This window comes from Pseudomonas sp. SG20052 (genome assembly GCF_031766055.1).
In the GTDB taxonomy this organism is placed as follows: Bacteria; Pseudomonadota; Gammaproteobacteria; order Pseudomonadales; family Pseudomonadaceae; genus Aquipseudomonas; species Aquipseudomonas mandelii.
In genome coordinates, this window is record NZ_CP134498.1 from 1484849 (window position 1) to 1941081 (window position 456233).

Genomic DNA, 456233 nt, shown 5'->3' on the forward strand with positions numbered 1-456233 from the left:
TGATGGGTGCGACTAGCTCGTCAGGCACCGTTCCCCCGGCCGAGGTGCATTCACCCCAGAAAAAAGACACGCGAAAATGAGAACAGCAGGCACCGCAATTCAGACACGGACTGGCTTCGGACATGGGCGATAATCAAAGAGGGATAGGGGATTGGTGGGGCAGGGAAGGCCGCTATTCTAGGCTTCGCTTTGAACTTGGGAAGGGGGCGAAAAAGTATTTTTTCATGTGACCAATGGCGAGAAATACTTGCCTTGCAGAATCCCTTGTGGGAGCGAGCCTGCTCGCGAAAGCGGCGGATCAGTCACCCTCTGTATTGAATGTGCCGGCCTCTTCGCTAGCATCTCGCTCCCACAGGTTTGGATTTGGCTCCATGGGTTGATATCAGCATTACGAATAATTACAGACAGCTCCGGCGGGCCTGTCTAGATTGGAGGTTCCGGGGACAGCGAAACCCCAATAACAATAAAAGAGACGGACCCCATGCAGAACTCGACCCAAGTGGCGAATGCCTGGCGCATTCTGTTCCTGCTGTTCCTGGCCAATCTGTTCAACTTCTTCGATCGCACCATCCCGGCCATCATCATCGAACCCATCCGCATGGAATGGCACCTCAGCGACTTTCAGCTGGGGATCATCGGTACTGCATTCACCATCGTCTACGCCATTGCCGGCTTGCCCCTGGGGCGCATGGCCGATACCGGTTCGCGCAGCAAGCTGATGGGCTGGGGCCTGGCGGCGTGGAGCGGTCTGACGGCGGTCAATGGGCTGGTGGGCAATTTCTGGGCGTTCCTGATCGTGCGCATGGGCGTCGGCGTCGGCGAAGCCAGTTACGCGCCGGCCGCCAACTCGCTGATCGGCGACCTGTTCCCGGCGCATCGTCGCGCGCGGGCCATGGGCATTTTCATGCTCGGTCTGCCACTGGGCCTGCTGCTGGCGTTCTTCACCATTGGCGCAATGGTCAAAGCGTTCGACAGCTGGCGTGCACCGTTCTTCATCGCGGCGGTGCCAGGGCTGATCCTCGCGATCTTCATGTTCTTCATCAAAGAGCCGAAGCGTGGCGCGGCAGAAACCGTGCAGGTCTCGCAAGAGAAAGTCGACAAGCCGATCCGGCGAATTCTGGCGGTGCCGACCTTTCTTTGGCTGGTCTTGGCCGGGTTGTGCTTCAACTTCGCTACTTATGCCTGCAACTCGTTTCTGGTGCCGATGTTGCAGCGTTACTTCCTGATGCCGTTGCAGGAAGCGGCGGTGGCGACCGGCGTGATCGTCGGCGTGACCGGTTTGTTCGGATTGACGCTCGGTGGCTGGGTCGCCGACAAGATTCACCAGCGAGTGGCCAATGGGCGCCTGCTGTTTGCGGCGTTCAGCCTGATCATCTCGACGGTGTGTACCGCGTGGGCGCTGCATGCCGGGCGGATCGAGATCGGGGTGTTCGTGGCGGTGTTCAGCGTGGGTTGGCTGTTTGCTTACAACTTCTATACCTGCGTTTACACGGCGATTCAGGACGTGGTCGAACCGCGCTTGCGGGCCACGGCGATGGCGCTGTTCTTCGCCGGGTTGTACTTGCTGGGCGGTGGTTTGGGACCGGTGGTGGTGGGTGGTTTGTCCGACCACTTCGCGCACACGGCGATGGCCGCGGCAGGCACCGAGCAAATGACCGAGGCGTTCAAGGCGGTCGGCTTGCATGACGCGATGTACTTGATCCCGGTGGCGCTGTTTTTCACCATGGTGTTTCTGTTTTTGGCTTCGCGGTGTTTTGTTCGGGATTCGAAGCGGATGAAGGAAGGGTTGGTCGCTGTGGGTGAATCTGATGTTGCAGTGGCGACTGCATAATCGCTATCGCCAGCAGGCTGGCCCCCACATTGGATCTACAGCGTTAACAAATCCCCTGTGGGCGCTAGTCTGCTCCTGCTAGCGATGCGGCCATCAGCATCACTGCCTCAAATTTCAGGCAATAAAAAAAGGCCCGCATCACTGCGGGCCTTCTTGTTTTCAGCGGTGGAGCGGGGCGGTTTAACCCGCCACCAACACCCGAATCGCTTCCAGCCGCAACGCGGCTTTATCCAGCATCGCCAGACCCTGCTCGCGTTGTTTGCGCAGGGCAACCAGTTCGCTGTCGCGCACGGTCGGGTTGACCGCTTGCAGTGCGGTCAAACGTGCCAGCTCTTCGTCGGTATCGGCCGCCAGACGACGTTGCGCTTCGGCAACCCGTTCGGCGTGACGCGGGAAGATCTTCTCTTCGCCGGCGTTGATCCGTGGCGTCAGTTGATCGCGCTGAGCCTGGATGAACTTGTTGGCACTGGCGCGGGGCACGCTTTCCAGTTGATCGTTCAGGGTTTCGAACGACACCCGTGCCGACAGGTCGTTGCCATTGGCATCGAGCAGGCAGCGCAGGGCGGCCGGCGGCAGGTAACGGCCCAGTTGCAGCGAGCGCGGCGCAACCACTTCGCTGACGTAGAGCAGTTCCAGCAACACGGTGCCCGGTTTCAGCGCCTTGTTCTTGATCAGCGCCACGGCGGTGTTGCCCATTGAACCGGACAAGACCAGGTCCATGCCGCCTTGCACCATCGGGTGTTCCCAGGTGATGAACTGCATGTCTTCGCGAGACAGCGCCTGGTTACGGTCGTAAGTGATGGTCACGCCTTCGTCGTCGCCCAGCGGGAAACTGGCGTCGAGCATTTTTTCGCTCGGCTTGAGGATCAGGGCGTTTTCCGAATGGTCTTCGCTGTCGATGCCGAATGCGTCGAACAAGGTTTCCATGTAGATCGGCAGGGCGAACTGATCGTCTTGTTCGAGAATGTCCTCGACCAGCGCATCACCTTCGCCAGCGCCGCCGGAGTTGAGTTCCAGCAAGCGGTCACGGCCGGTGTGCAACTCGGCTTCCAGGCGCTCACGCTCGGCGCGGGCTTCGTCGATCAGGGCTTGCCACTCGCCATCGTCGGCGTTTTCCAGCAGTGGCAGCAGGCGCGGGCCGAACTGATGCTGCAAGGCGTTGCCGGTCGGGCAGGTGTTGAGGAACGCGTTCAGCGCCTCGTGGTACCACTGGAACAGCCGTTCTTGAGGGCTGGTTTCCAGATACGGCACGTGCAGTTCGATGATGTGCTTCTGGCCGATCCGGTCCAGACGACCGATACGCTGTTCGAGCAAGTCCGGGTGGGATGGCAGATCGAACAGCACCAGGTGGTGCGAGAACTGGAAGTTACGACCTTCACTGCCGATTTCCGAGCAGATCAGCACCTGTGCGCCAAATTCTTCGTCGGCGAAGTAGGCCGCGGCGCGGTCACGCTCAAGGATGTTCATGCCTTCGTGGAAGACCGTGGCCGGAATACCGGAGCGCACACGCAGGGCGTCTTCCAGGTCCATGGCGGTTTCAGCGTGGGCGCAGATCACCAGCACTTTGGTGCGCTTGAGCATCTTCAGCTGATCGATCAGCCACTCGACGCGCGGGTCGAATTTCCACCAGCGTTCTTCTTCGTTGGCGTCCGGCTGGGCCTGGAAGCTGACTTCCGGGTACAGCTCGGCGTGATCGCCCAGCGGCAATTCGAGGTATTCGTCCGGGCACGGCAGCGGGTACGGATGCAGTTTGCGCTCCGGGAAACCCTGCACGGCGGCGCGGGTGTTGCGAAACAGCACGCGGCCGGTGCCGTGGCGGTCCAGCAGTTCGCGGACCAGGCGGGCGCTGGCTTCGATGTCGCCATCATTGACGGCGGTCAGCAGTGCTTCGCCTTCGTTGCCGAGGAAACCGTGAATGGTCTTGTGCGCTTCCGGCGACAGGCGCCCCTTGTCCAGCAGCTCCTGAACGGCTTCGGCCACCGGGCGATAGTTTTCGCTCTCGGCGCGGAAGGCGTGCAGGTCATGGAAACGGTTCGGGTCAAGCAGGCGCAGGCGCGCAAAGTGGCTGTCCTGACCCAGTTGTTCCGGGGTCGCGGTCAGCAACAGGACGCCGGGAATGACTTCGGCCAGTTGCTCGACCAAGGTGTATTCAGGGCTGGCCTTGTCTTCGTGCCACACCAGGTGGTGCGCTTCGTCGACCACCAGCAGGTCCCAACCGGCGGCGAACAGCGCGTCCTGGGCCTTTTCGTCGTCCACCAGCCACTCGAGTGCAACCAGCGCGAGCTGGGTGTCTTCAAATGGGTTGGCGGCATCGCTTTCGATGAAGCGTTCTTCGTCGAACAGCGCGACTTGCAGGTTAAAGCGGCGGCGCATCTCGACCAGCCACTGGTGCTGCAGATTCTCCGGCACCAGGATCAGCACGCGGTTGGCGCGGCCCGAGAGCAGTTGGCGATGGATCACCAGGCCGGCTTCGATGGTTTTGCCCAGGCCCACTTCATCGGCCAGTAGAACCCGCGGCGCAATGCGGTCGGCGACTTCACGGGCGATGTGCAACTGGTGCGCGATCGGTTGCGCGCGTACGCCACCGAGGCCCCAAAGCGCGGACTGCAATTGGCGGCTGGTGTGTTCCAGGGTGTTGTAGCGCAGGGAGAACCAGGCCAGCGGGTCGATCTGCCCGGCGAACAAACGGTCACTGGCCAGGCGGAACTGAATGAAGTTCGACAGTTGGGTTTCCGGCAGGGTAACCACTTCGTTCTGCGCGTTGAGGCCGTGGTAGACCAGCAGGCCATCGACGTCGTCGACTTCCTGGACGGTCAGCTTCCAGCCTTCGAAGTGAGTGATGGAGTCGCCCGGCGAAAACCGCACGCGGGTGAGGGGCGCATTCCGTAGCGCGTACTGGCGAGTCTCGCCAGTGGCCGGATAGAGCACGGTCAACAAGCGGCCGTCCTGTGCCAGAACGGTGCCTAAACCCAGCTCGGCTTCGCTGTCACTGATCCAGCGTTGCCCCGGTTGATACTGCTGCGCCATGCTGCCTGACTCCCACCTTGAAAAAGCGGGCTATCTTAACGGAATGAGGGCTTCAGGGCCAAAGGACTCTCATAAAAACTCGCACTCTTACGTTAGTCCAGCGACGCGATGCTTGCAGGTCGGGGCACCAATTGGTGCCAAACCGGTCACAGTTTGCGACCGATGGCTCAAGTCGCCATCCCCGCAGCCGACAGCCTGCTGACAGGAGACTAATAATTATGCTGCCACCGATGCTCCCTTTGAGTGCCGTGCCGATCACGTCACAGCAGGACCCGATCCGCCAGCGCCCGGATATTCCGCCTGTCGTGCCGGTGCAGGAAAGCTCCAACGAAAACACCATCGACCTGCAACAGCGAGATCCCGAAGAAGCGGCTTTTCAGCTGCGCGAGGAACAGCGGCGCAAGCAGGAGCGGGAACGGCGTCGTCGTGAGGCTGATGAAGATCCGGAAGAGCATCTGGCGATTCCCGGTAACGAGCTCAATGCCGACAATACCGTGCCGGTGGCGCCGTTGATGGAAGATCAGCCGCGCCAGGGGTTGTGGGTCGATATCCAGATTTGAGGTTGTGGCTGGTCAGCGCTGCCGTGAGACCGCATTATTGTGACAACCCTGCCATACGATGTACTGAGCACCATGAGCCAAGACGACAAGCTGATTGATCTCAATTCCGAACGCGCCAAGCGGGTTCATGACCTTAATGAAAAGCGTCTGAATGAAGTGCGTCAGGCGTTTGAGCAGGCGATGCCGTTGGGTAAAGCCAAGAAGAAACCGAAGAACAAGCCGAAAAAGCGCTGAAACACCCTGCATCCGTTGATGCAGGTCAGTTATTTCCCCTCCTTTACGCCCTGTCTTGGGCGACATTGATCCTGGTCAATTTTCTCTTCTGCCTGATTGGTTAACTTAGCCCTATCGCAACAGGGCAAGTGCAGGAGAGCCGTCATGTTTTTCGACAACGTGGTGATCGCCGGGGTGCTGACAGTCGGCCTCATGGTTCTGTTTTTCGCAGGGTTCGGATTTTTTATCTGGAAGGATTCGCATAAGCGTAAGCCGTAGTTCTTTCTGGATGTAATGAGCACGCAAGGCATTTTGGGCAACTTCGGTTGCCCTTTTTTTCGCCTGCGATTTGGTAATGGGGGGCTGTGGGAGTGAGCCTGCTTGCGAAGGCGGCCTGATAGCCGACCTGTCTCTGCGTGGTGTACATATCCATTCCTGCGGTAATGGCCGCTTATGGTTTCGCCCTTACGGCGACTCACTTTTTTTTCAAATGCCAAAAAAAGTAAGCAAAAAAAGGCTCGCCCCGAACGTCCTGCCCCTCGCCTAGGCTCGGCGTTCCTTCGCTCCGGCATTCATCTGGGGGCATCGCCTCCGGTCGGCTTCGCTTCGACCTCCTCTCGATGTGTGCGGCTTCGCCGCACGGCGCTACGCGCCCCCCCCAGATGAACGCCTCCACTCAGCCTCCCGAAGGGGCGGGCAGATCAAGAGCAGGCGAGCTAACGCTCGGCCTAATGAGTGGTGAGGAGCGAAGCGGGTACACCGAACCCCTTGTAGGAGCGAGGCTTGCCCGCGAAGGCGTCCTCACGGCCAACCACCTCTTTCAACAGACCCGGCAATGCCGAACTGCAGGCCATAAAAAAGGCGCGAACCTTACGGAACGCGCCTCTTTGTCGCAGCCATGTATCAGCTGCCCAGTGCCTTCGATGCCAGCCAGAACAGGCCGGCCGACAAGGCCACTGTCGCGGGCAGGGTCAGGACCCAGGCCAGCAGGATGGTTCTCACGGTGCCGCCTTGCAGGCCGCTTTTATTGGCGACCATGGTGCCCGCCACACCCGAGGACAGGACGTGGGTGGTGGAGACCGGCAGGCTGAAGATGTTGGCCATGCCGATCAGGCTCGCGGTGGTGATCTGTGCCGACATGCCTTGGGAGTATGTCATGCCCTGCTTGCCGATCTTCTCGCCGATGGTCAGCACCACGCGTTTCCAGCCGACCATGGTCCCCAGGCCCAGGGCCAGGGCGACCGCCAGAATCACCCAGAACGGGGCGTATTCGGTGGTGGTGGTCAGGTCTTTGCGCAGTTTGTCCAGGTCAGCCTTTTCACGGGCAGCGAGGCCAGGCAGCTTGCCGACTTTCTTCGCCGTGTCATCCAGGCAGAGCAGATAACGACGCACTTCGATGCGGCTTTCCGGCGACAGCGAGTGGTAATCCGCTACACCTTTAAGGGTGTCGAGGAGGGCGGTGATGGTCGGTTCGGTCTGTTGCGGGTTGCAACGGAATTTCTCCGGCAGATCGCCTTCCACGCTTTTGCCCAGGGCCAGGTACTCGCCCAAGGTGTCGGCGTTACGCTTGTAGAACTGGCTCAGGTGCAACGTCGCATCGCGGGTCCGTTCGATCTGGTAGGTCGTGCTGCCCAGGTCGAGAACGAACTGCGCCGGCACGATACCGATCAGCACCAGCATGATCAGGCCGATACCTTTCTGGCCATCGTTGGAACCGTGCACGAAGCTCACGGCCATGGCCGAAATCACCAGCACCAGGCGATTCCAGAACGGCGGGTGTTTCTTGTCGTCGATCTTGCGGCGCTGTTCCGGTGTCTTGTGCATCTTCGACAGAGGACGCCACCATTTAAGACCGATCAATATCAGCGCTGCGACCAGGAAACCCGCCATCGGCGAGAACACCAGGGACGCCCCGATGTCGATCGCTTTCTGCCAGTTCACGCCATCGGCCAACGCAATGTCGTTGATCAACGCGTTGGCCAGGCCGACACCGAGGATCGAACCGATCAGCGTGTGGGAGCTGGAGGCCGGGATACCGAAGTACCAGGTGCCCAGGTTCCAGGTGATGGCGGCGGCGAGCAGTGAGAACACCATGGCCAGCCCGTGACCGGTGTTCACATTGATCAGCAGTTCTACCGGCAGCAGGTGGACGATGGCATACGCCACGCCGACACCGCCCAGCAGTACGCCGAGAAAGTTGAACACACCGGAAAAGAACACCGCCAGATGAGGCGGCATGGCTTTGGTGTAGATAACGGTGGCCACCGCGTTAGCGGTGTCATGAAAGCCGTTGATGAACTCGAAGGCGAGGACAAAGGCCAGGGCGAGCAAGAGGCTCACAAGCACCCAAGCATCAAGTCCGCTGAATAAATCGATCATGAAGGTTTTCTGACCCGGTCATAAGGGGGCGCGATTATGCCAGAAAAGACTGCAAATCGATGCACTAGGTGCTCATCGGTAACATTCTTCAACGAATTAATTTGTGACGATGGCCTATCGCCGAGGTTTTTACCGGGTTTTGCAAGTCATGAATTCAGATGAAAAGGCCGCAGCCACAAGGGTTTCTCTCGTGAGACCGAGAGGCTTGAACACTTGTGTGAAATATCTGAGAAGAGGGTCAGGCAAGTGCCATTTGCCTCATCCGTAGGGTGAGGTGACCGCTGCCCGCTTGTAGCGGGCGCGAAAGGCATCATCAGAACACCCCGCTTTTAACGGGTGCCGATGCAGACCCTTGAAGGATTCAGGCCGAGGTATTCAGGGTTCTTCGGCTTTGAGTTCCTTTTCCATCTTCTGTAATTCCTGGGTGAATGCCTGATCCTGAACGGTGGCGCGTTTACGCCAGGGTTTGCGCTCGGGTTCGGGCTGAGCGGCGTAGGTGGTGACTTCCCCGCCGTAAACTTCCTTGTAACGTTGTTCCTGGCGCTCAAGTTCCGCGCGCAGTTCGTCTTTCGTCACAGTGCTACCTGTATGAGTTGAGATAAATTCTGGTGAAACGCGCTGCATGGAACCTATTGACCACACCCGTCGAAAGGCCAATACCCGATAAAGGCATCGTTTCTACGGCGTGCGAAAAATACTTCCATGTTGCAGGCGGCCACGGCACCAGAGAAAAACAGCTGACGTAGCATCAGTTACCTGTTTCAGCGAGCGCGTTGGCGGAGCATATGAAATGAGCGTCAAGCGCTTGCTGCAGGCAGCGACGATAGAAAACCGGGCTGCCGGGTAGCGGAATCGGCACGTAAAAACCGCTTCGCCACTGAGGTGCATTATAGCGGTCGATCCGAAGAACACTATCGCTTGAGAGTTAAAAGTAGTTCTACCTGTGTGATTGTTTTGTTACTCACAACTTTCAGAGGTAACTAGGGTGTGGGTGATGTCACAGTGCAACGATGTCTTTCTGACGCCATAAAGTCGAACAAGTTAATCCCACTACATCAGCCCTTAATCAGTAAAGAATAAAAGCATGTTGCGGGCGCTGCGCAAATCAGCGCGCGCAGGTAGCCATCGCCTGTGAGGTCGATTGCGATTATCGGTCGATGGTTCGATAATCGCCCAATCTTGCGGCCTGTGGCTTGTGTGCCGGACCCGAAGCCGCTTGTAATAGCCGCTGATCCGTGTGGGAAAAGGACCTGATATGAACGATCAAATGCGCAATTCCTTCGCTTCAGTGGCGCCGCCGATCGTGGCGTCGCCCGCCAAGCGAATCCAGGCCCTGACCGGCGATCCGGATTTCATGACGTCCCTGGCTCGGGGATTGGCGGTGGTTCAAGCGTTCCAGGAGCGCAAACGGCACCTGACCATTGCCCAGATCAGCCACCGCACGGAAATTCCCCGCGCCGCTGTGCGACGTTGCCTGCACACCCTGATCAAACTCGGCTACGCCACCACCGACGGTCGCACCTATTCGCTGCTGCCCAAAGTGCTGACGCTGGGCCATGCCTATTTGTCCTCAACGCCTTTGGCGGTGTCCGCCCAGCCGTATCTGGACCGTATGAGTGAGCAACTTCACGAGGCCTGCAACATGGCCACGCTGGAGGGCGACGACATTTTGTACATCGCCCGCTCGGCGACCACCCAACGCCTGATTTCCGTCGACCTGTCGGTGGGCGGGCGGTTGCCAGCCTATTGCACGTCGATGGGCCGGATCCTTCTTGCGGCACTGGACGACACCTCGCTGCGCGAATACCTCGACCATGCGGAGTTCCAGGCCAAGACCAGCCGAACCTTGCACACACCCGAGGCGTTGCTCGAATGTCTGCAGGAAGTGCGGCAACAAGGCTGGTGCATCGTCGATCAGGAACTGGAGCAGGGCCTGCGTTCGATTGCCGTTCCGGTGTACGACGCTTCGGGCCAGGTGGTGGCCGCGCTCAACGTCAGTACCCACGCCGGACGAGTCAGCCGCAACGAGCTGGAGCAGCGTTTCTTGCCCGGTTTGTTAAGTGCCAGCCGTGACCTCAGCGCCCAGTTGTTTGCCTAAGCTGTTCGATAAACGCACAGACTCGCGTTTATCGAATTGACGCTGTTTCCCCGGGATCATTACTGTCGCGGCAGCGCCAGCCCTGAGCTGGCACCTGTCCGACTGCGTTCTTGCGTGGAATAAAAATAATGAACCAGCCTCAGTCTGCTGTAGGAAACTGCCTCGACGTGCAGTCCTTCATCAATGCTCAACCCATCTCGCGCTACCAGTGGCGAGTGGTGATCCTGTGTTTCCTGATTGTCTTCCTTGATGGCCTCGATACCGCGGCCATGGGCTTCATCGCGCCGGCCCTGTCCCAGGACTGGGGCATTGATCGCGCCAGTCTCGGCCCGGTAATGAGTGCCGCGCTGATCGGCATGGTCTTCGGCGCACTGGGCTCCGGTCCCTTGGCTGACCGCTTTGGGCGAAAAGTCGTACTGGTCGGCGCGGTATTGTTGTTCGGGGCTTTCAGCCTGGCCTCGGCGTACAGCACCAACGTCGACCAACTGCTGGTGCTGCGCTTCCTCACCGGCCTGGGCCTTGGCGCCGGGATGCCGAACGCCACCACGCTGTTGTCGGAATACACCCCGGAGCGCAAAAAATCCCTGCTGGTGACCAGCATGTTCTGCGGCTTCAACCTCGGCATGGCCGGTGGCGGGTTTATCTCGGCCAAGCTGATTCCGGCCTTCGGCTGGCACAGTCTGCTACTGATCGGCGGGATTCTGCCGTTGATCCTGACCGTCGTCTTGCTGTTCTGGCTGCCCGAATCGGCGCGTTACCTGGTCGTGCGCAACCGTGGCACCGACAAAGTGCGCAAGGCTCTCGCACCGATCGATCCGACCGTCGTCGCTCAGGCGTCGAGCTTCAGCGTACCGGAGCAGAAAACCGTGAAGGCGCGCAACGTGTTCGCGGTGATCTTCTCTGGCACCTATAGCACCGGCACCTTGCTGTTGTGGCTGACCTACTTCATGGGGCTGGTGATTGTTTACCTGCTGACCAGTTGGTTGCCGACACTGATGCGTGACAGTGGCGCGAGCATGGAACAAGCGGCGTTCATTGGTGCGCTGTTCCAGTTTGGCGGGGTGTTGAGCGCAGTGGGCGTGGGCTGGGCGATGGACCGGTTCAATCCGCACAAGGTCATCGGCATTTTCTACCTGCTGGCCGGGGTGTTTGCCTACGCGGTAGGGCAGAGCCTGGGCAATATCACGATTTTGGCGACATTGGTGCTGGTGGCCGGGATGTGCGTCAACGGTGCGCAATCGGCGATGCCGTCGCTGGCCGCGCGGTTTTATCCGACGCAAGGGCGAGCGACCGGGGTGTCGTGGATGCTCGGGATTGGCCGTTTCGGCGCGATTCTCGGGGCCTGGATGGGTGCAACATTGCTGGGCCTGGGCTGGAACTTTGAACAGGTGCTGACGGCGCTGGTGATTCCGGCGGCGGTGGCAACCATGGCGGTGGTGATCAAGGGCATGGTCAGTCATGCGGATGCGACCTGAGTTCAGGCTCCGGAATCTTCAGCGGGTTTGATGGCCTCTTCGCGAGCAGGCTCGGTCCTACAGTCAATCGCGTTCTTCTGTAGGAGTGAGCCGCCTCCGGGCGGCGTTCCGACGATGCTTTTTGGGATCGATAGTGAGACAACAATATGTTCGATAAACGAACACTTAGTCGATTATCGGATTGTTTGGTGTTTTGCACAGGCTTAACCTTCAGTCATTCCGGCGCTGCGCATCGCGCCTTTTTCTACCACTGTCGGTTCATAACAAACGGGAGCCTGCCCCATGGCTGAAATCCTTTCGCTGCACGACGCGGTGAAGCAATTCGTCAACGACGGCGATACCGTCGCGCTCGAAGGCTTCACTCACCTGATCCCTACGGCGGCCGGTCACGAAATCATTCGCCAGGGCAAGAAAGATCTGACGCTGGTGCGGATGACGCCTGACCTGATCTACGACCAGTTGATCGGCGCCGGTTGTGCTCGCAAGCTGATCTTCTCCTGGGGCGGCAACCCGGGTGTCGGTTCGCTGCATCGTCTGCGTGACGCGGTCGAGAAGCAGTGGCCGCACGCGCTGGAAATCGAAGAGCATAGCCACGCCGACCTGGCCAATGCCTACGTCGCTGGCGCCTCCGGCCTACCGTTCGCGGTACTGCGTGCCTACGCCGGTTCCGACTTGCCGAAGGTCAACCCGCTGATCAAAACCGTCACCTGCCCGTTCACCGGCGAAGTGTTGGCCGCCGTGCCTTCGGTACGCCCGGACATCACCGTGATTCACGCGCAGAAAGCCGACCGCAAAGGCAACGTGCTGCTGTGGGGCATTCTCGGCGTTCAAAAAGAAGCCGCGCTGGCGGCCAAGCGTTGCATCGTCACCGTCGAGGAAATCGTCGACGACCTCAATGCACCAATGAATTCTTGCGTGCTGCCGACCTGGGCCTTGAGCGCGGTCTGCCATGTGCCTGGCGGCGCGCATCCGTCCTACGCCCACGGTTACAACGAGCGCGACAACCGCTTCTACCAGGCTTGGGACCCGATTGCCCGCGACCGTGAAACCTTCACCGCGTGGATCGACGAATACATCCACGGCTGCGCTGACTTCAGCGAGTTCCAGGCCAAACTGGCCGCTGCTTCGGAGGCCAAGTAATGACTTACACCACCAACGAAATGATGACCGTCGCCGCTGCCCGCCGCCTGAAGAACGGTTCGGTGTGCTTCGTCGGCATCGGCCTGCCGTCGAAAGCCGCCAACCTGGCGCGCCTGACGTCTTCGCCGGATGTGGTCCTGATCTACGAATCGGGTCCGATCGGTGCCAAGCCAAGCGTACTGCCGCTGTCGATCGGTGACGGCGAACTGGCGGAAACCGCCGACACCGTCGTCCCGACCGGTGAGATTTTTCGCTACTGGTTGCAGGGCGGGCGCATCGACGTCGGTTTTCTCGGCGCCGCGCAGGTCGACCGCTTCGGCAACATCAACACCACCGTGGTCGGTGATTACCACGCACCGAAAGTCCGCCTGCCCGGTGCCGGTGGCGCGCCGGAAATTGCTGGCTCGGCGAAAAGCGTACTCATCATTCTCAAGCAATCGGCGCGCTCCTTCGTCGACAAACTCGACTTCATCACCTCCGTCGGTCATGGCGAGGGCGGTGATTCGCGCAAGCGTCTCGGCCTTCCGGGCGCCGGGCCAGTCGGCATCATTACCGACCTGTGCATCATGGAGCCCGAAGCGGACACCCACGAATTCGTGGTCACCGCGCTGCACCCGGGCGTGACTCGCGAGCAAGTGATTGCCGCCACCGGTTGGGCAATTCGCTTTGCAGGCAATGTCGAAAATACGGCTGAGCCAACGGATGTTGAGCTTAAGGCGCTCAGGGACCTGGAAGCCCGCACCGCCGCCGCCCACGGTCAGACACCGGGAGAAGCGTGATGCGCGACGTTTATATCTGCGATGCGATTCGCACCCCCATCGGCCGTTTCGGCGGCGGCTTGTCAGCGGTGCGTGCAGACGACCTCGCCGCCGTGCCGATCAAGGCCTTGATGGAACGCAACCCGTCGGTGGACTGGAACGCAGTGGACGAGGTGTTCCTCGGCTGCGCCAACCAGGCCGGCGAAGACAACCGCAACGTCGCCCGCATGGCGCTGTTGCTGGCCGGGCTGCCGGAAAGCATTCCCGGCGTCACGCTCAATCGCCTCTGCGCCTCGGGTATGGATGCGATCGGCACCGCCTTCCGCGCAATCGCCAGTGGCGAAATGGAGCTGGCAATTGCCGGCGGCGTCGAGTCGATGTCCCGCGCACCCTTCGTGATGGGCAAGGCCGATGCGGCGTTCTCACGCAACATGAAGCTGGAAGACACCACCATCGGCTGGCGCTTCATCAACCCGTTGATGAAAGCGCAATACGGCGTCGATGCGATGCCGCAGACCGCCGACAACGTGGCCGACGATTACGAAGTGTCTCGCGAGGATCAGGACGCTTTCGCCCTGCGCAGCCAGCAGCGCACCGCCGCCGCGCAAGCTGCAGGATTTTTCGCTGAAGAAATCGTCGAAGTGCGGGTTGCCCACAAGAAAGGCGAAACCGTCGTCAGCCAGGATGAGCATCCTCGTGCCGACACCACGCTGGAAACCCTGGCCAAGCTGAAGCCCGTCAACGGTCCAGGCAAAACCGTCACCGCCGGCAACGCTTCCGGTGTGAACGACGGCGCAGCGGCGTTGATTCTGGCCTCCGCTGAAGCAGTGAAGAAACACGGCCTGACCGCCCGCGCCAAAGTGCTGGGTATGGCGAGCGCCGGTGTCGCGCCACGGGTAATGGGCATCGGCCCGGTGCCGGCGGTGCGCAAATTGACCGAGCGCCTCGGGCTGGCCGTCAGCGATTTCGATGTGATCGAACTCAATGAAGCCTTTGCCAGCCAAGGGATAGCGGTACTGCGTGAGCTGGGCTTGGCGGACGACGCGGCCCAGGTCAACCCGAACGGTGGCGCCATTGCCTTGGGCCATCCGTTGGGCATGAGCGGTGCGCGCCTGGTCCTGACCGCGTTGCATCAGCTTGAAAAAACGGGCGGCAACAAAGGCCTGGCGACCATGTGCGTCGGTGTCGGCCAGGGTCTGGCCTTGGCCATCGAACGCGTCTGACGCCCGGCAGACTAATAAGAACAGAGGAAAGCGAAATGACTGACAAGCCTGGTTACCGTCGCCCGCAGGAAGGCACCCAGCCGGACTACCTGCACCCGACTTATCAATCCACCAACCTTCGCGCGCCGTCCAAGCCGTTGGTGTTTTTGCCGCATTCGTTGTCGGAAATTACCGGCCCGACCATCGGCGCCGAGCGTATCAACGAGAAGGACAACGACCTGACGGTGCAGCACGCGGGCGAACCGTTGGGCGAGCGCATCATTATCCACGGCCGCGTGCTGGATGAAGACGGCTTGCCGGTGCCGGGGATTCTGGTGGAGATCTGGCAGGCCAATGCCGCCGGGCGCTACAACCATGCCCGCGACCTGCACGATGCGCCGCTGGACCCGAACTTCACCGGTACCGGTCGCACCGTGACCGACGCCGATGGTTGGTATCAATTCCAGACCATCAAGCCCGGCGCTTACCCGTGGGGCAACCACCACAACGCCTGGCGTCCGGCGCACATTCATTTCTCGCTGTTTGGGCCGAGCATCCTGACGCGGCTGGTCACGCAGATGTATTTCCCCGGCGACCCGCTGCTGGCTTATGACCCGATCTACAACTGCGTACCGGACACCAGCGCCAAAGAGCGTTTGATCGCCAGTTTCGACCTGGAAAAAACCATCCCTTCCTATGCCCTCGGTTATCGCTGGGACATCGTCTTGCGCGGCCGTGAAGCCACGCCGATGGAGAAATAAGATGACGCTGAACGCGACCACATCCCACACCGTCGGGCCGTATTACCACATTGGTTTGACCTGGCTGAACCGCGAAGACCTGACGGTCGAACAAACCCTGGGCGAGCGCGTGGCGATCACCGGGCAAGTCGTCGATGGCAATGGCGATTTCGTTAACGACGCGATGCTGGAAGTCTGGCAGGCCAACGCCGCCGGCAAGTACGACCACCCCGAAGACGACCAGGCCAAACCCCTGGACCCGAATTTCGAAGGCTTCGGCCGGGTGCCGGTGGACGCCGAAGGGCGCTTTCGTTTCACCACGATCAAACCCGGAACGGTGGAAGGCCTGAAGGGCTCGACCCAGGCGCCGCACCTGGTGGTGCTGGTGTTCGCTCGCGGGTTGGTGAAGCACTTGCTGACGCGGATTTACTTTGAGGGCGAACCGGCGAACGTCGACGACCCGTTGCTGGAGTGTGTGCCGGCCGAGCGCCGGGGTACGTTGCTGGCGAAGCAGGATGCGTCCGGTGTGTACCAGTGGAATGTGATCCTGCAAGGCACCGATGCCGAGACGGTGTTCTTCGACTACTGAAAACACCGCAGATCCCTGTAGGAGTGAGCCTGCTCGCGATGGCGGTGTATCAGTGCCTTCAGTGCTGAATGACACTCCGCCATCGCGAGCAGGCTCACTCCTTACAGAGGACAGTATTGCCAACTGTGGAACGGGACTGTTGCAAAGTGTGTCTAGAATGTCATGGTCCCCAAAGAGTGAAAAACAATGACAACCCCTACCGCTATTCCAGCGCACTACACCGGCGAAGAGCGCAGCAAACGGATCTTCGCCATTGTCGGCGCCTCGTCCGGCAACCTCGTTGAATGGTTCGACTTCTACGTCTACGCCTTTTGCGCGATCTACTTTGCGCCGGCCTTTTTCCCGTCCGATAACCCGACTGTGCAGCTGGTGAATACCGCCGGCGTGTTTGCGGCCGGGTTCCTGATGCGGCCGATTGGCGGCTGGATTTTCGGCCGTGTCGCGGACAAGCACGGGCGCAAGAATTCGATGCTGATCTCGATTCTGATGATGTGTTTCGGTTCGTTGCTCATCGCCTGCCTGCCGACCTACAAGGACATCGGCGTCTGGGCGCCGATCATGCTGTTGTTCGCCCGTTTGCTGCAGGGCTTGTCGGTGGGCGGTGAGTACGGCACCACCGCAACCTACATGAGCGAAGTCGCCCTCAAGGGCCAGCGCGGGTTCTTCGCCTCGTTCCAGTACGTGACGCTGATTGGCGGGCAGTTGCTGGCGGTGTCGCTGGTGGTGGTCCTGCAACAGTTCCTCACTGAAGATGACCTGCGTGCCTACGGCTGGCGGATCCCGTTTGTGGTCGGCGCAGTGGCTGCATTGATCTCGCTGTTCCTGCGTCGTTCGCTCAAGGAAACCGCCAGCAAGGAAATGCGTGAAAACAAGGACGCCGGCAGCATTCGCGCGTTGTTCCGCGACCATAAAGCGGCCTTTATTACCGTGCTCGGTTACACCGCCGGTGGCTCGCTGATTTTCTACACGTTCACCACGTACATGCAGAAGTACCTGGTGAACACCGCCGGCATGCACGCCAAGACCGCCAGTTACATCATGACCGGCGCGCTGTTCCTTTATATGTGCATGCAGCCGCTGTTCGGCATGCTCGCGGACAAGATCGGCCGCCGTAACTCGATGCTGTGGTTCGGTGCATTGGGTACGTTGTGTACTGTGCCGATTCTGCTGAGCCTGAAAAGTGTCAGCAGTCCGTTCCTGGCCTTTGTGCTGATTACCGTGGCGCTGGCGATCGTCAGTTTCTACACCTCCATCAGTGGCCTGGTAAAAGCCGAGATGTTCCCGCCGGAAGTGCGCGCACTCGGTGTCGGCCTGGCGTATGCGGTGGCCAACGCGATCTTCGGTGGTTCGGCGGAATACGTCGCCCTGAGCCTTAAAGCCGCGGGCATTGAAAACTCCTTCTACTGGTACGTGACGGTGATGATGGCGGTGGCGTTCCTGTTCAGCCTGCGCCTGCCGAAACAGGCCAAGTATTTGCACCACGACCTTTGATCCATCCGCGTGGGCGCGACCGGCCCACGCCTTCAGGGACTGTCTATGAATCAGCGACCGGGCAATCAATTGTTCGATGCCTATTTCACGGCACGCGATATGCGTGAGGTGTTTTGTGATCAAGGCCGGGTTCAGGCCATGCTTGATTTCGAAGCGGCACTGGCCCGGGCCGAGGCGCGGGTGGGTTTGATTCCGCTGTCGGCTGCCGCCTCGATCGCAGCGGCTTGTCAGGCTGGGCATTACGACTTTTCAGCACTCGGCGAGGCGATTGCCACGGCGGGCAATTCGGCGATTCCGTTGGTCAAGGCGTTGGGTAAACAGATCGCCGCCAACGATGCCGAAGCAGAACGCTACGTGCATCTGGGCGCCACCAGTCAGGACGTAATGGACACGGGCCTGGTGCTGCAATTGCGCCGCGCGCTGGCGCTGATCGAAAGCGATCTGGCGCAACTGGGCGAGACCTTGGCGACCCAGGCGTTACGCTTCGTCGCCACGCCGCTGGCCGGGCGCACCTGGTTGCAGCACGCCACGCCCGTCACCCTCGGCATGAAAATCGCCGGTTGGCTGGGCGCCGTCACTCGCAGCCGCCAACGTCTGCAAGAACTTAAACCTCGGTTGCTGGTGCTGCAATTTGGCGGCGCCTCCGGAACCCTGGCAGCCCTCGGCGAGCAAGCGATGCCGATTGCCGAAGCCTTCGCCGGTGAGCTGCAACTGACCCTGCCGGACCAACCCTGGCACACCCAGCGAGACCGCTTGGTGGAGTTCGGCGCGGTACTCGGTTTGATCGCCGGCAGCCTCGGCAAACTCGGCCGCGACATCAGTCTGTTGATGCAGACCGAAGCCGGTGAAGTGTTCGAGCCGTCGGCACCGGGCAAGGGCGGTTCCTCGACCATGCCGCACAAACGCAACCCGGTGGGCGCCGCGGTGCTGATCGGTGCGGCGACCCGCGTTCCCGGCTTGCTCTCGACCCTGTTCAGCGCCATGCCGCAGGAACACGAGCGTAGCCTGGGCCTGTGGCATGCCGAATGGGAAACCCTGCCGGAGATTTGCTGCCTGGTGTCCGGCAGCCTCAAGCAAGCGCTGCTGGTGGCGGACGGGCTGGAAGTGGACGCCGACCGCATGGCCCGCAACCTCGACCTGACCCAAGGCCTGGTGCTGGCCGAGGCGGTGAGCATCGTCCTCGCCCAACGGGTTGGCCGCGACACTGCGCACCATCTGCTGGAGCGCTGCTGCAAACGTGCGGTGGCCGAGCAACGTCATCTGCGAGCCGTGCTCGGCGAAGAGCCGCAAGTGACCGCCGAGTTGTCGGCCCTGGAACTCGATCGTCTGCTGGACCCCGCCCATTACCTTGGTCAGGCCCATACCTGGGTCGAGCGAGCGGTGGCTGAACATTCTGCGTTGACTGCCTGAAGGAGATTGCTGTGGCTTTTGTACAACTCGCCGAGGGCGAACTGCATTACCAACTTGATGGCCCGGCGGATGCACCGGTGCTGGTGCTGTCCAACTCGCTGGGCACCGACCTGCACATGTGGGACGCGCAGATCGCCGCGTTCTCCGAGCATTTCCGGGTGCTGCGTTTCGACACCCGTGGCCACGGAAAATCGCTGGTCACGCCGGGGCCATACAGCATCGAGCAACTGGGCCACGACGTGCTGGCGCTGCTGGATGCGCTGCACATCGAACGTGCGCATTTCTGCGGCCTGTCCATGGGTGGCTTGATCGGCCAGTGGCTGGGCATCAATGCCGGTGATCGATTGAATAAGTTGGTGGTGTGCAACACCGCCGCGAAAATCGGCGATCCATCGGTGTGGAATCCACGGATCGAAACCGTGCTGCGTGACGGTCAGGCGGCCATGGTCGCCTTGCGCGATGCGTCGATTGCGCGCTGGTTTACCCCCGACTTTGCCGAGGCCAACCCGGCCGCCGCGAAGCGGATTACCGACATGCTCGCGGCCACTTCGCCAGAGGGTTATGCCGCCAACTGCGCCGCCGTGCGCGATGCCGACTTCCGTGATCAGCTGTCCGAAATCAAGGTGCCGCTGCTGGTCATTGCCGGCACCGAAGACGCGGTCACGCCGCCGTCCGGTGGGCACTTTATTCAGGAACATGTGCCGGGCGCCGAATACGCCGAGTTCTACGCCGCGCACTTGTCCAACGTTCAGGCCGGTGCTGCGTTCAGTGACCGGGTCCTGACGTTTTTGTCAGCTGATTAAGGGGATTGTTGTGGACGAGAAACAACGTTACGACGACGGCCTGGAAGTCCGTCGCGCGGTGCTCGGCGACGCCCATGTCGACCGCAGTCTGAATGCCCTGACCGAGTTCAACTCGGAGTTCCAGGAAATGATCACCCGCCACGCGTGGGGCGACATCTGGACCCGGCCGGGCCTGCCACGCCATACCCGCAGCCTGATCACCATCGCCATGCTGATCGGCATGAACCGCAACGAAGAACTCAAACTGCACCTGCGCGCCGCCGCCAACAACGGCGTGACCCGCGGCGAGATCAAGGAAGTGATCATGCAGAGCGCGATCTACTGCGGCATCCCGGCGGCCAATGCGACGTTCCATTTGGCGGAGTCGGTGTGGGATGAGCTTGGGGTTGAATCGCGGGAGTGATCCTGGCGATTTGCGGTGTCTGAGCTGACGCCATCGCGAGCCGGCTCGCTCCTGCAGGGGATGTCCGGTGAGTACATGACTTGTGTTCACACAGGACCCGTGTGAGAGCGAGCCTGCTCGCGATCGCGGTGGGTCAGCTTGCATCAATGGTGAATGACACACCGCCATCGCGGGCAAGCGCGGTGACCACAGGGTCAAACGGTGGCGACAATGAAGATCCGCTTGAACGGAAACAACGTGCGCCCATCGTATTCTCGCGGGTAATGCGCATGCACCCGCATCATGAAGTGATAAATGAACCGCGCCTGTTCGTCATCCTTCAAGCCTTGCATCACCGCCCGCAAGGCCGAGACCTTGATCCAGTCATAAATCGGCGACTTGCCGTCCACGACCTGCAACTGCTCGGTCTCCCAGATGTCCAGCGTCCGGGTAATCGGTGCGAGCAACCGGTGGTAATTTTCCAGTGACAGCAACGGCCGCGCCGCCATCCTCTCGCGCACTTGCGGGGAGCCGAGCGGTTTGCCGTCGGAGCCTCCATCGTTGAGGGTGTCGAGCACCAGCTGATACCACACCGCATCCCGCCAATCGGGCATGTGCGCCGCCAGACAACCGCCTGGATTGAGATAACCGAGCAAACGCGGCAACAACTGTTCGTGACCGTCGATGAAGTGCAGCACGGCGGCAGCAAAGAGCAGGTCAGCGGGTTGCTCCGGTTGCCAGTTCTGCAGATCGCACGGCTTCCACTGCACGTTGATCGGTAAACTTCGGGCCTCCTGAAGCATTTGCTCCGAGCTGTCGATGCCCATCAGGTGTGCGCGGGGCCAGCGTTTGGCCAAAACCTGCGTCGCGATGCCTGTGCCACATCCCAGGTCGTAGATGCGCCTGGGGTTTTTAATGTCGACACGGTCGATCAGCTCGTTAACCGGTCGTTGTCGAAGCCGGGAGAATTGCTGGTAGGCCGTGGCGTCCCAGTCAGCCGTCCTTGCTCTTTGCAGTTTGGTGCTCATGAGGTTGTCCTCTCTGGACGTTCAAAGTTGTCTTCCAATGACGTTGAGGGTTTTGAGTGCAAACCCCACCCCTCGTCGTGTGTCGGGTTCGCGCAACAATTTCAGTAGCTGGTAAAAGCCAGGGGGCTGCTCGTTTGCTGTGCTATCGGCTTTTGCCATGCGCACGGCATTGCTGACGCTCCAGGTTGCCTCGGTCGCGCCTTCGAACAGCCGCGCCAGTTTCTCCACCATGGCCGGGTCCAGTAGATCGACGAGGTCGCTGATCAGTGAAAGCAGGTCCACCAGGTTGTCCAGTCGACCGCCGTCAATCAAGGGTTTGAGCTTTTCCATCAGCGCGTCTGATCCAGGGCTGATGGGGGGTGTGATTGATTCATTTGAGACGTTCATTACGATTTACTCCTCTCCCCGGGCCGATCAAAGCATTGCGCGGGCAACCGCCCAGTACAGTCCACGGTTGAATCCGTTTCTGAGCGACCCGCCGAGCTTGGTGGCCGGGGTGGGCCGGACATCGTGCTGGTAGTCGTACCAAAGCGGCATGCCGGCATCCAGGCCCATTTGTGCCACGGCCTGAACACGTCCGTCGTAGACGGCGATGGGGGTGCCCAGACGAATTTCGGCAGCGATGTTGTTGGCGATCACCGGCGCCTGGTTATGGCATGCCCCGCCGGCTTTGCTGACAGGCAAGTCGACGGTATCACCGATGACGTAGACGTTTTCCAGGCCGTAGACCTGCAACGTTTCATGGTGGGTCGGCAGCCAGCCTTCGTCGTTGGGCGCTTGTGAGGCGCCGGACTCAAGCACAGCGTCCACGGCCCTGATCGGTGGTGTCGCCATCAGAATGTCGAAGGGTTGCTCGTCACCTTCCTCGGAGTACGCGATTTTTTTATCCGGATCGACTCGTTTGAGCGTGAAGCCGCGTTGAAAGCGAATATTTTTCCGTTCAAAGATACCCGGCAGAATTTCCCCGGTCGGGCGTTGCAGGAACAGGCAGTTGCGCAGTAGTTGAGCCGTGGTCGGGTAGGTGTAGACGATTTCCACCTGGTCTCTCACCCCACGACGCCGCAAGAAATCATCGAGCATCAATGTGGTTTCGACGGGCGCGATACCGCATTGATGCGGGACATTGGGTGTTTTCGGGAAGGACACGGTAATGAAGATGCGGCCTTTTTCGATCGTGCTCAGTTTTTGCGCCAGTTGCCTGGCGGGCGCGTACTGATAGAAATGATCGCCGGCTTCTTTCAAGCCTTCGATACGTTCCGGGGCCGGCACACATCCGGTGGCGATGACTAAAAAGTCATAGCCGTACCGCTTGCCGCTGCGGGTTTGCAGGTGTTGTCGGTTGAAATCGAAACGCACGACTTCATCGACATGGAACTCGATTTCCGGGCGCAACAGTGAACGTTCCGGGCGCTTGAGTTCTTCTTCAAAGAACAGGTTGAACGCCACGTACATGAACGCAGGTTTATAGAAGTGATCGGGGGAGTTGGACAGCAGTGCAATCGAGACTTCGCCGCGCAGGATTTCCGGATACAGCTTGCTGGCCAGTTGATTGGCCAGCATGGTTCCACCAACGCCGCCACCGACGATAACTATTCGCTTGCTCATACCTGACCTCCTGGGTCATGGCAGCTTCGCGTACAGCATCCGGAGATAACGGAAGAAAACAGGGGCTCCTACAGCAGTGATGGAGAATTAAACACGCTTTTTGACTGTATCTGCCCACTCGCAAAATGCCAGGCAAGCCGACAGGTGGTTACAGGCAGCGGCCTTTTGACTTCGACCGCTGCCAGGGTGCGGTTACAACAAACTGATCGGATAGCTAACGATCAACCGGTTCTCATCGAACTCGTTGTTGCTGAAGTCCCGACGAATGGTCGAGTTGCGCCATTTAACGTTGAGGTCTTTGAGCGCGCCGCTTTGCACGGTGTAACCCAATTCGCTTTCCCGGCCCCATTCCTTGCCGTCGGTGATTGTGCCGGTGTGCACGTTGTCGCCGCTGATGTAGCGGTTCATCAGGGTCAGGCCGGGAATGCCGAGGGCGACGAAGTTGTAGTCATGCCGCACCTGCCAGGATTTTTCTTTCGCATTGTCATAACTGGCGTTGTAACTGTCGTTGGCCAGGGTGCCGCCGCTGGTGCCATTGACCCGCATCCACCCGCTGTCGCCAGTGAGTTTTTGCAGGCCGACATAGAAGGTGTGGCCGCCGTATTTGGCCGAGAACAGGCCCGACCAGGTCTTGTTGTCCAGATCGCCGGCCCGGGCACTGCCATCTTCCTTGCCATAGAAGAAACCCAGGTTGGCGCCCAGGGTCCAGTCGCCGATGGGCTGGCTGTGAATCAGGTTCACGTATTGCTGGCTGTAGATGTCCTTGAGTTCGGCGTTCCACAGGCCGATCTGGGTGCGCTTGTCGTTGAAGGCGTATTCGCCGCCCTGGAAGTTGAAGCGGTCGGAGGTAAACGCCGGTTTTCCGGTCATCGACATATCGCTCATGCTGCTGTCGTCACGGGGGCTGTTGGCGCGGAACTGGCCGCCGTAGAGCGTCAGGCCGGCGATTTCTTTCGAGGTGATCTGGCCGCCACGAAAGGTTTGCGGCAGGGAGCGACCGTCGTCCGAGCGCAGGATCGGCAGCACCGGCATCCATTCACCGACCTTGATTTCGGTCTGCGACAACCTGGCCTTGAACGCCACGTTGGTGCGACCAAAGCTGTCCGCCGGGCGACCGTCGTGATCCAGCGGCAGCAACTGAGTCCCGCCCGTGCCTTTGCCGCCGTCGAGCTTCACCGAATACAAGCCCAGCACATCCATGCCGAAGCCGACGGTGCCTTGGGTGAAGCCGGATTTGGCGTCGAAAATGAAACTTTGTGTCCATTCTTCAGCCTTGCCCTGGGCCTTGGTCGGGTTGGTGAAGTTGCGGTTGATGTAGAAATTGCGCAGGTTCAGGTTGACCTTGGCACCTTCGACAAAACCCGACTCCTCGGCCATGGTAGGCAGGGCCGCGCAGGCCAGGGCGATGGCTATCAGGCTTGGGAAGTAGTACGGCGTGGTGGAAGGCGTCATGGGCTCGGGTCTCTCTAATTGTTAGGGATGAAACGGGGCGCTGCCGCAACGTGGCCGTTGCAGACAAGGGATTCGATATCGTGAAAAACGGGGTGGGATCAGCCGGACAGGGCAGGGCGCGGGGGCATGGTGTCGAACCTGATGTTATTGGTCTTGTGCGACGAATGGTGCGGGGGATGGGCTGGAGGGTTCAATCGGGGAAAGCGGGTTTTGGGCGGTTATCGAACGCATGTTGGTCTGAGGTTTTTGTGTTTATGGGCTGGCCTCTTCGCGGGCAAGCCTCGCTCCTACGGGGTGTGGGGGTTTCATGGAATATGATTCGACGCGGACACTGCAGGAGCGAGGCTTGCCCGCGAAGAGGCCATTGCTGACATCACACCTTTTCCCGCAGGCAACAAAAAGCCCACCAAAAGGTGGGCCTCTTGTCTTACAGCGCTATCAGAACAACTTCATCTTCGGCGCTTCTTCTTTCAGCGGTTCGACTTTCGCCGTCTGCTCGTTCCAGCCACCACCCAGTGCCTTGTACAGATTGACCGCACTGATCAGCTGCGCCAGACGATCAGTGATCAGCACCTGCTGGGCGCTGAACAACTGACGCTGGGCGTCGAGGAAGGTCAGGTTGCTGTCGACACCGATACGGTAGCGACGCTCGGCCAGACGGTAGTAGTCCTGGTTGGCGGTGACGAAATCACGCTGCGCCTGCAACTGATCGGTGTAGGTCTGGCGGGCGGCCAGGCCGTCGGCGACTTCCTGGAAGGCCGTTTGAATGGACTTCTCGTAGTTCGCCACGCCGATGTCTTTCTGGATTTTCGAGTAATCCAGGCTGGCGCGCAGGCTGCCGGCATTGAAGATCGGCAGATTGATCTGCGGCGAGAACAACCAGGTGCCCGAGCCGCCCTTGAACAGACCGGACAAGTCCGGGCTCAAGGTCCCGGCATTGGCCGTCAGGCTGATGCTCGGGAAGAACGCCGCCCGTGCCGCGCCGATGTTGGCGTTGGCAGCTTTCAGGTTGTACTCGGCCTGGAGAATATCCGGACGACGTTGCAGCAAGTCCGATGGCAGACCGGGCGGTACGTCGCTCAGCAGGTCGTCAGACAGCGGTTTGGCTTCTCGCAGATTGGCCGGGATGCCGGTGCCGAGCAGCAGCACCAGGCTGTTTTCGTCCTGCGCCACCTGACGGGTGTACTTGGCCAGTTGCGCCCGGGCGTTTTCCACCGAGGTACGCGACTGGGCCAGGTCCAGGGCCGAGGCCACACCGACTTCGTTGCTGCGCGCGGTGAGCTTGTAGCTCTCCTCGAACGCACCGAGGGTGTCCTGGGTGAGTTTCAGCAGTTCCTTGTCGGCCTGCCAGGTCAGGTAGGCATTGGCCACGCTGGCCACCAGACTGATCTGCGTGCTGCGACGGCCTTCTTCTGTCGCGAAGTACTTCTGCAGGGCTTCTTCGCTGAGGCTGCGAACCCGACCGAACAGGTCGAGTTCATAAGCACTGATACCGACCGTAGCGGAGTAGGAACTGCTGATGCCCGCTTGACCGGTTTGCGACGCGTCAGCCGGAAGACGCTGACGGCTGCCGGTGCCATTGGCCGAAACGGCCGGGAACAGATCGGCGCGCTGGATGCGGTATTGAGCCGCGAACGCGTCGATGTTCAGGGCGGCGACACGCAGGTCACGGTTGTTTTCCAGCGACACCTGAATCAGCTGTTGCAGTGCCGGGTCATGGAAAAACTGCTTCCAGCCCTGTTCCGCAGCGGCCTGATTCGGCGCCTGGGCCGACGAGTACGCCGGACCTTGCGGGTATTGGCCCGCCACCGGTGCCTCAGGTTGCTGATAGTCGGGAATCAGCGAGCAGCCGCTCAGCACGAAGGCGGCAACTGCGATGGAGAGTAGCGACTTGCTCATTGGCCAGCCTCTTTAGAAGGTTCGATTGCGTCATCCTGGTCGGCTTTTTTGCGCTGGCCAATGGACGACACGGTAACGAAGAACAGTGGGACCCAGAAGATCGCCAGGACGGTGGCGGTGATCATACCGCCAATAACGCCCGTGCCGATTGCATGCTGGCTACCTGAACCGGCGCCCGTGGAAATCGCCAGCGGTACCACACCGAGCACGAAGGCCAGCGAGGTCATGATGATCGGTCGCAAACGCATCCGGCACGCTTCAATCGCCGCTTCGCGAAGGCTACGCCCTTGCTCATGCAGTTCCTTGGCGAACTCGACGATCAGAATGGCGTTTTTCGCTGCCAGACCGATGGTTGTCAACAGGCCCACCTGGAAGTAAACGTCATTGGAGAGTCCCCGCAGACTGGTGGCCAACAGTGCCCCGATGATCCCCAACGGCACCACCAGCATCACCGCGATCGGAATCGACCAGCTTTCGTACAGCGCCGCCAGGCACAGGAACACCATCAGCAGCGACAACGCATACAGCGCCGGCGCCTGTGAGCCCGATAGCCGTTCTTCGTATGACAGACCGGTCCAGGAAATACCGACACCGGCCGGCAGTTTCTTGGCCAGGGCTTCGACTTCCGCCATGGCTTCACCGGTGGAATAGCCCGGGGCCGGGGCACCGAGAATTTCCATCGCTTCTACGCCGTTGTAACGCGAGAGCTTCGGTGCACCGTAAATCCACTCGCCCTTGGCGAAGGCGGAGAAGGGCACCATGGTTCCGGCGGCGTTACGCACATACCATTTCTTGATGTCTTCCGGGCTCATCCGCGAACCGGGTTGACCTTGCACGTACACCTTCTTCACCCGACCACGGTCGATGAAGTCGTTGACGTAGCTACTACCCAAGGCAATCGACAGGGTGCTGTTGATGTCGGTGAGGGTCAGGCCCAATGCACTGGCTTTCTCGTCATCGATTTCCAGCTGGTATTGCGGCTCGTCGTTCAGGCCGTTCGGACGCACCTGATAAAGCACCTTGCTCTGTGCCGCCATGCCGAGGAACTGGTTGCGAGCCTCCATCAACTTGTCGTGACCGATGCCGGCGCGGTCTTGCAGGAATACGTCGAAACCGGTGGCGTTACCCAGCTCCAATACCGCCGGTGGCGCAAAGGCGAACACCATCGCATCGCGGAAGGTGAAGAAGTGCTGCTGGGCGCGGGCGGCGAGTTTGAACACGCTGTTTTCCGCATCCCGCTGATCCCACGGCTTGAGCATGATGAACGCCAGGCCCGAGCTTTGGCCGCGACCGGCGAAGTTGAAGCCGTTGACGGTAAACACCGAGGCCACGGCGCTCGATTCCTTGTCCAGCAGGTAGGAGCGCATCTCATCGATCACCACCTGCGTGCGCTCGGCGCTGGAGCCGGCCGGGGTCTGCACCTGGGCAAACAGCACGCCCTGGTCTTCTTCCGGGAGGAACGCCGTTGGAATGCGGGTGAACAGCCAGATCATGCCGACGACAATGATCAAGTAGGCCAGCAGGTACGGCGCCTTGTGCGTCAGCATGTTGCCCACGCCACGCTCGTAGCTTTTGACGCCACGGTCAAAGCTGCGGTTGAACCAGCCGAAGAAGCCGCGTTTCGGCGTGCCGTGCTCGCCTTTCGGAATTGCCTTGAGCATGGTGGCGCACAGTGCCGGGGTGAAGATCAGCGCAACCAGTACCGACAGGGCCATGGCCGAGACGATGGTGATCGAGAATTGCTTGTAGATCACACCGGTAGAGCCACTGAAGAACGCCATCGGCAGCAATACCGCCGACAGCACCAGGGCGATACCGACCAGTGCACCCTGGATCTGCCCCATGGATTTCTTGGTGGCCTCCTTGGGTGACAGGCCTTCTTCGCTCATGACCCGTTCGACGTTTTCCACCACGACAATGGCATCGTCCACCAGCAAGCCGATGGCCAGCACCATGCCGAACATGGTCAGGGTGTTGATGCTGAAACCGAACGCCGCGAGGATCCCGAATGTCCCCAGCAACACCACCGGCACGGTCATCGTGGTGATGACAGTGGCGCGGAAATTCTGCAGGAACAGGAACATCACCAGGAACACCAGCACGATCGCTTCGACCAGGGTTTCAACCACACCCTTGATCGACTCGGTCACCACCGGGGTGGTGTCGTACGGGAACACCACTTCCATGCCTTGCGGGAAGAACGGCTTGAGCGTGTTGATGGTGTTGCGCAGCGCTTTCGCGGTGTCGAGGGCGTTGGCACCGTTGGCCAGTTTCACCGCCAGACCGGAAGCCGGTGCGCCGTTGAACTGGGCGTTGATGCTGTAGTTTTCACCGCCCAGGCCTACATCGGCGACATCGGACAGGCGTACTTGCGAGCCGTCCTTGTTGACTTTGAGCAGGATCTTGTTGAACTGCTCGGCAGTCTGCAGACGTGTCTTGCCGATGATGGTGGCGTTCAACTGCTGGCCGGGTGCAGCAGGCAGGCCGCCCAGTTGACCGGAGGACACCTGGATGTTCTGCGCCGCGATGGCCGCTTTTACGTCCACTGGCGTCAGGTTGAAGTTGTTCAGCTTGGCAGGGTCGAGCCAGACACGCATCGCGTACTGGGAACCGAAGACCTGGAAGTCACCGACACCGGCGGTCCGCGAGATCGGGTCCTGCATGTTCGACACGATGTAGTTGGACAGGTCGTCCTTGGTCATGCTGCCGTCGCGAGATACCACGCCGATCACCAACAGGAAGTTTTTCACTGCCTTGGTCACGCGGATACCCTGTTGCTGCACTTCTTGCGGCAGCAGCGGGGTGGCCAGGTTCAGTTTGTTCTGGACCTGAACCTGCGCGGTATCGGAGTTGGTGCCCTGCTCGAAGGTCGCGGTAATGGTCATGCTGCCGTCGGAGTTACTTTCCGAGGAGACATAACGCAGGTTATCGATACCGTTGAGCTGTTGTTCGATGACCTGCACCACGGTGTCCTGCACGGTTTGTGCGGACGCGCCTGGGTAGGTGACCTGGATCGCAATGGCCGGAGGCGCAATGCTCGGGTATTGGTTGATCGGAAGTTTGAGAATCGAGAGTGCCCCGACCAGCATGATCACCAGGGCAATTACCCAAGCGAAAATCGGACGGTCGATAAAAAATTTCGACATGGTTTACTCCCCTTTGCCGCTGGAAGCCTTGTCAGCTGCCTGTGCGGGGGCCGGGTTCTTTGCGCCAACGTTAGTCGCTTCACTGGCTTTGACTTCGACGCCAGGTTTGACGAATTGCAGTCCTTCGGTGATCAGACGATCGCCGGCCTTCAGGCCGTCTTCGATCAGCCATTGGTTGCCGACGGTGCGGCTGGCCTTGAGCTGACGCAGTTCGACCTTGTTGTCCGCACCGACGACCAGTGCGGTCGGCGAGCCTTTGAGGTCGCGGGTTACGCCTTGTTGCGGCGCCAGAATGGCAGCGGCGTTCACACCGGATTTGAGCTGAGCGTGTACGAACATGCCCGGAAGCAGCGTGTGATCCGGGTTCGGGAACACTGCACGCAAGGTCACGGAGCCGGTGGTCTGGTCAACCGAGACTTCGGAGAATTCGAGCTTGCCTTCCTGTTTGTACTGGCTGCCGTCTTCGAGCGTCAGCTTGACCGCCGCTGCCGTGTCGCCAGCCTTTTGCAGGCGACCGCTTTCCAATTCGCGACGCAGCTCAAGCAGCTCGACCGAAGACTGGGTGACGTCGACGTAAATCGGATCGAGTTGCTGGATCACCGCCATGGCATCGACCTGGCCGTTGCTGACCAGCGCACCCTCGGTCACGTTCGAGCGGCCGATGCGGCCGGAAATCGGCGCGTAGACCTTGGTGTACCGCACATTGATCTGAGCGGTTTGCAGCGCGGCTTCCGATTGCATGCGGTTGGCCACGGCCGTGTCGTATTCCTGACGGCTGACGGCCTGTTCGTTGACCAACTGCTTGTAGCGATCCGAGATCGACTTCGTCTGTTGCAGGTTGGCTTGGGCGCTTTTCAGCGTAGCGTCATAGACCGACGGATCGATCTGATACAGCTGCTGGCCGGCCTTGACGTCACCGCCTTCCTTGAACAGACGTTTGAGAATGATGCCATTGACCTGTGGGCGAACTTCGGCAATACGGAACGCACTGGTGCGCCCCGGCAGTTCGGACGTCAGGGTAAAGGCTTGAGGTTGCAGGGTGACCACGCCGACCTGAGGAGGCGGTGCGGCGGGTGCCGCTTCTTCCTTTTTGCATCCGCTGAGCAGTGATGCCAGGGCGACGGCGGCGACCAGAGCGGTAACAGCTGGCTTGAATTGCATGAAAATCCTCGGGTCAGGCGCGCAAGAAACGCACTAGAAATGTGAAAGGGTAAAAAATGAGTGCTGAGTGGATAAGTAGCTTGCTAAGGAATATACTTACGTTCATGGTTGTTTGTAAACACCTTGACTGCGTATCCACCCCGTTACCAACGCCCGTCAAAGGTTCGAATTGTAAGCCGGGGACGAGTCCCAAGAGCGCTCGCCCCACTTTTGTTCAGCGGCTGTTCAGACATCGCTGAAGCATCCCGATTGAGGTTTTACTGCCATGGTCCGTCGTACCAAAGAGGAAGCTCAAGAAACCCGCAGCCAGATACTGGAAGCGGCAGAGAAAGCCTTTTATGAAAGAGGCGTGGCGCGCACTACGCTGGCGGACATCGCGACTCTGGCCGGCGTGACTCGCGGCGCCATCTACTGGCATTTCAGCAACAAGGCGGATCTGGTGCAGGCCATGCTCGATAGCTTGAAAGAGCCGCTGGATGAAATGGCCAGGGCCAGTGAAAGCGAAGATGAACTCGATCCGCTGGGCTGCATGCGCAAACTGCTGATTCATTTGTTTCATCAAGTTGCCCTGGATCCGAAGACCCGACGCATCAATGAGATTTTGTTTCATAAGTGCGAATTCACCGATGAAATGTGCGATCTGCGTCAGCAGCGTCGTGAAGTCAGCCTCGACTGCAATGTGCGAATCGCCCTGGCCCTGAGTAATGCGGTGAATCGGGGGCAAATGCCCGAGGACCTCGACACAGTCCGCGCGGCCATCAGCCTGCACGCCTACATCGATGGCATGCTGTACCAGTGGCTATTGGCCCCGGACAGTTTTCACCTGCACACCGAAGCCGAGCGTTGGGTCAATACAGGATTGGACATGCTGCGCCTGAGCCCCAGCCTGCGCAAATAAAACAAAATGCGTAATTGGATCCGTTTATGTCAACCATTAAGGCGAGCGTTGATCCCTTCAATGTTCGCCTTAATGCACCGGGATGCTTTTATATACGCACGCTCGTCAGGTTGAAAGGTAGCGAGCTACGTATTTTGTAGTGATTTTGTGTCGTGCGTGTGAATCGGTGTGAAGCCCTGTGAATAAACATGGCGCAACAAAAAGCCCCGGCTCTTTCGAGTCGGGGCTTTTGCATTTCAAGGGAGATGCTTACATCACGGGATAGTCGATGTAACCCACGGGCCCCTTGGCGTAGAACAGCTCGGGACGCGCTTCGTTAAGCGGCGCATCCGCCTTCAAGCGTGCCGGCAGGTCCGGGTTGGCAATGAACGGAACGCCGAAGGCGACTGCATCTGCCTTGCCGCTGGCCAGCCAAGCGTTGGCGCTGTCCTTGGTGAAGCGTTCGTTGACGATGTACGGGCCGCCGAACGCTTCTTTCAATTGTGGACCCAGGCTGTCGCCGGCTTCTTTCTCACGGGAGCAAATGAACGCGATGCCACGCTTGCCCAGTTCGCGAGCGACGTAAGTGAAGGTCTCGGCCAGGTTGTCATCGCCCATGTCGTGGGAGTCGGCACGCGGAGACAAGTGCACGCCGACGCGGCCAGCGCCCCAGACTTCGATTGCGGCGTCGGTTACTTCCAGCAACAGGCGCGCTCGGTTTTCCAGGGAACCACCGTAGTTATCGGTGCGCTGGTTGGTGCTGCTTTGCAGGAACTGATCGAGCAGGTAACCATTGGCACCGTGGATTTCCACGCCGTCAAAACCGGCAGCCTTGGCGTTCTCGGCACCGGTGCGGTAGGCGTCGACGATGTCGGCGATTTCAGCGGTTTCCAGTGCGCGCGGGGTTGGGTAGTCGGACAATGGGCGAACCAGGCTGACGTGACCCTTTGGCTGGATGGCGCTCGGTGCGACTGGTGCTTCACCGTTCAGGTACGACTCGTGGGAAACCCGGCCGACGTGCCACAGTTGCAGGAAAATCTTGCCGCCCGCACCGTGGATCGCTTTGGTCACATTAGCCCAGCCACGCACCTGATCGTTGGACCAGATACCCGGAGTGTCCGGGTAGCCGACGCCCATCGGCGTGACCGACGTGGCTTCGCTGAGGATCAGGCCGGCCGAGGCGCGTTGTACGTAGTATTCGGCCATCAGGGCGTTTGGCACCCGGCCTTCGTCGGCGCGGCAGCGGGTCAGCGGCGCCATGATGATGCGGTTGGCCAGCTCGATGTCGCCCAGTTTGATCGGATCGAAAATAGTCGTCATTTAAGTACAACCCTCGTTAAGTATCAGTTGATAGCAGGGGCCAGTTCGGGATTACCGCGCTGACGGAAAGTAATGAGGGTCACCAGCAGGGCGAGTACCGCCAGTGCTGCTGCCGCGAGTGGCACGCTGGTCAGGCCGAAACCGTGGGCGATGACGCTGCCGCCGACCCAGGCGCCCAAGGCGTTGCCGATGTTGAAAGCGCCGATGTTCAGGGTCGACACCAGGTTCGGCGCGTCCTTGCCGTAGGTCACCACGTTCACTTGCAGGGCGGGGACGGCGGCGAAGCACGCGGTGGCCCAGAGGAACAGGGTGATTTCGGCCGGGATCAGCGCGACGCTGGTCCAGGTCAGTACGGTCGAGATCACGGCCATCGAGATGAAGACGCCGATCAGCGTTGCGGCCAGGCCTTTGTCAGCCAGCTTGCCGCCGATGATGTTGCCGACCGTCAGGCCCAGGCCGATGAGCATCAGGGTCCAGGTCACGCCTTTGGGCGAGACGCCGGTGACATCACCGAGCAGCGGGGCGACATAAGTGAACAGGGTGAATACCGACGCCGCGAACAGCGCCGTCATGCTCAGCGACAGCCAGATCCCGGCGCCTTTGAGGGCGCGCAGTTCGGCGCGCATGTCGAGTTTCTCTTCATCGCGCTTGGCCGGCAGGAAGCGGATCAGGCCAATCAACGCGATCACACCAATCACGGTCACTGCCCAGAAGGTCGAGCGCCAGCCGGCTTCCTGACCGAGCGCGGTGCCCAACGGAACGCCGAGCACGTTGGCCAGGGTCAGGCCGGTGAACATCAAGGCCACGGCGGAGGCGCGTTTGTTCGCCGGAACCAGACCTGCCGCCACCACCGAACCGATACCGAAGAACGCACCGTGGCAGAGGGCCGTGACCACACGGGCAAACATCAGCACGTTGTAATCGGTCGCCATGGCACAGAGCAGGTTGCCGATGATAAAAATGCCCATCAACGCTACCAGTGCAGCCTTGCGCGGTAATCGGGAGGTGGCCAGTGCCATGAACGGCGCACCGATGGCCACGCCCAGGGCGTAACCGGTCACCAGCCAGCCAGCGCCCGGGATCGACACGCCGAGGTCAGCCGCCACATCGGGCAACAAGCCCATGATGACGAACTCGGTGGTGCCGATGGCGAAGGCGCTCAAGGCCAGAATGAGAAGCGAGAGGGGCATTGGTTAATTCCTTGTCGGAGCGCTGAGCTCCTTGACGATGGCCGCGAGGAATGCCTGGATCACGTCCTCGTTGCGCTTGAAGAAGTGCCATTGACCGGCTTTCTGGCTGCTGATCAGTCCCGCACGTTGCAAGGTCGCCAAATGGGCGGACACGGTCGACTGCGACAGGCCGCAGCGTTGATCGATCTGTCCGGCGCAAATGCCGTACTCGTGGTTGTGGATCTGTTCCGGGAACTGGGTCTTGGGGTCTTTCAGCCAGATGAGGATGTCTCGGCGGACTGGGTGTGCCAGGGCTTTTATTATTTCGTCGAGGTCGATGGTCATGGGTTTGGGCTCGTGATGAGTAAAACGCTATATCGCGATGTGGCGAACTTTAAATCGGTAGATCGCGATATACAAATATGATTTTGGTCTGACGAGCGCATAAATCGCTATATCGGGTTATAACGATACGGTGAGTGTCAACATTCGAAGGCGCAATGCTAAGCTGCGCCCATGAACTATCTCGCCCATCTTCACCTCGGTGGCCAGCGCCCCGGTCAATTGCTCGGCAGTCTGTATGGCGATTTCGTCAAGGGACGGCTGCAAGGGCAGTTCAACCCGGAGATTGAGGCGGCCATCCAGCTACATCGCAGCATCGACGTCTTCACCGACCGCCATCCGTTGGTGGATGCCTCGCTGTCGCGATTTTCCACCACACGCCGGCGTTACGCCGGGATCGTGCTCGACGTGTTTTTCGACCACTGCCTGGCGCGGGACTGGACCCTCTACTCGGACCAGCCGCTGGAGCGGTTCACCTCGGATGTGTATCGGGTGCTGTCGACTGAGCCTCAATTGCCGGAGCGGTTGGCGAGGATCGCGCCGCACATGGTGGCGAATGACTGGTTGGGGTCTTATCAGGAGTTTGATGTGCTGGACCAAGTGCTGCGGGGGATTTCGCGGCGGTTGACCCGGCCTGAGGAACTGGCGGGGGCGATGCAGGAATTGCGTCGGCTGTACGAACCGCTCAGTGAGGATTTCCGGTTGTTCTATCCGCAGCTTCAGGATTTCGCCCAAAACTATCCAGCACCCTAAGCCCCTTGTAGGAGTGAGCCTGCTCGCGATAGCGGTGTGTCATTCAGCATCATTGTTGAATTTAAAACCGCTATCGCGAGCAGGCTCACTCCTACAAGGATTAGTGCTTGTTCAGGGAATTTGTTTCACGCCGCGATCGCGGGGCGCAGCGGTTCCGGTTGCGCCTGAGGGATGGCCCCAAACAACGACTTCTGCACCGCCTGCTGTGCCTCGAACGCCAGCGCCGCACGCTCCCGGCCTTCGCAAGCGATCGGCTTGAGCACTTTGATTTCCACTTCCCCGCGATCATTGGCGAACAACCGCATCAAGTGCGACAGCAAATCATCATCGCCAATGAACGGCGCCAGTGAGTCGAGTTCACCGTCACGTAGATAACGAATCGCCACCGGCTGCAGCTTCACTTCAGAATCAATCGCTGCTGACAACAAGCGACCATGAAAGGTACGCAACGAACGTCCATTGGTGGTGGTGCCTTCAGGGAACATCAGCAGTGGGTGTGCCTGCGCCAGGTGGCGCGTCATCTGTTTGCGAATCAGCTGGCTGTCACCCGAGCCGCGACGGATAAACAGGCTGCCGGCCTTGGCCGCCAACCAACCGGCCACCGGCCAGGTGCGCACTTCGGCCTTGGACAGAAACGACATTGGCGTGAGCATGCCCAGCAACGGAATGTCGGTCCACGACACGTGATTGCTGACCCAAAGCATCGGCTCCTTCGGCAGTTCACCGTGAACTGTCACGCGAAAGGGCAGGGCGTTGCTCAACCGCGCCATGAAAAACCGCGACCAGCGTTGGCGGCGGACCATCGAATGGGCAATGCCCAGCCGCTCGAAAAGCCCGAACACGCTGGCCATGCTCAACCCCAGCGCGACCACCACCAGCACTCGCGCAATCCGCGCGTACACCCGCAACCGGCTCATCAGACTGCCGCCTTGAAGTGCTTGGCATAACGTGGGCAGAGTTCGTCGCGCTTGAGCAGGATGAACACGTCGGCGACCTGGAAGTCTTCGTCCCAGCACGGCTCACCGCAGATCTTCGCGCCCAGACGCATGTAGGCCTTGAGCAGCGGCGGCATTTCGGCGATCACGTTGGACGGGAGGTCCAGGACCGGCAGGGGTTTTTTCGGCTCGGCCCGCAGGTGTTCGGTGCACAGATAACGTTCCCGCAGACGCTGCATGATCGCGTGGGCCTGAATCCCGCCGTCTTGCATCGGAATGCTCGCGCAACCCATCAAATAGCTGTAGCCGCCCTGATTCAGCACTTCGGCCAGTTCGCCCCAGAGCACCGCGATGGTGCCGCCGTTGCGATAAGCCGGGTCGACGCAGGTGCGGCCGATTTCCAGGATCGGGCCTTTCAAGTGGACCAGACCATGGAGGCTGAACTCTTCTTCGCTGTAGAACTTGCCCAGGCTGCTCGCGGCCGTGTGATCGAGCAAACGGGTGGTCGCCACCAGGCGGCCGGTGTTCAAGTCACGCACGCCAATGTGGGCGCAGTGAACATCATAGTCGTCCATGTCCAGACCCAACTCCGCGCCTTTGAGCTTGGCGTTGAACTCGCCGCTGAAGACGTTGAAGCGCAAGGCCTGGGCTTCCTGCAATGCCTCGGCGCCCACCAGGCGTTCGGCTTGCAGGCGGCGTTCATTGCCGGTGTCGCTGATGCGGGCGATCTGAGTCATGGGAATCTCCGTGCGGGCTGGTCAACCCGTCTTGGGTTAAAGCCGATCGACTTTCTTTATGCAGCCGTGTTGTGCAAAGTCAGGCTATGTAGCCCCGGTGTCATCGCCATGAAGCTTTGGTGATGCTTACATGACAGCCCACAAGGAGCCTCTTATGCCCTGGCAAAACCTGTTGAATCGCCGCGATCGCCTGCCCGTCAACCCGGACCTGGCGGAGGGGTTCGCGACCTTGTTGCACACGTTGGGCACGGTCACGCCATTGGAACTGGCGGTGGTCGGCGGGCGTTTGATGTCGACGCCGGGGTTGGCGTTTCTGGTGGGCTATCAGGCGGCGCTGCGCATGCTCTGGCCGAGCGCGCCGCTGAGCCTCGGCGCGTTGTGTGCCACCGAACAGCGCAGTCTGCGGGTGGCGGACATGCAGACGCGTCTGAGCGATTTACGCGTGAGTGGGCGCAAGGATTTCGTCACCGCTGGCGATGCGGCCGACTGGCTGCTGGTCGCCGCGCGCAGTGAAGCGTCCGGCGAAACGCCGCGCTTGAGTCTGGCGGTGGTCTATCCCGATGAACCGGGCGTGCGCCTGGAAAAACTCCCGGCCATCGCGCTGATGCCGGACATCAGCCACGGTCGGTTGTTTCTGGACAACGCCCAGTGCGAACTCCTCGCGGGGGATGGCTGGGATGCCTACGTCAAACCGTTCCGCACGCTGGAAGACATCTATGTATTGAGCGCGATGACCGCGTGGCTGTATGGGGTGGGGCAGGACAGTGACTGGCCGCAGGCCCTGCAATTGCGGTTGCTGGCGCTGCTGGCCGGGTGCGCGGAAGTCAGCCGGCAGGCGCCGAACAATCTGGCCGGGCATGTGCTGCTGGGGGGATTGTTTGCGCAATTCGAGGGGCTCAAGGCTGAGCTGAACGAGGCTCTGGCTGATGGCCCGCAGCACTGGGCGGCGATGTGGCAGCGTGATCAGAGTGTGATGGATCTGGCGGCGGGGGCCAGAGGCAAGCGATTGGCCAAGGCGTTGGCGGCGATCTGACAGGCCTCTTCGCGGGCAAGTCGGATCGCCGCACTGCTCGCTCCTATATTGGATCGCGAACTCCTGTAGGAGCGAGGCTTGCCCGCGAAGGCGGCCGCATAGGTGATACACATTCCAAAACTGTCATCAACCTCGACTAGGCTCAGCAAGCCCACCCCGCCGAGCCCCTGCCATGTTCAAAGGCTTGCCCCTGATTTTCACGCTGCTGCTCTGCCTCACGGCCCACGCCGAAACCTGGCCCGCCGAGCAATGGTCGACCGGCCCGAACGTCTCCGGCCCCGCACTTCAAGCCCTGGAGACTTACGCCTTCCCGCCTCGCGATGACACCAATCGAAAAGGCATCCGCACCGATGCCTTGCTGGTAATCCGCGACGGCCAACTGATCTACGAACGCTACGCCGGCCCGACCACGGCCGACACCGCGCACCTGACCTGGTCCATCAGCAAAAGCCTGATGGCCACGGTCCTGGGTGTGGCCTATGGCGAGGGCCTTTTCAAACTTGAGGACCCAGCGGTGCGGTTTTACCCACCGTTGGCGAAACACCCGGCAATGACCCTGGCCGACCTGTTGCACTGGGCTTCAGGCCTGGACTGGCAGGAAGACTACGAATACGCCCCGTTGAAGTCCTCGGTGGTCGCCATGCTCTACACCCTGGGTCATCACGACATGGCGGCGTTCACCGCCGATCACGCTGAGTACGCCAAACCAGGCCAGGCCTTTCGGTACTCCAGTGGCGACAGTAATCTGCTGGCCGCCGCGCTGAAAACCATCGTCGGTCCGGCCCGTTACCCGGACTATCCATGGGCAGCATTGTTCGAGCCGCTAGGAATTCGCCATGCCGTCTGGGAAACCGATGCCACGGGCACTTTCGTCGCGTCCTCTTATGCCTACCTCACCGCCCGGGACCTGGCGCGCGTCGGCCTGCTGATGGCGCGTGACGGTCGTTGGGGTGATCGACAGCTGCTGCCCAAAGACTGGGTCGCCTTCAACCGCGAACCCTTCGCCCGTTATCAAGCCAATCAGGATGATGCGGTCCCCGGCGGCCATTGGTGGCTCAATCGCGCGGTGGAGGGCGCTGCCCGACCCTGGCCGGATGCTCCGGCCGACACCTTTGCCGCTTTGGGCCATTGGGGTCAGGCGATGTACGTGATTCCCGGCGAACAGTTGGTGATCGTGCGCTACGGCGATGACCGCGACGACCTCTATCAGCACAACGAATTGCTCAAGCTCGCGCTCAAGGCCTTTGCCGGGAAGGTGCAGCCATGAACCGCCACCGTTTTGTTCGTCGCCGACCGTTCAGCGCGCTGATGTTAGTAGCGCTGATAGCCTTGCTCGGCTGGATCTGGCAGGAGCGAGTGGCGTTGCGGGCGTTCCCCGACATCATCAGCGGCTACACCGCCAAGGAATATTGCTCGTGCCGGTACGTCATGAAGAACGACGCCGAGTATTGCCACCGCTACGTGAAGCAGTGGTTGCCCACCAGCGGCTTCACCGATGACCCCGCCAACCAGCGCGTGACCGTCAGCGGCATGGGCCGCAGCAACAGCGCGCAATGGATCGGCGAACACCAAGGCTGCCGCCTGCAACCCTGAACACGCTGGAATTACTTGTGGTGCAGGGCTGTTGTGGCATTAGAGTTTGCAACCTGCCTCAGGGCGGTTAAGGTTCGCTCAGGTTTATTTGCCCCATGAGTCTCTATGTTCAAGCGGTCCCTTTCCAAAACCCTCGCCTTCCTGCTTCTGGCCGGCGCTTCGTTGTCGGCCGAGGCCAATTGGTATCTCGATGGCGAGTCCTCTCGGCTGTCCTTCATCAGCACCAAAAACGCCAACATTTCCGAAGTGCAGCGCTTTCTGGTGTTGCACGGCAAAGTCAGCCCCAAGGGCCTGGCCGAGGTGGAAGTCGAGATGGAGTCGGTGAACAGCGGCATCCCGCTGCGCGACGAACGCATGCGCAAGGAACTGTTTGAGATCCAGACCTTCCCCGAAGCGCTGATCACCGCGCAGATCGATCTGCGCCCGATCAGCGATCTCGCGCCCGGTGCCCAACTGGAGCTGCGCTTGCCGCTGACCGTCAACCTTCACGGTAAAACCCACGAATACAACGCCGAACTGCTGGCGACCCGTCTCGATGACCGGCGCTTCCAGGTGGTGACCCTCGAGCCGATTATCATCAATGCCGAAGACTTCGATCTGGCACCGGGCCTGGAAAGTTTGCGCAAGGTCGCTGGATTGTCGGCCATCAGCCTGTCGGTGCCGGTGGGTGCGGTACTGATTTTCACGGCGCGCTGACATGGCCGGTGCAATCTTTCCCTGGCGTGCAGGCAACCACTTTGAACTGCTGATCGACGGCCCGGAGTTTTTCCCGCGCATGTTGGTCGCGATTGCCCGCGCCGAAGAACAGGTCGAACTGGAGTTGTATCTGGTGGAAGCGGGCGCCTGTGCCGAGGCCATGGTGCAGGCGTTGGTGCAGGCCGCCGAGCGCGGCGTGCGTGTGCGCTGTCTGTTCGATGACTACGGCAGCCTCGCATTCATCCTGACCTTGCGTCAGCGCCTGATGGCGGCGGGTGTGGAACTGCGTTTCTACAATCGCCTGAGCTGGCGGCGCTGGGTCGGTAACTTTTACCGCGATCACCGCAAGCTGTTGCTGGTCGATCAGAGTCTGGCGGTGGTCGGCGGCACGGGCGTCACGGACGAGTTCTGGACGCCGGGCGAAGACACCAGCGAATGGCATGAAGTGATGGTGGAAATCACCGGCCCCTTGGTCATCGACTGGCAGCTGCTGTTCGACCGGCAATGGATCGCCAACCGCCATCGCCGCGCCTGGAGACCTGCGGCGCACTTCGGCCTGCCGCGTCTGCCACGGGTGCCGTCCATGGGCGAAGGGATGGGGCGGGTGGCCTATGCCGACGCCCGCCAGCACCGCGACATCCTGCAGTCGCTGATTCGAGCGCTGAACAGCGGTCAGCGGCGGGTCTGGCTGGCCACGCCGTACTTTCTGCCGACCTGGAAAGTCCGCCGTTCATTGCGCAGGGCTGCCGGCCGAGGCGTCGATGTGCGTCTGCTGCTGACCGGGCCACGCACCGATCACCCGTCGGTGCGCTACGCCGGGCATCGTTATTACCCGCGATTGCTCAAGTCCGGGGTGAAGATCTTCGAATACCAGCCGTGTTTCCTGCACCTGAAAATGGTCTTGATCGATGACTGGGTGAGCATCGGCTCATGCAATTTCGATCACTGGAATCTGCGCTTCAATCTGGAAGCCAACCTTGAAGCGCTGGACCCAGGGTTGACGCGTGCGGTAGTGGCAAGTTTCGAGAAGGACTTTGCGCAGAGCCAGGAAGTGAGCCTGGAGGCATGGCAACGCCGGCCATTGTGGCGGCGGGTCAAGCAAAGGGTTTGGGGATGGGTGGATCGGCTGGTGGTGAATCTGCTGGATCGACGCGGATAGTCGTCACACCCAAAGTCACTGTGGGAGCGAGCCTGCTCGCGATGGCGGTGTAACAGCCAACAAAAATGTTGAATGTTATGCCCTCATCGCGAGCAGGCTCGCTCCCACAGGATTATTGCGGTGTGTCAGGGGTTACAGCAATTCAAAGCTCTGCTGCGTCACGTCCTGGGAATCCAGGCCGATCTGCACGTTGAACTTGCCTGGCTCCGCTGCGTATTTGAGCTGGGCATTGAAGAACTTCAGGTCGTCTTCGGTGATGGTGAAGTGCACGACTTTCTGTTCGCCGGCCTTCAGCGTGATTTTCTGGAAGTTCTTCAGTTCCTTGACGGGGCGGATCATCGAGCCGGTCACGTCCTGGATGTACAGCTGCACCACGGTTTCGCCGTCGCGCTTGCCGGTGTTTTTCACCATGACGCTGGCGTCGAGCTTGCCGGTCTTGTTCAGCGTGGTCGACGACAAGGCCATGTCGCTCAGGCTGAAATCGGTGTAGCTCAGGCCGAAACCGAACGGAAACAGCGGGCCGGTGGTGTCATCGAAATACTGCGAGGTGTAGTTGCCCGGTTTGCCCGGCGTGAACGGCCGGCCAATGCTCAGGTGGTTGTAGTAGGTCGGAATCTGGCCCACCGAACGCGGGAAGGTGATCGGCAGTTTGCCCGATGGGTTGTAGTCGCCGAACAGCACGTCCGCGATGGCGTTGCCGCCTTCGGTGCCGCTGAACCAGGTTTCCAGAATCGCGTCAGCCTGTTCCTTCTCTTCGAGAATCGACAGCGGGCGGCCGTTCATCAACACCAGCACCAGCGGTTTGCCGGTGGCTTTCAGCGCCTTGATCAGGTCGCGCTGGTTGGCCGGGATGTTCAGGTCGGTGCGGCTCGACGATTCGTGGGACATGCCACGGGACTCGCCGACAGCGGCAACCACGACATCAGCGTCTTTGGCGGCCTTCACCGCTTCGTCGATCAGCACTTGGGCGGAGCGCGGATCATCCACCACTTCCGGCGCATCGAAGTTGAGGAAGTTCAGGTAATCCAGCACTTTCTTGTCGCTGGTGATATTGGCGCCACGGGCGTAGATCAGCTTCGATTTGTCTGAAACAGCGGCGTTCATGCCGTCGAACAAGGTGACCGATTGAGCCGGACGGCCAGCGGCGGCCCAGCTGCCCATCATGTCGATTGGCGCCTTGGCCAGCGGACCGACCAGCACGATCTTCGCGGTTTTCTTCAGCGGCAGGGTCTCGCCCTGGTTCTTCAGCAACACCAGGCTGCGGCGCGCGACGTCACGGGCCTCGGCGCGGTGCAGACGGCTTTCGGCGTAGGTGTCGGCCGGATCGTCTTCAGCCTTGCCGATGCGCAGGTACGGGTCCTTGAACAGGCCCATGTCGTACTTGGCGGCGAGCACTTCTCGGACAGCGTTATCGATGTCTTTCTGTTCGATCTCGCCGGCCTTCAACAGTCCTGGCAGCTCTTTGCCGTACAGGGTGTCGTTCATGCTCATGTCGATGCCGGCCTTGATCGCCAGCTTCGCGGCTTCGCGACCGTCACGAGCGACGCCATGCTTGATCAGCTCGAAAATCGCCCCGTGGTCACTGACCGCCAGGCCCTTGAAGCCCCAATCCTTGCGCAGCAGGTCGTTCATCAGCCAGGTGTTGGCGGTGGCCGGCACGCCGTTGATCGAGTTCAGCGCAACCATCACGCCACCCGCGCCCGCATCGATGGCGGCGCGGTACGGTGGCAGGTAGTCCTGGTACATTTTGACCGGGCTCATGTCGACGACGTTGTAGTCGCGACCGCCCTCGACCGCACCGTACAGGGCAAAGTGCTTGACGCTGGCCATGATGCTATCGGCCGCGTTCGCGCCGGTGCCCTGGAAGGCCCGGACCATCACGCCGGCAATGCGCGACACCAGGTACGTGTCTTCGCCGAAGCCTTCGGAGGTGCGGCCCCAACGTGGGTCACGGGAGATGTCGACCATCGGCGCAAAGGTGATGTCGAGGCTGTCTGCCGCTGCTTCCTTGGCGGCGATGCGCCCGGACAGGCCGATGGCGTCCATGTCCCAGCTCGAGGCCAGGGCAATCGGGATCGGGAAAATCGTGCGGTGACCGTGGATCACGTCATAGGCGAAGAACATCGGGATCTTCAACCGGCTGCGCATGGCCGCGTCCTGCATCGGACGGTTTTCCGCGCGCGTGATCGAATTGAAGGTGCCGCCGATGTTGCCGGCGGCGATTTCCTTGCGGATCATCTCCCGAGGCATCTCAGGGCCGATGCTGATCAGGCGCAACTGGCCGATCTTTTCATCGAGGGTCATTTGTTTCATCAGGTCAGTGATGAAAGCGTCCTTGTTCTCCAAAGGTGCGGGCGTCGTGGCGGCCAATACGGTATGACTGGCCAGGCTGACGAACAGGCCCAGCAAACACAGCTTCTTCATGAATAGTTTTCTCAAAGGCCTAAACGGCAGTGAATACGCGCCGATCAGCCAAAATTTAGGGAGCGACTATTGTTGTTCAGGTAAATGCAGCACACTTCTGCAGCGTTTGGCGCTGGGGCATCTTTTAGCCCATTGGCTCGATGCAATCCAGTGGCGGGGGCAGATTATGCCCCAAGAGACCGCTCAGAAGGTCGCTGGTTGTTTTTCAACGGAAGGTGCAAGGGAGCGTCAACCAGATGAATGTACGACACCACACTCGGTCGAGCCTGCAGGTTGCAGCCTTGATGTTGCTCACCACGCTGCTGGCGGGCTGCGGCATCAACAACATTCCTACCCTCGACGAACAGGCCAAGGCTGCCTGGGGCCAGGTGCAGAACCAGTACCAGCGCCGCGCCGACCTGATCCCCAACCTGGTGGAAACCGTCAAGGGCTACGCCAAACATGAGGAAGAAACCCTGACCGCGGTGATCGAAGCCCGAGCCAAGGCGACCTCGATCCAGGTGGATGCCAGCACCCTGGACAACCCGGAAAAACTCAAGCAGTTCCAGCAGGCGCAGGATCAGCTGACCGGCGCCTTGAGCCGTTTGATGGTGGTGTCGGAACGTTACCCGGACCTCAAGGCCAACCAGAATTTCCTTGCGTTGCAATCGCAGCTCGAGGGCACCGAGAACCGCATCGCCGTGGCGCGTCGCGACTTTATCCTCGCGGTGCAGAAGTACAACACCGAAATCCGCACCTTCCCGGGTCGCCTGTGGCACACGGTGATGTACAGCGATTTGCCGATCCGCGAAACCTTCGAGGCCACCAGCCCCGATGCCGAAAAAGCGCCAGAAGTGAAGTTCTGATCGGCTTGACGCATCACCACGGATGAGGTTGCCAATGCGCGTGTTGAAAGTGGGCCTGGTGCTGGTGCTGTGGGTGTTTGCCCTGACAGCCCAGGCCGAGTTGAAGTTTCCGCAGCTGACCGGACGGGTGGTGGATAACGCCCAGATGATCGAGCCGTCGGTTCGTGAGCAACTGACGCAGCAGCTCCAGTCCCATGAAAAAGCCACGGGCGAGCAGTTGGTCGTGGTGACGTTGCCGAACTTGCAGGGCGCCGACATTGCCGATTTCGGCTATCAGCTGGGGCGCTACTGGGGCATCGGCCAGAAGGATAAAAACACCGGCGCGTTGCTGATCGTTGCGCGCGATGATCGTAAATTGCGCATCGAAGTCGGTTACGGCCTGGAAGATCGCCTGACCGATGCGCAGAGCTCGGTGATCATCAACCAGGTGATCACGCCAGCGTTCAAGACCGGCAACTTCAGCAAGGGCATCAGCGACGGGGTCGCCGCGATGCTGGTGGTGCTGGGCGGCAATCCGCTGGATGAACCGTCGACGGTCTATGAGCCGCGAGGGGATGAGGGCGACGATTTCGTATCCCGCCATCCGGGCGTGTTCGTGTTCCTGGTGTTGCTGTTCATCCTGACGATTTTCGTCTGCCAGATGCTCGGTATCCTGCCCAGCGGCGGCGGTGGCCGAGGCAGTTCAGGGGGCGGTTTCGGCGGTGGAGGTTTCGGCGGCGGTGGCGGGGGCTTCAGCGGGGGTGGCGGCAGTTTCGGGGGCGGCGGTTCGTCGGGCGGCTGGTGAGCATAATAATGAATGGGCACTTTTAGACATGGCATTACTGACTGAACACGAACAACGCAAAGTCGCCGAGGCGATTGCCCGGGTCGAGCGCGACACCGACGCCGAACTGGTGACGGTGCTCGCGGCCCGCGCCGACGACTACGCGTACATCCCGCTGCTCTGGGCCAGCCTGCTGGCGCTGGTGGTGCCGGGTATCGTGCATTACCTGACAGGCTGGCTGACCCTGCACAGTTTGCTGCTGGTGCAATGGATCACGTTCATCGTGCTGTGCCTGGTGTTCCGGATTCCGAAAGTCACCACCCACCTGATCCCGCGCTCGGTGCGGCATTGGCGAGCGTCAAATCTGGCGCGCCGGCAGTTTCTGGAGCAGAACCTGCACCACACGGTGGGCAGCACCGGGATGCTGATTTTTGTCTGCGAGGCTGAGCGGTACGTGGAAATTCTGGTGGATGAAGGGATTTCCAAGCGGCTGGACAACAAGAACTGGGACGCGATCGTTGCGGCGTTTACTCAACAGGTGAAGCAGGGCCAGACGTTGCAGGGGTTTGTGACGTGCGTCGAGGCGTGCGGCGAGCTGCTCAAGGTGCATGTGCCGGTGACGCACGTGCGCAATGAGTTGCCGAATCGGTTGGTGGTGTTGGGCTGATTTCACTTCTGGAATTGATACACCTTCTGTGGGGAGAGGGCTTTTGTGGCGAGGGAGCTTGCTCCCGCTGGGGCGCGAAGCGGCCCCCCAAACCAGCCAATGCGGTCATTCAGATAAACATGGTTGCAGGGGGTAGGTTGCTTCGCAGCCCAGCGGGAGCAAGCTCCCTCGCCACACTAGCCCACTCAACCCAGTAGCGTTTTTGCTTCGGGTTTCGCACCGTTCGGGAAATTACCCGTGCCCTCGTATGCCATCCCCCCTAAAATACCCGCCATTCCCGATCCGCTCCGCCCGAGGCCGTTTTTTCCATGTCTGTCACCGCCACTCCCGCCAGCCTCGCGCCGGATCACCACGCCCAGTTCATCGACCTGCTGCAAACCAGCCTCGACCAGAATGCCTTCATCAAACTGGTCCTGGCCAAGTACGTCGGCACCGAAGCCGATTTGCAGCGGCTGATCATCAAGCAACTGACGGTCAAGGATCAGCCCTGCCTGTCCTTCGTCTACCGCTACAAGACCCGCGACATCACCAAGAACCTGCCGCTTGCCGAGGGCGTCGCGACCATCGGCGCGCTGTTGCCGGCCTCGTTCAAAAATGCGCATTTACTGTCGTTGACGGACGAAGCCCAGCTCGAATACAGCAAAAAGGGCAAGTCTTCGCTGTTCAAGAGCAAACCTCAGCAATTGCGTGAAGTGCCGTCCGCCGAGCATAACCGCGAGAAGAACCGTTTCCTCGACCTGAACCGGCCGTTCCTCGCCGACCTGGGCGTGACAAACAGCAAGCACGAGCTGATCCCGGCGATGTCGCGCAAGTGGAAGCAGATCAACAAGTTCATCGAAGTCTTCAGCCATGCGCTGACCACCTCGCCCCTGGCCCTGGACAAGCCGGTGCAGGTGGCGGATTTCGGTTCGGGCAAGGGATACCTGACCTTTGCGATCCACGACTATCTGCGCAACACCTTGAAGGCCGAAGCCGTGGTGACCGGCGTCGAGTTGCGCGAAGAAATGGTCAACCTGTGCAATGCCGCCGCCGCCAAGCTTGAGCATCCGGGGCTGGTGTTCAAGTGCGGTGACGTGCGAAGCGTCGCGCCGAGCGAGCTGGACGTGATGATCGCGCTGCACGCCTGCGACATCGCCACCGACTACGCGATTCACACCGGCATCCGCTCCGGCGCCTCGATCATCATGTGCTCGCCGTGCTGCCACAAACAGATCCGCCTGCAAATCCAGAGCCCGGCGCTGCTCAAGCCGATGCTGCAATACGGTCTGCACCTGGGCCAGCAAGCGGAAATGGTCACCGACAGCCTGCGAGCGCTGTTCCTGGAAGCCTGTGGTTATGAAACCAAGGTGTTCGAGTTCATCTCACTGGACCACACCAACAAGAACAAGATGATTTTGGCGGTCAAACGCGCCGAGCCGGTGGACCCGGCCCAGCTGTTGGTGAAGATCCAGGAGCTGAAGGATTTCTACCACATCAGTGAACATTGCCTGGAAACCCTGCTGCGGGCTGACGGCTACCTCTAAAACACCGCATGACCCTGTAGGAGCCAGGCTTGCCGGCGAAGGCGATAGTGCCGACGCCTTCGCCGGCAAGCCTGGCTCCTACAGGTCACGTGGTGGCAATGCGGGCGGGTTTGATGGCGGTCTTGCGTCCGAGCATCACCGTCACGATCACCCCGGCGGCAAACAGCCAGGTGATCGGCTCGATATGTTCACCAAAGAACAGCGCCGAAAACGCGATGGTGAAGAAGATCTGCAACAGCTGGATCTGACTGACCCGGGCAATGCCGCCCATCGCCAACCCGGCGTACCAGGCAAAGAACCCGATGAACTGCGAGAACAGCGAAACATAACCAAACGCCCACCAGGTCTTGGCGGAAATTTCGCCCTGGTGTTGCAGCGCCAAATAGATCACCGGTCCGATCAGCAGCGGCGTCGATAACACCAGCGCCCAGCAGATCACCTGCCAGCCGCCCATCTCCTTGGCCAACCGGCCACCCTCGGCATAACCCAGGCCGCCCACGGCAATCGCCCCGAGCATCAGCAAATCACCGGCCTGAATACTGCCGGCCCCGCTGATCAGCGCATAACCCAACACCAGCGCACTGCCCAACGCCGCGCAGGCCCAGAAGGCTTTCGACGGTCGTTCGTGGGACAACCACGCGGCGTACAGCGCGACGCACAGCGGCTGCAAACCGTTGACCAGCGCGCCGTGGGAGGCCGGCAAGGTTTGCATGGCCCAGGCCGACAACACCGGAAAACCGAGGATCACGCCTGCGATCACCAGTGTCAGGCCTTTGACCTGTTTCCAGGTCGGCCATTTTTCCCGGCGCCACAGCAACAACATCGCCGCCGGCACCGCCGCAAACAGCGCCCGGCCCAGGCCGTTGAGCAGCGGATGAAGTTCCTGCACGACGATCCGCGTGAAGGGCAAGGTGAGGCTGAAGATCACAACGCCGAGCAGGCCGAGGGCCATGCCGGTGTTTTCGCGCGAGGACATGATGGGGGACCAGAATGTTAGGTGGCGGGAAGAGACTTCATCTAGCCATAAACCACGGGGATCGCGCTGTTACAGATAGGCGCAGAGTTATCCGTACAGTTGAAGGGCGCCTTCGCGGGCAAGCCTCGCTCCTACAGGTATGGTGGTGCCTTTGTAGGAGCGAGGCTTGCCCGCGAAGAACGATAACGCGGTTTTCAGGTAGTAGCTGGTTATTACCCGACCCGCTGGATAAGGACTACCTTGAATACTCCGATGCATTTCCCAGAGGAGTCCTCCCCATGGCTGCCAAGAAAATTCTGATGCTGGTCGGCGATTACGTCGAAGACTACGAAGTGATGGTGCCTTTCCAGGCGCTGCTGATGGTCGGCCACACGGTGCACGCCGTTTGCCCGGACAAATCCGACGGCCAGACTGTGCGCACGGCGATTCACGACTTCGAAGGCGACCAGACCTACAGCGAAAAACCCGGTCACTTGTTTGCCCTGAACTTCGATTTCGCCAAAGTCGCTGAATCCGACTACGACGCGCTGCTGATCCCCGGCGGTCGTGCGCCGGAATACCTGCGCCTGAACGAAAAAGTCCTGGAGCTGGTGCGCGCATTCGACAAGGCCGGCAAACCGATCGCTGCCGTGTGTCACGGTGCGCAACTGCTCGCGGCAGCTGGAGTTCTCGAAGGTCGCGAGTGCAGCGCTTACCCGGCCTGCGCGCCGGAAGTGCGTCTGGCCGGCGGTACGTTCATCGATATTCCGGTGACGGAAGGCCACGTACAAGGCAATCTGGCCACTGCGCCCGCCTGGCCGGCGCACCCGAGCTGGCTCGCCGGTTTCCTTGGGTTGCTGGGCACCAAAATCACGCTGTAACGAGGGGCTTTTCCATGTGCGAGCTGTACGTCAAAGCTGATCCGATTCTCTACGAATCGCGCTCCCGCTCGCTGCGCATCTGCGGGGTGGTCACCACCCTGCGCCTGGAGAATCAGTTCTGGGACATCCTCAGCGAAATAGCCGAGGTTGACGGCATGACCACCAACCAGTTGATCGCCAAGCTGTATGAAGAGGTGATGGACTACCGCGGCGAAGTGGTGAATTTCGCCTCGTTCTTGCGGGTGAGTTGTACGCGGTATCTGAGTCAGCGACGGGTGCAGGCGCCGGAGTTGTCGGTGGTGCGGGCGGTGGTGAAATAGGTTGGTTTTGCGCTGGCCTTACCGGCCCCATCGCGAGCAGGCTCGCTCCCACAGGGGAACGCATTCCAATGTGGAAGCGAGCCTGCTCGCGATGGCGGTGTTACAGGCGACAGATGTCCCGGGCTGGTCTTTACTCTGAAGCGCGAGACCACTCAATCGCCAAGGAGAAAGAGCATGTCTGGATGGTACGAAGTGAGCAAAAGCAGCAACGGTCAGTTCAAGTTTGTACTGAAGGCCGCCAACGCCGAAACCATTCTGACCAGCGAGCTGTACACCACTCGCGGTGCTGCCGACAACGGCATTGCTTCGGTGCAGAAGAACAGCCCGCTGGATGAGCGCTACGAAAAGAAAACCACCAAGGATGGCCATCCTTACTTCAATCTCAAGGCCGGTAACCACGAGATCATCGGCAGCAGCGAGACCTACTCTTCCGCTGGTGCGATGGATAAAGGCATCGCCAGCGTCAAGGCCAATGGGCCGACCACCGTGATCAAGGACAAGACCTTGCCGGTGCTTTGATCGCTCCCTTCAGGACCAACACAATTCCCCCTGTAGGAGCGAGCCTGCTCGCGATGGCGGACTGACATTCAACGAAGATGTTGAATGTCAGTCCGCCATCGCGAGCAGGCTCACTCCCTCATGGGTTTTGTGTGCGGCTTTAGATCAGCGCAAGGCTTTCAGCAAGTCTTGCAACTGGCTGATCCCGGCCTCGCCGAGTGGAAACACCGGCAACCGCGGATCGCCCACTTCCAGCCCGGTCGCACGCAGCCCCGCCTTGATCGTCGCCGGCAAGCCACCCTTGAGGATGAAGTCCAGCAGCGGCAACTGGCGATAGAACAGTTCACGCGCCTTGCCCAGGTCGTTCGCCAGAACCGCGTCATACAGATCCAGATTGAGCTGCGGAATCAGGTTCGGCGCCGCTGTGCACCAACCTTTGGCACCCGCCGCAAACGCTTCCAGCGCCAGCGGGTTGCAGCCGTTGTAGAACGGCACCCGGCCTTCGCCAAGCAGTTGCAGCTTGTGCATGCGCTGGATGTCGCCGGTGCTCTCCTTGACCATGGTCACGTTCTCCACGGCGTTGACGATCCGCAGGATCAGGTCCACCGACATGTCGGTGCCGCTGGTGGCCGGGTTGTTATAGAGCATGATCGGGACGCCGATGCTGTCGCCGATGGCGCGGTAGTGGGCGAGGATTTCCGCTTCGCTGAGTTTCCAGTAGGACGTCGGCAGCACCATCACCACATCGGCGCCATGGGCTTCGGCGAAACGGGCGCGGCGCACGGCTTTGGCGGTGGTCAGGTCGGACACGCTGACGATGGTCGGCACGCGCCTGGCCACATGCTTGATGCTGAATTCGCTGACCTGATCCCACTCCGCATCGCTCAGGTAAGCGCCTTCGCCGGTGCTGCCCAGTGGCGCGATGGCGTGGACGCCGCCGTCGATCAAGCGGTCGATGGAACGCCCGAGTGCGTCGAGATCGACGCCTTCGCCATTGGCGGTGAATGGGGTGATGGTGTAGCCGATGATGCCGTGAATGGCGGGGGTCGACATGTCGTGTCTCCTTCAGGAAATGGGTGGGTTCAGTTCAGGCAATCGGCGTGTTGACGCAGGTGCTGCCGGGCGTAGTAGTTGAACGCGGCGCCGTGGCGCTTGGGTTTCGAGATCCAGTCATGGGCTTCGCGGCCCAGGTCCGGCAGGATCGGTTTGATGGTCCCGGCACTCATCGCCAGCAGTTGCAGCTTTGCGGCACGCTCGATCAGCTGAGCAATGACACAGGCTTCTTCGATGGTCGTGCCGGTGGATAACTGGCCGTGGTGCGACAGCAGGATGGCCCGTTTGTCGCCCAGTGCGCCGGCGATCAAATCACCTTCTTCGTTGCCCACCGGTACGCCCGGCCAGCCTTCGAGAAACGCGCAATCGTCGTAGAGCGGGCACAGGTCCATGTGGGAAATCTGCAGCGGCACTTCGAGCATCGACAGCGCCGCGACGTGGGTCGGGTGCGTGTGAATGATGCAGTTCACGTCGGGCCGGGCGCGGTACACCCAACTGTGGAAACGGTTGGCCGGGTTGGGCATGCCGTGGCCTTCGAGCACTTCCAGGTCTTCGTTGACCAGCAGCAGATTGCTCGCGGTGATCTCGTCGAAACCCAGGCCCAGTTGTTGAGTGTAATAGGTGCCAGGCTGAGGGCCACGGGCGGTGATTTGCCCGGCCAGGCCGGAGTCGTGACCATTTTCAAATAGAATCCGGCAGGTCAGGGCCAGCTTTTGCCGGTAGGTCCACGTATTATCCGCCAGGGTGTTTTGCATCTGGGTCAACGCTTGCTTGACCAATTGCTCTTTGGGTAATGCTAAGGTCTTGGCCATCTCGGTGTCCTTGGGTGGTTCATGAAAATGACACAGCAGAGGCTATATGACACTTTGTGTCATAGGCAAGGGCAAATCGTCGCCTCCTTGATGGATTAATCGTTCTTCATGTCTATCCGTTTGAAATTACTTAGAAAAAAACTTGGCGTGACGCTGGAGGCCCTGGCCGAAAAATCCGGCATGACCAAGAGCTATCTGTCGAAAGTCGAGCGCGGGCTGAATACGCCGTCGATCGCGGCTGCCCTGAAACTGGCCAAGGCGCTGAACGTGAAGGTCGAGGAGTTGTTCTCCGAAGACAACATCAGCCTCGACAGCTACAGCCTGGTGCGCAGCGACGAGCGCCAGTCTCTGGCGGCCAACGATGAAAGCCCCGGCTACGCGGTGCTGGCCCACCAGGTCAGCGAGCGCAGCCTGCTGCCGTTCATGATTTATCCGCCGACAGAATTCGCGGATAAAACCTTCAAGGAACACGTGGGGGAAGAGTTTCTGTTCGTCCACGAAGGGCAGGTGGAAGTGGACTTCATGAACGAGCGCGTGCTGCTCAATCGCGGGGATGCGCTGCACTTCAATGCGCAGAAACCGCACCGGATTCGCTCAGTGGGGGAGGTTCAGGCGCAGTTGCTGGTGGTGGTGCATAGCGCTGAGGAATGAAGTTGCGGTGCTGTTGTGGCGAGGGAGCTTGCTCCCGCTCGGCTGCGAAGCAGTCGTAAAACCTGACAATGCGTTTTCTCTGAAAGAATGCAGGGGCCGCTTCGCAGCCCAGCGGGAGCAAGCTCCCTCGCCACAGGTTCGGTGTTCGCTTCAGACCTCGACGGGAACTGTGAGCTTCGGGCTGCCGAGCGCATGGGTCTTCGAATCAAAAAACCGCAGTTCTGACCCCGTTCCCTCAAACACCTTCGTGTAATGCCGCTTCTGATGCTGGATAAACGCCTTGCTGCGCGGGTAAATCGAGATTGCCACTACCTTGGGTTTCGCCTGGCGCAACGCATGGATGATGTGGCTGTCCTGCTCGCCCAAGGCATGCCCGAACAGGCATAACCCCTCACCATGGCTCAGCAACTGGTCATAGCAAAACGACAGATAATCCGAGCTGCGAATGGTCTTGAGCTTGTCCTGCGCCGGCCCTTCGTTGACGAACAGCGGCACATCGTCCAGCGTCTTGATGGTGTTGTTGATGGCGAAACTGCCCAGCAATGTGCCCTCCGTCGACATCAGCTTGCGCGCCGTGCCGTCCTGATTGCGCACCAGGTGCAGGCCACCATGCAGGTACAACAAACGGGTTTTATCGGTCGCCGTGGCGCTCAAATCAAAACCCGGTTCGGCGCCCTGGAACAGATCGGTGATGGCATCCGGCTGATGCTGGATCGCCCAGTAGTTGAGCAAGTCGTAATTGGTGGTGAACACCGTTCGATAGCGGCCCAGTTCCTGACTGATGGCGGCCAGGGTCGACGGGACCACAAGCCGCCACGGGATGTGCACCGCGTGGACTGTGTTGATCAGCGCTTCCTTGATCGCGTAGTAACGATTACGCGGCGCAGCGGAGCTGACGGCCAGGGCCTTGTTGACCCGGCTGGTGATTTTCAGCGCACTCAGCACCTGTTCGAAACTGCGGGTCTGCATGGCGTCGAACACGCTCAGCTCGGACTGGCTCAGGGGTTTTTCTTCGACGGTGCGGGCATTTTCGAACAGCGAGTCGTAGCCGAAGTCGTCCCACACCGCACGGCTGGCGCCGTTGCCGACCAGCAAACCGCTGAACGAGGCGGTGGCGCGCAAGGCGTTCCAGTCTTCAAGTTGGGCATCAACATCCTGGAAATCGGTCATTGCGGTCAAAGTCTCAAAGCAAAAGGTCTGATGGGCGGCGACTTTATCACGACCGGGACTTGAGCCAGATCAAGTTACTGCCTGCCCGAAGCGTCGATCCTGTGCGCACCCGCCGGATCGGCACTACCGATCGGTTTAGCCAGGAGAATCGCTCATGAGCAGCACGTTTTTCATTCCCGCCGTTAACATCATGGGCAATGACTGCCTGGACGAAGCCATGGTTGCCATTGGCAAATACGGCTTTCGCAAGGCGCTGATCGTCACCGACGCCGGGCTGGCCAAGGCCGGTGTGGCGAAGATGATTGCTGAAAAACTGGCAATGCAGGACATCGACTCGGTGATCTTCGACGGCGCCAAACCGAATCCGAGCATGGCCAACGTCGAGCGCGGCCTGGGCCTGCTCAAGGAAAGTCGCTGTGATTTTGTGGTGTCGCTCGGCGGTGGTTCGCCCCATGACTGCGCCAAGGGCATCGCGTTGTGTGCGACCAACGGCGGGGAGATCCGCGACTACGAAGGCGTCGACCGATCGACCCAGCCGCAATTGCCGCTGATCGCGATCAATACCACCGCCGGCACGGCCAGCGAAATGACCCGTTTTTGCATCATCACCGACGAATCGCGCCACGTAAAAATGGCCATCGTCGACCGCAACGTCACGCCGTTGCTGTCGGTCAACGACCCGGCGCTGATGGTCGCCATGCCCAAGGGATTGACCGCCGCCACCGGCATGGACGCGCTGACTCATGCCATTGAAGCCTACGTGTCCACCGCCGCCAATCCGATCACCGATGCCTGCGCACTGAAAGCCATCACCTTGATCAGCAGCAACCTGCGTCTGGCCGTGCGCAATGGCAGCGACATGGCGGCACGGGAAAACATGGCTTACGCACAGTTTCTCGCCGGCATGGCGTTCAACAACGCCTCCCTGGGATTTGTCCACGCCATGGCTCACCAGTTGGGCGGGTTCTATGACTTGCCGCATGGCGTATGCAACGCGGTGCTGCTGCCCCACGTGCAGAGTTTCAATGCGCAGGTCTGCGCCCCGCGCCTGACCGATGTGGCCCACGCGATGGGCGCCGATGTCCGTGGCTTAAGCCCGGAAGAGGGCGCTCAAGCGGCCATCACGGCGATCCGCAGCCTGTCCAGCGACATCGAGATTCCCGCCGGTTTGCGTGAACTCGGCGCCAAGCTCAACGACATCCCGACGCTCGCGACCAACGCGCTGAAAGACGCGTGCGGCCTGACTAATCCACGGGCGGCGGATCAGCGCCAGATCGAGGAGATTTTCCGCAGCGCGTTCTAGTCGGTTTGCCGGCCGGGCGCGAGCCTCACGCACACCATCGCGCCCAAGGCCAGCAAGGTGCAAAACAGGGACAGTGGCCATGCTTGCTGGCTCGCGATCAGACTGGCAATCGCGCCGATGATGGCGGCCATCAGCTGGTGGATGAAACCACTCAACGCCATCGCATAAGCCCCGCCGACCGGCGAGCCGTCGTTGGCCAGGGACAGGCTGATCGGGTAGTTCAAAGACTGCCCGAACACGGCAAAGCAGTATGGCAACCAGAGCAGCAGCGCAACGGAAGTGCCCGCGATGCTCCCCAGCAACATCACCGCGCTACCGCCCAATACCAGGCCCACGCCCGCCGTCATCAGCCAGCGTTGACCGGTGCGAAGCACAAAGGCATTGACCCCCAAAGCCCCCAGGAAATACGCCGCGCTGATCGGCCAGCCCAACAGCCCGTATTCCACGGCCGACCAGTTGAAGGGACCTTGCAGAATCAGCGGCGCTGCGGTGTTGAACGCAATGATCACCCCATAACCGAGGCCGCCGGCGAGTGCCGGCAGCAGGAAGGCGCGATCACGCAAAATGCGCCAGTAACTCGGCCAGGCGGACGACTGGACAGGCTCCTCGTTCAGCAGCGGGAACGTGACCCGCGCCACCGCCATCGCCATCAACAGACTCGCGCCACCCAACAGATAAAAAATCGCCGGCCAGCCCAGCGCCACCTGAATGATCGACCCCAGGTACTGGCCGATCCCCAGCGCCACTACAAACGAAATCGAGATCCAGGACAGCGCCTTGGCCAGCAGGTCACCGCGGAAACTGTCGCGGATCAATACCCGCGCCATGACCGAAATCCCGCTGGCACCCATCCCCTGGACCAGACGCCAGAACAGGAACGTTTCAAGCGACTGGCTCAAGGGCAGGGCAAGGTTACCCAGCCCGTAGATACCGAGTGCGGCGAGCAACACCGGCTTTCGGCCAATGCGCTGCCCCAGGCTGCCCCAGAACAACATCGGCAGCGCCATGCCGATCAGGTACACGGCCAACCCCCAGGACACCTGCGAGGCGTCGGCTGACAGACCCCGGGCAATGTCCGGCAACGCCGGCAGGTAAATGCTCATGCCCAGTTGGGCGAGAAACACCGTGCTGCAGGTGACGAGGAGGGTGGTGCTGCTCTTCATGGGGTCTTCCTTGGGTTTCTAGCTGAGGTCCCCGGTGTGTGCGGGTAATAGCTCGGTGACGAGTTCACAGAAATGGCGTATCAGCATCGGCTCCATGTCGGCGCGCAAGGTGATTCTGATCGCAGCCTTGCCTTGTTCGACCACGGGGAAAAAGACTGTCGAGGTAAAGAAACCGAGATTGGCCAATTCGATGGCAATACGGTTGGCCAGCGTCGCTTCACCGCAGTGGATCAAGCGGATGGCCATGTTACTGCCCTGTTGTGCGGTTCGTATCAGGCTGTCAAAGAGCCGGATATTAGCCTGAAGTTTTTCCTGTAGCGCGACGAATGCCGGCGTGCGATGCAACTGGATGGAGGCCCTTCCCGCACCGATGGCCGCGCTGTTCAGACTTTGCGACCAATTGCTGGGGCCGCCATAACGTTGAATCAGCTTTTTCTGCCGTTCATTGCCCAGCATCACCAGCCCGCCGCTGGCGCCAAATGACTTGGCCAATGAGGCGACGATCAAGGCGTCATCGTCCAGAGCCTGCAACCTTGGGCGTACCAGACCGGCCCCGCAAGTGCCAACGGCGGACAGTGCGTGGGAGTCGTCGAGATAGAGAAAAAGGCCATAGCGATCCCTCAAGTACAACAGACCGTCCATGTCGGCGACTCCGCCCATGCTGTACGCGCCGTCGGCAACATACGCGACCCTGTTGTGGTGCTGGCATTGCGTTTCGAGGAAGTCCATGTCGTTGTGCGGACTGGTCACGACCTTGGTTTCGTCGGCGCAGGCGGCTTTGAGGTGATTCATCGAGTAGTGTGCCAACCGGTCAAATACCATCACCGGTGGCTGGTTCTCGGTAAACACGCCACTGGCCAGCAGCGGCAGGATGCCGGCACTCGCCGCGCTGCACGATAAGGTGCTTAGGCACGTGGCGCCGAACAGTGCCGAGAGCTCGGTTTCGTACAGCTCCAGGATCGCCAGTTTGCAGCGGTTTTTCGAGTTGGCGACGCGCAAGGTACCGGTTTCCCACAAGGTGGTCATGGCACCGTCGAGCAAATCGGGATGGTGATCCAGGCCCAGGTAGGAGGTGGTGCAGAAGTGATGAAAGGCGCGCCCATGTTGGTCAACCATGCGGTTGCTGCTTCTGATGTCGACGTTCAATCCCGCGACTTTCCCTGCTTCCGCAGTGTCCCAGCTGTGGTCCGCCAACGAGATCAGTTTTCTATAGTTGGTGAAAGTGTTTGTAGTGTGTGTTGTCGGGTCCATTTGAGGTGTCTGTCCTTGAGTGATGAAATCGTCCGTGTGTTTCCAGACTTTACAGAGAGCGGCGGGGGCATTGAATCGGCCGTTTCCTGTTCGGTTGAGTGTTACAAGAGATTTATGTGTAGGGCGACGCCCTGCGATGCTGTGGGCCAAAACCGGGCTATCCCGCCGACTCAGCCGAACTGAAGTCATTGAGCTGTTCAAGCAACTGGCGACCAGCGCCGACGTGCTGATCGAAAACCTGCGCCCCGGCGCCCTGGCAATCATCACTGATGTCCTGCGGGAGCGATCCGCGCCACGCCGCCGATCGGGTGGGAGCGAGCCTGCTCGCGAAAGCGGCCTGACAGTTCCCGCTCAACCCGCCGCCACCAACCCCTTCCCTGGCGCCGCACTGAACTGAATCAACGCGACCCCGGCGATCAACAAGACTGCCCCCAACACCCGCGGCAAGGTCATCTGCCGCTCCACCAACCCAAACAACCCAAAGTGATCCAGCACCAGCGAAGCCACCACCTGTCCCGCCAGCGCCAACGCAATAAACCCCGACGCCCCCAGCTTGGGCAGCAGCATCAGCGCCAACGAAATAAAACACACCCCAAACGCACCCCCCGCCCACATCCACAACGGCGCCTTGCTGATGAACGCCAGCGACGGCAACGGCAAGCGCATTGCCAACATGATCGGCAACAACACGACGATACTCACCAGCAACGACGCAAGCGTCGCCCACAACGGATGGCCCAACCCGCGCGTGAGGTTGGCGTTGATCGCGCTCTGAAACGGCACCACCGCCCCGGCAACCACGGCCAGCAGCAACAGCCCGGCCCAATGCAATGTACTCATGATCATTCTCCAACAGGTTTTGCTGGACTCTAGAGTATTCGTCGCGCAGATTTAAATTCCGAATTGCTATCCAGAACATGCATCAGATGAATGATCTTCGGCGTATCGACCTCAACTTGCTGGTGATCCTCGACGCCTTGCTCAGCGAGCAGCACGTCACGCGCGCGGCGCAGCGCTTACACCTGAGTCAGCCGGCGGTCAGTCATGCCCTGGCGCGGTTACGCGACTTGCTGGGAGACCCTTTGCTGGTGCGCGCGGGTGCCACGCTCGTACCCACGCCGCGAGCCATGGAGTTGATCGCACCCTTGGCCGAAGCACTCGCTCAGGTGCAATCCCTGCTGGCCCCGAACGCTTTCGACCCGGCCACGGCCAAGCGCACGTTTCGTCTGGCAATGTCCGACTATGGCGCCGCCATCGTCCTGCCAGGGCTGATTCGCACCTTGCGCCGGGAAGCGCCGGGCATCGACCTGCAAATCAGCCACGCCAGCCGCGAAGGCATGCTCGACGCAGTACTTAATGGCGACATCGACCTGGCAGCAGGTGTCTTCCCTGAACTGCCAAACGAGCTGCGCAGCACGCCACTCTTCGAAGAGCACTACGCCTGCCTGGTCGATCGCAACAGCCTGCCTGCCAATGGCGTACTCGACCTGCCGACCTACCTCGCACGGCCACACGTCCTGCTGGAAATGCGCGGCAGCGGCACGCCTGAAATCGAGCGGGCGCTGACGGCGTTACGTGAACGCCGTCGCGTCGCGATCAGCCTGCCGCACTGGAGCGTCGCCCCGGAATTCATCAGCGGCACGGACCTGATTCTTACCGTGGCTTCACGTGGGCTGCGCGAGATTGATGAGCGCTCGCTGGTCGTAGTTGCGCCGCCGTTTCATATTCCGTCGTTTACGTTTGTGTTGGTCTGGCACACACGGCGGGGTGGGGATCAGGCGTTGAACTGGTTGAATGGGCGGATTGGGGAGGGGATAGTGCGCGCCTGAAATCATTCGTTTTTTTGAAACACACAAGGAACATGGAATGACATTGAAGTCTGGGTGGGTGAATTGTGTGGCGCTGTGCGGGTTGGTGATGACGACGCAGGCGTTCGCTGATTGTGAGAAGCCGTTTCTGGCGGGCGATTTCGGCTATTCGGTTTGCAAAGACTGGCCAGCCTATCCCGGGTTGACGATTACAGCGTTATCGCAGTTCGAATCGGGATATTCGGCAAGCGATAATGGTCCTCAGGGAAAATATGATCTCAATCTTGCCGTGGTGACGGCTGGCGATTCGAAACCGCTGGCGACGTATCACAAGACATCGGTTTTTGAATCCGATGCCATCGCCTTTGAGGGACTGCAACTCGATACCGCTCGTTACAAGCTCACTCCTGAAGTAAGAGCGTTTGGTGTGCGCGCCACGTTCAATGGCTCGTCTCGGGTAAATCCCGTGAGTGAAAAGTTGCTGTCGCTCTATGTGAAAGAGGGCGACAAGTTGCGTCCGGTCCTGGATAAGCTCATCACCTATGAGTATGGCGGTGAATGGGATGGCAATTGCGCCGGTGAGCGTTATCAATACACCCGTACCGTCGAAATCGGCCAAACCAGTTCACATGGATTCGCGGACTTGATCGTCAAGACCGTGTCCACCAGCGAAACAGGGAAAGGCCAAGGGGATGCATGTGAATCCAAAACCATGACAGCCAAACCGGTGCTGACAACACTTCGATATGACGGTAAAACCTACGTTCTGCCTCAGGGGTTCAAGGGCTTGTAAATCATGGGAAGCGATCAGGGAAGAACATGTTAACCACAAAGAAACGACTGAATTCACTTGTCTTGTTCGGCCTCATCACGGCTGTCAGCCAAGCGCAAGCGGGGTGCGAAGAAGCGCCCTTCGGTGAGCGAACGTTCACCCTTTGCAAAGTCTGGCCGGCGTATGACGACCAAACTATTGTGGCTACGTCGACATTCAAACCGGATTCCGCTGACGCGAACAACGATGGCGGAAACGTTGATCTGGAACTGTCGCTCATACGTTCATCCAGTTCGAAACGCCTGGCCAATTACCTTAAAAAAGATGCCTATTATTCAGACGCTGTGGCGTATGAAGGGTTGTCCATTGATACGGCACGCTACAAGTTGGCGCCCGAAAGTCGCGCTTTTGGCATTCGTTCGAGTTTCGAACACAGCTCGAGCGTAAACCCTTATCACAAAACCGAACTGGCCTTGTATCTCAAGGAGGGCGATACATTACGTCCAGTATTGGAAGGGCTAATCATTTCTACGAGCAGGGGCGAGTGGGATGGTAACTGCGCGGGAGAGGGCGAACGTACACAAAGAACCGTCGATATTGGCAACACAACTCATAACGGATTTGCAGATCTTGTTGTCAGTTCCACCGTGACGGTGACCAAAAACTTTCGGGTTGGAGAAGAGTGCAACGATACGTCCCGCAAGTTGAAAACAACTCGGGTTACCCTGGAATACGACGGCAAGCACTACGTCGTGCCAGTAGCACTCAAAGGTTAATCGCCCATGCTCACCGGCCTCAACCACCTAACCCTCGCCGTCACCGACCTGAACCGCAGCGTGGCGTTCTATCAAGACCTGCTGCAACTGCGCCTCGAAGCCACTTGGGACACCGGCGCCTATCTGTCACTGCCGGGTTTGTGGCTGTGCCTGTCCGTTGATCCGCTGCGCAACTCGGGACCCGCCGCCGATTACACCCATTACGCCTTCACCATCAGCGCAATCGATTTCCCCGTGTTCGTCGAACGCCTGCGATCCGCCAGCGTACAAGAATGGCGCGACAACCACAGCGAAGGCGCGTCCTTCTATTTCCTCGACCCGGACGGCCACAAGCTCGAAGCCCATGTTGGCGATCTGGCGTCGCGGCTGGCAGCCTGTCGAGAGCGCCCGTATGCGGGAATGAAGTTCTTCGACGATCAGTCAGTCGATATACCCGGGACCTGATATAGACTTGCGCCCATTCACCAAATAGTAAAAGGGACTTTCAATGACCCCATCGCTGCTAATGGCTGTTCTCGCCTCGGGTTTCATTTATGGCATCACACCGGGGCCGGGCGTATTGGCGGTGTTCGGGATTGGCGCCGCGCGTGGACGGCGGGCCGGGGCGGGGTTTCTCTGTGGGCATTTGTTGGGGGACGTGGTCTGGTGCAGCACGGCATTGATCGCGATTGTCGGTGCCCGTGAAATCGGCAGCACGGCGTTTGATGTGCTGGGCGTACTCAGCGGGCTGTACCTGTTTTGGCTCGGTTTGCGCGCCATACGGGCGAAGCGCAGCAGCGCCGATGCCCCTCAAGGCCCGGCTCGCCAGCCCTTTTGGCACGGCATTCTGTTTGGCCTCACCAATCCCAAGGCCTACCCCGTGGCGGTGGCGACGTTCACTGCGCTGCTGTCCAGCCGGGCGGAGTTGCTGCACTGGTCAATGTTGCCTTGGTTGATTGTCCTGAGCTTCGTCGGCGGTCTCATGGCCTACGCTATCCTCATTGGCATTGTTGGTGCACGGCAAGTTCGCACCTTGTATCAGCGCCATGAACTGGCGATCACACGGTTATGTGGGGTGATGTTTATCGGTTTCGCCATCAACGCCCTCGCTCATGCACTGCCGGGGCTGGTGACGAACAAGGCTTGAGGTTGAGCGCACGGATGCGTCAATGCCCGATGGGTCATGGAGGGGCTTTTTATTGCTGCATTGTCCGGAAACGCTTATCGCACCATGGCAACCAGAAATTCCGCGCCGTTGGCGAGCTACATCGATCTCTTGCTGGACGCCGTCTGTGCGGTGGATAAACAAGGTCGCTTCGTATTTGTCAGCGCGGCCTGCGAACGTATTTTCGGCTACACCCCGGACGAGCTGATCGGCCAGCCGATGATCGACATGGTGCACCCCGCCGATCGCCAGCGCACCCTCGACGCCGCGCGCGAGATCATGGGCGGTGATCCCAAACTCAACTTCGAAAACCGCTACCTGCGCAAGGACGGCGCGGTGGTGCATATCCTGTGGTCGGCGCGCTGGTCTGAAGTCGATCAGTTGCGCATCGCTGTGGCCCGGGACATCACCGAACGCAAGCAGGCCGAATCCCGGCAAGCGGCGTTATACGCGATCTCCGAGGCGGCCCACGCAGCGGAAGATTTGCTGGCGTTGTTCAAGCGCATCCACTTGATCATCGGCGAATGGCTGCCGGCACTGAATTTCTCCGTGGCGCTGTATGACGAGCACTGTGCGCAGCTGAACTTTCCGTATCACGTCGACGACCATGAACTGCAGCCCGAGCAGCCCGGAACCATGACCGGGCGCCTCTGTGCCGAAGTGATTCGCAGCGGTCAGCCGATTTTGCTGACCCTGGACCAGGACACTCTGCCAGAAGGCTTTGAGGCATCGGTCTCCGGACAGGACTCGCCTTGCTGGCTGGGTGTCCCGTTGAACTCGCAAAACGGCATCATTGGCGCGCTGATCGTCAAAAGCGTACCGGGTGGCGAGCGCTACACCGAGCAGGATAAGGAGTTGCTGCAATACGTCTGCGCCCAGGTCGCCACCGCGATCGAGCGCAAGCAGTTACATGCCCGGTTACAACGCATGGCCCAATACGACCAACTGACTCAACTGCCCAACCGGGCGTTGCTGCGCGACCGGCTTCAAAATTCGCTGGCGCAGGCTCGCACGGACTCCGGGCGGATGGCATTGCTGTACGTCGACCTCGACCGCTTCAAGGAAGTCAACGACACCCATGGCCACGCAGTCGGCGACATGCTGTTGCAGGCGGTCGCCAATCGACTCAAGGGCTGCGTGCGTGAGACCGACACGGTGGCGCGTATCGGTGGGGATGAGTTTGTGGTGTTGTTGCACAGCATCCACGCGTCGGAAGACGCTGACAACGTTGCGGGGAAAATCCGTCAGGTGCTGGCGCAACCCCTGCGCCTGGACGGGCAAAGCGTGAACATCCGGCCGAGTATCGGCGTCGCGCATTACCCCGAGCATGGCACCGAAGAACAGCAACTGTTCCGGCATGCCGATGAGGCCATGTATGCGGCCAAGCGCCAACATCATCAGCGCCTCGGGGCCTGAAAAATCGGCCACCGTTCGTCGCGGCGACTTCATTTTTTCTAAACCTTTGTGGTGATCGAAATTCAGATTTTATGCGGGCTCCTGCTCGCCGCGATCATCACCAAGAGGTAGAGAATCATGCCTAACTCAAGAAACTCGAACTCGGGAAACTTCGCCAACGATCGAACGAAGGCGTCAGAAGCCGGTCGCAAAGGTGGGAAAACTACCACTACGACCGTCGATAAAGACCCTGCGAAACCTGATATGGGCCGCAAAGGTGGTCAGAAGTCGAAGTAGTCGCAAGGTAGTTTTGATTGAGAGGCGGGGGCGAAAGCTCCCGCTTGAATTTTTATAGAAGGAGGGCGCGACCATGAGCCGGATGGCCACCCGATTACGTACTGCCAGTCTTGTCACGTTGCTGGGCCTGTTTGCCAACAGTGCCTTCGCCCAGTCGCCCGCCGAGTTCATCAACGATGCGTCGGCCAAAGGCATGGCCGACATCGAAGCCAGTCGCCTGGCGCACCAGAAATCCGAATCCAAAGAGGTCAAGGACTACACCATCGTGGTCATCAATGACCGCACGACCGCCAACCAGCACTTGGCGAAAATCGCCAAACAGCTGGATTTGCCGGTTGCCCCTCGCGAAGAAGTGGTCGACAAGGCCAAAGCGTTGATGCCGGAAGTGAAGGACGGCGCATCCTTTGATCAGGCTTATACCGCCAGTCAGGTGAAGACGACCCAGGAAGCCATCGAGCAGCTTCAACAAGTCGCTCAGACCACCGACGTGCCGCAAATCAAAGCCTTCGCTGAGGAAACCTTGCCCAAACTGCAGAGCCACCTGGAAATGGCCAGAGCGTTGCAAGCCAGTCGCTAGACCAGGCGATTAACGGTGTTGAACGCAAACGGCGCGTGATTCACATCACGCGCCGTTTTGTTTGTGCTCAGCACTCATTCAAGTCCTGTTTGCGCTTGCTCGTAGTGGCCAGCCCCGCCAGATCATGCACGTCTTTTTCGCCCATGGCGCGATAGTGTCTGCGTAGCGCTTCCAGTTGCTTGAGGTCCAGCAATTCCAGCCCCAGCATCGCGTTCTGCGCCTCTTTGTTTACCCGCAGCAACTCATCGATTTTCAAGTGCAGGATGTCGGTGTCGCGGTTCTGCGTGTTCTGGATCAGGAACACCATCAGGAACGTGATGATCGTGGTTGAGGTGTTGATGATCAGTTGCCAGGTGTCGTTGTAATCAAATATCGGCCCGCTCAACCCCCACAGACCAATCAGTATCAACGCCCCCATAAACGTCTTCGGACTGCCGGCCCACAGGGCGAGTTTCTGCGAGATTTTTGCGAATTTCATTGCCGTGTTCCTTATAGGGATGCGCCTGATTTTCAGACAGCGACGGCGGGTTGAAAATTCTACTTAATGGACCTCTGTTCAATGAAAAACCGGTTTTTTGCTACGGCTCTTCTTTTCCCTTTATTGGCCTGAATCTTTCTTTGTGCCGGTTTGTGTCTAGTATCTAGGGCAGTCAATTTGCCAGCATGCAAACCACGGATCGACACCAGCTAAGAGGTCACTCATGGAATTCTTCGAAAAGCTCACAAGTCTAGCCGCCAAAGTTCGTTTGCAAGGCGCTGCAATAAAGACAGAAGAAGCAACCAAGAACGCGTTTGTCATGCCCTTTATCAGTACGGTGCTGGGCTACGATGTTTTCGATCCGACTGAAGTGACTCCTGAATTTGTTTGCGACATCGGAACAAAAAAGGGAGAAAAAATTGATTACGCAATCATGAAAGGCGGAGAGGTACAGATTCTTATAGAGTGCAAAAAAATAGGCGAGCCATTGCACATCAATCACGCCTCCCAATTGTTTCGTTACTTCCATGTAACCAGTGCTCGAATCTCCATCCTTACCAACGGTCAGGTCTACAGGTTTTTCACCGACTTGGACGCGCCCAACAAAATGGATGAGAAGCCGTTTCTTGAACTCGACCTGTTGGACATCGACGAGTATTCCGTCCCTGAATTGGTCAAGCTCACGAAGTCTGCCTTCGATGTCGATTCGATCATCAGCGCCGCCGGTGAATTGAAGTACGTCAGCCAGATCAAGAAGGTCATCGCTTCGCAGGTCAGCAAACCTGATGACGACTTCGTGAAAGTGTTCGCTTCGCGTGTATACGATGGGGTGATTACACAGAAGGTCCGTGAGCAGTTCCAGGAGTTAACGAGAAAGGCGGTAGTGCAGTTTCTCAACGACCAAATCAACGACAGGCTCAAGTCGGCGATGAGCGGAGCCATTCAACCGGCCTTGGCCTCGTTACCAGTTTCTTCCGGCGGTGTTGAGCAGTCGGATGTGCGGGACGAGTTAGAGGACAAGGTGCTGACGACACTGGAAGAGCTGGAGGGCTATCACATTGTTCGAGCGGTGGTTCGGTCTGTTGTCGATGCAAAGAGGATTGTTCAGCGAGACACGCAGAGTTACTTCGGCATTCTGCTCGATGACAACAACCGCAAACCGATCTGCCGCTTACACTTCAATCGCTCGCAAAAATACATCGGTATTTTTGACGAAGAAAAGAATGAGACCCGGCACGCCATAAACTCGATAGACGATATCTACGAATACTCAGATCACTTGAAGAAGACTGTTGGGTATTACGACTAGCACTGTTTGCTGACTGGTAAAAGAAGCCGGCCCTCTAGGCCGGTTTTTTGCGCGGATCCAATAGTTCGTCAATTTCACATTGCCGACGGCTTGCCAAGACCAGGATGGTTATCAACTTTCTTGCAGCTCGGGACAGACGGGTTCTAGTGTCGCTCTCTCATCACCTTTTGGCTATGTCGACTTCAAGTGAGGCAAGTTCAGGTAATAGACCGATTTGAGCTGTTACAAACTCAGTGGGGCAGGTTTCGCCATAGGTCGGATAGGGCAGGGCGCGCCAGTCGAGGTATCGTAGCGAACCGGTTGTGCGCCGCTGGCCACAACAACGTATCGACAGGAGAACGCAATGAGTTGGTCCGCCAGACAATACGTCGCTTTTGAAGATGAACGCACCCGCCCGGCCCGTGATTTGCTGGCGGCGGTCCCGCCCGTGGACGCGCGATCGGCCATCGACATCGGTTGCGGTCCCGGCAATTCGACCGAGTTGCTGGTGGAGCGCTTCGCCAATGCCACGGTGCGTGGCCTGGACAGTTCGACCGATATGATCGACGCCGCCCGCAAGCGCTTGCCCCAGCTGCAATTCGACACGGCTGACATTGATACCTGGAACGAACCGGGGCCGTTCGATGTGATTTTCGCCAACGCGGTGTTGCAGTGGGTGCCCGACCACGCGACGTTACTGCCTTCTCTGGCCGCCCGACTGACCGATGGCGGCAGCCTGGCCATTCAAATGCCCGACAATCTCAACGAGCCGTCCCATCGCCTGATGCGCGAAGTCGCTGCCGATGGGCCGTGGGCCAGCAAGTTGGTGGACGCCGCCGGGCAACGCACGGACATGGCGAGTGCCAGCGAGTACTACTCGATGCTGCGACCGCATTGTGCGCGAGTCGATGTGTGGCGCACCACGTACCATCACCCGCTTGCGGGCGGCGCGTCGGGGGTGGTCGAGTGGTTCAAGGGCAGCGGTTTGCGGCCGTTTCTCGAACCGCTGAATGACGCGGAGAAGGCGCAATACCTCAAGCAGTATCACGCCGCCATCGAGCAGGCTTATCCGGCGCTGAGCGATGGTTCGGTGCTGCTGCCGTTCCCGCGGTTGTTTATCGTCGCGACGCGCTAGGGCAAAAAGGGACGGATAACGCCGAACGTTATCGGTCCCTTTGCCTGGCACTCAAGTATTCAAAAATAAACGAAGCAAAGCCGAACAACCCGATCATCGAAATGATCATGATCCCCAACTCTGAATTGTCCATGTTGATCTCTAGGTGAAAGGTGAGCCGGCACAATAAGGTATCTGTAGACAGGTTCGACGCAGCGATACGTTGTCTTTACCGGGTATCGGAAATTCATATGCAAAAATTACGATGACCCGGCGTGGCCCTCAGCGCTGAACGCTGACCAGCATCATCATCGGCCGCTCCCGCTCTTCGGCCAGGGCCGGTTGCGCCGCCACCTCTGCATCGCTCGGGCCCCATTCGTTGACCTGTCGGATGCTGAAACCTGCGCCAATCAGCGTATTCAGCAACGTGCCTATCGTGCGGTGCTGTTTGATCACGCCTTCGGCCAACCAGTTGGTCACCCGCTCGCCTTCCCGTTGATAACTGTCCAGCGGCCAGCGCTTGTTCCCTTCGCTATCAATCAGCCAGCCCGGATTGCGCGGTGCCATGAAGATTGGGTGTTCGATGGAAAATACGAAACGTGAACCGGGTTTCAGGGCCTCATGGATTTTGGCGAACAGACCCGGAAGATCCTTGATGTAGTGCAGCGCCAGGGAGCTGTAGGCGAGGTCGAAACTGGCTGCGGGCAGGTCGAGTTGTTCCAGATCGGCGCGGGCGTATTGGATGTTGTCCGCTGACGTGGTTTTGCGCGCCTGCTCCAGCATTTTTTCCGAGACGTCCAGACCGAGCACGCTGTCGGCGCCGTGTTCACTGGTCCAGCGGCAGAACCAGCCATAACCGCAGCCGAGGTCCACAACCTTCAGGCCTTTCATGGATGGCAGCATTGCTTTGAGGGCAGGCCATTCGGGAGCTGAATCGAGGCCGCCGATGGAGCGAGCCATCTGGCTGTAGCCCTGGAAAAACTCCGGGTCGTCGTAGATGTTTTGAGTCATGTTTGGAAGGCTCTGTTGAGATCGTTCATAGGCGGCACTTGGTGTGCGGCCGATTGGGTTCCCTCGGAGAGTGATGGCGCGTGTTCGTCGATGGCCGCGCAGGGGAGAGGGTGGTTGAAGATAGGGAGATGCTAGCGGGTTGGGCGAGGAGGGCAAACGGGTTGAACGTTGGGGATTTGTAAGCTCGATTCAATTACAAACAGCCATCCAGAACAATGCCAGGCAGTTAAGCGTGACACCGAACCTGTGGCGAGGGAGCTTGCTCCCGTCGGACTGCGCAGCAGTCCCTTTTTGGGGGCCGCTTCGCGACGGCGGGAGCAAGCTCCCTCGCCACAGTGATAGAGCGCTCGTGCGATCTCTTGGTGACCAATGACAGCCGGTCATGACTCGCAAAGGGTGCCTCGATAGGCGCCCGCTCTAACGTCAGAACTATTCCGCATCCATGCGTCGAGCGATCACGTCCAGCACATCACAACCGTCGCGCAAGGGCACGCAGCACAGCAATGCAAAGTCGCTGAGAATCACTGCGTCAGACGTGATGTCGCCTCGCATCGCGAGGTTTTCAAGCAGCTGCGTCACGGCCCGGATTCTGTAACTGGCGGTGCTGAGCAGTGAATGCAGCGGTTGGGTGGTGTTGACGTAGAGCGAGGGAAGGTCGTCGGCGTTGCTGGTTAAAGCCATGTATTCGTTCATGAGTGATTACCATGTTAGAGGAAGATCTACCACTCAATCGTCGCCAAACAATAGGGTGGTAGCTGTACGCGGGTTGGCGAACCGGACCATGGTAAAACCGGCAGACCCGAAGGTCTCCCACGCACAGCCACCAAAAAAAAGAGGCAGCCGAGTGCGTTCAAAAGCACTCCGAGAAATACTCGGAGGCTTCTGTACCATGGCATCGAGTCGCCAAACCCGATACGCCAGTTTTGGCGCGGGTCGACTATAGACTTCATGGTAAAAACACTGCAATGCGCAAGTCTACGGACAATTCCCACCGTAGTGTAGGACCATGCCTTTTTGAAAGTCGGCTTCGCTCGAAGCCCCGAAAGATGGGCAATCGGTACTGAATTTGGCCGCGACCGAGACCATTAATAGATTGAGAGAAATGATGCGAGAAAGCTTGAGGCAAAAGATGATCGAGGTCTGCGACAAGAAAATAGAGCAGAAGGGGCCGACTGTCGGGCTCTCTTTCTATGCTTTCTTCGCGAACAAAAATGATGATCCAGTGCTTTTAATGGAAGCCGCCCAATGGTGGATCGATAAGCACAAGCTCGACCATTTTGAAAAGGCCGTAAAAATAAAGCAGATGGTAGAGCGGAAAGACTAGGAGCACTGGCGCAGTCTGTCCCGTCCTGGCAATGATTTACGCCTGTACGCAGATTTCTGCCACATCCTCAGCAGGAAAAATCACCTGAATCCCACCCAGAAAAAAACCGGCTATCAAGGACCGGTTTTTTGTCAGGGCTGCACGTCAGGCAACACCCGCAAGCAAACTTTCGTAAGGTATCCGCAACCCGTCGTGTAGACGTTTGATCATCGACAAGCTCAGTTTGCGCTTGCGGTTCAGCACTTCGGATACGCGCCCGCTCGTCCCAATGAAGGGTTCCAGGTCGCGAGGGGTCAGCCCTTGCTGTTCCATACGAAATTTAATGGCCTCAATCGGATCGGAGGGCGGCATTGGGTAATGCTCGTCTTCGTACTTTTCGATGAGCAGCGCCAGAATTTCCAGCTCATCACCTTCAGGCGAACCAATGTCTGCCCCCCACAGTTGCTCTATACGAGTAAATGCAGCGGTCAGATCTTCCTGGCTGCGAATCGGTTTAATGTCCATTACACGGTCTCCGCGTTGATCTGATCATATTGGGCGTGGGTGCCGACGAATCGTATGAAACCAAGCTGTCGCAGATAGTCGATTGCCAGAATCACTCGATATTTGTTGCCGCCGATGTTGAATACAACCCTGCCGCCCTTGAGGATGCTCGCCGTTCTCAGCTCCGCCTTGACCTCTTGTGGCGTGCGATAAATGGCTTTTCACCGTGCCATGCTGCTTCGCAAGGGGTTTGAAACCGACTTGCAATGATGAAATCTGTTAATGAGGCAAGAAAAACGCTAACAAAACATCACTTTTGCGCGAAAACGCTAAATTCCGCCTTGAAACACAAAACCCCAGACACAAAAAAACCGGCCATCAAGGCCGGTTTTGTCATTACCTGCATCCCCCGTCAAAAAACAACGTGAGACAAAAATTCGATTGGAGCGGGTGAAGGGAATCGAACCCTCGTTATCAGCTTGGGAAGCTGGAGTAATGCCATTATACGACACCCGCTCAGAGCGGCTGACTTTGTACCAGATGTGCGCGTGGAAATGAAGTTTTTCTTTGCGCAGGATAGCTTTGGCGCAGGTGACACAAGACATCAGACCGCGTGACGGTCGTTCGCGGGCAAGCCTCGCGCCTACAGGAATGCGTTCAACACTGTAGGGCGAAGCTTGCTCGCGATGACGCTGTTTCAGATGGCCAATGCATGTTGGTCCTGGACGTAGTGGTAACGCGGTCGGCTGGTGTGTTGTGCCGGTTTCAGGAAGCCTATCAGTGCATCGCGGCTGTCTCGGCAGGCGGCTTTGTGTTCCATGTCGAGAAAGTGGCCGGTGGCCTGCAGGGTGCTGAAGGTGGCGTCTTGCACGTGGTTGGCGAACAACCGGGCGCCATCGGCGGCGGTGTATTCGTCCCATTCGCCGTTCATGAACAGCACGGGCACGTTGATTTTCTCTGCCGCTTTGAGAAAGCACTGGCGGTCGCTATGGAGCAGGTCGCTGATGTGGAAGTGCATCTGCCCGTATTCATGCTCGGCGAGCGAGCTGACGTGGCGATAGTTGAAACGCTTGAACAACGTCGGCAGGTGTTTGCCGATGGTGCTGTTCACCAGGTTGCCGACCCGATCCCCATCCCGACTGCCGAGGTAATCAATGCCGCGCTCGAGGTAATCGAGCATGTGCGCGTTGATCTCCGGGGAGAACGAGCTGATCACGGCTTTTTCGATGCGCCGTGGCTGTTGGGCCAGGGCGACCAGGGTCGCGGCGCCACCCCAGGAAAACGACAGCACGTGTTCGGCGGCGAAGTGGTCGATCAGCTCCAGGAGGATCTGCCCTTCGACTTCCTTGGTCAGCAATTTCTCATGCAGGTTGTGGGCTTTTGACTTGCCCGCGTAGGGCTGGTCGTAGCAGACCACATTGAACTGCGGGTGAAGGTTTTTCACGGTTTGTGCAAACGACGCAGTCGTGGCCATCGAGCCGTTGACCAGAATTATGGTCTTCTCTGCGGCGTCTGCGCGATAGAACTCCGTGTAAACCCGATACTGACCCTGTATATCCAGCACAGCGATTTCTGGCCTCATGTCATAAGACTCCAAGCAAGCGGGTATGCGCGCAAATGAGATTGCACGAGCTTTGTGACAGGTAGGCATACGCCTTGAATTTGGAGGCCCATGTCGATCCAGTGCAGTCCGGTCGACGGGTATTGTTATTGGCGGGCAGTCTGCCGGTCTGAGGCGGAACCTGAGGGTTCTCTAACCGGCAAAAAGTTTCTTAGAAGTATGTTGTGACTCGTCGGTCACATTTCGGCCGACGTCCTGATTCAAGCAGGGGTCACGTCATCGCGCAAGTGTCATTCGTAAATTGTTCGACAACTTCTGCTGAGCGGTAGGCTGCTTAGATCAAATGGATCTCTTCGGTGCGCAAGGCTCGGTACTCGCCCGGTTTTAGCGCGTTATCGAGCACCAGCGGGCCCATGCTTTCGCGGTGCAGGCGCAGCACTTTGTTGTCGAAGTGGCCGAACATCCGCTTCACCTGATGGTACCGGCCCTCGACGATGCTCAGTCGCGCCGCTTTCGGCCCGAGTACGATCAGCTCGGCCGGTTGCGTGGTGAGGTCCTCGAACGCGAAGTACAGACCCTCGGCAAATTTCAATGCGTATTGCGGGCCAATCTCCTGCTCGGTCTCGACGTAATAGACCTTCGGCAGTTTGGTCTGCGGCTGAGTCAGGCGCCGCGACCAGCTGCCGTCGTTGGTGATCAGCATCAGGCCGGTGGTGTTGAAATCCAGGCGACCGGCGATGTGCAGGTCATCGCTGTCCGGCTCATGGATCAGGTCGAGTACGGTCGGATGCTCCGGGTCGCGGGTGGCGCTGACGCAGCCGGGCGGTTTGTGCAGCATGAAGTAGCGTGCGGGCTTGCCGACTTGCAGGACTTCCCCGTCGACCTCGACACGGCTGAACTCGAGCACTTCGGCATGCGGGTCGCTGACGATTTTTCCGTCAACCTGAACGCGCTTTTCCACCAGCAACAGGCGTACCTGCTTACGGTTGAAGCGCGGCAGGTTGCTGAGGAAACGGTCAACGCGCATGGCTGGGGATCGGTTGGAAAGGGGCCGCGTATCTTACGTGATCGGCCGGGCGGCTGCTTACAACTGCGCCTCGACCTCGGCGCAGCGCGGGCACAGGCAGGATTTGTCGCGCAGTTCGGCTGGCAGCGCTTCAAGCACAGCGGGGTCGATACTGACGCCAAAGCACCAGCACGCCTGATCGACGGTGCGCGGGTCGGCCAGGGTGCAGGCGTTGGCGGCGCCGTAGGCGGGGCATTGGTCTGGCTTGTTCATGCAGGACTATTCATAGCTGGAGTGAGGCAATTCCACGCAGGTTCGGTTACGGCCGGCCTGTTTGGCCCGGTACATCGCATGATCGGCCCGGGAGAGCAGGGTGTGCAAGGTTTCATCGACTTGCAAGGTGGTGAGGCCGATGCTGACGGTCAGCTGCAGTTCCTTGCCGTCGTAGGCATAACGCTGTTGTTCGACATGTTGACGAATTTTCTCGGCGATCATCAGACCGGTTTCACCGTCGGTGTCCTTGAGCAGCACGATGAACTCTTCGCCTCCCCAGCGGCAGACGATGTCGGAGTGCCGCAGGCAACTCTCCAGATCCCGCGCGAAGCCGATCAGCACCTGATCGCCGGCCAGGTGACCGTAGGTGTCGTTCAAAGCCTTGAAATGATCCAGGTCCAGCAACATCGCGGTCAGCGGCTTGGGCTCGCGCCGGGCTTCGAGCATGGCCTGCGCCGCCAGCAGGTCGAAGCCACGACGATTCGGCAGTTCGGTCAGGCTGTCGAGCGTTGCTTGTGCCTGGATCTTGCCTTGGTAGCGCTTGATCGCGCGGTTGAGCAGAAACAGCACGATCAGCGTGATGAACAGACAAATCAGCAGATTGAGGTACAGCGACTGGCGGATTTCACTGAGGGCGCCGTCCTCGCGCTTGTCGACAAACAGGTACCAGTTCAGCTCGGGAATGAACCGCACGTTGAGGAAATGGCCCTGGCCCTGGACGGAATATTCATAGCTGCCGCTGTGGGGTTTTGGCAGCTGACTGACCAGGTCCTTCATGTAATCGAGGTCGCCGAGCTTCTGGCCGATGTGCGCGCCTTGCGGGCCGCCCTCGGCGCCCGTCAGCACCAGGCGGCCGAAGTTGTCGACGAAGTACACGCTGCGCTGGTAACGCTGTTGGTATTTGTCGATCAGCTTGATCACCGCATCGACCGTCAGGCCAACGCCGGCAGCGCCGATGAAACGGTTGTTGTAGTCATAAACCTTGTAGTTGATGAAGAAGGTCAGGTTGTCCTTGTTGGCGAGGTCCGGGTCGACATTGATCTCGTAGGGATCGGCCATGTCGCGGACACGGAAATACCAGGCATCGCGAGGTTCCGTGGACTTGACCTGTTTGAGCACGCCTTTGGCGTGGTAGTAGGTGAGGCTGGTGTTGGAGACAAAAAATGCCGTGTAGGCGCCGTAGTGGGTCATGACCTCGTTGAGGTAGCGAGTCATTTTCTCGGCGTCTTGCTCGCCGTTGACCACCCAGTCACGCATGAAGGTGTCGCGGGACATCATCGAGGAAATCAGGATCGGTCTGACAAGGTCTTTCTGGATTTCCGAGTAGACCGTGTCCGAGGTCAGCGGCAGCTCGGTGTTGACGATGCTGTCACGGATGGAGGCTCGCGAGGCGTAGTAACTGAGGAAAGAGGTCGCGAGAAAGCCTGCGCCCAACAACGCGATGAGCGTCAGGACCAACGAACGTTGCGAATACAGCGGCGAGTGAAGCAGCATGGCGATTCCGTCGGCAGTGACCCAATGGCAGGCATTCTAATGGCACTGCGGGGAAAATAACTGCTCTATGTGCAGCGCGAATGATTGTCCACACACGCCTCCTGCGGGAGCTTGATCATTCCCACGCTCCGCGTGGGAATGCACCCTGTGACGCTCTGCGTCACGCTTGTGATGGGACGCGGAGCGTCCCGGGCGGCATTCCCACGCAGAGCGTGGGAACGATCATTTGGCGAGGTAAGCACGCCATCCGCCTAAATGGCTGATATTGGCGGCCCCCTCCAACCCATACGCTTCACAGATAAACCCGCTCTCCCAACGCCCGTCCGCCAGTTGCACCTTGCTCAACCCCAGCGGCGCCGGAATCCCCGTCAGAAAAGAGCCCAGTTCACTGCTCGGCAATTCCCAAACCTCCACCGCAATCGCCACGCCGCCATCCTTCACCCGCACCATCCCCGGACGAAACGGCGGACCGCCGGCCAACGCATACAGCTGATAATCCGGCGAACTGTAAGTCGTCTCAACCAACCGAGCCCCGCGTCGCTTCAGTTGCCAGTTCAACGCCAACCCATCCAGATGCGCGCCACAGACCACCAGTCGTGCGCGATCATGGCGAGCGACAGTCGTCGGTGCAGGCTCAGCCGAGCGGCGCTGCAAAGCATCCGCCACCCCCAACAAATACTGATCGGTAAACGCCCGGCCAAACACGGTCACACCCCAGGGCAAACCATTGCCCATGAAGCCGCTGGGCACGGCGACGGCCGCGTAATCGAGCAGGTTCATGAAGTTGGTGTAGTAACCCAGTTCCGAATTGCGCAGGACCGGTTCGGCGTCCAGTTCCGCCGATGTGACGGGGCGGCCGATGGTGGGCGTGACGACACAATCAAGATTTTCCAGCGCCTTGTCGCACAACGCCTTCAAGGCTTGCAGCCGATATTGGGCACGGAACGCCTGCACGCCCGTCACCGCCGGCGCCTTGGCCAGCACCGCGCGAATCACAGGCAAAACGGCTTCGGGATTCTGCTCCATCAACTCGCCGGCTACGCTGTAACGCTCGGCCACCCACGGGCCTTCATAGAGCAAACGCGCCGCTTCGAGGAAAGGCGACAGATCCAGTTCCACAGCTGTACCGCCCAGCGCCTTGAGCCGATCGATGGCATCACCGAACAACAACGGGCCTTCAGGGCAGCCGAAGAATTCCAGGTCCTGCGCACGCGGGACGCCGAAACGGAACGGACGCGGCGTACCGAACGCCGACCCGTCATTCCACAGCGGGTTGCTGCGGCTGTATTCATCTCGCGGATCGAGGTGCGCGGTCAGCGCCAGCAACTGGCTGGCCTCCCGAGCCGTTGCGGTGAACGTCGTCACGCAATCGAGCGTGCGACAGGCCGGCACCACACCCGCCGTGGAGATAAGCCCTTTGGTGGCTTTCAATCCCACCAGATTGTTCAACGCCGCCGGCACACGTCCCGATCCTGCCGTGTCCGTACCCAACGAAAAACTCGCCACGCCCAGCGCCACCGCCAGCGACGAGCCGGCGCTGGAACCGCCCGCCGGATACTCCGGCAATACGCTGTTCGGGCACGCGCCATACGGCGAGCGGCTGCCGTTCAACCCGGTCGCGAACTGATCCAGATTGGTCTTGCCCAGCGGAATCGCGCCCAGCGCCAGCAACTGCTCGACGATGGTCGCCGAACGCTGCGGCACATAGGCAAACGCCGGGCACGCGGCGGTGGTGGGAATGCCCGCCAGGTCGATGTTGTCCTTGATCGCGAAGGGCACGCCGTACAGCGGCAGGCTGTCGAGGTCGCCACCGTCGAGGGCGGCGAGGTACGGTTCCAGTTCCTCGACACTGAGCAAGTGGATGAACAGGTGATAATCCGGGTTCAGCGCTGCGGCTTTGTCACGCAGGCCCAGCAGCAATTGACGGGGCGTGATGTTGCCGACGCGATAAGCGCTACGCAGGGCGTCGAGTTGCAGATTGATATTCATGGCGTCATTCCTTTTTCAAAATGGATTCAGTCGAGTTCCAGCACCACGACGCGCTGTCCGGCGCGCACCGCCGAACCCGGTTGCACGCGGATCTCACGCACCACGCCGGCCATGGGCGCGAGCAGCGGAATTTCCATCTTCATCGACTCCAGAATCACCAGCACATCACCGGCGACAACCCGGCTTCCGGTCTGGACCTGAACCTGCCAGAGGTTGCCGGCGATGTGGCTGTCGACGCTCATTTCGTTGCTGGCGAGTGGTGCGTCTTCGGTAGCTTCGGGGGCCGGTTCCTCGCTTTCGAAATGCGCCTGGCCGCTGGCGATCCAGCGCTCGCGTTCGGCGTTGAACGCGCCTTTTTGCTGATCGCGAAACGCCGCGATGGTATCGGCCTCTTTCGTCAGGAAGGCCTGGTAATCCGCGAGGTTCAACTGACTGTGTTCGATGTTCAAATCGAAGCGCCCGAGCGGGAAGTCCCGACGGATGCGCAGCAGTTCCTCGGCGCTCACCGGGTAGAAGCGGATCTGATCGAAAAAGCGTAGCAGCCACGGTTTGCCGTCGAACGCGGCGACTGCGCGATAACGGTTCCACATCTGCAACGTGCGACCGACAAACTGATAACCGCCGGGGCCTTCCATGCCGTACACGCACATGTAGGCGCCACCGATGCCCACCGAGTTTTCCGCCGTCCAGGTGCGCGCGGGGTTGTACTTGGTGGTGACCAGGCGATGGCGCGGGTCGAGCGGGGTGGCGACCGGTGCGCCGAGGTAAACGTCGCCCAGGCCCATCACCAGATAGCTGGCGTCGAACACTGTGCGCTGCACTTCGTCGAGGTTCGGCAGGTCGTTGATGCGACGGATGAACTCCAGATTGCTCGGGCACCACGGGGCGTCTTTGCGCACGGTGGTCATGTATTTTTCGATCGCCAACTGACAGGCCGGGTCGTCCCAGGACAGCGGCAGATGCACGATGCGCGACGGCACTTGCAGGTCCCGGGCGGCGCACACGGCGTCCCATTCACCGGCGACAATGCCGAGCAGGTCGGCCAGCGGCAGTTGTTCGGGTTGGTAGTGGATTTGCAGCGAGCGAATGCCCGGTGTGAGGTCGATGACACCGTGCAGGGTTTTGCTTTCCAAGGCTTGCATGAGGGCATGGGCGCGGAAGCGCAGGACCAGGTCGAGTTCAGGTGCGCCGATTTCAAGGAGAAGGTGCGTATCCCCCGACAACCTCGCCACAAGTCGCGTATCCCCCTGACCCAACTCCAAAACAACAGGCGACACAATCCCTTGTAGGAGTGAGCCTGCTCGCGATAGCGGTGTGTCAGTCACATCAACGTTGGCTGTACCGCCGCCATCGCGAGCAGGCTCACTCCTGCAGGGGGTATTCCATTTCAGGGCGAGGTTGCGGGCGGTTTTTAGATCGACCGGGAGGAACTGGACTTTGTCCCCGGCCTTCAGTTGCCCAAGCTGCCAAAGGTCCGCCTCAATCACCGTCACCGGGCAGACAAACCCGCCCAGGCTCGGACCATCCGGCCCCAAAATCACCGGCATGTCCCCGGTGAAATCCACCGCACCAATGGCATATGGATTGTCATGGATGTTCGATGGATGCAGCCCCGCTTCACCCCCATCGGGCCGAACCCATTCAGGCTTCGGCCCGATCAATCGCACGCCGGTGCGGCTGGAGTTGAAGTGCACTTCCCACTGGGTCGCGAAAAAGGTGCCGATGTAGTGCTCAGTGAAATATTCCGGTGCACCGTGAGGGCCATAGATCACCCGGATCTGCCGCACGGCGGGTAACTCGCTGACGTGGTCCAGTTGTTGACCGACGCGGCTGTCGATCAAGGCAGGCACATGCAACACATCGCCCGCCCGCAACGCACGACCACCATGTCCACCAAACTGTCCGAGGGTGAAGGTGCTTTTGCTGCCCAGATAATCCGGCACTTGCAGGCCACCGCGCAGGCTCAGATAGCTGCGAGCGCCGGCCCCGGCAATCGTGCCGAGGCTCAGCGTAGCGCCCGCTGGAATCAGCAACGCCGTGTTCATCGCGACGGTTTCACCGTTCAACGTCAGCGGGATGACGGCCCCGGTCACCGCCACCACGGCCTCGCAGTTGAAGCGCAGCAACGGCCCGCTCATGGTGATTTCCAGCGCCGCAGCGCCTTCGTCATTACCCAGCAGAAGATTGCCCAGACGCAACGCGCGGCTGTCCATCGGCCCCGACGGCGGTACGCCTACCGCCCAATAACCGAGACGGCCGGGATAGTCCTGAACGCTGGTCTGAGTCCCGGCGCTGAGCACTTCAAAGGTGTTGGCCTGATACACCAGGCCTTCCAGGCAACGGGTCCACGGCTGGCCGCTGGCGAACGGCGCATCGAGCAGAATTTGCCGCAGGTAATCGCGGTTGGTTTCCACGCCGTACAGCAGACTATCGCCCAGCGCCTGATGCAGATCCGCAGCGGCCTCTTCACGGGTCGGCGCCCAGCAGATGACCTTGGCGATCATCGGGTCGAAGTACGGCGGGATCTCGCAGCCGGCTTCGACCCAGGTGTCGATGCGCAGGTGTTTGCCGTCGGCAGCAGGGAAGTTCACGGCGGTCAGCAAACCTGGGCTCGGCTGGAAATCACGGCCCGGATCTTCGGCATACAGCCGTGCCTGAATCGCATGGCCGTCGGCTTTCAAGCCCTGACTCAAGTCGCTCAATGGCGGCAAATCACCGGCTGCCAGTTCCACCATCCAGCGCACCAGGTCCACGCCCCACACTTGTTCGGTGACGCCGTGCTCCACCTGCAAGCGGGTGTTCACTTCCAAGAAGTAGAAACGCTGATCTTCGCTGTCGAAGACAAATTCCACGGTGCCGGCGCTGCGGTAATTCACCGCTTTCGCCAGTTTGATCGCCGCCGCGCAGAGTTCTTCAGCCATGCCTTCGGGTAAGTTCGGCGCGGGAGTCTCTTCGAGGACTTTCTGATTGCGGCGCTGCACCGAGCAGTCGCGCACGCCGAGGGCAATCACGTCGCCGCGACCGTCGCCGAACACCTGGACTTCCAGGTGGCGGGCGCGCTGGATGTACTTCTCGATGAACACGCCGGCGTCGCTGAAATTGTTCTGGCCGAGGCGTTTGACCGCTTCGAAGGATTCACTCAACTCGGCCGCGCTGCGGCACACGCGCATGCCGATGCCGCCACCGCCCGCCGTGCTTTTGAGCATCACCGGGTAGCCGACCTGTTCACCGGCAATCAGCGCCGCGTCGAGGCTGTCGAGCAGTTCGGTGCCTTCGAGCATTGGCACGCCGTGTTGCTTGGCCAGGGCGCGCGCGGTGTGCTTGAGGCCGAACACGCGCAGTTGCTCTGGCGTCGGGCCGATGAAGGCGATGTCGGCGGCTTCGCACGCTTCGGCGAACGCAGCATTTTCCGAGAGAAAACCGTAGCCGGGGTGGATCGCCGTGGCGCCCGAGGCTTTGGCGATGGCGAGGATTTTGTCGACGGCCAGATAGGTGCCGGCGGCGGCGCCTTCCCCGAGGCTGTGGGCTTCATCGGCCTGCAGGATGTGCAGGCTCGCGGCATCCGCTTCGGAGTAAACGGCAACGCCCTTGACCTGCACGTCACGCAGGGTGCGCAGGATGCGGCAGGCAATGGCGCCACGGTTGGCAATCAGGACTTTTTCGAACATGGCATAGACCCCGGAGGGGATGCGGGCCGTCCCGCAGTTTTTCGATGAGCGCCGGGGTCGTCCCCGACGGCAGAATCACTAACCTTGAAAACACCACTGAACCCCTGTGGGAGCGAGCCTGCTCGCGATAGCGGTGTGTCAGTCAACATCGATGTTGAATGTGCTGACGCCATCGCGAGCAGGCTCGCTCCCACATTTGGATTGAGGTGTTCTTACTTTTTGAGGCACTGCCCGGAACGGGCCTGGCACAGGGCGAACAACCACCGCCGCAACCGCGCGAATTTCAGTTCCATACCAAAAGCTCCGCAGGAGTGGGGTTGTAGGCGTTGCACGGATTGTTCAGTTGCGGGCAGTTGGAGATCAGCACGATCACGTCCATTTCGGCGCGCAGGTCGACGTATTTGCCCGGCGCCGAAATGCCGTCTTCAAAGGTCAGCCCGCCGTCGGCGGTGACCGGCACGTTCATGAAGAAGTTGATGTTCGGTCCGATGTCCCCTTTGCCCAGTCGCCCGTCATGTACGCAGGCGCGCAGGTAGTTGTCGCGGCAGCTGTGCATGTAGCGTTTCTCCAAGGCGTAACGCACGGTGTTGCTCTCCTGCGCGCAGGCGCCGCCGAGGGTGTCGTGACGCCCGCAGGTGTCGGCGACGATGGTCAGCATCGGTTTGCCGAGGTTGGAATAGAGCACGCTGCCGGTGCTTAGGTAGACGCTGTTCTGCCGGCGCAACGTGCGCTGCACGTCATAACGTTCCTTCGTATTGGCCACGCTGTAGAACAAGGTGTCGACGGCCTGATTACCTTCCAGGTCGAGGATGCGCAAAGTCTGGCCAGCCTTGACCTCCATCAGCCACGGTTCGCCGGCCGGGATGGTGGCGCGGTAGACCGCGGTTTCAGGCGACTGTTGAGCGGTAGCGATTGCAAGTGACATGGCAGCGATCCTCAGGCGAACAAACGGTCGGTGTTGATGAAGCCGCGCTCGTTTTCCGGGCGCGAGGTGCGGCAATGTTCGGCGACGCTGGCGTCGGCGTTCATCCAGCTGAGCTTCAGGGGTTTGGGGGCGTAGTCCGGCGACGGGTCCATCGGATGCTGCAACGCGGTGAGCACCACCAGGGTGTCCATCGGCGCGTACAACTCGATGTAATCGCCGGCCTTCGAGTTGCCTTCGACAAAGTGGAAACGCCCGGCTGCATCAACGTTGACGCGGCTGAACAGGTTTAGCGTCATCAGCAGATCCGACAGGCCCAACCCCCACTTGCCCAGTTCCACCAACAGGTTGTCGGTGCCGTTGCGGAAGAATCCGTTGCGCAGTTCCTGATAACGGCCGGCGCCGTATTTTTCCGCGACTTCTTCAGCGCAGAGCACGCCGCCGAGGCTGTCACTCCAGCCACAGGTGTCGGCGGTGATAGCGGCGAGCACGCGGCCCATGTCCGAGTAGAGGCAATGGCCGCTGGTGAGCTTGGCGGTGTGTTGGCATTTGAGGCTGTCGGGCAGGTTCAGGCGTTCGGTTTTTTCATTGGCATTGAGCAGCGTCAGGCTGACGTTGGCGCCGCCCCGCAGGTCGGTCAGGCGCAGCAACTGGCCGCGTTTCAACACGAACGAACGATGGCCGCCGCCAGGGAGCATTTCTTCGGCGAAGGGCGGGAACAGTTGGGTCGAATCAGTCATTTCAAAATTCCTCTAAGCGATACGAAGCGTGCCCGCCAGCGCAGCCGGCAAGGCATCGACGGCGGCGCGGTTGACGCGGCGGTCGCTGTTCAAAGGGATGTCGTAAGTGATGCGCGCGCCATAGGCACCGGGGGCGTGCGGGTCGACGCGGACCTTGTCGAACACCAGCAAACGAGTGCCGAGGCTGAAACCTTCGGACAGGTCATGGGTGACCATGAACACCGTCAGTTGCGTCTCGCGCCACAGCTCCAGCAGCAAGGCGTGCATGTCTTTGCGGATGCCCGGATCGAGCGCGCCGAACGGTTCGTCGAGCAGCAACACGCGGGGTTTCATGATCAGCGCCTGGGCGATGGCCAGCCGTTGTTGCATGCCGCCGGACAGCTGCGCCGGGTACTTGTCCAGCGAATGGCCGAGGCCGACCTTGTGCAGCAGCGCCGAGGCCTGTTCGCGGGCGTCTTTTTTTGCACTGCCGAACAAGCGCCCGAGCAAGGGCGAGCGCGGCAGTTCGAGGCCGAGGGCGACGTTATCGAGCACGGTCAGATGCGGGAACACCGAGTAACGCTGGAACACCACGCCACGGCTGGAATCCGGTTCGCCGGCCAGCGCCTGACCGTCCAGCAGAATCTCGCCGCGACTGGCGCGTTCCTGGCCGAGCAACAGGCGCAGGAAGGTCGACTTGCCGCAACCCGACGCGCCGACCAAGGTGCAGAATTCACCTTCGTTAACGTTCAGGTTCAGGCCTTCGAGCACGACTTGATCGGCGTATTGCTGCCAGACATTTTTTACCGTGATGAAGCTCATGCGCGGGCTCCTTCATACCAAGGGAACGCGCGTTGGGTCAGGCGTTTGAGGCCCCAATCCATCAGCCAGGCGAGCAGGGTGATCCACACCACGTAAGGCAGAATCACGTCCATCGCCAGGTAGCGGCGCACCAGAAAAATCCGATAGCCGAGGCCGTCGGTCGACGCGATGGCTTCAGCGGCGATCAGAAACAGCCACGCCGAGCCGAGCATCAAGCGCAGCGAGATCAGCAGACGCGGCAGCAATTGCGGCAGCACCACGCGCAGCATCAATGTCCAGGTCGACGCGCCGAGGGTCTGGGCCTTGATCAGCAACTCGACCGGAATTTCCCGGGCGCGCTGTTCCAGATCACGGGCCAGGCACGGGGTGATGCCGATCACGATCAGCATCACTTTCGACAATTCCCCCAGCCCGAAGACGATGAACAGAATCGGCAGGATTGCCAGTGGCGGCACCATCGACAACACCGTCAGCAACGGCGACAACGGCGCGCCGAACAGCGGCAACGTTCCGGCGGCGATGCCCAGGCACAGCCCGGCCAGCGCACTGATGCCGAGGCCGATGGCCAGGCGACGCAGGCTGGACGCGGTGTCTTGCCACAACAGGTATTCACCGGTGCGGGTGTCGGCAGTGAACGCCAGGCGTTTCACCGCGTCGGTCATCTGCACGGCGCTCGGCAATAGCTTGTCATTGGGGTTATCCGTCAGCCGCTCGGCCGAGCCCATGAAGTAGGCGAACAGCACCAGGGCGAACGGCAGGATCACCAACAGCAGACGACTCGGGCGATCCGGGTGGCGATTGATCAGGCGCATGGCCAGTCCTCCGGTTTACAGCTTGGCGTCAGCGGCCATCTGCACGTAGGTCGGGTCGAAGCGCAGCTTGAGGTTGGTCTTGTCGCCGCTGGTCACGCCATTGGCGAAGGCCATGCCGACGGCGCTGGTGTCTTTGGCGCCTTCACCCAGCAAGCCGTGCTGGAACGAAAACTCGGCGACCTTGCGCATGGTTTCCGGCAATTGCTTGCTGGTGGAGAAGTCCAGGGCTTCCTTGGGCGTGGCGAACAATTTGGTGGTGTCGAGTTGCGACTGGAAACCGGCCAGGTCGGTGCCCGAAGCTTTGGCCATGTGTTCGAGTGCGACCTTGCTGGCGGCGTTTTTTGCGTTCATCAACGCGACCACTTCGAACCAGGCGCCAGTCAGGGCTTTGCCCAGGGCCGGGTTGTCTTTGAGGGTGGCGCTGTTGACCACCATCATGTCCATGATTTCGCCGGGGATCTGGCTCGAGTTGAAGACTTCGGTCACCCCGGGCTTGGCCTTGATGTCCGAAAGCATTGGGTTCCAGGTGGTGACGGCGTTGACCTGATCGGTGTTGAAGGCGGCCGAGATATCGGCGTCCGAGGTGTTGACCACTTTCAGGTCTTTCTCGGTGAGGTCGACCGAATCCAGCGCCCGGGCCAGCAGGTAGTGCGACACCGACAGTTCAACCAGATTGACGTCCATGCCCTTGAGGTCGGCGACCTTCTTGCCGTCGCCCTTGAGCACGATGCCATCGTTGCCGTTGGAGAAGTCGCTGACGATCAGCGCGGTGCTGTCGACGCCACCGGCCGCCGGAATGGTCAGCGCGTCCATGTTGGTCATGGTGCAACCGTCGAACTGGCCGGCGGTGTATTGGTTGATGGATTCAACGTAGTCATTGAGCTGCACCACATCGATTTTGATGCCGTACTTCTTCGCCCATTTGTCGACGATGCCTTGGCTGCCGGCGTATTCCCAGGGCATCCAGCCGGCGTAGATGGTCCAGCAGACGCTGAAGTGGTCTTTTTGAGCGGCGTGGGACGGGAGGCTTACGAGGGCTGCGAAGGCAGCGGCGAGCAGGGCGGGTAAACGAAGCTTGAGCATGGGTGGTTCTCCAGTTGATCAAGGGCGGGCAGGAGTCAACGCGGCACCGCGAACGGTGGCTTGTCTCCCGGGCTTTTGTCCCGCCGTGTAACCTCAACTGGAGGTCGCCAACTCTCGGACCAGCCACTCGCCTTAGCGAGCCGGAACCCTAGTCAGCCATTGCAAATTGTGGTGCCGCGAACCTTGTGATGACTCCTGCACGGGTTTGCTAAAGCGAGAGCCGTGCCAAGTTGGCTTGAGGGCTCTAGGGTAGGGGATTGCGCAATGAGCGCTTGGGGCAGGCGAGGCGGTGTTGCCTTGTGATGGTGCGCGGGTGCACCGCTATGGGACGTTCGTGTCCGCTGATCTGAAGGTCCGCACCCTTCGGCACTCGCCCCGGCATTGCCAGTCAAATGGATGTCAGCCGGCCTGTTGCGGCTGTGGGTCTTTCAGGAGGCCGCCATGTTTCGTCGACTGTTGTTCGGTATGGTTCTCGGTCTTGGGCTATCCGGCTGCTATTACTACGCCGGTGGTTACGATGTGTATTCCGCGCCTTATTACTACCCCGGCTATTCTCCCTATTCCTACTATTACAGCCCACGTTATTACTACGGCCCGCGTTTCTATGGGGGCTATCGCTACTACTATTGGGGCGGGCACGGGCCACGTCATTACGGCGGTCGATACCGCGGTGGCCACCATTAATCAGCGGGTGAATAGATGAAAAACCTTTCATCGGCTACTTGTTTCAATCTATTTCAGGAACGCACCAGATTTGGAAAACGATGTCTGATCTTTCGACAGTCACCGAATAATTGACTGTCGCCTGCCAGCGTCGCTGGTATGGCTCACTCGCGGTCCAGGAGGCCGCCATGCTCTGTCGAAAACAGCTCCACCGAATTCTTCTGATTGCAGTATTGGGATTGTCTCTTGGTGCGTGCGTGCCCTATTCCGATGGAGGAGGCAGCTACTACCGTTCCGATGTCTATACCTCGCCAGCGCCCACCTATTATTCCGGTGGCGGACCTTACTATTCAGGTGGCGGCGGTTACTACACGCAGCCGCGCCGCTACTACGCGCCACCGGCGCGGTATTACCAGCCAACGCCGCGGTATTACCACCAGCCGCGGGTTTATCAACCGGCCCCTCGTTATTACCAGTCGCAACGGGGCGACTACCGGGCCCATGGTTGGGACGGCCGTAACCGCGGCGGTTGGAGCAACGATAACCGTGGCCATGGCGGACGCAACAATCACGGCGGACGAGGCGACCATAACGGTCGCGGCGATCACGATGGCCGGGGTGGCCGTCGTTAACCTCATCAATTAAACGCGATACCTGTGGGAGCGAGCCTGCTCGCGAAGGTGGTAGGTCAGGCGACATCAATGTCGACTGACACGCCCCCTTCGCGAGCAGGCTCGCTCCCACATTTTTTAGTATTCCGACAGATCGGCCAACGGATGCCGACCTTCCCAGACTTTATGAAAGTGCGCCTCTACCACCGCATCCGGCACGTTATTGATGTCAGGCCAGTGCCAGTGCGGCTTCTGGTCCTTATCAATCAACCGCGCCCGAACCCCCTCGCTGAACTCCGGATGACGGCAGCAGTTGAGGCTGATCGTGTATTCCATCTGAAAGACCTGCGCCAATGACATGTGCCGGGCGCGGGCGATCTGTTCCCACACCAGATGAGCGGTCAGGGGCGAACCTTCGGTCATGGTCTTCGCTGCTCGACTTAATAGCAGATCCGAATGGTCGCGCAGAGCGCTGATGGCTTTCCAGGCGCAGCGCACATCGCTGATATCCAGCAGTTCATCGATTTGCTGGCGTCGAGGCAGCCACTGCGCGGCGGGCATTTGCGCAACGGCTTCCTGTTGCAAGGCCTTGAGCAGACTGTTGAGCTGCATTGGCGTCTGTTCCTGCCAATTCAATTGCAGCAAGCCTTCGATCAGCTCTTCTTGCTGTTCATCGAGCAGGAAACGGTCGGCGAGGCCCAGGTCGATCGCATCACGACCGTTCATGTGTGCACCGGTCAGCCCCAGAAACAGCCCGAGCTTGCCGGGCAGGCGTGACAGAAACCAACTGGCGCCAACGTCCGGATACAGACCGATACTGATCTCCGGCATCGCCAGGCGGCTGCTCGGCGTGACAATCCGGATGCTTGCGCCTTGCAGCAACCCCATGCCACCGCCTAGCACATAACCATGGCCCCAGCAGATCAGCGGTTTGGGGTAGGTATGCAGATTGAAGTCCAGGCGATATTCCGCAGCAAAGAAGTGCGCGGCCAACGGCGGCACTTCACCGGGGTGAGCGCGGCAGGCTTCGACCAGACTGCGCACTTCGCCGCCGGCGCAAAAAGCCTTGGCGCCGTTACCGCGCAGCAGAACGCAGACGATTTGCGGATCCTTGGCCCACACGTCCATCTGATCGCGCAGGGCATTGATCATCGGCAAGGAGAGGGCGTTGAGCGACTTTTCGGCATCGAGGCTGGCGATGCCAATGCGCGCACCGTCGGTGCCGGTGAGTTCTTCGAAGTGCAGATTCATCGTGACCTCGATAGTGAAATTGAGCGTTCAGTATGATCGCTGTACAGGAAAGTGCCGGATCTGCGTCAGATCAATTGACAAGTGTGGTGGGCTTTCCTAGGGTTCGCCCCATTGTTTTTGCCGGATGTAACCATGACTGCTGATGACCGTATCAAACTCGAACCGGGCTGGAAGGAGGCACTACGTGCCGAATTCGACCAGCCCTACATGGCAGAGTTGCGTAATTTCCTGCAGCAGGAGCGCGCGGCGGGCAAGGAGATTTATCCTCCGGGCCCAATGATTTTCAACGCCCTTAACTCCACGCCGCTGGACAAGGTCAAGGTCGTCATCCTCGGTCAGGACCCGTATCACGGCCCGGGACAGGCCCACGGGCTGTGCTTCTCGGTGCAACCGGGTGTGCCGGCGCCACCGTCGCTGGTAAACATCTATAAAGAGTTGAAACGCGACCTGAACATCGACATCCCCAACCACGGCTATCTGCAGAGCTGGGCTGATCAAGGCGTGCTGATGCTCAACACCACCATGACGGTCGAGCGCGCCAACGCCAATGCGCACAAGGACAAGGGCTGGCAGTTTTTCACGGATCGAATTATTGAAGTGGTCAGTCAACAGCAACCACATCTGGTGTTCATGCTGTGGGGCGCGCATGCCCAGAGCAAACAGAAACTCATCGATGCCACCAAGCACCTGGTGCTGACGTCGGTGCACCCGTCACCGCTGTCCGCTTATCGCGGTTTTCTGGGGTGCGGGCATTTCAGCCGGACCAACAAGTTTCTTGAACAGAATGGCGAAACGCCGATTGAGTGGCGGTTGCCCCCAGTCTAAAAGCTTCGCGGGCAAGCCTCGCTCCTACAGGTCCTGCGCGAATCTGTAGGGGCGAGGCTTGCCCGCGAAGAAGGCGACTTGGTCCTCAGTCTGACTCAGGCTCGCGATTCCAATACCTGAACAACGGCTCCGCCAGAAACAACACAAACAACAACCGCATCACCTGCATTGCCGTCACCAGCGGGACGGACAGTTGCAAGGTCTCCGCTGTCAGGCTCATCTCCGCAATGCCGCCAGGCATCATGCCCAGCGTCAGCGAACGCAGATCCAGATGCGTCAGCGCACTCAAGCCCAGTGCCGCCGCCGTAGCGATCAGCATGGTCAAAATCGTGCCGACCAAGGTCCGTCCCATAAAAGAGGGCGCCCGGCGGAAAAACTGCCGATTGAAATGACAGCCCAGGCCGCTGCCGATCAGCCATTGGCCGATCTGGCTCCCGCCATGGGGCAAGCCGATGTGCAAATCCCAACCGATGCTCACCGTTGCACTGACCAGCAGCGGCCCGAACAGCCACGGATTGGGTTGACGAAGACGTTCCCAGAGCCAGGCCGCCAAGGCGCCCGCCGGGAAGAGAAGCGCCAGCCACCACCAATTGACGGCGGAGGGATGAAAAATCGGTGTGCCGCTGCCCAGCAAATACTTGAAGGCTGCCGGCACGCAAAGCACAACGACCAGCACTCGCAGACTTTGCCCCGCCGCGACGCGACTGAGCACCGCGCCATTGCGCGCGCCGAGGTTGACCATCTCCCCGGAGCCACCCGGCATGCTGGAAAAGAAGGCGGTAGCGCGATCCTCCCCGGTGCGCCGCATCAACCAGACCCCGACCACGGCGGACAGGCTGGTGATCAACGCACCGAAGAAAATCAGGCCGAAGTGACTCAACACCTGCTCCATCACCACTGGGGTGAAATGCAGGCCGATGCCGATCCCGACGATCCATTGGCCGCACTTGCGGCCACCAGGGATTTCCGCCAATTGCCAGGGTGTCAGGCAGCGCACCAGGATGATCGCCAGCAACGAGCCAACCATCCACGGCAGCGGCCAGCCGACCAGACTGGCCAGGTAACCGCCCAGCGCGCCGACCAGCGGCGTACCCCACCAGGCGTTGAAAGGTGGTCGATCAGACATCGGCGATGGCGCGTTGAGCAGCCGAACGTTTGCGCCAGATTCGCAGGATCGGCATCAACAGCATGATCGCCGTCAGGACCCAGCAACCGAACGTGATCGGGCTCGACCAGAGGATCTCCAGCGCACCGTTGGAGATCGACAGCGCACGGCGCAGGTTTTGCTCCATCAAGCCACCGAGGATGAAGCCCAGCAGCACGGGCGACAACGGGAAGTCCAGCTTGCGCAGGATGTAACCGAAGATGCCGATGCCGATCATCAGGAACAGGTCGAAGGTGGTGGCGTGCACCGCGTAGACGCCGATCCCGGTAATGATCGCGATCACCGGCACCAGCGCCCAGTTCGGCACGGCGAGGATGCGGGTGAAGATGCGGATCATCGGGATATTGAGGATCACCAGCATGACGTTGGCGACGAACAACGAGGCGATCAGGCCCCAGACGATGTCAGGTTGTTGCTGGAACAACAGCGGGCCGGGCGTGATGTTGTACAGCGACAGCGCGCCGATCATCACTGCTGTGGTCCCCGAACCTGGAACGCCGAGGGTCAGCATGGGCACCAGTGCACCGCAGGCTGCACCGCCGATGGCGGTTTCCGGGGCGGCGAGGCCGCGCATGTCACCTTGGCCGAAGGTGCCCTTGGCGCCGGCGATACGCTTCTCGGTCATGTAGGCCACGGCGCTGGCGAGGGTCGCGCCCGCACCCGGCAACACGCCCATGATGAAACCCAGCAAGCCGCAACGGATGTTCACCATGAACACCGCCGAGGCTTCCTTGACGTTGAACATCATTCGGCCGGTCGCTTTCACCGCTTCCTGACCGCGATGGGTCTTCTCCAGCAGCAGGAGGATTTCGCTGATGGAGAACAGGCCCAGCACCAGCACCACGAACTGAATGCCGTCAGTCAGATGGATGTTGTCTCCAGTGAAACGGTACACGCCGCTGTTGGCATCGATCCCGACGCACGACAGAAACAGACCGATGAGCGCGGCAATGAACGTTTTCAGCGGACGATCACCGGCCATGCCGCCGAGACAGACGATCGCAAACACCATCAGCACGAAATATTCTGCCGGACCGAAGGCAATCGCCCATTTCGCCAGCAACGGCGCGAACAGCACCATGCCGCACGTGGCGATGAACGTACCGATGAACGAACTCCATGCCGACAACGACAGGGCCACACCGGCCATGCCTTTGCGGGCCATCGGATAACCGTCGAGGGTGGTCATGACAGTGGACGCTTCGCCCGGAATGTTCAGCAGGATCGAGCTGATCCGGCCGCCGTATTCGCAGCCCAGGTAAACCGCCGCCAACAGGATCAAAGCCGACTCCGGTGGCAGGCCCAGGGCGAACGCGATCGGGATCAACAACGCCACGCCATTGATCGGGCCCAGGCCGGGCAACAGGCCGACCACGGTACCGATCAGGGTGCCGCAGAGTGCGGTCACCAGGTTATACGGGGTCAGCGCGACGCCGAAGCCCTGACCCAAATAGCCAAGAGTATCCATATCAGTTCTCCAGAACGTCGAGTACGCCCAAAGGCAGTGGCACGTCCATCAACTTGTCGAACAGCAGGTAAAGACCGATGGCCATCAGGCTGATGATCACCGCGCTCGGTAGCCAGCGGCCGCCATACAGGCGAGCCATGGGGACGCCGATCAGGATGCTGGCGACGATGAAACCCAGGGGCTCGAAGGTGCCGGCGAACACCAGCAACAGCACCACACAGATGCCAATCTTGATCAGCGTTTCGCGGTCCAGTTTCGGGTCATCGTCGCTGTGGATGATCGGCGTCGGCCGAAACACCATGTACAGCAGGCCGAGCCCCATCAAACCGAGCATCAGTAGCGGAAACGCGCGAGGGCCCACCGGTTCGTAGGAAAAAGCCGCCTGGTACGGCCAGGCCATCAGTGCCAGGCCAACACAGGCCAGCAACAGCACCGAAGCAAAAATGCGTTGTAAGAGCATGGGAAACTCCTGTGCCACGGCCCCGCAAGTCGGGGCCGCAGCCGCTAGACAGAGGCGATCACTGGATCAGGCCGAACTCTTTGGCCAGCACTTTGTAGTCCGCAACCTGCTTCTTCACGTAGGTGTCCAGCTCCGGGCCGGTCATGGCGAACGGGAAGAGTTCACGCTGATCGCGCAGCTTGGCGAAGTCTTCGGACGCCAGCAGTTTGTCGAAGGCGTCTTTCCACCAGGCGTAGTCTTCGTCGCTGACCTTAGGCCCGAGGTAGAAACCGCGAACCACTGGCCAGACGATGTCGTAGCCTTGCTCCTTGGCGGTCGGGATGTCTTTCATTTCCGGCTCGTCCAGGCGCTTCTCGGCGAATACGGCGAGCAAGCGCATGTCACCGCTCAGGATGTGCGGCATGGAGTCGGAGATGTCGGTGCTGCCGACCTGGATGTGGCCGCCGAGCAGGGCGGTGGCGATTTCACCGCCGCCTTCAAGGGCGACGTAACGCAGGTCGCGCGGGTTGATCCCGGCGGCCTTGGCAATCAGCGCCGTTTGCATCCAGTCCTGGCTGCCGACGGTGCCGCCGGAGCCGATCACCACTTTGCTTGGATCTTTCTTCAGTGCTTGCACGAGATCGTCAAGGGTCTTGTAGGGCGAATCGCTTTTTACTGCGATGGCGCCATAGCTGGTGCCGACGGCGGCGAGCCAGCGAACGTTGGTTTCATCGAAACGACCGAACTTGCCCTGGGCCAGGTTCAGCAGAGAACCGCTGGACCACGCCACCAGCGTGCCGGCGTCGGCCGGACGTTGAGCAACTACCGCGTTGTACGCCACCGCGCCGACACCGCCGGGCATGTAGGTCACGCGCATCGGTTTGGTCAGCAGTTTTTCGTTCACCAGCGCGCTTTGCGCCAGTTTGCAGGTCAGGTCGAAACCGCCGCCTGGCGAGGCCGGGGCGATGCATTCAGGGCGTTTTGGCTCGGCCATCAGTTGGCCGGCGAACAGCATGCAGCTGGCGGCGAGGGCGAAACGGCGCAGTGATCGATTCATTGTTGTCTCCACGGGAGTTTTTGTTTTTGGGGATGTTTCAGGTGCGGCGGATTCGCGTCGTGCAGCCGGTAGGAGCGCTGACAAACGTGAACGAGAGGGATTGAAAAAACGGGTGGGACGGGCAAACCTGAAGCTGTCTGGCCAGCATGGTGCAGTACCTCGTTATTGTTCTTATTGGCGAAAACGCATCGAGGCGTTTTTCGGGAGCTACATTTCAAAGCACGATCGGGTGGCCTGCAGTCGAAACCATCCGTGGGGCGACTCTAACGGGCTAACCTTTCGCTAACCTTTCAGTTGGCTTTCACAGTTTTCGGGCTTCACAGCGGCGCATGCGGCTGTAAACTCCGCGCCAAAGAATGGCGTCGACCATCCCTGAACGAGGTAACAATCCATGCGTGTCCTGCTCGTCGAAGACCATCTGCAGCTCGCCGAAAGTGTCGCCCAGGCGCTCAAGAGCACCGGGCTGACCGTGGATGTGCTGCACGACGGCGTGGCGGCCGACCTGGCCTTGAGTAGCGAGGAGTACGCGGTGGCGATCCTTGATGTCGGCCTGCCGCGCATGGATGGTTTCGAAGTGCTGGCGCGCCTGCGGGCCCGGGGCAAGAACCTGCCGGTGCTGATGCTGACCGCACGCAGCGACGTCAAGGACCGGGTGCACGGGCTCAACCTGGGCGCCGACGATTACCTGGCCAAACCTTTTGAACTGACCGAACTCGAGGCCCGGGTCAAAGCCTTGTTGCGGCGCAGCGTGCTGGGCGGTGAGCGTCAGCAGCGCTGCGGCGTCCTGGCCTATGACCTGGACACTCGGCGCTTCACCCTCGGTGAAGAATTGCTGACCCTGACTTCTCGCGAGCAGGCGGTCCTCGAGGCATTGATCGCCCGGCCCGGTCGGGTGATGAGCAAAGAGCAACTGGCCGCTCAGGTGTTTGGCCTCGATGAAGAAGCGAGCCCGGATGCCATCGAAATCTACGTCCACCGCCTGCGCAAGAAACTGGATGGCCAACCGGTCGCTATCGTGACCTTCCGCGGCCTCGGCTATTTGCTGGAAAGCCGCGATGCATAAGCCCAGCAGCCTGCGCTGGCGGTTGTTGTGGAACCTGGCGCTGTTGTTGGTGGTGTTAATGCTGGCCAGTGGTTTGAGTGCGTACTGGAATGGCCGCGAAGCCGCCGACACGGCTTATGACCGGACCCTGCTGGCGTCGGCGCGGACCATCGCCGCCGGTGTGTCCCAGCGCGATGGCAGCCTCAGCGCCGACGTGCCCTACGTGGCCCTCGATACCTTCGCCTACGACAGCGCCGGGCGGATTTTTTACCTGGTCAACGACATCAATCAGAAACTGATTTCCGGTTACGAAAACCTCCCGCCGCCGCCCCCGGGAACGCCGCGTACCGATGACTATCCGGCGCTGGCGAGCTTCTATAACGCTAAATACCGAGGGCAGAACGTGCGCGTGGTGAGCCTGCTCAAGCCGGTGAGCGAGCCGAACATGAACGGTATGGCGGAAATCCGCGTGGCAGAAACCGACGAGGCGCGGGTCGCGATGGCTCGCAGTCTGGCGGCGGACACGTTGCTGCGTTTGGGCATGTTGGCCATCGGCGCGTTGCTGATGGTGTGGTTTGCGGTCAGCGCGGCGTTGCGTCCGCTGGAGCGCTTGCGCACGGCGGTGGAAGAGCGTCAGTCGGATGATTTGCGGCCGTTGCCGCTGGTGGAAGTGCAGCATGAGTTGTGGCCGCTGGTGCGCGCACTCAATCACTTTACCGAGCGACTGCGCGGGCAGTTCGAGCGGCAGGCGCAGTTTATTGCCGATGCCGCCCATGAACTGCGCACGCCGTTGGCGGCGCTCAAGGCGCGACTTGAACTGGGCCTGCGTTCAAACGAACCGCAAACCTGGCGCAGCACCCTGGAAACCGCTGCCCAAGGCACGGATCGCCTGACTCACCTGGCCAATCAATTGCTTTCTCTGGCGCGGGTAGAGAACGGGGCCCGGGCGATTGCCGAGGGCGGCGCGCAGTTGTTGGACCTGAGTCAGTTGGCGCGCGAACTGGGCATGGCCATGGCGCCGTTGGCCCATGCCCGCGGCGTCGCCCTGGCGCTGGAGGCTGACGAGCCAGTGTGGCTGCGCGGCGAACCGACGTTGCTGAATGAACTGCTGAGCAACCTGGTGGACAACGCCCTCGCTCACACGCCGCCGGGGGGCAATGTGATTCTGCGGGTCACGGCGCCGGCGGTGCTGGAGGTCGAGGATGACGGGCCGGGAATTCCCGTTGATGAGCGGGATCGGGTGTTCGAGCGCTTTTACCGGCGCAACCAGCAAGTGGCCGGGTCCGGATTAGGGTTGGCGATTGTCGGTGAGATTTGTCGCGCGCACCTGGCACAGATCAGCCTGCACGATGGTGAGTCGGCGGGGTTGAAGGTGCGGGTGAGTTTTATTGCGGGGGAGTGAACATGTTACCTGTGGCGAGAGGGCAAGCCCCCTCGCCACAAAGATCAGTAAAACATCGACCGCGACTCTTCCAGATCCAGGCACATCGCCTCATTCTCCGGATCGATCCCCAGTTTCTTGAACGCCGGCACGCTGAACGCATCGATACGGGCCAGCGGGTGGTCGGTGTCCTTGTGGCAATACAGGCTGGCCACCTGAACCAGATCGACATAATCGACCCGCTCGGACTGGCGTTTGAAGTCCAGGTACAACCCCGGCAACTGCACCAGCATTTCCGGGAATTCCCAGACCCTGAGCAGTTTGTCGCCGATCAAGGGATGAATGCGATCGATGACATGGTTGAGGCTGACCGGGTCAGACAGCAATTCGTAATGGTCTTCGGCGTAGGTCAGGATAGGCAGTACACCAATCTGATGCACCAGCCCGCCAAGGGCTGCCTGATCTGGTTTGAGTTGCGTGTAACTGCGGCACAGCGCGTAGCTGACCCCGGCGATTTCCAGGCTTTTACGCCAGACATCGCGCATTTTCTGCGCCACCACTTCAGAGCGGGCGTGGAAAATTTGCTCCATCACCAAGCCGATCGCCAGATTACTGCTGTAGTTGACGCCCAACCGTGTGATCGCCGTGTGCAGGTCCGTCACTTCCTGGGTCGCGCGCAGCAGCGGGCTATTGACCACTTTGATCAGACGCGCCGACAACGCCGTGTCACGGCCGATCACTTTACTCAGGGTGCTGACACTGACTTCCGGGTCTTCAGCGGCCTTGCGAATCTGCAGGGCCACTTCCGGTAACGTTGGCAGAACCAGGTCATCGTTATCGATGGCCTCAACCAAATCCTGTTGGACCTTATCCGCCAGCTCGCTCATTTCTTTTCTCTAGGGTGTTACAACAAGTGCTGCGGTTAACGCTGGATTTCGCGATCGCGATCCAGTTGATAAGGCAGGTCGAGCAGGTGCAGGGCCGGCCCTTCAAGGGTGCCCAGATGAATGTCGCCACCTTCTGCTGCTTCGGCTTGCAGCACGGCCAGGAGTTCAATGTTTTGCCCGGCGCTGGCGGCCAGCACCACTTCGCCGATAGAACTGCCGTGTGACGGGGAAAACAGTGGCGTGCCAGGCTCGGGCAATTCGCTGGCATCCAACGTCAAGCGATACAAACGACGCTTGAGTTTGCCCAGGTACTGCATGCGCGCGACGATTTCCTGGCCGGTGTAGCAACCCTTTTTGAAACTCACACCACCGACGGCTTGCAGGTTGAGCATCTGCGGGATGAACAGCTCGCGGGTGCTCGGCATGACCTGGCCGATCCCTGCGCGGATCTGGCCCAGCAGCCATTGATTCAGAGTGCCTTCGGACAGCAGGGCGGACAGCTTGCTTTTGATGAGATCGGCCTGATCGGCGGCGACCCACAGTTCGGCGCGGTCCGGCGAGACACGAATGGCGATCAGACCTTCATGACGCACGACGCTGTCGGTGTCTGCCGGTAACTCAAGACCCAGGCTGCTCAGTGCGGCATCGCCATGATCGAGGCCGAAGCGGACCCAGGCGGCGCTTTCATCGGTCAGTTTGGATTTGGAGAACACGGCGTACTTTTTCAGGTCCGCCAACTGCGGCTCAAGCAGCTCGCTGGCCATCGCCAGCAGCACGCCGTCACCTTCCAGCACGATACGGAAACTCGATTGCATCCGGCCTTTCTGCGTGCAGCGTGCGCCGAGGCTGGCCTGGGTATCGCTCAGGTAATTGAGGTTGCAGGTCAATTGGCCTTGCAGGAATTTGCTGGCGTCCGCGCCGCGGACTGCAAGAACGCCTTCATGGGACAGGGTGCAGAAAAAAGCAGAATCGGCCATGGGTCATCGCAGGGTAAAGAGTCTGGGGGACATCATAAGGGGGCGCTCTCGAAATGGGTAGTTCACAAAGGTCGATGGCGCCCGACCAAAGCCGAGTGTTCGACCGGGGCCGGGGCTGTATACTTGCCGCCTATTTGAGGAGCGCTCCATGGTCGAAGATGTTGAACTGAATCGCCTCTACTGGCACAGCCGCCGCGGCATGCTTGAGCTTGACGTGTTGCTGGTGCCGTTCGTTAAGGAGGTCTACCCGCACCTCAACAAGGAAGATCGCGAGTGCTACCGCAAGCTGCTTGAATGCGAAGACCAGGACATGTTCGGCTGGTTCATGGAGCGCGCTGAATCGGAAGATCCGGAGCTTCAGCGCATGGTTCGCATGATCCTGGATCGTGTCCAGCCCAAGTAATGCGTTCGAATGCCGCTGGCATGCCTCACGGCAGTTGCTGGCGGCGTATCTTATGGCCCAGCTGTTCGCGCTGGGTTCTTTGTTTCTGCTCTCCATACCGCTCTGGGCCAGTCTGCTCGGCATGACGCTGTGTGTGGTTCACGGAATCTGGCTGCTGCCACGCCTGATTTTGCTGACGCATCCACAGGCATTTCGCGGTTTGCGGCGCGATGCCGACGGCTGGCAGTTGTGGAATCAGGCCTCAGGTTGGCAGCCCGTGCAGCTAAGGCCGGACAGCCTGGCGTTACCGCTGATGGTGGTGCTGCGTTTTCGACTGCGAGGCGAGCGGCGAGTCAGATCAATCTGCGTTCCCCACGACTCGCAGGCGGCGGATGTGCACCGGCGCCTGCGGGTCAGGCTTACATTCAGTCGACGTAGGTGGGCGGCACCAGAATAGTGTCCAGCGCAACGGGTAGCATGTTCGGGTAGTCGAGGGTGTAATGCAGGCCGCGACTTTCCTTGCGCTCCATGGCTGACCGAATCATCAGCTCCGCCACCTGGGCCAGGTTGCGCAACTCGATCAAATCGCGACTGACCTTGTAGTTGCTGTAGAACTCGTCGATCTCGTCCAGCAACAGCCGCACGCGGTGCTGCGCACGTTGCAAGCGCTTGTTGGTGCGCACGATGCCCACGTAGTCCCACATGAATCGCCGCAGTTCATCCCAGTTGTGCGCAATGATCACGTCTTCGTCGGAGTCGGTGACCTGACTGGCATCCCAGACGGGCAGGGCGATCGGAACCGACACCTGCGGCAGCTGTTCCAGAATGTCCGCCGCGGCCGAACGGGCATAGACAAAACACTCCAGCAGCGAGTTGCTGGCCATGCGGTTGGCGCCGTGCAGGCCGGTGAAACTGGTTTCGCCAATGGCATACAGCCCCGGCACGTCGGTGCGACCGTGCTGATCGACCATCACACCGCCGCACGTGTAGTGCGCCGCCGGAACTACCGGGATCGGTTGTTTGGTGATGTCGATGGAAAACTCGAGGCAGCGTTCATACACCGTCGGGAAGTGAGTCTTGATGAACGCTTCGGGCTTGTGGCTGATGTCCAGATAGACGCAGTCGACACCCAGGCGCTTCATCTCATGGTCGATGGCGCGGGCGACGATGTCCCGGGGCGCGAGTTCGGCACGCGGGTCGAAACGCTGCATGAAGCGTTCGCCGTTGGGCAGCTTCAGGTGTGCGCCTTCGCCGCGCAGGGCTTCAGTGATCAGGAAACTCTTGGCTTGCGGGTGATAAAGGCAGGTCGGGTGGAACTGGTTGAACTCCAGGTTGGCCACCCGGCAGCCGGAACGCCATGCCATGGCAATGCCATCGCCACAGGCACCGTCCGGATTGCTGGTATAGAGGTAAACCTTCGCCGCTCCGCCGGATGCCAGGATGACGAATCGTGCGCCGTACGTGTCGACTTCGCCGGTGCTGCGATTCAGCACGTAAGCACCCAGGCAGCGATCGCCTTCCAGGCCCAGGCGTTTTTCGGTGATCAGGTCGATGGCGACCCGCTGTTCCATCAGTTCGATATTCGGTCTGAGTCTGGCCTGGGCGAGCAGGGTTTTGAAGATCGCCGCGCCCGTGGCATCGGCCGCATGAATAATGCGCCGATGGCTGTGTCCGCCTTCCCGGGTCAGGTGAAACTCGAATCCACCGTCTTCAGTGCCGGATTGTTCATCGCGGGTAAACGGTACGCCTTGATCGATCAGCCACTGGATGGCTTCTTTACTGTGCTCGACGGTAAAGCGCACGGCGTCTTCGTGGCAGAGGCCACCGCCGGCATTGAGGGTGTCATCGACGTGGGATTCGACAGTATCGGTGTCGTCCAGAACGGCAGCAACGCCGCCCTGGGCCCAGAAAGTCGAGCCGTTGGCGAGGTCGCCTTTACTCAGTACGGCGATGCGCAAATGACCGGGCAAGGTCAGCGCAAGGCTCAAACCGGCAGCGCCGCTGCCAATGACCAGAACATCGTGTTGAAACTGTTGGCTCATTTCAGGATTCCGCTCAAAGCGACCCGGGTCGGGGTTGGCGCAAGACTCGTGGAACGGCGAGTCAAGGCAGCCACACAGCCCACTAGTATATAGAGGGGGGGAGCGGCACAATACCCGAGCGCATATGGCATTGTGAAACTACTGTGACGGAAAATACCTGACGCTTCGTCGGATGATTTTTCGTCCGGTTCGGCGACGAGGTGACTGTATCAACGATTTAACAGTCTTTTTCTGTCCAGGGTTGCACAATGTCGCTTTCGCCCGGCTATAAATATTTGGAACTTTTGCCAAAGGCCCAAGATCAATAGACGGTGCCTGAAAAGAAGGACAGTGTCGGTTTCAGGAGGGGGACTTGCGTTTTGGTCCTGGCCAGTGAATCCGATGACAAGATTATTCGCGCAGCCGGGTCATGCCGAGCTGCGCTTTTCGTGCGTGCCAAAACAGAGCCCGCAGGAAACTTGCTTGGAGGGGGAGAACTTTTGCGAAAAGCCCGAGTCTATGTTTGCAAGTCTGGTCGTTTAGTTATGCAAGCCTCCTCCGAGCTTATCGAGGAGTGTTCATGCTAACCCAGGAAGAGGATCAGCAGCTCGTCGAGCGCGTTCAACGCGGCGACAAGCGGGCTTTCGATCTGCTAGTGCTGAAATACCAGCACAAAATTCTCGGGTTGATCGTGCGTTTCGTGCACGACACCCATGAAGCCCAGGATGTGGCACAGGAAGCCTTTATCAAGGCCTACCGCGCACTTGGAAACTTTCGCGGAGATAGCGCGTTTTATACGTGGCTTTACCGCATCGCCATCAACACGGCGAAGAATTATCTGGTTTCACGCGGCCGCCGGCCGCCGGATAGCGATGTCAGTTCCGAAGATGCAGAGTTCTACGATGGCGATCATGGCCTCAAGGATCTCGAGTCGCCAGAGCGTGCATTGCTGCGGGATGAGATCGAAGGCACCGTCCATCGAACCATTCAGCAACTGCCAGAAGATTTGCGTACAGCTTTAACTTTACGTGAATTCGATGGTCTGAGTTACGAGGACATTGCGGCAGTCATGCAATGTCCGGTGGGTACCGTGCGCTCCCGGATATTCCGCGCTCGGGAGGCCATCGATAAAGCCCTGCAGCCGTTGTTGCAGGAAAACTGAGACAGCGGCGATAGCCAAGAGAGGAACGCCATGAGTCGTGAAGCCCTGCAGGAATCGCTGTCCGCAGTGATGGATAACGAAGCGGACGAACTGGAATTGCGTCGGGTATTAAATGCCTTTGACGATGTAGAAACCCGTGAAACCTGGGCTCGTTATCAAATCGCTCGGGCAGTTATGCACAAGGATCTGCTGCTTCCTCGTCTGGACATCGCCGCGGCAGTTTCTGCTGCTTTGGCCGACGAAGCCGTACCGGCAAAAGCCTCCCGTGGTCCATGGCGCAGCCTGGGTCGACTGGCTGTTGCTGCTTCGGTGACCGTTGCCGTACTGGCAGGTGTGCGTTTGTACAACCAGGACGAGATCGCGGGTGTCGAACTTGCCCAGCAATCCAGTCAACCGGGTCTGGCCGTTCCTCAGGTCAAGGGTCCAGCTGTATTGGCAGGCTACAATGAGAGTTCGGAAGCCACTGGCCCTATGGCCAACGGCGTATTGCAAGGTCAACCAGGCTGGCACGATCAGCGTCTGCCAGGCTACTTGCGCCAACATGCTCAACAGGCTGCACTGAAAGGTACTGAGAGCGCTCTGCCTTACGCTCGTGCAGCAAGCCTGGAAAACCGTTAAGGAGGATCATGCGCGCCATACCTCTACTTTCGCTTCTGCTCGGTGGCTGGTTCATTGTTCCAGCCCACGCCGATGAAGCCCAGGACTGGTTGACCCGTCTTGGTCAGGCCGAGCAACAGCAAAGCTTTTACGGCACTTTCGTTTACGAGCGTAACGGTAGCTTTTCTACCCATAACATCTGGCACCGTGTCCAGGATGGCAAGGTCCGTGAGCGTTTACTGCAGCTCGACGGCTCAGCACAGGAAGTCGTTCGCATTGATGGGCATACTCAATGCGTCAGCGGCGTCCTGATAGCAGGGCTTGGGGACTCTTCCAACTCCGCTGCTCGTGCACTCGATCCACAAAAGTTGAAGAATTGGTATGAGCTTGCCGTCATTGGCAAGTCGCGTGTGGCTGGGCGTGCGGCAGTGATTATTTCATTGAAGCCACGTGATCAGCATCGCTACGGTTTTGAGCTGCACCTTGATAAGGAAACCGGCTTGCCGTTGAAGTCATTGCTACTGAATGACAAAGGGCATTTGCTTGAGCGTTTCCAGTTCACCCAGCTGAATACCGACAACGTGCCGTCTGACCGCGACTTGCAGGCAGGCGACGATTGCAAGGTGGTCAAACTCGACAGCGACAAGGCTTCCGCCGTCAAGGCCGCCCAAGTCTGGCATTCGGACTGGCTCCCGCCCGGTTTCGAGCTGACCAGCAGCAGCACCCATAAAGATACGGAGACCAAAACCCAGATCACCAGTCTGATGTACGACGATGGTCTGGCGCGGTTTTCGGTATTCCTTGAGCCGTTGAATGGTGCCACCGTTACCGACACCCGCACCCAGTTAGGCCCAACCGCTGCTGTTTCTCGGCGCTTGACGACCCCTCAAGGCGAGATGATGGTGACCGTGGTCGGTGAGATTCCGATAGGTACTGCTGAACGGATTGCGCTGTCCATGCGCTCCGATGCCACTGCAACCAAGTAGTGAGCTGATATCGAAATGTTTGGTGAGCATTTCAATTTGCAAAAAAACCTGAATTTTTCTATAGGTCAGAGCCTCACGGCTCTGGCCTTGTTTTGTTGTTCCCGGAACAAAAATACCGGCGTATCTTTCCCGGTGTTCCTTGCTCCATATCGCTTAACCATGCTCGTCGTAACGGGAGCCGTATGTCGATACCACGCTTGAAGTCTTATCTGTCCATTTTCGCCACCGTGCTGGTGCTCGGTCAGGCGGTCACTGCTCAAGCAGTCGAATTGCCTGACTTTACCCAGTTGGTCGAGCAGGCCTCGCCCGCGGTGGTGAACATCAGTACCACGCAAAAGCTGCCGGACCGCAGAGTGTCTGACCAGATGCCCGACCTTGAAGGCCTGCCACCCGCGCTGCGCGAGTTTTTCGAACGGGGCATGCCGCAACCGCGCTCGCCTCGCGGTGATCGCCAGCGTGAAGCGCAGTCCCTGGGCTCGGGCTTTATCATCTCGCCGGACGGCTACATCCTGACCAACAACCACGTGATCGCCGATGCCGACGAAATTCTCGTTCGTCTCTCCGACCGCAGTGAGTTGAAAGCCAAGCTGATAGGCACCGACCCACGTTCCGATGTGGCGCTGCTGAAAATCGAAGGCAAGGACCTGCCAGTCCTGAAACTGGGTAAATCCCAGGACCTGAAGGCCGGCCAATGGGTCGTAGCGATCGGCTCGCCGTTCGGCTTCGACCATACCGTGACCCAAGGCATCGTCAGCGCTGTCGGTCGTAGCCTGCCGAACGAAAATTATGTGCCGTTCATCCAGACCGACGTGCCCATCAACCCGGGTAACTCGGGTGGTCCGCTGTTCAACCTGGCCGGTGAAGTGGTCGGGATCAACTCGCAGATCTACACCCGCTCCGGTGGCTTCATGGGCGTATCGTTCGCGATCCCTATCGACGTGGCCCTGGACGTATCCAACCAGCTGAAAAGTGGCGGTAAAGTCAGCCGTGGCTGGTTGGGTGTGGTGATCCAGGAAGTGAGCAAGGATCTGGCCGAGTCGTTCGGTCTTGAGAAGCCGGCCGGTGCGCTGGTGGCTCAGATCCAGGAAGATGGCCCGGCTGCCAAGGGTGATCTGCAAGTCGGCGACGTGATCCTGAGCATGAACGGTCAGCCAATCGTCATGTCTGCCGATCTGCCGCACCTGGTGGGTGCACTCAAGGAAGGCGCGAAGGCCAACCTTGAAGTGATTCGCGACGGCAAGCGCAAGAATGTCGAACTGACGGTCGGCGCGATCCCTGACGAAGGTAAAGAGCTGGACTCGAAACTCAAGTCCGGTGTTGAAACCAACAGCAATCGTCTGGGCGTCGCCGTCGCCGATCTGACTGCTGAGCAGAAGAAAGCCTACGACCTCAAAGGTGGTGTGGTGATCAAGGAAGTTCAGGACGGTCCTGCATCGCTCATCGGCTTGCAGCCAAATGATGTGATCACTCACCTGAACAACCAGGCAATCAACGATAGCAAGGAGTTCGCTGAAATCGCCAAGGCACTGCCGAAGAATCGATCGGTGTCCATGCGAGTTCTGCGTCAAGGTCGTGCCAGCTTCATCACCTTCAAACTGGCTGAATAAACCGGTTGTCGGCTGAATGAAAAACCGCCTCGAAAGAGGCGGTTTTTTTGTGTCTGCGTTTTATGTTCCGCAAGCAGGTCAGCCCATCATGTCCTTGACCATACGTTCCTGCTCCATCAACTCACGTTGCCGGGCGTCGATACGCGACGACAACGGGAAGTTGGTGCCGGCCTTGCGCTTGGCGAAGTCCAGTTGCTGAATGGCCTGGCGATAGTCGCCAACCAGGGCGAAGTACTCCGCGCGAGCCTGATGCAGACCGATGATGTTGCCTGACAGGCCGCGAGTCTCGGCCACCTGATACCACACGTCCGGATCGTCCGGGCGCGATTTCAGCAGGCCTTCGAGCGCCTTTTCAGCATCGGCGGCGCGGTTTTGTTTCAGCAACAGATCGACACGCACCTGGTTCAATGGATAGTTGCCAGGGTACTGGGTGAGCATCCGGTCAACCCGTGTTTGAGCATCGGGCAGGCGATTGTTGGTGATATCCAGGTCGACCTGCGCCAGGTTGTAGATGATTTCGTTCGGTGATTTGGCCAGCAGCAGCTTGAGGTTCTCACGGGCTTCATTCAACTGGCCGCCCTTGATCTGGGCGATTGCCAGGCCATAACGAGCGACGTCATTTTTCGGGTTCTCGTCGAGCTGCGCGCGAAAGCGCTTGGCGCCCAAGCCTGGGGTTTCTTCATAGACCAGCTGAACGCGTGCACGAATCAGCTGATAGCGCATGGTGTCTTCGACGCCGCCCGCTTTGGCCTGTTCGGCGCGGTTGCGGGTGTCGGCGATCCGCGATTCGGTCACCGGGTGAGTCAGCAGGAATTCCGGCGGCTTGGCGTCAAAGCGGTATTGACGCATCAACCGCTCGAACATGGTCGGCATCGATCGCGGGTCATAACCGGCCTTTTCCAGATTGAGGATGCCGATACGGTCGGCTTCCTGTTCGTTCTGGCGCGAGAAACGTCGTTGTTCCTGAATCGCCGCCGCCTGAGTGCCCGCAATCGCCGCGATCCCGGCGTCACCGGCACCGGCAGCTGCAATAACGATCCCGGCCAACAGAGCCGCCATCATCGGCACTTGCATGCGCTGCTGGGCTTCCACGCCTCGGGCAAAGTGGCGTTGCGACAAGTGAGCCAATTCGTGCGCCAGTACCGAAGCGTATTCGCCCTCGGTCTGCGCATTGAGGAACAGACCGCCGTTGACCCCGACAATACCGCCCGGCGCCGCAAAGGCGTTGAGCTGCGGGCTGTTGATCAGGATGAACTCCAGGCGCCGGTCATTGACCTGGCTGGTTTCCACCAGGCGGTAAACGCTGGATTCGACGTAATCCTTGAGCTGAGGATCGTTGAGCTGCGAGACCTGGCTGCGCAACAGCGCGAGCCACGCACGGCCCAGTTGATATTCCTGTTGCGGCGAGACAATGGCAGAACTGGCGTCGCCGAGTGACGGCAAGTCGTCGGCGAAGCCCGGTGAGGCGAGCAGGCAAGCGAGCGTCAGCAGGGTAGGGCGCAAAAAAGTCATGCACAAAGCCTTAGTCGACAAAGACCTTACTGTAGCCGGACACTTGGCCCGGGACCAGATATTCTAGGCAACTCCACCACCTGACCCGGAGCGATGTAATGACCGATGCTGTAACCCATGACGCCGAACTGGATGCCAGTGGCCTGAATTGCCCGCTGCCATTGCTCAAGGCCAAGCTGGAGCTGAATCGACTGGCCAGTGGCGCGGTGCTCAAGGTCATCGCCACCGATGCGGGTTCCCAGCGCGACTTTCGCACCTTTGCCCGATTGGCCGGTCATACGCTGCTTCGCGAAGAAGATGAGGCGGGTGTTTACCGCTACTGGTTGAAAAAAGCCTGAAACCTGCTGCGTTCATTTCTAAGGATTATTGATGTTCAAGGTGTTACGCGACTGGATTCAGCGCTACTTTTCCGATGAAGAAGCCGTGGTGCTGGCGGTGCTGCTGTTTCTGGCCTTTACCGCCGTTCTGACGTTGGGCGGCATGCTTGCGCCGGTGTTGGCCGGGATGGTGCTGGCGTATCTGATGCAGGGCCTGGTCGTGACCCTCGAACGCCTGCGCATGCCCGGTGGGGTCGCGGTGGGGTTGGTCTTCGCCTTGTTCATGGGCGTTTTGCTGGTGTTCATTATTGTCGTGGTGCCGTTGCTCTGGCATCAGTTGATCACGCTGTTCAACGAACTGCCCGGGATGCTGGCCAAGTGGCAATCGCTGCTGTTACTGCTGCCAGAGCGCTATCCACACCTTGTGTCGGACGAGCAGGTGTTGCAGGCCATCGAGGTGGCGCGGGGCGAGATCGGCAAGTTCGGTCAGTGGGCACTGACGTTCTCGCTGTCGAGTCTGCCTCTGCTGGTGAACATCATGATCTACCTGGTGCTGGTGCCGATCCTGGTGTTCTTCTTTCTCAAGGACCGCGAGATGATCGGTCAGTGGGTGCGCGGCTACCTGCCGCGTGAACGGGCATTGATCACCCGTGTAGCCCATGAAATGAACCGACAGATCGCCAATTACATCCGCGGCAAAGTCATCGAGATTTTCATCTGCGGCGGTGTGACCTACATCGGGTTCGTCGTACTGGGGCTCAACTACGCGGCGTTGCTGGCATTGCTGGTGGGGGTGTCGGTGGTGGTGCCTTACGTTGGCGCAGTGGTAGTGACGGTGCCGGTCATGCTGATCGCGCTGTTCCAATGGGGCTGGAGCGATCAGTTCATTTACCTGATGGCGGTCTACGGGATTATCCAGACGCTGGACGGGAATGTGCTGGTGCCGCTGCTGTTTTCGGAGGCGGTGAATTTGCATCCGGTGGCGATTATCTGTGCGGTGCTGTTGTTTGGCGGGTTGTGGGGGTTCTGGGGGGTGTTCTTTGCGATTCCGCTGGCGACGCTGTTCAAGGCTGTGCTGGATGCCTGGCCGCGCAAGGAGCCGGTGGTGGCGCCGTTGCTTTAGCAGTCAGCCGGGATGAGGCAGTGGGGCAGGTGGCGGCTCCCGAGCAGGCCCGGTCCCACATCGGATCGCGTCAGGCTGGCCAACTCGGTCAACCGTGGGAGCGAGCCTGCTCGCGATAGCGTCAAAACTCAGGCCTTGTTCAACGCCTGTGCAGCCGCCAACACCGCATCCACATGCCCCGGCACCTTCACACCGCGCCATTCCTGACGCAGCACTCCGTCCTTATCAATCAGGAATGTGCTGCGATCAACGCCCATGTATTCCTTGCCATACAGCTTCTTCAGCTTGATCACATCAAACAGCTGGCAGAGCGCTTCTTCCTTGTCGCTGATCAGCTCGAAGGTGAACGCTTGCTTGGCCTTGAAGTTCTCGTGGGATTTCAGGCTGTCACGCGAAACACCGAAGACTTCGGTGTTTGCCGCTTTAAAGGCGTCAAGCTGATCGCGAAAGCCCTGGCCCTGAGTGGTGCAGCCCGGCGTGCTGTCCTTCGGATAGAAGTAGATCACCACCTGCTTGCCTTTAAGGCCCGCGAGGCTGACGGTCTGTCCATTGGTGGCGGGTGCTTCGAAGTCGGCAACCGGTTGGTCGATGGCAACGGCCATGAAAGCTTCCTTACATTGGGTTTTGTGGGCGCCACGGTTCGATCAGTGCATCCAGGTTCAGCGCGTCGGCGAAATCCAGGAACTGATCGCGCAACCAGCTGATCTGCACGCCGGCCGGCAAGGTCACGGTAAACGTGGCGTTGAGCATGGTGCCGCCGGTTTGCGGCGCCTGATACGTGTCGCAGGTCAGGTTTTCCAGCTCGACGTTGTGGTCCATGAAGAACTGGCACAGCTCGTTGATGATGTCCGAGCGATAGGCCGAGCTGACATAAGCGACGTAAGGCAAAGCCTGAGGACGATTCTCCAGCGCCGCGCTGCGCACCACGTTAACGGTGAATGCATGCTTCTTGGCGAGGCCCGGCAGGCTGCCTTCAAGGCGCGCCAGGGCGTCCCAGCTGCCGGAGATTTCGAGGATCAACGCGCTGCACTCGCCATGACGGGTCAGGCGAGAAGTGACCACGGCGCAGCGGTTTTCATGGCTGGCGCGGCACAGGACGTTAGTCAGCTCCATGGGGTTGGCGCCGAGGGCACTGATGACAAGGAATTGTTCGCGAACTGTGGGGGTGGACATGCAGCATTCCTAAAGCGATGAGCGGTCGATACTTTTACGGGCTTTTACTACCGGGGGCGAGCCTGCGGATGCGAATTCAAAAAACCCGGGCCGAAGGTTGCAACGTGCTCCATCAAGGCAGGAGCGAGGGGTGGCAACGCTGGATCGGGGCTTGTGATGCCGAAAATGGAGGCTCAAACCCGACGTGCGAGCTTATCAGTACCGATCAAAGCCTGAAGGGTAGCGAAAAGCAGCGCCAAGGGGAATGGCAGCAGCGCAGTACTTTGCTTGTACAAGCATCTTGGCGCCAGTACCATTACCGCTCTCTTTTTCCGGCAGGAGCGGTTGCATGATTGCGGGCAGTATGGTGGCACTGGTCACACCCATGGATGCACAAGGTCGTCTCGACTGGGACAGCCTGAGCAAACTGGTGGACTTTCACCTGCAGAACGGCACCCACGCGATCGTGGCCGTCGGCACTACAGGTGAATCGGCCACCCTTGACGTAAACGAGCACATCGAAGTGATTCGTTACGTGGTGAAGCAGGTGGCAGGGCGCATTCCGGTGATCGCCGGTACCGGCGCCAACTCGACGCGCGAAGCCATCGAGCTGACCACCAATGCGAAGACCGCCGGCGCCGATGCTTGCCTGCTGGTGACGCCGTACTACAACAAGCCGACCCAGGAAGGCTTGTACCAGCACTTCAAGGCCATCGCCGAAGCCGTCGACATCCCGCAGATCCTGTACAACGTGCCGGGCCGTACCGCCTGCGACATGCTGACCGAAACCGTGATCCGCCTGTCGACCGTGAAAAACATTATCGGCATCAAGGAAGCCACCGGCGACCTGGCCCGCGCCAAAGCCATCATCGACGGCGTCAGCAAAGACTTCCTGGTGCTGTCCGGTGACGACGCCACCGCAGTCGAGCTGATCCTGCTCGGCGGCAAAGGCAACATCTCGGTCACCGCCAACGTCGCCCCGCGCGACATGAGCGACCTGTGCAACGCTGCCCTGAAAGGCGACGCCGTCACGGCCCGCGCGATTCACGAAAAGCTGATGCCGCTCAATAAAACCCTGTTTATCGAATCCAACCCTATCCCCGTGAAATGGGCGCTGCATGAAATGGGCCTGATGCCGGACGGTATTCGTCTGCCGCTCACCTGGCTCAGTGCTGCCTGTCACGAACCGCTGCGGCAGGCCATGCGCCAGTCCGGCGTACTGGTTTAATTGAGGAAGCACTACGCATGAAGCGATTGGCCGGACTTTCCGCACTTGCCTTGATTATCTCCAGCACCAGTGGCTGTGGATGGGTCTGGGGCCCGGAAGGTTATTTCCGTGACCGTGGTAGCGATTACCTGGAAGCGCAACAGACTGCACCTATGCAACTGCCAACGGATGTCAGCACCGCCAAGCGTCTGGATCCGCTGCTGCCGATCCCGCGCAACGTGGCTGATGACACCGCCAAAGGCGAATACATCGTGCCGCGTCCGCAGCCACTGACGGCATCGGCTGACGCCAGCGCCTACTCGCTGCAGAAGAGCGGTGATTCGCGCTCGATCCTGGCCCAGAATCCACCTGCCGAAGCCTGGCCAGTGGCGATACAGTTCTTCCAGGACAACGGTTTCCGTCTGGACGAACAGAAGCCGCAAACCGGTGAATTCACCACCACCTGGCAGCGTTCCGACGAACTGTCGGCAGCGATGGCCAAGCGCCTGAGTTCCGCTGGCGTCAGCACCGACAGCGAAACCCGCGTTCGAGTGCGTATCGAGCCGGGCGTTCAGCGCAACACCAGCGAAATCTACGTGGTCAGCGCCGAGCGTCCTGCCGGCAGCACCGCCGACGTGGCCTTCACCAACCGTTCGGTCAACACTGGCCTGGACGCGGCACTGGTCGACGACATGCTCGCGAGCATGAGCCGCATCTCGGAGAAGGGCGGTTCGGTTTCCATGCTGGCTTCGCGTGATTTCGATACGCCGAGTCGTGTCAGCCTGAGCGAAGACGGCAGCGGCAACCCGGTTCTGAACGTCGGCAATGACCTGGATCGTGCCTGGTCGAGCGTTGGTCGTGCGCTGGAACAGGGCGAATGGCGCGTTGAAGACATCAACCGCAGCCTGGGCCTGTACTACATCAATCTCTCCGAAAAAGCCGAGAAGAAAGACGAGAAGCCTGGCTTCTTCAGCAGCCTGTTCGGCAGCGCGCCGAGCAAGGAAGAAGTTGAAGCCCGTGCCGAGCGTTATCAGGTTCGCCTGAGCAAGGTAGGCGAGAACGTCCAGGTCACCGTCGAGAAAAACATCAACACCGTGGCGCCGGCAGAAGTGGCGCGCAAAGTGTTGAGCGTGATTCAGGACAACCTGGGCTGATCACATGCGTTTTGCCGTTCTCGGCAGCGGTAGCCAAGGGAACGGCACGCTGATAGCCAGCGCTGATACGTATGTGCTGGTGGATTGTGGTTTCTCCTTGCGGGAAACCGAAAAACGCCTGCTGCGCCTGGGTGTGAACCCTGCGCAGTTGAGCGCGATACTCGTGACCCACGAACATGCCGACCACGTGCATGGCGTGGGTTTGCTGTCTCGGCGCTACAATCTGCCTGTCTACCTCAGTCGCGGGACCCAGCGCGGGATGCGCAAACCGATTGAACCGGCTGGCCTTCTGGCTGGCGGCGAGCAACTGCAGATCGGCGCACTGAGCATCGACGTCATTGCCGTGGCCCACGATGCACAGGAACCGACGCAGTACGTTTTCAGCGATGGTGAGCGGCGCTTTGGCCTGCTGACCGACCTGGGCTCGTATTGCAACAAGGTGCTGGACGGCTATCGGGACCTCGATGCGCTGATGATCGAGTCCAACCATTGCCGTGACATGCTCGCTCGCGGTCACTACCCGTACTTCCTGAAGCAGCGGGTGGGCGGTGAACTGGGACATCTGAACAACCACCAGGCGGCATTCCTGGTGTCTGAGTTGGGCTGGCAAGGCCTGCAACACCTGGTCCTGGCCCATCTGAGCAGCAAGAACAACCTGCCGCAGCTGGCCCGGCAATGTTTTGTCGACACCCTCGGGTGCGACCCGGACTGGCTGCAACTGGCCGATCAAGATTCAGGGCTCGACTGGCGACACATCGCCTAGCCCACCTACTTAGCAAGCGGAGCCCATCATGGAAAAACGTGAAGAACTCTACCGCGGCAAAGCCAAATCGGTTTTCAAGACCGACGACGCTGACCGCTTGATCCTGCTGTTTCGCAACGACACCTCGGCGTTCGACGGCAAGCGCATCGAGCAGCTCGACCGCAAAGGCATGGTGAACAACAAGTTCAACGCCTTCATCATGCAGAAACTCGAAGCCGCCGGCGTGCCGACCCAGTTCGACAAACTGCTGGGCGACAACGAATGCCTGGTGAAGAAGCTCGACATGATCCCGGTCGAGTGCGTCGTGCGTAACTACGCCGCCGGCAGCCTGGTCAAGCGCCTGGGCGTCGAAGAAGGCATGAAGCTCAACCCTTACACCTTCGAACTGTTCCTGAAGGACGACGCCAAGGGCGACCCGTTCATCAACGAATCCCATGTCGTGGCCTTCGGTTGGGGCACCGCCGAGCAACTGGTTCGCATGAAAGAACTGTCGCTCAAGGTGAACGAAGTCCTGAGCAAACTGTTCGACGACGCCGGCTTACTGCTGGTCGACTTCAAACTCGAATTCGGCGTGTTCTCCGACGGCTCTATCGTCCTGGGCGACGAATTCAGCCCGGACGGCTGCCGCCTGTGGGACAAGGCCACCGGCAAGAAAATGGACAAAGACCGCTTCCGCCAGGGCCTCGGTGATGTCATCGAAGCCTACGAAGAAGTCGCCAATCGTCTGGGCGTACCGCTTTAATCGACGCAAGCATCTGATAGCACGGAAAAATTTCGCTTAGGGGGTTCGCTTCCGGCGAAAGTGTTGTTATGATGCGCGCCGTTGGAGAGATGCCAGAGTGGCCGAATGGGACGGATTCGAAATCCGTTGTACCTTCACCGGTACCTAGGGTTCGAATCCCTATCTCTCCGCCATTACATAAAAAAAGCCCCGTAGCTGAAAAGTTACGGGGCTTTTTTGTTTCCAATGCCTCGGTCAGGGCATTTTAAACCGTGAACGCGCCGATACATTGGTGTGATTACTCAGGATGGCTGGCCGCTATTTTGCGGCTTTCTTGTCCTTCCGATCAGGTCTGGGTGTTACCGCCTTCACCACATCATCAAGCAGCGCTTTGCCCATCGCCGTTAAATAGTGCGCGGCCCAGGCATGACGGTCGGTGTCTCTTACGTAGGCGGCGTCTTCCGTGAACGCCTTGGCCAGGAACAGAAAATCAGAGGCCTGTGCCAATGCATCACTCACAGGGACTCCAGCGCTGACGTGGAACATCGCTTTTCCTGAGCAGTAGATGGGGGTGAAGCCGATGGTTTTTGCTTCTGTTGGTTCGCTCATTGATCACCTCCATAGACGCAAAGGTGAATAGGTGACGAACAGCGCCGCGCAGAAGGCAGGTGCGTGAGAGGCTTTATTTCGAATGGATTTAGCTTGTTCATTATCAGTTCCCTTGATTAGAAGAACTGCCACTTCGCTGTCTCAAAAGCGGGGTGGCAGCCGTGCGTGGTGTGAGACCCGGCAATCAAGGTAACCGGTAGGCCCGAAAGCCTCCCACGCACAGCCGCCATAAAACCGATTCGCTGACGAAAAAAAACGCCGCATAGGTTCTGTGGCGCTTTGCGCCTTGATTGTCCCCGGGGTCTCACGCCCGATCGCTGAATGTGCAGCGACGTCTGGAGAGTATCCCGACAAAGATAGGGGCAACAAGGCGGTAGCTTGCTGAAATGCACAGTAACGCGCTTCCTTACACAACTCTCGGAGTTTGCCTACAACTTCAGCGAGAGTCACCCGGATATTCTGGTACCGACCCCACTCTGACAAAGAAGCGAAGCCCTACCAAGCGAGAAAAAAAGGCGCATCCCGCTCATTAGCTATCATGCAATAAAGAGCGAAATCACCGGATAGCGGGGAAGAGCATGAACAGATGGCGGCGGCTTTGGTTGATTATCAAGCTGATTGCAGCCCTGGCGGCCTGTGTGGCCGTCGCTGTTCAGGCTTTTCTCTACATGCTGGACAGCTCCGACGCCGTGCAAATTCATCCATTGAGTATTTTGGTTGTCGGGCTGATTTTTGGCTTCATTACTTTTGGACTTCTCTCATTGATTGAGAGGGGTGTGTTGCGACTGGTGGCCCCGATCATTTCCAGACCTCAAGCAGAACCTGAAGGCAATACCGGTGCAATGCCGGAACGGCCACTGACCTTTTCAACCGAAGACCCCACTCATCAGAGAAACCTGTGACCTTGCGCTGGCAGCTTTCGCAAGAGCCCGTGGACGGATCTCACAGGCGTAATTCCGGGCTGACACAAACGAGAGAATCGTCCTACTTCGCACGCGGATACGTCCGAGATTGATCGAAGGTATATTCGTTTTTCAGCGAAGGCATCCGTAATGACTTCGCGGTCGAGCAGGTGGCTGGACGTTACGCACCATCTTCTGGTTGATCGGTTAATCGATGATTTATTCCCTCAAGGAGGAGGTAGCGATGTACAGCAGCAGTGAAGATGGTTTTCAGAGTAATGATCAGACCGGGGTGTCACGAGGCAAGCCAATGCCTGGGGATCTTCATCTGGATACCGGGCGGTTGGCCAACATTTTCAAAGCGCGAATAAAGAATACCGGGTGCCCGTTCTGTGAGCATGATGAGTGGGAGTTACCACTCCAGGCCGGGGCGACGGGTGTCGGGTTGCCTTGGGCGTGTGGCAAAGAGTATTTCCGCTCCGGCACGCAGGCGGTGATGCTTAATTGCAAATACTGCGGATTTATTCGCCTGCATTCGCTCAATGTGCTGGCAGATATCGTCGTCGAAGACAGCAGCAAAACCGTAGCGCTGGAGGTCTGCGATGAGTGAACCTTTTGTGCTGGTAAACCTTGATGAGCATTACCCCGACCGCTTCCCGAGCAACAAAAGAAGTGGCACTGACGAGAATGGACGAAGACCATCAGGTCCTCCAGGAGAAAACCCATTGGAACCGCGAGTATCTAAACTTGAGACGCATATCGAATACGTCCGACGTGACATTGGTGACCTTCGCGTGGAGTTTCGTGAGCACCGTCAAGAGGCTAGAACGGATTTTCGGGAGCACCGCAAAGACGCTCGAACGGATTTTCGTTTACTGTTCGGCGCGTTGATCACCACGGCGCTGGGCTTGGCAGCCATGATGGGAAAAGGGTTCGGTTGGTTGTAAATGAGTGAGTAAAAAGAAAAACCGGCTAAACGCCGGTTTTTTCGTGCAATTTGCCGACACCCTGATTTTGTCTCCGCTCTGAGGTCGCCAGCCCCTCAAAACGAAGGCGGCGTAATCACCCAGATCACCACCGCGTCTACCTCACCAGGATTGCCATACCGATGCGGCTCCTGGCTCGAAAAGCTGAAACTGTCCCCTTCATTCAGCTGGAAATAACGCTCCCCCACCCACAGCTCAAAACTCCCCGACAGCAAATACCCAGCCTCTTCCCCTTCATGGCTGTAACTCTGCTGACTGTAAGTCCCGGGTGGAAACCGTGAGTGCAGCATTTCCAACTGCCGATTCGGCTGCGGCGTCAGCAGCTGATCCACAATCCCGTCCTCATAATGCACGCTCATCCGAGTGTTCTTGCGCACCACAACGCCGTTGTCTTCAGGCGCTGTAGTGCCCTCGCTGGCAAAGAACCATTGGATGGTCACACCCAAACTACGCGCGATATTGAACAGCGCAGGAATCGACGGATAAGCCAGATTCCGTTCCAGCTGGCTGATATACCCCGCCGTCAGCTCGCTCATCTGCGCCAGTTCCGCCAGGGTCATGCCCCGACGTTTACGCAACCCACGAATCCGTGTGCCGAGAAAATGCGGTTCTGCCGTGGCGCTGTCCTGTGTGGGCGCGCTGCTGGCAGGCGGCATCTTGCTGCTGTTGCTCATGGCGTGCTCCAAACCGGGGTGTGTAAAAGCCCCGGAGTATAAAACAGCCTCAAAGCGCCCAGGCGACTTTCAAACCTTCGTAGATGGCTTCTTCGGCGGTGCGCGGGGCGAGGCAGTCGCCGATGCGACGAAATTCCACCAGGCCTTGCAGTTCGGCGCCGAGGGTATCGACGGGTTGATGGCCCTGGCAGAGCACCAGTGTGTCGATGTTTTCGAAGAGCATCGGTTCGCCGCTGGCGGTGTGTTGCAGGTAGACGGTGTTGTCGTCGCAGCCGTAGAGGCGGGCGTAGGGGGTGATCGGGATGCCGAGTTTGTGCAGTTCGCCGGCCAGTTGATCGCGCACGTACAGCGGCAGGTTTTCCCCGCAATGGGTACCGTTGACGGCGAGTTGCACCTGGTGCCCGGCGCGTACCAGACGTTCGGCGATGCCGGGGCCGATCCAGTCGGCGCGCCAATCGACGACCACCACGGAACGACCGATTTGCACCTCCTCGCGCAGCACTTGCCAGGCGTCTACGACCTGCAGTTCGCCGCCTCGCTCGAAGTCCGGCCAATACGGTTCGGCGCCGGTAGCAACGATCACCATGTCCGGCCGCTCGCGTTCGACCAGCGCCCGGTCCACGCGGGTATTGCGCACAACGCGCACCCCGGCCAGCTCCATTTCGCGTTGCAGGTTGGTGCTGGCGCCGCCGAATTCGGCACGCCGGGGCAGCAGTTGCGCCAGCAAGACCTGGCCGCCGAGTTGCGAGCAGGCTTCGTAGAGGGTCACGTCATGGCCGCGCTGGGCGGCCACGGCGGCGGCTTTCATCCCGGCCGGTCCGCCGCCGGCGATCATGATGCGCTTGCGTTGGGCGGCTGGTTGTCGCTGGCCGAAGATCAGTTCACGCCCGGTTTCCGGGTGCTGGATGCAGGAAATCGGCAGGCCTTTGTGGAAGTGGCCGATGCACGCCTGGTTGCAGGCGATGCAGGCGCGCACGTCTTCGACATGGCCAGTGTCAGTTTTGTTGGGCATTTGCGGGTCGCAGATCAGGGCGCGGGTCATGCCGCAGACGTCGGCTTGGCCACGAGCCAGAATCAATTCGGCTTCTTGCGGCTGGTTGATGCGCCCGGTGACGAACAGTGGAATCGACAACCCGGCCTTGAACGTTCCGGCTTCCTTGGCCAGGTACGCGGCTTCGATCGCCATCGGCGGCACGATGTGCACGGCGCCGCCTAAAGACGCCGAGGTGCCGGCGACGATGTGCACGTAGTCCAGAATCGGTTGCAGGGATTGCACGGCGGCCAGGGATTCGTCCTCGGTCAGCCCCTCGGGATCGCGTTCATCGGCGGAAATGCGCAGGCCGACGATGAAGTGTTCATCGGTGTTGGCGCGCACCGCCGCGATCACTTCCCGCAGGAAACGCAGGCGCTGTTCCAGCTCGCCGTTATAGCCATCGGTGCGACGGTTGACCCTGGGGTTGAGGAATTGCGCCGGCAGGTAGCCATGGCTGGCGACCACTTCCACACCGTCGATTCTGGCCTGGTACAGACGTCGGGCAGCGGCGCCATAACCGGCGACGATCTCGTCGATCATCGCTTGATCCAGCGCACGCGGCATCACCCGGAAACGCTCGTTGGGCACCGCTGACGGCGAGTAGGCGACGGCCAGCAAGCCATCGCTTGACTCCATGATTTCCCGACCTGGATGGAAGATCTGCGACAGCACCACGGTGCCGTGCGCATGGCAACGTTCAGCGATCGTCCGATAGCCCTCGATGCAAGCGTCGTCAGTGGCCATCAGCACATGGGAGGTGTACCGCGCGCTGTCATGCACCCCGGCCACTTGCAACACGATCAGCCCGACGCCACCTTCGGCCCGAGCGGTGTGGTAAGCGATCAGTTGCTCGTTGACCAGGTTGTTGGTGGGCATCGAGGTGTCGTGACCGCTGGACATGATGCGGTTCTTCAGGCGTTTGCCACGCAGCTGCAAGGGTTCGAACAGGTGTGCAAAAGCGGGGGACGAGGTCGGCATGGGACGGTTACTCCAGGCAGGCTGCAGCCGAAAGGCCGGCTTTTCGGTGTTGTTATTATTTGCCTATAGAAATTTACCTGTAGTAAAAAATCAACTTGTTTTTTTACTATGCCTCGCAGTAGATTCGTTTGGCGCCCGCACCTGGGGCGAACCTCACAACAATAAAAAAGGGCCACATCGACGTTGAGTCGAGTGACACCTGCAAGAGGAACCACTGATGAAATCGAATACGCTCAAGCACGGTTTTTATCCCTTGATGCTGTCCTTGGCCGTCAGCCTTGGCAGCGCTCAGGCAGCACCGGACATGGTGGTGGTGGGTTACGGCGGCGCCGGCCAGAAAGCCCAGGATGTGGCGTTCTTCCAGCCGTTCAGCATTGCGGATCGCAGCAAGCTGATTCAAAGCGAATACAACGGTGAGATGGCCCGGATCAAAGTGATGGTCGACACCGGCAACGCCGATTGGGACGTGGTGCAGATAGAAGGCCCCGACCTGATGCGCGGTTGCGACGAAGGAATGTATGAAAAACTCGACTGGAATATCCTCGGTCGCGTCGAACAATTGATTCCCGACGCCGCGCAGCCGTGCGGCTCGGCAGCGCTGGTGTGGAGCGTGGCGATTGCCTACGACACGCAGAAGCTGGCGCAGGCTCCGACGTCGTGGGCCGACTTCTGGGATGTGCAGAAAACCCCCGGCAAACGCGGGCTGCGCAAGCGTGCTGTGTATAACCTGGAGTTCGCGTTGCTGGCCGACGGCGTGAAAGTCGAAGACGTTTATTCAGTGTTGAACACGCCGCAAGGTGTCGACCGGGCCTTCGCCAAGCTCACCGAGCTCAAACCCTACATCCAGTGGTGGGAAGCCGGCGCGCAACCGGCGCAATGGCTGACGGCCGGGGATGTGGTGATGACCTCGACGTACAGCGGACGTGTGGCCGCAGCCGCGCAAAACGGCAGTCACCTGGGGCTGGTGTGGCCGGGCAGTCTGTATGGCATGGATTACTGGGCGATCATCAAAGGCTCGAAACATGTCGATCAGGCCAAGCGCTTTATCGCGTTCGCCAATCAGCCGGACGCGCAGGTCAAGTATGTCGAGCAGATCCCTTACGGCCCGACCAATACGCAAGCGGCAGCCAGACTCGACGGCAAACTCGCGCAATGGGTACCCACGGCGCCGCAAAACCTGAAAGGCGCGCTGTCGATGGACGTGGCGTTCTGGGTCGATCACGGCGAAGAACTCGAAGAGCGTTTTAATGCCTGGGCCAGCAAGTAGCCGCTGGCGGCTGGACGTTTCACCGCGTCCGGCCTTACTGTTTTGCGCAGTCGATCACCCTGGAGAACCGCAACAATGAACGAGATCGCCCACCCGCTGCGCAGCACGACGGAACAGCATCTGCGCGAGGAACTGGCCGCCTGTTATCGATTGATCGCGCACTTTCGCATGACCGATCTGATTTTTACCCACATCTCGGTGCGACTGCCGGGGCCTGAGCATCACTTCCTGATCAATCCATACGGGCTGATGTTCGATGAGATCACCGCGTCGAATCTGGTGAAGATCGGCCTTGATGGCCGGGCCGTGGAGCCGTCGCCGTATCCCGTGAATCCGGCAGGTTTTGTGATTCACAGCGCCATTCATGGTGCGCGTGACGATGCGCAGTGCGTGCTGCACACCCACACCCGATCCGGCTGCGCGGTCGCGGCGTTGAAGTGCGGGTTGTTGCCGGTGAACCAGATCTCCATGGAGTTCTACGGGCGGGTGGCCTATCACGACTATGAAGGCGTGGCGCTGGACATGAGCGAGCAGCAGCGCCTGGTGCAGGACCTTGGCGACAAGCCGGTGCTGATGCTGCGTAATCACGGTTTGCTGACCGTTGGCGAGACTGTGAGCCAAGCCTTCTTGCGCATGTACTACCTGGAAAAAGCCTGTGAAATCCAGCTCGCTGCGCAAGCTGCCGGTGAGTTGGTCTTGCCGCCGAGCGAGGTGTGCGAACACACCGAACGTCAGTTCAATGATCCTGGCCGGCCGCTGGACGAAGGGGAGTTGAGCGACCCGGACGCCATGCAGTTGGCCTGGGCCGCGCTGTTGCGATTGCTTGAGCGGGTGGCGCCGGGTTATCGCGACTGACTGGAGACTTGCCACGCTCTTGCTGTACAGTCGTTCAGCCCGCGGCGTTCACCGCCGCGCCCTAATGATTGATCCACGGAGAGTGTCGCGCATGAGTCAGGAAGCCCGTTTTTCCCGCATGGAGCCGGAGTTGCGCAAGGCCAACCTGATCGAAGCCACGCTGGTTTGCCTCAAGCGCCACGGCTTTCAGGGCGCATCGATCCGCAAGATTTCCGCCGAGGCCGGCGTCTCGGTCGGGTTGATCAGCCATCATTATTCCGGCAAGGACGAATTGGTGGCCGAGGCCTACCGGGCGATTACTGGCAGGGTCATGGGGTTGCTGCGCGACGCCATGGAACACGCGGCACCCAGCGCCCGGGAACGCTTGTCGGCGTTTTTTCGCGGCTCGTTTTCAGCCGAATTACTCGACCCGCAATTGATTGATGCCTGGCTGGCATTCTGGGGGGCTGTACGCACGGCGGAATCAATCAACCTCGCGCACGAGCATTCCTACGGCGAGTATCGCGGCATCTTGCGTAAAGTCCTGACCGAATTGGCGCAGGAGGAGGGCTGGGAACACTTCGATGCCGACCTGGCCGCCATCAGCCTTAGCGCGTTGCTTGATGGTTTGTGGCTGGAGTCGGGACTCAACCCGGGTACCTTTACCCCGGAGCAAGGCATTCAGATTTGCGAAGCCTGGGTCGACGGCTTGCAGGCGGGCGGTCGTCAACGGTTTTGCGTTCAGACGACGGGCTGTTGATCGGTCGTTCAGCTGCCGATACTCTCTGGCGCCAAGGCAACAAAACACTCTAATAAGAAACACGCCTTCGGGCATACGCGGGACACCTAGCGATGACTCCTCGGGTACTGATCGTCGATGACGATCCGCTGATTCGCGAACTGCTGCATGCCTACCTGTCCCAGGAAGGTTATGACGTGCATTGCGCCGCCACCGCGGAGCTGGCCGAAACCTTTCTGGCGAGCCAGACGGTGGATCTGGTGATGCTCGATATCCGCTTGCCGGGCAAGGACGGGCTGACCCTGACCCGGGAGCTGCGGGTCCGTTCGGAAGTCGGGATCATTCTGATCACCGGACGCAACGATGAAATCGATCGCATCGTCGGCCTCGAATGCGGCGCCGACGACTACGTGATCAAACCCCTCAACCCACGCGAGCTGGTGTCCCGGGCGAAAAACCTGATACGCCGGGTTCGCCACGCGCAGGCGCCCCAGCCGGTGGCGGCCATTGCAAAACCGGTCAAGCAATTCGCCGACTGGGCGCTGGACACCGATCGCCGACGGCTGATCGACGCCACTGGCAGCGAAACCCTGCTGACCCACGGCGAATACCAGCTGCTCAGCGTGTTCCTGCGCAACAGCGGCCACACGTTGAGCCGCGATCAGTTGATGGACCAGATCCGCAACCGCGAGTGGGTGCCCAATGATCGTTCCATCGACGTGTTGGTCGGACGTTTACGGCGCAAGTTGCACGACGATCCGGCCGAGCCGCAGTTGATCATTACCATCCACGGTGCCGGTTACCTGTTCACCGCCAGCGTAGCGGCCTGACTCTTATGTGGCGGCTGTTTGCGCTGCTGCTGGGGTTGGTCGCCCACAGCACAATGGCGGCGGAAAAGATTCGCTATTGCGACTATCCGGTCTACCCGCCGATCTCCTGGAGTGACGGCAAGCAGGTACGCGGCCTGGCCCCGAGCGTGGTGAAAAACCTCTTCGAGAAACTCGGCTATGAAGTCGACATCATCGTGCTCGGCAACTGGAAGCGCTGCCTGCTCGACGCCGCTGAAGGCCGGGTCGATGTGGTGTTGGCCTACAACACCGCACAACGCGAGCAGAGCATGATGTTTTCCACGGTGCCGGTGTTGCGTGAAGAGGTCGCACTGTTCATCAACCGCCAGCGTCCGGTGAAATTCGAGCGTCTGGAGGACCTGGCCCATTACCGTGGCGGGCTGCTGTTCGGTGAAAGTTATGGCGTGGAATTCGACCGCTTGGTCGCACAGCACCAAAACATCGAGTGGGTCTCTGACAGCCACCAGAACTTCGGAAAACTGATTCGCGGGCGCATCGACTTCATCACCTCGGAGCGACGCACCGGCGAGCTTTACGTCGAGAACCTGCCGGGCGCACAAGACATCGTCGCCTTGCCGACCTCCTTGAGCGTTGACTACCTGCGGATTGCGGTATCACGCCGTTCACCACTGGCCAGCCGCATGCCGGACATCGATGCGCAACTCAAACGCATGGTCGATGCCGGGGAGGTCGAGCGTTTGCTCGACGAAAGCGAAGTCACGTACCGCGACATGATCAACCTGCCGGCGAATTCGAAATGATCGGCGCACGGCCCGGGGGGCTGTTGCGGCGTCTGCTGTTGTTCATTCTGTTGTTCAGCCTGTGCTTCACCGTCCTGGCGAGCACCGTGCAGTTGTACTTCGAATACCGCCGCGAGATGCGCGAGATCGATTCGCGCATGGAGCTGATTCGCGCCGGGTATCTGGCCAGTCTGGAGCGCAGTCTCTGGGACTTGAACCAGGAACAATTGAATGTGCAGTTACGCGGCCTGGTGGATTTTTCCGACGTGGCACGGGTGCATCTGATCAGCCCTGATTTCGATCTGCTGCATGGCAACGCGGAGCCGATAGGGCCGTTGCGCATTGAGCGTTTTCAATTGGACTATCAACCGCCGTCCGGGCCGTCGCGGCATCTGGGCCAGTTGGAGGTCAGCACCGATCTGGGCGCCGTGCACCAGCGTTTGTACGCCACCGGTTTGACCAGCCTGTTATGGATGAGCGTGTTCCTATGCGGGTTGGCGGTGGCGCTGTCGGGGCTGTTTTACCGCTTGGTCACGCGGCACCTGCAAGTCATGGCCGAGTTCGCCCGGCGTGTTGCCGCCGGTGACTGGCACGACCCCTTGCAACTGGACAAGCGCCGTGGCGCTGACGAGGACGAAATCGACACCGTGGCCCATGCGCTGGACGACATGCGCCGGGCAATCCTCAGTGACATTGACCGCCGGGAAACCGATCGACTGGCCCTGCAAGACAACCGCGATGAACTGCTGCGAAGGGTCGAGCGCCGCACCGCCAGCCTGATGCGTGCCAAGGATGAAGCCGAAGCGGCCAACCTTGCGAAATCACGGTTCCTGGCGACCATGAGCCACGAACTGCGCACGCCGCTCAACGGCATCCTTGGCATGGCCGAATTGCTGCGTGACGCCCACTTGGATGAGCGCAACGGCAAACGTCTGGATGCGTTGTACAAGGCGGGCGAAGGGTTGTTGTCGATTCTCAATGAAGTGCTGTATTTCGCTCGATTGGAGGAGGGCGTCAGCCACCCGGAACCGGTCGACTTTTCCCTCCGGCGGTTGCTCGAAGAGGTGCTGACGCTGCTGGAACCGCGCGCGCTGAGCAACGACACGACGCTGCACTGCCGGATGGATCCGCAGGTCGCCGACCGGCACCATGGCGCCGAACAATTCTTGCGTCAGGTATTGAGCAACTTGCTGGCCAACGCGATCAAGTTCACCGAAGGTGGAGAGGTCAGAGTCGAGGTCGTGCTGCTGGCTCCCAACCCGCAACAGACCGGGCAACGGCTGCGCCTGAGCGTGACGGACAACGGCATCGGCATTGCGCCGGCGGTGCAGGATAAGATTTTCGAGCGCTTCACGCAGGCCAGCGAGGAGGTGGCGCAACGCTTCGGCGGAACCGGTCTCGGATTGGCCATTTGCAAACATCTGGTGGAGCAGTTGGGCGGGCAGATCGGTGTTGAAAGCCAGGTCGGGCAGGGCAGCTGTTTCTGGTTTGAAGTGACGTTGCAACCGTCGACCGGCACCACCGAGGTGGCGTCAAGCAGCGAACCCGGCAGGTCGCTGAAGATTCTGGTGGTCGAGGACGTGGCGCTGAACCGTGAAGTGGTCAGCGGCTTGCTGCAACGGGACGGGCATCAGGTCTGGCTCGCCGAAGACGGCGAGCAGGCGCTGATGCAATGCGCCGGGCAGACGTTCGATTTGATCCTGCTCGACGTGCACCTGCCGGGCATCAGTGGCGTCGAGTTGTGCACATTGATTCGCGGCACCGAAGGCCCGAACCGCCAATGCCGAATCTTCGCCCTGACCGCCAGTGTGCAACCGGCGCTGGTGCGCGGTTATCTGGATGCCGGGATGGACGGCATCCTCGCCAAACCTCTGAAGCTCGACAATCTGCGTCAGGCCCTGGCCGGGCATTCACCCATACCCACGCCGCAGCCTGTTGACGAGGCAATGGATTGGCCGTTGCTGGACACCCACCGCACCTTGCTCGGTGAACAGAAACTCCAGGGATTGCTGGCGGTGTTGCGCGATTCGATCAGCCAGCATCGCGAAGCGCTCACGGAAGCGATCGAGGCCGACGATTGCACCGAAGTCGCTCACCTGGCGCATCGCCTGGCCGGCAGCAGCGACTCATTGGGCTTTCGTGCATTGGCCACTGTGCTGCGCGCGCTGGAAGAGGCTGCGCTGGTCAACGACGAATCAAGGTTGCGGATATTGGCACCGCAGGTTCACGCGCACTTGCAGCATTCACAACAGACGCTGACCGACCTGCTGCACCCCTGACATACAAGTTCGTTACGACTTTTTACAACTTCGAGCGTTAAGGTCAACGGGAGCTTACATGGCCTTCCAATAATCGAGATAACCGCCACAGCGCGGTCTTCGAAGCTTATTGGAGATAATAATAATGAACCGCCGTAAAGCTGATCCCTCCTCGCGCCACGCGCACCTTGCTGATGGGGTGCGGACATGAGCGAATCTATCGAACGTAATGGCATCCACCTGACCCGCGCTTTAAAAAGCCGACACATTTTCATGTTGTCCCTGGGGGGCGTGATCGGCACGGGGTTGTTTATGGGCTCCGGAGTGACGATCAATCAGGGCGGGCCGGTGGGGGCGATTCTCGCTTACCTGGTCGCCGGTTTCCTGATGTACCTGGTGATGGTGTGCCTGGGCGAATTGTCCGTGCAAATGCCGGTGTCCGGCTCGTTTCAAACCCACGCGACCAAGTTCATCGGGCCGGCCACCGGCTTCATGATCGGCTGGGTGTACTGGATGAGTTGGGCGACCACCGTGGGCCTGGAGTTCACGGCGGCAGGCATGCTGATGGAACGCTGGTTTCCAACCATTCCGATCTGGTACTGGTCGGCGCTGTTCGTGGTGGTGCTGTTCGGCCTGAATGCGTTGGCCACACGCGCTTTTGGTGAAGCGGAATACTGGTTTTCCGGGATCAAGGTCGCGGCGATCCTCGGGTTTATTGTGGTCGGCGTGCTAGTGATTTTCGGCGCGATCCCACTGACCAGCGGTGCACCGGCACCGATGATGACCAACCTGATCGGCGACTCGCTGTTCCCCAACGGTTTGTCGGCGGTGTTCGCAGTGATGATGACCGTGGTCTACGCCTTCCAGGGCTGCGAGATCATGGGCGTGGCCGCCGGCGAAACCGATCAGCCGGAAAAAAGCATCCCGCGCGCCGTGCGCAACGTGGTGTTTCGCGTGTTGATTTTCTATGTGCTGGCGATCGTGGTGCTGTCGGCAATCGTGCCGTGGCAGCAGGCCGGGTTGATGGAAAGTCCGTTCGTGCAAGTGTTCGACATGGTCGGCATTCCTTATGCGGCTGACTTGATGAACTTTGTGATTCTTACGGCGATTCTGTCGGTGGGTAACTCGGGCCTGTATGCCTCTACGCGCATTCTGTGGGCGATGTCCAAGACCGGCATGGCGCCGAAAAGCCTGTCGCCGTTGAGCAAGCGCGGCGTGCCGTTGCGGGCGCTGAGCATCACCTTGTGCTTCGCGCTGGTGTCGTTGATGACCAGCTTCGTCGCGGCGGACACGCTGTTCATGGTGTTGATGGCGGTGAGCGGTATGTCGGGCACGGTGACCTGGATCGTGATCGCGCTGGCGCAGTACAAATTCCGCAAGGCTTACCTGCGCGATGGCGGCAAGCTCAGCGACTTGAAATACCGGGCGCCGTGGTTCCCGCTGTTGCCGCTGACATGCATTGCGTTGTGCTGTTCGCTGTTCGTGTTCCTGGCATTGGATGAAACGCAGCGCCCTTCGCTGTATTGGGGCTTCGGGTTTATCGCGGTGTGCTACGCCGCGTACTTCCTGACTCAACGCAAGCGCCAGGCGGTGCTGGCACCGAGCTTGCCGACGGCGTAGCGGTACACGCCAAGACAAAACCCTATGGGAGCAAGCCGTGGCGAGAGGATCAATCCACTCGCCACAGCTCGCTCCCATCGTTGTTTTTGGCGGGTTACGCGCTGTAGGCAGTTGTTCAAAGTTGTAACAGCGCAGTCGTCGCATGGCTGGATGTCAGAACTTAAACCAACAAAATCAACTACTTACTAAGTAAGCGCAGCTGTTACAGCCCGCTCTTCAGCCAATTGCCGTCTTGCTGAACACTCGTTTAGTATGGCCCTAAGTCGCACCACCTCACGCCAAACCCAATAATTCGAGGATTCGCATGACTACTCACATTTCTCTGCTGTGCCAAGTAAAAGCCGGCGTGGCCTGGATCACCCTCGATCGCCCCGATCAGCGTAATGCGCTGGACATTCCGACCCTGAAAAACCTGCACGCCGTGCTCGATGAGTTCAACGCCGATCCCTCCGTTCGGGTCGTGGTGCTGACCGGCAGCGGCCGCAGTTTCTGTTCCGGCGCGGATCTCGCCGAATGGGCCGAAGCCGAAGCCCGTGGCGCCCTCGAAAGCTACGGCTGGACCGAAACCGCCCATGCATTGATGAGCCGTTTGTACAGCCTGGAAAAACCAACCATCGCCGCCATCAACGGCACCGCCGTCGGCGCCGGGATGGACCTGACGCTGTGCTGCGACCTGCGCATCGCCGCGCAATCGGCGCGCTTCAAGGCCGGCTACACCAGCATGGCCTACTCGCCGGACGCCGGTGCCAGCTGGCATCTGCCGCGCCTGATCGGCACTGAACAAGCCAAGCGCCTGCTGTTCCTCGACGAGTTGTGGGGCGCCGATCGTGCCTTGGCCGCCGGTCTCGTCGGCGAAGTCTGCGCCGATGAACAACTGCACGGCGTGACCACCGAATTGGCCACGCGCCTGGCCAACGGTCCGACATTCGCTTTCGCCCAGACCAAAAAACTCATGCGCGAAGGCGCCCAGCGCAGCCTGCCGGAGCAACTGCAAGCCGAGCTCGCCGCCGGCCTGCTTTGCGGTCGCAGCAAAGACGGCGCCGAAGCCTTGCGCGCCGCCATCGAAAAACGCCCGGCACACTTCAGCGGCCAATAGGCCCGATGACTGGCCTCGTACACCTACTCAGCACATGAACAACAGGTAGCCCCATGAATTTCCAACTGACCCAAGAACAAGACATGTTGGTGGACGCGGTACGCAGCTTTGTCGCCAAGGAACTGCTGCCTCATGAGGAAGCGGTCGACCGCGCCGACGAAGTCTCCCCGGAGCTGGCGGCACAGATCCGTGGCAAGGCGATTGCGGCAGGTTTCTATGCCTTCAACATGCCCGAAGAAGTGGGCGGTGGCGGCCTCGATTACCTGTCCCAGGCGCTGATCGAGCGTGAACTGTCCAAGGTTTCGTGGGCGCTGCATGTGTTTGTCGCGCGGCCGTCGAAAATCCTCATGGCTTGCACCGGCGAGCAGATCAACGACTACCTGCTGCCGTGCATCCAGGGCGAGAAAATCGATTGCTTCGCGCTGACCGAGCCGGGTGCCGGTTCCGACGCCAACGCGATCAAGACCCGTGCCGTGCGCGACGGTGATGACTTCATTCTCAACGGCAGCAAGCACTTCATCAGCCACGCCGGTCATGCCGATTTCGCCATCGTTTTCGCGGTCACCGACACCTACGAACACAACGGCAAACAGCGCAACGCCGTGACGTCGTTCCTGGTCGACCGCGACACGCCGGGCATGACCATTCGCCGGGGTCCCAAGTGCGTGAGCAACCGCGGTTATCACACCTTTGAAATGTTCTTCGACGACTGCCGCGTCCCCGCCAATAAAGTGCTGGGGGAAGTCGGCAAGGGCTGGGACGTGGCCAACGCCTGGCTCACGGCCGGACGGGTGATGGTCGCCGCCAACTGCGTCGGCCAGGCGCAACGCGCGCTCGACGTGTCGCTGCAATGGGCCGCCGACCGCAAGCAGTTCGGCCAGCCGATCGGCACCTACCAGGGCATCTCGTTCAAGCTCGCCGACATGGTCACGCAGATCCGCGCCGCCGAACTGCTGACCTTGCACACCGCCTGGAAAATGGACCAGGGCACCATGACCGACGGCGAGGCCGGCATGGCCAAGTTGTTTGCCAGTGAAGTGCTCGGCAAGGTCGCCGATGAGGCGGTGCAGATCTTTGGCGGCATGGGCCTGATGGACGAATGCCCGGTGGAACGCATCTGGCGCAACGCGCGGATCGAGCGCGTCTGGGAAGGCACCTCGGAGATCCAGCGCCACATCATTTCCCGCGAATTGCTGCGGCCACTGTTGCGCTGACCGGTCCGGAGAATGGCTATGTCGCAAACGATTCGTGACAACCTCAAACGCATGCTCGCACCGCGCCACCTGGCGTTTATCGGTGGCCGCAGCATGGCCCGCGCGCTCAAGCGCTGCGCCGACGGCGGTTACCTTGGCGAGATGTGGCTGGTCAATCCGCAGCACGACAGCCTTGAAGGCGTGCCGTGTGTGCGCCGTATTGCCGATCTGCCGTGCGGCCCGGACGCGGTGTTCATCGCGACCAACCGCGAGCTGACCCTGACCTGCGTTGCCGAACTGGCCGCCAAGGGCGCAGGCGGGGCGATCTGCTACGCCTCCGGGTTCGCCGAAACCGGTGCCGAGGGCCAGGCCTTGCAGCAACAATTGCTCAAAGCCGCCGGCCACATGGCCTTGCTCGGCCCCAACTGTTACGGCCTGCTCGACTACTTGCACAGCTCCGCGCTGTGGCCGGTGGCCCATGGCGGAAAACCGGTGGAGAAGGGCGTCGCCGTCCTGACCCAAAGCGGTAACTTTGCCTACAACCTGTCCATGAGTGACCGCTCGCTACCAGTGGCCTACATGGCGTCGGTCGGCAATCAGGCGCAACTGGGCATCGCCGAATTGATGGACGTGTTGCTCGATGAGCCGCGCGTCACCGCCATCGGCTTGCACCTCGAAGGCCTGAAAAACGTCCCGGGTTTCGCCCGCGCGGCGCACAAGGCATTGGAGAAGGGCATTCCGATCATCGCCTTGAAAACCGGCGTGTCGCAGATCGGTGCCGAGCTGGCGCTGAGTCACACAAGCTCGCTGTCCGGTTCCGATGCGCTGTACGACAGTCTGTTTGCGCGCCTCGGCGTGATCCGCGTCAGCGGCCCGGTGAGTTTCGTCGAAACCTTGAAAGCGGCGGCGTGCGGCAAGTTGCCGGCGGGCAACAGCCTGATCGCACTGGCCTGTTCGGGAGGCGATGCCGGGCTGATTGCCGACTACGCCGAGCGCAACGAGCTGAGCTTGGCGAAACTCGACGAAGGTCAGCGCGATGAGCTGGCGCAAGTGCTGCCGAGCTACGCCAATCTGGTCAATCCGCTGGATTTCACCACGGCGATCTGGGGCGACGGCGAAGCCTTGAACCACATGCTCGACAGCGCCCTGCGCACCGAAGCCGATGCGGCGATGCTGGTGCTCGATTACCCGGCCGAATTTACCGGCGAACGCAAGGAATGCGACCTGCTGCTGGAGCTGTTCTGTGCTGCGCTGATCCGCCACGGCAAGACCGGTTTTGTCACCTCGGCTTTCCCGGAATTGCTGCCGGCCCACGCTCGCGAACGTCTGCATACCCAAGGCGTGGCGGCGTTGCAAGGCGTCGAAGACGGGCTGGCCGCGTGGGGTCGGATTGCTGGCTATCAACGCAACCGTCAGGCGCTGCTGGCGCTCGGTGAATCAGTGCTGGTGCCGCACTGCCCTCAGGCGCTGGAAGGCGAAGGTCGCTTGCTCAATGAATGGGATTCGAAAAAAGCGTTGCGCGCCTTCGGCCTGCAGACGCCCAACGGCGTGTTGAGCTCACCGGACGAGGCGTTGAGCGACGCCAACGCGCTGGGTTATCCGTTGGTATTGAAAGCGGTCAGCTCCCAACTGCCGCACAAAACCGAAGCCGGCGCCGTGGCGTTGAACCTCAAGGACGGCGCCGCTCTGAACGCTGCCCTGGAAAAAATGCGCGCCAGCCTCGTCGATTACGCGCCGCACGTGCCGTTCGATCAGGTGCTGCTGGAGCCCATGGCCAAGCCGCCGTTGGCCGAGCTGATCGTCGGCATCAAACGCGAAAACGACTTCGGCCTGGCCCTGGTCATCGGCGCGGGCGGAATTCTGGTGGAGTTGCTCAAGGACAGTCGCAGCCTGTTGCTGCCCACCACCGATGGCGCCATTCGCCAAGCGTTGCTCGGCCTGCGCAGTGCCGCGTTGCTGCAAGGTTTTCGCGGTCGCCAAGTGGCGGATCTGGACGCGCTGGTGGCGGCGATTCGAGCGGTGGCCGATTACGCCTGCGAGAACGCCGGGCAGTTACTGGAACTTGATGTGAACCCATTGTTGGTCGGTGCCGATGGCACGACTGCGGTCGATGCGTTGATTCGCCTCGGCCACGAGTGAGGACTTGAATATGCAAAGCACAACATTGACCGGCGGCCAGGCCCTGGTCCGCCTGCTGGCCAACTACGGCGTCGACACCGTGTTTGGCATCCCCGGCGTACACACGCTGGAGTTGTACCGTGGCCTGCCCGGCAGCGGCATTCGCCATGTGCTGACGCGCCATGAGCAAGGCGCCAGTTTCATGGCCGACGGCTACGCCCGAGTCAGCGGAAAACCGGGTGTGTGCTTCATCATCACCGGGCCGGGCGTGACCAATGCCGCGACCGGCATCGGCCAGGCTTATGCCGACTCGATTCCGATGCTGGTGATATCCAGCGTCAACCACACCGCCAGCCTCGGCAAAGGCTGGGGGTGCCTGCACGAAACCCAGGACCAGCGCGCAATTACCGCGCCGATCACGGCGTTTTCGGCGGTAGCCCTTAGCGCCGAGGACCTGCCTGAACTGATCGCCCGTGCCTACGCGGTGTTTGACAGTGAGCGTCCGCGCCCGGTGCACATTTCCGTGCCGCTCGACGTGCTGTCGGCAAAGGTCAGCCGCGACTGGAGCAATGAAGTGGTGCGTCGCCCGAGCCGTGGCGTACCGGCCGCTACGGCGCTGGATCAGGCCGTGGCCAAACTGCAAAGCGCCAAACGGCCGATGATCATCGCCGGCGGTGGCGCATTGAATGCGCAGCAGCAAGTGCATGAACTCAGCATTCGACTCGCCGCGCCGCTGTTTACCAGCGTGGCCGGCAAAGGCCTGTTGCCGCCGGATGCACCCCTCAATGCCGGCTCGACCCTGTGCGTCGAGCCGGGTTGGCAACTCATCGCCGAGGCGGACGTGGTGCTGGCCGTTGGCACCGAAATGGCCGACACCGATTTCTGGCGCGAGCGTCTGCCGCTGAATGCCGAGCTGCTGCGCGTGGACATCGACCCGCGCAAGTTCAACGATTTCTACCCGTGCGCGGTGGCGCTGCAAGGCGATGCGCAACACACCCTCGCCGCGTTGCTGGAACGTCTGTCGCCCGTCAATCGCGATGCCAGTGCAGCGATCGCGTCCGTCGCAGCGCTGCGTGAAGCGGTGCAAAACAGCCACGGTCCCTTGCAGTCGATCCATCAAGCGATACTCGAACGTATCGCTGCGGAGCTGCCGGACGATGCCTTCATCAGCACCGACATGACCCAACTGGCCTACACCGGCAACTACGCCTTCAACAGCCTGGCACCACGCAGCTGGTTACATCCGACCGGCTACGGCACGCTGGGTTATGGCTTGCCGGCGGGCATCGGCGCCAAGTTCGGCGCGCCGCAGCGGCCGGGTCTGGTGCTGGTTGGCGACGGCGGTTTTCTCTACACCGCGCAGGAACTGGCCACCGCCGTCGAAGAGCTGGACAGCCCGCTGGTAGTGTTGCTCTGGAACAACGACGCGCTGGGGCAAATCCGCGACGACATGATCGGGCTGGATATCGAGCCGATTGGCGTGCTGCCGCGCAACCCGGACTTTGCCGCCCTGGCCCGTGCGTTCGGTTGCACGGTGAGCGAGCCGCAAAGCCTGGCCGAGTTGCAAACCGACTTGCGCCACGGCTTCAAGCGCAACGGCGTGACCCTGATCGAACTCAAGCACGCGTGCGCGCAGTGACTCCAATTTTGTAAAAAGGATACCGCCATGCGCTTTTCCGATCTGACTCAACGCATCGCCGGTGACGGCGCTGCCGCCTGGGACATTCACTACCGCGCTTTGGCGCTGAAAGAGCAGGGCGAAGACATTCTGCTGCTGTCAGTCGGCGACCCGGATTTCGACACCCCGGTGCCGATTGTGCAGGCGGCCATCGACAGCCTGTTGTCTGGCAACACCCACTACGCCGACGTGCGTGGCAAACGCGCACTGCGTGAAAGCATCGCCCGGCATTACGCCAAACGCAGTGGCCAGCACGTTTCGGCGGAGCAGGTCACCGTGCTCGCCGGGGCGCAATGCGCGTTGTTCTGCGTGGCGCAGTGCGTACTGAATCCGGGCGACGAAGTGCTCGTCGCCGAGCCGATGTACGTCACTTATGAAGCCGTGTTCGGTGCCTGCGGTGCGGTGGTGATTCCGGTGCCGGTGCGTTCCGAAAACGGGTTTCGGGTGTTGCCCGAAGACGTCGCCACCCGCATCACGCCGCGTACCCGGGCGCTGGCACTGAACAGTCCACACAACCCGTCCGGCGCCAGTTTGTCGCGCAGCACCTGGCAGGCACTTGCAGATTTATGCATCACCCACGACCTGTGGCTGATTTCCGATGAGGTCTACAGCGAGTTGCTGTTCGACGGCGAACACATCAGTCCGGCGAGTTTGCCGGGCATGGCCGAGCGCACCGCGACACTCAATAGCCTGTCGAAATCCCACGCCATGACCGGCTGGCGCATCGGCTGGTCAATCGCGCCACCGGCGCTGGCCGAGCACCTGGAAAACCTCGCGCTGTGCATGCTCTACGGTTTGCCGGACTTCGTGCAGGACGCCGCCGTCGTCGCGCTGGAAAGCAACCTGCCGGAACTGGACACGATGCGCGAAGCCTATCGCCAACGCCGCGATCTGGTCTGCGAATGCCTGGCCGACTGCCCCGGCGTGCGGGCCTTGAAACCCGATGGCGGAATGTTCGTGATGGTCGATATCCGCGACACCGGGCTCAGCGCCCAAGCGTTTGCCGACCGCTTGCTCGACCGTCATGGCGTGTCGGTGCTGGCCGGTGAAGCCTTCGGTCCGAGCGCCGCCGGGCATATTCGCCTGGGACTGGTGCTGGGCGCAGAACCCTTGCGTGACGCCTGCCAGCGAATCACCCGTTGCGCCACTGAACTGATGGAAGCCCATGTCTATGCATAACCACAAGACGCTGTTTATCGATGGCCGCTGGCAGACCCCGTCGGGGCAGGGCATCGCCGAGGTCATCAATCCGGCCACTGAAGAGGTCGCAGGTTCGGTGCCGCTGGGCGATGAGCGCGATGTCGACAACGCGGTGGCTGCGGCGCGCCGGGCCTTCGGTCCATGGTCGCGGACGCCGTCGAGCGTTCGCGCCGGTTACCTGCGTGCCCTCGCCGACCAGTTAAGTGCCCGGGCCGATGAAATGGCCGCGGTCATCACCACCGAGTTGGGGATGCCGGTGCAATGGTGCCGTTCGGTGCAGGTCGACGGGCCCATCATCGGCCTGGAGCAATACGTCGAACTCGCCGGCTTGATGGATGAAGTGCGCGAGGTCGGTAATTCGCTGGTCATCCGCGAGGCGGTCGGTGTGTGCGCCTTCATCAACCCGTGGAACTACCCGCTGCATCAACTGATCGGCAAACTCGCCCCGGCTTTGGCCGCCGGTTGTACCGTGGTGGTCAAGCCGAGTCAGGAAACGCCGTTGCATGCCTTTTTGCTGGCGCAGATGATCGAAGCGATCGGGTTGCCGGCCGGCGTATTCAATCTGGTCAGCGGACCGGGCTCGAAGGTCGGCGAAGCGCTGGCCAAGCACCCGGACGTGGACATGGTGTCGTTCACCGGTTCCACCGGTGCCGGGGTTCGCGTGGCGCAAGCGGCGGCGCCTTCGGTGAAGCGCGTGTGCCTGGAACTGGGCGGCAAGTCGCCGCTGTTGATTGCCGAGGATGCCGATCTGGCCGCCGCCGTGCGCTACGGCGTGCAGGACGTGATGATCAACTCGGGGCAGACCTGCACTGCGTTGACCCGAATGTTGCTGCCGGCCAGTCGTTACGCCGAGGCCGTGGAACTGGCGATTGCCGAAACCCAAAGCCTGCGCATGGGCGATCCGCTGGACCCGCAGAGTTTCCTCGGGCCGATGTGCTCGGCGGCGCAGCGTCGCACCGTGCATGACTACATTCAGGCCGGACAACAAGAAGGCGCGCGGCTGGTTTTCGGCGGCGAAACAGCGCAAGCGTTTGAACGCGGTTACTACGTCAGTCCAACGCTGTTCGCCGATGTCGATAACCGCATGCGCATCGCCCAGGAAGAAATCTTCGGGCCGGTGCTGTGCCTGATTCCCTACACCGATGAAGCGCAAGGGATTCAGATCGCCAACGATTCGCCGTTTGGCTTGTCCAGCGGTGTCTGGGCCGGCAGCACCGAACGCGCCTTGCAACTCGGGCGTCAGTTGCGTGCCGGGCAATGCTTTCTCAACGGCGCGGCGTTCAATTATCAGGCGCCGTTCGGCGGCTACAAACAGTCAGGCAATGGCCGGGAATGGGGAGAAGAAGGGCTCAATGAATTTGTGGAAGTGAAGGCGATCCAGGTGTGACCGTTGACGATTCAAACGATCTGCGCACGGTTATCGCCCACCCATAAAACCTGTAAACGTTTAGGAAATTGCCATGAAAGTCTTGATTGTCCACGCTCACCCGGAGCCGAAATCCTTTACCGCCGCCCTGCGTGACCAGGCGGTGTCAACGCTTGAGGCTCAGGGGCATGAGGTCCGGGTCAGCGACCTGTACGCGATGAACTGGAACCCGGTGGCCAGTGCCGATGACTTTTCCTCGCGGGAGAACCCCGAGTACCTGGTGTACGCGCTGGAGCAACGTCTGGGGGTGAAGAACCAGTCGCTGGCGCCGGACATCCAGCAAGAACTCGACAAACTGCTGTGGGCTGACTTGCTGATCCTGAACTTCCCGATTTTCTGGTTCTCCGCCCCGGCGATGCTTAAGGGCTGGATTGATCGGGTGTTGGTGTCGGGTATTTGCTACGGCGGCAAACGTTTTTACGACCAGGGCGGATTGAGCGGCAAGAAGGCGCTGGTTACCGTCACCCTGGGCGGCCGTGAGCATATGTTCGGTGATGGCGCGATTCATGGTCCGCTGGAGGATATGTTGCGGCCGATCCTGCGCGGCACGCTGGCCTATGTCGGGTTTGACGTGCTCGAGCCGTTCGTGGCCTGGCATGTGCCGTACATCAGTGACGAAGCACGCAAAGATTTCCTGCAGAGTTATCAGCAGCGCCTGGAGCATCTGAGTGATGACCGGCCGATGCAGTTTCCGCGCTTGTCGCAGTTTGATGAGGCGTTGTATCCGTTGCCTGGTTGAAAGGGGCTTTTGGCGGGGGCTTGAGGGTGTGTTTTCCGGCCCCATCGCGAGCAGTCTCGCTCCTACAGAGGGTTTGTGTACGCCACAGATCTCCTGTGGGAGCGAGCCTGCTCGCGAAGGGGCCAGCGAGTTCAACCCCGAAAAACGAAATATGCCGAAGCTGTTCCCGATCACTGAACAGGTTCGGCAGAGGTGATCGGGTTTAAATCTCCTTCACCGGCGTTTCACCCTCAACCCCTTTGATCAACCCGATGGCATGCAGGCAATCCGCCTTGTTCACATACGACTCGCCACTGGCGATCGTCTCGTGGTTCCCCGCCCTCAAGCGCCAGCGCCATTGTCCTTTGCCGGTGCTCGGCGTGCCTTTGGATTGCCTGTAAATCTCGAAATACATTCTGCTCGCTCCATGCGATGGGTCATCGCGACAACCTGTGTGTCGCATCGGGGGCAAGCCTAGCGGAGCTGGGTTTTTTGGCCATCAGGCATTTGTTTCCAGGCATTTGAAAATATTTCAGCCCGCGCTGCCGGGTCGGTGTGGATGGCCAAAACCCCCGCAGTTTCGCCCTTGCATCACCTCCCTCGGTCCTGCTTAATACGACACGGCTCATGGCGTCGAGCAGCTGTCGACGACCTCGGATTGTAGAAAAATCACTATAAAAAAAGAGCAATCAATTGACTCATCAGCACGGAACGCAACTGACCGGGCATGTGCAGCTTTCGCTCGTGATACCGGTTTTCAATGAGGCGGCGACCATTGATTTGTTCATCGCGCGGATCACTGACGTCTTCAAGGATGAAACGCTGATCGGTCTGGAAATGGTGTTCGTCAACGACGGCAGCACCGACACCACGCTCGACCTGCTGCTGGAGCGCCAACAGACCGATTCGCGCCTGCGCATCGTCGATCTGAGCCGCAATTTCGGCAAGGAAGCGGCCCTGACCGCCGGCTTGCAGACCGCCACCGGCCAGGTGGTGGTGCCGATCGACGTCGATTTGCAGGACCCGCCTGAAGTGATCCTCGAGATGATCGCCCTTTGGCGTGAAGGCTATGAAGTGGTGCTGGGTCATCGTGTGAGTCGCAAGACCGACTCCTGGGCCAAGCAAACCTCGGCCAACTGGTTTTATCGCCTGCACAACAAAATCGCTGAGCAACATCTGCCGGAAAACGTCGGCGATTTTCGGCTGATGGACCGTTGTGTGGTGGATGCCCTGCAAACCCTGCCTGAGTCCCGGCGCTTCATGAAAGGCCTGTTTGCCTGGGTCGGGTTTCGCACGACGCATGTGAACTACGAGCGCCTTGAACGGGTGGCGGGGGCGAGCAAGTTCAACGGCTGGCGGTTGTGGAACTTCGCGCTGGAAGGCATCACCAGTTTCAGCACCGAACCGCTGCGCATCTGGACGTATCTGGGGCTGTTCGTCTCGCTGATCTCGTTCTCGTTTGCCATTTTCATCATCTTGCGAACCTTGATCTCCGGTGTCGATTTACCGGGTTATGCGTCGCTGATGGTCGCAGTCACGTTTCTGGGCGGCCTGCAATTGATCGGCATCGGCGTGCTGGGTGAATACCTGGGCCGCACGTATATCGAGTCAAAACGCCGCCCGGTGTATCTGGTGCGGCGCGTCTACGACCCCAAGGACTGAACCATGGATCTCAAGGAAACCGACATCCTCGGTTCGAGCATCGACCAGCACTGGTATTACGCCTCCAAAGCGGCGGCCACCACGCGAATGCTGGGTAACACGCCGGTCACAAGGATTCTCGACGTAGGCGCGGGCTCCGGATTCTTTTCCCACCATTTGCTGAGGCATTCGGCGGCCCGTGAAGCTTGGTGCGTCGACATCAGTTACGACCAGGATTCGGACGCCACCACCGTCGGTAAACCGGTGCATTACCGTCGCGGCATCGACTCGGTGGATGCCGATCTGGTGCTGCTGATGGATGTGCTGGAACATGTTGATGACGACGTCGGGTTGCTCAAGGCTTACGTCGATAAAGTCCCCTCCGGCAGCCGTTTCCTGATGACGGTGCCAGCGTTCCAGTTTCTCTGGAGCGGGCACGATGACTTCCTGGAACACAAGCGCCGCTACACCTTGGCGCAACTGGAAACGGTGGCCCGGGACGCCGGTTTGACCGTGAAACAGGGGGCTTACTACTTCGGCCTGGTGTTCCCGATTGCCGCGACCCTGCGCTTGTTGCCCAAGGGCGCACAACCGTCGCCACCACGCTCGCAACTCAAGCAGCACCACCCACTGGTGAATACGGTTTTGAAGACGCTGTGCAGCGTCGAACTGCCCTTCATGGGCGCGAATCGTCTGGCCGGATTGACCGTGTTTGTCCTGGCGCAGAAGCCGTGACGTCAGCCGAAAAATCCGCCCTGATCCAGCGTGGCCTGCGTTTTGCCGTGACCGGGTTGTTCGTCACGGCCCTGCATGCGCTGGTCGCCGTGTTGTTCATCCATTACGTGCTGCCTCTACCGCCCTTGGCCAACGGCGCGGCGTTTGCCGTGGCGACCGTGGTGTCTTACCTGATCAATACCACGTGGAGCTTTTCCGCCCGTTTGCACGGCAAAACGCTGCTGCGCTTCATGATGGTTTCCGCTGCCGGATTCCTGCTGGCGATGCTGGTGGCCTGGGCTGCGCAAATGGCCGGGCTGCATTATTTGCTGGGGATTGGCGCAGTGGCGCTGACTCTTCCGGCCTTCACCTTTGTATTGCATAACTTCTGGACGTATCGATGAAGGATTTCGCTAGACGCCTGCCACTCAACCTCTTGCCGCTGTTGATCGGTGTTGTGGCCTTTTTCCTCATCATCGGGCCACGGGCGCTGAACCCGCAAAACATTGCGTGGCTGGGCAATGGCGATCCGGCGACCCATTACCTGGGATGGGCTTTTTTCCGGCAGTCGCCGTGGACTTTTCCCATAGGGCTCAATCCTTCCTATGGAATGGAATTGGGCAATGGCATCATTTTTTCTGATTCCAACCCGCTGCTGGCATTCTTGTTCAAACCCTTTGCTGCGCTGTTGCCGACACCTTTTCAGTATTTCGGCCTCTGGTTACTGACCTGCTTCGTCCTGCAGGCGTGGTTTGCCTGGAAGGTAGTGGGGCTGATGTCGTCGCATGTGGGTGTGCGTGCCGTGAGTACGGCGTTGTTGCTCTTTGTTCCGCCAATGCTCATGCGCATGCCCTTTCATTTGTCCCTGGGCGGGCATTTTCTGCTGCTGGCTTCGTTTTACCTGGCCCTGCATCCGCAACTGCGTCGTCGACGCCTGGCCTGGGGCGCATTGCTGGCGACGGTCGCGTTGGTCCACGCGTACTTTCTGGCGATGGTTGCACTGATCTGGATCGCCGATCTGGCGGCCGGGTATTTCAAGAAGAAACTGACGCTGCGCTCTGCCTTGATCGAGTTTCTTGCGCTGTTTTCACTGGTCAGCTTTTGCTGCTGGCAAGCCGGGTATTTTTCGGTCGGCACCGAAGGCGCGATCTCAGGCGGTTTTGGCATCTACGGCATGAACCTGCTGTCACTGATCGACTCGGGGAACTGGTCCTATGTGCTGAAGGATCTGCCCGGTGTCCAAGGGTTCGGTGACGGCGAAGGGTTTGTCTTTCTGGGACTTGGCCTGATCACGCTGGGCCTCTATGCCGTGGTCGGTTTACTGCAAGGCAATACCGGCTTCGGGCAACAGGTGCGGCGGCGACCCTTTTTGCTGTTGGCGCTGATTGGGCTGACGGTGTTCGCCATTTCAAATCATGTGGCGTTGGGCTTGCTCGAGTTCACCTATCCGCTGCCGCCCGTGGTGATTTCCATCGCCAACATCTTCCGCGCCTCGGGGCGAATGTTCTGGCCGGTGTACTACGCGATCATCTTCGCCATCATTTTCCTGGTCATTCGCGCCAACACGCCGCGCACGGCCTTTTGCCTGCTGTCGCTGGCGTTGCTGATACAGATGGTGGACACCCACGCCGGCTGGGCAGGGGTGCGCAAGCAATTGATGATGGAACCGGCGTCGAAGTGGGCGTCGCCCATGGTCGATCCGTTCTGGGAAAGCGCGGCAGCCCATTACAAGAACATTCGCTGGATCGTTCCGCAGAATCTGTCCCCGAAGTGGATGTCGGTGGCTGATTTTGCCGGCGCCCACGGTCTTGCGACCAATGCCGTTTACCTGGGGCGGATGGACACGGCCAACTGGATCGAATCCGAGCAGCAGACGGCCCGGGAAATGGCGTCGGGTAAATATGACGCCGACTCGTTGTACCTGCTCGATGAGCGTGCGTTGATCCAGTCGGTGAGAAACATTAATACCCAAACGGATCTCTTCGCCCGGATTGACGGCTTCACGGTGCTGGCTCCAGGCTGGAAGCAGTGCGGCACTTGCTTGCAGGCGACCTCGCAAGTCAATCCGCTGGACCTGGTACCCGCCCTCGAACCCGGACAAAAGACGCTGTTCACTCACGGCAACAAGGGCGGCGCGTTGCTGGCCAAGGGCTGGTCCGAGACTGAACCCTGGGGTGTCTGGTCCAAAGGCCCGGACGCTGAAGTCATGTTCCGGACCCTGGCGCCCGTGCATTCCTTGCGTCTGGAGACGACGGCGTTTCTACCTCCCGGCCATGGGCGTCAACGTGTCGGCATCAGCATCAACGGCCTGCCGGCAACGAACACCCAACTTGAACAGGCTGACGGCAACGTGATCGATATTCCCCTCACGGCCGAGATGCAACAACGGGTGTCGAGTCAGGGTGTCGTGAGGTTGCAACTGCAGTTTGCCGACGCGGTCAGCCCGAAACAGTTCGGGCTTGGCCAGGACGTTCGCCAACTTGCGCTCGGATTGAAGACCTTGACGGTCAATTGAAAGCCAACGCACGTAGACGCCCCCGTCGCGCCTTTCTAAACTGCCCGCAGTGTTGGGGAACGGGGGCAAGGAATGAATCGCAACGAACTGCGCAAGGCTGACATCAACCTGATGGTGGTGTTCGAAACGTTGATGCTGGAGCGCAACGTCACGCGTGTGGCGGAGAAGCTGTTTCTCGGCCAGCCAACCATCAGTGCCGCGCTTAACCGCTTGCGGACGATGTTCAACGATCCGCTGTTCATTCGCGTCGGCCATCGCATGGAGCCGACCGCGCGGGCCGAGGAAATCATCCTGCACCTGTCGCCGGCGCTGGACTCGTTGTCAGTGGCCCTTAGCCTGACTCACGATTTTGATCCGGCCAGCAGCACCATGACCTTTCGCATCGGGCTGTCGGATGACGTCGAGTTCGGCCTGTTGCCGCCGCTGTTGCGCGCCTTGCGCCAGGAAGCGCCGAAGGTGGTGTTCGTGGTTCAGCATGTCGATTACTGGCGCATTCCCGACTTGCTGGCCTCCGGTGATATCACGGTCGGCATCAGCCAGACCCGCGGCCTGCCAGCCAATGCCAAACGCAAGTTGTTGCGGCACATCCAGCCGAGCATTTTGCGCGCCGACGCCTCGGACACCCCGCTGACCCTCGATGAATATTGCGCACGACCGCACGTGCTGGTGTCGCATACCGCCAATGTCAGTGGCTACGCTGATGAATGGCTGGCGGAGATCGGCCGCACGCGCCAAGTCGTGCTGTCGGTGCCGCAGTACAGTTCGTTGCCGGCCTTGCTCGCCGGCACCGACCTGATCGCCAGCCTGCCGGATTACGCCGCCGAGGCGATGGCCGCCTCGGGTCAGTTGTTCAAGGAAGCCTTTCCGTTCAAGACCCCGACACTGGACTTGTCCATGGTCTGGCTCAGCCATGTCGATACCGATCCGGCCGAACGCTGGTTGCGCGCGCGGCTGGAGGCGTTCATGAGTGAGCGTCTTGAATCGCCGCTGTCCAAATGAGTCGGACGACGCTGTGTTATATGTAGGTCCTTTCTGCACACTACCAGGAGCCAGACCATGCCCCACCTGCACATGGAATACACCGCCAACCTGCCTGAGCTTAACGCCGACATGGCGTTGATTCGGCTCAATAATGCCTTGGTGGCTTCCGGTCAGTTTGCTGCGGAGTTCGATATCAAGAGCCGTGCGGTGAAGGTCGAGACGTTCAAGATCGGCACGGCGATGGGGGAACGGGCGTTTGTGCATGTGAAGCTGGCGCTGCTGAGCGGTCGCTCGCCGCAGATCAAAAAACAGTTGTCCGAGAGTCTGCTGACCGTGGTGCAGGAACTGTGTGAATGGCCGACGGGGGTTGAAGTCCAGTTGTGCGTGGAGATCCTCGACATTGACCGGGAGTCCTACACCAAGACGGCCATCGGCCACTGAGTTTCAGGCCATATCCTGCTCGGCGCAGGCTTTGATCACCTGCTCGCGCAGCCACGTGTTGGCGCTGTCCTGATCGACACTTTGACTCCACTGCATGTCCAGGGTGAAACCCGGCAAGCCGTTGGGCGCTTCGCAGTGATTGAAGATCGCCTCGTTGGCCAGCAATTGCTGGATACGGCGGGGCAACGTCAGGATGAAGTCAGTGCCGGTGATCATTTTCAGCGCCGCGCTGTAGCTGTTGGAGCGCGCGATAATCTGCCGTTTGTGCGCCTGTCGCGCCAGCCAGCCATCGACCATGTTGGTGGTGGAGGTCCACGGTGTCGGAAACACATGCCGGCGTTCGACAAACGCCTTCAGGCTTAAACGGGGTTCCAGTGGCGTGGCGCGTTTGTCGAAGACGCAGACCAGATCATCTTCGAGCAACAACCGGGATTTGAGGTCGCTGTGGCTGCGATGAAGATGGGGGCCAAAACAAATCACCAGGTCGAGGCTGCCATCGCGCAGGTCTTCGGCGGGGATGTCGGTTTCGAACTTGTGCATGTTGACCATCACCGGCAGGTCGGCGAAATCAAAGCTTTTCAACAGGCGCGGCAGGATCAACTGCTCGAAGTATTCCGGTGCGCAGATGTTGAACGTGACCGGCTGCAAGGTCGGGTCGAACGCCTGGGCGCCGGCATGGCAGAGGTTGATGCTTTCGAGGATCTTCAGCACGTGGGTGTACATGGTGCTGGCTTTGTAAGTGGGGCGCATACCCGTGCGGGTATTGATGAATAACTCGTCTTCAAAACTGGTGCGCAGTTTCTTCAGGCAGTAACTCACGGTGGACTGGCTGACGCACAACGCCTCCGACACACCGGTGACGCTGCTTTGCTCATACACGGCGACAAACACCATGAGGTCTTGCATATCGAGCTTTCTAAGCAAGTTACTGTTCAGCATCCGTTCTGTCTCGCTGTGCTCCTTGCGCTGACTGTGCGCAAACGTGTGCGAACGATCCTAACGGAACGATGGTGCCAGGAGAATGCCCTGTAGGACGTTTCACAGTCACTTGTGGGACAGAAAATGTAACGAACACGACTTATGAATTTAATCCCACAAAACATGGCCGAAGGCCTTTACCCATGAGCGGTGGCAGGCACCGTGCGACAAGGTGTTGGACAACGTGCTCAGGTAGCGCCAGGAAATTGCCGGGCGTAATGCCGCGGATTGAAACGCAGGGCGATCAGGATCATCAGCGCCATGACACCGGTCAGGCACCACCAGGCCGATTCGAAGCTGCCCGACCGATCTCGGACCATCCCGGCCATCAGCGGCGAAAGACCGGCGATCAGGTAGCCGATGCCTTGTACGAAGGCCGTCAGCCCGCCGGCGCGTTGCGGGTTGTCGAGATGATCCAGCGACACAATCAGGCTCATCGGGAACAGACCGCCGATGCCCAGCCCCAACAGGCACGGCCACAGCAGGCTGAAGTGTTGCGGGCTGAGGATCAGCCCACAGAAACCGGCCATGATCAGCGCCAGCAACACCACCAGCACCAGGCGTCGGTCACGGCTGCGGTTGGCAATGGCGGGGGTCACCAGCCCGGACAGCACTTCCATGGCCGTCAAGAAGCCCAGCAGCAAACCGGCGTTTTGTTCGCTCCAGCCCTTTTCCACGTAGTACGGCGCCAGCCAGGCCAGCACACAGGTGTAGGACGCAGTGCCCAAACCGAAGAAGACGGCGAGTAACCAGGCGCGGGAATGAGTGAGGAACGATGTGTTGCGTGGTGCGAGTACCGTTGGCGCCGATGTCCCCGCACGGCCCAGGCTCCAGAACAGCAATGCCACCAGGGCCAGCGCGGCCCAGATTGCCAGGCCCGCGCGCCAACTGCCGGTTCTGGCCATCACCAGGGGCGCAAACGAGGCCGCTATCGCCGCACCGCCCATGATCGACGTCACGTAGAGCCCCATGCACACGGCAACGTTGTCGCTGAACCTGGATTTGATCAGCGCCGGCATCAATGCCTGGATCAGCGCAATACCGATGCCGGCCAGCATGGCGCTGAGGATCAGTTCGGCGGCCGAGTCCACGAACAGCCGCGAGACCGTGGCCAGACCAATGATCGACAGTGAAATCACCACCGTGCGTTGTTCGCCAAGGCGTTGGCTGACGCTCAAGCCGAAGAACATCGCCAGCCCCATGGCCATGACCGGCAGCATGGTCAGCAGCGAGGCCAGGCTGAAACTCAACGGGATATCCCCGCGAATGGCCGACAGCAAAGGCCCGACGGCCGCCATCGACGGGCGCAGGTTCAGGGCGACGAGAAGGATGCTGACCATCAGCCAGAGGGCAGGGCGGGTAGTTGCGCGAACGTTTTCCATCAATCGGGCCTTGAAAAATCAGGAGCCGATTAGGCGCGCGAGGGCGGGAGGCCGCAAATCAGATAGTGCGCAGCGGTATTTAAAAATTAAATACCTGTGCCACACCGTGGATCCCCTGTGGGAGCCTGCTCGCGATAGCGGTGTTTCAATCGATGCATGTGCTGACTGACACACCGCTATCGCGAGCACGCTCGCTCCCACAGGGATCGGCGGTGTTTGGGAGAATGATTGTTTAGCCAGCCCACACCCAAAGTTCTTCAAATCCCGATTTAACGACCTGAGCGCCCGTGTGACGCTGCTGCTCATCTGTTTTCTGCGGTTATCTCTATGGACGGTTGTCCCGTCGCACTTCCCTCTGAATTAGCCTTTTGGGCGTTATGGCACTGCCGTCACGCACGCCCACCGGATGCCTGCCTTTCCCGTTGATTCTTCTGACAGGTCCCGCGCTGTGCGCCGGGATCAAACCGGCAGCGCCTGCGCGTTTGCCTGACGCGGAAACAAGAGAATTCCCCATGAGTTGTGCCACGACCTCCTTCGCCACGAAGCAAGAAGCTTTGACCTTTCTCGAACAGAACCCGGATATCGAGATGTTCGAACTGTTCATCCTCGACAACAACGGCGTGCCACGGGGCAAGTTGCTGCATCGTGATGAACTGCTGGCGGTGTACGAAAGCGGACGGCCGTTGCCGAGTACCATTCTCGGCCTGACCATCAACGGCGATGACGTGGAAAACTCAGGCCTGGTCTGGGACGTCGGCGACATCGATTGCCGGGCGTACCCGATCAGCGGCAGTCTGACGCGCATGCCGTGGCGGTTGATTCCGACGGCGGCGGTGCAGGTCAGCATGCACCCGAAGGAAGGCATGCCGGCGACGATTGCTGATCCACGGCATCTGCTGGCGAAGGTGATCGAAGGCTTGCAGGCCGACGGTTATTACCCGGTGATGGCGGCGGAGCTGGAGTTCTATTTGCTCGATCAACAACGCGACAGCAACGGTCGGCCGCAACCGGCGCGGGACGTCGATGGCGGGCGCCCGCGCTCGACGCAGGTCTACGGCTTGCGTGAGCTGGAGCAGATCGAGCCGTTTCTGGCGGATCTCTACAGTGCCTGCAAATTGCAGGGCATTCCGGCGCGCACGGCGATTTCCGAATACGCGCCGGGGCAAGTGGAAATCACCCTCGAACACCGCACCGATGCCCTACAGGCGATGGACGAAGCGGTGCGTTACAAGCGGCTGGTCAAGGGTGTCGCGCATAAACACGGGATGGCCGCCTGCTTTATGGCCAAACCGTTCGATGACCTGGCGGGCACCGGCATGCACATGCACGTCAGCCTGGCGGACAAGGACGGCAACAACCTGTTCGCCAGCGAGTCCGCGGACGGCACGCCGCTGCTCAAACAAGCGGTCGGCGGCATGCTCAGTACCTTGCTCGATTCGTTGCTGCTGTTCTGCCCGAACGCCAACTCCTACCGTCGATTCCAGACCAACAGCTATGCGCCGCTGGCAGCGACTTGGGGAGTGGACAACCGCACCGTGAGTTTGCGCGTACCCGGTGGCCCGGCGTTCTCGCGGCACATCGAGCACCGCATCTGCGGCGCCGACGCCAACCCGTATCTGGCCGCCGCAGCAATTCTGGCCGGCATCCATCGCGGCATTCGTGAACAGCTCAACCCGGGCGCGCCCGTGGAAGGCAATGGTTACGCCCAGGCCACGGAGTTGTTGCCAACCGATTGGCTGACCACCTTGCGGGCGCTGGAAGGTTCGACCTGGGCGCGTGAAGCGTTCGGCGCGGAATTCCTCGGCGTGTACCTGGCGGTGAAGCGCGCCGAGTATCGGCAATTCATGGGCGAAGTTGGCGAGCAGGACTGGCGTTGGTATTTGCATCAGGCCTGAACAAAAGCTGAACCATTCTCAAATAAGTAAAAGTACCGAGTGGATAACAGGAGCCAACTAATCGTTGGCTTCTTTTTCACAAAAAATTGATGGTTGGCTGCCTAAAGTTAGTGCGGTCACGGTAAATGAAATTTTCACATTTGCCATGAACACTTCTTTTCAGGAATAGCCCATCACTATGTTGAAGTTCAAACCCGTGCGCCCGGAGTGGGTGACACTGATTGCCAGCGCCTTTCTGCTGATTGGCTTTAATCCAGTGCTCTGGCAGCGCTTGTTTGACATCACCGCCGCGGACGGTAAAGGCATCGTCATGCTTGTCGCCTTTGGCGTGATGATTCTGGCGGCCTTCAATATCGTGCTGACCTTTCTGGCGTTCCGCTACGTAATGAAGCCGGTCCTGATGCTGATGTTTATGGTCAGCGCGGGCGTGGCGTACTTCATGAGTCAATACGGTGTGCTGATTGACACCGGCATGTTGCGTAACTTCGCGCAAACCAACGCGACGGAAGTGCGTGACTTACTCTCACTGAAGTTGCTGGTCTATATTCTTCTGCTCGGTGTTTTGCCTTCATGGTTGTTGTGGAAAGTTCCGGTTGATTACCGCCGCTGGCACCGTGAGTTGGTAAGTAAGGCGCTGGTGAGTGTTGCTTCAGTTGCGGTGATCGGTGGTGTCGCGCTGGTGAACTATCAAGGGCTGTCTTCGTTGTTTCGCAATCACCATGAATTGCGCCTGATGGTAGTGCCGAGTAACTACATCGGTGCTTCGTTCGGCTTTCTGCGCGAGCAAGTAGTCTCTGCCCGGCAACCCTTCGTCAAGGTCGGTGAAGATGCCCAGCGAAATCCCGCCTGGCAAACCCACGGCCGTAAATCCCTGACAGTGCTGGTTGTCGGCGAAAGTGCCCGGGCCGAGAACTTCGGCATCCTCGGTTACGACCGCGACACCACCCCCAAACTGGACAAGGAACCCGGCCTGATCGCTTTCACCGACGTGCATTCCTGCGGCACGGAAACAGCCGTGTCCGTGCCGTGCATGTTCTCGAACATGGGCCGCAAGAATTACAACGCCAGCACCGCGAAGAATGAAGAGGGCTTGCTGGACGTGCTCAAGCGCGCCGGTCTCGACGTGATCTGGCGTGACAATCAATCGGGCTGTAAAGGCACGTGCGATCGGGTCACCCTCGATGACGTCAGCAACCTCAAGGACCCGGTGTTGTGCGCCAACAGTGAATGCCGCGACGAAATTCTCCTGCAAGGTCTGCAGCACTTCATCGACACGCTGGATAAGGACACCGTGCTGGTCCTGCACCAGATGGGCAGCCATGGCCCGGAATACTTCAAGCGTTACCCGAAAGAGTACGAACGCTTCACGCCCGTCTGTGAAAGCAACGCACTGAACAATTGCAGCCGCGAAAGTATCGTCAATGGCTACGACAACACGCTGGTGTACACCGACCACGTGCTGTCGACGTTGATTGATACGTTGCGCAGCAACCAGGACAAAGTCGATACCGCGATGGTTTACCTGTCGGACCACGGCGAGTCGCTGGGCGAGTACAACTTGTTCCTCCATGGCACGCCTTACATGCTGGCGCCGGAACAGCAGAAACGCGTGGCCATGCTGGCGTGGTTCTCCGACAGCTACCAAAAGTCGTTCTCCGTGGACACCCATTGCCTGCAACTGAGCCGGGACAAGCCGCTGAGCCAGGACAACTTGTTCCATTCGATGCTTGGTCTGCTGGAGGTCAACAGCAAAGTCTACGACCAGGGCCTGGATATGTTCGCGGGTTGCCGTGGCGCCGTGATCGACGGAGTGTTGGCCAAAAAGTAAGTGTGTCGACCTTTTTTTCACGGACCGGTCGTTAATCTGTGGCCGGTCTATTTCCTTACAAGAGTCATTGCACATGTCCGCGCAGCCCCCTTCCGCCATCGAGCTTGAGTTCGCCCGGCGCTACGATCAGGAACACGCCCGCGTCTGCCTTCAGCCGCGACCGCGTGGCCTGGCGGGGCGCCTGGCGTTCTGGCGCGACGAGCAACTGGTGCGCAACGCGCTCAAGGTCGCCGGCGAACCGGGCTTGATGCTGGATGTGGCGTGCGGTGCCGGGCGTTACTGGCCGGTGTTGGCCGAGCACGCGAACCGGGTGATCCTCGCGTCCGACCCGTCGCAGGACATGCTCAACCATGCCGAGACTCACCATGCGCAGAGTCTGCTCAAGCGAATCAAAACGTTCCAGAGTTCAGCCTTCACCCTCGGCTTGTCGGCGAACGCGGTCGACAGCATTTTTTGCATGCAACTGTTTCAGCATATCGACAGCCCGGAGCATCGGTTGGCCCTGCTGGCGGAGTTCCATCGTGTGAGTCGCGATACGGTGATTGTGGCGGTACGAGTCGATGCACATTTCAAGCTGCGCCGCCCAGGCACAACGGGCGCTCCCCCCCGGCAGCTGGCCGGCAAGGCCGAAGTCGAAGCCGAATTCAGGCTGGCGGGTTTCAGTTTGCTCAGTCATCAGGACTTCTTGCCCGGTTGTGCTCGGATGCGGGTCTATGTGCTGCGTAAGGTCGGTTAACCTCCGCTTGTCAGACATTTCTTGCCGTCTGGCAGGCATTTTCGCTAAAGCTCTTGTTCAGTGGATGCGCGGAAATCGCCGGGGGCGATATATACTGCGCGCCATTCTTCAAGGGAGAGCCGTGTGGCCATCGATATTCACTGGATTCGCGACAACGATAGCCTCGGTCAGTTTTGCGCCGAGTGGCAGCAGCTGCCATTCGTTGCCCTCGACACCGAATTCATGCGGGTCGACACCTTTTACCCGATCGCAGGCTTGCTGCAGATCGGTGATGGCGTACGCGCTTACCTGATTGACCCACTGACCATCGACAACTGGCAGCCTCTGGCCGCGTTGCTGGAAAACCCGGCCGTGGTCAAAGTCGTCCATGCGTGCAGCGAAGACCTCGAAGTATTGCTGCGTCTGACCGGCAGCCTGCCGGCGCCGCTGTTCGATACGCAACTGGCCGCCGCTTACCTGAACCTCGGCTTCTCGATGGGTTATTCGCGGTTGGTGCAGGAAGTGCTCGGCATTGACCTGCCCAAGGGCGAAACCCGTTCCGACTGGCTGCAGCGTCCGCTGTCCGACACCCAGATCAGCTACGCCGCCGAAGATGCCTTGCACCTGGCGGAAGTTTTCATACAGCTGCGTCCGAAGCTGTCCGACGACAAGTACGCCTGGGTCCTGGAAGACGGCGCCGAGCTGGTGGCCAACCTGCGCCGCGAGATCGATCCCTACGAGGTCTATCGCGAAGCCAAGCTGGCCTGGAAGCTCTCCCGCGCCCAACTCGCCGTGTTGCGTGAACTCTGCGCCTGGCGTGAGCGTGAAGCCCGCGCCCGCGACCTGCCGCGCAATCGCATCGTCCGTGAGCACTCGCTGTGGCCGTTGGCACGCACGCAACCGGACAACCTCGGCGCGTTGGCGAAAATCGAAGACATGCACCCGCGTACCGTGCGTCAGGACGGCGAATTTCTGCTTGATCTGATCAAGCGCTCTGGCAGTGTGTCGCCAGATCAATGGCCGCCCGCCGTGCCGGAGCCATTGCCGGTGGACGCCGCCAATCTGGTCAAACAGCTGCGTGCGATCGGCCAGGCCGAAGCCGAGCGCCTGAACATTGCGCCGGAGCTGATGCTGCGCAAGAAAACCCTGGAAGCGCTGCTCAAGAGTGGCTACCCCAACGGTCCTTACCAATTGCCTGATTCGCTGCGTGGCTGGCGCCGCGAATTGATGGGCCAGGCGCTGCTCGACAGCCTGGCCACCGCCGGAGAACAGCCTTGAAACGTATTTGCTCCATCTATCGAAGCCTGAAGAAAAACGAGATGTACCTCTATGTACTCAAAAGCGATGCACTGGAGCGCGTCCCGGAAAGTCTGATGGCCGCCTTCGGCAAACCTCATCACGCTTTCGATCTGGTGCTGACCCCCGAGCGCAAACTGTCGCGCGAGGACATCACCGTGGTCCTGGAAAACCTTGAGAAGCAGGGCTACCACCTGCAAATGCCACCGGCCGAAGACGAATACATCGAACACTTGCCGGAAGAATTGCTGCGACGCAACGACCCGATGTGATCGGCAGACAGGCTCTGTTCAGAGTCTGTGTGAAACACTGGAATGATTTTGGCGATGGCCAGGGCGACGGAGCGAAACTCCGTCGGCGGCCGTTTGCTCTGTTTTCGAAAGGTTTGAACCATGCGCGTTCTGATTGCTGAACACGACCACCCCGTGTACGCCCAACTGTTGCGCCAGGCTGCGCCTGATCTGGAAGTGCTGACCAGCGGCGACTCCGCCGAACTGGCCAGCCAGGCGGCCGACTGCCCGATCTGGCTGGGTCAGCCGGACCTGTTGGCGAACCTGTTGCGCCAGGGCCACCAGCCACAATGGCTGCAATCGACCTGGGCCGGCATCACGCCGCTGCTGGCCGACGGTTTGCGCCGCGATTACCGGCTGACGCGTGCGGTGGGAATTTTTGGTCAGGTCATGGCCGAATACGTCCTGACCTACATGCTTGGCCACGAGCGCGAAGTGCTGGCGCGGTTGGTCAGCCAGGTCGAGCGCAAGTGGGACAGTCGTCAGGGCCAGAGCCTGGCGGGACGCAAGGTGTTGATCGTCGGCACCGGTGACATCGGTTTGACCGTGGCAAAGTTCCTCGTGCCATTTGGTGTTGAGCTGTACGGTATCGCCAGCGAAGCCCGCGAGCAGGCGCCGTTTGTTGAAGTCGGCGTGCTGGCGGACTTGCCACGGCTGGTCGGTGAAGTGGATTTCGTCATCAATCTGCTGCCCAACACCCCCAATACCCACGACTTGTACGACGCGGCGCTGTTCAAGCAGTTCAAGCCGACCGGGTTGTTCATCAATGTCGGGCGCGGCGTGGCCGTGGTCGACGCGGATCTGGTGGAAGCCTTGAAAGAAGGGCATCTGGCGGGCGCGGTCATCGACGTTTGCCGTCAGGAGCCGCTGCCGCAGCGTCATCCATTCTGGACCGCCTGGGGCCTGCTGCTGACCGGCCACAGCTCGGCACCGACCTCGCCATCAATGATGGTCAAGCTGTTTGTCGAAAACTTGCGGGCGTATCAGGCGGGCGAGGCGTTGCGCGGGGAAGTCGACTTCAACCGCGGCTACTGAACCCACCGCTCACTCGGACGGTGTGCAAAACCTGTGGGAGCGAGCCTGCTCGCGATGGCGGTGTGACAGTCAACGTTGATGTTGAATGTGACGGCCTCATCGCGAGCAGGCTTGCTCCCACATGGGTTGTGCTGTGAATCCACTATTTTGTGAACACCAGGAATCAACTGTGGGAGCGAGCCTGCTCGCGATGGCGGTGTGACAGTCAACGTTGATGTTGAACGTGACGGCCTCATCGCAAGCAGGCTCGCTCCCACATGGGTTGTGCTGTGAATCCACTATTTTGTGAACACTAGGAATCAACTGTGGGAGCGAGCCTGCTCGCGATGGCGGTGTGACAGTCAACGTTGATGTTGAACGTCACGGCCTCATCGCGAGCAGGCTCGCTCCCACATGGTTTCTGCTGTGAATCCACTATTTTGTGAACACCAGGAATCAACTGTGGGAGCGAGCCTGCTCGCGATGGCGGTGTGACAGTCAACGTTGATGTTGACTGTGACGGCCTCCTCGCGAGCAGGCTCGCGCCCACATGGGTTCGGCTGTGAATCCACTATTTTGTGAACACCAGGAATCAACTGTGGGAGCGAGCTGCTCGCGATAGCGGTGTGACAGTCAACGTTGATGTTGAATGTGACGGCCTCATCGCGAGCAGGCTCGCTCCCACATGGGTTGTGCTGTGAATCCACTTTTTGTGAGCACCAGGAATCAACTGTGGGAGATTCTATGGTTGAGGGGAAACCCTCAACTGACCTTTGACTGATATTCGCTCTGCCCTTTCAGCAAGGCGAATGCCACCCGCGCAAGCTTGCGAGCCAGCATCACCAGCGCCTCAGTAGTGCTGAAGCCCCGGGCTCTTTGGGCTTCGTAAAACCCTTTCCAGGCTTTCGTACGGCTAGCCGACATCGCTGCATTGTGCAGAAGCCGGCGGGCCTCGGGGTCACCGCGCTTGGTCAAACTGCGGCGACCGTCCTTCTGTCCTGATTTAGACACCCGTAAATCCATGCCCAGGAAGGCGATAAACGCATCCGCGTTTCTAAAATCCCCGCGCTGAAATGCAGTTATCAAGCGAGCCCCAGTCAAAAATCCAATGCCTTCAACTTTCAGGCAACGTTTCAGTTGACCGAGTAAACCGGCTTCTTTGAGCTGATCGTTGATCGTCTTTTCGATCAGCGTTTCAAGCTGCTGCATGGACTTCACTTGTTCTGCAAAAGCCGCTTTCAGCAGCGGCTCATTCGACCAACTCTGCACCAGGCCAACCCTAGCCTGGACCAAGGCAGCCCGGCGGCGGAAGAGGCTCAGGAGCTGGCGGTACAGCGGTGATGGAGGGGTCCAAGGGCGCAACTCCTCGGCTTCGTTCTTCAGGTAACGGGCCAGCAACTTGGCGTCCAGCGCGTCGGTTTTGGCGCGGATTTTCACGCCTTCGCGATAATGTTTGAGTTCATAGCCTCCCACCATGTAAATCGCACATCCGGCCTCATAGGCCAGATCAGCAAAGTCCAGGTGATAGATGTTGGTCGCCTCAATGGCAATAGCCACCGTCCCCGGCAACGTATTCAGCCACTGCTTGATGGATGTTTTAGTGTTGGGAATCTCTTTAAGCAAATCGTTATCAGCCTGATAAATCACCAGTTCATTCTTGGCGACATCCACGCCCACGATCGGTTTTGATAGAGAGACCGGCATTGCCATGGGATTTCCTCCGAGATAAGGTTTGAGCACTTGAAGGGCTCACCCAGAGGCGCAGGCTTGTTCCTATCGTCGGTCTAGCCAGATGCATTCTTTATCGGCGCTTGGGTGAAAGGAGGAGGGGCGAAATCTCCCACAGTCTGTACTGCGTCAACAGTCAGAATCGAGCCTTGTCCCTCCTCCTCCCTTCAAGTCCTACCATACAAGCGAGCCTGCTCGCGATAGCGGTCTGTCAGTCAATATTGATGGAGACTGATACACCGCCATCGCAAGAGACTCGCTCCCGAATTTCTTTTGCGCTGTGGCTTAGAGGGTGAAATCGCCTTCGGCCGCCAGTTCGCTCAGTGGGCGACGCGGGCTTGGTTCTTCGCGCGCTTGCAGGTAATCGGCCAGCGTCGCTTTATCGCCCAGTTTGCCTACGGCCACCGCCGCGTGCAGTGCGTAACCTTCAGGAATGTTCAGCTCTTTGCGGGTCAGGTCCTGGTCGAAACCGGCCATGCCGTGGGTGTGCCAGCCGCTGATGCTCGCTTGCAGCGCCAGATGGCCCCAGGCCGAACCGGTGTCAAAGGTGTGCCACAGGGCCGGGGTCTCTTCGGTGGCGCCGGGTACCGCGAAGGTGGTTTTAGAGATCACGATCACCAATGCCGAGGCGTGTTGCGCCCAGCCGCGGTTGAATTCATTCAGCAGGCCCAGGAAACGCTCCCAGTTCGGCGTATCGCGGCGCGCGTAGAGAAACCGCCAAGGCTGGGAGTTGTAGGCCGATGGCGCCCAGCGTGCGGCTTCGAAGAAGCTCAACAGGGTTTCTTCGGGAATGGTTTCGCCGGTGAAGGCGCGGGGCGACCAGCGATCGGTGAACTGAGGGTGGATCGCATACTCGGCAACGCGTGGGTTTGCACTCATCAAGAGATTCCTTGCTTCGTTTGAAAGTGAGGGGCGTCTAGAACCCGCAGGCGCAGTTCACCTGAATGCAACGCGGTTGAGCGTTAATGGCATTTGGGCATGGCTCCTTGCGATTGGCAAAACTACGTGGCGGCGCAAAAACTGACAAGCCCGATCTACCGGCAGTCGCCAATGCTTGGCCCGCAAGGGCCTTGGCACTAGACTGGCGGCCTTTTCACCACCTGATGTTGATGCTCGAACCATGGCCGCCAAAGTCGAACCGTTCTGGATACGCAAAACCCTCGATCAACTTGATCCGCAGGAGTGGGAATCGCTGTGTGACGGGTGCGGTCTGTGCTGCCTGCAAAAGCTCGAAGATGAAGAGGACAACTCGGTCTATTACACGCGCATCGCCTGCAAACTGCTGGACCTGAAAACCTGCCAGTGCACCGACTACCCGAACCGTCGTGATTTTGTGCCGGACTGCATCCAGCTCACGCCGGGCAAGGCCGAAGAATTCCGCTGGTTGCCGCCGACCTGCGGCTATCGATTGGTCAGTGAAGGCAAGGACTTGCCCCTGTGGCATCACCTGGTGTGCGGTGATCGCGATGCGGTGCACCATGAACGCATTTCCCAGTCCGGGCGCATGCTCGCCGAAGGCAGCGTGTCCGAGGATGACTGGGAAGACCATCTGATCTTTCGCGCGGGCTGAATGCCTCACTGCATGTGTGGCCACCAACAGGCAGTAACGACAAAAAAAGGGGCCGCTTCGCAGCCCGGCGCGAGCAAGCTCGCTCGCCACAACAGGAGTGTGTATGGCTGTGCGATTGCGGCGGGCGCTGGCCTTCGGGCTACTGGCCCTGAGTTCGTCCGTGTGGGCGGCGAAAAAAGTCGATCTGGATTATCACGTGCGCCTGTTGCCGCACAGCGATCAGGCCGAAGTGCGGCTGACGCTGGCCCAGGGCTCGGCGGTGCGCAGTCTGGATTTCGATCTGGGCGATGGTAGCCACTACAGCGACTTCAAGGCCGACGGCCAATGGCAACTCACGACGGGCAAGCAGACGCGCGGCGTTTGGCGTCCGGCCACTGACAAGGCCAGCCTGACTTACCGCGTGCGCATCAGCCATGGACGCAAGAGCGGCAGCTTCGATACGCGCATGACGCCAACCTGGGCACTGATGCGCGGCGACGACCTGGTGCCGCCGGCCAGACTCGATCAGCAGGACGGCATCGAGCTGATTTCACGCCTTGAATTCGAACTGCCCAGTGGCTGGAAAAGCGTCGAGACCGCCTGGCCGCGCATCGGCAAGAACAAATTCCGCATCGATAACGTCTCTCGACTATTCGACCGGCCCACGGGCTGGATGCTCGCCGGCCACCTCGGCAGCCGTCGCACCAGGCTTGGGGAAACCGAAGTCACCGTCGCCTCGCCCCAAGGCCAGGGCATGCGCCGCATGGACGTGCTGACGCTGCTGACCTTTGTCTGGCCGCAGGTTCAAGCCGTGTTTCCCCGTCATCCCGTCAAACTGCTGATCGTCGGCGCCAACGACCCGATGTGGCGCGGCAGCCTGGCCGCGCGTGAATCGATCTATCTCAACACACGCCTGCCGTTGGTCAGTGAAAGCGGGACCAGCGCGGTGGTGCGTGAATTGGCGCAGGTTTTCGGGCGGATCAACGACAAACAGCGCAGTGAGTGGATCAGTGAAGGGTTTGCCGAGTATTACGCCATCGAACTGGTGCGCCGTGCGGGTGGCATGAGTGATGAGCGGTTTGAGAGTTTGCACCGCAGGCTGGTCAAGGACAGCCAGAAAGTCACCACGTTGCGTGGCGAACAGGCGAACCCGGCGCAGGTCTCCAAAGCGGTGTTGTTGCTACAGGAACTGGATCGCGAGATTCGTTTGAAAACGCGCAACAAGCGCTCGCTTGATGATGTGTTGCGCGGGGCGATGCATCTGGGGAGTGTGGATACCAAAGAGTTTGTTCAGCTCGCGGAAAGCGTGATTGGCGAGTCTTCCAAGGTCCTTGATACCGAGTTGCTTCAGTAAAACCGTCTTCGCGGGCAAGCCTCGCTCCTACAGGGTTCATGTGATCACACCAATTCTGTAGGAGCGAGGCTTGCCCGCGAAGAGGCCGTCAGCCTCAGCAAAAATCCCGGATCAAACCCCGGTCTTCGGCGACTTCAACGAATCGTTGCCTGTCACCGTAGCGGTATGGGTCGCCGCCTCGGCATTCGCCTTCAACTTGCCCAACTCTTCCCCGGCCCGCTCGATCTTCGCCCGAACGTTGTTCATGTCCTGACGGCTTTTCTCCAGCAGGCTTTTCGCCGAGCTATGCCCGGTAATCCCGCGAGCCAGGGCGACGCCGCCGATGGCCACCTGGATCAACCCGAAAAACCCGCCGCGACGCAGGCCCTTGCCCATCATCAGCACGCCGCCGGCCAGGGAGCCGACACGTTCCCAGCCGTGAACGTTCTGCTCGGAATGAGTCTGGAACGGGGTGGATTCGATGCGTTCTACGCGCTTGAGTTCGCTCATGATCTGTCTCCTGGCAGGCAAGGCTGCTTCAACAATAGATAGATAAGCTGACTGCCGGGGCGGTCGGCTTGTTCCATCGAATGTGCGGTGATTCAGCGGAATTTTGCCCCGGAGCGGGTGTTGAGACCCTTGGCCATGCGGTCGTAGAGCACGACGTTGACGGTGGCGGCCAGGTTCATGCAGCCAGTGGTCGGGATGTAGACCACGTCTTCGCACCAGTCGCGAATCTCTTTATCCAGCGAACCGTCTTCCGGGCCGAAGATGTACAGGGCGCGGTCAGGGTGGGTGTATTCCGGCAGCGAGCGGGCGCCTTCGACCAGCTCCACGGCGACGGGCACACAGCCCAAGGGCAGGATTTTTTTCAAATCGTCGATGCCGATCAGCGGGATGTCGTAGTGGACGCGCTTGGTGTCGGTGACGAAGTCGGCGGCGCGTTCATAACGCTTGCCGGTGTAGAACACGGACGCCACACCATAGCAGCCGGCGGCGCGCATGACCGAGCCGACGTTTTCCGGTGATTTGGGGTTATACAAACCAATGCAGCTGTACCGTTTGTCTGCCACGAGCGGGGTGCCTTCGGGGAAAAAACGGCGATTATACGGGGATTGGGGGAGGGGTGTCCGGTTTGGAGATTGGTGGTGACCGGGAGATTGTCTTCGCGGGCAAGCCTCGCTCCTACAGGGACAGAGTCGATCACAATTGGGTGAACGACATATATCCGTAGGAGCGAAGCTTGCCCGCGAAGAGGCCAGTCCAGCCAATGAAAGTCTTCAGTCGTCTTTTTTCATCAGACCGGCCAACGCCGCAAACGGGTTATGCGTCGCCTTGGCGATTTTTGGCGTGCTCAGCGAGCCTTCGTGAAAATACTGCTGGTCGGTATACCGCGAGTGTTCGTTGTCGTGGCAATACAGGCACAACAATTCCCAGTTCGAGCCGTCCTGCGGGTTGTTGTCGTGGTTGTGGTCGCGGTGGTGCACGGTCAGCTCGCTCAGGCGCTTGCCGGAGAACTCGCGGGCGCAGCGGCCGCACACGTGCGGGTACATCTTCAGGGCCTTGTCGCGGTAACCCATTTCCTTGTCGCGCTGGTTGTCGGCGAGGATGCGATCCAGCTTCGAGGTATTGGTCGGCGTTGACGAACTCATGGGTTCACCTTTGTAAAAGACTAATGACGGTTATGACGTGAGTTTAGCTCAGCCCTTGAGCTTCTCGGCAATCCAGATGGTGTGGCGGGTGCCTTTGTTGCCGTGGGCGAAGACCTGGACTTCTTCGGCCTTGAAACCGGCCTTCTTCAGCTTGTCGGAAAACTGCTTGTCGGCGCTGGCCGACCACACTGCCAGCACGCCTTTGGGCCGCAGGGCCTTGGCGCAGGCGCTCAGGCCACCGGCGGAGTAAAGCCAGCTGTTGGCCCGTTGGGTCAGGCCTTCGGGGCCGTTGTCGACGTCGAGCATGATCGCATCGAAACCTTGCGGCTCGGCTTGCAGGACTTTGGCCACGTCTTCCAGGCGAATCACGGTGCGCGGGTCGAGCAGCGGATTGCCGGCTTTCTCGCCCAGCGGCCCGCGATTCCATTCCACCACGCCAGGCACCAGCTCGGCGACCACCACTTCAGCGGTCTTGCCCAAATGCTTGAGGGCCGAAGCGAGGGTAAAACCCATGCCGAGGCCGCCGATCAGCACTCGCGAGTTCGGCCGGCCGGCCACTTTGCGACACGGGATCTCGGCCAGGGCATCTTCTGAGCCGTGCATGCGGGTGTTCATCAATTGCCCGCCGTCGCCGCCCTGGATCTTGATGACGAAATCCTCGCCATACTCGAACAGGCACAAGGCGCCGCCGTTTTCAGGGATAGGGGCGGTGTCGAGCAGAACGAAACGTTTCATGGAAATCTCAAATTGGGGGAAGGCAAACAGAGGCAGTTGGGAGTAGCCTGCCAATGACAACAAGGCCAACGGAGCCATTGATGAAGCGCACCATTCTAACGGTCATTGCCTTGGCCGCGCTCTCGATAAGTGCAGTGCAGGCCCAGCAGTTGCAAACCATTCCAGCAAGCCCTGCGCCGATGCCCGGTTCGCCCGGCACGGCGACCCCGACGCCGTATCCGCCCATCACCCCGACCACCTTGCCCAAGGCCGGGCCGGGCAGCGGCGGCCCGCCACTGGTGCCTATCGAGATGCCCAGTCCGCCGACCAAGGATCAACCGGTGCCGGGGATTGAGCCGAACAGCACGAAAACCAAAACCCCAGGCGGTTAAACCTGCTGCGAGAGCAGTTGCCCGTCGGCCATGCGCAAGCGTTTGGAAAGGGCGACGGCGAGGGCGCGGATGATCTTGGCGGCGATTTTCGGCGCCTCGTTGATCATTTTTTCCAGAGAGTCCTTACCCAGGTTCAGCAGTTGGCAGTTGCTGGCGGCCACGCAACTGGCCGAGCGGCGCTCGCCATCAAGCACCGCCATTTCGCCGAACGAGCGACCGCTGCGCAGGGTGGCCATGGTCACCAGCTGCCCGTCGCCGTTGGTCTTCTGCACCGACACCTGGCCGGTATGGATGATGCACATGAAACTGCCGGCATCACCCTCATGGAAAATCTCTTCGCCTTCGGCGATGGTGCTGATGCTGAAGTAGCCGGAGGCCGCGGCGAAGTCTGCCGGCAGCAATTGATCGAACAGGCCGCAGTCCATCAGCCAGTCGCGGATTTCGTTGTTCAGTAAGGTCGGTTCTGACATGTCGGCACGGTCTTTTTCTTGTGTCTGGTTCCGGTTGTTCGGGATATCCCCAATCCCTGTGGGAGCGAGCCTGCTCGCGATTGCAGTGTGTCAGTCACGCAATTATTGACTGAAAGTCCGCTATCGCGAGCAGGCTCGCTCCCACAAGGGAGTTGTGTTGTATTGGGCCCGGTGTCTGGTCTTAAGACCGAAACACCGGGCCAAGTTCCTCAGGCAATCCCCAAAACCTTGAAAACAAATGCGTATTCGAGTGCTACGTCACGCAATCCCTGGTAACGACCGCTCATCCCGCCATGCCCGGCGCCCAGTTCTGTCTTGAGCAACAGGGGATTGGTGTCGGTTTTGGTCGCGCGCAATTTCGCCACCCACTTCGCCGCTTCCCAGTACTGCACGCGGCTGTCGTTGTAGCCGGCGATCACCAGGGTCGCCGGATAGGCTTGCGCGGTGACGTTTTCGTAAGGGGCGTAGGCCTTGATCCGATCATAAACGTCCGGTTCTTCAGGATTGCCCCACTCGTCGTATTCGGTGACGGTCAACGGCAGGTCCGGGTCGAGCATGGTGTTGAGCACGTCGACGAACGGCACTTCGGCAATGGCCGCGCCAAACAGCTCGGGTCGCTGATTGAGCACCGCGCCGATCAGCAAACCGCCGGCACTGCCGCCGCTGATCGCCAATTGTGCTGAGGTGGTGAAGCCGTTGTCGATCAGGTGCTCGGCACAGGCGATAAAGTCGCTGAAGGTGTTGTGCTTGTGTTCCTGCTTGCCGGCGCGATACCAGGCCTCGCCCAGTTCACCGCCGCCCCGTACGTGGGCAATCGCAAACGCCACGCCGCGATCCAGCAAGCTCAAGCGGGCATGAGAGAACCACGGGTCAAGGCTTTCGCCGTAAGCGCCGTAGCCGTAGAGATACAGGGGCGTTGGCTGACCGAGGGCTTCGCGCTTGACCACCAGGCTGATCGGCACTTGCGTGCCATCGGGTGCCGTCGCCCACAGGCGCAGGCTGACGTAGGCGTCGGCGTCGAACGGGCCGAGCACCGGGGTTTCCTTGAGTACTTTCTGCTCGCCACTGTCCAGCTCCAGCTGGCGTATTTGCGCCGGACGGTTCAGGGCTTCGTAACGCAGGCGGATCCGCTCGCTGACAAACTCCAGGCTGTTCTGCACATGTAGGCTGTACGCCGCATCTGGCAGTTGCACACGGTAGCTCGGCAAATCCTGCGGATGGACTTCAATCACCGGCAAGCCACCGACCCGCAGGCTCAACGTCATCGCGCCGACGTTCAGGCTCATGCCCTCGATCATCGTGCTGTCGCTGTGGGGGATCAGGTTCTGCCAGTCGGCCTCGGTGGGCGCAACACCGGTATCCACGGCGGTGTACAGAGCAAAGTTGATGCCGTCGCGATTGGTGCGGATGAACCAGGCCCACTCGCCGTTCAGCGTGCCGTGGTCGACGTCGTATTCATGGTCTTCAACCCGTGGCGCCAGGCAAGTGAAGGCCTGCTGCGGTTGCGAGGCGTCGAGGGCCCAGACTTCGCTGGTGGTCTTGCTGCCCAGCGACAGCAGCAATTGCTGTTCGGAACTGGAGCGATAGCAATGCAGGAAGAAGCGGCCGTCCGGCTCGTTGAACACTTCCTCGGCCGCCGTGCCGTCCAGTCGATAGCGCAGCAGTTTGTGCGGACGGTGGGTGTCGTCCAGCTCGCCGAAAAACAGCGTCAGGCTGTCATTGGCCCAGGTCATGCTGCCGTCGCAATCCTGAAACTCAAGTTCACTGACACGGTCGTTGGACAATTCCTTCACGAACAGCGTGTAGATCTCATCGCCCGTGGAATCGATGCTGTAGGCCAGGCGCTGGTGATCCGGGCTGACGCTGAAGGCGCCGAGGGAAAAGAAGCCGCCATTGGCCAGTTCGTTCGGGTCCAGCAGCTGTTCCTGGCTTTCGTCGAGTTGCAAGCTGTCATCAGCCGGGCGTGGGCAGCGGTAGTGGCGGGCGTATTCGTCACCGGCGGTGGTGCGCGTGTAATACAGGTACGGGCCCCAAGGGGAGGGCAGCGACAGGTCGGTTTCGAGAATCCGGCCCTTGATCTCCTCGAACAGGGTTTCGCGCAGCCTGGCCTGATCGGCGGTCTGCGCCTCTTGGTAGCTGTTTTCAGCCTTGAGGTAGTCGAGCACCGCGTCGGTGTCGCGCTCCTGCAGCCAGGCATACGGGTCAGGGCCGTCGGCCTTGTGGGCAATCGGGGCGCTGGTGACGTTGGCGGATAAGGGCATGAAGGACTCTCGGACGTTGTACGAAAAATAGGGTTTTGCAGGCGCAATGCAAATATTGATGCCTGTGCAGACCCTGTAGGAGTGAGCCTGTGTGGCCAGGGAGCTTGCTCCCGCTGGGTTGCGAAGCGACCCCAAAAGCGCTGCGACTGCTTCGCAGCCGAACGGGAGCAAGCTCCCTCGCCACAGTTCGCTCCCACATGGATTACGCCTGACTGGCGAAAAGTCGTTACTATAAGCGCCTCTTTGCCTGCCTTGCCATGGACACCATGACCGAGAACGACTATCTGATCGCTTGGGGCCTCTACGCCTTTGCCGCTTTAGGCTGCCTGTTGGTGTGGATGCGCATCACCCGCTGGATGTGGCGTTGGCTGCGTGAACCGCTGCGGCTGCTGGTCGCCGTACTGCTATTCAGCCCGACCATCATCGACCCGGTGAAGGAAAAAGTGGCCCCGGCCATCGCCATCACTGCGCTCGATCTGCTGTTCAAGGTGGGCAACAACGCCTGGCGGGCGGTTTCCGACCTGTTCATGTACGGCATGATCGCCTTTGGCATTTATCTGGTGTTCGTGGCGATCCGGTTCCCTATTGAACGGGCTTCCAACGCTCGCAAGGAACAGGCCGCCGCCGCCAAGGCCGCCGCCCGGGCCGACGATCCTGACGACGATCATCCGTTCGGCGGTGCCGGCGATGATCGTTACGGTCGTCCGCCAGTGCCGAGCAACCCTCAGCGATTGCGGGTCGAACCGCGTTTGTAATCCGGCCTTGAAGCGAGAGTCCGAGCATGTGTGAGTTATTGGGCATGAGCGCCAATGTGCCGACCGATATCGTGTTCAGCTTCACCGGGCTGATGCAGCGCGGCGGCCGCACCGGTCCGCACCGTGACGGTTGGGGCATCGCTTTCTATGAGGGGCGCGGTCTGCGGTTGTTTCAGGACCCGGCGGCCAGCAGCGAGTCAGAAGTGGCGAACCTGGTGCAGCGCTATCCGATCAAAAGCGAAGTGGTGATCGGGCATATCCGTCAGGCCAACGTGGGCAAGGTCTGCCTGTCCAACACGCACCCTTTCGTGCGTGAGCTGTGGGGCCGCAACTGGTGTTTCGCCCATAACGGTCAGCTGGCGGATTTTCAACCGATCAAAAGCTTTTATCGCCCCGTCGGTGACACCGACAGCGAAGCGGCGTTCTGTGACCTGCTCAACCGTGTGCGCGCAGCGTTTCCAGAACCGGTCGAGATCGAAGCGCTGCTGCCGGACCTGGTCGCCGCTTGCGCCGAATACCGCAGCAAAGGCGTGTTCAACTGCCTGTTGAGCGACGGCGACTGGCTGTTCTGCTATTGCTCGACCAAATTGGTCCAGATCACCCGTCGCGCGCCATTCGGCCCGGCGCGGTTGAAGGATGTCGATGTGATCGTCGACTTCCAGGCCGAAACCACGCCTAACGATGTGGTCACGGTGATCGCCACCGAACCCCTGACCGAAAACGAAACCTGGACCCGCTACGAACCGGGCCAATGGAGCCTCTGGCGACGCGGCGAATGCGTCAGCCAGGGCAAGACCGAATAAGGATCTCACCCGATGTTGCTCAGTTATCTACGGCTGGTGTTGTTTGCGGCGGGCCTGTTGATCGGTGTCCAGGTGCCCGGGTTCATCAGCGATTACGCGAAACGGGTCGAAGCGCATCTGATTGAGGCGCAAACCAGCCTGAGCGGTTTCCAGGGCACCGCCAATCAGTTCTTCAAGGGCGATATGCAGGCGCTGGTCGCCCATTACCGCGCCAGTGAGGACCCGATTTTCCGCAGCGACGCCGAGAGCCTGAGCACCTTGCTCAGCCGTCAGGTGGCGCTTGATAAACAGTTCCACGCCATGCAGGGCCCGTGGTACATCCGTGTCTTGCAGGTCGCATTGGCGGCCGATCCGGATATTCGCAAGGAAACCTGGAATGGCTACAGCTACCAGATCCTGCTGACACCGGAAGCGATGATCTGGGGCATGAGTGGCGCTTTGCTGCTGTCCTTCGGCATCGAATGCCTGTTCCGTCTGATCGACTGGGTAGTGCTGGGCGGCAAACGCTTGCGCCAGAGCCGGCCGATCGAAGATCGGGATGTGCGCGGCCTGTAACACTGATCCTTCCCACGCAGAGCGTGGGAGCGATCATCATCAGCGCCGATCAGCGTGCGAGGACGATGTAGTCTTCACCCACCTTGCGCGCATACCCCTCCAGCACCTGCTGACACAACGCAACAATCTCCTCGACCCACTCCACACCCACCCGCCACGACACCACGACCTGCAAATTAGGCAGCTGTTGATCGATGGCCAGCAAGGTCAATTCCCCCCGCGCCAGTTCCTCGGCTACCAGAACCGGCGGCAACGCACCAATGCCAAATCCGTCGCGCAGCAATCGGGTGATCGCCGACACCGAGTTCACGCAGTTCAGCCGCGGCGTCATGACCCCGTTCGCCTGCATCAGGCTCAGAATGTCCTGATGCGGATGTGAGTTTTTCGAGTAGGTAATGATCCGCTCGCGCGCCAGATCGGCAATGCCGGTGTACCCACGGTTGTAGATCGAATTGCTGGCGACAATCCAGCCCATCGGATGGCTCGCCAGTTCAAGGCTGCGCACGCTTTCCTGACGCACCAGATCGGTTTGCAGGATCAGATCGAGAAAGCCTTTTTGCAGCTGATCGCAGAGGTTGAGCGCCGTATCGGCCACCAGCTCGATTTCCACCCGCGGATAGTGATCCATCATCTGTGCCACCAACGGGCTCAGCCACGTGTGAATCACCGTGTCCATCACGCCGATCCGCACGCGCCCGACCTTGCTTGAGCGCGTCTCGATCGACTGCTTGAGGGCTTGCATGGTGTCCATCATCTGCTCGGCGTACTCGAGCACTTTCAAGCCTTCGGGCGTCAGGCTCACCCCCCGCGAGTCGCGCAGAAACAACTTCACCCCGAGCTCGCCTTCGAGCACCGCGATGCGGCTGGAAATCGATGCCTGGGTGGTGAAGAGCTTGTCAGCCGTCAGGCGGAAACTCTTGAGTCGGGCGACCCAGACAAAGGTCTCGAGAAATTTCAGGTTCATGGCGTTAAGTTTTTCTTATGCCTAGGGCGGGTTTTTATTAGTTGGACGCAGCAGGGCCGGACAACCAAAAATCAGGCCATCCGGTTCCCACGATAGGCGTCGTCGGGGCTCAGAACAATACCAATAAAATTTGCACGGAGAGTTGCCATGAGTGCGCCCGACACGCTCGACATCCCCAAAGCCACGTCTCGGCCGGGACCTTTCGACTGGTACCGCAACATCAATCAGCAGGAACGCCGCACCTTCTGGAGCTGCAAGATCGGCTATGGCCTGGACGGCATGGACACCCAGATGCTCAGCTTCGTGGTGCCGACCCTGATTGCCATGTGGGGCATCACGACTGGCGAGGCCGGGCTGATCCATACCAGCACGCTCATTGCGTCGGCCATCGGTGGTTGGGTGGCGGGGATTCTGTCGGACCGCATCGGCCGTGTGCGCACCTTGCAACTGACGGTGCTGTGGTTCGCCTTCTTCACCTTCCTCTGCGGCTTCGCGCAAAACTACGAGCAACTGTTGATCAGCCGTACCTTGATGGGCTTCGGTTTTGGCGGTGAGTGGACCGCCGGCGCAGTGCTGATGGGCGAGGTGATTCGCGCCAAGGACCGCGGCAAGGCCGTGGGCATGGTGCAATCGGGCTGGGCGCTGGGTTGGGGGCTGACGGCGATTCTCTATGCGCTGCTGTTCTCGGTATTGCCGCCGGAAGATGCCTGGCGTGCGCTGTTCATCCTCGGCATCGTGCCGGCGATTTTCGTGATCTTCGTCCGTCGACTGGTCAAGGACCCGGAAATCTACCGCGAAGCCAAGGCCAAGCAGGAGCCGGGCAACGCCGCGAAGTTCTACGAGATCTTCGCCCCCGGTATCCTCTTCACCACGATTCGCGCTTCGGTGCTGACCACGGGCGCACTGGGCGGTTACTACGCGATCACGTCCTGGCTGCCGACGTTTCTGAAAAACGAACGCGGTTTAAGCGTACTCGGCACGGGCGGTTATCTGGCGATGGTGATCGTCGGTTCCTACGTCGGCTACGTCATCAGTGCCTATTTGACGGACATCCTCGGCCGCAAACGAAACTTCATCCTGTTCGCCGTCGGCTCGTTCACCATCGTGTTGCTCTACACCCAGTTGCCGGTCAGTAACGGCGTGATGCTGTGGCTGGGCTTCCCGCTGGGCTTCTTCGCTTCGGGGATTTTCAGTGGCATGGGCGCGTTTTTGACCGAGCTGTTTCCGACACGGATTCGCGGGTCGGGGCAGGGCTTTTGCTACAACATCGGGCGGGCCCTGGCGGCGTTGTTTCCGTTGCTGATCGGTTTGATGAGCCAGAAGGTGCCATTGAGCGTAGGCATCGGGGCTTTTGCGGCGGTGTCCTACGGTGTGGTGATCCTTGCTGCGTTGAGCTTGCCGGAAACCCGTGGCAAACAACTTGAAGCCGAGTAGCTGATAATCTGTGGGCATCTGCCCGACAGCAAAAAAAGAAAATGCCTACAGGAGTGTTCACCGTGAGCCGCCTGCTATTGAATTGCGACATCGGCGAGAGTTTCGGCAACTGGACCATGGGTCTGGACGCCGAGGTCATGCCCTTCATCGATTGCGCCAACATCGCCTGCGGCTTCCATGCCGGCGACCCGAGCATCATGCGCAAGACCGTCGGCCTGGCCCTGAGTAACGGCGTGCAGATCGGCGCGCACCCGGCCTACCAGGACCTGGTGGGTTTCGGCCGCCGCTCCATGGCCTACACCGCCCAGGAACTTCAGGACATTTTGCATTACCAGATCGGCGCCCTCGACGGCATCTGCCGGGCCCAAGGCGGGCGCGTCAGTTACGTCAAACCCCACGGCGCAATGTACAACGACATGATGGCCAACCCGGCGCAATTGCGCGCGGTGCTTCAGGCCGTGGCGGCGTATGACCGGACCTTGCCGCTGATGCTCATGGCCACGCGCGACAACAGCGCCGCCCAGCAACTGGGTGATGAATACGGCGTGACCTTGTGGTTCGAAGCCTTCGCCGACCGAGCCTACGACAGTGCCGGCATGTTGGTTTCGCGGCAACTGCCGGGGGCGGTGCATCACGATCCAGAGAAAATAATCGAGCAAGCGCTGACCATCGCCCGTGGCGACAACCTCACCGCCAGCGACGGCAGCGCCTTGCACTTGCAGGCCAACACCTTGTGCGTCCACGGTGACAACGCCAGTTCGGTGGCGGCGGTGCGGCGGATTCGCGAAGCCCTTGATCAGCAGAGCGCACCATGAAACCGCGGGTTGAGGTGGTGGCGCTGGATTGCCTGATGGTGCGTCTGTTCGATGAAATTGCCGAAGCCAACATGCCGTGGATGCTGGCGGCCAGCGAAAAACTGCGCGCTGCGTTTGCCGGGCATCTGATTGATCTGGTGCCGTCTTACACGACGTTGATGGTGCATTACGACCTGACCGCGTTGAGTCCGACTCAAGCCCGGGATTTGATCGCCCAAGCGCTGATCGACCTGTCACCCAACGCGAGCACTCGCGGTAAATGCCATGTGCTGCCGGTCTGGTATGACTTGAGCGTCGGTCCGGAGTTGAGCTTGTTGTCTCAGCGCAGCGGGCTGTCGGTGGACGAGGTGATCCGCCGCCACAGCGAGCGCGAGTATCAAGTGTTCGCCCTGGGTTTCGCGCCGGGGTTCGCTTTCATGGGGCTGGTGGAAGAAGTGCTCGCCGCGCCGCGCCTGAATACGCCGCGTAAAAAGGTGGCGGCCGGCAGTGTCGGCATCGCCGAGCGGCAAACCGCCGCCTACCCGGTGGTGTCCCCCGGCGGCTGGAACCTGATCGGCCGCACGCCCGCCAAATTGTTCGACCGCGAACGCGATGGTTACAGCCTGATGCAACCGGGTGACACCGTGCGCTTTGAAGCGGTCGACCATGCGCAGTTCATCAACCTGGGCGGTGACGACACGCCATTGGAGGCCCAGGCATGAGCCGTCTATTGATTGAGGCGAGTACGCCGCTGTGCCTGTTGCAGGACGCGGGTCGTTTCGGCGTGCGGCATCTGGGTGTGACCCAGGGCGGCGGGCTGGATTGGCGTTCGATGTCGTGGGCCAATTGGTTGTTGGGCAATGGCCTTGATGCGCCGGTGATTGAAATCACCCTCGCCGGTTTCAGCGTCGTAGCCGAGGAAGACTGCGTGTTGGCGCTGGCCGGGGCGGACCTGGGCGCGCAAGTGGATGGCGAGGCATTGGCGCCGTGGCGCAGTTTCCGGCTGAACAAGGGCCAGCGATTGCAATTCACTCAACCGCTGCTCGGGGCGCGAGCCTATCTGGCGGCACCGGGCGGGTTTGACGCGCCAAAAGTGTTGGGAAGCAGCGCGACGGTGGTCCGTGAAGAACTCGGCGGTCTGGATGGTATGGGCCGGCCATTGGCCAAAGGCGCGCCGTTGAGCTATCGCGGGAGTGCGCTGTTATTGCTGCGGGAGTTACCGGCAGAACACCGGCCTAACTTCAAAGCTGATTCGCCACTGGATGTGGTCCTCGGCGCGCAGATCGGTGAGTTCAGCGGGCAGAGCCTGTTCGATGCGTTCAACAGCGTCTGGACCCTCGACAGCCGTGCCGATCGCATGGGCATTCGCTTGCTGGGAACGCCGTTGCAGTATCAGGGCCAGCCGATGATTTCCGAAGGCATCCCGCTAGGCGCGGTCCAGGTCCCGCCGGACGGGCAGCCGATTGTGTTGCTCAATGATCGGCAGACCATTGGCGGTTATCCGCGATTGGGGGCGTTGACGCCGTTGGCACTCGCGCGGCTGGCGCAGTGCTTGCCGGGGGCGAAAGTGCGGTTGCGGCCTGTGGTGCAGGAGGTGGCGCATCGCGAACAGGTCGAGTATTTGCAGCGATTTTCAAACCGCTAAAAGCTTCGCGGGCAAGCCTCGCTCCTACAGGGTTGGTGCACGATGCACGAACACAGAAACCTGTAGGAGCGAGGCTTGCCCGCGAAGACGTTTTCACAGACAACAAAAATCTCTATTTGGAAAGAAACCGCATCCCTTCCTCCAACCCCCGCAACGTCAACGGGTACATCTGGTCGTCAATCAAGTCCCGCACAATATTGGTCGACGACGTATACCCCCACGTATCTTTCGGATAGGGGTTGATCCAGATGACCTTCTTATACTTCTCCATGAACCGCTGCATCCACACATAACCGGCTTCTTCGTTCCAGTGCTCGACGCTGCCGCCGGCCTGGGTGATTTCATACGGTGCCATCGCAGCGTCACCAATGAAGATCACTTTGTAGTCGGCGCCGTACTTGTGCAGCAGGTCCTGGGTCGACGTGCGCTCGGAGGTGCGGCGCATGTTGTTCTTCCACACAGACTCATAAATGAAGTTGTGGAAGTAGAAGTACTCCAGGTGCTTGAACTCGGTCTTGCAGGCCGAGAACAGTTCCTCGCAGATCTTCACATGCGCGTCCATCGAGCCGCCGATGTCAAATAGCAGCAACAGCTTGACGGTGTTACGCCGCTCCGGCCGCATCTGGATATTCAGCAGGCCGGCATCGCGCGCGGTGTGGTCGATAGTGCCGTCGATGTCCAGCTCTTCCGCCGCACCCTGACGGGCAAATTTGCGCAAGCGGCGCAGGGCGACCTTGATGTTGCGCGTGCCCAGTTCCACCGAATCGTCGAGGTTCTTGTACTCGCGCTGATCCCACACCTTGACCGCTTTGCCCTGGCGCTTGCCGGCATCGCCGACGCGAATGCCTTCCGGGTTGAAGCCGCCGGAGCCAAACGGACTGGTGCCGCCGGTGCCGATCCATTTGTTACCGCCGGCATGGCGTTCTTTCTGTTCTTCGAGGCGTTTCTTGAATTCTTCGATCAGCTTGTCCAGACCGCCGAGGGACTGGATCGCGGCCCGTTCTTCTTCGGTCAGGGAACGCTCGAATTCCTTGCGCAGCCAATCTTCAGGAATCAACGCCTGAAGGTGATCGTCGAGTTTCTCCAGGCCATTGAAGTAGGCGCCGAACGCGCGGTCGAACTTGTCGAAATGCCGTTCGTCCTTCACCAGAATCGCCCGGGACAGGTAATAGAACTCGTCCATGTCGGCGAAGGTCACGCGTTGTTTCAGCGCATTGATCAGGTCCAGAAGCTCACGCACCGAGACCGGCACCTTGGCTGCGCGCATTTCATTGAACAGGTTGAGCAGCATGGCGATCAGCCTCTTAGCGGGTGCCGCGACGGCTCATGAACGCCAGGCGCTCAAGCAATTGAACATCCTGTTCGTTCTTCACCAGGGCGCCTGCCAAGGGTGGGATCGCTTTGGTCGGATCGCGTTCGCGCAGTACGGCTTCGCCGATGTTGTCGGCCATCAGCAGCTTCAGCCAGTCCACCAGTTCCGAGGTCGAAGGCTTCTTCTTCAGGCCCGGGACCTTGCGCACGTCGAAGAACACGTCCAGCGCTTCGCTGACCAGGTCTTTCTTGATGTTCGGGTAGTGCACGTCGACGATTTTCTGCAGCGTCACGCGATCCGGGAACGCGATGTAGTGGAAGAAGCAGCGGCGCAGGAAGGCGTCCGGCAGCTCTTTCTCGTTGTTGGAGGTAATGATGATGATCGGGCGTTTCTTGGCCTTGATGGTCTCGTCGATCTCGTAAACGTAGAACTCCATCTTGTCGAGTTCTTGCAACAGGTCGTTCGGGAACTCGATGTCGGCCTTGTCGATTTCGTCGATCAGCAGAATCACTCGCTCTTCGGACTCGAACGCTTCCCAGAGCTTGCCCTTTTTCAGGTAGTTGCGAACGTCGTGGACTTTTTCCGTGCCCAGTTGCGAGTCACGCAGGCGACTGACCGCGTCGTACTCGTACAGGCCCTGATGCGCCTTGGTGGTGGACTTGATGTGCCAGGTGATCAATTTCGCACCGAAGGACTCGGCCAATTGCTCGGCGAGCATGGTTTTGCCGGTGCCTGGCTCGCCCTTGACCAGCAGTGGACGCTCCAGGGTAATGGCGGCGTTGACCGCCAGCTTCAGGTCATCGGTGGCGACGTAGGCCTGGGTGCCTTCGAACTTCATCTGCTAATCCTCGAACGGTAAGCCGACCTGAATCAGGCAGGGCGGGGCGCAATAAGTGTAGTGCCCGACTATAACGCGCAGGCCGGTCGACTGTGAACGCAGACGGCTTATTCAGTCTCTGAATGGGGCGTCACTTGGTGACTTAACCCTGATCCGGTTTCGGCCGCTCATACCGGGCATTGAATGCCTGAACGAAACCATTGCGTAAAATCTGCAAAAACGCCTGGAACGCGCTGATATCTTGTCGATGCACGTTGCCGCTCAGTTCTACGCGAGTGGCAAACTGGTTCTTGCCCTGGTTTTTCAGCACGGTTTCGGAGCCGCCGACAATGGCCTCCCAGATGGACCGGAACAGCCCTTTGTCCTTGTTTTCCACGTCCTGCTGCCAGTTGAACACGTCCACGTCTTTGAGCAGCGGCTTGATATAGCCGGTCAATTGGGCTTTTTTGGCCTGCGCTTCAATGACTACATCGCCGTGACCGGCGTTGAAGTCGAATTTGCCATAGGCCGAGGCGAAGTCGTTCATGCGCTTGAGCTCGATATCCTTGGCGCGCAGGCGGAATTCGAAGTCTTCGAAATTGCTCAAGGGGTCGAAGGTGGCCGTGGTTTCCAGTGGGGCGTGGCCCAGCAACAGGGCCTTGCCTTCAAAGCGCGCGTCGCGCTTGCCTTCGGTGTCGACCACGTTGGTCAGGTTATAGAGGCTGGCGTTGACCTGAGTGGCGTTCATGTTGACGGGGGGCTTGGAATTGAAGTTTCGAAAGTTGATCTTGCCGTCGTAGATGCGTATTTCGTTAAAGGTGAACGGCGCCAGTTTGCTCAACTGTGCGCGCCAGTCGGTGCCTTGACCGGTCTGGGAGTTTTGTTTGTTGGCGCCGCCGTCGACGAAGTTCACCTCAGGGTTGAAGAACTGCACTTCGGCCACCACAGCGCGGTCGGACCAGAGTGAGTGCCAACTGACAGACAGGTCGATTAGCGGTGCATTGACGAAAGGCACCGGGACCTTGCCGTCGACCTTGACGATTTTCAGCCCGTTGATCTTGTAGGCGCCGCGCCACAGCGCGAGGTCGACGTCGGTGACCTGGCCCCGGTAATCGCCCATGTCCGCCAGTTTCTCGTTCAAGTAATCGCGCACCAGGTAGGGCAGGGCGAAGTGCAGGGCAATCAGCAGCACAACGAGACCGGCGAGGGTCCACAGGGGCCAACGGTATCGACGTTTCATGGCGGCAAATCTCTGACGATGTAAAGCCATTGACTGCGGTGTTTACCGGACGTTCGACCTGACTGGACGACCACTGGCAACAGGCATACCTTTGGGGGCTTATTCAACGCTGTACAAGGACCCAGCCATGAGCCGTATATACGCTGACAACGCCCATTCCATTGGCAATACGCCGCTGGTGCAGATCAACCGCATTGCCCCGCGCGGTGTGACCATCCTGGCCAAGATCGAAGGGCGCAACCCGGGTTACTCGGTCAAGTGCCGGATCGGCGCGAGCATGATCTGGGACGCCGAAAGCTCTGGCAAACTCAAGCCTGGCATGACCATCGTCGAACCGACGTCGGGCAATACCGGCATTGGCCTGGCCTTTGTTGCCGCGGCCCGTGGTTACAAGTTGATGCTGACCATGCCCGCGTCGATGAGCATCGAGCGACGCAAAGTCCTCAAGGCACTGGGCGCCGAACTGGTGCTGACCGAACCGGCCAAAGGCATGAAGGGCGCCATTGAGAAGGCTGCCGAGATCCTGGCCAGCGATCCGGCCAAATACTTCATGCCGTCGCAGTTCGACAACCCGGCCAACCCGGCCATTCACGAGAAAACCACCGGTCCGGAAATCTGGAGCGATACTGACGGCGCAGTCGATGTGCTGGTCGCGGGCGTTGGAACCGGCGGAACCATTACCGGTGTTTCGCGGTATATCAAGAATACCCAGGGCAAACCGATTATCTCGGTAGCTGTGGAACCGGTGGTGTCGCCGGTGATTACCCAGGCGATAGCCGGTGAAGAGATCAAGCCGAGCCCGCACAAGATCCAGGGGATCGGTGCCGGTTTTGTCCCGAAGAATCTGGACTTGTCGATCGTCGATCGGGTTGAGTTGGTCACCGATGACGAATCGAAGGCCATGGCGCTGCGCCTGATGCAGGAAGAAGGGATTTTGTGCGGTATTTCCTGTGGCGCCGCGATGGCGGTGGCGGTGCGTCTGGCCGAAACACCGGAAATGCAGGGCAAGACCATCGTGGTGATCCTGCCGGACTCCGGTGAGCGCTACTTGTCGAGCATGTTGTTCAGCGACCTGTTTACCGAGCAGGAAAATCAGCAGTAGGCGCTGCCTGCGATGGTTTGATCTTTTGGTGAGAGGGCTGATTCAGGTCAGCCCCCGTTCAGGAACCTTATGTTAATAAGTGCTTTATTGCACAAACCTTAATACTGAATGTCGAGTTTTGCGGGTTTTTCCCGAGGCCGGTAGTGTTTATCATGGCCGGCTGCCACGTCGGGTAAATGGCGTTGTGCGAAGAGCCTAACCTCAAGGAGCCGTAGATGACCTTTTCCTTTGCCGCGAAAGCGTCAGTGTTGCTGCTATTCCTGGGCAGCACCCTCTATGTGCATTTGCGCGGCAAGGCGCGATTGCCGGTTCTGCGTCAATTCGTCAATCACTCGGCCTTGTTTGCGCCTTACAACGCCTTGATGTACCTGTTCTCCGGCGTGCCGTCCAAACCCTATCTGGACCGCAGCAAGTTCCCGGAACTGGACGTGCTCAAAGACAACTGGGAAGTCATCCGCGACGAAGCCATGCACCTGTTCGACGAGGGTTACATCCGCGCCGCCGAAAAACACAACGATGCGGGGTTTGGTTCGTTTTTCAAGAAAGGCTGGAAACGTTTCTACCTCAAGTGGTACGACAAACCCCTGCCATCCGCTGAAGCCTTGTGCCCGAAAACCGTGGCGCTGGTGAGCAGTATTCCCAACGTAAAGGGTGCAATGTTCGCGTTGCTGCCAGGTGGCAGCCACCTCAACCCGCACCGCGACCCGTTTGCCGGTTCTCTGCGCTATCACCTGGGGCTGTCGACGCCGAACTCCGACGATTGCCGTATCTTTGTCGACGGCCAGGTGTATGCCTGGCGTGATGGTGAAGATGTGATGTTTGATGAGACCTACGTGCATTGGGTCAAGAACGAATCCGAGAAAACCCGCGTCATTCTGTTCTGCGACATCGAACGACCGCTGAGCAACCGCGTCATGACCTTCATCAACCGCTGGCTCAGCGGCTTGCTCGGTCGCGCCACCGCACCTCAAAACCTTGATGATGAACGTGTCGGCGGGATTAACCAGGCGTATGCCTGGAGCAAGAATTCCAGCGACAAGGTCAGTGGTGTGGTCAAACGCTGGAAGCGTCGTAATCCCAAGGCGTACCGCGTGCTGCGGCCGGTGTTGGCGGTGGTGGTGCTGACGTTGTTGGGGTATTGGTTGTTTGCGTGACTGGATTCAAAAGAAAACCGCTCCTTGGGAGCGGTTTTTTTATGAGCAGAATTTAAATGGCGCGCCCGCGACGAGGTGTCGTGACTGGCCCTTTGTCCAAGTCATTGCAATCCATGTCCGCCGCTGGTTATAGTCGGCGCTCGGTGGTTCTGTTACCCACCGCCCACCCCATCAAAAAAGATCAGCCCATGCCAGCTTCCCTCATCAATGCGGTAGTCGATTCAGCGGTCAACGCTGGCGTCGTGCCGTGCGGGAATAAGCAGCCTGCGCAGATCAGTCATTACCCCCCACCTGTCAGTAGCACGCCGGTGTACGCAGTCGTATCACCGCCGGGCGTTGGCGTTTCGGGCTGATCAGCGTTCTTTGCTGTTCTGCGCGCCCGCCTGAAAAAAACTACTGAATTTCAGCTTCGGCTGAGTTGGCTTCTTGCCTGACTACAGGTGGTATTCATGTTTGTCCTGTCGAAAAAATCCGCGCTCGCGGCGGCGTCCACGAGCCTGTTCGTTCTGCTGTGGAGCAGCGGTGCGATCTTCTCCAAATGGGGCCTGGCCCACGCATCGCCCTTTGCCTTTCTGCTGATTCGCTTTGCCATCGCTTTGTGCGGATTGATGCTGCTGGTGCCGTTGCTCAAGCTGAAATTGCCCAAGGGTGGCAAAGCGATGTTGTATGCGATGGCCACGGGCGTGGTGTTGCTGGGGGCTTATCAGATTTTTTATCTGCTGGCTCTGGACCTCAAAGTCACACCGGGCGTTATGGCAACCATCATGGGTGTGCAGCCGATTCTCACGGTGGTGATCATGGAGCGTCAGCGCTCGGCCAGCCGGATGTTCGGTCTGGCGCTGGGCCTGGTCGGGTTGATCATGGTGGTTTACCAGGGCATCGGTCTGGCCGGCATGTCTTTGGCCGGGATGCTTTTTGGTTTGCTGGCGTTGGCGAGCATGACCTTTGGCTCGATCATGCAGAAGCGCATCACCGACAATCCCCTCGGCACACTGCCGGTGCAGTACCTCGCGGGGCTGCTGCTCTGCGGGATCTTCGTGCCGTTCCAGCCGTTTCATTTCGAACACGGCAGCGGGTTCATCGTGCCGGTGCTGTGGATGGGGTTGGTGGTGTCGGTGCTGGCAACGTTGCTGCTGTACCGCTTGATCGCCCGGGGCAATCTGGTGAATGTCACCAGTCTGTTTTACCTGGTGCCGGCCGTGACGGCGGTGATGGACTACCTGATTTTCGGTAATCGGCTGGCGGTATTGAGCATGCTCGGCATGCTGCTGATCATCGTCGGGCTGGTATTTGTGTTCCGTAAAACAGCGTAAAGCAGCGTGAAAATGAAAGGCCCGGAGCATTGGCTCCGGGCCTTTTTTATTTGGCCAGCGCGTGCTCGGCCCGCACCGAATTCATGAACGCCTGCATCGCTGACGATTGAATGCGGTGACGGCGGGTAATCAGCCCGTACGGCGGCAGCCGTGCTTCAAACTTGATCGGCAATACCGCCAGCAAATCACGGCCCGGGTAATCCTCCACCACCGACACCGGTGTGACGCCCAGCATGTCGGTCTGCTGGATCAAGGACAGCAAGGTCATGATCGAGGTGGTTTCGACGATGCTGCTGGGGATGTCGACCCGCGCATTGTGGAATACCTGATTGATGATCGCGCGCATCGGGCTCGGTTGCTGTTGCAGCACCCAGGTCATGTTCTGCAACTCGGCCCAGCTCAGGTTTTTCTCTTCCGCCAACGGGTTCTGCGCGCCGGAGATGACGCACAAGGCTTCTTCGCCGAGGCTGTCGAACAGCAACTCTTCGGCCCGTGCGCCCGCCGGAATCCGGCCCAATACGATATCCAGCTGGTCCTGCAACAGCGCCTGCACCAGCACGTCGCTGGTGTCGACCTGAATGCTCATCGACAAGCGTGGATGGCTTTGCTTCAAGGTCGCGATGGTGCGGGTCAACAGCCCCGAGGCCAGCGCCGGAATCGCACCGACCGCAACCCGGCCAAGGTTGCCGGATTCGAGCGCGACCAGTTCTTCACGCATGCCGCTCAGTTCAGCAAACACCATGCGCGCGTAGTAGATGACGGTTTCCCCGAACGGGGTCGAGCGCATGCCCCGGGGCAGACGCTCGAAGAGTTCGACGCCGAGCAAGTCTTCGGCTTCGTGCAACATCTTGGTGGCTGCCGGCTGGGTCATGCCGATGTGGTCGGCGGCGCGACGCAACGAGCCGAATTCCTGCAACGCCAGCATCAGCCGCAGTTGGCGCAGACGCAGTCGACTGTGGATCACATTGGCAGCAGGAATTCGGGTCATGGGCCGTGCTCGCAATTAGGACTGCGGCAAGCCTGACAACAAATGCCAGGCGTTGCCAGCATTGCCGTGTTACAGCACCGATTTAGGCTTGGCGACCTGGGGTTTGCGCAGCCCCGTCAGGGTGCCCAACGCCTTGGAAATCAACGGCCAGAACAGCATCAGCAACGCCGCCGTGGTCAGGCAGCCCACTAACGGGTTGGACCAGAAAATCCCCACGTGGCCGTCGGAGAACAGCATCGACTGGCGGAACGCATCTTCCGCTTTGTCGCCCAGTACCGCCGCCAACACCAGCGGCGCAATCGGGTAACCGAGTTTCTTGAACAGATAACCCAGCGCGCCGAAGCCCAGCATCAACACCACGTCGACGAACGAGTTGTGCACCGAGTAGGCACCGATGGCACAGACCATGATGATGATCGGCGCAATGATCGAGAACGGAATGCGCAGGATCGAGGCGAACAGCGGCACCGTGGCCAGCACCACGATCAGGCTGACCACGTTCCCGAGGTACATGCTGGCGATCAGGCCCCAGACGAAATCGTGCTGCTCGACGAACAACGTCGGGCCAGGATGCAGGCCCCAGATCATCAACCCGCCGAGCATGACCGCTGCGGTCGCCGATCCGGGAATGCCCAGGGTCAGCATCGGCAACAGCGCGCTGGTGCCGGCGGCGTGGTCGGCGGTTTCCGGGGCGATCACGCCTTCGAGTTCACCCTTGCCGAAGTTCTCGCGGTTCTTCGAAAAGCGCCGCGCCAGACTGTAGCTCATGAACGAGGCCGCCGTCGGGCCACCCGGTGTGATGCCCATCCAGCAACCGACCAGGGTGCTGCGCAGGATCGTCCACCAGTAACGCGGCAACTTGGCCCAGGTGCGCAGGATGACCATCGGCGTGATGCGCGCATGCTCGCCGCGAAACACCAGGCCTTCCTCGACGGTGCAGAGAATTTCGCCGATCCCGAACAAGCCGATCACGGCCACCTCGAAGCTGATGCCCGTCATCAACGCGGGCTGATCGAAGGTCAGGCGCAGGTTGCCGGAGACAGTGTCCATGCCCACGGCGGCCATGGCGAAACCAATCATCATCGCCACCACGGTTTTCAGCGGCGGATTCTTGCTCATGCCGATGAAGGTGCAAAACGCCAACAGGTACACCGCGAAGAACTCCGGCGAACTGAAAGACATGGCGAATGCGGCAATCTTGGTCGACAGGAAGGTCAGCAGCAACACCCCGGCCAGCGCGCCGATCAGCGCCGAACTGAAGGCGGCCGTCAACGCTTCGGCAGCGCGACCTTCGCGGGCCATCGGGTAACCGTCGAACGTGGTCGCCACCGATGAGGGCTCACCGGGGATGTTGAACAGAATCGAGGTGATCGAACCGCCGAACAGCGCGCCCCAATACATGCACGACAGCAAAATGATCGCCGACACCGGCGACATGGTGAAGGTCAGCGGCAGCAACAACGCCACGCCATTGGGGGCGCCGAGGCCGGGCAATACGCCGACCAGAATGCCCAGCAGCACGCCGATCACCATCAGGCCGATGTGGCCCGGGGTGAGGATCAGGTTCATGCCTTGCAGCAGGGAATCGAACTCGCTCATTTGAAACTTCTCCCGGCCAGTGCAATCCAGTCGCCCATCGGGCCGGCATCCAGCGGGACCTTGAACCACAACGCGAAAATCAGGTAGCTGGCCAGCACCGCGCCGAGGGACACGGTGCCGATCATCCATTTGCCGTAAGGCTTGGCGCGCACCTTGTCACGCCACATGAACCAGGCGATGAAGCAGGCCGAGGCCACATAAATGCCGGTGAACGGCATGGCGCCGACGAACAGCGCAATCGGGATGAACACCGACAGCACTTGCTTGAATGCACTGCGGCTGACGAATGCAATGCTCAGGGCGTGCCAGCGCACCACGGTCAACACGCCGTTGCCCACGCTCGCGGCGCTCAACAGCAGGCCGATGTAGAAGGGGAAGTAACCCGGCTCGGGGCCGGAATCGCCCCAGCCGATACCTTGTTCGAGACTGCCGAACATCACCACCGCGCCGATCAGCGTGGTGAAGAGTGTCAGGCCGAGCTCGACCCAGCGGGTACCGACCAGCGCCGGTGAATCCGAAGAATGGGACATGAAAGCACCTCCAGAGGTGACGGCCGTGCGCACGCGCACGGCCGTGAACAACTCAGTTTTTCAGCCAGCCGGCTTCTTTGAACACCGGGGTGACGCGGGCGGTGTCTTTCTCAATGTAGGCGGTCAGCGGCTCGCCTTCGAGGAACGTCGGCACCAGCGCGTTCTGCTTCACGTAGGCCTTGAACTCTGGAGTCTCGGTGACTTTGCGCATCAGCTCGACATAGAACGCCCGCTGTTCGGCGGTGACGTCGCCGGGCATGAACACGGTGCGCGGGAAGCGGTATTGATCGATACCCAGGCCTTGTTCGTGGCAGGTCGGAACGTCGGCCCAGGATTTATCACCCGCGACTTTCTCGGTGTAGCTCATGCGTTCCTTGCTGAACACACAGAGCGGTTCGACCTGGTCGCCGCGCCATTGGCTGATGCTTTCGCTGGGGTTGTTGACGTTGGCGGCGATGTGTTTGCCGGCCAGTTGGGTCGCGGCTTCACTGCCGCTCTTGAACGGGATGTACACCAGTTTGCTGTTGTTGGTCTGGTTCAGCAGCAGGGTCAGGGTCTGGTCGACATCCTTGGACTGACTGCCGCCCATGCGCAGTTTCGACGGATCAGTCTTGGCCGCTTCGTAGAAGCCTTTGGCGTCTTTCCAGGGGGCATCCTTGTAGCTCCAGAGAATAAAGTCGTCCTCTGCAACGGCCGCCACGGGAGTCAGCTCCTGCCATTGATAGCCAAGCTTGGAAACCAGCGGCAACAGGTAGATGTTGTTGGTGCCGATCACCAGTTTTTCCGGATCGCCCTTGTTCATTTTCAGGTCAAGGAACGCTTCGGCACCGTTGCCGCCGCCCTTGTTGAGGACGATGGTATTCACGTCGAGGAACTTGTGCGTGGTGATGATCGACTGGATCAGCCGACCGAGCTGGTCAGTACCGCCGCCGGGGCCGCCGGCAACGAGGATTTCGACGTTCTTGTCCGGCTGCCAGGCAGCGTTGGCGAGTGCGGGGAGGGCGCCGGCGGCGACCAGTGTGCAGCCAAGAAACAGACGGGATGTGCGACGGACGAATGCATTTCGCATGGAAGGGCCTCGTTTTTTGTAATTGTTATGAATGACTTGTCGGTGCTCAAAAGCTGCAAGCCTGGACTGAGTGTGGGAAGCCTCCGCTTCGGCGTCTAGTCAAAACAATACATACACCGATAGCCTGCGGTTATAGGTCATCAAGGGCAAATACGTGACGAGGGCTGGAAACTGTGTGCCAGAGCGTTTTGAGAGGAAAGTCAGTCAAGGCGGCCGGCGATGAAAGCCCCCTGAAAGCGCGGTATGCCATAACCCGAGGCTATCGCCGTATCTCAATCATTGATTAGACGGTTATCACCGAGCCTTCGATAGTGCTCATCAGCGCGGCGAACCGGTCACGCACGGCATTCACAACAATAAGAAACGAGGTACGCACCATGGCTCGTCCCAGTGCTTCCCTGCATCTGCCTGGCGCAGCTGCCCAACCGATCAACGCGGCCACACCCCTGGCCGGCACCACCAAAGCGAGCAGCGTGCGCTGGCGGATCTTTGCGATCGTCTTCGCGCTGACCATGGTCAACCTGATCGACCGGGTCTCGCTGTCGATCGCCATGCCGACCATTGCCCATGAATTTTCCCTGTCGCCAAGCATGCAAGGGCTGATCCTCAGCAGCTTCTTCTGGGCGTATGCGCTGTTGCAGATTCCCGGTGGCTGGCTGATCGATCGCTTCGGCCCGCATCGGGTCATCAGTTGGTCCACCGGGTTGTGGGGCACTTTTCAAGTGTTGGCGGCGTTTGCGACCGGCGGCTTGTCATTGCTGTTCGCCCGCGTTGCACTCGGGGCCGCCGAAGCGCCGTTGTTCCCGTCCGGTGGCAAGCTGATTTCCCTGTGGCTGGCGCCGAGCGAACGCAGTCGCGGCGCGGTGCTGATGGACAGCGGCAGCCCGTTGGGCGTGGCGCTGGGCGGGCTGATCATTGCTTACCTGATTGCATCCCTGGATTCGTGGCGCCTGGCCTTCGTGATTGCCGGTATCGCGACCCTGGTGCTGGCCTGGCTGGCGCGGCGTTATCTGCGCGATGACCCGGCTACTCACCCGCAAGTGAATGCCGAAGAACTGGAGAAGATCAACGCCGGGCGCGCGACGCCGGCTGCCGAAGCCGCCCGTGTGCCGGTCAAAGGCCTGGGCATCGCGGCCCGTTCCCTGAGCGGCTTGCTGATCGGCCGTGCCAGTTGGGCGATGGTGTATTTCGGTTTGCTGACCTGGGGCCCGAGCTATCTGGCCCAGGCTCGCGGCTTCGATATCAAAGGCATCGGCGCGGCCACCTTCGTGATTTTCGTGTGCGGGGCCCTGGGTTCGTTGACCGGTGGTTTTCTCTGCGACGGGCTGATCCGCAAGGGTGTCAGCCGTGGCGTGGCGGTCAAGAGCCTGCTGGCGTTTTCCGGTGTGGTCGCCCTCGGCGCCTTTCTGTTGTTGCCGACGCTGAGCAATCCGTTTGCCGCCGTGGCGTTGTTGGCCATGACCGCGTTTTTCCTGATGTGGGGCAGCCTCTACTGGAGCTTCCCGGCATTGCTGGCGGCACCGGCGCGGGTCGGGTTGATCGGCGGCGTGATGAACATGGCCGGCAGCACCGGCGGGATCGCGGTGCCGATCCTGGTGGGCATCATTGTGCAAATGACCGGAGGTTTTGCGCCGGTGCTGGGGTTCTTTGCCGTGTGCTCGGCAGTCTTTGTGCTGGCGACGTTGTTCATCAGTCTCGACGAGGTGCGCCATGGCTGAACACTTATCTGGCGAAGCATGGAACGGTCCGATCATCGATGCCCATCATCACTTCTGGGACCCGACGATCAATGACCATCCGTGGCTGGCGCCCGAAGCCAATATCCCGTTCCGCTACGGCGACTACAGCGCGATTAAACGGCGCTATTTTCCTGAGGACTATTTCGCTGACGCCGGCCCGCACCGTGTGGTGCAAACGGTGTACGTCGAGACCGAATGGGACCCGCAAGACCCGATTGGCGAAACCGTTTTTATCGAAAGTCTGACGGCCCGTTACGGCGTACCCAATGCGGTCGTGGCGCAGGCCTGGCTCGACCACCCGGACGCCCTCGCGGTACTGACCGAACAAGCGAGTTTCAAATGCGTGCGCAGCGTGCGTCACAAACCGGGTGGAGCGACTTCACCGGCGCAGGTTGGTCATGTGCGCAGCCTGATGAGCGACGAACACTGGCGGCGCAGTTTTGCCGCCCTCGAAGGGCTGGGGTTGCACTTCGATTTGCAGACCCCCTGGTGGAACCTGCACGAAGCCGAACGGCTGGCTCGGGACTTTCCCGGCACTACGTTGATTCTCAACCACGCAGGGTTGCCCAATGACCGCAGCGCCGAAGGCCTGGCCGGTTGGCGCCTGGCGATGGCTCGGCTGGCCAAATGGCCAAATGTGCAGGTGAAGATTTCCGGCCTTGGCCAGAGGGGCCAGGCATGGCGCGCCAAGGACAACGCCTGGATCGTGCGTGAAGTGATCGCCATGTTCGGCACTGACCGGGCGATGTTCGCCAGCAACTTCCCGGTGGACAGCCTGTGCGGCTCGTTCGACGACATCTACAGCGGTTTCAAATCCATCGTTGCTGATCTGCCGAGCGCCGATCAGGAGCGACTGTTCTACAGCAACGCGCAGCGGGTTTATCGCTGCGAGCCTTGCGCCGTTGACCGCCAATGGCCTGAACCCTTGAGGAGTGAAGCATGAACAAAACAACCATCGCGATGGTGCTGGGGGACCCGGCAGGCATCGGCCCGGAACTGATCGCACGCCTGCTTGCGGAGCCTGAAGTGCGCAGCCAGGCCAATGTGATCCTGATCGCCGACGAGGCCGAAATGCGTCGCGGCATGCGCATCGCCGGGACGGAGTTTCCTTACCGTCGCGTCGAGTCGCTGGATCAGTTGGAATTTGGTGATGACACGCCGCTGTTCTATGACTTTCGCGGAGACACCGTCGGTGAATTTCCACGCAGTGAAGCCAGTGTCATCGGCGGTCGCTACAGCCTCGACACGCTGGAACAAGCCCTGCGCCTGACCGAGGCCGGGACCACCGACGCGGTGTTGTTCGGGCCGTTGAACAAGACCTCGCTGCACATGGCCGGGATGGCCCACAGCGATGAGCTGCACTGGTTCGCCGAGCTGCTGGATTTCCACGGGCCGTTCTGTGAATTCAACGTGCTCGACAACCTCTGGACCTCCCGCGTGACCTCCCACGTGGCATTAGCGCAAGTGCCAGGCATGCTGACCCAGACGCGGGTAGTGGAAGCGATCCAGTTGATCGACACCGCGCTCAAGCGCAACGGCCTGGAAAAACCGCGCATTGGCGTGTGTGGGCTGAACCCGCACAACGGCGACAACGGCTCGTTCGGACGCGAAGAACTGGACATCATCGGCCCGGCGGTTCGTTCGGCCCAGGCGCTGGGGATTGCGGCCGAAGGGCCATACCCGGCGGACACGATTTTCCTCAAGGTCCAGGGCGATGCCAGTGCCTTTGACGCGGTGGTGACGATGTATCACGACCAGGGGCAGATCGCGATCAAGTTGATGGGCTTCTCCCGAGGCGTGACGGTGCAGGGTGGCTTGCCGATCCCGATTACCACGCCGGCCCACGGCACCGCCTTCGACATCGCGGGGCAGGGCAAGGCCAACGTCGGCGCGATTCGTCAGGCCTTCGAAATCGCCTGCCGAATGGGCACCAACAACTACTGACACAACACTGATCCACTGTTGGAGCGAGCCTGCTCGCGATAGCGGTCTGACAGTCACTAAAAAGGTGGCTGCACTACCGCTTTCGCGAGCAGGCTCGCTCCCACATTTGTTTTGTGTGTGGCTGATAACCCTATCCACTCACTATTCGGTTTTTCCTATCACCGCAGGTTATCGCCGGATACGCATAAGTGATTATCCGCACCCCCGAGCGCTGGCTAAAGTCGCTCCATCGAATGCCGGAACCCGCCCCCCGCGCGGTTTTGTGCAGCGACCCGACAACTACAAAAAGCCGGCAGCGCAAGGAACTGTATTCATGAAAATCAAAGCCATCCGTACCCGCGTTTTTGAGTGGAAAGGCAAAGTCGTTCCGCCTCAAGCACACTTCTGCACCAACGCCAGCGACATCCTGTTCGAACGTGGCGACGCCATGGGCTCGTTCCGTTTCCATGGCTGGCTGGTGGTGGAAGTCGAGACCGATACCGGCCTCGTCGGCATCGGTAACTGCGCCCTGGCGCCGCGTGTGGCCAAGGAAATCATCGACACCTACCTGGCGCCGATTGCCATTGGTGAAGACCCGTTCGACAACGAATACATCTGGCAGAAGATGTACCGCCAGAGCCACGCCTGGGGCCGCAAAGGCATCGGCATGGCGGCGATCTCGGCGATCGACATCGCGATCTGGGACATCATGGGCAAAGCCGTGAACAAACCGGTGTTCAAACTGCTCGGCGGTCGCACCAAGGAAAAGATCTGGACCTACGCCTCCAAGCTCTACGCCAATGACAACCTCGACCTGTTCCTCGAAGAGGCCCAGGGCTATCTGAACCAGGGTTTCACCGCGCTGAAAATGCGTTTCGGCTACGGCCCGAAAGACGGCCCGGCGGGCATGCGCAAGAACATCGAGCAAGTGCGTGCCCTGCGTAACCTGGCCGGTCCCGACATCGACATCATGCTCGAGTGCTACATGGGCTGGACCCTGGAATACGCCCGCCGCATGCTGCCCAAACTTGCTGAATTCGAACCACGCTGGCTGGAAGAGCCGGTGATTGCCGACGACATCGAAGGCTACATCGAGCTGAAGAAAATGGGGATCATGCCAATCTCCGGCGGCGAGCATGAGTTCACCTCCTACGGCTTCAAAGACCTGCTGGAACGCCGTGCCGTCGACGTGATCCAGTACGACACCAACCGCGTGGGCGGTATCACCGCAGCGCGCAAGATCAACGCCATGGCCGAAGCCTGGTCGGTGCCGGTGATCCCGCACGCCGGGCAGATGCACAACTACCACCTGACCATGTCCACCACCGCCTCGCCGATGGCCGAGTTCTTCCCGGTGTTCGACGTCGAGGTCGGCAACGAACTCTTCTACTACGTGTTCAAGGGCGAGCCGCAACCGGTCAACGGCTACATCCAGCTCGACGATGACAAGCCCGGCCTGGGCCTGGAAATCTCCGATGAGTACTTGAGTGACTTCAACATCATCGAGTGATCCAAATCCCAATTTTCTGGAGGCCGTCATGCGCCTGATTCAATTTGAAAACACTGCCGGTGAACGCCAGGTGGGTCTCGTCGAGGGCTCGCAGGTAAAGGTGCTGCAAGGCACCCGTAGCACCCATGAACTGGCCCTCGCGGCGATTCGTGCCCAACGCAGCCTGCAAGAAGAGGTCGCACTGCGCGGCACCGAACCGGGACCGGATTACGCCCAGCTGTTGCAGCAGGGCAAAGTCCTGCCACCGCTGGACCACGAAGACCCGGCCCATTGCCTGATCAGCGGCACCGGACTGACCCATTTGGGCAGCGCCTCGGCGCGGGACAAAATGCACCAGCAGGAGGGCGCGGTCGAAGCCGGCATGACCGACACCATGCGCATTTTCAAATGGGGCCTGGAGGGTGGTAAACCGGCGGCCGGGCAGGTCGGCGCGCAACCGGAATGGTTCTACAAAGGTGATGGCAGCATCGTCGTACGCCCCGGCGCGGATTTCCCGGTGCCGCCGTTTGCCGAAGACGCCGGCGAGGAACCCGAGCTGACCGGCCTCTACGTGATCGGCGACGACGGCCAGCCGTACCGCGTCGGTTATGCCTTGGGCAACGAGTTCTCCGACCATGTGATGGAGCGGCGCAATTACCTGTATCTCGCCCATTCGAAACTGCGCTTCTGCGCCTACGGTCCGGAGCTGCGCGTCGGCGAGTTGCCCAAGCACCTTGCAGGCACCAGTCGGATCAAGCGCAACGGCGAAACGATCTGGGAAAAGGAGTTTCTCAGCGGCGAAGACAACATGTGCCACAGCCTCGCCAACCTCGAATTCCACCACTTCAAATACGCGCAGTTTTTGCGTCCCGGCGATGTCCACGTGCATTACTTCGGCACCGCAACGTTGTCGTTTGCCGACGGGATAAAAACCCAGCCGGGCGATCGCTTCCAGATCAGCCTCGATGAGTTCGGCGCGCCCCTGGAAAACGGCATCGGCGAAAGTGCCCAGCCGTTGGCCATCGGCCAGGTGCGCACGCTTTAAGTCTTCAATCACCGGCGTTGTCGGCCGGTCAAGGGATCACTCATGACCACGCTACTCGGACACAACTACATCGGCGGTCGCCGCAGCGCCAACGGTACGCAACAGCTGCAAAGCCTCGATGCCACGACGGGCGAAGCGCTGCCGGGCCGTTTTTTCCAGGCCACTGAAGCGGAAGTGGACGCGGCAGCCAGCGCTGCGGCCGCTGCCTACCCGGTTTACCGCAACCTCAGCGCGGAGAAACGCGCTCAGTTCCTCGACGCTATCGCTGATGAAATCGACGCCCTGGGCGATGACTTCGTCGCCACTGTGTGCCGCGAAACCGCGTTGCCGGCCGGGCGTATCCAGGGTGAGCGCGGGCGCACCAGCGGCCAGATGCGCTTGTTTGCCAAGGTCCTGCGTCGCGGCGATTTCTACGGCGCTCGCATTGATCGGGCACTGCCGGATCGCCAGCCGTTGCCACGTCCGGACCTGCGTCAGTACCGCATCGGCCTGGGGCCTGTCGCCGTGTTCGGTGCCAGCAACTTTCCGTTGGCATTTTCAACCGCCGGTGGCGATACCTCTTCGGCGCTGGCCGCCGGTTGCCCGGTGGTGTTCAAGGCGCACAGCGGGCACATGGCGACGGCCGAGTGGGTCGCGGACGCGATCATCCGCGCCGCCGAGCGCACCGAAATGCCGGCCGGCGTCTTCAACATGATTTATGGCGGGGGTGTCGGTGAATGGCTGGTCAAGCATCCGGCGATTCAAGCGGTGGGCTTCACCGGTTCGCTCAAGGGCGGCAATGCCTTGAGCCACATGGCCGCGACCCGGCCACAGCCGATTCCGGTGTTTGCCGAAATGTCGAGCATCAACCCGGTGTTCCTGCTGCCCGAAGCGCTCAAGGTTCGCGGTGAGCAAATCGCTGCGCAACTGGCCGGTTCGGTGACCCTGGGCTGCGGGCAGTTCTGCACCAACCCGGGCCTGGTCATCGGTTTGCGTTCGCCGCAGTTCAGCCAGTTCCTGGAAACGTTTTGCGCCAGCATGAACCAGCAACCGGCCCAGACCATGCTCAATGCCGGCGCGCTGGTCAGTTACAGCCGAGGCCTTGGCGAGTTGCACGAACATCCGGGGCTGACGCACTTGGCGGGCAAGCCGCAACAGGGCAATCAGGCACAACCGCAGGTGTTCAAGGCTGACGTCAGTCTGTTGCTCAAGGGCGATGAGCTGCTTCAGGAGGAGGTGTTCGGACCGACCACCATCGTCATCGAGCTTGAGGACCGAGCGCAGCTGGCGGCAGCGTTGCACGGTCTGCGCGGGCAATTGACGGCGACGCTGATTGGCGAGACGGACGAGTTGCTGGAGTACCGTTGGCTGGCGGAGTTGCTGCAGGAAAAGGTCGGGCGGATTCTGCTCAATGGCTACCCGACCGGGGTCGAGGTGTGTGAGGCGATGATGCATGGCGGGCCGTATCCGGCGACGTCTGATTCGCGCGGCACATCGGTTGGCACCTTGGCGATTGACCGGTTCCTGCGGCCGGTGTGCTTCCAGAACTACCCGGATGCGTTGTTGCCCGAGGCGTTGCAGAACGCCAATCCGCTGGGGATTCGGCGGTTGGTGGATGGGGAGGTGAGTCAGGCAGCGTTGTAGTCTCTACCGCCTTCACGAGCAGGCTCGCTCCCACATTGGATTTGTGGTGAACACAAAATCCTGTGGGAGCGAGCCTGCTCGCGAAGGCGTCATCAGCCACACCGCCAAACTACTTGGCAGTCACCTCAGCCACTTTCACCACCGCCGGCTTCAACACCAGCCACAACGCCGCCGCAATCAACACTCCGCCATAGATATGCGCCATCGACAACGGCTCATCCAGCAACAGCGCCCCCCACAACACCCCGAACGGCGGGATCAGGAAGGTCGTGGTCATCGACCTCACCGGCCCGATCGAGCTGAGCAGGCGGAAGTAAATGATGTACGCCAGGGCGGTACACATCAGTCCCAATCCAAGCAACGACAACCAGACGTTCCAGCCGCCCCAGCTTGCCGGTGGCTGGCTGATCACGCTGTAGCCGAACAACGGCAACAGGAACAGCGTCGCCCCGAGCATGCTGCCCAGCGCTGAAAGACGGCTGTCGAGACCGCCGGCGTGGTCAAGCCAGCGGCGGGCCAGGAACCCGGCAAAGCCATAACAGGTGGTGGCGAGCAGGCAGGCGGCGGCGCCCATCAACAATTCCATGTCGAACGCCACCGGACCGGCACGGGTCAGGACGCCCACGCCAAACAGCCCGAGGAACACCCCGCCAAGCTTGGCCGCGGTGAGTTTTTCATGGAAGAACAGGCCGCCGATCAACACGCCCATCAGCGGCGTGGTGGCGTTGAAGATCGCTGAGTAACCGGCCGGCAGCACTTGGGCGGCCACGGAATAGAGGGTCGCCGGAATCCCGGAGTTGATCACCCCGAGCAGCATCACCGTCTTGAGCTTGCCTTTGAAGTCCCAGCTGATGCGCATCAGGCCGAGGATCACCAGCAAGCCGACGGCGGCAATCGACACGCGGAAAAAGGCCGTGGGGATTGTGCCAATCACCGGGGCGATGATGCGCATGAACAGAAAGCTCGCGCCCCAGATCGCGGCCAGCGACAGCAATCGGAAAATATCGACAGGACTCACGGTGCACTCCTTCCTTGATGGGGACGAGAGTGTTGCCGAGCGCCTTATCCATGGCAACCGAAAAACGAGCATTTAACTCGAGCCGAAAATTACGCTTCTCCTGCACCCGGTTCACTGGCTAAGCTCAGGGCTCACGAATTCCCGCAGAGGTCTCACCCATGCCGCAGCAATGGCCAGCCGCCGACATCGCCCGAATGATCCTCGATGGCTTTGACGATTACCGCGAGCATTTCCGCCAGATCACCGACGGCGCCCGGGCCCGCTTCGAGCAGGCCAAGTGGCAGGAGGCGCAGGTCGCCTCGGCTGCGCGGATCAATCTGTACGAAGAAAAAGTCAGCGAAACCGTGGAACGGCTGCGCGTCGCGTTTGACAGCGACACGCTGGACGTCAGTTGCTGGCCTCTGGTCAAAAGCGCTTACATCACGCTGATCGACCTGCGTTTCGATGATGAACTGTCCGAGACCTGGTACAACTCGATTTTCTGCGGGCTGTTCAGCCATGACCTGATCAGCGACGGCTGCATGTTTATCCACACCACCCGGCCCAGCCTGCGCCGGGCCCGCGCCGCGCAAACCCGAACCTATAAGCCCCAGGGCCAGTTGTCCGGCATGCTCGCGAGCATTTTTGCCGATTACAGCTTCAGCGAGGATTACGCCGACCTGGCCGGCGACCTGCACCGCCTCGAAGCCCAACTGCGTGAGAACCTGCCGGATTGGGTGTGCAAGGACCCTGAACTGAGCGTCGAGCTGTTCTCCTCGGTGCTCTACCGCAACAAAGGCGCGTACCTGGTGGGGCGCATCTATACCCGGGACGAACAATGGCCGCTGGTGATTCCGCTGCTGCACCGTGAAGGCCGCGGGATTCAGATCGATGCGCTGATTACCGACGAAGCCGATGTGTCGATCATTTTCTCGTTCACCCGTTCGTATTTCATGGTGGATGTGCCGGTGCCGGCGGAGTTCATCGGCTTCCTCAAGCGCATCCTGCCGGGCAAGCACGTCGCCGAGTTGTACACCTCGATCGGCTTCTACAAACACGGCAAGTCCGAGTTCTACCGGGCGCTGATCAATCACCTGGCCAACACCGACGACCAATTCATCATGGCCCCCGGCGTGCGAGGCATGGTGATGAGCGTGTTTACCCTGCCGGGTTTCAACACCGTGTTCAAAATCATCAAGGACCGTTTCTCGCCGTCGAAAAACGTCGACCGTGCCACGGTGATCGAAAAATACCGTTTGGTGAAAAGCGTCGACCGCGTCGGACGCATGGCCGATACCCAGGAGTTCGCCGATTTTCGCTTCCCATTGAGCAAGTTCGACCCGGCGTGCCTGGAAGAGCTGCTTGAGGTGGCGGCGTCCACGGTGTCGGTGGAAGGCGACACCGTGCTGATCCGTCACTGCTGGACCGAGCGGCGGATGACGCCGCTGAACCTGTACCTGGAAAACGCCAACGAGGCGCAGGTCCACGAGGCCCTGGAAGATTACGGGCTGGCGATCAAGCAACTGGCGGCGGCGAACATCTTTCCCGGCGACATGCTGTTGAAGAACTTCGGCGTCACCCGGCACGGGCGGGTGGTGTTTTATGACTATGACGAAATTTGTTTCCTGACCGAAGCCAACTTCCGTCACATCCCGCAACCGCGTACGCCGGAAGACGAGATGGCCTCCGAGCCGTGGTATTCGATCGGGCCGCTGGATGTGTTTCCCGAGGAGTTTCCGCCGTTCCTGTTTGCCGATTCCGGGCAAAGGAAGCTGTTTGACCAGTTGCATGGCGAGCTATACAACGCCGATTACTGGAAAAGCCTGCAGGAAGCCATTCGTGCCGGCAAAATCATCGACGTATTCCCGTATCGCCGCAAAGGCCTGGATAACGAATAACCCCCTGAGTGAACCCCTTGTGGCGAGGGAGCTTGCTCCCGCTGGGTCGCGAAGCGACCCAAAAACCATCCACCGCGCAGCTTCAGACAAATCTCGATGACCGGATTACGACTGCCGCGCAGCCGAGCGGGAGCAAGCTCCCTCGCCACAAAGGCAGGTTGAATTCGTCGCCGAGCCTCCAAATCTGCGACAATCCGGCCCCTGCGCCACTAGACGACTTTTGCGTACCTGATGACTGACGAATCGCCTTCCATCGACAAACTGCTGAAAAACCTCGATCACGCCATGCTCGCCGACCGCCACCGGCTGCGGCGGCAGTTGCTTGAGCTGCGCAAGAAACCTGACGAGGCCAAGCTGGCCCAGTGGGTGACGCGCATGCAGGCGTCCTGTGACCAGGTGCTGGCGCGGCGTGCCAGCCTGCCGGTGATTCGTTACGACGACAGTTTGCCGATCGCCGCCAAGCGCGACGAAATCAAGGAAGCGCTGCTCAAGCATCAGGTGCTGATCATCGCCGGCGAAACCGGCTCGGGTAAAACCACCCAGTTGCCGAAGATCTGCCTGGAAATCGGCCGCGGCCAGCATGGCTTGATCGGCCACACCCAACCGCGTCGAATCGCTGCGCGCAGCGTGGCCAGCCGGGTTGCCGAAGAACTGGCGACGCCATTGGGCGCGCTGGTCGGCTATCAGGTGCGGTTCGAGGATCAGAGCGACTCCAACACCCTGATCAAATTGATGACCGACGGCATCCTGCTGGCGGAAACCCAGAACGACCGTTACCTCGAACGCTACGACACGATCATCGTCGACGAAGCCCACGAACGCAGCCTCAACATCGACTTCCTGCTCGGTTACCTGAAAACCCTGCTGCCGCGTCGCCCGGACCTGAAAGTCATCATCACCTCGGCGACCATCGACCTGGAACGCTTCTCCAGGCATTTCGATGACGCACCCATCGTTGAAGTTTCGGGCCGGACTTTCCCGGTTGAAACCTGGTATCGCCCGCTGACGCTTGAGCAGGACGAGGAGGGCAACCGCGTCGAGGACGACTTGACCGTGGATCAGGCGATCCTCGCCACCCTCGACGAAATTGCCGCGTTCGAACGTAGCGAGCGCAAGAGCCCCGGCGACGTGTTGGTGTTCCTGCCCGGCGAGCGCGAGATTCGCGACGCCGCCGACATGCTGCGCAAGGCCCAGCTCAAGCACACCGAGATTCTGCCGCTGTACGCGCGCTTGTCGCCGGCCGAACAGCAGCGGATTTTCCAGTCGCACCCTGGCCGTCGCGTGGTGCTGGCGACCAACGTCGCGGAAACTTCGCTGACGGTGCCGGGCATCCGTTACGTGATCGACAGCGGCACCGCGCGCATCAGCCGTTACAGCTACCGCGCCAAGGTTCAGCGTCTGCCCATCGAAGCCATTTCCCAGGCCAGCGCCAACCAGCGTAAAGGTCGATGCGGTCGGGTCGAGCCGGGTATTTGCATTCGCCTCTATGGCGAAGACGACTTCATCGGTCGCCCTGAATTTACCGACCCGGAAATTCTGCGCACCAACCTCGCCGCCGTGATTTTGCAGATGCTGCACTTGCGCCTCGGCGAGATCACCGACTTCCCGTTTATCGAACCGCCGGATGGCAAGGCGATCAGCGACGGTTTCAACCTGCTGCAAGAACTCTCGGCCGTGGACCGCAACAGCCAGCTGACCCCGCTCGGTCGCCAGTTGGCGCGCCTGCCGGTGGACCCGCGCATGGGCCGCATGCTGCTGGAAGCGGCGAAACTCGGCAGCTTGCAGGAAGTGTTGATCGTCGCCAGCGCCATGTCGATCCAGGACCCGCGCGAGCGTCCGCCGGAGCGCCAGCAAGCGGCGGATCAAGCCCACGCACAGTGGAAAGACGTGGATTCGGATTTCGCCGGGCTGGTCAATCTGTGGCGTGGTTTTGAAGAACAGCGTCAGGCCCTGACCGCCAGCCCGCTGCGCAATTGGTGCCGCAAGAACTTCCTGAATTACCTGCGTCTGCGCGAATGGCGCGACTCGCACCGTCAGTTGAGCCTGATCTGCCGCGACATGCAGTTGAGCCTGAACAAAGAGCCGGCGGATTACCCGAAGCTGCACAAAGCCGTGCTCTCGGGCCTGCTCAGCCAGATCGGCCAGAAAACCGATGAGGGCGATTACCTCGGCGCCCGTCAGCGGCGTTTCTGGATTCACCCATCCTCCGGGTTGGGCAAGAAGCGCCCGCAATGGCTGATGACCGCCGAACTGGTAGAAACCACCAAGCTCTATGCGCGGATGGTGGCCAAGATCGACTCGGACTGGATCGAGCCGCTGGCCGGGCACCTGATCAAGAAAAACCACTTCGAACCGCACTGGGAGAAAAAGCGTGGCCAGGTCGTGGCCTTCGAGCAGATCACGCTGTTCGGGCTGATCGTGGTGGGTCGCCGGCCGGTGCATTACGGGCCGATCGATCCCGTGGTTTCTCGTGAGTTCTTCATTCGCGAAGGCCTGGTACGCGGCGAGATTCAATCCAAGGCCAAGTGCCTGACGGCCAATGCGCAACTGCTGGAACAACTCGACGAGCTGGAAGCCAAGGCTCGGCGTCGCGACATTCTCGCTGACGAAGAAACCCTGTTCGCTTTCTACGATGCGCGATTGCCGGCGGAGATCCACCAGACCGCAACGTTCGACAGCTGGTACCGGGTCAACAGCCAGAAAGACCCGCAGCTGCTGATCATGCGCGAAGAAGACGTGCTGGCCCGTGAGGCCAGCGAAGTCACCGCCCTGCATTACCCGGACACCTTGCACATCGGCGATCTGGAACTGGCCCTGAGTTACCACTTCGAACCGAACCACCCCCGCGATGGCGTGACCCTGCGTGTGCCGGCGCCGCTGTTGCCGATGCTGCCGCCGGAACGTCTGGAATGGCTGGTGCCGGGCGTGATCGAGGCCAAGTGCATCGCGCTGGTGCGCAACCTGCCCAAGGCCCTGCGCAAGAATTTCGTGCCGGTGCCGGACTTCGTCAAAGCCGCGTTGCAGCGCATGACCTTCGCCGAGGGCTCGTTGCCGCAGGCGTTGGGCCGCGAGCTGCTGCGCATGACGGGCGCGCGGGTCAGCGATGAGGCGTGGGCGGAAGCTTCACAGCAAGTCGACAGTCATCTGCGGATGAACCTGGAAATCGTCGACGGCCAGGGCAAGTTCCTCGGCGAAGGGCGAGATCTGGCCGAGTTGACCGCACGCTTTGCCGAAGCCAGCCAAGCCGCGTTGGCCGTGCCGAAAACCGCGAAAAACCAACAGCCGGTGGAACCGAAAGTCTTTGCCGCCGTCGCCGAGAAAACCCAGCAGAAGATCGCCGGGTTGTCGATGACGGTGTATCCGGCGCTGGTGGAAGAGAGCGGGACAGTCAAGGAAGGGCGTTTTTCGACCCCCGCCGAAGCCGAGTTCCAGCATCGCCGCGCCTTGCAGCGATTGCTGATGCAGCAGTTGGCCGAGCCGGCGAAGTTCCTGCGCGGCAAGCTGCCGGGGCTGACCGAGCTGGGGCTGATGTACCGTGAACTGGGGCGCATTGATGCGCTGGTGGAAGACATTCTGCTGGCCAGCCTCGACAGTTGCATTCTCGAGGGCGAAGACCCGTTGCCACGGGATGGCGCCGGGCTGGCCTCGTTGGCCGAGCGCAAGCGCGGTGGCTGGACTGAGCACGCCGAGCGCCTGGCCAAGTTGACGCTGGAGATTCTCAAGCACTGGCACGGCCTGCAGAAACGCTTCAAGGGCAAGATTGATCTGGCGCAAGCCGTGGCCCTGAACGACATCAAGCAACAGCTCAGTCATCTGGTGTATCCGGGGTTTGTCCGGGAGACGCCGATGCAGTGGCTCAAGGAATTGCCGCGTTACCTGAAGGCTGTCGAGCAACGCTTCGAGAAGATTGGTGCACAGGTGCAGAGGGATCGGGTCTGGAGTGGCGAACTGTCCGGTCTCTGGGCCCAATACCAGACCCGCGCCAACAAACACGCCCAGGAAGGCAAGCGCGATCCGCAACTGGAGCTCTATCGCTGGTGGCTGGAGGAATACCGGGTTTCGCTGTTCGCCCAGCAACTGGGGACCAAAGTGCCAATCTCCGACAAGCGCCTGAACAAGCAATGGACCCAGGTCGAACCCTGACCCCGAGACTTGTGCAATACCTGTGGGAGCGAGCCTGCTCGCGCTGGCGGCATCACAGTCGACATAGATGTTGGAGGTGATGGCCCCATCACGAGCAGGCTCGCTCCCACAGGTTTTTGTATTGCCTGGCAGGTGGGAGTCATCGAGCAAAATGGCGCCAAAACCCAATGTTTATGGCAAACTTCGCGCCTATAAACGCCGGTCCCGCAGTTTTGAGCCTCTCAAGGTTCGGGCGGTACGGAATAAAGCGATGCCAGGTGTGCTTTCCGTGACGGGAACAGACCCTTTGTGTGTTGGTACGTCGGTGCCAACGCTTTCTGCCTGAACAGATTAGAGAAACGACCATGCATAACGTCGTCATCAGCGGCACCGGCCTGTACACCCCGGCCAACAGCATCTCCAATGAAGAGCTGGTGCAGTCTTTCAACGCTTACGTCGCGCAATTCAACGCCGATAACGCCGACGCCATCGCTCGTGGCGAAGTCGAAGCGTTGACTGAATCCAGCGCTGCGTTTATCGAAAAAGCTTCCGGTATCAAAAGCCGCTTTGTGATGGACAAGGATGGCATCCTCGACCCGCAACGCATGGCGCCGCGCCTGCCTGAGCGCTCCAACGACGAATGGTCGGTGCTTTGCCAGATGGCCATCGGCGCGGCCGAACAAGCCTTGCAGCGTGCCGGCAAGACCGCCGCCGACATCGACGGCGTCATTGTGGCGTGCTCCAACCTGCAGCGCGCCTACCCGGCCATCGCCATCGAAGTCCAGGAAGCGCTGGGTATCCAGGGCTTTGGTTTCGACATGAACGTGGCTTGCTCCTCGGCGACCTTCGGCATCCAGGCGGCCGCCAACAGCGTGCAACTGGGCCAGGCCCGGGCAATCCTGATGGTCAACCCGGAAGTCTGCACCGGTCACCTGAACTTCCGCGACCGTGACAGCCACTTCATCTTCGGCGACGCGGCGACGGCGGTGATCATCGAGCGTGCCGACCTGGCGACCTCCCCGTACCAGTTCGACATCGTCAGCACCAAACTGCTGACCAAGTTCTCCAACAATATTCGCAACAACTTCGGCTTCCTCAACCGCGCGGCGGAAGAGGGCATCGGAGCCAAGGACAAACTGTTCGTGCAGGAAGGCCGCAAGGTGTTCCGCGATGTCTGCCCGATGGTGGCCGAGCTGATCGCTACGCACCTGGAAGAGAACAAGCTCAACGTCAGTGACGTGAAACGTTTCTGGTTGCACCAGGCCAACCTCAGCATGAACCATCTGATCGTGAAGAAGCTGCTGGGCCGCGAAGCCACCGAAGAAGAAGCCCCGGTGATTCTCGACACCTACGCCAACACCAGCTCCGCCGGGTCGGTGATTTCGTTTCACAAACATCAGGATGATCTGCCCGCCGGTTCCCTGGCCGTGCTCAGTTCGTTCGGCGCGGGTTACTCGATTGGTAGCGTGCTGTTGCGCAAGCGTTGAGGGAAAGGCTGTCGCTATTTCCGTTGATTTGCGGTGGTTTTTCCTACAGCCGAAGCAGTCGGGACGCTGTAGTTTTCGGAAATGACAGCAGGACGTAGCCGACGGCGACGCCCTGCTGACTCATTTTTCGAGGTCAGGACAAGGGGTTTGTGAATGGCGGCTGACGACGCGCAACTGCTGCAACGATTGCTGGCAGGTGAACAACAAGCCTTCAAAGAGTTGGTCAGCACTTACCAGAGCCCGATGCGTGCAGTCGCTTATGCGATCGTCGGCAACCGGCATGCTGACGAAGTGGTGCAGGATGCGTGGCTGTCGGTCGTGCGCAACCTGAGCAAGTTCGAGGCGCGTTCGAGCCTCAAGACCTGGTTGCTGACCATCACCGCCAATGCGGCGAAGGGCCGTTACAAGCAGAACCGTCGCGAGGTGCTGCTTGATGACCTTCCATCGCCCCATGGCACGATTGATGATGATCGTTTTTCGTCCGCTGATGGCCATTGGCTTGTGGCGCCGTTTGCCTGGCACCAGGACACCCCGGAGGCGTTGCTCACCGAACGCGAGTTGCGCGAATGCCTCGAACACACATTGCTCAGCCTGTCGGAACTGCAACGCAGCGTCTTGCTGTTGCGCGAGCGTCAGGGACTGGAACTGGAAGACATCTGTAATCTTCTGGACATCTCGCTCTCCAATGTTCGCGTGCTGCTGCATCGGGCACGGTTGAAGGTCTTTGCGACCGTGGAGCATTTTGAGGAAACCGGCGAATGCTGACCTGTAAGGAGCAAGTGGCACGCGCCAGTGATTATCTCGATGGCCAGTTGAGCTTTCGGGAGAAGTTGCTGGTGCGGCATCATTTAATGTTCTGCCCCAATTGCCGGCGGTTCATTCGTCAGATGCGTTTGATGCAGCAGACGCTGCGCGTCTTGCCGGAAGAGGCTGTGCCGGAGGTCGATGCACTCGCCGAACGTCTCGCTGCGGAGCGTCGCAAGGACATTCCGTAAAGTCGTGGCGTTATCGCAGGGGACAGAAGCAGGCCGGCGTGGATGCATCGAACGGATGATGGGGATCGATCCATCCACGCCAGACTGTAAAGCGCCTCAAGCGTCCATGACCTGAGGCGTGGAGCGGTACTGCTTAGAACTTGGCTTCGGCGTCCAGTTGCAGAGTGTTGATGTCCGAATCCTTGAGGTTGGCGTTGGTGTAGTCAGAGTTAGCCATGAAGTACGTCGCGCCCAGGGCGAAGTTCTTGTCCAGCTCGTAACTCACTTTCAACTTGCTGCCACGCGAACCGGTGAAACCGTTGGCGAAGTCGGAGTCGGTGAAGGCGCCGACCACGGCGTTACGCTGCACGTCGCGGTAGTTGTAGTCCACGGCGAAGCCATAGAACTTGGTCTTTACACCGGCCAGCCAGGCAGAATCCTGATCGTTGCTGGCGTCTTTGTTGTTGACGTACTGACCGTACAGCGAGAGCGGCAGTGGCAGGCCGGTGATGTCGATCTGACCAAAGCCTTCGTACAGTTTGAATTGCTCGTTCGGGGTGTTGCCGTTGGTGGCCAGTACGGACGGGATGCTGGTGCCGCCGGCGGTGATGTCGTCGTCGTTGTCGTAGCCGTAGACGCTGCCACCCAGAGTCAGTTTCAGGTTGTCGGTGAGGGCGAAGCGCGCGCCCAACTGGCCGGCGTACAGACGCAAGTCGTGCTTGAACTGTACGCCGTCGCCGTCGACGTTGTCCTTGAGGGTGTAGTGGCCGGCGCTACCGAACACCTCGGTGCTGGCGCCCAGCGGGTATTTATACGACACGGACAGACCTTCAGGGCTGATGTCGCTATCCCAGATGATGTCGCCCATGCTCACCCATTGCTGTGGCATCTTGCCGCCAACGATGTGCAGGTTCTTGATCGCGTCCGGGTGGTAGTCGAGGTAACCCAGGTCCAGCCAGATCGACTTCTTGTCGAAGTAGTTGTCCAGGCTCTGGTTGGTGGAGCGCGCGTCGTCGTTGTTGCCGGTGGCGATACGGATACCGGTGTCGACTTGCGGGTTGATCTCGGTGTAGGCACCCAGACGGGCACGAACGCGCTGACGGTCCTGGTCCCGGTTGTTCGAGACACCATCGTTCTTGACCGTTTCCTGACGGAAACGCACGTCGCCCTTGAATTGGGTCTTCGCAGCCCAGGCCAATTTCTGGTCGAAGGTGCTCAGCTCATTGGTTTTCTTCGCGGTGGCCGCGATCTGCTCGTTGGTCTCTTGCTGAGCCTGACGGGCGATTTGCTGATCTTTTTGATCCCTGGCCAGCTCGGCTTGCAGTTCGCTGTATTGCGCATTGGTAATCGAGCCGTTTGCCTTAAGCATGTCGAGCAGTTTGGCGTCGACTGCGGCACTGGCCGGAACACTCATGGCCAGCAGCAGACCGCCACACAGGGCCGCCGCAGTTTTCGTGGAAGCAAGACGCATATCAATCTCCGAAGATGTAAGGGGATGACTGAGCCATCCGGGACACAACCGACCGTTGAGGGACGGAAACAGTGGCCGGGTAGAACCCGACGCTCTAAAAACTGGCGCCAGTATCGCGATGGTTTATTACAGAGCGGTGGCAAAGTGATGGCGTCTCGATGACGATACAAAGACCGTATGAACTTTTGATCCAGAACCCTGTCAGGCGGTTTTGACGGATGTGTAATGGCGGGCGATAGGCGATACTCGCCGGGCTGTTACGCGAAAAAGTCGAGAGGGTGTCAATGCCGCTGCAACGTCTGGAAAGCCTGTCCGATATTGGTCCGCGCACGTGGGATGCCCTGGTGCCGGAGAATCAGCCGTTTCTACGCCATGCCTTCCTCAGTGCACTGGAAGAAAGCGGCAGCCTCGGCCCCCATTCCGGCTGGCAGCCCGAGCATCTGTTGCACCTCGAAGAAGGGCGTCTGATCGCCGCGTTACCCAGTTACCGCAAGTGGCATTCCTACGGCGAGTACGTGTTCGATCACGCCTGGGCCGATGCCTGCGAGCGTGCCGGCATCGACTATTACCCGAAGCTGTTGACCGCCGTGCCGTTCAGCCCGGTCAGTGGGCCACGGTTGCTGGCGCGTAATGTCGAGGACGGTTTTGAACTACTGAAGAGCCTGCCGGGCTACCTTGAAATCGAAGAGCTCTCCAGCGCCCACATCAACTTCACAGACCCTTTCACCGATGCGGCATTGGCCGAACAACCCGGCTGGTTGCAGCGGATCGGCTGTCAGTACCACTGGCAGAATCGCGGATATCGGGACTTTCAAGACTTCCTCGACGTCCTCAGTTCGCGCAAACGCAAACAGATGCGCAAAGAGCGCGAGCAAGTGGCGGGGCAGGGTATTGAGTTCGAATGGCTGGAAGGCAAGCAACTGGATCAGGCGCAGTGGGATTTTGTCTATGCCTGCTACGCCAATACCTACGCAGTGCGTAGGCAACGGCCCTATTTGACGCGGGAATTTTTCAGTCTGTTGGCCGAGCGCATGCCCGAAGCCATTCGCGTGGTGCTGGCCAAGCAAGGTTCACGACCCGTGGCCATGGCCTTCAGTCTGGTGGGCGGCGACAGTTTTTACGGGCGTTACTGGGGCTGCCTGGCGGAGTTCGACCGCCTGCATTTCGAGACCTGCTTCTACCAGGGCATGGACTACGCGATTGCCAATGGCTTCCAGCGTTTTGACGCCGGCGCCCAGGGCGAACACAAGCTGATTCGCGGGTTCGAACCGGTGATCACCCATTCCTGGCACTATCTGCGTCATCCGGGACTGAAAGCCGCGGTCAAAGACTTCCTTCACCAGGAGCGTCTTGGGGTGTTGGCCTATGCCGAGGAAGCGAGGACCGCGTTGCCTTATCGGCAAGCATGATCCTCGCCCGTGGCCTCAAGTGCCTTCCTTGCCTAGCCAGCGATAGGTCACGCCGCCGATCACCGCACCCAACAGCGGTGCCACCCAGAACATCCACAATTGCGCGATGGCCCAGCCACCGACCATCAGCGCCGGACCGGTGCTGCGGGCCGGATTGACCGAAGTGTTGGTGACGGGAATCGAGATCAAGTGAATCAGCGTCAAGGCCAGGCCGATGGCAATCGGTGCAAGCCCGGCGGGCGCGCGTTTGTCGGTGGCACCGAGGATGATCAGCACGAACATCGCAGTCATCACCAGTTCACAGACAAAGCCCGCGGCCATCGAGTACTTGCCCGGGGAGTGTTCGCCGTAGCCGTTGGACGCCAGGCCGGCGGAGAGGTCGAAGCCTTCCTTGCCGCTGGCGATGTAGTAGATCAGCGCGGCGGCGATAATGGCGCCAATCACCTGGGCGATGATGTACGCGGGCAATTCCCGCGCCGGGAACCGACCGCCGACGCACAGGCCGACGGAGACGGCAGGGTTGAGGTGGCAACCGGAGATATGGCCGATGGCGAAGGCCATGGTCAACACGGTGAGACCAAACGCGATGGCCACACCCAGCACCCCGATCCCGAGGGGCGAAGAGGCGGCGAGCACCGCACTGCCGCAACCCCCCAATACCAGCCAGAACGTACCTAACAACTCAGTGACAGAACGTTTGAACAGCGACATGAGAGCGTCCTTGATAGGCGACCTATCGAGACTGTATCGCGTGATGCATCCTGCAGACTTACGACAGGCTCATCTCCAGAACCTTGGCTGAGTACAGCAGGGTTTCTGCGGATTTCCAGCGGCCACAAAAAACCGCCAGGGCCTGTGGTTAGCAGGCTGTGGCGGTTTTTTGTGGATTTAGAGGGCGCTTGTGGCGAGGGAGCTTGCTCCCGCTGGACAGCGAAGCTGTCCCCATGGCAAAAACTCCACTGTGTCAGAAAAACCAGGCTGCCTGAAATTACGACTGCTGCGCAGCCGAGCGGGAGCAAGCTCCCTTGCCACAAAAGCTCACTCCCACAGGTTAGGTGGTGATCTCAGGATATCAGTCGATACCGACAAACCCACCCGTTTGGTGCTGCCACAGCCGCGCATACAATCCACCATGCGCCAGCAGTTCGGCGTGGGTGCCGGTTTCGGCGATCTTGCCTTTTTCCAGCACCACCAGCCGGTCCATCCGGGCGATGGTCGAGAGTCGGTGGGCGATGGCGATCACGGTTTTGCCCTGCATCAGGGTTTCCAGGCTTTCCTGGATCGCCGCTTCGACTTCCGAGTCCAGCGCCGAGGTCGCCTCGTCCATGATCAGGATGGGTGCGTCCTTGAGCAGCACACGAGCAATCGCAATCCGCTGACGCTGGCCGCCGGAGAGTTTCACCCCGCGCTCACCCACGTGCGCATCGAAACCGGTACGGCCTTCGGCGTCCGACAGCAACGGAATGAACTCATCGGCGCGCGCCTTATGCACCGCTTCCCACAGCTCGGCGTCGGTGGCATCGGGTCTGCCGTAAAGCAGGTTGTCGCGAATCGAACGGTGCAGCAACGAGGTGTCCTGGGTAATCATGCCGATGCGCTCGCGCAGGCTTTCCTGGCCGACTTCGGCGATGTTCTGCCCATCGATGAGGATTCGCCCGCCCTGCACGTCATAGAGGCGTAGCAGCAGGTTGACCAGGGTCGATTTGCCGGCACCGGATGGCCCGATCAAGCCGATTTTCTCACCGGGCTTGATCGTCAGGTTAAGGTCGCCAATGATTCCGCTCTTCTTGCCGTAGTGAAAATCCACGTGCTCGAAACGCACTTCGCCTCGGGGCACGGCCAGCGGTTTGGCCTGATCGCGGTCAGTGATGCTGACCGGTTGGGCGATGGTCCGCAAACCGTCCTGGACCATGCCGATGTTTTCGAAGATGCCGGTGACCACCCACATGATCCAGCCGGACATGTTGACGATGCGGATCACCAGGCCTGTCGCCAGGGCAATCGCGCCCACCGAGATCAGCGACTGCGTCCACAGCCACAGGGCCAGGCCGGTGGTGGTGACGATCAACAAGCCGTTCATGCTGGTGATGGCCACGTCCATGCTGGTGACCACGCGCCCGGCCAGTTGGGCTTTTTCGGTTTGCTCCTTGATAGCTTCCTTGGCGTATTGCTGTTCATGGTTGGTATGGGCGAACAACTTCAAGGTGGTGATGTTGGTGTAGCCGTCGACGATCCGTCCCATGAGTTTGGAGCGCGCATCGGAGGATTGCACCGAGCGGTCCTTGACCCGCGGCACGAAGTAATAAAGCGCGCCGATGAACCCGGCGATCCAGGTCGTCAGCGGGATCATCAGGCGCCAGTCGGCTTCGGCAAACAGCACCAGCGCGCTGATGGCGTAGATCAGCACATGCCACAGGGCATCCACCGCTTGCACGGCGGAATCGCGCAGGGCGTTGCCGGTCTGCATGATGCGCTGGGCGATGCGCCCGGCGAAGTCGTTCTGGAAGAAGTTCAGACTCTGTTTGAGGACATAGCGGTGGTTCTGCCAGAGAATCAGGCTGGTCATGCCAGGGTTCAGCGTCTGGTGCACCAGCAGGTCGTGCAGGCCGAAGAAAATCGGTCGCAGAACCAGGGTCACTACCACCATCCAGGTCAGTTCAAGTGCGTGGTCCTGGAAGAAATCGGGGTTCGGCGTGCCTTGGGCCAGGTCGATGATGCGGCTCAGGTAGTTGAACAGCGCGACTTCGATCAAGGAGGCGAACAGGCCGACAATCAGCAGGGCGGCGAAACTCGGCCAGACCTGCTTCAAGTAATAGGTATAGAAGGGGAGAACCCGATCTGGCGGAGCCGCCGTTGGAGCGTCGCGGAATATGTCGATCAGTTTCTCGAAACGGCGATAAAGCATCAGTTCTCCGCCCGCGCGCGGGCTCTCCTTTAAACGATATGAGCGGCGCCGGATGCCGGCAGCCGCTCAAGCACTCCTGTGCAGATTAGTTGATCACTTTGGCCGACTTGATGAAAACAGAGTCGGCCGGCACATCTTTCATGCCGCTTTTGGTGGTGGTCGGGGAATTGACGATGATGTCCACCACATCCATGCCTTTGACGACTTTACCGAACACGGCATAGCCATCGCCCTGGTCGAGGAAATCGTTGTCCTTGACGTTGATAAAGAACTGGCTGGTGGCCGAATCCGGGTTCGAGGTGCGGGCCATGGACAGCGTGCCACGCACGTTATGCAAGCCGTTCTTGGACTCGTTCTTGATCGGCGCCTTGGTTTCTTTTTGCTGCATCTGTTGAGTGAAACCACCGCCCTGGACCATGAAGCCAGGAATCACGCGGTGGAAAATCGTGTTGTTGTAAAAGCCGCTGTTGACGTAATCAAGGAAGTTTTTGGTACTGATCGGTGCCTTGACCGGGTCCAGTTCGATTTCGATCTGGCCGTTGGTGGTTTCCAGCAATACGTGCGGCGCCTTGGCGGCGGGCGTTGCGGCCATCAGGTTGGCGGCAAACAGAACGGAGCCGGCGACGAGGGCAATTTTTTTCAGCATGGGTCAGTGATCCTGAGTGAGGGGGTGTCGACTGCGGTGAGAAACTCGAGCAGGGTTTGGTTGAAGCGTTCGGGTTGGTCCAGCGGGGTGGCGTGGCGGGAATCGGCGATCACCACCAGCCGCGCATCGGGCAGCAGTTTTACGTAGGTTTCCTTCAGCGAGACCGGCGTGTAATCGCGGTCGGCGGTGACGATCAGGGTTGGACAGGCGACTTTGGAAAGTCGTTCCTGAACACCCCAGCCAACAATGGCATCGAAGCTGGCGAGATAAGCATGTTTGTCGTTTTTTGCCCAGCGCTCGGCCATTTTCTGGCGCAAATCAGCTTGTTCGGGTTTGGGGAACAGCTTGGCACCCAAGGCCTTGCCGATGGCGCCCAGACTGAGGGCACGCATCAGGCTCCAGCGTTTGAACCACTGCCAGTAATCGTCGCGGGTGCGCAGCTTGACCTCCGGCGCACTGTTGACGATGCACAGGCTTTTAAGCATGTGCGACTGATCCACAGCCAGTTGAAAACCGATCATGCCGCCCATGGACAAGCCCACGTAATGCGTGGGGCCGAGGTTCAGGTGTTCCATCAGGGCGACCAGGTCGGCGCTGAACCCGGCAATGCTGTAACGCTCCCGGGGTTTGTCGGAGCGGCCGTGACCGCGCACATCCGGAACGATTACACGGTAATGGGCTGACAGCGCCGGGATCTGCTTTTCCCAGTCCAGGGTACTGGAACCCAGCCCGTGGACCAGCAGCAACGGCGTGCCGTGACCGTATTCCTCATAGTGCAGGTTGCAACCTTCATGTTCGAAATAGGCCATGCGGATACTCCGTGTCAGGCTTGTTCAGGGGCGGCGAACGGCGCATCCAGCGGCGCGGTGTCGAAGGTGCGCAGCAGTTCGATCAGGATTTGTGTCGCCGGGCCCAAGGGTTTGTCCTTGTTCGAATACAGATAAAAACTCGGGTTGCGGCTGCCGCCCTGGTCCAACGGTAGCAGCTTGAGCGTGCCTTCCTTGAGTTCGCGTTCGATCATGTGCCGGGGCAGCCAGGCGAAACCCAGGCCACTGCTGACAAACGTCGCCGCGGTGGCCAGGCTGCCGACGGTCCAGCGCTGTTCGGCGCCGAGCCAGCCGACGTCTCGTGGCTGCTGGCGACCGGAGTCGCGGATGACCACTTGCAGCTGGCTTTCAAGGTCCTGGAAATTAAGTTCGCGGTTGAGGCGATGCAAGGCGTGTTCGGGGTGGGCGACCGCGACAAACTCGACGTCGCTCAACTCCGCGCCCAGGTAGCCCGGAATGCTGAAACCACTGATGGCCAGGTCGGCCACGCCTTCGAGCAGTACTTCTTCAACGCCCGACAACACTTCTTCGCGTAGACGCACCCGGCAACCACGGCTCTGCGGCATGAACGCGGTCAATGCGCGGACGAGGCGGGCGCTCGGGTAAGCCGCATCGACCACCAGCCGCACTTCCGCTTCCCAGCCTTGCTCCATGTGGTGGGCCAGGTCTTCCAGCTGACTGGCCTGTTTCACCAGTTGCCGCGAGCGGCGCAACAACACGCCGCCGGCTTCGGTCAGCACCGCTTTGCGGCCGTCGATGCGCAACAGCGGCACGCCGAGCTGGTCCTGCATACGCGCCACGGTGTAGCTCACCGACGATTGCGAGCGGTGCAGCGCTTCGGCGGCCTGGGCGAAACCGCCGTGGTCGACCACGGCTTGCAATGTTCGCCATTGATCAAGGGTCACGCGGGGCGCTTTCATGAATAGCTCCTCTTGTCCTAAGCTGGCAGTCCTTATTGGAGACTGCTGAATGAAAAAATTCTGTTGTTTGGTGCTGGCGCTGCTGCCGCTGACTGCGTTTGCTTACCCGATTGATGTGGAGAAAAACCTCAACGGCATGAAGATCGACTACAACGCCCACGACACGGATAACGACATCGCATCCATTCAGGTCAACAACTACGGCGATACCGATGCGATCTGCAAGGTGGTTTTCAACAATGGCCCGGAAGCGCCGCGCACCCGCTCTATCGAAGTGGCCGCTGGCAAACACAAAAATGCCACCGCCAAGTTCACCCGCACCATCATCAAGATGCGCATCAACCTGAGCTGCACCCCCAAATGACATAAAACCCTGTAGAGGCGAGGCTTGCCCGCGAAGACGGTGTGCCAGTCGACATGGATGTTGAATGACACCGGCCCCTTCACGGGCAAGCCTCGCTCCTGCAGGTGCAGGGCATGATCAGCTTATAAACGAATTTATTGATGGGTTATAGCAGTTATTTGCGCTTTTTCATCGATATGACTCTGTTTAACCTTCACTCCATCGCCTTACAGCATTCTCAGATGGAGCCTACATCCCATGTCACGCGTTCTGATCATCGAAAGCAGCGCACGTCAGCAAGACTCGGTTTCCCGTCAGTTGACCCAGACGTTCGTCAGCCAGTGGAAAGCCGCTCACCCGAACGACCAGATCACCGTGCGTGACCTCGCCGTCAACCCGGTGCCGCACCTGGACATCAATCTGCTGGGCGGCTGGATGAAACCCGCCGAACAGCGCAGCGACATTGAACAGGTCTCCCTGGAACGCTCCAACGAGTTGACCGACGAACTGTTGGCCGCTGACGTACTGGTCATGGCCGCGCCGATGTACAACTTCGCCATCCCCAGCACCCTCAAAGCCTGGCTCGACCATGTGCTGCGTGCCGGCGTGACTTTCAAGTACACCGAGACCGGCCCGCAAGGTTTGCTCAGCGGCAAGCGCGCCTACGTGCTGACCGCTCGCGGCGGGATCTACGCCGGTAGCACCGCCGATCACCAGGAACCGTACCTGCGTCAGGTGATGGGTTTCATCGGGATTCACGACGTGACCTTCATTCACGCCGAAGGCATGAACCTGGGCGGTGACTTCCAGGAGAAAGGCCTGAACCAGGCCAACGCCAAGCTTTCCCAGGTGGCCTGAGGCTTTAATCGCCAGATAATCCCTTGATGTTCAAGTGGCCTGGCGCAACCCCTTCAAGGCTTTACGCGCATCGAACCTCCCTTTGCACTTGTTGCTCCTGAGTGCTGTCGCCCGATTGAACGCTTTAGCGAGATCGGGCTTTTTTTTGCCTGGCATTTTTTGGGGTTGAACTCGAACCTGGAGCGAAGCTTGCTCGCGAAGACGATGTCAGATCCAACATAGATAGCGGCTGACACAGCGTCTTCGCGAGCAAGCTTCGCTCCTACAGGGATCAATGTGTTCTCGTGATCGCCTGCAAAACCCGCTATCGTCGCCGCCATTCGAAACGAGGCGAGCATGGGCTATCTACTTTTTGTCACGCTGATCCAGGCGTTTTCCTTCAGTCTGATCGGCGAATACCTGGCCGGTCATGTCGACAGTTACTTCGCGGTGCTGGTGCGGGTTTTGTTGGCCGGGCTGGTATTTATCCCGCTGACGCGCTGGCGTTCGGTCGAGCCGGCGTTCATGCGCGGCATGCTGTTGATCGGCGCGTTGCAGTTCGGCGTGACCTACGTCTGCCTGTACCTGAGCTTCCGGGTGCTGACCGTGCCGGAAGTGTTGCTGTTCACCATCCTCACGCCGCTGCACGTGACCCTGATCGAAGATGCCTTGAATCGGCGCTTCAATCCGTGGGCGCTGGTGGCCGCACTGGTGGCGGTGCTCGGTGCGGCGGTGATTCGTTACGACCGGATCAACCCGGATTTCTTCATGGGCTTCCTGCTGCTGCAACTGGCCAACTTCACCTACGCCGCCGGGCAAGTGCTTTATAAACATCTGGTGGCGCGCCACCCGAGCGATCTGCCGCATTACCGACGCTTCGGCTACTTTTACCTGGGCGCGCTGGCGGTGGCATTACCGGCATTCCTGATGTTCGGCAAACAGAATTTCCTGCCGGAGGCGCCGCTGCAATGGGGTGTGCTGGTGTTCCTCGGCCTGGTCTCGACCGCGTTGGGGTTGTACTGGTGGAACAAGGGCGCCTGTATGGTGAACGGTGGAACATTGGCGGTGATGAACAACCTGCATGTGCCGGTGGGGTTGCTGATCAATCTGTTGATCTGGAATCAGCATGAAGAACTGGGGCGGTTGTTCTTTGGCGGATCGGTGATTTTGATGGCGGTGTGGATCAGTCGGCTGGGTGTACGCAGGCCAGCTATCGCATGATCATTCCCACGCGGAGCGTGGGAGCGATCAGTTCGGTGGGCTACATGATGTGTTTTTCGGGCTCGGGTATATGGCCCGCGCCTAAAACCGCCGGAAGTAACCCGCTCCGCAAGTCCCCACCACTCGGCTGCTGATACAGGCTCAATCCGAACTCCGGCAGCACCGCCAGCAGGTAATCGAAAATATCCCCCTGAATCCGCTCGTAATCCGCCCACGCCGTAGTGCGAGTGAAACAGTAGATTTCCAGCGGAATACCCTGCGCGGTGGTTTGCATCTGGCGGACCATGCAGGTCATGCTCGGCTGGACCTCCGGATGACTCTTCAGATAGGCCAGCGCATAGGCGCGGAACGTCCCGATGTTGGTCATCCGCCGACGGTTGGCCGACATCGCCGCGACGTTGCCCTGCGCCTCGTTCCAGGCCTTGAGCTCCGCCTGTTTGCGGCCGATGTAGTCGGTCAGCAGATGCACCTGGCTCAGCTTCAACTCTTCGTCATCACGGATGAATCGCACGCCGCTGGCATCGATGAACAGGCTGCGCTTGATCCGCCGTCCGCCGGACTGCTGCATGCCGCGCCAGTTCTTGAACGACTCGGACATCAGGCGCCAGGTCGGTATCGAAACGATGGTCTTGTCGAAGTTCTGCACTTTCACCGTGTGCAGCGTGATATCCACCACGTCACCGTCGGCACCGACTTGCGGCATCTCTATCCAGTCGCCGACCCGCAGCATGTCGTTGCTGGTCAGTTGCACGCTGGCGACGAACGACAGCAGCGTGTCCTTGTAGACCAACAGAATCACTGCCGACATGGCACCCAGACCCGACAGCAGCAACAGGGGCGAACGGTCGATCAGCGTGGCGACGATGATGATCGCGCCAAACACGTACAGGACCATTTTCGTCAGTTGCACGTAGCCTTTGATCGACCGGGTACGGGCATGTTCGGTGCGCGCGTAGATGTCCAGCAGGGCACTGAGCAGGGCGCTGACCGACAGCATCAGGAACAGAATGGTGAACGCCAGCGCGACGTTACCGAGGAATATCAGGCTGGTCTTGCTCAGCCCCGGCACCAGGTACAGGCCGAACTGGATCACCAGCGACGGCGTCATCTGTGCCAGGCGATGAAAGACCTTGTTATGCCGAAAGTCGTTGACCCAGTGCAAGGCCGGTTGCCGGCCGAGCATTTTGGTCGCATGAATAATGAGGTAGCGCGCCACTCGTCCGAGGACCAGCGCCACCACCAGCAGCAGGATCAGTGCCAGGCTGGAATGCAGGAGCGGGTGCTGATCGAGGGCACCCCAGAGGTCTTGGGCGTTGAGCCAGAGCTGTTTGATATCCATGGGTAAAACCGGTTCTTCTGTAGGACGCGACGGGGCGATTAGAGCATCTAAGACGCTTTGCATGACGTTTTGAGACAAATCAGGCAACAAAAAAGCCACTGTTTACCGCCGTTTGCATAAAGAAACTCGGCCTCGGCGCTCGAAACCGTTACCCTATGCAGCTGTTTTTTTGTATTTCTTCGAGGTAGCACCCGTGTTTTCCCAATTCGCCCTGCACGAACGCCTGCTCAAAGCCGTGGCCGAGCTTAAATTTGTCGAGCCAACGCCTGTGCAAGCAGCGGCTATTCCGCTGGCGCTCCAAGGGCGTGACCTGCGGGTGACAGCGCAAACCGGTAGCGGCAAGACCGCTGCATTCGTTTTGCCGATCCTCAACCGTCTGATCGGCCCGGCCAAAGTCCGCGTCAGCATCAAGACCCTGATCCTGTTGCCGACCCGCGAGCTGGCCCAGCAGACCATCAAGGAAGTCGAGCGCTTCGCTCAGTTCACGTTCATCAAGTCCGGTTTGATCACCGGTGGTGAAGACTTCAAGGTCCAGGCCGCGATGCTGCGCAAAGTGCCGGACATCCTGATCGGTACGCCGGGCCGGATGATCGAGCAACTGAACGCCGGCAACCTCGACTTGAAAGAAGTTGAAGTGCTGGTCCTCGACGAAGCCGACCGCATGCTCGACATGGGCTTTGCCGAAGACGTGCAGCGTCTGGTGGAAGAATGCACCAACCGTCAGCAGACCATGCTGTTCTCCGCCACCACCGGCGGTTCGGGCTTGCGCGAGATGGTCGCCAAGGTCCTGAACAACCCGGAACACTTGCAGCTGAACAACGTCAGCGATCTGAACGCGACCACCCGTCAGCAGATCATCACCGCTGACCACAACCAGCACAAAGAACAGATCGTCAACTGGCTGCTGGCCAACGAGACCTATCAGAAGGCTATCGTGTTCACCAACACCCGGGCCATGGCTGACCGAATCTACGGCCGCCTGGTGGCGCAGGAATACAAAGCGTTCGTGCTGCACGGTGACAAAGACCAGAAAGACCGCAAGCTGGCCATCGACCGCCTGAAGCAGGGCGGCGTGAAAATCCTCGTGGCCACCGACGTCGCCGCTCGCGGTCTCGACGTGGAAGGCCTGGACCTGGTGATCAACTTCGACATGCCGCGCAGCGGCGACGAATACGTTCACCGTATCGGTCGTACCGGCCGCGCCGGCAACGATGGCCTGGCCATCTCGCTGATCTGCCACGGCGACTGGAACCTGATGTCGAGCGTCGAGCGCTACCTCAAGCAGAGCTTCGAGCGCCGCACCATCAAGGAAGTCAAAGGCACCTACGGCGGACCGAAAAAGGTCAAGGCCTCGGGCAAAGCCGTTGGCGTGAAGAAGAAAAAGGTCGACGCCAAGGGCGACAAGAAGAAAACCGGCGCCAAGGCCCCGACCAAGCGCAAGATCGCCAACCGCCCGAAGACCGACGCTTTGTCGCTGGTCAGCAAGGACGGCATGGCGCCGCTCAAGCGCCGCAAGCCGGAAGCACCGGCGGCTGAATAAGGCGTTGTCAGGTCAGTTAGGGTAGGTATGGCGAACACAAAACCTTGTGGCGAGGGAGCTTGCTCCCGCTGAGGCGCGAAGCGGCCCTGAAAAGAAGGGACTGCTGCGCAGTCCAGCGGGAGCAAGCTCCCTCGCCACAGGATCCGTATTGCTCCTGACTGACTGGTTTTAGCCGTAGCGATCCAATAAAAACCCGGACAAGTGTCCGGGTTTTTTTATCTCCAGCGTTTGTCAGCTCCCCAATAGCCCACTGGTGTCCGCATCAAAGCGTTGTTTGGCTTGATCAGCCTTCGGTTTGAGTAACGTGAGTAGCTCGGCCTCGCCGTACAACCGTGTGACCGCCAGTTCCTTTGGCGTCGGCTCAATCGGGATCAGCACGTCTTCAGTGTCGGCATGCAGCCAGATCGCCACCAAATGCAGCGCCGAAACAAACAGCACCCGCAGCTCAACGGTTTTACCCTGCAGTTGCGGCGACTGTTCCGCCAGTTTCAACGCCCCGACCGTCGCAGCGGCGATGGCCCCGTGGTTCAGCGAGGCGAACTCGACATGGCCGCGGACGTCGGCCAATTGAGCATCGGCAATCGTCACGCCATTGGAAAACACCAGGTAATGCCAATCGCCGACTTTGGCGTCTTTCAGGCCTTTGCCCTGGCTCACGTCCTCCAGGCTGAGCGAGTAACCACGGTAGGCCTCGCTCAGGCTGATGTTGCCGGGCGTGGCGTTGGCAAACTGGCGATTGACGCCGAAGCCTTGGGTTTGCAGGGCGGCTTGCAGCGCCGGACGTAATGTCTGTACGCCGTTGGAAGGCGCCTTTGGATAAGTCAGTTGCATGATGTCGCCCTCCTAGTTTTTAACGGTGAAGTAAGTGTTGGTCCAGTTGCCGCCGCCGTTGTAAGAACCGGGGAAGGAGTTCAACGCTCGGGTCGAGTAGCCGTAGATCGAGTCTGCGACCAGCACGTAGTTGCCGTTGGTGCCATAGATCGTCAGGAAGTGCGCACCGCCACCGAACCAGGCACAGCGCAAACCGATCGGTCGGCCCATGTTGATCTGATTCTGGATGGCCGACATCTGCAGCGAACCCTGATTCATGCCGTTGAAACTGCGGGTGATCCTCAGGGCTGTATCCAGATAGCCATACACGTTGCACGGCCCCGGTTGATTACAACAGTTGCGGTCCAGCGCAGTGGTGGCCACGCCGCATTGGGTCCAGGACCCGGTGCCGTAATAGTTGCCGACCGAGGCGGAAACCGCCGCCCAGCACCAGTTGGTCTGGGTTTGCTTCTGCATTGTGAAGTTGAGGCTGGCAGCAGCCAGTGCGCCGAGGGGGGCTGCCGATTCGACATCGGACAGTTGCGGGTTGAGCAGATGACCGGTCAGGCACCTTGGCAGGGTTTCGCCGGTGAATGACGTGGCTTCAGTGGTTAACATTTTCAATCCTCCATGAGTGAAAACTAGCGTCCAGCTAGTGGGTATGTAGCGGTGTGGCTGAGCGATCGGCGTATGCGGTTTGCCATGTTGGATGGCCGGCTCCGATTCGGGCTCGGGGTAACCTTAGTCAGATATATGCGTCTGTGCAAATAATTAAATGCACTAGTGCAAATTCCGGATCGAAAGGACGGCGCCTTTGGCAGCGCCGGAAGAAGGGTCATTTTTGCGTAGGAGTGACCGAAGGCTGCAATCCCTGGTTTCAGCTCTCGGCCTTTTTATCCGCCGTCTTCAGCTCTTTCAGCCGCTGATCAATCAGCTGGCATTTGTCGGGAAGATCCGCGCTGGCGGTGCCCAAATCCATCTTCTGCAGCTCGGCGTTGATCTCTTTGGCCTTGGCCGGGTTCTGCTCGGTGAGTTTGGTCACTTCCTTGGCCAGTTGTTCGCGCTTGGCGGTGGCTTCTTCGGGAGTGCAGGCCCAGGCAGGGAGGGCGCAGGCGAGAGTAGTGACGAGGGTGAGTTTCAGCAGGGTTTTCATTGTGAGCCTCAGTCCGGGTTAAGACGGGTTAACCGGTTGAGGGCCGAAGTACGGCAAAAGTTCAGCGGCGCAGTGGTGGGTCGACCGAGATTTCGTGGATGCTTAGCCTTTCCCCCCTTTTTCCTGTACCCAAGGATCGAACATGCTTCCAAAAGTAGTGTTGACGGTACTTTTCCTGTCGCTATCAGCTTGCGGACCTTCTCGTTCAGCATGGATCGACAGCGCCAACAGCCTGGTCGGGCAGCCGATGCCCGATCTCGAAAACAAACCTTGCGATGCTCGCTGTCAGCTCATGCTGTGGTCCCCAAACAATCACGAACACCGCTATGAACGAGTGGTCGAGGGCGATGGCAATCGTTACTACTTCAACTGGCTATTCGATTGCAGTTACTCGGTGTACACCACGGCCGATGGTGTGATCCGGTCGTGGCGGTTCGAGACATCGCGGCCTGAAAGTTGTTATGTGTTCTAGCGCACTATCCCCCGTGGCAGCAGCTGGATGACGTCTTGTCGTCGTATTTGTCGTGGTGCTGCACCCACTCCATGATTTCCTCTTCATTACGGCCCTTCGGCGTCAGGTCGAGGTAGTTATAGGCCCTTACCAACATGTCTAGGCCACGAGCATAAGTGGAGTAGGTATGAAAAATTTCGCCCGCTTCATTGCGATAAAACACGCTGAGGCCAGGGAGTTCTTCCTCGGCGCCGTCGGATTTTTCGTAGTTGTAGGTGGCTCTGCCGGCAGCGACATCTTCGGCCCGGGCAGAGACGCCGAAGTCGTAGTTGAAATCGCAACCTTCTGACGACACCCAATCAAATTTCCAGCCCATGCGCCGTTTGAAGGCCTGGAATTCGGCGAACGGTGCGTGGGAAACGGCCACCACTGCAACGTCGTGATGAGCCAGATGCTGGTTGGCGCCGTCGATGTGGTCGGACAGGAACGAGCAGCCGGGGCAGCCTTCGTCCCATCCAGCGGCGAACATGAAGTGGTAGATGACCAGTTGGCTGCGGCCGCCGAACAGGTCGGCGAGTTTCAGTTCGCCGTTCGGGCCCTGGAAGTGGTAGTCCTTGTCGATTTTCACCCAGGGCAGGGCGCGGCGTTCGGCGCTGAGTTTGTCCCGTTCCTTTGTGAAGGCTTTTTCGTGGGCCAGGTGTTGTTTGCGGGCGGCGAGCCATTCTTCGCGGGACACGACGGGATGATTCTGAACGTTCATCAGGTTTTCTCCTTCGCAATGCTGGGAGGTGACTTACAGAGCCTAGTCGATTGACCTGCGTCCAATTCGACATGCCGTCGGTCGGCAGCCGCAAAAAACTCGGCTGAACGGCTGCGCGCGGTGCCGGTCACAACTTAAGAAGGCCCTCTCTCACAGGCTTTGGAGGTTGAATCAGGATGACCACTTACAACTGGGATTTGATTGAACGCTTGCTGCACGAAGTGCAACGCGGTGAGGCCAGTTTCACGCCGCGCCCGTACGCCGAGCAGCATGCGGCGGAGAAAGCGTCGGAAGGCGAAGAGACTGAAAATCTGGATCACCTGAAAGCGGTGGCCGGTGAGTATGAAAAATTACTGCTGGAGCGCGGCTATATCGAGTCTCGACCCGAAGAGCAGGGCGGCACCGGCTCCAATTACATTTTGACGCCGCGTGGCTCGAGTTTGTTGAGCCTGATCGACAGCAGCATTCCGGGTAATGACCATCCGCGGCAGGTGTTGGATGAGCAGGAAGATGCGCTGGATGAGCTGACGTTTGATGAGGTGGCGTCGAAGGCGCAGATTGCCTGAAGACCACCTGAAACCAATGTGGGAGTGAGCCTGCTCGCGATTGCGGAGTGTCAGTCGACATCGTCGTTGTCTGATACTCCATCATCGCGAGCAGGCTCACTCCCACATTTTGACCTGTGTTGGGCTTAGCCTTGTTGCGCGGCTTTCAGGCATTTCAAATCGTTGAAGTCCTTGCGCACCCCTTCAATCTTTTTCAACAGCCGCTGACGTTGAGGCGGCGTACTCTCGGCCATCAAATCCACGAACAATCCTCGTGCTTGCGCTTCAGTGTTGGCGTAGGCCTGACGGTACGCCGGCGTCCATAAACTCTCACGATTCACCAGAAGCGTCTCGATTCTCTGTGGGAATTCCGGACTCTGACGCTGCGCAACGGCCGCACTGAATTGCTTCTGCCAATGCGCTCGGTTGGCGATCCATTGCGTGTTCTGGTCACCCAAGGCGTTCGACCATGTCACCACCCGTTGTCTCTGAGTCGGGCTGAGCGGGCCCAGCCAGTCATTCAGGCGTTTTTGCATGCGCTCGCTACGTTCCTTGATCTGCTGATCGAGCGTCGGTTTGACGTAATCGTCTTGGCGCTTGCGCTGATCCTTGGTGAAGGCGTCGTTCATTTCAGCGACTTGCTTGTCATCCAGCCCCTGTAACAATTCGATGGCCGAAGGGGTGATTTCCCGGGCGATCTGTGCGATGGCGTCCTTGGCTTCCTGAGTGCGGATTTGCAGCGCGTCGTCGGTGACCTGGTTGGTCTCGACCATCGCCTGCAAGCGGTCCAGCCAGTCAAGGTAGCCCGGCAGTTGCGTGGTGCAGTGCCAGCTCAGGTGTTCCTTGAGGCGCTCGTTGAACCAGCCTTTTTGTTCGCCGTTCATGTCCAGGTAATCGCTGAGCGTCCACGGAATGATCACGTCGAGGTTGCGATAGGCCAGGCCCACGCGGCTACAGGCGCCAAGGGCCAGGCTGAGCGTGATGATGAGGGCTAGATACTTTAACCAGCGCGACATGGGCGAATCCTTGCGAAGATCTGGCTTCTTTAGTGGATTCTTATGTGAACGCAGAATGGGCCCGGCAGTTCAGCCGATCAATAGAAGGGGCGCTCGGCCTTGAGGGTGACCAACCCGTCGCACTGGCTGTTGTGCCCGGAGTAGGCGGAACAGTCGCTGCCGCTGAGGCTTGAGTCGCTGTAGATCAGGTTGAGGTCGACACCCATGAACGGCCGGGAAAGTTGCACCGACCAATCGGTGAAACTGCCGATATAGCCGCCGTCGACGGACGCTGGCGTGTTGAGTTGGTGGGTGGTGTATTTCATGCTGATCCCGATGCCGAACGGCTGATTGCCGCCCAGGTCGGCGAAGACGGTGCTGTTCTGTTTGTCCGGGTCGTTGCTGAACGCGGCGCCGAAACGGCTGCCGAGAAAGGTCAGGCCGCCGAAAAACTCCTGGCTGTCGAGGGTGTCCACTTTCGGGTAGCTGTAATGGATCATGCCGACTTCGTACCCGAGGGTATTATCGAAAGGCTGTTTAAAGCCCAGGTAGGAGTCGACTTCAAGGTTGGCCCCAGGGGATAAACCCATGCTCGGCGCCCATTGCCCCGCGTAAAAGCCACTGTCATGGCTCAGGTCGAGACCACCGTGGAACGAACCGGTGCTGGCGGGCTTGACCAGCCCTTGGGCCATGCTGCGGCTGGGGGTGGTGCCGAGTTTGAGATCGAAATCGCCCAATTCACGCTGGAAGATTTGCGCGTTGGCGACCGAACACGACAGCAAGGTGCCGAGCAATAAATGGGAGGGTTTGAGCATGCGTCACTCCATGACCGCGAGGAGCAGGAACAAAAACCTACTGAAACGCTTGATCTAGACGTGTGCAAGCATACCGGCGAATGCTCGGCATTGAAGGCCGTTCGTCGATTTTTGAAATATTGATGTGTTTGGCGGGGTGTTGCGGGGAGGTTCCAGTCCAAGCGCTTCGAAGCTCAAAGCGCTTACGGACCAGGTGACGCGGCGGATCTTTGGGTGAGTGTTACTTCTTGCCCAAAGTGATCTGCTTGGACGGGCCGAACGTCTGGCCGCTCACGCCTTTGGCAATTTGCTGGATCTCGCCGCCGGACTTGAGGAACGCAGCGATCTGGTTGTTGATCGATTCGCTGGTTTCAACGGCTGGAGCTGGCTTTGCTTTGCTGTTGGATGCTTTTACACGCATGGCGGCCATTAACCTGTAGAAAATTAACTTGGCCAGGCATCGTACAGGAAATACTTGACAATTGCTTGGCTAATATCCCCTCAAAATACACATCGCAGGGGCGTCATTAATCACAAGCTATTATTCGAAATACGTTCCTAAGCTGCTGTTTTAAATAAGAACGACAGTAGAAAAACACAGGTTTCAGATCCGCTGGCGAGGGTGACGATCGCCCGTTCGGCCTGACGAGCGGCCAAACACCCAAGGCAAAACCCAGGAAAATTAAGGCCTTCAGAAGAATTTCTGGTGTCACCGGGCTGGCCACGGGAACGCCGCACGGAAAAACGGGTAGAATGCCGCCCACGCAATGAGGGTATTGGAAATGGCTTTAGTCGGGCGCTACAACAGTTTGCAAGTGGTTAAACACACTAACTTCGGTTTATATCTTGACGGTGGCGCGGATGGCGAAATCCTCCTGCCTAATCGTTATATTCCCAAAGATATTCCCAGCGAAGATGAAGATTGGCTCAACGTTTTTGTTTATCTGGACAGCGATGACAAACTCATCGCAACTACCGAAAAGCCGAAAGTTCAGGTCGGTGAATTCGCCAGTTTGAAAGTCGTTGAGGTCAACAGCATCGGTGTTTTCCTGGATTGGGGCCTGCCGAAGGATTTGCTGCTGCCGTACTCCGAAGAAAAACGCCAGATGACGGCCGGCGAATATGTCGTGGTGCACGTCTACCTCGACAAGCACACCCGCCGCATCACCGCGACGGCGCGCCTGGACCGCTACCTCGACAAGACCCCCGCCAGCTACACGCCTGGCCAGGAAGTTGATTTGCTGGTGGCCGAAGCGACCGACATGGGCTTCAAGGCAATCATCAACAACAAGCACTGGGGCCTGATTCACAAGAACGAAATCTTCAAGTTCATGCGCGCCGGCAAGGAAGAGAAGGGCTTTATCAAAGAAGTCCGTGCCGACGGCAAGATCAGCCTGAGCCTGCAACCGGTGGGCGAAGAAGCCGCCACCAGCCTCAATTCGAAGATCCTCGCCAAGTTGCGTGAAAACAACGGCACCCTGCCGGTCAGCGACAAGAGCGACCCGACCGTGATCACCAGCCTGTTTGGTGTGAGCAAAGGCAACTTCAAGAAGGCTATCGGTGCGCTGTACAAAAATGGCCAGATCGTCATTCATGCGGATCGCATTGAACTAAGCTGACCTCGCTCCGGCCCCATATAGAACGATTACAGAGGGGCGGGTTATGAAAAAAGGGCTGTTTGCCTACGCGGGCACCTTGCTCGCGTTTCTCGTGCTCGACGGCCTATGGCTGGGCGTGCTGATGGCGCCGACTTATCGGGCGCTGCTCGGTCCGCTGATGCTCGACCAACCGCTGCTGGCCCCGGCAGCGGTGTTCTATCTTCTTTATGTATTGGGTTGCGTGGTGTTCGTGGTGTTGCCGGCGAAGACCTGGCGGCGAGCTTCGGCGCTGGGCGCGCTATTGGGTCTGGTGGCTTACGGCACGTATGACCTGAGTAACTGGGCAACCTTGAACGGATGGTCGGCGCAGTTGGCGCTGATGGACATGGCCTGGGGCACGTTGGCCACCTGCATTGCCTGCACGGTCGGGTATTGGGTCGCGCGAAAAGTGCAGTGATCCTCGTTGCCTGCAATGACGCAATCGGGAATTTAAAGGTCCCGTCCAGGCGGCATTTTCTGGCCGTTTGGTTAATAATCGACAGCATAACTTTTCGCCCCGACACCGTTTGTTCAGCAAGCAGGCCGGGGCTTTGTATTTACTGTCGAGTCACTGCCATGTTTGTTGTTGTCGAGGTGTTCCGGTGAGCGCCAGCCGGCGTAGCGCCGATGGGTTTGCCCTGCAAGTGATGGTCGGGTTGTGCCTGATCTGGGGCGTGCAGCAAGTGATGATCAAATGGGCGGCGCCCGACATCGCTCCGGTCATGCAAGCGGCGGGGCGGTCGGGTATTTCCGCGTTGCTTGTAGGACTGTTGATCTGCTGGAAGGGTGGCTGGGACCAAGTCAGCAGCACCTGGCGCGGTGGCTTGTTGGCCGGTGCGTTGTTTGGTCTGGAGTTCTTTTTCATTTCCGAAGGTTTGCAACTGACCACGGCAGCGCATATGTCGGTGTTCCTTTACACCGCGCCGATTTTTACCGCGTTGGGCGTGCACTGGCTGCTGCCGAGCGAACGTCTGAGGCCGGTGCAATGGCTGGGGATTTTCCTCGCCTTCGTCGGGATCGCCATCGCGTTTGCCGGCGGCGTGTCCTGGGACAACCTCGACCACCGCATGTTGATGGGCGATGCGTTGGGCGTACTGGCCGGGGCTTCCTGGGGCGCGACCACGGTGGTGGTGCGTGCCTCGCGACTGTCGGAAGCCCCGGTCACGCTGACCCTGTTTTACCAACTGATCGTCGGTTTCGTTGGGCTGCTGCTGATCGCGATCCTCAGCGGTCAGGTGACGCACGTCAGCCTGACCACCGTGGCGGTGGCGAGCGTGCTGTTCCAGGGGTTGGTCGTGTCGTTCTTCAGCTACCTGACGTGGTTCTGGCTGTTGCGCCGTTACCTGGCCGCGAACCTGGCGGTGTTTTCGTTCATGACACCGCTGTTCGGTGTCACATTCGGCGTGGTGTTGCTGGGTGAGGAGCTGAGTCTGAACTTCGTCATCGGCGCGGTGCTGGTGCTGCTGGGTATCACGTTTGTCAGCGCTGAGCAGTGGGTGCGCCGTCGTTTGCGCAAAGCCCTGGGGCAGCAGTGACCGGACGCAACAGCAGGCCGCCAGCGACAAGCAAGCCGCTGCCGGCAACCACCAGCGCTGGCTGCAAACCACCACTGAAATGGCTGCTCAGCGCTGCCAGCAACGGTCCGGCGAGCTGACCCACGGCAAAGCAGGCCGTTAGCATCCCGGCGTTGCGTTGAGTAGCGTGGGGCGCCAGTTCCCGGGAGCATTGCATCACCAATTGCATGCAGGCCAGAAACGGCGTGCCGCAAAGAATCACCCCCAGCGCCAAGCCCGAGCCGCTGCCCAACAGGCAGGCAAAGACACCAGCGGCTTGCAGCCACAACGTCACCATCAGCCAGTGGCGGGTGCCATTCGGGGTTTGTCGACGCAGGCTGACCAGCACCACCCCGATAGCCGACGCCAGGCCGAAGCACGGCCAGAACAGGTCGGCCTGCCATTGGCCATGGAACTGTGCGCTGGCCATTTGCGAAAGGAACGTGGCGGGGATGATGTAGCCCAAGCCGTACAACCCGTAGATCACACCTAGACGACCAATGCCTCGCTGGTTCGAAGTGGCTGTGCTCGGTGCGGCAACCACTGCGGCGGCCGATTGCGGCAGAAACGGCAGAATTCCCAGCAGCATCGCCAGGGCGACACCGGCATACACCAGCCACAAGGTGGCAGACGTCTGCCCCAGCAGGTGCGACCCCAAGGCCAACATCCCTGTGAGAAAAATCCCCAAACCCGGTCCGGCAAATACCTGGGCGCCCAGTCGTGGGCGGCCGGCTGCCGCTGCCAGTGGCTGGCTCAACGCCGTGATCATCACCAGCACCCAGGCGCTGGCCACGCCGGTACCGAATCGCAGCACCAGGTGCGACCAGAACCCGTTGGCCCAGAACGACGCCAGCGTCAGCAGCACACACAGCCACAACCCACCGAGCAGTCGCCGACGAACTTGTTCGGGACGGCGAGAGAACATGGCATCCACAGCGCCGACGAAGTAGCCGAGGTAGTTGGCGGCGGCAATCAGACCGGCGGCAGTCAGGTCGATCTGACCTTCGCTGAGCAAGTGCGGCATTTGCGGCGTGAGGGCGAAACGCCCGATCCCCATGGCCATCATCAGGGCGATAAAACTGGCGAGTAAGCGAATCAAGGGAGACATGGTCTGGATTCCGGCAAAGGATCAATGACCGTCAGGCTAGGACTGATTGACTTTCTTTAAAAATGAATAATAGTGAGTAACTTGTTCTGATTTGGAGAAGATCGTGGAGTTCAGCCAGTTACGAATCTTCCAGGCCGTGGCGCAAGAGGGCTCGATCACCCGTGCTGCCGAACGATTGCACCGGGTGCCATCGAACCTGTCAACGCGGCTCAAGCAACTTGAAGAGCAGCTCGGTGTAGAGCTTTTCGTCCGCGAGCGTCAGCGTTTGCAACTGTCACCTGCGGGAAAAGTCCTGCTGGACTACACCGCCAAACTCTTCAGCTTGCGCGACGAAGCCCAGGCAGCAGTGCAGGGCGGGCAACCGGCCGGGGACTTCGTGTTGGGCACCATGTACAGCACGGCGGCGATTCATTTGCCAGGGTTGTTGGCGCGTTATCACCGCACGTATCCGGCGGTGAACCTGCAAGTGCAGTCCGGGCCCAGCGGTGAATTGCTTGAGGGTTTGCTCACCGGTCGTCTCGATGCGGCCTTGGTGGATGGCCCGCTGGAGCTGGCCGGTCTGGACGGTGTGCCGTTATGCGACGAGCGGCTGGTGCTGATCAGCGAGGCCGATCACCCGCCGGTCCGCAGCGCCATGGACGTGGAAGGGCGCTCGGTGTTTACCTTTCGTCAGGGCTGCTCCTACCGCATGCGTCTTGAAGCCTGGTTTGCCCATGACCACGCGGCCATGGGCCGGGCGATGGAGATCGAGTCTTACCCGGGCATGCTGGCGTGTGTGATTGCTGGCTCGGGCGTGGCGCTGATGTCGGAGTCGATGCTGGCAAGCCTGCCGGGCCGTGAAAGCGTGGCGGTGCACCCGCTGGCGGAGCCGTTTGCCCACGCGACGACCTGGTTGATGTGGCGCAAAGGCATGGTCGGGGCCAACCTGAACGCGTGGATTGAACAGCAACAAGCGGTCTATCCATCGGCGCCGATGCAGGCTTCGGCGATTGCTTGAACTATCGGTCAGGTATTTTGATCAATTCAGTAACAGATCATTGCGGATTTGGCCGAGCATTGCGTAGGACTTCAGACTATTATCAGTGCGAAGGGGCTACAGAATTTCAGCCGCTCGGCACTACCCTGAAGGGGGCACCATGAAAGAGAAAATTCAAAACTGGCTGCACGATCTGGGTGTTGCACTCGGTTTGATCGAACCGCCTCTGCAACCTGTTCCTATTCGCACCGACGACGAACAGCGTCGACGCCAGCCGCGCCGTCGGTAAGTCTGACCCGCACTGGCTCAAACCTGGCAAATCCTCTGTGGCGAGGGAGCTTGTTCCCGCTGGGGCGCGTAGCGCCCCTTGGTAGCCTCAGAGTTGTCAGGGAATACTCGGACAGGATTGGCGACTGCTGCGCAGCCGAACGGGAGCAAGCTCCCTCGCCACAGTTCACCACGAGCGTGCGTTTGGCATTCGGACTCAATGCCGTCCAATCTCCACCAAAAACCGACTCAAATCATTCGCCGTCCTGGCATCCTTGAGCATACGGTCTTCTTCCGCCGTAAACGCCGTCAACCCCAGCTCATCCTCCAGATGGAAGATCAGCTCTTCGATATCCTGTTTATCCAATCCCAACTGCGCCAGGCTGGCGTTGTCGTCGAAGTCATCCTGACCCTCCAGCAGGCGGCTGATGAAACGATGCACGGCGGCACGAACGGCAGCTCTTTTCATGGTGGTTCTTCGAGGGCGTTATTGTTGTTCCTGAGCTTGAGTACAGCAGGCTTCAGGTGTGTGAGCGCTGCCACTCGTCAATCATCGTGCGCAAATGCTCCCCGGAAAAACTCCCGAAATGCCCGCCGTGCACCGTACGGATCGGCAACGTGCGCAAGCGCTGCAGGCTGCGAGCGTAGTCGTCGAGATTGGAGTGGTAGGCGTCTTCGATCAGCGGGCCGTCGTAGATGATGTCGCCGCTGAACAGCGTCTCGGTTGCCGCTTCGTACAGGCTGATGCCGCCCGGTGAATGCCCCGGCGTATGCAGAACCTGCAGCACTCGATTGCCCAGATCCAGCACGTCGCCTTCTTCAATCGTCCCCGTGGCGGGCGCGGCTTTGACGCGATATTCGGCATAGCACAACGGGCAGTCCGGGTGCGCCTCAAACATCTCGTCGCCGACAAACGCCCCGCTCAAATCGTTTTCGCCGTCGGGTGCCGCCAGAATGTCGGCCTCGGCCGGATGCACCAGGCGCTCGGGAAATTCGTGATGACCGGCAATGTGGTCGAAATGGCAATGACTGGCCACCGCGACCAGCGGCCGCTCGGTGATCCACGGCAACTGCTCGCGCAGGCTCACCAATCCGGAACCGCTGTCCAGCAGCAAGTCCTTGTCGCGGCCCTGAATGTGCCAGAGGTTGCAGCGATAGAAGGGCCGGATGTAAGGCTCGTGAATCAGCCGTATGCCGTCACTGAGCTGTTTGACCTCGAACCACTGATCGCGCGAAACAATCTTCATCAAAGGTTTTCTCCAGACGAAAAAAAACGGGTGTGGCAACCGACGCCACACCCGTCGAAGAAAGCATCAAGTCGTTAGGTTCAGCTTAGGCGGCGCTGGCCATCGTTGCCGGACGAGGGGACAGCAAGCTGACCACCACGAAGCTCACCAGGCCCACGCCGAGGCTGTAGTAGATCGGAGTGTTGGCGTCCATACCGTCCTTGAACATGAACAGCAGCGCAGTGGCAAAGCCCATGCCCATGCTGGCGATAGCGCCGGCGGTGGTTGCGCGTTTCCAGAAGATCGCGCCCATCAGCGGAATCAGCATGCCGCCCACCAACAGGTTGTAAGCCAGGGTCAAGGCACTGATCACATCGTTTACCACCAGCGCGATACCCAGCACCACGATGCCGGTCAGCAGGGTGAACAGGCGATTGATGCCCAGGCTCGACGGTTTGCCGCCGCGTAGTTTCGGCAGCAGGTCTTCGGTCAGGGTGGTGGATGCAGCGAGCAGGCCGGCGCTGGCGGTGGACATCATTGCTGCCAGGGCAGCCGCGATCACCAAGCCACGGATGCCGTCCGGCAGCGAGACTTTGACGATAGCGGCAAAAGCGTTATTGACGTTGTCCAGATCCGGGATCAGTACGTGAGCGGCCATGCCGATCAATGCACAGACCAGGCCGTAGATGATGCAGTAGATGCCCGCGGTAGTACCGGCATACTTCGCAACTTTCTCGCTTCGTGCGGTGAACACCCGTTGCCAGATATCCTGGCCTATCAGGATGCCGAAGAAGTAAATCATGAAGTAGGTGATGATGGTGTCCCAGCCAATGCTGGTGAAGCTGAAGCTGGCAGCCGGCAATTGTGCAACCAGTTGATCCCAGCCACCCACTCGGTACAAGCAGATTGGCAGCAGCAGGAACATCAGGCCTACGGTCTGGATACCGAACTGGACGATGTCGGTCAGGGTCAGCGACCACATTCCGCCGATGGCCGAGTAGATCACCACCACGCCACCGCCGAGAATTACCGACATCCAGAACGGAAGGCCGAACAACACTTGCAGCACGGTGCCGATCGCCAGGATCGAGGTCACGCCGATCATCAGCGCATAGGCCAGCATGATGCTCGCGCTTGCGGTACGAGCCATTGGGTTGTAGCGCTTTTCCAGCACTTGAGTGACGGTGAAAACCTTCAGCTTCAGCAGCGGTTTGGCGAGGAACAGGTTCAGCGCCACGATCCCGCAACCCAGTGCAGCACAGAGCCAGAAACCGGAGATGCCATGAACGTAGCCCAGGCGCACGGTGCCCACGGTGGACGCGCCGCCCAGAACGGTGGCGGCCATGGTGCCCATGTACAGGCTCGGGCCGAGGTTGCGACCGGCGACCAAGTAGTCTTCGTTGGTCTTGGCCTTGCGCATGCCGAAGTAGCCAAGTATCAGCATCGCGGCGGCGTAGATGAGTACGACGAATAAATCCAAAGCCATGATGGCGTGTCTCCGATTGTCTTTTTTATGGTGAGGCGAAAATCAATGTGGCAATCAGTCCGCTTTTTGTGGCGAGGGAGCTTGCTCCCGCTGGGCTGCGAAGCAGCCCCAAATCCTGCAACCGCGTTTCTTCAGGGGAAACACCATTCGCCTGTTTTGCGACTGCTGCGCAGTCGAGCGGGAGCATGCTCCCTCGCCACAGAGGTCCGTTGACCATCGTTTGTGTTGAATCAGGCGGCTTGTCGCATCGCCGGTTTACTGAGCGCATCCGTGCCCTTGCTGCGTGCATCATTCGGCCCGAACACCGCAGCCGGTTCCGGAAACAGGCTCAGCAGCGTCAGGTACACCAGCGAGGCCAGGCCGAGGGTGACCGGCAGGCTGATGTCGATGCCGCCAGCCAGATCGCCCAGCACACCCACAAACTGCCCCGGCAGGTTCACAAAGCACAAACCCACCAGCGCACTCGGGATCCAGGCTCCCAGGCCACGCCAGTTCCAGCCGTGGGTGAACCAGTAGCGGCCACCTTTCTCGCCGCGGGTGAACACTTGCAGGTCATCCGGGCAGTAGAAGCCGCGACGCACCACCAGGCCGATGATCATGATCACCATCCACGGGGTGGTGCAGGTGATGATCAGCACGGCGAAGGTCGACACGCTCTGCACCAGGTTCGCGGCGAAGCGCCCGATGAAGATGAAGGCAATCGACATCACACCGATCAGCAACGTCGCCTTGACCCGCGACAGCACCCGAGGGAACACGCTGGACATGTCCAGCCCGGTGCCATACAGCGAAGTAGTGCCGGTGGACATGCCGCCGATCACCGCGATCAGGCACACCGGCAGGAAGAACCAGCTCGGCGAGACCGCCAGCAAACCGCCGACGTAGTTGTTGGCCGCGATGTAGTCGGGTGCCTTGATCGCTACGATGGTGGCGGTGGCCAGGCCGAACAGGAACGGAATGAACGTCGCGATCTGCGAGATCACCACGGCGGCCATGATCCGGCGCTTGGAGGTCTCACGCGGGATGTAGCGCGACCAGTCGCCGAGGAACGCGCCGAAGGAAATCGGGTTGCTCATCGCCACCAGTGCAGCACCGATGAAGGCCGCCCAGAAACCTGGCTGACCCATATTGACGGTGCCGGCGTAATTCACATCGAACGGCCCGGCGAAGGCGAAGATGCCCAGCAGGAACAACAGGCTGGCGCTCCATACCGCGATTTTGTTGACCCACAGCAGGAAGCGAAAGCCATAGATGCAAACCGTCAGCACCAGGATCGCGAACAGCCCGTAGGCCAGGCCCAGGGTCAGGTCGGTTTCCGGCAGACCGATCAGGCGTTTGGCGCCACCGATCAGCGCATCACCCGAACTCCACACCGAGAGCGAGAAGAAGGCGATGGCGGTCAGCAGCGACAGGAACGAACCGACGATCCGCCCGTGCACGCCGAAATGCGCACCGGAAGACACGGCGTTGTTGGTGCCGTTAATCGGGCCGAACAGGCCCATCGGCGCGAGGATCAGCGAGCCCAGCAGCACGCCCAGCACAATCGCCCAGACACCGGCCTGAAAAGACAGGCCGAACAGCACCGGGAAACTGCCGAGCACGGCGGTGGCAAAAGTGTTGGAACCGCCGAAGATCATCCGGAACAAGTCCGTCGGGCCTGCGGTGCGTTCGTTGTCCGGGATCTGTTCGACCCCGTGGGTTTCAATCTGCGTAAGGCTTTGGTCTTTGTTGTTGTTATTCATGATCAGCTCCGATCATAAAGGCGCGCTCATCGTGTGTGAGCGTCACCTGTTTGGCTAAGGGGGTGGCAGCCCTTCCGGCATCGCGGACAAATGTTCGTGGCAGGCCAGCCATAGGCCTTGTTGTTGTCGGCGAAACACAATCGTCTCGCGCTCCTGGCTGAAGTGTTGCTCCCCTTGCATGCGCAGCTCGGTGGCCACGTCATGGATGAAAATCGCCACGTCACCCTGCAGGCTGACGAAGGCGTTGCTCGACGTGCACGCAAGCACCTCGAAGCCATCCTCGGCGCGCCAGGTGTCCCACAACGCCTGATAGGCATCGCGCGACAGCAGGGGCTGTTCGAGGGTGTAGAACACGAAGCTGGCGTCGGCGCTGAACGCGCCGAAGTAGGCTTCGCGATCGTTGCGGGCAAAGGCCGTCACCAGATCGGCGGCGGCTTTCAACACCTGATCACGTTCGTTCATGACCGATCCTCAGCGGTGGGCCACGCCCGGCAGTACGCAGAGCATTTCGTACAGCAGGTTGGCGGCCAGCAGCGAGGTGTTGCCGGTGGTGTCATAAGCGGGCGAGACTTCTACCAGATCGCAGCCGATCAGGTCGAGGCCTTGGCAGCCGCGAATGATTTCAATTGCCTGAATGGTCGTCAGACCACCGATTTCCGGGGTGCCGGTGCCTGGCGCCCAAGCCGGGTCGATGCCATCGATATCGAAAGTCAGGTACACCGGACCGCCGCCGACTTTCTCGCGCACTTCGGCCATCAGCGGTGCCAGGGATTTGTGCCAGCACTCTTCAGCCTGAACCACACGGAAGCCCTGTTTACGGCTCCAGTTGAAGTCTTCGGAGGTGTAGCCCTGAGCGCGCAAGCCGATTTGCACCACGCGATCGCAGTCGATCAGGCCTTCTTCGGCCGCGCGACGGAAGGTGGTGCCGTGGGCGACTTTCTCGCCAAACATGTGATCGTTCACATCGGCGTGAGCGTCGATGTGCACCAGGCCGACCTTGCCGTGCTTCTTGTGAATGGCACGCAGGATTGGCAGGGTGATGGTGTGGTCGCCGCCCAGGGTCAGCGGGATCACATTGTGTTCGAGGATGGCGTCGTAGGATTCTTCGATGATCCGCACCGCGTCCAGCAGGTTGAACGTATTGATCGCCACGTCGCCGATGTCGGCCACCGACAGCGAATCGAACGGTGCAGCGCCGGTCGCCATGTTGTACGGGCGGATCATCACCGATTCAGCGCGGATTTCGCGAGGTCCGAAGCGGGTGCCGGGGCGCAGCGAGGTGCCGATGTCCAGCGGGACGCCAACAAAGGCAGCATCCAGACCGGCAGCGGTAGGCAAATGGGGGAGTCGCATCATGGTGGCGATGCCGCCGAAGCGCGGCATTTCATTGCCGCCCAGTGGTTGGTGAAGAATCTTGTCCACGGGTAAGGCCTCATCGTCGTTGTTTTATTTATGTCGGTTGCACCGCTCCGGGGAGGTTCGGGCACCGTTAGGGGCCGATTCTGCGAAATGTAGTGGCCGGGAAGAATCGCTACGGGCAAATACTTAGTTCAGATTTTTCTAAACTAATGGTTGGCACGACGATAGACTTGCGGCCATGTGCCGCACTCCTGTGGCGAGGGAGCTTGCTCCCGCTCGGCTGCGCAGCAGTCGTAAAATCGGCTGATGCGGTCCGTCTGACACTACGAGGTGAATGGTTGTAGGGCCGCTTCGCAACCCAGCGGGAGCAAGCTCCCTCGCCACAAAAGCGCAACACGCATGACCTTGCAAACGGAGCCCCCATGGCCAACGCTTTACCCGACCTGAAACTGTTGCGCATCTTCGTCAGCGTGGTGCGTCATCAGGGGTTTGCCAACGCGCAGCAAGAGCTCAACCTCTCGACTTCGGCGATCAGCACCTACATGAGCCAGCTCGAAGCCGCCCTTGGCCTGGTGCTCTGCCATCGCGGTCGCGGCGGTTTCAGCCTGACCAGCAAGGGCGAGCTGTTCCATCAGGAAACCCTGCGTCTGTTGGGCGAGCTTGAAGGCTTCGAGCAGTACGCGGCGGCGTTGAAGGGCGAACTGCGCGGCACTCTCAACCTCGGCGTCATCGACTCCACCGTCAGCGACAAGGCCTTGCCGTTCGCCGAAGCCATCGGCGCCTACAGCCAGGAACACCCGGCCGTGCATTTGCACCTGTCGGTCATGAGCCCCTACGAATTGCAGCTCGGCGTGCAGGACAACCGTCTCGACCTGGCCATCGGTGCGTTTTCCACGCGCATGAGCGGCCTGGTTTACATGCCGCTGTACCGCGAGCAACACTGGTTGTATTGCAGCAGCCGTCATCCGCTGTTCACCGAGCGGCGCATTCCTGAGCAAGTCATCACTCAGCAACGCATGGTCGGCCGTGGTTACTGGAGCCAGGCCGAACTGGCGCGCCACGGTTTCAAGCACAGCGCCGCCACCGTGGAAAGTATGGAGGCGCAGCTGATTCTGGTGCTGTCGGGCGCCTACATCGGTTACCTGCCGGAGCACTACGCCCAGGCTTGGGCGGACAAGGGCGATTTGCGCGTCCTGCTGCCGGCGACGTTTGGTTATCAGGCGCCGTTTTCGATGATCGTGCGTCGTGGCCGCAGCCGCGAGCCGCTGATCCAGACCTTCCGCGATCTGCTCAAAGCACAACTGAACCAGGCCTGAGAACATGTCCAGAATCCAGTGTCCACGCTGCCTGCGCCCACAAACCCATTGCCTGTGCCCGCTGATCCCTAGCCTCGACAGCCGCACCCGAGTGCTGTTGTTGCAGCATCCCAGCGAAGTGAACCATGCGTTGAACACGGCGCGACTGGCCGCGTTGGGCTTGAAGAATGCCGAGTTGATTGTCGGTGAGGTGTTTGAGGATTTGCCGGTGCTGCTGAATCCTCCGGGGTATCAGGCGCGGTTGTTGTTTCCGGCCGACGATGCGCAGCCATTGCAGGCGTACACCTCGAATGAAGAGCCGCTGTTGCTGGTCGTCCCGGACGGCACCTGGCGCAAGGCGCGCAAGATGTTGCACCTCAATCCGTTACTGGCGGCGTTGCCGAGGGTGACGTTGGTGGATGGCGGGGTGTCTCGATATCGACTGCGCAAGGCACCGGGGCCGGGGGCGTTGTCGACGGTGGAAGCGATTGTCCAGGCGTTGCAGACGCTGGAAGCGCCGAGCTCTTTTGAACCCTTGTTGAAACCGTTCGAGGCGTTGATCGAAGGCCAGATTGCGGCGATGGGGGAGGAGACTTACCAGCGTAACCACGGCAGGTGATTACTTGTGGCGAGGGAGCTTGCTCCCGCTGGAGTGCGAAGCGCTCCCAGTTTGTCGACCCAGTACACCTGTTGCGCCTGGTTGAATGATTTTGGATCTGCTGCGCAGCCCAGCGGGAGCAAGCTCCCTCGCCACAGAGAATGAGTCAAACCTATCGCTCCCGCATCGCCTCGGTCCGCGCTTTCAACACCGGTTTCAACAGGTAATCCAGCACGCTTTTCTCGCCCGTGATGATATCCACCGTCGCCACCATCCCCGGAATAATCAGCAGCGGTTTCACATCGCCGCCCAAGTGATTCTTGTCGGTCCTCACCTGAATCAGATAAAAGCTGTTGCCCTTGTCATCGGTAATGGTGTCCGCACCAATCAGTTCCAGCTTGGCAGTCAACCCGCCATAAATCGTGTAGTCGTAAGCACTGAACTTGACCATCGCTTTCTGCCCCGGATGCAGGAACGCCACGTCCTGTGGCCGCACCTTGGCTTCGATCAGCAAGTTGTCTTCAATGGGGACGATCTCCACCATGTCGCTGCCCGGCTGGACCACGCCGCCGATGGTATTGACCTTCAGCACCTTGATGATTCCGTGCACCGGCGACACCACGGTGGTACGGGTCACGCGGTCATCGATGGCGATGCTCGACGCTGTGATTTTCGACAGGTCGGTGCGTTTTTCATTCAGCTCTTTCGCCGCGTCCGAGCGGAAGGATTGCTCCGATTCATCGATCTTGCTTTTGATCTCGTTGATCGCCGATTCAGCCCGGGGAATTGCCAGCGTCGTCGCATTCAAAGAGCCGCGAATTTCCACCGCGCTGCGTTTGAGCCGCAGGATTTCCACCGGTGAAACCGCCCCGGTGCCTACCAGCGGCGCGGACATGTTCATCTCTTGTTGCAGCAAGGCCAGGCTCGAACTGAACTGCCCCTGCTTGGAGCGGAATTCCGCCAGTTCCTGAGTCTTTTGCCGCAGTTGTTCGGTTAGCGTCCGTTGCTCACTGGCCAGTCGACGCTGGCGTTGTTCGTATAACGAGCGCTCGTCTTCGGCCACTTGCGGAGCCTTGGCGATCACCTCAGGCGACAGCTTGAACGGCCGGCCTTCCGCTTCGGCCGACAGACGTTCGACCTGCGCGGTCAACGCATAACGATCCGCCTCGCTCTCGCCCTTGTTCGACAGAAACCGCGTGTCATCCAGGCGCAGCAAGGTGTCGCCCTTGTTCACCATTTGCCCTTCGCGCACGAAGATCTCGGTGACGATGCCGCCCTCCAGGTTCTGGATCACCTGGACCTTGCTCGACGGGATCGCCTTGCCTTCGCCCATGGTGACTTCTTGCAGCACTGCATACTTGGCCCAGACCAGAGCGGTAATCAGCAGCGCCGCGGCCAGCCACACGGTAATCCGCGACCAGCGCGGCGAATCCTGTAGCGAAGCGCCGGCGGTTTCCGGCATGAATTCGCTCTCGGCGGTTTTGCCGAAGCTGCCGAAGTAGCCTCGGTCTTGTGGCGTGTCGGATGATGAACGGGCCATGGGTAGCTCCTAGACAGCCGCAGAGCCGACACGGCCCTTGCGCAGTGCATCGATGACCGCTTCTTTCGGACCGTCGGCAACGATCCGCCCGTTATCCAGCACCAGCAGCCGATCTACCAGGCTGAGCATCGAGGTGCGGTGGGTCACCAGCAGCAAGGTCTTGCCCTGCACCCAGCCGTGGAGTTTTTGCCGCAAGACATCTTCGCTGCTGTTGTCCATGGCGCTGGTGGGTTCGTCGAGCAGCATGATCGGCGGATCCAGCAACAAGGCCCGGGCCAGCAGCACTGCCTGGCGTTGACCGCCGGACAGCAACTGCCCGCGTTCGCCCACGGGCCGGTCAAAACCTTGCGGATGCTGACGCGCCAGCTCGGTGACACCGGTCAGTTCGGCGACTTCGAGCATCCGTGAATCGCTGATGTAACGTGCGCCCAGGGTCAGGTTGTCGCGCAGGCTGCCGGCCAGCAGCGGCAGGTCATGGGCGACGTAACCGATTTGCTGGCGCAGGTCGGCGACATCGAGTTGCCGCAGGTCCAGGCCATCGAGCAGCAACTGGCCTTCTTCCGGCGCATAGAACCCCATCACCAATCGCGCCAGGGTGCTTTTACCCGAGCCGCTGCGACCGATGATGCCGATCCGTTCGCCGGGTTTGACGCTGAAACTGATGTTGGCCAGGGCAGGGGCGTTCTGGCCGTTGTAGTGGAAGGTCACGCCACTGACATCCATCGCGCCTTGCAACTGAGTGCGCTCCAGCGGCCGCTGGTGGGCGTCGCGCTCTTGCGGCAAGGACATCAGCGCATCGGTGCTTTTCATGGTCAGTTGCGCTTGCTGGTAGCGGGTGATCAAACCGGCGATCTGCCCCAAGGGTGCGAGTACGCGGCTGCCGAGCATGTAGGTCGCCACCAGCGCACCAACGCTGAGGTTGCCGGCGATGATGCTGTAGACGCCGGCGACAATGGTCGCCATGCCGGAGAATTGCTGGATGAACAGCGTGCCATTGGTGGCCAGCGCCGACAGATTGCGCGCATGGCTGTCGAGGCGGGTGAGGGCGCCGTGGGTGCTTTCCCATTTGTGCTGGCGCTCGCTTTCGGCGCTGCACGCTTTGAGGGTTTCCAGGCCGCCAAGGGTTTCGATCAGCAGGGCCTGGCGCTCGGCGCCGAGGCTCAGGCTTTTCTGCACGGTGTCGCGCAGGCGCACCTGAATGACCATCGCGAAAATGATCGTAATCGGAAACGCCAACAATGGAATCACCACCAGCCAGCCGCCGAGCAGGCCGATCACCACCAGCATCAACACGGCAAAGGGCAGGTCGATCAGGCTGGTCAGCGTGACGGCAGTGAGGAATTCACGCAGGCCCTGGAAGTCGTGGATGCTCTGGGCGAAACCGCCGATGGTCGCTGGCCGCGCTTTCATCGCCATGCCAGTGATGCGTTCGAACAAGGTCGCGGAAAGAATCACGTCGGTTTTCTTCCCGGCGGTGTCCAGCAAGTGCGCGCGCACCACCCGCAGCACCAGTTCGAAACCGGTGCCGATCAGCAAGCCGATCGACAGCACCCACAAGGTCGACGTGGCCTGGTTCGGCACCACGCGGTCGTAGGTTTGCATCACGAACAGCGGCACCATCAGCCCCAGGAGGTTGATCAGGAAACTCGCCAGAATCGCATCGCTGTACAGCCATTTCGACAGCTTCAAGGTGTCGCGAAACCACGCTTCCACACGCGGCACCAGCGGCGAGCGCAGGTCTTCGAGTTCATGGCGGGGCCGGGCGAACAAGGCCTGGCCGCTGTAATTTTCAGCCAGTTCTTCACGGCTGACCCATTGTTCGCCACCGTCCGCTTCGCTGGGCAGGATCAGCAACCGGCCGTCATCGCCATAGCGTCGCAGGATGGCGGTGCGGCCGTTGTTCAGGATCAGCATCACAGGCAGGTTGAGCGCGGAAATGTCCGCCAGTTCACGGCGCAGCACCCGCGCCTGCAAGCTGGCCCGGGCTGCTGCACGGGGCAGCAGGTCCAGGCTCAAGCGTTGTTTGTTCAGTGGCAGCCCGGCACTCAGGCTGGCGCGACTGACCGTCGCGCCGTGGAGTTTGCAGAGGATCAACAGACCGTCCAGTAGCGGGTCATCGAAGCTCAGGCGCGGATCGACACCGATGTTGCCGGGTTCCATGCTGGTCAAATTGATCGCCCCCAGTGAGCTACTTCAGTTCAGGCAAACGCGCTTCGTTTTTCACTTCGGCCTGGGCGATCGCATCGGCGGGTAGCACCACCCGTTGTTTGCTCAGCAACTGGCCCATGTTCGCCAGCACGCGGTACATCGAATACTCCTCGGTGTAGCGCACTTCGGTGTAGCGGCGATTGGCGTTGTAGAGCTCGTTTTCACTGTCGAGCAAGTCGAGCAGGGTGCGTTGGCCGAGGCCGAACTGGTCCTGATATGCCAGGCGCACACGACGGCTGGTGTCCGCGTATTCGCGGGCAGTCGGGGTTTGTTTCTTGGCATTGACCATGGCGTTCCAGGCCAGGTGGATGTTCTCGTTGAGTTGGCGCAAGGCGTTGTTGCGGATGTCCATCGCCTGGTTGATCTGATGCGCATTGGAGGCCAGGCGCGCCTTGTCGCTGCCGCCGCGGAACAGGTTGTAGTTCATCACCACGCCCACGCGCCACTCGTTGTCGTGGCCTTCATCGCCCTGCACGTTGTTGTTTGCGCCCACTGCCGCTTCGGCATCGAAACGCGGGTAGAACGGCGACTTTGAGACTTCGTACTGGCTCTCGGCCGATTGCACGTCAGCCTGGGCCGATTTCAGGTACGGGTTGTTTTCCACCATGCTCTGCTGGGCTTCCGGCAGGGAGGCAGGCAGTTCGCCGCGGATAGACGGCGGCGTTTCCAGTTCATCGGGCAGGCGCCCTACAACGGCGGCGAAATTCGACTCGGCATCCGCCAGATCGACCTCGGCGGTGTCGAGGTTGTTTTGCGCCAGTGCCCGGCGGGCGCTGGACTGGTCGGAGTCGGCGTTGCTGCCGACGCCACGCTGGGTGCGCAGGCCGATCTGGTCGTTGACCCGCAAGTGAGCCTGCAGGTTGTTCGTGGCCAGGGTCACCAGTTCACGGCGCTTGAGCACTTCGAGGTAGACCTCGATGGTGCGCAATGCCAGGTCCTGGGCGGTGCCTTGAGCGTAATAGGCCCGGGAGTTGACGACCCCTTTGGTGCGTTCGACTTCGTTCGCGGTGTTGAAACCGTCGAACAGCATCTGCCGCAGGCGCAGCTCCGATTGGGTGTAGGTGAGGATTTCGGTGTTGTGATTGCCGAACGCCCGGGTGTTGGTGTTATCGCTGTACCCGCGCCCGTAGGCGGCGTTCAGATCAACTGATGGATAAAAGCCCCCCTTGGCGACTTTGACTTGCTCATCCGCGGACAGCCGCGAGTCGACGCGCGAGGCCAGTTCCGGGTGGGTTGCGATGGTGCTCTGGATCGCCTCGGTCACTGACATGGCTTGAGCCTGGGATGTGCAGGCCATGGCCAGCAGAATTGCGCTGCAAAGGGGGGTTAAAACGCGCATGGGTACATCTCCCTGATTCCTGATGGTTCTTTATCAGTCGCCAAATATTTGACGACATTTATAGGCAAAACCGTTTCATGCTTGTAACAACGTAGCTAAGAACATTCTAGAGCGTAGCTAAGAAATTTTTTTCATAGGGGTTATTCCAAAAAAAACTTATGCGCTCTGCAAAATCCAGCACATTGTTCACTCTGAAAGCCCTTGTTTTAGAAGCTCTAGGGAGCATTCGAGGGTTTAAGGAAAGTTCCATCCACTTATCGACATAGGGCGGAGAAGTGCTGGAGGGGAGGGAAGCGAAACGGTTTTGAGGCGACAGTTTTTTGTCGCTCTACAGGTTCAAAATCGTTACGCATCGCACAAAAGGCAATGTGGCTGCGATTGGAATCCCAAGGTTGTTGATTGCATTGGGGTTTTGCCAAAAACGGACTCATTGCCCATGAGCGAAATGCTTGGCGAGACTATCGCCGGGGCAGCGGTTTACTCGGATAAACGCACCCCGCAGGCGATCCGCCAGGCAACCTGCTTCAACCATGAGCACGTTCTTCGCACAAACAGGGTGCCGACAGCGGTTGGCAGCGGAGGAAATGCACATGGCAACGCTCATCGGTACCGTCAGTAAAATCATTGGTCAGGTGTTCGCGGAAAGCGGCGGTACCCGGCGTGTGCTGGTCGAGGGCGATCAATTGTTCGCCGGCGACCAATTGATCACCGGCGCCGATGGCGCGGTGGCCGTGCATCTGAAAAATGGCCAGGAACTGACCCTCGGGCGTGGCAGCAGCCTGCAAATGAACTCCCAGTTGCTGGCGAATCAAGCGGCCCATGTGGAAACCGCTGAAGCGGTGACGCCGACTCAAGCGCAACTGACCGATGTCGAGCAACTGCAAAAAGCCATCGCGGCCGGCGATGACCCGACTCAAACCGCTGAAGCCACGGCGGCCGGACCTGCTTCGACCGGCGCACCCGGCGGGGCGGCGGGCGGCGGCCACAGTTTCGTCATGCTCGAAGAAGTGGGCGGGCGGGTCGACCCCACCATTGGCTTCCCCACCGCGGGCTTTAACGGCATTCCCGAATTTCCGCTGGAACGCCTGGCCGGTGATCCGGACAACGGCGACAACGGTGCCGGTTCAGGGGGCACGGGTGTCATTCCCGTTCCTGACGCGCCGAACAACCCGGTCACCCTCGCGGGCCTGTCGGTGGCGGGCGGCGAACTGACCCTCAACGAAGCTAACCTCGCGGACGGTTCTGCCAGCAATCCTGGCGCCTTGATCCAGAACGGCACCTTCACCGTGTCTGCGCCCGACGGGCTGACCAGCCTGAGTATCGGCGGGATCAATGTGATCACGGGTGGGGTGCCTGTCGGCTTCCCGCAGTCGATCACCACGCAACTGGGCAACACCCTGACGATCACCGGCTACAACCCGGCCACCGGCGTGGTCAGTTACAGCTACACCCTGGTCGGCAACGACACCCATTCGGTCGGCGAGGGTGCCAACAACCTCAGCGAACAGTTCATCGTCGTCGCTAATGATTCCAACGGCGATACCGCCACCGGCACGCTGGACGTCAACATCACCGACGATGTGCCCAAAGCGGTCGATGACAGCAACGCCAATACCGCCTCGGAATCCCTGCTGACCCTGACCGGCAGCGTGCTGCCCAACGACTCGCAGGGGGCTGACCGCATTCCCACAGGCCCCAACAGCGGGCCGATCATCGGCGGCACCTTCACCGGGACTTACGGCACGCTGGTGCTCAATCCCAACGGCAGTTACACCTACACGCTGAACACCAGCGACGCCGATTTCAAAGCGCTGCACGGCGGCGGCAGCGGCACCGAAACCTTCACCTACACCCTGACGGATGCCGATGGCGACACCAGCACCGCCAACCTGGTGCTGCAAATCCAAAACAACGATGACCCGGTCACGATCGGCGGCCTCAACGTCGAAGGCGGCGAACTCGTCGTCTACGAGAAAAACCTCAGCGACGGCAGCAGCCCCGACGCGCCAGCGCTGACACAGAGCGGCACCTTCACCATCACCGCGCTCGACGGTGTGCAAACCCTCAGCGTCGGTGGCATCAACGTGGTGGTCGGCGGCGTGTCCGCAGGCTTCCCGCAATCGATCGTCACACCACTCGGCAGCACGTTGACCATCACCGGGTTCGACAGCGCGACCGGCGTGGTCAGTTACAGCTACACCCTGGCCGATAACGAAGCGCATCCGACGGCCAACGGTGCCAACGGGATCTCCGAGCAATTCGCCGTCACCGTGGTCGATGACAACGGCACCACCGCCAACGGCAATCTCGACGTCAACATCGTCGATGACCTACCTCAGGCCGTAGACGACAGCAACGCCGGCACCGCTTCGGAAACCCTGCTGACCCTCAACGGCAATGTGCTGACCAACGACACCCAAGGCGCCGACCGCGTGACCGTCGGCGAAAATGCCGGCCCGATCACCCCCGGCACTTTCATCGGGACTTACGGCACGTTGGTGCTGAACGCCAACGGCACGTACACCTACACCCTGAACACCAGCGATGCCGACTTCAAAGCGTTGCACGGCAATGGCAGCGGCACGGAAACCTTCACCTACACCCTCACCGATGCCGACGGCGACACCAGCACCGCCAATCTGGTGCTGAACATCCACAACAACGACGATCCGGTGACCCTCAACGGCCTCGAAGTCGCCGGTGGTGAACTGACTGTCTACGAGAAAAACCTCAGCGACGGCACCAGCCCGAACGCGCCCGCGCTGACCCAGAGCGGCACCTTCACCGTGACCGCCCTCGATGGCCTGCAAACCCTGACGGTCGGAGGTATTTCGGTGGTCAGCGGTGGCGTGGCCGCAGGCTTCCCGCAATCGATCGTCACACCGCTCGGCAGCACGCTGACCATCACCGGCTACAACCCGACCACCGGTGTCATCAGTTACAGCTACACCCTGGCGGACAACGAAACTCATCCGAATGCCAACGATGCCAACAGCCTCACCGAGAATTTCAACGTGGTGGCGACGGACACCGACGGCAGCACTGCGTCGGGCCAGATCAACGTCAACATCGTCGACGACCTGCCCACCGCCAACCCTGATTACGCTTCGGTAGACGAGGGCGCGACCGTCTCGGGCAACGTGCTGGATAACGACATCGGCGGTGCCGATGGCCCGGCGCTCAGCGGCGCCGTGATTGGCGTGCGCGCAGGCTCGGACACCTCGACCTCGGCCATCGGTGGACTGGGCACCAACATCAACGGCACCTACGGTTACCTGACGCTGGATGCCAACGGCAATGCGACCTACCACAGCAATCCCAACGCGGTGAACGGCCCCGGCGCGACCGATGTGTTCACCTATACCGTGCGTGATGCCGATGGTGACGAAAGCACCACCACCATCACCATCGACGTGTCCAACAGCAGCATTGTCGCCTCCACCGATGCCGACGTGACCGTCTACGAAAATGCCCTCGACCTGACCAAGGACGGGCAAGACCTGGCGGCCGGCACGGTCATCGGCAGCGACCCGACCAGCACCGGCGAAACCGCCAAGGGCACGCTGGTCGGCTCGGTCACCGGTGCGACCGGCGCGATCACTTACACGCTGGTGGGCAGCGCCACGGGCAACTATGGCCAGATCCAGCTCAACCCCAACGGCACGTACACCTACACCCTGACCTCGCCTGCGACCACCACGCCGCCTGCCAACGATGGCGCGAATTCGCTGACCGAAAGTTTCACCTACCAGGCCACCGATTCCCTGGGTAACAGCACCACCAGCACCATCGTGGTGAAAATCGTCGATGACGTGCCAAAAGCCTTCAACGACAGCAACACCGGCACAGCGTCGGAGGCCGCGCTGACGCTCAATGGCAATGTCCTGAGCAACGACGTCCAGGGCGCGGACCGTGTCGCCACCGGCCCGAACGCCGGGCCTGTGACCCCAGGCACCTTCACCGGGACTTACGGCACCCTGGTGCTCAACGCCAACGGCACGTACACCTACACGCTGAACACCAATGATGCGGACTTCAAAAACCTGCACGGCGGCGGCACGGGCACTGAAACTTTCGCCTACACCATTACCGATGCCGACGGCGATACCAGCACCGCCAACCTGGTGCTGAACATCCAGAACAACAACGACCCGGTCACGCTCAACGGCCTCGATGTGTACGGCGGTGAACTGACCGTCTACGAGAAAAACCTCAGCGACGGCACCACCCCGAACGCGCCCGCCCTGTCCCAGAGCGGCACCTTCACCGTGACCGCGCTGGACGGGCTGCAAACCCTGACCGTCGGCGGCATTGCACTGGTCACTGGCGGCGTGGCGGCAGGCTTCCCGCAATCGATCGTCACACCGCTCGGCAGCACGCTGACCATCACCGGCTACAACCCGGCCACCGGCGTGGTCAGTTACAGCTACACCCTGGCGGACAACGAAACTCATCCGAACGCCAACGGCGCCAACAGCATCACCGAGAACTTCAACGTGGTGGCGACGGACACCGACGGCAGCACCGCGACGGGTCAGATTAACGTCAACATCGTCGATGATTTACCGACGGCCAAAGCGGACACGGCGAGCGTGGTCGAAGGCGGCACGGTCAGCGGCAACGTGCTGGACAACGACATCGGCGGTGCAGATGGCCCGGCACTCAGCGGCGCAGTGATTGGCGTGCGCGCAGGCTCGGACACTTCGTCCTCGGCCATCGGCGGCCTGGGCACGAACATCAATGGCACCTACGGTTACCTGACGCTGGATGCCAACGGCAACGCGGTCTATCACAGCAATCCCAACGCCGTGAGCGGTGCCGGCGCCACCGACACGTTTACCTACACCGTGCGCGATGCCGACGGCGATGAAAGCACCACCACCATCACCATCGACGTCTACAACAGTTGCATCAAAGCGGTCAGCGACACCGATGTCACCGTCTATGAGAAAGCGCTGGACCTGACCAAGGACGGGCTGGACCTGGCGGCCGGTACTGTCACGGGCAGCGAGCCCGGCAACACCGGCGAAACGGCCAGCGGCACCCTGGTCGGCTCCGTCACCGGCGCGAGTGGCGCCATCACCTACACCCTGGTCGGCAGCGCCACCGGGGCCTATGGGCAAATGCTGCTCAACCCCAACGGCACCTACACCTACACCCTGACGTCGGCGCCGAAAACATCGCCGAACACCAACGACGGCCCGAATACCCTGACCGAAAGCTTCACCTACAAAGCCACCGATGCGCTGGGCAACAGCACCACCAGCACCATCGTGGTGAACATCGTCGATGACGTGCCCAAGGTCGTCGGCGCGGAGCGTTCGGTGGCGGCTGTGGAGATCGATTCCAACCTGCTGCTGGTGATTGACGTCTCCGGCAGCATGGTTGACCCCTCCGGTGTACCGGGGCTATCGCGCCTCGAACTGGCCAAGCAGGCGATCAGTGCCTTGCTCGACAAATACGACGACCTGGGCGATGTGAAAGTGCAGATCGTCACCTTCAGCAGCAACGCCACCGACAAGACATCGATCTGGGTGGATGTGGCGACCGCCAAGTCGATCATCTCCGGCCTGACTGCCGGCGGTGGCACCAACTACGACGCCGCTGTCGCGACGATGCAAACGGCGTTCAACACCTCGGGCAAACTGACCGGGGCGCAGAATGTCGGCTACTTCTTCTCCGACGGCAAACCCAACGAAGGCGACATCGGCAGCGCAGATGAGGCCGCACTCAAAGCCTTCCTCGACGCCAACAGCATCAAGAACTACGCGATCGGCCTGGGCAGCGGCGTGAGCAACGCCTACCTCGATCCGTTGGCTTATGACGGCAGCACCCACACCAACACCAACGCGGTGGTGGTGACCGATCTCAACCAGCTCAACTCGGTGCTTTCGGGTACGGTGGTCGGCGCGCCGGTGACGGGCACCTTGCTGGAGGGCGGTACGTTCGGCGCCGATGGTGGCTTCATCAAAACCCTCGTGGTCGACGGCACGACGTACACCTACGACCCTAAAGGCAACAGCAATCAGGGTTCGTTGAACTTCAGTGGCGGCGCCAACCACGGCACCTTCAACACGGTGAACAACAGCATCAGCATCGCCACCAACAATGGCGGCACGTTGGTGGTGAACCTCGACACCGGCGAGTACACCTACACCTCGCAAAAAACCACGGCAGTGGTGATTACCGAAAACATCGGCTTCACCGCCAGCGACAACGACGGCGACCTGGCCAGCTCCACGCTGACGGTCAAAGTCATCCCGAACGCGGCGCCGGTGGCGGTCGATGACCACATCATCACCAACGTGCTCTCGGGCAACATCGTGGTGCCGGGCGAGTTGCTGCTGGCCAACGACACCGATGCCGATGGCGATCCGCTGACGGCTTCACCCACCAACTTCAACACCGGCTGGATTTCAAAAGGCGCCGACTTCACCGGCACCGGGGCGATCAGCTTCTCCTCGACCGGCAACAACAACGCCAACCAAGTCCTGGCGAACGTGCGCAGCGCCTTTGCGGCGAACGCGACGACCATGACGGCGGTGCTGGTGGTCAGTGGATATCTGGGCGGGGTCACCGCCGGTAACGCCAACGATGAGGACCGGATCACCGTCAACCTCAAACAGGGCGAAACCCTCAACCTGGACCACAACCTGGCGGGCGGTCACATCGCCATGGAGTACTCGCTCAACGGCGGTGCATGGATCGCCCTCGCGGACGGGCAAACCCTCACCGCGGCGGCGGACGGGACCTATCAGATCCACGTCACCAACATCACCAACACCAGCGGCAGCGGCGTGAACAACGCGGAATACTACAAGCTGACCATGACCCTCGATTACGCCGGGGGCCATGACATCGCCCCGGATGCCCACGGCACCTACACCGCCAACGACAACCACGGCGGCAGCGACAGCGCGGGCGTGACCATCAGCTATCAGGACGGACATACCCTCACCGGCACGGCCGGCGACGATGTGCTGGTGGCGGGCACCGGCAACAACATCCTCAATGCCGGCGACGGCAACGATGTGCTCACCGCTGGTTCCGGCAACAACGAACTGCATGGCGGCGCCGGCAATGATTTGCTGTTCAGCGGCACCGGCAACGACCTGCTCGACGGCGGCACCGGCACCGACACCGTGAGTTACGCCCACGCCACCGCCGGGGTCACGGTCGACCTGAGCGTGGCCACCGCGCAAAACACTGGCGGCGCCGGCACCGACACCCTGACCGCGATCGAAAACCTCACCGGCTCCAACTTCAACGACTCGCTGACGGGCGACAACCTGAGCAACGTCATCACCGGCGGTTTGGGCGATGACATCCTCAAGGGCGGCGGCGGTGACGACTTCCTGATCGGCGGCCTGGGCAACAACACCCTGACCGGCGGGGCAGGGGCCGACACCTTCCAGTGGCTCAAAGGCAACAGCGGCCACGACCTCGTCACCGACTTCACCCCAGGCACCGACAAACTCGACTTGTCGCAACTGCTGCAGGGCGAAAACGGCACCGCAGCATCGCTGGATGACTACCTGCACTTCAAAGTCATCGGCAGCGGCGCCTCGGTCCTGACCAGCATCGACGTCAGCGCCATGGCCGGCGCGGCACCGAACCAGACCATCGACCTGGCCGGCGTCAACCTGGCCAGCCACTACGGCGTCACGCCCGGAGCGGGCGGGGTGGTGGCGGGCGGGCACGATACCGCGACCATCATCAATGGCATGTTGAATGACCATTCGTTGAAGGTGGATACCGTGTGATCTGAAGGCTGACCTCTGAAACGACAAAACCCGCCATTCCTGGGTAAGGAATGGCGGGTTTTTGTTGTCTGTGAGATCGCTTTCGTCGGATCGCCGCCCGGAACAAGCCCGCTCCGACACTTTGATCTTCAGTGAACACAAAACAGGCGAACAACCAGATCAACTGTAGGAGCGAGGCTGCTCGCGAAGAGGCCCAAAAGACCGCCACAAAACTCACAGCCTGACACGCTGTTGTGGCGAGGGAGCTTGCTCCCGCTGGCTTGCGAAGCAGCCCCAAAACCATTCACCGCGATTGTGTCTGATAAACAGCGTTTCGCTGGTTTTACGACTGCTGCGCAGCCGAGCGGGAGCAAGCTCCCTCGCCACAGGAAAGTGTTCGCACCAGGATTTTCGCTAACCCTGCGGAACGAAGTTATCCAGCATCCGATTCACCGCCAATTCCCCCAGCATCACCACCTGCTGAATCCCCAACACCGTGTTGCGATGCGAACCTTCCATCAACCCCGCAAAATTACTCAGCATCACACTCGCCGACGCCAGGGTTTCGCAGGCGTTGACCAGCAGGGTCTCGTCGTTGGTGTCGGGGTCGATGGAGTAAATCGTGCTCGGTTTACGCGGAGTGTCTGCGGGGATGACCGGTTTGAGGTAGTAGTCGAGGGCGCGGTCGGCGGCTTCGTTGAGTTTTTTGGAATCGGTGGATTCGTAGGGGGAAACGTCGTCGGTTTCGGGTGGGTTGGGTGTGATCTTGAACATGGTGAAACTCCTACAAGAAATGGAGCCACCAAGACCTGTCGCTAAACAAGTAAGGGTGGCGGCTGCACGCAGGTTAGCGAACCGGGTGTAGGCGCCCGGCAGACCCGAAAGTCTCCCGCGCACAGCCGCCATGACGTCAGTCGCAGACATGAACAATCTGCAAGAGAGTTGGGAGCGCTGTTGCGCCTACATAGGTTCGGGTCGCTAAACCCGATCGCTGATTTGTCAGCGACCGGGAAACAATAGAGCCCGACCCTAAGGCGCACAAGCCGGCGGATTCTGGCGCAGTCGTAGGCAACGGCGCAAGGGTGTGTAGCCTTGGTCAGTGTCAGGAGATGTCTTTTTAAACATCGCCGTTTAACATGAAAAAATTGTCCGAAGCCTGCGGTCTTATGGGCTGACACATCTGACAGCTGATGCCAACTTTCAGACCACAGTCATACCCCTTACATCGGCTCCGGCGGCCCAATCAGCCTTCCCATCACCCCAAACAACCCCAACTCCCGAATCACCTCCAGTTCCCCTTTGGTCTCGACCATCTCCGCAATCAACGGCAAATCAATGCTGTTAGTCGCCCGGTAGATCGCATCAATAAACAGCCGCTTGTCACTCTGTTCATCAATGTGCCGGATGTACGCCCCATCGATTTTCAGATACGCCAAACCCAGCTGCGTCAGGTTGCCGATCTGGCTGAAGCTACCGCCGAAATGCTGTAAGCCGATGCGATAACCGGTGTCGAGCAGGCTGTGGCTCAGGCGTTGCAGTTCATCGGGGGGCGGCAGTTGGCGTTCGTCGATTTCCAGGGTCAGCAGAGGTGCCAGATCGGGCAGCGACTCGAGCATGTCGATGATTTGTCGCAGTTGCGCCGGGTCGCGCAAGGTGCTGCCGGAGAGGCTCAACGCCAAGGGCCAGCGGTTGACGATGAGGTAGTCGAGGGTGGCTTCGAGCATCGCCAGGTCGAACCGCGCGGTCCAGCCGAGACGCTCGATCCACGGCAGGAAATGCCCGGCGGCGATGGCCTCGCCTTGCGGGTCGAGCAGGCGCGCGAGGACTTTGTGGTGCAGCACCTGGCTGGTGTCGGCGCATTGCACCACAGGTTGGAAATACAGCTGCATTTTGCCCTCGGTGAGGGCGTCGTCGATCCAGGTGCGCCAGTCGTGTTGGGTGTGGTTCGTCGCGGTATCGGAGCGGGCCAGATGCACCCACGGCCGTTCGGGATGTTGCTGGGCCTGGGCCAGCGCTTGATCGAGGCGCAGCAGGACGTCGCTGGCGGGTTCGCCGGGCTGATAAGCGACCACGCCCAAATGCGCCACGGGCATGCAATCGCTGGCACCGGTCAGGCGCAGATTTTCCAGGGTGGCGCTGATTTCCGAGGCGAGTCGGGCGGCTTCGGTACTGTCCAGGCCCGGGGTCAGCAGGCTGAACTCACCACCACGATTGCGCGCCGCCAGCCAGGTACGGCGTTCAGGCAGCTGCGTCAGACGTTTGAGCAATTCGCCGACGGCGCTGATCAGCCCGTCGGTGCGCAGTCCGCCCAGGCGCTGGTTGAGGCCGATCAGGTCGTTGATCCGCAGCATCAGTAAATGGCCGTCACTGCTTTGCTCGGAAACCAATAAATGGTCGGCCAGTTGTTCATCCAGCAAGCGTCGATTGGCCAGGCCGGTGAGGCTGTCCTGATAAGACTCGGCGCGCAGTTTTTCGCTGCGCGTGGCTTCTTCGGAAAACAGCGCCTTGAGCTTTTCGACCATCTGATTCATGGCCAGCACCACACGCCTCAGTTCAGGTGTGCGTGGCAATTTGGGCAGGCTGAGGAACTCGCGTTTGCTGATGGCTTCGGCCTGCCTGACCATTTTGTCGAGCGGGCGCAATTGCCGGCGTAACAACCATCCACCGAATACGGCGCTGAGCAATCCGCAGACCAACAGCCAGATCAGGCTGCCGAGGGTGCTGTCCCAGAGTTTGGCCAGGGCGAACTGCGGATTGCTCAGCACTTCGACCCGCGCCACCTGTTCCCAGCCGCGCATGACCAGGGCATCACCACCTTCCGGGCGCAGGTTGACCAGGCTCACAAACCAGCCGGGCACGCCTTCGATCTGCGCCGGTGCGCTGCGCTCCACCAGCACTTGTCCATCGACGATATTGACGACGCGGATGCTGCGGAAATAGCCGCTGTCGAAAATCGAGCTGACCATCAATTCGGTCATCGCCGGGTCGTCGATCTGCGCGGTCAACGATAAACCCAAGGCGGTGGCAGCGTCCTGGGCGTGGGAGCGCAACTGGCCGAGCATCTGTTCGCGAGAGCTTTCCAGGCTGACAAAAAAACTGCCACTGAAGGCCACCAGCAAGAACAGGCAAATGGCGAGAAACAACTGTTTGCGCAGTGACATAAAACGCTCCTTGCGATGGCGGCTAGCCTTCGCCCACGGCGAACCCTTCGGCTTGCATCTTTTTCAACACGTCCTGCCAACGCGACAACTTCTTCGAGTCGCTGCTGCGTTTGCCGCCATTGGCCCCCGGCAAGTACAGGCCTTCGGCATTGAAGGCGTACACCGGCAACAGGTCTTTGCGTTGGGAGGCGGGGCGGATCTCGCCGATCAGGTTGTCGAGCACCAGCGGCTCGGCCGTGGGGCTGCTGTAGAAGGTCAGCACCATGTGCGCCTGGTTTTGGGACAGTGCCTTGACGTAGGTAATGCGCAGTTTCTCGCTGGGAATCCCGAGTTGGCGCAGGCTGAAATATTTCGCCAGGGCGTAGTCTTCGCAGTCGGCGGCGCCCTTGATCAAGGATTCTTCCGGCGTGGCCCAGTAATCGGTCTGGCGCCAGATGCGCGTGTCGTCCTGAAAATTTAGCTGTTGATTGAAGAAGCGATTGACCGCGTCCAGTTGTTCGCGCTCGGGTTGGTTGAGTTCGCTTTTGAGCATTTGACTCCAGGCCTCGATTCTTCCTTGGGCGGGGCCGAGCGGACCGTAGCGCTTTTCGGCGATTTGCAGGATCTGCGTAAAGTTCCAGTTGGCCCACACGCTGCCGAGCCCGGTCAGCAGAAAACTGGCCAGCAGCAGCCATCCGCCGAGCCGAAGTCGGAGCGTTGACCTTCCTGGACTACGCCATCGACGGGACATGTCTGGCTGCTCGGGTGCAGATGACTGAAGTCTAGGCGGTGTTCTTTAAAAGACAGGACTAATCGTCGGGTCGGCAGATGGGCCCTGCGAGGGAGCTTGCTCCCGTTCGGCTGCGAAGCAGTCGCCAAACCAATCAATGAGGTCTGTCAGGAGAATTGGGGGGAGGTTCTGGGGATGCTTCGCAACCCAGCGGGAGCAAGCTCCCTCGCCACAGAAGCTCAGGGCTTTTGCAGGGTTTTCTGTTTGAGGATGTAGATCGTCACCAGCACCGCGCTGGTCAGCATGGCCCCTCGCGCCCACGGCAGGGGAACCAGGTAGCAGGAGAACAGGATGCTCACCCACATCAGGCCGATGGCGTAGACCTTGCCCTTGAGCGGGATGCCGTTGCCGTCAAGGTAGTCGCGAATCCACGGGCCAAGCCGTGGATGCCCCACCAGCCATTGATAGAAACGTGGCGAACTGCGGGCGAAACAGGCGGCCGCCAGCAGCAGGAAGGGCGTGGTGGGCAACACCGGCAGGAAAATCCCGATCACCCCCAGCGCTACGCTCAGCCAGCCGATGGCTAGCAGCACGTAACGCAACATCAGGGAGCGGTTGCCTATGGGGTTGTCCATAGGCAAAACCTTAGTGGTGACGTGGCTTGAGGATCGCCGGTTTTTCGTCTGGCGCCTGGCACAGCAGGTACAGCGCGGTCAGGGCTTCCGGGATCTGCACGATCATGTCGTCCATCAGATTGGCGTCTTTGGCGATGTCTTCGAACTCAGGCTGTTCGTCGAACAGACCCGAACCGACCATGATCGGAAGCAGCATTTCGCTGACTTCGTCTTCGGCGGTTTCGAACCAGGCCGCTTCGCGCAGGAACACGCCTTCCATGAAACCGATGCACCAGCCGCGCAGGTCGGAATCGTCCGGCTCTTCGCCCAGGTCCAGGTCGCAAGGCAGCTCGAACTCTTCATCGGAGGCCAGTTGGCGCGCGATGTGAGCCTTGAGGGCCAGCAGGGTGGATTCGATCGCTTCACGCTCGGTGTCGTCAGCGTAATGCGGCTCTTCGGCGAAGAGGGCGTCGATCCATTCACGATCCGGAACCTCTTCGGAACAGATCGACAGCGCAGTGAGGTAGCCGTGGGCGGCCACGTAGTCCAGCGCCTCGTCGTGCAGTTCGTCGGCGTCGAGGAAGACTTGCAAACGGGTTAGTTGCTCAGCGAAGGACATTAAAGGGCTACCTTGGGGAATTAACAGATGCGGGAATTCTAGGCCTTCTTGAGCGCTCAGGCCAGCCGCGCGGGATATTTGCAGCCCGTTGACCCCGCAGACCACCGCAATACCTGTAGGAGTGAGCCTGCTCGCGATGGCGGTGGTTCAGTCAACATTGATATTGAATGTGACGCCGCCTTCGCGAGCAGGCTCGCTCCTACAGGGAATTGCGTTGTGTTCCTCTTCTCAGCGGTGCCCTTTGCAAGGGAGGCCTCGGGTATACTCGCGCGTTTTGTGATGCCCTGCTGGCGTCGCGGCTGAAATGTGAAGCGTCATGCAATGCGCACTTACGATTTGTCAGTGCAGCCTGCGTGGTTCTGAACCAGCCTTGCAGGGATGTTTCGGTGATTTTTGGAGTTTTTATGCTCGAACAGGCTCAACGCGTCCTCAAGGACATCTTCGGCTACGACAGTTTCCGTGGCCGCCAGGGTGCAATCATTGAGCGCGTGGCCAGTGGCGGTGACGCCTTGGTGCTGATGCCTACCGGTGGCGGCAAATCCTTGTGCTTCCAGGTGCCGGCGCTGCTGCGCGAAGGCCTGGCCGTGGTGGTATCGCCGTTGATCGCACTGATGGACGATCAGGTCGCGACCCTCGAAGAGCTCGGCGTCGCCGCCGCTGCATTGAACTCCACCCTGAGCGCCGAGCAGCAGCGTGATCTCGCCGCGCGGATCAAGCGCGGCGAAGTGAAGATGCTGTACCTGGCGCCCGAGCGTCTGGTCCAGCCACGCATGCTGGCTTTCCTGCAAAGCCTTGAAATCGCCCTGTTCGCCATCGACGAAGCACACTGCGTGTCCCAATGGGGCCATGACTTCCGTCGCGAATACCTGCAACTGGGCCAGTTGGCAGAGCTGTTCCCCAACGTCCCGCGTATTGCCCTGACGGCCACGGCCGACAAGCGCACCCGCGAAGAAATCGTCGACCGTTTGCATCTGCAGAACGCCGAGCGCTTTCTCTCGAGCTTCGACCGTCCGAACATTTTCTACCGCATCGTACCCAAGGAGCAGCCACGCAAGCAGTTGCTGGCGTTCCTTGCCGAGCGCCGCAGCGATGCCGGTATCGTCTATTGCCTGTCGCGCAAGAAAGTCGACGAAGTTGCAGTGTTCCTCAGCGAGCAAGGTTTTCCGGCGCTGCCGTACCACGCCGGTTTGCCCAACGACACCCGGGCCCATCACCAGAAGCGCTTCCTCAACGAAGAAGGGCTGATCATGGTCGCCACCGTGGCGTTCGGCATGGGCATCGACAAGCCCAACGTGCGCTTTGTCGCCCACCTCGATTTGCCGAAATCCCTTGAGGCGTACTACCAGGAAACCGGTCGCGGCGGCCGTGATGGTCTGCCGGCGGATGCCTGGATGGCTTACGGCCTGCAAGATGTGGTGATGCTCAAGCAGATGCTGCAAAACTCCGAAGGCGATGAGCGCCACAAGCGTCTGGAGCAACACAAGCTCGATGCCATGCTCTCGCTCTGCGAAGAAACCCGCTGCCGTCGGCAAACCTTGCTGGCCTACTTCGACGAAGACATGCCCGAGCCGTGCGGCCATTGCGACAACTGCGTCGATGGCGTGCAGACTTGGGACGCCACCGAGCCGGCCCGTCAGGCGCTCTCGGCAATCTACCGCACCGGCCAGCGTTATGGCGTCGGGCATCTGGTGGACGTGCTGCTGGGCAAGGACAACGAAAAGATCCGCAGCTTCGGCCATCAACACCTGTCGGTGTATGGCGTTGGCAAGGCCATGGGCGAGAGCGAATGGCGCTCCCTGTTCCGCCAGCTGGTGGCCCGTGGCCTGGCAGACATTGACCTCGAAGGCTACGGCGGCCTGCGCCTGAGCGACACGTGCCGGCCGCTGCTCAAGGGCGAAGTGACCCTGGAACTGCGCCGCGACCTCAAGCCGCAGACCACCGCCAAAAGCAGCAAGAGCCAGGCGAGCCAGCTGGTTCGTGGCGAAGAACGCGAACAGTGGGAAGCCTTGCGTGCCTTGCGTCGCAAGCTCGCCGAGGAACATGGCGTGCCGCCGTATGTCATCTTCCCCGACTCGACGCTGTTGGAAATGCTCCGCAGCCAGCCAACCTCGCTGGCGGAAATGGCCACGGTCAGCGGCGTCGGCGCACGCAAGCTCGAACGTTACGGCGAAGCCTTCCTCGAAGTGCTGGGCGGTCAGGTCGAGGCACCGAAAGTCGTTGCCGACGTGCGCCACGAGTTGATCACCCTCGCTCGCGCAGGCATGACGCCGCTGCAGATCGCCGGTCAGCTGCAATGCTCGGAAAAGAATGTCTACACCATGCTTGCCGAGGCCATCGGCAAGCAGCAGTTGTCGCTGGAACAAGCGCTGGACCTGCCCGAAGAATTGATGGGCGAAGTTCAGGATGCCTTCCTCGATGGCGAGGGCGAGTTGCCGCCAGTGTCGGAGATTGCCGCGCTGTTCGCCGGGCGAGTGCCGGAAGGTGTCTTGTACTGCGTTCGGGCGGCGCTGCAATCCGAATTCGAGGTTTAAATGACCTGTTACAGTGATGTAACGATTCACTACAGACCAGACCTTGCCTCAAGCCAACGGTCATGCTTAGCTGACTAATAATTAGTTTTTCTCTATTTTCAGTCTAATCATGAGTTTTTTATGCCGTTAACCGATCAACACCGTTTTGGCATGCAACTGGCCCAGATGTCGCGCGGCTGGCGTGCCGAACTGGATCGCCGTCTGGCTGGCCTGGGTCTGTCCCAGGCGCGCTGGCTGGTGCTGCTGCACCTGGCGCGCTTCGAAGAAGCACCGACCCAGCGTGAACTGGCGCAAAGCGTCGGCGTCGAAGGGCCGACCCTGGCCCGGTTGCTCGACAGCCTGGAAACCCAGGGTCTGGTCCAGCGCCAATCCGTGCTGGAAGACCGCCGGGCGAAAAAAATCGTCCTCTGTGCTCCGGCCCGTCCTCTGATCGAACAAATTGAAACCATTGCCACTCAACTGCGCCGCGAACTGTTCGACGGCGTCGATGAGGCGGATTTGAAGGTGTGCATGCGGGTCCACGGGCACATTCTGGCCAACCTGGAAAAATCTTGAGGCATAACCACGCGCCGGCTTTTTGAGATACCCCGTTGGGCAGACTATAAAGAACTACTAGGCAATATCGTGTTCGTACCGGATGTGCGAACGCGTACAGGTTGGTTCTGGTTATCTAAGGGATGCTCATGCTCGAGAGTTGGCACGTTGTATTGAAGTGTTGCGCCAGGCTGCTTCTGGTCGGTGGTGCTGTCACTTACTCGGCATTGGCCCCTGCACTGGGATTGGGCGACATTACCCTTCATTCCGCGTTGAATCAGCCGTTGCGCGCTGACATTGCCCTGGTCGATGTCGGCGGGCTGGAGGAGGGCGAACTCTCGATCAGCCTGGCGACAGCGGAGGAATTCACCCGCGCCGGCGTCGATCGGGTGTTCTTCCTCAACGACCTGAAGTTCACGCCGGTCCTGCGGGGCAATCGCAGCCTGATCCGGGTGACCTCCAACAAACCGGTCAATGAACCTTTCCTGAATTTCCTGGTGCAGCTCAATCAGCCCAATGGGCGCTTGCTGCGCGAGTACACGGTGCTGATCGATCCGCCGGGTTCACCGGGGATCGTGCCGGCAGAAGACGAACCTGCCGCCAGCCCACAGAACTCTCCATTCCCGAGCGTCAAACCGGCCACTGCGCCGGCACCGGCGGCGAAGAAGTCCGCACCGGCGCCGGCCGTCGTGCAACCTGCCACCGATCCTGCCGCCGAACAACTGGCCGCCAGCGTGTTGCAAAACCAGCAGCTGCAAAAAACCATCGATGAGTTGAATGCAAAGCTTCAGGCTCAGGATGAACAGATCGCCGGCCAGAAGAAACAGGTGAGCGAACTGCAAACCCGACTGTCGGAGGTCAATCAGGCGCCGCCGGTGACTCCGGTAGCGGTGGCACCTGCCCCCGTCGTTGTTGAAGAGCCCGAGGCCAGCCGTTGGCCGCTGATTATCGGCTTGCTGGCGTTGATCGCGCTGGTATTGCTGGGGCTGTTTGTTCGACGTCAACGCCAGCAGGTTCAGGCGTTACCCGAGCCTTCGCCCGTTTTGCCCGTTTCACCCTTGAAACAGGAGCCGGGGCTTGAGCGTGCGGCGCACCCGTCGGTGCAACAGCCCATGCTGAAACCCGCTCCGGATCATCGTGAAGAGACGCCGACAGGCGATGTGCTCGAAGGGGTCGGCATCTACCTGGCGTATGGCCGTTTTTCCGAAGCCGCAGGGTTGTTGCGAGAAGCATTGGTCAAGGAACCGCAGCGCACGGATCTGGGCGCACAACTGCTGGAAATCCTCGGCAAACAGGGGGATGTTCCCGCCTATGACGCACAGGAAAAAAACCTGCGTGACGGCGGGTTCGACGAAAAAAAGCTTGAGGACATCCGCGCCCGCCACCCGAAACTGAGCAATGCGGCACCAGCGGCACCAGCGGCACCAGCGGCAGCCGTCGCAGTCATCGCTTCCACGCAAGCGGCACCTGCCGACGAGTTCCAGTTGAATCTGGATGACCTGTCCATGGATTCCAGCTGGGACCTGATCAGCCCTTTCGACAACGCTAAACCTTCAGGCGAATCACCCAAGGCCGTAGAGCCGGCGTTCACCTCGAATCTGCACGTGTTGCCCGAGGTATTCGAGATGCCTGAAGAGCCGACGCTGGATGAGCCAGAGCTTGAGTGGGTCGCCGAACCGGACTCACAGGCGCTGAGCGACGATTTTCTCGACGAGTTCAGCGATCCCGGTCAGTCCTTGGAGCTTGACTCCCTGACCTTGGAGCCTGTCGAGCCGACCAATGCCGGTAAACTGGAACAAGCCCAGACCTGCATCGATGATGGCGACCTGGACAGCGCCATCGAACTGCTCAACGAGCTGCTCAAGGAGGGCGATGAGCCGCTCAAGCAAACCGCCCGGAGCCTGTTGGCCGGGATCCGCTGAGCCACTACTATAGCGGCGCCCTCTGGCTCAGGAGTCTTGTCCGTCATGACCACGCATAAACCGGAAATCATCATCACCTACTGCACGCAATGCCAATGGCTGTTGCGTGCGGCCTGGCTGGCCCAGGAGCTGCTGAGCACCTTCGGCGACGACTTGGGCAAAGTGTCGCTGGTGCCCGGCACTGGTGGGGTTTTCCATATTTTTTGTGACGAGGTGCAGCTCTGGGAGCGCAAGGCCGACGGTGGTTTCCCGGAAGCCAAGGTGCTAAAGCAGCGGGTCCGCGATCAGATCGACCCGGACCGCGACCTCGGCCACAACGACCGCACTCAGTGAGATGCGGCTTCGGCTGCCACGGTCTTTTTGCTTGATCCGGACAGTCTGCTGGAGACCACAATCGCGACGATGATCAAGGCGCCACCAAGCAGCATGCGCAACGTCGGGTTTTCATCGAACAACAACCAGGCCACGGTGATGCCATACACCGGTTCCAGTGCGAACACCACGGCGGCGGTGCGCGCCTTGATCACCGCCAGGCTGGCGACGAACAGACTGTGAGCGACGCCGGTGCAGAACACCCCGAGCAAACCGATCCACAGCCAGTCGATGGCGCGGACGTCGCTCAACTGCGGCGCCGCTACCGGCAGAAGGCACAGCGCGACCACGACGTTCTGACACAGCGCGGCCTGCACCGGCGGGATTCTGCCGGAGCTGGCGCGGTTGGTCAGCGACAGCAGGGCGAACAGCAAGCCTGAACCGATCGCCCAGAGCAGGCCCGTGGTGGCGCCACTTGCCAGATCGAAGTCCGGCGTCACCAGCACCAGCCCGACACTCACCAGTACCACCAACAGAATTTCATTGGCGCGGATCCGCTCCCGGAATATGACCCCTTCGAGGATCACGGTAAACGCCGGGAAGCTGGCGAAACCCAGGGTCGCTATCGCCACTCCGGCGACTTTAACCGCAATGAAAAAACTCACCCAATGCCCGGCCAGCAGCAAGCCACTGAGAAGCAGACGGCGCCAGTCCTGCGCTTCGAGTGTGTACCAGCGCGTCCTGCTGGCAAACCGCGCGAACACCGCCAGGGCGAGTACCGCAAATGCCGCGCGACCAAACACGATGACCGCGGGCGAGGCGGCAGCGAGTTTGCCGAACACACCGGTCAGGCCGAACATCAATGCGCCGATATGCAGGGCGCCAAGGGCGGTACGGGGAGTCATTGCGATCCTTAACAACAAGACAAACAGAGGGGGACATTGAACCGCGCCATACTCGCTGAGTCTGTCGGCAGACTATCGACTTTTGTCGCCAGCCTCGCGCCGCAGTTCGCCCGGAGTCTTACTAAACTCGCGCAACACCGCTGCGGCAAAGGCACTCTGAGAACTGTAACCGACCCGACTGGCAATCTCGCCGATGGGCAATGGCGAATCGCGCAGCAGTCTTACCGCACTATGCAGCCGCCGGCTGCGGATGTAATCCATCGGCGTCTGCCCGCACTCAGCGACAAACCGCGCATGCAATCGGGCACTGGACAGCCCGGCAACGCGCGCCAGGTCGGCGACCTGCAATGGATACGCCGCGTACTGATCGATATGCGCATTCAACGCCGCATATGGCAGACGGCGACCGCCCACGATTTCAGGCTTGGCGTTATTGAGGCTGGCCAATAACAGCACCGCGCCTTGCTGGGCAATCAACGGGTCACTGACCTGGCTGCCCGCCAGCCAACTCACCAATTGGCTTTGCCCGGCATCCAGCGGCAGGCGCCCAGCGTTGTCGAGCAAACGGCGGCTGGCGTCGGCGTGATCGCCAAGGGACTGCGAAACCCATTGGTCACTCGGTATATCCAGCACCAGGCAGCGGCTGCCATTGCTGCTGCCGCAGGCGTGATGAAAGCCCGACGGCACCACCACGAAACTCTGCTGAACCACCTGGCTACCATGCCCGTCGACCTCGAAGTCCAGCGCACCCGACAACCCGAACACCAGTTGTGCGTGGTCGTGGCTGTGGACGATCAGGTCCTTGGTGTATTGGCGCAGCGTGAGGATCGGTCTCATCGCAGGTCTCCCGGTCAAGATGCGGCCAGTCTACACCGGCCGGGTGTTGTCACAGGATTGACTCGCGGCTGTCATGGGCCATTAACCCGAACCGCGCAAGCTTGCCAAAACTTGTCCTGAGGGTTGCCAATGACCAGCGCCGAGCTCGCCAAACCCAGCCGTAAGCAACGTGTACGGACCTTGTGGATTTCCGACGTGCATCTGGGCACCCGGGACTGCCAGGCCGAACACCTGTCGCAGTTTCTCAAGGGCTACCACGCGGACAAGGTCTACCTGGTCGGCGACATCATCGATGGCTGGAAACTGCGCGGCGGCATGTACTGGCCGCAGGCGCATACCAACGTGATTCGCCGCCTGCTGACCATGAGTAAGCGCGGCACCGAGGTGATCTATGTCACCGGCAATCACGACGAATTCCTGCGCCGCTATTCGAAGCTGATCCTGGGCAACATCCAACTGGTGGACGAAGCGGTGCATGTGACCGCCGATGGCCGCCATCTGCTGGTGATCCACGGCGACCAGTTTGACGTGATTACCCGGTATCACCGCTGGCTGGCCTTTCTCGGCGACTCGGCCTACGAATTCACCCTGACCCTCAACCGTTGGCTGAATCACTGGCGCGCGCGTTATGGCTACGGCTACTGGTCGCTGTCGGCCTACCTCAAACACAAGGTGAAAACGGCAGTCAGTTTTATCAGCGACTTTGAAGAAGCCATCGCCCACGAGTGCGTCAAACGCGAGTTGCATGGGGTGGTGTGCGGGCACATTCACCATGCCGAGATTCGCAAGGTCGGCGGGGTGGATTACCTCAATTGCGGGGATTGGGTGGAGTCGTGCACGGCGTTGATCGAGCATTGGGACGGGTCGATCGAGTTGTACCGGTTGGCGGATGCCCAGGCGCGGGAGGCCGAATTGAAAGCCTTGAAGATCGCAGAGCCGGCATAAAAGTCAGCGTGCCTGGTCTGGCCCCATCGCGAACAGGCACGCTCCCACAATTTTGACCGAATTGACCTGAAACGGACTCTGACACCTGTGGGAGCGAGCCTGCTCGCGATGGACCGCGCAGCGGTCCCCCCGGATCTGTCAGGCTGGCGAATATTCTTCCATCGCCGCCTTGTAGATCGAATGCTTCGGTTGCGCAAACAAGCGCTCCATCATTGGCTCAAAGAAGCTCAGCGGTAACGTCTCGTAAGCCGGATCAAACGCCGCCGCGTCATATTTGGCGCAGAACTCGATGGTCGCCTGATACTGCGGATGCCCGCTGAATTGTTCGCGCAGATGCCGATCCATTCCCAGGTGATGGAAGAAGTAATACCCCTGAAATATCCCGTGCTTTTCCACCATCCACAGGTTTTCGGCACTGACGAACGGCTTGAGGATCGCCGCGGCGATGTCCGGATGGTTGTAGGAACCGAGCGTGTCGCCGATGTCGTGAAGCAGCGCGCAGACCACGTATTCTTCATCCCGGCCATCGCGCCAGGCACGGCTGGCGGTCTGCAGGGAATGGGTCAGCCGATCCACCGGGAAGCCGCCAGAATCACCCTCCAGCAATTTCAGGTGCGCCACAATCCGTGACGGCAACTGCCTGGCGTAGGCACTGAAGTCGGCGGCGATGATCGCCCAGTCTTCCTGCGTGCCATCCTGCATGTGGGTGAATCGTGCATTGGCGTTCATCAGCTATCCTCTTGTTCTAATCGAAAGGGATGTCTTGAGTGTAGGACTTGGATCCAGCATCGCACTGGCTGCGCAGGACGCTTTGATGGCCAGTGGAGCCTAGAAGGGCACGCGACCCAGAATCATGTCGCGGTACATGACAAAGTCGCCGAGCAGGCTATAAAGAGGATGCTGAAACGTGGCGGGACGGTTCTTCTCGAAAAAGAAATGCCCGACCCAGGCGAAGCTGTAACCCGCCAGCGGCAAGGCGAGCAACATCAACCAGGCACCTTTGCCGATGGTCAGCGCCAGAATGAAGATGACCAGGCTGGTGCCGATAAAATGCAATCGTCGACAGGTGCTGTTGCTGTGTTCACTGAGGTAGTACGGGTAAAACTCAGCGAAACTGTTGAAACGTTTGACGTTTTCCACGACTGCGATCTCTGTGGTTGTTGTTCTGATTGCAAGTTGTTCTGCGGGTAGCTTATTTGAGTCTAGAGTGATCATTGGCATCAGCCAGTGACAATGGGCGCCACTTTAGTATCCTTCGAAAACTTGCCGCGGTAGACGGCTCACAAAACAGTAAGAAAACGCCATGAGCGAACGAACGACTTCTGCAAGCTGGGCGATGGGGATTGTCAAAGCACTGGAGATGGACGGCCTGGATTGCCGGGTTCTGTTCAAGCAGCTGGGGCTCGACTACGCGTCTCTGGATGATCCGGATGCGCGCTTCCCGCAAGACTCCATGACACGCTTGTGGCAGCGCGCGGTCGAGCTGTCCGGCAACCCGGCGATTGGCCTGAACATGGGCAAGGTGGTGCGCCCGGCGTCCTTCCATGTGGCTGGCTACGCACTGATGTCCAGTCAGACCCTGGCCGAAGGCTTTCAGCGGCTGGTGCGTTATCAGCGGATCATCGCCGAAAGTGCCGACCTGAGTTTCCGACTGCTGGATGAAGGTTATGCGCTGATTCTGACGGTGCATGGCGATCACTTGCCGCCGACCCGACAGAGCGCCGAAGCGTCGCTGGCCTGCGCGCTGGCGCTGTGCGGCTGGTTGACCGGGCGCACGTTGCAACCGCGCAAGGTGTTGATCCAGGGCGATCAGCCTGTCGATCTCGAACCCTATAAACAAGCGTTCCATGCGCCGTTGGTGTTCAACGCGCCCTATGACGCCTTGATCTTCGAACGCGCAGACATGGAGGCGCCGCTGCCGACGGCCAACGAGGCGATGGCGCTGTTGCACGACCGGTTTGCCGGCGAGTACCTGGCGCGGTTTTCCGAGAGCCGCGTGACCCACAAGGCGCGCCAGGTGCTGTGCCGTTTGCTGCCCCAGGGCGAACCCAAGCGCGATACGGTGGCGCAGACGCTGCACCTGTCGCAACGCACCTTGCAACGCCGTTTGGAGGAAGAGGGCACGAGTTTTCAAACCTTGCTCGACGACACGCGACGTGAACTGGCCGAGCAGTACCTGGCGCAACCCACCATGACCCTGCTGGAAATTGCCTACCTGTTGGGGTTTGCCGATCCGAGCAACTTCTTCCGCGCCTTTCGACGCTGGTTCGACGCCACGCCCGGCGAGTACCGGGCGCGGCTGATGGAAACGCCGGCGCTGGTCAGTGCCGCCAGAACGCAGGAATACACAGAACAAACACCGTAATGATCTCCAGTCGGCCCAGCAGCATGCCGAACGAGAGAATCCACTTGGCAGCGTCCGGCAAGGTGGCGAAGTTGCCCGCCGGGCCAATGGTCTCGCCCAGGCCAGGACCGACACCGGACACGGTGCTGGCGGCGCCGGTCAGGGCGGTCATCCAGTCGACGCCGAGCAGCGACAGCAGCAAGGCAATCACGCAGATGGTGATGGCGAAGAAGAACGAGAAGGTCAGGATCGAACGCACGATCTCTTCGTCGAGACGATGGCCGTTGTACTTCTGCTTGATCACCGCGCGCGGATGAATCAATTGGTTAAGGTTGGCCTTGAGCAGGATGTAGGCGACCTGGAAACGGAAAATCTTGATCCCGCCAGCCGTCGAGCCTGAGCAACCGCCGACAAACCCCAGATAGAAGAACAGCATCAGCGAGAAGTTGCCCCAGAGGCTGTAGTCCCCCAGTGCAAATCCTGTCGTGGTGACGATCGAAGTCACGTTCAGCGCTACATGTCGCAACGCTTCAAGCCAATGCAGCTGGGTGGTCCACCAGTACCAGGTGCCGAGCACCAGCCAGGTCACCAGCAACATGCCGAGCAAGCCTTGCACCTGCTGATCCTTGATCAACGCTCGACGGTTACCGCGCAAGGTCGCCACGTACAGGGTGAATGGCAGGCTGCCGAGAATCATGATGACAATCGCCACCCAGTGCACCGCCGGTTGTGTCCACTTGGCCAGGGACTGGTCGGACGTTGAGAAACCTCCGGTGGAAATCGCTGACATCGCGTGGTTGATCGCATCGAACGGGCTCATTCCGGCCCACCAGAACGCCAGGCTGCCGAGAATAGTGATGCCCACATAAGCCGCGACGATCAAACGCGCCACCATGTGCGAACGGGGCATGACCTTTTCGGAACGGTCCGACGACTCGGTCTGGAACAGCCGCATGCCACCGATGCGCAGCAGCGGAAGAATGGCCACCGCCATGCCGATAAAGCCGATCCCGCCGATCCAGTGCAACAACGAGCGCCACATCAGGATGCCGGGGGACATGTCGTCGAGGTGGTTGAGTACGGTTGAGCCGGTGGCCGTGATACCGGACATGCTTTCGAAGAACGAGTCGGTGTAGCTGATGTGCTGGGTCAGCAAGAACGGCAGCGCGGCAAAAACGCAGACCACCAGCCAGCTGCTGACGGTCAGCAAGTACATGTCTCGCGGGCGCAAGTGTATGTGTTCGGGCCGGCCGGGGATGACCAGGGCCAAACCCGCGACGAAGGTAATCATGCTCGCCCAGAGGAACGACGGCAGATCGCTCGTGCGCTCGAAAATCACCAGGGTGGCCATGGGCACGACCATGGCGATGGCCAGCGTGATCAGGAAGATGCCGATGATGAAACCAATAATCCGTAAGGTCGGCAACGCCATGAAGTCCGCTCGGGCTGAAGAAGGGAAGGCCGCTATTCTACCTGCGAGGCATGGCATGTAAACCGGCATCCCCGCGCCAGATACCGCTAGAATAGCCGCACATATTTTTCAGGAGGTGGCCGATGCAGGCTCTCGACGCTTTGCTCAACCGTGTTTCCGTTCCACGACTGCTCGAACCGGCACCCACCGCAGAACAGCGCGAAGTGCTGTTTTCTGCCGCGATGCGTGCGCCGGACCACGGCCACCTGCAGCCTTGGCGCTTCCTGACAGTCGAAGGTGCGGCGCGCGAGCAAATGGGCGAGTTGCTGGCCGAAGCGGCGAAGCTGCAAGACAGTGAAGTGTCCGAGGCGGCGCTGGACAAGGCACGTAACGGTCCGTTGCGCGCACCGCTGGTGGTTGTGGTAATCGCGCGGTTGCAGGACCACGTCAAATACCCGAAATCCGAGCAATTGCTGGCGGCAGGATGTGCCGCTCACGGGATTCTGCTGGCCGCTTACGCGCAAGGCATTGGCGCGGTGTGGCGCACAGGGGATCTGGCCTATTCGGCGCATGTGGCCAAGGGGCTGGGGTTGGCGGAAGGAGAACAGGTGATCGCCTTCCTGTACCTGGGCACACCGCAGAAAGAACCGCGCGTGGCCGAGAAGGTTGACCTGGCCGAGTTCGTCAGCGCCTGGCCCGGTCAGTAAGGATCGTTCCCACGCAGAGTGCCTCGATAGTGTGTTCGGCATAGGACCTGTAGGAGCGAGGCTTGCCCGCGAAGCTTTCAAGGCTGGACGACTGCACCGGGCACCAACGGTAATTCCAGGCTGGCGATGAACCCGCCTTGCGGGTGATTGGCCAGCACCAGGCACCCGCCATGCCGTTCTGCCGCGCGTCGCGCAATCGCCAATCCCAAGCCATGTCCGGCTGCCGTCTGCCCCGGCGCCCGATAGAACGGCTCACCCAGCAGGTTCAAATGCTCGGCATCGACACCGGGCCCATGGTCCCTGACGCTGACCACAATCCGTTCGCCCTGGCGCACCGCCTGCATTTCAATCGGCTGCCCCGCGGGATTGAAGCGCTGGGCATTGCGCAGCAGGTTATCGACGGCACGCTCGATCATCGTCGGCCAGCCTTTGAGGTTCAACTGCGGTTCGGCGTCGAGGTGAACGGTCTGCTCCGGTGAAGCCAATTGCGCATCTTTTTGCAGCGTATTTAGCAGCGCATTCAGATCCACTTCTTCAGCGCTGGCGTTGTCGGCATCGACCCGTGCCAGTACCAGGATTTCACTGATCAGGGCTTCTAGTCGATCGCACTCACGGGTCAAGCGTGGCGCGAGCTTCTCCCGTTCTTCGGGGGTGGCCCGTTCGGCCAGTGCCAAGGCAATGCGCAGTCGCGCCAGCGGTGAACGCAGTTCATGGGATACGTCGCGCAGTAACTGTCGCTGGCTGCCGATCAGACTTTGCAGGCGCGCACCCATGCGGTTGAAGTCGTTGGCCAATACACCAAATTCGTCGCGCCGGTTGGCCAGTTTCACCAGGCTGTTCTGCTGATAGGTGGTTTGCCCAAGGTCATGCACCGCGCCGCGCAAGCGGTTCAGCGGGCGAGTGATGGACAAGGTCACGAACAGGCTGAAGAGGGTCAGCACCACCAGCGCAATGCCCAGCGCACTTAGCGGCCAGAGCAGGCTTTCGCGGTGCCAGGCGTCCAGTTCCGGGTGCGGGATGCGGTAGATAAGCAGGTAGGTGTCGCCGGTCTTGGCGCTGGTGTATTCGTCGGTCAGGCGTCGCCACGGCAGGCGGCGATCGTCGTTGTTCTGCCGTGCTTCGAAAGCCGCCGCACGCCGTGGAAAGGTACCGCGCACCACTGGGTCGCCGCTTTCGTTGAGCACCTGAACGTCAATGTGATACTGGCGCTTGCGCTGTTCCAGAATGTCCTGGGCCGCTTCCTCACCTTGGGCTTCGTAGGTTTGCGTCCACTGTTCGGCCAGGGTGTTGAGGCCCGGGTGGCGGCTGAGAATCCACGCGTCCTGGTTGAGCATGTGCCCCAACAGAATGGAAAGCCCTGCAACCAGAGTGATGGCCAGCCAGAAGCTGGCCAGGATACGCCAGAACAATGAGCGCACAGAAAATCCTCAAACGATCACAAATCCCATGTGGGAGCGGGCCGACCTGTAGGAGCGAGCGGTGCGGCGATCCGACTTGCCCGCACCGCCAGGTCCTACAATGGCAAAAGACCCGACGGGGTTAGCCGTCGGGTCCGGGGTCAGTGCATTATTGCGCTTTTTGCGGTTGTTGCGCTTTCCACGCCTTGAATTCGGCCCATTCGGCGCGGCGCTCAGCCTTCTTCTTCTGGATCTCGTCGAATTTCTTCTGTTGATCCGGTTTCAGCAGGCCACGGACATCGGCTTCGGCTTTTTTGTGGTTGGCGGCCATTTCATCTTTCATGGCTTTCTGGTCGGCCGGCGAGAGTTTCTCCAGGTACTTCTCGACCACTTGCTTACGCTCGTGCATCTGCTCGCCCATGATTTTGCGGATCTGCTCACGCTGTTCGCGGCTCAGGTCCAGCTGGCTGTACGGGCCTTTACCGTGCATGCCGTGCATCTGACCGCCGTGGCGCGGGCCGTCCATCGGGCCATCCATCGGGCCGGAACCTTCAGGCATGGCCATGGCAACGGTCGGCAGGGCGGCAGCGAACATCAGAGCGATAAGAGTCTTGCGCATGGTGAATCTCCTTGTCTCGTTCCCGGTACGTTCCGGATGAGTTCAGAATACGCAGATCAAGGTCAGCGGCGGTCAGCGGAGCGTAAAGCTTGGGTAAAGACGATTTCGTTGCGTCCTTACAAACTTTGCTGGCAGTGTCCTGTGGCGAGGGGGCTTGCTCCCGTCGGGCTGCGAAGCGGCCCCAAAAGAAGGCCTGCTGCGCAGTCCAGCGGGAGCAAGCTCCCTCGCCACAGGTTGCTCCTATCCGGTTCTTCCAGGTGCTCAGAGGCTGTAGTAGTAACCGCGGCTACGCAGGGCAACGATGCGTGGGCGGCCGTCGGGGTGTGGGCCGATTTTTTTGCGCAGGTTGCTGACGTGCATGTCCAGGCTGCGGTCGTACAGGGTCAGCTTGCGGCCGAGGGCGATTTGCGCCAGGTCCTGTTTGTCCAGCGGCTCGCCGGGTTGCTTGAGCAGGGCTTCGAGCAGACGGCTTTCGGAGACGGTGAGGGTGAATTCCTGTTCGTCGATGCTGACCACGCCACGCACCGGGCTGAAGCACAGGTCGCCCAGTTCGAGCTGGCTGGACACCGCCGTCGGATGACTGCGGCGCAGTACGGCGCGCAGACGGGCTGTCAGTTCCCGCGGGTCGCACGGTTTGGCCAGGTAATCGTCGGCGCCGAGTTCCAGGCCGAGGATGCGATCCAGTGGTTCGCCACGCGCAGACAGCATCAGCACCGGCAGGTCCGGATGGTCGCTGCGCAATTGCTTGAGCAATTCCAGACCGCTGCCGTCCGGCAGCATCACGTCCAGCACCACGGCGGCGGGGGAGGTTTCGGCCAGCGCACGGCGAGCACTCTGGCCGTCGTGGCAGGCACGGACCTGAAAGCCTTCCTGGCTCAGCCAACTGCTCAGGAGCTCGCACAGCTCCTGGTCATCATCAATTAATAACAGCTCGCTCATTACTCACTCAATTTAGCCATTGCCGACGTTTTCTGGTGGCACCACTGGCGAAGATACCGCAGAGCAGGGCCAATAGCGCAACTCCACCACCGATTACGAACCATTGCTGCTGATCAGTCAGCAGACGTGGCAGCGGATTGCTCGCCTGGGCTTCCTTGAGTTGCAGCTTGAGGCGCTGGTTCTCTTGGCGCAACCGGCCCAACTGAGCGCTTTCGCGTTCACTGTCGGTATTTTGCAGTTGTTTGCTCAGTTCTTCCCGTTGCTGCTCGCTTACCTTCAAGCGCTGCTGCAACTCGGTGATCTGGCTGCCGGCGCTCAGCGACAGCGGCGTCGTACTGCCGCCCTCGGCGCTTTCTTCACCATGGGCCGGCGCTACCATCGACAACGTCACCAACATCAGACACAACGGACCTTTGCGCATCGCCACTCCTGATTCCAATACGAGTATTGGGCAGGTTGTCGGCCGGCGAACGAGAATAATGAGCGTTGAGCGCGCGATGAACCGGCAAGGTTCATCGCGCGGGCGCGATTTACGGCAGGACTTGCTTGAACGGCTTGACCGAAACGTTGGCGTAGACGCCCGCGGCGATGTACGGATCCGCATCTGCCCAGGCCTGGGCGGCGCTCAGGGAATCGAACTCGGCGACGATCAGGCTGCCGGTGAAACCCGCCGCGCCCGGATCATTGCTGTCGACCGCCGGGTGCGGGCCGGCCAATACGATACGACCTTCGCCCTTGAGCACTTGCAGGCGCTCAAGGTGGGCAGGCCGTGCGGCCAGGCGGGCTTCCAGGGAGTTGGCGACGTCTGTGGCAATGATTGCGTAAAGCATGTCAGTCCTCGGTTTTTGGCGTGGTGGTATCGGCGTCGTGCAGGTGGCGGGACAGGTAAATGCCCTGTGCGACCAGGAACAGCAACGTCATGCCCAGGCTGCCGAAGACTTTGAAGTCGACCCAGTAGCTCTGGAACGTGAACGCGACGAACAGGTTGGCAGCACCGCAAAACAGGAAAAAGCCGATCCAGGCGATGTTCAGTCGCGTCCAGACCTGGTCCGGCAGGGTCAGTGCATGGCCCATGATGCGCTTGATCAGCAGTTGCTCGCCGATGAAGTGGCTGCCAATGAACGCCAGGGCGAACAGCCAGTTGACCACCGGCGCTTTCCACTTCAGGAAGGTTTCGCTGTGGAACGCCAGGGTCAGGCTACCGAAGACCAGGCAGGCGATGAGGGTCAGCCATTGGCTCTTTTCCAGCTTGCGCTGCTTGATGAACAGCGCACCGTAAACCACCAGGGAGCTGATGATCAGCATCGCGGTGGCGCTGTAAATACCGCCTACAGTCAGTTGATGACCGCCGATGTCGACGACCCGTGGATCAATTTTGAAAACGATGAAAAACAGCAGGAGCGGGATGAAATCGATGAATTGTTTCACAGTGGCAGCCAGAAGCAGGATGTGGCGGCATAATAACAAACATATGGGCGCGCGATAGCGCCAGCTGATTTGAGGTAACACATCCCCGTGAATGTTGATTTGCACTGCCATAGCACCGCCTCCGATGGCGCTCTCGCGCCTGCTGTCCTGGTGGCGCGTGCGTTCGAGAAAGGCGTGCGAGTCCTGGCTTTGACCGATCACGACACCCTCGAGGGCCTCGATGAGGCCCGCAGTGCGGCGACCTCGCTGGGGATGCAACTGGTCAACGGCGTCGAATTGTCCTGCACCTGGGGCGGCGCGACCATTCATGTGCTCGGCTACGGATTTGATGTCAATGCCGAACCGTTGGTCGAGGCGATCGCCAAATTGCACGATGGCCGCTGGCTACGGTCCGAAGAAATAAGCCGCAAGCTGGCATTGAAAGGCATGCCCGGCGCGCTGGAAGGTGCCCGGGCGATCCAGCAGGAACTGGGCGACAGCGGCAATGCGCCGGCCCGTCCGCATTTCGCCGACTGGATGGTGCGTGAAGGTTTCGTCAAGGATCGCGCTGAAGCGTTCCGTAAATGGCTGGGCGCCGGCAAGCTGGGCGACGTCAAGCAGCATTGGCCGACCCTGGAAGACACGGTCGAAACGCTGCGAGCCGCGAAAGCCTGGGTCAGCCTGGCGCATCCGTGGCACTACGATTTCACTCGCAGCAAGCGTCGCCGCCTGATTTCTGACTATATTCAAGCCGGGGGCCACGCAATTGAAGTGGTCAATGGCCATCAGCCCGCCGAGCAAGTGGGCAGCCTGGCGATTCTTGCCCGCGAGTTCGGTCTGCTGGTCAGCGCCGGCAGTGATTTTCATGGCCCTGGAGGCTGGTCCGAGATCGGCGAGTACCGCCCGCTCCCGGAGGATCTGCCACCACTGTGGTGTCGATTCAAACATGACCCAATTATTGCCGCCGTCTGAACAGGTAGAGAATGTGAGTCAATTTTTCCAGATTCATCCGGAAAACCCGCAAGCGCGCCTGATCAAACAGGCTGTCGAAATCATCCGTGGCGGCGGGGTGGTGATTTATCCCACAGACTCGTCCTACGCCATTGGTTGCCAGATCGGCGACAAGAATGCCGTGGATCGCGTGCGCCGTTTGCGTGGGCTGGATGAAAAGCACAACTTCGCGCTGATTTGCAGCGACCTGTCGCAACTGGGGGTGTTCGCCAAGATCGACACGGGCACCTTCCGCTTGCTCAAGGCGCACCTGCCGGGGCCTTACACCTTCATTCTCAACGCCACCCGCGAAGTCCCGCGGCTGTTGTTGCACCCGAAAAAACGCACCATCGGCCTGCGGGTGCCGAGCCATCCGATTGCCCTGGCGCTGCTGGAAGAACTCGGCGAGCCCTTGATGAGCGTGACCCTGATCATGCCCGGCGACACCGATCCGATGAGCGATCCTTACGAAATGCGCCAATTGCTTGAGCATCAGGTCGACCTGATCATCGATGGCGGTTTCGGCGGGATCAAGGCGTCCACCGTGATCAACCTCGCCGACGGCGAGCCGGAAGTGATCCGCGTCGGTTGCGGCGACCCTACGCCGTTCATGGCCGAGGCGTAGATGTCTGCAGTAGAACCCGTTGTCGACAGTCAGGCCGGCGCCCAGCAAGAGCTGCCCTTCGCCATGGTCTATGGCCAGGCGGTCATGGAAATGCCGCTGGACCTGTACATCCCGCCGGATGCGCTCGAAGTGTTTCTCGAAGCCTTCGAGGGGCCCCTCGACCTGCTGCTGTACCTGATCCGCAAGCAGAACATCAACATCCTCGACATTCCCGTGGCGGAAATCACTCGCCAGTACATGGGCTATGTCGAGCTGATGCAGTCGGTGCGCCTGGAACTGGCCGCCGAGTACCTGGTGATGGCCGCGATGCTGGCCGAGATCAAGTCGCGGATGCTGTTGCCGCGGGCCGAAACCATCGAAGACGAAGAAGATGACCCGCGCGCCGAACTGATCCGTCGCTTGCAGGAATACGAACGCTTCAAGGCGGCGGCCGAAGGCATCGATGGCCTGACTCGCGTCGGGCGTGACGTGGTGGTGCCCAAACTGGATGCCCCGGAAGCGCGGGCGCGCAAGCTGTTGCCGGACGTGCGTTTGTCAGAGCTGCTGCTGTCCATGGCCGAGGTCCTGCGCCGTGGCGACATGTTCGAAAGTCACCAAGTCAGTCGCGAGGCATTGTCCACCCGCGAACGCATGAGCGATGTGCTGGACCGGCTCAAGGGCGGCGGTTTCGTGCCCTTTGTCGAGCTGTTCACCGCTGAAGAAGGACGCCTGGGGGTGGTGGTGACCTTTATGGCGATCCTCGAACTGGTCAAGGAATCTTTGGTCGAGCTGGTGCAGAATGAGCCGTTCGCGGCGATCCACGTGCGAGCCCGAGCCGAATAACGAGTTGAATCATGAACCTGACTGAACCCCGCGAGCTGGCGCCATTGCTTGAAGCCTTTCTGTTGGCCTCGGGAAAACCGCAATCGCTTGAACGCCTGTTCGAACTCTTCGAAGAGGGCGAGCGCCCTGAGCCGCCAGTCTTCAAGAAAGCCCTGACGATTCTGGCCAAGTCCTGCGACGGCCGTGCCTTCGAGCTGAAGGAAGTGGCCTCCGGGTATCGCCTGCAGATCCGCGAAAAATTCTCGCCGTGGGTAGGCCGTTTGTGGGAAGAACGCCCGCAGCGTTATTCCCGCGCCATGCTCGAAACCATCGCCTTGATCGCCTATCGCCAGCCGATCACCCGGGGCGAGATCGAAGACGTGCGGGGCGTGGCGGTCAACAGTCACATCGTCAAGACCCTGCTGGAACGCGAGTGGATTCGTATCGTCGGATACCGCGACGTGCCTGGCAAACCGGCGATGTTCGCCACCACCAAGGCGTTTCTCGACCACTTCAACTTGAAGAACCTCGACGATTTGCCGCCACTGGCTGAGTTGCGAGAGCTGGAGCCTGATCCGGTGCTCGATTTTGACGACGCGCCGGTACCGGCAGGCTTGCAGGAACTGGCGGATGCCAGTGCCGAACCGGAAGAACCCAAGGAGGAGACCAGTTTCCATACGCTGTTGCTGGAACTGGACACCATGGAAGAGGGGCTCAAGACCGACTTCGATGACATCCTGCGTGATAGTGCAGTGACGGATTCCGAAGAGGTGCTGGATCAGCCTGAGCCTGAGCCTGAAATCGAAGTTGAACTTCAGGTCGAGCCTGAAGCCACAGTCGAAGAAGAACCGGAAGAAGAGTTGGAAGATGACGTGCTGGGTGTCGCCGAAGCGCGGGAGAAACTTCTGGCTGCTGTGGCTGCCCTCGAACAGCACAAACCCGAACCCGAATTGAGCGACGAAGAGGCCGAAGCCCGGGCTCTGGCCGAAGCCATCGAAGCCGAACGCCGCGAATTCGACGACTGACCCGGACGCCGATTCCCCCTGAGGGAGTGAGCCTGTTCGCGATAGCGGTGGGTCAGGCAAAACGATGTCGATTGACACTCCCTCATCGCGAGCAGGCTCGCTCCTACAGGGGTTCTGTGTTGCCTGGAGAATTTGATGAGCTCAACCAAAGACCCCTGCATCAGCGTCTGCAAATTCGCCGATGACATCTGCCTCGGCTGCGGCCGCAGCAAGCGCGAGATCAGGGCCTGGAAGAAACTCGACAAGTCCGACAAGCGCACGGTGCTGGCCGAAGCGTCGCTGCGGTTGATCAAACTTGGCGCCGCCGGTCGGCGGAAAGGCAAGTAAGTCTCCATTCATCAGCTAGTCTCTGATGCGCGAACGCTTCCATGAGCGTATGATTCGCGACCCTTTGGCGATCCCTTTGCCAAAGTACCCAGTTTTACATCGCTTCAGGACGCTCAATTCAGGGCCGCCTGAACAGACCACACCGGGAGGTGCCCAGATGAGTATCAACGACCAGAAAGACGACCAGGAAATCGGCCCAGCAGGCGAAAAACTGCAGAAAGTCCTCGCCCGTATCGGCGTCGGCTCGCGCCGTGACGTGGAAGCCTGGATCAGCCACGGCCGCATCAAGGTCAATGGCAAAGACGCCACCCTTGGGCAGCGCGTTGACATGCACGACGCCATCACCATTGATGGCAAGGTGATCAAGCGCGAAGAAGCCGCCGAGTCGGTACGCCGCGTGATCATGTACAACAAGCCCGACGGTGAAATCTGCACCCGCCTTGATCCGGAAGGCCGTCCGACCGTTTTCGACAAGATGCCGCGCCCGAAAGAAGGTCGCTGGATCAACATCGGTCGCCTGGACATCAACACCACCGGCCTGCTGATGTTCACCACCGACGGTGAGCTGGCCAACCGCCTGATGCACCCGTCCTACGAAATGGACCGTGAATACGCGGTACGTGTCCGTGGTGAAGTCGATGACGAAATGATCGAGCGTCTGAAAGCAGGCGTCGTCCTCGAAGACGGCCCGGCCAAGTTCACCGACATCAAGCAAGCACCTGGTGGCGAAGGTTTCAACCACTGGTACCACTGCGTGGTGATGGAAGGTCGCAACCGCGAAGTTCGTCGTCTGTGGGAATCCCAGGGCCTGGTGGTCAGCCGTCTGAAGCGCGTGCGTTTCGGTCCGGTGTTCCTCAACTCCGACCTGCCGATGGGCCGCTGGCGCGAAATGAGCCAGTACGAAGTCGACATTCTGAGTGCTGAAGTCGGCCTGACCCCAGTGGCCATGCCGCAAATGAACGCCAAGAGCAAAGACAAGCTCGACCGCATGCAGCGTAAATCGTCGCGTCCAATGGGCAAGACCGAGCGCGTGCGTTCGTTGCGTCCAGCCATCGGCAACCAGACCGCTGCTACGCCGCGTGACTCCCGTGAACCGCAAATCGAAGGCGAGCGTCCAGCCCGCAAACCAGCAGCGCCACGCGCTGATGGCGAGCGCGGTCCACGCACGCCGCGTCCGGCCAACGGTCGCACTGAACGTGGCGAAGGCCGTGGTGCTCCAAGTGGTGGTCGCAGTGATCGCGGTGCTCCAGCCGGTCGTGGCGAGTCTCGTGGTGAGTCGGGTCGCGGTACGCCAGTGGCAGACCGTCCTTCCGACACCAAGCGCCCGGCCAAGGCACCGGCGAAGAAGCGCCCAGGCATCGTTCTGGTCGACAAGGATGCGCCATCAGGCAAACGCCGTGGTGCGCCAGCCGGTTCGGGCCAGCGTCCGGGCTTTGGTCGTCGCAAGCCTGAGTAATCGGTAAGCACCGAATAAAAAACGCCAACCCTCGGGTTGGCGTTTTTTTTTGGTCTGGCAAAAGCCGGTCTTCAGAATGCAGATAAACCTGTGGCGAGGGAGCTTGCTCCCGTTGGGTCGCGAAGCGGCCCCAAACCCTCTACCCCGGTGTGTCAGGCAAATCGTGGCGGCAGGTTTTGCGACTGCTGCGCAGTCGAACGGGAGCAAGCTCCCTCGCCACAGGGTTCATGTTGCTTAGAAAACAAACCGCCCATCAAACACCGGCTCATCATCCAGCGCCAACACGCCGCTGGAGAAGATCAGGTCCAGATGATGGCTGCCCTTGGCCCCACCACCCAACCCCAGATGCAGCCCGCAATGGCGCTCTTCGAACCCGGCATTTCGGGCATACAGCGCCTTCACGCCTTCATTGGTGCCGATTCCCAATTCCTCAATGCGCCGGTTCGACGGATTGGCCTCCAGGTACTTGTTGAAATCATGTTCCAGTCCCGGCACTTCCGTGGCGATCTTGTGGATGGTCGAGTTCTCGATCCACAACTCCAGCGGCGAATCCAGCACCCCGTACTTGCGGGCAAACGGAATGGTGCTGAGGAAGGTCCCCATGAACTTCACCCGGCCGTTGATCGCTTCGCTGTGCGTGGCAATTTCACCGGGGGCCAAATCAAAGTTGCCGATGCCGTTGATGTCGGTCCACTTCTTGATGCTGTTCAGCGGTGTTTCAAACCACGAGCCGTGATCATCTTTGAAACTCAACGTTGTCGCGTGAGACATGCGCTGGATCAAGTGGCTGTTCAAGCCCGCTATGCGCTGCGGAGTGACGCTGAAAGTGTCGTAGAAGTAATCGCCGTAATCCTTGAACAGCAGCGACTTCTTCCAGTTCTCGGCCATTACACCTTGCAGCGCACGGACAAACTCCGGGCCGTCGGGGCGAGGATTGGGCAGGGTGGAAGAGTCGTAGAAGAAAATGTACAGATCGCTTTCGGCAATCGCCTGGGCCAGCTTTTCTGTCGGCTCGATGTCCAGGCGCATGGTGCTGAAACGGAAGGGCTGGCTGTCACTGGCCTGTTCGGCGATGGCGCCGGTCAGTGCCTCGTAATCAGCGGTGTGGCCGAACAAGACCTTTGCCGGGTTGATGCCGGCAACGGCAGGGTGGTGTTCGAGGTAGTAAAGGAAATGCGATATGGCGCGTTGCTTATCCATGTAGTCCTCCCTGACAAACCGAGAAAAAGTGGCAGGCACAACCGGCCGGATCGTGCCTGCCGGGTGGGCCTTACAGAGGCCACATCGCCGTGCCGAACGGAACAACCGCATCGGCTTGCATCATTTCAACGGCGGCTTCATGGGTCGGTGCTTCAAACCAATCGTCCAGTTGCAGTTCAGTTTCCAAGTCTTTTTCAAGTGCTTGCATTGTGAATCTCCTAGATGACTTTTTCGGTAAGTGCAGCGGCGCGTTTTTCAGTCATTGAATAACGTGCCAACTTGCCGGTCGATGCGTCTCGGCAAGTCGCTGAAAACCTAGTCCAGAGCTTTTTGAATTGCAAAAAAATAATCAAATTAGATTTGTTTGAACTTTTTATTCTGTTTTCTGAGGGCTTGTTTATCGATTAAAAACAAAAAACTAACTCGACCTTTTCCTTAGGAAGCTTCCTAACGTCAATTTGCAGTCGTCCTACGGATTGATCTGATTTGGAAAGTTTGCGTTACGGCTTGTAAAGAAAAGCTGACGGGTTATCGCCTCTGAGCCCTTGGATTGACGTCCACGGAAGGTGTGTAAGGAAATCCTTCCGCAAACACGTCGTTCAACCACCCTGCAAGGCTCTGGCTCGCTTGTTTCAACGGCGCTGGCAGGGTGAGATGCGCTCCATGCCTGTCGTGCAGGTGCATAACAAGAAGGAGGCGCAATGAACGCCGTGACTCATCTCCACTTCTCCCCCGAGGGCGATTTGTTCGTCGTCCCCGTCGAAGACCCGCAAAGGTCTGACCCAGTTTTTGCAGCCGCCCGAAACCCTCGGGGCGGACACAGGCAATCCCGGCAAACGACGCGCTGATCCAGCGGTGTCTGGCAGCAGGGGGTTACAGGTGTACAATGCGCCGCGTTTTAACTGTGACCTCCTGCGCATCTGCGCAAACCTCAAGGCTATCCGCCTTGTTCACTCCGCCGCGCCACAAGCGTGTCGGGTTCGATTTCGTCACAGATAAAAACAAACAGGTGACGCATGACCGTTGTAAAAACGCTGAACTCCTTTTGCCTTCGCTGGGGTTTGATCGGCGCTGCTTGAAATCGCAACCGAGCAGCAACGTCTAACGAACATCATCAAACCTTGCGTGAGACCCTTTTCATGAGTGGACAAAACTCGCATTCAGGCGAGCTGAAACGCGGCCTGAAAAATCGCCATATTCAACTGATCGCCCTCGGTGGCGCGATCGGTACCGGGCTGTTCCTGGGCTCGGCCGGTGTACTGAAATCTGCCGGCCCGTCGATGATCCTCGGCTACGCCATCTGCGGCTTCATTGCCTTCATGATCATGCGCCAGCTCGGCGAAATGATTGTCGAAGAGCCTGTGGCGGGTTCCTTCAGCCACTTCGCCCACAAATACTGGGGCGGGTTCGCCGGCTTCCTGTCGGGCTGGAACTGCTGGATCCTGTACATCCTGGTGGGCATGTCGGAGCTGACTGCGGTCGGCAAATACATCCACTACTGGGCGCCACACATTCCGACCTGGGTCTCGGCCGCCGGCTTCTTCGTGCTGATCAACCTGATCAACCTGGCCAACGTCAAAGTCTTTGGCGAGGCCGAGTTCTGGTTCGCGATCATCAAGGTCGTGGCGATTGTCGGCATGATCGCGCTCGGCAGCTACCTGCTGGTCAGCGGCCACGGCGGCCCGCAAGCCTCGGTGACCAACCTGTGGGCCCACGGCGGTTTCTTCCCGAACGGGGTTAGCGGCCTGGTGATGGCCATGGCGATCATCATGTTCTCCTTCGGCGGCCTGGAAATGCTCGGTTTCACCGCAGCAGAAGCCGACAAGCCGAAAACCGTGATCCCGAAAGCCATCAACCAGGTGATCTACCGGATCCTGATTTTCTACATCGGTGCGCTGGTCATCCTGCTGTCGCTGACGCCGTGGGACAGCCTGTTGGCGACCCTGAATGCGTCGGGTGATTCCTACAGCGGCAGCCCGTTCGTGCAAGTGTTCTCGATGCTTGGCAGCGACACCGCCGCACACATCCTCAACTTCGTGGTCCTGACGGCGGCGCTGTCGGTGTACAACAGCGGCACTTACTGCAACAGCCGGATGCTGCTGGGCATGGCCGAGCAGGGCGATGCGCCGAAAGCCTTGGCGAAAATCGACAAGCGCGGCGTGCCGGTGCGTTCGATCCTCGCTTCGGCGGCGGTGACGTTGATTGCGGTGTTGCTGAACTACCTGATCCCGCAAAACGCGCTGGAACTGCTGATGTCGCTGGTGGTTGCCACCCTGGTGATCAACTGGGCGATGATCAGCTTCTCGCATTTCAAGTTCCGCCAGCACATGGACAAGACCAAGCAGACGCCGCTATTCAAAGCCCTGTGGTACCCATACGGGAACTACGTCTGCCTGGCGTTCGTGGTGTTCATTCTCGGCGTAATGCTGTTGATCCCGGGCATCCAGATCTCGGTGTATGCGATTCCGGTTTGGGTCGCGTTCATGTGGGTGTGCTACGGCATCAAGAACAAGCGCAGCGCTCAGCATGCGTTGCAGGCTGCAAACGCGAAGTAAGCGCAGCGCGCAGAAACAACAAACCCGGCCAATGTGCCGGGTTTGTTGTTTTCAGGCCTCACACAACCCCCTGTAGGAGTGAGCCTGCTCGCGATGGGGTCGTGTCAGGCAACAAAGATGTCGACTGACAACACTGCTATCGCGGGCAAGCCTCGCTCCTACAGGACCGCATGCTTTCAGTTCATTCGCGGTATCCTGCGCGTTCTGAATACGGACGCTTTTCCATGCTGGTGATTTCCAACAATGTGCATCTGCCGGATGCCGAGATCGAGTTGACCGCCATCCGCGCGCAAGGCGCCGGTGGGCAGAACGTCAATAAGGTCTCCAGCGCCATGCACCTGCGCTTCGACATTCCGGCCTCGTCCTTGCCCGAGTTCTACAAGGAACGGCTGCTGGCGCTGCGTGACAGTCGCATCACCAGCGATGGCGTGTTGATTATCAAGGCCCAGCAATACCGCACGCAGGAAGCCAATCGCGCCGATGCGCTGGAGCGGCTGGTCGAGTTGATCCTCAGCGCCACCAAAGTCGAGAAGAAACGCCGCCCGACCAAGCCGACCCTCGGTTCGAAGAAGCGTCGGCTGGAATCCAAGACCAAGCGCGGCAGCATCAAGGCCGGGCGCGGCAAGATCGATTTCTAGCGAGCGTCGCGCCCTTCGCGGTACTTTTCACTCAAGTGCTTCGGCGCCTGCCGGTACAAATAAACGCTCAGCGCCAAACCGCTCAATGCAGCAATCGCGGCGAACAGGAAGATCGAGGCAAAGCCAAACCCTGCAGCAATCGCACCGGCCAGCGGCCCGGTAATCCCCAGCGACAAATCGATGAACAGCGAGTAAGCCCCGACCGCAGCACCGCGACTGGAGGCCGGCACCAGGTTGACCGCTTCCACGCCCAGCGCCGGGAACACCAGCGAGAAGCCGAAACCGCTCAATGCCGCACCGGCCAGTGCCCAATGTGCATCCGGCGCCAGCCACAGCAGCAGCAGCCCCAGGGTTTCCACCGACAGGCAGGCAATCGCCACGCGAAAGCCGCCGAGGCGGTTGATCAGGTTGCCGAACAGCAATCGCGCGCCGATGAAACTGGCGCCGAACAGGCTCAGGCACAGCACCGCGTTGTCCCAGTGCTGTGTGGCGTAATACAGCGTGATGAAGGTAGCGATGGTGCCGAATCCGATCGAGCCCAGGGCCAGGCCGCAACCATGGGGCAGCACCCGTCCCAGCACATGCATGAACGGCAACCGTTCACCGACCACAATCGGCGCGGCGGTTTTTGGCCAGGCCAGTGCCAGGCCGAGGACGGCCAGCAGCACGATGCTCACGCCCATGCTCCACAAGCCCAGTTGACTGACCAGCAACACACCCAACGGCGCGCCGACTGCCAGTGCGCCGTAACTCGCTATGCCGTTCCAGGAGATGACTTTGGCGGTGTTCGCCGCGCCGACCCGGCCGATGCCCCAACCAATCGAGCCGGAGCCCACCAGGCTTTCCGCGCTGCCGAGCACCAGGCGGCCGATCAGCAGGCTGATCAGGCTCAGCATCGGCAGGCTTTGAGTCCAGGCTGAAATCAGCATGAACACGCCGCTCAAACCGCAACCGGCGAGACCATACATCACCGCGAGTTTGCTGCCCTTATTGTCGATGATTTTCCCGGCATAAGGGCGGCTGAGCAGGGTGGCCAGGTATTGCACGCTGATCACCAGCCCCGCGATCACTGCGCCGAAGCCGAGATCGCTGTGGACGTAGCCGGGCAATACGGCGAGGGGAATGCCGATGTTCAGGTAGCCGATGAAGGTAAAGAGAACGATGGAAACGACTTGCAGCGTGACCGCCAGGGGGCGCTGGTTTTCAGACATGGGTAAAGGTCCACGGGAAAGCAGGATAGATAGGCAGCTTATGATAGCGGCGCGAGCGTCCGTGGGGCGTGGAAAAGTAAAACTATTTGCCGTGCGGGGGGTTAATCAGGGTTTTGCGGGGGCGACCAGTTGCGTCGTGACCAGGGCGGCCAGGGCGTTTTCTTCGGTGCCGAAACGGGCGAGCAACGCGGCTTGTTTCTCGGGGGAGAGGCGATTCCAGATCTCGATCATCTTCTCGGCGGTGCCGATCAGGACGCTGGCCTGGGTCTCTGTGAAGTCGTCGGTCATGGTGGGCAGCTCAAGGGTTCAGGCGGTGTGGAAAGCGCATGTTAGCGCTTTCCACACGGTCTGGCATTGCAGGTGTTTCAGTCTTCGCTGTCGGCCTGGCGGCGTTCAGTGGCTTCTTTCGGCTCGGGCTGTTGGGCACCGGCTTGTTGCGTGGTTGTCTGCTCAGTTTCGTGCAGGCTTGGGAAGGGGAGATTAGGGATCTCGTGCATGGTTCGCGCTCCTCGCAAAGTCTGTTGATAGATCTGGTAGATCCGCGCTTTTAAAAAAGCTTGGGCAGGATACAGCAGGAGAAATGACAAACAGACTTTTATATCCATTTGTTTCGACGGATGGAGTTGTCTAGACAGGTCAGTAGCAGTGACACAAAACCAAGGTGCGAGCCTTCTCGCGAAGGGCCCGGCCAGACCTCACATTTTTTGGCAATGCCATAAAAAAGGCCCGCATGAATAACCATGCGGGCCTTTTGCATTCCAGTCGGTGATCAGTGCTTCGGCTCGTCGTTCGACATTGCCAGCAGCTGTTTTTCCTGATTCCAGTCGAAAGGTTCGTCGTTCTGTTCGGCTTCGAAACGACGCTCTTCCAGTGCCTGGTACAAATCGATTTCATCATCGGGCATGAAATGCAGGCAGTCACCGGCGAAATACCACAACAGGTCGCGCGGGACCAGGTGGGCGATTTGCGGGTAACGGGCGATCACCTGGCCCAGAATGTCCTGGCCCAGGTATTGGCTTTCGATCGGGTCGACCGGCAGCAACGCACGCAGCTCATCGAAGCGCTCCAGGAACAGGGCATGGCTTTCTTCGGGAACCTGTTCGGCCTCACCTACCGCGACCAGGATGCTGCGCAAGTGGTCGAGCAAGACAAGATGATCGGCAACGACGTTGGACACGAGATAAGTCCTCAAGAGCAAAACGGGCGCAGGAGTATAAAGCTCCTGCGCCCGTTTTTACAGGATCAGCGGACCTTTCCGTCGGCCAGTGCCAGTTCGTCTTTGTCGAAATCATCGACGTCGATGACCTTGCGCCGGGCTACTTCGGCATCACGCAGGGACTGCGCCTCACCCGCTTGCAACACTCCAGCCTCCAGCGCTGCATCGATGACATGTTCCCCAGCCGCCGGTTTGACCTGACCGCTCTTGAGCGCCAGGTGCAGTTTTTTCTGTAACGGCTGCGCCGCGTTCAACAGGTTGCAGGCGTGTTGCAGGGCGCCGACCGCGTCGTCTGCCGATTGCGGGCGGTAGCAACCGCCGAGCAATTCTTCGAGGGTTGGATCGCCCTTGGCGCGTCCGATCACTGCGGCGACTTCGGCGCCGAGTTTGTCCGATGGACCTTTGTGGCGACGGCCGAACGGGAACACGATCACCCGCAACAGGCAACCCAGCACCTTGTTCGGGAAGTTGCTGAGCAATTCATCCAGCGCACGCTCCGACTGGCCAAGGCTTTCTTCCATGGCCCACTTGAACAGCGGCGCCATGTGCTCCGGCGAATCGAGGTCGTGGTAACGCTTGAGCGCGGCGGAGGCGAGGTACATGTTGCTGAGCACATCCCCAAGACGCGCCGACAGGCGTTCGCGACGTTTCAGTTCACCGCCCAGCAACATCATGCTGAGGTCGGCAAGCATGGCAAACGCAGCCGCCTGTCGATTAAGCGCACGGAAGTAACCCTGACTGAGCTTGTCACCCGGCGAATGTTCCAGGTGCCCGAAGCCAAGGTTCAACACCAGCGTGCTGGCAGCGTTGCTCACGGCGAAACCGATGTGCTTGAGCAGCAGGCCATCGAATTCGGTGAGTGCCTGATCCTTGTCCTCACGGCCGGCGAGAGCCATTTCCTTCAGCACGAACGGATGGCAGCGAATGGCACCCTGACCAAAGATCATCAGGTTGCGCGAGAGGATGTTCGCGCCTTCCACGGTGATGAAAATGGGCGCGCCATTCCAGCTGCGACCGAGGTAGTTGTTCGGCCCCATGATGATCGCCTTGCCGCCGTGAACATCCATGGCGTGGCTGATGCACTCGCGGCCGCGTTCGGTGAGGTGGTACTTGAGAATCGCCGACAGCACCGACGGTTTCTCGCCCAGGTCCACCGCGTTGGCGGTCAGCATTCGGGCGGCGTCCATCATCCAGGCGTTGCCGCCGATGCGTGCCATGGCTTCCTGAATACCTTCGAACGCCGACAGTGGAACGTTGAACTGCTCACGAACCTGTGCGTACTGACCGGTGACCAGGCTGGTGAACTTGGCCGCACCGGTGCCGACCGCCGGCAGGGAAATCGAACGCCCGACTGACAGGCAGTTCATCAGCATCATCCAGCCCTTGCCGAGCATTTCCTGGCCGCCGATGAGAAAGTCCAGCGGCACGAAGACGTCCTTGCCTGAGTTCGGGCCATTCATGAAGGCGGCACCCAGCGGCAGATGGCGGCGACCGATCTCGACACCGGCGGTGTCGGTCGGGATCAGCGCCAGGCTGATGCCCAGGTCTTCCTTGTCACCCAGCAAATGGTCCGGGTCATAGGCCTTGAAGGCCAGGCCGAGGAGGGTGGCGACCGGGCCCAGCGTGATGTAGCGCTTTTCCCAGTTGAGGCGCAGGCCGAGGGTTTCCTTGCCTTCCCATTCACCTTTGCAGATGACCCCGGTGTCGGGCATGGCGCCAGCGTCGGAGCCGGCCAGTGGGCCGGTCAATGCGAAGCACGGGATATCGTCACCCCGTGCCAGCCTTGGCAGGTAATGGTTGCGTTGTTCGTCGGTGCCGTAATGCAGCAGCAGTTCGGCCGGGCCCAGCGAGTTAGGGACCATTACGGTCGACGCGAGGTCGCCACTGCGGGTTGCCAGTTTCATCGCCACCTGGGAGTGGGCATAGGCCGAGAAGCCCTTGCCGCCAAACTCTTTGGGGATGATCAGCGCGAAGAAGCCGTTCTCCTTGATGTGGGTCCAGGCTTCGGGCGGCAGGTCCATGTCTTGCCCGATCTGCCAGTCGGTGACCATGGCGCAGAGCTCTTCGGTCGGGCCGTCGATAAAGGCCTGTTCCTCTTCACTGAGCTGCACTTTTGGATAGGACAGCAACTTGTTCCAGTCCGGGCGACCGCTGAACAGTTCGCCATCCCACCACACGGTCCCGGCGTCGATCGCATCGCGCTCGGTTTGCGACATTGGCGGCAGGGTTTTCTGGAACCAGCTAAACAGCGGCGCGCTGAAGAATTTGCGACGCAGGTCGGGCAGCAACAACGGCGCCGCGACGGCTGCAATCAACACCCAGAAAACCAGCAGCAGCCAGCCTGGCGCGCGACTGAAGGCCCCCATCGCGACGATATAGGCAGCGACGATGCACAGGGCGGGCGGGGGGGCGATGCGACGGTGGGCTAAATAAGCTATCCCGACAACCAGAACCAGTATCCACAACAGCAGCATATTTAATCCTCCGTGAACCAGGGCAAAACCAACCTTCAGAGCTTAGACGGCATCCGCAAAACAGGGTGGTCGGAGCGAGGTGATTGAATTCGTGGGAAACCATCGATGAGTTTTGTAGGTTGGGTTGGCAACACGCCCGGGAAATCGTTCGTTTCCTACGCGGCAATACGCCCATGTTTGGCCGAAACGTCGTTATCTCTGTGCTGAAGGTGTCGTTAGACTCGTGGCTTCCCCAGGAGATTGTTCTCATGCACGAGTATCTGAGTCCCGGCCGCTTCATCGATAGTGACCACCCCTCGGTGGTGGAGTTCGCCGAAAAACACCGGGGCGCCAGTCGCGATCCGCTTGAGCAGGCGATCAACCTCTATTACGCGGTGCGCGAGGCCGTGCGCTACAACCCCTACACGTTCAGTCGCGACCCGGATACGTTGCGCGGCAGTTATGCCTTGGCGGCCGGGGAAAGTTATTGCGTGCCCAAGGCCACGCTTCTAGCCGGTGCCGCGCGACATTGCGGGATCCATGCGCGGATCGGCCTGGCGGACGTGCGCAATCACCTGTCGACCCCGCGTTTGCTCGAGTTGCTCAGAAGCGATGTGTTCGCCATGCACGGTTATACCGAGCTGTATCTGAACGGTCGCTGGGTCAAGGCGACGCCGGCCTTCAACCAGCAACTCTGCGAACTGTTCAATATCGCGCCGCTGGAGTTCGACGGCATCAGCGACAGTGTTTTCCATCCCTTCAACCGCGACGGCGAGCAGCTGATGGAGTACCTGGTCGACCATGGCCAGTTCACCGACGTGCCTGAGACGTTCTTTTTCGAGCACCTGGAAAAGTGCTACCCACATCTGTTCAGCGACACATTGCCGGCGTTGCTGGGTGACATGCAGAGTGATTTGAGCCGCGCCTGATCCGGCGTATGCTGCCTGCGCATTCATCCATAAAGAGGCGGTCATGCTGAAGATCTGGGGTCGGAAAAATTCGTCGAATGTCAGAAAGCCATTGTGGGCCGCCGAGGAGTTGGGCCTGGCCTATGAAGCCATCGATGCGGGTGGCGCCTTCGGTGTAGTCGATACGCCGCAGTATCGTGCGATGAATCCCAACGGTCGTGTGCCGGTGATCGAAGACGACGGCTTTGTGCTCTGGGAATCGAACGCCATCGTGCGCTACCTGATGGCTCAGCACGCCAACGGCACGGCCTGGTACCCGACGGATCTGAAGGCTCGCGCCGCTGCCGACAAGTGGATGGACTGGACCACCTCCAGTTTTGCCGGCCCGTTCCGCACGGTGTTCTGGGGCGTGTTACGCACACCTGAAGACAAGCAGGACTGGACCGCCATCAACGCCGCAATCAAGGAGTGCGATGATCTGTTGGCGATGGCGAACCAGGCGTTGGCGGCCGCGCCGTATCTGTCCGGCGACGAAATCGGCATGGGCGACATTCCCCTCGGCAGTTTCATTTATGCCTGGTTCGAGATGCCGATCGAGCGTGCACCGCAGCCGCATCTTGAAGCCTGGTATGCACGACTGAAACAGCGTCCGGCGTATAAAAAAGCCGTTATGACCGCGTTGACTTAATACTCACTATCGACACACTTGACTGTACTTGTTTGGCGGCGACAAGCACCATTGCGCTCGTGCGCCGCGGTTGCATTGCTCGCCGCCCGCCCATAGTTATCCCTTTCTTCCCTTCTTGGTGCGTAAATCCGATATGAGTTCCGCTCTGTCCATCCGGCAGCTAACCAAAACCTACGGCAACGGTTTCCAGGCCCTGAGTGGTATCGATCTGGACGTCGCCGAAGGTGACTTTTTCGCCTTGCTCGGCCCTAACGGTGCCGGCAAATCCACGACCATCGGCATTCTCTCAACCCTGGTGAACAAGACCAGCGGCACGGTGAATATCTTCGGTCACGACCTGGACAAGGAGCCGGCGGCGCTCAAGCGTTGCATCGGCGTGGTGCCCCAGGAATTCAACTTCAACCAGTTCGAAAAAACCTTCGACATCGTCGTGACCCAGGCCGGTTACTACGGCATCCCGCCGAAGATCGCCAAGGAACGCGCCGAGCAGTATCTGACCCAGCTCGGGCTGTGGGACAAACGCGATGTGCCATCGCGTTCGCTGTCCGGTGGCATGAAGCGTCGCCTGATGATCGCCCGCGCACTGGTCCACGAACCGCGCCTGCTGATCCTCGATGAACCGACCGCGGGTGTGGACATCGAACTGCGTCGCTCGATGTGGACCTTTCTCACCGAGCTGAACCAGAAAGGCATCACCATCATCCTCACCACTCATTACCTGGAAGAGGCTGAGCAGTTGTGCCGCAACATCGGCATCATCGACCACGGCACGATTGTCGAGAACACCAGCATGAAACAGCTGCTCGGCCAGCTGCATGTGGAAACCTTTCTGCTTGATCTCAAGAACACGCTGAACGTCGCGCCGCAGTTGCTCGGTTATCCGACCAAGCTGCTCGACAGCCACACACTCGAAGTCCAGGTCGACAAGGCCATGGGCATCACCGCGCTGTTCACCCAGTTGGCGCAGCAGAACATCGAAGTGCTGAGCCTGCGTAACAAAACCAATCGCCTCGAGGAGTTGTTCGTGTCTCTGGTGGAGAAAAATCTGTCGAAGGTGGCGGTATGAGTTCCGAGCTGCAACCCAACCTCGTTGCCCTCAACACCATCGTTTACCGCGAGGTGAAGCGCTTTACCCGGATCTGGCCGCAGACCCTGCTGCCGCCGGCCATCACCATGGTCCTGTACTTCGTGATCTTCGGTAACCTGATCGGTCGACAGATTGGTGATATGGGTGGCTTCACCTATATGGAATACATCGTGCCGGGCCTGATCATGATGTCGGTGATCACCAACTCCTACGGCAACGTGGTGTCGAGTTTCTTCGGCAGCAAGTTCCAGCGCTCCATCGAAGAATTGATGGTGTCGCCGGTATCGCCGCATACGATTCTGATTGGCTACACCCTGGGCGGCGTGCTGCGGGGCTTGATGGTCGGGCTGATCGTGACGCTGTTGTCGCTGTTCTTCACCGAATTGCAGGTGCATCACCTGGGCGTGACCATTCTGGTGGTGGTGCTGACGGCGACGATCTTCTCGCTGCTGGGCTTCATCAACGCCGTGTTTGCACGTAACTTCGATGATATTTCGATCATTCCGACCTTCGTGCTGACACCCCTGACATACCTGGGCGGGGTGTTCTACTCGATCAGCTTGCTGCCGCCGTTCTGGCAGACCGTGTCCCTGGCCAACCCGGTGCTGCACATGGTCAACGCCTTCCGTTACGGCATTCTTGGCGTTTCGGACATCAGGATCAGCGTGGCGATTACTTTCATGTTGGTGGCGACCGTAGCTCTATACATCGGTTGTGCGCGGCTGCTGGTCAGTGGGCGCGGAATGCGTACCTGAGAAAGACCGCATCGCCTGCTTCGCGGGCAAGCCTCGCTCCTACAGTTCACCATCGGACCTGTAGGAGCGAGGCTTGCCCGCGAAGGCGTCAGCCCAGACGCCATAAAAAAACGGCCTCCAACAATGGAGGCCGTTTTGCATTTACTGCATCCGGTTTCTCTTGCGCCGCTTCCACTGCCGCCCAACCCACCAGCGCCAATACATCATCACCAGGCAATAGGCGAGGGCGCCCAGCACCAGTCCCGTCACCACTGAACCCAGCAAAAACGGCTGCCACAAGGTGGAAAGCTCGCCACTGATCCATTCCCAGGTCAGCTCGTCCGGCAAATGCCTGGCCGGCACGTCCATCAACCACGCTCCCGTCTGATAGGTGCAGAAGAACACCGCTGGCATGGTAATCGGGTTGGTCAGCCAGACCAGGCTGACGGCAATGGGCATGTTGCCCCGCACGACGATCGCCAGAATGGCAGCGACCAGCATCTGCAACGGAATGGGCAGGAAGGCCGCGAACAGGCCCACCGCCATGGCCCGTGCGACGGAATGACGATTGAGGTGCCAGAGGTTCGGGTCATGCAGCAGGGTGCCGAGAAAGCGTAAGGATTTGTGTTCCCTGATGCTGGTCGGGTCTGGCATGTAACGTTTGAATAAGCGCCGGGGCATAAGGCTTCTCGGTCGGTTAAGGCGGCAAGTATGTCTGGATTCTATGAACCGCCCATTCAGACTTTGTGACAATTAATAACCGTGTGCGTGCAGTCGGGCAGCTATGCCTAGGGTGGGACTCTCAAGGACGGGCGTATGCGCACAGGGATGATGGCGCTGGCGTTGGGTTTGCTGGCCCTGCGTTTTTTACCGGTTTTACCGCCGGTCTGGTTATGGATGTTGCTGCCGGTCGTGGGTTTGATGCTGTTGCCGTTTCGGACTCATCCGTTGGCGTTTTTTCTGTTCGGCTTCAGTTGGGCGTGCGCGAGTGCGCAGTGGGCGCTGGATGATCGCCTGTCGCTGAAGCTTGATGGCGAGACTCGTTGGGTCGAAGGTCGGGTGACGGGCCTGCCGCAGAATGCCGAAGGGGTGGTGCGCTTCGAGTTGACCGACAGTCAGTCCCGAAGCACCCGGCTGCCCCGGCATCTGCGTCTCGCCTGGTATGACGGACCGCCCGTCAACAGCGGCGAACGGTGGCGGCTGGCGGTCAAGTTGAAGCGTCCTGCCGGGCTGCTCAATCCGCATGCCTTTGACTACGACGCCTGGTTGCTGGCACAACGCATCGGCGCTACCGGTACGGTCAAGGATGGCCATAGGCTGGCCGCCGCCCAATGGGCCTGGCGTGACAGCATTCGGCAGCAATTGCAGGCCGTCGATGCCCAAGGCCGGACGGGGGCGCTGATCGCATTGGTGTTGGGCGACGGCGGCGGGCTGAGTCGCGAGGACTGGCAAGTGCTGCAAGACACCGGCACCGTGCATCTGCTGGTGATTTCCGGGCAGCACATCGGGTTGCTGGCGGGGCTGGTGTATCTGCTGATCGCCGGGCTGGCGCGCTATGGTCTGTGGCCGAGCCGTTTGCCCTGGCTGCCATGGGCCTGCGGACTGGCGTTTGCCGCTGCGCTGGGTTACGGGTTGCTGGCCGGTTTTGAGGTGCCGGTGCGCCGGGCCTGCTTGATGATCGGTCTGGTGTTGTTGTGGCGGCTAAGGTTTCGGCACCTTGGCGCCTGGTGGCCGCTGTTGCTGGCGCTCAATGGCGTTTTACTGCTCGACCCGCTGGCGAGCCTGCAACCGGGGTTCTGGTTGTCCTTCGCAGCGGTGGCGGTGTTGATCTTCACTTTCGGTGGGCGTCTGGGGCCGTGGCGTTGGTGGCAAACGTGGACCCGTGCGCAATGGCTGATCGCGATCGGACTGTGCCCATTGCTATTGATACTTGGCTTGCCGATCAGCGTCAGCGGACCAGTGGCCAATTTGCTGGCGGTGCCCTGGGTCAGTCTGGTGGTATTGCCGCCAGCCTTGCTCGGGACGTTGTTACTGCCCGTCCCTTATGTGGGCGAGGGGTTGCTGTGGCTGGCGGGCGGTCTGGTCGACCTGTTGTTCAAGGGGCTGGCCTTGATGGCCGGGCGATTCCCCGCCTGGGTGCCGGTCGCGGTGCCGGTGTGGATTTGGGCGCTCGGTACGCTGGGGGCCTTTCTTCTATTACTGCCTAAAGGGGTGCCGTTGCGCTCGTTGGGTTGGCCGCTGCTGCTGTTGCTGGTTTTTCCACCTCGCCCGATGCTTGCCGAAGGCGTCGCCGAAGTCTGGCAACTGGACGTCGGCCAGGGCCTGGCCATCCTGGTGCGCACCCGCCATCACACCTTGTTGTATGACGCCGGGCCGCGTTTTGGCGAATTCGACCTCGGCGAGCGAGTGGTGCTGCCGTCATTGCGCAAACTGGGCGTGTCCGGGATCGACCTGATGCTGCTCAGTCACGCCGACGCCGATCACGCCGGCGGTGCACGTGCGATTGCCAACGGATTGCCGGTGGCGCGGGTCCTGAGCGGTGATCCCGAGGCGCTGCCAGCCGAATTGCGCGCCGAAGGCTGTGAAAGCGGCCGGCAATGGACCTGGGACGGTGTGGACTTCCGTCTCTGGCAATGGACATCCGCCGCCGACAGCAATCAAAAATCCTGTGTCTTGCAGATCGAAGCCAATGGCGAGCGATTGCTGCTGACCGGTGATATTGATGCGGCAGCCGAGCGGGCATTGCTCGACAGTCCGCTTGCCGTGCCGACCGATTGGCTGCAATCGCCTCACCACGGCAGTCGCAGTTCCTCTTCGATGGCGCTGCTCGCCGCGTTGCAACCCAGGGCTGTGCTGATTTCCCGGGGCCAGGGCAATTCCTTTGGCCACCCGCATCCCACCGTCATGGCGCGCTATCAAAAACGAGGCATGGCGATCTACGACAGCGCCACCCACGGCGCCATTCGTCTGCAACTGGGACGGTTCAAGCCGCCATGGACGATGCGTCTGGATCGGCGTTTCTGGCGCGATCCGCCACCGTTGGGCCCATAACCGCCAGTTATGAAAGCCCGACCGGATGCGACATCACGGTCTTCGGTGCATCCGGCCCCTATGTTAGAGTGGCGCACTTTTTCGAGGGGGCTGTCACTGTGTGGGAATTGGTCAAATCCGGCGGCTGGATGATGCTGCCGATCATTCTGAGTTCCATCGCGGCAATGGCGATCGTCGCCGAGCGTCTCTGGACCCTGCGAGCCAGCCGTGTGACCCCTGAGCATTTGCTCGGGCAGGTCTGGGTGTGGATCAAGGACAAACAGCTCAATAAAGAAAAACTCAAGGAACTGCGCGCCAACTCACCGTTGGGCGAGATCCTGGCAGCGGGCCTTGCCAACTCCAAACATGGTCGCGAGATCATGAAAGAGTGCATCGAAGAGGCCGCTGCACGGGTGGTTCATGAACTCGAACGCTATATCAATGCGCTGGGCACCATCGCCGCCATGGCCCCATTGCTGGGCCTGTTGGGTACGGTGCTGGGCATGATCGACATTTTCAGCGCGTTCATGGGCACGGGCATGGGCACCAATGCCGCAGTGCTGGCGGGCGGTATCTCCAAGGCGCTGATCACTACGGCCGCTGGCCTGATGGTCGGTATCCCGGCAGTATTCTTTCACCGATTCCTGCAACGCCGGATCGATGAGCTGGTGGTGGGCATGGAGCAGGAAGCGATCAAACTGGTCGAAGTGGTTCAGGGCGACCGTGATGTGGACCTGGCCGAGGGCAAAGCGTGAAATTCCGCCGCAAACCGCGGGAAACGGTCGACATCAACCTCGCGTCGCTGATCGACGTGGTGTTTATCCTGCTGCTGTTTTTCGTGGTCACCACTACGTTTACCCGTGAAACCCAGTTGCGCGTCGATCTGCCGGAAGCGGTCAGCGGTTCGCCTGCCGAAGACCAGCAGGTCAAGCACCTGGACGTTGCCATCAGTGCCGAAGGCGCGTTCTCGGTGAACAATCAGCTATTGCCGAAGAACGACCTCGCGACGCTGATGGAGGCGCTGCAGAAAGAATCCAATGGCGACACCAACCTGCCGCTGTCCATCAGCGCGGATGGCAAGACTCAACATCAGTCGGTCATCACCGCCATGGACGCCGCCGGCAAGCTGGGTTTCAGCCACTTGCGCATGACCACGGTCGAAGCGGCACCGCCCGCGCCCTGATGGCCATGTCCGATCGCTTGCTCGCCGCGTGGTACCAAGGTCATCCGGCCCTGAAACTGTTGCAGCCACTGGAGTGGCTGTACCGGCGCATCGTCATGAACAAGCGCAAGCGCTTTCTGGCGGGCGAGGGCGAGATCTATCAGCCGCCCGTGCCGCTGATCGTGGTCGGCAATATCACCGTCGGCGGCACTGGCAAGACGCCGCTGATTCTGTGGATGATCCAGCATTGCCAGCGCAGTGGTTTGCGGGTCGGCGTGGTCAGCCGGGGTTACGGCGCCAAACCGCCGCAATTGCCGTGGCGCGTCGAGGCCGATCAGAGCGCGGACATCGCCGGCGACGAACCGCTGTTGATCGTCCAGCGCACGGGCGTGCCATTGATGATCGACCCGGATCGCAGCAGCGCCGTCAAAGCGCTGCTGGCGAGTGAGCCGCTGGATCTGATCCTCTCCGATGACGGCATGCAGCATTACCGGCTGGCCCGGGACCTGGAACTGGTGTTGATCGACGCCGCCCGCGGCCTGGGCAACAAACGCTGCCTGCCGGCCGGTCCCTTGCGTGAACCGGTCGAACGCCTTCAGAGCGTCGATGCCGTGCTGTACAACGGCGCCGCCAATGATCGCGAAAACGGTTTTGCCTTCCAGCTGCAACCTACCGAACTGGTTAACCTGCAAAGCGGTGAGCGTCGCCCCCTCGACTACTTCCCCGCAGGTCAGGCACTGCACGCCGTGGCCGGGATCGGCAATCCGCAGCGTTTCTTCACGACCCTCGAAACGCTACACTGGCAGCCAGTGCCGCATGCGTTTGCCGACCACGCCGAATACAGCGTTCAGGCCTTGAATTTCACGCCGTCATTGCCGTTGGTGATGACCGAAAAGGACGCGGTGAAGTGCCGTGCCTTCGCCGCCGCCGATTGGTGGTACCTGGCGGTCGATGCTGCGCCATCGCCGGCTTTCGTGGCCTGGTTCGATACGCAGCTGATGCGCCTGTTGCCGGCTCGTCTTTTGCCTTAACTCCGTTTTTATCCAGGGAATGCTCATGGACACCAAATTGCTCGACATCCTCGCTTGCCCGGTCACCAAAGGCCCCCTCAAACTCAGCGCCGACAAGACCGAGCTGATTAGCAAGGGCGCCGGCCTGGCTTACCCGATTCGCGATGGCATCCCGGTGATGCTCGAAACCGAAGCCCGCACCCTGACCACCGACGAGCGCCTGGATAAATGACCACAGCCTTTACCGTTGTCATTCCATCGCGTTATGCCTCCACCCGTCTGCCGGGCAAACCGCTGCTGCTGATCGCCGGCAAGCCGATGATCCAGCACGTCTGGGAGCAGGCGAGCAAAAGCAGTGCCGAGCGTGTCGTGGTCGCCACTGACGACGTGCGCATTGTTGAGGCGTGCAAGGCGTTTGGCGCCGATGTGGTGCTGACCCGCGAAGATCACAATTCCGGTACCGATCGCCTGGCCGAAGTCGCCGCGAAACTCGGCCTGGCCGCCGACGCCATCGTGGTCAACGTCCAGGGTGACGAACCGTTGATTCCGCCGAGTGTGATCGATCAGGTGGCTGCCAACCTGGCCGCCCACGCCGAAGCGCGCATGGCCACCCTGGCCGAGCCGATCGAAGACGTGGAAACCCTGTTCAATCCCAACGTGGTCAAGGTTGTCAGCGACCTTAATGGCTTGGCGCTGACCTTCAGTCGTGCCACGTTGCCGTGGGCCCGCGACGCGTTCGCCAAAAGCCGCGAGCAATTGCCGGAAGGCGTGCCGTACCGCCGCCACATTGGCATTTATGCCTACCGCGCCGGTTTCCTGCATGACTTCGTCAGCTGGGGCCCGTGCTGGCTGGAAAATACCGAATCCCTGGAACAGCTGCGTGCCCTGTGGCATGGCGTGCGGATTCACGTCGCTGACGCTCTGATCGCACCGCCCACTGGCGTCGACACCGTCGAAGACCTCGAGCGCGTCCGTCGCCTGCTGGAGGCCTGATGCGCGTTCTGTTCGTGTGCCTGGGCAACATCTGTCGCTCCCCGACGGCCGAAGGCGTGCTGCGGCATAAATTGCGCGAGGCGGGGCTGGCCGATCACATCGAAGTCGCCTCCGCCGGCACCGGTGACTGGCACGTCGGCAAGGCGCCGGACAAACGCAGCCAGGCCGCCGCCAGACTGCGCGGTTACGACCTGTCCGCCCAACGCGCCCAGCAAGTGACCCGCGCCGATTTTTCCGCCTACGACCTGATACTGGCGATGGACAACAGCAACCTGCGCCACCTCAAGGCCCTGCAACCGGCCAAGGGCAAAGCCGAGCTAGACCTGTTCCTGCGTCGCTACGAGTCAGAACTCGATGAAGTGCCGGATCCGTATTACGACGGGGACCAAGGCTTCGAGCAGGTGCTGGACCTGATCGAACGCGCCAGTGATCGACTGGTGATCGAATTGAAGGGACGGTTATGAGTTTGCAGGTTCAACCCCGGATTTCGCTCAAGCCGTTCAATACGTTTGGTGTCGACGTTCAGGCCCGGTTGTTCGCCGAGGCCCGCAGCGACGCCGATGTGCGTGAAGCCCTGGCGTATGCGTCGGCCCATGACGTGCCGTTGCTGGTGATCGGTGGCGGCAGCAACTTGCTGCTGACGGCTGATGTCCAGGCGCTGGTGCTGCGCATGGCTACGCGCGGGATTCGGATCCTGAGCGATAACGGCAGCAAGGTCGTGATCGAAGCCGAGGCGGGCGAGCCTTGGCATCCGTTCGTGCAGCACACCCTGGCGCAGGGGTTGTCGGGCCTGGAGAACCTCAGCCTGATTCCCGGCACCGTGGGTGCGGCGCCGATGCAGAACATCGGTGCCTATGGTGTCGAGATCAAGGACGTGTTCGCCGGCCTGACCGCGCTGGATCGCCAGACCGGCGAGCTGCGGGATTTCACCCTGGAAGAATGCAACTTCGCCTACCGTGACAGCCTGTTCAAACAGGAACCGGGGCGTTGGTTGATCCTGCGCGTGCGTTTCACCCTAAACCGCGCCGCGCACCTGCACCTGGAATACGGCCCGGTTCGCCAGCGCCTGACCGAGCAAGGCATCGATCAGCCGACTGCCACCGACGTCAGCCAGGCGATCTGCAGTATTCGTAATGAAAAGCTCCCGGACCCGGCAGTACTCGGCAATGCCGGCAGCTTCTTCAAGAACCCTCTGGTGCCGACCGCGCTGGTCGCGCAGCTGAAAAGCCAATACCCGGACCTGGTGGCCTACGCGCAACCCGATGGGCAGATGAAACTGGCGGCGGGCTGGTTGATCGAGCGGGCCGGCTGGAAAGGCTTTCGCGATGGCGATGCCGGCGTGCATAAGTTGCAGGCGCTGGTGCTGGTCAACTATGGCAGCGCCACCGGCCTGCAATTGCTGCACCTGGCGCAGCAGATTCAGAAAGACATTTCCCAACGTTTCAACGTCGACCTGGAAATGGAGCCGAATCAGTATTGAGGCTACGCTTTAATGGCTGATTTCAAAGCCCTGCACACCTTCAACTGTGCAGGGCTTTTTTGTTAATGCTGGGTTAACTTAGCCACCTAACGATGCAAGCATTTGCTCCACCAAAGGCCCGATGCAGACGTTGCCGTCCGCGTAAGAGAGCCTCTTAGCCTGAGCCGATCTGCATGATGCCAACCGCCAAGTCTCGGCGGCAGATTGCTCGACCCCATAACCTCCAGAAATATGCGGGCGTGCCCATGATTACCCTGAAGCTCAATGGTCAAGACCATCAACTCGACGTCACCGAGGATATGCCGCTGCTCTGGGCAATCCGCGACGTGGCCGGTTACAACGGCACCAAATTCGGCTGCGGCATGGGCCTGTGTGGTGCCTGCACCATTCATATTGACGGCGCTCCGGCGCGCAGTTGCATCACGCCGATCGGTTCAGTGGTCGGCCAGAACGTCACCACCATCGATAACCTGCACGTCGACCCGGTCGGGCAAGTCGTGCAGCAAGCCTGGCTCGACAGCGCCGTGGCTCAGTGCGGTTTCTGCCAGGGCGGGCAGATCATGTCAGCGACGGCGTTGCTCAAGACCAACCCGAACCCCAGCGACGCACAGATCGAAGAGGCGATGGTCGGCAATATTTGCCGTTGCGGCACCTATAACCGCATCAAGACCGCCATCCGCCAGGCATCCACTCACCTGAAGGAGGCCAAGGCATGAGCCAGTTACCGAATGATTTTGCGCTGAGCAACCTCAGCCGCCGTGGCTTCCTTAAAGGCGTCGGTGCGACCAGTGCGTTAGTTCTGGTAGCGAGCTGGGGCTGGCAAGACGCTTTTGCCGAAGAAAAAGAGAAAAAATTCGGCGCCGACGGCATGCCCAATGGCTGGATCGATGATCCCAAGGTTTACATCAGCATTGCCGCTGACGGCATGGTGACCGTGGTCTGCAACCGTTCGGAAATGGGCCAGGGTGTGCGCACCAGCCTGACCATGGTAGTGGCCGATGAACTGGACGCCGACTGGGCCATGATGAAAGTGCAGCAGGCGCCGGGTGACGAGGTTCGCTTCGGTAACCAGGACACAGACGGTTCGCGCAGCATGCGTCACTGGTACGAGCCGATGCGTCGTTGCGGTGCCGCCGCGCGAACCATGCTGGAACAAGCGGCTGCCGAGCAGTGGAAAGTGCCGGTCAGCGAGTGCCATGCGCAGCTGCATAAAGTGGTGCACCAACCGAGCGGTCGTGAACTGGGCTACGGCGCTCTGGCCGCCGCGGCGGGTGCGCTGGCAGTGCCGGCCCGTGACAGCCTGCGGCTCAAGCAACCGTCGGAGTTTCGCTACATCGGCAAAGAAGGCACCAAGGCGATCGACGGTGCCGACATCGTCAACGGCCGCGCCATTTACGGGGCCGATGTGCATTTCGACGGCATGCTCTACGCCGTGATTGCGCGTCCGGCGGTTTATGGCGGCACGGTCAAATCCGTCGACTCCAGCGCGGCGATGAAAGTCCCGGGCGTGATCAAGGTCATTCAGATCGAAGGCCGTCCGCTGCCATCCGAGTTCCAGCCATTGGGTGGCGTGGCCGTGGTGGCCAGCAACACCTGGGCCGCGATCAAGGGCCGCGAAGCGCTGAAAATCGAGTGGGATGACGGCCCCAATGCCAGTTACGACTCGATCGCCTACCGCAAAGAACTGGAAGCCGCGTCCCTCAAACCCGGCAAAGTGGTGCGCAATACCGGCAACATCGACGACGCCATGAAAGGCGCCACCAGCACCCTCGAAGCCTCGTATTACCTGCCGCACCTGGCGCAGGCGCCGATGGAACCGATGGTCGCCATCGCCCGCTTCAAGGACGGTGTGTGCGAGGCCTGGGCCCCGAGTCAGGCGCCACAGGTCACCCGGGAACGGATTGGCGAACGCCTTGGTATTCCGTTCGATAAGGTCACGTTCAATGTCACCTTGCTTGGCGGCGGTTTCGGTCGCAAGTCCAAGCCGGACTTCGTCATCGAAGCGGCGATCCTCGCCAAGGAATTCCCCGGTAAAGCGGTGCGGGTGCAATGGACCCGTGAAGACGACATCCACTGCTCCTACTTCCACACCGTGTCCGCCGAGTACCTGAAGGCCAGCCTGGACAAGGATGGACTGCCCTCTGGCTGGTTGCACCGCACCGTGGCCCCGAGCATCACCGCGCTGTTCGCCCCGGGCATGAACCACGAGGCGGCTTTCGAGCTGGGCATGGGCTTTACCAACATGGCCTACGCGATCCCCAACGTGCGCCTGGAAAACCCCGAAGCGGCGATTCATACCCGGGTCGGCTGGTATCGCTCGGTGTCGAACATTCCCCACGGGTTTGCGATCCAGAGCTTTGTCGATGAGCTGGCGCACAAGGCCAAGCAGGATCCGCTCAAGTACCAGATCAAGCTGCTCGGCCCGGATCGTCAGATCGATCCGCGTACCTTGAGTGAAGAGTGGAACTACGGCGAATCCCCCGAGCGTTATCCGATCGACACCGGGCGGATGCGCGCAGTACTGGAAACAGCCGCCAAGGCCGCCGGTTGGGGGCGCGAGCTGCCCAAGGGCCGAGGCCTGGGCCTGGCGGTGCATTACAGCTTCGTCAGCTATGTGGCGGCGGTGATCGAAGTCGAAGTCAAAGACGACGGCACGTTGATCGTGCACAAGGCCGACATCGCGGTGGATTGTGGTCCGCAGATCAACCCCGAACGGATTCGCGCTCAGTTCGAAGGCGCGTGCGTCATGGGCCTGGGCAATGCCGTGGTCGGGGAAATCAGCTTCAAGGACGGCAAGGTGCAGCAGGACAACTTCCACATGTACGAAGTGGCGCGCATGTCGCTGGCGCCGAAGGAAGTGGCGGTGCATCTGGTGACGCCTCCGGGCAATGTGCCGTTGGGCGGAGTCGGTGAGCCAGGCGTACCGCCGATTGCGCCTGCGCTGTGCAACGCGATCTTCGCTGCCACTGGCCAGCGTATCCGCAACTTGCCGGTTCGCTTCCAGCTGCAAGGTTGGCAGAAGGCGCAGGCCTGATGGACAGCGCGGATCTGAACGTCCTGCGCAGCGTGCTGGAATGGCGTCGCGCCGGTCGGCGGGTGGTGTTGTACAGCGTGGTCCAGACCTGGGGCACTGCGCCCCGGGCACCTGGCGCGATGCTGGCGTTGCGTGAAGATGGCGTGGTGATCGGCTCGGTGTCCGGCGGCTGTGTCGAGGATGATCTGATTGCCCGGCTGCACGATGGGCGGATTCCACCTGACGGGCCGCCGGTGCAATTGATCACCTACGGCGTCACCCGCGAGGAGGCCGCACGGTTTGGTTTGCCCTGCGGTGGCACCTTGCGCCTGACCGAGGAGCGGGTCGGCGATCCAGGTTGGGTCGCCGAGTTGCTGGAACGCTGCGAGGCCCATGAAATAGTGGCTCGTTCGCTGGATATTGCGACCGGTGAAGTGATTTTGCAGGCGGCGAACAAAAGCGATGTGCTGAGCTTTGACGGCCACACCCTGCGCGCCATCTACGGTCCGCGTTGGCGGCTATTGCTGATCGGTGCGGGGCAACTGTCCCGGTATGTCGCCGAAATGGCGCGACTGCTGGATTTCGAAGTGCTGATCTGCGATCCGCGCAGCGAGTTTGTCTACGGTTGGGAAGAGCAGCACGGCCGTTTCGTCTCGGGCATGCCGGATGAAGCGGTGCTGACCATCGAGACCGACGAACGCACGGCCATTGTCGCCCTGACCCATGATCCGCGCCTGGATGATATGGCGTTGCTGACCGCTCTGGATTCCAGGGCTTTTTATGTCGGCGCCCTCGGCTCGCGGGTCAACAGCCTGAAGCGGCGGGAAAACCTGGCTCAGCTAGGCTTGTCATCACAGGCCATCGAGCGGCTGCACGGCCCGATCGGTTTGCACATCGGCAGCCACAGTCCCGCGGAAATCGCCTTGTCGCTGCTGGCCGAGATTGTGGCGATCAAGAACGGCGTCGAATTGAAGCAGAAGAAGCCGTTGCAGGAGGTTGTATGAGTGAATCCATCGGCGTCATCGTGCTGGCGGCGGGGCAGGGCAGACGCTTCAGGGAGGTGGCGGGAGCGGACAAGGACAAGCTGCTGGCCGACTGCACGGGGCGAGATGGCGCGGTTCGGTCGGTGATCGAGCACGTGCTGCTGAGTGTGCCGGCCAACCTTGGGAAGCGTGTGCTGGTGACGACCGAAGATCGCCCGCAAGTGATGCGCATGGCTCAGGCGTACGGTTTCGAGAGTGTGAAGATCGGGCCTGCCGGGATGGGCGATAGCATTGCCGCCGGGGTGGCGACGTGTCCAGATCTCGGTGGCTGGTTGATTGTGCTGGGAGATATGCCGTTTATTTTGCCGTCGAGTATCGATCGGGTGGTGGCGGGGATTGCGGATGATTGCGTCAGTGTGCCGGTGCATGCGGGGAAGTACGGACACCCCGTCGGGTTCGGTCGCAGTTTTGGGCCGGGGTTGATGGCGTTATCGGGTGATCATGGGGCCAAGCCGTTGTTTGCGCAGGGCAGGGTGGTTGAAGTGGCGGTGGATGATGCCGGGGTGTTGTGGGATGTGGATGTGCCTGCAGCATTAGTATTTTCCTGACACACCGTCTTGCCCGCGAAGAACGATAACGCGGTCTACTTGCTTTATCTCAGATGTAAAAAAGCCCCGCCTGGATCACCAGGCGGGGCTTTTTAGTGGCCGATGGAATCAGACGAGGGGTTTAGGCTCGTGTTCTTTTTCAAGGGCTTGTTCGTGTTGCTCGACCGCTTCCTGTACGGAGCGCGGTGCTTCTTCGATGACCGATTCGGCAACAGGTGCCGCTTCGATCACTTCAGCCACAACCGGTGCAGGCTCGTCAGCGACAATCGCTTCAACCGGAGCAGCAGCGGCAGCCAGTTCGGCTTCCTTCTGCAGACGCTCTTCTTCACGCTTGCGACGACGCACTTCACGTGGATCGTTCGGTGCACGGCCGCTTGGCGTCAGGGCGCTGACAGGGGCGGCTTCGACTTGCGGTGCAGCCACTTCGGTAACGACCGGCGCTTCAACCACTGGAGCAGGCTCGGCGGCGACAACTACTGGCTCGGACACCATGGCTTCAGCAACCTGAGCTTCAGCAACCGGAGCAGGCGCTTCAACCGCAGCCGGCTCGGCAACCCAGTTGAACGCGGTTTGTTCTTCACGAACTTCGCGGACAGCTTCGGTTACGGTTTCGCTGGAGGTTTCGGCAGCTGGCTCGGCAGCAAACACTGGCTCGGGGGCCGCTTCAACTTCAGGCTGTGCTTCACGAACCGGCGCCACTTCGATTTCCGGAGCCGCAGTGGCTTCTACCGGAGTCGTTGCTTCCACCACTGGCGCTTCGACCGAAGCCGTTTCCAGGGTGGCGGCCGTTGCGCGTTCGGCTTGCTCGTTGGCTTGGGCTTCAGCAGGCGCGCTGATCACGGTGCTGGCAACGGCTGCGGTAACAGCCAGGCCGGCGGCCAGATCGGAAGTGCTTGGCGCTTCGTTGCTTTCGCCCGCTTCGCTGCCTTCGGCGGATTCGGATTCTTCCGAACCTTCGATCACGTTGCCGTTGGCATCGCGTTGACGCTCGCGACGGTTGCTGCGACGACGCTGGCCACGGGAGCGGCGGCGTGGACGATCGCCTTCGGCGCCTTCCTGACCGTCTTCCTGCAGTTGCTCTTCGTTGGTTACCAGTTCTTCTTCGGCAACCGCGGCAGCGGCTTGCTCGGCACGTGGCTGGCGTTCTTCGCGCGGTGGGCGCGGAGCGCGTTCTTCACGTGGCTGGCGAGCTGGACGCTCTTCAGCGGTCGCAGCAGCGGCTGGAGCAGTGGCATCCAGAGGTTCGCGCAGTTCACGCACGCGCTCTTCACGCTCGCCACGTGGCTTGCGGTCTTCGCGAGGTGCGCGCGGTGCACGTTCTTCACGAGGGGCGCGTGGTGCGCGCTCTTCACGTGGAGCACGTTCTTCGCGGGCGACTACCGGGGTTTCTTCCCGGGCTTCGCGTGGTTGACGCTCTTCGCGTGGCTCACGTGGTGCACGTTCTTCACGCGGTGCACGTTCCTCACGAGGCTTGCGCTCTTCATCGCGGCGACCGTTACGGTTGCGGCTCTGTTGACGACCGTTGCGACGCTCTTCGTTACGGGCCGGGCGCTCGGTGGTCGCTGGTTTTTCAACCACAACCGGAGCAGCAGGCTCTTCCTTGGTAGCAAACAGGCTGACCAGCGACTTCACCAGGCCTTTGAACAGGCTTGGCTCTGGCACGGCGATCGGTGCAGCAACAGGTGCGGCAGCGACGACTTCGGTCGGAACCGGAGCGTTGGCGCGGGCCGGCGCGGTCTTGACTGCGGCTTCCTGACGAACCAGGGTGCGGGTCGCGGCGGCTGGCTGGACTTCTTCGACTTCGGCAGCGGCTGCGGCGATTTCGTAGCTGGACTGGCCGACTGCGGCTTCCGGGCTGTCATCACGCAGACGCTGAACTTCGAAGTGCGGCGTTTCGAGGTGATCGTTCGGCAGAATGACGATGCGGGCACGGGTGCGCAGTTCGATCTTGGTGATCGAGTTGCGTTTTTCGTTGAGCAGGAAGGCTGCGACCGGAATCGGCACTTGGGCGCGAACTTCGGCGGTGCGGTCTTTCAGGGCTTCTTCTTCGATCAGGCGCAGGATCGCCAGGGACAGCGATTCAACGTCACGGATGATGCCGGTGCCGTTGCAACGCGGGCAAACGATGCCGCTGCTTTCGCCCAGGGATGGACGCAGGCGCTGACGGGACATTTCCAGCAGGCCGAAGCGCGAGATGCGACCGACTTGCACGCGAGCGCGGTCGGCTTCCAGGCATTCGCGGACTTTTTCTTCCACGGCGCGCTGGTTCTTGGCAGGGGTCATGTCGATGAAGTCGATGACGATCAGGCCGCCGATGTCGCGCAAGCGCAACTGACGGGCGATTTCTTCGGCGGCTTCAAGGTTGGTCTGCAGGGCGGTTTCTTCGATGTCGCTGCCTTTGGTGGCGCGTGCCGAGTTGATGTCGATGGACACCAGGGCTTCGGTCGGATCGATAACGATGGAGCCGCCGGAAGGCAGTTCAACGACGCGCTGGAAAGCGGTCTCGATCTGGCTTTCGATCTGGAAACGGTTGAACAGCGGAACGCTGTCTTCGTACAGCTTGATCTTGCTGGCGTACTGCGGCATCACCTGGCGAATGAAGGTCAGGGCTTCGTCCTGGGCTTCAACGCTGTCGATCAGCACTTCGCCGATGTCCTGGCGCAGGTAATCGCGGATGGCGCGGATGATCACGTTGCTTTCCTGATAGATCAGGAACGGCGCGGAGCGATCCAGCGAAGCTTCTTTGATGGCGGTCCAGAGTTGCAGCAGGTAGTCGAGGTCCCACTGCATTTCTTCGCTGCTGCGGCCCAGGCCGGCAGTACGAACGATCAGGCCCATGTCGGCTGGTGCAACCAGGCCGTTCAGGGCTTCACGCAGTTCGTTGCGCTCTTCACCTTCGATGCGACGGGAGATACCGCCGGCACGCGGGTTGTTCGGCATCAGCACCAGGTAACGACCGGCCAGACTGATGAAGGTGGTCAGGGCAGCGCCCTTGTTGCCACGTTCTTCTTTTTCGACCTGAACGATGACTTCCTGGCCTTCGCTCAGGACGTCCTTGATGTTGACGCGGCCTTCAGGGGCTTTTTTGAAGTATTCGCGGGAGATTTCTTTGAGGGGCAGGAAGCCGTGGCGCTCAGAGCCGAAATCGACAAAGGCAGCCTCAAGGCTTGGTTCGATGCGAGTAATCCGGCCTTTATAGATGTTGGCCTTCTTCTGCTCGCGTGCACCGGATTCGATGTCCAGGTCGTAGAGGCGTTGGCCATCTACCAGTGCAACACGCAACTCTTCGGGTTGAGTTGCGTTAATCAGCATTCTTTTCATGTAGTACCGTCGGTTTCCGGGCTGCCGGAAACGGCGTTCGGCACACACGACTTCTCATGGTCGGTGTCAGGTGCGTCGGGAGTGGTTGGCCATTCCCGTGTCCAGCGATGTCTGGCCAATTGGGCCGTTATCGCGACTTACGCGTCCTGCTTGCTGTGGCTACTTAAGCACTCAGTCAGGAGGAGGAATCAACCAGCGGCTGTGGACGAGATGAAGCGTCTTGATAAAGCCTATTGCTACACAGTCCAGCGGTTGTGCATCTCCACCCTACACGTATCCCTGATAATTCGGGTGCTGCCGCGCGCAGAATCCGCAGCGGGTTGGCATTTACCGTGAGCTCCGAAGGGGGAGGTCACGCATCATGGCTAATTTAGGCGTTGTTTCCGAAGCGTTCGCTCGGGGTCGTCCTTAGCTGACTGCACTTTGTGAACTGGCCATGAATATTGGCTCGCAAGGGGAGTGAAAACTCTGCTTTGCGGCTTGATTCAGGCCTCATGTCACCTGCGCTTGTTACAGCTGCAAACTCCACCGTTACGTAGCGAAAGCCCCGTAGGACGGCCTCGCGTCCTGGTGAATTGCGTTGGTCAGGGCCGGTTTTTGACCGTTAGTCCGCTGTCCAGGCCGCTTTTGGCGGCGTTCGCGACTATAGCAGCAATGATTAAGTGCTTCAATTCCATAAAAAATTGTTATCATCCGCGGCATGACGACTACTGCCCCTTCGACCCCAGCCGTACAACTGCTGGAGGTCTCGCCGGAATATGCCGGCCAACGTATTGATAACTTCCTTCTCGCTCGGCTCAGAGGCGTGCCCAAGACCTTGATTTACCGCATTTTGCGCAAGGGCGAAGTGCGAGTGAACAAAGGTCGGATCAAGCCCGAATACAAGCTGCAGGCGGGCGATATCGTACGCGTGCCGCCGGTTCGCGTGCCTGAGCGCGACGAGCCGGTGCCGCTGGCCCAAGGCCTGCTGCAACGCCTGGAAGCCTCGATTGTGTTCGAGGACAAAGCGCTGATCGTGATCAACAAGCCTTGCGGCATTGCGGTTCATGGCGGCAGCGGCCTGACTTATGGGGTGATCGAAGCCTTTCGTCAGTTGCGTCCCGATTGCAAGGAGCTCGAACTGGTTCACCGTCTCGACCGTGATACCTCTGGCCTGTTGATGATCGCCAAGAAACGCAGCATGTTGCGCCACTTGCACACGGCCTTGCGCGGCGATGGCGTCGACAAGCGCTATATGGCGCTGGTCCGTGGTAACTGGGCGGCTTCGATCAAGCAGGTCCGCGCGTCGCTGGGCAAGAGCAATCTGCGTTCCGGCGAGCGTATGGTCGAGGTCGACGAGGAGGAGGGCAAGGAGTCTGTGACCGTATTCAAGGTCCTGCGCCGCTTCGGCGACTTTGCCACCCTGATCGAGGCCAGGCCAATTACCGGCCGGACCCACCAGATTCGCGTCCATACCTTGCACGCCGGGCATTGCATCGCTGGCGACACCAAGTATGGCGACGAAGGTTTCAGCAAGGAAATTCGCGATTTGGGCGGCAAACGCCTGTTTCTGCACGCCTACCTGCTGACTGTGCCGCTGCCCGATGGTGGCGAGCTGAAATTGCAGGCGCCGGTGGATGAAATGTGGGCCAAGACCGTGGAGCGCCTGAGTGCACCCCTCTGATTACAAACTGCTGATTTTCGATTGGGACGGCACGCTTGCTGACTCCATTGGTCGGATTGTCGAGGCGATGCATGTCGCGTCCGAACGGTCCGGGTTTCAGCTGCGCGATGATTTTGCCGTCAAAGGCATTATCGGTCTGGGTCTGCCTGAGGCCATTCGCACGTTGTACCCCGATATTGGCGATGCCGAGCTGGTTGCGTTCCGCCAACACTATGCGGATCACTACATCGCCGCAGAGGCTGTGCCTTCACCGCTGTTCGAGGGTGTGCTCGAGTCGATGGAGGCGTTTCGCGCCGAGGGTTATCATCTGGCTGTGGCCACGGGCAAGGCGCGTCGCGGGCTGGATCGGGTGCTGAAAGCCCATGGCTGGGAAGATTATTTCGATATCACCCGCGCCGCCGACGAAACCGCCAGCAAGCCCCATCCGCTGATGCTTGAGCAGATTCTCGCGCATTGCGAGGTTCGCCCGGAGCAGGCGCTGATGGTGGGCGATTCGTCCTTCGACCTGCAGATGGCGCGTAATGCCGGCATGGATTCGGTGGCAGTCAGTTATGGCGCGCAATCGATCGACGCGCTGAAGCTGTTCGAGCCGCGACTGGCCATTGATCGTTTTTCAGAATTGCATGCCTGGCTGGGTCAGCGGGCTTAACGGGTTTTTGCTGGGGTAGATGTCATGACCGACGAATGGAAAGCGCCCGCCAAGGCGAGCGCAGAGAGCGGTGACGAAAAAAGCTGGAAGCTGCTGGAAACGACCCTGCTGGCCAGTGTCCAGGAGCAGCGCCGGTCTCGTCGCTGGGGTATTTTCTTTAAATTGCTGACCTTTGTGTACCTGTTTGGCGCGTTGATTCTGTTCACGCCGCTCATGGATATGGAAAAAAGCGCGACCCGCGGTTCCCACTACACGGCGTTGATCGATGTGACCGGCGTGATCGCCGACAAGGAGCCGGCCAGCGCCGACAACATCGTTGGCAGTCTGCGTGCTGCCTTCGAGGATGAGAAGGTCAAGGGTGTGGTTCTGCGCATCAACAGCCCGGGCGGCAGTCCGGTGCAGTCGGGTTATGTGTATGACGAGATCGTCCGTCTGCGCGGCTTGCACCCGGATACCAAGGTGTACGCGGTGATCTCTGACCTGGGCGCTTCCGGTGCTTACTACATCGCCAGCGCGGCGGATCAGATTTACGCCGACAAGGCGAGTCTGGTCGGTTCCATTGGTGTGACGGCGGCCGGTTATGGTTTCGTCGGCACCATGGAGAAGCTTGGCGTCGAGCGTCGGACCTACACGTCCGGCGAGCACAAGTCGTTCCTCGACCCGTTCCAACCGCAGAAGCCTGAGGAAACTCAGTTCTGGCAGGGTGTTCTGGATACCACGCACCAGCAGTTCATCAACAGCGTGAAGAAGGGCCGTGGCGACCGTCTCAAGGATAAAGAGCATCCAGAGTTATTCTCCGGGCTGGTCTGGAACGGTGAGCAGGCGTTGCCGCTGGGTCTGATCGATGGCCTGGGGAGTGCCAGTTCGGTGGCGCGCGATGTAATTGGCGAGAAGGAATTGGTGGATTTCACCGTTCAGGAATCGCCATTTGATCGTTTCTCGAAAAAGCTCGGTGCCAGCGTGGCTGAGCAACTGGCGATGTGGATGGGCTTCCAGGGGCCTTCGTTGCGTTGATTCTTTGGTTGCACCAGAAAACCGGCCGCAGTGGCCGGTTTTTTGTGTTCAGGGAATTTGCACGCCCTCGGCCAGTAGCATGTCGATCAGGCGAATCAGCGGCAGGCCGATCAGGCTGGTGGCGTCAGGGCCTTCGGTGCTTTGAAACAGGCTCACCCCCAAGCCTTCGGCCTTGAAGCTGCCAGCGCAGTCGTAGGGCTGTTCGGCGTGCAGGTAGCGCTCGATGCGTGCCGGGTCGAGGGTGCGCATGTGCACGGTGAAAGGCACGCAGTCGACCTGGCAGTCGCCGGTCTGGCTGTTGAACAGTGCCAGGCCCGTCAGGAAGGTCACGCTGGCACCGCTGGATGCCAGTAGTTGTTCGCGGGCCTTCTCGAAGGTGTGGGGTTTGCCGATGATTCGATTGCCGAGGACGGCAACCTGGTCGGAGCCGATAATCAGATGAGCAGGATGGCTGCCGGCCAGTGCCCGGGCTTTTTCTTCGGCAAGGCGTTTTACCAGTTCGATGGCCGTCTCGTCGGAGCGATGGCTTTCATCGATATCCGGCGAGCTGCAGGTGAATGGCAGCTGCAAGCGGGCCAGCAATTGCCGGCGATAAACCGAGCTTGAAGCGAGTAATAAAGGCAGCATGCGTATCTCCGGAAGACAGGCGCGAATTCTACCGAGGCTTCCAAGTGACGGACAGGGCTGAATTTCCTTTGACATGGCTGGGTGCATCCCTATAATGCTGCGCCTATGTTGAATGACCCGATTCCACCTCACGTTGACCCGCGCAAATTGGCTGACCGTGGCACCACCCTTCAAGGTGAACTGCTGCTGGCCGATTTGGAGAGACTCTGCGACCCGCTTTCCGATACTGTCGGTACGGTGCAGGCTAAATTCGTTTTTGAACGAGATGAACGTAAGTCTGTGGTAATCCACAGTTTTATCGACACCGAAGTCAAAATGGTTTGCCAGCGTTGTCTTGAGCTGGTCACCCTGCCGATCCATAGCGAATGCAGTTATGCTGTGGTGAAGGAGGGTGCGAATACCCAGTCGTTGCCGAAAGGTTATGACGTGCTGGAACTGGGCGAAGATCCATTGGATCTGCAGTCACTGATCGAGGAGGAGCTTCTGCTCGCCTTGCCCATTGTGCCTGCTCATCATCCGGAAGAATGCCAGCAGCCGGCGGGTCTCGATGAGCCCGAACCGAGCGAGGACGAGGTAACGCGGTCCAACCCGTTCAGTGTATTGGCGCAGTTAAAGCGTGACCCAAACGTTTAGGAGTTAATCAATTATGGCTGTTCAGCAGAACAAAAAATCCCGCTCTGCCCGTGACATGCGTCGTTCGCACGACGCCCTGACGGCAAGCACTCTGTCTGTAGAAAAAACCACCGGTGAAATTCACCTGCGTCACCACGTATCGCCAGAAGGCGTATACCGTGGCCGTAAAGTGATCGACAAGGGCGCTGACGAGTAATCACTTGTCTGCTCAAGTCATCGCGATTGACGCAATGGGCGGGGACTTCGGTCCCCGCAGCATTGTTCAGGCCAGCCTTGCTTGTCTGTCTGCTACGCCCTCGCTGCACCTGACCCTCGTCGGTCAACCCTCTCTTATTGAAGAATTGCTCTCTGGCCAATCGGCTGTGGATCGCTCGCGCCTGTCGATTGCTCCGGCGTCCGAAGTCATCACCATGGACGAAAAGCCTGCCCAGGCCTTGCGTGGCAAGCCTGACTCGTCGATGCGCGTGGCGCTTGAGTTGTTGCGTGATGGCAAGGTCCAGGCCTGTGTCAGTGCCGGCAATACCGGTGCGCTGATGGCGTTGTCGCGGTTTGTGCTCAAGACGTTGCCCGGCATCGATCGGCCGGCGATGGTGGCGGCGATTCCAACGCAGAAGGGTTATTGCCAGTTGCTCGACCTCGGCGCCAACGTTGATTGCAGTGCCGAGCATTTATTGCAATTTGCGGTGATGGGCTCAGTGGCGGCAGAAACCCTCGGCATTGTTCGCCCGCGGGTGGCCTTGCTGAACATCGGCACCGAAGACATCAAGGGTAATCAGCAGGTCAAGCTGGCGGCGACCTTGTTGCAAAGTGCTCGCGGCATCAACTACATCGGCTTTGTCGAAGGTGACGGTTTGTACCGGGGCGAGGCGGACGTGGTGGTGTGTGACGGCTTTGTCGGCAATATCCTGCTCAAGTCCAGCGAAGGCCTGGCGACCATGATTGCCGGGCGCATCGAAGCCTTGTTCAAGAAAAACCTCGCTTCGAAAATGATCGGCGCGCTGGCGCTGCCGCTGATGAAGCGTTTGCAGGCCGATCTGGCGCCTGCGCGACATAACGGCGCAAGCTTCCTGGGTTTGCAGGGGATTGTGGTAAAAAGCCACGGTTCGGCCGGGGTTCAGGGTTTTCAGAGTGCCATTTCTCGTGCGCTGATCGAGATCCAGGAAAACCTTCCGGAACGCATTCACGGTCGTCTGGAGGATTTGTTGCTTTAGGCGTTTTCGTCGGACAATGCTTAAATGTGACCGCTCAGTTCAATTGGCCATCCAACTGTCAGTTTCTTGCGTCCCCCAAGCGGGACGTCAAATTCTCCGACGACAAGATCATTAGGGGCTTGTTACATGTCTGCTTCCCTCGCATTCGTCTTTCCAGGACAGGGTTCGCAGTCCCTCGGCATGCTGGCCGAGTTGGGCGCACAACATCCGGTTGTCCTCGAAACATTCAAAGAAGCTTCCGATGCTCTGGGTTACGACCTGTGGGCACTGACCCAGCAAGGGCCGGAAGAGCAACTCAATCAAACCGATAAAACCCAGCCGGCCATTCTGACTGCCTCGATCGCCTTGTGGCGTCTGTGGCTGGCGGAAGGCGGCGCGCGTCCGGCTTACGTTGCCGGTCACAGCCTGGGCGAGTACAGCGCACTGGTCGCGGCAGGTAGCCTGAGCCTGGGCGCCGCCGTCAAGCTGGTGGAGCGCCGTGGTCAGTTGATGCAGGAAGCGGTTCCGGCCGGGCAGGGCGGCATGGCCGCAATCCTGGGTCTGGAAGATGCTGACGTGTTGGCCGCCTGTGCCGAAGCGGCGCAAGGCGAAGTGGTCAGCGCGGTCAACTTCAACTCCCCGGGCCAGGTCGTGATCGCCGGTGCCAAGGCTGCGGTCGAACGCGCCATCGAAGGCTGCAAGGCTCGTGGTGCCAAGCGTGCCATGCCGTTGCCGGTCAGCGTGCCGTCCCATTGCGAATTGATGCGTCCGGCAGCCGAGCGTTTCGCTGAGTCGATCGCTGCCATTGACTGGCAGGCTCCGCAGATCCCTGTGGTGCAGAACGTCAGCGCCAATGTGCCGGCCGATCTGGAAACCCTCAAGCGCGATCTGCTTGAGCAGCTCTACAAGCCTGTACGCTGGGTTGAGTCGGTCCAGGCGCTGGCCGCCAAGGGCGCGACCCAACTGGTCGAATGCGGCCCTGGCAAAGTACTCGCCGGCCTGAACAAGCGTTGCGCCGAAGGCGTGTCGACATCCAACCTCAATACCCCAGACGCTTTCGCTGCCGCCCGTGCAGCGCTGGCCTGAATCAGGAGAAACTTGCATGAGTCTGCAAGGTAAAGTTGCACTGGTCACCGGTGCGAGCCGCGGTATCGGCCAGGCCATCGCCCTGGAACTGGGTCGTCAGGGCGCTATTGTTGTCGGTACCGCGACGTCCGCTTCCGGCGCCGAGCGTATTGCCGCTACCCTGAAAGAAAATGGTATTCAAGGCACTGGCCTGGAACTCAATGTCACCAGCGACGAATCCGTTGCTGCCGTATTGGCGAGCATCACAGCACAGTTCGGTGCGCCGGCGATCCTGGTCAACAATGCCGGTATCACCCGCGATAATCTGATGATGCGCATGAAAGATGACGAATGGCATGACGTCGTCGATACCAACCTGAACAGTCTGTTCCGCCTGTCCAAGGGCGTTTTGCGCGGTATGACCAAAGCCCGTTGGGGACGAATTATCAGTATTGGCTCGGTTGTGGGTGCCATGGGCAACGCAGGCCAAGTAAACTACGCAGCCGCCAAGGCCGGTCTGGAAGGTTTCAGCCGTGCACTGGCGCGTGAAGTCGGTTCGCGTTCGATTACGGTAAACTCGGTGGCCCCAGGGTTCATCGACACCGATATGACCCGCGAACTACCTGAGGCACAGCGTGAAGCCTTGCAGACGCAGATTCCGCTGGGCCGTCTGGGGCAAGCTCAAGAGATCGCGTCTGTGGTCGCTTTTCTTGCATCCGACGGTGCGGCTTACGTTACTGGGGCTACAATCCCGGTGAACGGCGGGATGTACATGAGTTAAATGTGACGGATTGCTTCAAAAAAATGTCATACGAGCTGTCTAAAATCCGTTATAAAGCTGCAATCTATTTATAGGCAGAGGGTCGTCGGGTTTGAGGAGTGAAGCTTTCAGTTGAAAAACTGAAAAGTCTTTCTATACACTTACCCACTGGCCAGCTGCCTGAATTTGTCCATTAGGAGTGAAAACAAGGTATGAGCACCATCGAAGAGCGCGTCAAGAAAATCGTTGCTGAGCAACTGGGCGTTAAAGAAGAAGAAGTGGTCAACACTGCTTCCTTCGTTGAAGACCTGGGTGCCGACTCCCTTGACACCGTTGAGCTGGTGATGGCTCTGGAAGAGGAATTCGAGACCGAAATCCCTGACGAAGAAGCTGAGAAGATCACTACTGTACAAGCCGCAATCGATTACGTTACTAACCACCAGGCTTAATAGCTTGTAATCGTTGCTTGCTGTCATGGAAAAACCGCACTGCCATCACGGCGTGCGGTTTTTTCTTTAGGCCTGATGCAAAGTCGTCATTTGAAAAAGGAGAGTGCTGTGTCGCGTAGACGCGTCGTAGTCACCGGTATGGGTATGTTGTCGCCACTGGGCACGGATGTGCCAAGCAGTTGGCAGGGCATTCTGGCTGGCCGCAGTGGCATTGGTCTGATCGAACACACCGACCTTTCTGCCTATTCCACCCGTTTTGGCGGCTCGGTAAAGGGCTTCAATGTCGAGGAATACCTGTCGGTCAAGGAAGCTCGAAAGCTCGACCTGTTCATTCAGTACGGTCTGGCCGCAGGTTTTCAGGCTGTACGTAACGCAGGCCTTGAAGTCACCGACGCCAACCGTGAACGCATCGGCGTGGCCATGGGGTCGGGTATTGGCGGTCTGACCAATATCGAAGAAACCAGCCGCACCCTGCATGATTCCGGGCCACGACGGATTTCTCCGTTTTTCGTGCCTGGCTCGATCATCAATATGATTTCCGGTTTTCTGTCCATCCACTTGGGTGCACAGGGACCTAACTACGCCATCGCCACCGCGTGTACCACCGGTACGCACTGCATTGGCATGGCTGCGCGCAACATCATGTACGACGAAGCTGACGTGATGATTGCCGGCGGCGCCGAGATGGCGGCTTGCGGTCTGGGCATGGGTGGCTTCGGTGCTTCCCGTGCGCTGTCGACCCGCAACGACGAGCCAACCCGTGCCAGCCGTCCATGGGACAAGGGCCGTGATGGCTTCGTTTTGTCCGACGGTGCCGGCGCCCTGGTTCTCGAAGAGCTGGAGCACGCCAAGGCGCGCGGCGCGACCATCTATGCCGAGCTGATCGGTTTCGGCACCAGCGGCGATGCCTACCACATGACTTCGCCTCCCGCCGATGGCGCCGGTGCTGCCCGTTGCATCACTAATGCCTTGCGCGACGCCAGGATCAATGGCGATCAGGTCCAGTACATCAACGCCCACGGCACCTCGACCTCGGCCGGCGACCTCGCCGAAGCCTGTGCGATCAAGTCGGTGTTCGGCGATCACGCCTACAAACTGGCCGTCAGTTCGACCAAGTCCATGACCGGTCACTTGCTGGGTGCAGCAGGCGCAGTCGAGGCGATCTTCAGCGTGCTGGCGATCAACAGCCAGGTAGCGCCACCGACCATCAACCTCGATGAACCGGACGAAGGCTGCGATCTCGATTTCGTGCCGCACACCGCGCGCAATATGGATATCGATGTGGTGCTCTCCAACTCCTTCGGATTTGGCGGTACCAACGGCTCGCTGGTGTTCCGCCGGTTCGCTGACTGATGGACAACTGGGTCGACGGTCAGCCGGCTGACGCTTTGTCGCTGAAGGATCGCGGCCTGGCTTACGGTGATGGTCTGTTCGAGACCATCGCCGTGCGTGGTGGGCAACCCTTGTTGCTGGACCGACATCTGTCGCGTCTGGCCGATGGCTGTTCACGGCTGGCGATCACTGCCGATCACGAGCTGATCCGCAGTGAGCTGCTGGCCTATGCCGCCGCACTGGGTCAAGGTGTGCTCAAGCTCATCCTCACCCGCGGCGACAGTCTGCGTGGTTACGCTCCCGATCCTTCGGCTCAGGCCCGACGTATTCTGCAAGGAAATCCACCCGCTGCTTATCCTGCCGTTCATGGCGAGCAGGGCGTTCGCCTGTTCCCGTGTGCGACGCGACTGTCCAGGCAACCACTGCTTGCCGGCCTCAAACACCTGAACCGCCTGGAGCAGGTCATAGCCCGTTCCGAATGGCAGGACACCGAGCATGCCGAAGGCTTGATGCTCGACAGGACAGGGCGGGTGATCGAAGGCGTATTCAGTAATCTTTTCCTGGTGCGCGATGGCGTGTTGATCACAGCCGATTTGAAGCGCTGCGGCGTGGCGGGTGTGATGCGTGCCGAATTATTGTTTCAAGCCGAGTCATTGGGGATCCCCACGCAAATCACCGACATCAGCCTCGATCAGCTGCAATGGGCCGATGAAGTCTTTGTCTGCAACAGCGTGTATGGCGTTTGGCCGGTGCGCGCCTATGCTGCGCTGAGCTGGCCGGTTGGGCCGCTCACCCGTAAACTCCAAACCATTGCCCATGCGCTACTGGATGCTTGATACGTGAGACGTAAATTGTTGCTGCTGCTGGAAACCGGATTGGTTCTGGCAGGGCTGTGTCTGGGCGCCTCCGCCTGGAAGATTCATACGGCGCTGAATCAGCCGCTGAACATCACCCAGGAAGAACTGCTGGAAGTGCCTAAAGGCACGACACCCACCCGCACCTTCTATCGACTCGAAGCCGATGGCGTCATCAAGGACGCTTTCTGGTTGCGCGTGTATTGGCGATTCAATCTGGCCGGACAACCCTTGCACAAGGGCGAATACCGCATGCAGCCCGGCATGACCGTCGAAGGGCTGATCGACCTGTGGAAGCGTGGGGACATCGTTCAGTACAGTCTGACTCTGGTCGAAGGCTGGAATTTTCATCAGGTCCGGGCGGCATTGGCCAAGGATGAAAAACTCGAGCAGACCCTCAACGGCTTGAGCGATAGCGAAGTGATGACCAAGCTGGGCCATACCGGGATCTTTCCCGAGGGCCGGTTCTTCCCCGACACTTACCGCTTCGTGCGGGGCATGACCGACGTCGATCTGCTGGAAAAAGCCTACGATCGCCTCGACGAAGTCCTGGCCAGGGAATGGGAGCAGCGCGCTGCTGATTTGCCGTACACCGAACCCTATCAGGCGCTGATCATGGCCTCGCTGGTTGAAAAGGAAACCGGTGTGCCCCAGGAGCGCGGGCAGATTGCAGGCGTGTTCGTGCGACGCATGGCGATGGGCATGCTGCTGCAGACCGATCCGACGGTGATCTACGGCCTGGGTGATCGCTACAGCGGCAAGTTGACCCGCGCCCACCTCAAGGAGGCCACGCCGTACAACACCTATATGATTTCGGGCCTGCCACCCACCCCGATTGCCATGGTCGGCCGCGAAGCGATCCATGCCGCGTTGAACCCGGTGGCAGGCAACAGCCTCTACTTCGTCGCTCGCGGTGACGGCAGCCACGTGTTCTCCGATGATCTGGACGCCCACAATAATGCGGTGCGCGAGTTCCAGCTCAAGCGTCGTGCCGATTATCGGTCCAGTCCGGCACCGGTCACCGCGCCAGAAACTCCGAGTGCCGACACACCGGGTGCCGACACACCGGGTGCCGAAGCGCCGATTCCGGCCGCTTCGCCCAATCCCGATCCCGAAGCTTTGCCAGAAGTAGCGCCACAAGACGCGCCGCAAGAACCCGCTCCGGCGCCCGAACCCGTGCCCGAGCCGGACACACCGGCTCCGCAAAGCCCGCAATGACTCTGATTAAGGACTGCCCGTGACTGGCTTGTTTATTACCCTGGAAGGCCCGGAAGGCGCCGGCAAGAGCACCAACCGCGAATACCTGGCCGAGCGCCTGCGCGCCGCCGGTATCGAGGTGGTGTTGACCCGCGAGCCGGGTGGTACGCCCTTGGCCGAGCGGATCCGCGAGGTGCTGTTGGCGCCGGTTGATGAAGTCATGAACCCTGACACCGAGCTGCTGCTGGTGTTCGCCGCGCGCGCCCAGCATCTGGCCGAGGTGATTCGCCCGGCGCTGGCCCGCGGCGCGGTAGTCTTGTGTGATCGCTTTACCGATTCGACCTACGCCTATCAGGGCGGTGGTCGTGGTCTGTCGCTGGAGCGTATCGCGGCCCTCGAAACCTTTGTGCAGGGCGATTTGCGCCCGGATCTGACGCTGATCTTCGATCTGCCGGTGGAAGTGGGCCTGGCTCGCGCCAGCGCTCGCGGTCGCCTGGATCGTTTTGAACTCGAAGGCCGAACCTTTTTTGATGCCGTGCGCAGTGCGTTCCTCAAGCGCGCTGAAGCTGACCCGGCGCGTTATGTGCGGGTCGATGCCGCTCAGCCGCTGGCACAGGTTCAGCAGTCTCTGGACGCCTTGCTGCCACGCCTGCTGGAGTTGGCCCGTGGCTGAAGCCTATCCGTGGCAGGACAGCCTCTGGCAGCAGTTGGCCGGTCGCAAGCAACATGCGCACGCCTATCTGCTGCATGGCCCGGCCGGGATCGGCAAGCGGGCGCTGGCGGAACGGTTGATGGCCAGTTTACTGTGCCAGCGTCCGACCGCGCAGGATGCCTGCGGTGAGTGCAAGTCCTGCCTGCTGCTTAAGGCCGGCAGCCACCCCGACAATTACATCCTGGAACCCGAAGAGGCCGACAAGGCGATCAAGGTCGATCAGGTGCGCAATCTGGTCAGTTTCGTGGTCCAGACCGCCCAAATGGGCGGGCGCAAGGTGGTGTTGATCGAGCCGGTCGAGTCGATGAACATCAACGCCGCGAACGCCTTGCTCAAAAGTCTTGAGGAACCGTCCGGCGACACCGTTTTGCTGTTGGTCAGCCACCAGACCAGTCGTCTGCTGCCGACCATCAAGAGCCGCTGCGTACAGCAGGCTTGTCCGCTGCCGAGCGAAGCGATGAGTCTTGCCTGGCTGGCCAAGGCCCTGCCGGACAGCTCGGAAGAAGAGCGTATCGAACTGCTGACCCTGGCGGCCGGCTCCCCGCTGGCGGCGGTCAAGTTGCAGGCCCAAGGCGTGCGCGAACAGCGAGCTCTGGTGGTCGAAGGCGTGAAGAAGCTGCTCAAGCAGCAGCAATCGCCGACGCAATTGGCCGAAGAATGGAAAACCGTCCCGCAGTTGCTGTTGTTCGACTGGTTCTGCGACTGGTCGAGTCTGATCCTGCGCTATCAATTGACCCAGGATGAGCAGGGGCTGGGGTTGGCGGACATGCGCAAGGTCATTCAATACCTGGCGCAGAAAACCGCTCAGGATAAAGTCTTGAATATCCAGGACTGGATTCTCGCCCAGCGTCAGAAGGTCATGAGCAAAGCTAACCTCAATCCGGCCTTGTTGCTGGAGGCACTGCTGGTGCAATGGGCATCCTTGCCTACCCAGAAGTGATCGTCTGTGCCTAGACTCTGATCATCAGCAATGGAGGTCAGCATGAATGAAGCCGTCAATCCGGGGCCGCGCAACGGCATTTTGTCCCTGACCATCAAGGACAAGTCCGTGCTTTACGCGGCCTACATGCCGTTCATCAAGAACGGTGGCCTGTTTATCCCGACCAACAAGAGCTACAAGTTGGGCGACGAGGTATTCATGCTGCTGAACCTGATGGATGAGATCGATAAGATCCCGGTAGCCGGCAAGGTTGCCTGGATTACGCCCAACGGTGCGCAGGGCAATCGGGCTGCCGGGGTCGGCGTACAATTCAACGACGGCGACAACACCGCGCGCAGTCGAATCGAAACCCATCTGGCCGGAGCCCTGAAGTCCGACCGTCCCACTCATACGATGTAAGTTGCAGCCCTTTTATGCTCGTAGATTCCCATTGTCACCTCGATCGTCTTGACCTCGCCGCCCACGACGGCTCCCTGGATGCCGCGCTTGATGCGGCCCGGCAGCGCGGGGTAGGGCACTTTTTATGTATCGGCGTCAGCGTTGAAAATGCCGCGGATGTCAAAGCCCTGGCCGAACGTTATGGCGACGTCGACTGTTCAGTGGGCGTGCATCCTCTGGATGTACAGCCGGGTGCCGCTCCGGCGCTGGATTGGTTGTTGCGTGAGCTCAATCACCCCCGTGTCGTGGCCATCGGTGAAACCGGCCTGGATTATCACTACGAGCCGGAAGCGGCAGAGTTGCAGCAGGCATCGTTTCGCTTGCACCTGCAGGCCGCCCAGCAAACAGGCAAACCGGTGATCATCCACACCCGTGGCGCCCGTGCCGATACGTTGAGTTTGCTGCGCGAGGCTGCGTTGCCTCAGGCGGGCGTGTTGCATTGCTTCACGGAAGACTGGGACATGGCCAAGGCTGCGCTGGACATGGGCTATTACATTTCCCTGTCTGGCATTGTCACTTTTCGCAATGCCGATGCGCTGCGTGACGTCGCCAGCAAAGTGCCAGCTGATCGATTGCTGGTAGAAACCGACTCGCCGTACCTGGCGCCGATCCCTTATCGCGGCAAACCCAACCTGCCGCAGTACGTGCGCGAGGTGGCGGAGTTTCTGGCAATGTTGCGGGGTGAGGCTTACGAGCGATTTGCCGAACAGACCACTGAAAACTTCAAGCGCCTGTTTCCGCTGGCGCATGTGAAGGGCTGAATCGCAGGCAAAAAAAACCCGGGTTCTGGGGGGTGAATCCGGGTTAAGACCATTAGGAGTAAAACAAAGGCACGCGGTCCGTTGGTACCTATATCGACGCGACACTTGGGGGAGATGCCCCGCCGACAGTTCAAGTATTGATCAGTATTGCGCCGAGTCCAGTTTACCGGTCCCGGTTTTTAAACAATTTTGGAATACGGGCGCTTCGGAAGTGTTCTCATCAACAGGCGACCCTGTGTGAAATCATCAAGAAACACAGATATGGTCGGATGATCCGTGCATTTTGGCGCAAGTTAGGCATAATACGCGGCTTCGAATTTTGACCCCTACAGACCTTTTCTTATGCATAAAGAACCTCGTAAGGTCCGTGAGTTTCGTCGCCGCGAGCAAGAAATTCTCGATACCGCGCTCAAGCTGTTCCTCGACCAAGGTGAAGACAGTGTCACCGTCGAGATGATTGCTGATGCCGTCGGTATCGGCAAAGGCACGATCTACAAGCATTTCAAATCCAAGGCGGAGATCTATCTGCGCCTGATGCTCGACTACGAGCGTGATCTGAACGAGCTGTTGCATTCGGCTGATGTCGACAAGGACAAGGAAGCCCTGTCCCGGGCCTACTTCGAATTCCGCATGCGCGATCCGCAACGCTATCGCTTGTTCGATCGGCTGGAAGAGAAGGTGGTCAAGGGCAACCAGGTGCCGGAGATGGTCGAGGAACTGCACAAGATCCGCGCCTCGAACTTCGAACGCCTGACCTTGCTGATCAAGGGCCGGATCAGCGAAGGCAAGCTTGAAGACGTGCCGCCTTACTTCCATTACTGCGCGTCCTGGGCGCTGGTGCACGGTGCCGTGGCGCTGTATCACTCGCCGTTCTGGAGCAATGTGCTGGAAGATCAGGAAGGTTTCTTCCAGTTCCTGATGGATATCGGCGTGCGTATGGGCAACAAGCGCAAGCGCGATACCGACACTCCGAGTAGCTGAACCATTCAGTTGCCTTATTGCGCCATGATTTCTCTATATGGCGCAGTACCTCAGGAATATACTCAGGCATGGGACTTGCTAAAACTTGATTTGTGAGTCAAGTTTTACGCGTTCAAATTCCTTTCGCCGGAGTGCTCCATGATCGTTGACCGTCAAGGCAGGCGTTTCCGCAATCTGCGGATCAGCCTGACCTCAGCCTGCAATTACGCGTGTACCTACTGCGTGCCCAACGGCAAGCGGCTGGTGGCTGCGCAGGACGAATTGTCGGCCGACGCCATGGCGCGCGGCGTGGCGTACCTGATCGAAGCGGCGGGCATCGAGCGCTTGCGCATCACCGGTGGCGAGCCGCTGGTCAGCCCCAAGCTCGAAGCCTTCATGACGGCCGTCGGCAAGATGGGCCTGGAAGACATCAGCCTGACTACCAATGGTCAGCTGCTGGCGAAGAAGCTGCCGTTGCTGGTAGACGCCGGCATCCGTCGCATCAACGTTTCCCTCGATACCCTGGATGCCAGCGCGTTCCGCAGCATTGCCCGTGGCGGCGACCTGGCGACCGTGCTCGACGGGATGGATCAGGCCAAGGCCGCCGGCCTTAAAATCAAGGTCAACATGGTGCCCCTGCGCGGCCAGAACCTTGATCAAGTGATGCCTCTGCTCGATTACTGCCTGGAGCGTGGCTATGAATTGCGCTTCATCGAGCTGATGCGCATGGGTCATCTGGCCAGCGACAACAACGCTTTCCTGCAACAGTTCGTCAGCCTTCAGCAGTTGCTGAGCCTGATTGGCGAGCGTTTCGAGTATTTGCAGGCGGATGCACCCGTAGACGCCACTGCCGTGCGTTACCAAATACCGGGGCTGGGGCACTTCGGCGTGATCGCCAATGAAAGCGTTCCCTTCTGCCGGACTTGTTCACGCCTGCGCCTGTCGTCCACCGGCTGGCTGCATGGCTGTTTATCGTCGAGCAATCGCCACTATGTCGGCGATCTGCTCGACAAGCCGCGCCATCAGGCATTGCCGGCGTTGCAGCGACTCCTGGTGAAAGCCTTGGGGGACAAGCAGGAAGTGGCGTTCTCGGGGGGGGCGACCATCATGAAGATTATTGGCGGCTGATCGGGCCTCATTGTCCGAACGCCGCTCCTAGCCTGCTCGCGATTGCTATCTATAAGGCCACAACATCCTTGAGCTGGCGCGGAAGCTGCATCCAATGGCCATTCGCCGGTTTTCCGTCACCGGCCTCTGGAGGGTAGGATGCGTAGCCTGGTTTTGCTGCTGGCCGTTTTGGCGCTTGGTGGCTGCATGAATGTCAGCGATATGGCTGAAGGAACTCGCTACCACATGAGCGATGCAGGGCTGCTGGATCACAGCGACAGTCGTCGGGTGAATAACCTGCGCATTCAGCCGGACTCATTCATCTACATCGCCCAAGGTGCCTTCGCGCCGCCGGGCAGTGCTTATCCGCGACCTAACGTGGTCGCTGAAGAAGCCTTCAACGGCTTTATCGAATATTTCCCGATGGTCCGCCGCGCGCGCGCGCCCGAAGGTCTCGACCAGGCCATGGGTGAAGCCCGCGCCGCCGGTGCCCATTACCTGCTTTACACACGGTTCGCCAAGGCGGATGACCGAATCGGTAACTCGGACGAATGGCTCGATCAGGAATACGTGGATCGCTTGGGCATCGACAGCGGCGTGATTCAGATCATGTTGATCGAGACCAGCACCCAGTATTTGATTGATACTGCACGTATCAAGAGTCGTGGCGGTTTACTGACGTTCCACGATAACAAGCCACAAGACCTGATCGGCCCGCCGCTTGAGCAATACGCGCGCAGCCTGATTGGTCTCAGCGACCAGTAATCCAAGGAGAACGCCATGAGTGGCCCGCAAAAAGCCAACGACTTGTTGGGGCAAATCCCCAAAACCAAAGGCTTGCCGCCGGTCCACCTGTGGAACCCTGATTTCTGTGGCGACATCGACATGCGCATCGCCCGCGACGGCACCTGGTATTACCTGGGGACGCCGATCGGGCGCAAACCGATGGTCAAATTGTTTTCCACCATCATTCGCCGCGATGGCGATGACTATTTTCTGATCACTCCGGTCGAGAAAGTGGGCATCAAGGTCGATGATGCGCCGTTTGTGGCGATTGCCGTGGACGTGGAAGGCGAGGGCGAAGCCCAGCTTCTGCGCTTCACCACCAACGTCGACGAGACCACGGACGCCGGCACCGAACACCCGATTCGCGTGGTGATCGACCCGGTCACGCAAGAGCCAGCACCCTACGTGCATGTGCGCACCAACCTCGAAGCCCTGATCCATCGTAATGTGTTCTACCAACTGGTGGAGTTGGCCGTGACACGTGAGATCGACGGGCAACGTTGGCTGGGTGTATGGAGCGGCGGTGAATTCTTCCCCATCGGCCTTGAGCCTTAACGCATAGCACTGTGGGGGCGGGCTTGCTCGCGATGAGGCCATAACATCAACCTAGTTGTTACCTGTTACGCCGCCATCGCGAGCAGGCTCGCTCCCACATTGGATGTGTGAGTCATCCAAAAAATCAAATTGACACCCAATCGTATGATGATTAGCGTGGACACCCATCGCGAACGGCTTTGTGCCGCTCCTGCATCGAGGTGTCCATGTCCAGCAGTTTTCATGCGTCGACCGTCGATTGGCTGGGTTGCTGGATAGCCGCCGGCCAGGTCAAGCCGGGTGAAACCATCAAGGTCGAAGCCGACCTGGGTGAGCAGTTGGGTGTCAGTCGCACGGTCATCCGCGAAGCCATCAAAACCCTGGTCGCCAAAGGCATGCTCGAAGTCGGGCCGAAAGTCGGTACACGGGTGCTACCGGTGCGACGCTGGAACCTCTTCGACCCACAAGTAGTGGGTTGGCTTTCGCGCAGCGGCTTGCCGGAAAACTTCGTCGACGACTTGCTCGATCTGCGCCGCACCATCGAACCGATGGCCGTGCGCTGGGCCTGCGAGCGCGCAACGGTCGAACAGGTCCAGGCGATCCAGCAGGCCTATAACGCGTTGGAACGGGCGGTGGACAGCGGCGTCGATTACAACCGCGCCGACCAGGTCTTCCACGAGTGCATACTCGCCGCCAGCCACAACCAGTTCATCGAACAAATGGTCCCGGCCCTTGGCGCGTTGTTGGCGGTGTCGTTCGAAGTGTCCGCCGCCGACCCGGACGAATTGCGCCGCACGCTGCCGATTCACAAAGACATGGCCGACGCCATCGCCGCACGGGATGCCCCGCGGGGTGTCTGGGCCTGCATGACCCTGATCGATAACGCGGACCTGGCGATCAAACGCTTTTATCCAAAAGTCATGGCCGACAAAAAAGCCGGCTGAGAGGCTTGCGCCACATACAAAAACAACAGGAGGTTTCATGACGTGGAATGCGGTTACCGGACACCGTGCGCAACTCGGTGAAGGTCCGTTCTGGGATGTGCCGACCCAGGCGCTGTATTGGGTGGACATCGCCGGCAAGCAAGCCCTGCGGCTGATCGGCGCCAACGTGCAAATCTGGAAAATGCCGGAACACGTGTCCGCGTTTATCCCCTGTGAAAGCGGCGATGCGCTCGTGACGTTGAGCAGCGGCGTCTATCGGCTGGACCTTGATTCGCCGGGGCTTGAGCCGCGCCTGACCTTGCTCTGCGTCGCCGACCCGCAACCCGGCAACCGCGCCAACGAAGCCCGCTGCGATGCACAGGGTCGGCTCTGGCTTGGCACCATGCAGAACAACATCGGTGAAAATGGCGAAGACCTGCCCATTGTGCGTCGCTCCGGCGGCCTGTTTCGCATCGACCGCGACGCCCGGGTCACGCCGCTGCTTCGCGGGCTGGGCATTCCCAACACGTTGCTGTGGAGCGAGGACGAGACCACGCTGTTTTTCGCCGACAGCATGGACAAAACCTTGTACCGCCATTTCGTCCACACCGATGGCAACCTGGACACCGCGTATGTCTGGTTCGGTCCCCACGATCGGGGCGGCCCCGATGGCTCGGCGATGGATGCCGAGGGTTTCATCTGGAACGCCCGCTGGGACGGTAGCTGCCTGATCAGGCTAACCCCGGATGGCTATGTCGACCGCGTGATCGAATTGCCGGTCAGCCGCCCCACCAGTTGCGTGTTCGGCGGCGAAGACTTGAAAACCCTGTACGTCACCAGCGCCGCGAGCCCGCTCAACCACCCGCTGGACGGCGCGCTGCTGTCGATTCGCGTCGATGTGCCCGGAAAAACCTGCACCCGCTTTGCTGGATAAAATCCCAAAATATGGGATGTAAAATTATATATTGAGATTATTTGGTGGTCGGGTTTATAGTCGGCCATCAGTTACACGCACTCACACTTAAAAAAACAAAACAGGTGAAGTGATGCAGCGATTTTCCAAAAAGACTTTTGACCGGACATCGACAGATGCCCGGCTTTTGTCGTCCCTGAAAAAAGGGGGCTTGATCCATGGCTGAGCCTCTTTCCTTGCCAGCCGTGCCCGAACCAGCCAAAGGCGAGCGCCTGAAAAACAAGGTCGTGCTGCTGACCGGCGCTGCACAGGGCATCGGCGAGGCCATCGTCGCCACGTTCGCGTCGCAGCAGGCCAAACTGATCATCAGTGATATTCAGGCCGAAAAAGTCGAGAAAGTCGCGGCGCACTGGCGGGACAAAGGCTTCGATGTCCAGGCCATCAAGGCCGACGTCTCCCGGCAGCAAGATCTGCACGCGATGGCCAGGTTGGCCGTCGAGCGTCACGGCCGGATCGACGTATTGGTCAACTGCGCTGGGGTCAACGTATTCCGCGATCCACTGGAAATGACCGAAGAAGACTGGCATCGCTGCTTCGCCATCGACCTCGACGGCGCGTGGTATGGCTGCAAAGCCGTGCTGCCGCAAATGATCGAGCAGGGCATCGGCAGCATCATCAACATCGCTTCGACCCATTCCACCCACATCATCCCGGGCTGCTTTCCGTACCCGGTGGCCAAGCACGGCTTGCTCGGGCTGACCCGCGCGCTGGGCATCGAATACGCGCCAAAGGGCATTCGCGTGAATGCGATCGCGCCGGGCTACATCGAAACCCAATTGAACGTCGATTACTGGAACGGTTTTGCCGACCCCCAGGCCGAACGTCAGAGGGCATTCGACCTGCATCCGCCGCGTCGTATCGGGCAACCGATGGAAGTGGCCATGACGGCCGTCTTCCTGGCCAGCGATGAAGCACCGTTCATCAATGCTTCATGCATCACCATCGATGGTGGACGCTCGGTCATGTATCACGACTGAGCAAAACGGCTTTCAGACGCGGAGTTCCGTCTGAAATCCAATCATCATACGATATGACTATTTGCAGTACCGGCTTTCAAAATAACGCTCAAAAAAAATAACAAGGAGTCAGCTATGAATCGTCGTCGTGGGATCCGTTCCCTGTGCTGTGCCGCTTTGGCGGTCACTGCGGTCAGCTTGAGCAGCACGCTGCTGGCGACCGAGGAAGTGAAAATCGGCTTCCTGGTCAAGCAGGCGGAAGAGCCCTGGTTCCAGACCGAATGGGCATTCGCCGAAAAGGCCGGGAAAGACAAGGGCTTCACTGTCATCAAGATCGCCGTGCCTGACGGCGAGAAAACCCTCTCGGCCATCGACAGCCTCGCAGCCAATGGTGCCAAGGGCTTCGTGATCTGCCCGCCGGACGTCTCCCTTGGTCCGGCCATCATGGCCAAGGCCAAGCTCAATGGTATGAAAGTCATCGCCGTCGATGACCGTTTCGTCGATGCCAATGGCAAGTTCATGGAAGACGTTCCTTACCTCGGCATGGCCGCATTCGAAGTCGGCCAGAAGCAGGGCGCGGCAATGGCCACCGAAGCGAAAAAACGCGGCTGGGACTGGAAAGAAACCTATGCGGTGATCAACACCTTCAATGAACTCGACACCGGCAAGAAGCGCACCGACGGTTCGGTCAAAGCCCTGGAAGATGCCGGGATGCCGAAAGACCACATCCTGTTCTCGGCGCTGAAAACCCTCGACGTACCGGGCAGCATGGACGCCACCAACTCGGCCCTGGTGAAACTGCCGGGCGCCGCGAAAAACCTGATCATCGGCGGCATGAACGACAACACCGTATTGGGCGGCGTGCGCGCCACCGAAAGCGCCGGTTTCGCTGCTGCCAACGTGATCGGCATTGGCATCAACGGTACCGACGCCATCGGCGAACTGAAGAAAGCCAACAGCGGTTTCTTCGGCTCGATGCTGCCGAGCCCTCACATCGAAGGCTACAACACCGCGAGCATGATGTTCGAGTGGGTCACCACCGGCAAAGAACCACCGAAGTACACCGCGATGGACGACGTGACGCTGATCACTCGCGAGAACTTCAAGCAGGAACTGGAAAAGATCGGCCTGTGGAACTGAGGGCTGGTTGATTTCATCGGCGGCCCTGGCGACGGGGCCGCCTGATCTGTGTGATGAGGTGGTTTTATGCACGCGCAAGTACAGACACATGAGCACAGCGTCGGCGGCAGCCTGCGCTTCAACGGGATCGGCAAGACGTTTCCCGGGGTGAAGGCGCTGGATGGCATCAGTTTCGTCGCTCATCCGGGGCAGGTTCATGCCTTGATGGGCGAGAACGGCGCCGGCAAATCGACCCTGCTGAAAATCCTCGGCGGTGCTTACACGCCGAGCAGCGGCGACCTGCAGATCGGCGAGCAGACGATGGTCTTCAAGTCCACCGCCGACAGCATCGCCAGCCGGGTGGCGGTGATCCACCAAGAGCTGCATCTGGTCCCGGAAATGACCGTGGCGGAGAACCTGTTCCTCGGTCATCTGCCGGCCAGTTTCGGCCTGATCAATCGAGGCGCACTGCGCCAGCAAGCGTTGGCCTGCCTCAAAGGCCTGGCCGATGAAATTGATCCGCAAGAGAAAGTCGGGCGCCTGTCCCTCGGTCAGCGACAGCTGGTGGAGATTGCGAAGGCGTTGTCCCGTGGCGCGCATGTGATTGCCTTCGACGAACCCACCAGCAGCCTGTCGGCGCGGGAAATCGATCGCTTGATGGCGATCATCGGGCGTCTGCGCGACGAAGGCAAAGTGGTGCTTTACGTGTCCCATCGCATGGAAGAAGTGTTCCGCATCTGCAACGCGGTGACGGTGTTCAAGGACGGCCGCTACGTGCGCACGTTCGAGGACATGAGCGAACTGACCCACGACCAGTTGGTGACGTGCATGGTCGGGCGCGACATTCAGGATATCTACGATTACCGCAGCCGCCAGCGGGGCGCCGTGGCGCTCAAGGTTGACGGTTTACTCGGGCCGGGACTGCGTGAACCCGTGAGTTTCGAGGTGCACAAGGGCGAGATTCTCGGGCTGTTCGGCCTGGTGGGCGCGGGGCGTACCGAGCTGTTCCGGATACTCAGCGGGCTGACGCGCAACACCGCCGGACGCCTGGAGCTTCGTGGTCATGAGGTGAAACTGCGTTCCCCCCGTGATGCCATCGCGGCCGGGATTCTGCTGTGTCCCGAAGATCGCAAGAAGGAGGGCATCCTGCCGCTCGCCAGCGTCGCCGAGAACATCAACATCAGCGCGCGCGGCGCCCATTCCACGTTCGGTTGCCTGTTGCGCGGCTTGTGGGAAAAGGGCAACGCCGACAAGCAGATCAAGGCGCTGAAAGTGAAGACGCCGAGCGCCGAGCAGAAAATCATGTACCTGTCCGGCGGCAATCAGCAGAAGGCCATTCTCGGCCGCTGGCTGTCGATGCCGATGAAAGTCCTGTTGCTCGATGAACCGACGCGCGGCATCGATATCGGCGCGAAAGCCGAGATCTACCAGATCATCCATAACCTGGCTGCCAGCGGCATCGCGGTGATCGTGGTGTCCAGCGACCTGATGGAAGTGATGGGTATTTCCGACCGCATCCTGGTGCTCTGCGAAGGCGCGATGCGCGGCGAGTTGTCTCGCGCAGAGGCCAATGAATCCAACCTGCTGCAACTGGCTTTGCCGCGCCAACGTGCTGACGGCGTGGCGAACTGAGAGGTGACTATGACCATCCAAAACAACGCTCTGCCCACTGCACGCAAACCACTGGACCTGCGGCGCTTTCTCGACGACTGGGTGATGCTGCTGGCGGCAGTCGGCATCTTCGTGCTGTGCACGCTGCTGATCGACAACTTCCTGTCGCCGCTGAACATGCGCGGCCTGGGCCTGGCGATTTCGACAACTGGCATCGCGGCCTGCACCATGCTGTATTGCCTGGCGTCCGGGCATTTCGATTTGTCGGTGGGCTCGGTGATTGCCTGTGCTGGCGTGGTCGCGGCGGTGGTGATGCGCGACACCGACAGTGTGTTTCTCGGCGTGAGTGCGGCGCTGGTGATGGGGCTGATTGTCGGGCTGATCAACGGCATCGTCATCGCCAAGCTGCGTGTCAACGCGTTGATCACCACCCTGGCGACCATGCAGATCGTTCGTGGCCTGGCTTACATTTTTGCCAATGGCAAAGCGGTCGGCGTGTCGCAGGAGTCGTTCTTCGTTTTCGGTAACGGCCAGTTGTTTGGCGTGCCGGTGCCGATCCTGATCACCATCGTGTGTTTCCTGTTTTTCGGCTGGCTGCTGAATTACACCACCTACGGGCGCAACACCATGGCCATCGGCGGCAACCAGGAAGCGGCGTTGCTGGCCGGGGTGAACGTTGACCGGACCAAGATCATCATCTTTGCCGTGCACGGTCTGATTGGCGCGTTGGCCGGGGTGATTCTGGCGTCGCGCATGACCTCCGGGCAGCCGATGATTGGCCAAGGGTTTGAGTTGACGGTGATCTCGGCGTGCGTGCTGGGCGGGGTGTCGTTGAGCGGCGGGATCGGCATGATCCGGCATGTGATTGCCGGGGTGTTGATTCTGGCGATCATTGAGAATGCGATGAACCTGAAGAACATCGACACGTTCTATCAATACGTGATTCGCGGTTCGATCTTGCTTTTGGCCGTCGTGATTGATCGTCTCAAACAACGTTAACTTCGCTTTGTGGCGAGGGAGCTTGCTCCCGCTGGGCTGCGCAGCGGCCCCAAAATCACTGTTTTGATTCAGGATTTTGCGAGTGCTGCGCACTCGAGCGGGAGCAAGCTCCCTCGCCACAGTGATTACTCCTTCCGTCACCTCCCTTAAATAGTCCTTGCCCGTACCATCGCGTTTCGGTTATCACTTTGTACATGATTAGACAGGTACGATTTGACAAGAAACAACGGGTGGTCGACGAACTCATCCGGCGGATTGAAAGCGGCCTCATGGAGGACGGCTTTCTGTTGCCGGGCGAGCATCAATTGGCTCAAGAATTCAAAGTCAGCCGCGGCACGCTGCGTGAGGCCCTTGCCGAGTTGAAACGACGCAACTACATCGCGACCCAAAGCGGCGTCGGCTCCATCGTCACCTTCGACGGTGTGGTGCTCGATCAACGCAACGGCTGGGCGCAAGCGCTCGCCGACAGCGGGGCGCTGATCAATACCGAAGTGCTGCGGCTGGAGGCCGTCACGCGGCCTGATTTGCTGCCGCGCTTCGGCACCGACCAATTCATCACCCTCGACCGACGCCGTCGCTCCACCGATGGCAAGCTGGTGTCCCTCGAACGCTCATTGATGCCCGCCACCGGAGGCCTGGAAAGCCTGCCGCGGGTCGGCCTGATCGACAATTCCCTGACCATCACCCTGGCCGCCTACGGCTACATCGGCGAACGCGGCGATCAATGGATCGGCGCAGAACCCTTGAACGCCGAAGACGCCGCGTTGCTCGGTCGTCCGGTCGGCACCGTCTTCCTCAAAGCCTTGCGCACCACCTACGACCGGCAAAACCGTTTCATGGAACAGGTCGAAAGCCTGCTCGACCCGGTGCACTTTCGCCTGCACCTGCAATTCGGAGAATCCAGATGACCGCGCTCGACCGTGCGCTCGGCGCGTTCTACGGACTGGCCCTGGGCGATGCGCTGGGCATGCCGACGCAATCCCTGAGCCGCGCCGAGATCACGGCGCGCTTCGGTGCGATCACTGATCTGCAAGACGCCGGCCCCGATCAACCGATTGCCGCGAACATGCCCAGGGGCTCGATCACCGACGACACCGAACAGGCGATTCTGGTCGGTCAATTGTTGGTGGCCGGTGAGGGCCGGATCGAACCGGCCGTGCTCGCTCAGCGGCTGATCGAATGGGAGGCCGGAATGCAGGCCAAGGGTTCGCAAGACTTACTCGGCCCTTCGACCAAGCGCGCAATCGAAATGATCCTCACCGGCCACTCGCCGGAAGAAGCGGGGCGCTACGGCACCACCAACGGCGCGGCGATGCGCATCACGCCGGTCGGTATCGCCACGGATGTCGCCCAGCCTGAACGTTTTATAAGCGCCGTCGTGCAGGCCTGCCAGGTCACCCACAACACCACGCTGGGAATTTCCAGTGCGGCGGCGGTGGCGGCAGTGGTTTCGGCCGGCATCAACGGCATGGACCTGGGCGAGGCGTTGAACCTCGGTCAGCAGATCGCCCAACAAGCCGAAAGTCATGGCCACTGGGTGGCGGGCGGACGGATTGCCTCGCGCATCAGCTGGGCGCGGACCATCAGCGTCGACAGTGACAAAGCGTTGCTGGCGGATTTGCTGTACGACGTGATCGGCACGTCGGTGGCTTCGCAGGAATCGGTCGTGGTCTCGTTTGCCCTGGCGCAACAAGTGGCCGTTGGTGAAATGAACGCCTTCGAAGCGCTGTGCATGGCCGCGAGCCTGGGCGGTGACACCGATACCATCGCGGCGATACTGGGCGCGATGCTCGGGGCCTGCCTGGGGCTTGGGAGTTGGCCGGTGGCGATGATCGAACAGGTCAAAGCCGTCAATGATCTGGAGCTGGAACCTTTGGTAAAAGGGCTTCTGGCCTTGCGCTGACTGACCTGGCCTCTTCGCGAGCAGGCTCGCTCCCACAGGTACCGTGCGGCTGCATTATCCCTGTAGGAGCGAGCCTGCTCGCGATGGGCGCACCACCTATTCGAATTAATAACCCCGCAATGGAAAGCACGAATACGGCCAGGATCGCCGGGATGTAGTTTCGTCTTCCGTCATTGCCCACAACCACAACAAAGGCAACAGGAGCATTTTCATGAGTTCATCGAACGCCGGGCAAAGCGCCGGGCAACTGGAAACCCGCGGCATCGAACCGGTGCCGGAAGCGGAGTGCAACGGTCACCCGCTGCAACTGTTCTGGGTCTGGTTCGCGGCTAACATTTCCATTCTCGGCCTGCCGCTGGGTGCCACGCTTGTTGCGTTTCGCGGGTTGGCGATCTGGCAGGCGGTCATCGTTGCGATCCTCGGCGCCGCCGGTTCTTTCGCGGTGGTCGGGATCATCTCCATCGCCGGTCGTCGTGGTCGTGCACCGAGCCTGACGCTGTCGCGCGCCATCTTCGGGGTGCGCGGCAACATCGGCCCGACCCTGGTTTCGCTGATGTCGCGGCTGGGCTGGGAAACCGTCAACACCACCACCGCCGCCTTCGTGCTGCTGTCGCTGTGCTCAATCCTGTTCGGTTCGCCGGTGGAGGCCAAAAGCGCACCGGTGTTGACCCTGGTCTTCATCGCGATTTTCGTGCTGCTGACTTTGTCGGTGTCCGGCCTTGGTCACGCTACTTTGCTGGTGATCCAGAAGTGGGCGACTTATGTGTTCGGTGCGCTGAACATTCTGGTCGGCGGCTTCCTCTGCGCCACCATCGACTGGAGCGCGGTGTTCAACGCCACGCCTGCGCCTTTGAGCGCGATGATCATCGGCATCGGCACCATGGCCGCCGGCACCGGGATCGGCTGGGCCAACGCCGGTGCCGACATGTCGCGCTATCAGCATCGCAGCGTCAAAGCCGTGCGCCTGGTCGCGTCGGCGGCCTTTGGTGCGGGGATTCCGCTGGTGCTGCTGATCACCCTCGGCGGCCTGCTGTCGGTGGGCAACAACGACCTGGCCTCGGCCACCGATCCGATCATCGCGATCCGCGACATGCTGCCGACCTGGATGGCCGTGCCGTACCTGATCACCGCGTTCGGCGGGCTGCTGCTGTCGAACAACCTGTCGGTGTATTCCGCCGGATTGACCACCCTGACCCTCGGCCTCAAGGTCAAGCGCGTCTACGCCGTGGTGGTCGACATCGTCGCGATCTTCGCCGGTTCGATCTACTTCATGCTGATCGCCGACAGTTTCTATGGCCCGTTCATTACCTTCATTTCGCTGCTGGCGGTGCCGATCACGGCGTGGGTCGGGATCTTCGTCGTTGACCTGATACATCGTCATTACTACAGCCCCAAAGACTTGCTGGACGTCAGCCCGAGCAGTGCCTACTGGTACAACGGCGGTATCGAATGGCGCGCGTTTGGCGCGTGGGCGCTGGCGATCGTGCTGGGCTTCAGCTTCACCACCATTGGCACCACCGAACAAAACGTCTGGTTCCGCGGTTTTCTTTCGGATTCGTGGCTGGGCCATAACGGCCTGGGCTGGATCGTGACGTTCCTGGTGGCCGGCGGGATTTATTTTGTACTCGGTGGGGCCAGGGATCGTCGTGCCGCAATGACCGAGAACGCTCATGCCTAGATTGCTGCACACCGGCCAGGTCATCATCGACCTGGTCATGGCCGTGGACAAACTGCCGCAACCGGGCGGCGATGTGCTGGCGCAATCCGCCAGTTTCGAAGCCGGCGGAGGGTTCAACGTGATGGCCGCCGCCGCGCGTAACGGGCTGCCGGTGGTCTACCTCGGTCGTCATGGCACCGGTCGTTTCGGCGACCTGGCCCGTGAGGCGATGAAGGTTGAAGGCATTCGGATCGGCATCGCACACAAGGCCGAACGGGATACGGGGTTGTGCGTTGCGGTGACCGATGCCTCGGCTGAGCGCAGTTTCATTTCCTACATAGGCGCCGAGGGCGAATTGACCACCGAGGACCTGGCGAGCGTGCCGGCCGAGGCGGGTGACTACGTGTATGTCAGTGGCTACAGCCTGTTGCATGTCGGCAAGGCCCAGGCGCTGCTGGACTGGGTGCTGGGTTTGCCGAAAGTGATCAACGTGGTGTTCGATCCCGGCCCGTTGGTGGACTCGCCGGACGCGCCATTGATGCAGGCGTTGTTGCCGCGCATTGATCTGTGGACCAGCAACAGTGTCGAGGCGCTGCGGTTTACCGGGGCGGCGGACATTGCCGAGGCGCTGGACAGGCTCACCGATCACCTGCCGGCCGAGGTGTTGATGGTGGTGCGCGATGGGCCGCAAGGGTGCTGGATCAGTCAGCGTGGCGAGCGAGAGCATCTGCCCGGTTTCAAGGTTGAAGCGGTAGACAGCAATGGTGCTGGCGATGCCCATGCCGGGGTGTTTCTGGCCGGGTTGGCGCGAGGGTTGTCGGCGAGTGAAGCGGCGCGACGGGCGAATGCGGCGGCGGCGCTGGCAGTCACTCGGTGGGGGCCGGCGACTTCGCCTGGGACTGCTGAAGTGAATGCATTAATCAGGAAGACTTTCGGCGCCTGACATAACGCTTTCGCGGGCAAGCCTCGCTCCTACAGGGATTTGGTCATACGCGGATTTTCGCTACAACCCTAACCTGTAGAAGCGAGGCCTGCCCGCGAAGGGGCCACTACATTCAATAAAAAAATCAGGCTTCTACCCAGCCTTGCGCAACGCCTCAATCAACTCTTGTTTACGCATGTTCGAGCGCCCCGGAATCTTCTTCGAAGTCGCTTCCTTCCTCAAACTGTCAACCGTCTGCGTCTCTCGCGAAGCCTTGCTGTCACGCGAATGACCTTCGCGACTGGCCACCGCACGTCGTGACGATTCCTTGCGATCTTCTGATTTGGCACTCGCCGGTTTCTTGCGCCCGGAGCCCCCCTTGCGTTCGCCGCCACCGGACTGCTTGTTCACCGTTGCCCAGGCGCGCGCCTGCGCTTCATCTTTCGAGACACCTTTGTGCTCGTAGCCTTCTTCAATGTGCTCGGCCTTACGCTTTTGCTCGGCGGTATATTTGTCTTTGCTTCCACGAGGCATGGGATTTCTCCTGCTACTTGTAGAGTCGCTCAAACGGTCGCAGCCGCGCACGACTGCGACCTGATCCATCTTGTTAAACGTCCAGCTTGCGCGCCGCCTCAACCCCAGCCGCGCTGAGTTTGATCGGCAGTTGCAGCGAGTGTTCGCCGGCCTCGTTGCAGGTCACATGCCCGTGCTGAATCAGCCCGCGATCCTGCAGCGTGGCGAGGGTGCTGGCCACGATTTTCTCCCCCCGGTAATTGTCCAGGACCTCCTTGCCCAAGCCATTTGGATGGGCGTGCAGCAGACGGGTCAGGACTTCTTTCTCAAGGTTGTTATCGACGTTCATGGTTACCTCTTCATGGATGTGGATAGGTGAAACTCGCGTGGGCGAACTATTGGCTGGCGCCGCCTTCGGAACCCGAGCCACCGGTGGTGGTTTTCGAGCCCATGCCGGCGCCGGCGTTATCCGGTGTCTGGGTGTCCGGCATGTTCATGCCACCTTGGCGGCCCGTATCGTTGCCCTGAATCCGTGGGTCGGTGCCCGTTGACGGAGGCTGGCTGCTGTCTACGCCCGTGCCGTTGGTGTTCATGCCGGGTGAGCCTTGGGTGGTCGGATTTTTCTGACCTTCGACCGGGTTGGTCGGGCCGGTACCCGTGGCGGTGGTCGCCGCGAAAGCGGCAGAGGACAACAGCGTGGCGAGAGCGAGGGCGGTCAAGCGGGACATGATCATGGTGTCGTCTCCATTTAATTAGAGTCCTTACCTGATGTTGGTCCGCCCCCGATTTGGATTGGTGCCTGATGAACGACGAACGGTTCAGGCCTGTTGCAACGATTTGCTGCTGTCGACCCGACGCCAGATCAAGCGGCCCAAGGTGATCAGCCAGTTCAACAGCCCTATGGCGAGAACTGTGAGTAGAAGTGTCGTCATTCCGTGTTCGACGATGATCTTCCCGGCGAGCAATGGAAAGCCGAATACACCGATGAAGTACGACAGGCTGAACAGCAACAACGATTGCGAAGTGGTGCCGTGGGGCGTTTCGTTCGCCGCCAGGCCATTGATCACCGAGTACGTCAGCCCGTAGCCGACCCCGAGCATCATCGCTGCCAGCACGTAGCTGAGCTCGCTATCGACCACGAAGCTGAACAGCACAATCGAACCCGCCATCACGCCTGACAGCAGGCACGAAGCGCGCAATGCGTCGCGCTTGACCACGATCCCGGCGATCAACATCCGGCTGCTGATTGCCGCGCCCATGAAGCCGAAAAAGAACAGCGAGTAATCCAGCGAGCGAGACGCTGCGTAACTGGTTTGAAAGCTCGACAGGCCGCCGAATACGCACCCGCCGAGGCCGACCATGATGATCGGAAACACTGCCTTCGACGACAACACCTGAGTCGTCGCACGCCAGGAAATGCGGGCGACAGTGGCGGTAGGCGAGGGCGTTTTTTTCAGTTGCGAATGCAGCCGCCAGAACAGCAACACACCCATCAGGCTGGCCAACGCGGCAAGGTAAAAGGCGGCGGTGACGGGATAACCGAACGCACTGGCCGCGCGGCCCAACAGCGGCCCGCTGCCGATCCCGGTCATCATGCTGCCCGACAGCAGCGCAAAGTATTTCGCGCGTTGCGCGGGCGTCACCAGGCTCGCCACGATCATCGGCCCCAAGGTGTAAAACACCCCCCAGCCCAGCCCCAGCAGCAGTCCGAAAAACAGCAACAGATTGCCGAACCCCGGCGTCAGCGCGAAGCCCAGGCTGGCCGCCACCAACAACACGCCGAACAGCGCAATCGAACGCGCCGCGCCGAGCAGGTCAGACAGGTGCCCGGAGACAACTACCGCCGCAAATGTGCTGAGCATCGCCGCCGAAATCACACTGCCGGCATCATGTTCGTTGCCGCCCCGTGAACCGATCAACAGTGACAACAGGAAGGTCGAGCCGTAGGACAGCGACAGCAAATAACTGGCGAGGCAAAACAGGCCGAACACTCTGCTTGAGACGTGGGGCGTAGCGGTAGACATGACGCGGTTCCTTGACCCGATAAAAACGCTGACCCTCTATCTACCATGTACCTCGACATTGTTAGGTCTGGGGTTATCGATGCCAGGGTTAGCGCGGGCCGGAGTAATGCGCTCAGGTGATGCCGATTTCTTCCTTGAACAGCACCATAAAACCCTTCAGGCGCTCATGCCTGACGCGCGCCAGCCGCTGGCCTGTGATCGTCTGGAAACCGTCCGCCAGGTGCAGCAACTTGGTCTGAAAGTGATCGAGGCAAAAGCGTTTGTCATCGTAGTCCCGCGCTGTCGCTTCCGGGTCTTGCGGGTCGTAAAGGGCGCTGCCCATGCGTCCGGCGATATAGAACGTGCGCGCTACGCCGAGCATGCCGAGGGAGTCGAGGCGGTCGGCGTCCTGCAGGATTTTGGCTTCGAGCGAGGACGGGGTGATGTTGGCGGAAAAGCTGTGGGCTTCGATGGCGTGGGCGACTGCGCTGATTTTTGCACTTGGCCAAGCCATGTCGCTTAGCACGGCAGATGCTTTTTCAGCAGCCAGGCGTGAGGCCTGTGAGCGCAACGGCGAATTCTTTTCCACCGCCACGCAATCATGCAAAAGCACCGCCGCCAGCAGCACTCCGAGATCGCCGCCTTCTTCAGCATGAAGCGTTCGCACGTTGTGCCACACCCGTTGCAGATGGGACCCATCGTGGGCGCCATCTTCCGAGGGTTCCAGTGCGTGGGGTAGCAGTTGCGCTGCGAGAAGTTGCAGCGGCGCGAAAGCATCAGTGGCCATGACTTTCCTTTGAAGTGAACGCGCTTTTGTGGCGAGGGCGCTTGCTCCCGCCGGGTTGCGAAGCAACCCCATCCCGGGAGCAAAGGTATTTCAGTTAATACCGAGTTGCCAGCCTTTACGACTGCTTCGCACTCGGACGGGAGCAAGCTCCCTCGCCACAAACCACGCGCCGACTTAGTATGGCGTTTTCAACTTTCGACAAAGGCACGTCCATGACGATCGAGATCCGCCCGGCAACCCCCAGCGATGCACCGCAAATCCTCGGGTTCATCACTGAACTGGCCGACTACGAACGTGCCCGTCACGAAGTCATCGCCAGCGTTGCCGACATCGAACGCAGCCTGTTCAGCGAAGGCGCCACCGCCCACGGCCTGATCTGCCTGCGCGACGGCTTGCCGATCGGCTTCGCGGTGTTCTTCTTCAGCTATTCCACCTGGCTCGGCAGTAATTGCCTGTACCTCGAAGACCTCTACATCACCCCCCAGCAACGCGGTGGCGGCGCCGGTAAAACCTTGCTGCGCCACCTCGCCAAAATCGCCTGCGCCAATGACTGCGGGCGCTTCGAATGGAGCGTGCTGGACTGGAACAAACCGGCGATCGAATTTTATAAGTCGTTGGGCGCGCAGCCGCAGGAAGAGTGGGTCCGGTATCGGATGGATGGGAAGGTGTTGCGGGAGTTTGCTGAGGGGAGTTGATCCTACCCGTCTAGTCCGTCATCCTCTGCGCCTTTGCGCGCTCACGGATGACACCTGCAATGTCTATGACGTCTTCATCACTCGACACTCGTCATGTTCGCCATCGACTGTCCGGTTGGTTGAACGATGGTGGTGCATTTCCTTTGCGCCCTGATGGTTGCCACCATCGCTATAAAACTCAAAAGCAAGGAGCTTTAACTTGAGTGGAAAACCTGCTGCGCGCGTTACAGACCCTACTTCGTGCCCGTTACCCGGACATGGCACCAATCCGATTGTTTCTGGATCACCAGATGTTTTCTTCGATGGTCTGGCAGCTGCTCGCATGACGGACAAATCTGCCTGTGGCAGCCCGATTACCGGCGCTGTTTCGGGGACGGTATTCATCAATGGTCTCAACGCCGCAACCCTCGATAGCACGGGCGGGCACGGCAACGTAGTTATCGGCGGTTCCGGGACCGTTATCATCGGGCAAAGCGGAGGCTGAGCAGCTTTTAGTGGGTTGCTTCCGATGCCGGTGCATTTTACCGACAGATTACAAGTGGTGAGTGACGCGACCGGTGGGCCGATTCCTTATCACCCCTATACCATTCAACGTGGTGACGGCAGCGAAGAGCATGGCGTGACGGATGCGTCCGGGTTTACTCACACAGTCAGTTCCCATTTGGCCGAGACCATTAAATTGTTTGTGGAGTGATTGGCATGGCGGGTGAAACTGCGGCGGTGAAACAAGCGTTACCTAAAAGAGAAGTAAAAATACATACATTGACCTGTAAGACTGATCAGGCTGTTAAGCAGGTGCCTGTCACCTTGCGAGACTTGGTTATATTTTTTATTGGTGGTGCGGGCGATCAGGAAAGTTACTACAGTACAGGACCTAATAATAATATCGATTATGTGCGTCGAATCGCTGTTGGCGACGCAAAACAACTAGAGATTTTGAAGCGCTGTCCTTCATGGGTGCTCAGTTATAATGATTTTATTAGTGATGATGATCTTGAACGCAATGTGTTGAGTAGAATACCTAATTGCTCCTCCGCGATTTACATCGTTGGTCACAGTCTCGGCGGCTGGAATGGTGCCCACCTTTCCAGTGCACTGACAGACAAAGGCTTCAAAGTAAAAATGCTGATTACACTGGACCCCGTGGGTGAAGGGAAAATTGTTTACGGCATCTCAAGTATCTATAGACGAGAGACGATCCCCAAGGCTGACTATTGGGTGAATATTCGGGCAGCAGCGGTAGACTGGAATGCGTCGGATCTGGTCGCGGACTTTGGTGAGCAGTGGGAAGTAACACAAGGACCCAATGTGATGGGGCGGGTGGATGTTAACCATGCTGATGCAGACAGAATGTTTGTGCAGACATTGCCAGGAGGCAAGTCTGCCCGCCAAATATTCAATGAATCGATTTTGAACTACTTCAGGGAGTGATTCTGGATGCATAAGTTTTTTTTGTTTTTAGCAATCTTGATGAGTGCATCGTGTTCTCTCAATCACGGAAGACCTGTCGCAACACTTGAGTATTCCAGTGTAAACGAACTTCGTAATACTGGAATTTACCAGGTTTTTTTCAATTCCGATGTGGAACTTATTGGGTTGTTTAAGTCGCGAATAGGTGAGGGGTTAGTCTGTTCTTTAGAGGATGATCTTGATTTTAGCGAAGCGCACCATATAAAGCGTTCCGGTTTTGGTTTGGTGGAAAAAGTGAGTGAGTCTGCACCATTGCTCTATCGAGCGAATGTCATTTTTAGTGAGTCGGAAAGCGGAAAAGGAGGAGAGAATTATTTGGAAGGGGAGGCCCTTATTCCGCTATTGAAGAAGCGTGATTTTATTTCGTGTGTTTATCGAGTTCATACTACTACATACAATACGTACTTCTCCCAAGTCATGCACGTGCCGACCGCAGAGCTGTTGAAGGCTATTGCTCACCAGTAAAACGAATCCATGCGATTCGAGGATGTTTTGCCGGGATAAACAGCCTCTCAATAACTCAGTCACTGGCTTCCCAATTACTCTTGATCAATCCGTCGAGGACTTGTCGAACAGTAATCTTGAAAGCCCCGGCCTTCCTCTCATCAAAGGCCGTTCGCCATGCCATATAACCCTGACTGAAATCCGTAATCTCTGCAGTTTCCCCCACCCGGTGGGTGATGCTGCGTTCCAAGGCTTTTGCCTGGAAGGGTAGGTGTGGCATTTCATTGAACTCGCTACCTGTCACCGGATTGATCATCTGAAAGCCATCGACCCTGATGTGAATAACCTTGCCCAATTTTGGATAATTTTCGATTTTCAGGATCGTCAGTGTCGATCCATCCTCGCCCGGCCGGTTTTTGTAGGCCCAGATATCGCCCACCTTCAATTCTTTCGATGCGCTGAATGCTGCGGTGGACCAGAGAGCACTACAGAACAGCAGCGCCTTTAAAGCAATCTTCATTTTTCTTCCTTGAGGGCTGGGTGCCGTTCCGATGGCCGGGCATTTTAAGGCGTTGGCGAAGAAAATCCTGTCATACTTGTAAATCCCATAATATGGGAGTCATATTTATATATTGAGATTTCTCCGCGTCAGGGTTTATAGTCCAGCTCACTCACTGCCAATAAACAAAACAGGTGAAGCGATGCTGGCGCAATTGATCGCGCTCGATTGGGGGACGACCTCATTACGTGCTTACAAACTCGCCGCGGGTGGCCAGGTGCTGGAACAGCGTTCGCTGTCGTCCGGGATCATGCAGCTGCCCCGGACACCGCGAATCATCAACGGTCAGGAATGCGCCGACGGTTTTGAACTGGCCTTCGACGAGGCGTGCGGTGACTGGCTCGACGCGCAGCCGGATTTGCCGGTGATTGCCTGTGGCATGGTCGGCAGCGCCCAGGGCTGGCGCGAAGCGGCCTACTGCGATACACCGGCGAACGTCGCCAATCTTGGAACTTCCCTACAAACCCTTCGCAGTCTTCGCGGTGTTGATGTGCACATCGTGCCGGGCGTGATTCAGCGTTCGCGCTTGCCGAACGTGATGCGCGGCGAAGAAACCCAGGTGCTGGGTGTCCTGCAGAATCTGCCGCTCGAGCAGGGCGCTGACCTGTTGATCGGCCTGCCAGGCAGTCATTCGAAATGGGTGGAAGTGGCCGACGGCTGCATCGTGCATTTCGACACCTTCATGACCGGCGAGATTTTCGCCGTGCTCAGTGAACACAGCATTCTCGGGCGTACCCAGCAAAAGGGCGCGTCGTTTGATGGCCAGGCGTTTGATCGCGGTGTGCAAGTGGCGCTGTCGGCGGAGGGCGAGATCGGTCCGTTGTCGACGCTGTTCAGCGCCCGCAGCCTCGGGCTGACCGGTGAGCTCTGCGCCACTGCCCAACCGGATTACTTGTCCGGCCTGCTGATCGGCCACGAACTGTCGGCGCTGGCCAACGTTCAGCGACGCCGACGCAACAGCGTTCACCTGCCTTCAATCATCCTCATTGGCAACTCCCAACTGTGTGCCCGCTACAGCCGGGCCCTCGACGCCTGTGGTTTTGCCCGCGTGACCCTGGCCGAACAAGCCACCGAACGCGGGTTGTGGCAATTGGCGGTCGCCGCCGGACTGATCGCCGCACACCCATCCCGTTCAACCTGACTGGAGGTCTGACATGCTCAAGCAAGCACTGGCGCAAAACGGTCTGATCGCGATCCTGCGCGGCCTGCGCCCGCAAGAAGCGGCCGCCATTGGCGAAGTCCTTTATGCCGCCGGATTTCGCGTCATCGAAGTGCCGCTCAATTCCCCTGAGCCCTACGACAGTATCCGCATCCTGCGCAGTACTTTGCCCGCCGATTGCCTGATCGGCGCGGGTACGGTGCTGACACCGGAACAGGTCGAGCAAGTGAAAGCGGCGGGCGGTCAGGTGATCGTCATGCCGCACAGTGATGCCAAAGTGTTGCGGGCAGCAAAAGCGGCAGGGTTGTACCTGTCGCCGGGCGTTGCTACGCCGACCGAAGCCTTCGCCGCATTGGCCGAAGGGGCGGACGTGCTGAAGATGTTCCCGGCCGAGCAGATGGGGCCGGCGGTCGTCAAAGCCTGGCTCGCGGTGCTGCCGGCCGGAACCATTCTGGCGCCGGTTGGCGGGATCACGCCGGACAACATGCAGGTGTTTATCGACGCCGGTGTGAAAGGTTTCGGATTGGGTTCCGGGTTGTTCAAACCAGGCATGACGCCTGAGGACGTGGCGATAAACGCCAAGGCCTATGTCGCTGCATGGAACGCTCTGCGTTAAGACTTTCTGGCGCCGAGCGCGCTACATCTATAAGAGAGACAACAGATGAAAATCACCAAACTCACCACCTTCATCGTTCCGCCGCGCTGGTGCTTCCTCAAGGTCGAAACCGACGAAGGCGTGACCGGCTGGGGCGAGCCCGTGGTCGAAGGCCGCGCACATACCGTCGCCGCTGCCGTTGAAGAATTGTCCGACTACCTGATCGGCAAAGACCCACGCAACATCGAAGACATCTGGACCGTGCTCTACCGCGGCGGCTTCTACCGCGGCGGCGCGATTCACATGAGCGCGCTGGCCGGTATCGATCAGGCGTTGTGGGATATCAAGGGCAAGGCCTTGGGGGTGTCGGTCAGCGATTTGCTGGGCGGTCAGGTGCGGGACAAGATTCGCGTGTATTCGTGGATCGGTGGCGACCGTCCGGCGGACACCGCTCGCGCGGCGAAAGAAGCGGTCGAGCGTGGTTTCACGGCGGTGAAAATGAACGGCACCGAGGAGCTGCAATTCCTCGACTCCTTCGAGAAAGTCGACCTCGCCCTGGCCAACGTTGCCGCGGTGCGTGACGCGGTGGGCCCGAACGTCGGCATCGGTGTGGACTTCCATGGCCGGGTGCACAAGCCCATGGCCAAGGTGCTGATGAAGGAACTCGACCCGTACAAACTGATGTTCATCGAAGAGCCGGTGCTCAGCGAAAACTACGAAGCGCTGAAGGAACTGGCGCCGCTGACCAGCACCCCGATTGCCCTCGGCGAGCGCTTGTTTTCGCGCTGGGATTTCAAGCGTGTGCTCAGCGAAGGTTACGTCGACATCATCCAGCCGGATGCGTCCCACGCCGGTGGCATCACCGAAACCCGCAAGATCGCCAACATGGCCGAGGCCTACGACGTGGCGCTGGCGCTGCATTGCCCGTTGGGTCCGATTGCCCTGGCGGCGTGCCTGCAACTGGATGCGGTTTGCTACAACGCGTTCATCCAGGAGCAGAGCCTGGGCATCCATTACAACGAGAGCAATGACCTGCTCGATTACGTGAAAGATCCGCGAGTGTTCGATTACGACAAAGGCTTCGTGAAGATCCCGAACGGCCCGGGCCTGGGCATTGAGATCAACGAGGAATACTTGATCGAACGCGCCGCTGTCGGCCACCGCTGGCGCAACCCGATCTGGCGCCATGCCGATGGCAGTTTTGCTGAGTGGTGAGTTCCTCCTGACTCCACCATGGTGATCGTTCGCACGCTCTGCGTGGGAATGCCTCACCGGGCGCTCTGCGTCCGCTCTTGGGACGCGGAGCGTCCCTGGCTGTATTCCCACGCGAGCGTGGGAACGATCACGACCTCAATAAACATAAGAAGAGGCATTCCCCATGCAACCGCAAACCCTTACCGGGCAGGCGTCGTTGGTGGCGCCCAGCCGCAAGCGTTTTTTCATCATGGTGCTGCTGTTCATCACCGTGGTCATCAACTACCTCGACCGCAGCAACCTGTCCATCGCCGCCCCCGCGCTGACCAGCGAACTGGGCATCGACCCGATCCACGTCGGGCTGATTTTCTCGGCCTTCGGCTGGACTTACGCCGCTATGCAAATCCCTGGCGGATGGCTGGTGGATCGGGTCCCGCCGCGCATCCTTTACAGCGTTGCGTTGCTGCTATGGTCAATCGCCACCGTCATGCTCGGCTTCGCCGCCAGCTTCATCGCACTGTTCGTGTTGCGCATGGCAGTCGGTGCCCTGGAAGCGCCGGCGTATCCGATCAACAGTCGGGTGGTGACCACCTGGTTCCCCGAACGCGAACGCGCCACGGCCATCGGTTTCTATACCTCCGGACAGTTCGTGGGATTGGCGTTCCTGACGCCGGTACTCGCCTGGCTGCAGCATGAATTTGGCTGGCACATGGTGTTTGTCAGCACCGGTGCGGTCGGTATTCTCTGGGCGGTGATCTGGTACGCGGTGTATCGCGAGCCACGGGACTTCAAAGGTGCCAACGACGCCGAAATCGAGCTGATCCGCGAAGGTGGCGGGCTGGTGGATATCCAGGCCGAGCAAGCCAAGGTCAAGGCGAAATTCAGCTGGACCGACCTCGGCATCGTTCTGACCAAACGCAAGTTGTGGGGCATCTACCTCGGTCAGTTCTGCCTCAACTCGACGCTGTGGTTTTTTCTGACGTGGTTCCCGACCTACCTGGTGAAATACCGTGGCATGGACTTCATCAAGTCCGGTCTGTTGGCGTCGCTGCCGTTTCTCGCCGCCTTTATCGGCGTGCTGTGTTCCGGGTTCTTCTCCGACTTCCTGATCCGTCGCGGCTACACCGTGGGCTTCGCGCGCAAGTTGCCGATCATTGGCGGCTTGCTGATTTCCACCTCGATCATCGGCGCCAACTTTGTTGAATCGACACCGCTGGTGATTGCCTTCCTCGCGTTAGCGTTCTTCGGTAACGGGCTGGCTTCGATCACCTGGTCGCTGGTATCAACGCTCGCTCCGGCGCGGTTGCTCGGATTGACCGGTGGGGTGTTCAACTTCATCGGCAACCTGTCGGCGATTACCACGCCGATTGTCATCGGTTTCCTGGCAACCGGCGATTCGTTCGCCCCGGCGATCACCTACATCTCGGTTCTTGCATTGATTGGCGCGCTTTCCTACATCCTGCTGGTCGGCAAGGTCGAGCGTATCAAGTTGTAGTGGCAGCCATCGGGCGACCATAATGCCGTCCGTTCACTCGCTCAACGGTAAAGGCTGGATATGCAGGAAGACGCCCCAAAAATCGCCAAGGACGCCGCGCCGACCGGCACTCAGACACTGCTTCGTGGCCTGGGTGTGGTTCAGGCCGTGGCCAGCGGCGCCCGCGATCTCAAGGAAATCGCCCGGCTGATCGGTACGACGCGCAGCACCACCCATCGTCTGGCCAGTTGCCTGGTGGACGAGCGTTACCTGCGCGTGGTGCCGCAAGTCGGTTACCTGCTGGGGCCGAAGCTGATCGAGCTGGGTTTCCAGGCGCGTGAAGAGTTGCCGCTGGTCACCCTGGCCGGGCCGTATCTGGATGAGTTGTCGGCGTTGACCGGCGACACCATTCACTTGGCGATTCGTGAAGGCGACGAGGTGCTGTACCTGCACAAGAATCCGGGGCGCAATGGCCCGGAAATGCGCTCGCGGGTCGGCCATCGCATGCCGTTGGCGCGTACAGGGATCGGCAAGGCCTTGATGCTGGATGACTCGCAGGAAGAATGGCAACGGCTGTACGAAGTCAGCCTGCCGGCGGGTGGGAAAAATCTGTTCTGGCCGCTGCACCCGGAGCAGTCCTGGGAGCAGTTTCAGCAGCGCATGGTCGAATACGTGGCCGGCGGTTATGCCTTCGATCTGGAAGATAACGAACCGTCGATTCGCTGTGTGGCGGCGCCGATCCGTGATGCCAGTAAACGAATCGTCGCCGCCATCAGCATCGCCAGCACCGTGCCGTACATGCCGCTGGAAAAAATGGCCGAGCTGATTCCCCTGATCAAAGGGGTCACGGCCCGGCTCTCGGCAGAACTCGGCGCGAAGGTTTAGACCTTCAACGTCGCCATGTCGATGACGAAGCGGTACTTCACGTCACCGGCGATCATGCGGGCGTAAGCCTCGTTGATCTGGCGGATGTCGAGCATTTCGATGTCGCAGGTGATGTTGTGCTCGGCGCAGAAATCCAGCACTTCCTGGGTTTCGGCAATGCCGCCGATCAGCGAGCCGGCCAACACGCGACGGCTCATCACCAGTTTACCGGCGTGGACCGGTGGGTCGACCGGTTCGATCAACCCCACCATAATGTGCACGCCGTCGAAACGAAGCGTATCGAGGTAGGGATTGAGGTCGTGCTGCACCGGAATGGTGTCCAGCAGGAAGTCGAAATGTCCTGCGGCGGCCTTCATCTGTTCGGCATCGGTGGACACGATCACGTGGTCCGCCCCTTGACGACGACCTTCTTCAGCCTTGCTCGCCGAGCGGGTGAACAGCGTGACTTCCGCGCCCATCGCCTTGGCGAACTTGATGCCCATGTGGCCGAGGCCGCCCATGCCGAGAATCCCGACCTTGTCGCCGGCCTTCACGCCGTAGTGCTTTAGCGGCGAGTAAGTGGTGATGCCGGCACAGAGGATCGGCGCGGCACTGGCCAGGTCGAGTTTCTCGGGGATGCGCACAACGAAATGCTCGCTGACCACGATGCTGTCGGAGTAGCCGCCCATGGTGTTGCTGCCATCGACCCGGTCCGGGGTGGCGTAGGTCATGGTCGGACCTTCGAGGCAGTATTGCTCAAGGTTGGACCGGCAGGCTTCGCAGCTGCGGCAAGAATCGACCATGCAACCGACACCGACCAGATCGCCGACTTTATGTTGGGTGACGTTCGCACCTATCGCTGTCACTTTGCCTACGATCTCGTGGCCGGGCATCAACGGGTAAACGGCAATGCCCCACTCGTTGCGGGCCTGATGGATGTCGGAATGGCAGACGCCGCAGTAGAGAATATCGATTGCCACATCGTCGGCCCTTGGGCTGCGGCGTTCGAATTTCACGGGGGCGAGGGGAGTGGTAGCCGACTGGGCGGCGTATCCGATGGCGGTGTACATGGTGAACCTCGCAAAAGCAATGACAAGTGAGGCGGCGCATTTTGGGCGCCGTGCCTGCCACGGGCCATGGCGATTCCTCCGGGTGTCATGCCTATTCCTCCGGCATCAGCGTTCGTTTGATCAAATGGGCGATCAGACCTGCGATGATGCTTTCATACCTTTTTCCGCGACTTTTTTGTGAAGATTTCTCATGTTGTTAACCCGTCATCTTGATGCGAATGCCACGCTGGTTTCGCTGATCGAGCCCCTGACCACTCGCGATGGTTTCGCTCCTACGGCGTTGCCGGGCGTCCAGGTTTTACGGGCCAGTCGCGATGTGGCCCGTGGTCCGCAGATCTACGAGCCGAGCCTGGTGATCATCGCCCAAGGCAGCAAACTGGCGTATCTGGGGCCGCGCACGTTGGAGTACGGCGCCGGGCACTACCTGATTCAGGCATTGCCGGTGCCGTTTGAGTGCGAAACGTTTTCGGCGCCGGATGGGCCGATGCTCGGGGTGTCCATCGCCATCGACCGAGTGTTGCTCGGTGAGTTGGTGTTGGCCATGGGCCTGGTGCCGGGGCGCACGGTTCCTGCGCAAACACTGGAGTCCATGACGTCGGCGGTGCTCGACGATGCGATGCGTGGTTGCGTGGAGCGGCTGTTGCGTTGCCTGCACGATCCGCTGGAATGCCAGGTCATGGGGCCGGCGCGGTTGCGGGAATTGTTGTTCGTCGCGTTGCGCGGTCCGCAAGCTGATGTGTTGCGTGCGCTGGTGGAGCAGCAAGGGCAGTTCGCCCGGATTGCAGCCTCGCTCAACCATCTGCACGGGCATTTCACCGAGCCGTTGAATGTGGAAACCCTGGCCAGTTGCGCGAACATGAGCGCGTCGACCTTCCATGAGCATTTCAAGCGCAGCACGTTGTTGTCGCCGGTGCAGTATTTGAAGCGCTTGCGCTTGCTCAAGGCGCAGCAGTTGTTGCTCGCCGAGGGGTTGGGCGTGGCGCAGGTGGCGCATCGGGTCGGGTATCAAAGCACGTCGCAGTTCAGTCGTGAGTACAAGCGCTACTTTGAGCGTAATCCGGGGGATGAGCGCGCTGCCTGAGTGGGTAATGGTTCCTCTGTAGGAGTGAGCCTGCTCGCGATTGCGGTGGGTCAGTCGACATTTATTCTGAATGACACAACGCAATCGCGAGCAGGCTCACTCCTACAGGGGGATTATGGTGTGGGGTAAATGGCGGGCAACAAAAAGGCCCCCATTCCGGGAGCCTTGATGTTCAGGCGTTCGGCTTACATGTTCGGGTAAGTCGGGCCGCCAGCACCTTCCGGCGCCACCCACGTGATGTTCTGTGCAGGGTCCTTGATGTCGCAGGTCTTGCAGTGAACGCAGTTCTGGGCGTTGATCTGGAAGCGCTTCTCGCCGTCTTCCTTGGTCACCACTTCGTACACGCCGGCCGGGCAGTAGCGCTGGGCAGGCTCATCGTACAGCGGCAGGTTCTTGGCGATCGGAATGCTCGGATCGGTCAGCTTCAGGTGGCACGGCTGCTCTTCTTCGTGGTTGGTACCGGAGATGAACACCGAGCTGAGTTTGTCGAAGCTGATCTTGCCGTCCGGTTTCGGGTAGTCGATCTTCTTGCAGTCGACCGCCAGCTTCAGGCAAGCGTAATCAGGCTTGGTGTCGTGCAAGGTGAACGGCAGTTTGCCGCCGAAGATGTTCTGGTCCAGCCAGTTGAAACCACCGCCGACGATGGCGCCGAACTTGTGGATCGCCGGGCCGAAGTTGCGGCTGGCGAACAGTTCGTCGTAGAGCCAGCTCTTCTTGAAGGCGTCGACGTAAGTGGTCAACTCTTCGGTGCCGTCTTTTTCAGCGAACAGCGCCTCGGCCACGGACTCAGCGGCGAGCATGCCCGATTTCATGGCGGTGTGGCTGCCTTTGATCTTGGCGAAGTTCAGGGTGCCTAGGTCGCAACCGATCAGTGCGCCGCCCTTGAATACCATCTTCGGCAGCGAGTTCAGGCCACCTTTGCAGATGGCACGAGCGCCGTAGCTGATGCGCTTGCCGCCTTCCAGGTACTGCTTGAGCACCGGGTGATGCTTGAGGCGCTGGAACTCGTCGAACGGCGACAGGTAAGTGTTGCTGTAGGAGAGATCGACGATCAGACCGACGACCACCTGGTTGTTTTCCAGGTGGTAGAGGAACGAGCCACCGGTGTTCTCGGTGCCCATGATGTCCATCGGCCAACCGGCGGTGTGGACCACCAGGCCTGGTTGATGCTTGGCCGGATCGACTTCCCAGATTTCTTTCAGGCCGATGCCGTAATGCTGGGCGTCGGCTTCGCTATCGAGGTTGAAGCGCTTGATCAGCTGCTTGCCGATGTGGCCACGGCAACCTTCGGCGAACAGCGTGTACTTGCCGCGCAGTTCCATGCCAGGGGTGTACAGACCTTCCTTCGGTTGGCCTTCGCGGTCAACGCCCAGATCACCGGTGATGATCCCGCGAACCACGCCGTTCTCGTCGAACAGCGCTTCCTGAGCGGCGAAGCCTGGGTAGATTTCTACGCCCAGGTTCTCGGCCTGCTGGGCCAGCCAGCGGCACAGGTTGCCCAGGGAGATGATGTAGTTGCCATCGTTGTGCATGGTCTTGGGCACAAAGAAGTCAGGAATTTTTTGCGCGCTGTCGGCGTTTTTCAGAACGAAGATGTCATCGCGGGTCACTGGTGTGTTCAGCGGGGCGCCGAGCTCCTTCCAGTCCGGGAACAACTCGTTCAGGGCGCGGGGTTCGAAGATCGCGCCGGACAGGATGTGTGCGCCGACTTCGGAGCCTTTTTCGACCACGCAGACGCTGATTTCCTTACCGGCTTCAGCAGCCTTCTGCTTCAAGCGGCAGGCGGCGGAAAGACCCGCGGGGCCGGCACCGACGATGACCACGTCGAATTCCATGTATTCGCGTTCCACAGGTTATCTCCTACTCAAGGCTCAACAGTTTTTTTTCTAATTGGAGGTTTGGTGTCGCATCCATGAATTCCTGCGCATTGCGCGGAACAGGACAATCGATTGACCATCTTTCTCTCTGGGTGGCGCATTATATCTACACCACTCCTAGCGTCCAATACAAACGTTTGTTTGAATTGGCTCAAAGCCAGAGAAATCAAAGTCACGCGGCTTATGAACGGCTATTTTGCCGTATTGACCGGAATAGGCGTTCCGGTCAAGATACGGTCGGTTTTGCGCTCGCCGTAGGCTGACTGTTGGGTTCAAGAGCACCTCTAAAGACAGGGCGATGGCAGTACAGGGTGATGCGCAGCGCAGTTTTGGTGCGCAGTTTACACGCCGCGATAATGAATGACTCGTCGGTCACCACTGACGAACGGTCATCACGCCTCGTGAGCAAGGTTCACTCGATACACCTGCCAGCGTTTTTAGAGGTGCCCTTGCGCCGATGAGCATCAAACCGCCAGGTTCGCCTAGGCGACTTTCTTTTCACCGGAGAGTAACGAGGAATCCATGAAGGTTCTTGTAGCTGTCAAACGCGTTGTGGATTACAACGTCAAGGTTCGCGTCAAGGCGGACAATTCCGGCGTCGACCTCGCCAACGTCAAGATGTCGATGAACCCGTTCTGCGAAATCGCAGTGGAAGAAGCCGTGCGCCTGAAAGAGAAAGGCGTTGCGACTGAAATCGTCGTCGTCTCCATCGGCCCGACCACCGCTCAAGAGCAACTGCGCACAGCGCTGGCTCTGGGCGCTGACCGCGCCATCCTCGTCGAATCCGCTGAAGATCTGACTTCCCTGGCCGTTGCCAAGCTGCTCAAGGCTGTTGTCGACAAGGAACAGCCTCAGCTGGTGATCCTTGGCAAACAAGCCATCGACAGCGACAACAACCAGACTGGCCAGATGCTTGCTGCATTGAGCGGCTACGGTCAGGGCACCTTCGCTTCGAAAGTCGAAGTGTCCGGCGACACCGTTGCCGTGACCCGCGAAATCGACGGCGGCGCGCAGACGGTTTCCCTGAAACTGCCGGCCATCGTCACCACCGACCTGCGTTTGAACGAGCCGCGCTACGCGTCCCTGCCAAACATCATGAAAGCCAAGAAGAAGCCTCTCGAAGTGCTGACTCCGGACGCTTTGGGCGTTTCCACCGCCTCCACCAACAAGACCGTGAAAGTCGAAGCGCCAGCTGCACGCAGCGCGGGTATCAAGGTCAAGTCGGTGGCTGAACTGGTCGAGAAACTGAAAAACGAAGCGAAGGTAATCTAAATGACTATCTTGGTTATTGCTGAACACGACAACAAAGTAGTGGCCCCGGCCACGCTGAATACTGTGGCTGCCGCTGCCAAAATCGGCGGTGACATCCACGTTCTGGTTGCCGGCCAGGGCGTTGGCGCCGTGGCTGAGGCCGCTGCGAAAATCGCTGGCGTGGCGAAAGTGCTGGTGGCCGACAACGCCGCCTACGCTCATCAATTGCCGGAAAACGTCGCGCCGCTGGTAGCCGAGCTGGGCGCTGGTTACAGCCACATCCTGGCTGCCGCTACTTCCAACGGCAAAAACATCCTGCCGCGCGTTGCCGCTCAGCTGGACGTTGACCAGATCTCCGAGATCATCTCGGTCGAAAGCGCTGACACGTTCAAGCGCCCGATCTACGCCGGTAACGCCATCGCGACCGTTCAATCGAACGCTGCGGTCAAAGTGATCACCGTGCGTGCGACTGGCTTCGACCCTGTGGCTGCTGAAGGTGGTTCGGCGTCAGTTGAAGCCGTTGTTGCTGCCCATGACGCTGGCACTTCCAGCTTCGTTGGCGAAGAACTGGCCAAGTCCGATCGTCCAGAACTGACCGCTGCCAAGATCGTCGTTTCCGGCGGCCGCGGCATGCAGAATGGCGACAACTTCAAACACCTGTACGCCCTGGCCGACAAGCTGGGCGCTGCCGTGGGTGCTTCCCGCGCCGCGGTCGACGCAGGTTTTGTACCCAACGACATGCAGGTCGGTCAGACCGGCAAGATCGTTGCTCCACAGCTGTACATCGCCGTCGGTATCTCCGGCGCGATCCAGCACCTGGCCGGCATGAAAGACTCCAAAGTGATCGTTGCGATCAACAAGGACGAAGAAGCGCCGATCTTCCAGGTGGCCGATTATGGCCTGGTGGCTGACCTGTTCGAAGCCATCCCCGAGTTCGAGAAGCTGGTCTAATCCAGTCGCTTGACTTATAAAGAGCCCGACCTTTTGGTCGGGCTTTTTTTTGTTCCGGATTTGAGTGGAGAGTGTTGCCATGGATTTGCGTCGCGTGGGTGGCTGGTCATTACTGCTGGGGCTGACGGTGCTGCCGGCGCTAGCCGTGGCGGCAGGCAAGTGCGAACGCCTGGTGGTGACCGGAAGCCCGGACGCGCCGCCGTACTTGTGGCAAGACCCGCAAAACCCCAAGCACCTGATCGGCGCCAGCGCAGACCTGTTGCAACACGTGGCAGGGGAGTTGGGCATCAAAGTCGAACTGCTTTACGCCGGCAAGCGCGCCCAGGCCCTGGACGAAGTGCGCAGCGGACGCATGGACATGCTGGCCGACGCGCCGTTGACCGTCAGCGAGCTGGACACCCTGGATTACATCCATCCGCCGTTGCTGGAAAACGACTATCTGGTCTGGACCCGAAAAAACTCGGCATTGGTCTATAACCAGGCGCAAGACCTTCACAGCCATCCGGGTGCCGTGTCGGAAAAGTCTCGAATGACCCAGGCATTCGGCACTTTCGCCGACCAGCAATTGACCCTCGTGCGTACCCCGAACCTGACCCAGGCCTTTCAGAAACTGCTGCTGGGCGAGGTGGAGTTTGTCCTCGCCGGACGCTACTCGGGCATGGCCGCCGCGCAATCGCTGAGCATGGCCAACGACCTGATCGCTCTTCCCCAACCGGTCGACAAACCTGGCCTGTTCCTCGCGGTTTCCCATAACTCCGCCTGCAACGATCCGTGGTTGCGCGGACAGCTGGCCAAAAAGATGACAGAATTGCCCGCGTCCGGACTGACGGAAAGCGTGCTGCAACGCAATATCGAGCGTTGGACAGCGCAGCAACAGCAACCCGTCAGTACCCCAAAACAGTAGGGATTTTTAGTGAGTATTCGACCTCTTTTCGCTGCCCTGGCCGTTCTGGCTCTGGCGGGTTGTGCAGCCGATCCGGCGCCGAATGAACAAATACGCTTGACCGAACAGGCGCTTGAACAAGCCAAAGCCGTAGGCGCCACCGCCGCCGACGTGCCGGAACTCAAATTGGCCGAAGACAAGTTTTCCCGTGCCCAGGGCGACATGACGGATCAGTCCTACAGGCATGCGCGCATGCGGGCCGAGCAGGCTGAACTGGACGCGCGTCTGGCTGAAGCCAAGGTGCTGACCCTCAAGAGTGAGGAGCAGTTGAATGTGCTCAATACCCGCATCACTCGCCTGCGCAAGCAGCTGGGAGATGCCCAATGAGCCTCAAGTCCAAAGCACTCGGCGGATTGATCCTCGCAGGTTGTGCAAGCCTTTACGGCTGCGCCGGCCAACACAGCGAAACTGCATTGCAGCATGCCGGGACTGACTTCCAGAAGGTCAAGGAAGACTCCAACGTGCTGCGAATCGCGCCCAAGGACGTGATTCGTGCCGGTGAATCCCTGGCCCGTGCTGATCGTCTTTCCAGTTACTGGGGCAGCGGCTCGGATGTGGTGCATTACGCCTACCTGAGCCAGCGCTACAGCGAAATTGCCCGTGAGCACACTAATCAGGTGCTCAACGAAGAGCGCTCGGCGAAGCTCGAACTGGAACGTCAGCGCCTGCAACTGGCCTTGCGCGAGTCCAAATTGCTCAGCGTGCAGCAGCAAGGCAAGTGGCTCGAAGAACAGATTGTCGCCCTGGCAACCACCCAGACCGACCGTGGCCTGGTGATGACCCTGGGCGACGTGCTGTTCGACACCGGCGAAGCGGAGTTGAAGAATTCGGCGAACCGCGTGGTCCTGAAGATCGTGCAGTTCCTGCAGCTCAATCCCAAGCGCGTGGTCCGTATCGAGGGCTACACCGACAGCACAGGCGGCAAGCAGGACAACCTCAAGTTGTCCCGTGACCGTGCGCAATCGGTGGCGAACGTGCTGATGGACCTGGGTATCGACGACAAACGTATCAAAGTCGAAGGCTACGGCGATGAATACCCGGTGGACGTGAATGCTTCCGAGCGTGGTCGTGCACAGAACCGTCGGGTGGAAATTGTGTTCTCCGACGAAAAAGGCCAGCTCGGCGCCGCCCGCTAAGGGCTGCGTTACTGGAAAACCCGGCCTGCCTGACAGCGCCGGGTTTTTTTGCGCCTGCCAATTGGCTCTCAAAACAGTACAGTTTTTGCTGACACTGCACTGTACGGTCGACTATTGTGGCAACTGTCCCAGTACACTTCTAAACTGTTCCGGTATTGTTTCACACAAGAATAAAATGCCCGTGAAATCGAGTGCTGCGTCATGACCAATCTCTTGCTCTACCAACGTATTGCTCAGCAACTGGCCGAAGATATCCGTCGTGGTGTCTATCAACCGGGGGAACGCGTGCCTTCGGTGCGCAAGATGAGCTCGCAGCTCAACGTCAGCCATGCGACTGTTTTGCAGGCTTACGCCAATCTCGAGGATCAAGGGCTGATCCGCGCCCGGCCGCAGTCGGGTTACTACGTGCACCAGACGCCGGCCCTGACGGCGCCCACGCCGGACATCGCCCGGGTCGAGCGGCCCGGTCTGGTCACCCGTAGCAGCATCATTCAGCAAGTGCTGGTCGAATCCCGCCGCGAGGGTGTTTTTCCCTTGGGCGCAGCGGTGCCGAGCGTCGATTATCTGCCGGTCCGCGCCTTGCACCAGCAATTGGCAAAAGTCACCCGTTTCCATAGCCCGCGTGCCTTCAGCTACATGTTCAGCCCCGGTTTTGAACCGTTGCGCCGGCAGGTGGCGATCCGCATGCGTGATGCCGGCGTGGTGGTCGATCCGTCCGAAGTGGTGATCACCCACGGCTGTGTCGACGCATTGCAGATGTCTCTTCGCGTGCTGACCCGGCCGGGCGACCTGATCGCCGCCGAATCGCCGACTTATTACGGTTTGCTGCAATTGGCCGACTTGCTGGGTCTCAAAGTCATCGAGATCCCCAGCGACCCGGCGACTGGCATGAGCCTCGAAGCCCTGCAATTGGCGGCCAACCAGTGGTCGATCAAGGCGCTGGTACTGACCACGCGTCTGAGTAATCCACTGGGCGGTACCATGCCCGAAGAGCGGCAGAAACAACTGCTGCGCCTGGCCTCGGATTTCGATATCCAGATCGTTGAAGACGACATATACGGCGAGTTGATGTTCGAACAAGGCCGGACCAAATCGCTCAAGGCCTACGATCGGCTGGATCGGGTGATTTATTGCTCTAGCTTCTCCAAGACCCTGTCACCGGGCGTGCGGATTGGCTGGATGATTGCCGGTAAATACCAGCAAGAGATTCAGCGTTTGCAAACGTTCAGCACGCATTCGGCGTGCAGCGTCACACAGATGGGCATCGCCGCGTACCTGGAGAATGGCGGTTACGACCGTCACTTGCGCTACATCCGTCAGGAATACCGCAAGAACCTGAGCGCCTTCCAGTTGGCCGTGCAGCAGTATTTCCCGGAAGGCACGCAGATGACCCGGCCCACCGGCGGTTTCATTCTGTGGGTCAGTCTGCCGGGGCGGGTCAACACTCAGGAACTGCATGTGCGTGCGTTGCAGCAGGGCATCAGTATCGCGCCGGGGCTGATTTTCAGTAACACCGAGCAGTTCAATCACTGCATCCGCTTGAACTGTGGAACGCCCTGGAACCGTGAAGCCGAGCGCGCATTGATGACCTTGGGAATGTTGGCGACTCAGCTGTGCCAGGAGACGACCAGCGGTTTCTGACAAGCGCGTCGGTCGTTTCGTACACGTGCTTGTCATGTTGCGTACAACAGGCGAGCATATGGCCCTCTGCCGTTAGCGTCGTTGGTTCCATGAAACCGATTTTTCCTGCCGCCTGCCTATCGATCTGCCTCCTCTTGACCGTTAATGTCCAAGGCGTCATGGCGGCTTCGACTCAGGAAAAGCCGGCAGCCAGCGCAACAACGTCGAAAAAACCGGTTGCCGCGAAGAAAACTACTGCGGTGAAAAAAAACGTCGCGCCAGTCAAAAAGAAACCGGCTGTGCTGAAAAAGCGGCCGCCGATTGCTTCAAAGTCTAAATCGGCCCGAGAAGTGGCGAAGACTCAACTCCCTTCCGCCGATCTGGACCTGAGCCTGCCTAAAGATTTGGTCGAAGAGCTGAAACCGGTCGGTACGGTCCCTATGCCACGACGCGACTCCGTGTTGCCGGAGATGTTCGGTGACAAGAACAGTCAATTTCAGCTCAACGGCCGGCTGCTCAGCAACGAAATGCAGTTGCAACTGCGCAATGAAGAGCGCCGGGACGTTGAAGGCGCAGCGCTGGATTTCGAGTTCAAACAGTAAATCTGCACTGATTCGTGACCCGCGACCCAGACGCTTTGTCGGAGACTGGTCAGTCACGTTCGTTTGAGCGTAAAAACCCCGGTCCAGGTAATTTAAAACAGCTGTTTTAGCGGTTACTCTGTGCCCCGTCCATTAACACATCACCCGTCGCGAGGAGCTTGTCGTCATGAAATGCCGTGAAGGCTGTGGCGCCTGTTGCATTGCCCCTTCCATCAGTTCACCGATTCCCGGCATGCCCAATGGCAAAGCCGCTGGCGAACGTTGCATCCAACTGTCTGTCGATAACCTGTGCAGCATTTTCGGCGATCCACAACGTCCTGCCGTATGTTCGGCGTTTGAAGCCGACGTGGAAGTCTGCGGAAGCAGCAGTGGCGAAGCGATCAAGCTGCTGGGATGGTGGGAGCAGATGACGGCTGCATGATGTGTCCTGAGAACGGAACTTCAACAATAAGGAATAAGACTATGGGTTCGCTGCATCGAATGGCTGTGCTGTGTGGTTTGACGGTGGTGCTGGCCACCACGGCTGCACAGGCCGAGGACTGGAAAGTCGCCAAGAATGAAGACGGCATCAAGGTGTCCCTGAGTGAAGTGGCCGGTTCCGATTACAAAGCGTACCAGGGCGTCACCCTGATGAAGACCACCATGGCCAAATTGCGCGCGCTGCAGGAAGACGTGGCAGGCGCCTGCACTTGGATTCACGACTGCAAGACCCAGAAGCTGCTCAAGCACGAAGGTGATCAGAACTGGACCTACACCCAGTTCAATACCCCGTGGCCGGTGACTCCGCGTGATTCGGTGTTGCATATCACCACCACCGAAGGCGCCGACGGCAGCCTGACCCGCAAGCTTGAAGGCGTGCCGAAGTACGTGGCTGAGGAAAAGGGCTTCGTGCGAGTCACCAAGGTCGATGGTTTCTGGAAGTTCGTCCCCAAGGGTGACCAGATCGAAGTGACCTACCAGGTGCACACCGAGCCAGGCGGCAGCATCCCATCGATGGTCGCCAACAAGTTCGTGGTCGATGCGCCATTCAACACGCTCAAGGCCCTGAAAGAGCGCGCCGAGAAGTAATCGCACGCTGTTTCATGAAGCGCCCCGACCTCTCGGGGCGTTTTTTATTGGGCAATCGTCAGTTATGCGCAATCCATGTGGGAGCGAACCGGCTCGCGATAGCGGTTTCTCATCCGAAAGAGGTGTCGACTGATCCACCGCTATCGCGAACAGGCCGGCTCCCACAGGTATATTTTGTTTCCGGATATACGTTGCACAAAATTTTCACAATGCCTCCAAGACAATTCGCCCGCGTCAGCCTGCCGGGCACTAATCAATGGCAATGCTGCGGGTGATCGTGCAACATTTGCGCACCGCGCAAGCCCCGGGGCCGTGAACTGGCCAACAGAGGGCAGGGCGCCGCTTTATTTTTGAAACTTCAACTTCCAATGGGTCCTAAAACGACATGGCAAACCCGGACGCCCTGAGTCAGCAGCGAGCTTCTAGTCGCCTGCTGCAACCGACCGTCAAATCGCACCTGGCCTACACGCTGCTGTGCGCCATGGTCATGATGGTCATGTTCAGCCTGCTGCGCGTTGCGCTGCTGGTCTACAACCGCGAAATGATCCAGGATTCACCCGCCTCGACCTTCATCGAGGCGTTCGCCAATGGTCTGCGTTTCGACCTGCGCCTGGTGGTCTACCTCTGCATTCCGCTGATTCTGGCACTGTTCAGCGCCCGGGCCATGGCCGCTCGCGGATTCTTCCGCTTCTGGCTGACCATCGCAGCGAGCACCGCGCTGTTCCTGGGCCTGATGGAGATGGATTTCTACCGCGAGTTCCACCAGCGCCTCAATGGCCTGGTCTTCCAGTATGTGAAGGAAGACCCGAAAACCGTGATGAGCATGCTCTGGTACGGTTTTCCTGTGGTTCGCTACCTGCTGGCCTGGGCTTTCGGCACGTTGATCCTGACCCTCGCGTTCAAGGGCGCCGACCGTGCGACCCGTCCTCGCGGCCCGTTCAGTGGCGGCAGCATCGGCGCGCGCCAGATCGCCCCGTGGTATACGCGAGGCGTCGTGTTCGTGGTCTGTCTGCTGGTTTGCGTGGTTGCCGCTCGTGGCACCCTGCGTCAGGGCCCGCCGCTACGTTGGGGTGACGTCTACACCACCGATTCGAACTTCGCCAACCAGTTGGGCCTCAACGGCACCCTGTCGCTGATCGCGGCGGCCAAGAGCCGGATGTCCGAAGAGCGCGACAACATCTGGAAAGCCACGCTGGACCAACCAGTGGCTCAGCAGACCGTCCGCGATATGTTGCTGACCCCAAGCGACAAACTGGTGGATGGCGAAACCGCCGCCGTGCGTCGTAACTACTCCCCGGCCGCTGACAAGACCCTGCCGATCAAGAACGTCGTTGTGATCCTGATGGAAAGCTTCGCCGGTCACTCGGTGGGCGCGCTGGGTCGTCCGGGTAACGTCACGCCGTACTTCGACAAGCTGTCGAAAGAAGGCCTGCTGTTCGACCGCTTCTTCTCCAACGGCACCCATACCCACCAGGGCATGTTCGCCACCATGGCCTGCTTCCCGAACCTGCCGGGCTTCGAATACCTGATGCAGACCCCGGAAGGCAGCCACAAACTGTCCGGCCTGCCACAGTTGCTCAGCGCCCGTGACTACGACGATGTGTACGTCTACAACGGTGACTTCGCCTGGGACAACCAGTCGGGCTTCTTCAGCAACCAGGGCATGACCAACTTCATCGGGCGTAACGACTTCGTTAACCCGGTGTTCTCCGACCCGACCTGGGGCGTGTCCGACCAGGACATGTTCAACCGGGGTCTGGAAGAGTTGAAGGCCCGCGACGGCAAGGACAAAAAACCGTTCTATGCCTTGCTGCAAACCTTGTCCAACCACACGCCTTACGCCTTGCCGACGCCTTTGCCAGTCGAGCGCGTGACCGACCGTGGCAGCCTCAACGAACATTTGACCGCCATGCGCTACTCCGACTGGGCGCTGGGTCAGTTCTTCGAGCAGGCGCGTAAAGAGCCGTACTTCAAGGAAACCCTGTTCGTGGTGGTCGGCGACCATGGTTTCGGCAACGAGCAGCAGATCACCGAAATGGACCTGGGCCGATTCAACGTACCGATGCTGCTGATCGGGCCGGGCGTGCAGGAAAAATTCGGCCAGGTTGACCATACCGTGGGCACCCAGATCGACATCGTGCCGACCATCATGGGGCGTATCGGTGGCGACGTGATTCACCAGTGCTGGGGGCGTGACTTGCTGAACCTGCCGGAAGGCGACAAGGGCTTCGGCGTAATCAAGCCATCGGGCAGCGATCAAACCGTAGCGTTGCTGACCGCGGATCGCGTGTTGGTGCTGCCTAAGGAGATGCCGCCCAAGTTGTATCAGTACGAACTGGGCGCCAATTCGAAAGGCGAACTGATTCCGGCGTCGGCTGACGAAGCGGCCCTCAAGCAGAAACTCGAGTCGTTCATCCAGACGGCCACCAAGAGCCTGATCGACAACACCGCCGGTGTGGTTGACGGCAAGCCGGACTAAGCTTTCGGCGCAATAAAAAAGAGGCCCTTCGAGGGCCTCTTTTTTTTGCCTGTGTCCCGTCCTGAATAAGGTTTACACCTTCTGATCTGTTTTTCAGGAGGACGTAATGGAATCAGCAAAAAGGCGTAGTCAGCGAGACTACACGCTGACCTTTAAATTGTCGGTAGTCGATCAGGTCGAAAAAGGCGAGCTGAGCTATAAAGAGGCTCAGGAGCGCTACGGGATTCAAGGCAAAACGACCGTTCTGACGTGGTTACGCAAGCACGGTCGGCAGGATTGGAGCCCAGGCACATACATTGGCTCGCCGAGGATGGGGTCTATGCCCGACAAAAACCGACCATTAACGCCAGAACAACGCATCAAAGAGCTTGAAGAACAGTTGGCGCTGTCCAATCAGAAAGCGCAGTTTTTCGAGGCGGTCGTGGATGTCTTGAAAAATGACTACGGTCTCTCTGTCGTAAAAAAGCGTCCCGGCAAGTCCTCGCGCAAAAACGAATCCAAAACCTGAGCATCAGCAGGGCTTGCCAGTTCATGGGGATAAGCCGCCAGGCTTACTACAAACGCAATCGCGCCGATGCAGCTCGTCTGGTTCTGGATCAGAAAGTTGCCGATTTCGTTCAACAAAAGCGCCTGCGGCAGCCGCGGCTGGGCACCCGAAAGCTGTATTACTTGCTGCAATGCCAGCCTCAACTTGAGCTGCAAGTGGGGCGAGATCGGCTGTTTTCGATTCTGCGTGAACGGCGTTTATTGGTGGCTCGCAAGCGGGCTTATCACAAGACGACCAATAGTCATCATCGCTTTCACCGCCACCCGAACCTGCTCAAACCAGGTCCTGATCAGGTTGTTCCCTGCGGCCCGGAACAAGTCTGGGTGGCTGACATAACCTATTTGCCAACTCAGGAAGGTGTGGCTTATCTGAGCCTTGTGACGGATGCTTTTTCGCGAAAGATCGTGGGCTATCACGTCCATGAAAGCCTTCATGCCGAGTCGGTAGCACACGCGCTGAGCTGGGCGGTAAAGCACCGTCGGACAGAGCAGCCGTTGGTGCACCACTCAGATAGAGGTATCCAATATTGCTCGGGGATGTACCAAGCGTTGCACGCGAAATACGGCATTCGATGTTCAATGACGGATGGCTATGACTGCTACCAAAATGCCTTGGCAGAGAGGGTCAACGGGATACTGAAGACAGAGCTTATGCTTCAGCGGCCGCAGGATTTGACGCAAGCGAAGAAGATGGTGAGTGAGTCGGTATCGATCTACAACGGCGAGCGACCGCACCTGTCTTTGAAATACAAAACGCCCGATGCGGTGCATCGGGCGTTAGGGTGAAACAGGTGTAAACCTATTTCAGGACTAGACACTGTTAAATCTTTATATCTTGCCAAGTAACAGCAGAATCAACAGCACCACCAACACCACGCCGATGATACCCGACGGGCCATAACCCCAACTTCTGGAGTGTGGAAAGACCGGCAAACCACCTACCAGCAGGAGAATCAGAATTACGATAAGAATTGTGCCCATGTCTATTTCCTTGTTGGAAGTGTTCTGGAATGACCTAGCTTTTAACTGTCAGTCGGACTGCAATAAACCCGAGCTGCTTACAAAATCCGACTGTCGCGTGCGTCGGAAAATTCCAAGTTTTTTTAATGTTTTTCGAAGAAAGCCTTATTTCGTTTTTGGCGGTGTTAGTTGATTCCGGCGCTCCCTCGGTTTGCTCGGACCATTCAGCAATCTGATGGAGCGTGGGTCGCGCAATGTCCTTCGCTACACTCAGCGCATCTTCCCCAGAACAACAAGGCTGTTTGCTATGCAAAATCGCATGATGATCACTGGCGCGGGCTCAGGCCTGGGTCGCGAAATCGCGCTGCGCTGGGCGCGTGAAGGCTGGCAGCTGGCCTTGTCGGATGTCAGCGAACCCGGTCTGCAGGAAACCCTGAAGCTGGTTCGCGAAGCGGGTGGCGACGGTTTTATCCAGCGTTGCGATGTGCGCGATTACAGCCAACTGACCGCTTTCGCCCAGGCCTGCGAAGAGAAACTTGGCGGCATCGATGTCATCGTCAACAACGCTGGCGTGGCCTCGGGCGGGTTCTTCAGTGAACTGTCCCTGGAAGATTGGGACTGGCAGATCGCGATCAACCTGATGGGCGTGGTCAAGGGCTGCAAGGCCTTCCTGCCGCTGCTGGAAAAAAGCAAAGGCAAAATCATCAACATCGCGTCCATGGCCGCTCTCATGCAGGGCCCGGCCATGAGCAACTACAACGTGGCCAAGGCCGGCGTAGTGGCCCTGTCCGAAAGCCTGCTGGTCGAATTGGCGCAACAGGAAGTGGGCGTGCACGTGGTCTGCCCGTCGTTCTTCCAGACCAACCTGCTGGATTCCTTCCGTGGCCCGACTCCGGCCATGAAAGCCCAGGTCGGCAAACTGCTGGAAAGTTCGCCGATCACCGCGACGGACATTGCCGATTACATCTATGAGCACGTCGCCGCCGGTGAATTCATGATCCTGCCCCACGAACAGGGCCGCATGGCCTGGGCACTCAAGCAGAAGAACCCGCAACTGCTTTACAACGAAATGACCACCATGGCCGACAAAATGCGCGCCAAGGCCAAACAAAACGCAGGCTGAACTTGCCCGTGTGCAACACCGTCGTTAGGGTGGCCGCAACCGGTCATCCTTACGAGACGTATGCATGCTCAATTACCTGTGGTTTTTCCTCGCGGCGCTGTTCGAAATCGCCGGCTGCTTCGCCTTCTGGATGTGGCTGCGCCAAGATAAGAGCATGTGGTGGGTGGTGCCGGCGCTGCTCAGCCTGACGTTGTTCGCGCTGTTGCTGACCCGTGTCGAGGCGACTTACGCCGGTCGCGCCTATGCCGCCTATGGGGGCATTTACATCGTCGCCTCGATCGGTTGGCTGGCGGTGATCGAGCGAGTTCGTCCCCTGGGCTCAGACTGGCTGGGCGTGGCGCTGTGCGTGATCGGGGCCAGTGTGATTCTGTTCGGCCCGCGTTTCTCTGCTTCCTGAAGCGGCATTCAAACGATTTGTCAGACGTTTCCGTAAGGGGCATCTTCCTGCGCTGTAGGGCGGGACTGATTTGCCGCTGTTGCATTGAAGAGCGGCTGCGGGCCGGGCATCTTCGAGGGCCGGTAACCCTGAAGGATGAATGCCATGCTTGTACTCAGTCGCGTTGTGGGCGAGATGATTTCCATCGGTGACAACATTTCAGTGCGCATCATCGCCGTCAACGGAGGCAGCGTGCGCTTCGGTGTCGAAGCGCCACAAAACGTCAATGTGCACCGGGCCGAGGTCTACGATCGCATCCAGGTCAAACTGGCGAAAACCAAAAGACGCTGAGCGCCTCAGTCGAACAGGTGCTTGGGCACATCGTGCTTGAGCATCAACTGGCATTGCTCGCTGTCCGGATCAAAAACGATCAGCGCCTGCCCCTTGGTCAATGCCTGGCGAACACGCAATACGCGGGTTTCCAGCGGCGTGTCGTCACCATTGTCCGTACCGTCGCGGGTCACGAAGTCCTCGATCAGGCGGGTCAGGGTGTCGACTTCAAGTTGGTCGTAGGGAATCAGCATAGGCACCTCGGCTAAACAATGGCGCGATGCTACGGCGAATGATCGGTTGCGGCTAGCCCGGGACCTGATGTGGTACCTGATACACCGCCTTCGCGGGCAAGCCTCGCTCCTACCGGTTATGTGTCGATGCACGAAACCTGTAGGAGCGAGGCTTGCCCGCGAAGGCGATCTCTCAAACGATAAAAAAGCCCGGATCAGCTGTCTGTTCGTTGCCCCACCAGACTATCCACCGACGGCACCCGCGTATCGCTTTCCATCTGCGTGTCGTGCTCGATTTGATGACTGAACCGGTCCAGCGAGCCCTTTGCCGGCTGTGCATCACTGGCAAATACCGGCGGGCTCAGAATGTAGGCGCCGAGTAGACGACTCAGCGCCGCCAGGCTATCGATGTGCGTGCGCTCGTAACCGTGAGTGGCATCGCAGCCGAAGGCGAGCAGGGCGGTGCGGATGTCGTGCCCGGCGGTGACCGCCGAATGCGCATCGCTGAAGTAATAGCGAAACAGGTCGCGGCGCACCGGCAACTCGTTTTCACTGGCCAACCTGAGCAAGTGCCGCGACAGGTGATAGTCGTAAGGCCCGCCGGAATCCTGCATCGCCACGCTCACCGCGTGTTCGCTGGAATGCTGGCCGGGCGCAACCGGCGCGATGTCGATGCCGACGAATTCGCTGACGTCCCAAGGCAACGCAGCCGCCGCGCCGCTGCCGGTTTCCTCGGTGATGGTGAACAGCGGATGACAATCGATCATCAACTCCTCACCGCTGTCGATGATCGCTTTCATCGCCGCCAGCAGCGCCGCTACACCCGCCTTGTCGTCGAGGTGACGGGCGCTGATGTGACCGCTTTCGGTGAACTCCGGCAGCGGGTCGAAGGCGACGAAATCGCCCACGCTGATCCCCAGGGAATCGCAGTCGGCGCGGGTGGCGCAGTAAGCGTCCAGACGCAACTCAACGTGATCCCAGCTGATCGGCAATTCATCCACGGCGGTGTTGAATGCGTGCCCGGAAGCCATCAGCGGTAACACGCTGCCGCGAATCACTCCGTTGTCGGTGAACAGGCTGACGCGGCTGCCCTCGGCAAAACGACTGGACCAGCAACCGACCGGGGCGAGGGTCAGGCGACCGTTGTCTTTCACCGCGCGAACCGCGGCGCCGATGGTGTCGAGGTGAGCGGAGACCGCACGGTCCGGGCTGTTTTTCTTGCCCTTGAGCGTGGCGCGGATGGTGCCGCGCCGGGTCATCTCAAAGGGAATGCCCAATTCTTCAAGGCGTTCGGCGACGTACCGCACAATGGTGTCGGTAAAGCCGGTCGGGCTGGGAATGGCGAGCATTTCCAGCAGGACTTTTTGCAGGTAATTGAGATCCGGTTCGGGAATTTTGCTGGTCATGGAAACTCCTGATGAGTAAAGAACATCGATGGTTTCGATGAGGGAAAAGTTGGGTGCCTGACCTGGCACCTTCGCGAGCAAGCGTCGCTCCTACAGGTAATACGCGTTTTTTTGTAGGAGCGAGGCTTGCCCGCGAAGGCGTCAGTCCAGCCGACACATGACTAGGAAACTACCGGCTGACTATGCGGAAACAGCAAATCCACAAACCGCTCGGCCGTCGGCTGCGGTTCATGGTTGGCCAGCCCGGCGCGTTCGTTGGCTTCGATAAACACGTATTCCGGTTGATCGGCGGCAGGCACCATCAGGTCGAGCCCGACCATGGGAATGTCCAGCGCCCGCGCAGCCCGTACGGCGGCATCGATCAGGGTCGGATGCAAGATCGCCGTGACATCCTCCAGAACGCCACCGGTATGCAGATTTGCCGTACGCCTGACGAACAGATGCTCGCCGGCCGGCAGAATACTGTTGTAGTCATAACCCGCCGCCTGCAGCGTGCGCTCGGTCTCATGGTCCAGCGGGATTTTGCTTTCACCGCTGGTGGCCGCCTGCCGACGCCGACTCTGCGCTTCGATCAGCGCGCCGATGGAATGCTGACCATCGCCCACCACCTCCGCAGGCCGGCGAATCGCCGCGGCGACCACCTCGAAACCGATCACCACAATGCGTAAATCGAGACCTTCGTGGAAACTTTCCAGCAGCACGCGGCTGTCGAACTGCCGGGCTGATTCGATGGCTTGCTGGACCTCTTCAATCGTCCGCAAATCCACCGCGACGCCTTGACCTTGCTCACCATCCAAAGGCTTGACCACCACCCGCTCGTGCTCGTCGAGAAACGCCAGGTTGTCGTCGGCGTTGCCGGCCAGTTGCTGCGAGGGCAGGTTCAAACCGGCGGCCTTGAGCACTTTGTGCGTCAGGCTTTTGTCCTGGCACAGGCTCATGCTGATGGCGCTGGTCAGGTCGCTCAGGGATTCGCGGCAACGCACCCGGCGTCCGCCATGGCTGAGGGTGAACATCCCGGCGTCGGCATTATCGACGTGCACATCGATGCCGCGTCGATGGGCTTCCTCGACAATGATCCGCGCATAGGGGTTGAAATCGGCCTCAGGCCCAGGACCCAGAAACAGCGGCTGATTGATGCCGTTCTTGCGCTTGATGGCGAAGGTCGACAGGTTGCGAAAGCCGAGCTTGGCGTAAAGACTTTTCGCCTGCCGGTTGTCGTGCAACACCGACAGGTCCAGGTAACTCAGCCCACGGCTCATGAAGTGCTCGATCAAATGCCGCACCAGCACTTCACCGACGCCGGGCCGCGAGCAGTGCGGATCGACCGCCAGGCACCACAGGCTGCTGCCGTTCTCCGGGTCGTTGAACGCTTTGTGATGGTTGAGGCCCATGACGCTGCCGATGATCGCGCCGCTGTCTTCATCTTCGGCCAGCCAATACACCGGGCCGCCCTGATGTCGCGGCGTCAGCAAATTCGCATCAATGGGCAACATGCCGCGCGCCTGGTACAGCTGATTGATCGCCTGCCAATCAGTCTCGCTTTGCGCCCGGCGAATGCGAAAGCCGCGAAACACCCGGGTTGACTGACGGTAATCGCTGAACCAAAGACGCAAGGTGTCGGAAGGGTCGAGGAACAGTTGCGCCGGCTCCAGCCCCAACACTTGCTGGGGGGCGGCCACGTACAAGGCGATGTCGCGCTCACCGGGCTGCTCGTTGAGCAACTCTTGCGCCAGGCTCGCCGCGTCCGGGAAGGTATGGCCGATCAGCAACCGGCCCCAGCCGCAATGCACCGCAATCGGCGCCGCGCCCAGTTCACTGCCGTCTTCGGCCAGCCGTGCCTGCAAACGTTCATAGGAGGGGGACTGACCGCGCAACAAGCGTTGGCTGTAAGCCGTGGCGTGGGGTTTCATCGATCAGATTCCTTGTTCACTGAGCCACAGGTTCAGCGCCGCCAATTGCCACAGCTTGGAGCCGCGCAACGGAGTCAACTGGCCTTGCGGATCGGTCAGCAGGCGGTCGAGCATGGCCGGGTTGAACAGGCCGCGATCCTGGCTTGGATCGAGCAGCAGTTCGCGCACCCAGTTCAGCGTATCGCCCTGCAAATGCTTGAGGCCCGGCACCGGAAAGTAACCTTTCTTGCGGTCAATCACTTCGCTTGGAATGACCAGTCGAGCAGCCTCTTTCAAGACTTGCTTGCCACCGTCCGGCAGTTTGAATTTGCCCGGCACCCGGGCCGACAATTCCACCAGGCGATAGTCGAGAAACGGTGTGCGCGCTTCCAGGCCCCAGGCCATGGTCATGTTGTCGACACGTTTGACCGGGTCGTCCACCAACATGATCGTGCTGTCCAGACGCAGGGCTTTATCCACCGCCGCCTCGGCGCCGGGCTGTGCGAAATGTTCCTTCACGAAGTCACCGGCAGCGTCATTGGCCGTCAGCCATTTCGGTTGCACGGTGGCGGCGTAATCTTCGTAGCTGCGATCGAAGAACGCGTCGCGATAGGCCGCGTACGGATCGGCGGCGCCATCGACTTGTGGGTACCAGTGATAGCCGGCGAACAACTCGTCCGCGCCTTGGCCGCTCTGCACCACTTTGCAATGCTTGGCCACTTCCCGTGACAGCAGGTAGAAGGCGATGCAGTCATGGCTGACCATCGGCTCGCTCATGGCGCGAAATGCCGCGGGCAGTTGCTCGATGATCTCTTTTTCGTCGATGCGCAGTTGATGGTGCTGCGTGTTGTAGTGCTTGGCGATCAAGTCCGAGTACTGGAACTCATCACCACGTTCGCCGCCGGCATCCTGGAAACCGATGGAAAAGGTCGACAGGTTTTCCACGCCGACCTCACGCAACAGCCCCACCAGCATGCTCGAATCGACACCGCCCGACAGCAGTACGCCGACGTCCACGGCCGCACGTTGACGGATCGCGACCGCGTCGCGGGTGCTGTCGAGTACACGGTCACGCCAGTCTTCGAGCGTCAGGTTCATCTCGTCGGCGTGTGGGCCGTAAGGCAGGGTCCACCAGGTTTTCTGCTCAGTGGTGCCGTCCGCTTCGATGCGCATCCAGGTTGCCGGTGGCAGTTTTTCGATGCCAGCCAGCAAGGTGCGCGGTGCCGGGACCACGGCGTGGAAATTCAGATAGTGATTGAGTGCCACCGGATCGAGGATCGGGTTGATGTCGCCGCCCTTGAGCAACGCCGGCAGGGCCGAGGCAAAGCGCAGGCGCTGGCCGGTGCGCGACAGGTACAGCGGCTTCACGCCGAGACGGTCACGCGCGATGAACAGGCGCTTGGCGTCGCGTTCCCAGATCGCGAAGGCGAACATGCCATTGAGTTTCGGCAGCAGTGCCTCGCCCCAGGCGTGATAACCCTTGAGCAGCACCTCGGTGTCACCACCGGAATAGAAGGAATAACCGAGGCTTTCCAGTTCGGTGCGCAGTTCCGGGAAGTTGTAGATCGCGCCATTGAAGGCCAGGGACAAACCCAATTGGTTGTCGACCATCGGCTGCGCCGAGCCGTCCGACAGGTCCATGATTTTCAGGCGACGGTGGCCCAGGGCAATCGGCCCCTGGCTGTGGAAGCCCCACGCGTCAGGGCCGCGAGGGGCCAGGTGATGGGTGATTCGTTCAACGGCTGCAAGGTCCGCAGGTTGATGATCAAAGCGTAACTCGCCAGCTAATCCGCACATAAAGTCCTTACCGGTTTTTCCGTTGGGGAGGGTCAATCGATACCCGCCAAAAACGGCGGGTACTCAGAAACTGACCCGGTGGGATCGCGGGAGTTTTAGATCGATAAGTAATAAGAGGGAATGTACAGGGAGGCGCCTTCAGCCGAAAACGCCGGTCCGCACCCGATAGATCGATCAATTAAACCGTCAGAATGCGGATTCATTTACCCCGAATCAGGCGCCGCAAGGCGAAACGATTCGGATGGCACGCCTCGGCCACGGCTCTGGGTAATGGCAGCGGTTCGTTGTCGAGCCAGGCCGCGAGCAACTCGCCTGACAACGGCGCGGTAATCAGCCCTCGTGAGCCGTGGCCGCTGTTGACGTACAAACCGTCCAGCCATGGACATGGGGTGTCTGGCGTTTGCCGGGCGTCCTTGCTCAGGGCGATGTAGGCGTCGGCGAAGGCCTGGCGATCAGACAAAGGGCCGACAATTGGCAGGTAGTCGGGGCTGGTGCAGCGGAACGCCGCGCGACCTTCAAGTGCCTCGGGTCGCAGGGCCTCTGCGCCGAGTCGGGCGACCAGATCCACCGAGATTTCTTCGAGCATCTGCAGGTTGCCGGCATGCTCGGCCGTGGTGGGCGTCAGGTCGTCGTTGTTGAAATCAAAACTGGCACCCAGGGTGTGTTCACCCAGGCGGGCCGGCGCGACATAACCTTCGGCACATACCACGGTGCTCAGGCTCTGGCTTGCAGGTGTTTGGGGCAGGCGGGTGATCTGTCCACGAATCCGTTTGAGCGGCAAGTCGCTGCTGAAGTCGAAACGCTTGATCTCGGCCGCGCCGGCCAGTATCACCACCGCTGCGTTGGCCAGCAGCTTGTGACCCTCCCACGCTTGCCATTGCCCATCGGCACGACGCAGTTCCAGTACATCGTGATGGGGCAGGAACCGGATATTCGGATGCGCCGCTTGCCATGCGCACAGGGCGGGCGGATGCACCCAACCGCCTTCGGGGTAAAACAGGCCACCCGATTGCAACGCGATGCCCGCGCGGATCTGCGCGTGTTGCTGATCGAGTGTGTGCAGCAAATCCTCGGGAAACGCCGCCGCCAATTGTGCCTGACGTTCGGCTTCCTTGGCGTTGAAGGCCAGTTGCAGCACGCCGCAATCGTCCCAGTCGACGCCTCGGTGCAAGTGCTCAAGCAAACGCCGGGTGTGACCGAAACCACTGACAATCAACTGTGACAAGGCCGTGCCATGGGCCGAGAGCTTGAGGTACAACACGCCCTGTGGATTGCCCGACGCTTCCTGTGCCAGCGCATCGTGGCGCTCCAGCAAACTGACTTGCCAGCCCCGTGCCGCCAGGCTGGCGGCGGTGGCGCAACCGGCCAGTCCTGCGCCAATCACCAAGGCGTGACGTTCGCCGGTCAACGGCGTTGGGCGGGCAAACCAGGGTTTCGCAACGACAGGCGTGGGGGTTTCTGCAGGCCAGCCCAGAAACACACCGCGCAGGATTTCCCATTTGTGACCGATGCCGGGCGTGCGCTTCATCTTGAAACCCGCCGCGTTCAACAGACGGCGCACCCAACCGGTGCTGGTGAACGTGCTAATGGTCGAGCCGGGCGCTGCCAATCGAGCCAGTTCGGCAAACAACTCGGCGGTCCACATGTCGGGATTTTTCGCCGGGGCAAAACCGTCGAGAAACCACGCATCAATCTGCGCGTCCAGTTGCGGCAATTGCTCCAGCGCATCGCCGATCAGCAACGTCAGGGTCACACGACCGTTGTCCAAGACCATTCGCTGGAAGCCTTGATGGATCGCCACGTATTGCGCCAGCAATTGATCGGCAAACGGCTTGAGCTCAGGCCACAAAGCCAGCGCACGCTGCAGGTCTGGCTGGCTCAGCGGGTACTTTTCGACACTGATAAAGTGCAGGCGTGCACCGGCCACGGCGTGCTGTTCGAACAACTGCCAGGCGCAGAGGAAGTTAAGTCCGGTACCGAAACCGGTTTCGCCAATGACCAGTCGACCGCCGTCGGGCAACGCGGCGAAGCGTTCACGCAAACCGTTCTGTTCGAGAAATACGTAGCGGGTTTCTTCAAGGCCTGACTTGTCCGAAAAATAGACATCGTCGAACACCCGCGAATACGGGCGACCCTGGTCGTCCCAGTCGAGTTGGGCGTGAGGCAATACAGGTTTCATGGCAGGCTCGGCAACGGCAAGGCGGCCATTCTAGCTGATCGAGGTGGTGATGCCTGATCCATGGCAGTGTCGGGTAGTGGTGCCACAGGCAATCGCCACAAAAAGCCGACCGCCAAGGAATTTTCTGTGATGACGGACAGCCCAATCCGCTAGTCTTGGCGCAATCAGGAAAGGGAGTCGTCCATGTTCGAATCTGCTGAAATCGGTCACGCCATCGACAAAGAAACCTACGACGCTGAAGAACCGGCACTGCGTGAAGCGTTGCTCGAAGCGCAGTTCGAACTTCAACAGCAAAAGCGCTTTCCGGTGATCGTCCTGATCAACGGCATTGAAGGCGCCGGGAAGGGCGAGACGGTCAAGTTGCTCAACGAGTGGATGGACCCCCGTCTTATCGAAGTCCGCACTTTCGATCAGCAGACCGATGAAGAGCTGGCGCGACCTCCGGCCTGGCGCTACTGGCGGATGCTCCCGGCCAAGGGGCGCATGGGGATTTTCTTCGGCAACTGGTACAGCCAGATGCTCCAGGGCCGGGTCCATGGACTGTTCAAGGACGCGGTGCTGGATCAGGCGATCAACCAGTCGGAGCGCTTTGAAAAGATGCTCTGCGACGAAGGCGCGCTGATTTTCAAGTTCTGGTTTCACCTCTCCAAGAAGCAGATGAAGGCGCGCCTCAAGGCACTCGCCGACGACCCTTTGCACAGCTGGCGCATCAGTCCGCTGGACTGGCAGCAATCCCGGACTTACGACAAGTTCGTGAAGTACGGCGAGCGCGTGTTGCGTCGCACCAGCCGCGATTACGCGCCCTGGCATGTGATTGAAGGCGTGGATGTGCATTACCGCAGTCTGGCGGTGGGCAAGATCCTGCTCGAAGGCCTGCAAAGTGCCTTGAAACGATCCAGAATCCATCCCGCCAAAGTCAACGCTGCGCCGCTGCCGATCCATGTCGATCAGCTCAACCTGCTCGACAGCCTCGATTTGAGCCAGCGTCTGGACAAGGAAGATTACGAAGAACAACTGATTACCGAGCAGGCGCGATTCTCCGGCCTGATGCGTGACAAACGCATGCGCCAATTCGCCTTGATCGCAGTGTTCGAAGGCAATGACGCGGCGGGCAAGGGCGGTGCAATCCGGCGCGTGGCCGCGGCGCTCGATCCACGTCAGTACAGCATCGTGCCGATTGCCGCGCCCACCGAGGAAGAACGGGCGCAACCGTATTTGTGGCGCTTTTGGCGGCACATTCCGGCCAAGGGCAAATTCACCGTATTCGATCGCTCGTGGTATGGCCGGGTATTGGTCGAGCGCGTCGAAGAACTCTGTCCGCCCGCCGACTGGCTGCGGGCCTACAGCGAGATTAACGATTTCGAAGAGCAGATTTCCGAATCGGGCGTCATCGTGGTCAAGTTCTGGCTGGCCATCGACAAGGAAACGCAACTGGAGCGTTTCGAATCCCGTGAAGACATTCCCTTCAAGCGTTTCAAGATCACTGAAGACGACTGGCGCAATCGGGACAAGTGGGACGCTTACCGCGCGGCCGTCGGCGACATGGTTGACCGCACCAGCACGGAAATCTCGCCATGGACGCTGGTGGAGGCCAATGACAAGCGCTGGGCCCGGGTCAAGGTCCTGCGCACGATCAACCTGGCGCTGGAAGCCGCGTTCGAAAAATCCGACAAGCACGACAAGAAGGCCAAAAAACGCAAGTCGTGAGCCGATGGTTACGCATACGCGGGGTGAATGATTGTCGCGGTCGGTTATGGGGTGGACTTATGCTCGGTCCACTCCCAACCGATAACAACAATGAGGTATGCCATGCGTGAAGTGGTGATCGTCGACAGCGTGCGGACCGGCCTGGCCAAATCCTTTCGCGGCAAGTTCAACCAGACCCGTCCGGATGACATGGCGGCGCATTGCGTCGATGCCTTGTTGGCGCGCACCGGCATCGACCCGGCCAGTGTCGAGGATTGCATCGTCGGCGCGGGCTCCAACGAAGGCGCCCAGGGCTACAACATCGGTCGCAACGTCGCGGTGTTGTCACGCTTGGGTATCGGCACCGCAGGCATGACCCTCAACCGTTTCTGCTCGTCGGGCTTGCAGGCCATCGCCATCGCCGCCAACCAGATCGCGTCGGGCTGCAGCGACATCATCGTGGCCGGTGGCGTCGAGTCGATCAGCCTGACCATGAAAAGCGTCAACACCGACCACCTGATCAACCCGCTTCTGAAAGAGCAGGTGCCGGGCCTCTATTTCCCGATGGGCCAGACTGCTGAAATCGTTGCACGTCGTTACGACGTCAGTCGCCAGGAACAGGATCTGTATGCCCTGCAGAGTCAGCTGCGTACGGCCCAGGCTCAGGCCGCTGGTTTGTTCGATGATGAAATCGTGCCGATGGCGGTGAAGTATCGGGTTGAAGACAAGGTCACCGGCCAGGTGCAGATCCTCGACGGGATCGTCGACCGCGACGACTGCAACCGCCCGGACACCACGCTGGAAAGCCTGGCCGGGCTGAAACCGGTATTTGCCGAAGACGGTTCGGTCACGGCGGGTAACTCGTCGCAACTGTCCGATGGCGCTTCGATGACGCTGGTCATGAGCCTGGAAAAAGCCCTGGCGCTGGGTCTCAAGCCCAAGGCGTTCTTCCGTGGTTTCACGGTGGCCGGGTGCGAACCGGACGAGATGGGCATCGGTCCGGTGTTCTCGGTGCCGAAATTGCTCAAGGCCAAGGGTTTGCAGGTGGCTGACATTGATCTTTGGGAGCTGAACGAAGCGTTTGCGTCGCAGTGCCTGTACAGCCGCAATCGCCTGGAAATCGATAACGACAAGTACAACGTCAATGGCGGCTCGATTTCCATCGGCCACCCGTTCGGCATGACCGGCTCGCGTCAGGTCGGGCACATTGTGCGTGAGTTGCAGCGGCGCAACTTGCGGTATGGCGTGGTCACCATGTGCGTGGGTGGCGGGATGGGGGCGACGGGGTTGTTCGAAGCGGTGCGCTAAGTCCGCAAGACTTCTGTTGCCTGATTAACCGCTATCGCGAGCAGGCTCGCACACATTGGATCTATGGCACGCATCAGAACCCTGTGGGAGCGAGCCTGCTCGCGATGGCAGCACCTCGGTCTATCGATCTAGACTCACAAGCTGCATCCGCGCGATGTAAGCCTGAATCTCCCGTGCAGCCGCCTGCGGATTATCAAACGGTCCCTCCAGCGTGTTTTCCCGGGTGCTGAAAAATAGTTCTCCATTCACACGACACACCCGGTCGCAACGAAAGTGCGTGGCGGGGGCGGTGTCCTGGGCGCGCTTGCCGTACATGGCGGTCTCCTGAGGGATGTTCCGGTCGGTGGATCCAATGAGCTTATGCATGAACCACTTGCGGTGCCTGACCAACTGATCGGCGGCACTTCGCCAGATTAATGGTGCGACCTGCACAGTTTCATTCGCGGCCCGTCGCCAACTGTCCCTGTGTCGCGCCGAGGTCTGCGCCTAGAATGGTGTTTCTTGCCATCTGGCTTTGGGGTTCGCATGCACATTTCATCCGGTCGCTGGGTTTACGGTCTGTTCCTGGCCTTGCTGACCGCAGTCCTGTGGGGAATCCTGCCGATCAAACTCAAGCAAGTCCTGCTGGTGATGGACCCGGTGACGGTGACCTGGTTTCGCCTGACGGTGTCCGGTGGCTGCCTGTTCATTTATCTGGCGGCGACCAGGCGCCTGCCCAGTCGCAAAGTCCTCGGCCCGCGCGGTGGCTGGCTGGTGTTGATGGCGGTGCTCGGCCTGGTCGGCAACTACGTGTTGTACCTGATGGGCCTGAACCTGCTCAGCCCCGGCACCGCGCAACTGGTGGTGCAGATGGGCCCGATCATGTTGCTGATCGCCAGCCTGTTTGTGTTCAAGGAACGGTTCAGTGTGGGGCAGGGGATTGGTCTGCTGGTGCTGCTGATCGGTTTCGCGCTGTTCTTTAATCAACGTCTGGCCGAGCTGTTGACCTCGCTGACCGATTACACCGCCGGCGTGTTGCTGGTGCTGCTGGCTTCGACGGTCTGGACGTTTTACGCACTGGGGCAGAAGCAATTGCTGACGGTGTGGAATTCGTTGCAGGTGATGATGGTGATCTACCTGTTCTGCGCGCTGTTGCTGACGCCTTGGGTGCATCCGCTGGAGGCGCTGCAGTTGAACCCGTTGCAAGGCTGGTTATTGCTGGCGTGCTGCATGAACACCTTGATCGCTTATGGCGCCTTTGCCGAAGCGCTGGCCCATTGGGAAGCTTCGCGGGTGAGTGCGACGCTGGCGATCACACCGTTGGTGACGTTTGGCGCAGTGGCCGTGGCAGCGTGGGCATGGCCGGAATATGTGCATGCCGAGACGATCAATGGCCTGGGGTATGGCGGGGCGGTGTTGGTGGTGGTGGGGTCGGCGCTGGTGGCGTTGGGGCCTTCGTTGATAGCCGGGCTCAGGGCTCGGCGAGTACGGATAGCCGCAGGTTAAACCGCGTTTTCGTTCTTCGCGAGCAGGCTCGCTCCTACATTTAACCGAGTTCTATCAGAAGAATGCGGCCCCCTGTGGGAACGAGCCTGCTCGCGATGGCTGATTGTCAGGCGCTACACACTCAGCCCTTGGCGCCCGCTTCCAACATATTCTCCGGCCTTACCCACGCATCAAACTCTTCATCCGTCAGATACCCCAGTTGCAATGCCGCCTCTCGCAAGGTCAGCCCCTCGCTGTAAGCCTTCTTGGCAATCTCCGCCGATTTGTCGTAGCCGATATGCGGGTTCAGCGCGGTCACCAGCATCAGCCCACGCTCCAGGTGCTCGGCCATTTTCGCCGCGTCCGGTTCCAGGCCGGCGATGCAATGCTGCTGGAAGTTGCTGCAGCCATCGCCCAGCAGGCGGATCGATTGCAGCAGGTTGTGGATGATCACCGGTTTGAACACGTTCAGTTGCAAGTGCCCCTGACTCGCCGCAAAACCAATGGCGACGTCGTTGCCCAGGACTTGGCACGCCAGCATCGACAGCGCTTCACACTGGGTCGGATTGACCTTGCCCGGCATGATCGAGCTACCCGGTTCGTTGGCCGGCAGTTTCACTTCGGCAAAACCTGCACGCGGCCCGGAACCTAGCAGACGCAGGTCGTTGGCGATTTTCATCAGGGTCACGGCGAGGGTTTTCAGCGCGCCCGACAGGGTGGTCAGCGGCTCATGGCCGGCCAGCGCGGCGAACTTGTTCGGCGCGGTGACGAACGGCAGGCCGGAAAGGGCCGCCAACTCCGCAGCGATCGCTTCACCAAAACCGTGGGGAGAGTTCAGCCCGGTGCCGACCGCGGTGCCGCCTTGCGCCAGTTCACAGACCGCCGGCAGTGCGCTGCGGATTGCCCGTTCGGCGTAATCCAGTTGCGCGATGAACGCCGAGAGTTCCTGGCCGAAGGTGATCGGCGTGGCGTCCATCATGTGGGTGCGGCCGGTCTTGACCAGTTTCATGTGCCGCGCCGCCAACTCGGCCAGGCCGCCGGAGAGTTCACTGATTGCCGGTAGCAAATGCTGCTGCACCGCCTGGGCGGCGGCAATGTGCATGGCGGTCGGGAAGCAGTCGTTGGAGCTTTGCGAGCGGTTGACGTGATCATTGGGGTGAACCGGGGTCTTGCCACCACGCGGGTTGCCGGCCAGTTCGTTGGCGCGGCCGGCGATCACTTCGTTGACGTTCATGTTGCTCTGGGTGCCGCTGCCGGTCTGCCAGACCACCAGCGGGAACTGGTCGTCGTGGCTGCCGTCGAGCACTTCGTCTGCGGCCTGTTCGATCAGGCGGGCGATGTCGGCGGGCAGGTCGCCGTTGCGGTCATTGACCCGCGCCGCGGCTTTCTTGATCAGGGCCAGTGCGTGCAGCACGGCCAGGGGCATGCGTTCGTTGCCAATGGCGAAGTTGATCAGCGAGCGTTGCGTTTGAGCACCCCAGTAGGCCTCATCCGGGACTTCCACCTGGCCAAGGCTGTCGGTTTCGATACGGCTCATCTTGCACACTCCTGTAGGTCGATAGCGCAGTTTAGGCCGTGATCGCCGGCCGTGGTTCCATCAGTCTGTTTTTTGACCGTTCGCCCCCTCTCATTCAGGCCTGACAAGGCTTGGGGTTGAGTGACACACTTTTTTAGGCGCAGAATGGTCGCCCTTGGGGTTTTACCTCGCCTGCTAGAAAAGGAAACTCGATGACTCGTCTTCGTGCCATCTGTACCGCGGTTGCACTGGTTTGCGCCAGCGGCCCTGTTTTTGCCGATACCGCCAGCCACAACGCCAGTGCCGAAGCTTTCCTGACCCTGGCGCACGCTGACAAATTGGGCACTCCGGTGTACATGCAAGTGCAGCAAATGTTCGCTCAGCGCTTTGAACAGACCAAAGCCCCTGAATCGAAAAAAGCCCTGCTGGAAACCTATCAAGCCAAGGCCAACGCCGCTCTGGACGCAGCCATTGGCTGGAACAAGCTGAAGCCAGACATGGTCAAGCTCTACACCACCAACTTCAGCGAATCCGAGCTGAAAGACCTGGTCGCGTTCTACAAGTCGCCACTGGGCAAGAAAGTCCTGGAAAAAATGCCGCAGCTGACTCAGCAGTCGGCCCAGATGACTCAAGCCAAGCTGGAAAGCGCGGTGCCTGTGGTCAACAAGCTGTTGGCTGACATGACTGCCGAGCTGGAGCCTAAAGGCGCCGCCGCTCCAGCCAAGAAAAAGCCTTAAGCGGAGCCCGGTATGACCATGCAACAACGCATCGAATCGACGCTGGGCTTGTTACAGCCCGAGCATCTGCAAGTGCTGGATGAAAGCCACATGCACAGCCGTGGGTTACAGACCCACTTCAAGGCGGTGGTGGTCAGCCAGCAGTTTGAAGGGCTCAACCGCGTCAAGCGTCACCAGAAAGTCTACGGTACGCTCGGCGAGCTGATGGGCGAGTTCCATGCGTTGGCGCTGCATACCTACACGCCTGAAGAATGGGCACAGATCGACGCGGCCCCGGCCTCGCCAACCTGTGCTGGCGGCAGCTAGGAGCGAGGCTTGCCCGCGAAGGCGTCCTCAAGATCGCCTTCGCGGGCAAGCCTTGCTCCTACAGAAGCACTTATTTTTGATAGACTGCCCAACGCGCCGCTCACCCGGCGCGTTTTTTTTATTCCGGTTCACCCTTTGCGAGGGTAGCCACCTGGAGAAACACCCATGACACAACAGATTGTCGTGGCGGCACTGTATAAGTTCGTCACTCTGGAAGATTACGTTGCCCTGCGCGAGCCACTGCTGCAAGCCATGGTCGACAATGGCATCAAGGGCACGCTGCTGATCGCCGAAGAAGGCATCAACGGTACCGTGTCCGGCAGCCGCGAAGGTATAGACGGGCTGATGGCCTGGCTCAAGAACGACCCGCGCATGGACGACATCGACCACAAAGAGTCGTACTGCGACGACCAGCCGTTCTACCGCACCAAGGTCAAGCTCAAGAAAGAAATCGTCACCCTCGGCGTCGAAGGCGTGGACCCGAACAAACAGGTCGGCACCTACGTCGATCCACAGAACTGGAATGCGCTGATCAGCGACCCTGAAGTGCTGTTGATCGACACCCGCAACGACTACGAGGTTTCGATCGGCACCTTCGAAGGCGCCATCGACCCGAAAACCACCAGTTTTCGCGAATTCCCCGACTACATCAAAGCCCACTTCGACCCGGCCGTGCACAAGAAAGTCGCGATGTTCTGCACCGGCGGCATTCGTTGTGAGAAGGCCTCGAGCTACATGCTCAGCCAGGGTTTCGACGAGGTCTATCACCTCAAGGGCGGTATCCTTAAGTACCTTGAAGAGGTGCCGCAGGAAGAAACCAAATGGCAGGGCGACTGCTTCGTGTTCGACAACCGCGTGACCGTGCGCCATGACCTCAGCGAAGGCGACTACGATCAATGTCATGCCTGTCGTACGCCGGTAAGCGTCGAAGACCGCACGTCCGAGCATTACGTGGCCGGCATCAGTTGCCCGCATTGCTGGGATACGCTGAGCGAGAAAACCCGTCGCAGCGCCATTGATCGGCAGAAGCAGATCGAACTGGCCAAGGCGCGCAACCTGCCTCACCCGATCGGCTACAACTACAAGCAAACTCCTTCAGAGGCTTGAACCATGTCTGCCCAACGCCTGCTCTATGTGATGGACCCGATGTGTTCCTGGTGCTGGGGCTTTGCGCCCGTCGCCAACGCGCTGGTCGAGCAGGCGCAGGCTGCAGGGGTGGACGTGCACCTGGTGGTGGGCGGCTTGCGCACCGGCAGCGGCTCCGCATTGGAGCCGACTACCCGGCGCTACATCCTTGAGCATTGGCAAGCCGTCACCCAGGCCACCGGCCAACCGTTCAAGACCGAAGGCGCATTGCCTGACGGTTTTGTCTACGACACCGAGCCTGCCTGCCGGGCGTTGGTGACCGCGCGTAGCCTGGCGCCGGATTGCGCGTGGAAACTGCTCGGCCTCATTCAGCACGCGTTCTATGCCGAAGGCCGAGACGTCACCCACGCCAGTGTCCTGGTCGAGTTGGCCGAGAAAGCCGGCCTGCCGCGCATCGAGTTTGCGGCTGCGTTCGACCGTGCCGATCAGCACGCCGCGACTGCTGCCGATTTCACCTGGGTCCAGGACCTCGGCATCGCCGGATTCCCAACGCTGTTGGCCGAACGTAGCGGGCAACTGGCGCTGCTGACCAATGGCTATCAACCCTTGAGTGAATTGTCGCCATTGCTCGGTCGTTGGCTGGAGCGCGCTGCCTGTGCATGACCTGCCCGATGACACGCCAGCTCCCAAGCGTGTCGATCGGCTGAGTTGGGCTGAAATCCGGCGGCTGGCCCTTCACCATAAAAAATCCCTGTGGATCGCCAATGGCGTGGCGGTGCTGGCCACCCTGTGCAGCGTGCCGATTCCGTTGCTGCTGCCGTTGCTGGTGGACGAAGTGCTGCTGGGGCATGGCGATTCCGCGCTGAAAATCATGAACCACGCGTTGCCGGAAGGCTGGCAGAAAGCGGCGGGCTACATCGGCCTGATGCTGCTGGTGACCTTGTTGCTGCGCTGCGGCGCCTTGCTGTTCAACGTGGTGCAGGCGAAGTTGTTCGCGGCGCTGGCCAAAGACATCGTGTATCGCATCCGCATACGGCTGATCGAACGGCTCAAGCGTATTTCCCTGGGCGAATACGAAAGCCTGGGCAGCGGCACGGTGACCACGCACCTGGTCACGGACCTGGACACGCTGGACAAATTTGTCGGCGAGACACTCAGTCGATTCCTCGTGGCGATGCTGACGCTGGTCGGCACTGCAAGCATTCTGATCTGGATGCACTGGAAGCTGGCGCTTTTGATCATGTTGTTCAATCCGCTGGTGATCTACGCCACGGTGCAACTGGGCAAGCGGGTCAAGCACCTGAAGAAGCTCGAGAATGACAGCACCTCGCGTTTTACCCAGGCCCTGACCGAAACCCTCGACTCGATCCAGGAAGTGCGTGCCGGCAACCGTCAGGGGTTTTTCCTCGGGCGTCTGGGGCAGCGGGCCCGGGAAGTGCGCGATTATGCGGTGACCTCGCAGTGGAAGACCGATGCGTCGAACCGTGCCAGTGGCTTGCTGTTCCAGTTCGGCATCGATATTTTCCGCGCTGCGGCGATGCTCACCGTGTTGTTCTCCGACTTGTCCATCGGGCAGATGCTGGCGGTGTTCAGCTACCTGTGGTTCATGATCGGTCCGGTGGAGCAGTTACTCAATTTGCAATACGCCTATTACGCCGCCGGTGGTGCGCTGTCGCGGATCAACGAGTTGCTGGCCCGCGCCGATGAGCCGCAATACCCCGGCGGTGTCGATCCGTTTCAGGGGCGGGACACCGTGGGCATCGAAGTCCAGGGCTTGAGTTTCGGATACGGCGACGAGTTGGTGTTAAACCAGATGGACCTGTCCATCGCCCCCGGTGAAAAAGTGGCGATTGTCGGTGCCAGCGGTGGCGGCAAGAGCACCCTGGTGCAGTTGCTGCTGGGGTTGTACACGCCCCTTGCCGGGACCATCCGCTTCGGTGGCTCGACCCAGCAGGAGATCGGCCTGGAGACCGTGCGCGAAAACGTCGCCGTGGTCCTGCAACATCCGGCGCTGTTCAATGACACGATACGCGCCAATCTGACGATGGGCCGTCTGCGCAGCGACGAGGCCTGCTGGCAAGCGCTGGAGATTGCCCAGCTGAACCAAACGGTTCGAGAATTGCCTGATGGTCTGGACAGCATTGTCGGACGCTCTGGCGTGCGCTTGTCCGGTGGTCAGCGGCAACGGCTGGCGATTGCGCGGATGGTGCTGGCCGAACCCAAGGTGGTGATTCTCGACGAGGCCACCTCGGCGCTGGACGCTGCCACCGAATACAACCTGCACCTGGCGCTGGCGCGGTTCTTGAGCAACCGCACCACGCTGATCATTGCGCATCGGTTGTCGGCGGTGAAACAGGCTGATCGGGTGCTGGTGTTCGACGGCGGGCAAATTGCCGAGGATGGTGACCATCAGCAACTGATTGCCGAAGGTGGGTTGTACGCCAAGCTTTATGGCCATTTACAGCAGCATTAGTGACAGCCCGCGTCAGGTTTGCGGCAAGTGCATGCAAAATACGGGCGCTGGCTTGCCGGGATCGAATACGCACCCTAGTCTAGCTGTAGCGATCACGTTGGATGATGATCTGGCAGTGCTAATACAAGGGACCTCATGAAGCAAAAGCGGACTCTCGGAACCCCTAGGTTATTGGGCATCGTCTGGCCATTTATTGCCGTAGTGCTATTTCAAGCGCTGTTGGGCGGGGTCAGTCTCTATGTACTTTCGGCAGTTCGCGGCTATGTGGCCGGGGAGAGCCTGTGGTCCAAGGGTCAGAAGGACGCCATCTATTACCTCAATCTCTACGCGGACAGTCGCGACGAGGCCATTTTCCTCAAGTACCAGAACGCCATTGCCGTACCCCAGGGTGGTCACGAGTTGCGCGTGGCGCTGGATCACCAGCCACCGAATATCGAAGCCGCACGGGTGGCGATTCTCAAGGGTGGCAATCATCCCGACGACGTCTCCAGCGTGATCTGGCTGTACCTCAATTTCAGGCATTTCAGTTACCTTGAAAAAGCCATCGACCGCTGGACGGTGGGTGACGCGTATCTGGTGCAACTCGATAACGTCGCCCAAGAGATGCACCGGCGCATTACCGAAAACCAGGCGTCGGACGCTGACATCAAACGCTGGAAAGACCAGATTTTTGCAATCAACGATGGTGTGACGCCTGCCGCCACAGCCTTCAGCGATGCCTTGGGCGAGGGCTCGCGCTTGATTCTGCGCCTGCTGCTGGTCACGAACCTGGCCACGGCCCTGGGCTTGATTGCGTTAGCGTTGATGCGTACCCACAAACTGCTCAAACAGCGCCATGCCTTTGCCGAGGCCTTGCAGTTGGAGAAAGACCGGGCGCAGATCACCCTGCAATCCATTGGCGACGGTGTGATTACCACGGATGTCGACGGTGCGATCGCCTACATGAACCCGGCGGCCGAGGCGTTGACTCACTGGAAAGGCGAGCAGGCCATCGGCTTGCCGCTGGCGGCCTTGTTCAATCTGCTGGATGACAACGCTCAGGCTGACGGCTTTACCTTGATCGAGCACATATTGAGCGGTCAGCTCAGCGGCGCCAGCGAGCATTCCAAACTGATCCAGCGCCTCGACGGCAGCACCGTCTCGGTCACCCTGGTCGGGGCGCCGATCCGCAACGCCGACAAGGTCAGTGGCGCCGTGCTGGTGTTGCATGACATGACTCAGGAGCGCCAGTACATCGCCAATCTGTCCTGGCAGGCGACCCACGACGCCTTGACCGGGCTGGCCAATCGTCGCGAGTTCGAGTATCGCCTGGAGCAGGCGTTGCACAACCTGACCCGATACTCTGGGCGCCACGCCTTGATGTTCCTCGATCTGGACCAGTTCAAACTGGTCAATGATACCTGCGGCCACGCGGCGGGTGACGAACTGCTTCGGCATATCTGCGCGCTGTTGCAATCAGGCTTGCGCGAAGGTGACACGCTGGCCCGGCTGGGTGGCGACGAGTTCGGGATTTTGCTGGAAGACTGTCCGCCGGAAGCGGCCGAGAAAATTGCCGAGAGCCTGCGCCATACCGTGCAGAACCTGCACTTTGTGTGGAAAGGCCGGCCATTCGTCACAACGGTGAGCATCGGGATGGTTCATATCGCGCAAACCCCGACCACCCTCGAAGCTTCACTGCGTGCTGCCGATATGGCCTGTTACATGGCCAAGGAAAAAGGGCGTAACCGTGTTCAGGTGTATAACGCCGATGATTCGGAACTGTCCCTGCGTTTCGGTGAGATGGCGTGGGTACAGCGCCTGCACATGGCACTGGAAGAGGATCGCTTTTGCCTCTATTCCCAAGAAATCGCACCCCTTGGTCATACCGAACACGGCGGCGGGCATATAGAAATCCTGTTGCGTCTACATGATGAAGCCGGGCGCATGATATTACCGGACAGTTTTATTCCGGCTGCCGAACGTTATGGTCTGATGACCGCACTTGATCGTTGGGTGGTGCAGAACGTCTTTAAGATCATTGCCCAATGTATTGCCGAAGAGCGCAAAGGTCCTTTGGCCATGTGTGCGATTAATCTGTCAGGCACTACTATCGGAGATGACGCGTTTCTGGACTTCCTGAGGGAACAGTTTGTTGCATGGTCCATTCCACCTGAAATGATTTGTTTTGAAATTACAGAGACCAGTGCAATTTCCAATTTGGGAAGTGCAATTAGATTTATCAATGAACTCAAAGGTTTAGGTTGTCACTTTTCGTTGGATGACTTCTGCGCCGGTATGTCCTCATTCGCCTACTTGAAACATTTACCTGTAGACTTCTTGAAGATCGATGGAAGTTTCGTAAAGGATATGCTGGACGACCCGATTAACCGCGCCATGGTAGAAGTGATCAATCACATCGGCCATGTCATGGGTAAGCGCACGATTGCCGAGTTTGTAGAAACACCCCAGATCGAGCAGGCATTGCTGGAGATCGGGGTCGACTTCGCTCAAGGGTATGTCATTGAACGCCCGCATCTGTTTACCTGCGATAGTTTGCAAAGTCGTCCTGCCAGGCCTCAACCTTTGTTATTCAAGGCGCCCGGCACGTTCCGTTGAAATCTCTTGCTGATCCTAACAATCACAATCAAAAGGAGCCCGACAGTGATCGACACATTCAATCGAACCGGACCACTCATGGAAGCTGCAAGTTATCCCGTATGGGCGCAACAGCTCATCAAGGACTGCAGCGAGAGTAAGCGCCGGGTTGTCGAACACGAACTGTATCAGCGCATGCGAGACAATAAGCTCGGCGCAAAAACCATGCGGCAGTACCTTATTGGTGGCTGGCCCGTCGTTGAACAGTTCGCGTTATATATGGCACAAAACCTGACCAAGACTCGTTTTGCCCGACACCCTGGTGAAGACATGGCGCGTCGTTGGTTGATGCGTAACATTCGTGTCGAACTTAACCATGCCGATTACTGGGTTAACTGGAGTCGGGCCCATGGGGTCAGCCTGGAAGATTTGCAGGCGCAACACGTTGCACCTGAACTTCACGCCTTGAGCCACTGGTGCTGGCACACCAGTTCGGCGGATTCGCTGATTGTCGCCATTGCCGCGACCAACTATGCCATCGAAGGGGCGACCGGAGAGTGGTCGGCATTGGTCTGTTCCAATGGTGTCTATGCGGCCGCGTTCCCGGAGGAAGATCGCAAGCGGGCCATGAAGTGGTTGAAGATGCACGCTCAGTACGATGATGCCCATCCCTGGGAAGCGCTTGAAATCATCTGCACATTGGCGGGCCTGAACCCGAGCAAATCCTTGCAAGTGGAATTGCGCCAGGCTGTCTGCAAGAGTTACGACTACATGCACCTGTTCCTGGAGCGCTGCATGCAGTTGGAACACTCTGAAAAGGCTCCGGTCGCGCGTGAGCGCATGGCATTGGCCGAAAGCTGATCCATAGGTATTACAGGCGAAAAAATGTGGGAGCGGCGTTGCGGCGATCCGAGCAAGTCGGATCGCCGCAACGCCGCTCCCACATTAGTTATGTGGCTCAGCTGAAGGATTAACCCGCCATGGCCAACCGGTTACGCCCTTCGCGCTTGGCGACATACAGCGCGCTGTCGGCCCGACGCAACAAACTATCGGCCGATTCGCCGGGCAGCAGGGTCGAGCAACCCAGGCTGACCGTCAGCTCGATCTGATTGCCATCGGCTTTGTAACTCTGCGCCTGTGCCGCAAACCGCAGTCGTTCGCCGACCATGGCGGCGGCTTCCCGACTGGTGTTGGACAGTAGAATCAGGAACTCTTCGCCACCAAAACGGAACACCATGTCCACATTGCGCAGCTGGTTCTTGATCGAGGCCGCGACGCTCTTGAGTACGTCATCGCCCGCACTGTGGCCAAAATTATCGTTAACGTTTTTGAAGTGATCGATGTCCAGCATCAGCAGTGACAACGGCATCAAGTGGCGCCGCGACATCTCGATTTCACGCTCTAAGGTCTGATCCATGGCGATGCGGTTGCCGGTATCGGTCAACGGATCGCGCAGTGCACTTTGCGTCGCCGCGCGATAGAGCAGGGCGTTACGCATCGGGAACAGGAGCGTGGACAGCAGCGATTCCAGATTGCTTTGTTCGTGGTCGCTGAATCGCTGATTGCGGCGGAACACCAGTTCACCCAGGTTCTCGCCTTCATGGCTGAGGCTGTAAGTGACGGAATGGTGGCCGCGATGCCCGAATTCCAGACGCAAGTCGCTGGCCGAGTGCTGATAAGTCAGCGCATCCAGCGGCACCAGGCGTTGAATCTCGCGGAAGAAAAGTCCGAGAATGCGTTGTGGCTCAAGACTTGTCTGCAGTTGCTGGCCAAGTTGCTGACGCACTTGTGCAAGGCTGAATGGCCGCTCCAGAATGGGAGGTTGCTGACCAAAGCCCAGGCGTTGCAATTTGGCGCTGTCGAAGGCAATTGCGTTGGTCTGGGATGGTGATTTCATATGGCGTGAGCCCCTAAGCAGTAAGGCTGTCTTACAGGCTGGGTGAGAGCGGCTTTGGGCTGCGCGTCATACTGGTCCATCAGTCCCGTAGGACATTTGGCGCAAGTTTAGTCCGCTTTGCCGAATATAAGTAACCTATCGACTGAGGCGTCCGCCCGATTGCTTTCACACGGCGTGTCTGAGCAAAATTAGAGCGAAAGTCATGCCAATGAGTTCCTTTGAATAAAAACCCTTAAAAATCAAAAAGTTGAAGGATTTCTGAAGGATTTCAGGCAGAAAGAGCGGCGGCGTATTGACTTAAACCACTGCACTTGCGGGGTACTTTCAGGGCCGCGCCGGGAACCCGGCGCGGTACAAAAAGCGACGTGCGGTTGTTACTGTGCGTTGAAAGCCTGGCCGTTGATGCCCGTGCTGTCCGGACCCATCAAGTAAAGGTAGACCGGCATGATCTCCTCGGGCGTAGGGTTGTTCAGCGGATTTTCACCCGGGTATGCCTGGGCGCGCATGCTGGTACGGGTAGCGCCCGGGTTGATGCTGTTGGAGCGCACCGGCGCCACGGTGTCGACTTCGTCGGCCAGGGTTTGCATCAGGCCTTCGGTGGCAAACTTGGACACGCCATAAGCGCCCCAGTACGCGCGACCCTTACGGCCGACGCTGCTGGAGGTGAACACCACCGAAGCGTCCTGGGACAGCTTGAGCAGCGGCAGCAAGGTGCTGGTGAGCATGAACATGGCATTGACGTTGACGTGCATGACGCGCATGAAGTTCTCGCCGGACAGCTGCTCGATCGGCGTGCGCGGACCAATGATCGACGCGTTATGCAGCAAACCGTCGAGGTGGCCGAACTCTGTTTCGATCATCGCGGCCAGCTCATCGTATTGATGAGGCAACGCGGTTTCCAGGTTGAACGGTATCACCGCAGGCTGTGGATGCCCGGCGGCTTCGATTTCGTCATAGACCTGAGTCAGATTGGCTTCGGTCTTGCCCAGCAGCAGTACGGTTGCACCATGGGCTGCGTAGGTTTTCGCCGCCGCAGCGCCAATGCCGCGACCTGCGCCGGTAACCAGGATGACCCGGTCCTTGAGCAATTCAGGGCGGGCGGAATAATCAAACATAAGAAACCTCACAACAATTCAACACAAAGGCGGCACCGAACCTGTGGCGAGGGAGCTTGCTCGCGTTCGACTGCAAAGCAGTCGTAAATCACCAGATACGGTGTGCCTGACAGAATGCGTTTTTAGATAGAGGAGGCGCTTCGCGCCCCAGCGGGAGCAAGCTCCCGCGCCACAAAATCTGCGGTACTCAGCAGCTGTAAAGAGCGCTATCGAGCACCTTGCGCAACTCAAGCGGATGATCCACCACCACATCCGCCCCCCAATGCCGCGGGTTGTCGTCCGGGTGAATGTAGCCGTAGGTCACTGCAGCCGTTTTGGTGCCGGCATCGCGACCGGACTCGATATCGCGCAGGTCATCGCCCACAAACAGCACGCTGGCCGGGTCCAGGTCGAGCATCTTGCACGCCAGGATCAACGGCTCAGGGTCCGGCTTGCTGTTCTTGACATGGTCCGGGCAGATCAGCAGTGCCGAGCGCTCGGCCAGGCCAAGCTGCTGCATGATCGGCTCGGCGAAGCGCAGCGGCTTGTTAGTGACCACGCCCCAGATCAGGTTGGCTTTCTCAATGTCGACCAGCAGTTCGCCCATGCCGTCGAAGAGTTTGCTGTGAACCGCGCAACCGGCGAGGTAACGCTCCAGAAACTCCAGGCGTAATTCCTCGAAACCCGGTGATTCCGGGTCCATGGAGAAGGTCACGGCGACCATCGCCTTGGCCCCGCCGGAAATCTCGTCGCGGATGTGCTTGTCGTTCACCGGCGGCAAGCCGCGATCGGCGCGCATCGCCTGGCAGATGGCGATGAAGTCCGGCGCGGTGTCGAGCAGCGTGCCGTCCATGTCGAAAAGGACTGCTCTGATACGCATCGGCTTACTCCTCGCGCAGGGTCTGGATCATGTAGTTGACGTCCACATCGGCCGCCAGTTTGTAGTGCTTGGTCAGCGGGTTGTACGTCAGCCCGATGATGTCCTTGACGGTCAGGCCGGCCATGCGGCTCCAGGCGCCCAGTTCGGAAGGACGGATGAATTTCTTGAAGTCGTGAGTGCCCCGTGGCAGCAGCTTCATGATGTATTCGGCACCGATGATGGCGAACAGATACGCCTTCGGATTGCGGTTGATGGTGGAGAAGAACACCTGGCCGCCCGGTTTGACCATTTTGAAGCAGGCGCGGATCACCGAGGACGGATCCGGCACGTGCTCCAGCATTTCCAGGCAGGTGACCACGTCGAACTGCTCAGGCATTTCCTCGGCCAGCGCTTCGGCGGTGATCTGCCGGTACTCGACGCTCACGCCGGATTCCAGCTGATGCAATTGCGCGACCGCCAGGGGCGCTTCGCCCATGTCGATGCCCATGACGGTGGCGCCGCGCTGAGCCATGGCTTCGCTGAGGATGCCGCCACCGCAGCCCACATCGAGGACTTTCTTGCCGGCCAGGCTGACCCGTTCGTCAATCCAGTTGACCCGCAGCGGGTTGATGTCGTGCAGCGGTTTGAACTCGCTTTCGCGGTCCCACCAGCGATGGGCCAGGGCTTCGAATTTGGCGATTTCGGCGTAGTCGACGTTGCTCATGGTTTAAGTCCTCTAAAACTTGAAAAATCCTGTTGCCCCGGAAGTCAGTCCGGGGAGGCTTACTGTTCGGTGTGGCCGCTGATGCGTTGACCCCAGGCCTTGGCGGTGGCGCAGAGCTGCTCCTCGTCCAGGCGAGTCAGGCGACGGTCGTCGAGCAATTGTTTGCCGGCGACCCACAGGTGTTTCACGCAGTCTCGGCCGGTGGCGTATATAAGCTGCGAAACCGGATCGTAGATCGGTTGCTGCGCCAGGCCCGAGAGGTCGAACGCGACGATGTCCGCGGCTTTGCCAACTTCCAGCGAACCGGTTTCAGTCTCGATCCCCAGCGCACGGGCGCCATTGAGGGTGGCCATGCGCAGCGCGCGATGGGCGTCCAGCGCGGTGGCCGAGCCAGCGACAGCCTTGGCCAACAGCGCGGCAGTGCGGGTTTCGCCGAGCAAGTCGAGGTCGTTGTTGCTGGCCGCGCCATCGGTACCGATGGCGACATTGACGCCAGCCTGCCAAAGACGCTCGACCGGGCAGAAGCCGCTCGCCAGCTTGAGATTGGACTCCGGGCAATGAACCACATTGGTGTTGCTTTCTACCAGCAGCACCAGGTCTTCATCGCTGATCTGGGTCATGTGCACGGCCTGGAAGCGCGGGCCGAGCAATCCCAGGCGGCCGAGTCGGGCCAGGGGGCGCTCGCCGCGCTGCTCGACCGATTGCTGCACTTCGAACGCGGTTTCATGGACGTGCATGTGAATCGAGGCGTCCAGTTCTTCGGCGATCACCCGGATCTTCTCCAGGTTTTCGTCGCCTACGGTGTAGGGCGCATGGGGGCCGAACGTGACTTTGATCCGCTCGTGGTGCTTGAGATCGCCGAACAATTCGACGCCCTGACGAATGGCCTCGTCCGCCGTGCTGGCCCCTGGAATCGGGAAATCGAGGATCGGAATGGTGATTTGTGCGCGTATGCCACTGTTATGGACACGTTCGCTGGCAACCTTCGGGAAGAAATACATGTCAGAGAAACAGGTGATGCCACCTTTGATCTGCTCGGCGATCGCCAGGTCGGTGCCATCGCGTACAAAATCTTCGTCGACCCACTTGGCTTCGGCGGGCCAGATGTGGTTTTCCAGCCAGGTCATCAGCGGCAGATCGTCCGCCAGGCCCCGGAACAGTGTCATCGCCGCATGCCCGTGGGCATTGATCAGGCCGGGGCTGAGCAACATGTCCGGCAACTCACGAACTTCGGTTGCGTTAAGCTTCAGCGCAGCCGCTCGTGGGCCGATAAACACGATGCGTCCATCGCGAATGCCCAGGCCGTGCTCTTTGAGGACAACACCAGCGGGTTCGACGGGTACCAGCCAGGTCGGCAGCAATAACAGGTCGAGCGCAGCGGCAGTGTTCGGCATCGAGGGTCGGTTCCAGTGCTTTTGTAAAGGATGGCGAAGTATACCCGAGCGTCTTCGCGGGGGGATCGCTATAATCGGCGGCTTTTGTTCATGAGTGCGGGGTGTGGGATGCGCGATCGACTGTTGGCTGCGGAGAAGGTGAAGGCCATCGATTGGCGTGATGGCGCCCTGTACCTGCTGGATCAGCGTATTTTGCCGTTCGAGGAAACGTGGATCGCCTGCACCAGCGCCGCAAGCGTGGCCGAGGCCATTCGCTCGATGGTGGTGCGCGGCGCGCCGGCCATTGGCATCAGTGCGGCCTATGCGATGGTGCTGTCGGCCCGCGCTCGCATAGCTGAGGGTGGTGACTGGCAGGCCGAGTGGGAAGAGGATTACGCATTGCTGGCTGATTCCCGTCCAACGGCGGTGAATCTGTTCTGGGCCTTGGGGCGCATGCGTGACCGCCTGGATCGTCTCAAGGGCGATGCGGATCCTCTCGCGGCGCTGGAGGCGGAAGCCATCGCCATTCATGAAAGCGATCGCGAAGCCAACCTGACCATGGCGCAATTGGGTGTGGACCTGATCCGCAAGCACCAGGGCAACGCGCAGGCGATCCTGACCCACTGCAATACCGGCGCACTGGCCACCGGCGGTTTCGGCACCGCGTTGGGGGTGATTCGCGGGGCCTTTATCGAAGGCATGGTGGAGCGCGTCTACGCCGACGAAACCCGCCCATGGTTGCAAGGTTCGCGATTGACCGCCTGGGAATTGGCCAATGAAGGCATTCCTGTGACCGTCAACGCCGACTCCGCCGCCGCGCACATCATGAAAACCAAGGGTGTGACCTGGGTGATTGTCGGCGCAGACCGGATCACTGCCAATGGCGATGTGGCCAACAAGATCGGCACGTATCAGCTGGCAGTCAACGCCATGCACCACGGCGTGCGCTTCATGGTGGTGGCGCCGAGTTCGACCATCGACATGAACCTGGCCAGCGGCGACGAGATTCCTATCGAAGAACGCGATGGTCGCGAGTTGCTGGAGGTCGGCGGCAAGCGGGTCGGGGCGGAGGTTGATGCGTTCAACCCGGTGTTCGACGTGACCCCGGCGGACCTGATCGATGCGATCGTCACCGAGAAAGGCATCGTCGAGCGCCCGGACACGGCGAAAATGGCGCTGTTGATGTGCCGCAAGCGTCTGCATTGAGAGCGTCCGGCGCCTTGTAAATCGACATCGACAGCAGGCTGGCTCCCACAGGTTTTTTGATCGACACCGATCCTGTGGGAGCCAGCCTGCTGGCGATGAGGCCCTAAAAGTCAACAAACATCCGTAAATCAGATGCCAATTCTGCATTCGGAGCGGCTCTAAGCCTCTCTCGTCCCCTTTCAGCCTGCCACCAGTCAACTAACTACACTCCATGCGCGTCTGGGGGATAGGTGCGTGGCGGCTCTTGTGATAACATCCGGCGTTTTCCGAGGCAGTCCCGCGGGGTTGTCTTTACTGCGCAAATCCATGGTTCAACATGTTGATTTGTCGTAAGTCGGTGCATGGCACTCAGCCTGCAGCGGCGAGCTTCGTTCGTCCCATATGGATGTGACGAAGTTTCACCAGAAAAAGGAATCGAGCTTCTCATGGGCGAACTGGCCAAAGAAATCCTCCCGGTCAATATCGAAGACGAGCTGAAGCAGTCCTACCTCGACTACGCGATGAGCGTAATCGTCGGGCGGGCCTTGCCGGATGCGCGCGATGGCTTGAAGCCCGTGCACCGGCGTGTGCTGTTCGCGATGAGCGAGCTGGGCAACGACTTCAACAAGCCGTACAAGAAATCTGCCCGTGTTGTCGGTGACGTGATCGGTAAGTATCACCCGCACGGTGATACCGCGGTGTACGACACCATCGTCCGCATGGCGCAGCCATTCTCGCTGCGCTACCTGCTGGTAGACGGGCAGGGCAACTTCGGTTCGGTGGACGGCGACAACGCCGCCGCCATGCGATACACCGAAGTGCGCATGACCAAGCTGGCGCACGAGCTGCTGGCTGACCTGCACAAAGAAACCGTGGACTGGGTGCCGAACTACGACGGCACCGAAATGATCCCGGCGGTCATGCCGACCCGTATTCCCAACCTGTTGGTCAACGGCTCCAGCGGTATCGCCGTGGGCATGGCGACCAACATCCCGCCGCACAACCTCGGTGAAGTCATCGACGGTTGCCTGGCGCTCATCGACAACCCTGAGTTGACCATCGATGAGCTGATGCAATACATCCCCGGTCCGGACTTCCCGACCGCCGCGATCATCAACGGTCGCGCCGGCATCATCGAAGCCTACCGCACCGGTCGTGGCCGCATTTACATGCGCGCCCGCTCGATCATTGAAGACATCGACAAGGTCGGTGGCCGTCAGCAGATCGTCATCACCGAACTCCCTTACCAGCTGAACAAGGCCCGTCTGATCGAGAAGATCGCCGAGCTGGTAAAAGAGAAGAAGCTCGAAGGCATCACCGAACTGCGCGACGAGTCCGACAAGGACGGTATGCGCGTCGTGATCGAGCTGCGTCGTGGCGAAGTGCCTGAGGTGATCCTCAACAACCTCTACGCCCAGACCCAGCTGCAAGCCGTATTCGGTATCAACATCGTCGCGCTGATCGACGGCCGTCCGCGGATCCTGAACCTCAAGGACCTGCTGGAAGCCTTCGTTCGTCACCGTCGCGAAGTCGTTACCCGTCGTACCGTGTTCGAACTGCGTAAAGCGCGCGAACGTGGCCACATCCTGGAAGGTCAAGCGGTTGCCCTGTCGAACATCGACCCGGTCATCGCCCTGATCAAGGCTTCGCCAACGCCGTCGGAAGCCAAGGAAGCGCTGATCAAGACTGCGTGGGAATCTTCCGCCGTGGTCGCGATGGTTGAACGTGCCGGTGCCGATTCGTGCCGTCCAGAGACCCTGGATCCGCAATACGGTCTGCGCGAAGGCAAGTACTTCCTGTCGCCGGAACAGGCACAAGCCATTCTGGAGCTGCGTCTGCACCGTCTGACCGGCCTGGAACACGAAAAGCTGCTGGCCGAGTATCAAGAGATCCTCAACCAGATCGGCGAGCTGATCCGCATCCTCAGCAGCGCCACGCGCCTGATGGAAGTGATCCGCGAAGAGCTGGAAGTGATTCGCGCCGAATACGGCGACGTGCGCCGCACCGAGATTCTCGATGCCCGTCTCGACCTGACCCTGGGTGACATGATCCCGGAAGAAGAGCGCGTCGTGACCATTTCCCACGGTGGCTATGCCAAGACCCAGCCATTGGCTGCGTACCAGGCTCAGCGTCGTGGCGGTAAAGGCAAATCGGCTACCGGCGTGAAGGATGAGGACTACATCGCTCACCTGCTGGTCGCCAACAGCCACACCACGCTGCTGCTGTTCTCCAGCAAAGGTAAAGTGTACTGGCTGAAAACCTACGAAATCCCGGAAGCGTCCCGCGCGGCCCGTGGTCGTCCGTTGGTCAACCTGCTGCCGCTGGACAGTGATGAATACATCACCACCATGCTCCCGGTCGACGAATACACCGAAGGTCACTTCATCTTCATGGCCACTGCCAAAGGCACCGTGAAGAAGACCCCGCTCGAATCCTTCAGCCGTCAACGTAGCGTCGGTCTGATCGCGCTGGAGCTGGACGAAGGTGACGTACTGATTTCAGCTTCCATTACCGATGGCAGCCGCGAAGTCATGCTGTTCTCCGACGGCGGCAAGGTCACTCGCTTCAAGGAAACCGACGTTCGCGCCATGGGCCGTACCGCTCGCGGTGTCCGCGGCATGCGTCTGCCGGAAGGTCAGAAGCTGATTTCCATGCTGATTCCGGAAGAAGGCAGCCAGATCCTCACCGCTTCGGCCCGTGGTTTCGGCAAGCGCACGGCGATCACCGAGTTCCCTGAGTACAAGCGTGGCGGTCAGGGCGTTATCGCCATGGTCAGCAACGACCGTAACGGCCGCTTGGTCGGTGCAGTCCAGGTGCTCGACGGCGAGGAAATCATGCTGATTTCCGACCAGGGCACCCTGGTGCGTACCCGCGTCGACGAAGTGTCCAGTCTGGGGCGTAACACCCAAGGCGTGACCCTGATCAAACTGGCCAGCGATGAAACGCTGGTCGGTCTGGAGCGGGTGCAGGAACCGTCGGAAGTCGAAGGCGAAGAGCTGGAAGATGAAGAGCTGGAAGGTGAAGAGGGGGCGGTGTTCGACGGCGAGGTCGTGATCGACGACGTGGTTGAAGATCAGCAACTCGACGCCGCTGCTGACGAAGAGCCACAAGAGTAAGTGGACAAACAGGGGGCGGATGAAAATTCGCCCCCTTGTTGTTTGTCCCGTATGAAAATATCGACACCGATGGAGTCCCTTGTAGGAGTGAGCCAGCTCCGGGCGGCGTTCCGACGACGCAGGCGCCGCGGTATGTCTGACACATCGCGGTGATGCAATCGCGAGCAGGCTCACTCCTACAAAAGCTGTGCTTCAGCAGGGACTCTGTGTCGATTGATGTTGTGATTTATTGCGTGATTACCACCAAATCAGAGCGAGATTGGATGTGAGCAAGAGAGCCTATAACTTCTGTGCCGGTCCTGCGGCACTTCCCGAAGCTGTCCTGCAGCGCGCCCAGGGTGAACTCCTTGATTGGCACGGCAAGGGCCTGTCGGTCATGGAGATGAGCCATCGCAGTGATGAGTTCGTGTCCATCGCCACCAAGGCCGAGCAGGATCTGCGTGATCTGCTGAATATCCCCTCGAACTATAAAGTGCTGTTTCTGCAAGGTGGCGCCAGCCAGCAATTTGCTCAGATTCCTCTGAACCTGTTGCCGGAAAGCGGCACCGCCGACTATATCGACACCGGTATCTGGTCGCAGAAAGCCATCGAAGAAGCCTCGCGCTACGGCCGCGTCAACGTTGCCGCTACTGCCAAGCCTTATGACTATTTCGCCATTCCCGGTCAGAACGAGTGGAGCCTGTCGAAAGACGCGGCCTACGTTCACTACGCACCGAACGAAACCATTGGCGGCCTGGAATTCAGTTGGGTCCCGGAAACTGGCGACGTTCCGCTGGTGGCCGACATGTCTTCGGACATTCTCTCGCGCCCAATCGATGTTTCGCGCTTCGGCATGATCTACGCCGGCGCGCAGAAAAACATCGGCCCGAGCGGCATTGTCGTGAACATCATTCGCGAAGACCTGTTGGGTCATGCCCGTTCCCTGTGCCCGACCATGCTCAACTACAAGGTCGCGGCCGATAACGGCTCGATGTACAACACCCCGCCTACCCTGGCCTGGTATCTGTCCGGTCTGGTATTCGAGTGGCTGAAAGAGCAGGGTGGTGTTGAAGCTATCGGCAAGCTCAACGAAGTGAAGCAGCGCACGCTGTACGACTTCATTGACGCCAGCGGCTTGTACAGCAACCCGATCAACAAGTCGGATCGCTCGTGGATGAATGTGCCGTTCCGCCTGGCTGACGACCGTCTCGACAAGCCATTCCTGGCCGGTGCCGACGAACGTGGCCTGTTGAACCTCAAGGGTCACCGTTCCGTGGGCGGCATGCGTGCCTCCATCTATAACGCCGTCGACATCGTTGCGGTCAACGCACTGATTTCGTACATGGCAGAGTTCGAGAAGGAACACGGCTAATGTCTGAGCAAGAACTCAAGGCACTGCGCGTTCGCATTGATGCCCTGGACGCCAAAGTCCTGGAGCTGATCAGTGAGCGTGCACGCTGCGCCCAGGAAGTTGCGCGAGTAAAGATGGCCTCGCTGGCCGAAGGCGAAGTGCCGGTGTTCTATCGTCCTGAGCGTGAGGCTCAGGTGCTCAAGCGCGTAATGGAGCGCAATCAGGGGCCGCTGGGCAACGAAGAGATGGCGCGTTTGTTCCGCGAAATCATGTCCTCGTGCCTGGCCCTCGAACAGCCGCTGAAAGTGGCGTACCTCGGCCCTGAAGGCACCTTCACTCAAGCCGCCGCCATGAAGCATTTCGGCCACGCGGTGATCAGCAAGCCGATGGCAGCGATCGACGAAGTGTTCCGCGAAGTGGCGGCCGGTGCGGTGAATTTTGGCGTGGTCCCGGTGGAAAACTCCACTGAAGGCGCGGTCAACCACACCCTCGACAGCTTCCTCGAACACGACATGGTCATCTGTGGCGAAGTCGAGCTGCGGATTCACCATCACCTGTTGGTGGGTGAAAACACCAAGACCGACAGCATCAGCCGCATCTACTCCCACGCCCAGTCCCTGGCCCAGTGCCGCAAGTGGCTGGACGCGCACTACCCGAATGTCGAGCGCGTGGCGGTGTCGAGTAATGCCGAAGCAGCCAAGCGGGTCAAGGGTGAGTGGAACTCGGCGGCGATTGCCGGCGACATGGCCGCCAGCTTGTATGGGCTGACCCGCCTGGCCGAGAAAATCGAGGATCGCCCGGACAACTCCACGCGCTTCCTGATGATCGGCAGCCAGGAAGTACCGCCGACCGGCGACGACAAGACGTCGATCATCGTCTCCATGAGCAACAAGCCCGGTGCGCTTCATGAGTTGCTGGTGCCGTTCCACGACAACGGTATCGACCTGACGCGAATCGAGACCCGTCCGTCGCGCAGCGGTAAATGGACCTACGTGTTCTTCATCGACTTCGTCGGCCACCACCGTGATCCGTTGATCAAAGGTGTACTGGAAAAGATCAGTCAGGAAGCAGTAGCACTCAAAGTGCTGGGTTCTTACCCGAAAGCAGTTCTCTAAGGGGTAGCAAATGAGTGGCAACTTCCTCGCTCTGGCGCAGCCGGGCGTGCAACAACTTTCGCCTTACGTTCCGGGCAAACCCGTGGACGAACTGGCGCGTGAGCTGAACATCGATCCAGCCAGAATCATCAAGCTGGCCAGCAATGAAAACCCGTTGGGCGCCAGTCCAAAGGCGCTGGCAGCCATTCGCGACGAACTGGCCGAGCTGACCCGCTATCCGGACGGCAACGGTTTTGCGCTCAAGACCCTGCTGGCCGAGCAGTGCCGCGTCGAGCTGAATCAGGTGACGCTGGGCAACGGTTCCAACGACATTCTGGAGCTGGTGGCGCGTGCGTACCTGGCGCCCGGCCTGAACGCGGTGTTCAGTGAGCATGCGTTTGCTGTTTACCCGATCGCCACGCAAGCCGTCGGCGCGACGGCCAAAGTGGTCCCGGCCAAAGACTGGGGCCATGACCTGCCGGCCATGCTGGCTGCGATCGATGCCGATACTCGTGTGGTATTCATCGCCAACCCGAACAACCCGACCGGGACCTGGTTCGGTGCCGAGGCGCTGGACGAGTTCCTGCAGGACGTACCGGAGCATGTGCTGGTGGTGCTGGACGAGGCGTACATCGAATACGCCGAGGGCAGCGACTTGCCGGATGGCCTGGACTTCCTGGCGGCGTACCCGAATCTGCTGGTTTCGCGCACGTTCTCCAAGGCTTATGGCCTGGCGGCACTGCGGGTCGGTTATGGCTTGTCCACTGCGGTGGTTGCCGATGTGCTGAATCGCGTGCGTCAGCCGTTCAACGTTAACAGCCTGGCCCTGGCCGCTGCGTGCGCTGCACTGCAAGATGCCGATTACCTGGCTGAAAGCCGTCGCCTGAACGAAGCCGGCATGCAGCAGCTGGAAACGGGGTTTCGTGAGCTGGGGCTGAGCTGGATTCCTTCCAAGGGCAACTTCATCTGCGTCGATATGGGGCAGGTGGCTGCGCCGATCTTCCAGGGGTTGCTGCGCGAAGGCGTGATCGTGCGTCCGGTGGCCAACTACGGCATGCCGAACCACCTGCGCATCACCATCGGTTTGCCCGCGGAAAACAGCCGCTTCCTTGAGGCGCTGACCAAGGTTCTGGCTCGTGGTTGATGTCACTGCACTGCAACCTGCTGCCCCTATGATCGGTCGCCTGGTGGTGGTCGGCCTGGGGTTGATCGGCGGTTCGTTTGCCAAGGGTTTGCGTGAAAGTGGCCTGTGCCGCGAAGTGGTCGGGGTCGATCTCGACCCGCAGTCGCGCAAGCTCGCGGTTGAGTTGGGCGTAGTGGATCGCTGCGAAGAAGACCTGGCGATTGCTTGTCAGGGCGCGGATGTGATCCAGCTCGCCGTGCCGATCCTTGCCATGGAAAAAATGCTTGGCCGCTTGGCCGGCATGGACCTGGGGCAGGCGATTCTGACCGATGTTGGCAGCGCCAAAGGCAATGTGGTGCGTGCCGCGACCGAAGCGTTTGGCGGCATGCCGTCGCGTTTTGTGCCGGGCCATCCGATTGCCGGTTCCGAGCAGAGCGGGGTGGAAGCCTCCAATGCCGAGCTGTTCCGTCGCCATAAAGTGATTTTGACACCGCTGGATCAGACCGATCCGGCCGCGTTGGCAGTGGTCGACCGTTTGTGGCGTGAATTGGGCGCCGATGTCGAGCACATGCAGGTCGAGCGTCACGACGAAGTGTTGGCGGCAACCAGCCATTTGCCACACTTGCTGGCGTTCGGTCTGGTCGATTCACTGGCCAAACGCAATGAAAACCTTGAGATCTTCCGTTACGCTGCGGGCGGTTTTCGCGATTTCACAAGAATCGCGGGAAGCGACCCGGTCATGTGGCACGACATCTTCCTCGCCAACCGCGAAGCTGTCCTGCGCACACTTGATACATTTCGCAGCGACCTCGACGCCTTGCGCGACGCGGTCGATGCAGGGGATGGGCACCAATTGTTGGGCGTATTCACTCGCGCCCGGGTTGCCCGCGAACATTTCAGTAAAATCCTGGCCCGCCGGGCTTATGTGGACGCTATGAACTCCAACGACCTGATTTTCCTGGCTCAACCTGGTGGCCGCCTGACTGGGCGGATTCGTGTACCGGGCGATAAATCGATTTCCCACCGTTCGATCATGCTCGGCTCCCTGGCCGAAGGCGTCACCGAAGTCGAAGGCTTCCTCGAGGGCGAAGACGCCCTGGCGACCTTGCAAGCCTTCCGCGACATGGGCGTCGTGATCGAAGGTCCGCACCACGGTCGCGTGACCATTCATGGCGTCGGCCTGCATGGCTTGAAGCCTGCGCCAGGCCCGATCTATCTGGGCAACTCCGGCACCTCGATGCGTCTGCTGTCGGGCCTGCTGGCTGCGCAGGACTTCGATAGCACCCTGACCGGTGACGCCTCGCTGTCCAAGCGCCCGATGAATCGCGTGGCCAATCCGCTGCGTGAAATGGGCGCCGTGATCGAGACCGCCGCTGAAGGTCGTCCACCGATGACCATTCGTGGCGGCAACAAGCTCAAGGGCCTGACTTACACCATGCCGATGGCCAGCGCCCAGGTTAAATCCTGCCTGCTGCTAGCCGGCCTGTACGCCGAAGGCAAGACCACCGTCACCGAACCGGCTCCGACCCGCGACCACACCGAGCGCATGCTGCGCGGCTTTGGCTATCCGGTCACTGTTAACGGTGCGACCGCTTCGGTTGAGTCCGGCCACAAGCTGACTGCGACCCACATTGAAGTGCCGGGCGACATCTCGTCTTCCGCGTTCTTCCTGGTGGCGGCATCGATCGCCGAAGGTTCGGAGCTGGTGCTCGAGCACGTCGGCATCAACCCGACCCGCACCGGCGTGATCGACATTTTGCGTCTGATGGGCGCTGATATCACTCTGGAAAACCAGCGTGAAGTCGGCGGCGAGCCGGTGGCGGATCTGCGCGTACGGGCAGCTAAACTCAAGGGTATCGAGATTCCCGAAGCGCTGGTTCCACTGGCCATCGACGAATTCCCGGTGCTGTTCGTGGCCGCGGCCTGTGCCGAAGGGCGCACCGTGTTGCGTGGCGCCGAAGAGCTGCGAGTCAAGGAGTCGGACCGTATCCAGGTCATGGCGGATGGCTTGCTCGCGCTGGGCGTCAAATGCGAACCGACCCCGGACGGCATCATCATCGACGGCGGCCTGATAGGCGGCGGCGAAGTGCACGGTCACGGCGATCACCGGATTGCCATGGCGTTCAGCGTTGCCTCGCTGCGCGCCACCGCACCGATTCGCATCCATGACTGTGCCAACGTCGCAACCTCGTTCCCGAACTTCCTTGCGCTTTGTGCGCAGGTCGGCATTCGTGTTGCACAAGAGGCTCAGTCGTGAAAATCATCGCACCGGTCATCACCATCGATGGGCCAAGCGGCTCTGGCAAAGGCACGGTCGCCGGGATACTGGCGAAGCGTCTGGGCTGGAATTTGCTGGATTCCGGTGCGCTCTACCGTCTGTTGGCGTTCGCTGCGCATAACCACGGCGTTGACCTGACGAATGAAGAACTGCTGAAAAAGCTTGCCGCTCATCTGGATGTGCAGTTCATTGCGGCGACCGAAGGTCAACTGCAGCGCATCATTCTGGAGGGTGACGAAGTCAGCGATGTCATCCGTACGGAAAGCGTCGGCTCGGGAGCGTCCCAGGTGGCTGCATTGCCCGCGGTACGCGAGGCGCTGCTTCAGCGTCAGCGGGCGTTTCAGGAATCGCCGGGGTTGGTCGCCGATGGGCGCGACATGGGCACGGTGGTTTTTCCGGACGCGCCGCTGAAGATATTCCTTACTGCCAGTGCCGAGGAGCGTGCGCGCCGTCGATACTTGCAGTTGAAGGGCAAAGTCGATGGTGTTAGTCTGTCGAGTCTGCTAGATGAGATCCGTGCACGCGATGAGCGTGACACCCAGCGAGCGGTAGCCCCGCTCAAGCCGGCGGCTGACGCCATACAGCTGGATTCCACGGAGTTATCCATCGATCAGGTGCTGGAACGCATCATGAGCGAGATCGCCATTCGCGATATCGCCGGGTGACCAAGAAGCTCTGCAGGGGACCAGTCATAGTCTTGCAGTGCTTCTTTAAATGAACATAACCCACGTCGTCTGGGATGTGGAGATGGGCGTATCCTTCGCCCTTATTCAACAGGAATTAAAATGAGCGAAAGCTTTGCGGAACTCTTTGAAGAAAGCCTAAAAACCCTGAACCTTCAGGCAGGCTCCATCATCACCGGTGTTATCGTTGATATCGATTACCAAGCTCGCTGGGTAACCGTTCACGCTGGCCTGAAGTCTGAAGCACTCATCCCGCTTGAGCAGTTCTACAACGATGCTGGCGAACTGACTATCAACGTCGGTGACGAAGTTCACGTTGCTCTGGACTCGGTTGAAGACGGCTTTGGTGAAACCAAGCTGTCCCGTGAAAAAGCCAAGCGCGCTGAATGCTGGATTGTTCTGGAAGCAGCCTTCGCAGCCGAAGAAGTGGTCAAGGGCGTTATCAACGGTAAGGTTAAAGGCGGCTTCACTGTCGACGTTAACGGCATCCGTGCGTTCCTGCCAGGTTCTCTGGTTGACGTCCGTCCTGTGCGCGATACCACGCACCTGGAAGGCAAAGAGCTGGAATTCAAGGTCATCAAGCTTGACCAGAAACGCAACAACGTTGTCGTTTCCCGTCGTAGCGTCCTCGAAGCCGAGAACTCCGCTGAGCGTGAAGCTCTGCTGGAATCCCTGCAGGAAGGTCAACAAGTCAAAGGTATCGTCAAGAACCTCACCGATTACGGCGCATTCGTCGATCTGGGTGGCGTCGATGGCCTGCTGCACATTACCGACATGGCTTGGAAACGTATCAAGCATCCTTCCGAAATCGTCAACGTTGGCGACGAGATTGATGTCAAGGTTCTGAAGTACGATCGCGAACGCAATCGTGTTTCCCTGGGCCTCAAGCAACTGGGCGAAGATCCATGGGTTGCTATCAAAGCCCGTTACCCAGAAAGCACTCGCGTTACCGCTCGTGTAACCAACCTGACCGACTACGGCTGCTTCGCTGAGCTGGAAGAAGGCGTTGAAGGCCTGGTACACGTTTCCGAAATGGACTGGACCAACAAGAACATCCACCCTTCGAAAGTCGTACAAGTCGGCGACGAAGTGGAAGTTATGGTTCTGGACATCGACGAAGAGCGTCGTCGTATCTCCCTCGGCATCAAGCAGTGCAAATCTAACCCATGGGAAGATTTCTCTGGCCAGTTCAACAAGGGCGATAAAATCTCCGGCACCATCAAGTCGATCACCGATTTCGGTATCTTCATTGGTCTGGACGGCGGCATCGACGGTCTGGTTCACCTGTCCGACATCTCCTGGAACGAAGTGGGCGAAGAAGCCGTTCGCCGCTTCAAGAAGGGCGACGAGCTGGACACCGTTATCCTGTCGGTTGACCCAGAGCGCGAGCGCATCTCCCTGGGTATCAAGCAGCTGGAAAGCGATCCGTTCTCCGAGTACGTTCAAGAGAACGACAAAGGCGCCATCGTTAAAGGCATCGTGAAAGAAGTTGACGCTAAAGGCGCCATCATCACTCTGGCCGACGATATCGAAGCGACTCTGAAAGCCTCCGAAATCAGCCGTGACCGCGTTGAAGACGCGCGCAACGTTCTGAAAGAAGGCCAGGAAGTAGAAGCCAAGATCATCAGCGTTGACCGCAAGAGCCGTGTAATCCAGCTCTCCATCAAGTCGAAAGACGATGCTGAAGAGAAAGAAGCCATCCAAAGCTTGAAAGACAAGCCTTCGGATAGCATCGCTGCTGGTCCTACCACTCTGGGCGACCTGTTGCGTGCACAAATGGAAAAACAGAACTGAGTTCTGTCAGACCATAGAAAAAGGGCGACTTCGGTCGCCCTTTTTTGTGTCTGGTGGGTGTCCCGTCCTGAATAAGGTTTACACCTTCTGATCTGTTTTTCAGGAGGACGTAATGGAATCAGCAAAAAGGCGTAGTCAGCGAGACTACACGCTGACCTTTAAATTGTCGGTAGTCGATCAGGTCGAAAAAGGCGAGCTGAGCTATAAAGAGGCTCAGGAGCGCTACGGGATTCAAGGCAAAACGACCGTTCTGACGTGGTTACGCAAGCACGGTCGGCAGGATTGGAGCCCAGGCACATACATTGGCTCGCCGAGGATGGGGTCTATGCCCGACAAAAACCGACCATTAACGCCAGAACAACGCATCAAAGAGCTTGAAGAACAGTTGGCGCTGTCCAATCAGAAAGCGCAGTTTTTCGAGGCGGTCGTGGATGTCTTGAAAAATGACTACGGTCTCTCTGTCGTAAAAAAGCGTCCCGGCAAGTCCTCGCGCAAAAACGAATCCAAAACCTGAGCATCAGCAGGGCTTGCCAGTTCATGGGGATAAGCCGCCAGGCTTACTACAAACGCAATCGCGCCGAGGCAGCTCGTCTGGTTCTGGATCAGAAAGTTGCCGATTTCGTTCAACAAAAGCGCCTGCGGCAGCCGCGGCTGGGCACCCGAAAGCTGTATTACTTGCTGCAATGCCAGCCTCAACTTGAGCTGCAAGTGGGGCGAGATCGGCTGTTTTCGATTCTGCGTGAACGGCGTTTATTGGTGGCTCGCAAGCGGGCTTATCACAAGACGACCAATAGTCATCATCGCTTTCACCGCCACCCGAACCTGCTCAAACCAGGTCCTGATCAGGTTGTTCCCTGCGGCCCGGAACAAGTCTGGGTGGCTGACATAACCTATTTGCCAACTCAGGAAGGTGTGGCTTATCTGAGCCTTGTGACGGATGCTTTTTCGCGAAAGATCGTGGGCTATCACGTCCATGAAAGCCTTCATGCCGAGTCGGTAGCACACGCGCTGAGCTGGGCGGTAAAGCACCGTCGGACAGAGCAGCCGTTGGTGCACCACTCAGATAGAGGTATCCAATATTGCTCGGGGATGTACCAAGCGTTGCACGCGAAATACGGCATTCGATGTTCAATGACGGATGGCTATGACTGCTACCAAAATGCCTTGGCAGAGAGGGTCAACGGGATACTGAAGACAGAGCTTATGCTTCAGCGGCCGCAGGATTTGACGCAAGCGAAGAAGATGGTGAGTGAGTCGGTATCGATCTACAACGGCGAGCGACCGCACCTGTCTTTGAAATACAAAACGCCCGATGCGGTGCATCGGGCGTTAGGGTGAAACAGGTGTAAACCTATTTCAGGACTAGACAGGGATTTGGGTTTGTCGGGTGGTTCGTGCGCGGGGTGGCTGTTCTTGAAACCATTGATCCTTCTGTGTTGTCTCTTTCTTTAATCGGATCAATCGCTTATTTGCAGCTAGTCTTTAGCTAAAGAACGATAGCCGGGCAGGGCGTCTGCCATAAGGAAGTGAATGAACAAGCTCATTGTCGCGATGGCAGTCTTGATGCTGGCGGGTTGCGGTACGAATGCCAAGACTCATGCCGTGCGTGGAGTCAGTGGCGTAGAGATAGATTGTTCGGGATTGGGTTCTGGATGGGAGAAGTGCCGTAAACGCGCGGACAAAGAGTGTAAGGCGGCGGGCTATAAGGTAGTAGCCAGGTCCGATGATGCCAAGGATGAGGATGAATACCCTTTCGGCTTCAATCCCGCGGGGTATCTGACGCGCACCATGCTGGTTATTTGTCGCTGAGCTAGATCGCGTCGTAGTTCCTCGTAATTGGGCGGTCATTGCTGGTGAAAATATGTGAAAACCCGGGCTGTTCAAATTCCTCCGGGCATGCTAAAACCTTTGAAGCGCTTTTCCTAGCTGCTTGAAAAAGAAGGGAAAAATATGACGAAGTCGGAGTTGATCGAACGAATTGTCACCCATCAAGGGCTGCTCTCATCCAAGGATGTGGAGCTGGCTATCAAGACTATGCTTGAACAAATGTCCCAATGCCTGGCGACTGGGGATCGTATTGAGATCCGGGGTTTTGGCAGTTTTTCACTGCACTATCGTGCGCCCCGCGTTGGTCGCAATCCGAAGACAGGTCAGTCGGTTAGCCTTGATGGCAAGTTTGTTCCTCATTTTAAGCCGGGGAAGGAATTGCGCGACAGAGTCAATGAAGAAGAGGAGGAAGGCCTTGACCTTCACAGCTAAAGGAGTGATGCATGCGTAACCTCAAGCGGGTGCTCCTCGGTATGGTTGTCCTGTTGTTGATTCTGGCAGTGCTGGCTTTTGTGCTTGAAAATCAGCAGTCGGTTTCGCTGCTGTTTCTTGGCTGGTCAGGTCCGCAATTACCCGTGTCGCTGGTCTTGGTTATTGCACTGCTATTCGGCATGCTGATAGGGCCAATTCTAGGGTGGTTTCTCGGGCGGGCGTCCAGATCCTCTCGCAAGCGTCTTGTATGAACACAAAAAGAATAAGCTGCATCCCTGAATTGCTTCACAGCTTGTCTATATCCATTAGTAAAAGCGTCATTAAGCTGTAAAATGCTGCGCTTATCCGATAGTGGCACGTTCCTGCGTCGGGTCAGACTGGTTCTGTCAGAAGCCTCAGCTTAGATGACGGCTTCTGCATTCATGGATTAGACAGCGCTCGGTTTGGTAGCCCTGTCAGCAACTCAAAGGGTGTAGTTTCGCGTGAAAATTCTAGTAACCGGCGGTGCCGGGTTCATCGGCTCGGCAGTCATCCGTCATATCATCTCCAACACTGCCGACTCCGTCGTTAACGTCGATAAGCTGACGTACGCCGGTAACCTTGAGTCATTGGCCGAAGTTAGCCAGAACTCACGCTATGTGTTTGAGCGCGTTGATATCTGCGACCGCGATGAAATCGACCGCGTCCTGCGTGAACACCAACCAGATGCCATCATGCACCTGGCCGCAGAGTCGCACGTTGACCGCTCGATTTCCGGCCCTTCTGAATTTATCCAGACGAACATCATCGGCACTTACACCCTGTTGGAAGCGGCCCGTCACTATTGGGCTGCGCTGGAGGATGGGCGTAAAGCCAATTTCCGCTTCCACCATATTTCGACTGATGAGGTCTATGGGGATCTTGAAGGCCCGGAAGACCTCTTCACCGAAACCACCCCCTATCAGCCAAGCTCGCCGTACTCGGCGAGCAAGGCCAGCTCCGATCATCTGGTTCGCGCCTGGAGCCGTACCTACGGCTTGCCGACTTTGGTGACCAACTGCTCAAACAACTACGGCCCGTGCCACTTTCCTGAGAAGCTGATTCCGCTGATCATCCTTAATGCCCTGGAAGGGAAGCCGCTGCCGGTTTATGGCAAAGGCAACCAGGTTCGCGATTGGCTCTATGTTGAAGACCATGCCCGTGCTTTGTACAAAGTTGTCACCGAGGGTGTTATCGGCGAGACCTACAACATCGGTGGCCATAACGAAAAGCAAAACATTGAAGTCGTGCACACACTTTGCGCGCTTCTCGACGAATTGCGCCCGGACTCTGCCCATCGTCCGCACGCCAGCCTGATCACCTATGTCCAGGATCGCCCAGGCCACGACCAGCGTTACGCAATCGATGCGAGCAAAATTCAGCGTGAGCTGGGTTGGATGCCGGAAGAAACATTTGAAACCGGTATTCGCAAGACCGTCGTGTGGTACCTCGACAACACTGAATGGGTAGCCCATGTGAAAAGCGGCAGCTACCAGCAGTGGATCGATCAGAATTACGCGGACCGTTCTTCGAGCAAGGCATGAAGATTCTACTGCTTGGAAAAAATGGCCAGGTAGGCTGGGAGCTGCAACGCTCCTTGGCGCCGCTCGGTGACTTGATTGCGCTGGATCGTCATATGGTTGACGGTTTGTGCGGTGATTTATCCGACCTTGAAGCATTGCGCGCAACGATTCGCCGGGTCAAACCTGACGTTATCGTCAATGCCGCTGCTTACACAGCTGTCGATAAAGCGGAGTCCGAGATCGAACTGGCGGACCGTGTTAACGGTCTGGCCAGTCAAGTCTTGGCCGAGGAAGTCACTGCCTTGGGTGCGTGGTTGATTCATTATTCGACCGACTACGTCTTCAGCGGTCAGGGTTCATCGCCTTGGCAAGAGTCTGATTCGGTCGCGCCAGTGAATCACTACGGCGCCAGCAAGCTGTCAGGTGAGGAGGCGATCATTGCCTCCGGTTGCAAGCATTTGATCTTTCGTACTAGTTGGGTCTACGGCGCTCGTGGCAACAACTTTGCCAAGACAATGCTGCGACTGGCTGCGGATCGCGAAACGCTGAACGTTATTGCTGATCAGATTGGAGCGCCTACGGGTGCGGATCTGATCGCCGACGTGACAGCTTTGGCGATTCAGCAAATCATGCAGCGCCCTCAACTGGGAGGCTTATATCATCTGGTGGCGGGTGGCGAGGTGTCGTGGCATGGCTATGCCAGTTATGTCATTGACTTCGCCAAGGCCCATGGCGAAACGTTGGCCGTCACCGAGATCAATCCCATTGCTACGACCGCTTATCCAACACCAGCACGTCGACCTCTAAATTCACGCTTGAATACTCAGAAGTTGCGTGACAATTTTTCTCTACACTTGCCGGATTGGCAAAGTGGTGTAACTCGAATGCTTAGGGAAGTTCTGAATAAATGACCACGACAAATCGTAAAGGTATCATCCTCGCCGGCGGCTCGGGCACTCGTTTGCACCCGTTGACTCTCGGCGTGTCCAAACAGATGCTGCCCATCTACGACAAGCCGATGATCTTCTATCCGCTGTCTGTATTGATGCTGGCAGGGATGCGCGAAATCCTGATCATTTCCACACCTGAAGACTTGCCTTGTTTTCGCAAGCTGTTGGGTGATGGCAGCGTTTACGGGATCAAGTTGACCTACGCCGAGCAACCAAGCCCTGACGGCCTGGCGCAAGCGTTTATTATTGGTGAAGAGTTCATTGGCAAGGATCCGTGCTGCTTGATCCTGGGCGACAATATTTTCTACGGTCAGCACTTCTCGGATAACTTGCGTTCCGCTAGCTCTCAGCAGAAAGGCGCTACTGTTTTCGGCTATCACGTTTCCGATCCTGAGCGGTTCGGTGTGGTCGAGTTCGATGCAAGTGGTCGCGCGTTGAGTATCGAAGAGAAACCTTTACAGCCTAAATCGAACTACGCTGTAACCGGCCTGTACTTCTACGACAATGATGTTGTCGAAATTGCCAAGGGTATCAAGCCGTCCGAGCGTGGCGAACTGGAAATCACCGATGTAAACCGTGCTTACCTTGCGCGTAAGAGCCTGAATGTCGAAATGCTTGGTCGAGGCTTCGCCTGGCTGGACACCGGTACACACGACTCGCTATTGGAAGCCAGTCACTTCGTCCATACCATTGAGCAACGCCAAGGGCTTAAAGTGGCTTGTCTGGAAGAGATTGCCTTTACCAATGGCTGGATCGATGCCAAGCAACTGAGCGCTCAGGCCGAGAGTCTTAAGAAAACCGGTTATGGTCAGTACTTGATGAAGTTACTGGAATCTGGATCTCGTTGAGCGAAAATTCGAACTTGTCGATTCTCGCAAAACGTGGGCAGGGTGTTGATGTTGAAGGGTTTATATTGTTGTCTCAAGACGCCCTAATGGCGTCAGAGAGCAAAAAATCTTCAAAAAACTAGTAAGGTAGGCTTTATCTCGTACCTGCAGCCACACGTATCGTGTCTGAGACTAAGGGTCTTGAAGCAGGTAAAGCGCTTACTTTTTCCTATACCTATCTATCGTATGTAGGATAGGCATCATAATGATAGTGTTATAAAAAGGCTGATTGTTTATGCGGAATAGCTCTATAGAATCTGGAAATGCTGATGAAATAGACCTTCACGAACTCGTGACCGGGTTGTGTGCGCAAGCGCGCGTTATCATCGGGGTGACCATATTTGCGACAGTTCTGGCAGGCGCTTATGCCTTTGTCAGCAAGCCGATTTATGAAGCCAAGGTATACTTGATACCTCCTAAACAGAATGATATCGCTAATATCAATTTCGGCCGCACCAATGAGTCTGATTTGACTCGTTATACAGTTCAAGACATATTTAGTATATTTACGCTGAACTTACAGGCGGAGTCCCTGCGCCGTAGCTTCTATGTTAACGAGTACCTACCTTCGCTGAGTGATTCTGAACGTAAGGAGTCGCAGGACACTTTGTATGGTGATTTCGCGAAAAGGTTAGTTGTTCCTGCGCCAAGCAAGGATATGCCCAATCGATATTTGGTTGTTGCGCAAAATACTGATCCGAAAAAGGCAGCGGAATGGGCGAAAGATTATGTACTGCGAGCGGATGACTTAGCGAAGGCGGAACTGGACAAAAACGTTTCCTTGGAAGCAAATGTTAAAGCTCGCTCTGTTCACCAGCAAATAGAATCTTTGCGCGATATAGAAAAGAAAGTTCGGCAAGACTCGCTTACCAAGCTACATGAGGCACTAAAAACTGCCGAAGCAGTTGGCTTGGAAAAGCCAGCCATCGTGATGGGGGGAACACCTATTGAGGTTGCCGGGAGCATGGAGGATCAATTGACCTATATGAGAGGCACCAAAGCGCTCAAGTCAGAAATTGAAAATATCTCAATGCGTTCGTCCGATGATCCTTTTATTCATAAGTTGCGTGATTTGGAAGTTAAATATAACTTCTATAAAGGCATCGAGTCCAACGCGTTAGATGTGAAAATGTTCCGTGTAGATGGTGATGTAGAGGTACCTGATAATCCGATCAAGCCTAAAAAAGGACTGATTATTGTCTTGGGACTGATATCGGGATTAATGCTCGGGGTGGCGATAGCTTTTGCACGTTTATATATTTCTCGTAGTTTAAAAAGAAAGGGGTCTCTGTCCCCCGAATCAGCGGGGGGCGGAAAGTGAGCCAGATAAAATTTATCGATTTTCAGATACTTGGAGATGATCGGGGGAGTCTGGTCGCTATTGAGCAGGGGAAACTGATCCCCTTTGAAATTAAGCGAATCTATTACTTGTACCATACCTCGGAAGGCGTAAGCCGTGGTTTTCACGCACATCGTGATTTGAAGCAGGTTGCCATTTGTGTTTCGGGGAAGTGCCGAATGGTGTTGGATAACGGCACTGTTCGTGAAGACGTCTGGCTGGATTGCCCTACCAAAGGCCTCCTGATTGAAAGTATGGTGTGGAGAGAGATGCACGATTTTAGCCCGGACTGTGTGCTGCTTGTTATAGCCAGCCAACCTTACGATGAAAGTGATTACATCCGGGACTATCGGGAATTTTTAACTATTCAGAAAGTGGAATCAGTTCAATGAAGAAAATATTAATTGCCGGAGCTGGTGGCGCACCTTCTGAAGGAGTTATCTTTTCGCTACGGCGGAATACTGATAACTGTGTTATTGGTATGGGTTCTGAACCTACTGATCTGATTCTGTCAAAAGCAGAAAAAAAATACTTCGTGCCGAACGCGGATGCAGCGAATTATAAAGAATCCCTGTTAAAGGTTCTTGAGCAAGAAAAACCAGACCTGATCCATTTTCAGAACGACCTGGAGATATTTCACGCTTCGAAATTGAGAAGCGATATTCTTGCCACAGGTACGAAGGTATTTATGCCTGATCACGATGTGATCGATACCTGTGTGCACAAATATAAGTCTTACCTGGCATTTGTAAATGCTGGTGTAAAAGTTCCAAAAAATATGTTCATCAATACAGTGGAGGATTTGCATAAAGCTTTTAGTTCACTTGGTGATCAAGATGGCAAAATCTGGCTAAGAGCCTCATCAATTGGTGGTGGTGGTAAAGGTTCTTTGCCTACAAATAATATCGATCTGGCCAAGGCCTGGATTGATCATTATGCAGGCTGGGGAGATTTTATCGCCGCAGAAATGCTCACTCCGCAGACCGTAACTTGGCTGTCGATCTGGTACGAAGGGGAATTGATTGTTGCTCAGGCCAGATCCAGACAAGGTTGGACACACGGCAACCGTACTATTTCGGGCGTTACAGGTGTCACAAAAGTCGGGATGACTTGCGATGACGCCCAAGTTTCTGAAGTTGCTATCAAGTCGATTAAAGCTGTCACCGCAAAACCGCACGGGATATTCGGTGTAGACATGGCCTATGATAAGGATGGTATTCCTAATCCAACGGAAATTAACATCTCGCGCTTTTTCACTACCGTGCGCTTCTTTACCGAAGCTGGCTTGAACATGCCTGAGATATTCAAATGCCTGGCGTTGGGTCAAGAATTGCCGAAGTTTGAGAAAAAAATCAATCCACTGCCGGCCGGTTTAATGTGGATGCGAGGCATGGATACATCTCCCGCACTGGTGACTGATCAAGATATGCTCGAGAGGATTGTCTTCCTATGAATATCCTGATTACTGGAGCAAGTGGATTCGTGGGTTCGCGCTTGTTAACAATGGCGGCTCAGAGATTTGGCAATGCAAACGTAACTGCCCTGACTTCAAAAGCTATTTCAGGGTATAAATGCATTATCGCTGAAAATCAGGATTTGAGTACTCTGAGTAATCAGGTTTTTTCAGAAGTAGATGTTTTGATTCATGCTGGAGCTTTCACGCCAAAAAATGCGAAAGAGGCCAATTGCTTGGCATCTTGCAATAAAAATATAACGTATACCGAGCAGTTGTTGGGTTTTCAGTTCAATAGATTGAAAAAAATTATCTATACAAGCACTCTCGATGTATATGGCGAATCTAACTGCATTTCGGAGTCTACAGAGACCAAGCCTGCAACTCTTTACGGTGCTTCCAAGTTATATTGTGAAAAGATGATCAGTGCCTATGGTGCAGACAAGGGAATCGGCACTCAAATATTAAGATTAGGCCACATCTATGGTCCGGGTGAGGAGAAATATCAAAAAATGCTCCCCCTGACTATCAAGAATGTATTGTTAGATAAGCCGGTCGAAATTTGGGGCGGGGGAGGGGAGTTACGCAGCTTTATCTTTATTGATGATGTCGTAAGTGCCATCATCCATTCGATTGAGTGGAAGTCAGATAATGACGTCATCAATGTTGTCGGTGGGGTTTCCCTGAGTATTCGCGAGCTCGTTGAAAAGATCATCACTATAAGTGGCAAAAGCGTTGATATTGTTTTTCGGGAAGCTCCGAGTAATGGCAAGAATTTTGTTTTTGATAATCGATTGCTCAAAGATACTCTTCTGCGGACCGAAACTGACTTTGACAGTGGTTTAGAGGTCGAATACCGGTACATGGAAAGTAAGTTAAATGTACGGTAATCAGTTGTTGCCTCGTGACAAATTATTGTCGGAAACGGGTAATGCTGGTCTGGGTTTTCTGATATTTAGATCAGTTTTGTTGGGGGAGACTTATGAAAAAGATTAAGCAAATATTTCTTGACCTGGATGGGCCGTTGCTCGATGGCAAATACAGACATTACAGCTGCTACAGTTACATATTAAAGAAATATGGTTTCTCCGCGATAGCGTTGGATGAGTATTGGGAAAAAAAGAGATCACTGTTGAATCGAAGAGATCTCCTTCAACTGTCTAATGCAAGTTCTATATATGACGAATACTTGGATGATTGGCTTTCACTGATTGAATCGCAGGAGTTTCTAGCACTGGATAAAGTGCAGGAAGGTGCGATTGACTGTTTGCGGGCATGGAAAAGCCTGGGTGTAAATTTAGTATTAGTTACATTGAGAAAGAATAAGGAAGCTGTCGAAGAGCAGTTGCATTTGCAAGGATTGGCATCGTTACTAGATACGATTCTGGTTTGTGATCATGTCAGTGGTGGGTTGGGCAAAGCAAATGCTGTCCGCAATTGCCAAGACGTCGAGATCATGACAGAAAACTCAGTCTGGGTAGGTGACACTGAGGTGGATTGGGAAGCGGCCCGTTCATTGGGCGTGGATATTATTTTAGTTGAGAATGGCTTGCGAAATAAAGCGTACTTAGAGCAAATGCAGGGTAGTACGGTTGTCCCTTCAATTCAGCACGCAATGAAGCTGTTTGGATTGACGTTGGATCTAAGTCGCTAATTATTTTAAGTTTTCAGGAGAATTGAATATGGTTCCTTTCCTTGACCTCGGGAGTGTAAATTCCCAATTTAGGAACGAGTTGATCGAAGCGATTACACGCGTTGTCGATTCTGGCTGGTATATTCAGGGGGAATGTGTCAAGAAATTTGAAGCAGCGTTTGCAGATTTTTGTGGTGTCAAACACTGTGTTGGTGTGGCTAACGGACTTGATGCGCTTACGTTGACCCTGCGGGCATGGAAAGAGTTAGGGAAGATACAGGAGGGTGATGAGGTAATTGTCCCTGCCAATACCTATATTGCAAGTATTTTGGCAATAACTGAAAACAAGTTGACGCCTGTATTAGTCGAGCCTGACGAAGCAACTTACAATTTGTGCCCTGAGAAGGTTCGTGCCGCTATAACTTCCAAAACCAAAGCAATTATTCCGGTTCATTTGTATGGCCAGTTGTCAGCCATGCCAGCCCTGATGAGTCTTGCAGAACAATACAACCTCCTCGTTCTAGAAGACTCCGCACAGGCACATGGTGCTAGTCTTGATGGGCGTAAAGCCGGTAATTGGGGAAATGCATCCGGATTCAGTTTCTACCCAGGAAAAAATTTGGGAGCGCTGGGTGATGCCGGTGCCATTACTACAAATGATGATGATCTGGCTGGCGTGCTACGAGCTTTAGGCAATTATGGCTCTCATGAGAAGTACAAAAACTTATATCAAGGCGTGAACAGTCGTCTGGATGAAGTTCAGGCTGCAGTACTTGGTGTAAAGCTTAAATATCTGGATATACACACGGCGCATAGGCGCAAGATTGCTCAAGTTTATTTGAAAGGCATTAACAATGCTGCCTTGACGTTACCAATGAGCCGGAGTGAAGATGCCTTGTCGTGTGAACGTCATGTGTGGCATCTCTTCGTAATTCGCTGCCAGGAAAGAATAGCTCTGCAAGAGCACCTTGCAAAAAGCGGAGTGCAAACACTGATTCATTACCCAATTCCGCCTCACAAACAACAAGCGTACCCTCAGTTTAACCATCTGAACTTTACTGTTACCGAACGTATTCATCAAGAGGTCTTAAGTCTTCCAATGAGTCCGGTAATGACGCTCGAATCCGCAGAAGTTGTTGTCGATGCGTGTAATTCATTCGTGACTAGCGGCCGCTAAGAGTATGACTCTTATAAAAACCAGTTTGCTTAATAGCATCGCTGTCATTATAAAAATGTTGACACTACTAGGCATAAATAAAATTCTTGCTGTGTACGTCGGGCCAGCTGGTTATGCATCTCTTGGACAGTTTCAGAATGCTGTCCAGATGATAACCACTTTCGCCAGCGGTGCGATAAATACTGGTGTTACTAAATATACCGCCGAGTTTCATGCCGACGAGTCTAAGCAGCAACAGGTCTGGCGGTCGGCGGGAACCGTTGCTCTAATTGGCTCAATAATCACGTCTGTGTTCATCGCAATTTTCAATGAACAGCTTGCGAGTTGGTTTCTAGGAAGCACAGAGTTTGGCGGGGTCTTCCTATGGTTTGCCGTGACGCTTGTATTGTTTACATTCAATACGCTTTTGTTGTCCATACTAAATGGTAAAAAAGAGGTGTTGTTGTATGTAATAGCCAATATAGCAGGAAGCTTGTTTGCGTTGGCTGTAACAAGTGTTATGGCGATCCAGTTTGGATTGTATGGGGCGTTGGTTGCTCTTGCTGTGTATCAGTCAATCACTTTTTTTGTAACATTAGGTCTGTGCTACAAGGCGTCGTGGTTCAAAATTTCTTATCTAGTTGGCCAGGTAGATAAAGCGACGGCAATTAATCTTTCAAAGTTTGCTGCCATGGCTCTGACGTCGGCGGTAAGCGTGCCGGTCAGTCATATTCTCGTTCGAAATCATTTAGGTATGACGTTTGGATGGGAGGCTGCGGGTTACTGGGAGGCGATATGGCGACTGAGTACGGCCTATCTCATGGTAGCAACAACAACACTCAGTGTTTATTACTTGCCCAGGCTGTCGGAGCTTAAACACCCGGTTGAAATAAGGCGGGAAATTTTTCAGGGATATAGAATTGTTTTACCCATCTCCGCTCTTTGCGGTGTTTTGATTTATTTGCTTCGCGATTTTATAATTGAAGTCCTTTTTACCAAAGACTTTGCTCCAATGCGTGAATTATTTGCATGGCAGATGCTGGGCGATACTTTCAAGATTGGCAGTTGGATACTGGCTTATTTAATGTTGGGCAAGGCCATGTTTAAGTTATTTATTGTTTTTGAGATTATTTCAGCAGCTGGCTTTGTTTTGCTTACTCATATTCTTACTTCGAAATACGGACTTGAGGGCGTAGCTATCGCTCATGCAGCCATTTATGTCATTTATTGGCTTTTGGTATGGCGCGCAACAGCACCCTTGATGTCTACCAAACTTTGCGCGTCAAAAGGAAATTACTGTGACTAGTTGCTGTCCTAAAGTTTCGGTGCTGATTGTTTCATACAATCAAGAGGATCTTATTGGTGAGACGATTGAAAGCATTGTTTCCCAAGGTTACGAAAATCTTGAAGTGGTGGTTGCTGATGATGCTTCAACTGATAATACGCGGGAAGTTATACGTGAGTATCAGGCGCGGTACCCATCAATAATTAAACCCGTATTCAATCCTGTTAATTTAGGTGTAACGGGCAATTCAAATGCTGCCTTTCAAGCCTGTACAGGTGAGCTACTAGCAATCATGGGCGGGGATGATCTGTTTTTGCCGGGTAAAATAAAGGCGCAAGTTGCCTTGTTTGAGGATCCTGATGTTTCGTTGTCCTATCATCCTGTCGAAGTTTTTGTTCATCAGACGGGTGAAATACTCTTCGTCACCAATACAACGGAAAAAGAACGAATAAACGATGTTTATGACATGATCGCAAAGTGTGGTGTGCCTGGTGCATCCTCTTTGATGGTGAGGCGTTCTTCCTGTCCTGAGTATGGTTTTGATCCGAGCTTTCCCGTGGTTTCTGACTGGTTGTTTTCTATCGAGGTCGCATTAAGAGGTCAAGTAAAGGAGTTGGCTGGTGTGTACGGCAAGTATAGGAAGCATGGCCTCGGAGCTAGCGAAAGGACATTCGAGCTTTTGGATGAGTCTCTTCGAACAATTGATGTCATTAGTCGGAGGTTCCCGACCGATGAAAAAATGAAAGCTGCATGTCGTAAAGGTCGGCAGCGTTATCTACTGGGCGAACTTTTCCGCCAAGTAGTAAAAAAGAACGTCGAAAAAATTAAGAGTCTTGAACGTTATTTTTTGGTCGACACAAACGGTTTGAAGCGTTCTTTGACAAAAATAATGTTTGCGCTTTTAGGTCAGAAGTTTGTATTGCAGTTGATCTCCGCACCACTAGGTGGACTCAAGAACTCCCTTAAAAGGAAGGCGTAGACGTTACGAGGCGCTAGTTGGCGCCTTATATGTTTCGTATGGGGTTAAGTCACACAGTGTGGCTTGTGTGATGTGCTGGATTTTTTGGAGGAAGGTCTGTGCTTCGTGTTCTAGAGTTCAGAAATATTTATTTGTTGCCTATTCTTGCTATCGCATTGTTTTATGTGGTTCCTGCGTTTTTGGGCATAATAATTGGCGAGAACAGCTACGCTTTTGAGCTGTTTTTTTTGTCAATAAGTAGTGTCTTTATTTATTTTTTTTCATATAAAGTATTCTGTGGTCATTGGTTTACCGCGCTATATAACTCAGTATTAAAAATTCGCATAGGGTTGGATTTTTTTTCCTGGTTTATCCTCGCTATTTATTTTCTGGTTATATTTTATGCTTGCCTTACTGCACCCGATATCGCGTTATTCGCCGCGATTAAGGGGGTTTCTCTAACCGAAATTTCGGGTCTTCGAGAGGAGTTTCTACGTACCCGTGAGGGCTGGGAGCGAGGGTTGCTATATATATATGCCATTTGCGTATCGTCGCTCGTCCCTCTTGTCATTGCTCAAATGTTTGTCGCCAAGTCGAAATGGCGTTTTTATGTTCTCTTTGCATTTCTGTTTTCATTGGCGTTGACGTTGGAGAAGGGGCGTGCGCTGGTTGCCATGCTTCCGCTAATAGTGATATTTGTTAATCTTGGAAACCGAAAAAAAGCGTACATGATTGCGTTTTTTCTAGTTGTATTAATAGCTATTGTTAGCCTTGTCGCTCGGGGTGGACTGGCTTCAAGTGAAAATGAGGGTGATGCAAATCCGTTGTCTGGAGTGCCGGACGAATACAACCTGTTCGCGGGAGAGACGTCTCAGTTTTACTACATCGTCAATAGGGTCTGGTACATTCCATATGCTACGGCGATCGACTGGTTGCGATACAGAGTCGTGAAACTGAATGATGAAAGTACCGTCGGCAAGTCGATTAGCGCGGTCGCATGGCTCACGGGTGAGGAGAGGGTAAGTCTGGAGCAGGACGTCTTCACCTTCCAGTGGGGGCAAAATGAAACGGGGACCGGCACTGCAAATACTGTCTACTATGTGGATGCGTTTCTTACTTTTGGTTATTTTGGCGTTTTCCTCTACTCCCTTTTGCTAGCTTTCTGTGTTCGAGTATGCGTGTGCTCCAGGAACAAAGCACTTATAGCTTGTCTGGCAATTTCAGTTTATTATGTCTGTTTTAACTCGTTGTCTGCTGTGCTGTTTAGTGGTGGGTTAGGGTTCATATTTTTGTTGGCGTTGTTTTTTAGAATAAGCGACGCTAAATAATTTAGTGCTATGGAGTGGTTATGTCTAAGTTGATACTGGTAACAGGCGGTGCGGGATTCATAGGATCTCACCTCATACCAAAGTTGATTTCGGCTGGTTATAAGATCCGTGTGCTTGATTCGCTTTCTTCTCAAGTTCATGGGGTTTTACCCGAAGGGCTGGATTGGTTGCGTTCTGAGCATATTGATTTCATTCGCGGTAGCGTTACCAATCGTGACGATTGGTCGCGGGCGCTTCAGGATGTTGATGCTGTCGTACACTTGGCCGCAGAGACTGGAACCGGGCAATCGATGTATGAAGTTGCTCGTTATAACGAAGTTAACTCGCAGGGTACTGCGCTGATGTTTGAGGTGCTCGGTAAACATTCCGGTCATCACGTAAAGCGCGTCGTTTTGTCTTCTAGTCGTTCCGTCTACGGTGAAGGCGCCTACCTGAGTCCAGCAAAGGGCAACGTTCGCGTTTGTCCTGATGCGCGGTCCGGAAAGGCGTTAGGTAGCGCCGAGTGGGAGCCAGTTTGCCCGGACCTTGGCACTCCATTGCAATTGGTTCCAACCTTGGAAACTGACAAAATTGCGCCTTCGTCTATTTACGCTGCTACTAAATATGCTCAAGAAGACCTGGTGCGCATCGGTTGCCAGTCAATGGGGATTGGCTATTGTATTTTCAGATTACAAAATGTCTATGGAGAACGGCAATCTTTGAATAATCCCTACACAGGGATTTTGTCGATTTTTTCTACGAAAATTCGTCGAGATAGTGAATTACCTCTTTTTGAAGATGGTAATGAAAGCAGAGATTTTATTCACGTAGATGATGTTACAGACGCCCTGTTAGCAGGTCTCGTTATAGAGAGAAGCCCAGACGCAATCATTAACGTGGGTAGCGGTGTCGCGACTTCAGTTAGAGAGGTCGCTGAGGAGTTGTCGCGAGCATTTGGTAAAGAGCCGAAAGTTGTAGTGACAGGCCAGTTCCGAATTGGTGATATTCGTCATAATTATGCAGATATTGACCGATTGAAACAACTGCTGAACGTTACACCGAAAGTATCGTTGAAAGAAGGCTTGCGCCTCTTTGCCGCTTGGGTAGAGCAGCAACCGTTACCTGAAGACCAGCTCGAGCGGGCAAATCAAGAACTCCGTGACCGAAAGTTGATGAATTAAGGATTGATCGATGGAAAAGCAAGAACCGGGATTGCGCCAACTGTTGGTGATGGATGTTCAGCGTCATCGGGAGTTGTTCGGCAGTCAGCCGCTGGAGTCTAAAGTTAAAGTTTGGTTAAGTATGTTTTCTCCTAGGTTCATCCCGGTTTTGCTTTGCCGATTGGCGTATAAGTCTCACACATTAGGCGCCGGCGTTCTCGCCCGTATGTTTTCCTTACTTAACTTCTTGCTGTTTGGTATTGAGATTGCTACGACGTGCAAGATTGGCCCAGGTCTTTTTTTTCCCCACACGCATGGCACCGTTATAGGCGCCGTCAGTATTGGTAAAAATGCCATCATCTACCAAGGTGTCACTTTGGGCGCCAAGGATCTGGATTTTACCTACGATGCAGCTCATCGCCCTATAGTCGGTGACGATGTATTTATAGGGGCGGGTGCCAAAATATTGGGCGGATTAACTATAGGCGATAATGTCGCTGTAGCCGCTAATGCTGTTCTATTGGAATCTGCGCCTGATGATGTCGTTGTCGGGGGGGTTCCAGCCAAAATAATTAAGTACCGGAAAGTCTAGCGTGAAGTATTCTCTGGAAGGAAAAAAAGTTCTTTATGTCGCGCCAAGATTCTTTGGCTATGAGACTGAAATAAAGAACGAGTTGGTTCGTAGAGGTGCGGAAGTAGATTTTCTTTTAGATCGACCCTTTGATACTCCTCTTCTGAAAGCTATTACACGATTGCGCAGAGAGTGGGTCATTGGTGCTGCTGATCGATATTATCAGGCGCAACTCGACGAACTGGGAAGTGCCGAATACGACTACGTCCTCGTGGTGAGTGGTCAAACATTGTCATGTGGAACGCTTGCGTTGTGGCGGGAAAAATATCCCCGTGCGCAATTTTTACTTTACATGTGGGATTCATTTGCCAATCGGCAATGGGCGCTGGACAATTTACAGTATTTCGATCACACGTTTTCATTTGATCGCAATGACTCCGAGAAGTACAACTTACATTTTAGGCCACTTTTCTTTTCGACGGGTTTTGAGGCTGAGCAGAAACAACCTCCTGAGTTTGATGTGAGCTTTATCGGCACAGCTCATTCCGATCGCTACTCAGTGGTTTCCAAGGTAAACAAGGCTCTAGGGAGTAGTCTTCGTAAGTATTGGTATTTGTATTTGCAGGCGAAGTGGGTTTTTTGGGTTTATTTGTTGTTAAACCGGACTTTTCGCGGGGCGAAACTTTCGGACTTCAGGTTTGATCCCCTAACGAAGTCAACGGTTCAAAGTGTATTTTTTTCGTCGAAAGCGATACTGGATATTGAGCATCCAAAGCAAACTGGTTTAACGATGCGAACCCTTGAGACTACGGGGGCAAAAAAGAAGTTAATTACAACCAATCAAAATGTGAAGGATTACGATTTTTACCTGGAGCAGAACATCTGTGTAATTGACCGACACTCGCCTTCAATTCCAAGTTCTTTTTTTCAAACGCCTTACTTGGACTTGGATCCTGAGGTCTATCAGCGCTATCGTCTCGAAGGCTGGTTGGATGAACTACTGTCTGTAGTCAACAAATCGGCGTAATTTAGTTATTTGATGTAATAGGGAGTTTTCCAATGTCGTGGTGGCTGTTGATTTTTGTGCTGGTGTTTTCTTATGTGCTGACAGCCCTGCTGCGCCGATATGCCTTGGCGCGTAACTTGATGGATGTTCCCAATCAGCGAAGTTCGCACTCTGCGCCAACACCACGTGGCGGCGGAGTTGCAATTGTAGTTGGTTTTATTCTTGCCCTCTCGCTGCTTTTCTTTAATGATGTTGTTGCTTTACATGTCTACTTGGGCATTAGTGTCGCGTGTGGCTTGATTGCGATAATCGGCTTTTTAGATGATCACGGGCATATACCAGCCAGATGGCGACTTATTGGACATTTTTGTGCCGCAGCGTGGGGGTTATACTTCTTAGGCGGTTTACCTCCGATTGTTATTTTTGGCTGGACCGTTAGCCTTGGTATCGCAGGTAATATACTCGCCGCGTTTTTTTTGGTCTGGATGTTAAATCTTTACAATTTCATGGATGGAATTGATGGGCTGGCCAGCGTTGAGGCAGTTACCACATGTTTTGGCGGAGCGCTCATTTACTATCTTGCTGGTGCTCACGACAATATTTTGCTGATTTTAGTTCTTGGGTTTGGAGTCTTAGGCTTCTTGGCTTGGAATTTCCCCCCCGCTCGGATTTTTATGGGCGATGCAGGAAGCGGCTTCCTGGGGATCGCACTAGGCTTTTTTTCGTTGCAAGCAGCAATAGCGGCGCCGGAACTGCTTTGGAGCTGGCTCATTTTGCTGGGCGTATTTATCATCGATGCAACCGTCACATTGTTACGCCGACTGCTTCGGGGGGAGAAGGTTTACGAGGCTCATCGCAGCCACGCATACCAATACGCTTCTCGTCAGTTTGGTAAGCATCTCCCTGTTACGCTGGCGGTTTTGGTTATCAATTTAATTTGGCTGCTTCCCATTGCCATATGGGTCGGGGTTGGAGGGCTCGATGGCGGGCTCGGCCTGTTGTTGGCTTACACACCGCTGATCTTTTTGGCGCTGAAGTACAAGGCTGGCGTGAGGGACAACTGACGAAATCCCATCGACCTTCGTCGAGAAAGCTGAAGCATCTGCTGTGAAAATTGTTATCTTAGGCGGGTGGATAGCCTGGAAATCCGGGCACAAATAAATCTATACAGGTTTCAGTTGCCGTTGCTGTTGAGGTTTTTTAAGGATGATTAGTAGATTGCGGAATTGGTTGTTGCAACTTCCTCGCCGTCAAAAGCGATTTTTGCAGGTTTTGACTGATATCATTTTGGTCTGGATAGCTCTTTGGTTGGCGTTTGTCGTTCGGTTAGGTCTGGACGATATGATAAATCCACTAAAAGTCCATACTTGGCTATTTCTCTGTGCGCCCGTAGTCGCCATTCCCTTATTTGTCCGCTTTGGCATGTACCGTGCGGTTATGCGCTATTTCGGTAACGATGCTTTGATTGCCATTATCAAGGCGGTCAGTCTTTCCTCACTGATTTTGGGTATTGCCGTCTATTGGTACAGTAACCATCAAACCGTAGTTCCGCGTTCGATTATTTTTAACTACTGGTGGCTGAGTATGGTCATGATCGGTGGTTTACGGTTGGCGATGCGGCAGTACTTCATGGGTGATTGGTTCGCGGCAGTGCGCCATGTACCTTTTGCTAAACAGGAAGATGGGCTAACGAAAGTTGCTATCTACGGTGCTGGCGCTGCAGGGAATCAACTTGTAGCAGCATTGCGTATGAGCCGTGTCATGCGTCCTGTGGCCTTTATTGACGATGATAGTAGTATTGCTGATCGTGTAATCTCCGGTTTGCAAGTATTCAAACCTAAACATATCCAGCAAATGATTGAGGTCACAGGTGCACAAGAGATTTTGCTTGCTATTCCCTCGACGACCAGAGCACGGCGACGTGAAATTTTAGGTTATCTTGAAGGTTTCCCTCTTCATGTACGTAGTGTGCCCGGTTTTATGGACCTGGCCAGTGGATTAGTTAAAGTCGATGATATCCAGGAAGTGGATATTGCCGACTTATTAGGACGAGATTCGGTTCCCGCCAACGAAGAACTGTTGGAACACTGCATCAAGGGGCAATGTGTTCTTGTCACTGGAGCAGGAGGTTCCATCGGTTCTGAACTGTGTCGACAAATCCTGGCGCTTGGGCCGACAACGTTATTGTTGTTTGAACACAGCGAATTCAATCTTTATAGTATTTTGTCTGAGCTTGAGCAGCGCGTTACACGCGAGTCCCTACCCGTCAAACTTTTACCTATTCTGGGGTCCGTGCGCAACCAGAACAAACTTCTTGATGTTATGAAAACCTGGCACGTCGACTCTGTCTATCATGCCGCCGCGTACAAGCATGTGCCAATGGTTGAGCACAATATTGCCGAAGGGGTTTTGAATAATGTCATTGGCACACTGAATACAGCACAAGCCGCGCTACAGTCTGGTGTGTCGAGTTTCGTCTTGATTTCGACCGACAAGGCCGTACGTCCTACCAATGTTATGGGCAGTACTAAACGTCTTGCCGAATTAACACTTCAAGCCCTGAGTCGCGAGATCGCTCCGGTGCTTTTTGGGGATAAGTCAAATATTTCCAGAGTTAACAAAACTCGCTTTACCATGGTTCGCTTCGGCAATGTTCTGGGCTCTTCCGGTTCTGTAATCCCTCTTTTTCACAAGCAAATCAAGTCGGGCGGGCCGCTCACTGTTACTCATCCAAAGATTACTCGCTATTTCATGACAATCCCTGAAGCTGCTCAACTCGTAATTCAAGCAGGGTCAATGGGACTCGGTGGTGATGTATTTGTGTTAGATATGGGCGCGCCGGTCAGAATCGTCGAGTTGGCCGAGAAAATGATTCATCTTTCCGGGCTCAGTGTCCGATCCGAGAAGAATCCTCATGGCGATATAGCTATTGAGTTTACCGGGCTCCGCCCTGGTGAAAAATTGTATGAGGAGTTGTTGATAGGCGATAACGTAGTCGCCACTCAGCATCCAATGATCATGAGTGCGAACGAAGATTCATTATCATGGGATGTTCTTAAGTCAAGTCTGACAGAACTACTGGTTGCCGTGCAAGGCGATGACTACACCAGGGTTCGTCAGATATTGCGCGAAACAGTGAGTGGCTACGCTCCGGATGGTGAAATTGTAGATTGGATTTATCAACAACGGCGATTGGACCCTTAAGGTTTGGTGTTCTCTAGCAAGTTGGAATAATTTTAAAGACGCACGGCGCAGCGAGCTATATGTCATCGAAAACAGGTATTAAAGATTTCCGGCTTGATATCAACGGGTTGAGGGCTTGGGCGGTTGTGGCCGTCGTCCTTTATCATTTTGGAGTGTTAGGCTTCGGTGGTGGATTTGTTGGTGTTGACGTCTTCTTCGTCATTTCCGGCTACTTGATGACTAATATCATCATCACAGGCCTGGAGAGTGGCACGGGGCTATCGGTTTTCACTTTCTACGTTGCTCGAGCAAAGCGTATCGTTCCTGCGCTGGCTGTGTTGTGTATAACTCTATTAGTCATTGGTTGGTTTTTTTTACCAGCGTTTGAGTATTCGGCACTAGGTGTTCAAGTAATCAGTGCTTTGGGTTTCTTTTCTAATATAAAGTTCTGGCGAGAAACCGGGTATTTTTCAGACACGGCTCAGGACCAGTGGTTGCTTCATACATGGTCGCTCTCTGTCGAATGGCAATTTTATTTAATCTTGCCATTGTTTCTATGGGCTTTGTGGAAAGTTAGCCCAGGCCGAAGATTTGCTAGTGTAGTGATGTCGCTCGTTTTTTTTGCATCGCTCGTGCTATGCATCTACCTGTCACCTATCAGTCAAGCCGCGTCTTTTTATCTACTACCGACTCGAACCTGGGAAATGTTGGCGGGTGGGCTTGTATATCTGTTTGCAAACAGATTTATGCTTTCTGATCAGCTGAAAAAATTTTTTGAAGTTGTTGGTTTTGTATTGATCATCAGCTCGATCCTGCTCTTTGATACGAATAGCAATTGGCCGGGTTGGCGTTCTACCTTGCCGGTTCTGGGTGCAGCTTTAGTACTCTTGGCGGCTCAAAGATCGTCCATTTGGACCGGGACCGGTCTCGCTCAATGGCTAGGGAAGTGTTCGTACTCTCTGTACCTCTGGCATTGGCCGATTGTGGTGGCGTTTGTCTATTTGGAGCTTAAGGGTAACGTTTTAGCTACGATCTTTGGACTGGCCTTAACGACCATTCTGGGCTGGATTTCTTACGAGTTTGTCGAAAACAAAACACGCTCTGGCCTTGGGCGATTCAGGCCGTTAACCAGCGCCGCAATAGTTGCTCTATTCACACTGGTTATAGCGATATCGGGCCTGGTTATTAAGCTGAACTCAGGAGTAATAGGGCGTGTTCCGGCCCGTACGGACTCTGTTTATCTGGAAGCCACAGATAGAAACCCCCGGCTCGTTGAGTGTTTCATGGTGAGCAACAAGCCAGTTCCAGGGTGTACCTATGGCGGGGAAAAGCTGGGGGCTATCGTAGTGGGTGATAGTCATGCAGCCTCTATCATGAGGGCTGTGGAGAAAGCACTTCCGAATAAGGATCTTCACGTACTTGACTGGAGCCTGAATGCTTGTCCGACCGTAATGGGTATCAAAAGCACGAAAGATGGGGATCATTGCGGCGTTTTCATTAATTGGGTACTCAAGCAGCAAGAAAGCCTACCAGCCAATGTTCCTATTATTATTATGAACAGAGTGTCATTGTATTCCGAAGGGCCCAACGAGCCTGGAGAGGAAAGCGAAGTTGAGGTGCCTGCCTATTATTACGATAAGCCGTTTCTTGCGCGTACACCTGAATATAAGAGCGCTATTCGCAAAGGCATCATCGATACAGCTTGTGCGCTCGCAAAAACGCGTCCGGTATTTATGGTTCGTCCTGTACCGGAAATGAAAATTTCCGTTCCGAAAGCTATGGGGCGAGCGTTAATGCTAGGTAAAGAACGGGATGTATTTGTTCCTTACGATGAGTACCAGCGACGTAACGCGTTTGCTTGGGACACTCAAGATGCGGCAATGGAGCAATGCGGGATAAAAATCCTCGATCCTACGCCATATTTTTGCCAGGAAGGACGTTGCGAAGGGGCCAAGAACGGACTGCCAGTCTATTATGATGATGACCATCTCAGTGAGTATGGCAGTAGCTTCCTTATTCCGATGTTCTCACAAATATTCAAAAACAAATCTGTCCTCTCTTCAGAGGAACATAAAGAATAATACGCTTGTTGTTTTAGAGGCAGGTATAATTTGGAGGTGGCACAGACCACCTTCATCTTCTCTAAAATACATATCAACAGCCCTGGATTTTGGCATTTGATTTGATTCTATCCTTTTTCTGTAACACCGGCTCCTCTGCGTGACCGCAGGTGACCATGCTTTTTGATTGAGCGATAATTATTACTGACAAGTATTATCCAGAGCGTTAATTCCAGGAGCTCTCAGTGAAGCAAGAATCCGAAATACTTTCCCTAACTGGTTTGCGCTTCATTGCGGCACTTTACGTTTTCTTATTTCACATACAGATCCGTTGGCCTATCACAAATATCCCTGTTTTAAAGAGTGTTTTTGAGCAGGGCGCAATAGGGATGAGCGTTTTTTTCATACTCTCCGGATTTCTCCTTGGGTACCGCTATATTGGTAGTGACAGCACTATAAGAGACTATCTGATCAATAGGTTTGCACGAATTTATCCGGTCTATATGGTGGCGGCGATTAGTACTTTGCCTTGGATGGGAATTAATTTTGGTGCTGAAAATACTTGGTTGGAAGTGGGCAAATTAGCATTTCTTGTGGTGTCGAATGTTTTTCTGGTCCAGGCATGGTTTCCTCAGTTGTTTTCCTATTGGAATGATAGTGGTAGTTGGTCTATTGCTGTTGAGGCGTTCTGTTACGTGGTGCTGCCTTTTGTCCTTCCAGGGATGGCGAAGTTAACGTTGAAGCAACTCGGAGCGGTTGCTGCCTTATGTTGGTTGTTTGCAGTAATGCCAGGAATATCCATCCTACTATTTAGCACACCATCATTTCCGATGTTTTACGCTATGCCCTTGTTCAGACTTCCTGAGTTTTTGTTGGGCGTTTGTGCACTTTTGGCCATGAGGCAAGGATTGTCAGTACGATTCAGTGGTGTACTCACTGTTTTATTACCGTTGATCTTGTTTGCGTACATTGGGTACTACGGTGCGGTAATGCCGATGTATGTCGGGCATAATTGGATAGTTCTGCCAGTCATTTGCTTGATGATTGTTGCCCTGTCATCTGGTAAAGGACCGGTTGTGTGGTTGCTTTCAAGTAGGCTGTTCGTTTGGCTTGGAAAAATTAGCTACTGCTTCTATTCTATGCAGGCATTGTTGTTATTTGCGTTGACCAGCTATCATGATCGTCTTGTTTCAATATTCTCCATTTTAGCCAGCGGAAAGGCTTTGGCAGGCGCTACCCTTCTATTCCTCATCGGCCTGTCTGCTGTTTGTTATTATTTAGTCGAAGAACCATGTCGTCGATGGATCAAGGGGCGGCATGGCCGTTCAAATCTCAAAAGTATGAGTAAAAGTCACGTTGATCCCGTTTCTTGAAATGAATTGTATAGTCTCACCTCGGTATCGAATGATTATTAGCAAGAGTTCCGATTTCAATCCATTTTTATTGACTGTGCAACGGGATGTGTACTGTTTCACATCCTGTAACTCGTTCATTTTTGACACTCGGCTCCCATGATCTAGATTTGGGAGGCAGCTTAGGAAAAGCTGCTTCTTCCAAACATTTCATGGAGCATCATATATGCGTACGGGTTTTTTCTACTCTCTGATTTTTGCACTGCTCACCAGCGCTTCTATCGCGGTAGTTGCCGCGCCAGTACCGAAGACCGAACCTGTCAATACGGCGAAGGAGATGTCAGCAGAAATCAATGAGCCAGTAGTCAGGGTGGATCTGAACAGTGCGGATGCGGCGACGCTGCAGCGCGAGTTGTCTGGAGTCGGAGAGGCCAAAGCCAAGGCCATTGTTGCGTATCGTGAGGGTAATGGGCCATTTTCGTCGGTGGACGAACTACTGGAAGTCAAGGGCATTGGAAAAGCGATTCTAGATAAGAATCGCGAAAAGCTCGGGGTGAACTAAACGTGTAGCTCTACACCAGAGGCCGGTCATTGACCGGCCTTTTTTGCATTGCGAGCTACGCATGGCGCGTGGCCAGGCTTCTTCAAGCTGACCTTGAGTAAGCGGCCACTTGAAGTGCTTGATGGCGGGGGGGCGTCACAGGCATGGCATCAATGGGAGCAGCCCCGACGAGGGCGCGCAACCTGGTGAGTCTAGAATTCAACCAAGGACGGGCCACCCATCGGCGTCCAATGTTCAAGGTCCATGTGTAACTCGGTCGCCACATCAATGATTGCTGCCGAAGAAGCTGTGGGATCGAATTGGGCTAGTCTCGATACTGGACACGATAAACCAGCTGAGTCGCACAACCAGAATCGTGCACAGAACCGTACGTGATCGGACTGTGTTGTGAAGCCGCCTCCTACTTGATTATGTGTAACGGGCGGTGTCGTACCTTTCATTGATATTTGAAAAATTACGACTATCATATTGCAAGAAAATTATGCATATAATAATTTCTCAACCCTCCGAAGCGCTAAGGCACTTTCTCCCAATTGCATCCTCCCAGGAGCACGCTCATGAATTCTGTCCAGCCCCAAGGAACCGCCCTCGTCACCGGAGCCTCCTCCGGAATCGGCGCCATCTACGCTGAGCGGTTGGCGGCGCGTGGTTTTGATCTGTTGCTGGTCGCTCGCGACGAGGAACGCTTGCAGGCAGCGGCGAGCAAGTTGCGCGCCGAGCATGGTGTCCAGGTCGAAGTGCTCAAGGCAGACCTCACACAAAAAGATGACGTTCTGAAGCTCGAACAGCGTCTACGCAGCGATTCGAGTATCAGCCTGCTGCTGAACAATGCCGGTGTCGCAACGGATGGTCTGTTGGCCAATTCCGACATGGACCAGATGGAAAAGCTGATCCAGCTCAACGTCACCACCGTCACGCGCCTGGCATCGGCAGCGGCCGCCGCTTTCGCAAAGGCTGGCCGTGGCACGATCATCAATATCGCCTCGGTAGTGGCGTTGTTTCCTGAGCGATTCAACGCGACTTACAGCGCGAGCAAGGCTTATGTGTTAAGTCTGAGCCAGTCGTTGAACGCGGAACTGGACGGTACCGGGGTCAAGGTCCAGGCCGTGTTGCCAGGCGTAACACGCACCGAAATCTGGGAGCGCTCCGGTATCGACGCTACTCAGATTCCCGCAGACATGGTGATGGAAGCCGGGGAGATGGTCGATGCGGCATTGTCCGGTCTGGACCAGGGTGAGCTGATCACCATTCCATCGTTGGCGAACGCCTCCGAGTGGGATGACTTTGTAAAAGCTCGTCTGGTGATGGCCCCGAATCTTTCCAAAAGTACGGCCGCCACGCGTTACAAGTGAGGCGTCTTCAATCGGCTTGAGGTAATTGCGGTATGAGTAATCGTCGAGTGGTTGTAACGGGCATGGGCCTGGTGTCCCCGCTGGGTAGCGATGTCGAGGTGGTATGGGGGCGCCTGTTGGCTGGACGCTCCGGGTTGCGTCAGTTGCCTGACGAAGTGGTCGCTGATCTGCCGGCCAAGGTCGGCGGCGCGGTGCTCTCCATGACGGAAGATCCCGAGGCGGGTTTCGACCCGGACCGGGCGACGCCGCCCAAAGAGCAGAAAAAAATGGACCGCTTCATTATGTTTGCCATGGAGGCCGCGCGCCAGGCGGTGGAGCAGTCCGGATGGCAAGCGCAAGACGCTAATGGTCAGGAGCGCACCGCGACGATTATCGGCTCGGGCGTGGGTGGTTTCGGCGCAATTGCCGATGCGGTCCGTACAACCGACAGCCGCGGTCCGCGACGTTTGTCGCCATTTACCATTCCTTCCTTTCTGGTCAACCTCGCGGCCGGTCATGTGTCGATCCAGCATGGTTTCAAAGGCCCGCTGGGTGCTCCGGTGACAGCGTGCGCGGCCGGGGTCCAGGCGATTGGTGACGCCGCGCGGCTGATTCGTTGTGGTGAGGCGGATATCGCCGTGTGCGGGGGCGCGGAAGCCGCGATCGATCGGGTCAGCCTCGCCGGCTTCGCGGCTGCGCGTGCCTTGTCCAGTGGTTATAACGACACCCCGGAGCGTGCCTCTCGGCCATTCGACAGTGGTCGTGATGGTTTCGTGATGGGGGAAGGTGCTGGCCTTCTGGTGATCGAATCGCTTGAACATGCCCTTGCCCGTGGGGCTCAGCCCTTGGCCGAACTGGTCGGATACGGCACCAGTGCCGATGCCTATCACCTGACTGCCGGCCCCGAAGATGGCAGCGGCGCGCGTCGGGCAATGTCGCTGGCCCTGGCCCAGGCGGGCATTTCTGCCGCACAGGTGCAGCATCTCAACGCTCACGCCACCTCGACCCCGGTTGGGGACCTTGGAGAATTGGCGGCCATCAAGTCATTGTTCGGTTCGGACAACAAGATCGCGGTGACATCGACCAAGTCCGCCACCGGGCATTTGCTGGGGGCGGCGGGCGGGATTGAGGCGATCTTTACGCTGTTGGCGATCCGCGATCAAGTCGTGCCGCCCACCCTCAATTTCGAAAACCCGGACCCGGCGGCGCAAGGCGTGGACATCGTCCACGGTCAGGCGCGGCCGATGGCGATCGAATATGCACTGTCCAATGGCTTCGGGTTTGGCGGGGTCAATGCCAGCGTGCTCTTCAAACGCTGGCAGGATTAATCCCAGGGCTGTTTGAGAAATTCGCGTGTCACGTCGAGAATCCGCTGGGCCATCTCCGGATTCTCGACACTGCGCGACAACAACAACGCCCCGACCAGGGCCGACATAATGAAGATGCTGCGGTCGGCCGCATCTTCGCCTTCAAGCGTGCCTTGCACTTGTTCCAGCCTCGAATTGAGCACCACGTCAGAGGTCGGACTGGGTTGTCCGCGCAAGCCAAGCTCCGAGGACATGGTCGGCAGCGGGCAACCCTGATCGGGTGACGTCTGGTGCCATTCAGACAGATAGGTGTCGATGAATGCTTCCAGCGGGTGCTCCTGCGCGAACAGCTCGGCGCAGATGGCGTCGCACTGTTCGCCGGCGGCCTGCAGGGCCTTTTCCACCAGTTCGTCCTTGGACTTGAAATGCGAGTAGAACCCGCCGTGGGTCAGCCCCAACGCTTTCATCAGGGGTTGCAGGCCGGTCGCGCCAATACCGTCGCGGCGAAATCGCGCCGATGCTTCCTTGATGATGCGTTGATGGGTCTGGGCTTTATGGTCCTGCGAGTAACGCATCTGAAATCTCCGCAACAATGCGCCATCTTAACCAATGAAAATGGGATGGTGACTGTACTTCTACTTCTAAAAAGCATGCAGATGCGACCAACTTCTTCCTGCCGCATCGATTCAGCTGGCACGAATAGTGATTACTTGTCAGCTGACGATTGTTGAACAATCACGAGGCGATGAGCATGAACAGTGGACTGTCCCTGGCCGATCACATCACATTGGAGTTGCGCGCCGACATCATAGGCGGTCGCCTGCTGCCTGGTATGGCGCTGGTGGAAAACGAATTGGTGTCTGCCTACAACGCCTCCCGTAACACCATTCGTGAAGCGTTGCATCGCCTGGGGCAGGATGGACTGACCCGTTACGTGCGCAACAAGGGCGTGATGGTGCGCAGGCTGGGTCAGGATGATGTTCGGGATTTGTTCAAGGTCCGGCGTACCCTGGAACTGCAAGCCATCAGCGTGACCCCGCCATTGCGCGATGATCAATCGGGCCGGATGCTCGAGGCGCTGGAGGCCACCGAGCTGGCCCGGGAACGCGAGGACTGGCGCGCCGTCGGCACCCACAGCCTGGCGTTTCATCAACACATCGTCGGGTTGCTGCGCAGCCCATTGTTCGATGAGTTTTTCACCAACGTTGTTGCGCAACTGCGCCTGGCGTTCTGCGCCGCGCCCGATGAATCACGTTTTCAGGCGCCCTGGCTGGCTCGCGACCGGCAGATCCATGACTTTCTCGCTGAGGGCGACAAGCGCGCCGCCGCAGACGCCATGAGCGCTTACCTCGATGACTCTGAACACCTTCTGTTGCGAATGCTTGCCCCAACCCCCCATCACTGATCGAGGATGTGTGCCATGTACAAAGACTATCCGGCGGCCTATCAAGTCAGCAAAGGCTCGGCCTTGCAGGTGGACAAAGCCTTCTACGAACGGATTCGCGACACCAGGGAAGGCCGCACGCTGATCGAGCAGTTTGAAGTGCCGATCCGCACCGGTCGCGCCTGGAACGTGCCGGCCGGGCACGTGTTTCGTGTGACCACGCCGGTCGGCCCGCAAGTCGGCGACTTCAACGTCTGGAACGCCAACGACCCGCGCGAGCGTTTGTGGGCGGCGCGGACCCGGCAACTGCAGGGCGCCCATGTCAGCACCCATGACCGGCTCTGGTCGAACCTGCCTTTTTTACGGCCGCTGGTGACCATCACCGACGACAGCCTGGCCGATTACGGCATCGATGAACATGGGGGGCGTTTGCACGATTTGCTGGGTACGCGCTGCGATCCCTATGTGAACAAAATGCTCACCGGCGAGGACTTCCATCATCACTGCCACTCCAACCTGACGCGCGCCGTGTTGCCCCATGGCCTGACCGAGTTCGACGTGCATGACGTGCTGAACATTTTCCAGTGTACGGGCCTGAACCACGACGACATGTACTTCATGAAGGCCTGTCCGGCGCAGAAGGGCGATTACCTGGAGTTCTTTGCCGAGATCGATCTGCTGTGTGCGCTGTCGACCTGTCCGGGAGGGGACCTGTCACTGGCCATGTGGGGGCCGGATGCGCAGGATCCGCTCAGCGTCTGTCGCCCGCTGGGCGTGGAGATTTATCGGTTGGAGGATTCATTGCTCGAGGGCTGGAGCCAGCCTGAACGGGCTGCGTATAAAGGGCTGCATGGCTTGCACATCGCCAAGGCCGACTGGGAAAAATAATCGGACGTAGGAGCGAGGCTTGCCCGCGAAGGCGTCCCTGAGATCGCCTTCGCGGGCAAGCCTCGCTCCTACAGAAGCTGTTCAGCAGTTTTTTAGCGGTCCTGCGCATCCTTGGCGTCCGCTTCCGCGTTGCGTTCCGCGACACGTTTACGTTGCTCTTCGGTCAGTTCGACCTTGTTGGCAGTGTCACGCAGCATCATCAAACCACCAACGATCGAGCCGATTGCAACGACCAGAATCAACCAGGCATACCAGGGCATAGGGCTCTCCTTGAGGGCAGGCCGATTGGCGGGTTTCGCCAATCGATCGTGCATACCACTTTGAGCGATTTCATATCGCGGTGGTTCCATTCTATGCCTGATCTGTCGGTAACACCTGAGACCATTCAGAGTCCGGTCAACATCGCGTCGGCCGGTGCATCCGCGCGCAATTGCGCGGTGAGCATGAAGTACACGAAGCCCACCGCCATGAAGCCGAGGAAGATCAAGCCGATCAACGTGTTGAACCAGGCCATCGCCACCAGGCACACCACCGCCAGGATCAACGCAATCATCGGCACCAGCGGGTAGCACGGCGCGCGGAAGGTGCGCTCCAGGTTCGGTTCGGTTTTACGCAACTTGAACAGGCTGAGCATGCTCATGATGTACATCACGATTGCGCCGAACACCGCCATGGTTATCATCGCCGCGGTCAGCGTCATGCCACCGAGATTGATCAGACCATCGCTGTAGATCGCCGCGATACCGATTACGCCGCCGGCAATGATCGCCCGATGGGGTGTCTGGAAGCGCGACAGTTTGGCCAGCGACGCCGGCAGGTAACCGGCGCGGGCGAGGGCGAAGAACTGCCGCGAGTAGCCGAGGATGATTCCGTGGAAACTCGCCACCAGGCCGAACAAGCCGATCCACACCAGCATGTGCAACCAGCCCGAGCTTTCGCCGACCACGGTTTTCATGGCCTGTGGCAGCGGGTCGTTGATGTTCGACAGGGTGCGCCAGTCGCCGACGCCGCCGGCGAAGAACATCACGCCCATGGCCAGCAATACCAGGGTCAGAATGCCGCTTATGTAGGCCTTCGGGATCGTACGTTTCGGGTCCTTGGCTTCTTCGGCCGCCATCGCTGCGCCCTCGATGGCGAGAAAGAACCAGATGGCGAATGGAATCGCCGCGAACATTCCGGCAATCGCTGGTGCCCCGAACACATCGGAGCCGGCCCAGCCATTCAGGGCAAAGTTGCTGAAGCTGAAGGCCGGCGCGACCACGCCCATGAACACCAGAAGTTCCGCCACGGCCAATACGCAGACAACCAACTCGAAGGTCGCGGCCAGTTTCACGCCGAGAATGTTCAGGCCCATGAACACGATGTAGGCGCCGACCGCTGCGTGCTTCGGGTCGAGGGCCGGGAATTGCACATTCAGGTAAGCGCCGATAGCCAAGGCAATCGCCGGCGGGGCGAAGACGAACTCGATCAGCGTCGCCAACCCGGCGATCAATCCGCCTTTCTCGCCAAAGGCGCGGCGGCTGTAGGCAAAGGGGCCGCCAGCATGGGGAATCGCCGTGGTCAGTTCGGTGAAGCTGAAGATGAAGCAGGTGTACATCGTGGCGACCATGAACGAGGTCACCAGGAATCCGAGTGTCCCGGCCACGCCCCAGCCGTAACTCCAGCCGAAATACTCACCGGAAATCACCAGCCCGACCGCAATGCCCCACAGGTGCAACGTGCCCAGCGTGGGTTTGAGTTGTGTGTTCATGCGTTTGCTCCCTGAACGGTTTGGACAGCTTCGGGGAGGGCGTTTGCAGTGGGCGTGCCAGTGTTGCAACGGCAGTCGTTATGGATGTAAAGCCGTCGCATTGGAGATGGTTGTTGCTGGATGTGTCTTGGTTGTGCGCCAGTAAGGGGCGTTATTACCTATCTTGCCGCCTTCGCGAGCAGGCTCGATTCCACAGGTAAATGATGTCCTCTGGGCTGGCGCGTTCCAGCTGTGGGAACGCGGCTGCTCGCTAAGACGGAGGCAATCTCAAATTAAAGCGCCTGACAGAACAGATATCGAGATTCAGGAAAAAACCTCAGCATCCTTGAAGAATGCCGCAGCCTGATCCTTCCCGGACAGTTGCGGAGCTTCGTCCAATTGCCAATCGATGGCCAGATCCGGGTCATCCCAGCGGATGCTACGTTCGGCAGACGGGGTGTAGTAGTCAGTGGTTTTGTAGAGAAACTCGGCGAATTCGCTCAACACCACAAAACCATGGGCGAAACCTTCAGGCACCCAGAGCTGGCGATGATTGTCGGCGGACAAGCGCACCGCAACCCATTTGCCGAAGTGCGGCGAGCTGCGACGGATGTCTACGGCGACGTCAAGTACTTCGCCAGCGGTTACGCGAACCAGTTTGCCTTGGGTGTTTTCCAACTGGTAATGCAGGCCGCGCAATACGCCTTTTAGAGAGCGTGAATGATTGTCCTGAACGAATCGGGTATCCAGACCAGTCGCCAGTTGAAAGGCCTTGGCATTGAAGCTCTCATAAAAAAAGCCGCGATCGTCACCAAAAACCTTCGGTTCGATAATCAGAACACCGGGTAAATCGGTGGTAACAATATTCATGGTTTCTCCTGCACGGGGTTTCGGGGCCGACATTCTTGCTCAAACCGCGACCGGACGCGAGCGGCAGAGGTGCTTAGTTGGTCGGGCAGTTGCGTGGGCCAGCCATGCTCCTCTAGTCAGGCCGGGCTCCCAAGAAGCCCTCAAATCCGTTAGAGGAAAGTCTTGTTCGCGAAGCAGTTCGTACGAACACCGCTGTAACAAAGCCATAAACCCACTCTTTACGCTTTCTTTATGCACAGCCAACACCCTCGGTCTCGTTCCTTTACAGCCTCCCTGCCGACAATGACTCCACACGCGGCAATACGCCGTAACACGGAGAACTTCCATGAGCGTTCTGGACGGGGTGTCACTGCTATTGGCAGTGGGGCTGTTCATTTATCTGTTGGTTGCGCTGTTGCGCGCGGACCGGAACTAGGAGCGGCTATGCACAGTTATGACTATTGGCTGATCCTGGCCTTCTTTGCCGTGGTGCTGATCCCGGCACCGTTCCTTGGGCGGTTCTACTACAAGGTCATGGAAGGCCAGCGCACCTGGCTTTCGCCGATCCTCGGACCGGTCGAACGTGGTTGTTATCGGGTGGCCGGCGTTGATCCACAGGCCGAACAGAGCTGGCAGAAATACACACTGGCCTTGCTCGCCTTCAACCTCGCGGGCTTTTTACTGTTGTTCGCGATCCTGTTGTTCCAGGACCACTTGCCGTTGAACCCGCAAAACCTGCCGGGTCAGGAGTGGACGCAAGCGTTCAACACCGCCGTCAGCTTCATGACCAATACCAACTGGCAGTCCTACAGCGGCGAAGCGACCCTGAGCTACCTGAGCCAGATGGTCGGCCTCACCGTGCAGAACTTCGTCAGCGCCGCCACCGGCCTGGCGGTATTGGTTGCGCTGTGCCGCGGTATTGGTCGCAAGTCGAGCAAGACCCTGGGCAACTTCTGGGTCGACATGACCCGCGCCACCCTCTACGGCCTGTTGCCCCTGTGTCTGCTGCTGGCGCTGTACCTGGTCTGGCAGGGCGTGCCGCAAACCTTCGCGCAGTACGTGAATGCCGTGACCATGCAAGGCGTCGATCAGGTGATTCCGCTCGGTCCGGCCGCCAGCCAGATTGCGATCAAGCAACTGGGCACCAACGGCGGTGGCTTCTTCGGCGTCAACTCGGCGCACCCGTTCGAGAACCCGACAGCGTGGAGCAACCTGTTCGAAGTTGGCTCGATCATTCTGATCCCGGCTGCCCTGGTGTTCACCTTCGGCCACTACGTGAAAGACCTGCGTCAGAGCCGCGCGATCATCGCCTGCATGCTGGCGCTGTTCCTGATCGGCGGTGCAACGTCGCTGTGGGCTGAATACCAACCCAACCCGACCCTGAACAACGTCGCCGTCGAACAGACCGCGCCGTTGGAAGGCAAGGAAGCGCGCTTCGGCACGACCGCCACGGTGCTGTGGTCGGTGACCACCACCGCAGCGTCCAACGGCTCGGTCAACGGCATGCACGACAGCCTCAACCCGCTGAGCGGCATGATTGCGATGGTCAACATGATGGTCGGCGAAGTGATCTTCGGCGGCGTCGGCGCGGGGCTCTACGGCATGTTGCTCAACGTGTTGATCGCGGTGTTCCTCGCCGGCCTGATGATCGGCCGTACCCCGGAATACTTGGGCAAGAAACTCCAGGCGAAGGAAGTCCAGTTGCTGGTCGTGACCTTGCTGGTGATGCCGCTCGGCGTGCTGGTGCTTGGCGCGATTGCCGCTAGCCTGCCCGGCCCGGTCGCTGCGGTGAGCAACCCCGGTGCCCACGGCTTCAGCCAGTTGCTGTACGCCTACACCTCGGCCGGTGCCAACAACGGTTCGGCCTTCGGCGGCTTCGGTGCCAACACAGCGTTCCACAACCTGATGCTGGGACTGGGCATGTTGATCGGTCGCTTCGGTTACATCCTCCCGGTACTGGCGTTGGCCGGCAGCCTGGCGATGAAGAAAACCGCACCAATCGGCCAGAACAGCTTTCCGACCCATGGTCCGATGTTCGTGATCCTGCTGACCGTGACCATCTTATTGGTGGGTGGTTTGACCTTCCTGCCGGCGTTGGCGCTGGGTCCTATCGCTGAACACCTGAGCATGGGCTTCTAAGGAGTCAATGATGAATATGCCTGTAAACAAACCGGCGGCCGTCAAGGCGACGGAACAGCCAAAAACCGCGATCTCGGCTCTGTGGCGCCCGGCGCTGGTGCAAGCTTTCGTCAAGCTCGACCCACGGCAATTGCAGCGTGCGCCGGTGATGCTGGTGGTCGAACTGACCGCGATCCTGACCACCGTGCTGTGCTTCATTCCCGACAGTGCCGTGCCGACCTTCGTCGCTGCGCAAATCGCCCTGTGGTTGTGGTTCACCGTGCTCTTCGCCAACTTTGCCGAAGCCTTGGCCGAAGGTCGCGGCAAGGCTCGCGCCGACAGCCTCAAGGCCGGCAGCGAAGGCTTGAGCGCCCGCCGTAAAACCAGTAACGGCACTTTTCAAGTGGTACCGGCCACCAGCCTGCGCAAGGGCGATGTGGTGCGCGTTGAAGCCGGGGAAATGATCCCCGGTGACGGCGAGGTCATCGAAGGTATTGCCGCCGTCAACGAAGCGGCGATCACCGGCGAATCCGCGCCAGTGATTCGTGAGTCCGGGGGCGACCGTTCGGCTGTCACCGGCAACACTCGCCTGGTCTCTGACTGGCTGCTGGTGAAGATTACCGCCAACCCCGGCGAGTCGACACTGGACCGCATGATCGCTCTGGTCGAAGGCGCCAAACGCCAGAAAACCCCGAACGAAGTCGCGCTCGACATCCTGCTGATCGGCCTGACCCTGATCTTCCTGTTGGTGGTCGTCACCCTGCAACCGTTCGCCCACTTCGCCAACGGCAGCCTGCCGCTGGTGTTTCTGGTGGCATTATTGGTCACGTTGATTCCGACCACCATTGGCGGTTTGTTGTCCGCCATCGGTATTGCCGGGATGGACCGTCTGGTGCGCCTGAACGTGATCGCCAAATCCGGTCGCGCCGTGGAAGCGGCGGGGGACGTTCACGTCCTGATGCTGGACAAGACCGGCACCATCACGTTCGGTAACCGTCGCTGCACCGCAGTGCATCCGGCGCCGGGCGTCACCGCCCGTGAACTGGCGGAGGGCGCATTGTTTGCCTCGCTGGCCGATGACACGGCTGAAGGTAAGTCCATCGTCGAGTACCTGCGCGGCACTCAGCCACAACCTGAACCCGCCGCCGAGTTGCTGACGGCCGTACCATTCAGCGCGGAAACCCGTCTGTCCGGTGTCGACTATCAGGGGCGTGTGTATCGCAAAGGCGCGGTGGATTCATTGCTGGCCTTCGTCGGTGTGAAACGCGCCGACCTGGCCGCGCCGCTGTCCCGTGAGATCGACAAGATCGCTCAAAGCGGCGGTACCCCGTTACTGGTCTGCGCCGACGGCAAATTGCTCGGTGTGATCCACCTCAAGGACGTGGTCAAGCCCGGCATCCGCGAGCGTTTTGCCGAGCTGCGCAAACTGGGCATCCGCACGGTCATGGTGACCGGCGACAACCCGCTGACCGCCGCTGCCATTGCTGCCGAAGCGGGCGTCGATGACGTGCTGGCCGAGGCTACGCCAGAGAAAAAACTGGCGCGCATTCGCCACGAACAGAACGACGGTCGCCTGGTTGCCATGTGCGGCGACGGCGCCAACGATGCCCCGGCTCTGGCCCAGGCTGACGTCGGCATGGCGATGAACGACGGCACGCAAGCCGCGCGCGAGGCGGCGAACATGGTCGACCTCGACAGCGACCCGACCAAGCTGCTGGACGTGGTGCAGATCGGTAAGGAATTGCTAGTGACCCGCGGTGCGCTGACGACGTTTTCCATCGCCAACGACGTGGCCAAATACTTCGCGATCCTGCCGGCGCTGTTCGCCTCGATCTACCCGCAATTGGGCGTGCTGAACGTCATGCATCTGAGCAGTCCGCAGAGCGCGATTCTCTCGGCGATCGTGTTCAACGCCTTGATCATTGTGGTGCTGATTCCACTGGCGCTGCGTGGGGTTCGAGTGCAGGCCGCGAGCGCGGCGGCGTTGCTGCGACGCAATCTGCTGGTCTACGGATTGGGCGGGATTGTGGTGCCGTTCGTGGGGATCAAGGCGATCGACATGCTGCTGACGGCGTTGCATCTGGTTTGACGGTCGGGAGCTGTGGTGGGGTTTTTGTGGCGAGGGAGCTTGCTCCCGCTGGGCTGCGAAGCGCGGCCCCATCCCAGACACCGTGTTTGTTCAGGTACACCGCATTTGCCGGGTTGACGACTGCTTCGCAGTCGAGCGGGAGCAAGCTCCCTCGCCACAAGTGACGTGTGTGCCTGATGAATGTTCTTTGAATTCGAGGATTTTGAAATGTCCACAATGATACGTCCGGCCCTGAGCTTGCTCGTGCTGATGACCCTGATCACCGGCGTTGCTTACCCCTTGGTCGTCACTGGCGTCGCCCAGGTCGCGTTCCCGGATCAAGCCAATGGCAGCCTGGTGCGTGACGCCGGCGGCAAGGTCCGTGGCTCTTCGCTGATTGCCCAGGATTTCGTTGGCGATGCCTGGTTTCATCCACGGCCATCGGCGGGTGCGTTTGCCACCGTGTCGAGCAGCGCCAGCAACCTTTCGCCGAGCAATCCGGCGTTGGCCACCCGGGTGATCGACGATGCCAGCAAACAGCTGGTGCCCGGTCAGGGGCCAGTGCCGTTGGCGATGGTGACCACCTCCGGCAGCGGCCTCGATCCCCACTTGCCACCGGCGGCGATTGCCTATCAACTGGCGCGTGTTGCGGCGGCGCGTAATTTGCCGGTGTCTACGCTTCAGCAATTGATGAATGCGCACATTGAGCAGCCATTAGTGGGGCCGCCGGTGGTGAATGTGTTGGCGCTAAACATCGCGCTGGAAAACCTGTAGAAGATGATCGTTCCCACGCTCTGCGTGGGAATGCATCAACGGACGCTCCGCGTTCGGCTCTGAAGGGGACGCGGAGCGTCCCGAGCTGTATTCCCACGCGGAGCGTGGGAACGATCAATCAAGATAAGGCAATGACAAATGAGTGACTCCGGCCGCGCCGACGCGCTGTTAGCAGACCTGCCCCGCGATGGCCGTGGCCGGCTCAAGGTCTTCCTCGGCGCCGCGCCCGGTGTCGGCAAGACCTACGCCATGCTGCAAGCGGCTCACACCCAATTGCGACAGGGCGTGAAAGTCATCGCCGGTGTGGTTGAAACCCACGGCCGCGCCGAGACCGAAGCGCTGCTCGGCGGCTTGCCGCAGCAGCCCTTGGTGCGCTTGGAATACCGTGGCGTCACGCTCGAAGAAATGGACCTCGACGGTCTGCTCGCGGCCAAGCCGAAATTGGTGCTGGTGGACGAACTGGCCCACACCAACGCCCCCGGCAGCCGTCACGCCAAGCGCTGGCAAGACATCCAGGAATTGCTCGCCGCCGGCATCGACGTGTTCACCACGGTCAACGTTCAGCACCTCGAAAGCCTCAATGATCAAGTGCGCGGGATCACCGGCGTGCAGGTTCGCGAAACCCTGCCGGACTGGGTGCTGCAAGAAGCCTACGAACTGCTGCTGATCGACCTGCCGCCACGCGAACTGCTTGAGCGTCTGCGTGACGGCAAGGTCTACGTGCCGGAGCAGGCGCGGGCGGCCATCGACGCCTTCTTCACCCAGACCAACCTCACCGCCCTGCGCGAACTGGCAATGCAAACCGCCGCTGCGCAGGTGGACGATGACCTGGCCCAGGGATATCGACAACTTGGCCAGGCCGCGCCAGCGGTGCGCGGTCGATTGTTGGTCGGCGTCGATGGCGATGCTCAGGCCGAACGCCTGGTGCGCCACGCCAGCCGCGTCGCCCAGCGTCGGCATCTGCCGTGGAGCCTGGTGCACGTGGACAACGGCAGCGTGCGCGACGAACAATCGCGACTGCGCCTGCAAAGTGCCCAGCAACTGGCCGAGCGACTGGGTGGCGAAGTGGTGTTACTGCGCGCCGGTGAAGTCGCAAAAACATTGATCCAGCACGCTGCCGAACGCCGTGCCAGCCTGGTGCTGGTCGGTCAATCGCGCCAGCGTTTGCGTCGGCGCTTGTTCGGCGGCGGTCTGGCATCACGCTTGCTGCGTGATGCGCGGGGGCTGGAAATCAACGTCCTCGACAGTGATCACGAACAGCATCAGCCGCGTCAGCGTTCGGCGCATTCGCTGGTGTGGTTCGACTACGCGCTGGCGGTCGTGGCGACGGTGCTGGCCACTGCTTTGGCCTGGGCCGTGGCGAGCGTCTTGCCGCTGCCGAATATATCGCTGGTGTTCCTCGCCGCCGTGTTGCTGGTGGCGGTGCGCAGCAGCCTCGGCCCGGCGTTGGCTTGTGCGGCGCTGTCGTTTCTGACCTATGACTTTCTGTTTATCCCGCCGAATTTTTCGTTCGCCATCCAGCGCGAAGAAGACGTGTTGACCTTGTTGTTCTTCCTGCTGATGGCGGCCCTCACCGGCAACCTCGCTGCGCGGCAACGGCGGCAATTGCAAGCATTGCGCGACACTCAGGAAGAGACCACCGAACTGCTCGACCTGTCGCGCAAACTCACCGCCGCCACCGACCGCCAGGCAGTGGTCAGCGCCGCGGCCCAGCACCTCAATGGCTGGAGCGATCTGCAACTGTGCCTGCTCAACCGCGACGGCCAGGGTGGCTGGAAGGTCGAGACCGGCGGCCCGCTGGAGTTTTCCGAAGCCGAGCGCGCTGCCGCCGATTGGGCCTGGCAACACGACCAGCCGGCGGGCGCGGGCACCGGCACGCTGCCGTTCGGGCGTTGGTGGTGGTGGCCGTTGTCGGTGGAAGACGGACCGTTGGCGCTGCTCGGTGTGTGCGCCAAAGAAGGCAAGACCTTGAGCGGTCAGCGTCGGCGTTTGTTGACGGCGTTGAGTCAACCGCTGGCCCAGGCCTTGGCTCGCGCGCAACTGGCCGAAGACCTGGAAGCGGCGCGCCTGCACGGCGAAACCGAGCAGTTGCGCAGCGCCTTGCTGGCGTCGGTGTCCCATGATTTGCGCACGCCGCTGACCTCCATGCGCGGCAGCATCGACAGCCTGCTGGCCCTCGGTGAAGCCATCCCGCTGGAGGATCGCCGCGAACTGCTTGAAGGCACCCGCGATGAAGCCGAGCGCCTCGACCGTTACATTCAAAACCTGCTGGACATGACCCGCCTCGGTCACGGTGCGTTGAAGCTGGCGCGGGACTGGGTGTCGCCGGCCGATATTGTCGGCAGTTCGCTCAATCGTCTGCGCGCGGTACTGGCGCCGTTGCAGGTCAGCACCGAAGTGCCGGCCGAATTGCCGCTGCTGTACGTGCATGCCGCGTTGATCGAGCAGGCGCTGGTCAATGTGCTGGAAAACGCCGCGCGTTTTTCTCCGCCTCACGGCCGTCTGCAATTACGCGCCGGCGCCAATGACAGCGAGCTGTTTTTCTCGGTCAGCGACGAGGGGCCAGGGATTCCGGAGGAAGAGCGGGCGAAGATTTTCGACATGTTCTACACCGCTGCGCGCGGTGATCGGGGCGGGCAGGGCACCGGCCTGGGGTTGGCGATCTGTCAGGGCATGGTCGGCGCGCATGGCGGTCGGATCAGTGTCGCGGACGGCATTGAAGGGCGCGGCACCTGCATCACACTGCACTTGCCATTGCAGGAACAGCCGGGCCTTGAAAGTGAAGCCTGATACCCTTTGGACATCTCCATGCCACGATCAGAAACCATGAGCCAGACCGCGACCATTTTGGTCATCGACGACGAACCGCAAATCCGCAAATTCCTGCGCATCAGCCTCGCTTCCCAGGGTTACAAGGTACTGGAGGCCGGCAACGGCAACGAAGGGCTGGCCCAGGCGGCGTTGAACAAACCCGACTTGCTGGTGCTCGATCTCGGCCTGCCGGATATGGACGGCCAGCAAGTGCTGCGCGAGTTTCGCGAATGGTCGACGGCGCCGGTGCTGGTGCTTTCGGTGCGTGCCAGCGAAGGGCAAAAGGTGGAAGCGCTCGATGGCGGTGCCAACGATTACGTGACCAAGCCGTTCGGTATCCAGGAATTCCTCGCCCGGGTGCGTGCGTTATTGCGTCAGGCCCCCGTTGGCGAGGCTCAGCAAGCGGCGCTGACGTTTGGCCCGCTGACCGTGGACCTGGCCTATCGCCGGGTGCTGCTCGATGGCGCCGAAGTCGCGCTGACCCGCAAAGAGTATGCGGTGCTGGCGCAACTGGCCCGGCATCCCGGGCGGGTGATCACCCAGCAGCAACTGCTGAAAGATATCTGGGGGCCGACCCATACCGAGGACAGTCATTATTTGCGGATTGTGGTGGGGCATCTGCGCCAGAAGCTGGCGGATGATCCGACTCAGCCACGGTTTATTGTTACCGAGGCGGGGGTTGGTTATCGGTTGTTGAGTGAGGGAAGTCTTTAGCTTTTTGGTGTCCGGCCTATTGTCTTCGCGGGCAAGCCTCGCTCCTACAGGATGTGAATCGTTCACAAAGCTCGCGAACGACTCAAACCCTGCAGGAGCGAGGCTTGCCCGCGAAGAGGCCACCGTCATCCGAAAACTTCAGGCATCCCGCTCATTCTCGTATCTATCCAGCGTATCCCGCGCAATCTCCCGCCCCAGCGCGATCAACTCCGGCGCCTTGTAAAACTCGAAAAACCGGCACACCCGTTTCGGCACGTTGATCAGGATGTCCGGCGGATACCCGGCGATCTTGTACTGCGCCAACGACGTCTGCATCACCTCGAAACTCTGGTTGATCAGGTCCAGCAACGATGCCGGGCCCACGTTGTCGATGATGAACGAACCTGTGGCGGATTTCGGTGCGCCTTCGCGTTCGGGGGCGGCTGCCGGTTGCTGGGCTTCGGGTTCGGCGGATTCGATCCAGGGGTTGATGTCGGCCGCTTCGGCCATCAACGCTTCCTTTTCCAGCAGCAGCAATTGTTCGGCCTGCTTGCGGCGGAACGGCATTTTTGAACCCAGGGAATTGATCAGGCTGTCGAACCGCGTCTTGAACGCGGGCGGACGCTGAATCACCGGCAGTTTATAGTGGCGCTGGTTGGTGGAGTTGAGGTTGACCGCAATGATCAGGTCGCAATGGCTCGACACCACGGGCACGATCGGCAAAGGGTTGAGAATGCCGCCGTCCACCAGCATGCGATTGCCCTGCATCACAGGTGTGAACAGGCTCGGAATCGCTGCCGAGGCGCGCATGGCCTGGTGCAGGCAGCCTTCTTGGAACCAGATTTCCTGCTGGTTGGTCAGGTCCGTAGCCACTGCGGTGTAAGGGATGCGCAGGTCTTCGATGTTGATCTCGCCGACGATCTTGCGGATCTGCCCGAACACTTTCTCCCCGCGAATCGCGCCCAGACGAAAACTGACGTCCACCAGACGCAAGACGTCGAGGTAGTCCAGGCTTTCGATCCAGTCGCGATAATCGTCAAGTTTGCCGGCGGCATAGATCCCGCCGACCACGGCGCCCATCGAGCATCCTGCGATGCAGGCGATGTCGTAGCCGCGCCGTTCGATTTCTTCAATGACACCGATATGGGCATAGCCCCGGGCCCCGCCTGAGCCCAGCACCAGTGCGACACGCTTTTTCATGAATCGCCCTCGTCTGACAAGGTTCAACAATGCACCCATCACGGGGCGCGCTTCAATCGCTAAGGTCGCTCGGTGGGCCAAGGGCGTCGTTTTTTCGACACTCCATGGCGGCGCATGGGTATTCTCACGCACACTTGACGTTTGCGCGGCGGGGTCAAGGCACTTTTCACGTGCCAGACCGTCTTACCAGCACGACTGTTTACCTAATGTTGAGGTGTGAGTGATGAAAGCCTGGATTTGCGTGCCATTGATTGCCCTGGCGCTTGCCGGTTGTGCCGGCAAAACCGCTTATCGTGACAGCTGCGGTAGTGGACTCGATGCGGCGTGGCATGAACTGGACCTGGCCAAGGCCGAGGGGTTCGCCGGCACCGTCAGCTACTCCAAGGCCCTGTCGCTGTTGACGGCGGCCAAGACCCAGCAGCAATTCGAAGGCTTCGAAGGCTGCACCAAGAAAGCCGAGAAGGCCCGCTTCTATATTCGTGAGTCACGTGCCGGCCGTTGAGGCATGATGTAGGGAATAGTGGACATTCGATTCAGGGAGCAAGCGATGTCGGCCTTGGTTGATCGGTTGGTGGCTCAAGTACTGAGTCTGGAAGTTCGTCTGCTGGCTTGCCAGGCGCGCCTGAGTGCGCGCACTGACCCGGAAGCGTTGCACGAGCTGCGCACCACGGTTCGCCGGCTGCGCAGTCTGTTGCGACCGTTGCGCGGGCTGCCAGGCGTCGAGCAACTGGAGGCGGCGTCGTCCCGGGTTGGCGAGTTGACCACGCCGTTGCGTGATCGCGAGGTGCTGGCGGCCTACCTGCTCAAGAACGGTCAACCCGAGGCCGCGCAACGACGTATGGCGCAGATGGCCAAGGCGTATCCGGCGGTGGCGACAAGCCCCGAGGTCACGCAGTTACTGATGATTCTCGACGCGTTTCCGCGTTTTCTCCGTGCTTCCCAGCGTCAGGGCCTGCTCAAGGGGCTGCGCAAACGCATCGAAAAGCGCCTCGCCAAGCAATGGAAGAAACTCGATCAGGCCCTGCACGATCCTGCCCATGATCGCCATCGCTTGCGTCTGTTGATCAAGCGCGTGCGCTACGGCATCGACGCCTACCCCGAACTTGACCGATTGCCCGATGCGGCGATGCCACGTTTGAAGTCGGCACAAGGTGCCCTGGGTGAGTGGCATGACTGTTTTCAATGGCTGGCCAGGGCTGAACAGGAGCCTGATCTGCACCCGTGTGTCGCCGTCTGGAAAACCACCATGGCCAAGGCCGAGGAACGCGCCGACCGCGTTCTCGACAAACTCAGCGACGCCTGCTTCAAATCCTGAAACCACCCCGATCAAATGTGGGAGCGAGCCTGCTCGCGAAAGCGGTGTATCAGTCGGCATCAAGGCTGGCTGACAGACCGCTTTCGCGAGTAGGCTCGCTCCCACAGTGGTTTGGGTGTTGAACCAGGGACAGGCACGGCTCATCTGTCAGTGCTTTTGGCCGGAATAAGCGCTGTGCCGCCTGCGCTGGCTGGTTAAGATCTCTCCATCTTTTTTCCGCACTGAGGTTTCCATGCGCTTTTCCGATCTGCTCGACGCCGTCCGCAGCCAGCCGCTGGCGCTGTCTATTCCGGCCGGATGGGCTCAGGGGCGTGCCAGTTTCGGTGGCCTGGTGGCCGCGTTGCAATACGAAGCCATGCGCGCAAAAGTCCCGGCGGATCGGCCGGTGCGTTCGCTGGCGATCACCTTTGTCGGGCCAGTCGAACCCGAAGTGCCGGTCAGTTTTGAGGTCGATGTGTTGCGCGAAGGCAAAGCCGTCAGCCAGGTGCTGGGCCGGGCGATGCAAAAGGGGCAAGTGGTGACGTTGATCCAGGGCAGTTTCGGTGCCTCGCGACCTTCCGAAGTGGCGGTCGCGGCCGAGCAGGCACCTGAGATGAAGCACTGGGACGATTGCCAGGAACTGCCGTATATCAAAGGCGTACTACCGGAATTCATGCAGCATCTGGCGATGCGCTGGAGTGTCGGCGGTCTGCCGTTCACCGGCAACAAATCCCGCGATATGGGCGGCTGGGTGCGTTTGCGTGGGGATGTGAAGGAAGAGGCGCTCGGCGAGTCGCATATTCTGGCGCTGGTGGACGCCTGGCCACCGGCCCTGTTGCCACACCTGAGCAAACCCGCGATGGGCAGCACGCTGACCTGGACCATAGAATTCGTCCAGCCGTTGCTCGAGTTGAATACGCTGGACTGGTGCAAATACCTGGTGGAAATCGAGCATGGCGCTGACGGCTACGGTCACGCGGCCGCGAAACTGTGGAGCGCGGACGGTCAGTTGATCGCCATGAGCCGGCAGACGGTGACGATTTTCGCCTGATCAATGACGACGGTGGCGCTCACGCCAGGCGCGCCACCAGCCGCCGCTGAGGAAAAACCGTGGAAAGGTCAGGAACTGCTCGACCAGCAAGCGCGATAGCGCATCCTTACGATCACTGAACGGCTCGGAGGCTTGCGTCTCCAGGCTGTGGCCGTGGCGCTGCAAGCCTAGTGCAGCGATCACGCCAATGACACCGATGGCGAAGTTCACGAAGTTCAGGCCGAACACCCCGGAAACAATCAGCAAAAACGCCACGATGAATAGCGGCACGGCAATCAGGTGCAACACCAGATTGGTCGGGTGCTGGTGATTGCCCGGGTAGGCGCGCCATTGCCAGGCGGGTAGGTTGGGGTGACGTTTGCCCATGATGCTAATCCTCGATCCATGTTGAACACATGATTGAAGAATAGGCCTGGCCACTGCGGGCGGCGAATCAAGGTTGGCTATCGGAGTGATAGCGGCCATGGTCGGGATTGATTGTGACCGGTCTGACGCCTTCGCGGGCAAGCCTCGCTCCTGCAACACCAAAAGCATCGCCAACCCTTGTAGGAGCGAGGCTTGCCCGCGAAGAGGCCTTACAGCTTGAGCTGCCCGATCGCCTTGTTCAATTCCCCAGCCAACGCTGCCAAATCATTACTGGTCGTCGCCGAATCCACCGTTTGCTGCACGGTGTTCTCGGTCACATCCCGAATACTCACCACCGCCCGGTTCATTTCTTCCGCGACCTGACTCTGCTGCTCGGCCGCCACCGCAATCTGGGTATTGCTTTCGCGCATCTGTGCCACCGCGCTGGTGATTTGTGCCAGCGCGACACCAGCCTCTTGGGCCTGTTGCACGCAGTCGTCAGCCTTGAATGAGCTTTCCTGCATGAAGTCCACCGCGTCCCGAGTCCCGGCCTGCAGCGCGGAGACCATGATCGTGATCTCGTCGGTCGAAGTTTGCACGCGCTTGGCCAGGTTGCGCACTTCATCGGCGACCACCGCAAAGCCACGGCCCATGTCGCCGGCGCGGGCCGCTTCGATCGCCGCATTCAGGGCCAGCAGATTGGTCTGCTCGGCAATGCTGTGAATCACGCCGACCACGCCGTTGATTTTCTGACTGTCCTCGGCCAGGCGCTGGATCATCTCGGCCGTCTGCTGTACGCCGCTGGACAAACCGGCGATGGATTTCTGTACCCGACTGACCACTTCCTGCCCGCTACCGGCCAAGGTATCGGCGGTTTGCGAGAGGTCGCGGGTCGCGCCGGCATGCTGGGCGATGTGATAGACAGTGGCGGTCATTTCGTTGATCGCCGTGGCGGCCTGATCGGTTTCGCTTTGCTGTCCGAGCATGCCGTGACGCACCTCGTTCATGCTTGAGGCCAGTCGTGCCGCGCCGACATCCAGTTGCCGGGCAGTGCTGGCAACGGTGTTGACTACTCGCTGGTATCCGGCCTGCATCGCGTTGAAGGCATTGGCCATCTGCCCGACCTCGTCCTTGCAGGCGAGTGGCACACGGGCTGACAGGTCGCCGGTTTTCTCGACGTGGAGCATCACATCTTTCAAGGTGTTGAGTTGGCTCAGCAGGAAGCGGATCAATAGCTGCGAAGCGGCCAGCATCGCCAGCATCAGGATGAACACCGCCACCGCGTAATTGGCGAAGCGTTCGCCAAACACCTGGCTCAGGCTCGGGCCATGGGCGATCACCGCGACCTGCTGACCGTCGGGGCGGGAGAACACCTCGGCGCCCATCAACGGGTTGTCGCCGAACAGCGGCATTGAATTGATCTTGACCCAGCCCTTGGCATCGGCCAGTTCCAGCACCGGCTGCTCGTTCAGCAACGGCGCCTGCCCGTGACTGTAGGTCAGCAGGTTATCGGCCTTGGGCAGCGGTTGTCCGGCAGGCCAGGCATTGAGCAAGCGAGCCTGCGCCTGAGCCGACACTTGAGAGGCGTGGCTGCGGGCCTGTTGTTCGAGCTGCACGGCGTACAGCACCAGCAAGAGGGTGGTGAAGAAGGCGACCGCATTGACCGCCCAGAATTTGTACTTCAGTGAGATGTTGCTAAGCCAGGCACCCATGGAGGTCTTCTCTGATAGCGGAAACAGCATTGGCAAGGTGCCAGCATTGTGCCGCTATGCAGGGATTCCGGACTTGATGTGGATCAACGATCAGCACCCCCCCCGTAGGAGCGAGCCTGCTCGCGATAGCGCCCTGTCAGTCACATTAATGTTGGATGTGCCGACGCCATCGCGAGCAGGCTCGCTCCTACAGGGGGATTTGTGGTTACCGGGGGATTGATGGCAGGCCGTAGAACGCGCGAGCGCAGGCGGTGGTGTGGGCGGCCAGATCCTCTTCCGCTTCCCCCCGATGCAACGCCACTTCCCGCAGCACTTCAGTCAAATATGCCGGTTCATTGCGACCGTTCTTCGGCTTGGGTCGCAAGCTGCGTGGCAACAGATACGGCGCATCGCTCTCCAGCATCAAGCGCCCGCGCTTGATCTCTTTCACCAACGGATGCAGATGCGTGCCCCGGCGCTCGTCGCAGATCCAGCCGGTGATGCCGATGTGCAAATCCAGATCGAGGTAGCTGAACAGCGCCTTCCTTTCCCCGGTGAAGCAATGCACCACTGCCGCCGGCAGCTGATCGCGGTAATCACGGAGAATTTCCAGCAGTCGCTGACTGGCATCGCGCTCATGAAGGAACACCGGCAATTGCAGCTCGACCGCCATCGCCAGGTGTTCTTCGAGGACTTTTTCCTGCTGGGGACGCGGCGAGAAATCGCGATTGAAATCCAGCCCGCATTCACCCACGGCTACCACGTTGGGTTCCTTGAGCAAACTGCGCAGGCGCTGGTCGCTGTCGGCGTTCCAGTCGCTGGCCGAATGAGGGTGAATGCCTGCGGTAGCGAACAGTCGTTGGGCCGTTTCGTCCAGTTGCCGGCACAGCTCCAGAGCCTGCTCGCTGCCTTCGACACTGGTGCCGGTCAGGACCAATTGGCAGACCCCCGCGGCATACGCGCGATCGAGTACGGCCTGGTGCTTATCCGCAAAACTGGGGTTGGTCAGGTTGACGCCGATATCGATGAGTTGCATGGTGCTACCTCGGACCAAAGGCCGGAAAGCATATCAGAGCTGTAGATTTATAAGAAAAGCCAAGAACTACAACGAGTTAAGGCTGTCTCTTGATGCCGCGAGACACGCAGGGGTGGCCAGGGTGCCATCACTGTGCCAGTCTTTTGCACTTTGTCAGCGCTCAAGGCGCTCTGTTTCTGTCGTTCGATTTCATGAAAACTCATGAGATCGGCCCAGTATTCTTTCCGGAGAGTGGATGACACGTCCCTCGATGTTGCTACTGCTGTGCTGTTCGTTGCTGCTGCCGATGCCGGCGGTTGCGCGTCTGGCCGGCCCGCTGCAAGCCGTGCCGGCGGCCAAGGTCCGTGACCTGGCGGAGATTCGCAGCAGTCGTGTGCTGCGGGTGCTGGTCAACCAGAGCCGCAACAGTTCCGGTGAAGTCCAGGGCCAGGCCATCGGCGTCGAATACCACCGCCTGCGTGCCTTCGAGCAATACCTCAACGGTCACGCCCGTGACGGGCAGGAAATAACCCTCAAGATCATTCCCAAAGGCAAGGACCAACTGCTCGGTGCCTTGCAACGCGGGGAGGGCGACCTGGTGGCGCCGGGGGAACTGCTCGATTTGCAACCGGGCCATGCGGTCAGCAGCAGTGAACCAATTGCCAGCAACATCCCGTTGGTGCTGGTGGGCATCAAGGGTGAGCGCCGTTACACCCGCGTCGAACAACTCTCGGGTAAGACCCTGGCGCTGCCCACCGGCAGCGCAGCCGGGGATGCGGTCAGTCAGATCAATTCAAAGCTGGCGCTGCACAAGCTGGCACCGATGAAAATCGAATGGGTCGACCCCAGTCTGGCGGTCGAAGACGTTCTGGAAATGGTCCAGGGCGGGATCTTTCACCTGACCATCGTCGAGCAGCCGATTGCCGAGCGCTGGGGCAAGATCCTGCCCAAATTACGTCTTGATAAGCAGGTGTCGATCAGCGATCCGGGTGAAGAGTTCTGGTTCGTGCGACGCGACGCTTCGATGCTGCGCGCGAGCATCGATCGCTTCCTGACGACCTACAAGAAGCCGTCGGACCAGGATGCGGCGTTCCTGCGCATCTATCGACGTCTGTATCAAGTGCACTATCCATTGGCCAAGGCTGATCGGCAGCGCCTGGAAAAACTTCGTCCGGTGCTGCAAAAGCACGCGGATGCCCAGGGCATGGACTGGCTGAACCTGGCAGCATTGGCTTTTAAGGAGTCTGCCCTGCAACCCAACGCCCGAAGCGGCAGCGGCCCCACCGGCCTGATGCAGATCACTCCGTCCGCCGCCCAGCGCGTCGGGGTCAACAACATTCAGAACCTCGACGCCAATGTGCAGGCCGGGGCCAAGTACCTGGCGATGATCCGACGCAAGTTCTTCGCAAGCCCCAAACTCAACGAGCGCGAGCGCATGGCATTTGTGCTGGCGGCTTACAACATGGGGCCGGAACGGGTGCAGGGCATGCGCGCCGAAGCCCGGCGCCGAGGCCTGAATCCCAATCAGTGGTTCTTCCAGGTCGAGCGCATTGCAATGGAGCAGGTGGGAATGGGTGCCGTCAGCTATGTTAATAGCGTGAACAAGTATTACCTGGCGTTCGATCGTGAGAGGGAATCGTTGGAGCCCCAGGGGCAGAAAGTTGCCTCACGGAAATGATCGGCTAAACTGATTGTTATGTCGCAAATAATGCGCTTTTAACATTTGTTTTATCGATTAGTATGGCGGCCAACCAACACACAATCACTATGGATGACACAGCATGAGCACACTGATCAACAAGGTACTGTTTACCCGCGCTGGCTACGGCTTGACCGTTCTGCGAATCTTCGTCGGCATCATCTTTGCTGCTCACGGTGCGCAGAAACTCTTCGGCATGTTCGGTGGCTACGGCATAGCCGGCACCGCGCAGTACATGGAAAGTCTGGGTCTGGCACCGGGTCACCTGATGGCGATCTTGTCCGGTGGTACCGAGTTCTTCGGCGGTCTGGCCCTGATCATAGGTCTGCTGGTACGTCCGGCAGCATTGGGGCTGACCATCCTTTCGCTGGTCGCCATTTTTACCGTGCACATCAGCCACGGCCTGTTCATGACCAACAACGGTTATGAATTCGCCCTGGCCTTGCTCGGCGGCAGCATCGCGGTACTGATCGAGGGTGCCGGCAAACTGTCGGTAGACCGCGCGATCGCTGACTGACCGCTCTGGCTCAACGAAAAGGCCCGCATTGCGCGGGCCTTTTTGTTGCGCGTCATTCTTGACACTGTCCGGTCAGCTTCTCTAGGATGCTGCTCATGCGCCGATTTAAACAGCTACTTGCGGGGCGCCAGGTAACTCATCCAGTTGCCGATAGAAGCTAGTAACAGGCTTCGAAATACCGCTAAAGCGCTGGTTCGGTGTTGCCTCTCACCTGCCATGCAGACTTTTGAGGCAGAGACACGACCCAATGAATGCACTAAGCCCCGTTGTACGCCCCGCGCCGATCACGGCACACCTCACCCAGCGCAACCCCAAAATCCTGCTTGGCGGAAAACATCAGCCGACGCTCCTGCGTTATCTCGATGGCTGGCCACGTCGTACCGGCGGCCCTGCAGCGTTCCTGATCCAGTTTGTCGAAGACGGTGAATCACTGGCGCGGTTTGCCAGCGACAGTTTTGATCTGGCGGTGATTCAATCGCCCAGCGTCGAAGAGGCGCCAGAGGTGATCAGGCAGCTGACCCGGGTTGCTCGGCAAGGTTTGATCACGCGCCGCTGAAGCTTTAGAGATACTCGATCGCCACGATATACACGCACTGTTCACCGGTGGGTGTCTGGACCCGAACCTCGGCGTCCAGCGCCTTGCCGATCAACGCGCGGGCGAGCGGCGAGTCGATGCTGATCAGGCCCAGTTTCAAGTCCAGCTCATCCGGCCCGACAATACGATAGCGTGACTCTTTGCCGTCTTCATCTTCGATGGTGACCCAGGCGCCGAAGTAGACCTTGTTCGGGTCGCTTGGCTTCTCGCTGACAACCTTCAGTGCTTCGAGACGCTTAGTGAGAAAGCGCACGCGACTGTCGATTTCGCGCAGCATCTTTTTGCCGTAGGTGTACTCGGCGTTTTCCGAACGATCGCCCTGTGCCGCTGCCTCGCTGACCGATTGCGTCACCTGAGGCCGACGGACATGCCAGAGCTCATGAAACTCGGCCCGCATCCGCGCTTCACCTTCCGGGGTGATCAGCGCGGTGCCTGCGGGGCGGGGAGGGCGATAACGGCTCATGGCAACTTCTTGTGAGGGGAGAGTCTTGAGTCTATCAACCCTCGCGCAACACTGTCAGGGGGCTGGCGTTCAGCGCGCGACGGGTACCGAATACACCGGCGCCGCCGATCAACACTGCGCCAATCAACGGCAACACCAACAGCCACGGATGTGGATGCCACGGCAGGTCGAAGGCGTAGCGATAAAGCACCAGGCTCACCAGTTCTGACCCCAACGCCGCCAACAGGCCACTGACCGCGCCGAGCAAACCGAACTCGATCCGCCGCGCCTTGACCAGCAATTGCCGTTCGGCCCCCAGTGCTCGCAGCAGCGCGCCTTGGCGAATGCGCTCATCGAGGGTCGCCTGCAAGCCCGAGAACAACACCGCCATCCCCGCCGCCAATACAAACAGCAGCACGTATTCCACGGCCAAGGTGACTTGGGCGAGGATGCTGCGCAGCTGCTCCAGCAAGGCTTCGACTTGCAGGATGGTAACCGCCGGGAAGGCCCTGGACAGGTCGACAATCTGCTGGTCGTGACCCGCCGCCAGATAGAAACTGGTCAGGTAGGTCGCCGGCAAATCCTTCAACGTGCCAGGCTGGAAGATCATGAAAAAGTTCGGCTGGAAGTTGTCCCAGTTGATCTCCCGCAGACTGGTGACTTTCGCTTCGCGATTGGCTCCGCCGACGGTAAAAACCATGTGATCGCCAAGCTTGAGCTTCAGGCTTTCGGCGACCTTGCCTTCCACCGACACGCCAGGAACGTCATCGGCTGGCTGTTCGCTCCACCAGTTGCCCGCTGTGAGCTTGTTGCCCGCCGGAAGGTCCGCGGCCCAGGTCAGGCTCAGGTCGCGCTGGATAGCCCGGTCACCCGCCGAATCCTTGCTGACGATTTCCTGTACCGGCTCGCCGTTGATGCTGATCAGTCGTCCCGGCACCACCGGGTACAGCGGCGCCGATTGGGCTGACAGCTCGATCAGTCGATCGGTGAAGGCCTGTTTGTCGGCGGGCAGGATGTTCAGGGCGAAATAGTTCGGTGCGTTTTTCGGTAACTGGTTCTGCCAGGTGTCCAGTAACTCGCCACGCAGCAAAGCGATCAGCGCCATCGACAACAGGATCAAACCGAAGGCCAAGGCTTGTCCCGCAGCCGCCAGCGGATGACGCAGCAGTTGGCCTAGCCCGAGGCGCCAGGGCAATGAAGCGCGTGCCAGCATCCGACGCAAGCTTTTGAGTAGCAGCAACAGCAACCCGCCGAGTATGACCGCCGCGATCACGCCGCCGCCGAGCAGGGCGAAGGTCAGCACCAGGTCGAGGCTCAGGCGCCACATGATCAGGCCGAGGGCGCCCAGCGCAGCGCCATAGACCATCCAGGTGCTGGAAGGAATCGGCAGCATGTCTCGACGCAGCACCCGCAGTGGCGGAACTCGACCGAGAGCAGCCAGTGGCGGCAGGGCAAAACCGGCCAAGGCCACCAGCCCGGTGCCGATCCCGGCGATGGCAGGAAACAGACCGCCCGGAGGTACGTCGGTTGGCAACAAATCATGCAGCAACGCGAACAATCCAAGCTGTGCAAGCCAGCCGAGGAGCGCGCCACCGAGGCTGGCGAGCAGGCCAAGTACCGTCAGCTGCAAACTGAACAACACCATGGTTTCCCGACGCGACAGACCCAGGCAACGCAGCAAGGCACTGGCGTCGAATCGGCGAGTGGCGAAGCGTGTTGCCGACAGCGCCACCGCCACGCCGGACAGCAGAACCGCCACCAGGCTGGCCATGTTCAGGTAACGCTCGGCCTTGCCCAGCGCACCGCCGATCTGTCGGTTGCCGTCGCGAGCATCCTGGATGCGCTGGTTGGCAGCCAGGCCGGGTTTGATCAGTTGACGGTAGGTTTCCAGTGCCTCGGCTTTACCGCGCCAGAGTTCGCGGTAACTGACCCGGCTGCCGGGTTGCACCACGCCGGTTGCGGCGAGGTCGCTGAGGTTGATCAGCACCCGTGGCGTGAGGCTGTAGAAATTGCCGGCACGGTCCGGTTCGTAAGTCAGGACGCGGGCCAGTTTCAGAGTGCGCAGACCGACATCGATGCTGTCGCCGATCTTCAGGTCGAGCGCGGTCAGCAGTCGTGCTTCGACCCAGGCTTCGCCGGGTTTGGGGCCGCCACCGACTTCTTCCGGGGCGAAGGGCGCCGGGGCGCTTTTCAGTTCGCCACGCAGCGGATAAACGTCGTCGGCGGCCTTGATGCTGGACAGCTGGATGCCGTTGTCGGTGGCGATGACACTGGAGAACTCCACTACTTGAGCGTGTTCGAGTCCCAGTTCCGTGCCACTTTTGATCTGTTCCGGACGCGCGGGAGAACTGCCTTCAAGCAACAGGTCGGCGCCGAGAAATTCGGTGGCGCGCAACATCATGGCGCCGTTCAGGCGGGCACCGAAGTAACCGATGGCGGTACTCGCCGCCACGGCAACCACCAGGGCGAAGAACAACACGCGCAACTCACCGGCGCGGGCGTCGCGCAGGAGTTGGCGGATGGCAAGGCTGAACAGGCGCAACAGCGGCAGGCGTGCCATCAAGGCTCCAGAGGGGCGACCAGCAGGCCGGCTTCAAGGCGGATCAGGCGCCGGCAGCGATGTGCCAGGCGTTCGTCGTGGGTCACCAGCACCAGGGTCGTGCCGCGTTCCTGGTTGAGTTCGAACAGCAAGTCGCTGATGCGCTCGCCGGTGTGGCTGTCGAGGTTACCGGTGGGCTCATCGGCGAACAGCACATCGGGTTCTGCGGCAAACGCACGGGCAATCGCAACGCGCTGCTGCTCGCCGCCGGAGAGCTGGCGGGGTGAGTGGGTCAGACGCTGGCCCAGGCCAACGCGCTGGAGCAATTGAGTGGCACGTTCGCGGGCATCTTTGCGGCCGTCGAGCTCCAGCGGCAGCATGACGTTTTCCAGTGCGTTCAGGCTGTCCAGCAGTTGAAATGACTGAAACACAAAACCCACATGCTCGGCCCGAATGCGCGCCCGTTGGTCTTCATCGAGATTACTCAGGCTCTGGCCGGCGAGGGTGACTTCACCGCTGCTCGGCAGATCGAGGCCGGCGAGCAGGCCCAGGAGAGTGGATTTGCCGGAACCGGAGGCGCCAACGATGGCCAGGCTGTCGCCCTTGTTCAGTTCCAGGCTGAGTTCGTGCAGGATAGTCAGTTCACCTTCCGCGCTGGGGACCACTTTGCTGAGGTTCTTCGCGGTGAGAATGCTTGCGCCCATGGAGAATCCGATGCGTGTGTGGTTTTTGAGTGCTGGCCTGGCCTTGATGTGCATGGCCCAGAACGCAGCGGCGGGTACTGTCCTGATCGTTGGCGATAGTATCAGCGCCGGTTTCGGCCTGGATACCCGCTTGGGGTGGGTGTCGCTGCTTGAGCAACGGCTCAAGCGCGAAGGTTTCGACGATAAGGTGGTCAATGCCTCCATCAGCGGCGACACCAGTGCCGGAGGCCAGGCGCGCCTGCCTGCGCTGCTTGCAGAGCATAAGCCTGAGCTGGTGATCCTCGAATTGGGCGGCAACGATGGCCTGCGCGGAATGCCCCCAGCTAATTTGCAACAAAACCTTGCGTCGATGATCGACAGCTCCAGAGACAGTGGCGCCAAGGTGCTTTTGCTCGGCATGCAGTTGCCACCCAACTACGGAGTTCGTTATACCGAGGCTTTTGCGAAGGTCTACAGCGCACTGGCCGAAGAGAAAAACATCCCGCTGGTACCGTTTTTTCTCGACGGCGTGGGTGGTCATCCGGACTTGATGCAGGCCGACGGATTGCACCCGGCTGCGGGCGCGCAGGACAAGTTGCTGGAAAATGTCTGGCCGACACTGAAACCGCTGCTTTGACGCTTTTCTAGCGGCGGTGTTTCGGCTAAGGTGGCGCCCCCGATTTGGAGCCCCCGATGCCGCGTCCTGCCTGGTCCCTTTTTGCCTACCAACTGATCGAGCCTGACGAACAGCTGGATCTGTTCGCCTGCCAGGAAGTGCGGGTGCATCTGGTGACCCGTCAGCTGGAGCTGGGCGGCTCGGCCGATCGAACCTTGTGCGGCAGTCTGCTGCCCGCGCAACCGCGCTGGTCGAGTGTCGACCGCCGGGTGTTCCAGGACCAGCGCCTGTGTTCACTGTGCCGGGCCATTCTCGAATCGCAGAAGCGCGGCACCTCGCCGATCTGGCCGGAACTGCGTTTCGAGCTTTAGAAGCCGATAGATTGCTTGCTATCGGTCAACTCCCCGATTTTCCAGATGCCAGTGTACAATCGCGTTTTTATACCCTTGTCGATCATGCGAAGGATTTTCCGGATGTTGCCGCGTTTTCCTGCCGTCACCCGCTGCCTGTCTCTTGCCGCCCTTTGTGTGGCGGGCCCCGTAGCCGCATTGGAGCTGCCCCTGCCACCGCCCGGTGAAGACATCATCGGTCAGGTACAAGTGATCAAGGCGAAGTACGAAGACACCTTCGCCGACCTCGGCACCACTTACGATCTGGGCTATTCGGAAATGGTCGCGGCCAACCCTGGCGTCGATGCATGGTTGCCGGGTGCTGGCACCGAGATCGTCCTGCCGACGCGTTTCATCCTGCCACCGGGTCCGCGCGAAGGCATCGTCATCAACCTGGCCGAGTACCGCCTCTACTACTTCCCGAAAGGCCGGAACGTGGTGTACACCTTCCCGCTGGGTATCGGCCGTGAAGGCTGGGGCTCGCCGATTGCCCATACCAGCATCATCGCCAAGACGCCGAATCCGACCTGGACCCCTCCAGCGTCGATCAAGGCCGAGCACGCCGCTGATGGCGATCCGCTGCCGAACGTCGTGCCGGCAGGCCCGGACAATCCACTGGGGCCGTTCAAATTCACCTTGGGCACGCCGGGCTACCTGATCCACGGGTCTAACAAGAAGTTCGGCATCGGCATGCGCACCAGCCACGGCTGCTTCCGCATGTTCAACAACAACGTGCTCGAAATGGCGGGCATGGTGCCGGTCGGGACGTCGGTGCGCATCATCAACGACCCTTACAAGTTTGGCGTCAGTGGGGGCAAGGTGTATCTGGAAGCGCACACCCCGCTGGACGACAACGGCAACCCGTCGGTGGTCGACAAGCACACCGCGGTGATCAACGCGATGCTCAAGCGCGAGGACATCACCAACAACCTGCGCATGAATTGGGATGTGGTGCGTGACGTGGTTGCCGCTGAAGATGGCTTGCCGGTTGAAATCGCAGTGCCGAACGCTTCTACGTCGATGGTGACGAGTGCGCCGATCGATCCGCTGCAGTAAGGCTTGAAAAGAACCCGCCGACGCAGGCCGCGTCGGCGGGTTTTTTATGGCCGGCAGGAAACACCGGGCAAAAAAAAGCCGACCCAAAAATGGGTCGGCTTGATAACAACCCCGAAGGATTATTACTTGCGGCTAGCTTTGTCCAGCATGCGCAGAGCACGCTCGTTAGCTTCGTCAGCAGTCTGTTGTGCTTTTTGAGCAGCAGCCAGAGCTTCATCAGCTTTACGGTAAGCTTCGTCTGCACGAGCCTGGGAGCGAGCTGCTGCGTCTTCAGTAGCAGTCAGACGTGCTTCGGTTTCTTTCGATACGCTGCTGCAACCGGTAGCCAGAACTGCGGCCAGAGCCAGAGCAGAGAATTTCAGAACGTTGTTCATCGTGTTCCCCTTCAAGGACTTTCTATTAAGTAGCTGTCTCCTCAGAGTGAGGAAATAGCCGGCGTACATACTACCCATTACTTCTAGTAAGTAAACTGACGTGTAGCAAGAAGCAAAAAAAATTGTAGGCGTTGATTCTTTTTCGAGCAACTTTTAACTGCGTTGTTTAAAAAATATCCAGCCAGGAGGCCCGAGATGAGCGAGCCGCCGAAAAAAGTTCCGTGCACTCACCGCTGTTTTTCTCATTCTTGGCTAAAGTCTGTCTATATGGATTCGTCCATACTTTTGTTCGGATTTTGCGCCGTGGCTCTCATAATCTTTATCCATCTTGATGGTGACTTTAAGAGCGCGCGTTCGTCTTAAGTCTCAACATCCGGCAATGTTCAGGCTATCGACCCGCAGATATCTCCGGTCGAGCCGTCCCTGCGTCACCCGGAGCAGCACCCGCCACTGAGCGCGATGACGAGCGTACCTTGAGCATTTCTGCCAATGGTGCCTACTATTTGATACGTGCTCGGTTGTGCGAGATCGGTGCCGCTCTTCTCGGTGTCCATTCAGGCACGAGGTGGCGTAGATGTTCCTTCGCCGGAAAAACATCGGTAAGGTAGGGGTCAGAATTCAAGACCCGCGAGGAGTAGTGATGAGCGAGGCGTTGTCCATCCACCATGACCAGGCTGGTCATCAGTTCGAGACCAGTGTGGACGGTCATCGTGCCTACCTGACCTATATGGATCTGGGGAAACAGACCCTGGATATCTATCGCACCTTTGTGCCCAACGCGCTGCGTGGTCGCGGCATTGCGGCAGCCTTGACCGAGAAGGCGTTGGAGTACGCTGAGGAAATGGGTTACACCGTCATTCCATCGTGCTCTTACGTCGAGCGCTACATGGAGCGTCACCAGCGGCATGCCGCCAAGCTGAGCCAGTAACCTTAAAATACGAACACAAAAAAACGCCGGGTTTAACCCGGCGTTTTTGTGTGCGGCGAAACGTGATCAGGTGCGAGCGCGTTTGGGCAGCACATCCTTGAGCTTGGCGTGCATGCTGCGCAAGGTATTTTCGGTAGCGGACCAATCGATGCAGGCATCAGTGATCGACACGCCGTATTGCAGGTCGGCGAGGTCTTTCGGGATGGCCTGGCAGCCCCAGTTCAGATGACTTTCGACCATCAGGCCGATGATCGACTGGTTGCCTTCGAGGATCTGGTTGGCGACGTTCTCCATCACCAGCGGTTGCAGGGCCGGGTCCTTGTTGGAGTTGGCGTGGCTGCAATCGACCATGATGTTCGGCTTGATCTTCGCCTTGTTCAACGCTTGCTCGCAGAGCGCGACGCTGACCGAATCATAGTTCGGCTTGCCGTTGCCACCGCGCAGGACCACGTGGCCGTAGGCGTTGCCCTTGGTGGTGACGATCGACACGCCACCTTCCTGGTTGATACCCAGGAAGCGGTGAGGGCTGGAAACTGATTGCAGGGCGTTGATAGCGACCGTCAGGCCGCCGTCGGTGCCGTTCTTGAAGCCGACTGCCGAGGACAGGCCGGAGGCCATTTCACGGTGAGTCTGGGATTCGGTGGTGCGCGCGCCGATGGCCGACCAGCTGATCAGGTCCTGCAAATATTGCGGGGAGATCGGGTCGAGGGCTTCAGTTGCGGTCGGCAGGCCCATTTCGGCCAGGTCCAGCAACAATTGACGACCGATGTGCAGACCGTCCTGAATCTTGAACGAGTCGTCCAGGTACGGGTCGTTGATCAAGCCTTTCCAGCCGACGGTGGTGCGTGGCTTCTCGAAATACACGCGCATGACCAGATACAGGGTATCGGACACTTCAGCCGCAAGCGCCTTCAGGCGCTCGGCGTATTCGTGGGCAGCCTTGATGTCGTGGATCGAGCAAGGCCCGATGACAACAAACAGGCGGTGGTCGGTGCCATCAAGAATATTGCGAATGACTTCACGGCCCTTGGTGACAGTGCGCAGGGCAGCGTCGCTCAGAGGGATGTCACGCTTTAGCTGATCGGGAGTGATCAGGGTCTCGTTGGAAGCGACGTTTAGGTCGTTGATCGGTAAATCAGCCATCGTTTACTCGTCAGGTCACGGGTGCCGGCCGCCAGCGAACCCGCGCGGCGGAGCACAGCAAATTAAGCGCGTCGGGGAGCCGAACCTTAGCGCGTTACGCGCCTGCTCGACAATGGGCAGACGCTGGTTTTAGGGGCATTCTCACTAATTGAGAGCGTTGCCTAACCCAGCGCAGGCTGTGCAAATGCCTTGCGAACCGTGTCGTGAGAGAACTCGTCGGCATGCTGCTGGACCCAGTCGAGGGCCAGGGCCTGAATATCCTGCAGGTCATCGTGTGCGTCACGCAGGCGGCAATAACGTTCGATCTGGCAAACCTGCTCGCCCATTCGCGCACTGAACAGCATCTGTTCGTCGACGAAGGCAATGCCCACCAGGTAACCGCGTTTGCGTCGCAGGCACCAGGCCACATAACCCAGATAGCGCAAATCGGGATTCAACGTTGGCATGCGCACTTCCAGCGCCGTACCGTGGCGCCAGGCGCGGTGGTAATTGCAAGCCATGCCGCCGAGGCTGATAGTGTGCAGCCGTTGCCGCGAAATGCACTCATGCTTGAGCAACGTTAACTCGACGGGCACATCGTCAGGGTGAGGTAAAAAACGTCCCATGAACACAAACTCCCTGTGTCGGCCATTTGACATTGTTTCCCCCAGTATAGTGGTCGAATTGCAACTGACTGATTTCGACGCCGACCAACGGCTGCTGGCGATGAGCGGTGTGTCGCTGGTGATTTTCACCAGTGTCGGCTGCGCCAGTTGCCGTTTTGCCCGCGAGCAATTGCCAGGACTCGATCTGGCGATCGACCGGCTGTGCTGGATCGATGCCGGAGACAATGGCGGGCTGGTCGAGCGTTATCAGGTTTTTCATTTGCCGGCGCTGTTTGTAGTGCGCGACGGCGAGTTTTTCGGGGCAGTACAGTCGCGCCTGACCAGCACCGGGCTCAATGAAGCCGTGCGCCAGGCGTTCAGTCGACATGCAGAGGAGTTGCCATGATGGGGGCAGTTGCCAAACCGACAATCGGTATTATCGGAACCGGCGCGATCGGCGGGTTCTACGGGGTGATGCTGGCGCGTGCCGGGTTCGATGTGCACTTCTTGTTGCGCAGTGAGTTTGCAGCGGTCGCCGAACGCGGGCTGCACGTTGACAGTGCGGTGCATGGCGCATTGACGCTGAACCCGGTCCAGGCCTATTCGTCTGCTGAGGACATGCCCGCTTGTGACTGGTTGCTGGTCGGCGCAAAAACCACCAGCAACGCGGACCTCGCGCCCGCCATCATCCAGGCCGCCGCGCCGAATGCCAACGTCCTGCTGTTGCAAAATGGCCTGGACGTCGAAGACAGCTTGCGTGAGTTACTTCCCGATTCCCTGCACCTGCTCGGCGGGCTGTGTTTTATCTGCGTCCATCGCGAAGGGCCTGGCGTCGTAACCCATCAAGCGCTCGGCGCGGTGAACGTTGGCTACCACAGCGGTCCCGCAGCCGATGAGCAGGCGCGAATGACGATTGTCGAGGAGGGCGCCGGACTGTTCCGCGCGGCCGGCATCGACTCTCAGGCCATGCCGAATCTGCACCAGGCACGCTGGCAAAAGCTGGTCTGGAATATCCCTTACAACGGCCTGTCGGTTCTGCTTGGGGCCAGCACCACGCCGTTGATGGCCGATGTCGACAGCCGGGAACTGATCCAGGCGCTGATGGCCGAAGTGGTTCAGGGGGCAATCGCTTGCGGTCACGACATACCGGCCGGGTATGCCGAGCATTTGTTCAAGGTGACCGAGAAAATGCCCGACTATTGGCCAAGCATGTACCACGATTTTCTGCACAAACGACCGCTGGAACTGCAGGCAATTTACGCGCGACCTCTGGCGGCGGCCAAGGCGGCGGGTTGCGAATTACCGCGAATCGAGGCCTTGTATCGTGGCTTGAGTTTTATCGATCGACGCAACACGTAAGTCGATCAACTTGAGGGGGAAGGGCATGGCAAAGACTATCGACGACAAACTGGTGCTGGCGATCTCGTCGCGAGCGCTATTCGACCTGGACGAAAGCCACAAGGTTTATGAGTCGAGCGGCGTCGAAGCCTACCGGCAATATCAGATCGAGCACGAAGACGAAATCCTCGCGCCCGGGGATGCGTTTCCGTTGGTGGAGAAACTGCTCAATCTGAACGCCAGCCTCGGTCGGGCCCGGGTCGAGGTGATCCTGGTATCGCGCAACAGCGCCGACACCGGCCTACGCGTATTCAACTCGATTAATCATTATGGCCTGGCGATTTCCCGCGCGGCGTTCGTTGGCGGACGCAGTCCTTATCCGTACCTCAAGGCCTTTGGCTGCGACCTGTTTCTCTCCACCCACGCCGAAGACGTGCGCAGCGCGCTGGATGCCGGATTCGCTGCAGCAACCATTCTGTCGGGCGGTGCCAGCCGTGCAGCCAGCGATGAGTTGCGCATCGCCTTCGACGGTGATGCCGTGCTGTTTTCCGACGAGTCCGAGCGGATCTATCAGTCTGGCGGCCTGGAAGCGTTCCAGGCCAGCGAACGCGAATCGGCCCGCGAGCCTTTGCGCGGAGGTCCGTTCAAAGGCTTCCTCGCCGCCCTCAATCTGTTGCAACGCGAGTTTCCCGATGACGCCTGTCCGATCCGCACCGCCCTGGTGACGGCGCGGTCGGCGCCAGCCCATGAGCGGGTGATTCGTACCTTGCGCGAGTGGGACATTCGTCTGGACGAGTCGCTGTTTCTTGGTGGGCTGACCAAGTCGGCGTTTCTCGAAGCGTTCGCCGCCGATGTGTTTTTCGACGACCAGGCCGGACATTGTGAACTGGCCCGCGAAGTGGTCGCCACCGGCCACGTGCCCCACGGCATCAGCAACGAGCAAAAAGTTTAAGCCCGCCGTTCAACACGTTACGCCGCACGTCGCACTCGCCAAGGCACTGCTAAGCTGAATCAAATCTCCGCCATGTTGGCACGCGAGGAGGTCATATGATTCATTCGATGCTGTATGCCACGGACCTCGGGCTGTACGCACCGTTGGTGATGCAGCATGCCTTGGCGCTGGCGCGGACATTCAATGCTGATTTGTATGTGGTGCACGCCGTTGAACCCATGGGGTTGTTTGCCGAATCGGTGCTGCAGAGTTACCTCGATGAGCAGGCCTTGAACGAGTTTCACAGTCAGGGCTTGAATACGGTGATCGCCAATATCGAGCAGCGGGTGCTCGACAGCTTTCGAGAGGAGTTGGGGGATGAAGGGGAGCAGGATCTGGAGCGGATCAAAGCGGTGCGGGTGCTGCAGGGTGACCCGTCACAGGTGATTCTCGACCAAGCGCAGAAACTCTCCGTGGATTTGTTGATCGTAGGTAGTCATAGCCATGGTGCAGGTGCGGAAACACCCCTGGGCCGGACCGCTGCGCGGGTGTTGCAACTGTCTCGGGTGCCGGTTTATCTGGTGCCGCTGGTTGAACGTCGCCGCCAAGGGGATCGCTAGAACAACAGATAGTGGCAATTTGACAAAAAAGTTCTAGATTTATTCTTCGAACCATTAATATAGTTATATATCGTCGCTGATGCCCGTGGCGTCTACCTTGCTTTGAGGGATTCATATGAAGCTTCAACAACTGCGCTACATCTGGGAAGTGGCGCACCACGACCTCAACGTTTCCGCTACGGCCCAAAGCCTTTACACCTCGCAACCGGGCATCAGCAAGCAGATCCGTCTGCTGGAAGACGAACTGGGCGTCGAGGTTTTTGCCCGCAGCGGCAAGCACCTGACCCGCGTCACCCCAGCTGGCGAGCGCATCATCACCACCGCCGGCGAGATCCTGCGCAAGGTTGAAAGCATCAAGCAGATCGCCCAGGAATTCTCCAACGAGAAGAAAGGCACCCTGTCGATCGCCACTACGCACACTCAGGCACGTTATGCCTTGCCGCCGGTGATCAGCAATTTCATCAAGCAGTACCCGGACGTTGCCCTGCACATGCACCAGGGTTCGCCGATGCAAATCGCTGAAATGGCCGCTGACGGCACCGTGGATTTTGCCATTGCCACCGAAGCCCTGGAGCTGTTCGGCGACCTGGTGATGATGCCGTGCTACCGCTGGAACCGCTGCGTGGTCGTGCCTCAGGGCCACCCGCTGACCAAGGTGTCCAAGCTGACTCTCGAAGCCTTGGCCGAATACCCGATCGTGACTTACGTGTTCGGTTTTACCGGCCGTTCGAAACTCGATGAAGCCTTCAGCCATCGCGGCCTGACGCCGAAAGTGGTGTTCACCGCGGCCGACGCCGACGTGATCAAGACTTATGTTCGTCTGGGCCTGGGTGTGGGCATCGTGGCAAAAATGGCAGTCGATGCCAAACTCGACAGCGATCTGGTCATGCTCGATGCCAGCGACCTGTTCGAATCCAGCATCACTAAAATCGGTTTCCGTCGTGGCACCTTCCTGCGTGGTTTCATGTGCGACTTCATCGAGAAGTTCGCGCCGCACCTGACCCGCGAAGTCATGGCCAAGGCCATTCAGTGCCACAACAAGCAGGAACTGGAAGAGCTGTTCGACGGCGTCGAACTGCCGGTCCACTGATCCCTTTTAAATCACCTCGGTAACAGCAAACTGTTGCCGAGCGCCCGCCACCAGAATCTCTACCTCGTCCCCTTCGAACTTGCCCAGCAGGCTTTTACCCAGCGGTGAGCGAGGGGTGATGACGGTGATCATCTGTCCGACCATATCGACTTTCAGACCCGCTGCGTCAGGCGCCAGAAACAGCCACTGCTCACGACCCTTTTCGTCTTCCAGGCCGAGCAGGGCGCCCACTTCGATCCCGCGTTGTGGGTCATACGGGCGCAAGGCCAGGTTTTGGCAAAGCACGAGTGACTGCCTGATTTCTTCGACACGCCTGGCTTGTCCGGCCGCCAGATAAGACGCCTCCAACCCCAACGTGTCGTACTTGTTTTCGGCGATGTTTTCTTCGTGGGTCGCGGTTTCGTAAGCGGTTTGCGCGGCACGTTCGGCGATGTCGAGATCGATTCGAAGCTTGTCGAGAATCAGTTGGTGGACGGTTTGCTTCTTCATGATCAGTCGCAGAATTGCAGGACATTGGCGCGGCTTTTTTCGCTCGGCGCGGTCTGGTCCTGTTGCAGCCAGAACTGGCATTTCGGATTGGACAGGTTGCGACCGCTGCTGCGGGCCTGATCCATGCGTTGCTGCTGCTCGTTCTTGCGCAGGTTCTCTTCGTACTGTTCGAACAGCGGGCTTTGCGCCGGGATGTCCGGCACCGGCTGCACTACCACTGGCGGCTTGGCCAGTTGCTCTACAGCGGCTGCGACCGGCGCGAGTTGCTCGCTGAACAGCAGGCGCGAGGCGAGCCAGCAGGTCAGCGCAATTGCGAGGAATCCAAGCCACAGACCGAGGGCAATGCTGCCGGTCAATTGCAGCGCATTGAGCTGAATCGGCAACGGGCGGCGCGGGGCGGGACGGTAGGGCATGGCTGCCTCCTGGCGGGTGGTCGCGGGCAAATGGCGATTGTCGCACGAAGATTAATCGCCGTCGGCTCTTCTGCGTGAGGTAATTTATGCGGACAATCGGCGCCTTTGCCAACGGGAGCCTGGAATGCCTGAAATGCCTCAAGTGAAAAACCGCTGGCGCTGGGATATTTTTTGCACCGTGGTCGACAACTTTGGCGACATCGGCGTGACCTGGCGCCTGGCCCGACAGTTGGTGGCCGAGCATGCCGTGGCGGTGCGGTTGTGGGTCGATGACCTGCGGGCGTTTGAACGTATCTGTCCTGAAATCGACATCAGCGCCACGCAGCAATGGCAGCAGGGTGTGGAGGTGCGTCAG

General features: G+C 59.3%; 437 protein-coding genes, 2 tRNA genes, 5 pseudogenes and 1 riboswitch (2 of these 445 running past the window's edge). Of the genes and pseudogenes, 282 read left to right on the top strand and 162 right to left on the bottom strand.

Annotated elements, in window-relative coordinates; all coding sequences use genetic code 11:
• Positions 1-124: the 5' end (the start) of a YkgJ family cysteine cluster protein gene (locus RHP74_RS06650; RefSeq protein WP_042932325.1), read on the bottom strand. It extends 242 nt beyond the left edge of the window; only the first 124 of its 366 coding nucleotides appear in the window; its start codon is at positions 122-124; the stop codon falls past the left edge of the window.
• A 357-nt stretch (positions 125-481) separates the two neighbouring features.
• On the opposite strand from RHP74_RS06650, the gene RHP74_RS06655 reads away from it, so the two are divergent.
• Positions 482-1831 carry an MFS transporter gene (locus RHP74_RS06655; RefSeq protein WP_311098463.1) on the top strand — a complete coding sequence of 450 codons (1350 nt, stop codon included), beginning with the start codon at positions 482-484 and terminating at the stop codon, positions 1829-1831.
• 180 nt (positions 1832-2011) lie between these two features.
• On the opposite strand, the gene rapA is transcribed toward RHP74_RS06655, so the two are convergent.
• Positions 2012-4858, bottom strand: coding sequence for an RNA polymerase-associated protein RapA (rapA, locus tag RHP74_RS06660; protein WP_010462562.1), 2847 nt, complete (start codon positions 4856-4858; stop codon positions 2012-2014).
• Between the two features lie 218 nt (positions 4859-5076).
• Between rapA and RHP74_RS06665 the strand changes: the two genes are divergently transcribed.
• The 3 genes from RHP74_RS06665 to ccoM all read left to right on the top strand — a co-directional run bounded on the left by RHP74_RS06665 (position 5077) and on the right by ccoM (position 5910).
• Complete coding sequence (locus RHP74_RS06665) at positions 5077-5418, top strand: hypothetical protein (RefSeq protein ID WP_010462560.1); 342 nt, start codon at positions 5077-5079, stop codon at positions 5416-5418.
• A 72-nt stretch (positions 5419-5490) separates the two neighbouring features.
• A complete protein-coding gene (locus tag RHP74_RS06670) occupies positions 5491-5652 on the top strand; it encodes a hypothetical protein (protein WP_007935839.1) in 162 nt (53 codons plus the stop codon).
• 144 nt (positions 5653-5796) lie between these two features.
• Positions 5797-5910: a cytochrome c oxidase subunit CcoM gene (gene ccoM, locus RHP74_RS06675; protein WP_010462558.1), complete on the top strand. Its 114-nt coding sequence runs from the start codon at positions 5797-5799 to the stop codon at positions 5908-5910.
• Positions 5911-6534: 624 nt separating this feature from the next.
• Here the strand turns inward: ccoM and RHP74_RS06680 are convergent.
• A complete protein-coding gene (locus RHP74_RS06680) occupies positions 6535-8010 on the bottom strand; it encodes an inorganic phosphate transporter (RefSeq protein ID WP_010462556.1) in 1476 nt (491 codons plus the stop codon).
• A 375-nt stretch (positions 8011-8385) separates the two neighbouring features.
• On the bottom strand, positions 8386-8586 hold the full coding sequence (locus RHP74_RS06685) for a hypothetical protein (RefSeq protein WP_007935837.1): 201 nt from the start codon (positions 8584-8586) through the stop codon (positions 8386-8388).
• 679 nt (positions 8587-9265) lie between these two features.
• Here RHP74_RS06685 and pcaR point away from each other — a divergent pair.
• The 11 genes from pcaR (at position 9266) to pcaC (ending at position 20119) form a co-directional block, all read left to right on the top strand.
• On the top strand, positions 9266-10108 hold the full coding sequence (gene pcaR / locus RHP74_RS06690) for a pca regulon transcriptional regulator PcaR (protein ID WP_010462552.1): 843 nt from the start codon (positions 9266-9268) through the stop codon (positions 10106-10108).
• Between the two features lie 128 nt (positions 10109-10236).
• Positions 10237-11583, top strand: coding sequence for an MFS transporter (locus tag RHP74_RS06695; protein WP_010462550.1), 1347 nt, complete (start codon positions 10237-10239; stop codon positions 11581-11583).
• Positions 11584-11865: 282 nt separating this feature from the next.
• Positions 11866-12723, top strand: coding sequence for a CoA transferase subunit A (locus RHP74_RS06700; RefSeq protein WP_010462548.1), 858 nt, complete (start codon positions 11866-11868; stop codon positions 12721-12723).
• Complete coding sequence (locus RHP74_RS06705) at positions 12723-13502, top strand: CoA-transferase subunit beta (RefSeq protein ID WP_010462546.1); 780 nt, start codon at positions 12723-12725, stop codon at positions 13500-13502. The genes RHP74_RS06700 and RHP74_RS06705 overlap by 1 nt, the downstream gene beginning before the upstream one ends.
• Complete coding sequence (gene pcaF / locus RHP74_RS06710; protein ID WP_311098479.1) at positions 13499-14704, top strand: 3-oxoadipyl-CoA thiolase; 1206 nt, start codon at positions 13499-13501, stop codon at positions 14702-14704. The genes RHP74_RS06705 and pcaF overlap by 4 nt, the downstream gene beginning before the upstream one ends.
• Before the next feature lie 35 nt (positions 14705-14739).
• Positions 14740-15444 carry a protocatechuate 3,4-dioxygenase subunit beta gene (pcaH, locus tag RHP74_RS06715; RefSeq protein ID WP_010462543.1) on the top strand — a complete coding sequence of 235 codons (705 nt, stop codon included), beginning with the start codon at positions 14740-14742 and terminating at the stop codon, positions 15442-15444.
• A gap of 1 nt (position 15445) precedes the next feature.
• Entirely contained in the window at positions 15446-16012 is a 567-nt protein-coding gene (gene pcaG / locus RHP74_RS06720; protein WP_077749557.1) for a protocatechuate 3,4-dioxygenase subunit alpha, read from the top strand.
• A gap of 186 nt (positions 16013-16198) precedes the next feature.
• Positions 16199-17503 (top strand): MFS family transporter, encoded by a 1305-nt coding sequence (locus RHP74_RS06725; protein ID WP_311098483.1) that lies wholly within the window; start codon positions 16199-16201, stop codon positions 17501-17503.
• A 45-nt stretch (positions 17504-17548) separates the two neighbouring features.
• Positions 17549-18913 (top strand): 3-carboxy-cis,cis-muconate cycloisomerase, encoded by a 1365-nt coding sequence (locus RHP74_RS06730; protein WP_311098485.1) that lies wholly within the window; start codon positions 17549-17551, stop codon positions 18911-18913.
• An 11-nt stretch (positions 18914-18924) separates the two neighbouring features.
• Positions 18925-19716: a 3-oxoadipate enol-lactonase gene (gene pcaD, locus RHP74_RS06735; RefSeq protein WP_154912943.1), complete on the top strand. Its 792-nt coding sequence runs from the start codon at positions 18925-18927 to the stop codon at positions 19714-19716.
• A gap of 10 nt (positions 19717-19726) precedes the next feature.
• Positions 19727-20119, top strand: a complete 393-nt coding sequence (pcaC, locus tag RHP74_RS06740) for a 4-carboxymuconolactone decarboxylase (protein ID WP_083374868.1) — start codon at positions 19727-19729, stop codon at positions 20117-20119.
• Positions 20120-20313: 194 nt separating this feature from the next.
• Here the strand turns inward: pcaC and RHP74_RS06745 are convergent, their stop codons facing one another.
• From RHP74_RS06745 to RHP74_RS06775, 7 genes are all read right to left on the bottom strand, one after another.
• A complete protein-coding gene (locus tag RHP74_RS06745; RefSeq protein WP_311098489.1) occupies positions 20314-21126 on the bottom strand; it encodes a methyltransferase domain-containing protein in 813 nt (270 codons plus the stop codon).
• 21 nt (positions 21127-21147) lie between these two features.
• Positions 21148-21513, bottom strand: coding sequence for a DUF1641 domain-containing protein (locus RHP74_RS06750; RefSeq protein ID WP_077749553.1), 366 nt, complete (start codon positions 21511-21513; stop codon positions 21148-21150).
• Between the two features lie 27 nt (positions 21514-21540).
• Complete coding sequence (locus RHP74_RS06755) at positions 21541-22731, bottom strand: FAD/NAD(P)-binding oxidoreductase (RefSeq protein ID WP_311098490.1); 1191 nt, start codon at positions 22729-22731, stop codon at positions 21541-21543.
• Positions 22732-22923: 192 nt separating this feature from the next.
• Positions 22924-24183, bottom strand: a complete 1260-nt coding sequence (locus tag RHP74_RS06760) for an OprD family porin (RefSeq protein WP_311098491.1) — start codon at positions 24181-24183, stop codon at positions 22924-22926.
• A 438-nt stretch (positions 24184-24621) separates the two neighbouring features.
• Complete coding sequence (gene emhC / locus RHP74_RS06765; RefSeq protein WP_077749550.1) at positions 24622-26082, bottom strand: efflux RND transporter outer membrane subunit EmhC; 1461 nt, start codon at positions 26080-26082, stop codon at positions 24622-24624.
• Positions 26079-29228: an efflux RND transporter permease subunit EmhB gene (gene emhB, locus RHP74_RS06770; protein ID WP_010462519.1), complete on the bottom strand. Its 3150-nt coding sequence runs from the start codon at positions 29226-29228 to the stop codon at positions 26079-26081. Before emhB ends, emhC begins: the two co-directional genes overlap by 4 nt.
• Positions 29229-29231: 3 nt before the next feature.
• Positions 29232-30389 carry an efflux RND transporter periplasmic adaptor subunit gene (locus RHP74_RS06775; protein ID WP_010462517.1) on the bottom strand — a complete coding sequence of 386 codons (1158 nt, stop codon included), beginning with the start codon at positions 30387-30389 and terminating at the stop codon, positions 29232-29234.
• Positions 30390-30654: 265 nt separating this feature from the next.
• On the opposite strand from RHP74_RS06775, the gene emhR reads away from it, so the two are divergent.
• The gene (emhR, locus tag RHP74_RS06780; protein WP_145307457.1) at positions 30655-31287 is read left to right on the top strand and encodes an efflux system transcriptional repressor EmhR; all 633 of its coding nucleotides are present in this window, start codon (positions 30655-30657) and stop codon (positions 31285-31287) included.
• 249 nt (positions 31288-31536) lie between these two features.
• Here the strand turns inward: emhR and RHP74_RS06785 are convergent, their stop codons facing one another.
• Genes RHP74_RS06785 through RHP74_RS06795 form a run of 3 tightly spaced genes read right to left on the bottom strand, consistent with a single transcriptional unit; the run spans position 31537 to position 34100 of the window.
• Positions 31537-32586, bottom strand: coding sequence for an alkene reductase (locus tag RHP74_RS06785; protein WP_010462513.1), 1050 nt, complete (start codon positions 32584-32586; stop codon positions 31537-31539).
• A gap of 23 nt (positions 32587-32609) precedes the next feature.
• Positions 32610-33776 (bottom strand): MFS transporter, encoded by a 1167-nt coding sequence (locus RHP74_RS06790; RefSeq protein WP_172792364.1) that lies wholly within the window; start codon positions 33774-33776, stop codon positions 32610-32612.
• Positions 33777-33779: 3 nt separating this feature from the next.
• Entirely contained in the window at positions 33780-34100 is a 321-nt protein-coding gene (locus tag RHP74_RS06795) for a helix-turn-helix transcriptional regulator (RefSeq protein WP_010462509.1), read from the bottom strand.
• 171 nt (positions 34101-34271) lie between these two features.
• Here RHP74_RS06795 and RHP74_RS06800 point away from each other — a divergent pair, with 171 nt between their 5' ends.
• Positions 34272-34850, top strand: coding sequence for an ACP phosphodiesterase (locus RHP74_RS06800; RefSeq protein WP_010462507.1), 579 nt, complete (start codon positions 34272-34274; stop codon positions 34848-34850).
• A gap of 125 nt (positions 34851-34975) precedes the next feature.
• On the opposite strand, the gene RHP74_RS06805 is transcribed toward RHP74_RS06800, so the two are convergent.
• Positions 34976-35767: a lysophospholipid acyltransferase family protein gene (locus tag RHP74_RS06805; protein WP_010462505.1), complete on the bottom strand. Its 792-nt coding sequence runs from the start codon at positions 35765-35767 to the stop codon at positions 34976-34978.
• The gene (olsB, locus tag RHP74_RS06810; protein WP_010462503.1) at positions 35767-36522 is read right to left on the bottom strand and encodes an L-ornithine N(alpha)-acyltransferase; all 756 of its coding nucleotides are present in this window, start codon (positions 36520-36522) and stop codon (positions 35767-35769) included. Before olsB ends, RHP74_RS06805 begins: the two co-directional genes overlap by 1 nt.
• A gap of 154 nt (positions 36523-36676) precedes the next feature.
• On the opposite strand from olsB, the gene RHP74_RS06815 reads away from it, so the two are divergent.
• The 5 genes from RHP74_RS06815 to RHP74_RS06835 all read left to right on the top strand — a co-directional run bounded on the left by RHP74_RS06815 (position 36677) and on the right by RHP74_RS06835 (position 41003).
• Complete coding sequence (locus RHP74_RS06815) at positions 36677-37555, top strand: acyl-CoA dehydrogenase family protein (protein WP_145307451.1); 879 nt, start codon at positions 36677-36679, stop codon at positions 37553-37555.
• Positions 37556-37727: 172 nt separating this feature from the next.
• A complete protein-coding gene (locus RHP74_RS06820) occupies positions 37728-38822 on the top strand; it encodes a serine hydrolase (protein WP_311098498.1) in 1095 nt (364 codons plus the stop codon).
• Entirely contained in the window at positions 38819-39148 is a 330-nt protein-coding gene (locus RHP74_RS06825; protein WP_169856216.1) for an amidase, read from the top strand. Before RHP74_RS06820 ends, RHP74_RS06825 begins: the two co-directional genes overlap by 4 nt.
• Positions 39149-39253: 105 nt before the next feature.
• On the top strand, positions 39254-39844 hold the full coding sequence (locus tag RHP74_RS06830) for a YceI family protein (RefSeq protein ID WP_010462496.1): 591 nt from the start codon (positions 39254-39256) through the stop codon (positions 39842-39844).
• Position 39845: 1 nt separating this feature from the next.
• Positions 39846-41003 (top strand): phosphatidylserine/phosphatidylglycerophosphate/cardiolipin synthase family protein, encoded by a 1158-nt coding sequence (locus RHP74_RS06835; protein ID WP_311098502.1) that lies wholly within the window; start codon positions 39846-39848, stop codon positions 41001-41003.
• 132 nt (positions 41004-41135) lie between these two features.
• Here RHP74_RS06835 and bglX read toward each other — a convergent pair whose 3' ends face one another.
• Positions 41136-43427 carry a beta-glucosidase BglX gene (gene bglX / locus RHP74_RS06840; protein ID WP_077749543.1) on the bottom strand — a complete coding sequence of 764 codons (2292 nt, stop codon included), beginning with the start codon at positions 43425-43427 and terminating at the stop codon, positions 41136-41138.
• Positions 43428-43663: 236 nt separating this feature from the next.
• Between bglX and RHP74_RS06845 the strand changes: the two genes are divergently transcribed.
• From RHP74_RS06845 to RHP74_RS06860, 4 genes are all read left to right on the top strand, one after another.
• The gene (locus tag RHP74_RS06845; protein ID WP_010462493.1) at positions 43664-44272 is read left to right on the top strand and encodes a LemA family protein; all 609 of its coding nucleotides are present in this window, start codon (positions 43664-43666) and stop codon (positions 44270-44272) included.
• Between the two features lie 34 nt (positions 44273-44306).
• On the top strand, positions 44307-45056 hold the full coding sequence (locus RHP74_RS06850; protein WP_311098505.1) for a TPM domain-containing protein: 750 nt from the start codon (positions 44307-44309) through the stop codon (positions 45054-45056).
• Positions 45057-45084: 28 nt separating this feature from the next.
• The gene (locus RHP74_RS06855) at positions 45085-45702 is read left to right on the top strand and encodes a TPM domain-containing protein (RefSeq protein ID WP_010462489.1); all 618 of its coding nucleotides are present in this window, start codon (positions 45085-45087) and stop codon (positions 45700-45702) included.
• A 308-nt stretch (positions 45703-46010) separates the two neighbouring features.
• Positions 46011-47225 carry an SAM-dependent methyltransferase gene (locus RHP74_RS06860; protein ID WP_077749583.1) on the top strand — a complete coding sequence of 405 codons (1215 nt, stop codon included), beginning with the start codon at positions 46011-46013 and terminating at the stop codon, positions 47223-47225.
• An 85-nt stretch (positions 47226-47310) separates the two neighbouring features.
• Here RHP74_RS06860 and RHP74_RS06865 read toward each other — a convergent pair whose 3' ends face one another.
• Positions 47311-48201, bottom strand: coding sequence for a DMT family transporter (locus RHP74_RS06865; RefSeq protein WP_311098508.1), 891 nt, complete (start codon positions 48199-48201; stop codon positions 47311-47313).
• Positions 48202-48479: 278 nt separating this feature from the next.
• On the opposite strand from RHP74_RS06865, the gene RHP74_RS06870 reads away from it, so the two are divergent.
• The 3 genes from RHP74_RS06870 (at position 48480) to RHP74_RS06880 (ending at position 49900) form a co-directional block, all read left to right on the top strand.
• The gene (locus tag RHP74_RS06870; protein ID WP_102595575.1) at positions 48480-49061 is read left to right on the top strand and encodes a DJ-1/PfpI family protein; all 582 of its coding nucleotides are present in this window, start codon (positions 48480-48482) and stop codon (positions 49059-49061) included.
• Between the two features lie 14 nt (positions 49062-49075).
• Positions 49076-49381: a ribbon-helix-helix domain-containing protein gene (locus RHP74_RS06875; RefSeq protein WP_008025707.1), complete on the top strand. Its 306-nt coding sequence runs from the start codon at positions 49076-49078 to the stop codon at positions 49379-49381.
• Positions 49382-49555: 174 nt separating this feature from the next.
• Positions 49556-49900 (top strand): YegP family protein, encoded by a 345-nt coding sequence (locus RHP74_RS06880; RefSeq protein WP_010462476.1) that lies wholly within the window; start codon positions 49556-49558, stop codon positions 49898-49900.
• A 144-nt stretch (positions 49901-50044) separates the two neighbouring features.
• On the opposite strand, the gene RHP74_RS06885 is transcribed toward RHP74_RS06880, so the two are convergent.
• Both RHP74_RS06885 and RHP74_RS06890 read right to left on the bottom strand, forming a co-directional pair.
• A complete protein-coding gene (locus tag RHP74_RS06885) occupies positions 50045-50932 on the bottom strand; it encodes a dihydrodipicolinate synthase family protein (RefSeq protein WP_311098514.1) in 888 nt (295 codons plus the stop codon).
• A gap of 29 nt (positions 50933-50961) precedes the next feature.
• Entirely contained in the window at positions 50962-51744 is a 783-nt protein-coding gene (locus RHP74_RS06890; protein ID WP_311098516.1) for an aldolase, read from the bottom strand.
• Between the two features lie 108 nt (positions 51745-51852).
• On the opposite strand from RHP74_RS06890, the gene RHP74_RS06895 reads away from it, so the two are divergent.
• A complete protein-coding gene (locus RHP74_RS06895) occupies positions 51853-52395 on the top strand; it encodes a helix-turn-helix domain-containing protein (RefSeq protein ID WP_102595572.1) in 543 nt (180 codons plus the stop codon).
• A gap of 150 nt (positions 52396-52545) precedes the next feature.
• On the opposite strand, the gene RHP74_RS06900 is transcribed toward RHP74_RS06895, so the two are convergent.
• On the bottom strand, positions 52546-53565 hold the full coding sequence (locus RHP74_RS06900) for a DUF4917 family protein (protein WP_083374853.1): 1020 nt from the start codon (positions 53563-53565) through the stop codon (positions 52546-52548).
• A gap of 154 nt (positions 53566-53719) precedes the next feature.
• On the opposite strand from RHP74_RS06900, the gene yiaY reads away from it, so the two are divergent.
• Positions 53720-54868 (top strand): L-threonine dehydrogenase, encoded by a 1149-nt coding sequence (gene yiaY / locus RHP74_RS06905; protein ID WP_311098519.1) that lies wholly within the window; start codon positions 53720-53722, stop codon positions 54866-54868.
• Here the strand turns inward: yiaY and RHP74_RS06910 are convergent.
• Positions 54865-56031, bottom strand: a complete 1167-nt coding sequence (locus tag RHP74_RS06910) for a multidrug effflux MFS transporter (protein WP_311098521.1) — start codon at positions 56029-56031, stop codon at positions 54865-54867. The genes yiaY and RHP74_RS06910 overlap by 4 nt on opposite strands.
• 18 nt (positions 56032-56049) lie before the next feature.
• Entirely contained in the window at positions 56050-57282 is a 1233-nt protein-coding gene (locus RHP74_RS06915) for an aminotransferase class I/II-fold pyridoxal phosphate-dependent enzyme (protein WP_077749591.1), read from the bottom strand.
• Positions 57283-57418: 136 nt separating this feature from the next.
• Between RHP74_RS06915 and RHP74_RS06920 the strand changes: the two genes are divergently transcribed.
• On the top strand, positions 57419-57679 hold the full coding sequence (locus tag RHP74_RS06920) for a hypothetical protein (RefSeq protein WP_311098524.1): 261 nt from the start codon (positions 57419-57421) through the stop codon (positions 57677-57679).
• Here RHP74_RS06920 and RHP74_RS06925 read toward each other — a convergent pair.
• Positions 57634-58122, bottom strand: coding sequence for a DMT family transporter (locus tag RHP74_RS06925; protein ID WP_311098526.1), 489 nt, complete (start codon positions 58120-58122; stop codon positions 57634-57636). The genes RHP74_RS06920 and RHP74_RS06925 overlap by 46 nt on opposite strands.
• 77 nt (positions 58123-58199) lie before the next feature.
• Between RHP74_RS06925 and RHP74_RS06930 the strand changes: the two genes are divergently transcribed.
• The 8 genes from RHP74_RS06930 (at position 58200) to RHP74_RS06965 (ending at position 64051) form a co-directional block, all read left to right on the top strand.
• Positions 58200-59111 (top strand): LysR substrate-binding domain-containing protein, encoded by a 912-nt coding sequence (locus RHP74_RS06930; protein ID WP_083374847.1) that lies wholly within the window; start codon positions 58200-58202, stop codon positions 59109-59111.
• Positions 59112-59148: 37 nt separating this feature from the next.
• Positions 59149-59883, top strand: a complete 735-nt coding sequence (locus RHP74_RS06935) for a hypothetical protein (protein ID WP_311098528.1) — start codon at positions 59149-59151, stop codon at positions 59881-59883.
• Between the two features lie 26 nt (positions 59884-59909).
• On the top strand, positions 59910-60638 hold the full coding sequence (locus tag RHP74_RS06940; RefSeq protein WP_200667864.1) for a hypothetical protein: 729 nt from the start codon (positions 59910-59912) through the stop codon (positions 60636-60638).
• 6 nt (positions 60639-60644) lie between these two features.
• On the top strand, positions 60645-61082 hold the full coding sequence (gene fos / locus RHP74_RS06945) for a fosfomycin resistance glutathione transferase (protein WP_311098531.1): 438 nt from the start codon (positions 60645-60647) through the stop codon (positions 61080-61082).
• Positions 61083-61125: 43 nt separating this feature from the next.
• Entirely contained in the window at positions 61126-61764 is a 639-nt protein-coding gene (locus RHP74_RS06950; protein ID WP_010462451.1) for a LysE family translocator, read from the top strand.
• Between the two features lie 84 nt (positions 61765-61848).
• Positions 61849-63198 carry a GGDEF domain-containing protein gene (locus RHP74_RS06955; RefSeq protein ID WP_145307424.1) on the top strand — a complete coding sequence of 450 codons (1350 nt, stop codon included), beginning with the start codon at positions 61849-61851 and terminating at the stop codon, positions 63196-63198.
• A gap of 117 nt (positions 63199-63315) precedes the next feature.
• On the top strand, positions 63316-63474 hold the full coding sequence (locus RHP74_RS06960) for a KGG domain-containing protein (protein WP_010462447.1): 159 nt from the start codon (positions 63316-63318) through the stop codon (positions 63472-63474).
• 73 nt (positions 63475-63547) lie between these two features.
• Complete coding sequence (locus tag RHP74_RS06965; RefSeq protein ID WP_102595563.1) at positions 63548-64051, top strand: DUF4142 domain-containing protein; 504 nt, start codon at positions 63548-63550, stop codon at positions 64049-64051.
• Between the two features lie 67 nt (positions 64052-64118).
• Here the strand turns inward: RHP74_RS06965 and RHP74_RS06970 are convergent, their stop codons facing one another.
• Positions 64119-64529 (bottom strand): low affinity iron permease family protein, encoded by a 411-nt coding sequence (locus RHP74_RS06970; RefSeq protein ID WP_010462444.1) that lies wholly within the window; start codon positions 64527-64529, stop codon positions 64119-64121.
• Between the two features lie 223 nt (positions 64530-64752).
• On the opposite strand from RHP74_RS06970, the gene RHP74_RS06975 reads away from it, so the two are divergent.
• Positions 64753-65838: a type I restriction endonuclease gene (locus tag RHP74_RS06975; protein ID WP_077749597.1), complete on the top strand. Its 1086-nt coding sequence runs from the start codon at positions 64753-64755 to the stop codon at positions 65836-65838.
• A gap of 343 nt (positions 65839-66181) precedes the next feature.
• A complete protein-coding gene (tam, locus tag RHP74_RS06980) occupies positions 66182-66952 on the top strand; it encodes a trans-aconitate 2-methyltransferase (protein WP_311098540.1) in 771 nt (256 codons plus the stop codon).
• 261 nt (positions 66953-67213) lie between these two features.
• Here tam and RHP74_RS06985 read toward each other — a convergent pair whose 3' ends face one another.
• Both RHP74_RS06985 and RHP74_RS06990 read right to left on the bottom strand, forming a co-directional pair.
• Positions 67214-67942, bottom strand: a complete 729-nt coding sequence (locus RHP74_RS06985) for a class I SAM-dependent methyltransferase (protein ID WP_311098542.1) — start codon at positions 67940-67942, stop codon at positions 67214-67216.
• A gap of 429 nt (positions 67943-68371) precedes the next feature.
• Positions 68372-68635: a hypothetical protein gene (locus RHP74_RS06990; RefSeq protein WP_010462435.1), complete on the bottom strand. Its 264-nt coding sequence runs from the start codon at positions 68633-68635 to the stop codon at positions 68372-68374.
• A gap of 436 nt (positions 68636-69071) precedes the next feature.
• On the opposite strand from RHP74_RS06990, the gene RHP74_RS06995 reads away from it, so the two are divergent.
• Positions 69072-69266, top strand: coding sequence for a DUF6500 family protein (locus RHP74_RS06995; protein ID WP_311098545.1), 195 nt, complete (start codon positions 69072-69074; stop codon positions 69264-69266).
• 144 nt (positions 69267-69410) lie between these two features.
• Here the strand turns inward: RHP74_RS06995 and RHP74_RS07000 are convergent, their stop codons facing one another.
• From RHP74_RS07000 to RHP74_RS07065, 14 genes and pseudogenes are all read right to left on the bottom strand, one after another.
• Positions 69411-69770, bottom strand: a complete 360-nt coding sequence (locus RHP74_RS07000) for a type II toxin-antitoxin system HigA family antitoxin (RefSeq protein WP_077749600.1) — start codon at positions 69768-69770, stop codon at positions 69411-69413.
• A pseudogene (locus RHP74_RS07005) lies at positions 69770-69970 on the bottom strand (type II toxin-antitoxin system HigB family toxin); the annotation flags it as partial. The gene RHP74_RS07000 and the pseudogene RHP74_RS07005, both read right to left, overlap by 1 nt.
• 221 nt (positions 69971-70191) lie before the next feature.
• Positions 70192-70265 (bottom strand) — tRNA-Gly (locus tag RHP74_RS07010).
• A gap of 181 nt (positions 70266-70446) precedes the next feature.
• Positions 70447-71331, bottom strand: coding sequence for an alpha/beta fold hydrolase (locus tag RHP74_RS07015; protein ID WP_221108619.1), 885 nt, complete (start codon positions 71329-71331; stop codon positions 70447-70449).
• A 313-nt stretch (positions 71332-71644) separates the two neighbouring features.
• On the bottom strand, positions 71645-72337 hold the full coding sequence (locus RHP74_RS07020) for a pseudouridine synthase (RefSeq protein ID WP_010462322.1): 693 nt from the start codon (positions 72335-72337) through the stop codon (positions 71645-71647).
• A 57-nt stretch (positions 72338-72394) separates the two neighbouring features.
• Complete coding sequence (locus RHP74_RS07025) at positions 72395-72589, bottom strand: cysteine-rich CWC family protein (RefSeq protein WP_311098549.1); 195 nt, start codon at positions 72587-72589, stop codon at positions 72395-72397.
• A gap of 6 nt (positions 72590-72595) precedes the next feature.
• Positions 72596-74083, bottom strand: coding sequence for a diguanylate cyclase domain-containing protein (locus tag RHP74_RS07030; protein WP_311098551.1), 1488 nt, complete (start codon positions 74081-74083; stop codon positions 72596-72598).
• Positions 74084-74305: 222 nt separating this feature from the next.
• Entirely contained in the window at positions 74306-76072 is a 1767-nt protein-coding gene (gene atzF / locus RHP74_RS07035; protein ID WP_311098553.1) for an allophanate hydrolase, read from the bottom strand.
• Positions 76073-76098: 26 nt separating this feature from the next.
• Positions 76099-79740 (bottom strand): urea carboxylase, encoded by a 3642-nt coding sequence (gene uca / locus RHP74_RS07040; RefSeq protein ID WP_311098555.1) that lies wholly within the window; start codon positions 79738-79740, stop codon positions 76099-76101.
• Positions 79741-80023: 283 nt separating this feature from the next.
• Positions 80024-80665 carry an urea amidolyase associated protein UAAP2 gene (locus tag RHP74_RS07045; protein ID WP_154913805.1) on the bottom strand — a complete coding sequence of 214 codons (642 nt, stop codon included), beginning with the start codon at positions 80663-80665 and terminating at the stop codon, positions 80024-80026.
• A gap of 11 nt (positions 80666-80676) precedes the next feature.
• Entirely contained in the window at positions 80677-81402 is a 726-nt protein-coding gene (locus tag RHP74_RS07050) for an urea amidolyase associated protein UAAP1 (protein ID WP_311098557.1), read from the bottom strand.
• A gap of 12 nt (positions 81403-81414) precedes the next feature.
• Positions 81415-82203: an ABC transporter ATP-binding protein gene (locus tag RHP74_RS07055; RefSeq protein WP_010462305.1), complete on the bottom strand. Its 789-nt coding sequence runs from the start codon at positions 82201-82203 to the stop codon at positions 81415-81417.
• Positions 82200-83015, bottom strand: coding sequence for an ABC transporter permease (locus tag RHP74_RS07060; protein WP_077749608.1), 816 nt, complete (start codon positions 83013-83015; stop codon positions 82200-82202). Before RHP74_RS07060 ends, RHP74_RS07055 begins: the two co-directional genes overlap by 4 nt.
• Before the next feature lie 15 nt (positions 83016-83030).
• Entirely contained in the window at positions 83031-84098 is a 1068-nt protein-coding gene (locus tag RHP74_RS07065) for a putative urea ABC transporter substrate-binding protein (protein ID WP_010462301.1), read from the bottom strand.
• Positions 84099-84160: 62 nt separating this feature from the next.
• Positions 84161-84261: riboswitch (guanidine-I (ykkC/yxkD leader) on the bottom strand.
• Between the two features lie 278 nt (positions 84262-84539).
• On the opposite strand from RHP74_RS07065, the gene RHP74_RS07070 reads away from it, so the two are divergent.
• Together RHP74_RS07070 and RHP74_RS07075 are read left to right on the top strand one after the other, a co-directional pair.
• Positions 84540-84782: a hypothetical protein gene (locus RHP74_RS07070; protein ID WP_311098561.1), complete on the top strand. Its 243-nt coding sequence runs from the start codon at positions 84540-84542 to the stop codon at positions 84780-84782.
• 167 nt (positions 84783-84949) lie between these two features.
• Positions 84950-85393 carry a hypothetical protein gene (locus tag RHP74_RS07075; protein ID WP_083374830.1) on the top strand — a complete coding sequence of 148 codons (444 nt, stop codon included), beginning with the start codon at positions 84950-84952 and terminating at the stop codon, positions 85391-85393.
• A 117-nt stretch (positions 85394-85510) separates the two neighbouring features.
• Here the strand turns inward: RHP74_RS07075 and RHP74_RS07080 are convergent, their stop codons facing one another.
• Positions 85511-86623 carry an enoyl-CoA hydratase/isomerase family protein gene (locus RHP74_RS07080; RefSeq protein WP_169856161.1) on the bottom strand — a complete coding sequence of 371 codons (1113 nt, stop codon included), beginning with the start codon at positions 86621-86623 and terminating at the stop codon, positions 85511-85513.
• A 132-nt stretch (positions 86624-86755) separates the two neighbouring features.
• Between RHP74_RS07080 and ung the strand changes: the two genes are divergently transcribed.
• On the top strand, positions 86756-87448 hold the full coding sequence (gene ung / locus RHP74_RS07085) for a uracil-DNA glycosylase (protein ID WP_010462292.1): 693 nt from the start codon (positions 86756-86758) through the stop codon (positions 87446-87448).
• An 85-nt stretch (positions 87449-87533) separates the two neighbouring features.
• On the opposite strand, the gene RHP74_RS07090 is transcribed toward ung, so the two are convergent.
• Genes RHP74_RS07090 through RHP74_RS07105 form a run of 4 tightly spaced genes read right to left on the bottom strand, consistent with a single transcriptional unit; the run spans position 87534 to position 91577 of the window.
• Positions 87534-88574, bottom strand: a complete 1041-nt coding sequence (locus RHP74_RS07090; RefSeq protein ID WP_083374829.1) for an AbrB family transcriptional regulator — start codon at positions 88572-88574, stop codon at positions 87534-87536.
• Complete coding sequence (locus tag RHP74_RS07095) at positions 88567-90081, bottom strand: tripartite tricarboxylate transporter permease (RefSeq protein ID WP_311098565.1); 1515 nt, start codon at positions 90079-90081, stop codon at positions 88567-88569. The genes RHP74_RS07090 and RHP74_RS07095 overlap by 8 nt, the downstream gene beginning before the upstream one ends.
• Position 90082: 1 nt before the next feature.
• Positions 90083-90541, bottom strand: a complete 459-nt coding sequence (locus RHP74_RS07100; RefSeq protein WP_010462287.1) for a tripartite tricarboxylate transporter TctB family protein — start codon at positions 90539-90541, stop codon at positions 90083-90085.
• 58 nt (positions 90542-90599) lie between these two features.
• Complete coding sequence (locus RHP74_RS07105) at positions 90600-91577, bottom strand: tripartite tricarboxylate transporter substrate binding protein (RefSeq protein WP_311098568.1); 978 nt, start codon at positions 91575-91577, stop codon at positions 90600-90602.
• A gap of 391 nt (positions 91578-91968) precedes the next feature.
• Between RHP74_RS07105 and RHP74_RS07110 the strand changes: the two genes are divergently transcribed.
• Positions 91969-92640 (top strand): response regulator, encoded by a 672-nt coding sequence (locus tag RHP74_RS07110; RefSeq protein WP_007898613.1) that lies wholly within the window; start codon positions 91969-91971, stop codon positions 92638-92640.
• A complete protein-coding gene (locus tag RHP74_RS07115) occupies positions 92633-94021 on the top strand; it encodes a sensor histidine kinase (RefSeq protein WP_010462282.1) in 1389 nt (462 codons plus the stop codon). The genes RHP74_RS07110 and RHP74_RS07115 overlap by 8 nt, the downstream gene beginning before the upstream one ends.
• 44 nt (positions 94022-94065) lie before the next feature.
• Here the strand turns inward: RHP74_RS07115 and RHP74_RS07120 are convergent, their stop codons facing one another.
• Together RHP74_RS07120 and RHP74_RS07125 are read right to left on the bottom strand one after the other, a co-directional pair.
• A complete protein-coding gene (locus RHP74_RS07120; RefSeq protein WP_311098572.1) occupies positions 94066-94887 on the bottom strand; it encodes an HDOD domain-containing protein in 822 nt (273 codons plus the stop codon).
• A 35-nt stretch (positions 94888-94922) separates the two neighbouring features.
• Entirely contained in the window at positions 94923-95864 is a 942-nt protein-coding gene (locus tag RHP74_RS07125) for a folate-binding protein YgfZ (RefSeq protein ID WP_311098574.1), read from the bottom strand.
• A gap of 148 nt (positions 95865-96012) precedes the next feature.
• On the opposite strand from RHP74_RS07125, the gene RHP74_RS07130 reads away from it, so the two are divergent.
• Positions 96013-96267 carry a succinate dehydrogenase assembly factor 2 gene (locus tag RHP74_RS07130; RefSeq protein WP_145307395.1) on the top strand — a complete coding sequence of 85 codons (255 nt, stop codon included), beginning with the start codon at positions 96013-96015 and terminating at the stop codon, positions 96265-96267.
• Positions 96251-96703, top strand: coding sequence for a protein YgfX (locus tag RHP74_RS07135; RefSeq protein WP_081853964.1), 453 nt, complete (start codon positions 96251-96253; stop codon positions 96701-96703). The genes RHP74_RS07130 and RHP74_RS07135 overlap by 17 nt, the downstream gene beginning before the upstream one ends.
• On the opposite strand, the gene nadB is transcribed toward RHP74_RS07135, so the two are convergent.
• Complete coding sequence (gene nadB, locus RHP74_RS07140; protein WP_010462271.1) at positions 96672-98288, bottom strand: L-aspartate oxidase; 1617 nt, start codon at positions 98286-98288, stop codon at positions 96672-96674. The genes RHP74_RS07135 and nadB overlap by 32 nt on opposite strands.
• Before the next feature lie 559 nt (positions 98289-98847).
• Between nadB and rpoE the strand changes: the two genes are divergently transcribed.
• From rpoE to RHP74_RS07160, 4 genes are all read left to right on the top strand, one after another.
• A complete protein-coding gene (gene rpoE / locus RHP74_RS07145; protein ID WP_007944079.1) occupies positions 98848-99429 on the top strand; it encodes an RNA polymerase sigma factor RpoE in 582 nt (193 codons plus the stop codon).
• A 30-nt stretch (positions 99430-99459) separates the two neighbouring features.
• Positions 99460-100047 (top strand): sigma-E factor negative regulatory protein, encoded by a 588-nt coding sequence (locus RHP74_RS07150; RefSeq protein ID WP_077749615.1) that lies wholly within the window; start codon positions 99460-99462, stop codon positions 100045-100047.
• Between the two features lie 8 nt (positions 100048-100055).
• Complete coding sequence (locus RHP74_RS07155; RefSeq protein WP_311098580.1) at positions 100056-101012, top strand: MucB/RseB C-terminal domain-containing protein; 957 nt, start codon at positions 100056-100058, stop codon at positions 101010-101012.
• 188 nt (positions 101013-101200) lie between these two features.
• Positions 101201-102619 carry a DegQ family serine endoprotease gene (locus RHP74_RS07160; RefSeq protein WP_370654422.1) on the top strand — a complete coding sequence of 473 codons (1419 nt, stop codon included), beginning with the start codon at positions 101201-101203 and terminating at the stop codon, positions 102617-102619.
• Between the two features lie 78 nt (positions 102620-102697).
• Here RHP74_RS07160 and RHP74_RS07165 read toward each other — a convergent pair whose 3' ends face one another.
• Positions 102698-104131, bottom strand: a complete 1434-nt coding sequence (locus RHP74_RS07165) for a M48 family metalloprotease (protein WP_010462262.1) — start codon at positions 104129-104131, stop codon at positions 102698-102700.
• A gap of 98 nt (positions 104132-104229) precedes the next feature.
• Here RHP74_RS07165 and RHP74_RS07170 point away from each other — a divergent pair, with 98 nt between their 5' ends.
• Both RHP74_RS07170 and RHP74_RS07175 read left to right on the top strand, forming a co-directional pair.
• Positions 104230-104469 carry a sulfurtransferase TusA family protein gene (locus RHP74_RS07170; RefSeq protein WP_007898654.1) on the top strand — a complete coding sequence of 80 codons (240 nt, stop codon included), beginning with the start codon at positions 104230-104232 and terminating at the stop codon, positions 104467-104469.
• A 31-nt stretch (positions 104470-104500) separates the two neighbouring features.
• Positions 104501-105571, top strand: a complete 1071-nt coding sequence (locus tag RHP74_RS07175) for an AI-2E family transporter (RefSeq protein WP_010462259.1) — start codon at positions 104501-104503, stop codon at positions 105569-105571.
• A gap of 128 nt (positions 105572-105699) precedes the next feature.
• On the opposite strand, the gene RHP74_RS07180 is transcribed toward RHP74_RS07175, so the two are convergent.
• Entirely contained in the window at positions 105700-106173 is a 474-nt protein-coding gene (locus RHP74_RS07180; protein WP_010462257.1) for a peroxiredoxin, read from the bottom strand.
• A gap of 10 nt (positions 106174-106183) precedes the next feature.
• A complete protein-coding gene (locus RHP74_RS07185) occupies positions 106184-106744 on the bottom strand; it encodes a glycine cleavage system protein R (protein ID WP_010462255.1) in 561 nt (186 codons plus the stop codon).
• Between the two features lie 328 nt (positions 106745-107072).
• Between RHP74_RS07185 and dapA the strand changes: the two genes are divergently transcribed.
• The 5 genes from dapA to RHP74_RS07210 all read left to right on the top strand — a co-directional run bounded on the left by dapA (position 107073) and on the right by RHP74_RS07210 (position 110762).
• Entirely contained in the window at positions 107073-107951 is an 879-nt protein-coding gene (gene dapA, locus RHP74_RS07190; protein WP_010462253.1) for a 4-hydroxy-tetrahydrodipicolinate synthase, read from the top strand.
• Positions 107952-107968: 17 nt separating this feature from the next.
• Positions 107969-109084, top strand: a complete 1116-nt coding sequence (gene bamC, locus RHP74_RS07195) for an outer membrane protein assembly factor BamC (protein WP_077749619.1) — start codon at positions 107969-107971, stop codon at positions 109082-109084.
• 4 nt (positions 109085-109088) lie between these two features.
• Positions 109089-109847 (top strand): MBL fold metallo-hydrolase, encoded by a 759-nt coding sequence (locus tag RHP74_RS07200; protein WP_102594115.1) that lies wholly within the window; start codon positions 109089-109091, stop codon positions 109845-109847.
• A 28-nt stretch (positions 109848-109875) separates the two neighbouring features.
• Positions 109876-110589, top strand: coding sequence for a phosphoribosylaminoimidazolesuccinocarboxamide synthase (gene purC / locus RHP74_RS07205; RefSeq protein WP_008034929.1), 714 nt, complete (start codon positions 109876-109878; stop codon positions 110587-110589).
• 83 nt (positions 110590-110672) lie between these two features.
• Positions 110673-110762, top strand: a tRNA-Ser gene (locus tag RHP74_RS07210).
• A 124-nt stretch (positions 110763-110886) separates the two neighbouring features.
• Here the strand turns inward: RHP74_RS07210 and RHP74_RS07215 are convergent.
• A complete protein-coding gene (locus RHP74_RS07215; RefSeq protein WP_077750056.1) occupies positions 110887-111177 on the bottom strand; it encodes a DUF3077 domain-containing protein in 291 nt (96 codons plus the stop codon).
• Positions 111178-111755: 578 nt separating this feature from the next.
• Between RHP74_RS07215 and RHP74_RS07220 the strand changes: the two genes are divergently transcribed.
• From RHP74_RS07220 to RHP74_RS07230, 3 genes are all read left to right on the top strand, one after another.
• Positions 111756-112079 carry a hypothetical protein gene (locus RHP74_RS07220; RefSeq protein ID WP_311098591.1) on the top strand — a complete coding sequence of 108 codons (324 nt, stop codon included), beginning with the start codon at positions 111756-111758 and terminating at the stop codon, positions 112077-112079.
• Positions 112080-112323: 244 nt separating this feature from the next.
• On the top strand, positions 112324-112689 hold the full coding sequence (locus tag RHP74_RS07225; protein ID WP_145307379.1) for a hypothetical protein: 366 nt from the start codon (positions 112324-112326) through the stop codon (positions 112687-112689).
• Positions 112682-113026 carry a hypothetical protein gene (locus RHP74_RS07230; protein ID WP_197678981.1) on the top strand — a complete coding sequence of 115 codons (345 nt, stop codon included), beginning with the start codon at positions 112682-112684 and terminating at the stop codon, positions 113024-113026. Before RHP74_RS07225 ends, RHP74_RS07230 begins: the two co-directional genes overlap by 8 nt.
• A 95-nt stretch (positions 113027-113121) precedes the next feature.
• Here the strand turns inward: RHP74_RS07230 and RHP74_RS07235 are convergent, their stop codons facing one another.
• Both RHP74_RS07235 and RHP74_RS07240 read right to left on the bottom strand, forming a co-directional pair.
• Complete coding sequence (locus RHP74_RS07235) at positions 113122-113721, bottom strand: cupin domain-containing protein (RefSeq protein WP_042932918.1); 600 nt, start codon at positions 113719-113721, stop codon at positions 113122-113124.
• 67 nt (positions 113722-113788) lie between these two features.
• The gene (locus tag RHP74_RS07240; RefSeq protein ID WP_311098595.1) at positions 113789-115750 is read right to left on the bottom strand and encodes an FAD-dependent oxidoreductase; all 1962 of its coding nucleotides are present in this window, start codon (positions 115748-115750) and stop codon (positions 113789-113791) included.
• A 217-nt stretch (positions 115751-115967) separates the two neighbouring features.
• Here RHP74_RS07240 and RHP74_RS07245 point away from each other — a divergent pair, with 217 nt between their 5' ends.
• The 14 genes from RHP74_RS07245 to RHP74_RS07310 all read left to right on the top strand — a co-directional run bounded on the left by RHP74_RS07245 (position 115968) and on the right by RHP74_RS07310 (position 133506).
• On the top strand, positions 115968-117017 hold the full coding sequence (locus tag RHP74_RS07245; RefSeq protein WP_311098597.1) for an ABC transporter substrate-binding protein: 1050 nt from the start codon (positions 115968-115970) through the stop codon (positions 117015-117017).
• 75 nt (positions 117018-117092) lie between these two features.
• Positions 117093-117872: a class II aldolase/adducin family protein gene (locus RHP74_RS07250; protein ID WP_154913885.1), complete on the top strand. Its 780-nt coding sequence runs from the start codon at positions 117093-117095 to the stop codon at positions 117870-117872.
• 91 nt (positions 117873-117963) lie between these two features.
• Positions 117964-118611 carry a TetR family transcriptional regulator C-terminal domain-containing protein gene (locus tag RHP74_RS07255; protein WP_010462200.1) on the top strand — a complete coding sequence of 216 codons (648 nt, stop codon included), beginning with the start codon at positions 117964-117966 and terminating at the stop codon, positions 118609-118611.
• Positions 118612-118703: 92 nt separating this feature from the next.
• On the top strand, positions 118704-119420 hold the full coding sequence (locus RHP74_RS07260; RefSeq protein ID WP_010462198.1) for a response regulator: 717 nt from the start codon (positions 118704-118706) through the stop codon (positions 119418-119420).
• Between the two features lie 5 nt (positions 119421-119425).
• On the top strand, positions 119426-120199 hold the full coding sequence (locus tag RHP74_RS07265; RefSeq protein WP_311098600.1) for a transporter substrate-binding domain-containing protein: 774 nt from the start codon (positions 119426-119428) through the stop codon (positions 120197-120199).
• Positions 120196-122457, top strand: a complete 2262-nt coding sequence (locus RHP74_RS07270) for an ATP-binding protein (protein ID WP_311098601.1) — start codon at positions 120196-120198, stop codon at positions 122455-122457. The genes RHP74_RS07265 and RHP74_RS07270 overlap by 4 nt, the downstream gene beginning before the upstream one ends.
• A 186-nt stretch (positions 122458-122643) precedes the next feature.
• Positions 122644-124056, top strand: coding sequence for an amino acid permease (locus RHP74_RS07275; RefSeq protein ID WP_010462192.1), 1413 nt, complete (start codon positions 122644-122646; stop codon positions 124054-124056).
• A gap of 304 nt (positions 124057-124360) precedes the next feature.
• Complete coding sequence (locus RHP74_RS07280) at positions 124361-125152, top strand: enoyl-CoA hydratase-related protein (RefSeq protein WP_311098603.1); 792 nt, start codon at positions 124361-124363, stop codon at positions 125150-125152.
• 53 nt (positions 125153-125205) lie between these two features.
• Positions 125206-126366 carry an acyl-CoA dehydrogenase family protein gene (locus tag RHP74_RS07285; protein ID WP_010462188.1) on the top strand — a complete coding sequence of 387 codons (1161 nt, stop codon included), beginning with the start codon at positions 125206-125208 and terminating at the stop codon, positions 126364-126366.
• Positions 126367-126384: 18 nt separating this feature from the next.
• Positions 126385-128484 (top strand): acetate--CoA ligase family protein, encoded by a 2100-nt coding sequence (locus RHP74_RS07290; protein WP_311098604.1) that lies wholly within the window; start codon positions 126385-126387, stop codon positions 128482-128484.
• A gap of 10 nt (positions 128485-128494) precedes the next feature.
• Positions 128495-130102 (top strand): 5-guanidino-2-oxopentanoate decarboxylase, encoded by a 1608-nt coding sequence (locus RHP74_RS07295; RefSeq protein ID WP_311098607.1) that lies wholly within the window; start codon positions 128495-128497, stop codon positions 130100-130102.
• 27 nt (positions 130103-130129) lie between these two features.
• Positions 130130-131320, top strand: a complete 1191-nt coding sequence (locus RHP74_RS07300) for a pyridoxal phosphate-dependent aminotransferase (RefSeq protein ID WP_010462180.1) — start codon at positions 130130-130132, stop codon at positions 131318-131320.
• The gene (locus RHP74_RS07305; RefSeq protein ID WP_010462179.1) at positions 131313-132728 is read left to right on the top strand and encodes an aldehyde dehydrogenase family protein; all 1416 of its coding nucleotides are present in this window, start codon (positions 131313-131315) and stop codon (positions 132726-132728) included. Before RHP74_RS07300 ends, RHP74_RS07305 begins: the two co-directional genes overlap by 8 nt.
• Positions 132729-132801: 73 nt before the next feature.
• Positions 132802-133506, top strand: a complete 705-nt coding sequence (locus RHP74_RS07310; RefSeq protein WP_282410566.1) for an NAD(P)H-dependent oxidoreductase — start codon at positions 132802-132804, stop codon at positions 133504-133506.
• A gap of 202 nt (positions 133507-133708) precedes the next feature.
• Here RHP74_RS07310 and RHP74_RS07315 read toward each other — a convergent pair whose 3' ends face one another.
• Positions 133709-133900, bottom strand: coding sequence for a DUF1508 domain-containing protein (locus RHP74_RS07315; protein WP_010462174.1), 192 nt, complete (start codon positions 133898-133900; stop codon positions 133709-133711).
• A 278-nt stretch (positions 133901-134178) separates the two neighbouring features.
• Here RHP74_RS07315 and RHP74_RS07320 point away from each other — a divergent pair, with 278 nt between their 5' ends.
• The 6 genes from RHP74_RS07320 to RHP74_RS07345 all read left to right on the top strand — a co-directional run bounded on the left by RHP74_RS07320 (position 134179) and on the right by RHP74_RS07345 (position 139777).
• Positions 134179-135147 (top strand): glycosyltransferase family 2 protein, encoded by a 969-nt coding sequence (locus RHP74_RS07320; protein WP_010462173.1) that lies wholly within the window; start codon positions 134179-134181, stop codon positions 135145-135147.
• 3 nt (positions 135148-135150) lie between these two features.
• Complete coding sequence (locus RHP74_RS07325; protein ID WP_311098611.1) at positions 135151-135861, top strand: methyltransferase domain-containing protein; 711 nt, start codon at positions 135151-135153, stop codon at positions 135859-135861.
• Positions 135858-136244 (top strand): GtrA family protein, encoded by a 387-nt coding sequence (locus RHP74_RS07330; RefSeq protein WP_010462169.1) that lies wholly within the window; start codon positions 135858-135860, stop codon positions 136242-136244. The genes RHP74_RS07325 and RHP74_RS07330 overlap by 4 nt, the downstream gene beginning before the upstream one ends.
• Positions 136241-138355, top strand: coding sequence for a DUF6311 domain-containing protein (locus tag RHP74_RS07335; protein WP_311098613.1), 2115 nt, complete (start codon positions 136241-136243; stop codon positions 138353-138355). The genes RHP74_RS07330 and RHP74_RS07335 overlap by 4 nt, the downstream gene beginning before the upstream one ends.
• Before the next feature lie 72 nt (positions 138356-138427).
• Complete coding sequence (locus tag RHP74_RS07340; RefSeq protein WP_083374811.1) at positions 138428-139354, top strand: LysR substrate-binding domain-containing protein; 927 nt, start codon at positions 138428-138430, stop codon at positions 139352-139354.
• A gap of 57 nt (positions 139355-139411) precedes the next feature.
• Positions 139412-139777 (top strand): 5-carboxymethyl-2-hydroxymuconate Delta-isomerase, encoded by a 366-nt coding sequence (locus RHP74_RS07345; RefSeq protein ID WP_145308152.1) that lies wholly within the window; start codon positions 139412-139414, stop codon positions 139775-139777.
• A gap of 3 nt (positions 139778-139780) precedes the next feature.
• Here the strand turns inward: RHP74_RS07345 and RHP74_RS07350 are convergent, their stop codons facing one another.
• Both RHP74_RS07350 and RHP74_RS07355 read right to left on the bottom strand, forming a co-directional pair.
• Positions 139781-140716: a LysR family transcriptional regulator gene (locus RHP74_RS07350; protein ID WP_042932312.1), complete on the bottom strand. Its 936-nt coding sequence runs from the start codon at positions 140714-140716 to the stop codon at positions 139781-139783.
• A gap of 227 nt (positions 140717-140943) precedes the next feature.
• Positions 140944-142137 carry a cyanate transporter gene (locus tag RHP74_RS07355; RefSeq protein ID WP_311098618.1) on the bottom strand — a complete coding sequence of 398 codons (1194 nt, stop codon included), beginning with the start codon at positions 142135-142137 and terminating at the stop codon, positions 140944-140946.
• Between the two features lie 512 nt (positions 142138-142649).
• Between RHP74_RS07355 and RHP74_RS07360 the strand changes: the two genes are divergently transcribed.
• The 6 genes from RHP74_RS07360 to RHP74_RS07385 all read left to right on the top strand — a co-directional run bounded on the left by RHP74_RS07360 (position 142650) and on the right by RHP74_RS07385 (position 149196).
• Positions 142650-144032 (top strand): glutamine synthetase family protein, encoded by a 1383-nt coding sequence (locus RHP74_RS07360; RefSeq protein WP_311098620.1) that lies wholly within the window; start codon positions 142650-142652, stop codon positions 144030-144032.
• A gap of 178 nt (positions 144033-144210) precedes the next feature.
• Positions 144211-145860, top strand: coding sequence for a phosphoethanolamine--lipid A transferase (locus tag RHP74_RS07365; protein WP_311098622.1), 1650 nt, complete (start codon positions 144211-144213; stop codon positions 145858-145860).
• Positions 145861-145933: 73 nt separating this feature from the next.
• Complete coding sequence (locus RHP74_RS07370) at positions 145934-146596, top strand: class I SAM-dependent methyltransferase (protein WP_311098624.1); 663 nt, start codon at positions 145934-145936, stop codon at positions 146594-146596.
• Between the two features lie 123 nt (positions 146597-146719).
• Complete coding sequence (rnd, locus tag RHP74_RS07375) at positions 146720-147853, top strand: ribonuclease D (RefSeq protein ID WP_010462151.1); 1134 nt, start codon at positions 146720-146722, stop codon at positions 147851-147853.
• The gene (locus RHP74_RS07380; RefSeq protein WP_007898694.1) at positions 147850-148143 is read left to right on the top strand and encodes a YcgL domain-containing protein; all 294 of its coding nucleotides are present in this window, start codon (positions 147850-147852) and stop codon (positions 148141-148143) included. The genes rnd and RHP74_RS07380 overlap by 4 nt, the downstream gene beginning before the upstream one ends.
• A gap of 120 nt (positions 148144-148263) precedes the next feature.
• On the top strand, positions 148264-149196 hold the full coding sequence (locus tag RHP74_RS07385; RefSeq protein WP_010462145.1) for a D-2-hydroxyacid dehydrogenase: 933 nt from the start codon (positions 148264-148266) through the stop codon (positions 149194-149196).
• 741 nt (positions 149197-149937) lie between these two features.
• Here the strand turns inward: RHP74_RS07385 and RHP74_RS07390 are convergent.
• Together RHP74_RS07390 and RHP74_RS07395 are read right to left on the bottom strand one after the other, a co-directional pair.
• Complete coding sequence (locus RHP74_RS07390) at positions 149938-150885, bottom strand: IS110 family transposase (protein ID WP_042932411.1); 948 nt, start codon at positions 150883-150885, stop codon at positions 149938-149940.
• A 303-nt stretch (positions 150886-151188) separates the two neighbouring features.
• Positions 151189-151782, bottom strand: coding sequence for a nitroreductase family protein (locus RHP74_RS07395; RefSeq protein WP_077749176.1), 594 nt, complete (start codon positions 151780-151782; stop codon positions 151189-151191).
• Between the two features lie 241 nt (positions 151783-152023).
• Between RHP74_RS07395 and RHP74_RS07400 the strand changes: the two genes are divergently transcribed.
• Both RHP74_RS07400 and RHP74_RS07405 read left to right on the top strand, forming a co-directional pair.
• Positions 152024-152473, top strand: coding sequence for a YcgN family cysteine cluster protein (locus RHP74_RS07400; protein ID WP_010462140.1), 450 nt, complete (start codon positions 152024-152026; stop codon positions 152471-152473).
• Positions 152474-152576: 103 nt separating this feature from the next.
• Complete coding sequence (locus RHP74_RS07405; RefSeq protein WP_311098631.1) at positions 152577-153806, top strand: hypothetical protein; 1230 nt, start codon at positions 152577-152579, stop codon at positions 153804-153806.
• Between the two features lie 111 nt (positions 153807-153917).
• On the opposite strand, the gene RHP74_RS07410 is transcribed toward RHP74_RS07405, so the two are convergent.
• The 4 genes from RHP74_RS07410 to RHP74_RS07425 all read right to left on the bottom strand — a co-directional run bounded on the left by RHP74_RS07410 (position 153918) and on the right by RHP74_RS07425 (position 156172).
• Complete coding sequence (locus tag RHP74_RS07410; RefSeq protein ID WP_154503533.1) at positions 153918-154295, bottom strand: DUF2892 domain-containing protein; 378 nt, start codon at positions 154293-154295, stop codon at positions 153918-153920.
• A 92-nt stretch (positions 154296-154387) separates the two neighbouring features.
• Positions 154388-154858, bottom strand: coding sequence for an RNA methyltransferase (locus tag RHP74_RS07415; protein WP_010462134.1), 471 nt, complete (start codon positions 154856-154858; stop codon positions 154388-154390).
• Between the two features lie 207 nt (positions 154859-155065).
• Entirely contained in the window at positions 155066-155437 is a 372-nt protein-coding gene (locus RHP74_RS07420; RefSeq protein ID WP_010462132.1) for a YajD family HNH nuclease, read from the bottom strand.
• A gap of 48 nt (positions 155438-155485) precedes the next feature.
• Entirely contained in the window at positions 155486-156172 is a 687-nt protein-coding gene (locus RHP74_RS07425) for a spermidine synthase (RefSeq protein WP_010462130.1), read from the bottom strand.
• A gap of 80 nt (positions 156173-156252) precedes the next feature.
• Between RHP74_RS07425 and RHP74_RS07430 the strand changes: the two genes are divergently transcribed.
• On the top strand, positions 156253-156543 hold the full coding sequence (locus RHP74_RS07430) for a hypothetical protein (RefSeq protein ID WP_010462128.1): 291 nt from the start codon (positions 156253-156255) through the stop codon (positions 156541-156543).
• Here RHP74_RS07430 and RHP74_RS07435 read toward each other — a convergent pair.
• A complete protein-coding gene (locus RHP74_RS07435; protein WP_077749165.1) occupies positions 156540-157013 on the bottom strand; it encodes a cyclic nucleotide-binding domain-containing protein in 474 nt (157 codons plus the stop codon). The two genes, RHP74_RS07430 and RHP74_RS07435, sit on opposite strands and share 4 nt — an antisense overlap.
• 209 nt (positions 157014-157222) lie before the next feature.
• Entirely contained in the window at positions 157223-159274 is a 2052-nt protein-coding gene (locus tag RHP74_RS07440) for a S9 family peptidase (RefSeq protein WP_311098638.1), read from the bottom strand.
• Between the two features lie 257 nt (positions 159275-159531).
• Here RHP74_RS07440 and RHP74_RS07445 point away from each other — a divergent pair, with 257 nt between their 5' ends.
• Genes RHP74_RS07445 through RHP74_RS07455 form a run of 3 tightly spaced genes read left to right on the top strand, consistent with a single transcriptional unit; the run spans position 159532 to position 161387 of the window.
• Positions 159532-160029, top strand: coding sequence for a hypothetical protein (locus tag RHP74_RS07445; protein ID WP_010462122.1), 498 nt, complete (start codon positions 159532-159534; stop codon positions 160027-160029).
• 26 nt (positions 160030-160055) lie between these two features.
• Positions 160056-160832, top strand: a complete 777-nt coding sequence (locus RHP74_RS07450) for a class II glutamine amidotransferase (RefSeq protein ID WP_102595474.1) — start codon at positions 160056-160058, stop codon at positions 160830-160832.
• Between the two features lie 12 nt (positions 160833-160844).
• Positions 160845-161387 carry a DUF2937 family protein gene (locus RHP74_RS07455; protein WP_010462118.1) on the top strand — a complete coding sequence of 181 codons (543 nt, stop codon included), beginning with the start codon at positions 160845-160847 and terminating at the stop codon, positions 161385-161387.
• A 49-nt stretch (positions 161388-161436) separates the two neighbouring features.
• Here RHP74_RS07455 and RHP74_RS07460 read toward each other — a convergent pair whose 3' ends face one another.
• The gene (locus tag RHP74_RS07460) at positions 161437-162351 is read right to left on the bottom strand and encodes a LysR family transcriptional regulator (protein WP_010462116.1); all 915 of its coding nucleotides are present in this window, start codon (positions 162349-162351) and stop codon (positions 161437-161439) included.
• 147 nt (positions 162352-162498) lie between these two features.
• Between RHP74_RS07460 and RHP74_RS07465 the strand changes: the two genes are divergently transcribed.
• From RHP74_RS07465 to RHP74_RS07480, 4 genes are all read left to right on the top strand, one after another.
• Entirely contained in the window at positions 162499-163785 is a 1287-nt protein-coding gene (locus tag RHP74_RS07465) for an MFS transporter (protein WP_010462114.1), read from the top strand.
• A gap of 62 nt (positions 163786-163847) precedes the next feature.
• Positions 163848-164600 (top strand): 5-oxoprolinase subunit PxpA, encoded by a 753-nt coding sequence (locus RHP74_RS07470; protein WP_311098643.1) that lies wholly within the window; start codon positions 163848-163850, stop codon positions 164598-164600.
• Complete coding sequence (pxpB, locus tag RHP74_RS07475; RefSeq protein ID WP_311098645.1) at positions 164597-165301, top strand: 5-oxoprolinase subunit PxpB; 705 nt, start codon at positions 164597-164599, stop codon at positions 165299-165301. The genes RHP74_RS07470 and pxpB overlap by 4 nt, the downstream gene beginning before the upstream one ends.
• Complete coding sequence (locus tag RHP74_RS07480) at positions 165298-166224, top strand: biotin-dependent carboxyltransferase family protein (RefSeq protein WP_311098647.1); 927 nt, start codon at positions 165298-165300, stop codon at positions 166222-166224. Before pxpB ends, RHP74_RS07480 begins: the two co-directional genes overlap by 4 nt.
• A 112-nt stretch (positions 166225-166336) precedes the next feature.
• Here the strand turns inward: RHP74_RS07480 and RHP74_RS07485 are convergent, their stop codons facing one another.
• From RHP74_RS07485 to RHP74_RS07495, 3 genes are all read right to left on the bottom strand, one after another.
• Positions 166337-167515 carry a VWA domain-containing protein gene (locus RHP74_RS07485; RefSeq protein WP_077749161.1) on the bottom strand — a complete coding sequence of 393 codons (1179 nt, stop codon included), beginning with the start codon at positions 167513-167515 and terminating at the stop codon, positions 166337-166339.
• 13 nt (positions 167516-167528) lie between these two features.
• Positions 167529-168374, bottom strand: a complete 846-nt coding sequence (locus tag RHP74_RS07490; protein ID WP_010462104.1) for a MoxR family ATPase — start codon at positions 168372-168374, stop codon at positions 167529-167531.
• Between the two features lie 142 nt (positions 168375-168516).
• Entirely contained in the window at positions 168517-169593 is a 1077-nt protein-coding gene (locus tag RHP74_RS07495; RefSeq protein ID WP_010462103.1) for a DUF748 domain-containing protein, read from the bottom strand.
• A 127-nt stretch (positions 169594-169720) separates the two neighbouring features.
• Here RHP74_RS07495 and cysK point away from each other — a divergent pair, with 127 nt between their 5' ends.
• The 3 genes from cysK to RHP74_RS07510 all read left to right on the top strand — a co-directional run bounded on the left by cysK (position 169721) and on the right by RHP74_RS07510 (position 173162).
• The gene (gene cysK, locus RHP74_RS07500) at positions 169721-170695 is read left to right on the top strand and encodes a cysteine synthase A (protein WP_311098650.1); all 975 of its coding nucleotides are present in this window, start codon (positions 169721-169723) and stop codon (positions 170693-170695) included.
• Positions 170696-170910: 215 nt separating this feature from the next.
• Positions 170911-171849, top strand: a complete 939-nt coding sequence (locus RHP74_RS07505; protein ID WP_083374789.1) for an aspartyl/asparaginyl beta-hydroxylase domain-containing protein — start codon at positions 170911-170913, stop codon at positions 171847-171849.
• A gap of 449 nt (positions 171850-172298) precedes the next feature.
• Positions 172299-173162: a DMT family transporter gene (locus tag RHP74_RS07510; RefSeq protein WP_010462097.1), complete on the top strand. Its 864-nt coding sequence runs from the start codon at positions 172299-172301 to the stop codon at positions 173160-173162.
• A 46-nt stretch (positions 173163-173208) separates the two neighbouring features.
• On the opposite strand, the gene RHP74_RS07515 is transcribed toward RHP74_RS07510, so the two are convergent.
• From RHP74_RS07515 to RHP74_RS07530, 4 genes are all read right to left on the bottom strand, one after another.
• Complete coding sequence (locus RHP74_RS07515; RefSeq protein ID WP_311098653.1) at positions 173209-174150, bottom strand: LysR family transcriptional regulator; 942 nt, start codon at positions 174148-174150, stop codon at positions 173209-173211.
• Positions 174151-174219: 69 nt separating this feature from the next.
• On the bottom strand, positions 174220-175749 hold the full coding sequence (locus tag RHP74_RS07520; RefSeq protein ID WP_010462093.1) for a tripartite tricarboxylate transporter permease: 1530 nt from the start codon (positions 175747-175749) through the stop codon (positions 174220-174222).
• Positions 175746-176279 carry a tripartite tricarboxylate transporter TctB family protein gene (locus RHP74_RS07525; protein ID WP_010462091.1) on the bottom strand — a complete coding sequence of 178 codons (534 nt, stop codon included), beginning with the start codon at positions 176277-176279 and terminating at the stop codon, positions 175746-175748. The genes RHP74_RS07520 and RHP74_RS07525 overlap by 4 nt, the downstream gene beginning before the upstream one ends.
• Positions 176280-176331: 52 nt before the next feature.
• Positions 176332-177348 (bottom strand): tripartite tricarboxylate transporter substrate binding protein, encoded by a 1017-nt coding sequence (locus tag RHP74_RS07530; RefSeq protein WP_077749158.1) that lies wholly within the window; start codon positions 177346-177348, stop codon positions 176332-176334.
• Between the two features lie 377 nt (positions 177349-177725).
• Between RHP74_RS07530 and RHP74_RS07535 the strand changes: the two genes are divergently transcribed.
• The 6 genes from RHP74_RS07535 to RHP74_RS07560 all read left to right on the top strand — a co-directional run bounded on the left by RHP74_RS07535 (position 177726) and on the right by RHP74_RS07560 (position 185167).
• Positions 177726-179066, top strand: a complete 1341-nt coding sequence (locus RHP74_RS07535; RefSeq protein WP_010462087.1) for an MFS transporter — start codon at positions 177726-177728, stop codon at positions 179064-179066.
• Entirely contained in the window at positions 179059-180030 is a 972-nt protein-coding gene (locus RHP74_RS07540; protein ID WP_010462085.1) for an amidohydrolase, read from the top strand. The genes RHP74_RS07535 and RHP74_RS07540 overlap by 8 nt, the downstream gene beginning before the upstream one ends.
• Positions 180027-181031: a 4-hydroxythreonine-4-phosphate dehydrogenase PdxA gene (locus RHP74_RS07545; protein WP_083374787.1), complete on the top strand. Its 1005-nt coding sequence runs from the start codon at positions 180027-180029 to the stop codon at positions 181029-181031. The genes RHP74_RS07540 and RHP74_RS07545 overlap by 4 nt, the downstream gene beginning before the upstream one ends.
• Positions 181032-181344: 313 nt before the next feature.
• Positions 181345-182520, top strand: coding sequence for an L-rhamnonate dehydratase (locus RHP74_RS07550; protein ID WP_010462080.1), 1176 nt, complete (start codon positions 181345-181347; stop codon positions 182518-182520).
• A gap of 28 nt (positions 182521-182548) precedes the next feature.
• Positions 182549-183544 (top strand): AraD1 family protein, encoded by a 996-nt coding sequence (araD1, locus tag RHP74_RS07555; RefSeq protein WP_083374786.1) that lies wholly within the window; start codon positions 182549-182551, stop codon positions 183542-183544.
• A gap of 42 nt (positions 183545-183586) precedes the next feature.
• Positions 183587-185167 (top strand): aldehyde dehydrogenase (NADP(+)), encoded by a 1581-nt coding sequence (locus tag RHP74_RS07560; RefSeq protein WP_311098662.1) that lies wholly within the window; start codon positions 183587-183589, stop codon positions 185165-185167.
• Positions 185168-185276: 109 nt separating this feature from the next.
• Here RHP74_RS07560 and RHP74_RS07565 read toward each other — a convergent pair whose 3' ends face one another.
• A complete protein-coding gene (locus RHP74_RS07565; RefSeq protein ID WP_010462074.1) occupies positions 185277-186185 on the bottom strand; it encodes a DMT family transporter in 909 nt (302 codons plus the stop codon).
• A gap of 158 nt (positions 186186-186343) precedes the next feature.
• Here RHP74_RS07565 and aceK point away from each other — a divergent pair, with 158 nt between their 5' ends.
• From aceK to RHP74_RS07590, 5 genes are all read left to right on the top strand, one after another.
• Positions 186344-188062 (top strand): bifunctional isocitrate dehydrogenase kinase/phosphatase, encoded by a 1719-nt coding sequence (gene aceK / locus RHP74_RS07570; RefSeq protein WP_311098665.1) that lies wholly within the window; start codon positions 186344-186346, stop codon positions 188060-188062.
• Between the two features lie 231 nt (positions 188063-188293).
• The gene (gene hrpA, locus RHP74_RS07575) at positions 188294-192205 is read left to right on the top strand and encodes an ATP-dependent RNA helicase HrpA (RefSeq protein WP_311098667.1); all 3912 of its coding nucleotides are present in this window, start codon (positions 188294-188296) and stop codon (positions 192203-192205) included.
• A gap of 344 nt (positions 192206-192549) precedes the next feature.
• On the top strand, positions 192550-193671 hold the full coding sequence (locus RHP74_RS07580; RefSeq protein WP_077749153.1) for a beta-ketoacyl-ACP synthase III: 1122 nt from the start codon (positions 192550-192552) through the stop codon (positions 193669-193671).
• A 153-nt stretch (positions 193672-193824) separates the two neighbouring features.
• On the top strand, positions 193825-194436 hold the full coding sequence (locus RHP74_RS07585) for an RNA polymerase sigma factor (protein WP_010462067.1): 612 nt from the start codon (positions 193825-193827) through the stop codon (positions 194434-194436).
• Positions 194430-194666, top strand: coding sequence for an anti-sigma factor (locus RHP74_RS07590; protein WP_010462064.1), 237 nt, complete (start codon positions 194430-194432; stop codon positions 194664-194666). Before RHP74_RS07585 ends, RHP74_RS07590 begins: the two co-directional genes overlap by 7 nt.
• Positions 194667-194799: 133 nt before the next feature.
• Here the strand turns inward: RHP74_RS07590 and RHP74_RS07595 are convergent, their stop codons facing one another.
• Positions 194800-196116 (bottom strand): putative porin, encoded by a 1317-nt coding sequence (locus RHP74_RS07595; RefSeq protein ID WP_145308097.1) that lies wholly within the window; start codon positions 196114-196116, stop codon positions 194800-194802.
• Positions 196117-196400: 284 nt separating this feature from the next.
• Here RHP74_RS07595 and RHP74_RS07600 point away from each other — a divergent pair, with 284 nt between their 5' ends.
• The gene (locus RHP74_RS07600; RefSeq protein ID WP_200667902.1) at positions 196401-197525 is read left to right on the top strand and encodes a GNAT family N-acetyltransferase; all 1125 of its coding nucleotides are present in this window, start codon (positions 196401-196403) and stop codon (positions 197523-197525) included.
• Positions 197526-197540: 15 nt separating this feature from the next.
• Here RHP74_RS07600 and aqpZ read toward each other — a convergent pair whose 3' ends face one another.
• From aqpZ to RHP74_RS07625, 5 genes and pseudogenes are all read right to left on the bottom strand, one after another.
• Positions 197541-198236: an aquaporin Z gene (aqpZ, locus tag RHP74_RS07605; protein ID WP_010462058.1), complete on the bottom strand. Its 696-nt coding sequence runs from the start codon at positions 198234-198236 to the stop codon at positions 197541-197543.
• A 361-nt stretch (positions 198237-198597) separates the two neighbouring features.
• Entirely contained in the window at positions 198598-200430 is a 1833-nt protein-coding gene (locus RHP74_RS07610; RefSeq protein ID WP_010462056.1) for an ABC transporter ATP-binding protein, read from the bottom strand.
• An 85-nt stretch (positions 200431-200515) separates the two neighbouring features.
• Positions 200516-201076 (bottom strand): peptidylprolyl isomerase, encoded by a 561-nt coding sequence (locus RHP74_RS07615; RefSeq protein ID WP_311098674.1) that lies wholly within the window; start codon positions 201074-201076, stop codon positions 200516-200518.
• 3 nt (positions 201077-201079) lie between these two features.
• A pseudogene (locus tag RHP74_RS07620) lies at positions 201080-201885 on the bottom strand (alpha/beta fold hydrolase).
• 14 nt (positions 201886-201899) lie between these two features.
• On the bottom strand, positions 201900-202823 hold the full coding sequence (locus RHP74_RS07625) for a LysR family transcriptional regulator (protein WP_010462050.1): 924 nt from the start codon (positions 202821-202823) through the stop codon (positions 201900-201902).
• A 49-nt stretch (positions 202824-202872) separates the two neighbouring features.
• Here RHP74_RS07625 and RHP74_RS07630 point away from each other — a divergent pair, with 49 nt between their 5' ends.
• The 3 genes from RHP74_RS07630 to RHP74_RS07640 all read left to right on the top strand — a co-directional run bounded on the left by RHP74_RS07630 (position 202873) and on the right by RHP74_RS07640 (position 205224).
• Entirely contained in the window at positions 202873-203187 is a 315-nt protein-coding gene (locus RHP74_RS07630; RefSeq protein WP_010462048.1) for a hypothetical protein, read from the top strand.
• A 237-nt stretch (positions 203188-203424) separates the two neighbouring features.
• Positions 203425-204024 (top strand): FMN-dependent NADH-azoreductase, encoded by a 600-nt coding sequence (locus RHP74_RS07635; protein WP_154913964.1) that lies wholly within the window; start codon positions 203425-203427, stop codon positions 204022-204024.
• Positions 204025-204360: 336 nt separating this feature from the next.
• On the top strand, positions 204361-205224 hold the full coding sequence (locus RHP74_RS07640) for a carboxylate/amino acid/amine transporter (RefSeq protein WP_010462042.1): 864 nt from the start codon (positions 204361-204363) through the stop codon (positions 205222-205224).
• Positions 205225-205264: 40 nt separating this feature from the next.
• On the opposite strand, the gene RHP74_RS07645 is transcribed toward RHP74_RS07640, so the two are convergent.
• A complete protein-coding gene (locus tag RHP74_RS07645) occupies positions 205265-206563 on the bottom strand; it encodes a mechanosensitive ion channel family protein (RefSeq protein ID WP_154913962.1) in 1299 nt (432 codons plus the stop codon).
• 193 nt (positions 206564-206756) lie between these two features.
• Between RHP74_RS07645 and RHP74_RS07650 the strand changes: the two genes are divergently transcribed.
• On the top strand, positions 206757-208103 hold the full coding sequence (locus tag RHP74_RS07650; protein WP_008153197.1) for a DEAD/DEAH box helicase: 1347 nt from the start codon (positions 206757-206759) through the stop codon (positions 208101-208103).
• Between the two features lie 231 nt (positions 208104-208334).
• Here RHP74_RS07650 and RHP74_RS07655 read toward each other — a convergent pair whose 3' ends face one another.
• The 3 genes from RHP74_RS07655 to RHP74_RS07665 form a co-directional block, all read right to left on the bottom strand.
• The gene (locus tag RHP74_RS07655) at positions 208335-208934 is read right to left on the bottom strand and encodes a hypothetical protein (protein WP_145308088.1); all 600 of its coding nucleotides are present in this window, start codon (positions 208932-208934) and stop codon (positions 208335-208337) included.
• 12 nt (positions 208935-208946) lie between these two features.
• Positions 208947-209531 (bottom strand): papain-like cysteine protease family protein, encoded by a 585-nt coding sequence (locus RHP74_RS07660; protein ID WP_311098680.1) that lies wholly within the window; start codon positions 209529-209531, stop codon positions 208947-208949.
• Between the two features lie 259 nt (positions 209532-209790).
• Positions 209791-210066, bottom strand: a complete 276-nt coding sequence (locus tag RHP74_RS07665) for a hypothetical protein (RefSeq protein ID WP_010462036.1) — start codon at positions 210064-210066, stop codon at positions 209791-209793.
• Positions 210067-210208: 142 nt separating this feature from the next.
• Here RHP74_RS07665 and RHP74_RS07670 point away from each other — a divergent pair, with 142 nt between their 5' ends.
• A complete protein-coding gene (locus RHP74_RS07670) occupies positions 210209-210538 on the top strand; it encodes a hypothetical protein (RefSeq protein WP_221108695.1) in 330 nt (109 codons plus the stop codon).
• A gap of 4 nt (positions 210539-210542) precedes the next feature.
• Here the strand turns inward: RHP74_RS07670 and RHP74_RS07675 are convergent, their stop codons facing one another.
• Positions 210543-211277, bottom strand: a complete 735-nt coding sequence (locus RHP74_RS07675) for a thioredoxin family protein (RefSeq protein ID WP_311098682.1) — start codon at positions 211275-211277, stop codon at positions 210543-210545.
• A 176-nt stretch (positions 211278-211453) separates the two neighbouring features.
• On the opposite strand from RHP74_RS07675, the gene RHP74_RS07680 reads away from it, so the two are divergent.
• Positions 211454-211843, top strand: a complete 390-nt coding sequence (locus tag RHP74_RS07680; protein ID WP_282412011.1) for a transcriptional regulator — start codon at positions 211454-211456, stop codon at positions 211841-211843.
• Positions 211844-211968: 125 nt separating this feature from the next.
• On the opposite strand, the gene RHP74_RS07685 is transcribed toward RHP74_RS07680, so the two are convergent.
• The 3 genes from RHP74_RS07685 to RHP74_RS07695 form a co-directional block, all read right to left on the bottom strand.
• Positions 211969-212838, bottom strand: a complete 870-nt coding sequence (locus RHP74_RS07685) for a DUF6279 family lipoprotein (protein ID WP_311098684.1) — start codon at positions 212836-212838, stop codon at positions 211969-211971.
• A gap of 77 nt (positions 212839-212915) precedes the next feature.
• Positions 212916-213632: a TorF family putative porin gene (locus RHP74_RS07690; RefSeq protein ID WP_010462029.1), complete on the bottom strand. Its 717-nt coding sequence runs from the start codon at positions 213630-213632 to the stop codon at positions 212916-212918.
• 220 nt (positions 213633-213852) lie between these two features.
• Positions 213853-214041, bottom strand: coding sequence for a hypothetical protein (locus RHP74_RS07695; protein ID WP_017337097.1), 189 nt, complete (start codon positions 214039-214041; stop codon positions 213853-213855).
• Positions 214042-214393: 352 nt separating this feature from the next.
• Here RHP74_RS07695 and RHP74_RS07700 point away from each other — a divergent pair, with 352 nt between their 5' ends.
• From RHP74_RS07700 to RHP74_RS07710, 3 genes are all read left to right on the top strand, one after another.
• Positions 214394-215230, top strand: coding sequence for a S1 RNA-binding domain-containing protein (locus RHP74_RS07700; RefSeq protein ID WP_010462025.1), 837 nt, complete (start codon positions 214394-214396; stop codon positions 215228-215230).
• A 43-nt stretch (positions 215231-215273) separates the two neighbouring features.
• A complete protein-coding gene (locus RHP74_RS07705) occupies positions 215274-215666 on the top strand; it encodes a DUF2177 family protein (RefSeq protein WP_010462023.1) in 393 nt (130 codons plus the stop codon).
• 184 nt (positions 215667-215850) lie between these two features.
• A complete protein-coding gene (locus tag RHP74_RS07710) occupies positions 215851-216783 on the top strand; it encodes a DMT family transporter (RefSeq protein WP_010462021.1) in 933 nt (310 codons plus the stop codon).
• On the opposite strand, the gene RHP74_RS07715 is transcribed toward RHP74_RS07710, so the two are convergent.
• Positions 216728-217909, bottom strand: coding sequence for an MFS transporter (locus tag RHP74_RS07715; protein ID WP_311098691.1), 1182 nt, complete (start codon positions 217907-217909; stop codon positions 216728-216730). The two genes, RHP74_RS07710 and RHP74_RS07715, sit on opposite strands and share 56 nt — an antisense overlap.
• A gap of 103 nt (positions 217910-218012) precedes the next feature.
• Here RHP74_RS07715 and ptrR point away from each other — a divergent pair, with 103 nt between their 5' ends.
• The gene (gene ptrR / locus RHP74_RS07720; RefSeq protein WP_154913949.1) at positions 218013-218906 is read left to right on the top strand and encodes a putrescine utilization regulator PtrR; all 894 of its coding nucleotides are present in this window, start codon (positions 218013-218015) and stop codon (positions 218904-218906) included.
• Between the two features lie 139 nt (positions 218907-219045).
• Positions 219046-219174: a PA1414 family protein gene (locus RHP74_RS07725; protein WP_003184145.1), complete on the top strand. Its 129-nt coding sequence runs from the start codon at positions 219046-219048 to the stop codon at positions 219172-219174.
• Between the two features lie 195 nt (positions 219175-219369).
• On the opposite strand, the gene RHP74_RS07730 is transcribed toward RHP74_RS07725, so the two are convergent.
• The 6 genes from RHP74_RS07730 to speB form a co-directional block, all read right to left on the bottom strand.
• Positions 219370-219621 carry a hypothetical protein gene (locus RHP74_RS07730; protein WP_010462011.1) on the bottom strand — a complete coding sequence of 84 codons (252 nt, stop codon included), beginning with the start codon at positions 219619-219621 and terminating at the stop codon, positions 219370-219372.
• Between the two features lie 52 nt (positions 219622-219673).
• Positions 219674-220399 carry an MBL fold metallo-hydrolase gene (locus RHP74_RS07735; RefSeq protein ID WP_311098699.1) on the bottom strand — a complete coding sequence of 242 codons (726 nt, stop codon included), beginning with the start codon at positions 220397-220399 and terminating at the stop codon, positions 219674-219676.
• Positions 220400-220484: 85 nt separating this feature from the next.
• On the bottom strand, positions 220485-221864 hold the full coding sequence (locus RHP74_RS07740) for a sodium:solute symporter (RefSeq protein ID WP_154913943.1): 1380 nt from the start codon (positions 221862-221864) through the stop codon (positions 220485-220487).
• Positions 221865-222094: 230 nt separating this feature from the next.
• Positions 222095-223606, bottom strand: a complete 1512-nt coding sequence (locus tag RHP74_RS07745; protein ID WP_145308080.1) for a cytosine permease — start codon at positions 223604-223606, stop codon at positions 222095-222097.
• Between the two features lie 54 nt (positions 223607-223660).
• Positions 223661-224068, bottom strand: coding sequence for a nuclear transport factor 2 family protein (locus RHP74_RS07750; protein ID WP_102594252.1), 408 nt, complete (start codon positions 224066-224068; stop codon positions 223661-223663).
• 9 nt (positions 224069-224077) lie between these two features.
• Positions 224078-225028: an agmatinase gene (gene speB, locus RHP74_RS07755; RefSeq protein WP_010462004.1), complete on the bottom strand. Its 951-nt coding sequence runs from the start codon at positions 225026-225028 to the stop codon at positions 224078-224080.
• A 359-nt stretch (positions 225029-225387) separates the two neighbouring features.
• Between speB and RHP74_RS07760 the strand changes: the two genes are divergently transcribed.
• Positions 225388-226281 carry a LysR family transcriptional regulator gene (locus RHP74_RS07760; protein ID WP_007945995.1) on the top strand — a complete coding sequence of 298 codons (894 nt, stop codon included), beginning with the start codon at positions 225388-225390 and terminating at the stop codon, positions 226279-226281.
• Between the two features lie 4 nt (positions 226282-226285).
• Positions 226286-226879 carry a DTW domain-containing protein gene (locus RHP74_RS07765; RefSeq protein WP_311098708.1) on the top strand — a complete coding sequence of 198 codons (594 nt, stop codon included), beginning with the start codon at positions 226286-226288 and terminating at the stop codon, positions 226877-226879.
• Between the two features lie 151 nt (positions 226880-227030).
• On the opposite strand, the gene RHP74_RS07770 is transcribed toward RHP74_RS07765, so the two are convergent.
• The 3 genes from RHP74_RS07770 to RHP74_RS07780 are packed head-to-tail and all read right to left on the bottom strand — an operon-like array spanning position 227031 to position 231945.
• On the bottom strand, positions 227031-228398 hold the full coding sequence (locus RHP74_RS07770; RefSeq protein WP_145308074.1) for an HlyD family type I secretion periplasmic adaptor subunit: 1368 nt from the start codon (positions 228396-228398) through the stop codon (positions 227031-227033).
• 9 nt (positions 228399-228407) lie between these two features.
• Positions 228408-230567 (bottom strand): type I secretion system permease/ATPase, encoded by a 2160-nt coding sequence (locus tag RHP74_RS07775; RefSeq protein ID WP_083374772.1) that lies wholly within the window; start codon positions 230565-230567, stop codon positions 228408-228410.
• A gap of 19 nt (positions 230568-230586) precedes the next feature.
• Entirely contained in the window at positions 230587-231945 is a 1359-nt protein-coding gene (locus tag RHP74_RS07780) for a TolC family outer membrane protein (RefSeq protein WP_010461997.1), read from the bottom strand.
• Between the two features lie 590 nt (positions 231946-232535).
• Between RHP74_RS07780 and RHP74_RS07785 the strand changes: the two genes are divergently transcribed.
• Positions 232536-239708: a retention module-containing protein gene (locus tag RHP74_RS07785; RefSeq protein ID WP_311098709.1), complete on the top strand. Its 7173-nt coding sequence runs from the start codon at positions 232536-232538 to the stop codon at positions 239706-239708.
• A 393-nt stretch (positions 239709-240101) separates the two neighbouring features.
• Here the strand turns inward: RHP74_RS07785 and RHP74_RS07790 are convergent, their stop codons facing one another.
• The 5 genes from RHP74_RS07790 to RHP74_RS07810 form a co-directional block, all read right to left on the bottom strand.
• On the bottom strand, positions 240102-240461 hold the full coding sequence (locus RHP74_RS07790; protein WP_311098711.1) for a DUF6124 family protein: 360 nt from the start codon (positions 240459-240461) through the stop codon (positions 240102-240104).
• Positions 240462-240907: 446 nt separating this feature from the next.
• On the bottom strand, positions 240908-242848 hold the full coding sequence (lapD, locus tag RHP74_RS07795) for a cyclic di-GMP receptor LapD (RefSeq protein ID WP_221108707.1): 1941 nt from the start codon (positions 242846-242848) through the stop codon (positions 240908-240910).
• A 22-nt stretch (positions 242849-242870) separates the two neighbouring features.
• Positions 242871-243578 carry a cysteine protease LapG gene (gene lapG, locus RHP74_RS07800; protein WP_010461977.1) on the bottom strand — a complete coding sequence of 236 codons (708 nt, stop codon included), beginning with the start codon at positions 243576-243578 and terminating at the stop codon, positions 242871-242873.
• 218 nt (positions 243579-243796) lie between these two features.
• On the bottom strand, positions 243797-244192 hold the full coding sequence (locus tag RHP74_RS07805; RefSeq protein ID WP_042932301.1) for a YbaN family protein: 396 nt from the start codon (positions 244190-244192) through the stop codon (positions 243797-243799).
• 10 nt (positions 244193-244202) lie between these two features.
• Entirely contained in the window at positions 244203-244790 is a 588-nt protein-coding gene (locus RHP74_RS07810) for a YecA family protein (RefSeq protein WP_010461974.1), read from the bottom strand.
• A gap of 404 nt (positions 244791-245194) precedes the next feature.
• On the opposite strand from RHP74_RS07810, the gene recQ reads away from it, so the two are divergent.
• The 4 genes from recQ (at position 245195) to RHP74_RS07830 (ending at position 250110) form a co-directional block, all read left to right on the top strand.
• On the top strand, positions 245195-247321 hold the full coding sequence (gene recQ / locus RHP74_RS07815; protein WP_010461973.1) for a DNA helicase RecQ: 2127 nt from the start codon (positions 245195-245197) through the stop codon (positions 247319-247321).
• A gap of 120 nt (positions 247322-247441) precedes the next feature.
• A complete protein-coding gene (locus RHP74_RS07820) occupies positions 247442-247876 on the top strand; it encodes a MarR family transcriptional regulator (RefSeq protein ID WP_010461972.1) in 435 nt (144 codons plus the stop codon).
• A 128-nt stretch (positions 247877-248004) separates the two neighbouring features.
• Entirely contained in the window at positions 248005-249777 is a 1773-nt protein-coding gene (locus RHP74_RS07825) for a FimV/HubP family polar landmark protein (protein ID WP_311098715.1), read from the top strand.
• Positions 249778-249822: 45 nt separating this feature from the next.
• Positions 249823-250110 carry a SelT/SelW/SelH family protein gene (locus RHP74_RS07830; RefSeq protein ID WP_010461968.1) on the top strand — a complete coding sequence of 96 codons (288 nt, stop codon included), beginning with the start codon at positions 249823-249825 and terminating at the stop codon, positions 250108-250110.
• Here RHP74_RS07830 and RHP74_RS07835 read toward each other — a convergent pair.
• Both RHP74_RS07835 and RHP74_RS07840 read right to left on the bottom strand, forming a co-directional pair.
• A complete protein-coding gene (locus tag RHP74_RS07835) occupies positions 250104-250994 on the bottom strand; it encodes a DMT family transporter (RefSeq protein WP_077748024.1) in 891 nt (296 codons plus the stop codon). The two genes, RHP74_RS07830 and RHP74_RS07835, sit on opposite strands and share 7 nt — an antisense overlap.
• A 72-nt stretch (positions 250995-251066) precedes the next feature.
• Positions 251067-251831, bottom strand: a complete 765-nt coding sequence (locus tag RHP74_RS07840; RefSeq protein WP_077748023.1) for an AraC family transcriptional regulator — start codon at positions 251829-251831, stop codon at positions 251067-251069.
• A gap of 129 nt (positions 251832-251960) precedes the next feature.
• Here RHP74_RS07840 and RHP74_RS07845 point away from each other — a divergent pair, with 129 nt between their 5' ends.
• On the top strand, positions 251961-252776 hold the full coding sequence (locus RHP74_RS07845) for a UDP-2,3-diacylglucosamine diphosphatase (RefSeq protein ID WP_102594322.1): 816 nt from the start codon (positions 251961-251963) through the stop codon (positions 252774-252776).
• A gap of 138 nt (positions 252777-252914) precedes the next feature.
• On the opposite strand, the gene RHP74_RS07850 is transcribed toward RHP74_RS07845, so the two are convergent.
• Positions 252915-253505, bottom strand: a complete 591-nt coding sequence (locus RHP74_RS07850) for an HD domain-containing protein (protein ID WP_102594321.1) — start codon at positions 253503-253505, stop codon at positions 252915-252917.
• A 99-nt stretch (positions 253506-253604) separates the two neighbouring features.
• Positions 253605-253916 carry a DUF962 domain-containing protein gene (locus tag RHP74_RS07855; RefSeq protein ID WP_010461958.1) on the bottom strand — a complete coding sequence of 104 codons (312 nt, stop codon included), beginning with the start codon at positions 253914-253916 and terminating at the stop codon, positions 253605-253607.
• 163 nt (positions 253917-254079) lie between these two features.
• On the opposite strand from RHP74_RS07855, the gene RHP74_RS07860 reads away from it, so the two are divergent.
• A complete protein-coding gene (locus RHP74_RS07860; protein ID WP_311098721.1) occupies positions 254080-255141 on the top strand; it encodes an AraC family transcriptional regulator in 1062 nt (353 codons plus the stop codon).
• Here RHP74_RS07860 and RHP74_RS07865 read toward each other — a convergent pair.
• A complete protein-coding gene (locus RHP74_RS07865; RefSeq protein WP_010461954.1) occupies positions 255098-256552 on the bottom strand; it encodes a TrkH family potassium uptake protein in 1455 nt (484 codons plus the stop codon). The genes RHP74_RS07860 and RHP74_RS07865 overlap by 44 nt on opposite strands.
• Before the next feature lie 122 nt (positions 256553-256674).
• Here RHP74_RS07865 and RHP74_RS07870 point away from each other — a divergent pair, with 122 nt between their 5' ends.
• Positions 256675-257238 carry an NAD(P)H nitroreductase gene (locus RHP74_RS07870; RefSeq protein WP_010461952.1) on the top strand — a complete coding sequence of 188 codons (564 nt, stop codon included), beginning with the start codon at positions 256675-256677 and terminating at the stop codon, positions 257236-257238.
• Positions 257239-257315: 77 nt separating this feature from the next.
• Here the strand turns inward: RHP74_RS07870 and RHP74_RS07875 are convergent, their stop codons facing one another.
• The 6 genes from RHP74_RS07875 to RHP74_RS07900 form a co-directional block, all read right to left on the bottom strand.
• Positions 257316-258656: a HAMP domain-containing sensor histidine kinase gene (locus RHP74_RS07875; protein WP_311098727.1), complete on the bottom strand. Its 1341-nt coding sequence runs from the start codon at positions 258654-258656 to the stop codon at positions 257316-257318.
• 148 nt (positions 258657-258804) lie between these two features.
• Positions 258805-259254 (bottom strand): Spy/CpxP family protein refolding chaperone, encoded by a 450-nt coding sequence (locus RHP74_RS07880; protein WP_077748019.1) that lies wholly within the window; start codon positions 259252-259254, stop codon positions 258805-258807.
• 261 nt (positions 259255-259515) lie between these two features.
• A complete protein-coding gene (locus RHP74_RS07885; protein ID WP_010461945.1) occupies positions 259516-260193 on the bottom strand; it encodes a response regulator transcription factor in 678 nt (225 codons plus the stop codon).
• A 7-nt stretch (positions 260194-260200) separates the two neighbouring features.
• Complete coding sequence (locus tag RHP74_RS07890) at positions 260201-260614, bottom strand: translation initiation factor 2 (protein WP_010461943.1); 414 nt, start codon at positions 260612-260614, stop codon at positions 260201-260203.
• 109 nt (positions 260615-260723) lie between these two features.
• Positions 260724-261023 (bottom strand): YciI family protein, encoded by a 300-nt coding sequence (locus RHP74_RS07895; RefSeq protein ID WP_008156126.1) that lies wholly within the window; start codon positions 261021-261023, stop codon positions 260724-260726.
• A gap of 1 nt (position 261024) precedes the next feature.
• Positions 261025-261621 (bottom strand): septation protein A, encoded by a 597-nt coding sequence (locus RHP74_RS07900; protein WP_077748018.1) that lies wholly within the window; start codon positions 261619-261621, stop codon positions 261025-261027.
• A gap of 87 nt (positions 261622-261708) precedes the next feature.
• Between RHP74_RS07900 and RHP74_RS07905 the strand changes: the two genes are divergently transcribed.
• The 6 genes from RHP74_RS07905 to rluB all read left to right on the top strand — a co-directional run bounded on the left by RHP74_RS07905 (position 261709) and on the right by rluB (position 266824).
• The gene (locus tag RHP74_RS07905) at positions 261709-262572 is read left to right on the top strand and encodes a PHP domain-containing protein (RefSeq protein ID WP_010461935.1); all 864 of its coding nucleotides are present in this window, start codon (positions 261709-261711) and stop codon (positions 262570-262572) included.
• A 13-nt stretch (positions 262573-262585) separates the two neighbouring features.
• A complete protein-coding gene (locus RHP74_RS07910; RefSeq protein WP_010461933.1) occupies positions 262586-263215 on the top strand; it encodes an L-threonylcarbamoyladenylate synthase in 630 nt (209 codons plus the stop codon).
• Positions 263216-264037 (top strand): ScpA family protein, encoded by an 822-nt coding sequence (locus RHP74_RS07915; RefSeq protein ID WP_010461931.1) that lies wholly within the window; start codon positions 263216-263218, stop codon positions 264035-264037.
• Between the two features lie 11 nt (positions 264038-264048).
• Positions 264049-265041 (top strand): SMC-Scp complex subunit ScpB, encoded by a 993-nt coding sequence (gene scpB / locus RHP74_RS07920; protein WP_311098735.1) that lies wholly within the window; start codon positions 264049-264051, stop codon positions 265039-265041.
• Positions 265042-265176: 135 nt separating this feature from the next.
• The gene (locus tag RHP74_RS07925; protein WP_077748016.1) at positions 265177-265368 is read left to right on the top strand and encodes a DUF1289 domain-containing protein; all 192 of its coding nucleotides are present in this window, start codon (positions 265177-265179) and stop codon (positions 265366-265368) included.
• A 157-nt stretch (positions 265369-265525) separates the two neighbouring features.
• The gene (rluB, locus tag RHP74_RS07930; RefSeq protein ID WP_010461925.1) at positions 265526-266824 is read left to right on the top strand and encodes a 23S rRNA pseudouridine(2605) synthase RluB; all 1299 of its coding nucleotides are present in this window, start codon (positions 265526-265528) and stop codon (positions 266822-266824) included.
• Positions 266825-267058: 234 nt separating this feature from the next.
• Here the strand turns inward: rluB and RHP74_RS07935 are convergent, their stop codons facing one another.
• Entirely contained in the window at positions 267059-268024 is a 966-nt protein-coding gene (locus RHP74_RS07935; protein ID WP_311098738.1) for a leucyl aminopeptidase, read from the bottom strand.
• A gap of 70 nt (positions 268025-268094) precedes the next feature.
• Complete coding sequence (locus RHP74_RS07940; protein WP_010461921.1) at positions 268095-268232, bottom strand: hypothetical protein; 138 nt, start codon at positions 268230-268232, stop codon at positions 268095-268097.
• Between the two features lie 931 nt (positions 268233-269163).
• Here RHP74_RS07940 and RHP74_RS07945 point away from each other — a divergent pair.
• Together RHP74_RS07945 and arfB are read left to right on the top strand one after the other, a co-directional pair.
• Entirely contained in the window at positions 269164-270579 is a 1416-nt protein-coding gene (locus tag RHP74_RS07945) for an amino acid permease (RefSeq protein WP_083374760.1), read from the top strand.
• Between the two features lie 224 nt (positions 270580-270803).
• On the top strand, positions 270804-271217 hold the full coding sequence (gene arfB, locus RHP74_RS07950; protein WP_010461917.1) for an alternative ribosome rescue aminoacyl-tRNA hydrolase ArfB: 414 nt from the start codon (positions 270804-270806) through the stop codon (positions 271215-271217).
• On the opposite strand, the gene RHP74_RS07955 is transcribed toward arfB, so the two are convergent.
• From RHP74_RS07955 to RHP74_RS07975, 5 genes are all read right to left on the bottom strand, one after another.
• Complete coding sequence (locus tag RHP74_RS07955; RefSeq protein WP_010461916.1) at positions 271214-272428, bottom strand: MFS transporter; 1215 nt, start codon at positions 272426-272428, stop codon at positions 271214-271216. The two genes, arfB and RHP74_RS07955, sit on opposite strands and share 4 nt — an antisense overlap.
• 105 nt (positions 272429-272533) lie before the next feature.
• A complete protein-coding gene (locus RHP74_RS07960) occupies positions 272534-272716 on the bottom strand; it encodes a hypothetical protein (protein ID WP_010461914.1) in 183 nt (60 codons plus the stop codon).
• A 77-nt stretch (positions 272717-272793) separates the two neighbouring features.
• Complete coding sequence (locus tag RHP74_RS07965; RefSeq protein ID WP_010461912.1) at positions 272794-272925, bottom strand: hypothetical protein; 132 nt, start codon at positions 272923-272925, stop codon at positions 272794-272796.
• 272 nt (positions 272926-273197) lie between these two features.
• On the bottom strand, positions 273198-273605 hold the full coding sequence (locus tag RHP74_RS07970) for a PA2817 family protein (RefSeq protein WP_145308052.1): 408 nt from the start codon (positions 273603-273605) through the stop codon (positions 273198-273200).
• Positions 273606-273670: 65 nt separating this feature from the next.
• The gene (locus tag RHP74_RS07975; RefSeq protein WP_311098742.1) at positions 273671-276118 is read right to left on the bottom strand and encodes an acyl-CoA dehydrogenase; all 2448 of its coding nucleotides are present in this window, start codon (positions 276116-276118) and stop codon (positions 273671-273673) included.
• A gap of 248 nt (positions 276119-276366) precedes the next feature.
• Between RHP74_RS07975 and RHP74_RS07980 the strand changes: the two genes are divergently transcribed.
• The 4 genes from RHP74_RS07980 (at position 276367) to RHP74_RS07995 (ending at position 279535) form a co-directional block, all read left to right on the top strand.
• A complete protein-coding gene (locus tag RHP74_RS07980; RefSeq protein ID WP_169858229.1) occupies positions 276367-277026 on the top strand; it encodes a transglutaminase family protein in 660 nt (219 codons plus the stop codon).
• Positions 277027-277069: 43 nt separating this feature from the next.
• Positions 277070-277693: a glutathione S-transferase family protein gene (locus RHP74_RS07985; RefSeq protein ID WP_083374758.1), complete on the top strand. Its 624-nt coding sequence runs from the start codon at positions 277070-277072 to the stop codon at positions 277691-277693.
• Between the two features lie 133 nt (positions 277694-277826).
• Positions 277827-278759 carry an ABC transporter ATP-binding protein gene (locus RHP74_RS07990; RefSeq protein ID WP_010461902.1) on the top strand — a complete coding sequence of 311 codons (933 nt, stop codon included), beginning with the start codon at positions 277827-277829 and terminating at the stop codon, positions 278757-278759.
• Complete coding sequence (locus tag RHP74_RS07995; RefSeq protein WP_311098746.1) at positions 278756-279535, top strand: ABC transporter permease; 780 nt, start codon at positions 278756-278758, stop codon at positions 279533-279535. Before RHP74_RS07990 ends, RHP74_RS07995 begins: the two co-directional genes overlap by 4 nt.
• A gap of 141 nt (positions 279536-279676) precedes the next feature.
• On the opposite strand, the gene RHP74_RS08000 is transcribed toward RHP74_RS07995, so the two are convergent.
• A complete protein-coding gene (locus RHP74_RS08000) occupies positions 279677-280195 on the bottom strand; it encodes a DUF2062 domain-containing protein (RefSeq protein ID WP_010461897.1) in 519 nt (172 codons plus the stop codon).
• Positions 280196-280330: 135 nt separating this feature from the next.
• Between RHP74_RS08000 and RHP74_RS08005 the strand changes: the two genes are divergently transcribed.
• From RHP74_RS08005 to RHP74_RS08060, 12 genes are all read left to right on the top strand, one after another.
• Positions 280331-282565, top strand: a complete 2235-nt coding sequence (locus RHP74_RS08005) for a DNA internalization-related competence protein ComEC/Rec2 (RefSeq protein WP_311098748.1) — start codon at positions 280331-280333, stop codon at positions 282563-282565.
• Between the two features lie 98 nt (positions 282566-282663).
• Positions 282664-283299, top strand: coding sequence for a MotA/TolQ/ExbB proton channel family protein (locus tag RHP74_RS08010; RefSeq protein WP_010461893.1), 636 nt, complete (start codon positions 282664-282666; stop codon positions 283297-283299).
• The gene (locus tag RHP74_RS08015; RefSeq protein WP_010461891.1) at positions 283296-283727 is read left to right on the top strand and encodes a biopolymer transporter ExbD; all 432 of its coding nucleotides are present in this window, start codon (positions 283296-283298) and stop codon (positions 283725-283727) included. The genes RHP74_RS08010 and RHP74_RS08015 overlap by 4 nt, the downstream gene beginning before the upstream one ends.
• Positions 283727-284737 carry a tetraacyldisaccharide 4'-kinase gene (gene lpxK, locus RHP74_RS08020; protein ID WP_010461890.1) on the top strand — a complete coding sequence of 337 codons (1011 nt, stop codon included), beginning with the start codon at positions 283727-283729 and terminating at the stop codon, positions 284735-284737. Before RHP74_RS08015 ends, lpxK begins: the two co-directional genes overlap by 1 nt.
• A 25-nt stretch (positions 284738-284762) precedes the next feature.
• Entirely contained in the window at positions 284763-284948 is a 186-nt protein-coding gene (locus RHP74_RS08025) for a Trm112 family protein (RefSeq protein WP_010461887.1), read from the top strand.
• Positions 284945-285709: a 3-deoxy-manno-octulosonate cytidylyltransferase gene (gene kdsB, locus RHP74_RS08030; RefSeq protein WP_282410788.1), complete on the top strand. Its 765-nt coding sequence runs from the start codon at positions 284945-284947 to the stop codon at positions 285707-285709. The genes RHP74_RS08025 and kdsB overlap by 4 nt, the downstream gene beginning before the upstream one ends.
• Positions 285709-286173: a low molecular weight protein-tyrosine-phosphatase gene (locus RHP74_RS08035; RefSeq protein WP_010461884.1), complete on the top strand. Its 465-nt coding sequence runs from the start codon at positions 285709-285711 to the stop codon at positions 286171-286173. Before kdsB ends, RHP74_RS08035 begins: the two co-directional genes overlap by 1 nt.
• On the top strand, positions 286170-287189 hold the full coding sequence (gene murB / locus RHP74_RS08040; protein ID WP_311098752.1) for a UDP-N-acetylmuramate dehydrogenase: 1020 nt from the start codon (positions 286170-286172) through the stop codon (positions 287187-287189). The genes RHP74_RS08035 and murB overlap by 4 nt, the downstream gene beginning before the upstream one ends.
• Positions 287190-287434: 245 nt before the next feature.
• Positions 287435-287905 carry a 2Fe-2S iron-sulfur cluster-binding protein gene (locus RHP74_RS08045; RefSeq protein ID WP_311098754.1) on the top strand — a complete coding sequence of 157 codons (471 nt, stop codon included), beginning with the start codon at positions 287435-287437 and terminating at the stop codon, positions 287903-287905.
• Entirely contained in the window at positions 287902-290223 is a 2322-nt protein-coding gene (locus RHP74_RS08050) for a xanthine dehydrogenase family protein molybdopterin-binding subunit (protein WP_311098756.1), read from the top strand. The genes RHP74_RS08045 and RHP74_RS08050 overlap by 4 nt, the downstream gene beginning before the upstream one ends.
• On the top strand, positions 290223-291206 hold the full coding sequence (locus RHP74_RS08055; RefSeq protein WP_010461876.1) for an XdhC family protein: 984 nt from the start codon (positions 290223-290225) through the stop codon (positions 291204-291206). Before RHP74_RS08050 ends, RHP74_RS08055 begins: the two co-directional genes overlap by 1 nt.
• Positions 291203-291793, top strand: a complete 591-nt coding sequence (locus RHP74_RS08060) for a nucleotidyltransferase family protein (protein WP_311098758.1) — start codon at positions 291203-291205, stop codon at positions 291791-291793. The genes RHP74_RS08055 and RHP74_RS08060 overlap by 4 nt, the downstream gene beginning before the upstream one ends.
• A 108-nt stretch (positions 291794-291901) precedes the next feature.
• Here RHP74_RS08060 and rne read toward each other — a convergent pair whose 3' ends face one another.
• Complete coding sequence (gene rne, locus RHP74_RS08065) at positions 291902-295114, bottom strand: ribonuclease E (protein WP_311098759.1); 3213 nt, start codon at positions 295112-295114, stop codon at positions 291902-291904.
• A 700-nt stretch (positions 295115-295814) separates the two neighbouring features.
• On the opposite strand from rne, the gene rluC reads away from it, so the two are divergent.
• From rluC to sppA, 3 genes are read left to right on the top strand one after another with little or no spacing between them, the layout of a single operon-like run.
• Entirely contained in the window at positions 295815-296777 is a 963-nt protein-coding gene (gene rluC, locus RHP74_RS08070) for a 23S rRNA pseudouridine(955/2504/2580) synthase RluC (RefSeq protein WP_311098761.1), read from the top strand.
• The gene (locus tag RHP74_RS08075) at positions 296764-297426 is read left to right on the top strand and encodes an HAD-IA family hydrolase (RefSeq protein WP_311098763.1); all 663 of its coding nucleotides are present in this window, start codon (positions 296764-296766) and stop codon (positions 297424-297426) included. The genes rluC and RHP74_RS08075 overlap by 14 nt, the downstream gene beginning before the upstream one ends.
• A gap of 24 nt (positions 297427-297450) precedes the next feature.
• The gene (sppA, locus tag RHP74_RS08080) at positions 297451-298440 is read left to right on the top strand and encodes a signal peptide peptidase SppA (protein WP_010461867.1); all 990 of its coding nucleotides are present in this window, start codon (positions 297451-297453) and stop codon (positions 298438-298440) included.
• Between the two features lie 48 nt (positions 298441-298488).
• On the opposite strand, the gene RHP74_RS08085 is transcribed toward sppA, so the two are convergent.
• Positions 298489-299067 (bottom strand): nucleoside triphosphate pyrophosphatase, encoded by a 579-nt coding sequence (locus RHP74_RS08085; RefSeq protein ID WP_304818503.1) that lies wholly within the window; start codon positions 299065-299067, stop codon positions 298489-298491.
• A gap of 105 nt (positions 299068-299172) precedes the next feature.
• Between RHP74_RS08085 and RHP74_RS08090 the strand changes: the two genes are divergently transcribed.
• From RHP74_RS08090 to RHP74_RS08220, 27 genes are all read left to right on the top strand, one after another.
• Complete coding sequence (locus RHP74_RS08090; RefSeq protein WP_004371317.1) at positions 299173-299700, top strand: YceD family protein; 528 nt, start codon at positions 299173-299175, stop codon at positions 299698-299700.
• A gap of 13 nt (positions 299701-299713) precedes the next feature.
• Positions 299714-299896 (top strand): 50S ribosomal protein L32, encoded by a 183-nt coding sequence (gene rpmF, locus RHP74_RS08095; protein ID WP_008152339.1) that lies wholly within the window; start codon positions 299714-299716, stop codon positions 299894-299896.
• Between the two features lie 4 nt (positions 299897-299900).
• Positions 299901-300911: a phosphate acyltransferase PlsX gene (plsX, locus tag RHP74_RS08100; RefSeq protein WP_311098768.1), complete on the top strand. Its 1011-nt coding sequence runs from the start codon at positions 299901-299903 to the stop codon at positions 300909-300911.
• A 126-nt stretch (positions 300912-301037) separates the two neighbouring features.
• Complete coding sequence (fabD, locus tag RHP74_RS08105) at positions 301038-301976, top strand: ACP S-malonyltransferase (RefSeq protein WP_042932292.1); 939 nt, start codon at positions 301038-301040, stop codon at positions 301974-301976.
• Positions 301977-301992: 16 nt separating this feature from the next.
• Positions 301993-302736, top strand: coding sequence for a 3-oxoacyl-ACP reductase FabG (fabG, locus tag RHP74_RS08110; protein WP_010461854.1), 744 nt, complete (start codon positions 301993-301995; stop codon positions 302734-302736).
• Positions 302737-302927: 191 nt separating this feature from the next.
• A complete protein-coding gene (acpP, locus tag RHP74_RS08115; RefSeq protein WP_003442511.1) occupies positions 302928-303164 on the top strand; it encodes an acyl carrier protein in 237 nt (78 codons plus the stop codon).
• 108 nt (positions 303165-303272) lie between these two features.
• Positions 303273-304517, top strand: a complete 1245-nt coding sequence (gene fabF, locus RHP74_RS08120) for a beta-ketoacyl-ACP synthase II (protein ID WP_008152330.1) — start codon at positions 303273-303275, stop codon at positions 304515-304517.
• Complete coding sequence (gene pabC / locus RHP74_RS08125; RefSeq protein WP_311098771.1) at positions 304517-305332, top strand: aminodeoxychorismate lyase; 816 nt, start codon at positions 304517-304519, stop codon at positions 305330-305332. Before fabF (RHP74_RS08120) ends, pabC begins: the two co-directional genes overlap by 1 nt.
• 3 nt (positions 305333-305335) lie before the next feature.
• On the top strand, positions 305336-306568 hold the full coding sequence (mltG, locus tag RHP74_RS08130) for an endolytic transglycosylase MltG (protein WP_311098772.1): 1233 nt from the start codon (positions 305336-305338) through the stop codon (positions 306566-306568).
• 19 nt (positions 306569-306587) lie between these two features.
• Positions 306588-307220, top strand: a complete 633-nt coding sequence (tmk, locus tag RHP74_RS08135) for a dTMP kinase (protein ID WP_010461848.1) — start codon at positions 306588-306590, stop codon at positions 307218-307220.
• Positions 307213-308199 (top strand): DNA polymerase III subunit delta', encoded by a 987-nt coding sequence (locus RHP74_RS08140; RefSeq protein ID WP_010461847.1) that lies wholly within the window; start codon positions 307213-307215, stop codon positions 308197-308199. Before tmk ends, RHP74_RS08140 begins: the two co-directional genes overlap by 8 nt.
• A 42-nt stretch (positions 308200-308241) precedes the next feature.
• Positions 308242-308598, top strand: a complete 357-nt coding sequence (locus RHP74_RS08145) for a PilZ domain-containing protein (RefSeq protein WP_010461846.1) — start codon at positions 308242-308244, stop codon at positions 308596-308598.
• Between the two features lie 14 nt (positions 308599-308612).
• Complete coding sequence (locus tag RHP74_RS08150) at positions 308613-309398, top strand: TatD family hydrolase (protein ID WP_077747993.1); 786 nt, start codon at positions 308613-308615, stop codon at positions 309396-309398.
• A 342-nt stretch (positions 309399-309740) separates the two neighbouring features.
• Positions 309741-310379 carry a TetR/AcrR family transcriptional regulator gene (locus tag RHP74_RS08155; RefSeq protein ID WP_008152317.1) on the top strand — a complete coding sequence of 213 codons (639 nt, stop codon included), beginning with the start codon at positions 309741-309743 and terminating at the stop codon, positions 310377-310379.
• A gap of 138 nt (positions 310380-310517) precedes the next feature.
• Positions 310518-311486 carry a radical SAM protein gene (locus tag RHP74_RS08160; protein ID WP_311098779.1) on the top strand — a complete coding sequence of 323 codons (969 nt, stop codon included), beginning with the start codon at positions 310518-310520 and terminating at the stop codon, positions 311484-311486.
• 138 nt (positions 311487-311624) lie between these two features.
• Positions 311625-312230 carry a DUF4823 domain-containing protein gene (locus RHP74_RS08165; protein WP_010461840.1) on the top strand — a complete coding sequence of 202 codons (606 nt, stop codon included), beginning with the start codon at positions 311625-311627 and terminating at the stop codon, positions 312228-312230.
• Between the two features lie 15 nt (positions 312231-312245).
• Positions 312246-312806, top strand: coding sequence for a DUF1285 domain-containing protein (locus RHP74_RS08170; protein ID WP_010461838.1), 561 nt, complete (start codon positions 312246-312248; stop codon positions 312804-312806).
• Between the two features lie 206 nt (positions 312807-313012).
• Positions 313013-313729 (top strand): FadR/GntR family transcriptional regulator, encoded by a 717-nt coding sequence (locus tag RHP74_RS08175; RefSeq protein WP_311098782.1) that lies wholly within the window; start codon positions 313013-313015, stop codon positions 313727-313729.
• 37 nt (positions 313730-313766) lie between these two features.
• Positions 313767-314642 (top strand): SMP-30/gluconolactonase/LRE family protein, encoded by an 876-nt coding sequence (locus RHP74_RS08180; RefSeq protein WP_077747992.1) that lies wholly within the window; start codon positions 313767-313769, stop codon positions 314640-314642.
• Between the two features lie 197 nt (positions 314643-314839).
• Positions 314840-315658, top strand: a complete 819-nt coding sequence (locus tag RHP74_RS08185; RefSeq protein ID WP_077747991.1) for an SDR family oxidoreductase — start codon at positions 314840-314842, stop codon at positions 315656-315658.
• Positions 315659-315772: 114 nt separating this feature from the next.
• Positions 315773-316777, top strand: a complete 1005-nt coding sequence (locus tag RHP74_RS08190) for a substrate-binding domain-containing protein (RefSeq protein WP_311098784.1) — start codon at positions 315773-315775, stop codon at positions 316775-316777.
• Positions 316778-316843: 66 nt separating this feature from the next.
• Positions 316844-318388 carry an L-arabinose ABC transporter ATP-binding protein AraG gene (gene araG, locus RHP74_RS08195; RefSeq protein WP_077747990.1) on the top strand — a complete coding sequence of 515 codons (1545 nt, stop codon included), beginning with the start codon at positions 316844-316846 and terminating at the stop codon, positions 318386-318388.
• 9 nt (positions 318389-318397) lie between these two features.
• A complete protein-coding gene (gene araH, locus RHP74_RS08200; protein ID WP_311098785.1) occupies positions 318398-319366 on the top strand; it encodes an L-arabinose ABC transporter permease AraH in 969 nt (322 codons plus the stop codon).
• Positions 319367-319560: 194 nt separating this feature from the next.
• Positions 319561-320274, top strand: a complete 714-nt coding sequence (locus tag RHP74_RS08205; protein WP_311098787.1) for a GntR family transcriptional regulator — start codon at positions 319561-319563, stop codon at positions 320272-320274.
• Positions 320271-321269 (top strand): ADP-ribosylglycohydrolase family protein, encoded by a 999-nt coding sequence (locus RHP74_RS08210; protein ID WP_311098789.1) that lies wholly within the window; start codon positions 320271-320273, stop codon positions 321267-321269. Before RHP74_RS08205 ends, RHP74_RS08210 begins: the two co-directional genes overlap by 4 nt.
• Positions 321270-321480: 211 nt before the next feature.
• Entirely contained in the window at positions 321481-322947 is a 1467-nt protein-coding gene (locus tag RHP74_RS08215; protein WP_010461817.1) for a cytosine permease, read from the top strand.
• Positions 322940-323869, top strand: a complete 930-nt coding sequence (locus RHP74_RS08220) for a PfkB family carbohydrate kinase (protein WP_077747987.1) — start codon at positions 322940-322942, stop codon at positions 323867-323869. Before RHP74_RS08215 ends, RHP74_RS08220 begins: the two co-directional genes overlap by 8 nt.
• Before the next feature lie 132 nt (positions 323870-324001).
• On the opposite strand, the gene RHP74_RS08225 is transcribed toward RHP74_RS08220, so the two are convergent.
• From RHP74_RS08225 to RHP74_RS08245, 5 genes are all read right to left on the bottom strand, one after another.
• The gene (locus RHP74_RS08225) at positions 324002-324382 is read right to left on the bottom strand and encodes a Rho termination factor N-terminal domain-containing protein (protein WP_311098793.1); all 381 of its coding nucleotides are present in this window, start codon (positions 324380-324382) and stop codon (positions 324002-324004) included.
• Positions 324383-324455: 73 nt separating this feature from the next.
• Entirely contained in the window at positions 324456-324710 is a 255-nt protein-coding gene (locus RHP74_RS08230; protein ID WP_010461811.1) for a hypothetical protein, read from the bottom strand.
• 46 nt (positions 324711-324756) lie between these two features.
• Entirely contained in the window at positions 324757-325095 is a 339-nt protein-coding gene (locus tag RHP74_RS08235; protein WP_010461809.1) for a hypothetical protein, read from the bottom strand.
• Between the two features lie 84 nt (positions 325096-325179).
• Positions 325180-326385, bottom strand: a complete 1206-nt coding sequence (locus RHP74_RS08240; protein ID WP_083374745.1) for an MFS transporter — start codon at positions 326383-326385, stop codon at positions 325180-325182.
• A gap of 112 nt (positions 326386-326497) precedes the next feature.
• Positions 326498-327151: an HD domain-containing protein gene (locus tag RHP74_RS08245; protein WP_102594678.1), complete on the bottom strand. Its 654-nt coding sequence runs from the start codon at positions 327149-327151 to the stop codon at positions 326498-326500.
• A 212-nt stretch (positions 327152-327363) separates the two neighbouring features.
• On the opposite strand from RHP74_RS08245, the gene RHP74_RS08250 reads away from it, so the two are divergent.
• The 4 genes and pseudogenes from RHP74_RS08250 to RHP74_RS08265 all read left to right on the top strand — a co-directional run bounded on the left by RHP74_RS08250 (position 327364) and on the right by RHP74_RS08265 (position 329781).
• Entirely contained in the window at positions 327364-327846 is a 483-nt protein-coding gene (locus RHP74_RS08250) for a GNAT family N-acetyltransferase (protein WP_010461803.1), read from the top strand.
• 199 nt (positions 327847-328045) lie between these two features.
• Positions 328046-328540: pseudogene (locus RHP74_RS08255) on the top strand (PAAR domain-containing protein).
• 5 nt (positions 328541-328545) lie between these two features.
• Complete coding sequence (locus tag RHP74_RS08260) at positions 328546-329277, top strand: alpha/beta hydrolase (RefSeq protein ID WP_311098798.1); 732 nt, start codon at positions 328546-328548, stop codon at positions 329275-329277.
• Between the two features lie 6 nt (positions 329278-329283).
• Positions 329284-329781, top strand: coding sequence for a hypothetical protein (locus RHP74_RS08265; protein ID WP_083374742.1), 498 nt, complete (start codon positions 329284-329286; stop codon positions 329779-329781).
• 55 nt (positions 329782-329836) lie between these two features.
• Here the strand turns inward: RHP74_RS08265 and RHP74_RS08270 are convergent, their stop codons facing one another.
• Entirely contained in the window at positions 329837-330280 is a 444-nt protein-coding gene (locus RHP74_RS08270; protein WP_077747981.1) for a hypothetical protein, read from the bottom strand.
• Positions 330281-330461: 181 nt separating this feature from the next.
• On the opposite strand from RHP74_RS08270, the gene RHP74_RS08275 reads away from it, so the two are divergent.
• From RHP74_RS08275 to RHP74_RS08295, 5 genes are all read left to right on the top strand, one after another.
• Positions 330462-331460 (top strand): 2-dehydro-3-deoxygalactonokinase, encoded by a 999-nt coding sequence (locus tag RHP74_RS08275; RefSeq protein WP_169858216.1) that lies wholly within the window; start codon positions 330462-330464, stop codon positions 331458-331460.
• A gap of 13 nt (positions 331461-331473) precedes the next feature.
• Positions 331474-332094 carry a 2-dehydro-3-deoxy-6-phosphogalactonate aldolase gene (locus RHP74_RS08280; protein WP_311098801.1) on the top strand — a complete coding sequence of 207 codons (621 nt, stop codon included), beginning with the start codon at positions 331474-331476 and terminating at the stop codon, positions 332092-332094.
• 45 nt (positions 332095-332139) lie between these two features.
• Positions 332140-333288, top strand: a complete 1149-nt coding sequence (dgoD, locus tag RHP74_RS08285) for a galactonate dehydratase (RefSeq protein WP_311098803.1) — start codon at positions 332140-332142, stop codon at positions 333286-333288.
• Between the two features lie 163 nt (positions 333289-333451).
• A complete protein-coding gene (locus RHP74_RS08290) occupies positions 333452-334762 on the top strand; it encodes an MFS transporter (protein WP_010461785.1) in 1311 nt (436 codons plus the stop codon).
• A gap of 60 nt (positions 334763-334822) precedes the next feature.
• Positions 334823-335626: an IclR family transcriptional regulator gene (locus RHP74_RS08295; protein ID WP_010461783.1), complete on the top strand. Its 804-nt coding sequence runs from the start codon at positions 334823-334825 to the stop codon at positions 335624-335626.
• Here the strand turns inward: RHP74_RS08295 and RHP74_RS08300 are convergent.
• On the bottom strand, positions 335623-336675 hold the full coding sequence (locus tag RHP74_RS08300; RefSeq protein ID WP_145308719.1) for an NAD(P)-dependent alcohol dehydrogenase: 1053 nt from the start codon (positions 336673-336675) through the stop codon (positions 335623-335625). The two genes, RHP74_RS08295 and RHP74_RS08300, sit on opposite strands and share 4 nt — an antisense overlap.
• Positions 336676-336865: 190 nt before the next feature.
• Here RHP74_RS08300 and RHP74_RS08305 point away from each other — a divergent pair, with 190 nt between their 5' ends.
• A complete protein-coding gene (locus RHP74_RS08305; protein WP_010461779.1) occupies positions 336866-337756 on the top strand; it encodes an AraC family transcriptional regulator in 891 nt (296 codons plus the stop codon).
• Between the two features lie 185 nt (positions 337757-337941).
• Here RHP74_RS08305 and RHP74_RS08310 read toward each other — a convergent pair whose 3' ends face one another.
• Positions 337942-339606 carry an electron transfer flavoprotein-ubiquinone oxidoreductase gene (locus tag RHP74_RS08310; protein WP_311098808.1) on the bottom strand — a complete coding sequence of 555 codons (1665 nt, stop codon included), beginning with the start codon at positions 339604-339606 and terminating at the stop codon, positions 337942-337944.
• 549 nt (positions 339607-340155) lie between these two features.
• On the opposite strand from RHP74_RS08310, the gene RHP74_RS08315 reads away from it, so the two are divergent.
• The 11 genes and pseudogenes from RHP74_RS08315 (at position 340156) to RHP74_RS08365 (ending at position 351043) form a co-directional block, all read left to right on the top strand.
• Positions 340156-340905, top strand: a complete 750-nt coding sequence (locus RHP74_RS08315) for an electron transfer flavoprotein subunit beta/FixA family protein (RefSeq protein WP_010461775.1) — start codon at positions 340156-340158, stop codon at positions 340903-340905.
• Positions 340906-341835: an FAD-binding protein gene (locus tag RHP74_RS08320; RefSeq protein ID WP_311098811.1), complete on the top strand. Its 930-nt coding sequence runs from the start codon at positions 340906-340908 to the stop codon at positions 341833-341835.
• A 79-nt stretch (positions 341836-341914) separates the two neighbouring features.
• Complete coding sequence (locus tag RHP74_RS08325) at positions 341915-342739, top strand: transporter substrate-binding domain-containing protein (protein WP_311098813.1); 825 nt, start codon at positions 341915-341917, stop codon at positions 342737-342739.
• 9 nt (positions 342740-342748) lie between these two features.
• Positions 342749-343105, top strand: a complete 357-nt coding sequence (locus tag RHP74_RS08330) for a DUF4398 domain-containing protein (protein ID WP_010461770.1) — start codon at positions 342749-342751, stop codon at positions 343103-343105.
• A complete protein-coding gene (locus RHP74_RS08335) occupies positions 343102-343914 on the top strand; it encodes an OmpA family protein (RefSeq protein ID WP_311098816.1) in 813 nt (270 codons plus the stop codon). Before RHP74_RS08330 ends, RHP74_RS08335 begins: the two co-directional genes overlap by 4 nt.
• A 201-nt stretch (positions 343915-344115) precedes the next feature.
• Positions 344116-345555, top strand: coding sequence for a PLP-dependent aminotransferase family protein (locus RHP74_RS08340; RefSeq protein WP_010461766.1), 1440 nt, complete (start codon positions 344116-344118; stop codon positions 345553-345555).
• A gap of 89 nt (positions 345556-345644) precedes the next feature.
• Positions 345645-346136 (top strand): hypothetical protein, encoded by a 492-nt coding sequence (locus RHP74_RS08345; RefSeq protein WP_042932282.1) that lies wholly within the window; start codon positions 345645-345647, stop codon positions 346134-346136.
• A gap of 166 nt (positions 346137-346302) precedes the next feature.
• Complete coding sequence (locus RHP74_RS08350; protein WP_311098819.1) at positions 346303-346557, top strand: YkgJ family cysteine cluster protein; 255 nt, start codon at positions 346303-346305, stop codon at positions 346555-346557.
• A 41-nt stretch (positions 346558-346598) separates the two neighbouring features.
• The gene (locus RHP74_RS08355) at positions 346599-347204 is read left to right on the top strand and encodes an START domain-containing protein (protein ID WP_010461763.1); all 606 of its coding nucleotides are present in this window, start codon (positions 346599-346601) and stop codon (positions 347202-347204) included.
• 385 nt (positions 347205-347589) lie between these two features.
• Positions 347590-349683 carry an LTA synthase family protein gene (locus tag RHP74_RS08360; RefSeq protein WP_010461762.1) on the top strand — a complete coding sequence of 698 codons (2094 nt, stop codon included), beginning with the start codon at positions 347590-347592 and terminating at the stop codon, positions 349681-349683.
• 106 nt (positions 349684-349789) lie between these two features.
• Positions 349790-351043, top strand: a pseudogene (locus RHP74_RS08365) (IS3 family transposase).
• A gap of 14 nt (positions 351044-351057) precedes the next feature.
• Here the strand turns inward: RHP74_RS08365 and RHP74_RS08370 are convergent.
• Entirely contained in the window at positions 351058-351216 is a 159-nt protein-coding gene (locus RHP74_RS08370) for a DUF3309 family protein (protein WP_169858239.1), read from the bottom strand.
• A 280-nt stretch (positions 351217-351496) separates the two neighbouring features.
• Between RHP74_RS08370 and RHP74_RS08375 the strand changes: the two genes are divergently transcribed.
• From RHP74_RS08375 to csrA, 3 genes are all read left to right on the top strand, one after another.
• A complete protein-coding gene (locus tag RHP74_RS08375; RefSeq protein WP_010461756.1) occupies positions 351497-352312 on the top strand; it encodes an SDR family oxidoreductase in 816 nt (271 codons plus the stop codon).
• Positions 352313-352376: 64 nt separating this feature from the next.
• Complete coding sequence (locus RHP74_RS08380) at positions 352377-352709, top strand: YnfA family protein (RefSeq protein WP_311098823.1); 333 nt, start codon at positions 352377-352379, stop codon at positions 352707-352709.
• A gap of 144 nt (positions 352710-352853) precedes the next feature.
• On the top strand, positions 352854-353039 hold the full coding sequence (gene csrA / locus RHP74_RS08385; protein WP_010461752.1) for a carbon storage regulator CsrA: 186 nt from the start codon (positions 352854-352856) through the stop codon (positions 353037-353039).
• Between the two features lie 5 nt (positions 353040-353044).
• On the opposite strand, the gene RHP74_RS08390 is transcribed toward csrA, so the two are convergent.
• From RHP74_RS08390 to mnmC, 5 genes are all read right to left on the bottom strand, one after another.
• Positions 353045-353272 (bottom strand): YheU family protein, encoded by a 228-nt coding sequence (locus tag RHP74_RS08390; RefSeq protein ID WP_010461751.1) that lies wholly within the window; start codon positions 353270-353272, stop codon positions 353045-353047.
• Between the two features lie 194 nt (positions 353273-353466).
• Positions 353467-354657 (bottom strand): osmoprotectant NAGGN system M42 family peptidase, encoded by a 1191-nt coding sequence (locus RHP74_RS08395; RefSeq protein ID WP_010461749.1) that lies wholly within the window; start codon positions 354655-354657, stop codon positions 353467-353469.
• Positions 354658-354818: 161 nt separating this feature from the next.
• Positions 354819-356567 (bottom strand): N-acetylglutaminylglutamine synthetase, encoded by a 1749-nt coding sequence (gene ngg, locus RHP74_RS08400; RefSeq protein ID WP_145308713.1) that lies wholly within the window; start codon positions 356565-356567, stop codon positions 354819-354821.
• Positions 356568-356570: 3 nt separating this feature from the next.
• Positions 356571-358343 carry an N-acetylglutaminylglutamine amidotransferase gene (locus RHP74_RS08405; protein ID WP_311098829.1) on the bottom strand — a complete coding sequence of 591 codons (1773 nt, stop codon included), beginning with the start codon at positions 358341-358343 and terminating at the stop codon, positions 356571-356573.
• Between the two features lie 199 nt (positions 358344-358542).
• Positions 358543-360522, bottom strand: coding sequence for a bifunctional tRNA (5-methylaminomethyl-2-thiouridine)(34)-methyltransferase MnmD/FAD-dependent 5-carboxymethylaminomethyl-2-thiouridine(34) oxidoreductase MnmC (gene mnmC, locus RHP74_RS08410; RefSeq protein WP_311098831.1), 1980 nt, complete (start codon positions 360520-360522; stop codon positions 358543-358545).
• 183 nt (positions 360523-360705) lie between these two features.
• Between mnmC and pap the strand changes: the two genes are divergently transcribed.
• Both pap and RHP74_RS08420 read left to right on the top strand, forming a co-directional pair.
• A complete protein-coding gene (pap, locus tag RHP74_RS08415) occupies positions 360706-362229 on the top strand; it encodes a polyphosphate:AMP phosphotransferase (protein WP_077747970.1) in 1524 nt (507 codons plus the stop codon).
• A 102-nt stretch (positions 362230-362331) separates the two neighbouring features.
• Positions 362332-363516, top strand: a complete 1185-nt coding sequence (locus RHP74_RS08420) for a thiolase family protein (RefSeq protein WP_083374733.1) — start codon at positions 362332-362334, stop codon at positions 363514-363516.
• 120 nt (positions 363517-363636) lie between these two features.
• Here RHP74_RS08420 and RHP74_RS08425 read toward each other — a convergent pair whose 3' ends face one another.
• Positions 363637-363831, bottom strand: coding sequence for a DUF6316 family protein (locus RHP74_RS08425; RefSeq protein WP_042932915.1), 195 nt, complete (start codon positions 363829-363831; stop codon positions 363637-363639).
• Between the two features lie 210 nt (positions 363832-364041).
• On the opposite strand from RHP74_RS08425, the gene RHP74_RS08430 reads away from it, so the two are divergent.
• Entirely contained in the window at positions 364042-365001 is a 960-nt protein-coding gene (locus RHP74_RS08430; RefSeq protein WP_010461711.1) for a DMT family transporter, read from the top strand.
• Positions 365002-365122: 121 nt separating this feature from the next.
• Here RHP74_RS08430 and RHP74_RS08435 read toward each other — a convergent pair whose 3' ends face one another.
• Positions 365123-366517, bottom strand: a complete 1395-nt coding sequence (locus RHP74_RS08435) for a class II fumarate hydratase (RefSeq protein ID WP_102595638.1) — start codon at positions 366515-366517, stop codon at positions 365123-365125.
• Positions 366518-366708: 191 nt separating this feature from the next.
• On the opposite strand from RHP74_RS08435, the gene RHP74_RS08440 reads away from it, so the two are divergent.
• The 7 genes from RHP74_RS08440 to RHP74_RS08470 all read left to right on the top strand — a co-directional run bounded on the left by RHP74_RS08440 (position 366709) and on the right by RHP74_RS08470 (position 374533).
• Positions 366709-367233, top strand: a complete 525-nt coding sequence (locus RHP74_RS08440) for a DUF2059 domain-containing protein (protein WP_010461709.1) — start codon at positions 366709-366711, stop codon at positions 367231-367233.
• A gap of 12 nt (positions 367234-367245) precedes the next feature.
• On the top strand, positions 367246-367539 hold the full coding sequence (locus tag RHP74_RS08445; protein WP_010461708.1) for a BolA family transcriptional regulator: 294 nt from the start codon (positions 367246-367248) through the stop codon (positions 367537-367539).
• A gap of 165 nt (positions 367540-367704) precedes the next feature.
• Entirely contained in the window at positions 367705-368646 is a 942-nt protein-coding gene (locus tag RHP74_RS08450) for a rhodanese-related sulfurtransferase (RefSeq protein ID WP_010461707.1), read from the top strand.
• 39 nt (positions 368647-368685) lie between these two features.
• Positions 368686-369288 carry a DsbA family protein gene (locus RHP74_RS08455; RefSeq protein ID WP_169858238.1) on the top strand — a complete coding sequence of 201 codons (603 nt, stop codon included), beginning with the start codon at positions 368686-368688 and terminating at the stop codon, positions 369286-369288.
• Positions 369281-371098 (top strand): ABC transporter ATP-binding protein, encoded by a 1818-nt coding sequence (locus RHP74_RS08460; protein WP_311098838.1) that lies wholly within the window; start codon positions 369281-369283, stop codon positions 371096-371098. The genes RHP74_RS08455 and RHP74_RS08460 overlap by 8 nt, the downstream gene beginning before the upstream one ends.
• 135 nt (positions 371099-371233) lie before the next feature.
• Positions 371234-373693, top strand: coding sequence for an EAL domain-containing protein (locus RHP74_RS08465; RefSeq protein ID WP_077747964.1), 2460 nt, complete (start codon positions 371234-371236; stop codon positions 373691-373693).
• Between the two features lie 78 nt (positions 373694-373771).
• Positions 373772-374533 carry a TenA family transcriptional regulator gene (locus tag RHP74_RS08470; RefSeq protein ID WP_409201932.1) on the top strand — a complete coding sequence of 254 codons (762 nt, stop codon included), beginning with the start codon at positions 373772-373774 and terminating at the stop codon, positions 374531-374533.
• 109 nt (positions 374534-374642) lie between these two features.
• Here the strand turns inward: RHP74_RS08470 and RHP74_RS08475 are convergent, their stop codons facing one another.
• From RHP74_RS08475 to RHP74_RS08495, 5 genes are all read right to left on the bottom strand, one after another.
• Complete coding sequence (locus tag RHP74_RS08475) at positions 374643-375569, bottom strand: GGDEF domain-containing protein (protein ID WP_311098842.1); 927 nt, start codon at positions 375567-375569, stop codon at positions 374643-374645.
• Between the two features lie 374 nt (positions 375570-375943).
• On the bottom strand, positions 375944-376684 hold the full coding sequence (locus RHP74_RS08480; RefSeq protein ID WP_007899713.1) for a YciK family oxidoreductase: 741 nt from the start codon (positions 376682-376684) through the stop codon (positions 375944-375946).
• Between the two features lie 187 nt (positions 376685-376871).
• A complete protein-coding gene (mupP, locus tag RHP74_RS08485; RefSeq protein WP_311098844.1) occupies positions 376872-377543 on the bottom strand; it encodes an N-acetylmuramic acid 6-phosphate phosphatase MupP in 672 nt (223 codons plus the stop codon).
• A gap of 4 nt (positions 377544-377547) precedes the next feature.
• The gene (gene ubiG, locus RHP74_RS08490) at positions 377548-378246 is read right to left on the bottom strand and encodes a bifunctional 2-polyprenyl-6-hydroxyphenol methylase/3-demethylubiquinol 3-O-methyltransferase UbiG (protein ID WP_311098846.1); all 699 of its coding nucleotides are present in this window, start codon (positions 378244-378246) and stop codon (positions 377548-377550) included.
• Between the two features lie 59 nt (positions 378247-378305).
• A complete protein-coding gene (locus RHP74_RS08495; RefSeq protein WP_311098848.1) occupies positions 378306-379640 on the bottom strand; it encodes a TRZ/ATZ family hydrolase in 1335 nt (444 codons plus the stop codon).
• A 108-nt stretch (positions 379641-379748) separates the two neighbouring features.
• Between RHP74_RS08495 and mtnA the strand changes: the two genes are divergently transcribed.
• The 34 genes and pseudogenes from mtnA (at position 379749) to fabF (RHP74_RS08665) (ending at position 419543) form a co-directional block, all read left to right on the top strand.
• Positions 379749-380825: an S-methyl-5-thioribose-1-phosphate isomerase gene (gene mtnA, locus RHP74_RS08500; RefSeq protein ID WP_010461692.1), complete on the top strand. Its 1077-nt coding sequence runs from the start codon at positions 379749-379751 to the stop codon at positions 380823-380825.
• 425 nt (positions 380826-381250) lie between these two features.
• The gene (gene gyrA, locus RHP74_RS08505) at positions 381251-383920 is read left to right on the top strand and encodes a DNA gyrase subunit A (protein WP_010461691.1); all 2670 of its coding nucleotides are present in this window, start codon (positions 381251-381253) and stop codon (positions 383918-383920) included.
• Positions 383921-384185: 265 nt separating this feature from the next.
• Positions 384186-385271, top strand: coding sequence for a 3-phosphoserine/phosphohydroxythreonine transaminase (gene serC, locus RHP74_RS08510; protein ID WP_010461687.1), 1086 nt, complete (start codon positions 384186-384188; stop codon positions 385269-385271).
• Positions 385271-386365, top strand: coding sequence for a prephenate dehydratase (gene pheA / locus RHP74_RS08515; RefSeq protein WP_010461684.1), 1095 nt, complete (start codon positions 385271-385273; stop codon positions 386363-386365). Before serC ends, pheA begins: the two co-directional genes overlap by 1 nt.
• 10 nt (positions 386366-386375) lie before the next feature.
• Positions 386376-387488 (top strand): histidinol-phosphate transaminase, encoded by a 1113-nt coding sequence (hisC, locus tag RHP74_RS08520; protein ID WP_010461683.1) that lies wholly within the window; start codon positions 386376-386378, stop codon positions 387486-387488.
• A gap of 28 nt (positions 387489-387516) precedes the next feature.
• On the top strand, positions 387517-389724 hold the full coding sequence (locus tag RHP74_RS08525; RefSeq protein WP_231990963.1) for a bifunctional prephenate dehydrogenase/3-phosphoshikimate 1-carboxyvinyltransferase: 2208 nt from the start codon (positions 387517-387519) through the stop codon (positions 389722-389724).
• Complete coding sequence (cmk, locus tag RHP74_RS08530; protein ID WP_010461679.1) at positions 389721-390410, top strand: (d)CMP kinase; 690 nt, start codon at positions 389721-389723, stop codon at positions 390408-390410. The genes RHP74_RS08525 and cmk overlap by 4 nt, the downstream gene beginning before the upstream one ends.
• 120 nt (positions 390411-390530) lie before the next feature.
• Positions 390531-392222 (top strand): 30S ribosomal protein S1, encoded by a 1692-nt coding sequence (gene rpsA, locus RHP74_RS08535; RefSeq protein WP_008148721.1) that lies wholly within the window; start codon positions 390531-390533, stop codon positions 392220-392222.
• Between the two features lie 112 nt (positions 392223-392334).
• A pseudogene (locus RHP74_RS08540) lies at positions 392335-393588 on the top strand (IS3 family transposase).
• A gap of 164 nt (positions 393589-393752) precedes the next feature.
• On the top strand, positions 393753-394031 hold the full coding sequence (locus RHP74_RS08545) for a hypothetical protein (RefSeq protein WP_077747954.1): 279 nt from the start codon (positions 393753-393755) through the stop codon (positions 394029-394031).
• A 141-nt stretch (positions 394032-394172) separates the two neighbouring features.
• Positions 394173-394481 carry an integration host factor subunit beta gene (ihfB, locus tag RHP74_RS08550; RefSeq protein ID WP_311098855.1) on the top strand — a complete coding sequence of 103 codons (309 nt, stop codon included), beginning with the start codon at positions 394173-394175 and terminating at the stop codon, positions 394479-394481.
• An 11-nt stretch (positions 394482-394492) separates the two neighbouring features.
• The gene (locus RHP74_RS08555) at positions 394493-394732 is read left to right on the top strand and encodes a LapA family protein (protein WP_311098857.1); all 240 of its coding nucleotides are present in this window, start codon (positions 394493-394495) and stop codon (positions 394730-394732) included.
• 231 nt (positions 394733-394963) lie between these two features.
• Positions 394964-396043 (top strand): dTDP-glucose 4,6-dehydratase, encoded by a 1080-nt coding sequence (rfbB, locus tag RHP74_RS08560; RefSeq protein WP_311098859.1) that lies wholly within the window; start codon positions 394964-394966, stop codon positions 396041-396043.
• On the top strand, positions 396040-396933 hold the full coding sequence (gene rfbD, locus RHP74_RS08565) for a dTDP-4-dehydrorhamnose reductase (protein WP_311098861.1): 894 nt from the start codon (positions 396040-396042) through the stop codon (positions 396931-396933). The genes rfbB and rfbD overlap by 4 nt, the downstream gene beginning before the upstream one ends.
• On the top strand, positions 396930-397820 hold the full coding sequence (gene rfbA / locus RHP74_RS08570; protein ID WP_311098863.1) for a glucose-1-phosphate thymidylyltransferase RfbA: 891 nt from the start codon (positions 396930-396932) through the stop codon (positions 397818-397820). The genes rfbD and rfbA overlap by 4 nt, the downstream gene beginning before the upstream one ends.
• 274 nt (positions 397821-398094) lie before the next feature.
• Positions 398095-399180 (top strand): Wzz/FepE/Etk N-terminal domain-containing protein, encoded by a 1086-nt coding sequence (locus tag RHP74_RS08575; protein ID WP_311098864.1) that lies wholly within the window; start codon positions 398095-398097, stop codon positions 399178-399180.
• Entirely contained in the window at positions 399177-399590 is a 414-nt protein-coding gene (locus RHP74_RS08580; protein ID WP_311098866.1) for an FdtA/QdtA family cupin domain-containing protein, read from the top strand. The genes RHP74_RS08575 and RHP74_RS08580 overlap by 4 nt, the downstream gene beginning before the upstream one ends.
• The gene (locus tag RHP74_RS08585; RefSeq protein WP_311098868.1) at positions 399587-400651 is read left to right on the top strand and encodes a hypothetical protein; all 1065 of its coding nucleotides are present in this window, start codon (positions 399587-399589) and stop codon (positions 400649-400651) included. The genes RHP74_RS08580 and RHP74_RS08585 overlap by 4 nt, the downstream gene beginning before the upstream one ends.
• Complete coding sequence (locus RHP74_RS08590; RefSeq protein WP_311098869.1) at positions 400648-401541, top strand: NAD(P)-dependent oxidoreductase; 894 nt, start codon at positions 400648-400650, stop codon at positions 401539-401541. The genes RHP74_RS08585 and RHP74_RS08590 overlap by 4 nt, the downstream gene beginning before the upstream one ends.
• A 92-nt stretch (positions 401542-401633) precedes the next feature.
• Positions 401634-402305: an HAD hydrolase-like protein gene (locus RHP74_RS08595; protein ID WP_311098870.1), complete on the top strand. Its 672-nt coding sequence runs from the start codon at positions 401634-401636 to the stop codon at positions 402303-402305.
• A gap of 28 nt (positions 402306-402333) precedes the next feature.
• Positions 402334-403461 carry a DegT/DnrJ/EryC1/StrS family aminotransferase gene (locus RHP74_RS08600; protein WP_311098872.1) on the top strand — a complete coding sequence of 376 codons (1128 nt, stop codon included), beginning with the start codon at positions 402334-402336 and terminating at the stop codon, positions 403459-403461.
• Positions 403462-403465: 4 nt separating this feature from the next.
• The gene (locus tag RHP74_RS08605) at positions 403466-404746 is read left to right on the top strand and encodes an O-antigen translocase (RefSeq protein WP_311098873.1); all 1281 of its coding nucleotides are present in this window, start codon (positions 403466-403468) and stop codon (positions 404744-404746) included.
• A complete protein-coding gene (locus RHP74_RS08610) occupies positions 404739-405704 on the top strand; it encodes a glycosyltransferase family 2 protein (protein ID WP_311098875.1) in 966 nt (321 codons plus the stop codon). The genes RHP74_RS08605 and RHP74_RS08610 overlap by 8 nt, the downstream gene beginning before the upstream one ends.
• A 98-nt stretch (positions 405705-405802) precedes the next feature.
• On the top strand, positions 405803-407011 hold the full coding sequence (locus RHP74_RS08615) for a hypothetical protein (RefSeq protein ID WP_311098877.1): 1209 nt from the start codon (positions 405803-405805) through the stop codon (positions 407009-407011).
• A gap of 20 nt (positions 407012-407031) precedes the next feature.
• Positions 407032-408171, top strand: coding sequence for an NAD-dependent epimerase/dehydratase family protein (locus RHP74_RS08620; protein WP_311098878.1), 1140 nt, complete (start codon positions 407032-407034; stop codon positions 408169-408171).
• A gap of 10 nt (positions 408172-408181) precedes the next feature.
• Complete coding sequence (locus RHP74_RS08625) at positions 408182-408742, top strand: DapH/DapD/GlmU-related protein (RefSeq protein WP_311098880.1); 561 nt, start codon at positions 408182-408184, stop codon at positions 408740-408742.
• Position 408743: 1 nt separating this feature from the next.
• Positions 408744-409748 carry a hypothetical protein gene (locus RHP74_RS08630; RefSeq protein ID WP_311098881.1) on the top strand — a complete coding sequence of 335 codons (1005 nt, stop codon included), beginning with the start codon at positions 408744-408746 and terminating at the stop codon, positions 409746-409748.
• 32 nt (positions 409749-409780) lie between these two features.
• Positions 409781-410791 (top strand): glycosyltransferase family 4 protein, encoded by a 1011-nt coding sequence (locus RHP74_RS08635; protein WP_311098883.1) that lies wholly within the window; start codon positions 409781-409783, stop codon positions 410789-410791.
• Positions 410792-410933: 142 nt separating this feature from the next.
• Positions 410934-412931, top strand: a complete 1998-nt coding sequence (locus RHP74_RS08640) for a nucleoside-diphosphate sugar epimerase/dehydratase (protein ID WP_311098884.1) — start codon at positions 410934-410936, stop codon at positions 412929-412931.
• A 59-nt stretch (positions 412932-412990) separates the two neighbouring features.
• On the top strand, positions 412991-414991 hold the full coding sequence (locus RHP74_RS08645; RefSeq protein WP_311098886.1) for an acyltransferase family protein: 2001 nt from the start codon (positions 412991-412993) through the stop codon (positions 414989-414991).
• Positions 414992-415215: 224 nt separating this feature from the next.
• Entirely contained in the window at positions 415216-416343 is a 1128-nt protein-coding gene (locus RHP74_RS08650; protein WP_311098889.1) for an acyltransferase, read from the top strand.
• Positions 416344-416548: 205 nt separating this feature from the next.
• Complete coding sequence (locus RHP74_RS08655) at positions 416549-416884, top strand: helix-hairpin-helix domain-containing protein (protein ID WP_311098890.1); 336 nt, start codon at positions 416549-416551, stop codon at positions 416882-416884.
• A gap of 557 nt (positions 416885-417441) precedes the next feature.
• Positions 417442-418236: an SDR family oxidoreductase gene (locus RHP74_RS08660; protein ID WP_311098892.1), complete on the top strand. Its 795-nt coding sequence runs from the start codon at positions 417442-417444 to the stop codon at positions 418234-418236.
• A gap of 32 nt (positions 418237-418268) precedes the next feature.
• On the top strand, positions 418269-419543 hold the full coding sequence (gene fabF, locus RHP74_RS08665; RefSeq protein WP_102594024.1) for a beta-ketoacyl-ACP synthase II: 1275 nt from the start codon (positions 418269-418271) through the stop codon (positions 419541-419543).
• Here fabF (RHP74_RS08665) and RHP74_RS08670 read toward each other — a convergent pair.
• The gene (locus RHP74_RS08670; protein ID WP_010461651.1) at positions 419540-420097 is read right to left on the bottom strand and encodes a TetR/AcrR family transcriptional regulator; all 558 of its coding nucleotides are present in this window, start codon (positions 420095-420097) and stop codon (positions 419540-419542) included. The genes fabF (RHP74_RS08665) and RHP74_RS08670 overlap by 4 nt on opposite strands.
• Before the next feature lie 176 nt (positions 420098-420273).
• Between RHP74_RS08670 and RHP74_RS08675 the strand changes: the two genes are divergently transcribed.
• Together RHP74_RS08675 and RHP74_RS08680 are read left to right on the top strand one after the other, a co-directional pair.
• On the top strand, positions 420274-420927 hold the full coding sequence (locus RHP74_RS08675; RefSeq protein ID WP_311098895.1) for a GntR family transcriptional regulator: 654 nt from the start codon (positions 420274-420276) through the stop codon (positions 420925-420927).
• Positions 420928-420942: 15 nt separating this feature from the next.
• Complete coding sequence (locus RHP74_RS08680; RefSeq protein WP_077747932.1) at positions 420943-421794, top strand: DUF1989 domain-containing protein; 852 nt, start codon at positions 420943-420945, stop codon at positions 421792-421794.
• 92 nt (positions 421795-421886) lie between these two features.
• Here RHP74_RS08680 and RHP74_RS08685 read toward each other — a convergent pair whose 3' ends face one another.
• The 3 genes from RHP74_RS08685 to rfbC form a co-directional block, all read right to left on the bottom strand.
• Entirely contained in the window at positions 421887-422054 is a 168-nt protein-coding gene (locus RHP74_RS08685; RefSeq protein WP_010461642.1) for a DUF2897 family protein, read from the bottom strand.
• A gap of 125 nt (positions 422055-422179) precedes the next feature.
• Positions 422180-423544, bottom strand: coding sequence for an ethanolamine permease (eat, locus tag RHP74_RS08690; protein WP_311098899.1), 1365 nt, complete (start codon positions 423542-423544; stop codon positions 422180-422182).
• Between the two features lie 303 nt (positions 423545-423847).
• Positions 423848-424393, bottom strand: a complete 546-nt coding sequence (gene rfbC, locus RHP74_RS08695) for a dTDP-4-dehydrorhamnose 3,5-epimerase (RefSeq protein WP_311098901.1) — start codon at positions 424391-424393, stop codon at positions 423848-423850.
• A gap of 325 nt (positions 424394-424718) precedes the next feature.
• On the opposite strand from rfbC, the gene kdpF reads away from it, so the two are divergent.
• From kdpF to RHP74_RS08725, 6 genes are all read left to right on the top strand, one after another.
• The gene (kdpF, locus tag RHP74_RS08700; protein WP_007899818.1) at positions 424719-424808 is read left to right on the top strand and encodes a K(+)-transporting ATPase subunit F; all 90 of its coding nucleotides are present in this window, start codon (positions 424719-424721) and stop codon (positions 424806-424808) included.
• 8 nt (positions 424809-424816) lie between these two features.
• Positions 424817-426511 carry a potassium-transporting ATPase subunit KdpA gene (kdpA, locus tag RHP74_RS08705; RefSeq protein WP_311098918.1) on the top strand — a complete coding sequence of 565 codons (1695 nt, stop codon included), beginning with the start codon at positions 424817-424819 and terminating at the stop codon, positions 426509-426511.
• Positions 426512-426521: 10 nt separating this feature from the next.
• Positions 426522-428579, top strand: a complete 2058-nt coding sequence (kdpB, locus tag RHP74_RS08710) for a potassium-transporting ATPase subunit KdpB (RefSeq protein ID WP_311098919.1) — start codon at positions 426522-426524, stop codon at positions 428577-428579.
• A 207-nt stretch (positions 428580-428786) separates the two neighbouring features.
• On the top strand, positions 428787-429332 hold the full coding sequence (gene kdpC, locus RHP74_RS08715; RefSeq protein WP_172792446.1) for a potassium-transporting ATPase subunit KdpC: 546 nt from the start codon (positions 428787-428789) through the stop codon (positions 429330-429332).
• A 138-nt stretch (positions 429333-429470) separates the two neighbouring features.
• A complete protein-coding gene (locus RHP74_RS08720) occupies positions 429471-432122 on the top strand; it encodes a sensor histidine kinase KdpD (protein WP_311098921.1) in 2652 nt (883 codons plus the stop codon).
• A gap of 36 nt (positions 432123-432158) precedes the next feature.
• Entirely contained in the window at positions 432159-432857 is a 699-nt protein-coding gene (locus tag RHP74_RS08725) for a response regulator (protein WP_010461630.1), read from the top strand.
• Positions 432858-432995: 138 nt separating this feature from the next.
• On the opposite strand, the gene RHP74_RS08730 is transcribed toward RHP74_RS08725, so the two are convergent.
• Positions 432996-434036 carry a patatin-like phospholipase family protein gene (locus RHP74_RS08730; RefSeq protein ID WP_010461624.1) on the bottom strand — a complete coding sequence of 347 codons (1041 nt, stop codon included), beginning with the start codon at positions 434034-434036 and terminating at the stop codon, positions 432996-432998.
• Positions 434037-434259: 223 nt separating this feature from the next.
• On the opposite strand from RHP74_RS08730, the gene RHP74_RS08735 reads away from it, so the two are divergent.
• The 3 genes from RHP74_RS08735 to RHP74_RS08745 all read left to right on the top strand — a co-directional run bounded on the left by RHP74_RS08735 (position 434260) and on the right by RHP74_RS08745 (position 436381).
• Positions 434260-434538: a hypothetical protein gene (locus RHP74_RS08735; RefSeq protein WP_010461623.1), complete on the top strand. Its 279-nt coding sequence runs from the start codon at positions 434260-434262 to the stop codon at positions 434536-434538.
• A 45-nt stretch (positions 434539-434583) separates the two neighbouring features.
• Positions 434584-435351 carry a CHAD domain-containing protein gene (locus RHP74_RS08740; protein ID WP_010461622.1) on the top strand — a complete coding sequence of 256 codons (768 nt, stop codon included), beginning with the start codon at positions 434584-434586 and terminating at the stop codon, positions 435349-435351.
• 232 nt (positions 435352-435583) lie between these two features.
• Positions 435584-436381, top strand: a complete 798-nt coding sequence (locus RHP74_RS08745) for an acyl-CoA thioesterase domain-containing protein (protein WP_311098926.1) — start codon at positions 435584-435586, stop codon at positions 436379-436381.
• Here the strand turns inward: RHP74_RS08745 and RHP74_RS08750 are convergent, their stop codons facing one another.
• From RHP74_RS08750 to RHP74_RS08760, 3 genes are all read right to left on the bottom strand, one after another.
• A complete protein-coding gene (locus tag RHP74_RS08750) occupies positions 436382-436747 on the bottom strand; it encodes a terminase (protein ID WP_010461619.1) in 366 nt (121 codons plus the stop codon). It lies immediately after the preceding gene.
• 209 nt (positions 436748-436956) lie between these two features.
• Complete coding sequence (locus tag RHP74_RS08755; protein ID WP_311098928.1) at positions 436957-438438, bottom strand: methyl-accepting chemotaxis protein; 1482 nt, start codon at positions 438436-438438, stop codon at positions 436957-436959.
• Positions 438439-438643: 205 nt separating this feature from the next.
• Positions 438644-439453, bottom strand: coding sequence for a TatD family hydrolase (locus RHP74_RS08760; protein WP_311098930.1), 810 nt, complete (start codon positions 439451-439453; stop codon positions 438644-438646).
• A 235-nt stretch (positions 439454-439688) separates the two neighbouring features.
• On the opposite strand from RHP74_RS08760, the gene RHP74_RS08765 reads away from it, so the two are divergent.
• From RHP74_RS08765 to RHP74_RS08775, 3 genes are all read left to right on the top strand, one after another.
• Positions 439689-441110 carry a transglycosylase SLT domain-containing protein gene (locus RHP74_RS08765; RefSeq protein ID WP_077747922.1) on the top strand — a complete coding sequence of 474 codons (1422 nt, stop codon included), beginning with the start codon at positions 439689-439691 and terminating at the stop codon, positions 441108-441110.
• A 103-nt stretch (positions 441111-441213) separates the two neighbouring features.
• Positions 441214-441648 (top strand): DoxX family protein, encoded by a 435-nt coding sequence (locus RHP74_RS08770; RefSeq protein WP_077747921.1) that lies wholly within the window; start codon positions 441214-441216, stop codon positions 441646-441648.
• Between the two features lie 247 nt (positions 441649-441895).
• Complete coding sequence (locus tag RHP74_RS08775) at positions 441896-442204, top strand: hypothetical protein (RefSeq protein WP_010461613.1); 309 nt, start codon at positions 441896-441898, stop codon at positions 442202-442204.
• Between the two features lie 4 nt (positions 442205-442208).
• Here the strand turns inward: RHP74_RS08775 and greB are convergent, their stop codons facing one another.
• The 3 genes from greB to RHP74_RS08790 are packed head-to-tail and all read right to left on the bottom strand — an operon-like array spanning position 442209 to position 445928.
• Positions 442209-442706, bottom strand: a complete 498-nt coding sequence (gene greB / locus RHP74_RS08780) for a transcription elongation factor GreB (RefSeq protein WP_007943614.1) — start codon at positions 442704-442706, stop codon at positions 442209-442211.
• A 34-nt stretch (positions 442707-442740) separates the two neighbouring features.
• Positions 442741-445245, bottom strand: a complete 2505-nt coding sequence (locus RHP74_RS08785; RefSeq protein WP_304758000.1) for an ABC transporter permease — start codon at positions 445243-445245, stop codon at positions 442741-442743.
• Complete coding sequence (locus RHP74_RS08790; protein WP_010461353.1) at positions 445245-445928, bottom strand: ABC transporter ATP-binding protein; 684 nt, start codon at positions 445926-445928, stop codon at positions 445245-445247. Before RHP74_RS08790 ends, RHP74_RS08785 begins: the two co-directional genes overlap by 1 nt.
• Before the next feature lie 10 nt (positions 445929-445938).
• On the opposite strand from RHP74_RS08790, the gene RHP74_RS08795 reads away from it, so the two are divergent.
• The 3 genes from RHP74_RS08795 (at position 445939) to RHP74_RS08805 (ending at position 447968) form a co-directional block, all read left to right on the top strand.
• On the top strand, positions 445939-446544 hold the full coding sequence (locus RHP74_RS08795) for an arylesterase (RefSeq protein ID WP_010461351.1): 606 nt from the start codon (positions 445939-445941) through the stop codon (positions 446542-446544).
• Positions 446545-446600: 56 nt separating this feature from the next.
• Positions 446601-446894 carry a hypothetical protein gene (locus tag RHP74_RS08800; protein WP_003226812.1) on the top strand — a complete coding sequence of 98 codons (294 nt, stop codon included), beginning with the start codon at positions 446601-446603 and terminating at the stop codon, positions 446892-446894.
• A gap of 102 nt (positions 446895-446996) precedes the next feature.
• Positions 446997-447968 (top strand): L,D-transpeptidase family protein, encoded by a 972-nt coding sequence (locus RHP74_RS08805; RefSeq protein ID WP_010461344.1) that lies wholly within the window; start codon positions 446997-446999, stop codon positions 447966-447968.
• A 122-nt stretch (positions 447969-448090) separates the two neighbouring features.
• On the opposite strand, the gene oprI is transcribed toward RHP74_RS08805, so the two are convergent.
• Positions 448091-448342, bottom strand: a complete 252-nt coding sequence (oprI, locus tag RHP74_RS08810; protein WP_002553018.1) for an outer membrane lipoprotei OprI — start codon at positions 448340-448342, stop codon at positions 448091-448093.
• A gap of 640 nt (positions 448343-448982) precedes the next feature.
• Here oprI and RHP74_RS08815 point away from each other — a divergent pair.
• On the top strand, positions 448983-449270 hold the full coding sequence (locus RHP74_RS08815) for a GNAT family N-acetyltransferase (protein ID WP_010461341.1): 288 nt from the start codon (positions 448983-448985) through the stop codon (positions 449268-449270).
• Positions 449271-449336: 66 nt separating this feature from the next.
• Here the strand turns inward: RHP74_RS08815 and RHP74_RS08820 are convergent, their stop codons facing one another.
• Together RHP74_RS08820 and RHP74_RS08825 are read right to left on the bottom strand one after the other, a co-directional pair.
• Complete coding sequence (locus RHP74_RS08820) at positions 449337-450413, bottom strand: 3-deoxy-7-phosphoheptulonate synthase (protein WP_010461339.1); 1077 nt, start codon at positions 450411-450413, stop codon at positions 449337-449339.
• 161 nt (positions 450414-450574) lie between these two features.
• Positions 450575-451018: a PilZ domain-containing protein gene (locus RHP74_RS08825; protein WP_010461337.1), complete on the bottom strand. Its 444-nt coding sequence runs from the start codon at positions 451016-451018 to the stop codon at positions 450575-450577.
• On the opposite strand from RHP74_RS08825, the gene RHP74_RS08830 reads away from it, so the two are divergent.
• The 5 genes from RHP74_RS08830 to cysB all read left to right on the top strand — a co-directional run bounded on the left by RHP74_RS08830 (position 451017) and on the right by cysB (position 454976).
• Complete coding sequence (locus RHP74_RS08830; RefSeq protein WP_083374708.1) at positions 451017-451403, top strand: thioredoxin family protein; 387 nt, start codon at positions 451017-451019, stop codon at positions 451401-451403. The two genes, RHP74_RS08825 and RHP74_RS08830, sit on opposite strands and share 2 nt — an antisense overlap.
• The gene (locus RHP74_RS08835; protein ID WP_042932241.1) at positions 451400-452356 is read left to right on the top strand and encodes a putative 2-dehydropantoate 2-reductase; all 957 of its coding nucleotides are present in this window, start codon (positions 451400-451402) and stop codon (positions 452354-452356) included. Before RHP74_RS08830 ends, RHP74_RS08835 begins: the two co-directional genes overlap by 4 nt.
• A gap of 25 nt (positions 452357-452381) precedes the next feature.
• Positions 452382-453287 carry a 5'-nucleotidase gene (locus RHP74_RS08840; protein ID WP_010461331.1) on the top strand — a complete coding sequence of 302 codons (906 nt, stop codon included), beginning with the start codon at positions 452382-452384 and terminating at the stop codon, positions 453285-453287.
• A gap of 95 nt (positions 453288-453382) precedes the next feature.
• Entirely contained in the window at positions 453383-453886 is a 504-nt protein-coding gene (locus RHP74_RS08845) for a universal stress protein (RefSeq protein ID WP_010461329.1), read from the top strand.
• Positions 453887-454001: 115 nt separating this feature from the next.
• Positions 454002-454976, top strand: a complete 975-nt coding sequence (gene cysB, locus RHP74_RS08850; RefSeq protein WP_010461327.1) for an HTH-type transcriptional regulator CysB — start codon at positions 454002-454004, stop codon at positions 454974-454976.
• A 6-nt stretch (positions 454977-454982) separates the two neighbouring features.
• On the opposite strand, the gene RHP74_RS08855 is transcribed toward cysB, so the two are convergent.
• Together RHP74_RS08855 and RHP74_RS08860 are read right to left on the bottom strand one after the other, a co-directional pair.
• Positions 454983-455465: a transcription elongation factor GreAB gene (locus RHP74_RS08855; RefSeq protein WP_311098955.1), complete on the bottom strand. Its 483-nt coding sequence runs from the start codon at positions 455463-455465 to the stop codon at positions 454983-454985.
• Between the two features lie 2 nt (positions 455466-455467).
• Positions 455468-455878 carry a hypothetical protein gene (locus RHP74_RS08860; RefSeq protein WP_010461324.1) on the bottom strand — a complete coding sequence of 137 codons (411 nt, stop codon included), beginning with the start codon at positions 455876-455878 and terminating at the stop codon, positions 455468-455470.
• Between the two features lie 124 nt (positions 455879-456002).
• Here RHP74_RS08860 and earP point away from each other — a divergent pair, with 124 nt between their 5' ends.
• Positions 456003-456233 carry the start of an elongation factor P maturation arginine rhamnosyltransferase EarP gene (gene earP / locus RHP74_RS08865; RefSeq protein ID WP_311098957.1) on the top strand. Its footprint extends 927 nt past the window's final position, so only the first 231 of its 1158 coding nucleotides appear in the window; its start codon is at positions 456003-456005; its stop codon lies off the right edge, out of view.

Bases quoted from the DNA above. Each gene is read 5' to 3' on its own strand.
- RHP74_RS06655 (WP_311098463.1), top strand. From the start codon at position 482: ATGCAGAACTCGACCCAAGTGGCGAATGCCTGGCGCATTCTGTTCCTG.
- rapA (WP_010462562.1), bottom strand. From the start codon at position 4,858: ATGGCGCAGCAGTATCAACCGGGGCAACGCTGGATCAGTGACAGCGAA.
- RHP74_RS06665 (WP_010462560.1), top strand. From the start codon at position 5,077: ATGCTGCCACCGATGCTCCCTTTGAGTGCCGTGCCGATCACGTCACAG.
- RHP74_RS06670 (WP_007935839.1), top strand. From the start codon at position 5,491: ATGAGCCAAGACGACAAGCTGATTGATCTCAATTCCGAACGCGCCAAG.
- ccoM (WP_010462558.1), top strand. From the start codon at position 5,797: ATGTTTTTCGACAACGTGGTGATCGCCGGGGTGCTGACAGTCGGCCTC.
- RHP74_RS06680 (WP_010462556.1), bottom strand. From the start codon at position 8,010: ATGATCGATTTATTCAGCGGACTTGATGCTTGGGTGCTTGTGAGCCTC.
- pcaR (WP_010462552.1), top strand. From the start codon at position 9,266: ATGAACGATCAAATGCGCAATTCCTTCGCTTCAGTGGCGCCGCCGATC.
- RHP74_RS06695 (WP_010462550.1), top strand. From the start codon at position 10,237: ATGAACCAGCCTCAGTCTGCTGTAGGAAACTGCCTCGACGTGCAGTCC.
- RHP74_RS06700 (WP_010462548.1), top strand. From the start codon at position 11,866: ATGGCTGAAATCCTTTCGCTGCACGACGCGGTGAAGCAATTCGTCAAC.
- RHP74_RS06705 (WP_010462546.1), top strand. From the start codon at position 12,723: ATGACTTACACCACCAACGAAATGATGACCGTCGCCGCTGCCCGCCGC.
- pcaH (WP_010462543.1), top strand. From the start codon at position 14,740: ATGACTGACAAGCCTGGTTACCGTCGCCCGCAGGAAGGCACCCAGCCG.
- pcaG (WP_077749557.1), top strand. From the start codon at position 15,446: ATGACGCTGAACGCGACCACATCCCACACCGTCGGGCCGTATTACCAC.
- RHP74_RS06725 (WP_311098483.1), top strand. From the start codon at position 16,199: ATGACAACCCCTACCGCTATTCCAGCGCACTACACCGGCGAAGAGCGC.
- RHP74_RS06730 (WP_311098485.1), top strand. From the start codon at position 17,549: ATGAATCAGCGACCGGGCAATCAATTGTTCGATGCCTATTTCACGGCA.
- RHP74_RS06745 (WP_311098489.1), bottom strand. From the start codon at position 21,126: ATGAGCACCAAACTGCAAAGAGCAAGGACGGCTGACTGGGACGCCACG.
- RHP74_RS06750 (WP_077749553.1), bottom strand. From the start codon at position 21,513: ATGAACGTCTCAAATGAATCAATCACACCCCCCATCAGCCCTGGATCA.
- RHP74_RS06755 (WP_311098490.1), bottom strand. From the start codon at position 22,731: ATGAGCAAGCGAATAGTTATCGTCGGTGGCGGCGTTGGTGGAACCATG.
- RHP74_RS06760 (WP_311098491.1), bottom strand. From the start codon at position 24,183: ATGACGCCTTCCACCACGCCGTACTACTTCCCAAGCCTGATAGCCATC.
- emhC (WP_077749550.1), bottom strand. From the start codon at position 26,082: ATGAGCAAGTCGCTACTCTCCATCGCAGTTGCCGCCTTCGTGCTGAGC.
- emhB (WP_010462519.1), bottom strand. From the start codon at position 29,228: ATGTCGAAATTTTTTATCGACCGTCCGATTTTCGCTTGGGTAATTGCC.
- RHP74_RS06775 (WP_010462517.1), bottom strand. From the start codon at position 30,389: ATGCAATTCAAGCCAGCTGTTACCGCTCTGGTCGCCGCCGTCGCCCTG.
- emhR (WP_145307457.1), top strand. From the start codon at position 30,655: ATGGTCCGTCGTACCAAAGAGGAAGCTCAAGAAACCCGCAGCCAGATA.
- RHP74_RS06785 (WP_010462513.1), bottom strand. From the start codon at position 32,586: ATGACGACTATTTTCGATCCGATCAAACTGGGCGACATCGAGCTGGCC.
- RHP74_RS06790 (WP_172792364.1), bottom strand. From the start codon at position 33,776: ATGCCCCTCTCGCTTCTCATTCTGGCCTTGAGCGCCTTCGCCATCGGC.
- RHP74_RS06795 (WP_010462509.1), bottom strand. From the start codon at position 34,100: ATGACCATCGACCTCGACGAAATAATAAAAGCCCTGGCACACCCAGTC.
- RHP74_RS06800 (WP_010462507.1), top strand. From the start codon at position 34,272: ATGAACTATCTCGCCCATCTTCACCTCGGTGGCCAGCGCCCCGGTCAA.
- RHP74_RS06805 (WP_010462505.1), bottom strand. From the start codon at position 35,767: ATGAGCCGGTTGCGGGTGTACGCGCGGATTGCGCGAGTGCTGGTGGTG.
- olsB (WP_010462503.1), bottom strand. From the start codon at position 36,522: ATGACTCAGATCGCCCGCATCAGCGACACCGGCAATGAACGCCGCCTG.
- RHP74_RS06815 (WP_145307451.1), top strand. From the start codon at position 36,677: ATGCCCTGGCAAAACCTGTTGAATCGCCGCGATCGCCTGCCCGTCAAC.
- RHP74_RS06820 (WP_311098498.1), top strand. From the start codon at position 37,728: ATGTTCAAAGGCTTGCCCCTGATTTTCACGCTGCTGCTCTGCCTCACG.
- RHP74_RS06825 (WP_169856216.1), top strand. From the start codon at position 38,819: ATGAACCGCCACCGTTTTGTTCGTCGCCGACCGTTCAGCGCGCTGATG.
- RHP74_RS06830 (WP_010462496.1), top strand. From the start codon at position 39,254: ATGTTCAAGCGGTCCCTTTCCAAAACCCTCGCCTTCCTGCTTCTGGCC.
- RHP74_RS06835 (WP_311098502.1), top strand. From the start codon at position 39,846: ATGGCCGGTGCAATCTTTCCCTGGCGTGCAGGCAACCACTTTGAACTG.
- bglX (WP_077749543.1), bottom strand. From the start codon at position 43,427: ATGAAGAAGCTGTGTTTGCTGGGCCTGTTCGTCAGCCTGGCCAGTCAT.
- RHP74_RS06845 (WP_010462493.1), top strand. From the start codon at position 43,664: ATGAATGTACGACACCACACTCGGTCGAGCCTGCAGGTTGCAGCCTTG.
- RHP74_RS06850 (WP_311098505.1), top strand. From the start codon at position 44,307: ATGCGCGTGTTGAAAGTGGGCCTGGTGCTGGTGCTGTGGGTGTTTGCC.
- RHP74_RS06855 (WP_010462489.1), top strand. From the start codon at position 45,085: ATGGCATTACTGACTGAACACGAACAACGCAAAGTCGCCGAGGCGATT.
- RHP74_RS06860 (WP_077749583.1), top strand. From the start codon at position 46,011: ATGTCTGTCACCGCCACTCCCGCCAGCCTCGCGCCGGATCACCACGCC.
- RHP74_RS06865 (WP_311098508.1), bottom strand. From the start codon at position 48,201: ATGTCCTCGCGCGAAAACACCGGCATGGCCCTCGGCCTGCTCGGCGTT.
- RHP74_RS06870 (WP_102595575.1), top strand. From the start codon at position 48,480: ATGGCTGCCAAGAAAATTCTGATGCTGGTCGGCGATTACGTCGAAGAC.
- RHP74_RS06875 (WP_008025707.1), top strand. From the start codon at position 49,076: ATGTGCGAGCTGTACGTCAAAGCTGATCCGATTCTCTACGAATCGCGC.
- RHP74_RS06880 (WP_010462476.1), top strand. From the start codon at position 49,556: ATGTCTGGATGGTACGAAGTGAGCAAAAGCAGCAACGGTCAGTTCAAG.
- RHP74_RS06885 (WP_311098514.1), bottom strand. From the start codon at position 50,932: ATGTCGACCCCCGCCATTCACGGCATCATCGGCTACACCATCACCCCA.
- RHP74_RS06890 (WP_311098516.1), bottom strand. From the start codon at position 51,744: ATGGCCAAGACCTTAGCATTACCCAAAGAGCAATTGGTCAAGCAAGCG.
- RHP74_RS06895 (WP_102595572.1), top strand. From the start codon at position 51,853: ATGTCTATCCGTTTGAAATTACTTAGAAAAAAACTTGGCGTGACGCTG.
- RHP74_RS06900 (WP_083374853.1), bottom strand. From the start codon at position 53,565: ATGACCGATTTCCAGGATGTTGATGCCCAACTTGAAGACTGGAACGCC.
- yiaY (WP_311098519.1), top strand. From the start codon at position 53,720: ATGAGCAGCACGTTTTTCATTCCCGCCGTTAACATCATGGGCAATGAC.
- RHP74_RS06910 (WP_311098521.1), bottom strand. From the start codon at position 56,031: ATGAAGAGCAGCACCACCCTCCTCGTCACCTGCAGCACGGTGTTTCTC.
- RHP74_RS06915 (WP_077749591.1), bottom strand. From the start codon at position 57,282: ATGGACCCGACAACACACACTACAAACACTTTCACCAACTATAGAAAA.
- RHP74_RS06920 (WP_311098524.1), top strand. From the start codon at position 57,419: ATGCTGTGGGCCAAAACCGGGCTATCCCGCCGACTCAGCCGAACTGAA.
- RHP74_RS06925 (WP_311098526.1), bottom strand. From the start codon at position 58,122: ATGAGTACATTGCATTGGGCCGGGCTGTTGCTGCTGGCCGTGGTTGCC.
- RHP74_RS06930 (WP_083374847.1), top strand. From the start codon at position 58,200: ATGCATCAGATGAATGATCTTCGGCGTATCGACCTCAACTTGCTGGTG.
- RHP74_RS06935 (WP_311098528.1), top strand. From the start codon at position 59,149: ATGACATTGAAGTCTGGGTGGGTGAATTGTGTGGCGCTGTGCGGGTTG.
- RHP74_RS06940 (WP_200667864.1), top strand. From the start codon at position 59,910: ATGTTAACCACAAAGAAACGACTGAATTCACTTGTCTTGTTCGGCCTC.
- fos (WP_311098531.1), top strand. From the start codon at position 60,645: ATGCTCACCGGCCTCAACCACCTAACCCTCGCCGTCACCGACCTGAAC.
- RHP74_RS06950 (WP_010462451.1), top strand. From the start codon at position 61,126: ATGACCCCATCGCTGCTAATGGCTGTTCTCGCCTCGGGTTTCATTTAT.
- RHP74_RS06955 (WP_145307424.1), top strand. From the start codon at position 61,849: ATGGCAACCAGAAATTCCGCGCCGTTGGCGAGCTACATCGATCTCTTG.
- RHP74_RS06960 (WP_010462447.1), top strand. From the start codon at position 63,316: ATGCCTAACTCAAGAAACTCGAACTCGGGAAACTTCGCCAACGATCGA.
- RHP74_RS06965 (WP_102595563.1), top strand. From the start codon at position 63,548: ATGAGCCGGATGGCCACCCGATTACGTACTGCCAGTCTTGTCACGTTG.
- RHP74_RS06970 (WP_010462444.1), bottom strand. From the start codon at position 64,529: ATGAAATTCGCAAAAATCTCGCAGAAACTCGCCCTGTGGGCCGGCAGT.
- RHP74_RS06975 (WP_077749597.1), top strand. From the start codon at position 64,753: ATGGAATTCTTCGAAAAGCTCACAAGTCTAGCCGCCAAAGTTCGTTTG.
- tam (WP_311098540.1), top strand. From the start codon at position 66,182: ATGAGTTGGTCCGCCAGACAATACGTCGCTTTTGAAGATGAACGCACC.
- RHP74_RS06985 (WP_311098542.1), bottom strand. From the start codon at position 67,942: ATGACTCAAAACATCTACGACGACCCGGAGTTTTTCCAGGGCTACAGC.
- RHP74_RS06990 (WP_010462435.1), bottom strand. From the start codon at position 68,635: ATGAACGAATACATGGCTTTAACCAGCAACGCCGACGACCTTCCCTCG.
- RHP74_RS06995 (WP_311098545.1), top strand. From the start codon at position 69,072: ATGATCGAGGTCTGCGACAAGAAAATAGAGCAGAAGGGGCCGACTGTC.
- RHP74_RS07000 (WP_077749600.1), bottom strand. From the start codon at position 69,770: ATGGACATTAAACCGATTCGCAGCCAGGAAGATCTGACCGCTGCATTT.
- RHP74_RS07015 (WP_221108619.1), bottom strand. From the start codon at position 71,331: ATGAGGCCAGAAATCGCTGTGCTGGATATACAGGGTCAGTATCGGGTT.
- RHP74_RS07020 (WP_010462322.1), bottom strand. From the start codon at position 72,337: ATGCGCGTTGACCGTTTCCTCAGCAACCTGCCGCGCTTCAACCGTAAG.
- RHP74_RS07025 (WP_311098549.1), bottom strand. From the start codon at position 72,589: ATGAACAAGCCAGACCAATGCCCCGCCTACGGCGCCGCCAACGCCTGC.
- RHP74_RS07030 (WP_311098551.1), bottom strand. From the start codon at position 74,083: ATGCTGCTTCACTCGCCGCTGTATTCGCAACGTTCGTTGGTCCTGACG.
- atzF (WP_311098553.1), bottom strand. From the start codon at position 76,072: ATGAATATCAATCTGCAACTCGACGCCCTGCGTAGCGCTTATCGCGTC.
- uca (WP_311098555.1), bottom strand. From the start codon at position 79,740: ATGTTCGAAAAAGTCCTGATTGCCAACCGTGGCGCCATTGCCTGCCGC.
- RHP74_RS07045 (WP_154913805.1), bottom strand. From the start codon at position 80,665: ATGTCACTTGCAATCGCTACCGCTCAACAGTCGCCTGAAACCGCGGTC.
- RHP74_RS07050 (WP_311098557.1), bottom strand. From the start codon at position 81,402: ATGACTGATTCGACCCAACTGTTCCCGCCCTTCGCCGAAGAAATGCTC.
- RHP74_RS07055 (WP_010462305.1), bottom strand. From the start codon at position 82,203: ATGAGCTTCATCACGGTAAAAAATGTCTGGCAGCAATACGCCGATCAA.
- RHP74_RS07060 (WP_077749608.1), bottom strand. From the start codon at position 83,015: ATGCGCCTGATCAATCGCCACCCGGATCGCCCGAGTCGTCTGCTGTTG.
- RHP74_RS07065 (WP_010462301.1), bottom strand. From the start codon at position 84,098: ATGCTCAAGCTTCGTTTACCCGCCCTGCTCGCCGCTGCCTTCGCAGCC.
- RHP74_RS07070 (WP_311098561.1), top strand. From the start codon at position 84,540: ATGTTTCGTCGACTGTTGTTCGGTATGGTTCTCGGTCTTGGGCTATCC.
- RHP74_RS07075 (WP_083374830.1), top strand. From the start codon at position 84,950: ATGCTCTGTCGAAAACAGCTCCACCGAATTCTTCTGATTGCAGTATTG.
- RHP74_RS07080 (WP_169856161.1), bottom strand. From the start codon at position 86,623: ATGAATCTGCACTTCGAAGAACTCACCGGCACCGACGGTGCGCGCATT.
- ung (WP_010462292.1), top strand. From the start codon at position 86,756: ATGACTGCTGATGACCGTATCAAACTCGAACCGGGCTGGAAGGAGGCA.
- RHP74_RS07090 (WP_083374829.1), bottom strand. From the start codon at position 88,574: ATGTCTGATCGACCACCTTTCAACGCCTGGTGGGGTACGCCGCTGGTC.
- RHP74_RS07095 (WP_311098565.1), bottom strand. From the start codon at position 90,081: ATGGATACTCTTGGCTATTTGGGTCAGGGCTTCGGCGTCGCGCTGACC.
- RHP74_RS07100 (WP_010462287.1), bottom strand. From the start codon at position 90,541: ATGCTCTTACAACGCATTTTTGCTTCGGTGCTGTTGCTGGCCTGTGTT.
- RHP74_RS07105 (WP_311098568.1), bottom strand. From the start codon at position 91,577: ATGAATCGATCACTGCGCCGTTTCGCCCTCGCCGCCAGCTGCATGCTG.
- RHP74_RS07110 (WP_007898613.1), top strand. From the start codon at position 91,969: ATGCGTGTCCTGCTCGTCGAAGACCATCTGCAGCTCGCCGAAAGTGTC.
- RHP74_RS07115 (WP_010462282.1), top strand. From the start codon at position 92,633: ATGCATAAGCCCAGCAGCCTGCGCTGGCGGTTGTTGTGGAACCTGGCG.
- RHP74_RS07120 (WP_311098572.1), bottom strand. From the start codon at position 94,887: ATGAGCGAGCTGGCGGATAAGGTCCAACAGGATTTGGTTGAGGCCATC.
- RHP74_RS07125 (WP_311098574.1), bottom strand. From the start codon at position 95,864: ATGGCCGATTCTGCTTTTTTCTGCACCCTGTCCCATGAAGGCGTTCTT.
- RHP74_RS07130 (WP_145307395.1), top strand. From the start codon at position 96,013: ATGGTCGAAGATGTTGAACTGAATCGCCTCTACTGGCACAGCCGCCGC.
- nadB (WP_010462271.1), bottom strand. From the start codon at position 98,288: ATGAGCCAACAGTTTCAACACGATGTTCTGGTCATTGGCAGCGGCGCT.
- rpoE (WP_007944079.1), top strand. From the start codon at position 98,848: ATGCTAACCCAGGAAGAGGATCAGCAGCTCGTCGAGCGCGTTCAACGC.
- RHP74_RS07150 (WP_077749615.1), top strand. From the start codon at position 99,460: ATGAGTCGTGAAGCCCTGCAGGAATCGCTGTCCGCAGTGATGGATAAC.
- RHP74_RS07155 (WP_311098580.1), top strand. From the start codon at position 100,056: ATGCGCGCCATACCTCTACTTTCGCTTCTGCTCGGTGGCTGGTTCATT.
- RHP74_RS07165 (WP_010462262.1), bottom strand. From the start codon at position 104,131: ATGACTTTTTTGCGCCCTACCCTGCTGACGCTCGCTTGCCTGCTCGCC.
- RHP74_RS07170 (WP_007898654.1), top strand. From the start codon at position 104,230: ATGACCGATGCTGTAACCCATGACGCCGAACTGGATGCCAGTGGCCTG.
- RHP74_RS07175 (WP_010462259.1), top strand. From the start codon at position 104,501: ATGTTCAAGGTGTTACGCGACTGGATTCAGCGCTACTTTTCCGATGAA.
- RHP74_RS07180 (WP_010462257.1), bottom strand. From the start codon at position 106,173: ATGGCCGTTGCCATCGACCAACCGGTTGCCGACTTCGAAGCACCCGCC.
- RHP74_RS07185 (WP_010462255.1), bottom strand. From the start codon at position 106,744: ATGTCCACCCCCACAGTTCGCGAACAATTCCTTGTCATCAGTGCCCTC.
- dapA (WP_010462253.1), top strand. From the start codon at position 107,073: ATGATTGCGGGCAGTATGGTGGCACTGGTCACACCCATGGATGCACAA.
- bamC (WP_077749619.1), top strand. From the start codon at position 107,969: ATGAAGCGATTGGCCGGACTTTCCGCACTTGCCTTGATTATCTCCAGC.
- RHP74_RS07200 (WP_102594115.1), top strand. From the start codon at position 109,089: ATGCGTTTTGCCGTTCTCGGCAGCGGTAGCCAAGGGAACGGCACGCTG.
- purC (WP_008034929.1), top strand. From the start codon at position 109,876: ATGGAAAAACGTGAAGAACTCTACCGCGGCAAAGCCAAATCGGTTTTC.
- RHP74_RS07215 (WP_077750056.1), bottom strand. From the start codon at position 111,177: ATGAGCGAACCAACAGAAGCAAAAACCATCGGCTTCACCCCCATCTAC.
- RHP74_RS07220 (WP_311098591.1), top strand. From the start codon at position 111,756: ATGAACAGATGGCGGCGGCTTTGGTTGATTATCAAGCTGATTGCAGCC.
- RHP74_RS07225 (WP_145307379.1), top strand. From the start codon at position 112,324: ATGTACAGCAGCAGTGAAGATGGTTTTCAGAGTAATGATCAGACCGGG.
- RHP74_RS07230 (WP_197678981.1), top strand. From the start codon at position 112,682: ATGAGTGAACCTTTTGTGCTGGTAAACCTTGATGAGCATTACCCCGAC.
- RHP74_RS07235 (WP_042932918.1), bottom strand. From the start codon at position 113,721: ATGCCGCCTGCCAGCAGCGCGCCCACACAGGACAGCGCCACGGCAGAA.
- RHP74_RS07240 (WP_311098595.1), bottom strand. From the start codon at position 115,750: ATGCCGACCTCGTCCCCCGCTTTTGCACACCTGTTCGAACCCTTGCAG.
- RHP74_RS07245 (WP_311098597.1), top strand. From the start codon at position 115,968: ATGAAATCGAATACGCTCAAGCACGGTTTTTATCCCTTGATGCTGTCC.
- RHP74_RS07250 (WP_154913885.1), top strand. From the start codon at position 117,093: ATGAACGAGATCGCCCACCCGCTGCGCAGCACGACGGAACAGCATCTG.
- RHP74_RS07255 (WP_010462200.1), top strand. From the start codon at position 117,964: ATGAGTCAGGAAGCCCGTTTTTCCCGCATGGAGCCGGAGTTGCGCAAG.
- RHP74_RS07260 (WP_010462198.1), top strand. From the start codon at position 118,704: ATGACTCCTCGGGTACTGATCGTCGATGACGATCCGCTGATTCGCGAA.
- RHP74_RS07265 (WP_311098600.1), top strand. From the start codon at position 119,426: ATGTGGCGGCTGTTTGCGCTGCTGCTGGGGTTGGTCGCCCACAGCACA.
- RHP74_RS07270 (WP_311098601.1), top strand. From the start codon at position 120,196: ATGATCGGCGCACGGCCCGGGGGGCTGTTGCGGCGTCTGCTGTTGTTC.
- RHP74_RS07275 (WP_010462192.1), top strand. From the start codon at position 122,644: ATGAGCGAATCTATCGAACGTAATGGCATCCACCTGACCCGCGCTTTA.
- RHP74_RS07280 (WP_311098603.1), top strand. From the start codon at position 124,361: ATGACTACTCACATTTCTCTGCTGTGCCAAGTAAAAGCCGGCGTGGCC.
- RHP74_RS07285 (WP_010462188.1), top strand. From the start codon at position 125,206: ATGAATTTCCAACTGACCCAAGAACAAGACATGTTGGTGGACGCGGTA.
- RHP74_RS07290 (WP_311098604.1), top strand. From the start codon at position 126,385: ATGTCGCAAACGATTCGTGACAACCTCAAACGCATGCTCGCACCGCGC.
- RHP74_RS07295 (WP_311098607.1), top strand. From the start codon at position 128,495: ATGCAAAGCACAACATTGACCGGCGGCCAGGCCCTGGTCCGCCTGCTG.
- RHP74_RS07300 (WP_010462180.1), top strand. From the start codon at position 130,130: ATGCGCTTTTCCGATCTGACTCAACGCATCGCCGGTGACGGCGCTGCC.
- RHP74_RS07305 (WP_010462179.1), top strand. From the start codon at position 131,313: ATGCATAACCACAAGACGCTGTTTATCGATGGCCGCTGGCAGACCCCG.
- RHP74_RS07310 (WP_282410566.1), top strand. From the start codon at position 132,802: ATGAAAGTCTTGATTGTCCACGCTCACCCGGAGCCGAAATCCTTTACC.
- RHP74_RS07315 (WP_010462174.1), bottom strand. From the start codon at position 133,900: ATGTATTTCGAGATTTACAGGCAATCCAAAGGCACGCCGAGCACCGGC.
- RHP74_RS07325 (WP_311098611.1), top strand. From the start codon at position 135,151: ATGGATCTCAAGGAAACCGACATCCTCGGTTCGAGCATCGACCAGCAC.
- RHP74_RS07335 (WP_311098613.1), top strand. From the start codon at position 136,241: ATGAAGGATTTCGCTAGACGCCTGCCACTCAACCTCTTGCCGCTGTTG.
- RHP74_RS07340 (WP_083374811.1), top strand. From the start codon at position 138,428: ATGAATCGCAACGAACTGCGCAAGGCTGACATCAACCTGATGGTGGTG.
- RHP74_RS07345 (WP_145308152.1), top strand. From the start codon at position 139,412: ATGCCCCACCTGCACATGGAATACACCGCCAACCTGCCTGAGCTTAAC.
- RHP74_RS07350 (WP_042932312.1), bottom strand. From the start codon at position 140,716: ATGCTGAACAGTAACTTGCTTAGAAAGCTCGATATGCAAGACCTCATG.
- RHP74_RS07355 (WP_311098618.1), bottom strand. From the start codon at position 142,137: ATGGAAAACGTTCGCGCAACTACCCGCCCTGCCCTCTGGCTGATGGTC.
- RHP74_RS07360 (WP_311098620.1), top strand. From the start codon at position 142,650: ATGAGTTGTGCCACGACCTCCTTCGCCACGAAGCAAGAAGCTTTGACC.
- RHP74_RS07365 (WP_311098622.1), top strand. From the start codon at position 144,211: ATGTTGAAGTTCAAACCCGTGCGCCCGGAGTGGGTGACACTGATTGCC.
- RHP74_RS07370 (WP_311098624.1), top strand. From the start codon at position 145,934: ATGTCCGCGCAGCCCCCTTCCGCCATCGAGCTTGAGTTCGCCCGGCGC.
- RHP74_RS07385 (WP_010462145.1), top strand. From the start codon at position 148,264: ATGCGCGTTCTGATTGCTGAACACGACCACCCCGTGTACGCCCAACTG.
- RHP74_RS07390 (WP_042932411.1), bottom strand. From the start codon at position 150,885: ATGGCAATGCCGGTCTCTCTATCAAAACCGATCGTGGGCGTGGATGTC.
- RHP74_RS07395 (WP_077749176.1), bottom strand. From the start codon at position 151,782: ATGAGTGCAAACCCACGCGTTGCCGAGTATGCGATCCACCCTCAGTTC.
- RHP74_RS07400 (WP_010462140.1), top strand. From the start codon at position 152,024: ATGGCCGCCAAAGTCGAACCGTTCTGGATACGCAAAACCCTCGATCAA.
- RHP74_RS07405 (WP_311098631.1), top strand. From the start codon at position 152,577: ATGGCTGTGCGATTGCGGCGGGCGCTGGCCTTCGGGCTACTGGCCCTG.
- RHP74_RS07410 (WP_154503533.1), bottom strand. From the start codon at position 154,295: ATGAGCGAACTCAAGCGCGTAGAACGCATCGAATCCACCCCGTTCCAG.
- RHP74_RS07420 (WP_010462132.1), bottom strand. From the start codon at position 155,437: ATGAGTTCGTCAACGCCGACCAATACCTCGAAGCTGGATCGCATCCTC.
- RHP74_RS07425 (WP_010462130.1), bottom strand. From the start codon at position 156,172: ATGAAACGTTTCGTTCTGCTCGACACCGCCCCTATCCCTGAAAACGGC.
- RHP74_RS07430 (WP_010462128.1), top strand. From the start codon at position 156,253: ATGAAGCGCACCATTCTAACGGTCATTGCCTTGGCCGCGCTCTCGATA.
- RHP74_RS07435 (WP_077749165.1), bottom strand. From the start codon at position 157,013: ATGTCAGAACCGACCTTACTGAACAACGAAATCCGCGACTGGCTGATG.
- RHP74_RS07440 (WP_311098638.1), bottom strand. From the start codon at position 159,274: ATGCCCTTATCCGCCAACGTCACCAGCGCCCCGATTGCCCACAAGGCC.
- RHP74_RS07445 (WP_010462122.1), top strand. From the start codon at position 159,532: ATGGACACCATGACCGAGAACGACTATCTGATCGCTTGGGGCCTCTAC.
- RHP74_RS07450 (WP_102595474.1), top strand. From the start codon at position 160,056: ATGTGTGAGTTATTGGGCATGAGCGCCAATGTGCCGACCGATATCGTG.
- RHP74_RS07455 (WP_010462118.1), top strand. From the start codon at position 160,845: ATGTTGCTCAGTTATCTACGGCTGGTGTTGTTTGCGGCGGGCCTGTTG.
- RHP74_RS07460 (WP_010462116.1), bottom strand. From the start codon at position 162,351: ATGAACCTGAAATTTCTCGAGACCTTTGTCTGGGTCGCCCGACTCAAG.
- RHP74_RS07465 (WP_010462114.1), top strand. From the start codon at position 162,499: ATGAGTGCGCCCGACACGCTCGACATCCCCAAAGCCACGTCTCGGCCG.
- pxpB (WP_311098645.1), top strand. From the start codon at position 164,597: ATGAAACCGCGGGTTGAGGTGGTGGCGCTGGATTGCCTGATGGTGCGT.
- RHP74_RS07480 (WP_311098647.1), top strand. From the start codon at position 165,298: ATGAGCCGTCTATTGATTGAGGCGAGTACGCCGCTGTGCCTGTTGCAG.
- RHP74_RS07485 (WP_077749161.1), bottom strand. From the start codon at position 167,515: ATGCTGCTCAACCTGTTCAATGAAATGCGCGCAGCCAAGGTGCCGGTC.
- RHP74_RS07490 (WP_010462104.1), bottom strand. From the start codon at position 168,374: ATGAAGTTCGAAGGCACCCAGGCCTACGTCGCCACCGATGACCTGAAG.
- RHP74_RS07495 (WP_010462103.1), bottom strand. From the start codon at position 169,593: ATGAAACGTCGATACCGTTGGCCCCTGTGGACCCTCGCCGGTCTCGTT.
- cysK (WP_311098650.1), top strand. From the start codon at position 169,721: ATGAGCCGTATATACGCTGACAACGCCCATTCCATTGGCAATACGCCG.
- RHP74_RS07505 (WP_083374789.1), top strand. From the start codon at position 170,911: ATGACCTTTTCCTTTGCCGCGAAAGCGTCAGTGTTGCTGCTATTCCTG.
- RHP74_RS07510 (WP_010462097.1), top strand. From the start codon at position 172,299: ATGTTTGTCCTGTCGAAAAAATCCGCGCTCGCGGCGGCGTCCACGAGC.
- RHP74_RS07515 (WP_311098653.1), bottom strand. From the start codon at position 174,150: ATGACCCGAATTCCTGCTGCCAATGTGATCCACAGTCGACTGCGTCTG.
- RHP74_RS07520 (WP_010462093.1), bottom strand. From the start codon at position 175,749: ATGAGCGAGTTCGATTCCCTGCTGCAAGGCATGAACCTGATCCTCACC.
- RHP74_RS07525 (WP_010462091.1), bottom strand. From the start codon at position 176,279: ATGTCCCATTCTTCGGATTCACCGGCGCTGGTCGGTACCCGCTGGGTC.
- RHP74_RS07530 (WP_077749158.1), bottom strand. From the start codon at position 177,348: ATGCGAAATGCATTCGTCCGTCGCACATCCCGTCTGTTTCTTGGCTGC.
- RHP74_RS07535 (WP_010462087.1), top strand. From the start codon at position 177,726: ATGGCTCGTCCCAGTGCTTCCCTGCATCTGCCTGGCGCAGCTGCCCAA.
- RHP74_RS07540 (WP_010462085.1), top strand. From the start codon at position 179,059: ATGGCTGAACACTTATCTGGCGAAGCATGGAACGGTCCGATCATCGAT.
- RHP74_RS07545 (WP_083374787.1), top strand. From the start codon at position 180,027: ATGAACAAAACAACCATCGCGATGGTGCTGGGGGACCCGGCAGGCATC.
- RHP74_RS07550 (WP_010462080.1), top strand. From the start codon at position 181,345: ATGAAAATCAAAGCCATCCGTACCCGCGTTTTTGAGTGGAAAGGCAAA.
- araD1 (WP_083374786.1), top strand. From the start codon at position 182,549: ATGCGCCTGATTCAATTTGAAAACACTGCCGGTGAACGCCAGGTGGGT.
- RHP74_RS07560 (WP_311098662.1), top strand. From the start codon at position 183,587: ATGACCACGCTACTCGGACACAACTACATCGGCGGTCGCCGCAGCGCC.
- aceK (WP_311098665.1), top strand. From the start codon at position 186,344: ATGCCGCAGCAATGGCCAGCCGCCGACATCGCCCGAATGATCCTCGAT.
- hrpA (WP_311098667.1), top strand. From the start codon at position 188,294: ATGACTGACGAATCGCCTTCCATCGACAAACTGCTGAAAAACCTCGAT.
- RHP74_RS07580 (WP_077749153.1), top strand. From the start codon at position 192,550: ATGCATAACGTCGTCATCAGCGGCACCGGCCTGTACACCCCGGCCAAC.
- RHP74_RS07585 (WP_010462067.1), top strand. From the start codon at position 193,825: ATGGCGGCTGACGACGCGCAACTGCTGCAACGATTGCTGGCAGGTGAA.
- RHP74_RS07590 (WP_010462064.1), top strand. From the start codon at position 194,430: ATGCTGACCTGTAAGGAGCAAGTGGCACGCGCCAGTGATTATCTCGAT.
- RHP74_RS07595 (WP_145308097.1), bottom strand. From the start codon at position 196,116: ATGCGTCTTGCTTCCACGAAAACTGCGGCGGCCCTGTGTGGCGGTCTG.
- RHP74_RS07600 (WP_200667902.1), top strand. From the start codon at position 196,401: ATGCCGCTGCAACGTCTGGAAAGCCTGTCCGATATTGGTCCGCGCACG.
- aqpZ (WP_010462058.1), bottom strand. From the start codon at position 198,236: ATGTCGCTGTTCAAACGTTCTGTCACTGAGTTGTTAGGTACGTTCTGG.
- RHP74_RS07610 (WP_010462056.1), bottom strand. From the start codon at position 200,430: ATGCTTTATCGCCGTTTCGAGAAACTGATCGACATATTCCGCGACGCT.
- RHP74_RS07615 (WP_311098674.1), bottom strand. From the start codon at position 201,076: ATGCTGAAAAAAATTGCCCTCGTCGCCGGCTCCGTTCTGTTTGCCGCC.
- RHP74_RS07625 (WP_010462050.1), bottom strand. From the start codon at position 202,823: ATGAAAGCGCCCCGCGTGACCCTTGATCAATGGCGAACATTGCAAGCC.
- RHP74_RS07630 (WP_010462048.1), top strand. From the start codon at position 202,873: ATGAAAAAATTCTGTTGTTTGGTGCTGGCGCTGCTGCCGCTGACTGCG.
- RHP74_RS07635 (WP_154913964.1), top strand. From the start codon at position 203,425: ATGTCACGCGTTCTGATCATCGAAAGCAGCGCACGTCAGCAAGACTCG.
- RHP74_RS07640 (WP_010462042.1), top strand. From the start codon at position 204,361: ATGGGCTATCTACTTTTTGTCACGCTGATCCAGGCGTTTTCCTTCAGT.
- RHP74_RS07645 (WP_154913962.1), bottom strand. From the start codon at position 206,563: ATGGATATCAAACAGCTCTGGCTCAACGCCCAAGACCTCTGGGGTGCC.
- RHP74_RS07655 (WP_145308088.1), bottom strand. From the start codon at position 208,934: ATGCAACTGACTTATCCAAAGGCGCCTTCCAACGGCGTACAGACATTA.
- RHP74_RS07660 (WP_311098680.1), bottom strand. From the start codon at position 209,531: ATGTTAACCACTGAAGCCACGTCATTCACCGGCGAAACCCTGCCAAGG.
- RHP74_RS07665 (WP_010462036.1), bottom strand. From the start codon at position 210,066: ATGAAAACCCTGCTGAAACTCACCCTCGTCACTACTCTCGCCTGCGCC.
- RHP74_RS07670 (WP_221108695.1), top strand. From the start codon at position 210,209: ATGCTTCCAAAAGTAGTGTTGACGGTACTTTTCCTGTCGCTATCAGCT.
- RHP74_RS07675 (WP_311098682.1), bottom strand. From the start codon at position 211,277: ATGAACGTTCAGAATCATCCCGTCGTGTCCCGCGAAGAATGGCTCGCC.
- RHP74_RS07680 (WP_282412011.1), top strand. From the start codon at position 211,454: ATGACCACTTACAACTGGGATTTGATTGAACGCTTGCTGCACGAAGTG.
- RHP74_RS07685 (WP_311098684.1), bottom strand. From the start codon at position 212,838: ATGTCGCGCTGGTTAAAGTATCTAGCCCTCATCATCACGCTCAGCCTG.
- RHP74_RS07690 (WP_010462029.1), bottom strand. From the start codon at position 213,632: ATGCTCAAACCCTCCCATTTATTGCTCGGCACCTTGCTGTCGTGTTCG.
- RHP74_RS07695 (WP_017337097.1), bottom strand. From the start codon at position 214,041: ATGGCCGCCATGCGTGTAAAAGCATCCAACAGCAAAGCAAAGCCAGCT.
- RHP74_RS07700 (WP_010462025.1), top strand. From the start codon at position 214,394: ATGGCTTTAGTCGGGCGCTACAACAGTTTGCAAGTGGTTAAACACACT.
- RHP74_RS07705 (WP_010462023.1), top strand. From the start codon at position 215,274: ATGAAAAAAGGGCTGTTTGCCTACGCGGGCACCTTGCTCGCGTTTCTC.
- RHP74_RS07715 (WP_311098691.1), bottom strand. From the start codon at position 217,909: ATGTCTCCCTTGATTCGCTTACTCGCCAGTTTTATCGCCCTGATGATG.
- RHP74_RS07725 (WP_003184145.1), top strand. From the start codon at position 219,046: ATGAAAGAGAAAATTCAAAACTGGCTGCACGATCTGGGTGTTGCACTC.
- RHP74_RS07730 (WP_010462011.1), bottom strand. From the start codon at position 219,621: ATGAAAAGAGCTGCCGTTCGTGCCGCCGTGCATCGTTTCATCAGCCGC.
- RHP74_RS07735 (WP_311098699.1), bottom strand. From the start codon at position 220,399: ATGAAGATTGTTTCGCGCGATCAGTGGTTCGAGGTCAAACAGCTCAGT.
- RHP74_RS07740 (WP_154913943.1), bottom strand. From the start codon at position 221,864: ATGGCTTTGGATTTATTCGTCGTACTCATCTACGCCGCCGCGATGCTG.
- RHP74_RS07745 (WP_145308080.1), bottom strand. From the start codon at position 223,606: ATGAATAACAACAACAAAGACCAAAGCCTTACGCAGATTGAAACCCAC.
- RHP74_RS07750 (WP_102594252.1), bottom strand. From the start codon at position 224,068: ATGAACGAACGTGATCAGGTGTTGAAAGCCGCCGCCGATCTGGTGACG.
- RHP74_RS07760 (WP_007945995.1), top strand. From the start codon at position 225,388: ATGGCCAACGCTTTACCCGACCTGAAACTGTTGCGCATCTTCGTCAGC.
- RHP74_RS07765 (WP_311098708.1), top strand. From the start codon at position 226,286: ATGTCCAGAATCCAGTGTCCACGCTGCCTGCGCCCACAAACCCATTGC.
- RHP74_RS07770 (WP_145308074.1), bottom strand. From the start codon at position 228,398: ATGGCCCGTTCATCATCCGACACGCCACAAGACCGAGGCTACTTCGGC.
- RHP74_RS07780 (WP_010461997.1), bottom strand. From the start codon at position 231,945: ATGCGCGTTTTAACCCCCCTTTGCAGCGCAATTCTGCTGGCCATGGCC.
- RHP74_RS07785 (WP_311098709.1), top strand. From the start codon at position 232,536: ATGGCAACGCTCATCGGTACCGTCAGTAAAATCATTGGTCAGGTGTTC.
- RHP74_RS07790 (WP_311098711.1), bottom strand. From the start codon at position 240,461: ATGTTCAAGATCACACCCAACCCACCCGAAACCGACGACGTTTCCCCC.
- lapD (WP_221108707.1), bottom strand. From the start codon at position 242,848: ATGTCACTGCGCAAACAGTTGTTTCTCGCCATTTGCCTGTTCTTGCTG.
- lapG (WP_010461977.1), bottom strand. From the start codon at position 243,578: ATGTCCCGTCGATGGCGTAGTCCAGGAAGGTCAACGCTCCGACTTCGG.
- RHP74_RS07805 (WP_042932301.1), bottom strand. From the start codon at position 244,192: ATGGACAACCCCATAGGCAACCGCTCCCTGATGTTGCGTTACGTGCTG.
- RHP74_RS07810 (WP_010461974.1), bottom strand. From the start codon at position 244,790: ATGTCCTTCGCTGAGCAACTAACCCGTTTGCAAGTCTTCCTCGACGCC.
- recQ (WP_010461973.1), top strand. From the start codon at position 245,195: ATGCTCGAACAGGCTCAACGCGTCCTCAAGGACATCTTCGGCTACGAC.
- RHP74_RS07820 (WP_010461972.1), top strand. From the start codon at position 247,442: ATGCCGTTAACCGATCAACACCGTTTTGGCATGCAACTGGCCCAGATG.
- RHP74_RS07825 (WP_311098715.1), top strand. From the start codon at position 248,005: ATGCTCGAGAGTTGGCACGTTGTATTGAAGTGTTGCGCCAGGCTGCTT.
- RHP74_RS07830 (WP_010461968.1), top strand. From the start codon at position 249,823: ATGACCACGCATAAACCGGAAATCATCATCACCTACTGCACGCAATGC.
- RHP74_RS07835 (WP_077748024.1), bottom strand. From the start codon at position 250,994: ATGACTCCCCGTACCGCCCTTGGCGCCCTGCATATCGGCGCATTGATG.
- RHP74_RS07840 (WP_077748023.1), bottom strand. From the start codon at position 251,831: ATGAGACCGATCCTCACGCTGCGCCAATACACCAAGGACCTGATCGTC.
- RHP74_RS07845 (WP_102594322.1), top strand. From the start codon at position 251,961: ATGACCAGCGCCGAGCTCGCCAAACCCAGCCGTAAGCAACGTGTACGG.
- RHP74_RS07850 (WP_102594321.1), bottom strand. From the start codon at position 253,505: ATGAACGCCAATGCACGATTCACCCACATGCAGGATGGCACGCAGGAA.
- RHP74_RS07860 (WP_311098721.1), top strand. From the start codon at position 254,080: ATGAGCGAACGAACGACTTCTGCAAGCTGGGCGATGGGGATTGTCAAA.
- RHP74_RS07865 (WP_010461954.1), bottom strand. From the start codon at position 256,552: ATGGCGTTGCCGACCTTACGGATTATTGGTTTCATCATCGGCATCTTC.
- RHP74_RS07870 (WP_010461952.1), top strand. From the start codon at position 256,675: ATGCAGGCTCTCGACGCTTTGCTCAACCGTGTTTCCGTTCCACGACTG.
- RHP74_RS07880 (WP_077748019.1), bottom strand. From the start codon at position 259,254: ATGCGCAAGACTCTTATCGCTCTGATGTTCGCTGCCGCCCTGCCGACC.
- RHP74_RS07885 (WP_010461945.1), bottom strand. From the start codon at position 260,193: ATGAGCGAGCTGTTATTAATTGATGATGACCAGGAGCTGTGCGAGCTC.
- RHP74_RS07890 (WP_010461943.1), bottom strand. From the start codon at position 260,614: ATGCGCAAAGGTCCGTTGTGTCTGATGTTGGTGACGTTGTCGATGGTA.
- RHP74_RS07895 (WP_008156126.1), bottom strand. From the start codon at position 261,023: ATGCTTTACGCAATCATTGCCACAGACGTCGCCAACTCCCTGGAAGCC.
- RHP74_RS07915 (WP_010461931.1), top strand. From the start codon at position 263,216: ATGTCTGCAGTAGAACCCGTTGTCGACAGTCAGGCCGGCGCCCAGCAA.
- scpB (WP_311098735.1), top strand. From the start codon at position 264,049: ATGAACCTGACTGAACCCCGCGAGCTGGCGCCATTGCTTGAAGCCTTT.
- RHP74_RS07925 (WP_077748016.1), top strand. From the start codon at position 265,177: ATGAGCTCAACCAAAGACCCCTGCATCAGCGTCTGCAAATTCGCCGAT.
- rluB (WP_010461925.1), top strand. From the start codon at position 265,526: ATGAGTATCAACGACCAGAAAGACGACCAGGAAATCGGCCCAGCAGGC.
- RHP74_RS07935 (WP_311098738.1), bottom strand. From the start codon at position 268,024: ATGGATAAGCAACGCGCCATATCGCATTTCCTTTACTACCTCGAACAC.
- RHP74_RS07940 (WP_010461921.1), bottom strand. From the start codon at position 268,232: ATGCAAGCACTTGAAAAAGACTTGGAAACTGAACTGCAACTGGACGAT.
- RHP74_RS07945 (WP_083374760.1), top strand. From the start codon at position 269,164: ATGAGTGGACAAAACTCGCATTCAGGCGAGCTGAAACGCGGCCTGAAA.
- arfB (WP_010461917.1), top strand. From the start codon at position 270,804: ATGCTGGTGATTTCCAACAATGTGCATCTGCCGGATGCCGAGATCGAG.
- RHP74_RS07955 (WP_010461916.1), bottom strand. From the start codon at position 272,428: ATGTCTGAAAACCAGCGCCCCCTGGCGGTCACGCTGCAAGTCGTTTCC.
- RHP74_RS07960 (WP_010461914.1), bottom strand. From the start codon at position 272,716: ATGACCGACGACTTCACAGAGACCCAGGCCAGCGTCCTGATCGGCACC.
- RHP74_RS07965 (WP_010461912.1), bottom strand. From the start codon at position 272,925: ATGCACGAGATCCCTAATCTCCCCTTCCCAAGCCTGCACGAAACTGAG.
- RHP74_RS07975 (WP_311098742.1), bottom strand. From the start codon at position 276,118: ATGCTGCTGTTGTGGATACTGGTTCTGGTTGTCGGGATAGCTTATTTA.
- RHP74_RS07980 (WP_169858229.1), top strand. From the start codon at position 276,367: ATGCACGAGTATCTGAGTCCCGGCCGCTTCATCGATAGTGACCACCCC.
- RHP74_RS07985 (WP_083374758.1), top strand. From the start codon at position 277,070: ATGCTGAAGATCTGGGGTCGGAAAAATTCGTCGAATGTCAGAAAGCCA.
- RHP74_RS07990 (WP_010461902.1), top strand. From the start codon at position 277,827: ATGAGTTCCGCTCTGTCCATCCGGCAGCTAACCAAAACCTACGGCAAC.
- RHP74_RS07995 (WP_311098746.1), top strand. From the start codon at position 278,756: ATGAGTTCCGAGCTGCAACCCAACCTCGTTGCCCTCAACACCATCGTT.
- RHP74_RS08000 (WP_010461897.1), bottom strand. From the start codon at position 280,195: ATGCCCCGGCGCTTATTCAAACGTTACATGCCAGACCCGACCAGCATC.
- RHP74_RS08005 (WP_311098748.1), top strand. From the start codon at position 280,331: ATGCGCACAGGGATGATGGCGCTGGCGTTGGGTTTGCTGGCCCTGCGT.
- lpxK (WP_010461890.1), top strand. From the start codon at position 283,727: ATGGCCATGTCCGATCGCTTGCTCGCCGCGTGGTACCAAGGTCATCCG.
- RHP74_RS08025 (WP_010461887.1), top strand. From the start codon at position 284,763: ATGGACACCAAATTGCTCGACATCCTCGCTTGCCCGGTCACCAAAGGC.
- kdsB (WP_282410788.1), top strand. From the start codon at position 284,945: ATGACCACAGCCTTTACCGTTGTCATTCCATCGCGTTATGCCTCCACC.
- RHP74_RS08035 (WP_010461884.1), top strand. From the start codon at position 285,709: ATGCGCGTTCTGTTCGTGTGCCTGGGCAACATCTGTCGCTCCCCGACG.
- murB (WP_311098752.1), top strand. From the start codon at position 286,170: ATGAGTTTGCAGGTTCAACCCCGGATTTCGCTCAAGCCGTTCAATACG.
- RHP74_RS08045 (WP_311098754.1), top strand. From the start codon at position 287,435: ATGATTACCCTGAAGCTCAATGGTCAAGACCATCAACTCGACGTCACC.
- RHP74_RS08050 (WP_311098756.1), top strand. From the start codon at position 287,902: ATGAGCCAGTTACCGAATGATTTTGCGCTGAGCAACCTCAGCCGCCGT.
- RHP74_RS08055 (WP_010461876.1), top strand. From the start codon at position 290,223: ATGGACAGCGCGGATCTGAACGTCCTGCGCAGCGTGCTGGAATGGCGT.
- RHP74_RS08060 (WP_311098758.1), top strand. From the start codon at position 291,203: ATGAGTGAATCCATCGGCGTCATCGTGCTGGCGGCGGGGCAGGGCAGA.
- rne (WP_311098759.1), bottom strand. From the start codon at position 295,114: ATGAAAAGAATGCTGATTAACGCAACTCAACCCGAAGAGTTGCGTGTT.
- rluC (WP_311098761.1), top strand. From the start codon at position 295,815: ATGACGACTACTGCCCCTTCGACCCCAGCCGTACAACTGCTGGAGGTC.
- sppA (WP_010461867.1), top strand. From the start codon at position 297,451: ATGACCGACGAATGGAAAGCGCCCGCCAAGGCGAGCGCAGAGAGCGGT.
- RHP74_RS08085 (WP_304818503.1), bottom strand. From the start codon at position 299,067: ATGCTGCCTTTATTACTCGCTTCAAGCTCGGTTTATCGCCGGCAATTG.
- RHP74_RS08090 (WP_004371317.1), top strand. From the start codon at position 299,173: ATGTTGAATGACCCGATTCCACCTCACGTTGACCCGCGCAAATTGGCT.
- rpmF (WP_008152339.1), top strand. From the start codon at position 299,714: ATGGCTGTTCAGCAGAACAAAAAATCCCGCTCTGCCCGTGACATGCGT.
- fabD (WP_042932292.1), top strand. From the start codon at position 301,038: ATGTCTGCTTCCCTCGCATTCGTCTTTCCAGGACAGGGTTCGCAGTCC.
- fabG (WP_010461854.1), top strand. From the start codon at position 301,993: ATGAGTCTGCAAGGTAAAGTTGCACTGGTCACCGGTGCGAGCCGCGGT.
- acpP (WP_003442511.1), top strand. From the start codon at position 302,928: ATGAGCACCATCGAAGAGCGCGTCAAGAAAATCGTTGCTGAGCAACTG.
- pabC (WP_311098771.1), top strand. From the start codon at position 304,517: ATGGACAACTGGGTCGACGGTCAGCCGGCTGACGCTTTGTCGCTGAAG.
- RHP74_RS08145 (WP_010461846.1), top strand. From the start codon at position 308,242: ATGAATGAAGCCGTCAATCCGGGGCCGCGCAACGGCATTTTGTCCCTG.
- RHP74_RS08150 (WP_077747993.1), top strand. From the start codon at position 308,613: ATGCTCGTAGATTCCCATTGTCACCTCGATCGTCTTGACCTCGCCGCC.
- RHP74_RS08155 (WP_008152317.1), top strand. From the start codon at position 309,741: ATGCATAAAGAACCTCGTAAGGTCCGTGAGTTTCGTCGCCGCGAGCAA.
- RHP74_RS08160 (WP_311098779.1), top strand. From the start codon at position 310,518: ATGATCGTTGACCGTCAAGGCAGGCGTTTCCGCAATCTGCGGATCAGC.
- RHP74_RS08165 (WP_010461840.1), top strand. From the start codon at position 311,625: ATGCGTAGCCTGGTTTTGCTGCTGGCCGTTTTGGCGCTTGGTGGCTGC.
- RHP74_RS08170 (WP_010461838.1), top strand. From the start codon at position 312,246: ATGAGTGGCCCGCAAAAAGCCAACGACTTGTTGGGGCAAATCCCCAAA.
- RHP74_RS08175 (WP_311098782.1), top strand. From the start codon at position 313,013: ATGTCCAGCAGTTTTCATGCGTCGACCGTCGATTGGCTGGGTTGCTGG.
- RHP74_RS08180 (WP_077747992.1), top strand. From the start codon at position 313,767: ATGACGTGGAATGCGGTTACCGGACACCGTGCGCAACTCGGTGAAGGT.
- RHP74_RS08185 (WP_077747991.1), top strand. From the start codon at position 314,840: ATGGCTGAGCCTCTTTCCTTGCCAGCCGTGCCCGAACCAGCCAAAGGC.
- RHP74_RS08190 (WP_311098784.1), top strand. From the start codon at position 315,773: ATGAATCGTCGTCGTGGGATCCGTTCCCTGTGCTGTGCCGCTTTGGCG.
- araG (WP_077747990.1), top strand. From the start codon at position 316,844: ATGCACGCGCAAGTACAGACACATGAGCACAGCGTCGGCGGCAGCCTG.
- araH (WP_311098785.1), top strand. From the start codon at position 318,398: ATGACCATCCAAAACAACGCTCTGCCCACTGCACGCAAACCACTGGAC.
- RHP74_RS08205 (WP_311098787.1), top strand. From the start codon at position 319,561: ATGATTAGACAGGTACGATTTGACAAGAAACAACGGGTGGTCGACGAA.
- RHP74_RS08210 (WP_311098789.1), top strand. From the start codon at position 320,271: ATGACCGCGCTCGACCGTGCGCTCGGCGCGTTCTACGGACTGGCCCTG.
- RHP74_RS08215 (WP_010461817.1), top strand. From the start codon at position 321,481: ATGAGTTCATCGAACGCCGGGCAAAGCGCCGGGCAACTGGAAACCCGC.
- RHP74_RS08220 (WP_077747987.1), top strand. From the start codon at position 322,940: ATGCCTAGATTGCTGCACACCGGCCAGGTCATCATCGACCTGGTCATG.
- RHP74_RS08225 (WP_311098793.1), bottom strand. From the start codon at position 324,382: ATGCCTCGTGGAAGCAAAGACAAATATACCGCCGAGCAAAAGCGTAAG.
- RHP74_RS08230 (WP_010461811.1), bottom strand. From the start codon at position 324,710: ATGAACGTCGATAACAACCTTGAGAAAGAAGTCCTGACCCGTCTGCTG.
- RHP74_RS08235 (WP_010461809.1), bottom strand. From the start codon at position 325,095: ATGATCATGTCCCGCTTGACCGCCCTCGCTCTCGCCACGCTGTTGTCC.
- RHP74_RS08240 (WP_083374745.1), bottom strand. From the start codon at position 326,385: ATGTCTACCGCTACGCCCCACGTCTCAAGCAGAGTGTTCGGCCTGTTT.
- RHP74_RS08245 (WP_102594678.1), bottom strand. From the start codon at position 327,151: ATGGCCACTGATGCTTTCGCGCCGCTGCAACTTCTCGCAGCGCAACTG.
- RHP74_RS08250 (WP_010461803.1), top strand. From the start codon at position 327,364: ATGACGATCGAGATCCGCCCGGCAACCCCCAGCGATGCACCGCAAATC.
- RHP74_RS08260 (WP_311098798.1), top strand. From the start codon at position 328,546: ATGGCGGGTGAAACTGCGGCGGTGAAACAAGCGTTACCTAAAAGAGAA.
- RHP74_RS08265 (WP_083374742.1), top strand. From the start codon at position 329,284: ATGCATAAGTTTTTTTTGTTTTTAGCAATCTTGATGAGTGCATCGTGT.
- RHP74_RS08270 (WP_077747981.1), bottom strand. From the start codon at position 330,280: ATGAAGATTGCTTTAAAGGCGCTGCTGTTCTGTAGTGCTCTCTGGTCC.
- RHP74_RS08275 (WP_169858216.1), top strand. From the start codon at position 330,462: ATGCTGGCGCAATTGATCGCGCTCGATTGGGGGACGACCTCATTACGT.
- RHP74_RS08280 (WP_311098801.1), top strand. From the start codon at position 331,474: ATGCTCAAGCAAGCACTGGCGCAAAACGGTCTGATCGCGATCCTGCGC.
- dgoD (WP_311098803.1), top strand. From the start codon at position 332,140: ATGAAAATCACCAAACTCACCACCTTCATCGTTCCGCCGCGCTGGTGC.
- RHP74_RS08290 (WP_010461785.1), top strand. From the start codon at position 333,452: ATGCAACCGCAAACCCTTACCGGGCAGGCGTCGTTGGTGGCGCCCAGC.
- RHP74_RS08295 (WP_010461783.1), top strand. From the start codon at position 334,823: ATGCAGGAAGACGCCCCAAAAATCGCCAAGGACGCCGCGCCGACCGGC.
- RHP74_RS08300 (WP_145308719.1), bottom strand. From the start codon at position 336,675: ATGTACACCGCCATCGGATACGCCGCCCAGTCGGCTACCACTCCCCTC.
- RHP74_RS08305 (WP_010461779.1), top strand. From the start codon at position 336,866: ATGTTGTTAACCCGTCATCTTGATGCGAATGCCACGCTGGTTTCGCTG.
- RHP74_RS08315 (WP_010461775.1), top strand. From the start codon at position 340,156: ATGAAGGTTCTTGTAGCTGTCAAACGCGTTGTGGATTACAACGTCAAG.
- RHP74_RS08320 (WP_311098811.1), top strand. From the start codon at position 340,906: ATGACTATCTTGGTTATTGCTGAACACGACAACAAAGTAGTGGCCCCG.
- RHP74_RS08325 (WP_311098813.1), top strand. From the start codon at position 341,915: ATGGATTTGCGTCGCGTGGGTGGCTGGTCATTACTGCTGGGGCTGACG.
- RHP74_RS08335 (WP_311098816.1), top strand. From the start codon at position 343,102: ATGAGCCTCAAGTCCAAAGCACTCGGCGGATTGATCCTCGCAGGTTGT.
- RHP74_RS08340 (WP_010461766.1), top strand. From the start codon at position 344,116: ATGACCAATCTCTTGCTCTACCAACGTATTGCTCAGCAACTGGCCGAA.
- RHP74_RS08345 (WP_042932282.1), top strand. From the start codon at position 345,645: ATGAAACCGATTTTTCCTGCCGCCTGCCTATCGATCTGCCTCCTCTTG.
- RHP74_RS08350 (WP_311098819.1), top strand. From the start codon at position 346,303: ATGAAATGCCGTGAAGGCTGTGGCGCCTGTTGCATTGCCCCTTCCATC.
- RHP74_RS08355 (WP_010461763.1), top strand. From the start codon at position 346,599: ATGGGTTCGCTGCATCGAATGGCTGTGCTGTGTGGTTTGACGGTGGTG.
- RHP74_RS08360 (WP_010461762.1), top strand. From the start codon at position 347,590: ATGGCAAACCCGGACGCCCTGAGTCAGCAGCGAGCTTCTAGTCGCCTG.
- RHP74_RS08375 (WP_010461756.1), top strand. From the start codon at position 351,497: ATGCAAAATCGCATGATGATCACTGGCGCGGGCTCAGGCCTGGGTCGC.
- RHP74_RS08380 (WP_311098823.1), top strand. From the start codon at position 352,377: ATGCTCAATTACCTGTGGTTTTTCCTCGCGGCGCTGTTCGAAATCGCC.
- csrA (WP_010461752.1), top strand. From the start codon at position 352,854: ATGCTTGTACTCAGTCGCGTTGTGGGCGAGATGATTTCCATCGGTGAC.
- RHP74_RS08390 (WP_010461751.1), bottom strand. From the start codon at position 353,272: ATGCTGATTCCCTACGACCAACTTGAAGTCGACACCCTGACCCGCCTG.
- RHP74_RS08395 (WP_010461749.1), bottom strand. From the start codon at position 354,657: ATGACCAGCAAAATTCCCGAACCGGATCTCAATTACCTGCAAAAAGTC.
- ngg (WP_145308713.1), bottom strand. From the start codon at position 356,567: ATGAAACCCCACGCCACGGCTTACAGCCAACGCTTGTTGCGCGGTCAG.
- RHP74_RS08405 (WP_311098829.1), bottom strand. From the start codon at position 358,343: ATGTGCGGATTAGCTGGCGAGTTACGCTTTGATCATCAACCTGCGGAC.
- mnmC (WP_311098831.1), bottom strand. From the start codon at position 360,522: ATGAAACCTGTATTGCCTCACGCCCAACTCGACTGGGACGACCAGGGT.
- pap (WP_077747970.1), top strand. From the start codon at position 360,706: ATGTTCGAATCTGCTGAAATCGGTCACGCCATCGACAAAGAAACCTAC.
- RHP74_RS08420 (WP_083374733.1), top strand. From the start codon at position 362,332: ATGCGTGAAGTGGTGATCGTCGACAGCGTGCGGACCGGCCTGGCCAAA.
- RHP74_RS08425 (WP_042932915.1), bottom strand. From the start codon at position 363,831: ATGTACGGCAAGCGCGCCCAGGACACCGCCCCCGCCACGCACTTTCGT.
- RHP74_RS08430 (WP_010461711.1), top strand. From the start codon at position 364,042: ATGCACATTTCATCCGGTCGCTGGGTTTACGGTCTGTTCCTGGCCTTG.
- RHP74_RS08435 (WP_102595638.1), bottom strand. From the start codon at position 366,517: ATGAGCCGTATCGAAACCGACAGCCTTGGCCAGGTGGAAGTCCCGGAT.
- RHP74_RS08440 (WP_010461709.1), top strand. From the start codon at position 366,709: ATGACTCGTCTTCGTGCCATCTGTACCGCGGTTGCACTGGTTTGCGCC.
- RHP74_RS08445 (WP_010461708.1), top strand. From the start codon at position 367,246: ATGACCATGCAACAACGCATCGAATCGACGCTGGGCTTGTTACAGCCC.
- RHP74_RS08450 (WP_010461707.1), top strand. From the start codon at position 367,705: ATGACACAACAGATTGTCGTGGCGGCACTGTATAAGTTCGTCACTCTG.
- RHP74_RS08455 (WP_169858238.1), top strand. From the start codon at position 368,686: ATGTGTTCCTGGTGCTGGGGCTTTGCGCCCGTCGCCAACGCGCTGGTC.
- RHP74_RS08465 (WP_077747964.1), top strand. From the start codon at position 371,234: ATGAAGCAAAAGCGGACTCTCGGAACCCCTAGGTTATTGGGCATCGTC.
- RHP74_RS08470 (WP_409201932.1), top strand. From the start codon at position 373,772: ATGGAAGCTGCAAGTTATCCCGTATGGGCGCAACAGCTCATCAAGGAC.
- RHP74_RS08475 (WP_311098842.1), bottom strand. From the start codon at position 375,569: ATGAAATCACCATCCCAGACCAACGCAATTGCCTTCGACAGCGCCAAA.
- RHP74_RS08480 (WP_007899713.1), bottom strand. From the start codon at position 376,684: ATGTTTGATTATTCCGCCCGCCCTGAATTGCTCAAGGACCGGGTCATC.
- mupP (WP_311098844.1), bottom strand. From the start codon at position 377,543: ATGCGTATCAGAGCAGTCCTTTTCGACATGGACGGCACGCTGCTCGAC.
- ubiG (WP_311098846.1), bottom strand. From the start codon at position 378,246: ATGAGCAACGTCGACTACGCCGAAATCGCCAAATTCGAAGCCCTGGCC.
- RHP74_RS08495 (WP_311098848.1), bottom strand. From the start codon at position 379,640: ATGCCGAACACTGCCGCTGCGCTCGACCTGTTATTGCTGCCGACCTGG.
- mtnA (WP_010461692.1), top strand. From the start codon at position 379,749: ATGCGCGATCGACTGTTGGCTGCGGAGAAGGTGAAGGCCATCGATTGG.
- gyrA (WP_010461691.1), top strand. From the start codon at position 381,251: ATGGGCGAACTGGCCAAAGAAATCCTCCCGGTCAATATCGAAGACGAG.
- pheA (WP_010461684.1), top strand. From the start codon at position 385,271: ATGTCTGAGCAAGAACTCAAGGCACTGCGCGTTCGCATTGATGCCCTG.
- hisC (WP_010461683.1), top strand. From the start codon at position 386,376: ATGAGTGGCAACTTCCTCGCTCTGGCGCAGCCGGGCGTGCAACAACTT.
- RHP74_RS08525 (WP_231990963.1), top strand. From the start codon at position 387,517: ATGATCGGTCGCCTGGTGGTGGTCGGCCTGGGGTTGATCGGCGGTTCG.
- rpsA (WP_008148721.1), top strand. From the start codon at position 390,531: ATGAGCGAAAGCTTTGCGGAACTCTTTGAAGAAAGCCTAAAAACCCTG.
- RHP74_RS08545 (WP_077747954.1), top strand. From the start codon at position 393,753: ATGAACAAGCTCATTGTCGCGATGGCAGTCTTGATGCTGGCGGGTTGC.
- ihfB (WP_311098855.1), top strand. From the start codon at position 394,173: ATGACGAAGTCGGAGTTGATCGAACGAATTGTCACCCATCAAGGGCTG.
- RHP74_RS08555 (WP_311098857.1), top strand. From the start codon at position 394,493: ATGCGTAACCTCAAGCGGGTGCTCCTCGGTATGGTTGTCCTGTTGTTG.
- rfbD (WP_311098861.1), top strand. From the start codon at position 396,040: ATGAAGATTCTACTGCTTGGAAAAAATGGCCAGGTAGGCTGGGAGCTG.
- rfbA (WP_311098863.1), top strand. From the start codon at position 396,930: ATGACCACGACAAATCGTAAAGGTATCATCCTCGCCGGCGGCTCGGGC.
- RHP74_RS08575 (WP_311098864.1), top strand. From the start codon at position 398,095: ATGCGGAATAGCTCTATAGAATCTGGAAATGCTGATGAAATAGACCTT.
- RHP74_RS08585 (WP_311098868.1), top strand. From the start codon at position 399,587: ATGAAGAAAATATTAATTGCCGGAGCTGGTGGCGCACCTTCTGAAGGA.
- RHP74_RS08590 (WP_311098869.1), top strand. From the start codon at position 400,648: ATGAATATCCTGATTACTGGAGCAAGTGGATTCGTGGGTTCGCGCTTG.
- RHP74_RS08595 (WP_311098870.1), top strand. From the start codon at position 401,634: ATGAAAAAGATTAAGCAAATATTTCTTGACCTGGATGGGCCGTTGCTC.
- RHP74_RS08600 (WP_311098872.1), top strand. From the start codon at position 402,334: ATGGTTCCTTTCCTTGACCTCGGGAGTGTAAATTCCCAATTTAGGAAC.
- RHP74_RS08605 (WP_311098873.1), top strand. From the start codon at position 403,466: ATGACTCTTATAAAAACCAGTTTGCTTAATAGCATCGCTGTCATTATA.
- RHP74_RS08620 (WP_311098878.1), top strand. From the start codon at position 407,032: ATGTCTAAGTTGATACTGGTAACAGGCGGTGCGGGATTCATAGGATCT.
- RHP74_RS08625 (WP_311098880.1), top strand. From the start codon at position 408,182: ATGGAAAAGCAAGAACCGGGATTGCGCCAACTGTTGGTGATGGATGTT.
- RHP74_RS08635 (WP_311098883.1), top strand. From the start codon at position 409,781: ATGTCGTGGTGGCTGTTGATTTTTGTGCTGGTGTTTTCTTATGTGCTG.
- RHP74_RS08640 (WP_311098884.1), top strand. From the start codon at position 410,934: ATGATTAGTAGATTGCGGAATTGGTTGTTGCAACTTCCTCGCCGTCAA.
- RHP74_RS08645 (WP_311098886.1), top strand. From the start codon at position 412,991: ATGTCATCGAAAACAGGTATTAAAGATTTCCGGCTTGATATCAACGGG.
- RHP74_RS08655 (WP_311098890.1), top strand. From the start codon at position 416,549: ATGCGTACGGGTTTTTTCTACTCTCTGATTTTTGCACTGCTCACCAGC.
- RHP74_RS08660 (WP_311098892.1), top strand. From the start codon at position 417,442: ATGAATTCTGTCCAGCCCCAAGGAACCGCCCTCGTCACCGGAGCCTCC.
- fabF (WP_102594024.1), top strand. From the start codon at position 418,269: ATGAGTAATCGTCGAGTGGTTGTAACGGGCATGGGCCTGGTGTCCCCG.
- RHP74_RS08670 (WP_010461651.1), bottom strand. From the start codon at position 420,097: ATGCGTTACTCGCAGGACCATAAAGCCCAGACCCATCAACGCATCATC.
- RHP74_RS08675 (WP_311098895.1), top strand. From the start codon at position 420,274: ATGAACAGTGGACTGTCCCTGGCCGATCACATCACATTGGAGTTGCGC.
- RHP74_RS08680 (WP_077747932.1), top strand. From the start codon at position 420,943: ATGTACAAAGACTATCCGGCGGCCTATCAAGTCAGCAAAGGCTCGGCC.
- RHP74_RS08685 (WP_010461642.1), bottom strand. From the start codon at position 422,054: ATGCCCTGGTATGCCTGGTTGATTCTGGTCGTTGCAATCGGCTCGATC.
- eat (WP_311098899.1), bottom strand. From the start codon at position 423,544: ATGAACACACAACTCAAACCCACGCTGGGCACGTTGCACCTGTGGGGC.
- rfbC (WP_311098901.1), bottom strand. From the start codon at position 424,393: ATGAATATTGTTACCACCGATTTACCCGGTGTTCTGATTATCGAACCG.
- kdpF (WP_007899818.1), top strand. From the start codon at position 424,719: ATGAGCGTTCTGGACGGGGTGTCACTGCTATTGGCAGTGGGGCTGTTC.
- kdpA (WP_311098918.1), top strand. From the start codon at position 424,817: ATGCACAGTTATGACTATTGGCTGATCCTGGCCTTCTTTGCCGTGGTG.
- kdpB (WP_311098919.1), top strand. From the start codon at position 426,522: ATGAATATGCCTGTAAACAAACCGGCGGCCGTCAAGGCGACGGAACAG.
- kdpC (WP_172792446.1), top strand. From the start codon at position 428,787: ATGTCCACAATGATACGTCCGGCCCTGAGCTTGCTCGTGCTGATGACC.
- RHP74_RS08720 (WP_311098921.1), top strand. From the start codon at position 429,471: ATGAGTGACTCCGGCCGCGCCGACGCGCTGTTAGCAGACCTGCCCCGC.
- RHP74_RS08725 (WP_010461630.1), top strand. From the start codon at position 432,159: ATGAGCCAGACCGCGACCATTTTGGTCATCGACGACGAACCGCAAATC.
- RHP74_RS08730 (WP_010461624.1), bottom strand. From the start codon at position 434,036: ATGAAAAAGCGTGTCGCACTGGTGCTGGGCTCAGGCGGGGCCCGGGGC.
- RHP74_RS08735 (WP_010461623.1), top strand. From the start codon at position 434,260: ATGAAAGCCTGGATTTGCGTGCCATTGATTGCCCTGGCGCTTGCCGGT.
- RHP74_RS08740 (WP_010461622.1), top strand. From the start codon at position 434,584: ATGTCGGCCTTGGTTGATCGGTTGGTGGCTCAAGTACTGAGTCTGGAA.
- RHP74_RS08745 (WP_311098926.1), top strand. From the start codon at position 435,584: ATGCGCTTTTCCGATCTGCTCGACGCCGTCCGCAGCCAGCCGCTGGCG.
- RHP74_RS08750 (WP_010461619.1), bottom strand. From the start codon at position 436,747: ATGGGCAAACGTCACCCCAACCTACCCGCCTGGCAATGGCGCGCCTAC.
- RHP74_RS08755 (WP_311098928.1), bottom strand. From the start codon at position 438,438: ATGGGTGCCTGGCTTAGCAACATCTCACTGAAGTACAAATTCTGGGCG.
- RHP74_RS08760 (WP_311098930.1), bottom strand. From the start codon at position 439,453: ATGCAACTCATCGATATCGGCGTCAACCTGACCAACCCCAGTTTTGCG.
- RHP74_RS08765 (WP_077747922.1), top strand. From the start codon at position 439,689: ATGACACGTCCCTCGATGTTGCTACTGCTGTGCTGTTCGTTGCTGCTG.
- RHP74_RS08770 (WP_077747921.1), top strand. From the start codon at position 441,214: ATGAGCACACTGATCAACAAGGTACTGTTTACCCGCGCTGGCTACGGC.
- RHP74_RS08775 (WP_010461613.1), top strand. From the start codon at position 441,896: ATGAATGCACTAAGCCCCGTTGTACGCCCCGCGCCGATCACGGCACAC.
- greB (WP_007943614.1), bottom strand. From the start codon at position 442,706: ATGAGCCGTTATCGCCCTCCCCGCCCCGCAGGCACCGCGCTGATCACC.
- RHP74_RS08785 (WP_304758000.1), bottom strand. From the start codon at position 445,245: ATGGCACGCCTGCCGCTGTTGCGCCTGTTCAGCCTTGCCATCCGCCAA.
- RHP74_RS08790 (WP_010461353.1), bottom strand. From the start codon at position 445,928: ATGGGCGCAAGCATTCTCACCGCGAAGAACCTCAGCAAAGTGGTCCCC.
- RHP74_RS08795 (WP_010461351.1), top strand. From the start codon at position 445,939: ATGCGTGTGTGGTTTTTGAGTGCTGGCCTGGCCTTGATGTGCATGGCC.
- RHP74_RS08800 (WP_003226812.1), top strand. From the start codon at position 446,601: ATGCCGCGTCCTGCCTGGTCCCTTTTTGCCTACCAACTGATCGAGCCT.
- RHP74_RS08805 (WP_010461344.1), top strand. From the start codon at position 446,997: ATGTTGCCGCGTTTTCCTGCCGTCACCCGCTGCCTGTCTCTTGCCGCC.
- oprI (WP_002553018.1), bottom strand. From the start codon at position 448,342: ATGAACAACGTTCTGAAATTCTCTGCTCTGGCTCTGGCCGCAGTTCTG.
- RHP74_RS08815 (WP_010461341.1), top strand. From the start codon at position 448,983: ATGAGCGAGGCGTTGTCCATCCACCATGACCAGGCTGGTCATCAGTTC.
- RHP74_RS08820 (WP_010461339.1), bottom strand. From the start codon at position 450,413: ATGGCTGATTTACCGATCAACGACCTAAACGTCGCTTCCAACGAGACC.
- RHP74_RS08830 (WP_083374708.1), top strand. From the start codon at position 451,017: ATGAACACAAACTCCCTGTGTCGGCCATTTGACATTGTTTCCCCCAGT.
- RHP74_RS08825 (WP_010461337.1), bottom strand. From the start codon at position 451,018: ATGGGACGTTTTTTACCTCACCCTGACGATGTGCCCGTCGAGTTAACG.
- RHP74_RS08835 (WP_042932241.1), top strand. From the start codon at position 451,400: ATGATGGGGGCAGTTGCCAAACCGACAATCGGTATTATCGGAACCGGC.
- RHP74_RS08840 (WP_010461331.1), top strand. From the start codon at position 452,382: ATGGCAAAGACTATCGACGACAAACTGGTGCTGGCGATCTCGTCGCGA.
- RHP74_RS08845 (WP_010461329.1), top strand. From the start codon at position 453,383: ATGATTCATTCGATGCTGTATGCCACGGACCTCGGGCTGTACGCACCG.
- cysB (WP_010461327.1), top strand. From the start codon at position 454,002: ATGAAGCTTCAACAACTGCGCTACATCTGGGAAGTGGCGCACCACGAC.
- RHP74_RS08855 (WP_311098955.1), bottom strand. From the start codon at position 455,465: ATGAAGAAGCAAACCGTCCACCAACTGATTCTCGACAAGCTTCGAATC.
- RHP74_RS08860 (WP_010461324.1), bottom strand. From the start codon at position 455,878: ATGCCCTACCGTCCCGCCCCGCGCCGCCCGTTGCCGATTCAGCTCAAT.